This window comes from Erythrobacteraceae bacterium WH01K (assembly GCA_027941995.1).
Lineage (GTDB): Bacteria > Pseudomonadota > Alphaproteobacteria > Sphingomonadales > Sphingomonadaceae > CAJXSN01.
This window is the reverse complement of the sequence record CP115966.1, coordinates 452,320-913,692: the sequence shown is the minus strand read 5'-3', so window position 1 is coordinate 913,692 and position 461,373 is coordinate 452,320. Positions and strand designations below refer to the sequence as shown.

Below are 461,373 nucleotides of genomic sequence, written 5' to 3'. Positions count from 1 at the left end.
GCCGCCCGAACCGCCACCATTGGAACCACCGCCGGAGCCGCCTCCGCCCTGGTTCCATCCGCCGCCGCCGGAGCCTCCACCCGAAGCACCGCCGCCATAGCCGCCACCGCCGCCGTAGCCACCGCCACCACCGCCTCCCTGGCCGCCGCCAGGACCATCCAGCATGGTCAGCGTGCCATTGAAGCCGCGCAGCACGACTTCGGTCGAATAGCGGTCATTGCCCGACTGGTCCTGCCACTTGCGGGTCTGCAACTGGCCTTCGATAAAGACCTTGCTGCCTTTCTTCAGGAAACGTTCGGCCACGTTGACGAGTCCTTCGGAGAAGATCGCGACCGTATGCCATTCGGTCCGTTCCTGCCGCTCGCCGGTATTGCGGTCCTTCCACTGCTCGCTGGTCGCGATGCGAAGGTTGCAGACCTTGCCGCCATTGCTGAAGCTGCGCACTTCCGGGTCGGCGCCCAAATTACCGATCAGCATTACCTTGTTGAGTGACCCGGCCATGTATCTTCCTCTTTCGCTACAATCCCAGGGCGAGCGCGCCCCAGTATGTGATTCCCGCGAATATGTAGGCCAAGGCGAACAGATACCCCAGCATGAATAGCGGGTATTTCCACCCATTCGTTTCGCGGCGCGCCACGGCGATGGTCGAAAGGCACTGCGGGGCGAACACGAACCATGCGAGGAAGGCAAGCGCGGTGGGCAGGCTCCACCGCGCGGCAATCTGGTCGCGCAAGGCCGCTTCTGTCTCTTCCTCGCCCTCTGCATCGACCGCATAGGTCGTCGCCAAGCTGGCCACGGCAACCTCGCGCGCGGCCATCGCCGGGATGAGCGAGAGGGTCATTTCGCGGTTGAAGCCGACCGGTTCGAAAGCGGGCTGGATGGCGGTCGCGATCCGGCCTGCGAAACTGGCGTCGAGCTGGCTCTCGCCCGGGTCGGCCTTCGGGAATGTCAGCAGGAGCCACAGGATCACGGTCGCGGCAAAAATGATCGTACCGGCCCGGCGCAGGAACACCCAGGCCCGCTGCCAGAGGCCGATCAGCAGGTCCTTGACCGCGGGGAGCTGGTAGCGCGGCAGTTCCATGATGAAGCCCGACGCCTGCCCCTGCGCAACCGTGCGGCGCAGAACCAGAGCCATGATCATCGCGCCGACGATACCGGCGATATAAAGCGCAAACAGGACCAGTCCCTGCAGGCCGATGCCCGGCCCGACCGTGGTCGCGGGAATGACGGCCGCGATGATGACGGCATATACCGGCAGGCGCGCGGAACAGGTCATCAGCGGAGCGATAAGGATGGTGGTCAGCCGGTCCTTCGGATCGGAGATCGAGCGGGTCGCCATGATGCCCGGAATGGCGCAGGCGAAGCTGGAAAGCAGCGGGATGAAACTGCGCCCCGAAAGGCCCACCCCGGCCATCAACCTGTCCATGAGGTAAGCGGCGCGCGCCATGTAGCCGGTCGATTCCATGACCAAGATGAAGGCGAACAGGATGACGATTTGCGGCAGGAACACCACCACCGAACCGACGCCGGCAATGACGCCTTCGGTGACGAGATCGCGCATGAAGCCGCCGGGGAACGTCGCGACGACCCATGCCGCCGCCGCTTCCGTAGCGCCCTCGATCAGGCCGATGAACGGGTCGGCCCAGGCGAAGACAGCCTGGAAGACGACGAAGAGAAGGCCGAACAGGATGACCGGGCCGAGCCACGGATTGAGCAGGACCTTGTCGAGCCCGGAACGCATCCGGTAGCCCACGCTTTTTCCGACCACTGCGCCCTTGGCGATGTTGCGCGCGGCAAGGCGTCGCTCCGTCAGGTCGAGATGGGGACGGGTGTGGAGCTCGGCGTCACCGGCAAGAGCTTCTTCGATAACAGAAGAAAGCTCGTCCAGCCCCTTCCTCCGCACGGCCACGGTCGAGACTACCGGCACGCCCAGCGCCTGCGACAGCGCGCCCGCATCGACGCTCAGCCCGTCGCGGTCGGCGAGGTCCACCATGTTGAGCGCGACGACGGTCGGCCGTCCCAGTTCCAGTACTTCCTGTGCGAAGACGAGGTGTTGTTCCAAATTCGCCGCATCGAGGACGAGGATCAGCGCGTCAGGCGCCGCTTCGCCCGGAAACTCGCCGTGAACGACTTTGCTGGTGACTTCCTCGTCGGGGCTGGAAGCGTCGAAGGCATAGCTGCCGGGCAGGTCGATCAGTTCGACCGGCGCTCCTGACGGCAGGACCATGCGGCCGGCCTTCCGCTCGACCGTGACACCAGGATAATTCGCGATCTTCTGGCGCGCCCCGGTCAGTTTGTTGAATAGCGCGCTCTTGCCCGCATTCGGGTTTCCGACAAGGGCGACTCGGCGCATCTCGGTCATGAAAATTCCGCGCTCAGGACGGTGTGACGGACATGGCGGCGGCGTGAACACGCCGCAGGGCGACGGTCGTGCGCCCGATCGTTACCGCCAGCGGGTCCGCGCCGCCGAATACGCCGCGAAACTCGACAGCAACTTCGGCGCCGGCATCGAGGCCCAGCGCACGCAGCCGCTTGGCATCGCCGGGCGCCACGGCATCCCAGTCCACGCCGGTAATCCTGGCCGGACGGCCCGTCTTAAGGGTAGCAAGGTTCATGGCCCGCCTGCTCGCATGCAGGACGCCATATTGCAAGTGATTATCAATAAGAGTTTGCGTGCAGCGCGCAGCGTTTACCGCGCGGGATACCGCAACCGGCCAAGGAAGCGCGTCACGCTGAACCGCTCCCGGTCATTGCCGAGAAATTGCGATTTGACCTTCTCGAACTGCATCACGTTGTCGATACGGCGATCGAGGAACGCCATGGTATCGGCCTTGCCTTCGCTTTCGTCCCCGACGAACACGGCAAGGACAGACCCGTAAAGCGCCGCCAGTATCGTGCGTTTCGTATAGTGGTTGTAGTCGGTCGAGACATCGCCGGCGAGCCGCCACATCAGGTCTGCGCTGCGCCAGCCCGTGCGCAGGGAAACGCGCGCGTTTTGCGGCATCGCCATGATCGACAGGGCGCGCCTCAGGGCTTCCTCCTGTCCTGCGACCGCTTCCAGCCGGTAGGCGACCAGCGCGCGGATGCGCTCCCGTATCTTCAAAGCGGCGAGTTCTTCCGCCGGCATGTCTCGGACCATCCGCGCATCGATCGAGTCGATCCATGCAGTGATCATCGCCATCGCCCCGCCCTTGAATGCAAGGCGGGCGACGTCGGGATCGACGCCCTCGATCCCGGCCGCCATCAGCAGCGCGTCGTCGCCCCAGCCATCGAAAATGGCCGAGTCGGCAATGGCCGGAGCCAGTGCGATCCGGAGTTCGTCGAGCGTCAGGTCCTGCGGATTATCGATCATGGATCAGAAACTGGGCCCGTAGCTCTGTTGTTCCCCGGCGGCTTCCCGCGCCTCGTCGGCGGCGATAAATTCGTCGAGCAGCTGCCTGGAGCCGGTCATCTCGGCATAATTGCGTGCCGAGCGGCCCGAATTATCGTTCCGGTCGGGATTGGCACCGTGTTCGAGCAGGAGGCGCACGAGCGCGACGTCGCGGCGGTGCACGGCGCCGATCAACGGGGTTTCTCCAGCAGAGCTGGCCACATCCACCTGAGCGCCCGCCTCGATCAGCTTCTCCACCCCCTCGATATGGCCGAGATTGGCGGAAATCATGATCGGCGTGACGCCCTTCACATTGGCGATATTCGGATTGGCTCCGCGATCGGTCAGGAATTCGATCCACACGGCGTCACGGCGTTCGGCAACGATATGAACGGCCGTATCGCCGGTCGTGATGTCGCGCGTGTTGATGATGGTCTGCCCCGGTGCATCGAGGATATTGGTGACCTTCTGCCCGTCGCGGTCCTTGACCAGTTTCAGGAAGGCATAACCGTCGGAGAAAAGCGCCTGCGCCGCAGCCGGAGCGGGCAGCGCGGCGCCACCTGCTGCCATCATCGACAGCGCTGCCAGGGCTGTGCCGCCGGCCTTGATTTTCGCGAAAGGCCCGTGACCCATCATTGTAACTCGCTCCGCTTTCGACCACATATCGTGGCATACGCATTCCGGGATTTGTCGCAGCCGGGCTGCGCCTGTCCCATCTCGACAACAGCGATTAGCAAAGCCTGAACCCTACCGCCATGACCAACACGATTTTCCGTCGCCCGGCCCCGTTGATGCTCGCCTTCGGGCTGGCGCTGACAGGGTGTTCCGCCGAACCGCAAGCGCAGGGAAGCGGCAATGATTCGCTGCCGCCGCTGGCAGGGGCAGCCATAGGCGGCGAATTCGAACTGGTTTCGGAAGATGGCGAGACTGTCCGCTGGTCGGATTTCGACGGGCAGTACCGCACGGTCTATTTCGGCTATGCCTATTGCCCCGATATCTGCCCGACCGACAACCAGCGCGCGATGGCGGGCCTGCGCGCCTTCGAGCAGGCCAACCCCGACGCGGCAGCGCAAATCCAGCCGATCTTCATCAGTATCGATCCCGAACGCGACACGCCCGAAGTGGTCGGCGAATTCACCGACGCATTCCATCCGCGCCTGATCGGCCTGACCGGCTCTGCCGAACAGATCGAGGATGCCGCGTCCAGCTTCGCCGTCTTCTACGCCAGGGGCGAGGACAGCGACGGCGGTGGTTACCTGATGGACCATTCCAACGTGACATATCTGTTCGGCCCGAACGGCAAGCCGATCGCCACCCTGCCCACCGATGAAGGCGCCGAGGCCGTCGCCGAAGAGCTGGCGAAATGGGTCAGCTGAGGGACCGGTTCTGGGAACGCCCCCTGGCCGATCTGAGCACCGCCGAATGGGAGGCGCTGTGCGACGGCTGCGGTCGGTGCTGCCTGCACAAGATGGAGGACTGGGATACCGGCGAGATAGAGGACACCAATGTGTCCTGCACGCTGCTCGACACACGGACTGCGCGGTGCCGCGACTATCCCAACCGGAAGGCGACCGTGCCGGATTGCCTGCGGCTTACGCTGAAAATCGTGGAGGACGTGCGTTGGCTACCCTCCACCTGCGCCTATCGTAGGCGCGCCGACGGCGATCCGCTGCCCGAATGGCATTATCTGCTGAGCGGCGACCGCGAAGCGGTGCATATGAGCGGGGCAGGCGTGGCTGGCCGTGTCGTGAGCGAGGACGACGCCGGGCCATTGGAGCATCATGTCGTCGACTGGGATGACCGGTGATCGACTGGCTACGGCGTGACCCCGATGGCGAGGTGCTGCAAATCGCAGGGCGAACGCTGCCTCTGGCGATCGTGCGCCACCCCACGGCCCGGCGCATGGTCCTGCGCCTGTCACCGGACGGACAGAGCGTCAGGGTAACGATTCCCCGCTGGGGCCGCACGGCAGATGCAGTGGACTTCGCACGGTCGCGTTCCGACTGGCTGGCAGGGCAGATCGAGAAGCAGCCCGGCCGCCGCAGCGCGGTCCCGGGCGAAACCATCGCTTTTCGCGGGCGCGACCTGGCCATCGAATGGTCGCCCTCCGCCCCCCGCCAGCCGCGCGCCGATCACGAGCAGGTTTATCTGGGCGGCCCCGAAGACCGGGTCGAGGCCCGTCTGAGAAAATGGCTGCGTGACGAGGCGATGCTTCTCTTCCGGGCCGACGCTGCCGAATATGCGGCAAGGATCGACCTGCCGCCGCCCCGCCTGTCGCTCAGCAATGCGCGTCGCCGCTGGGGCAGTTGTTCCAGCGATGGAACCATGCGGATCAACTGGCGACTGGTACAGGCGCCCGATTTCGTGCGCCGGTCGGTCGTGGCCCACGAAACGGCACACCGTGTCCATTTCGACCATTCGAAGGCTTTCCACGCCCTGCTGGCAGAACTGTTCGGGCCCGAACTCCCTGCCGCAGACCGCTGGCTGAAGGAACGCGGACGGGAGCTTTACGCGACCTTCCCATAGGGTATCGCGGCCTTTAAATCCTCGTTTACCTTGTTCGGCGATAATCGGGCAATGCTCCGCCGCTGCGTCCTCCTGCCTGCCCTTCCCCTGGCACTCCTGGTGACCCCTGCCGCCCTGCAGGCGCAGCGCGAATGCCTGAACTGCGGACCGCAGGCCGAAAGCGAGCCGGATCTGCCCGCCGCGCTGCGTAAGCCGGACGACCGCGCGCAGGCGAAAGGCGACAATAACGGCAACGGGAAAGGCGGAGGCAATCGTGGTAACGGCAAGGGAAACGGGGGTAGCAATCGCGGCGATCCCGACCCGGCTCCCGTCCCGGGCGATGGCGACCAGCCGGTCGAGACCGATCCGATCGATGGCTGCGGCAATGGCGCGGGCGGAGGTTCCGGCAACGGCACGCGCGGGAACGGCAACGGACAGGCCTGCGGTGACGGATCGGGGAACAATGGCGGTGGAAACGGGAACGGCAATGGCGGGGACATCGCTTCGGGCCCACCGGACCTGTTCATCCAGAACGAAATCAATTTCGGCCGCCTGATCCTCCTCGGCAATGGCGAATCCAGCGTCCTGCTCGACCTCGAGAGCGGACAGAAGATCACGGCCGGAAACCTCGACGATTATGGCGGCGTCACGATGGTGGGCCGCGCGACCGTGACGGGTCGTCCCAACAGCGAAGTTCAGGTGACCTTCCCGGACCGCATCACCATGCGCGATCCGCGCGGGGGCATCGCAGAACTGCGCGAGTTTACCACCAGCCTGCCCATCGTGCCGCGACTGGACAATACAGGCACGCTGGAATTCTCCTTCACAGGCAAGCTCGCCATTACCGATACAATCGGCGATGGCGGCGACCTGCGCGGACGGGTGCCGATCACCGTCGAGTATAATTAGCGGCGAATATAACCGGGGGCAGAAAGGCCGTACTGGCGCAGGGGCGGATAAAGCCCTATCTTCGGGCCCATGTCCTTCATCTCCCGCTTCAATCCCAAACCGGCCGTGGCCGATTTCTGGACGGAGTTCAGCCGGCCCCAACCCTACCGCGTGCCGATCCTGCTGGCGTCCTGCGCGGCGACCGGCCTTCTGATCTTCTCCTTCACGCAGGAAAAGGTGGTCCTTCCTCCGGAGCGCCCGGAAGTGACCTACATCACCTCGTTTGCGCCCGGACGAACCGACGAGGAAATTCGCGCCGCGAACGTCGCCAACCAGGAACGGCAGGATGCCATTGCCGCAGCGATAGAAGCGCGCGAGGAGCGCAAGCGGGAACTTTACCGGGCGCTGGGCCGTGCATCGGGCATGGATGTCGACGCCATGGAAGCGGAGATCGAGGCCGAGCGGGCCGCCGAAGCTGCGCGGGAAGAGGCAGGCACGTCGCCGGAAACGAGCGCGCCGGACACCGCTGCTAACGGTGATGCGGATACCGGTTCCCGGTGACGGCCGAAGGCGACGAACGGTGGCTGGAGGCAGCGGCAAGGCTGTCCCTGCGCGGACGACCCGCCAGTTTTCCCAACCCCTCCGTCGGCTGCATCATTGTTGACGACGGGCACGTGGTTGGGCGCGGATGGACCCGATCCGGCGGCCGCCCCCATGCGGAGGCCGCCGCCCTCGAACAGGCCGGGGATCGGGCCCGCGGCGCCTATGCATATGTAACGTTGGAGCCTTGCGCCCATCCCTCCCCCCGGGGGCCGAGCTGTGCCGAGCTGCTGGTCGCGGCGGCGCCTGCGCGGGTCGTCATCGGCCACCTCGACCCCGACCCCCGCACGGCGGGAGAAGGGGCAGAACGCCTGCGCCGTGCAGGAATAGCGGTAGACGTGGTGGCCAGCTCACAGAGTGCCCGCAGTCTTGCAGGTTACCTGACCAGGGCAGCCCATGGCCGCCCGCACGTCACGCTCAAGCTGGCGATGTCGCTCGACGGCTGCATCGCGCTTGCCAGCGGGGAGAGCCAGTGGATTACGGGAAGCGAAGCCCGCGCTCATGTGCACGCGCAGCGGGCATTGGCCGACGCCATTCTCGTCGGCGGGGGGGCATGGCGGGCAGACCGTCCGCGGCTGGATGTCCGGCTGCCCGGCCTCGAGGAAAGGTCGCCGCGAAAAGTGTTGCTGACACGCGGCAACCCGCCCGACGGCGTGAAGGTCATCAATACGCCGGAGCATATCTCCAGGCTCGGTGCGCAATATCTTTATGTCGAGGCAGGCGCGCGCACGGCGGCCAGTTTCCTGCAGGCGGACCTCGTCGACAGCCTGCACATCTACCGCGCGCCCATCGTGATCGGCGGCGGCACGGGCTCGGTTGGCGATATCGGCCTTAGCAGCCTCTCCGGGGCACATGGACGCTGGATGCTGGACCAGCGCCGCCAGCTTGGCAGCGACACCTTCGAAGCCTACAGCCGCCTGCGCTGATCATATTCACGAAAGCGACGCCATGTTCACCGGAATCATCACCGCCATCGGTCATATCGAAAGCGTGGAAGAGCGCGGCGACCTGCATGTCCGCATCGCCTGCCCCTATGCCCCCGAAGCCATGGCCATCGGCGCCTCGATTGCGTGTTCGGGCGTCTGCCTTACCGTAGTGGAACGCGGCGGGGCGGAGGGCGATGCATGGTTTGCCGTCGACGTATCCGCGGAAACGGTTGCCTGCACGGCGCAGGACCAGTGGTCCGAAGGCCGCAGGTTGAACCTCGAACAGGCGCTGAAGCTGGGTGAGGAACTGGGGGGCCACCTGGTGACCGGCCACGTCGATGCGGTTGGCACGGTCGCGCGCATGGAACGCGAAGGCGGATCATGGCGGCTGGACATTCGCGCCCCGGCCGACATCGCCCCCTTCGTGGCGGAAAAGGGCTCCATTACAGTGGACGGGGTATCCCTGACCGTCAATTCGGTCGAGGACGAACCGGACGGCCAGTTCGTCTTTGGATTGAACATCATCCCCCACACCGGCGAGGTAACGACACTCGGTACGCTGGCGGCAGGCGACAAAGTCAATCTCGAGATCGACGTTCTGGCCCGTTACCTCAAACGCATGGAAGCCTTGCGACGCTGATCACCGCGCCAATTTAAGCGGGCGGGCGTCAGCCGGGATCGAAATCCTCTCGCGCCATGGCGTATATCAGGTGGACGACGCGGCGGCCCTGATAGCGGTCGAGATCGTATTCCGCGGTCCTGTGCGCGCCGATCGCCTCCAGCGCGTAGCGCGAACGGTGATTGGTATCGCCGACGCGGAAGCGCACGGTTCCCACATGGGCGAATGCATGGGCGAGCATGGCACGCTTCATTTCCGGATTGAGCCCCTTCCCCCAGCAGGCGCGCTTGAGGAAGGTGTATCCGATCTCTACCGAACCCCCATCCTCGTCTTCGGGATCGTAGGCCGTGTAGCGGGTCGAACCGACGATGCTGTCATCGCTCTTGCGAATGACGGTCAGCGCGCCGCCGCTTGCCAGGCCCTGGTCGAAGAAGGGGTCGAAGACCTCTCGCCGCCAGCGGTCGTGGATCGGATGCTGTTCCCAGACCATCGGGTCGGAAGCCACAGCGAACAGCGGTTCCCTGTCCGCTTCCTCGAGCGGACGCAGCACCAGCCGCTCGGTATCGAGGGTGGGCTGCAGGTCCATGGCGGATCAGTTCGCGGTCACGTCCGACAGGGCGTCGATGAACTTCTCGATATTGCCGCTGGTCAGGCCTGCGGCATTGATGCGTCCCGATCCAGCCATGTAGATCCCGTGATCGTCACGCAACTTCGCGATCTGGTCCTTATCCAGCTTCAGGATGGCAAAAAGACCGTTCTGATCGGCAAGCTGCGCGAGATCGAGACCGGGGACACGGTTGTCTGCTGCGGCCAGCGTTTCGCGAACCTGGCGCAAACGCGCACGCATTTGCGTCAATTCGTCCTGCCATTCCTTCACCAGCGCCTCGTCGCCCAGGATGATGCGAATGGCTGCACCGCCATGGTCGGGCGGCATGGACCAGTTGGCACGCGCCAGGGCATTGGCGTTCGACATGATGGCATCCAGCTGGCTGCCGTCTTTCGCCATGACGTAGAACGCGCCGACACGGTCGCGGTACATCCCGAAATTCTTGTCGCAGCTGTAAGCGACCAGGGCTTCGGGCACGGCAGCCAGCGCCGTGCGCAGCCCTGCCACGTCCTCTTCCATGCCGTCGCCAAGGCCGTGATAGGCACTGTCGATGATCGGCAGCACCCCGCTCTTCGCCAGTGCTGCCGCGATACGTTCCCACTCCGCAGGGGAGTAATCGACACCGGTCGGGTTGTGACAACAGGCGTGGAGAAGGACTACGTCGCCCTGCCCTGCGCCCTCGATCGCGGAAAGCAGCGCATCGATATTCGCGCTGTCATCGGCGTTGGCGTGGTCGAACAGGACGGGCTCCAGTCCGACATCGGCCAGGATCTGGACATGGTTGGGCCAGCTGGGAGCGCCCATGTGGACGCGGCGTGCACCGGCCTGCTTCGCCAGCGATACGGCCAGCCGCACGGCGCCCGTGCCGCCCGGCGTCTGCATTCCGGCGATGCGGCCGCCCATGTCCGCCCGTCCGTCGGACCCGGACCCGAAAATATAGGGCATCAGTGCCCGCACGAACTCGCTGTCGCCTTCCGGCCCCAGATAGCTCTTGCTGTCCTGCGTTTCGATCAGGCGTTTTTCGGCCTGCTTGATCGCACGGAAAACCGGCGTCGCGCCGTCGTCGGTACGATAGACCCCGACACCGAGGTCGATCTTGTCCGCGCGCTCGTCGGCGGCATACATCTTGATCAGCGCAAGCAGCGCGTCAGGCGATTGAGCTTCTAGACGGTCAAGCATGGCTTCAGCCTTTGCCGCGCCGCCTGCGTGGCCGCAACCCTGTATCGTGCGGCAAAGCCTGGTTCTGCCGTAGGTTCTCTTGGGCTACTAGAAGGGCAGCCAGCGCTGTTTCTTGGAAAACTTCATGTAGCCGGCGCTCACGCCCAGCCGCAGTCCCGCACCCACGCGAATCGGGATCAGCACGGTATCGCCCTTGCGAAGGTAGCTGGCCGTCATGCCGCCAAGTGCATAGATCTGCCCCTCGCCGGCGGGAAACCGTTCGTAGAGCTGCTCCGTGTCGTAGAGATTGTAGACCAGCACGAAAGTGTTCCCGGCATTCGCGCCCGCATCGAAACCGATCGAAGGGCCGGTCCAGTAGACGGGACGCTCGCCCTCTACCTTGTGATAGAGCGTGCCCGAACCGTACCGCGCACCGACGATGAAGGCGCCGCCCGCTTCGCGCCCGACGATATAGGCATTGGGCTCGCCCTGCTTTTCCAGCAGGTCCTCGATCAGCTTAGCGAGACCCTCGGCGCCGTCACCGAAGACGCCCTGCGCCGCGCCGATGAGATCATCCTGCTTGTAGGTGGAACCCTGGGCGGCAGCGACCTCGGGGTTCGAGGCAGCTTGCGATGCGGCGGTTTCCGCATCGGGCGCCATGGCGACGGGATCTTCCCACTGGTAGGCCACTTCCGGACCGGCAACGCTTTCTTCGGGAAAGGCTTCTGCGACGCCGCCCTGCGGGTAACTTGGCTGCTGGTCGTCCGGCTGGCGGACCGGCTGTTCATCGGCATAAACCGGACCGTCACCGGGGGATTCGGAAAGATCGCCGTCGATGCCGGAGCCGAAATCGGCACTCGGATCGATGGTCTGGACACCTTGCGCGGCAACCGGACTCGCCAGCAGGGCAAATCCGGCGCCCAGCGTCACGAGCGCGTTTCGTAAGTTCGCAATTCCCATCGTCATCGTCCGTCCCATCCATACCGGCAGCCGGGGCAGGCCGCGTGCCGCCCTTAAAAGAGTCGCCCGGCCCTGAAGCGGCAATGAACCCGCGACGAATCGAATCCAAAACACGGCGAGGCGAGTCCGAAACGCCGCTGATCCGGGCATTTGCTGCCTCTGCGAGACGAGCCTTGCCCCCCGCCGGACTGCCCGCTATAGCCCGCCGCCTCGCCGCAATCAGGCGTTCCGGAGACGTGGGTGAGTGGCTGAAACCAGTTCCCTGCTAAGGAACCATACTCTTTAACGGGTATCGAGGGTTCGAATCCCTCCGTCTCCGCCACCACCTCATCCAAGGGTGTTCAACGCCGTCCGGAAACCGGCCGGATTCCTTGACTAATCTACCAATCTGTGTCCCACTGCGTCCAAGGAAATTCACTCACAGCCAGCTTTCGGCTTGGGAGTGAACTTGGGAAAAGAATTTGGGGCGCCTAACCGCTGCATGCCGGTGGCGTCGCTGCTGCGTGAAAGCGGCAAGCCCCTCCATGCGCTGGCCATCGCCACACGGACCGCGCGCGAGTTCGGCGAAAAGCTGGGCGTCGAGGGCAAGTCGGTCGCCGCTTTCCTCGCGCGGCATCGCCCGGTGCTCGACGGCGTTGCCACCCCTGAGCAGGTAGCGGAAACGGCGAAGGAGCTATCCGGTGCCTGGATCATGGTCGATGAGACCTCGCTCGTCGGTACCGAGCAGTTCGAGAAACTGACCCGTCTCACCAATCTGACAGGTGCCGATCGCCTGGTCATGGTCGGCGATACCAAACAGTTGCAGGCGATCGCGGCGGGAAAACCGTTCGAGCAGGCGCAGCAGCGTGGCACGCCGACTTCCGCCGTCACCGAGAACCTGCGCGCTGCCTCGCCGCAGATGAAGGCGGTCGCCGAGGCGCTGAACCGCGAAGATCTGCCGGGGGCCTTTGCCGCGCTGAAGGATCGCACCCTCGAGCTCTCACGGCGCGAGGGTGTGGAGACCGCGGCAGCCTTCTGGGTCGGCCGCTCACCCGAAGACCGTGAGCAGACACTTCTCCTCACGATGAGCCGGGCGATGCGCAGTGCGCTTAACACCGCGGTGCAGGAGCAGCGCGCCGAAAAGGGCGAGCTGGGCACGCAGGCCCATGTGCAGACCGTGCTGGACCGGGTCACGGTCACCAAGGAAGGTGCCCGCCAAAGGCGCGCCTATCGCGAGGGGCATATCGTCACCTTCAACAGCAACCTGCGCTCGCAGGGCATCGAACGCGGCGAACGGGGCCGGGTACTCGATCACGACGGCAAGACGGTAAGGCTGGAAATGCAGGACGGCCGCATCCACAGCTTCACGCCGGGCAAGCTGCCCCACAACCTCAAATATGATGCGGTGTCGGTGTTCGCGGAGAAGAGGATCGCGCTTCACACCGGCGATCCGATTCGCTGGACGGCGAACGATCACGAGCGCAGCCTCGCCAACAGCGATGTCGCCCGGGTCGAGAGCGTCGGCAAAAGTGGCATCAGCGTCTCGACCAGGGATGGCGAAGTGATCGACCTCAAGCATGGCGATCCAATGCTCGAGCGGCTCGACCTCGCTTATGCGGTCAACGCCCACATCGCGCAGGGCATGACCGCACGCGATGACATCATGGCGCTGAGCGAGAATGAGAAGATGCTCAACAGCACGCGCAGTTTCCTGGTTGCCGCGACCCGGTTCACGGGCGAAGCCACCCTGATCATCGACAACGCCCGCAGCATCGAACGCGATGTGGGTCGCAATGCCGGGGACAAGACCAGTGCGATTGAGATCGCTCGTGGCAAGTCGGACTTCGCTGACCATTCTCCCCGCTTCTGGGAGGACCTGAAGAAGCTGTCAGCCGAGCTTGGTCCCGAGTTCGCCCGCGCCGTGCTGGAAAACAAGGAGCGCGACATTACCCTCGAAAAGCCGTGGGCGGCGCCCCCAAGCGGTCTCGCGACATGGGTGATCCAACGCGCGATCGTGAACGCGAACGCGATCTGGAGCGGGAGCGGTGAACGTGACCACGTCCGCACACATCCACACGCCCACATGTGAACATGAGGAAGGCCGCGCATGACAACGCCCGCACACCCAAACACCCGCACTATCGCTATCGTCAGCCAGAAAGGCGGTGCGGGTAAGACGACGCTCGCCATCCATCTCGCGGCCGCAGCAAACCGCGCCGGTCAAGTCAGCCTGGTGATCGATACAGACCCGCAGGCGAGCGCATCGCAATGGGCCGAATGGCGGCAGGGCGCACCGCCCGAGGTGATCGACAGCGCCCCGCCGCGCATTGCCGCGAAGATCGAGGCGGCGGCAGACAGGGTGCCGAGCTAATCGTCATCGACACGCCGCCGCACGCCGATCTGGCGGCAAACAAAGCAGTAGAATGCGCGGATCTCGTGCTGATCCCCTGCCGCCCGAGCGCGTTCGATCTCGCCGCGATGCGTACGACCATCCGCCTGGTCGAGCTGCTGGCTCGGCCGGCCTTCGTCATCTTCAGCGCAGGTCCGCCCAATGCGCCGCTGGTTTACGCCGATGCAAGGGAGCTGGTGTCGGGGTTCGGCGCGCAGACCTGCCCGGTGATTCTGCCTGACCGTGCTGCCTACCGGCACGCGGTTGCTGGCGGTCAGACGGTCTTCGATATCGATCCCGGTGGCAAAGCGTTGCGAGAGATCGAGCAGCTTCACAGTTGGGCATGTGCGGAGCTGAACATGTTCACACGCTCACACGATAGGATGTCCGCACGAACCGCTTCGCCAATCTCGCTGATCGCAAGCCGCGGGAAGACCCGGTCATGCATGAGAAGATTGCCTCATCGACCCACTCGACACCGCCTAGCCGCATCGGTCGCAAGGCGATTTCGGGCTATTTCTCACCCGAACTCTCGCTTGCCATGCACACCTGTGCGCGTCGGCACGGACTCAGTCTGCAGGATCTAATGGCCGAAGCCTTTGACGATGTCCTGCGCAAATATGGCGAAAGCCCGATCGGACGATAGTCGATGTTTTTGTCGGGAGTGGAGGGTGGTAAAGAGGGTTTGAGCGCTGCTGGTGATTGCGCTCGATGGGGCCTTTCGAGGCTGTCAGCTGTGCCCTCAGGCAGACCTACGCCTCCGCACGGGCGGAGAACTCCCAAGCCTTCGCGAGAAGGAAGGAAAGCATCCGCGCCAGGTCAGGAGCAATTTCATCGTCCGCACGCTTCTTGGCGATTTCGCGGGCCAGGCAAATCAACCCATCCAAGGGCCTATCATCATGACCATGACCACATTTCCGACTGATGGCCTGCCTCCCATCGATCGACCCCACAGCACATGGGCGGAGCGTGCCGCGTTCTATCTCCAGCGAAACTGGATGTGGACGACGATAGTCGCGTGCGTACTCGCGCTCGCCGTATTCGTCGGCGCGTTCGCCCTGATCGCGAACATCCTGGAACAGGATTTCGTACCTACGAAGTTGCTGGGTTGGTTCCTCGTTGCTCTCGCGTTTGCACAGCTGGCCATTTTCGCATGCTCGTTTATCGAGTCTGGAGTGGCGCGCCCATGGATCATCAGGGCGGCACTCGCGAGCGCGACGAACGCGGAACGTGCTTTGCTTCATCACGGATTGGCCGAACTATCGCAATCGAAGTGGCGGGACAGCCCGCTCTCGCGCGGAGAACTCTTCCGTCTGTTCAAGGAGGCGCGTCAAAGCGTCGGAGACGATGCGCGCCAAAAACTGGAAAGGCTGATGGCGATTCATGAGGGGCAGATCAAGGAGTTGCGCGTCCTTGCCGACTGTCAGAATGATTGTTCTTAGGGGCAAAGTCTGGGCCGATAGCGGATAGTCTGCTTGCAGGATGCCAACTGCGAAGAGCGGACCCGAAGAAAATGCCCTGACTGTAGCCCATGGCCGATCCGGTTGCGCGAGCGCCGACCCTTCATTAGGCAACCGGCATTCTTCGTTTAGCTTGGAGCTAACAGTGGCTGTCGTCTTTCGTATCCTTGCACCGTTCTCAATCGCTCTTCTCACTCCAGCCTCAGCTACTCTTGCCCAGGATGCCCTGTCATCCAGCGAGTTCACGAAGTGTGCAGACTCTGGTTCGCATCCATCACTGGAGGATACGGAATGTGCGCGTGTCCAGGCGCCGCTTGACCATACCGATGGGATCGCCGGAACGATTGAGCTCTTTGTCCGAAAATTTCCGGCCGAAGGCAATCCTGAAGGTCAGCTATGGCTGGTCGCGGGCGGACCGGGAGAGTCTGGAGCCTCTTTCTACCCCTTTATGCATTCGCTCCGGGCGGCCGCTCCAGGATTCGACGTATTGGTTCCCGATCACCGTGGGACGGGCTTCTCCACAAGGCTCTGCCCAAGAGAGGAGGATCCTTCGGGCGAGGCAGGTAGCGCCCTTGCCGGTGAAGAATGGGGCACATGCTTCAGTGCCCTCATTGCAGAGGCGGGTCGGACCAAGGCCTTTACGATCTCGAATGCTGCGCACGATCTCGATCTGTTGATCACTCGGTTCGATACTGGCGGACCGACTTTCCTCTACGGCGTCTCCTACGGCACGCAACTGGCGCTTCGAATGCTGACGCTAGAGGCGCAGGACGATCTTGATGGCGTAATTCTGGATTCTCTCGTGCCGCTCGAAAGCAATGGTGATCTCGATCTGAGTCACCGATCAGCCGTGACTGATAGTGTCGGTCGCACCGTTCTGCGCAAATGCGACAAGCGTCCCGATTGCCGCCGTTATTTTCGGGCCGGAGCAGAGCAGGCTCTCCGCCGAATTTTCGAGCGCGACGATGTCGATGAGTTGGCCGGTGCCAATCTCAGATACAAACTGGCAGCGCTGCTCGACTTTCCCGAAACGCGCGTGATGCTCCCTGATGTTATCGCTGGATTGCAGGCCGGCGATCCTGCCTGGTTGGAATACGCGATGGGTCGGCTGGCGAGCATTGGGGCCTCGCTGCAACAATATCCACAGAGCGGTTCATCCATCCCGCTGGTAAGTCTCATCAGCCGGTCAGAGAACAATGCCCGTCCGACCCTCACAGCTGAGATGGTTGAAAGCGAGGAGGAGAATAACCTTTTTGCAAGCCCTCTGCCATCGCTGCTGCTGTCAGGCGGGATCCCGACCTATGAGCCGGATGCGAGCTTCGGGAAGTCCCCCGAGAAGCTCCCTCGGACGATCGTCCTTCATGGCACGCTTGATCCCAAAACCCCATACCATGGGGCTGAAGAACATGTCGCAGCCTTGGAAACCGCCGGGGACATAAAACTGATCCCGGTCGAACAGGCGCCCCATTTTATCCTGATGACAGCGCCGGAAGCGTTTGCGACGGCGGTGGGCGCTTTCCTCGAAGGCGATTCAGTTACGCCGGAATCTGGCAAGCGATGATACGAGATCGCACCGAACCAGGATCGAACTGACTGTTCTCCATCCTGGGCTCAAGTCAAAGCTGACAGATCATGGGCCGTTTGCGGTCAGTCTGCTTTTAAGCGAGAACTGCATCAATGCGGACATTGGTCCGTTGGGTCGAAGCATATCTGATCGCTGGCTCGCCCCCTCGAAAGCGGTAGCCTTGAGACAGCTGCTAAATGTCCGGCAGATTCTGTACCGCGAACCCCCATCCAGCGAGCGATTTCGATGCACTGCGGCCAATCAGTTTGGTGGCATCAGCTATGCCGAAGGGCTTAGCGTCTTCCATTGATTTTAGCTCGTTCCAAGCGATCGGGGCAGCCACCGGCGCCCCGATTCGCGCCCGTGCCGAATATGGAACGACGGCGGTACTGCCACGCTGGTTGCGCAGCCAGTCGATGAAGATTCTGCCCTTGCGCTTGGCCTTGCTCATTGTCGCCGTGAAGCGTTCCGGTTCGGCCAGTGAAAGCGCTTCGGCAAAGCGGCGGGCAAAGTCCTTGTGCACATCCCATGTGTGGCCCGGCGTCAGCGGCACGATCACGTGCACTCCCTTGCCACCCGAGAGCATGGCGAAGCTCGTCAGCCCAAGGTCCGCCAACCGATCGCGGATATCGCGCGCTGCTTGTTTCACGTCCTCGAAGTCCAACCCCTCGTCCGGGTCGAGGTCGAAGATCATGCGGTCTGGCTTTTCGACCGCATCGCTGCGCGACGCCCAGGCGTGGAACTCGATCGTGCCCATCTGAACGCATTGAAGGGTTCCGCGCGAGTCCTCGATATAAAGGTAATCCTCGGTCCCGCCGCCTTTCTCGCGGATAGGAACGTGATGGACGGCGTCGCCGAATGCGCCGCTGTCATGCTTCTGAAAGAAGCATTTGCGGGCTCGGCCTTGGGGGCACCGCACGAGGCTGACAGGGCGGTGTCCAGCGAAGGGCAGCATGATATCTGCAACTGCTGCATAATAATCGGCAAGATCGCCCTTGGTCTGGCCGCTGTCGGGAAATACCACCCGATCCCTGCTGGAGATATTCACTGTCGCATCAGTTACGGGTGCGCGGGCGGCTTTCTCCGGCTTGACCGCCTTGACAGGCTTGTCGCGACGCAGGCCGAGATAGCTACCGTGCCGAATATTCCCGTCGGCGGTGAGCTCCGCAAAGGCGACTTCGGCGACCAGTTTCGGTGTGACCCAGGTAACACCGCGTGCGCTGGATTTGTCGACCTCTACAGCAGGGGTTTTTCGCTCAAGTCGGTCGAGCTTCGGCACGAGCTCGTCGAAGTCGTCGCCGGCAAATCCCGTGCCGACATTTCCCTTGTAGACCAATTTTCCGCCTTCGTGCTGGGCCATCAGAAGCGAGGCGAAGGGGCGCCCCTTGGCCGATGATTTCTTCCAGCCGACGATCACGAATTCCTGTCGCAGCGTGCACTTGACCTTCACCCACGCCTTGCTGCGGGCGTGGCGATAGGGCGCGTTCATCTTCTTCGAGATGATCCCTTCCTGCCTCGCAGCACACATGGCATCGAACAGCTTCTCGCCCGCGCCGATGACATGATCAGCGAGGAAAATCGGCGGTTCTGCTGTCGACAGCATGGCTTCGAGCCGTTCCTTACGCTCGATATTGGGCAGTGCTTTGAGATCCTCGCCCGCCAATTCGATGACATCGAAGGCATGGAATTGCAGCGCATCATCCTTGCTCTGCGCGCCTTGACCGCGCTTCAGCATGCCCTGCAAGGTCGAGAAGTCCGGATTGCCTTCTGCATCCGTCGCCACGATCTCGCCGTCGATCAGGCATGCAGGCAAGTTGAGCGCGGCGAGCGCCTCGACCAGGGGTCCGAATTTGTCAGTCCAGTCTTTCCCGTTGCGGGTGTAGATTCGGACTATATTTCCTTTGGCGGCAATCACCGCGCGATAGCCGTCAAACTTTATCTCGTGCATCCACCCGTTACCGGCCGGAACATGGTCAACCAGCGTGGCAAGCTGTGGCTTACGGAACTTCGGCAGCGGCGCGTCGCTTCGCTTCTGCGGCTTCGCTTTCTTCGCATTGCGCGAGGACGCCTTCTCCATCTGCGCGAAAAAGGCATCATCCTTCTTGCCGGCGAGGGAGTACTCGCCGGCCTTGTCCGCAGCGATCTCGGCCATCGAGCGCCCCGTGAGCACGCTGGTCAATGCACGTTCGACCAAAGGATCGCCTTTTTCTGTGTGCTTATCCTGCAGCTTGCGAAGGAGCCAATTTTCCCGCTTCTCACCTGGCTTCCGCTTAAGCTTGATGAGGAGCCACTCGCCCTTCATGCGCTCGCCTTCGAGGGTGAAGTGCAAATGCCCCTTCTCAAGATCCTTGACCGACTTGCCTTCGATCGGCGACCAGATGCCGCGGTCCCATAGCATAACTGTCCCGCCCCCATATTCGCCTCGGGGTATGGTTCCTTCGAACTCGGCGTAGGACATGGGATGATCCTCAGTCCGAACAGCCAACCGTTTTATATCGGGGTCTGGTGAAGGCCCCTTGGTCACTGCCCAGCTTTTCAGCACGCCGTCGACTTCGAGCCGCAGGTCCCAGTGAAGCCGGGTTGCATCGTGCTTTTGGACGATGAAGATGTTGCCAGACTCGCTACTCTGCGCCTTGCCGGAAGGTTCTGGCGTCTTCGCGAAATCGCGCTTTGCGTTGTATTCGGACAGGGGATTTGAGCGCTTGCTCACCTTTCCTCCTTTTCGTCGCCCGATTCATCGTCGAGCCGGCGGTCTCGATCCTTGGGTTCGATCAGTCGCAGAAGTGTGAGCATGACAAGGCTGATGGCGGCCGCGATGGCCACAAGTGGCCATTGAGCTGCACCGCAGGCTATCCCGACTACCGCGGCAAGCCACAGGTGTGCGGCAGTCGTGAGGTTGTGTACCTGGCCCCTGCTGAAAACTATCAACCCGGCACCAATAATGCCGACGAATGCGCCTGCTGCCTCATAGACGCGCAATGGGTCCATACGCTCTCCGCCGAGATCTGTATAAAGCGCAAGGATCGAAACAGTCATCGCAGCTGCGGAGAAACAGATCAGCCCGTGAGTTCGCATGCCAGCGGCGTGGCCTCGCAATTCGCGGTCCAGGCCGAGAAGAAGGCCGAGCACTGCAGCAATACCTAACCGCGACAGCAGGTCCCAATCGAGCCAGTGGACGAGGACAGGATCGTTGAGTTCCACCGGCTTAAGCGCTCTTCTTGCGTTTCCCGCTCGACTTCGCGGGGGCCTTCTTCTCACCGACTGATTTCTTCAGAGCCGCCATAAGGTCGATAACGTTGGAGCCGCTTGCATCTCCCGGTTCGTCGACGTCCTCGAGGATGGCCTTTTTGCTTTTCGACTTGGCCTTTTTGTCGATCAGCTTTCGCAACGCCTCGACATAGCGGTCCTCGAACTCGCTCGCATCGAAGGGCGCGCTCCTTTGCTCGATCAGCGTGTTCGCAAGGTCGAGCAGCTCCTTTTTGGGCTTGGTGTCCTCGATTTGGGCGAAGAACGACTGACCCCTGCGAACTTCGTCGGCGTAGCGCAGCGTTTCGAGCAGCAATCCTTTGCCACAAGGTTTGATCGCAACCAGCTTTTCGCTGCCGCGCATCGACAGTTGACCGAGCGCGACCTTTTTCGCTTTGCGCAGCGCCTCCCGCAACACGATGAATGCCTCTTCGGCCAGTTCGTCCTGAGGCACGACGTAATAGGGCTTGTCGTAATACAGCGGGTCGATTTCGCATGTGTCGACGAACTGGACGAGTTCGAGCGTGCGCTTGCTCTCGATTTTGACCGCATCGATTTCCGCATCCTCGAGCAGGACGTAGTTGCCCTTGGAAACCTCGTAACCGCGAATGATCTCGTCGCGGTCGACTGGGCCAATGCCGGGAACAACCTTCTCGTAGGAGATACGCTTTCCGCTCGGTTCGTGGATCTGGTTGAAGCTGATTTTTGCGCCCGATTTGGTCGCGGTGTAGATTTCCACCGGGATTGAAACGAGTGCGAGCCTGATCTGTCCCTGCCAATATGCGCGCGCTGCCATCATGGTCCTCCGTTGCGTCGGATTCAGCGCACGGCGAGCCTTTTTGTTTCTTCGAATAGATTGCGAAGGATAAAATTTGGACACACGTGACCGAAAGCTACGCCATGCTCCTAGATGAAGTTCGCGGGTGGCTACACCCTGCATTTCGTCGTCAATTTCACACACTTGGCATCATACCCGAAACAAGTCGGGGGAGACGGGCATTTGCAATTTGCGGACCTTCGGGCCGAGCTTATGCAATCTAGGGACGCCCTCCAAATGTCCAATACTGAGAATTTCCAGCCTGAAATCAAAGAAGAGCCGCGCATGCCTGGCTCCGAAGAGGAGATGGACAGCAAGCCAGATTGGCGGCCACGTTATCCCGGTTCGGGTCGCCTAGAGGGCAAAGTCGCTCTGGTTACCGGCGGTGACAGCGGTATCGGTAGGGCGGTAGCAGTCCTCTTTGCGCGCGAAGGGTCAGACGTTGCGATAGTCTATTACGCAGATGAAGAACGAAAAGATGCAGCGCACACTTTGTCAATTATAGAGGAAGAGGGTCGCAAAGGGCTTTGTCTGCAAGGCGATTTGGGGCGCCGCGATTTCGCGGACGAGGCAGTAGCCCGAACCGTCGAACACTTCGGTAAGCTGGATGTCCTCGTGAACAATGCGGGTGAGCAGCATCCCGATGACAACGCAACCGATATTACTGAAGAGCAACTGCGCAGGACATTCCAGACGAACATTTATTCGATGTTCTTCTTGGTCCAAGCCGCGCTACCGCACCTTGGTGAAGGCAGCGCTATCATTAATTGCACCAGCGTGACGATGTACAAGGGCTCGGACAATCTGCTCGACTATTCCAGCACCAAGGGTGCGATTACGGCCTTCACCCGCTCTCTTTCCGAAAACTTGGTGGCCGACGGCATTCGTGTAAATGCAGTCGCGCCCGGCCCGATCTGGACTCCGTTGAACCCCTGCGGAGGGCAACCTCCTGAGGATATGGACGACTTCGGCAAGAACACCCCAATGGGCCGACCCGGCCAACCCAACGAGGTGGCGCCCGCCTTCCTTTTCCTCGCATGTGAGGATTCAAGCTATATGTCGGGGCAGGTGTTGCACCCTAACGGCGGAACCATAGTCGGAAGCTGACATCGAAGGAGTAATCACAATGCCAGCAAGATCAAAAGCGCAGCAAAAGGCGGCAGGGGCAGCACTTAGCGCCAAGCGTGGCGACACCAACAAGAGCGACCTTCAGGGCGCGTCAAAGGAAATGTACGATTCCATAACCGAGGGTGAGCTTGAGGATCTCGCTAGCACCAAACGAAAGGGTAAACCCGAGCACAAAGGCGACTGAAGGTATAGAGAAAGGCTGGTTGCCTCACCAAATCGCACGAATTCTTTCAGCCATAGGCCATGGGGATCGCGCATGCGTTGAGCAATTTGCCTCGACCACTGCGCGTGGCATGCTTAAGTTTGGAAACAAGAGTCCACGTCACCTCCCTAGGTAAAAATTTTCGGACACCATGCTCTGTCTGATAATTTAGTACGTTGTTTAGGTACAATAGGATTGGAGAGAATCCTGAACCACTGGTTGCCCTATTGCGGTGCGGCCCCAAGACCTGGGGTTTGGCTGACCCATTGGAATTTCGCGCCAGAAATGTTGGCGTGTTTGGTGGTCTTCGCGGGTCTCGCTTATTGGAAACGTGACAGACTTAGAGCAATGCCGACATACACAGCCGGGGTCGTGTTCAGCTTACTCTACATCAGCCCTTTCTGCGCTCTCGGGTCGGCTTTGTTTACGGTGCGTATCGTTCATGACGTTATACTGGCCACTGTGCTCGCTCCCTTGATCGTTGCCGCCTTCCGGGTCGAGGAAACCGAAATTCCCGGCACCTTGACCGTCTGGACGGCGATTCATGGACTCACATTCTGGCTCTGGCATGCGCCCCCTTTCTACGAAGGCGCCATGAGCAGCGACGGCATTTTCTGGCTCATGCAAATCAGCATCGTCGCCACGGCCGCGGTTTGGTGGATAAAGGTCATCCGATCGCCAGCACCGGCGGCCGCGACGGCTTTGCTGGCAACGATGGTCGCGATGGGTGCACTCGGTGCGTTGTTGACCTTTGCACACCGAGCCTACTTTGCGCCACATTGGCTGACGACGCAGTTTTGGGGTCTCTCGCCGATTGAGGATCAACAGATTGCGGGCATCGTCATGTGGGCCCCGGCGAGCTTGGTCTACCTCATTGCCGCTCTGACGATACTTTATCGATCGCTCGGTAGCAGAGCGCCTGCATGAGGCTTCATGACCTGATCCGTAGATGGGCGGTCAGCTACACCGAGCAGGGGAAGTATTCGCCAGTCGGTGTCTGGTTCCACTGGATCATGGCAGGGCTGGTGCTCTTTCAGCTCGGCTCAGGTTGGATGATGTCGCGCTATCCGGTCGGGGCCAGCAAGCTTGCCACCTACGAACTGCATAGCGAGTTGGGGCTGACCATCTTGTTTCTCGCTATTTTGAGGTTTGGCTGGCGACTATTCGTCCCCGATCCGGTCAATGACGCTGATGCGCCAGGCTGGCAGAGCACGGCAGCACATATCACACAGTACCTTTTCTATGGCTTATTCGCGCTACTTCCGCTGAGTGGATGGGCGATGTGGTCTGCAATACAGCCGGTTCAACCACTGCGCCTTGCCGGATTGGTCGCAATACCCCCGATGCCCTTTCATACACTCTCCCCAGCGTGGCAGTATCAGGTGCTCGACTGGGCGGAAAGCCTTCATGTCCTCGGCGTCATCGGCCTCGCATTGCTGGTACCGCTGCATGTCATTGCGGCGCTGAAACATCATTTTTGGGACCGCGACGATACAGTCAGGGGCATTCTCCCGGAAATTCGGGACGACGAGACGGCTCCGGACCATACGCAATATACGCCGCGAGTGGGTTGATTTCGTCCTCTCGCAGCTTGCTGGCCGCATCGTGCATGACGTTCAGCGCATCGCCATATCGCTCACCTTTTCGCCAACTGCGCAATTGTTCGGCGAGGTAAGCCGCGCTCTGACCAGCCAAGGCTGGATTGCCGGCACCCGAACCGAGACCGGTTTCTCCATGGCAAGACGCGCAAGACGATAGAGCGCGTTCGGGTAAGCCCGCATGGTAGATCTCGTATGCTTTCTCGATCTCGCACGAGGGTTCAGGTCCACCCTTGCTGCCTTGCACGTCCTCCGGAAAATCCATGGCCTCGTAATAGGCTGACACAGCCAACCGCTCCTCGGTATTTAGTCGGCCTGCAAGCCAATTCATTTGGGGATGACTACGTTGCCCGTCCGCATAAAAACCCAGCTGACGAACCAAATATCCGGCATCCGTCCCCGCTATCCTCGGCACTAACGCTCCGTCGCCGCGACCGTCCAGCCCATGACAAGTGTGGCAAGCAGCCTGCGGACCTGCGTCCCCGCCCGATAAGGCAATCAACTCGCCCGTGTCGTCGAATGGATCGTCGATCGGGGCAGGACTACACGACGTCAGCGCCACAGAAAGGGCGGTGATGGACAGGACAGAGCGAAAAAGCATCGTCTGGTGGGAACGAAGCGAGCGATTGCCCGGTTCCCATGGGAATGGGGAGTGTGGAGCATCGGCATCGGAACTGGAAAGCCATCGTGACTGGCATAGCCTTAGCCGCATGTGCACCGCTTGCCGGATGCAAGGACCCGGTTGAGACGCGGCGAGAGCCGACTACCGGCCCGAAGGACCGGGGCTTAGCAGCAATCAAGCGCGCAGGCTGTGGATCTTGTCACGAAATCCCGGAGCTGGACTGGCCAGCCGGGCGTTTGGGACCATCGCTCGAAGGCTTCGACGATGTTGGCCTTATCGCAGGCCAGTTGCCGAACCGACCAGATGTATTGGCGGCCTTCATCCGCAACGCACCTTCCGTGAAGGAGGGCTCGTCCATGCCGCCAATGCCAATTAGCGAGGCTGAAGCGGCAGATATCGCAGCCTATTTATATGGCCTCGACCATGATTGACGCACTCTGGGGTTGGCCTCCTCCGGTACTTGATCCGGCAGGTCCCTATTCGGGCAGGGTCACCATCTTGGCCTGGTCGCTATTCGGTTTGGGCGGTTTCGTCACATTGGTCGTGGTGTTTGCTCTCTGGGTCGCCATCAAGGGACCAGACAAGTGGAAAGCGAAGCTGGGAGGAGAGCGCGCGATCTGGCTCGGCGGAGTGGCCTTTCCGGGTGTCGTTTTGACCGCACTACTGGTGTGGGGACTGACTCTCACAGCCAGTCTGACAGAACCGATACGCGGCGACGAAATGCGTATTCGCATTACCGGCGAGATGTGGTGGTTCCGCGTCCAGTATCTGGACCCGTCGGGCGCGGTTGTGATGGAAGATGCGAATGAGATTCACATTCCTGTCGGACGTCCTGTCGTGCTCGAACTGGAATCCGCCGATGTGATCCACAGCTTCTGGGTGCCGCATCTCTCGGGAAAGAAGGATATGATACCTGGGCGGCGCACCCTGCTGCGGATCGAAGCCGATCGCGAAGGCGAATTTGGCGGAGTGTGTGCAGAGTATTGCGGGCGGCAACATGCGTTGATGGGCTTTGTTGCTGTTGCTCATGAGGACGGAGATTTTCGCGAGTGGTATGCCGAGCGGACTAAGCGTCTCGTTTCGGCGGGGCGCGGCATAACCACGCCAAAAGAACCCCTATCCGCCTCAATGACGGTCGCTTCGGAGCAGTCAGCAGTCTCGCGTCCGGTTGCAGGCGCTGACGCAAATTCTGGTCAGCTGTCCGGGCAGGAACTGTTCATGCAGTCTGGGTGTGCTGCGTGTCATCGTGTTGCCGGGACAGAGGCGAACGGTCTCGCTGGACCGGATCTTACCCATGTCGGATCGCGCCGGACACTGGGTGCGGGTATATTGCCCAACAATCGCGGTACCCTCATCGGCTGGATAGGCGACAGCCAATCGCTCAAACCCGGCAATCGCATGCCGAGCTATGACTTGCTCAATGCCGACGAGCTCGAAGCTATCGCCATCTGGCTCGAGCAGCAGAAATGAGATCCGAGACGGGTTTCGATTATTCGCTCTATGAGCGCTTCCCCACCGAGAAGCGTCCCGATAGCGAAGTCGATGAACTGAACCGCATCTGGCGTGCGCCAAAAGGGTGGGCACGTCTTACCGCGGTCAATAACAACTACGTCGGCTTCTGGTACGTCGTCACCGCCTTCGGCTTCTTCTTAGCAGCAGGAATTCTGGCGCTGGGCATGCGAGTGCAACTCGCTGCCCCGATGCAGGACTTTCTGGGCGTCGATACCTATAACCAGTTTTTCACGATGCACGGAACGGTGATGATGTTCCTGTTTGCCGTGCCTATGGTGGAAGCGATCGGGATCATGCTGTTGCCGCAGATGCTGGCGGCACGCGATCTGCCGTTTCCCAGGCTGTCGGCGTTCGCTTTTTGGGCCTATTTCGTAGGCGGGACGATGTTTTTGCTCTCGCTATTCGTGGGGCTGGCGCCCGACGGTGGCTGGTTCATGTATCCTCCGCTGACGAGCATTGCCTTCAGTCCCGGTATCAACACTGACTTCTGGTTGCTCGGCATCGGGTTCATCGAGATTTCGGCCATTGCCGGAGCGATCGAGATCATCGTGGGTGTGCTGAGAACCCGCGCACCGGGAATGACCCTCGACAAAATGCCAATTTTTGCGTGGGCCATGCTGGTCTTCGCGGTAATGATCGTGGTCGCCTTCCCGAGTGTGATCCTGTGCACGATGCTGCTGGAGATCGAACGAGCGTTCAATTGGCCCTTCTTCGATGCGCTACGCGGGGGCGATCCCATGCTGTGGCAACACCTCTTCTGGTTCTTCGGCCATCCGGAGGTTTACATTATCTTCATCCCAGCCGCGGGTCTCATGAGCATGATGGTGGCCGCAGTCGCTAAGGTGCCGCTCGTTGGGTACCGTCTCAACGTACTGGCACTGGTGGCTACCGGTTTCATCAGCTTCGGCGTCTGGGCGCATCACATGTTCACTACCGACATGCCGCGCGTTTCTGCAGGCTATTTCTCCGCCGCTAGCATGGCGGTCAGCCTGCCTGCGGGCATCCAAGTGTTCTGCTGGATCGCGACGCTAGCCAGCGGCAAGATAAAATGGACCACGCCTGCGCTATTCGTAGTCGGGAGCGTGGTGATTTTCACGATGGGTGGATTGACCGGCGTGATGGTAGGCATGGTGCCCTTCGACTGGCAGGCGCATGATACCTATTTCATCGTCGCCCACCTCCATTACGTGTTGATGGGCGGCATGGTTTTTCCGATGTTTGCCGCGTTCTACCACTGGCACGGCATGACCAGCAGCAGGGCTTTATCTGAGCGTGTGGGCAAATGGGTCTTCGCGCTTATGTTCGCGGGTCTACACATCACTTTCTTCCCCATGCACCTGACCGGGCTCATGGGGATGCCCCGCAGGGTCTATACCTATTTGCCCGGGCGCGATCTCGATTTGCTCAACCTGGTGTCAACCATTGGCGCTTTCGTGATGGCCGCTGGGATACTCCTGTTCATGTTTGATCTCGCTCGCCGCTTTCGTTTCACGGTTCATGATGACGCAGGCAATATCTACGGCGGCGGCACGCTGGAATGGCTTCCGACCGGTTTGTACTCCACTCGCTCGATCCCCCTGGTCACGTCGCGTGAACCATTGTGGGACCGCCCCCAAATCTCGAAGGAGGTCGAAGAAGGACGCTATTTCCTTCCGAATTCTGCCACTGGCCAGCGCGAGACGCTGATTACCTCGACCGTGATGGCTGAACCGCAATACGTCCAACTCATGCCCGGTCCGTCGCCATGGCCATTGTCGGCTGCTGTGTTCACCGCTCTCTTCTTCCTCTCGCTGACGGTGCAGGGCTATGCCTTTGCTGTGTTCTGCGGGATTGTAGCGGTACTCAGTACGCTAAGATGGCTTTGGGAAACCGACCGTCCCATCAAACAGGAAAGCGCTGACATCGGCGGCGGTATCGAGGTTCCGATCGCAATCACGGGGCCGAAAAGCCACGGCTGGTGGGCGTTGAACACTTTGATGGTCGTAATCGGCATGATCGGCTTCATGGCCGTATTCGCTTATCTCTATCTCTATGGCATCAATCCCGAAGTTTGGAGTGCGCCCCCGCCCCTCGGCGAAACCGCAATTATCGTCGGGATCGAAGTTGCGGCAATTCTTGCGGCTTGGGGCGGGCGTCGGTTTCTCGCAACGAAAGAAGGGCGGCTTGCCGAAGACCTGCCCTGGATGCTGGAGGCACTTGCTGCGGCCCTGCTGGTCGGCGCGTTATACCTCGATGTGACTGGTTGGCTCGCGACGGGTCTTGAGCCCACCGCGAATGGCATGGGCGCGACTGTCTTCATGCTTTCGGTGCTTCAGGGACAGGTGGTCGTGGTCGCTGTCATCATGGCCGCCTATCTCGCCTTTCGCGAGGCACGAGGGATCATGACCACTCCAACAAACGTGACCATGGATATCGTCGCACGTTTCATAATGTTCTGCGCGCTACAGGGCATGATCTTTACTCTCTTGCCGAGGGTATTCCCCGGTGTCTGAAGCGAAGAACAACGAGCTTGGCGAGCCGATCGACCGCCCTTCGATCTATCGCACCCTTCTGATTGCCTTCCTGATCTGGTCCGCGCATTTCGCTTTAAGCTACGCCGGGGTGCTGATTTTCCCGAATGACGGGATGGCGCGGATCATCGCTATAAGTGCGGGTCTAATCGCAATCGCCGCACTGGTCGTACAAGTCCGGAGGCTACCTGCTCCACGCTCGCCGCTTGCTCTTGGTGCCCTCGGGTTGGCCGCGGCGGGGGTAATCTTCGGCACATTCCCTGCCATTGTTGGTTAGGTCAGAGAGGCAAAGCCGGAAGAGGAGATTGCCCGCATGGACCGCACAGTCACTAATTCCCGTTCTTTTGCAAATCCGTTGCACGCGATCCTGCTTGCATTTCCCGTGGCGCTTTATCCTGCCGCCCTACTCACCGATATTACCTATCTGAATACGGCGGAGATCCAGTGGACCAACTTCTCCTCTTGGCTGATCGCCGGGGCGGATCTGTTTGCTGGTCTGGTGCTCGCTTGGGCATTTCTCGGCCTCTTCTTCCGGCGTGCCCGCCACTTGAAAAGCCGCGGTACGCTCTATCTGATCGTCGTCGCCGCAATGTTCGGGCTCGGTGTTTTGAATGCTTTTCAGCATGCGCGCGACGGCTGGCATTCCGTTGGGACATTGGGACTCGTTCTTTCGATCCTTTGTTCGATCCTTGCCTTGATCGCGGCTTTTATCGCCTACAGCACCATTGCGGTGGAGAAACGCGCATGATCCGCCTCTCGTACCTCGCCTTACCGCTGACTATCGCGCTTGCCGCCTGCCAGGTCAGCAGCGATCCCGATCTCGATCAGACCGGCGAGCGGCCCGAGCTTCCCGCACAGAACGATGCTCTCGTGCCAGCGATGGAAATCCCGACGCCGGAAGGTTGGGGGGACGAACTGCCTACCGTGCCCGAAGGATATACCGTTTCCGCAATTGCGCAGGATCTGAAGATTCCGCGGCAGACCCTTGTTCTGCCCAATGGCGACATCTTGGTCGCCGAGGGGGCTGGGGGCAAGGCACCCAAGTTAAGGCCTAAGGATGTTATCGCAGGCTGGATCAAGAAGCGCGGCAAGAGCCCGGTCGAAGGCGGGGACCGGCTAACCCTGCTGCGTGATGAGGACGGCGATGGGCAAACCGATCTCCAGACCACTTTTATCGAAGGTCTTGACGCTCCCTATGGCTTGGCCTTGGTCGATGGCACGCTCTACGTAGCCAATCAGGGTAATTTGGTAAGCTTCGAATATACCGAAGGAGCGACCAGAATCGCGGGGTCTGGTACCGAAGTCACAAAGCTTCCCGCGAAAATCAATCACCACTGGACCAAGGCGATGACCGCCAGCCCCGATGGCTCGAAGCTATATGTGGGCATCGGCTCAAACAGTAATGTCGGCGAACGCGGCATGGATGTCGAAGAGGACCGTGCGGTCATATGGGAGATAGACCGCGAAACGGGCGCCAGTCGGATATTCGCTTCCGGCATCCGTAACCCTACCGCGCTCGCTTTTGGCCCGTGGAACGAACAGCTTTGGGCGGTCGTCAACGAGCGTGACGAACTCGGACCGCAACTCGTCCCCGATTACCTAACTTCCGTGCGCGACGGTGCCTTTTATGGCTGGCCTTACAGTTACTACGGCCAAAACGTCGATCCGAGGATCAAGCCGGCGAGGCCTGACCTAGTCAAAAAGGCCGTTGTGCCTGACTACGCGCTAGGCTCCCATGTGGCCGCACTTGGTATCGATTTCACCACCGATGGTGGCCTGGGAGGCCGGTTCGCCGAAGGTGCGTTTGTAGGGATGCACGGAAGTTGGAATCGTGCCGATCCGTCAGGCTACAAGGTCGTCTTCGTGCCCTTCCGCGGTGGACGTCCGAGCGGCGAGCCCATCGACGTGCTCACGGGTTTCTTGAAAGACGGGCATGCGAGGGGGCGCCCGGTAGGCGTGACATACGACGCAACGAGTGGCGTACTATATGTCGCGGACGATTTGTCGAACACCGTCTGGCGTATCGCCCCAAGCGATAGAACACGGCGCGCCTCCTCGCGGGATGCAGCCCAGATGCCTAGCGAGACACGATCGCCGTCCACACCTTCCACCACGAGGTAATTCGGTTTGGTAGCGCCGCGTGAACCCGAGAAGCTGCCGTTCCTTGCCGCCGATCCGACAGGATTTTGCACTGGGTTCGACGAGCATTTCAATGTGATCAATCTCTTCCATTCAGATCCCGCCCCTTGGTACGATCCACACAGGTTGACTATTCCCGTGAATAGCTGGGCCGGAAAAGGCTGATGCAATGGATCTAGGCTCTGTCCTATTGCTCGCACTGCTGCCGGCGCTCGGCAGTTTAATCGGGGTTGGATTGGCGGAGTGGCGCAAGCCCCCTCCTTGGCTTGTGGGCGGAGCAATGCATGCCGCAGCGGGACTTGCCACTGCAGTCGCGGCCCTGGAACTGGTGCCAAGAGCGATGGAACGCATCGAGATCTGGCTGCTCGCTGTAGGGCTAGTTTGCGGCTCTATTGCCTCTGTCGGTATCGCCAGATTATCTCGTGCTATAAGGACGAGCCTGCCGAGCAATCGGATACGCGCGACTACTGTCGGAGCCTACGTTGCGATTGGCGTGGATTTGCTGACAGATGGGTTGATGACTGGTAGCGGCGCGGCGGTCGCAGCGAGCCTTGGAGTGTTGTTGGCAGCTTCACAGGTCATCGGCAACCTTCCCGGAGGCTTTGCAATCGCTGCCAATTTCAGAGCTGCGGCAATGCCCAGAATGCAGCGAATGTTGATGCTTTCAGCGTACCCAATGCTCCCAGTTCTCGGAGCTGCAGCGGGTTACGTGGCGTTGAAGGATGCAGGAGATTTCGCGACTGGACTTACCCTTGCCTTCCTCGCCGGACTCCTATTAACCGCAACGATCGAAGAAATTGTACCCGAGGCTGACGAACCGGGTGCTTCCCGCCGAATTTCAAGCCCAGCATTTGCTGGCGGATTCGCGATGCTTCTTTTATTCTCGGCATACCTGTCTCCCTGAAGACAAGTTCGATGTCTTCTTTTGAGTGCCACTTGACCGCATTGTTCAAAGCCTCATTCCCATGTCCGGTTTGAAGAGCTTCCAGCGACCTTTTGTATGTCTGGAATGAGGGCGCGAAGCAGTCGTCTTCACTGAGCCTCTAATCCATACACTGCTGTGAATTACCACGGTCGGCTTGCTTGAACATCGTTTGACCGGGCAGCGGCGTCAGGCGGCTGAGGAACCGGTCCTTGTAATCAGCAAAATCTGCCACACCCGTGTTGAGGCGCTCGCAAAAATGGAGCTCGACACTGAGCTCGATAAACATGTCCATCAGATGGTGATGAGCCTTCGACAGATCGACGACACACACATCGAAATGCTTGCCCAGCGAGACCAGGTTGGCCTGCAGGCGCAATTGCGCGTGCGCTAAAGTCTCATGGCCGAATTTCTCGAGCAGCGCGCTGCGATCGCAGCGATCATATGCCCACCTCTCCTTCGGCAGGCGGAGCAGACATTTCGATGGGAGACTTTGCATCGTGTGCCAGTGCGGCTGACGCTCGCGGCAAAATAAGCTCAACGCATCTCCAAGATGGGTGAAATGCCATCCGGAGATCATCTTCTCCAGCATCTGATTGTTACCAAAGTCGATGGCCAGCACCCGTTTCCTGTCCATTACGGCCGCCGAGATCTTCTCCGTTGCTATCGTGGTGACGCCCGTGCCGCCGGCGATGGTCTGGATGGAAACGATACGCATGATCGATGATGCTCCTTGCCCGGTGCTATTGTCAGAGGCCGAAAGTGCAGACAGCCGTTCCGGCAGGGAAAAGCCGCTCACGCCGAGACCAGAATGTATTGGCACCATTGGGCGCGGGGCGGCTGATGGGTACGGCGATTTCTGCCATCGGGCCGCGCACCTCGATCACGGTGCCACAGTTAGTTTCATCGCCCACAGCGAGGTCGCGCTGAAACTCTTCGGCAGCCTGTCTCGCGGCGGCCATGTTCGCCTGTATACCCTCCACACGTTGCTCTTCGATCCGCGTGGCAGCCATTTGTGATGATCGGGTTGGCAGGCGATCAGGCTTGTAGAGATATATAGCGGTCGTGTTCGGCAGGCCGCCAAACCACGAACCGATCAGCTGGCTGCCTGGGTCACCGCTGCGATAGATTTCCGAATTGTCCTTCGCCAGCGCGACGAAGCCAGCGAGTGGTTCACCGTTTGCCGTATCGCAGATCATTACAGTTCCGCGCCATTGGTGGCGCATGCCGGTCGGTCGGGTCAGATGCTCCATGACGCGCTGCCTGAAGCTCTCTAGCCGTGAATCGTCGTTGGGAAGAACCGTCCCGCACTGCGTTCGGCAACTTTCGCCAAAGGCCGCCAGGCTCCGGTTAGTGACCGCCATGGGATCAGAGCGGCCCCGCTCTTTGAAAAAGCGGGCCCCGATTATTTCGTCGGCGTTGTCCCGCAGTGGTCGCGCCTCAACGGACCCTCCTCCAACGCGCGCGACATCGTAGCTTCCACCGATTGTATTCCAGAATCCTGCCCAAACATTTTCGGACTGCGCAGAGAGCGGCATAGGCATCGCGCAGGTGACGAAAAACAGACAGAAAATATGTCGGGCGACCCGCATGGCGACCTCTTCGCAAATCGTGAGAGGCGCACCCGAGCCGGGTGTTAGTAACCCTGCGCACGCACAAGGCGCCGCCACCTTTAGGCGGACCCTGGACATGCGTGACGGCCACCCGGCCGAAACTGGTTCGACCGGCGCGTGCTGCTTGAGGTTACTAAGCCTCACCCTCGGGACTGACCGATGGGCGAGATATGCGTAAACGAGAATGGAATGGTGGTGAAGTACGCATTTACCAACTCACCGGCGCAGCCGATCTGGCATTTCGTATTGGAATGCGTTTCCATTGATCAAAGTGATTTTGAACGCTAGATTGCGAATCCAATGACAAAATATTCCCTTGTCGATCTGGCGCAAGTTGCCACCGGCTCTGCGGTCAACCGCAACGGCTCCAGCGCGCGGGTGGCGATGGTCGGGGACTTGGACGGGAGCGGCGCGCTACCACATCGACTCACGCGGGCGGGGCCGCCAAAATCGGGCAACACATCCAATTTGCAGCTTGGCGACATCGTGGTCTCAATGCGCGGCAACAGCAATCTTGCGGCCACCATCGACCTGGATGACTTGGCGGGGCCGGAGCTTTTCGCATCACTCGACCTCGCCGTTGTTCGCCTGAATGACCCCGAAACAGTCAACCCGCACTATGTTGCAAACTACATCAACCTCCCGTCGACCCAGCTCACCTTTTCCAGCTCTCGCGAGGGCTCGGCGGCGAAGCGCTTGCCGATCGGGGCGATACGGGATCTGGTAGTCCCCCTCCCCTCATTTTCTCGCCAATGTGCGATTGCCGCACTGGCGCAGGAATCCGCGAAGGAGCGGCTGTTGCTCGAACGCATCGCCACACTGCGGCAGGCCCGTATCCACGATCTTCTCCGCCAGGCGGCGGAAATGCCAACAGAGGAAGCCACCCAATGACCCCCGTCCAGCAATCCGATGTAAACAAGGCCGCCTGGGATGCCTGCGACACATTCCGTGGCACCATCGATGCCGCGAACTACAAAGATTACATCCTCGTCTTTCTGTTCTGGAAGTACCTGAGCGACATCTGGGCCGACGAGCAGAAGCAGGCCAGCCAGCAGTACGATGGCGACGAGGTCCGCGTCCGCCGACGCATGTCGCGTTTTCGCTTCCAGATCCCGGATGGCGCCAGTTTCTACGACCTCTACCCTCGTCGCAATGCCGAGAACCTGGGCGAACTGGTCAATATTGCGCTCGAGGCGATTGAAGATGCCAACCTGACCAAGCTGGAAGGCGTGCTGACCCCGGTCGATTTCAACAGCCGCAATAATCTGGGCGAAACGGCGGACCGTAATCGCCGCGTGAAGGATCTGTTCGACACCTTCCACAAGCCCGCGCTCGACTTCTCCCCGTCCCGCTTTTCCGGCAAGGACACGGCCGAGGACGTGATCGGCGAAACCTACATCTATCTCATCTCCCGCTTCGCCAGCGACGCCGGCAAGAAGGCGGGCGAGTTCTTCACCCCGCGCAAGGTTTCCGAGCTGCTGGTCAAGCTGGCCGATCCTGCGCCCGGCAACCGCATTTGCGATCCGGCTTGCGGTTCCTCCACCCTGCTGATCCGTGCTGCCGAATATGTCGCGGATAAGGAGGGCAAGGAACACGCCAGCGAGGCGGATGTCGCGCTGTTCGGGCAGGAGGCGACCAACCAGACGCAGGCGCTCGCGCGGATGAACATGTTCCTGCACGGGCTGGACAGCGCGCGCATCGAATGGGGCGATACGCTGACGAACCCCAAATTCCTGCTCGAAGATTCGCTGATGCGGTTCGACCGGGTGATCGCCAACCCGCCCTTCAGCCTGAAGAAGTGGGGCCACGAAAAGGCCGATGGTGACCGTTATCACCGTTACCACCGCGGCATCCCGCCCAAATCGCGCGGGGATTATGCCTTCATCAGCCACATGGTCGAAAGCGCCAAGCCGCGCGAAGGGCGTGTGGCGCTGATCGCACCGCATGGCGTGCTGTTCCGTGGCGGCACGGAAGGGACGATCCGGCAGAAGCTGATCGAGGAAAACCTGCTCGACGGGGTTATCGGCCTGCCCGCGCAGCTATTCCCCTCCACCGGCATCCCGGTGTGCATCGTCATCCTTGACCGTGCGCGCGAGAAAGGCGGCGCGCGGGCCGATGCCGACACGGTGATGTTCATCGATGCGAGCCGCGAATTCGATCCCGGCAAGAAGCAGAACGATCTGAACGAGGATCACATCAAACGGATCGTCGATACCTTCCGAGCGGGAGAGGCGGTCGAACGTTATGCCGAACCCGTCACCCGCGAGACAATCCGCGAGAACGGCTACAACCTCAACATCCCGCGCTATGTCGATACGTTCGAGCCTGAGGAGCAAATCAACGTCGCCGAAGTCCAGCGCGAGATCGTAGCGCTCGAAAAGCAGCTGGCGGAAACGCGCAACCGCATGAACGGCTTCCTGAAGGAGCTTGGCATCGAGGTGGAGCCCCTCTGATGGCCAGCGAACTCATCCAGTACCAGACCGAAGATGGCGAAACCGTCATCCGCCTGCAGGCACGCGATGGAAATGCGTGGCTCAGCCAGGCGGACATGGCCGAACTATTCCAAACCACCGTTTCCAATATCAACAAGCATATCAAAGGTATATTGGACGATGGCGAGCTTGATGAGGCAACCATTGAGGATTACTCAATAGTTCGGACCGAGGGGACACGGCAGGTCGAGCGCACCGTCGCGCACTACAGCCTGCCGATGATCCTGGCAGTCGGCTTCCGCGTTCGTTCCCCGCGCGGCATGCAGTTCCGTCGGTGGGCGGCGCAGGCGCTGTCCGAATATCTGGTGAAGGGTTTCGTCATGGACGATGCCAGGCTGAAAGATCCCGACACCGACTATTTCGACGAGCTGCTGGCGCGCATCCGTGACATCCGGTCTTCGGAAAAGATGTTCTACAAGAAGGTGCTCGAGATCTACGCCACCAGCGCCGATTACGACCCGAAGGACGAGACGAGCACGCGCTTCTTCCAGACGGTGCAGAACAAGATGCACTGGGCCGCGCACGGCCATACTGCGGCCGAAGTAATCCATGCCCGCGCCGACGCTGACAAGGACCACATGGGTCTGACCAGCTGGGCTGGAGAGCCGCGCGGCAACCCGCCGCGCAAGTCCGATGTTGCTGTGGCCAAGAACTACCTTTCGCCCGAAGAGATCGACACGCTCAACCGCATCGTCACGCTCTATCTCGATTATGCCGAACTGCAGGCGCAGGGGCGCAAGCAGATGTTCATGGCCGACTGGATCGCCAAGCTCGACCAGTTCCTGACCATCAGCGACCGCGATATCCTCACCCATGCCGGACGCATCTCCGCCGAGGTGGCCAAGGCCAAGGCGGAAGCCGAATATGGCAAATGGAACACCCGCACGATCGATGCGCCGAGCGCGGTGGAGCAGCATTTCCTGGAGGCCACGCAGGCGGCGAAAAAGATCGAGGCGGGGAAGAAGCCGAAGGGGAAGAACAATGGCTGACCCGGAGCTTCGCAAGCTTTCCTACTACTTCACGTCCAGCAAGCGCAAAGGGCGGGCAGGTCTGCCGCTCATGTCCGTGACGATGCACAACGGGCTCGTCCCGCGAGAGGATCTTGAGCGGGACAAAGAGCGGAAGACGAAATCCAGCCTCGAAGCGGAAGAACATCTGCTCGTTGAGCCAGGCGATATTGCCTACAATATGATGCGAATGTGGCAGGGGGCCCTTGGCCTGGCGGCTGAGCCGGCCAATGTCAGCCCGGCTTACGGGGTGATGCGCCCCAAGCCGACGGTCGATCCCCGATTTGCCGCTCACTGGTTCAAGTCGGAGCACGGCCTCTACATGCTCTGGGCCTATTCCTATGGCCTTACTAACGACCGCCTTCGTCTGTATCCGAAGGACTTTCTCGAAATCCCAGTTCGATGGCCCGTGAAACCAATTCAGCAAAGGATTGCGATGGTATTGGACGCATGGGATGCCGTGATCGCCATTACCGAACATCTTGTTGGGGCAAAGGCCCGACGGCTTCGGTGGCTTCGCGCTGAGGTCCTAACCGGCAAAACCCGGCTCAAAGGCTTCAATGCTCCTTGGCAGACGCTCGAATTGGCTAAGCTCTTGCTCGAACATGGCGAGTCCAGCACCGGCACCGAGGAAGTCCACTCTGTCAGCGTCCATCGCGGGCTGGTTAACCAGATCGAACATCTGGGCCGCTCCTTCGCGGCGGCTTCCACCGATCACTACAACCGCGTGCTGCCCGGCGACATCGTTTACACTAAGAGCCCGACCGGCGATTTTCCGCTTGGCATCATCAAGCAAAGCAAGCTCGATCATGCGGCAATCGTCTCTCCACTCTACGGTGTATTCACGCCTGCAAGCCGCGAACTGGGTAACGTGCTGGACGCGCTAATGGCATCGCCGTCCGCCGCCGGCCGTCTGCTCACGCCAGTTGTGCAGAAGGGAGCGAAAAACACCATCGCTGTCACCAACCAGAACTTCCTGCAGGCCCAACTGGCACTGCCCACTGATCCAAACGAAATCAAAGCCCTGAGCAAGCTGGTGGACGCGGCACAAGCCGAACTCGATGTTCACATGTGCGAACTCTCACACCTTCGCACCCAGAAGCGCGGCCTGATGCAGAAGCTACTCACCGGGGAGTGGCGTGTGCCGGAAAGCATCGATGCTCTGCTGCCCAAAGCAGAGGAGCGCGCCGCATGAAGTTCATCTATGTCGATGAAAGCGGCGGGCGTGATCAGGGTGACGTCTTCACCATGTGCGGCCTGATGGTTGATGCCGACAAGCTGCGCAAGAAGACAGCGGATTTCGATGCCAAGCTCGAAGCACTGTTTGAAAAACATCCCGGCAATCGTGCTGACTTGAAGACGAGCAAGTTCATAAACGGCAAGGGTGCATGGAATCAGATTGATGCGCAGGAGCGTAAGGATTTCCTCACCGATGTTTGCCAGCTCGCCGTCAGCAACGGCGGCAAGCTGTTCGGCATCGGCCTGTCGTTCAATGCCTTCGATGCGGCTATTGCCGCCGGGCACAAGCATCCCTTCGAAGGGAATTACTGGCTCGCCTCTGCCATGTTCACCAGCGCCCTAGTGCAGAAGAAGATGCAAGGCGTATCCAACAGCAAGGGCCTGACCGTGCTGATTATGGATGACAATCAGCAGGAAATGCCCAAGCTTTCGGGCGGGCTGTATACCTGTGAGCCTTGGTACGACGGTCTGTACCAATGCAAGGTGACCAAAAAGGGCAAAAGGGTCTGGGCACCTCGCAAGCCCAAAGATCGCTTCGATCAGATCATCAACACGGCCTTCGCCATCAAATCCGATCATTCGTCGCTGGTGCAGGTCGCGGATGCAATCAGCTACGTCTATCGTCGCCACCTCGAACTGAAATCGGCTGATGAAGCCTATGCCGGTGAACGGGGTTACTACAAGGGCCTGATCGAAATTCTCGAACCACAGCGTGAGAAGATCGGCCAGACGCCGGACACGCCCTGTGTGTCGTTCTATCAGGGCGCTCGTCACCCGGAGTGGGCATTGTGACCTCCGGCCCGCGCTTCTCCACCTCCGAGGAAGGCGGCATCCAGCTGCCCGCGCTGATGACGGTGGCGCGGCTTGGCTGGCGCTATCTGTCGCGCGTGGAAGTGGAGGCGCAGCGACGCGGGCGGCTCGACAACATCGTGCTGGAAGATGTGCTGGCCGAGCGGATGATGGCAATGAACAGCGTGCGCCAGCGTGGCCGCACCTATCCCGTCACCGAATCTGCGGTGCGCGAGGGGATTGAGCGGTTTAAGGGCCTTGCCGCCGATCTCAGCCAAGGGCTGCTCACCGCCAATTCCACCGCCACCGACATGCTCCGGCTCGGCACCTCGGTAGACATGACCGTGGATGGCGAAACCAAGGGGCGGCAGCTCAAGTTCATCGATTGGGATGATCTTTCCGCCAACCGTTTCCACATGACCGCCGAATTCCCCGTCCGGCGTGAGCGGCGCGACGATACGCGGCGGCCCGATATCGTTTTGTTCGTCAACGGCATTCCGCTGGTGGTGATCGAGGTCAAGCGCAGCTCCATCGGTGTGGCCGAGGGGATCAGCCAGACGATCCGCAACCAGAACCCCGATGGTGAAATTCCGCGCCTGTTCGTGCCCGCGCAATTGCTGATCGCGGCTAATGACAGCGAACCGCGCTATGCCACCACCGGCACCTCAGCCCCCTTCTGGGCGCATTGGCGCGAAGAGGAAATGACCGAGGGCGAGCTGCACGCTGCCATCAATCGCGGGCTCGACCCGGAAGAAACCGCGCGCATCTGGACCGACTTCAGCCACCACCGCCGCGCGCATGAAGGGCTGATGGACCCGGGCGCTGGCGGCCGCTTCCCGCACGAACTGGACCGCACGCTGGTGGGCCTGTGCTCGCCCGAACGCCTGCTGCCGATCATCCGCGGCTTCACCCTGTTCGACAACGGCATCAAGAAGGTCGCCCGTTATCAGCAGTTCTTCGGCGTGCGGCGCACCATGGAGCGTGTGCAGCACCTGGACCACGACGGGCGGCGCAAGGGCGGCGTGATCTGGCACACGCAGGGATCGGGCAAATCGCTCACCATGGTGATGCTGGCCGGCGCGATCGAGCGCGAATTTCCCAAGGCCCGACTGGTGCTGGTAACCGACCGCACCGATCTGGACGACCAGCTGACCAAGACCTTCCGCCACACCGGCAAGGAGCCCGAACAGGCCGCCACCGGCGCCGAGCTGATCCGCCTGCTCCGCGACAAGCGCCCGGTCATCACCACGCTGATTCACAAGTTCCGTTCCGGCCTTACTGCGGCAGGCAACTTCTCCGATCCGGATGCCGATATCTTCGTGCTGGTCGATGAAAGCCATCGCAGCCAGACCGTGACCGACATCGACAGCCTGCATCGCCAGATGCGCAAGATCCTGCCCGGCGCGGCCTATGTCGGCTTTACCGGTACCCCGCTGCTGAAGAAGGAAAAGAGTACCTTCGACCGCTTTGGCGGGCTGATCCACGATTACAAGATCGACCGCGCCGTGAAGGACAAGGCGGTGGTGCGCCTGCTGTACGAGGGCCGCCACGTCGATATGGACGTGCAGGAAAGCCAGCTCGACAAATGGTTCGACCGGGCGACCAAGGATCTCTCGACCGAGCAGAAGGCTGACCTCAAGCGCAAGATGGCCCGCACCAACATCGTGCAGGGGGTTCAGCCCTGGCTGCGCGAAATGGCGTGGGACGTCAGCAATGATTTCCAGCAGAACCTGGCTGGCACCCCCTACCGCGCTCAGCTGGTCGCGCCGTGGAAGCGCGAGGCGGTGTTGTTGAAGCGGATGCTGGACGAGATTGGCTTGGTCACCAGCGAAGTGATTATCTCCGACGTGGATGAGCGCACCGGGCATGACCGGGTCGGTGCTGATGACGACGATGATGTGGTGAAGGCCTATCTCAAGGAAGTCACCGCACTGCATTCGCTGAAGGAGTTCGAGAAGGGCACGATCCGCGCCTTTATCGCCGGCACTGGCCCCGATGTGCTGATCGTGGTCGACAAGTTGCTCACCGGCTTCGATGCTCCGCGCAACCAGACGCTCTACCTCGCCAAAAAGCTCAGCGATCACAAATTGCTGCAAGCCATCGCCCGTGTGAACCGGCTGTTCTCCAGCTCGGAGGAAACTGAGGACGGGCATCCGCTGCATGAGAAGGAACATGGCCGGATCGTCGATTACGTCGGCATTCTCGGCGAGCTGGATCAGGCTCTGACCGATTACAGCGCCTTCGACGGTTACGACGAAGAAGATGTGGCCGAAGCCGTCCAGTCGATCCGCGACGAGGTCGCGAAGCTGCCAGATCGACACGCTGCCCTGCTCGACCTGTTCAAGGGCGTTGCCAACACTTTCGACATGGAAGCCTATCAGCGACACCTCCGTGATGAGGTGGTCCGCAAGCGTTTCTATGACCGTCTCAGCGCCTTTGCCCGCACACTGCAGACGGCGTTTTCGTCGCAGTCGTTCATCGACAACACATCGGAAAGCGCGATCGCCAATTACAAGTCCGATCTAAAACGCTTCGAGGAGCTGCGCCGCGCCGTGCGGCTGCGCTACGGAGAGGCGGCTGAAGATTACGACTATCGCCGCTATCAGGCGGCCATCCGGACCCTGCTCGACAAGCATATCGATACCAGCGACATCATTCCGATTGTCCCGCCGGTCGACATCTTCGACAATGAGAGTTTCAAGCAGGCGGTCGAGCAGCAAACAGGCAGTTCTGCTTCTGTCGCAGATACGATCCTGTCCGCAGCAACGCGCACGATTACCGAGCGGATGCAGGACGACCCCGCGCTCTACCGCCGTTTTGCCGCGATGGTGAAAGCCATTATTGACGAGTTCAAAGCCAACCGCCTGAGCGAAGCCGAATATCTGGCTAAGGCACAAGCCATCCGCGGCGAAATGGTTAGCAAGGCAGGCGGCAAGGCCGATGATCTTCCCGCAGGCGTTCAGGGTAATCCGATGCTCGGCGCGTTTTACCGCCAGGCTCTGGATGATATGCAGGATATCTCAGGTGATGCCAGCCCCATGATCGCCGAACTGATCGCCAAGGATTTTTTCACGATCATCGAGCGCCACAAAAGGGTTGGCTGGACCAATGACCCTGATGTGGAACAGGCCATGCGTCAGGAAATGGACGACTTCCTCTTCGACGAAATCCGCGACCGGCAAGGGCAATATGGCCTCGACGAAGCCAAGATGGACCAGCTGATGGACGCGGCCCTCAAAATCGCCAAACGCCGGGCAGATTCATGATCACCGAGGATCGTGAGATCGAACTCGGCGGGGAACGCCTGGATTACCGCTTGAAGCGAAGCGAGCGAAAAACGCTCGGTATTTCAGTAACGACAGATGGCGAGTTGATCGTCACCGCACCTGAGGAAGCCGAGCAGGAGCGCATCGACGAAAAGCTGCAGAGGCGCGCTGCGTGGATCCTCGATAAGCTGGATCTCGTGTCACATTTGCCGCCTGCGATTCCCGCGCGTCAGTTTGTGGCGGGCGAAACGCACCTTTTTCTCGGCCGCCAATACCGGCTCAAGGTCGATAAGGATCAGCTCGGAACCGAACGTAGGGGTGGTCGGATTATCGTCGGAGGGGTGCCCGCCGATGAACCGGCGAGGATACGGAACAGACTGCATCGCTGGTACCAAAGGGAGGCAGTTACCGTCTTTGGTGACCGACTGGGATCATGCTGGAAGAAGACGCAGAAAACATCTCCTCGCCCAAAGCTGAAAATTTCGAGCATGGAACGACGCTGGGGTAGCTACTTGCGGAATTCACACAGCGTCATGCTCAACTACCAGCTGGTGCAGGCGCCCATTCCTTTGATCGACTATGTGATTACCCATGAACTTTGCCACATCGACCACGGTGATCACGGCCCAGCATTCCTGGCCGGACTGAACCGGATGATGCCTGATTGGGAACGCCGCAAACTGCGATTGGAGGCGTTTTTCTCGTGATGATTGCCAAGGCGATCTGGCAAACGCAAAGTTTGGGAAAAAATTTGGGATAACGTAAAATTGATTATCTATTATCTTTGTTATATCAATTCTTTGATATCCATTATTATACGGACTCCGTTTCCGCCATTTCCCAGCCGTTCGATCATACTTTCATCGATGCGATAGCAGACCCGCTGCGCGCTGTTATAAGCCATGTCCGGTCGCGTATTTCGAAGCCCGACGTGGTATTGCTCCCGTTCCGAAGCGCTCTCCCTTCTAGAAGTCGTATCGAAGGCCGCCCCACACCGTTCGCGGCACGCCGAGGTCGATGGCACCGTTCGCATTGCGCGTGACGATTTCCTCGTCGAAGATGTTCTCCGCCCGGAAAACCAGTCCCAGCCTGTCGGTGAGCGGGAAACTGGCGAAGGCTCCCCACGTGGTGGCGGCAGGGAGGACCCCGGTTTCATCATCGCTTTCGAACTGCTTGCCGACATGGCGGAGCGTGGCTGCAATCTTCAACCCCTGGCGCGGTTCGAAAGACAGCGTTGCCGATGCCGCCCATTCCGGCGTCTGGGGTGGACGATTGCCGTCGAGCGAAAGCGATGCACCCTCCCCGTCGATACGCGCATCGGTGTAGGCGATCGCCCCGTCGAACCGCCACGGCCCGCGAGAAATCCTCGCGCCTGCCTCTACCCCTTGCGCGTCGATTGCCGGCAGGTTCTGCCGCTGCCGTTGGGTCGGCGTCAGGGTGACGTTCGCAATCGCGTTCTCCACGCGGTTGTCGAAGGCTGTCACGGTCAGTTCGACATCGCTGGCCGGTCGCCAGTCGATACCGGCTTCGTAGCCCACGAGTTCCTCGTTCTCGAGCTCGGCATTGGCCGAAGTGAAGACGGGGAAGACCACGAAAGGCCGGTAAAGCTCATTGAGCGTGGGCAGTCGCAGCCCGCTATAGGCAGCCGCGCGCAGGGACACCACGTCGGACACCTCGAATACGAGGCCGCCGCGGCCGGTCACGGTCCAGTCGCTTCGATCCGCAAACCGGTTCTCGAAAACGACTCTGCCGGCAGGATCGCTTTCCCTGAAGAAACCATCGGTCACAGTGGTGCGATCGGCGCGTATGCCGCCCGTCAGGACCAGCGGACCGCGCGTCCAGTCATGCTCTGCGAACAGCCCCAGATCGGTCGTCGTACCCCCGGCACGGCGCCTCGCGGTCAGATTGCCGGAAAACGCGCTGAAGGGCTGTTCCTGCAACTCGCCCTCGCTGCGGCGGTAATCCACGCCAAGACGCAGGACATTGTCCGGGCCGACCGGGGGCCGCACTTCCAGCTTGCCGCCCAGCCCGGTCGAGGGCGTATTGCTCTGGTCGAGGACCTTCACGAAGCGGGTCGAGCTGATAACGACATTGGAGAAGTTGCGCGCCTGGACATAGGCCAGGGCGTCGAACTGCCAGTCGCCGCGCCCGACCAGCCGGACGCTCGCATCCTGCCCGCTGGCAGAGCTGTCCGCACCATCGAACCGAAGGGTCCGGTTGTCCTCGAACGCAAGAACGCGCGCCTGCAGGTCGACGGTTTCGGCGACAGGAAAGACGGCCCGTACCTGTCCGGACCGCGCATCGAAGGCCGCCCGCGCTGTTGCCGGCACGCGCTGGTCTTCGGGCGTGGTGAAGAAGCCCTGCCCCCGGTCCCAACGTCCGGTCACGGACACAAACCCGGCGCCGAGTTCGGCAAGTGCGGTTGCAGCGGCCTCGGTCTCTGCGCGGTCGTTCACCAGCAGCGACGCGGTTACGGGTCGGAGGTCGCCCGGTCCTGCGCTCTGCATGGCGATCGTCCCCGCCAGCGCGCCCGCGCCGAACGGGCCGGACCCGCCGCCGCGCGTGACCGCAATGGCGGACAGCTGCTCGGGAACCAGCGCGGCAAAGGGCGTATATCCGAAGAACGGGTCGTTCACCGGCACTCCGTCCAGAGTGACCAGCGCCCGGCTGGTCGCGTTTCCGCCCAGCGCCCGCAAGGTCACCCCCTGCGCCGTTGGGTTCGACGAACGACTGTCCGAGCGGCGAAATTGCTGGAACCCGGCCACGGAAGACAGCGCGTCCTCGATGCGGCCCGATGCTGTCGTCACGATGGTTTCTCGCTCGATCGTGCGGGTGGCGTAGGCCGGCGTCGACGGCGTCTCCGGCAGCCCTTTGCCGATGACCACGATCTCGGCCGTTGCCTCGTCCGGATTTTCCTGGGCCAGCGCCGGAGCGGAGACGAGAACGACAAGCGAAGCGGAAGCGAGGTAACGGGTCATGCCGCCCGACTAGCCCAGCAATGCGAAAGCGTCAGCCGTTAAAACCGCCCGGAATTTCCGGTCGATATGGCCTTCGGCACAGGGGACTCGCCAATCGGGCATGCGTCCCTTACACATTGTTCGGTTGCAAGAGAGGACCGAACCAATGGGCACAGAAAAGACCCAGGCCAGTCGCGACGAGAGGAAAACCGATTTCGACGTCCTGATCGTCGGTGCCGGGATCTCCGGGATCGGCATGGCCGCACACATGGAAATGCAGTGCCCGGGGCATGAGTACGGCATCCTGGAGATGCGGGAGAACCTGGGCGGGACGTGGGACCTGTTCCGGTATCCCGGCATACGGTCCGACAGCGACATGCACACGCTGGGTTTCTCTTTCGAACCATGGAAGCACGAGAAAACCATCGCCGATGCTCCGGCCATCATGGAGTACCTGAACCGGATCGTGGACGAGCGCGGCATTCGCCAGCACATCCGCTATGCCCACCGCGTGGTCTCGGCCGACTTCGACAGTTCCGACGCGCGCTGGACCGTGACCGTCGAAACGCCGGACGGGGACCGCAAGCGCCTGACGGCGAACTGGCTCTATCTCGGCTCCGGCTATTACGATTACGACGAGCCCTATGACCCCGGATTCGAACTGGGCGATTACACGGGGCAAGTCATCCATCCGCAATTCTGGCCCGACGATCTCGATTACAGTGGCAAGAAAGTGATCGTCATCGGGTCCGGCGCGACCGCCGTCACCATTGTCCCGTCGATGGCGGACAAGGCGGCCCATGTGACCATGTTGCAGCGTACGCCGACCTGGATGTTCTCTCGCCCTGCGAAAGACTGGATGGCCAATACGCTGCGCAAGATCCTGCCGGAAAAGACCGCGTATCGCATCACCCGGTTCAAGAACATCCGGATGCAGGATTTCGCCTTCAAACTGGCGCGCAACAAGCCGGAAAAGGTCAAGGAAGGGCTGCACAAGCGGATCGAGAAAGCGCTCGGGCCGGATTACGACAAGGCCACCTTCACCCCGCCTTACGATCCGTGGGACCAGCGCCTTTGCCTCGTCCCCGATGCCGACCTGTTCGAGGCGATGAAGGCCGGCCGCGCCAGCATCAAGACGGGTCGCATCGCCCGCTTCGTGGGAGGCGGTGTAGAGCTGGAATCGGGCGAGCGCCTCGATGCCGACATCATCGTGACCGCTACCGGACTGAAACTGGCCGTCTGCGGCAAGATCGCCACCAGTGTGGACGGCAGCGCCGTCAACTTTGCCGAACGGTTCTATTACAAGGGCTGCATGTTCTCCAACGTGCCCAACCTTGCCGTCGTGTTCGGCTATCTCAATGCCAGCTGGACCCTGCGCGCCGACATCAATTCCGAATATGTCTGCCGGGTCCTGAACCATATGAAGGAAACGGGCACCGACATTGCCGTGGCCAGACTGTCCCCGCAGCAGGAAGCCGCGCTCGAGGAAGACGACATCTTCGATTTTTCTTCCGGCTATATCCAGCGGTCGAAGCATATCATGCCGAAGAACGCGGTGCAGTATCCCTGGCGGCTGAACCAGGAATACGTGCTCGACAGGAAGCGCATGGAAACGGACCTGGTCGATGACGGGCTTCTCGTTTTCCGCCGCGCCGGCGGCGAGGCCGGGCGGCAGGAAAACCGGCTGGAGGCAGCGGAGTAGCATGGGCGAAAGGGCAAGCTGGCCAACAGCTTCGCCCTCCCCTAATCGCACCACATGAGCGCAACAGGCAGCAACCGGATCTGGACCGCGGGTCTCGTCGTGATCGGCGACGAAATCCTGTCGGGCCGCACGCATGACAAGAACATCGCGCAGGTCGCGAGCTGGCTGCAGATGCAGGGCATCAGGCTGGCCGAAGTCCGCGTCGTCCCCGACGTGGAGGACCGTATCGTCGAAGCGGTGAACGCCCTGCGCGAGGCGAACGACTATCTTTTCACCACGGGGGGTATCGGGCCGACCCACGACGATATCACCGTCGATGCAGTGGCCCGCGCGCTGGGCACAGGCGTCGTCATCCATCCCGATGCCCGCGCTTTGCTGGAACGCTATTATGCCGACAAGCCGGGCGGACTGACAGAAGCCCGGCTGCGCATGGCACGCGTGCCCGACGGGGCGGACCTTATTCCGAACCGTATGTCCGGGGCGCCCGGCATCCGGATTGGCAACGTCTTTCTGATGGCGGGCGTGCCGCACATCACGGCTGGAATGCTCGATGCGCTCACCGGAACGCTGGAAGGCGGAATGCCGCTGAAAAGCGAGACGATCGGCTGCTGGACCTCCGAAAGCGAAGTCGCCGATATCCTGCGCGAGACGGAAGCTGCGCACGAACAATGCCAGATCGGCAGCTACCCCTTCTTCCGCGAAGGCAAGGTAGGGGCCAATTTCGTGATCCGGTCCGTCGATGCCGAAGAACTGTCGAGCTGCGTCCATACGCTTTGCGATGCGCTGGGCACTGCCGGGCTCGATTTCACGCCGGGCGGTATCTGACCCCGCCGCGAGGCGGCTTGACTTCCTGCCCGCCTGCACCCCCTAGTGGTTCGACAGTGGCGAAGGGGGCCGTGTGGAAGTTCTGATCATACTCGCCCTTGTGGGCGCGGTCGGCTGGCTCATGAACCAGGTCCGCGAGCTCAAGCGCCGCATGGAACTGCTGGAAGACGGGCTACTGGTCCGCGACCAGTCGGATGCCGCGAGTGCACCGCCCTCCGTTACTATTGTCAGCAGTGAACAGCCGGCCGCCGCCATTCGCTCCGAACCTCTGGAGCGGCCGACCGAACCGGAAGCCCCGGGCTCGCAGCCAGAGCCTGTTTCCGACACGGATGAAGTGCCGGCATCCCTGCCCGGCAGCGTTCCTGCGTCTCCAGAGCACGCGCAGGACGGCGCTTTCTTCGGCGATGCGACCGAGGCTGAAAAAGAGGTCGAACCGGCTCGAAAGCCCCGCTTCGACATAGAGGACATTTTCGGTCGCAAGCTGCCGATCTGGGTTGGCGGCATCACCCTGGCCATCGCGGGCATCCTGCTCGTGCGATATTCCATCGAAGCCGGACTGGTCACGCCGTCGGTGCGCGTCGCTATGGCTTTCGTCTTCGGGCTCGGCCTGCTTGCAGGGGCGGAGTTTTCCTATCGAAAGCCAGACCTCATCGGGGATCCCCGGATACGTCAGGCGCTTGCCGGGGCAGGTCTGGCGACGCTTTATGCCGGGTTTTACCTCGCCGGGACGCAATATGGTCTGATCGGGCAGACATTCGCCTTTATCGGTCTGGCAGCGGTGACGGCGGGCGCGATTGCCCTGTCCTTCCGCTTTGGCCTGCCATGCGCGATCCTCGGACTGGTCGGCGGGTTTGCGGCGCCGCTGCTGGTCGGCGGGGAAGAGGCGAACCTGCCGCTCCTGACAATCTATCTCGGCCTCGTGACCGCGGGCCTGTCGCAGGCTGGCAACCGCCAGGGCCGTCCGTGGCTGTCGATGGCGGCCCTGGTCGCAGGGCTGGGCTGGGGCCTGCTGTTGCTCTTGGCGGAAGATTTCGGGACCGCAGCGGTGTTGGCCCTCGGTTTCTATCTCGTCACGCTCGGCGCGGTCCTGCCCGCGCTGATGGCGGGCGGGTCATTCGTGCGCCCTGTCCGTCTCGCCTCCGCCTTTCTCGCCAGCCTGCAACTTGCCATCCTGGTCGACCGGGCGGGTGACGGAGCGCTGGCGTGGGGACTTTACCTGCTCATGGGTGCAGCGCTGGCGGCGCTGGCATGGACGCGGCGCGAATTGCGAGAGGCCAGCGCCGTCGCCATGGTGATCGCGGTCGGCTTGCTTACCCAGTATGGTCTGCCGATTACCCCGATCTTCCATGTAATCGCTGCATTCATTGCCGCGATCTTCATGGTGATCCCGCTGGTCCATATCGCTCGGCAACGCGCCGATTTCGCCGATTTCGGGCAGGTTGCCGCAGGCCCCATTGCGCTGGCCGCCGGTATTTATGCAGTCACCGGCCAGCCTGCCGAGGATATCGTCGAGCCATTGCCCGCGATCTGGTGCTTTGCGCTGGCGGCCATACCTGCTGCCGGGACCTGGCTGATCCGAGCCGATGAGAGCCGGACCGTGTGGTTCGCGAGCCTCTCTGCATCTGCCATCCTGTTGCTGTTCGGCGGGGCCTTGCTGGTCACCCCGTCATGGGTTTCGCCCCTCTTCGCTGCCCTGGCGCTGGCCGGTACGGTCGCGGTGACACATCGCCGGACAGACAGGCCATCCGGTATTCTTGCTGCGGGCTTCGCAACCCTGGCCGTCATCGTCCTGCTCGTGTCGAACGGAACCGAAAGCGAGGTCCTTCGCCTCGGTGCGGGGAACGACGACGGTGTCGACCTGCGGGCCATGCTCCGCTGGGGTTCCGTTTTTGCCGCGCTAGCCCTGTGGGCGTGGCGTGCGCGGCAGCCTATCGCACGTACCGCGCAAGGCATTGCTGCAGCGGCAGGGTATGGGCTGATCGCGCAAATCATGCCGGACAGCGTGCTGCCTTGGGCCGTCGCTGTAGCCGCAGCGGGACTTTCAGCCGCTCGTTTCGAAAGCTTTGCAGGCCGTGCGGTGCTGGTCGCGATCTGCGCGCTCTGGGCACTCGGCCCGGTGGCGGAATGGCTTGCGACCGGCATGGATGCCGCCGCCGGCCTTGCACCGCTGGCATTCGACTGGCCCGACTGGCGGACCGGACTGCTGAAAATCCTGCCCTTCGCCGTTGCAGCGCTGGCACTGAAAAGGGGCTTGAAACTGCCTTCCTCGATTCCGGCCAATCTCCCGGAATACGTGGCAGCCGCTACGCTGCTCGTCGTGCTGCACATCGCGTTCAAGCAGCTCTTCAACATCGAGACACGGACCGCGTTCGTGGAGCAGGCACTGGCGGAGCGCACGCTCTGGCAGGCGATTTTGCTGGGCACCGCGATGGCCCTGTCGCGCCCACTGCCGCGGATCGGCGCGCATCCCATGCTCGGGACCGCTGTGGCGGCGTTGTCGCTTGCGCACTTCACGTGGTTCACAGGCGGAGTGCACAACCCGCTTCTGACAGCGCAGGCTGTCGGCCCCGTTCCGATCGCCAACCTTGCCCTCGCCGCAGGCACTGTCGGCCTGGCTGCGACCTGGATCATCCGGCGTGCACTTGTCGGCAGAGCCCAAGTCCGACTGCGGCAGGCACTCGATGCAGTAGCAATGACCATCGTCGTTGCCGTCGCCCTCGCGCTGCTGCGACAGATGTTCGCCGGGTCGGTGCTGACCTCGCAGCCCCTCGGTCAGACCGAGGACCTGATGCGTTCGTTGCTGGGCATCGTCCTCGCCATTGCATTCCTGCTCCTGGGGCGGATGCGCGACGAACAGAGCTGGCGCATCGGTTCGCTGGTCCTGATGGTGCTGGCCGTGGCGAAGGTGTTCCTGGTCGATGCCGCTGCGCTGGAGGGCCTGCTGAGGATTGCCAGCTTCATGGCGCTGGGCTTCAGCCTGCTCGGCATCGGGTGGCTCTATGCCCGGCAATTAGGCACACGGAAAACCGCCGCCGAGGATGAAGGACAGACCGGTTAGGCCCGCCCCTCCAAATCAAACTTCCGTTCACACAGTCGTCTGGTCCCGCTCGATCTCGTCCTGCAGCTTCTGAGCGCCGCGATCGGCCTTTGCGATCGAATCGCGCGAGGCATCGCGGTTGTTTTTCCAGGCGAAGACGATGATGCCGATCAGCAGGATCGGTCCGATGATGGTGACGGCTGTCCAGAGGGCGCCCATGGTATTTTCCTTTCGATTGCTTTCCCCTTCAACGCCCGGGAGAGGCAATCTTTCCGCCCACGCCCGTCCCGCCTGCCGCAGGGCCCATGGAAAAGGGGCCGGAGGATTGCTCCCCCGGCCCCGTAATCCATGTGCAGTCCTGTAGGACAGCCTGAAAGTATCAGTCGCCTTCGATGCTGCTGGTGTCGATCTTCAGGCCCGGACCCATGGTCGAGGTGATCGACAGCTTGCGAAGATACTTGCCCTTCGCGCCCGAGGGCTTCGCCTTGACGATCGCGCTGGTGAAGGCGTCAAAATTCGTCTTCAGGTCGGCATCCTTGAAGGACAGCTTGCCGATGCCCGAGTGCACGATGCCCTGCTTCTCCACGCGGAATTCGACCTGGCCTCCCTTGGCGTCCTTCACGGCCTGTTCCACGTTCGGGGTCACGGTGCCCAGCTTCGGGTTCGGCATCAGGCCCTTGGGACCCAGCACCTTACCGAGGCGGCCGACGACACCCATCATGTCGGGGGTGGCGATCACGCGGTCGTAGTCGAGATTGCCTGCCTGCATGTCTTCCATCAGGTCTTCCGCACCGACCTTGTCGGCACCGGCAGCCAGCGCCTTGTCTGCGTTGTCGCCCTTGGCGAAGACAGCGACCTTCACGTCCTTGCCCGTGCCGCTCGGCAGGGCGACCATGCCTCGAACCATCTGGTCGGCATGGCGCGGGTCGACGCCCAGGTTCATCGCGATCTCGACGGTTTCGTCGAACTTCTTGGAACCGTATTCGCGCAGCAGGGCCAGCGCGTCATCGAAGCTGTAAACGGCTTCCGGGTCGAGCTTCTCGGCCCGCGCCTTCTGTGCCTTGGTCAGTGTCGCCATGATCAGCCCTCCACCACTTCGAGGCCCATGGAACGGGCGCTACCGGCGATGATCTTCGTCGCCTGTTCGATGTCGTTTGCGTTGAGGTCCTTCATCTTGGCCTCTGCGATTTCGGTAAGCTGGCTCGTCTTGATCGAACCGATGATGTCCTTGCCCGGCTCCTTCGAACCCGATTTGATCTTCATCGCCTTCTTGATCATGTAGCTGGCCGGCGGCGTCTTCGTCTCGAACGAGAAGCTGCGATCGGCATAAACCGTGATCTTGGTCGGGATCGGGGCGTTCTTCTCGAGGTCCTGCGTGGCGGCGTTGAACGCCTTGCAGAATTCCATGATGTTGACGCCGCGCTGACCCAGCGCAGGGCCGATCGGCGGGGACGGGTTTGCGGCGCCGGCGGGCACCTGAAGGTTGATGTAACCTTCGATCTTCTTGGCCATGATGGCCTCCTTTTCTCACTGTTGCCTGCCGCACGGCGGCTGCAGGCTCATGGTAAGCGGTCAGGCGGTGCATCCACGAACACACCTCCCGCAGCGGTTTTCCAAAGCTGTGCCGTGGAAGCGCGCCAGATAGTCGGCGGGGCCACGAAAATCAACCGATTCCGCCATGGCCGACCCCCACCCTCGGCGAAGTTGACAATGTTGACACGGCCCGATCCCGCCCAAGCCTTACAACCCATTGAAAACAAGCCGGAAATCCACGATTACGAAGTTGACACATCCTCGGGTGGCGACGCGAAAACACCCTCATCTCCTGCCGAACCCCATGAGCGGTAAAGCGCGTGTAGGACAGCATTTTCTCATGATGCGCCGAGGGAGAGTGGGCTGCCATTCCGGGCCATTTCCGGTTCATGCCCCGCATGATACCCGTTCCGCCATGCCGATTTTCCGTCCCCTTTCCGGCCTTCTCGCCGCGCTGCTGCCAGCCGTTGCGCTCGCGCAAGACGCCCCGGCCGCGACATCGGAGCGCCTGCAGCCGCCCACCCCGGCCCTGATCGACGAGGCACTGGAAATCGGCGGCGAGGACATCGAGGCGCGCAAGCTGCGCAGCCGCATGACCGTGGTCACCCATGTGAACGGCAAGGGACCCTATCGCTTCGTCGTCGACAGCGGCGCCGACACCTCCGTCATCGGCAGGAAACTGGCAGGCGAACTGGCACTCGAGGACGGCACGCCGGTGCTCCTGCACGCCGTCACGGAAAGCAAGGTGGTGGACCGCGTGCTGGTGGACGAGCTGCGGCTGGGGCCGACCGTCACGACCGACCTGGAATTGCCCGTGCTGGAGGAAAAGGATTTGGGCGGGGACGGGATGATCGGGCTGGACGCGCTGGTCGAACAGCGCCTGATGCTGGATTTCGAGAAACGCATCATCACGGTGGATGACGGGGCCGGACGCGCAGGCTTTGTCGACCGCGACGGCATCATCGTCGTCACCGCGCGAATGCAGCGCGGACAGTTGATCCTGACCGAGGTGAAGGCGGGCCGCGAAGCGGTCGACGCCGTGGTCGATACCGGGACCGAGGTCACGATCGGCAATTCGCTGCTGCGCGAAAAACTGAAGGCACGCCGCCCGCGCGACCTGCGGACCGCCACCGTCTACGGCGTGACGGGCAAGGCGATCGAAGTCGAATTCGCCATCGTGAACAAGCTGAAGATCGGCCCCATCACCCTGACGAAGGTTCCCATCGTCTTTGCCGACATCCCTCCGTTCGAGGTATTCGGTATCGCCGACAAGCCGTCGCTGCTGCTGGGCACGGACCTGATGGAACAGTTCCGCCGCGTATCGCTCGATTTCGGGGAACGCCGCGTGCGCTTCCAGCTCAAGCGATGCGAGGCGCGCGGCGTCACCTTGCGCACCAACACCATCGCCACCCGGATCAAGAGCGAGGAAGAAACCGCCTGCGTCCGCTAGGGCGAACCATACGTGCCCGCCGGGCGGTTCCCTGGAGCGCAGCGGCCCTGATTACTTGACCAGTTCGACCTGTTCGAAGTCGAGTTCGACCGGGGTCGCGCGGCCGAAGATGGACACGCTGACCTTGACCTTCGCCTTGTCGAAATCGAGCTCCTCCACAACGCCGTTGAAGCTGGCGAAGGGGCCGTCGAGCACCTTGATCTGGTCGCCGATTTCGTAATCGACGCTGATGTCCTTCTTGGGCGCGTTCTTCGCTTCCTCGACACCGCCGAAATAGCGTGCGGCCTCTTTCTCGGAAATGGCCTGCGGCTTGTTGTTGGTGCCCAGGAATCCGGTCACCTTCGGCGTGTTCTTGACCAGGTGATAGACATCGTCGGTCATGTTCAGCTTTGCCAGAACGTAGCCCGGCATGAACTTGCGTTCGACCTGCAGCTTCTTGCCGCGCTTCACCTCGGTCACGGTTTCGGTCGGCACTTCGACCTCTTCCACGCCGTCGGACAGGCCCAGCCGTTCGGCCTCCGTGAGGATCGCCTCGCGCACCTTGTTCTCGAAACCGGAATAGGCGTGGATGATGTACCAGCGTGCCATGTGTGTCAGTCCGTTGTGTCTTGTGAGGATGTGTCTTGTGGGAATTGCGTGCCTGAAAGGTCGCCTGCCCGTGAATTGCGTAAGCCCGGCCGGATCGCCCCCCGGATCAGGCCGTTAGGATCAGGCCCCCGGGATCAGGCTAGCGTGAGCAGCCAGCTGACGATCGCGCCGAACAGCGAATCGACGCCGAGGAAGAACAGCGACATGACCACCACCATGATCCCGACGAAGATCGCGGTCGTGACCGTTTCCTGCCGGGTGGGCCACACGACCTTGCTGCTTTCGGTCCGCACCTGGCGGATGAATTCGCCCGGCGTCGTCTTGCGCTTTGCCGGGGCGCTTGCCTTCTGTGTGTCTTCGGCCATCGGTCCTGCCGCTTTCGCTCTTCGTTGAACTCTCGCGTCTCTTCCGGGTAGGGCCTCGCGCCGCCCCGAACGATGGTCCGGGAGGGCTGGGAAGCTTTTCGATGTCGGAAAAGACCCGCTCGCATCTAATGGGACCGCCCCCCAAAAGCAAGCCGAGTGAACGCGGCGGGACAGAAAGCCCGCCGGGCTGCCCGGAATCGTCCCAGAAACCCGTTGCAGGTGAAACGGGCGCGCTATAGCACGGCAGCGGCCTTGGGCGCCGAACGGGATCCTTTGGGGGAACAAGAGATAATGACTGCACCTGCACCCACACCAGCCGAATTGCCGCTAGGCGAACGACTGGTCGCACCTGTCACCAACGTGTCGGATTTCATCTGGGCGGGGACATGGAACGGTGTGGAGGTCCTGCCCTTCCCGCCGATGACGATCATCCTGCTGGGCATCGGCCTGTGGATCATGGTCGGCCTGCGCTTCTATCCCATCGTCAAATTGGGCAGCGCCTTTGCCGGCCTGTTCAAGAGCCGCAAGGGTGCAGGCGACGGCGAAATCTCTCCCTTCGCCGCGCTTTCGACCGCGCTGTCCGGACAGGTGGGCACGGGTAACCTTGCGGGCGTCGCCACGGCCATCGCGCTGGGCGGACCCGGCGCGATCTTCTGGATGTGGGTGACGGCGCTGTTCGGCATGGCGCTGGCCTTCGCGGAAGGCTCGCTCGCCATCCGCTACCGCGAGAAGACCTCTGACGGCGTCTATCGCGGCGGCCCGATGACCTACATCATGATGGGCCTTGGTCCGAAATTCACCTGGCTTGCCATCGTCTTCTGCCTCGGCACGCTGTTCAGCGCGCTGGTCACCGGCAATTCCATCCAGGCCAATGCCATGGCCGACGGGATGAACGAACTGTTCGGCCTGCCGGAAATCTGGGGCGGCGCGATCACCGCCGTGCTGGTCTTCATCGTCATCATCGGCGGCATCAAGTCGATCGGACGCGTCGCCGAAAGCATCATTCCCTTCATGGCCGCGTCCTACATCGTCATGGCCGCCATCGCGCTGATCCTGAATGCGGGCGACCTGCCGGAAACGTTCTCGCTGATCTTCAACGGAGCCTTCAACCCGCAGGCGGCGACCGGCGGTTTCGTCGGTGCGGCTCTGATCATCGCGATCAGGGCAGGCGTGGCGCGCGGCCTGTTCTCGAACGAGGCGGGACAGGGTTCCACCCCGATCGCCCACGCCGTGGCGCAGACCAACGATCCCGAACAGCAGGGCCGCATGGCGATGCTGGGCACGTTCATCGATACGCTGGTCATCTGCACCATGACCGCGCTCGTCATCCTGACCGTGCGCGGCGAATTCGTGGGCGGCGGCGAGGCGGTGGCCCATGCGTGGCAGTCCGACCGCGTCGGCTTCGAGATGACCAGCGGCGCGTTTGCCGCGGCCTTCCCGCTCGACGTGCTGGGCGTTCCCATCGGCGTGCTGATTGCCAGTGTCGCGCTGATCCTGTTCGTCTTCACGACCCTGCTGACGTGGAGCTATTACGGCGAACGCGCCATCACCTTCATCTATGACCGCATTCCGGGTTCCAGCCGGGGCGGCGAGAAGAAGCTGCACATAGCCTGGCGCGTGCTGTGGTGCATCGTGATCTTCCTGGGCGCCGCGCAGCCGAGCGAGCTGGTCTGGCGCCTGGGCGACATTTCCAACGCCGCGATGGCGCTGCCCAACCTTCTGGCACTGGCCCTGCTGTCGGGCGTGGTGTTCAAGCTGGCGCGCGGCCAGAAGGATGCCGGTCCGACCCACACTGCCGACACGCCGGAAGAACCCGAGGAATACTGAGGGCCCACACCGCTTCCCCGCGTACCAGCGGCACGAACGAAGAAGGGGCCGGATGCACGCAGCATCCGGCCCCTTCTTGCGTGTATCAGGCCGCCTTCAGCGCTGGCCGAAAAGGCGGGAGAAAAAGCCCGGCTCTTCCATCGGCTGCACGGGCCCGTGCTGCATATACCGCAGCGATGCGTCCTGATGGGACCGCGGGCTGACCCACTTGTCCGGACGGCTGCTGCGGAAGGACAAACTCGACATGGAAACCTCCATCAAAAAAATGCCCTCCATCCGGCGACAGTAATGCACGAGTGGGCGCAAGTGTTCCCACGAGACGGGGTGGGCCGGCGGGGCCGACCAGTTAACTGCAGCGAGTGTGGCTTTCATGCACCGGCCACGACTGCGACTAGGCCCACGACCAGGCCCACGATCGAACCAACGCCCATCGCGCCCGCGCCATGTTGGGCGGAGCGAACGGTAAAACGATGCGGACCGGAAAAACGGCCCTGGCAGGGGTGACAGGATTCGAACCCGTGGCCCTCGGTTTTGGAGACCGATGCTCTACCAACTGAGCTACACCCCTGCAGGGCGGCCTCGCCTCTAGTGTAGCATTGCCCCCTTTCGCAAGAGACAATGCACGCGCCTGCCGATGAATTGATCGCTTGCCGCCTGTGCCGGGTGGCGGCATCATGCGGCGGTGCACGCTCCCCTGCCCTCCATCATTCCGCCCGACCTGCTGCTGTCGGCATACCGGCAGGGCATTTTCCCGATGGCCGATGCGCGCGACGACAGCGAGGTTTTCTGGGTCGAGCCGCGCGAGCGGGCGATTATCCCTCTGGACGGTTTCCACCTGTCCCGCTCGCTGTCCCGCACGATCCGGCGGGGCAGGTTCGAGGTCACCTGCAATACCGCCTTTCGCGATGTCGTGCGCGAATGCGCGGGGCCGCGCGACGATGCCGAGGGGACATGGATCAGCCGGCGCATCGAGTTGAGCTATGCCGGCCTGCACGAGGCGGGGCACGCGCACTCCATCGAATGCCGGGAGGATGGCAGGCTCGTCGGCGGGGTCTATGGCGTTGCCTTCGACAGCGTGTTCTGCGGCGAAAGCATGTTCAGCCGCACCACCGATGCCTCGAAGGTTGCGCTGGCATGGCTGGTCGGCCTGCTGCGCCGCGCGGGCTGCCGGGTCTTCGACTGCCAGTTCATGACATCGCATCTGAAATCACTGGGGGCAGTCCCGCTGTCGCAGGCGGACTATCTGGAGAAAATCGCAGCCGCCCGCATTCCCCAGCGGCAAAGCCTGGTGGGGGCTTACGAATCGCTGCTGGACGATGCGGCAGCCGATCCCTCTTCCTCGCCGGGGAAGCTCATCGCGCAGTCCTTGACCCAGACGTTGTAGACCGGGTGCTCCACGACATTGACGCTCGGCGTCTGCTTGAACAGCCAGCCGGAGAAGATGCGGGCCCACTCGTCCTCGTTCTCGGCATTCTGCACCAGCACCTGGACGAATGCGCCCGTCTCGCGCGGCAATTCCCACGGTGCGGTCCGCTCGCAGGCGGACAGGCGGATGATGATATTGCCGATGCGGCGCGATTCGCCGGGGCTCAGCTCGATATCCTGCGAGACATTGTTACGCTTGTTCAGCAGGCCCAGCGTCGCGACACGCTCTTCCATCGGGCTGCCGATCTCGGCTGCGCGCGCGACGTCTGCCGACACCACCGTCTCGTCCACGTCCTCGCCCGCATCGGTTCCGTCTTCCGACAGGATGGCATCCTGATCGGCGTCGGTCGTCTGCAGGTCGTCGGGAATTTCCGTTTCCAGCGCGCCCGGCTGGGGCGCCTCGTCGGAACACGCGGCCAGGCCGAGGGCGGCAACAAGGACCGGGAACAGCGGACGGGCAATCCCCATGATCAGTCGCCGGGGGTCCACGCTTCGTAATCGCCGACCGCGCGGGCACGCTTGCCCCCGCGTTCCAGAGCGCCTTGCGGGCGATAGGCGCCCGCCGTGCCGGTCGCGTTGGGCGTATAGTCGGTTTCCCAGATCTTTGCCGGCGGCAGGTGGCTTTCGGGCACCCCGTCGAACGATCCGTGCAGCCAGCCATGCCATTCGGGAGGCACGCGGCTGGAATCGTTCGCACCGTCATAGATGACCCAGCGCCTCTCGCGCCCGGAATAGGACCCGCCGGTGGGAAGGTCGGACCGCTTGTTCTTCGCGCGGTAATACTTGTTGCCCTGCGCATCGGTGCCGACATGCTCGCCGCGGCGCGCGGTGAACAGGCTGGTGCCGATGGTGGCACCGTCCCACCAGGTGAAAATCTTGCCAAGGAAGCTCATGGCGCCAGCCGATAGCGTCTAGCCACGTGGCGAGGCAAGCAAATGCTTGTGGTGCGCATCGCCCCCTATCACCATTCGACGCGGTCGCCGGCTTCGATCCCCAGTTCCTCTGCCAGGCCCCCGCGAATTTCCAGCACCGCAGCCGTGGGTCCGATCGCGGAAACCGATTCGAGCGAATAGGGCGTCGTCATCGCCGCGATGTTCAGGATGCGGCGGTCCTGCCCGATGAAGATGATGTCGAGCGGTATGGGCGTGTTCTTCATCCAGAAACTGGCGATGCCAAGGTCGCTGCGCGGGAACAGCATCGCCTCGTCGTCGGCCAGTTCGGTGCGGAACATCAGGCCCTGCGCCTGCGCCTCCGGCGTGGTGGCGACTTCCGAGGTGAAGACATGCGCCTCGCCATCCGCCGTCACCGTCACCGGCACCAGCGGCAGGTTGGAAACGGGATGGCGCATCTGGGTTGCCGCGGCGGGCGTCGCTTCGGCCGCCGGCTGGGGCGAGCAGGCGGCGAGGGCCAGTGCGGGCGCTGCAAGGACCAGCGACAGGCGCAGCCGGGTGCCCCCGGTGGCGCGCGCGGCGATCATTCTTCCCATTCGGTCAATTCGTCCAGCCATGCGTCCAGTTCCTCTTCGCTGCCGGCATCCAGCACGCGGCGCGCTTCGGAAAAACCATGGCCTGCCCGCAGCATGGCGGCAAGGTGCTTCTCGCGGGTCCTGGGATCGGCTTCGTCCAGCGCGAAGGGGCCGATGCGTTTCTTGCGTGCCATCAGGATCGCGGCCTTCGCCCGCGCGGGCGCGCCCGTGTCCATGTCCTCGCGGATGGTTTCCGCCACCCCGGCCTCGCGCAGGGCCTCGCCTACGCGGCGGGGCCCGTATCCGCGGCGCAGCAGGTCGCGCTTGCGCATCCGGGCATAGGCCTCGTCGTCGAGATAGCCGCGCGCGGCGAAGCGTTCGGCGATTTCCGCAGGATCGGCAGGTTCGCCCCCGCTCGCCTCCAGGTCCCAGCCGCGGGCATGGAGCTTGCGGTCGAGATAGCGCACCAGTTTCGCCTTCGTCGTGGCGTAGCGCGAGACATAATGCAGGGCGAGTTCTTCCAGCCGGTCGCCGTCGAGGGGCTTTGGCGGCCTCTTCTCTCGGCGCGTCTTGCGGTCTGTCTGCGGTCGCTGGCCGGGCACGGCTGACCCCCTTTCGCCTTATTCGTGCCACACTCGGCATCAAATGGGAAAGTGTGACGGTGCGATTACAACAAAAGAAATGTATGCACCCCGCAGGGGATGCGCTGCGATGGCGCGCTATATACGGGTTTCGCCTTTTCCTGACATGACTGACACCACGCCGACCGCCGATCTCGTTCCGACGCCGAACGACTGCCCGCTGCCACGCAAGCTGGCCGATTTCGCGACCTTCAACGACGCCGTCGATTACGCGGCGCGGAGCGAGAAGGGGCTGAATTTCCACGATATGCGGGGCACGCTGGTGCGCCCCTATCCCTATGCCGAAATGCGCGAGGACGCGCTGGCCATGGCCTATCGCCTGATCGCGAGCGGGGTGGAGAAGGAAGACCGCATCGCCCTGATCGCGGAAACCGGCCCCGATTTCGCCGCCCTGTTCTGCGCCTGCAGCTATGTCGGCGCATGGCCGGTGCCGCTGCCCCTGCCCACCACTTTCGGCGGGCGCGATTCCTATGTCGAGCAATTGTCGAACCAGTTGCAAAGCTCCGATCCGAAAATGCTCATCTATCCGCCGGAAATCGGCGAGATGGCCGCTGCGGCCGCGCAGGCGCAGGGATGCGAAGGCATCGACTGGGCAACGCTGGCAACGCGCGACGGACCGGTGGTGGACCTGCCGCAGGCCAGCCCCGACGACATCTGCTACCTGCAATATTCGAGCGGCTCGACGCGTTTTCCCACCGGGGTCGCGGTCACCCACAAGGCGCTGCTGCACAATCTCTACGGTCACGCCGCATCCATGGCGGTCGGCCCCGGCGACCGCGTGGTCAGCTGGCTGCCGTGGTATCACGACATGGGGCTGGTCGGCTGCTTCCTGTCGCCCATCGCCAACCAGGTCTCGATCGACTATCTCAAGACCGAACATTTCGCGCGCCGCCCGCTCGCCTGGCTGGACCTGATCAGCCGCAATCAGGGCACGACGCTCAGCTATTCGCCGACCTTCGGCTACGACATCTGCGCGCGCCGCATTTCCAGCCAGAGCAATGTGGCCGAACGGTTCGACCTGTCGCGCTGGCGCACGGCGGGCAACGGCGCGGACATGATCCGCCCCGACGTGATGCAGCATTTCATCAACGCCTTTGCTGATGCCGGCTTCCGGGCCAGCGCCTTCACGCCGAGCTACGGGCTGGCCGAGGCGACGCTTGGCGTCACCGTCATGCCGCCGGGCGAAGGTATCCGCGTGGAACTGGTGGAGGAGGAGCGCCTGTCGGGCAGTCCGCGCAATCTCGACCGCCCGGCCCGCTACCGCGCGATCGTCAATTGCGGCAAGCCGATGCCCGACATGAAGGTCGAGATCAGGGACGAACGCGGCAATGTCCGCGGCGATCACCAGATCGGCACGGTCTGGTGCGCCGGGCCCAGCATTATGCACTCCTATTTCCGCAATCCCGAAGCCACCGCCGAAGCGCTGGTCGACGGATGGCTGGACACCGGCGACATGGGCTACATGGCGGACGGCTATCTCTATATCGTGGGCCGCGCCAAGGACATGATCATCATCAACGGCAAGAACCACTGGCCGCAGGATATCGAATGGGCGGTGGAGCAGCTGCCCGGTTTCAACCACGGCGACATCGCGGCCTTCAGCATCGAAGACGAAGGCGGCGAGGAAGCGCCTGCCGTGCTGGTCCACTGCCGCGTTTCGGAAGAGGAAGAGCGCGTTCGCCTGCGCAATACCATCCGCGAGAAGGTGCAGGCGGTCACCGGCATGAACTGCGTCGTGGAACTGGTGCCGCCGCGCACCCTGCCCCGCACCTCGTCCGGCAAGCTGAGCCGCGCGAAGGCCAAGCGCCTCTACCTCTCGGGCGAGATCGAACCTTACGAGCTGGCTGCTTGAAAAGCGTGTCTTAGCCCCTTAATACAGTTGTATGCACGGCCCATCCCCGGGCGGTGACGAGGAGGCTGGACAGACGCGCATATGGCGACGAACGAGACGACAACCCAGACGAAGCCCGCATTCGACCTGACACCGCCCGACCCCGTGCCCGACATCGCGCCGGAAAAGGCCGCCGGCCTGGTTCCCGTGTCGGAAGAGGTGAAGGACAAGCTGGCGCAGAAGGTCGAAGGCTTCGTCGCGGACCTCGTCTCGGCCGATGCCAATTCCCCCGAATTCGGGGAGAAGGTCGACCAGCTGACCAATATGGGCCGCAAGGAAATCATGGCGGCGGCCTCGCATTCCAACCGCTTTCTCGACCGCCCCGTGCGCGCGATGGACAAGGATAACGGCGTTGGCGCCGACCTTGCCGAACTGCGCAGCGTGGTGGAACAGCTCGATCCCGGCAAGAAGGGTAAGCTGAGCAAGGGGCGCAAGCTGCTGGGCATCATCCCCTTCGGCAACAAGCTCAACGGCTATTTCCGCAGCTACCAGAGCGCGCAGACGCATATCCAGTCCATCCTGGAAAACCTCGCCAGCGGCAAGGACGAGCTGCTGATGGACAATGCCGCCATCGATGTTGAGCGCAAGAAGCTGTGGGAGGCGATGGGCAACCTCGAACAGATGATCCACATCTCCAGGACGCTGGATACCCGGCTGGAGGAAAAGGCGAGCGAACTCGACGCGGTCGACCCGGCCAAGGCCAAGGCCGTGCGCGAGACCGCGCTGTTCTACGTCCGCCAGCGCACGCAGGATCTCCTGACCCAGATGGCGGTCAGCGTTCAGGGCTATCTGGCGCTGGACCTGGTGAAGAAGAACAATGTCGAGCTGGTGAAGGGCGTCGACCGCGCCAGCACCACCACTGTCGGCGCGCTGCGCACGGCCGTGACGGTGGCCGAGGCGATGACCAACCAGAAGCTGGTCCTGGGCCAGATCACCGCGCTCAACGATACGACGGCGGGCATTATCGACAGCACGTCCACCCTGCTGCGCGACCAGACCGGCAAGATCCACGAACAGGCCGCCAGCAGCACCATTCCGCTGGAGACGCTGCAGCGCGCCTTCCAGAACATCTACGACACGATGGACGAGGTCGATTCGTTCAAGCTGCGCGCGCTCGACAGCATGAAGCAGACGGTCGACACCCTGTCGGACGAGGTCGAGCGGTCGAAAGGCTACATCGCCCGGGCCGAAGGGCAGGCGCAGGCATCGCGGCAGGTGGCCACCAGCGACCTGCTGAGCATCGAAGGCTGAGCGCGGGAGGATGAACGACCTCACCCGCAATTCCGACCGGCTGATCCAGGAAGCCAGCATCGTGCGCGACGACAATCGTTCGGGCGGCCGGCACAGGCGTGAATCCATTGGCCAGGGATCGCGCCGGATAAAGCGCGCGAACTGGGTGAAGCGCATCCGCAACGTGCTGATTGCGGTCTTCGCCATCTGGGTCGCGGGCGGCATAGCGGGCGCGATCCTGAACGGTATCGGCTTTATCGGCGTGATGAGCGTGCTGCTCGCCACCGTCATCGCCATCGCCGTCTTCTCCAGCTTCCCCAAGGTAAAGGTCCCGGGCCGGGCTGACATCAGCGCATCTGCGGCCAAGGGCGATGCGCGCCAGCTGGTCGGCAGGACCGAGCTGTGGCTGGAAAGCCAGCGCCCCGCCCTGCCCCCTCCGGCCGCGAAGATCGTGGCCGATATGGGCGTGCAGCTCGACGCGCTGGGCATGCAGCTGGAACGGGTTCCGGCCGACCATCCCGCCACGCGCGAGGTGCGGCAATTGGTGGGAGAGACGCTGCCCGACATGATCGACAGCTATCGCGGCATTCCCGACCACCTGCGGCGCGAAGAAAGGGCCGGGGCCACGCCGGACCGCCAGCTGACCGAAGGGCTGGGCAAGATCAGCAAGGAAATCGACCACGTGACACGGCAACTGGCCGAAGGCTCGCTGGACGACCTTGCCGTGAAACACCGCTATCTCGACTACAAATACGGCGATCCTGCCGATCCCGTCGCTGCGGACCCGGCAAAGGAAGGCTGAGACCATGCGCGTTCCGATCCCCCATTCCCTGCCCAAGGAAGAAGTCCGCCGCCGCCTGCGCGAACGCAGTCATGAACTGGCCGACCATATCCCGGGCGGCATGGCCGAGGTCGAGACAGGCTGGCCCAGCGAGGACCGGATGACCCTGTCGGTCGGCGCGATGGGGCAGACCGTGGCCGGTTTCGTGGAAATCGAGGATGCCCGCGTGGTGGTGGACCTGACGCTGCCGGCTGCCCTGTCTTTCTTCGAACCGATCGTGAAGGGCGCTCTGCAGCAGAAGGGCCAGAAGCTTCTCGGCCCCGTCTAACATTTGTTAGGCATCACAAAACCTTAGTTTCGTGTGCCGGGTATGGTTGGCGGCACCTCGGGGCTTGCGGCAGGACCGACCTTTCGCCATTGGAGTCCCTGGAGGCCCGGCCAAGGGTCGAAGGGTGCGTGACCATGTCGCGTATTGGTGGAGATTCGACGTAAGCATAGACAGACGAGTTCCGACGCTTCGTTCGCGCCTGAAAGCCGCGACGCGGGCGGAGCATGACCTGCTCGATGCCATGCTGGGCGCTCTCGACCTGGCCGATCCCGCTCAGTACCGCACGTTTCTCCAGGTCCAGTACGGAGCGCGCCGCCCGGTCGAAGGCTGGCTGGCGACAAGCCAAATGTCGATTCCGGCACCGCCTGCCATGTCCCCGCTCATCGCGGCCGACCTTGGCGAACTGATGCAAGCGCCTGCCGATACACAAGATGACGCCGGGCTTGCGTTCCATCCTCCTGCCGGTGCCGACCCGCTGGGCGCGGCATGGGTCCTGGCCGGATCGTCGCTCGGCAACCGGGCCATGCTCGCCGACCTCGGCAAGCGCGAGGCTCTGCCAGCTGCAGTCCGGTTCCTGTCCTCGCCCGACATGATCGCCTATTTTGCCGAATTGCGACGCGCCATCGAAGTGCCTTGCCCGGATCCTGCGGACGCGACTGCCGCGATAGCAGGCGCGGTGGCGTGTTTCGGGCACTTCCGCGCCGTGTGCGAGACGATGCTGCCTGCGCGCATCCGTGAGATGGCGGCATGATCCAGCGCTATCCAAAGGTCGACCTGACCAATTGCGACCGCGAGCCCATTCACCTCATCGGCTGCATCCAGCCCTTCGGCGCCCTGCTGGCCTTTGCCGATGACTGGACCGTCAGCAATGCGAGCGCGAATGCCGGTGAAATGCTGGGCAAGGATGGCCCGGTCGCTCTCGGCACACCGCTTCGACAGGTCATGACAGAAGAGGTCTTCGCCCGGCTGCGCACAATGTCCGCCTCGATTTCGGGCGATATCGTGGAGCGGATTTTCGGTGTCGACCTGACGGGCAATGGAAAGCTGTTCGATGTCGCGGTGCATGACAGCGCATCCACCATCGTCGTCGAGTTCGAACCGCATTCCGATAACGACGTTTCCGGCCCGTCATCCCTGCGCCCGCTGCTTTCCCGCTTCGAGAAGAAGGCGAAATTGCAGGACCTGCTGGAGGAAGGCACGCGCCAGGTGCGCGACATCCTCGGCTATGACCGCGTCATGCTCTACCGCTTCCATCCCGACGGCAGCGGCGAAGTGGTCGCGGAGGAGCGGCATTCCCAGGTCGATTCGTTCCTCGGGCTGCGATACCCCACCTCCGACATTCCGCAGCAGGCCCGCGCCCTGATGGTGCGCAACCGGTTCCGCGTCATCGCCGACATGGAAGCGGAAGAGGTTCCCGTCCTGCCCGAACGGTCGGTCGACGGAGCCGTGCTGGACCTGTCGATGAGCGTGCTGCGCGCGCATTCGAAAATGCATGTCGAATACATGCGCAACATGAACGTCCGCGCTTCGCTCACGATCTCACTGGTGATCGACGGGCAACTGTGGGGCATGTTCTCGTGCCACCACATGACGCCGCGCCTGCCGGGTTTCGACCAGCGTACGATGGCGGAACTATTTTCCGAACTGTTCTCGCTATCGGTCGAGCGGCTGCTCAATGCCGAGGCGCGCGGGGTCCAGACGCTGGGTGACGATTTGCGCCAGCGCCTGCTGCGCAGCGTCGCCGATGGCGGCAATCTGAGCGAACAGCTGTTCGCCCTGCGGCAGCCGATCAACAAGGCCATCCCGCATGACGGCATAGCCTATTTCGTGGACGGCGAATACCGGCTGGAAGGCTATGGCCCGAACGAGGAAGAGTTTCGCGCAATCCTGCCCGCGCTCAATGCCAGCAATGGCGGCCGCGTGGTGGTGAGCGAGAACCTGTCCGGCACGTTGCCCGAAGCGGCCGGATTCGCCCGCAAGGCCGCCGGCGCATTGATGCTGCCCATTTCGCGCACGCCGCGCGATTACTTCATCCTCTGGCGGCGCCCCCTGCCGCAGGTCGTGACCTGGGCGGGCAATCCCGAAAAGGTCCTGATCGAGGAAGAGAAGGGCCTTCGCATCAGCCCGCGCAAGAGCTTTGCCGCGTGGCAGGAAACGGTTGCCAATCGCAGTGCGGATTTCTCCGATTCGGAAATCCGGCTGGCGGAATCGCTGCGCGTCGCCCTGCTCGAAGTCGTGCTCAAAATGACCGACGAGGTCGCGGTCGAACGCAAGAAGGCGCAGGAAAAGCACGAATTGCTGATTGCGGAGCTGAACCACCGCGTCCGCAACATCCTGAACCTCATTCGCGGACTCGTGAACCAGTCGAGCCGCGAGACGCGCGACGGCAAGGAACTGGCCGAACTGATCGGCGGGCGGATCGGCGCGCTGGCATCGGCCCATGACAACATCACCCGCGAAAACTGGTCCCCGGCATCGCTGACCGGCCTGATCGAGAACGAGGCGGAAGCCTATCTCGGTGCGAAGCGGTCGCGTTTCTCCGTCGTCGGGGAGGACATGTATGTCACGCCCGAGGCCTACACCGTCATTGCGCTGGTCATCCACGAGATGACGACCAATTCGGCGAAATATGGCAGCCTGTCGGACGGGACCGGAACGCTGACCGTCACCCTGACGCGCAATGCAGCCGCCGGCCTCGAAATCGAATGGCGCGAGGCGGGCGGACCGGAAGTCAGGGAACCCAAGAGACAGGGGTTCGGCAGCACGATCATCCACCGCTCCATCCCGCACGAGCTGAATGGCGAAGCGGACATCACCTACGACCCCGCAGGCGTGGTCGCGCGGTTCGTCATCCCTGCGACCCACCTGCGCGAAGTGCCGGATGATGCACCGGACCGCACGGGCGCTGCACCTACGGTCGAGCCGGGCAGCGTCGTCCAGGAGGCTTCACAGGATACTCCGGGCGACGTGCTGCTGGTGGAAGACAGCCTGATCATCGCGCTCGACGTGGAAGGCCTGCTGGGCGACCTCGGCGTCGCCAAGGTCCGCGTTGCGTCGTCCGTCGACCAGGCCCTGGCAATGCTGGACGAGAAAAAGCCCGACTGGGCCATTCTCGACTTCAACCTGGGCGAAACGACCAGCGAACCCGTGGCCGAAAAGCTGGCGGCATCGGGCGTGCCTTTCGTCCTCGCCACCGGTTATGGCGAGATGGCCGACCGATACGGGGAAACCGGCGCCAGCGGCGTGCTGCAGAAGCCTTACGGCAAGGACGAACTGGAGAAGGCTCTCGCCGATTATCGACCTTGAGCGTCAGTCCAGGGGCGCCGCAACCAGGGCGACGCCGTCATCCGGCCAGGCCACCCTGTCCATTCCCGGCGTCCACGCGCACGCCCCGGCGAGAACCGGCTCTTCACCGACCGCGTATTCCCCCGAAAGCGGGATGATAAGGGCGCGCGCGGCCAGGCGCTCGCATTGCTCGGTACCGGGCGCACCGCAAATCCGCTCGAGCCGGAAATGCGGGCCTTCTACCAGCACGGCATCGCCCGTTTCCGGCAATTTGCGAGACAGCCCCGCATCGTAGGGTGCGCGGATGGCGACTTCCAGCGCGGCATCGAGATGCAGCTCGCGCGGGCGGCCGTAATCGTACAGGCGGTAGGTTATGTCGCTGTTCTGCTGCACTTCGATCAGCGACAGTCCCGGCCCGATGGCGTGGATCGTTCCTGCCGGCAGGTAGAAGAAATCGCCCGCCGCAACCTCGTGCCATGCCAGCAGGCTCTCGATCGATCCGTCGAGCGCGGCGGCTCGCAAATGGCCTTCCGAAACCTCCTGCTGCAGCCCGATGGCCAGTTTCGCGCCCAGCTGTGCATCCAGTACGTACCAGCACTCTTCCTTCCCCCGCTCGCCCGGCGGTGCGTTGCCGTCCCCGGGGTGGCACTGGACCGAGAGTTTCTCGTTGGTGAAGAGATACTTGACCAGCAACTGCTCCAGTTCGGGCGGAGGCTCGAACCAGATTTCGCCGATCGGGTTGCCGGAGGGGTTGGAAAAGGGGTCCGGCAATTCGCGCCGTCCCCACACCTTCTCGACCGTGCGCGTTTTCAGGCGGGCACTCATTTTCCCTTCGCTCCGGCCAGCTGGCCGACAGCCTGTGCCCCGTCGGCGCTGGTCACCAGCACCTCGTCGCCGTCGACGACCACAATCACTCCGTCCAGTCCGACGACCGAGATGCGGGGCCCGTCGCTGAAGGCCATCACGTTGGAGCAAAAGGCAAGTTCGTGCCGCGGGTCTGCAACATTGCCCTGCGCATCCGCACCGCCTGCCGCCCGCGCTTCGTGCAGGGCCTGCCAGTTTCCGATATCCGACCATCCCATCGACACCGGCACCATGGCGGCCCTGTCCGTGTTTTCCATCACGGCATAATCGACCGATTCTCCGGCGATCCCCTCGAACGGTCCGGCATCCGGGCGGAACGTCGCGCCGTCCGATGCGCCAGCGGCAACCGCCTGCCGCACCGCCACGGCCATGTCGGGCCGATGGCGCGACAATTCCTCCATGAAGCGCCCGGCCGTGAACGCGAAAATTCCGCCATTCCAGCTAAAGCGGCCATCGGCGAGGAACTGCTCGGCCCGCGCACGGTCCGGCTTCTCCACGAAGCGGTCCAGCACGAAGCCGCCCTCCATGGGCTCGCCCCGCTGGAGGTATCCGTAGCCCGTTTCGGGGCGGTCCGGCGCGATACCGAAGGCCACGAGGCATCCGGACTTCGCGAGATGCGCCGCAGCCTGCGCTCCGGTAACGAAGGCAGGCACGTCGCCGATGTGATGGTCGCTCGGGCAGACGAGCATCACCGCATCAACGGGGAGCCGGGCTGCGGCCAGGGCAATGGCAGGCGCGGTGTTTCGGCCGCACGGTTCGACGATCAGGGACAGGGCATCGCCGCCCTGTTCGCGGATATGGCCGACATGCGCTTCCCCGGCGACCACGGTCGGCCCTGCGAAGATGCCTCCACCGGACACCCGGTCCAGCGCCTGCTGGAACAGCGTTCGCTCGCCAAGCAGCGGCAGGAACGGCTTGGCACGCGCCGGCCGGCTCATCGGCCACAGGCGCGTTCCGCCGCCTCCGCACAGGATCACGGGATGGATCAGTTCGCTCATGATGCGATGCCTACCAGCCGTTTCCTGATATTCCGTCACCGGCTGCAAAACGCCGGCATCAATTGAAGAACCTCTGCTGGTAACCGAAGACAGAGGCCATCGGCTCGCCGTTCTGGTCTCGCGCCGGTTCGAAGCGGATATATTGCGGGGCCAGCCGGCACAGGGCCGCATCCGTTTCCGGGAAGCCGCTCGATTCCCGGATGCGGCACCCGGTCACCTGGCCTTCGGCCGATACGTTGAGGATGGCGACGGCCCGCCTGCCCACCCGCGCTTCCCGGCCGCCGGGGGGAATGGGAAACAGCGAGGAATCGGAAATGCTTTCCACCAGGCGGGGCGGAGCCACCTGGACCGGGGGGCCGCCCTGCCCTTCGCCGCCTCGGCCGCTGCCCGTGCCATCGCCTGAGCCTCCTGCACCCGTGCCCGAACCGCTGTCTGCCGCCCCGCTGTTTACCGCGCTGCCGGTGGAGGTGGCGCGCGGTGCAGGCGGATCCTCGCGCACGCGGATACGCGGAGTGGGTGTGGCGGTGTCGCGCGGCACAGCCTCGCGCCCCGGATCGCCCTGCGCGCCTTCATCCGGTTCGGGCCGGGGTTCCGGCGGCGGGGGAGGCTCTTCCTCGGGCGGCGCGGTGATTGTCACGGTGAAGGCCTCGGTCACCGACTGCTCCACCCCGGCCGTGAAATCGGGCGCCAGCGCACGTATGAGGCCATAGAAAATGGCGACATGCAGAAGGGCGATGGCGATCAGCACGGGGACGCGCGGCCGCCGTTTCCTGCTGATGAAATTCTCGCCCTCGGCCATTGTCGCAAATCCCCTCGTCGATGGGCGCCAATCTGTCTTGGGACCCTAAACCGATGGCCGTGCCGCCCGCAAACCCTCTTCGCTCTCTACAATTACCGCGAAGGGGCGAAATATGCAGGAAAACCGGGTGCAAGACAGGGGCTGGACCAAAAAAAGAGCGGACCGACCGTCCAATATACGCGCAGCGCTGACCGCGCTGGCATGGGGCGTCCTATTCGGCTGCCTCGCCTATGCCAGTATCGAGACATCGCGCGGCAGCGGGCGGATCGCGGCGGTCTGGGTGCCCAACGCTTTCGCCATCGCATACCTCCTGCGCCGGAAAAGGTCGCTGGAGCCGATGCTCTATGCCTGCCTGTTTGCCGGGAGCATCGCGGCCAACCTGGCAGTGGGCGACACGCTGGCAAAGGCGCTGGCGCTGTCGAGTGCCAATTCGATCGAGATATTCCTGGCGGTGACGCTGGTGCGCCGCCTTTGCGGGCCGACTGCGGATATGCGCGACATCCGCGCACTGATCATGGTCGCCCTGTTGGCGGGAACGCTGGCACCGCTCGCCAGCGCACTGGTCGCGACTGCGGCACTTTTTGCAGACGGCGCCGCGCCTGTGGCCGGGTTCCTGAAATGGTGGCTGACCGATGCGCTGGGCATCGTGATCCTGACCCCCTGCCTGCTGGTCATCGCCGACAGCCTGTCCCGCCCGCGCTGGCCCGATGTTCAGGAGCGGCGCGACTGGCTGCTGCTGACGACGCTGGGCACGGGCGCGACGGTCGCGGTATTTGCGCAGAATGGCTATCCGCTGCTGTTCCTGGTGCTGCCCGTTATCGTGCTCTACGCCTTCAGGCTGGGCAATCTGGGCACCGCGTTCTCGACCATCAAGGTCTCGGTCATCGCCACGGTATTCACCTGGAACGGGCAGGGCCCCATCACGCTGATCGATGGCGGGCTGACCGAGCAGCTGATCGTCCTGCAGGCCTTCATCGCGTCCGCTTTCCTGATCGGCCTGCCGGTGGCCGCCGTGCTGCACGGACGCCGCCAGATGACCGAAGCCCTGGCCGCCCGGCGCGAGGAACTGGACCTGCTGACCAGCAATATCAGCGATGCCATCCTGCGCTTCGATGCGGACGGCATCTGCACCTATGTGTCCCCGTCGGTGGCCGATGTCCTGGGTGCGGGACCGGAGGAGTTCCTCGGCCAAAAGACCACCGACCGGATGCATGACGAGGCGCGCGAGACGATCCTTGCGGCCCACGAGCGGCTGATGTCCGGCCAGTCGGCCAAGGAACGCTTTACCTATCGCCGGCTGCTCGACGACGAGAATGGCAGCCCTGTCTTCATCGAGGCGGATTGCGTGGTCGCGAAGAACCCTGTGACCGGCAGCCACGAGGGCATCCTGTTTTCCGCCCGCGACGTGACCGACCGGGTCATCCTGGAGCGGCAACTGGTTCGCGCGCGCCGCCACGCGGAAAACGCCGCCCGCGCGAAATCGGAATTCCTCGCCAATATGAGCCATGAGATCCGCACTCCCATGAACGGCGTGCTGGGCTTTGCCGAATTGCTGCGCAAGGCGGACCTGCAGGAGGAAGAACGCCGCTATGCGAACCTGATCTACGAGTCCGGGCGGTCGATGATGCTGCTGCTGAACGACATACTCGACATTTCCAAGATCGAGGCCGGCCAGATTGTCATCACGCCGGAGAATGTCGACGTGTCGCACCTGCTGCAGGGCTGTGTCCGGCTGCACGCGGCCCATGCGCAGCAAAAGGATATCGCGCTGTCCGCCTCGGTCGAACCGGGCCTGCCGCCGGAAATCCTGATCGACCAGTTGCGCCTGCGGCAGATCATCCTGAACCTGATCGGCAATGCGGTGAAATTCACGGAAACGGGGCGCATTTCCGTGACCGCGAGGGCGGCGAAAAGCGAACTGGTCGTCGCGGTCAAGGATACCGGCATCGGTATCTCGCGCGAGCGGCTGGACGATATCTTCAACCCGTTCCAGCAGGCGGATGGCAAGACCTCCCGCAAATATGGCGGAACCGGCCTTGGCCTTTCTATTTCGCGCCAACTGGCAGAGTTGCTCGGCGGCACGCTCAGCTGTTCGAGCACGCCAGGCGCAGGCTCCTGCTTCACCTTGCGCGTACCGCTGGTCTGCGCGCGCGAACGCAGCATCGCCCGGCCCGAGGACGCTGCCCCCTCGCCCGAGCCGATCCTGCGCCGGGATGCGCGCATCCTCTTGGCAGAGGATCACGACGTCAATCGCCTGCTCGTGGGCGCCATGCTGGAGCGATGCGGCCTCACCCCGGACATTGCCGTGGACGGCGCGCAGGCGGTCGAGAAGGTGCTGGCGGCCCGGGCCGGGGGCGCGCCTTATGACCTGGTGCTGATGGACGTCCAGATGCCGGGCATGGACGGATACGCCGCAACCCGGCGGATCAGGGCGGACGGGATCGACGGGGCCGCGCTTCCCATCATCGCGCTGACGGCGAATGCCTTTCCCGAGGATATCGCCGCCTCGCAGCAGGCCGGGATGCAGTCGCATCTCGCGAAACCGCTGGTTTTCGGCGAATTGCTGAAAGCCCTGCACCGGTGGCTGCCTGCATCGGCCGACGAGGCAGGGGCCACGCTTTCCTTCGCGCCCCGCCCCTCCCCCGTGGCCGAAAGCGCGCGGGAGAGATGGCTGGAGAGGCGGCGCGAGGCGGTCGAGGCGGTACGCGCGCTGGTGGCGCAGGACCGCATGGACGACCGCGCACGGGAAGACCTGGCGCGCATCGTGCACAAGCTGGCCGGAACGGCAGGGATGTTCGGCGAGGACGAACTGGGGCAGCACGCGGGCGCGCTGGAGCGGGCCCTGAAATCGGGCGAGCCCGTCGCCGCCAGTCGCCAGATCGCCCGGCAATTGCTGCAGGCGGCATGAGGAAACGCAAACGGCGGCCCTTCCATGGTGGAAGGGCCGCCGCCTGTGCGATCCCGCGGGATCGCAATGTCAGGTTCGATCAGAACTCGTAGCGAACGCCGACCTGGATGCGCCAGATCGAGCTGGTCGTGCCGACGAATTCGGTATCGTCCGGGTTGAAGCCCGAGATGATGTACCGGCCCTGGTCGTCCACGCCGCCATCGACGAGGTCCACGAAGTCACCGCGCGAAGCGATGATGTTCGCCCCGTCGTCGATGAAGTTCAGGAAGTTGTCGAAGTCCGCGAACAGCTCGAGCCGGTCGTTGGCGATCCCGGTGAAGGAACCGATGAACGGAACTTCCTGGCTCAGGCGCAGGTCGAGGTCGTAGTTCCAGTCGTTGCGGCAGGAATTACGGGCGATCGACTGACCGGCGGTGAAGCTGCACTGCTCACCAACTTCGCTGGTGTTCAGGTAGTTGAGCAGATCGGCCACGGCACCGGCATCCGACAGGGGCGACACGTTCGGGTCGTTCACACCGGTCGGGATGTAGAGAACCGCGTTGTCGCTGCCCGACGAGCTGTCGTTGAACACGCCGCCACCGTCGAAGGTCAGGCTGTAGGGCCTGCCTTCATACGCACGGAAGAAGATGCCCAGCGAGGTGTCATAGCCGTCGATGAACTGCTCGCGCAGGTTGAGGGCGGCGGAGAAATTGTGCCGCGTCTCGTAGTTCGACGTCGAGATCGCCGGGTTCTGGCGGTCGAAGGCTGCCGTCACGTCGTAGGACGAGGTTGCAGTCGACGAACCGACATTCCGGTTGTTGTTGGAGTCGGTGAAGGCGTAGCCGAGACGGAAGTTCACATTGCCGCCATCGGTGATGATGCCGCCATTGAAGTTCTTCGCAAGGCTGATCGAGGCGACGTGGCTGTCATAGGACGGGCCGTTTGTCAGCTGGATCTCGTCGTCCCGGCCGGTCGCGAAACAGGCAGGCGTGACGTTGTTGTACACCGGCGGGGTGCCGCCCGAACCGACCAGGGTCGCACCGCAGCCAGCGGCCGTCGGGTCGATTGCAGCGTAGATCGGACGACCGTCGACGGTGAAACCGCCATTGGTGCGAATGTCCGGGGTCTGCGCCAGGTCGACGAAGTTCAGCGTGTCGTGGAACCGCGAGTAGATGTAGTCGAGGTTCAGGCGCCAGCCGCTGAAGAAGCCGGTCGGCGTGCCGAAATCGGTCGTGAAGCTTGCGTTGAAGCGCGACACGGTGGGCACGTCGAAGTCCGGATCGGTCGACTGGGTGTCCGACAGGCCGGCAGCCGCTTCGGCAGACGCCGCGATACGGGCGCATTCCGGGAAGCCGGTGAACTGGCCGTTCTCGACAACGGTGATCGAACCATCGGTATTGGTGATCGCGTCGCACGGACCGAACGTGTCTTCCTGGCCGGTCGAGAAACCGTTGTTGGAGAACGCGTTGGAGAAGTACACGATCGGGTCGCCGCCGGAGAACTTGCCGTAACCCGCGGTGAAGCGGCTGTTCGAGAAGAAACCGTCATTGTCGAATTCGTAGGTCGCCGACAGGCGCGGCAGCAGCACGGTGTCGAGCTTGCTGAACGCGTTGGCGTTGGTGAAGCCGTAACGGGCAGCGAACTGCGGGTTGGGACGCGGGGCGTCGCCGTCATACAGCTGGGCACGAAGGCCGGCCGTGATCGAAAGGTGGCTGGTCGCCTGCCATTCGTCCTGGGCGTAGAACGACCAGATGGTGCGGCCGAAAGATGCCGCCGCTTCGTTGATGTCGCCGCTCGGCGTGGCCGAGATGTCGCCGCCGCCAAGAGCGCCGCCGGCAACCGCATCGGCGCCGCCGCCGAACACGCTGGAGAAGGCACCCGGAGCAACGCGGCCAGCCGCGAAATCGTCCAGGCTGCTGAAGAACAGCGTACCGGTCGCGTTGATGGCAAACAGGTTGAAGACTTCCAGGTCGTTCACCTCTGCGCCGATCTTGAACAGGTGATCGCCGCCGTCGATATTCATCTGGACCTTGGCCTGGTCGACCTTCGTGTTGAGCGCGTTGGCCGAACGGAAGATGCCGGGACCGGTGCTGAGCAGGCCGTTCTGGCCCCCCGGGATCAGGCCGCTGGTTTCGTTGGGAACGAGAACCGACAGGCGCACGGTCGGGTTGTCCGACTGCGCTTCACCGAACCCCACCGGGCCCTGGACGTCTGCTACTTCCGAACGGCTGACGCGGATCTCGGTCGAGATCGTGTCGGACCAGTCGGAGTAGAGACGTGCGGAGTAGTAGTCGGAGACCGTGCCTTCGTCCTCGAACGAGTTGAGGCCCGTCAGCTCCTGGTCGCCGGTATCGGATTCGACATTGGTTTCTTCCAGGCGCTGATACGTGCCTTCGAGGCGGTGGTCGTCGGTGATGTAGGCATCGACGCGGCCGAAATAGCGCACGCTCGATTCCGGCAGGGTAACCGGGTAGCCGCCGACATCCTGGCCGTACACGTCACGCGCGATCTGCGCGAAACGGTCGAACTGGGCCTGCGTCACGAAGGCCGCTTCGTTGGCGAAGCCGCCGCCGAAGGGACCGAATTCGTTGGCGTTGCCAAGATCGGTTTCCTCGTAACCGGCGTAGAAGAACAGGCGGTCCTTGACGATCGGGCCGCCAAGCGTGGCGCCCCAGCGCTTTTCCTCGAACGGCGAAGCGATGTTGTCGACGCCTTCCAGCGAGTCGCCGCGCAGGTCGTCATTGCGGAAGGTGAAGAAGGCCGAGCCGTGGAATTCGTTCTGGCCGGACTTGGTCACGACGTTGACGAGACAGCCGGTGAAGTCGGAATATTCGACGTCGAACGGTGCGAACTCGACCGAGGTTTCGCGGATCACGTCGAACGGCAGCGGCAGGGCGTTACGCGCTGCGAACGGCGTGCCGTTGAGGCCGAAGACGTCGGCCTGGACGATGCCGTCGACGGTGAAGGTGTTCGAACGGTCGTTGCCGCCGAGGCACGAGATACGGTCGACTTCGTTGGCGCGGTCGAGGCTGACGCGCGGGTCGAGACGGATGATGTCGCGAACGTCGCGGGTCAGCGACGGGAATGCTTCCAGCGTGGCTTCGCCGAAGGCCGTGCCCGGTCCGACGGCAAGCTGCTGCACGCCGGCGCGCTGCGCGGTGACGACGATGACATCGGCATTGTTTGCGGCAGATGCAGCGGTCAGTTCGAAATCGTAGGACGTGTTGCCCGAAATCGTGATGAACTGGTCTTCGACCGACTGGCCTTCGAAGCCGGCCGCCGTGACGGTCACGGTGTAGGGGCCGCCCGGGACGAGCGAACCGGCGCGGAACGAACCGTCGGTGTCGGTGCGCAGCGTGCTGACCTGGCCGGTACGCGTATCAGTGACGACCACGGTCGCACCCGAAAGCGGAACGCCGTCGGCGCCGGAAACGGTACCTTCGATGCCGGAGGTAATCTGCTGCGCCGCAAGCGGGGCAGGCATGGCGACAGCGGTGCCGATCGTGGCGACGCTGGCAGCGAGGAGATATTTGATCTTCATGGGGACGTTCCTTCTCGGAATGTTCGCTTGGTGGTCAAAATGTGTGGGTCGAAGAATTTCGATTGCGGGCGGCGCACGATCCCTTGCACGCGGCTCGCCGCCCCCTAGCGCGCCTGATTGTTGCGGCAATATTACAGTGCGACAGCGCAGTCACAGCTTATCGCGAGCATGGCCGCAAAGCTTTGCTTTCCGTAGCGGAAATCGCCTGTTGCTGCATTGCAACATCCCGGGAAAAACCGCGAAACTGCCTTTTTGCCCGCGAAAGCGGCGCTTTCGTCAGGCGAGATTTATCTCTCGCAGGCGCTGCATCAGGAAATCGTGGGCCGTGATGGGCGTGTAGCTGGCGGAATCTGCTGCAATTCCAGCGCCCGACTCGGAATAGCTAGCCGCAGCAAGGCTGGCCGGGTCGATCAGGTAGTCCGGGCGGAAATGCAGGAAGAAGGGCATGGAATAGCGCGCCCGGCCCGCCGCTTCCCCGCGGGGATTGACCACGCGGTGGGTGGTGGAACGCAGGCGTCCGGCAGTCAGGCGTTCCAGCATGTCGCCGATATTGACGACCAGCGCGCCCGCCGGGGGATCGACCGCCAGCCACTCGCCCTGCTTCGTCAGCAATTCCAGCCCGGCTTCCTCCGCCCCCAGCAGCAGGGTAATGGTGTTGATGTCGCCATGCGCGGCGGCGCGGATGGCGCCTTCGGCATCGGCGCTGTCCATCGGCGGGTAATGCAGCAGGCGCATCACCGAATTTCCGTCCGCAATCGTCGGCTCGAAGAAATCCCGCTCCAGCCCCAGATGCAGGGCGATGGCTTTCAGCACGCGCGCGCCGGCCATCTCGAATGCGGCGTAGAGGTCTTCGAACGTCTCGCGGAAACCATCGACCTCCGACGGCCAGATATTGGGCGCCATGAAATCGGACAGCGCGTGCCCTTCGGGCAGGTCGCGCCCGACATGCCAGAATTCCTTCAGGTCATGGACCTTCGCATCCTTGGCTTTCTCGGTCCCGAAAGGGGTGTAGCCGCGCGCACCGCCGCCGCCCTCGATCTTGTAGGCGCGCTTGGTCGCATCCGGCAACGCGAAGAACGCCTTCGACATCTCTTCCGCCCGCGCGATCAGTCCGGCGTCGATCCCGTGGTCGCGGATGACGCCGAAGCCGAATTCGGCGAAGCTGCGTCCCAATTCGTCGGCAATGTCGTCCAGAGGACGGTCGAGGGAAACGGAGGCGATGGCGCCTGCCCGGGCGGTGTCTGCGGTGCGGGATTCGGTCATGGCCGATCCCCTTAATACGGCTCGCCGCGACTTAATAGGGCAGGAAGAGGCCCGCCAGCGCCGCGCTCATCAGGTTGGCGAGACTGCCGGCCGCAAGCGCCCGCAGGCCGAGCCGGGCGATCACGGGGCGCTGGTTCGGGGCAAGGCCGCCCGTCACCGCCATCTGGATCGCGATCGAGCTGAAATTGGCAAAGCCGCACAGCGCGAAAGTGACGATGGCGGTCGTGCGCTGGCTGAACGTACCGTCCCCCAGAGCGCCAAGTTCGATGAAGGCGACGAATTCGTTGAGGACGATCTTCGTGCCGAACAATCCGCCCGCGACACCTGCATCTTCCCACGGCACGCCGATCAGGAACATGACGGGGGCGAAGATGAAGCCGAGCAGCTGCTGGAACGAGAGTTCGGGATAGCCGAACAGGCCGCCGATTCCGCCCAGCACCCCATTGGCCAGCGCCACCAGCGCCACGAAGGTCAGCACCATCGCGCCGACCGCAACGGCCAGCTTCACCCCGGTCTGCGTGCCCTGTGCCGCAGCCTCGATCACGTTGGCAGGGACGTGCCCTTCCTCGAATGTCTGGGCGATTTCCACCTCGTGCGGGACGCCGCCTTCGACCAGCGCGCCCGGACCTTCCGCGCTGATGCGCGACTTGGGCAGGTGAATATCCTCTTCTTCCAGCCCGGCCAGTTCCGCCGCGCCGCGCGCCAGGTCGCTCTCGTCGTCGGGCATGATGATCTTCGCCATCAGGATACCGCCCGGCGCGGACATGAAGGCCGCTGCCAGCAGGAACGGCACCGCCTCTTCCCCGATGAAGCTGGCATAGGCCGCCAGGATCGTGCCTGCGACGCCGGCCATGCCCACGCTCATCAGCGTGAACAGGCGACTGGGCGACAGGGACGCGAGATAGGGGCGCACAACCAGCGGGCTTTCCGACTGGCCAACGAAGATATTGGCGGCGCTGCCCAGCGCCTCGACCTTGCTGATACCGGTAATCCAGCCGATCGCCCCGCCGACCCAGCGCACCAGCCGCTGCATGATGCCCCAGTGATAGAGGATCGAAACCAGCGCGGCGAAGAAGATGATGACCGGCAGGGCTGCAATGACGAAGGTATTGGTGAACGGGTTGGCATCCATCGGGCCGAACACCGCCTCGATCCCCACCTTGGAATAATCCAGCAGGGCGATGACCCCGTTGGACAGCCCTTGGATCGCCTGCACCCCGAACGGAGTCCTTAGCACCAGCAGCGCGGTGATGGCCTGCAGCGCGAAGGCGGCGCCCACGACCCTGAGCGAAATGCGGCGCTTGCCCGTGGACAACAGGAAGGCAACCAGCAGGATCGCGATGATGCCGCACAGGCTGGTCAGGATCGGATGCATTGTCGGCAGGTTCCCCGTCGTCGGTCGCGGCCGACGGCCGCGCATCTCATTCGCGGGGGCGCTTGCCCCGCGAATCCACACATTTGCCCATTGCCGACCGGTCCGGACGAGTCAAACCTGCGCACACGGCTTGTCAGACGTCTTGCGGACAGACAGCGCAGGCACCCTTCCCTTTTCCCGGCAGGCTGCATAGTCAGCGTCCATGGATACCGACTTCACCACCGCACCTTCGGGCACCCCGTCCCCGCATGCGATGCCCCGCGGCCTGTTCGTCCTGTCCCTGCTTTATGGCGGGATGGCCGTTCTGGCCGGGTTCCTGGCGTTCAAGCAGGTGCAACTGCCCTTCACCAACCTGGCGGTGGAGGCAGGCATTTTCGCCTTCCTGATCCTGGTCGTCGTCTCCAGCACGATCGCGCAGGTGTACGGGGATGCCACCGCGCGCAGGCTGGTGTGGTGGGGTTTCCTGCCGCTGGCCGTGTCGGCGGTCCTGATCTTCCTGGTGCTGTCGCTGCCCGCTTCGCCGGAAATGCTGGAATATCGCGCCAGCGACCTTGCCGCGTTCGAGACGGTATTGTCGCAGACCCCGCGCATCATGGCGGCGGGTCCGGCGGCCTATCTGGTATCGCTGCTGCTCAATGTCTGGCTGTTCTCCCGCCTGCGCGGCAAGACGAGCGGCGAGGGCACCACCACCGGCCTGATGATCCGCGGCGCCATCGCGTCCGCGCTCAGCCAGGCGATCGATTCGGTCATCTTCGTGACGCTCGCCTTCTATGGCGAGTTCGACATCACCAACCTGCTGATCGGACAGGTCATCGCGAAGGTCGTGCTGTCGCTTGTCCTGGTCCCGCCGCTGATTGCCCTGTTCGTGCGCATCGCCCGCCGGCTGGGCTGAGCGGGCACGCCTGTCCCGGCTGCACTATCGAGAGCAAAAGCGCAGCCGGGATCGCGCGTCTGCCGGAAAAGGGATCGGCAGGGCGGAAAGCGCCGGTGCAAGCCAGACCGGCAGGGCTAGGTCGCCGCGCCCTGGCGGAAGGTTCAATCGTCCTTCCTGCGCTTCTCCCATTCCTCCAGCCGGCCAGCCGTGTCGCGCCGTACGGCGGCCGCCAGTTCCCGTTCCTGCGCCAGCAGCGCGCGCAATCGGGGCGAGGCCTCGAGCGCCGCATCGACCTCGCGCCGCGAGGCCGCATCCAGCGTCCCGTTGACGTAGAAGGGAAGCATGGCCGCCAGCCGCTCCGATGCTTCGCCGCCGCTCATCGCGAGGGATCGCTGCGAAAGATGTTGCCCTTCCTCAGGGATATGTCGGCAAGCCAGCCCAGGGCCGAACGGCTGGGCATGAAGAAATAGCCGCCGCCTTTCATCGTCACGTATTTCCGCAGGCCGCCAAGCCGGACCGGGCCTGCCGCCGTCGGAATGGTGAACCCGCGCTCGCGCGTCTCGCCGTCCCGGACCGCGACCGGATCGGCCCCGATGATCGGATCGGGTTCGTTGTCTAGCCCGTGAAAGGCGGGCGCATCGGCCCAGTGCTGCTGCACGAATTCGAATTGCCGCTCGATATCGGTGCAGAAGCACGCGAACAGCAGCCCCTTCTCGCCATCGGCACGCGTGTATGGCCGCCCCCTTCGCAGCAGGCGGTGGCGGTTGGAAATCGCCTGTTCGTGCGGGTCGTCCGGATGCTTGCTGTCGCGGGGATTGGTGCGCCTTATATGCGCGGCGAAGGGGCAGGCGAGGCCTTGCGGATCGTCGAGCGCGTAAGAGAAATCGTTTTCCGCCCATCGCTCGGGCGAAACCTGGTCGCCCTCCCTGCGCACCGGATTGCCGATCAGCGGGCGTCCGTCGGGCCAGCGGCCCATCATCTTGGCCTTCACCCATTCGGCATCGGGCATCTGCCCGACCAGCTTGTAGAGATCGCCCAGCGCCCCTTCCGAAAGCTGTCCGGCCGCGGTTTCAGCACCTTTCTCGAACCCGTCCACGTCCTGCGCCAGTTCGCGGATGACCAGGAACGTGCCATTGCGCCCGAAATCGCGCGGCGCGTTGGCGAGGCTGCCGTCCCCGAAATCGGTATAGCGCGACAGATTGTCGCCGATGACCACCGGCAGCGCGCAGGCAATGTCGGCGTCTGCGGGCAGATGCGGGCTTTCCGGCATGTAGCCTGAATCGTTGGGATAGCCGATGACGAACTCGCCCGGCTCCACGATGTCGCGCTCCGGCACGTTCCTGACCGAGCGGGTCGTGCCCCGCATGACCGGCTGCGAAATACCGTCGCGAAAACCGAAATGCTCGAAATCCGTGCGGTCGGGATGGTCGGAAACGGGCGCGCAATCGGTCTGGTGGAGGACCGAACCGCCATGGTTTTCCAGCAATCCGGCGTGGATCGTCACCATGCGCTGCAGGGCCTCGGGCGTGGCGGCATAGAGCATCAGGGTCGCCTCCGCGGGGTCGTCCCCGGACGGATCGTCATGCCAGCGCCAGTGCTTCGGAGAATCCGCGCCGCGGTCGCCATTGATCCGGTGCCGCGCTGCCATGCCCATCCGGAATGCACCGGGCAGGCCGTCCCAAGCAGAGCCGGCCGGCATGTTCGGCGCATCGAACTTCGCCAGGCCCACCGCCGTCAGGCCGAGGAATACCGCCTGCCCCATCGCCCTGTCGGCATCGCTGCGCTTGTCCTTGCCCTCTTCCTTTCGGGCCTTGTCCGACCACGCATCGAAACCCATCAGCGGGCGATCCCCGAACGTGATGCTGAGCGAATGCGCCAGGGCGTATTCGGTCCGCCGCCCTCCGGCACGCGGGACGGGGGTGATGACCTCGTGCTTCAGCAGTTCTTCCAGCACTTCGTCCGCGTTCCCGCCAGCGCCGGCCTGCACCGCGCCGACCTGCATGGGCCGCCCGCGAACCCAGCACAGCCAATTGCCCAGACTGACCGGATCGCCGGGCAGTTTCGCGACCAGGGCGACCGAGTATGGAAGCCGCTTCATCCCGCGAAAGACCAGTGCCTGCACCTCGTCGGTTTCGACCATGTTCGCGGTGCGCGGCATGGAGCTGAAGCAGCGGACCCATTCCTCCGCCTCGGTCGCGGTGCGTCCCAGCGCGGCCCCCACATGGATCTGCCCATTATTGCGGATCTGGTCGGACGTCAGTTCCGGGAAGCGCGCATACCAGAACGGTGCGGCCCGCTGGACGGTCCGGGTGAATTGCTTGAACGCATCGGAATCGAGCGCCCCGTCAAGCATCATCAGGCGCGATTTCGGGAAGCCTTCCCAATTGCTCCAAGCGGCGGTCTGGCCCTCGCTCGCCCGGACGATGAAATCTTCCAGGTAGTTTTCCCAGCTGCCATCGAAATTGGAATAGAACGCGACGACCCGCGTCCCCGGCAGGCGCCACCAGCGGGCATAGTGGATCGTACCCATGTTCCACACGAAGCCCGGACGGATGCCGTGGGTGATGATCATCCGGATGCCCCACAGCGCCAAGGCGTGGAGGAAGGTGCGAAATGCCCCTTTTTTCAGCCGCCCGACTGCCAGCACGTGGTTCTGGGCGTAGCCGGGGTGATCCTCCGCTGCGGCCAGCGCCTTCAGGTGGTCCATCGAGGCACGCTCGGTGCTGGGGACTTCGGAGGTCTCCAGCACACGCAAACGCCAGACGAACAGGCCGGCAATCGCCGCCACCACCAGCAGCCCTGCGATGATGCCCAGCAGCGGGGCCACCAGCCATGGCAGGGCAATCCCCTCGCCCAGCGCAGAGCGGATGACGGCGGTCGCCAGTAGCACGACGGCCAGCACGGGGAACCACACGGAAAGCCCGTCGCCCGTGCCGAGAAAGCGCCACAGGATCGCCCACCATCCCTTTATCTGCCGGAATTTTGCCAATTGCAGTCGCATCCGGTCCGTGCCGAGATGGAAGGCATCCCACCCTTCGCGCTGCGCCTCGTCCATCAGCTGTTTCTGCGCATCGGTCGCCTCTGCCCGCAGCACAGGATCGCCCCGCAGGATGCGGCGCAAATGGTTCAGGGTCAGCGTCGGATGGCTGCCCCGCGCGGTCTCGGTCGCGACGTAATCGCGCAAGGTCCGGCCCGCGAAATCCGCGAACCGCGCCTGCCGCGCAGTCCGCTCGACCGGGAATTCGCCCAGTCCGTTGAAATCGAGGCCCGTCGCTCCCCACAGCTTGCCATGCAGCGTCACGACATGGGCGCCCAGGAAGATCCGCAGCCGCTCGTCATGGCGCAGGCCGCAATGGGCGAAGACGGGGTGCAGCAAGTCACCCGCCTCCTCCTCGATCCTTGCCAGCGCGCCGGGAATGTCGCCGTCGCAGCTCAGTTCGAACACCACGTCGAGACCGCGTTCGGATTCGAGCGCAACGAGGGATGCGAAATGAACCACGTTCGTCCGGTCGAGCGCGGCGCGTATCCCAGCCTGAGCCGGGTGGCCGAGCGCTGCGATTGTTTCCTCCACCTGTTCCTTCGATGCGCCGTCGGTGACAGGCGCGATCACCAGGAACATGGACTGTTTCGTGTCCGGCGCAGAATAGGTCAGGACGAGGTTGCGCGGGAAGGGCCCGGCATATTTCACCCGCCCCCTGCACCAGCGGGCCCGGGCGACCCGGTCACGGCGGAACAATGCGGTGAAACAGCCCGATATCTGGGCCACGGCATGGTGTTCGCCGAGACAGCGATGGGAGCCGATGCCGAACATCAGGTCCGGTTCCTGGTACGACCCGTCGGCCCGGACCCGGTCGATCCGGAACGCGTTCGGGCGGTCCCATTCGCGCGGGTCGCGCATGGCTGACTGGGTGGATACCAGCAGCGTCGAACCGGCGGGGATCACACGCGGCTTGCCATCGACGGACAACGTCGCCTCCTTCGGGCAATAGCGCCACTGGCCCGGCGCGAGCGCAGGGTTCAGGCGGCCTGCCTCCAGCACGATCCGTCGCATCGCTTCGGCATCCCCGGACCGGGCTGCCGCCTGCGCCATCTCCAGCGCCTCCGGGCGGTCCAGCAGTTCCTCCAGCATCTTGGCCCCGGCCAATGTATTCGTCGGCACGAAGCCTGCGGCAAGGCCCAGCAGCATGGCGCCGATGTCGCCATCGGTCAGCGAGGGATCCTCCCGCTGCACCAGCAGGAACCGCTCCACCAGCGTGGTGCGCGCCTCCAGTCGCGGGCTGCCATGGGACAGGACCTGCCGGTGGCGCGCGATCGCTTCTTCGATGACGGCCGTCAGGCGGACCTGCGCGTGCTTCGCCAGCCGCCGCGTCACCGGATCGCCATAGGGATCCCCGAACAGCAGGGCCGATATGGCCAGCGTCCAGTCGGCAAACAGGTCGGGGTCGGGACAGCTCAGCCCGAAATAGCGCAGGCAGATCTCGGTCGGCACGCGGCGCAGGAGGTCGGCGATGACGTCGATTTCGCCCCGCGCATTGTCGAGGATGCCGTCGCTAAACTGCTCCGCCATGGCCCCGATGCGCGCGACGTCTCCCGGCAGCAGGACGCGGGTCAATATCGCATGCAGGCGGTCGTGATCCTGCCCGTCCAGCCCCAGCAGGAAAGTCGATCCCCCGCCCAGCTCCTTCATTTCGGGTTCGAACGGAACGATGAAGTCCTGCGGGCGGGCCAGCACGTCGCGGACCTGTTCGGCGCGGGTCACGTGAACCAGCCCGGCAAGGTCCAGCACCGGCCTGTATTGCCGCGATAGGGCATAGACGTAGGGAATGGCCGCCTGCGTCAGCCTGCCCGTTACCCGGGCGCGCCAGCTGTCCGGGCGCAGCGCATCGATGGAGAAAGGGATAGGCGGCCCGCCATCACCCCCGGCTGCGTCCTCTTCCTGCGCTTTCCTGATGCCTTCGAAATATTTCGCCCTGGCCATGCCCCTGTTTTTCCTGCGACGCGGGAGGATGCGACCCCTTGTCGTCAGTCGAGTGCGAGCCCTGCCCGGTTCAAATGCTCGCACAGAAATTCGCGGTGGCCGCTATCGTCGAAAGGCAGCCAGTCTATGTAGCGGCGCGAGAAGCCCGGCTTGGCGTCCAGCAGGTCGCGCAAGCCTTCCCGCGCCCGGTCCATCTCGTCCATGTTCGACAGGGCCACGACCTTGACCATGTGGCTGAACCAGTAGCCCGAGCGCAGGCCGAGCGATTCCTCCGCGCATTCGACAGCGCGCTCGCAATCGCCGGACAGCAGGTGCGCCATGGCCAGCTGGCCGTGGATGAAGAAGAGGTCGTGATCCGTCGGGCTGAGCCTGCGGGCACGTTCCAGCGCCGCGATGGACCGGCTCCACTTGCTCTGGAAATAATGCACGCCGCCAAGCTGCGCGTGGGCCGCCGACAGGCTGGGATTGATCCCGATCGCCTGTGTCAGCAGCCTCTCCGCCCGCATGACCTTGCCCAGCCACAGCTCGACGATACCGGCCAGCATGTAGCCGCGTGCATCGCCGCTATCGGCCTTGATCACCATCTGCGCATCGCGGCGCGCCTGCCGGATCGCCTCGACCGATCCGCGATTGAGCCACAATTCGCGGATGTTCAGCCACAGCAGCTGGATGCGCGCCTCGACCGAGGACGGGTCTTCCTCGATCGCCTGCAGGAAAAGGGTACGTGCCTGCGCATTGTCGCCATCGGTCAGGCGATTGAGGTGGAACCGCCCGCGCCAGATCAGGTCGGCAGCAGTCAGCTGCATGCCGTCCTTGCGATAGGATCGCTGCTGCTCCGCCTGTTCGACCCCCATGCCCAGCGCGGCAGCGATGTCGGCAATCATCCGGTCGGTTGTCGGTCGGTCTGCCGCGCTGCTCCATTCGTGCTTCTCGCTGCCGAGAGTCAGACCAGTTTCGCCGTCCAGCAGGTCGATCCGCAATGTCGCCTTCTCGCCCTGGCGGACGAGACGCCCCTCCACCAGATATCGTGCACCGAGCCTTCCGGCGACGCGGCGCGGTTCGGCGTCGCCCGCGCTGATGGCAAAGCTGCTGGAGCGCGCAATGACCGGCAGCCAGCGCGTGTTCGACAGGGTCTCGATCAGGTCTTCGGCGAGGCCGTCGGCCATGATCCGCCCTTCCTCGTCCTCCGGCGCAATGGTGAAACGCAGGACGGCGAGCGCGCCCTTGTCGTCCATCGCTTCTTCCGGTGCCGCCGTCGGCACGGGGCCTGCAGGCATCGGCGCAATGGCATGGCCTGCCGCCGGCGAGCCGCCTGCGTAGTCCTTTGCGAGAGCTTCCGCGCGGTCCGACAGGGACTGGCGTTCCTCGCGCAGCCAGTCCTCGAACGCCGATTCCCCGGCGATATCCAGCCCTTCGAGAAATTCTCCGGACGGCGGCTTGCCATCGGGGCCGACAGGGGCGTTCACGTCGACCGACAGCCGGGCGAGGTCCAGCGCGGCGGTCTGGTTGTTGACCGCCAGCAGCTCGGTATCGGCATTCAGGAGGGGGCGCAGGTTCGACAGTTCGCGCCGCAGGCTGGCCCGCCCCTGTTCGGGTGCGCGGTCGTTCCACAGCATGTTCTGCAACCATGCGCGCGAACGTTCGCCGCCCGGCGCGGTGGCGAGCATCGCGACCAGCGCCTGACCCCGCTTGCTGCGAATATCGATGCGCTTTCCATCCGGCCCGTCGAGGCGGAAAACCCCCAGCAACCTGAGCGCGAAGATACCGTCCTGCGTCATCTCGCCCCCTTGCAATGCGCACCAATTGCGCGCCCCCTTACGATGGGCCTGCACAGGCCCGATCGCGTCCATGACTAACGCATTCTCCCCGTATTTCACGCTTTTTTCCCGCAGGAGTCACATTGCTTTCCCGCCGGCAGGGCAGGTGCTCCCTAGCCAGTGTCTCGTGATCAGCGGGGATGGACCGGTTTCGCAGCGTCGCAAGCCACGCCTATGCGGAGCCGGGGGCAACCATCCCGACGGACCCGATTACGTGGATGGCGAAAAAGGGGTAACGCCATGGACTGCCGCATTTGCCTGCAGGAGATTGCCGAAGGTAGCGAGAGCGCATTCGAACAGCTTTACTCCACCATGAAGGGCGGCCTTGTCGCACAGGCGCAGGCAATCCTGGCGGGCGACATGGCGGCGGCAGAAGATGCCGTGGACGAAGCCTTCCTGCATATCTGGCAGAATGCGGACCGGTATGCCGGTCACGGCGCGGCGGCGGGCTGGATCCGCCGGATCGTGCGCAACAAGGCCATCGACCGGCTGCGCAGGGAAGGCCGCCGGGTCAGCATCCTGCCGCCCGAAAGCTTTTCCGAAATCGTCGATACAGGCCCCCGGCCCGATGCCCGTTCCCATGCCCGGGACATGGCATCGCGCATCGCCTTCGCCTTGGGCAGCCTGTCACCGGCGCATCGCGAATGCGTCACGCTCGCCTATTTCAACGAATTGTCGGTGCAGGATATCGCCGATGCGACCGGCGTGCCGGTCGGCACGGTCAAGACCCGGCTGCACTATGCGCGCAAGGTCTTGAGGAAGGCGCTCGGCAACAGCGAACTGGATTCATGCGACCAGTCTGCCGCGCCCGCCATCTTGCCAGTCGCGGCTTTCGGCACAGCGGTGCAACCTGCACCCAATTACGCCATCGCCTGCTGACGGGCCGCCATTTCGTGCGGGCCGGTCCCTTTGCCTTGCGCGGAGGGTTCAGTCCCGGTCGGGCGCGGCCGGTGGCCCTGAAGCGGCGGCAGCGTCCAGCGCTTCTTCCACTGCGCCCAGCGGCACGATCTTGAAGTTCTGCGCCCGGGCCCCGTTCTGGCCGTCCTGCGCGATGAACAGCCCGCCGGGGAAGTCCGACCCGAAATCGCCGGCCTGCGCCTCGATCCCGTCCGTCTCCTCCGTACTGCCGAACCGGCCCGCCGCGATGCGGAACCGGCCTGCAGGTTCCATCCCCGGCAGGGCGTAGCGCATATAGGTGTTGTCGCCCTGGCTGGATGCGTAGAGCCAGCCGCCGTCCGCCCCTTCGGGAACCAACGCCAGCCCCTCCAGGTCGGCCACAAGGTTGCGATTGTCGACCGCGGCGACCAGCTCGCCCGCGACCGCGCCTGCGGCAAAGCGCCAGATGCCGCCGGCCTCCTCCCCGATATAGAGCGTGCCGTCACGCGGATCGACGGCGCACCCCTCCGGCTGGCTGGGCACCTGTATCATGCGCAGGGCCTCAATGCCCGGGGCCGGAGACAGGGTGATGCGCCATTCGCCGATATTGCCCTGCTTGGGCGCGGTATAGACGATCAGATCGTCCCCGCGCCGATAGCCGCAAATGCCATAGGCCTCGCCCGTGCCCGAAGGCAGGGTGGCGATTTCCGACAGCTGCCCGCTTGCCGTGTCCAGCCGGAACAGCGCGATGGCGGCATTCGCGAGGTCGCTGCGGTCGCTGGCAAAGACGATGACCTCGCTTCCCCCGTCCGCCCCCGGCATTTGCGCCAGATCGACATTGTTGAGCGCGGGGCGGGACAGGAAGTGACGCACCGATCCGGTCAGGTCGTAGACGTAGAGCCCGCCTTTCTTGTCGGTCGCCACGATCAGGCTGGCCGCCGGGTCCACTGCATTGCGCCAGATGGCCGGATCGTCCGCCGCGTCTTCGTTCGCAGTGCCCACGGGCGCCGTTTCCGCCACTGCATAGACGGGCACGGCGGGATCGCCGCTGACTGGAATGGTCGTGCAACCGAGCAACATGGCTGCTGCGGCGACCGCCACCGGAGTAATGAACAGCGGCCGCATCAGAACGTCACCCGTGCGCCGAATTTCATGGTCCAGTTGTATTCCTCGTACTGGTAGATGTTCTGCCGCCCGCCCAGCCGGTTATAGGCGAAATACTTCGCATCGTTGATGTTGACCCACTCGTAATAGAGCTGGAGCCCGTCCGACAGGCGGTATTTCGCGCTCAGGTCGAGCTGGAAGTGATCGTCCACATACCGGTCCAGCGCGGCGACATCGGACAGCTCGTCCAGATAGCGGTCGCGGTAGGTTCCCGACAGGCGGATATCGACCGGCCCCTTGTCGTAGCCGACCGAGACATTGGCCGTATGGCGCGACGTGGTGGGCAGCGTGATGGCGCGCGGACCTTCGCTGGCCACCGTGGTCACTTCGCCGCTGCTGTCGGTGAAGGTGTAGTTCGCCTGCAGCACGACCCCGTCCAGCGCGCCGGTAAGGGTCTGGGCGAAACCGAGCTCGATGCCGAAGATCTCGCCATCCTGCCCGTTGGCGAAAATGGTCGCCTCGTCGAACGCCACGCCGCGGAAAATGCCGCCATCGTCGCTGTTCTGTTCGTAGATGAAGTCCTTCAGGTCCTTGTAGAACACCGATGCGAAGACCGCCCCGTTCGTATTGAAGTAATATTCCGCCGCCGCGTCGACATTCCATGCCTCTGCCGGGCGCAGGTCGGGATTGCCGAACTCACCCTCGCGCTCGCCATCGTCGGCTTCCTCCACGGCGATGCGGGGGGCCTGCTGGAACGGGCCCGGCCGGACGATGGACCGATAGGCCGCTGCGCGCAGCACGAGGTCGGGCGCCGCCTCGTAACGGATATTGATGCTGGGCAGCCAGTGATCGTAATCCTTGTCGATGGCGATGGGGGTCACGATGACAGTGTCCTCCGCAGCGACCGCGCCGCCGGGCAGGATGCCGTCCTCTTCCACCAGCAACACGTCGTTGCCGCGCAGGGTGTTGGACGTGTTCTCGTAGCGGACACCGGCAATCACCGACAGGTCCGACGTGTCCCACCGGCCCAGCAGATAGCCTGCCAGGATATCCTCATCGACCGAGAAATCGGACACGGCGGAATCGAACCGGCTGTCGACCGGCTGCAATTCGAACGCATCGAAATTGGCTTCGAAATACTCGGTGGCCGCGGTGTAGCCGGGGAGCGGGGCCAGGTCGGCCAGGCGATAGGTCGCCGGGGTGCCCAGCGCGTCGGCCAGGGTGAAGTCGTCCGCTTCGTAGAACTCGACCGTCCCGTCGAAGGACTTGGTCCGCCAGCGGCCCTTGAACCCGCCCTGCACGGTGAACGTTCCGGAACCGGCCAGGAATTCATGGCCCAGGTCGAACTGCGCGCCATATTCCTCGTCCTTCGCAGACGACAGGGCCACGAATTCGATATCGCCCAGTTCGTAGACCGATGGATCGAAGAAATCGCCCGGGTCGGCAAGGACGGAGTATAGCGGGACGCGCGGGTCCGACAGGTCGAAGCCCAGTTGCAGGCCCTCGGCCTCGTATTCCCGTTCGAACAGGGCCGGGTCGATGCTGCCGTTCTCCAGTTCCGTGGATTTGGCCCAACTGGCGGAATAATCCGCGAACCAGCCGCCCCAGCGGCTTTCCCCGCCGAAGGTCAGGCTGCGGATCTTCTGGCTTTCGAACCGGTCCTTCACATCGCGCTCGACGGTGATGGCCTCGTCATCGGCATAGACAAGCGCCTGCGACGTGCCGGAAATATCCGCATCGCCGAGGTCGAAAGTCAGGCGACGGCGGAATTCCTGGTCGTCGAACTGGCTGTAGATGCCGCGGACATAGAGTTCGGTCGTGTCGCCCGCCCGGAAGTCGAGGCCCAGCGTGGCGCTGATCCGCTCGCGCTCCACATCGTAGTCGCGGTACTGGAACTCCTCGGCAAAGATCAGGTCGCCGTCCTGGTCCCAGTCATCGGCTTCGATATTGTCGGTTTCGAATTCGCGGTTGTAGTAGGAAAGACCGCCCGACACGCCGAAGCTGTCGCTGAGCCTAGTGGAGAAATCGAGGCTGGCCTTGGGCGAAAGCTTGTCCGCCAGTTCGTTGTAGCTGCCTTCCGCTTTCACCGTCAGCAGGTCCTTGCGCCGGTCGAACGCGCTGGTGGTCTCGATCTCGATCGACGCGCCGACCGTGTCGCCGTCCATGTCCGGGGTCAGCGATTTCTTCACCTCGATGGATTCGATGATGTCGCTGGAAATGACGTCCAGCGCCACGCCGCGCGTGTCGCTTTCGGGTGAAGGCAGGCGAACGCCGTTGAGCGACGTCGCATTGAGATCGGGGCTGAGGCCGCGGACCGATACGAAGCGCCCCTCGCCCTGGTCGTTCAGCACGTTGACACCCGGCAGGCGGCGCAGGCTTTCCGCGACGTTCTGATCAGGGAACTGGCCGATGGCATCTCGGGTCAGGACGTCGGAGACGCCGTCGGCATTACGCTTGCGCGACAGCGCGCTGGCTAGGTTGGCCGCCTGCCCGACGACAAGGATCTCGTTCGCCGTGCCCGCCGTGCCGACGGGAACGACCACGCGGGCCGTGCCGGTCTGCGTGATGGCGACCGTCTGCGTGGTGGTCGGCGCGCCGACATAGCTGACTTCCAGCGTGTAGGTGCCTTCCGGAACGTCGGCGAAGTAGAAGGAGCCGTCCCGCTCCGTACTGGCCGACCGGTCCAGCTCGACGATGCGGACCTGCGCCGCGCGCAGGGCAACGGTGTCGGTCGCATCGACCACATTGCCGGTCAGCGTGCCGGCGACTGCTGCCGACGGAAGACAGATTGCCAGCACGCTGGCACCGGCGAGAAACGTTTTTGAAATCGGCATCGAAGCCCCCTCGAAAGTGTACAGGCGCCGCGTAGATGCGGATTGTGACAGGCGATCTTCGCCGGTGTTTCAGAACAAAGAATTACGTGAGCCGAGCGTCACGGACTTGCCGCAAACAACATGCCGGGCATCCTGCCCGGGCCAGCCCCCGTGACGGGGGTTGGCGGCCCGTGTTTGGATCGCCACGGGCCGCCGCCGCTGCGCTGTCTCCAGCGCTGCGGTAACTGTCAGAATTCGGTCGACACGCCGATGGCGAATGTGCGTCCGACTTCGTAGGTGTTGAGCTCGATCCGGTTGGTGCCGTTCGACTGGAATTCGAAATTGTCGCGCCCGGTCAGGTTGCGTGCTTCCAGGCTGATTTCGAACGGCTGTCCGAAGACGCCGACTTCGGCGCGGCCCACCAGGTCGATGGCGAGCCCCGGGTCCTCCACGATATCGGGCAGGCCGCCGGACCCGCGACTGGTCACCCGCTCGCTGGCATAGGACACCAGCAGAGTCAGCTGCTGCAGCTTGTCGGTATCCTCGATCCCCAACTGGAAGTTCACCAGGTGGTCCGACTGGCCTGTCAGCGGCGCACCGTCGACGAAGAAACCGGCAGCGGGACGGGGCACGGCGCCGACGCCCGGGGTGAAGGTGAAGGTCTCGTCCGCGGCATCGACCTTCAGTTCGGACTGGGTGTAGGTGTAGTTGGCAACCAGCACGAGCTGCTTGGTCTCGAACCAGCCGCCCCAGTCATACAGTTCGTAATTGAACTGGGTCTCCAGTTCCGCACCCCACAGGGTGGCAGAGGGGGCGTTGGCGAACTGGGTAATCTGGCTGTTGTCGGTGAAGCTGGAGAACGGCTCGATCGGGTTGTCGATCTTCTTGTAGAACCCGGCCAGCGACGCGCGGTTGCCGCCGAAGTAGTATTCGGCACGCGCCTCGGCGTTGACGAGTTCGCTGTCCTGCAATGCCGGGTTGCCGACGAATTGCCGGTTCGATTCCGGATCGGTGAAAGGCTGGAATATCAGCTCCCGGAACTGCGGGCGGGCGATGGTCTTCGACGCGCTGGCGCGCAATTGCAGGCCGCTGTCGAATTCATAGGTGATCGTCCCGGCCGGCAGCCAGTAATCGTTCGCGATATTCGTCACCGCATCCAGGTTCTGCTGGTTGGTGAAGATCCGGACCGGCGTGACTGCCTGCACCGCATCTTCGTAGCGCACGCCCAGATCGACCGTCAGGCCGGTGGCAGGCGTCAGTATGGTCTTCGCATAGCCCGCGTTGACTTCGAGGTCGGCCTGGAATTCTGGGAAGGTCTGGGTCGTCTCGAACAGGCGCACATCGAATGCCTCGATGATGGCGTCACCCAGCAGGAGGTCGGGCCGCAAAAGGCCGACACCGGTCGGGAAGGAACTGTCGGAATCGAAAATGAACTCGCGCCGCGAGCTGCGCCGGTCCGTGTCGGTATAGGCATAGCCGACGGTGATCTGTGCGAAATCCGCGACTGGGTAGCTGAGGTCGACACCGCCGAACCACAATTTCTCGGTCAGGTCGGAAAACGCAACGCTGGCGAGGTCGCCGCGGATACGGTTCAGCGGATTGACGAACTGATCGCCGAACGGGTCGTTCTCATTGTTCGTGCGGACATATTCGAACGCGTATTCGTAAGGCGATTCTCGGTCCGTCTGCGCGAAGCCGCCGCGCAAATCGATGCCGAGATCGCCGAATTCCAACTCGCCCACGAACTGGCTGTCGATCAGCTGGCGCTCGAACCAGCCGGTGCGCTGCTGAACCTCGGTATCCCCGTTTTCCAGGTCCTCTCCCGTCGCCAGCACCGACTGTTTCAGCACGTCGCGAATGAACAGATTGGTCCAGCGGAACTTGTGGTCGCCGGTTTCCACGCCGAAGCCCAGCAGGGCGTTCGCCAGGATCTTGTTGTCGGTGATGAACTCGTCGAAATCGGTCCGCAGCGCGAGGTCGAGGCTGCCGGGCGTCTGCGACTGGACGTTGCGTGTACGCAGCGAATTGCTGAGATTGGCGGTCGCGATGACGCCGACTTCCGTATCCTCGCCGACGAAGAAGCTGGTCCCCGCCGTGATACCGCCGCTGAAATTCGGCCGCGCATCGACGCTTTGGAGCACGATGAGGTTGGGCGAGATCAGGTCTTTCGCGATAACCCGCTGCGCGTCCGCGCCCAGATCGGAAAGCTGCGTGTCACCGGCGAAGAAATTCGCCAGTTCACCCGGCACATCGCGGCGCCCGTCGTCGAAGCCGAACCAGTCGTAGTCCGATCCGTAATGCTGCACGCTGGGCGAGAAGGTGGTCACGCTGTCCATGCTGGTCCCGGCGCTCAACTTGACGAAGGTTTCGTCGGGCACGGCCGTGGTGGTCAGGTTGATGACGCCGCCGCCGAATTCACCGGGGAAGTTCGCGGAATAGGTCTTCTGGACCAGGCTGGAGGCGACGATGTTGGTCGGGAAGATGTCTAGCGGAACGACGCGGCTGAGCGGCTGCGGCGAAGGCAGCGGCAGGCCGTTCAGCAGCGCAAGCGAATAGCGATCGCCAAGGCCGCGAACGAAAACGCGCCCGTCGCCATTGTCGCTGAGACCGGTCACGCGGCTGAGCGCCCCGGCAATGTCGCCTTCGCCGGTGCGGGCGATATCCTCTGCCGACAGGACGGAGACGACCTGGCTGGAACTGCGCGCCACGTCGCGCGGGCCGCGGCGACCGGTCACCACGATGACGCCGCCGGGGACGGACACGTCCACTTCGTCCGGGGCCGCTTCTTCGGCAGCGGCGATGTCGGCCGGGGTTGCCGGTTCCTCGATCAGCGCATCGGCTTCACGCTTTGGATCGGGAGAGGCGGCTGCGTTGGGCGGGCTGGTCGTGCCCTGCGCCTGCGCCACGACTGGAAAGGAAAGGGCGGTCGTCAGCAGGAGCAGCCCTGCCAATCGCCTGCCGGTGGAGGTGTCCGCGCCCATGCCCGTCCTGATGCGCTGTGCCATCGATGGTGATCCCTTGAAAATGCTGTGCGCCTGACGGCGTCACGGGCCTGTGAAGGCCCCAGAATAATTGTGTGTGCTGCCTGCCGGGCGCCGGGCGACGCCGGGCATTTTGCCCGCGCGCCGCCCGTCCGCACTCATGGTCAGATCGGCAGACTTTCGCAGGCACCGGTATTGGCGCTGCCCAGCGTGATGGTTGCCGAATTACAGGTCCAGCCTTCGGCCCAGTTGGAAGCCTGGTCGGTCACCGCACCGATATAGCTGCGGGTGGCGAAGAAGCTGGAAAGGGCGGTCGGATCGAAGACCGATACGCCGTTCTCGTTCGAACCGTTGATGAAGGGCGCGCCGCCCAGCGTCATCAGCGTGTTCACGAAACCGGCATCGTTGTTCGAACCTGCATCGAAGGCCGCCTGGGCCTGCGCTGCGGTTACGCCTTCGCTGCCGTCGCGGAAATCGGTGGCGCAATCGAGCACGACCGAATCGAAGGTCGGCGGGCCGTTCTCGTCGGCCTGCGATCCTGCGGCTGCCAGCGTGCCCGGCAGGTCGATGCGGATACAGGGGGTGTTGCCCGTCTGGTCCACGATCACCGTGTTGGCGATGCTGAAATCGGCCTCTCCGCGCAGGCGCAGGACCTGGTCACCTTCGACGCCGTTGGCGAGGAAGGTCGCATTGACGATGTTGGTCTGCTGGCGCGGCGTGTCGTCGCTGACGGAGTTGTTGGAGTCGCCTTCCAGGATGGTGTCGCCGGCGCCGGGGCGCTGGACCGCGATGACTTCGAACAGGTTGGCCTGGACGCCGGTGTCGGTATCCAGCGAATCGTCTTCCGCGCCGACCACGACGAGGCGGTTCACGTTCACTTCGCCGCCGAAGAATTCGACGCCGTCATCCGAGCTGTTGTAGCTCATGATGTGGTCGAACTGCGTGCCGCTGCCGACGCCGCCGGTGGTAAGCGACTGCAATTCGTCGCCGTTCGACAGGATGAAGCCGGAATAGCGGATCTGGACGTAGGACATGCGGCCCGAGCTGTCGTCCGGCGTTGCGCCGCCGTAACGCGGAGGCGTGGTCGCGCCTTCGACAAGGCGTTCGCAATCGACCGTACCCGGGGCAGCGCCGGGTGCTTCGCAATCGGTGACCGGCGCGCGGCCGTTCAGGATCACGCCGCCCCACTGGCCGCTGGAGTTCGCATCGTTCAGGCCCAGCACGTTGTCCTGGCTGGTGAAGATGATGGGAGCGCTGGCCGAACCCACGGCATTGATCTGGTTGCCGCGGTTTACGTTCAGGTAGCTGGAGCCCGAGGCATACAGGATGACGCCGGGTTCGATCGACAGCGTGACATTGGTGTCCGATGCCCCGTCGGAATCGTCGGCAGACGGACCGCCATCCGATCCGACATCTACCTGTCCGTCGATGCGATAGAGCAGGCCGTCGATCTGGCGCAGCGTGCTCGATGCGGTGAACTGGCTCGGAAGGGTGCAGACGCGGTATTCGCCGGTCGGGCCGGTGATCGTGCCGCTGTCGGTCAGGCCCTGCGGGTCGGAGATGGTGGGGCAGCCCGCAGCCGGGGTCACCGAACCGCCGGTGGCCGGCGGCGTGGGCGTAGGCGCCGGGGCCGGGGCCGGATTGTTGATCGTCACATTGCCGCCGGTGCCGGGCGAGACGATCTCGTCGCCTCCGCAACTGGCAAGAGCGAGTGCGCTGCAGGAGAGCGCGAGCATACGGATTGGCGTTTTCACTTGGATAGACCCCTTACATATCCGGGAAGAAACTGGCTGCGACTGTCTCGTCACGAATCGCCAGCTACGGGGGGTCTGTGACAGTTTGATTTCTGTATTTCGGCCCTGTGACCATTTGTGAAAATTAGCTTCGCTGCCTCTCTCGCGACCGATTATGACGCTTTCTTGATTTTGCGTCATGGAAATGTCATAAAACTGTCACGGAAGAGGAGAGACGAGATGGTTGGCGCAATTTTATTGGCGATGGCAGCAGCAACGCAGGCCCCTTCGGCCGCCGATGGCTCGCCCGCAAATGCCGCCATCGACGTGGTCGCAGCCCAGGAAACGCAGCCCGCAGTCCTGATCAATCGCGGGGTGACGCTGGCGATGCAGGGCCGCGAGGCAGAAGCCCGCGCCCTGTTCGAGGAAGTGCGCCGGACCAAGGTCGATTACACGCTGGAAACGCGCGACGGGCGCTGGGTCTATCCCCCCGACCTCGCACGGGCAGCCTTGAAAAGCCTGGATCGCGGCGAGTTCCGGACCGCAAGCCTCGCGCTGCGGGACTGACCGCGAAGCAGACCTGAAAGAGCTCGCGGACATGTGAGCCCTGCCGGGCGCACCGATGTCACGGATGTGTAATGTGACATGGCTATCGGCCCTCGTTGGAGGGTCCGATGACTTCAATGAAACACGGGCTGGCGGCGACCGGATTCGCGCTGCTGGTCCTCTCCGCCCCTGCACGGGCGGATGTCTTGCAAATCGACGATGACGGCGCGCGCTGGGTTTCCGGCGACCACGCCTCGATGCCTGCCGCGTCCACCGATATGCAGGACGGTTCGCAATCCGATTCGCTCTCCACGCTGTTTCCTCTCTCCGCCCAGTCCGACCAGTCGCGCACCGCCACAGGCATTCCGGGGCAATATGCGGCCAAGGTTGCGGAACTCTCCCAGCGCTTCGACCTTAGTCCCAGCCTCATAGAAGCGCTTGTCTGGCAGGAAAGCCGTTGGCGGCAGAATGCCGTCTCGCCGGTAGGCGCGCGGGGGCTTGCGCAGCTGATGCCCGGCACTGCGCGCGATCTCGGGGTCGATCCCCGCGACGCATTCCAGAATCTCGAAGGCGGCGCGCGTTACTTACGCGAACAACTCGACCGGTTCGATGGCGACCTCGAAAAGGCGCTGGCGGCCTACAATGCCGGCCCGGGCCGCGTCATCCGTGCCGGCGGCGTCCCCCGCATCCGTGAAACCCAGACCTATGTCGCCTCCATCATGGGGCGTCTTTCCAATCATTCTCGTCAGGACCTACCGTAATGAAGACCCCCGCCCGCCTCGCAGCCCTGTCCGCCCTTGCCGCGCTGGCTTCGCCCACCGCCGCCTTCGCGCAGGTCCAGCAGAACGACCCCGCCGGATCGGGCCCGATCGTCGCTGCGCTCGGCTGGCTGCAGGGCACGCTGCTCGGCAATGTGGCCACCGCCGTCGCCGTGATGGCCGTGGCGGCGGTCGGGTTCATGATGCTGACCGGCCGCCTGAACTGGCGGTTCGGCGCGACCGTCATCATCGGCACGTTCATCCTGTTCGGCTCCGCCTCGATCGTCGCGGGCATCCAGGGCGCGGCGGCCGGCTGATGGACCAGCTCGTCCGTCACCCCGTGCACCGCGCGCTGACGAGGCCGCAGATGTTCGCGGGCGTGACCTACAATTATTTCATCATCAACGCCGCGGTCACGACCGAGGTGTTCCTGATTACCGGCAGCTGGCTGGCCCTACCCGCCGCCGCCGTCATGCACGGGATCGGCTATTTCGCCTGCCTGCGCGAACCGCGCATCTTCGACCTCTGGATCACGAAGGTCAGCAAGTGCCCGCGGGTGAAGAACCACAAGCAGTGGGGCTGCAACAGCTACGCGCCGTGATGCGCGCCGTTAACGGCCTCACCGGCCAGACCTGATGGAGGGTCGCGAGACATGAAGAAGTGGATCGGCGCTGCCGCATGGAGCGACAAGGAAGTGCGGGCCGGGGATCGCCTGCCCTATCTGCGCCTTGTCGACGAACATACGATGCAATTGCGCGACGGCTCTCTGATGACCGTGCTGCAGGTCCCCGGCCTGCTGTTCGAGACGGAAGATACCGCCGCGCTGAACGCCCATGCCGCGACCCGCGAGGTGGTTCTTCGCTCCACCCTCGATGCACGTTTCGTCATGGTCCATCACGTCGTTCGCAGGCGCGTGTCGGTCGATCTCAATGCGCGCTTTCCCGACCCGCTGAGCCAGCATATCGACGACCGATCGAGCCAGGGCCGCGCCGCAAGGCCGCTTTTCGTCAACGACCAGTTCGTCACCCTCATCCGCCGTCCTGCACGCGGCAAGGCGGGTTGGGCCGAGAAGGCCTCGCGCAAGTGGAAGGGGCTCACCCACCGAGGCGAGGAAATGGTGGCGGAGCCCGACGCGAAGGATTTGCGGACGCTGAAAGCTGCAGCGTCAGGCCTCGTCGCCTCGTTGCAGGCCTATGGCGCCAGCCTGCTGGGGGACTATGCCGGGTCCGCCGGCAAGACGAATAACGAGATCCTGGAACTGCTTTCGGCGCTCTACAACGGCGAGATGCGCCCCGTGCGACGCCCGGCGGAGGGCATCGATATCGGCCAGATGCTGCCTTATCGCCGCGCCAGTTTCGGGCTCGACGCGATGGAACTTCGCGGGTCGGGCGATCCCGATTTCTCCGCCATCCTCAGCCTGAAGGATTATCCCGACGCAACCAGCCCGGGCCTGCTCGATGCAATGCTGCGGCTGCCGCACGAAATGATCGTATCGGAAAGCTACGCGCCGACCGAACGCACGACTGCTCGGGAACGCATGGACCTGGCCCTGCGTCGCCTGCGCAGCGCCGACGAGGAAGCGCGGGCCGAACGCGCCGACATGCTGTCGGCCCGCGATGCGCTGGGCAATGGGGCGGTCGGTTTCGGCGACCATCACCTCTCGATCCTCGTGCGCGAGGATACGCTGCCCGCGCTCGACGACGCAGCCGCCTCCTGCGCCGCTGCACTGGCCGATACCGGCGCCATCGTCGTGCGCGAGGATACAAACCTGGAGCCTGCCTTCTGGGCGCAGTTCCCGGGCAACGAGCATTACATCGTGCGCCGCGCGATGATTTCGTCGGCCAACATGGCCAGCTTCGGCAGCTTGCACGGTTTCGCGCTCGGACAGGCGGAAGGCAATCACTGGGGCGACGCGGTGACGCTGCTGGAAACGACCAGTTCCACGCCGTTCTTCTTCAATTTCCATCACGGCGACCTCGGCAATTTCTCGGTCATCGGGCCCAGCGGATCGGGCAAGACCGTGGTCATGAACTACCTCGCCGCGCAGGCGCAGAAGTTCAAACCGCGCACCATCCTGTTCGACAAGGACCGCGGTGCGGAGCTGTTCGTACGCGGCATTGGCGGGCGCTACGACCGGATTTCCGCCGGCGAGCCGACCGGCTTCAACCCGCTCGCCCTGCCCGACAGCGCTGCCAACCGCGCGTTCCTGCGCAGCTGGCTCGGCGTGCTGCTGAAGGCGGACGGGCCGGAGGAATTGCAGACCGTCGCCCATGCGGTGGACGCCGCCTACGAAAACGACGGCAGCCTTCGTCGGCTTAAGAACTTCCGCGAACTGCTGTCCGGCGCGCGGCGGCCCGAACCGGGCGACCTTGCGGACCGGCTGAGCGCCTGGATAGAAGGCGGCGAACATAGCTGGCTGTTCGACAATCCGCGCGACGAGCTGGACCTGACGAACCGCACGCTCGGCTTCGACATGACGGCACTGCTGGAAAACCCGGCCCTGCGCACGCCGACCATGATGTATCTCTTCCACCGGATCGAGGAACGGCTGGACGGCCAGCCGACCATGATCCTGATCGACGAGGGTTGGAAGGCTCTGGACGACGAGGTTTTCGCCGCGCGCATTCGCGACTGGCTGAAGACGCTGAGGAAGCGCAATGCGCTGGTCGGCTTTGCCACCCAAAGCGCCCGCGACGCGCTGGACAGCCGCATCTCCACCGCGCTGGTCGAACAGACCGCGACGATGGTGTTCATGCCCAATAGCCGCGCCCGGCCGGAAGATTACTGCGACGGTTTCGGCCTGACCGCGCACGAGCTGACGCTGATCCGCACGCTGCCCGCGCACAGCCGCTGTTTCCTGGTCCGCCAGCCCGACGCCAGCGTCGTCGTCCGGCTCGACCTCTCAGGCGCACCTGAGGTGCTCACCATCCTTTCGGGCCGGGAAAGCACCGTGCGCAAGCTCGATACGATCCGCGCCTATGCGGGCGACGAACCGGCTCACTGGTATCCCGAACTCACAGGCTATGACTGGCCGGGACAGGAAGATCACTTCCCTGCAGGCACTGCGCCTGCCCCGTCACGCTTTGCCGAGGCGGCAGAGTGACCACGGGCGCATCCTTCCCCGGCGCGGCCGATCCGGCACAGTGCCAGTATGCGGTGAACGAGGCCGCGGGCGGCGTAGCCTCTGCCCTGCGCGCCGTCGACTGCGTTGCGGCCGAGGTCACGGGCGATGCCTTTGCCCGCCTGTTCGGATCGGACGGGGCGCTGATTACCGTCCTGACGATCCTGCTGACCCTCTACGTCGCCTTCTTCGCCATCAACCTGCTGACCGGTCGATCCGCCTTGGGCGTGCGCGCATTGACGCCGCGCATGATCACGCTCGGCCTGGTGCTTACCTTCGCGACCAGCTGGGTCGCCTATCAGAGCGTGGTGTGGAACCTGACCATCGGCGCGCCCGACTGGCTGGCAGGCGTCCTGACCGGCGACAGCGGTTCGGCGACGGCCACCTTTGCGGGCAAGGTCGATGTCGTCTTCGGCGCGGTCGAGGCGGCGCAGGGCGAAACCGCAGACGTCTCCGCATTTTCGCCCGAGGGCATGCTGTGGCTGGGCGCGATGCTGTTCATGCTGGGCACGGTGGGTGTGCTGGTGACTGCGCGCATTGCGCTGGCCGTACTGGTCGCGTTGGGGCCGATCTTCGTCGTCATGGCGCTGTTCAATGGCACGCGCGGCCTGTTCACCGGCTGGCTGAAGGCCGCGGTGATGCTGGCGCTCGTCCCGCTGTTCGCCGTGCTGACCGGCACGATCATGCTGGAACTGGCGGTTCCCGTCCTCGGCGCGCTGGCCGCCGTGCCGGGCCAGATCGAGGCGCGCCCTGCCATGGCCTTCTTCATGCTCGGCGCGGTCCATGTCGCGCTGATGGTCATGGTGCTGAAGATCACCGGTACGATGGTGGCCGGTTGGCGCGTGTTCGGACTGGTGCAGGATGTATCGGAAGGGCAGTCGCAGGCCGCCCCCGCTCCCCCGCCCGTGCAGGTAACGCGGCAGGCGGACGGATCGCCCAGAACCCCTGTCGCCAGCACCCCGCACGAGGCACTGGCAAGCCGTACGGCGATCGCCGCCGGCTCCCCTGCTCATGCCGCACCGCTCATGCCCGCCAATGATCCGGGCATAAGCCACGGCGGCAGCGGCACCCGCATTACCAATATCACGAACAATCCCGGTGGCAGCACCCCTCGTCCGGCAAGCAAGGGGGTGCAGCGCACCTCCGGCATCGGAACGCGGTTCAAGCCTGCCCCGCAGCGAATGTCGGAGAAAGTGAAATGATCAGCGTCGGCCGTCCGTCAACGCTCCGCCCGGTAATGGCTGCTCTCGCGCTTGCGGCGGCGGCCACGGCCGTGCCCGCCACGGCGCAGGATGCCCGCCTTGTGGAGCGGCTGTACGACCCCATGGAAGTCGTCCGTCTCGAAGGGCGGGTGAAGGTGCAGGCGACCATCCGTTTCGGCGAGGACGAAAGCATCGAGAATGTCGCGATCGGCGATTCCATGGCATGGCAGGTCACCCCGAACAAACGGGCCAACCTGCTGTTCGTCAAACCGCTGACGCCGACCGCACGCACCAACATGACAGTGGTCACGAACAAGCACACCTACCTGTTCGACCTGGTCGCTGCGCCCAAGGCGAAACCGCTCTATTTGCTCGCCTTCACCTATCCCGAAGAACCCGAAGCGAACACCGCTCCGGGTGCGGAGGCCAGCGGCGCACAGCTGGCGCTATCACCCAATGCCGTCGAAACGCAGGCGGCCAGCGATCCCTATGCAGTCATAGATCCTGCGAAGGTCAACACGGCATGGGTCGGCAGCGGCGATGCCAGCCTGCTTCCCAGCGAGACCTTCGACGACGGCGAGACGACCTATCTCACCTGGCCTTCCGGAGCTGCGGTCCCCGCCATCCTGGTCAAGGATTACGAAGGCACCGAGGGACCGGTCAATTTCACCGTACGCGGCGATACCATCGTGATCGACGGGACCCCGGCGGAAATCGTGCTTCGGCTGGGCGACGACAGCGCGACTCTGGTGAATGCCGCGCCGCCTTCCACCGCCACGCAAAGGCCGGGCGGCCGGGGCTCCGCGTCCCTCGCCAATCGCCGCTGACGAACTTTCCCCTTCAAGGTCCACGCATCATGCCTCTCGCCACCAGACTTCCCTCCGGCAAGAACCCGGGCAACGCATCCGCCGCGAACGACGAGGACTTCGATCCGCGCGAACGTGAGAGTGCGGAGATCATCGATCTCGCCAGCCGCAACAGCTTCCCGGCCGTCGCGCGCAAGCAGGGCAAATCCGATGCGGCGGGCCTGGTCGCCGGGATCGCCATTGTCGCGGCATTGGGCGCCGTCACCCTGTGGAGCATGAACAGCGCCCGGATGGAACCGCCCGCCAGCGTCGGCAATGCCGATACCGTTCCGGCTCCGCAGGCGACGCAGCCGCCTCGGGAAGCCGTAATCGCGCAGCCCGGACCGCGCCCCGCGGGACCGGCGGCCGCCCCCCGGCGCGCCGATCCCGCGCCGCAGCCCGTCCTGTCGGCCATGCCACGCACGGGCGGCGTTCCCGCTCCGCAGGTCAATCCCTATTCCAGCCCGACCATGGTGTTCGATGCCAGCACCGGCCGCGCCATCGCCAGCGGCCCGGTCGCCGCCATGGCAGAAGCCGCAGCCGAGGGTAGTCCGGGCGGCGTCGCCGGTTCGGCCTCCGAATTTGCCAGCCGCATCGGCGGTGTCGGTGGCGGCCCGGCGCAGGCGACGGCAATGACCGATCCCGCGACCACCGTCACGCAAGGGACGCTGATCCCGGCCATTCTGGAGACCGCCATCGATACCGACGTGCCGGGCTATGTCCGCGCTGTGATCAGCCAGGACGTGCGCAGCTTCGATGGCAAGAATGTCCTCGTCCCGCGTTCCAGCCGTCTGATCGGCCAGTACCAGTCCGGCGTGCAAGGCGGGCAGAAGCGGGCCTATGTCGTGTGGACCCGCGTCATCCGTCCCGACGGAGCGTCGGTGAACCTGCAATCGCCCGCCATAGGCTTCGATGGCACGACCGGCCTTCCGGGCGAGGTGGATTCCAAGTTCTTCAAGCGTTTCGGTTCGGCCATGCTGCTGTCGGTCATCGGCGGCCTGTCGGCTGTCGGTTCGGGCGGCGCGTCGGTCGTCATCGGCGGCGCAAGCCAGTCGGCAGCCGGTATCGCCGCGCAGCAGGACAGCCAGATCGGCCCCACCATCCGGGTGCGGCAGGGCGAACCGATCCGGGTCTTCACCGCGCGCGATCTGGATTTCTCAACCGTCGCTGCCGTGGCGCGCTGAGGCAATCCGATGTCCGGCGACCTGCATCCAGCCCCCACCGTTCCGCAGTCGGAGCAGCGCAGCGTCTATCTCGACGCTTACCTCGCCCCGTTCCGCGAATGGCTCGACCGCGACACGGTAACCGAAATCCTGGTCAATCGCCCGGGCGAAGTCTGGGTCGAGGAAGCGGGCAAGGGAATGCAGCGGATCGAGACACCGGACATTACCGACACGCTCGTTCAGCGGTTGGCGGAGCAGGTGGCGCGGGTCAGCCACCAGGGCATCAACCGCGAGCATCCGCTGCTGGGTGCAACCCTGCCTGACGGGGCCCGCGTCCAGTTCTGCGGCCCTCCTGCCGCGCGCAAGAACTGGGTCATGGCGATCCGCCGCCACCGGCGGCTTGAGCTGCCGCTCGACGCCTATGATCACGGCGCGATCGCCTCGGCCACACGGGGCCCGGTGCCCGATCCGCAGGCAGAGCCGATCGCGTTCCTTCGCGAGGCCATACGCCAGCGGCGCACCGTCCTCGTGTCGGGCGGGACCAGCACCGGAAAGACGACCTTCCTCAATGCGATGCTGGGCGAAATCCCGGCAGGAGAGCGCGTCATCGTGGTCGAGGATACGCCGGAACTGCGCCTGCCGGGAGAAAACGGTGCAGGCCTCGTCGCAGTGAAGGGCGAACTCGGCGCGGCCAAGGTGACTGCGAACGACTTGCTGCAGGCGGCCCTGCGCCTGCGTCCCGACCGGCTGGTCCTTGGCGAATTGCGCGGGTCGGAATGCATATCGTTCCTGCGCGCCATCAATACCGGGCATCCCGGCAGTTTTTCGACCATCCACGCCAATTCACCGCGCGGGGCGCTCGACCAACTGGCGCTCATGGCGATGCAGACCGGGATCGGGCTGACGCTGGACGACACCCGCAATTACGCGGCCAGCGTCATCGACATCATCGTCCAGCTGGGCCGCGACGGCGACGGCAAGCGGGTCATTACCGACATCATGGATTGTGCCGCCTGACGCCCTGTTGGCTCAGGCGCGGGAGGGGGACAGCGAGCCGCCCGCCCTTCTCCGCACCGCCAGCGCCAAACCGACGGCCAGCAGGCAGGTCAGCCAGAAAATCGCCGTGAAAGGCGCGTCGTTTCCGGCCGCAAGCCGCGCTGCAAGCGTGGTGACGAGCCCGGCCGGAACCCCGGCGACGATGCCCCACCACGCCGCGCGTAAGCCGCCGGAGGGCTGTCCGCGCCGCTCGCGCTTGTTCAGCCAAATGAACGTGCCGGTCGCCACGACGATGGTGAGAGCGATGCCGAACACGATATAGGCGACCTTCACCGGCAGCCCGCCGTAATTGCCGAAATGCAGGTTGTAGGTCGATGCCGCCAGCTGCTGGCCGACCGTCCCGTCCGCCATGCCCGCCGTGCCGGTGAACGTGCCATCGCCGTCGAATGCGTAATACTCGCCGAAGATCAGCCGCTGTGCATGGATCCCGACGATCTGGATATGCTGGCCGGCCGTCTGCGGATCGTGGACGATGACGTAGGACGGGCGCACCTCCGGATATTCGCGCGCCATGTATTCCAGGGCCGGAACGGTATTGGCAAGCGCGGCCGGGGCCGCATCGGGTTCCGGCTCGCTTCCGAAGATGGGCGCGATCGCCGCTTCGCTGTCTCCGCCATAGGCCGCAGCTGCCATGCTGCCCCCGCTCACATAGAACAGGCCGATCATCGATCCGGTGAGCGCCGTTGCCAGTGCGAACGGCAGGGTCCAGACGGCCAACCGGTTGTGCCAGTCGATGGTCGAAACATCGCCGCGCCGCCGCGCACGAAGGCGAAACGCATCGCGGAACACCCGTGGATGGGCAAGGATGCCGGAAATGGACAGCGCGACGATCATCGCGCCGAATGCACCCACCAGCGACATGCCGATGACCGCCGGCAGGTTCAGCCGGTAATGCAGGGCAAGAACGAATTCCGCCCAGGCATTCTCTTCCGGCATCGCGATCGCGCCGCTGTCGTCGACGTGGAAGGCCTGCGTATCGGTCGTGACCGTGGTGCGCGGCAAGGCGTCCGTCGGCAGGTGAACATAGAGATGCGTCGTCGTATCGCGGTCGCTTTCGTGCGCCAGCACATTCTCGGCAGCACGCTGCACGGTCGGAGCATCGATCGATGCCATCTCCGGCGCTTCCGACTGCTCGAACCGCTGCCATTCCTCGTAAAGGACGATGGCCGTGCCGCTGACGCAGATCAGGTAAAGGAGCGCGCAGCAGACAAGGGCGATGGACGAATGCGCCCGCAGCGATGCCTGCACCAGGCCTGCAGTTTGTCCCTTTCTCACAGCGATGCTCCCCCGGTCATGGCGAGCGGCAGCGAACACAGACCGATGGCGAGAAGCGCCGCAGCCCCCTTCAGCCTGCCCGCCGGCATGGTCACCGCCAGCGCAGCGAACGGCCAGAGAAGCGGGACGAGACCGAGGACCGCGACATTGGCATCGGCTTCTTCGCCGCCCGCACCGACAATCCTGGTCCGCACCGCGAGCGCCAGCGCAACGACCGCCAGCAGCGACACTGGTCCGGCCAGTGCAAAGGTGATTGCCCCCCTCCATGCCGGCGCAGTGTTTTGCAGAGAAGCCGCACAGGCAGGCCGTGGCAACCGCCGGGCGCTCCGCCCCTTGGCATCGGACCGCGCTGCCGCAACCAGCAGCAGGGCGATCGCCGCAATCATCGCGGCCGCTGCTGTGACGGCCATTCCCCACGCACCGGCTTTCATCGCGCCTACGATGGTCCCCGCAGCCAACAGACTCCATCCGATGAGGTTCAGGTGAACGTCCCGCCCAACCCGGCCCCAGGATATGCGCAAGGTGAAAATCCCGGCGACGGCGAGCACGAGAGCGAGCGCGATGATGGCAGTCCCGGTCATCAGAAGTTGTAGGTGAGCGAGCCGTTGATGCTCCGCTTCTCGCCCGGGAAACAGTCGCCCCGCACGAGGCAGACGGAATAATATTCCTCGTTCGTCACGTTACGCGCGGTGATCCGCAGTTCGAACGGGCCGAAATCATATCCCGCCGACAGGTCCCCCACGGTTCGCCCGTCGACACGGTAGGTCAGCAGGCTGCCGTCCAGCGCGGAAATGCCGTTGCTCTCATTTCCGCCGACATAGCGCACGCCGCCACCGAGGCTGAGACCTTCCAGTGCGCCCGAAAACGTATAAAGCGCGAAAAGCGACGCCTGCCAGTCGGCGATAGAGGTCAGGGGCAGGCCGTTGGGGTCCTCTGCATCGAGATAGCTGACATTACCGTCCAGCCTCAGCCCGCCGAGCAGCGCATTGGCCTCCAGTTCGACTCCGCGCACCTTGGAGACGCCTTCCTGCTGGCTGTTTCCGCCGACCAGCGCCGCCGGGTTGGGCAGGTTCGACACCTCGATATCGAACGCGCTGACGGTGACCAGCGCGTTCACGCCCGGTGGCTGGTACTTCACGCCGACCTCGTACTGGCGGCCTTCCTGCGGCAGAAGCTGACTGCCGGTTTTCGTGTCGACGCCCACAACCGGCTCGAAACTCTCGGCATAGCTGGCATAGGGCGATATGCCCGCAGGTCCGCGCCATAGCAGCCCGAAACTGAGGCTGGTCGCGTCGTCTTCCTGGACCACGCCGTTCTCGACGCCGTTGGTTACATCGTCAAAACGGATCCCGGCATTTGCGACCAGATTGCCCAGGCTCATCTGGTTGGACAGGTAATAGCCCGTCGATTTCACCGAGTTCTTCGGGCCGTCGCCCTTGAACTGCTCGATCTCTGCCACGCTGGGCACGTTCGTATATTGCGGATCGAACGCGTTGAGCGTGCCGTAGGCGTAGAGATAGGCCGTGTCGGAATCGGTCAGGACATCCTGGTATTGAACCCCGGCCAGCACTTCATGTTCGACCGGACCGGTCGCGAACTCTGCCCGGGCGCGAACGTCGAAGGCCATCTGCTCGCTTCGATTGTCGGCGAGGTAGTAGGTCCACGCACCGTTCCCTTCCGCATCCACCCGGGGCACGCCGTTGCCCGTAAAGGCGATCCACGCCTGGCGGTAATCGGCCTGGGTATCGAGATACCGCCCCACCCCTTCGATCGAGAAGACGTCGTTGAGCCGCTGCTCTCCGATCAGGGTCAGTGCGAAACTTTCGGTGTTGTAGGCATTGAAGCCGGGCGCACCGTGATAGACATAGGGGTCGATCCGCTCCCCGCTCGCCGACGGCAGCAGCGTGCCGATCACCGGCAGGAACTGGTGCGCGGTGTCGGAATCCTGGTCCGAATAATTGGCGAGGATCGTGATTTCCGTGTCCGGCGTGGGCCGCGCGGTGAAGGCGGGCGCGATGACCAGCTTGTCGTCCGCCACCTGCGCGATCTGGGTATCGGAATCCCTCAGCAGGCCGACGAAACGGAACTGGGCGCTATCTTCTGCGCCGGGGATGGCAATGTTGAAATCTGTCGCGATCTGCTTGCGATCGAAGCTGCCGTAATCGAGACGGATTTCGCCTTCGCTGGTGGGGTGAGGGCGCTTCGTGACGACGTTGATGATGCCGCCGGGCGAGCCTGCACCGTAAAGAACCGATGCCGGACCCTTCAGAACCTCGACCTGCTCGAGCGTGTAAATATCCTGCCGCGTATTGTTGTAGAACCCGAAGAGATACTGGAGGTTGTCGCGATATTCCGGCGCATCCAGCCCCCGGACCTGCGCGAAGTCGCCGCGGGTGGAAAAGCCGAACGGCTCTGCGGTGACGCCTGCGGAATAGGTCAGCGCGTCATCCAGCGACTGGGCGCCCTTCTCGTCGAAATCCCTTGCCGTCTCGATCGATATGGAGCGCGCGGTTTCGACGATCGGCGCATCGGACTTTGTCGCGCCGAAATCGGTGAGCGCGCCGGTCACGACGATGGTGTTCGCATCGACCGGCGGTTCGGGATCGCCCGTGCCCACTTCCTGCGCCATCGCCGCGTTCGAGCTGAGAATGGCAAGGGGGGCGGCTGCGGCGAATAGCAAAAACTTCATGATCGATCCCTGTCTACTGGCGCGAGTCGCCTCACGCGTCTCGCTCGCGGCTGCTGCTAATGAGAGTGATTCTCATTTGCAAGACAAGTCTCGTTCAGCTTGGCTTTTCAGGCACGGGCAGGTTTGTGCGTTCACGAGGCAGAAGGGGCGGTGGCCGGAGTTCCTTCCGAAGCGCAGGTCGGCGCCCGGCGCACGGTATCGAGCCGGACCACGGTGCGGCCCGAGGGGATCGATGAAGATGTCTGGAAGGGGCGGATGGACGCCGGGGGAAAGGTGGTGAGCCCTGCTGGGTTCGAACCAGCGACCTACTGATTAAAAGTCAGTTGCTCTACCAACTGAGCTAAGGGCCCAACCACCGGATGGAGCGCCTAGGGCGATGGCCCCGACGGGTCAAGGCACTTGGGGCGATGGCGACCAGGAAATTATGGTCAAAGGCGCAGCGGCCGCGGCTTGACCAGCCTCGCGTGAAGGTGCCGGACGGCAAGCCCTGTCACCGGGTCGCGCCAGTTGCGCCCTGTTTCCAGCAGGGGACCGAGCACGAAGTCCCTCCCCCGGAATGCGGGATGCGGTATGCTCAAGTCCGGCGTGTCGAAGATGCCCCCCGACCAGAGCACGATATCGAGATCGAGCGTGCGCGACCGCCAGCGCTGGCCCCTGCGCCGCCGCCCGAAATCCGTTTCGATCGAGTGCAGTTTGGCCAGCAGATCGAGCGGCGCAAGGCATGTTCGTATCAGCGCCGCGGCATTGGCATAGCGGCGCTGCGACGGCCCGACCGGGGCACTGTTCACGGCGGGGGAGACAGCCTCGACCGATAGGCCGCGCTGGCGAAAGGCCTCAACCGCACGGTCGATGATCTGTGCCGGTCGCCCTTCACGAACATGGCGCTGGTTCGATCCTAGCGCGACGAGATAGGCGTGGCTCGCCCCATCGCCCACGGCGTCAGATATCCTGGCAGATGCGGCCGTAGAGTTCCGGCCTGCGGTCGCGGAAGAAGCCCATGCCCGCACGGTGTTTCTCGGCCGTCTGCAAGTCGAGGGTCGCGACCAGGACGCCGTCTTCCTCGCGGCCGAATTCGACCACCTTGTCTCCCCATTCGTTCGTGATGAAGCTGTGGCCATAGAATGCCTGTCCGTCCTCCACGCCGATCCGATTGGCGGCGATCACGGGCATGCAATTTGAAACGGCGTGCCCCTGCATCGCGCGTTGCCACATGGCGGATGTATCGAATTCCGCGTCATACGGCTCGGACCCGATGGCCGTGGGATAGAACAGCAATTCCGCCCCCATCAGTGCCATGACGCGGGCCGTTTCCGGGTACCACTGGTCCCAGCAGATGCCGACGCCGATGCGCACCATCCGATTGCCGACGGGCAGGTCCCAGACACGGAACCCGCCATTGCCGGGACGGAAATAGAATTTCTCCTCATAGCCCGGACCGTCGGGGATATGACTCTTGCGATAGACGCCCATCAGCTCGCCGCGCGCGTCGATCATGGCCAGCGAGTTGTAGTAATGCGGCCCGTCGCGTTCGAAGAAACTGGTCGGGATCGCGACGCCCAGTTGCGCTGCCAGGCGTACCATCGCCTTCACATTGGGATGGTCTGCCGTGGGCCGCGCGCGCTCGAACAGCGACTCGTCCTCCACCTTGCAGAAATAGGGTCCGTCGAACAGCTCCGGCGGCAGGACCACGTCCGCGCCGCGGGCCGCCGCTTCGGCGACGAGCTGCGAAACGGCTTCGATATTGGTGGCGCTGTCCTGGCTCGACAGGTCGAGCTGGAGCGCGGCGACGGTAATCTCCTTCGAGTCTTGCATCGCCGCGCCCTAGCGCGATTACCGCTTACGGAAAAGCAGGGTCATGCGGTCGCTTTCGCCGATTGCCTCGGCCGTGACGCGCGCTTCGGTGCCCTCCTCGGCCCCGCGATAGCTGGGTGCGCGGGTCCAGACACCGCCATCCCAGTTTGCCGCGTCATTGGGGTTGGCGTTGATCTCGCTGGTGCCGACCAGCTGGAAGCCATGCGCCTCGATCAGCGCGATAACATCCTGCTGGCGCAGATAGCCGTTATTGCCGAGCGTGTAGTCGGCAGGCGCATCTGCGCGGGCACGGTGCTGAACGATGCCGAGCATGCCGTCATCCTTCAGCAGGTCGCGCATCCGGGTCAGCTCGGTGTACATCGCGCCGGACCGCAGCAGGTTGTGCATCTCGCGGAAAACCAGCACGCGGTCGGCCGTGCCGTCTGTTGCATCGCTCAGCTGGTCGGACGAGACGACAGCGTAAGGCGCGCCGTTCAAGGTCCATCCGCCCGCATTTTCGCGGAAGCTGGCGGGCAGCCCTTCGAAATAATTGGCGAACCGTTCGCTGTCGGCAGCGGCGGGATCGGGGGTCAGGCCCAGATAACGGCCCCCGGTGCCCAGATAGGGAACGAGCACGCGCGTATACCAGCCGCTGGCCGGCATGTAGTCGACCACGGTCATTCCAGGCGCGACGCGGAAGAATTCGAGCGTCTGCGCAGGATTGCGCCACGCGTCCCGGGCGCGGTCATCATCGCGGCGCGCATCCGCCAGCACGGTGGCCATGTCGGGCGTGCTGTAGGCAGCGGTTTCCACCACGACCTCTGCCGTGGTTTCGTCATCGGTGTCGGGCTGCTCAACCCCCAGCACGCGCTGGAGGATGCCGCCAAGGATACGTTCGCCGGTCGAGGGCGTGTCCTGCGCCATGGCAGGTACGGCGAGGGATGCAGCACACAGCGCCGCGGTGATGGTCTTGAAACGCATGAAAATATCTCCCTGTCGCAGGCGCGCCGGGCGCCCATCGGTCCCAGCCGGTTGATGCCGGAGGGGACCTTCCTATCTACCTAGCACACAATGGAGAGTTCCCAATGAGCAACAGCGAAACCGCGATTCTGGCCGGAGGCTGCTTCTGGTGCACCGAAGCGGTGTTCAAGGACGTGATAGGCGTCACAGAGGTCGAAAGCGGCTATATCGGCGGCGAGACCGAAAACCCGACCTACAAGGAAATCTGCACCGGCCGGACGGGCCATGCGGAGGCTGTGAAGCTGGTCTACGATGTCGATGTGGTGAGCTATGGCGAAATCCTGGACATGTTCATGGGCACCCATGACCCGACCCAGCTGAACCGCCAGGGCAACGATGTCGGAACCCAGTACCGCAGCGCGATCTTCCCGCTGGACGATGCCCAGAAAGCCGAGGCTGAGGCCGCGATCGCCCGCTGGAACGAAGGCAATCAGGGCGAGGCCGTGACCACCATCGAAGGCGGGACGTGGTATCCGGCAGAAGACTATCACCAGGAATACTGGGAAGGCGAAGGCCAGCGAAATCCCTATTGCATGGCTGTCATCCCGCCCAAGCTGATGAAGCTTCGCAAGAGCTTCCAGGACAAGGTGAGGCAGGACGCCTAATCGGGGTCCTTCGTCCACCGCGCGATGAAGAAGCCGTCGAGGCCGCCTTCGTCGCGCAGCAGCCCGGGATCGGTCCGCAACCAGCCTTCGGGCGTAGGTTGCAAGCCGGCCGGGAGTTCCCCCGCAGCTATCGGCGCGGGCGCGAGATCGACTTCGCGCGCCCGCTCTTCGCCCTCTTCGGTTTCCAGCGAGCAGACCGCGTAGACCAGCGTGCCGCCGGGCTTCAGCATCGCGCTGGCGCGGGCCAGCAGTAGATCCTGCAACCGGGTCGTTTCCTCTATCTGCCGCATGCCAATCCTTTGCAGGACGTCCGGGTGGCGGCGGCAGGTGCCCGTCGCCGTGCAGGGCGCATCGAGCAGGACCGCGTCGAAGCGGTGCTTCGGCTGCCATTCCAGCGCATCGGCGCGGACCGTCGATGCCGAGAGGTCGGTGCGGCGCAGATTGTCCTTCAGCAGGCCGAGCCGCCGCTTGCTGATGTCGAGCGAGGTGACTTTCCAGCCCTGCGCTGCAAGCTGCAGCGTCTTGCCACCCGGGGCCGCGCACAGGTCGAGCACGGTGCGCCCCTCCCCCGCGCCGAGAAGCCGGGCAGGCAGCGATGCGGCGAGATCCTGCACCCACCATGCCCCGCCGCCATCCTTCGTGCCGAAGCCCTCGAGAGTCTCGACCGCCAGCCCGCGCGGCAGGCGCACATGGCCGGGCACGAGGCTTTCGGCGCCAAGACGCGTCGCCCACGGCGCAGTGTCTTCAGGCTCGCGCAGGGTCAGGTCGAGGGGAGGCGGTTCGGCCAGGCCCCCGGCAATCGCCTGCGCGCGGTCCCCCCACCGCGCCTGCACCGCATCCGGAAGGGTCGGTGCAGCGGGCAAGGACGCACCTTGCTTGTCGAGGGAAGAAAACACCCCGTGCGCCAGGCGGCGCGGACCGCCGGAAAGCAGCGGCAGGCCGGTTGCAATGACCGCGTGGCCCGGCGTGCCGAGCCGCAGTCTCTGCGCCAGCATCAGCCGCAGCACGCTGCGCGCCTTTGCGTCCGGCGGCAAGTTCTGGCGGGTTGCGGAATCGATCAGCGCGTCGAGATCGACCAGCCATCGCAAGGTCTCCCCCACTATGGCCCGGGCCAGCGCCTTGTCGGGCGCGGAGCGCACCTGCCGCAGGGCCGGGCCCTCGGCCTGTTCCAGCGTATCGCCACGGCGCAGAACGGCATCGAGCATCTGCAAGGCGGCGCGGCGTGCATGAATTCCTGACGGCTGGGCCATGGCCGCCCGTTAGGCGGTATTGAAACCTCGCGCCAGCGAAAGCATTTGAAAGCCATGGAACGCGCAACCAAACGCCCCGAAGGGTTCAAGAAACCTGCCCACTGGAACGACGATCCGGCTCCCGAGCCGCAGCCGATCGACGCGAGCGAGGATGACCCGCAGGGTCTTTCCCCGACGCGTTACGGTGACTGGGTAAAAGACGGCATCGCCATCGATTTCAGCTGAGGGTTCAGAGCCGCGTCAGCTCGATCCGCAGCCCGTCTTTCGGCTTGGGAATGGGCCAGGCCTGCCAGTCGGGGTTCTTCCCGCCGACCAGTTCGACGCGGTAGCGTGTCAGCATGTGGGCCATCAGCACCTTGATCTGCATATAGGCGAAATGCAGGCCTAGGCACATATGCGCGCCGCCGCCGAAGGGCGTCCAAGCGTATTTGTGCCGCGCCTTCACCTTGTCCGGCGTGAAGCGCATCGGGTCGAATTCGTGGGGGTGGTCCCAATGCTCCTCGTCATGATGGACGAAGTGCGTGTTGATGCCGACATGGGCACCAGCAGGGATGCGGTAGCCACCGAATTCGAAGCTGCGTAGCGCACGGCGCGGGGTCGACGGCACCGGCGGCATCATCCGGAGCGCTTCCTTGAATGCCATTTCGGTCAATTCGACCTTGCCGAAATCGTCATACGACAGATTGCCGGTATCGTCCGTGATGGCACGCAATTCCTCGCGCAGTTTTTCCTGCCATTCCGGATGCGTGGCGAGCAACCAGACAAGGGTCGTCCCGCTGGACGTGATGGTGTCATGCGCCGCCATCATCAGGAAGTTCATGTGGTCGGCAACCTCGTCCACTTCCAGCAGCGACCCGTCGTCGCGCTCTGCAGTGGCGAACTGGCTGAACATGTCCTGCCCCCCGCCCTCGGCGCGGCGACGGACGGTTTCCCGGCTGAAGAAATCGATCAGGAAGGCGCGCCCGTCCACTCCGCGTTTCATCTGGGTGAAAGGCAGGGGCCTGCGAACCGGGGCAACGGAGGCCTGGACTGCATCGACAAAGGCCTGGTTGATGGCATCCGCCTCGGGGCCGAAGGGCAGGCCGATGAAGCTTTCCGCCGCCAGGTCCAGCGTCAACTGCTTGATTGCGGGGTAGAACTGCATCCGGGTAGGGCCGGCGCCCTCGCCCCATTTTTCCACCGCACGGGCCATGCCGGCATTCAGTTGGCCCGAATAGTGGCGCATCGGCCCGGGCTTGAACGCGATCGAAAGCGCGCGCCGGTCCATCCGGTGATGGTCGAAATCCATCAGCATGAGGCCGCGCGGAAACAGCTTGTCGAGGATCGGGCCCCAGCCCTGTTCACTGGAGAAGATCTTCTGCCGGTCGAACAGCACCAGCTCGCTGGCATCGGCCCCGATCAGCGCCACGTTCCAGCCGCCGAAGCTCTTCACCTTGTAAACCCGGCCATAGGTTTCGACCATGCGGCGGGTGAAGGCGTGGGGATCGCGAAGCTGGGTGAAGGTGTGACCGACCAGCGGGTAGCCGCCTTCGCCGGGGATATGCGCGAGGTCCTTCTCCGATGGCTTGCCCTCGCTCCAGTGCGAAGGCCTCGCTTCGGCGGCGTGGTCGGCGGCTATCGTGGCCATGCGGCATCCTCCAGTGGCGTATTGCTACTTACCTCGATGTAAGTAGCGAAATCGAAGGGTCATATCCAGCCCGATAGTTCCTGCCTGACCAGCGTATCCAGCATGTCGATACCCGGCTTCGTATCGTTGAGGCAGGTCAGCGCGGCATATTGCTCGCCCCCGCCATCGAGGAACTGCGCCCGCCCCTCGATCGCGATTTCCTCCAGCGTCTCCAGGCAATCGGCGGAGAAACCCGGCATGGCGACGGCCATCCGCCTGGTGCCCTTCGCCAGCTCTTCGTCGATCGTCGCATCGGTTGCGGGCTTCAGCCATTCGGCAGGTCCGAAGCGGGACTGGAACGTCGTGACGATGCGCATTCCGGCCAGTTTTTCGCGTCGCCCGAGCCTCTCCGACAGCAGCCGCGCGGTCTTGTGGCAATGACAGTGATACGGATCGCCCAGATCCAGCGTACGCTGCGGCATTCCGTGAAAACTCAGCAGCAAAACCTCCGGTGCGAAATCCAGCGCATCCAGCTGCGCGCCGAGATCGGCCTCCAGCGCATCCAGATAGGCCGGGTGGTCGTGATAGGGCGGCAGGGTCCGCAGGCTCATCTGCCAGCGCAGGTCGGCCAGTGTATCGGCGGCCTTGTCCACCACCGTGGCCGTCGTCGCGCCAGAATACTGCGGGTATAGCGGGGCCAGCAGGATACGTTCGCACCCCGCATCCATCAGCGCGCGCAACCGGCTGTCGATCGAGGGATTGCCGTACCGCATTGCCCAGTCCACGGTGACCGCGCCGCCCAGCCGGACCTGCAGCGCGTTGGCCTGCCGCTTCGTAATCGCGGCCAGCGGGGAGCCGTCATTCCCCCATACCTTGCGATAGGCTGCCGCGCTCTTTTTGGGGCGGGTGTTGAGGATGATGCCGCGCAGGATCGGCTGCCACGCGATGGGCGGTATTTCGACCACGCGGCGGTCGGAGAGGAACTCGGCCAGGTAGCGCTTCACCGATTTCGTATCCGGCGCATCCGGCGTGCCGAGGTTGACGAGCAGGACGCCGATCCGCCCGCTTTCGACGGGCGGATGGTCCGCGGGGAGGTTTTGTGGGGTCCAGGTCATGCGCGTTCACTTGGGCGAAGCGCGGGCCGGGTCAAGGGGAACTAAAGCCCGCCCGACAACAGGGGGAGACGCCGCAGGCGCAACCCCGTGGCGGAAAACAGCGCATTGGCGATCGCCGGCGCTGCGACCGTCAGGCCCAGCTCGCCCGGATCGAAAGCCGGGTCCTCGCTGGCGATGAACTCCACCTCGATGGCAGGACAGTCGGCCAGGCGCGGCAAATCCAGTTCACCGAGGCGGCGATTGTCCGGCCTGCCATCGCGCCAGCTAGCACTGCTGCCCATTGCCAGCGCCAGCCCGTGGACGAGGCCGCCCTCGATCTGCTGGCGCGCAATATCGAGATTGACGATCCGCCCGATGTCGACAGCCGCGTGCAGGCTGGTCACCTGGAAGCCGCCCTCTCTCTGCCCTGCGGTCGCAATGCAGGCGATGCGGCCGCCCCCTGCGGCGTCTCCCATGCGGTGACAGGCAAGCCCCTGTCCCGACCGGTCGCGGCCACCGCCCCACTGTGCCATGCGCGCCGCGCGCTGAAGGCACGCGACCATGCGCGGATCGCCGCCCAGCATGCCGATCCGGTAAGACAGCGGTTCGCGCCCCGCCTTGCTGGCGATTTCGTCGATGAAACTTTCGGTGAAGAATGCGGTGTATCCATGTGCGCCTGCGCGCATCCGCCCTGTCGGAAGGAGAAGGTTGGCAGGAGCGTGATAAATCGCCGCATCCGGTATGGCATAAGGCGGCATCGCGCCGTCGCAGGCAAGGGCATCGGCCTCGCCTGCGACCGCTTCTATCGCATCCTGCGCCGCCTCGCCATGAAACAGGCGGCGGCCCATTTCCTTCATCGTGGCAGGCAGAGCCAGCCGCGTCCGCATCGCGGCAATCGCGCCGCCCGGCTCCAGCTTCGCCGCCAGGAGCGCTGCCACCGGGGTGCGCGGCGGGGCACGCAGCGTTTCCTGTTCCCGCGTCCAGGCAAGCTGCACCGGGCGGCCGACCTCGCCTGCCAGCCGCGCGGCCTGCCTCGCGTGTTCGTGCTCCAGCCGCCGGTCGAAACTGCCGCCTGCAGGCATGGGATAGAGGACGACGTTCTCCGCAGAGATGCCCACCGCCCGCCCGGCCGCCTCGCGCGCACGCTCCGGCGCCTGCGAGGCCATCCACAGCTCGAGCCTGCCGCCGCGAAGCCACGCCACGGCGGTGGCGGTTTCCAGCGTCGTGTGCAGAGCGGGCGCGGCGTCGTAGCGGCGGGCAATGGTTGCGGACCCGAAGGCCCCGCCCGTCTCGCCGCGACTGGCGACGAGATAGGCATCGCCTTCGCGCAACGCGGCATCCAGCGCTTCCTCTATCGTCGCACTGTCGACCGGATCGGTGGCAGAGAAGCGCACCTCCATCGCGTCGAGCGCGCGCTCTGCCGAGAAGCTTGTCTCTGCGATGGCGGCAACCCAGTCGTCCCCTTCCACCACGGCGACGACCCCGGCCACCGCTTCGCCTGCCTCCCTGTCGTATCGCTGCACCCCCGATGCGGGGGCAACCGGGCCTTGGCGAATGCCGGCATAGAGCATTCCGGGCAGGCGGATATCGCCGGCAAAAAGGTGCGACCCGTCCACTTTGGAAGGCAGGTCCAGCCTGGGGAAAGCAGGCGGTCCGTCGCTGTCGCCGGGCAGCGGGGTTTCCGCCACCGGCAATACGCGCAACGGAGGCGGTTCCGGCGGACCCAGCAGCGCGGCCTCTGCCGCCAGCTCGGCGAAACGCAGCTGCAGGTTTTCATGGACGACGAAACCGGCCCGTGTATCGCACAGTTCGGGCTCGACATTCCATCGCCCTGCCGCCGCCCGCACGAGCATGTCGCGCGCAATAGCAGCCGCTTCCCTTGCAGGCATTTCATAGGCGGCCAGCGTGGTTCCCGCCGCCGTTGCCGTCAGGCGCGATTGCTGGGCGAAGCGGGTTGCGACGATGCCGTCTTCGGGCTCGGACAGGCCGGGAATGTCCGGCATCCACAGCGGCGCCCACTGCGCGGCGAGGGGAATGTTCGCATAGGCCCCGCTGACGGGCGCCGGCTCCACTGCAACCTGCCGCCAGTCCGCGCCCAGTTCCGTCGCGACGATTTGGGGCAATATGGTCGTGACCCCCTGCCCCATTTCCAGCTGGGGAACCGCCACCGTGACGACCCCGTCGGCGCCGATCTTCAGCCACGCACCGAAGGCCGTTTCCCCATCCGCCGTGGTCAGCGGGCCGGGAAAGGTGCGCGGCCACAGCGCCCATGCGACGACCAGGCCGCCGCCCACGGCAGCCCCGGCCAGCAATCCGCGCCGCGAGACCCGCATCGCTTCAGCGGGCCTCCTGTTGCAGCCAGTCGGCCAGCCGGTCCGCAATGGGCATGAACGCGGCGCCGGCATCGCTGTCGCCGGCGGCGGGCGGCGCGCCCGCATCGCTGGCCTTCCTGATGTCGAGGGTCAGCGGCACACGCCCCATGAAGGGCAGTTCCAGCCGTTCGGCAATGGCTTCCACCCCGCCCTGCCCGAAGGGATCGCTCGTCTCGCCGCAATGCGGGCACTGGTAACCGGCCATGTTCTCGACCAGCCCGATCACCGGGACACCCGCCGTTTCGAACAATTGCCCTGCACGGGCCGCGTCGATCAGGGCCAGGTCCTGCGGCGTGGAGACGATGACCGCCCCTGCAGGCTTGAACTTTTGGACCATGGTCAGCTGCACGTCGCCCGTGCCCGGGGGCAGGTCGACCAGCAGGGTTTCGACATCGCCCCAGTCGGCCTCGATGAGCTGGCCCAGAGCGCCTGCCGCCATCGGCCCGCGCCATGCCAGCGCCTTGCCGGGCGCGACGATATGACCGATCGACAGCATCGGAATGTCCAGCACGCCGCTCACCGGCTGCAGCTTGTCATCCTTTGCCACCGGTTTTGCGCCGGAGGATTTCAGCAGCGTCGGCTGGGAGGGACCGTAGATGTCGCCATCGACCACCCCGACCTTGTGGCCCCTGCGTTTGAGCGCGACGGCGAGGTTCGCGGTCAGTGTCGATTTGCCCACGCCCCCCTTGCCCGATCCGACCGCGATGATCCGCCGTGCCATGCGCTGGGCCATGACCGCGACGCGAACTTCGTCGATCCCCGGATGAGCGCCGGCCTGCGCCCTGGCCTCAGTCTCCAAGGCGTCACGCTCCGCCGCGGTGAGGCCCGCGCCGTCGAGGATCAGCGTCGCTGCCGCCCCCCTGACCACGAGCGAGCTCAGCCGGTCGGCGACATCTGCGCCCGGCGCGTTGACAAGAGCGCTGCGTAGCGCGGCTTCCACCTGTTGAGACCCATCGTCCATTGCGCCCGCAGCCCTAGCAGCAATTTTGCACGTGCCACCCCTGTTTTTCCCGCAATCCCTACCTATAAGGGATGACATGACAGACATGGACGGTTTTCGCAGGCGGTTAGGCCTTGCGATGGCGGGCAAGAGCCCTTGGGGAAATTCCCAGAATGGCAGTGGCTCCGGCGGCGATGGCTCCGACGGCAGCGGCAACGGCTCCGGCAGCGGTTCCGGGGGCAAGGGCTCCGGCCCGCGCAATCCGTGGGTTCCGCCCACCGGCGGCAATAGCGAGGAACCGCGCCGCTCTGCCAAGATCGAGGACATCTTCAAGAACCGTGGGCCGGAAGGTCCGCGCCGCGGCGGCCCCGGCGGCCCGAATTTCCGCCTGCCCCCGCGCCCCGGCGGCAAGAGCTGGTTTCCCGTCATCCTGGGCGCGCTCGTCATCCTGTTCCTGCTGATGACCAGCACCCATCTGATCCAGCCGCGCGAGCAGGCCGTGGTCAAGACGCTGGGCAATTATACCCGGACCATGGAGCCGGGCCTCAATTTCTCCCTCCCCTACCCGATCGAAGTGGTCGAGGTGGAGGACGTGCAGGGCGTACGCGCCGTGCAGATCCCGGGCAGCGACAGCCAGGTGAAGCTGATCCTGACCGGCGACCAGAACCTCGTCGACCTGAGCTACATCGTGCGCTGGAACATCAAGGATCTGGAAGATTTCAAGTTCCGGCTCGTCGAGCCGGTGGAAACCGTCAACGAAGCGGCCGAGGCCGCGATGCGCGCCGCCGTGGCGGAGAAGGAACTGGACCAGACCTTCAGCGGTCAGGGCCGTGCCGAGATCGAGCAGGACGTGCGCGAACGCATGCAGCAGACGCTCGACACCTACCAGGCCGGCATCCAGGTGCTGGGCGTCGAAATCGAAAAGGCCGATCCGCCTGCGGAGGTGGTCGATGCCTTCCGCGACGTGCAGGTGGCCGAACAGAACGCCGACGCCGCGCGCAACCAGGCCCGCGGTTACGCGCAGCAGGTGCTGGCTCAGGCCGAAGGTGAGGCCGAGGCGTTCGACCGCGTGTACGAGGAATACCGCCTCGCGCCGCAGGTGACGCGCCAGCGCCTTTATTACGAGACGATGGAGCGGGTCCTGCGGGATACCGACAAGACCATCGTCGAAACGGACAATGTCACGCCGTACCTGCCGCTGCCGGAAATCCGCCGCAGGGCCCAACGGCCAGCACCGCAGGCCACCGCGCCAGAAACCACGGGAGGGCAGTAATCATGACCAGTACCTGGCAGAATTATCGCCTCGTGATCTTCGCAGTGCTCGCGGCGATCATCCTCTTCGCGCTGAGCGCCTTCGTCGTGTCGGAAGAAGAACAGGCCGTCGTGATCCGCACGGGTAACCCCGTCGGCACGGTGAACACGCCGGGCGGTGAGACCAATGCCGGTCTCTATTTCCGCATGCCCTTCATCGAAAGCGTGCGCCTGATCGAGAAGCGCCTGCTCGACCTCGAAATGACGGACGAGGAAGTGCTGTCGAACGACCAGCAGCGCCTGCTGGTCAATGCCTATGCCCGGTTCCGGATCGTCGATCCGGTCCGCATGGTGGAACGCGCCGGTTCGACCGAGGGTGTGCGCAATGCGCTGACGCCGATCCTGAACTCCGTGCTGCGGCAGGAACTGGGTCGCCGGACCTTCCAGGCGATGCTGACGGCGGAGCGCGGCTCAGCCCTCGCCAATGTCCGCGCCAATCTGGACCGGCAGGCGGCGCAGTACGGGGCGGAGGTAATCGACGTGCAGATCATGCGCACCGACCTGCCCGACGCGCCGCTGCAGTCGGCTTTCCGCCGGATGGAATCGGACCGTGAGCGTGAAGCCCGCACCATCCGGGCGCAGGGTTCGCGCGATGCCCGCATCATCCGCGCCGAAGCCGACGCGGAAGCGGCCAACACCTATGCCGAGAGTTTCGGCAAGGATGCGGAATTCTACGACTTCTACCGCGCGATGCAGAGCTATGATTCCACCTTCGCCAGCGGCGAGGCCACGGGCGAAAGCAGCATCATACTGTCGCCGGACAACGAATATCTGCGGCAGTTCCGCGGTCGCCGCTGAGGCATTCAGCCGAACGACGCCCGTCGAGCGGCGGGCGTCGTTCGCAGACCCTCGCGGCCCTGCTGCCGTGCCGTTCAATGGGTATTCACTCCGCTTGCGCTGAAACCAATCCCAAGCCGGGGGCGTAGATTGACTGAAATTTATGAAAAGGAACGAGAGGACGTGAAACCTGTGCGTTACGCCTATGGACTTTCCACCGCGCTGCTGATCGGCGGCGCCACCGTCTCCCTGATCACCGGCCAGCCCGCCGGGGCCCAGGTCGCCCAGAACGACGACGCCCGGATGTCGGGCATTGCCCCGCGCGCCGGGGCACCGGCCAGCTTCGCCGACCTGACGGAGCAATTGCAGCCCTCCGTCGTCAATATCTCCACCCGCCAGCGCGTCGAGGTACAGCAGAGCCGCAACCCGTTCGCAGGCACGCCTTTCGAAGGGCTGTTCGGGAATCGCGGCGGTGGCAGCAACCAGCCGCAGACGCGGGAGGCCCAGTCGCTGGGTTCCGGTTTCATCATTTCCGCCGACGGCTTCGTGGTGACGAACAATCACGTCGTTTCCCCCAGCGGACGCGGCACGGTGGAGGAAATCACCGTCACCATGCCCGACGGCACGGAATACGAAGCGGAACTGGTCGGCGCCGATGCGCAGTCCGACCTTGCCGTGCTGAAAATCAGCCGCAGCCAGGATTTCCCCTTCGTCGAATTCGGCGACAGCTCACAGGCCCGCCCCGGCGACTGGGTCGTGGCCATCGGCAACCCCTTCGGCCTTGGCGGCACCGTGACCAGCGGGATCGTATCGGCGGTCTATCGCAATACCGGGCAGGGCGGCGCCTATGACCGTTACATCCAGACCGATGCCGCCATCAATCGCGGCAATTCGGGCGGCCCACTGTTCGACATGCAGGGCAATGTGATCGGCATCAACAATGCCATCTTCTCGCCCAGCGGCGGCAGCGTCGGCATCGGCTTTGCCATCCCGGCCGAAATTGCCGAACCGATCGTCGAACAGCTGAAGGGCGGCAACCCGATCGAGCGCGGCTATCTGGGTGTCCAGATCCAGCCGGTGACGGATGATGTGGCGGATTCGCTCGGCATCGACCGCAATCGCGGCGAGTTCGTCCAGTCGGTCGTGCTCGATGGCGCAGCGGATCGCGGCGGTATCAAGGCCGGCGACATCGTGACCCGCGTCAACGGGCAGGACGTCACGCCCGAACAGACGCTGTCGTTCCTCGTCGCCAATATCGCGCCGGGCACGCGGGTTCCGATCGAGCTCTACCGCGACGGTTCGCGCCGGACGGTCCAGCTGACCGTCGGCCGCCGCCCGAGCGAGGAGGAACTGCGCCAGCAGCAGATGTTCGACCCCGACAGCGAACCGGACGAGCCGGAAGGCGAAGATAGCGAGATGGTGGCCGACACGCTTGGCCTGCAGGTTCTGGACCTTACACCGGCCATCGCCCGTCAGCTGGGCATTTCGCCCGATACGCAGGGCGTGGTTGTCGGACTGGTCGATCCCAATTCCGATGCGGCGCGCAAGGGCCTTCAGCGCGGCGACGTGATCCTGTCGGCAAACTATCGCAGCATCGCCGGTATCGCCGACCTTGAAGCCATAGTTGCCGAGGCAAATTCGTCGAACCGCGATGCGGTCCTCCTGCGGGTTCAGCGGCGTGGACGTCCTGCCACCTATGTAGCAGTTCGGATGCGCTGATCGGACGAAAGCACGAAAAAGGCCCCGGCGGAGCGATCCGCCGGGGCCTTTTTCCTGGCTGCATCGCCTATTGCTGCTGCGGCGCCCCCGGCCCGGGCGGGGCAGGCTGCCTCTGCTGCGGGGGTGAGGCTGGCGCAGTTCGCATCGGTGCCGGGCGGCTTGGCGGGTTCTCGATCCGGACCGGCGGATTGGGCTGGGGTGCGGGCCGTGTCACGATCACGCTGCCCCCACCGCCATTGCCGCTGCCACTGCCACCGGACGCTCCGCCGGTCGCACGCTCCAGGAAATCGTCGTCGGCGGCCTGCGGTGCGCCGTCCTCGCCGGTGTCGCGGCGTACCCCGTCTGGGCTGCCCGATCCGCTGCCGGGGAAACCGTCGCCGCGACCGGGTGATGTTCCCCCGCCCGGTTCGACCAGATTGCCCTGTTCGTCGATGTAGTAATAATCGCTCGGGTCGCCGAACATGACCTCGTCATCGGGTTCCAGCTGCCATTCGGGCAGGTCCAGCTCGGTATCGAACGGTTCGACCGGGCGATCCTTCACCGCATAGCGCATATAGGCGGCGAAGGCCTGTGCAGGCGCTCGCCCGCCCTGCAGTCCGGCAACGCGGGAATTGTCGTCCTTCCCCATCCAGACCCCGGTGGTGATGCCGCTGGAAAAGCCGACGAAATACCCGTCCTTGTTGGAACTGGTCGTGCCTGTCTTGCCCGCGACCGGACGCCCGATCTGGGCCGCCCGGCCCGTGCCGGTCGCAACGGCGGCCTGCAGCAGGTCGGTAATCCCGGCGGCCACGTAATCGGGAATGAGCTTCGTCGAACGGGCGCGCGGGTGGGTATAGATGGTATCCCCGCTGGCAGTCGTGACCTTGACGATGCCATAGGGCTCCACCGAATTACCGCCTGCACTGACCGCGGCGAAGGCGCGCGTCATGTCGATCAGGCGGACTTCCGAACTGCCCAGCACCATGGACGGATAGGTCGAAATTTCCGACGTGATCCCGAACCGCCGCGCCATGGATGCGACGGTACCGAAGCCCACCTCGTTGCCCAGCTGCGCGGCGACGGTGTTCTTCGAATAGGCAAAGGCGGTGCGCACGGTGATCTCGCCCGCATAGCCGCCGCCCGAATTACGCGGGGTCCAGCCATCGATGGTGGTCTGCGTATCCTTGACCGTGTCTTCCGGCTTGTACCCTGCTTCCAGCGCGGCGAGATAGACGAACAGTTTCCAGCTCGATCCCGGCTGGCGAAGGGCCTTCGTCGCGCGGTTGAAATTGCTTTCCACGTAGTCGGTCCCGCCGACAAGCGCTCGGATGGCCCCGTCGCGGTCGAGCGATACCAGCGCGCCCTGCGCCCCGCCCGGCGTGTTCGCCTTGATGGATGCGGTGGCGGCGCGCTGCATGCCGACGTCCAGCGTGGTCCAGACCTCGATCGGCTCGAACGTCTCGGGCAGCAGGATGTCGAGCTGCGGCAGGGCCCAGTCGGTGAAATAGCGCACCGAGTTCTGGCCGGCATTGTCTTCCTTCAGCCTGACCATGGACGGATCGACATCGGCCTCTGCCTGGCTGATGCGCCCCTGTTCGCGCATCAGGCGCAGGACCACATTCGCCCGCCCGACCGCGGCATCGACATCGGCCGTCGGGGAATAACGGCTGGGCGCCTTCACCAGCCCGGCGATAATCGCTGCCTCCGCCACGGACAGGTCGGTCGCGGGGTGGCTGAAGAACTTCCGGCTGGCGCTGTCGATCCCGTACGCGCCGCCGCCGAAATACACCTTGTTCAGATACAGCTCGAGGATCTGCTCCTTCGAGAACTTGTATTCCAGCGCCATCGCCAGGACCGCCTCGCGCATCTTGCGGTCCAGCGTGCGGTTCGAGTTCAGGAAGACGTTGCGGGCAAGCTGCTGCGTGATGGTGGAGGTGGCGGATACGCGGCCATTGCCGGTCGCCGCCGTATAGACCGCGCGCGCCAGGCCCAGCGGATCGACCCCGTAATGCGAGTAATAGCGGCGATCTTCGACCGAGATCATCGCCTGTTTCATGACGTCGGGGATCTCGCCGCTTTCCAGCCATTCGCCATAGCTGGGGCCGAGTTCGACGATCTGCGTCCCGTCGCGGGCGCGCACGACGATGGTCTGGCCCGTCTGCTGCGCCTTCAGTTCGTAATAGCCGGGCAGGGATCGGGCCGCGAACAGTACGGCGAGCCCGAGGAACAGCGCGCCCAGGAACACGGCAAAGATACCGGTGAACAGGATGCGCCGCGTCCAGCGCGCGAACGCACTGCGCCTCGGTTTCGGCTCCGGTCGGCGGCTGCGCCTGCTACCGGACTTGCGCGCCGCCTGACGGCGACTGCCGCGCTGTGCCATTGAGCAAAGGTCTCCTGTCGCACCGGCAAGAACCGTCCGGCACCTGAACGCCCCCTACCTAGGCGAAGCTTGGCTCAGAGTGAACGGGATTAACCCGGTTTGCGCCCGGCTTTAATCGTCCGGTTCGAAATCCAGCGCCGCGCTGTTGATGCAATAGCGCAGCCCCCCCTGGTCCGGCGGACCGTCGGGGAAGACGTGGCCCAGATGGCCGTCGCAATTGGAACAGGTGACCTCGGTGCGGATCATGCCGTGGGAGGTGTCGCGGTGTTCGTCTACCGCTTCGCCTTCCGCAGGCTTGGTGAAGGCGGGCCAGCCGCAGCCGCTATTGTATTTCGCATCGCTGTCGAACAGCTTCTGCCCGCAGGCGGCGCAGACATATTCGCCTTCGTCGTAATGCTTGTCGTACTTGCCGGTGAAGGGCCGTTCGGTGCCTGCCTCGCGCAGGACATGGTACTGCTCGGGCGAGAGCTTGTCGCGCCATTCGCTGTCGGTCACGGTCTTCGGGTCGGATGCGGGGCCGGTCATCGTTATCTCCTTCTTTCCATGGAGATATGGGAAGCCGGGCCTGCCTCCTCAAGTTCAGTCGTCCAGCTCCGCATACTGGGCGGGCGGGTGGACGTTTTCCATCCGCTCTTTCAGCAACGGGCGGAAACTCGGACGGCTCTTGAACACCTGGTACCAGCCGCGGGCCTGTTCGTGCCCCGCCCAGTCGATCCCGCCCAGATAGTCGGCCACGGAAATCTGCGCCGCCGCGCTCAGGTCGGCGAGGCTCATCTGAGAGCCGGCCAGCCATGCACGGTTGTCCACCAGCCAGTCGATATAGTCGAGATGCCCGTGCGACAGCTTCATCGCCTCGCGCAGGATGCGGCTGTCTGGCGGCTGCCGATAGACGATGCGCTTCTTCATCCGCTCGTGCAGCAGGGGCATGGTGACGTCGCCGAAGAAGTTCTCGTCGAACAGGGCGGTCAGGCGGCGGATTTCCGCACGCTGGATCGCGGTGCCGTTGATCATCGGCGCCTTGTCGTTCGTTTCCTCGAAATATTCGCAGATCGCCTGGCTGTCGCACAGCGCCAGTCCCCGCTCCGGATCATGCAGGACCGGCGTCCGCCCGGCAGGGTTCAAAGCCCAGAAATCGTCGCCCGCCGACCACGGGTCGGACCGGACGAGTTCATACGCCACGCCCTTCTCGCTCAGATGCAGGCGCACCTTGCGACTGAACGGACACAGGGGGAATTGATGGAGTTGCCACATGCCGCGCCATCATGGCGCAAACACAGTCTTTCGTCCAATGAATCGCGGCGGCAGGAACGCAAAAAGACTAATTGATCGCGGCACCTTCGATGGCATCTTCCATCTGGCGCGCCGCTTCGCGCAAGGCGGGCAGCATGGCCTCGAATGCGCCGGTCATGCCGGCCATCCGGTCCATGGCGCGGGGCAGTTCCCGCTCGACCGCCTGCGGGACTGCCCCGCTGCCGGGCAGCGCCTTGCGCAAGGTCATGTCGGGATCGATATGGGCCGCTTCCTCACCTGCCATGTCGGCAGCCGCCTCTGCAATCGGCGCGATGGGCAGGTCGAGCAGGACCTGCGACAGCGTCGCCACGGTCACCGCAAGCTCCTGCTGGAATGCCGGGTCGGACAGGCGATCGGCCAGCTGCGCGGTCACTTCTTGCGCCGCGTCGTCTTCGAGCACGAAACCTTGCGCGGCGGCAGGCGATGCGGCCCCGGCAAGGGCCAGTCCGGCGGCGGCGGAAATCAGGAAACGCATGGCAAACCCCTCTCGCGGGCAAATGGGCACTATGCGGCTGACGTTACGGCCTGCGTGCTGAGCGGAGCCTGAATGACAGCTCCCACCCCCCGACGCGTCGCCCCTATGCTAGAGCCCGGAGGCGTCCAGCAGCAGCAGGCAGGCGGGCATGGCGTCCTCCACCTCCCCGTCGTCCCACAATTGCTGCGCTTTCGCCCCGACCAGCGCGCTGACCTGTTCGCGGGTCATTCCGGTATCGTCCATTACCTGCGCCATGCTGCGGACGAAATACTCCTTGCCACGCTCGGCCAGCGGCGGAAACTGCAGCGCGGCCTCGTTTCCGCGTTCCTGCCCGGCCGAGACCAGGGCGAAGGCGGCGGAGCAGCGCAGCGCCGCTTCCTGCTCCAGCGAGACCGGCGGCGGCGCGTCCGTGACGGTCGGATCGACCAACGGCGCGCCCTTGGCGAGTGCCAGGGGCGCGAGCGGGAGAAAAGCGGCGGCGAGCATGGGAAGATGGATCATGCCGCCTGCTATAGCGCGTGTTCCTGAACCGATGCTGCCCCTTTACGAAGCGCCGGCGAAAGCCGAAAGGCCGGGTCCTTCGATCACATCGTCCCAGGAGCACGAACCCATGAGCACCCATCCCGATCTCCACCTGCTGGTTGGCGGCGAAAAGCTGGATGCATCCGGGCGCGATACGCTGGACGTGCTCGATCCTGCGACCGGAGAGACCATCGCCGCGCTGCCCAAGGCGACAAGCGACGATCTCGACCGGGCGCTGGACAGTGCGGCAAAGGGTTTTCGCGAATGGCGCAGGACCAGTGCGGACAAGCGCGAGGCCATTCTTCGCAAGGGCGCGCAGAACATCCGCGACCGCGCAGGCGAAATCGCGCAGGCGCTGACCCGCGAACAGGGCAAGCCGGTGCCCGAAGCAACCGGCGAGACGCTGTATTCCGCCATGCTGCTGGAATTCTACGCCGGCGAGTGCAAGCGGCTCTATGGCCGCACGCTGGTCCGTCCGGAAGGCAGCCGGGTGGAGGTGCAGCAACATCCCGTCGGACCGGTCGCCGGTTTCGCCGCCTGGAATTTCCCCTCGCTCAACGTGATGCGCAAGATCGGCGGACCGCTGGCCGCCGGTTGCTCCGTGATCGTGAAGCCGAGCGAGGAAACCCCGGCTGCCGGCATGATGATCGCGCAGGCGCTGCTCGATGCGGGCGTGCCGGGCGACGTGCTGCAGGTCGTCTTCGGGGTACCGGACGAGGTCAGCCGCCACCTTCTCGCCAGCCCCGTCATCCGCAAGGTGACCTTCACCGGCTCCACCGCGGTCGGCAAGCACCTAAGCAAGCTGGCGGCAGAAGACCTGAAGGTCACGACGATGGAGCTTGGGGGGCATGGCCCCGTGCTGGTCTTCCGCGATGCCGATATCGACACCGCGCTCGATACGATGGCCGCCACCAAGTATCGCAATGCCGGGCAGGTGTGCGTCAGTCCCACCCGCTTCTTGGTCGAGGAAGACGTGTTCGAGAAGTTCCGCGACGGCTTCGTCGAGCGGGCGGAAGCGATCAAGGTCGGCAACGGCTTCGAAAAAGGCGTGCAGATGGGCCCGATGGCGAACGATCGCGGCCCGGATGGCCTCGCTGCAAAGATCGGCGATGCGAAGGACAAGGGTGCGAAATTGCTGACCGGCGGAGAGCGGATCGGCAACCAGGGCTATTTCCACGCACCCACCGTGCTGAGCGAGGTTCCGACCGATGCCGAAATCATGAACGAGGAGCCTTTCGGCCCCGTGGCCCTGATTAACCCGATGGCGGGCGAGGACGCGATGATCGAGGAAGCCAACCGCCTTCCCTATGGCCTTGCCGCCTATGCGTGGACCAACGACCCCGCCCGTCGCCGCCGCCTAGCTGCCGAGGTCGAGGCTGGAATGCTGGCCATCAATACCGGCGGCGTCAGCGCGGTCGACGCGCCTTTCGGCGGGGTGCAATGGTCGGGCCACGGAATGGAAGACGGCGCGGAAGGCGTCGCGGCCTGCATGGTGACAAAGACCGTGCACGAAGGCTGACGCGGCTTGCCGATACGACGTTGACGAGCGGCTGCCCGGCCCGCAATGTTGGGCACACATTCTGGAAGGAGAGGAATAACATGTTCAGTCACGTGATGCTGGGCGCCAACGATATCGAGGCGTCGAAGAAGTTCTACGACGCCTGCTTCAAGGCGCTGGGCGGGCGCGAGGGGTCGATGGATCCCAAGGGCCGCGTCATCTACATGCACAATGGCGGCATCTTCCTGCTGTCGAAGCCGATCGACGGAAACGATGCGACCTGCGCCAATGGCGGCACGATCGGGTTCGCCGTCGACAGCCCCGAACAGGGCGATGCATGGCACGAGGCGGGCGTCGAGAACGGCGGCACCGCGATCGAAGACCCGCCCGGCATCCGCGAGAGCGAGATCGGCAATATGTATCTTGCCTATCTGCGCGATCCGGCAGGGAACAAGATCTGCGTCATGAAGCGTATGGGCTGACGCAGCGGCCGTGGAAACGCTGAGCGAAAATCGCGCTTTCGGCGGGGTGCAGGGGATCTATTCCCATGCCTCCGCCGAAACCGGGACCGAAATGACCTTCTCGGTCTATGTTCCGCCGCATGAAGAAGGCGCACGCCTGCCGGTGCTGTGGTATCTGTCGGGCCTCACCTGCACCCACGCAAACGTGACGGAAAAGGGCGAGTATCGCCGCGCCTGCGCCGAACACGGCATTATCTTCGTCGCGCCCGATACCAGCCCGCGCGGCGAGGACGTGCCCGACGCCGAAGACGAATACGATTTCGGCAAGGGCGCCGGCTTCTACGTCGATGCGGTGCAGGAACCGTGGCAGAAGCATTACCGGATGCGCTCCTATATCGAGAGCGAACTGCCCGAACTGCTTGCCGCGCATTTCCCGGTCGACATGGATTGCCAGTCTATCACCGGACATTCCATGGGCGGGCACGGCGCGCTGACCATCGGTCTCAGGAATGCGGACCGCTTCCGCTCGATCAGCGCGTTCGCTCCCATCGTCGCACCATCGCAGGTCCCTTGGGGCGAGAAAGCGCTGGGCCGATATCTGGGTGACGACCGGGCGGCGTGGCGGGAATACGATGCCCTCGCCCTGATAGAGGACGGCGCGCGCCACCCCCACATACTGGTGGACCAGGGCACGGCCGACAATTTCCTTGAAGAGCAGCTGAAACCGGGACTGCTGGCGCTGGCCTGCCGCAAGGCGGACATGCAGGCGAGCATCCGGATGCAGGACGGATACGACCACTCCTATTACTTCATCTCGACATTCATGGGAGACCATGTCGCGTGGCACGCAAAGCACCTGAACGCCTGACGATGCACGCGCTGGCGCTCGCCGCTTTCGCTGTCTTCTCCGTCACGCCCGTTCCGGCGCTCCTCGCGCAGCAGGAGCCCACCACCGCCGAAGGCTGGCGCGAAATCTGGCGCGACAACGACCGCCCCCAGGACGAGCGGATCAGGGCAGCCGAAATCGGCTGTGACCGGTTCAACGATGGGCCATCCTGCCTGCGCCGTGGCACGGTCGCTGCCATCTTTCGCGAGGACCACGCGCTGCAGTACCGCTATTACAGCGCGGCGTGCCGGAACGACATGGCAGGGGGCTGCTATCGCAAGGGCGAATTGCAATACAAGGGACTAGGGACCGAGAAGGACCTCGATTGGGCTCTGATTGCGTTCGACAATGCCTGCCGCATGGGCGAGCCGATGGGCTGCAAATGGAAAGAGCGAATCTTGCCCGAAGTCCGGGCCAGCCTGGCAAGCCGGCCTGCTGCCACACCTCCGACTTTCCGGCCCGCGCCTGCGAAACCAGCAACGCCGCCAGCGCTAGACATGGAGGATTACGGCGCAATCATCGCCCGGCTCGGGCAGGTCACGACGCTAACCGCAGTCGGTTCGATCACCTGCGACGAGATCCGCCGGCGGACGGGTGAGGGCGGTGCCTGGTCGCGGACCGAGGAAGCGCGTCTCTGGAACGCGGCGGACCGTGTGGACTACCGCGCCGGCAAGACCGACTGCAACCGGGTTCCGCGCGCTTTTGCTGCGCAGATCGAGAAGGAAAACCTCGCCGCCAGGCCGCAGGCCAATCCCGTATCGCAATCGAACTATTCCTCCTGCGACAGTACCTGCCGGCGAGAGAAGACGATCCGCGACAACACGCCGCGGCGATGCTGGGTCAGCAACGGCCGGCGTATCTGCAACAAGTGACGCGCAAGGGTTCCCTGCGGCCGGGACGCATGCTCCTCTGGCTGGTGCTGGCCCTGCCCGGCGCGTGGATAGCGGGGCGCTGGGCCTTTACGCCGGACGATTACGGCTACGGACACGCAATCGGCGACAGCGGCGACTGGGCCGCGTGGCTGTTGATGGCGACACTGGCTGTGACGCCGCTGCGACTCGCATTCCGGAAATCGGCTATTGCAACCTGGCTGATGCGGCATCGCCGCGATCTCGGCGTGGCAAGCTTCGCCTACGCGGCGGGGCATACTGGCGTCTATGCTTGGAAGAAAGCGTCGCTGGGCGCCTTACTGGCGGAGGCGGGCGAGCCCTATCTGCTGGCAGGCTGGGCCGCCCTTGCCCTGTTCATACCGCTGGCGGTTACATCGAACGATGCGTCCATGCGGATGCTGAAGCGGTCATGGAAGACGCTGCACCGGTTGGTCTATCCGGCGGCGATACTGGTCTTCCTGCACTGGATCTGGTCCGCCTTCGACCCGACCACGGCCTGGATCCACGCCGGGATCCTGGCCGCGATCGAGGCGGTGAGGCTCGGCCTGCAATTCGGCCGGAAAAAGGTCAGAGCGTGACGTAGTTGCGGAAGCGCGCGACTTCTTCCGCATCGACATACTTGCCGATTTCGCGGTCGAATTCGGCCATGTCTTCGTAAGGACGATATTCCTCGAACTCGTGGACCATCTTGTCGGTCATGCCGGGGATCAGTTCGATGTCCTCGCGCGTCGCGGTGTTGAGGTTGATCGGCACGAAAATGCGTTCGCGCAGGGTGGCTGCTTCGGTTTCACCGACCGATTCGAGCAGCGCAGCGTTGAACGCGGTCGCGCTTTCATACGGGCGGCCTGCGACGATGGCTTCGGCCAGTTCGGGGGTCACGCCCTCGACGCCTGCAAGGTCTTCCGCGCTGGCTTCGTTGGCATCGAGAACGCCGGTCGCGGCGGCTGCATCGACATCGTCTGCAGCTTCGGTCTCGGCGACTTCACCTTCCTGCATCGTATCGGCATCGCTCGCCGTATTGTCGGAACAGGCAGCAAGGCCAAGGGCGGTGCCGGCAAGCGCGGCGGACAGGACGATCTTCTTCATGGAAACTACCTTTTATTGCTAAAGGCTCGCAATAGCAGCTTATCGCGCTTTGCGAAGCCCAAAAGCCTGTCGCCGCCAAATAGTCTTCGGCTGCAGCGAATGCCGGTCAGTGGCCGATCTCGAACAGGGCGTATTCCGCCCGCCAATTGGCCCCGCGATCCGCGATCTCCCGGTCCTGCGTGAAGAACCAGCGTCGTTCGATGCCGACGCCCAGATCGCTGGCCAGCGCTTCGAAATCGCGCACCGTCACGTGGTGGATATTGCGGGTTTCGTACCAGCTTACCGGCAGATGCCGCGTGACCGGCATCCGCCCACGGCTCATCAGCGCCCAGCGCATGCGCCAATACGCGAAATTGGGGAAGCTGACGAAAGCGCGATTCCCCACCCGCAGCAATTCGCGCAGCATGTGGTCGGGCCGCGCCGCCGTCTGCAGGGTTTGCGACAGGATGGCATAATCGAAAGCACCGTCCGGATAGAAGGTCAGGTCCCGGTCCGCATCCCCCTGCACCACGCTGAGGCCCTGTGCGACGCACGCCGCCACGCATTCCGGGTCGATCTCGATCCCCCGCGCATCGACTTGCCGATCGCGCAGTGCCGCCATCAATTCGCCGTCGCCGCAGCCGACGTCGAGCGCCTTGCAGCCCGGCTCTATCCGCCGCAGGATGGTGGCGAGGTCGGGGCGCAGTTTCGAACCGGCATCAGCCATGTATGAAACCCTTCACCACCCGGTCCAGCGCCGGCACATCGAGCAGGAAGCTGTCATGCCCGAAGGGCGCGGACAGCTCCACGAAACTGACCGGCTTTGCCACCGCGTTCAGCGCGTGAACGACGTGACGACTGTCCTCTGTCGGATAAAGCCAGTCGGTATCGAAACTGACCAGGCAGAACCGCGCGTCGCTGGCCCGGAAGGCCTCCGCAAGCGATCCGCCGTGTTCCTGCGCCAGGTCGAGGTAATCCATCGCCCGCGTGATATAGAGGTAGCTGTTGGCATCGAACCGCCGGGTGAAACCGCTACCCTGGTATCGCAAATAGCTTTCCACCTGGAAATCCGCGTCGAAGCCGAAACCGGGCGCGTCCCTGTCCTGCAGGCGGCGACCGAACTTCTCCGTCAGCCCCTCTTCCGAAAGATAGGTGATGTGCGCCGCCATCCGGGCCACCGCCAATCCGGCCCCGGGGGCATCGTCTTGCCCGTAATAGGCTCCCCCGCGCCAGGCCGGATCGGCCATGATCGCCTGCCTGCCGACTTCGTGGAACGCGATGTTCTGGGCCGAATGGCGCGCCGTCGTCGCGATGGCGAGCACCCGGGCTGCACGATCCGGGAAATTGGCCGCCAGGCTCAGCGCCTGCATGCCGCCCATCGATCCGCCCACGACTGCGTGGAGCCGGGCAATATCCATCGCGTCGAGCAGCCCGACCAGCCCGCGAACCATGTCGCGGATCGTGATGACCGGGAACCGCATGCCGTATGGCTGTCCGTCCGGAGCCAGGCTGGCAGGGCCGGTCGAGCCGAGGCAGCTGCCGATGACATTCGCGCAGATGACATGGAAACGGTCCGTATCGATCGGTTTGCCGGGGCCGACCATGCGTTCCCACCATCCGGGCTTCCCCGTGACGGGATGCGTGCTGGCAAGGTACTGGTCCCCCGTCAGCGCATGGCAGACGAGGATCGCATTGGAGCGGTCAGCCGCGAGCTCTCCGTAAGTCTCGTAGGCGATGTCCACGTCATGCAGCGCCTCGCCGCCGTCGAGCGGCAGCGGCTGCGGCAGGCGCATCGTCGTGGGCTGGTGGAGACTTGCCATCGGTCTGCCGATTGGGGGAGCGCTCTTTTGCTGTCAATCGCGCTGTCCTGCGCAGCGCCCCTGCGCTATAGGCCGTGCCACGATGGAAAAGACACCGCAGATCAAGCCATGGATCGCCGACATCCAGACCTATGTCCCGGGCCGGGCGACAGGCAGCGATGGCAAGGTTCTGACCAAGCTGTCGGCCAACGAGAACCCGCTGGGTTGCAGCGAGGATGCTCTTGCCGTGCTGGCCGCAGGTCACGAACCGGCCCGCTATCCCGACCCGGACGCCGCAAACCTGCGCGCTGTGCTGGGCGAATTGCACGGGCTTGACCCGGAGCGGATCGTGTGCGGAACGGGGTCCGACGAATTGCTGAACCTCGCGGCGCAGGCCTTTGCCGGGCCCGGCGACGAGGTTCTGTTCCCGCGCTACTCCTTCTCCGTCTATCCTATTGCCGCGCGCCGCTGCGGAGCCGACCCGGTCGAAGCCGAAGATGCGGATTACGGCGCTGATGTCGATGCATTGCTGGCTGCCGTCACGGACCGGACCCGCGTCGTTTTCATCGCCAATCCGAACAACCCGACCGGCAGCTACCTTCCCCCCCGCGAGATCGAACGGCTTCACGCCGGCTTGCGCGGCGACATCCTGCTCGTCCTCGACCAGGCCTATGCAGAATATCTGGAGGATGCAGGGGCGGCGCATGCCCTGGGTTTGGCGGGGCGGACACAGAACGTGCTCGTCACGCGCACCTTTTCCAAGATCTACGGCCTCGCCGGAGAGCGTATTGGCTGGGGCTATGGCGCCCCGGCGCTGGTCGACGCGCTGAACCGGATCCGCGGCCCCTTCAACGTGACGCAGAGCGGCCAGCGCGCTGCCATCGCCGCTGCCCGCGACACAAGGTTCGTCGACCGGTCACGCGAGCACAATGCGAACGAACGCAACCGCTTCGCACAGCGCATGGCGGCGCTTGGCAATCATGGCATCCGCCCTCTGCCGAGCGAGGCGAATTTCGTGCTCGTCCTGTTCGAAGACGAACTGAGCGCAAGCGATGCCCTGCATGGGCTGGCGGAGCGAGGCTATGCCGTCCGGCACCTGCCGTCGCAGGGACTGGGCCACGGGTTGCGTATCACCATCGGAACGGCCGAGGACATGGACGCGATTGCAGCTGCCATCGCCGAAATGGCAGGCCGGCATCCCGCAGGCTAGGCAGCACTCAGCGCGTTGATTGCCTCTTCGACCCGGGCTTCGATCTCTTCGCGCTTCAGGCCGGGCGGGATGGGCTCCCCGAAGCGGTAGGTTATCTGGCCCCGGCGCTTCCACAGGCGGTGATACAGCGGACCGGAATTGACCGCGACCGGCACCACCTGGAGCCCGACCATCTTGTAGATGCCGGCAAAGCCCGACTGCAATTTCCGGCGTTCGCCGTGGGGCACGCGCGTGCCTTCGGGAAAGATGACGAGCGGACGCCCTTCCTTCGCCTTGCGCCTCGCCTCGTGGATCAATTCGCGCAGGGCCTTCGCCCCGCCGTCACGGGCGACCGGGATCAGGCCATAGGCGATCGCAGCCCTGCCCCAGCCGGGCAGGTTGAACAGTTCCCGCTTCGCAAACACGGACGGCAGGTGGAACAGCGCCGGCGCATCGATCGCCTCGAAGAAGCTTTCGTGCCGGATGGCATAAAGCGCAGGCTCGTCCAGCGGACCGCCTTCCTGCACCACGTCGATCCCCAGCAGGACACGGCAGCACGCACGGTGGAACCTGCCCCAGCCACTGACCACGCGGCGCAGCCATGACCGGTCGACCGCCATCGCTGCGACCGCCGCAATGACGTAGAAACTGCTGACGACGTAGAAGACCGGATAGAACAGGAGGCTGCGCAAAACGTGCATCAGTCGAGCCCCGGCATCCATTGGACGGCGCGGCTGGCCAGGAGCTTGTGATATTCGAGAAACAGCGTGCCGAAAGACGGTTCGGACGGCACGGCGTCCTGAATGATCACGACATCGTCCGGAAGGGTCCGCGACAACTCGCCAGAGGCGCGCCGCATGTGCCAGTCGGTGGTGACCAGTCGCAGGCGATCATGACCGTTGTCTCCGACCCATCGGCTGGTCTCCCGCGCATTGCCGCGCGTGTCCAGGGCATCGAAGCCAAGGGTGATGCAGCATTCCATCAGGTCCATCGGAACATCGAATTCCGCAGCGAATTCGTCCGGCGTCACCTGAGTCGATACGCCGGTGACCAGCATGGAACCGGCCTGCCCGTCTTCCAGCAGCGCCAGGCCGCGCTCGATCCGGCCCGGCCCGCCGGTCGGCACGATGATGGCGTCGGTCTCTGCCTCGGACACAGGCTGCGGCAGCGCGGCTGCGAACCACACGAAACCAAGCATCCATGCCAGGACCACGATGGCGAGAAAACGGCCTGTCACAGCATTTTCCTGAGCGCGAAGAGGACGGTCAGACGCGCAGTCAGCATGGCCAGTGCTACAGCGGCCAGCGGCACCATGGCGACCGCCAGCCAGTCGGTCCAGTCCAGCCCGCCGCCCGCGACCATGCCCGATCCCAGCTGCGCGAATTGCTGCCCCAGGACCAGCACGGCGATCATGCCGAGGAGGAGCCCCGCCCCTGCTCCCAGGGCGGCGTCGAAGCCGACCGACCGCTGGAACACACGTGCGATCTGGTGATCCGTGCCGCCCAGCAGATGGACGATCTCGATCGTGCTGCGATTGCTCCCGAGGGCGCTGCGGGCGGACAGGAAAACGGCCGCGGCACTGGTCAGCGACAGCAGCACGACCAGCGCCAAAGCCAGCCATTGCAGCGACGCGATCGCGGTGAAGATGGGCCGCAGCCAGCTGGCCTGCGCATCGATCCGGGCGTCCGGTGCTACACTCGACAGAGCGGCGCGCAGGCGTCGCAGCTTGTCGGGCGTGGCATCGCCGCGAAGGCGCAGGTCGATCAGCGCAGGGACCGGCACGGCCTCGCCCGCAGTGCCCGTGCCAAGCCAAGGCTCCAGAAGCTGTTCGACCTCCTCCGGCGGGACCAGGCGCATGGCGGCGACTTCCGGAAATTCGGCCAGCGTGTCGAGCGCAGCCTGAGCCTGCCGTGCCCGTTCGCCGGGCTCTGCCTCGATGATCTGGACGGTGGCACCGCCTGCCAGTTCGTCACGGGCCCCGCCCGCAAGGTTGGTCAGCGCCAGTCCGGCAGCGGTGGCAATGACGGTCAGCGCCACCATGATCGCGATCACCCACGGCATCGGCCCGGCCAGCCGTGCCTGCGGCACCAGCTCCTGCGCCGCGCTGCCACGGAAAGGCGATAGCCCCCGCTCGATCGCGCGCGAGATCACCGGCGGCCTGGATTTCCTGCTCTCGGTCAACGCACAGGCCCCGCCCCGGACGAACCGCCCCCGCTGCGCGGCCTCGGCGGGTAGCGCAGCGCGCCGGTGGGGTCGGACAGCCGCCCCTTGTCCAGCCGCATTATCATGGAACTGGGGACCTTCTGCAGCAGGTGCAGGTCGTGGGTGGCCACCACGACCGTCGTGCCCAGACGGTTGAGCGCTTCGAACAGGCGCAGCAGCTTCACCGCCATTTCGGGATCGACGTTACCTGTCGGCTCGTCCGCCAGCAGCATGTCGGGCCGGCCGATGACCGCCCTCGCAATGGCTACGCGCTGCTGTTCCCCGCCGGAAAGCGTGGCCGGGCGCGCCTCCGTTCGGTGCGACAGGCCGACCCAGTCCAGCATGTCGGTGACCGGCCGATGGAGATCGGCCTCGGGCACCCCCGCCACTCTCAGCGGAAGCGCGATATTGTCATAGGCGGACAGGTGCGGGACCAGACGGAAATCCTGGAACACCACGCCCAGCCGGCGGCGAAATCCGGGCAGGCGCGCACGGGGCAGCGTGATGACGTCGGTGCCGAACATCCGGATCTGCCCGCGCGAGGGGCGCTGGGCGAGATACAGCAGTTTAAGCAGGCTGGTCTTGCCCGCACCGCTGGCCCCGGTCAGGAAATAGAAGCTGCCGGGAAAGAGCGTGAACGAGACATCGCTCAACACTTCCTTGCCCGTGCCATAACGCAGCCCGACATTGTCGAACCCTACGACTTCGCCGTCGTCACCTGCCATGCTGGCCTGCCCTCCGGCGAAACTTGCGATATGAAACTGACATGGTCGAAGCGCGCTATAGCGGGCCTTCCATGTGGAAAAAAGGCGCGTTCTGCCCCGCATCCCCACAGGCGAGCTTGCCAAGGATTCTGGAACCGCCGTAAGGAAATGACGTCATGATCATTGCCTGCCCCGCCTGTAACACGCGCTATGTCGTGCCCGACAGCGCCGTGGGCGTGGAGGGGCGGACGGTACGCTGCGCCAAGTGCAAGCATAGCTGGTTCCAGGAAGGACCCGGCGCCGAACAGGTCATTGCATCCCAGGATGCAGGTCCCGCGGCTCCTGCGACGCCAACCACGGCACCCCCGCCGGAGCCTGCGCGGTCCGGCGCATCCTCCACCGCAAGGCCGCAGCCTGCGCGGTCCGGCGCATCCTCCACCGCAAGGCCGCAGCCTGCACCGGCGCCGGCCGACCCCGTAGCTCCCCAGCGGAAAACAGCTGCCGCCGCTCAGCCGAGCGAGCCTGCCAGTCCGGCAGCCACCGAACCGCACGCGGCCTCTCCCGAGCCGGAAGACAGCGGGTTCGAAGGCCCGCCGCCTGTTTCCGGCACACGGCCCGAACCCCAGCCGATCCCCGCCATCGACCCCGACCGGTCGCAGTTCGATTACGAGCCGCCTTTCCGTCCGCGCCGCAATCCGCTGAAAGTGTGGACCGCAGCCGGCGCCGTATTCGCCCTTGTCGCGCTCGGCGTGGTCGGCGCCGTCAGCTACTGGGGCATGCCCGACTGGGTGCCCGTCAGCCGCCCGACCTTTGCGGTCGAGCAGCCCGACCTGGTGCTGGACTTCCCGGCCGACCGGCAGGACCGCCGCACCCTGCCCAATGGCACGGAATTCTTCGGCGCCAGCGGAACCATTACCAATGTCGGGCGCGAAACGGCGCGGGTTCCCGCTGTCCTGATCGTGCTGCGCGATGCGCGGGAGCGGATCGTGTTCAGCTGGGAAGTCGTGCCTGCAGCACAAACGCTGGCCCCGGGCGAAAGCGTGGCGATCAACGAAGCGGTGACCGACGTCCCCAAATCCGCCAAGTTCGCAGAGATCGGCTGGAAGCCGGACTGAGGGCGATTCCCTCCGCGCCGCTCAGCTGAATTCGAGCCAGACCGTCCCGTCGGCGTCGCGGCGGATACGGGCCCTCTCGCCCCGCCCCTTTGCCTCGGCGAAATCGATGATCTCGGGCTTCAGGATCGTGACAGTGGCACGTGCTTCGGTGCGGACCCCGCTCTCGCTTACGCTTTGCCGCCCATCCCGCGCGACGCCATCCCCGCCCTGACTGGCGGCGGCAAGGATGAGGGCGAACGCTGGCGTCATGGCCAAACCTTTCCGGTCCGTTCACCATGCCTGCAAGCCGGTTGTTAACCCGGTCCCGCGGCGGGACGGGGGCAGCGTCACATCTTACGCGCCCTTCTTATTGCCGGAGATGACGATGGGCGCTTGCGATAGGGAAAACCGGTTGCTAAGGGCGCGCACCTACCAGGGCGAAGGCGCTGTCCTTCGTTCGATCAGTGTGCGGTCGTGGCGGAACTGGTAGACGCGCAACGTTGAGGTCGTTGTGGCCGAAAGGCCGTGGAAGTTCGAGTCTTCTCGACCGCACCATTTCCGGTCAAAGGTGGGCAATACACCATTTGACCGTGCAACTGCAGCAACTCCATGTTCGAGCACTGCTGTTTCGCCCTCAATTTCGACCTTTGATCCAATCCGGATCCGGCTGATGAAAGCTCGCGCGATGCGCTGCCGCACGTCGCTATCGCCGTGGACGAGGTTCTGGCGGACGATCTCTCCAAACTTGTGAACAGCAGCTGGCGTGATCCGAGCTGGTCCGCGATCCAGTTGCTGGCGCAGCGTGTTCGCGGTGCTGTTCAGGCTGTCTATCTCCCCTTTTCGCTCTTTGATCCGCAGAGCGATGTCGGGATCGCGAGCTGAGATCGTTCCGAGCTCGATACCGTCGTGCAGATTGGACAGGCGCTTATCGGCTCATCCGCAGCGATCAGGTCTTCGACCGACTTCCTGAACCGATCTGCGTTAGGCGAACTGCCGTCAGCATCAGTCGCATCGACTTTCTTGAGCCGCTCCAGCGTCGTGTAGAGATCGAACCAGAAACTGCGGGAAATTTTCGACCGATCGATCAGCAGGTCTGCGAGACCTTCGAATTCCTTTTCGGCTTCTGCTGCCGAAATCATCTGCGAGACATTTCCGGCACTGACGCACAGCTCTTTTGCGATCGCGTCTTGCGACACGCCCGCCCGATGACGCGCGAGCGCCTGGCGGGCCGGAGCCATCGGCTCACGTTTGCGGCGATCCCGGGTGTCCGAGTTCATCGGTGCCGAGGCATTGCTCGTAGCTCTCGTCCTCGGCCGGGAGCATGGGCTCATGATCAGCGACCGACCTCCGAACCTTCTACAGGCGAAGCGCGAAGCTGCCGAGAGAGCCCAGGCCGTCTGGCTGACGGCTCTCGGATTTCTTCATGATTGCGATGAGCGGACGCATCTTTTCGCCGCGTGGGAAGCTTGGCGGGTTCTGGAGCGGGCTCGCCCGCTCCCTTTCTGAAGACAGTTGAAAGTGCCGAACACTGATTGAAAGGAAAAGGCACATGAAAACGAATACTTACCTCGCTTTGGACCTCGAAATGTATTGGGACGAGCATCTCTATGAAGCTCACAGGACGATGGATCCGAAATCCAACCGGCGGGCTACGGCCGTTAAGCGCGTGATGGCCGCGTCCGTGTTCGAGTTCTCGGTGGACTCCGAGGGCCGCGTCGCCACAGGCGAAGTGGCATCGTGGACCGAACACGACTGGGGTGACGAACAGGCGGTGGTAGCACAGCTTTTCGATTACCTGCGAGCCCGGGCCGATACCCCGGTGCTCACGTTCGGAGGTTTGGCGACCGATGTTCCCGTGCTCGTGCTTGCGAGTATGGCACACGGATTGCCGCTGCCACCGCAGCTGATTGATCAACCTGGGCGTAAAGGTCCGCGCCCGCATTTGGATTTGGCACTGCTCTTGAAGGGAGGCGGGCGCACATGGTCGCATTTGAGCCAGGTGCTGCTGCGCCTCACCGATACCCGTATCCAAGCGCTCGCGCGCAAGGTGATCCACGCCATGAAGCGCATGCCGGCAACCGGCATTTTCGGGGACGATTACCCATTCAAGTCCGTGTGGGACGAGTATTGCCGAGAGGTGCAGGAAGGCCCGAATCCGATGCTGGAAGCGGCTTTCGATCAAACCGTCGATCCGATGATAGCGTGGCAAGTCGACCAGCTCGATCACTCGGAACGGCATTTGCTGGAAATTGCGCTTGCCGAAGCCGTTAACGAACAGCACCACGTCCGGGCGGCGATTGTGCCCCTGCTCAATGACCGTAAACTGGTTCACCGCCAACCAGTCGTTCTGATCGAAGCCGCCAAGGCCTGCCTAACGCATCCTTCATTGGGTTCACCGGAACGCCGATCGAGAAGGACGATGTGAACACGCCTGCGGTGTTCGGCGATTATGTCGACATCTACGATATCAGCCGTGCGGTCGAAGACGGTGCCACAGTGCCAATCTATTACGAAAGCCGATTGGCGCGCATCGAACTGCCGGAAGACCAGGTGCCACTTATCGATGCCGAGGTGGAGGAACTGACTGAGGACGAGGCTTCCTCGGATCAGGAGAAGCTGAAGGCGCGTTGGGCCGCTGTCGAGCGTTTGGTGGGCTCAAAGGCCCGGCTGAAGCTCGTCGCAAACGATCTGGTCGAGCATTTAGAACGAAGGTTGGAGGCGTTAGACGGCAAAGCAATGGCCGTTTGCATGAGCCGCCGCATCTGCGTGGCACTCTACGACGAGATTGTCGCTCTTCGTCCGGAATGGCATTCCGACGATGTGTCGCAGGGCGCGGTGAAAGTTGTGATGACCGGCAGCGCCTCGGACCCGCAGGAATGGCAGCCGCACATAGGCGGGAAGGCACGCCGAGATGAGCTGGCTAAACGTGTGCCAAAGATCCGACTGACCCCCTCAAGCTCGTGCTGGTGCGCGATATGTGGCTGACCGGCTTTGATGCTCCGTCGATGCATACGATGTATATCGATAAGCCGATGCGCGGCCATGGTTTGATGCAGGCCATCGCGCGGGTGAACCGCGTTTTCCGCGATAAGGAAGCCGGACTTGTTGTCGACTACATCGGTATCGCCCAAAACCTGAAAGCAGCGCTTGGCATCTATTCGCCGTCTGACCGCGAAAAGACCGGCATTGACGAAAAGCTAGCGATCCGTGTGATGCTCGAGCGCTTCGAAATCGTCACCGCAATGTTCCATGGTTTCGATTGCGGGCCAGGAATGCACGGAACACCAAGTCAGCGGTTGAAGTGTCTCGCCGAGGCACTCGAATGGATTTTGGCTCGTCAGCATGAGGCGGCGCAAAAGGAGACCACTGATGACGCCAAGAAGGCTGCACTTCGACGGTTTCAAGATTCGGTCCTGGCCTTAAGCAAAGCCTTCGCCTTGGCATCCGCAAGTGATGAGGCAAAGGCCATCCGCGACGAGGTGGCTTTCTATCAGACTGTGCGAGCCGCGCTGGTCAAAAGTAGCGGTGCTACGAAATCCAAGAAGGATCGCGAACTCGCGGTTCAACAGCTGATCGACAGATCTGTCGTCTCGACGGAAATTATCGATATTCTGCAAGCGGCGGGTATGGCCTCGCCAGACATCTCAATCCTATCCGATGAATTTCTGGCAGAAATGCGCGATAGCGAGCGGCCCAATCTGGCGCTTGAAGCCCTAAAGAAGCTGCTGGCCGACAAGATCCGGTCGAGGTCACATACCCACGCTGTCGAAAGTCGCAAATACTCCGAACGGCTTACGGTCGCCATCGCGCGCTATCACACGAATGCAGTCAGCACCGTCGAGGTGCTGCAGACGCTGATCGAACTCGCAAAAGAAATACGCGAGAAATTGGCGCGAGGAGAAGAGGGAGGTTTGTCCGATGAGGAGATTGCCTTCTACGAAGCCTTGGCGGATAATGAGAGTGCCGTCGATATTATGGGCAATGACAGCCTCAAGATCATTGCTGCTGAACTCGTCGAGAACCTCAAAGCGAATGCAAGCGTCGATTGGGCGCACCGTGAATCGGCACGAGCGAGGATGCGCGTCCTTGTGAAACGCATCTTGCGCAAATACGGTTATCCGCCGGACCTCCAGGACGCGGCTGTGCATACCGTGATCCAGCAGGCCGAACTGCTAGCCACGTCGTGGTAGCTAACGGCGAAGCAATTTATCCTTCGATGCGTCACAGTTCTACGGAAATTATCCAATGATCTGAGTGCCCATCTTCGTCCTCTATGGGACACCGAATTTCATTTACGGATAGAAACGCGCGTGTTCGGGACGCCAAGCCGGACAAACCTGGGCTCCAACATCGCTTTCTGCCCCCAAAAGCGAACTGTCCGAAATTGAAATTCAACTTTTCAATGGACACTCCGGCTCCGCTACGGGGAAGCGACGATCCTATACAAATCACGCACGTGCTGCATCGCGCCGGCAGCGAGCCAGCCGAGCTCTCAACCTCTTTTCCTCCGAAGGGGTCGAACGTCGACGATAGGCATCGGGTAGAGCAAAGTACTCTTCTAAGACGGTGAGTGCCTCGGCGAACTGCCGTGCCCGGACCATCGCTCCTGTAAGTCTGTCAATATAATAGCCGAGCTGCCACTCCGCAGCAGCATTTAGTGGCACAGATTGAGAGACTGCCTCACGAATCAGAGGCGCAAGTTTAGCAATCTTTTTCTTCGCAGGCTCGACGTCGACCGCATTGAACATTCGATCTGAAAGCTTTTGCATGTGGTCGTAATAATAGCGGATCCCTTCCTGCTCAGCTTCTCGTTCGGGATCTGACCAAGGTTGGCCGGCACTGAATGCCTTCAGTTCGTCCACGGGCCGCAGAGCCGATCGATAATAGTCCTGCGAAGGAATGACCTGCATTAGAGGCGACCCATATTCGAAGCGACCATCCGGTCGTGAGCCTTTCGACACCGCTTCCACTCCTTCGGGCATATGGTCCCGAAAATCTTCTCGCGCGAGCCCCCGTAAGGCGCGAAGTCTTTCCTCTCGTTGCGGCGCGTCTTCGGCAGCTAGCGCCTTGAGGAATTCATGCAGATCGGCGGCGTGATTTCCAGCCTCTCCCTCCCGGCTGGCGCGCGCGGCCTCTCCCAATAAGGCGACCTCGTGTGCGGCGGCCAATATTCTGTCAGCGTCCCAGCTTGCAGGTTTGGCGACAAGAGAACTAAGTAGAATCCACAATCGCTGACGAATGAACTTGAGCTTCCCCTCGACCGCTTCGGACCGATAGTATGCTTCGCCATAGGCGCGACAGGCCTGCTTGGAATCCAGTTTCCAATTTCCGAAAGATGAACCCGGGACGCTTTCCGGCACGAAACGAACTGACACGGTTTTTTCCGCCTCATCGGGATCATGTTCAAGTGCCATGAAACCGGGTCCCGAGGCGAGTTCGACAATAGCAGCAGTCGCGCCAGCGATGGCGTGGTGTCTTTCCTCTAATCGTGCGACCGTCGTCTTGTATCTTGCCGCAGTGATTAGCCCCCTTCGTAGCGCGTTTTTGGCTTGGAGGCTGTGATTAAGCTGGAACCGGTCATCTGATCGGCTACCCGGTTGGTCAATCCTATCAGAAATTGTGCGGAGCCTTTTTTCACGCCATTCTTCGACGAATGGGAAGCGACCAGCCTCCAACGCCTGCTCTTCGAGCGTTTGGAGCTTTTTTAAAGATAGGTTTTCGCGCTCTGAGATCCGGCCATGCTCGATCCAGGCGTTGATGGCAGCACGTATCCATATCTGTCCCAGTTCGTGCAGGCCAGGCAGGCCTTGAGGCAACGCCGGTTCCTTAGTGGCTTCGATAGCAATGCGGAGAAGATCAGCAACTTTCTCGCAGGCATCTGCTTTATCGAATGTATCCCCGCTCGGACCTGCATCGGCACTCCAAGCTGGATTGAAGGCTAACCCGAGCGCGAGCCTTGCATGCCGGTCCTCATCGAACAGGTCCGTTGCTGCCAAAAGCGCTTCGGTGCGCAGCAGAATGTCGAACTCGAGTGCTGAGCGCGGATATTGCAGGATCGATCCTGGCCAAAAACCTGGACAAACTGGACCGCAGGCGAAGCTTGATCCGCCGCGCGTGCCATTCTGATAGTGACGGTTAAGTCCTTCATCGGTCTGAGGTGATACCTCCGCCTCACTGAGCATTAATATGTCGAGGACACGGGCGAAAGCTGCGTTAAGTGCGACCATATCCAACGCATTACCGCCGATATCCGGGTGTAAGGTCCGGGCGGCGTTGCGATAAGCAGTTTTTCCCCAATGATCTGAGTGCCCAGCTTTGTCTTCTATCGGGCACCACTTTCGATTTACGGATAGAATCGTCCATGTGCGGAACGCCATACCGGACAAAGCTGGGCTTCTACGAAACTTCTGGGCCGTTTGCCGTCGAGCGAGTTTTGGGTAAATGATCTTAAAACCGGACTTTCGTTCAGCGAATTAGCAGACCCGCAATAAGCGAATTCGATGTCTGCTTGGGCACACTCTGAATACGGGTGTTTGTTCCGTCTCTACTTGTCACACAGCGTGCTTCCCTCCATTTGCGATAGCTGGTTTTCCGCGGCCCGCAACACTGCGGTGATGTGTATTCCCATCCCTTGCACGATGGTGCCGTCCCAGCCAGAAGCGTATTTCTCTTGGGCAGCGATATTCTATCGGCGACAACGATACGGGGGCATGTTGAAAGATGGGAATCGGCTGGGGACCGGGCGGCCCGACCGACAGTGTGAGTAGGTTTGCGGCGCACGAGGTTCGCCGACAACTCGCCGGCGACCCGGTTGCGCGCCGTGCGCGTTATCCAGCCGGCCACCGACTGCTGCGAGCCCTAATGGGCGCTCCGTTCAGTCTGTTCCTAGCCCGCTACTTAATCGTCGATCTCGCTGTGTTAAACGTCGAGGCATGGTCTCGGGTCCTTGCGCCTGGCGTAGCAAAGATGCCGACGGCACGAGCGGAGTATATAGTCGACATCGTGAGGACGGTGCCGAGCTATCTGCTCGGTGCGCAGATCGGTCTGCTCACGATAATCTCTTTGGCTCTGGCGCTTGTCACACTCATTGCGCAGCGCGACGACGCGACTACCGACGTCAAGGTCTATTATCACGAATCAATGTTCTTCGGCATTACCGCTAGCGGGATCGCACTCGCAGCCGTCTTGTCCATCCAGTTCTTCTGGCCTCTGCAGACTGCGCTTCATCTGCTGGGCGGCGGTTCAGACTCGCCGGCTTTCAAGCTGGTGCTGGTATCGGCGCACACAGCGTGGTTCGTCATAAACCTGTGGGCGGTCGCGCACTTCGTCTCAGTGACTTTCCGCTTCGTGCAGCGCTCGGCGCGGGAACACCTACGGGAACGATACACCGCCAATGTGGTAGTGCCTCGCCAGCTGGCCGACCGCCTTCGCCAGCAATTATACGGAGCCGCAGGCGGTGATGCGAAGACGAGCATGCCCAGAGCGAGCTTCGGATTCTCCTCTGGCAGGGGCGCCGAAATCGAGATCGAGACTGACTTCGCGCCGAACACGATGCTTGTCGATGTGCACATGGGCGTCGTGCGCTGGGTGCTTGGCCGATGGATCAAGCGCTGCTCTGCTGACCCAGCGCCGACGGGTCAGGCGGCTCATTCTGTGCCCCGGATTTGGTTTACACCTGCACTAGATCGCCCGATGCGAGGACGGATCGCATGGTGCCGGCGCAACGGTGGCGTGCCTTTGACCCTGTTAGAGCGGCGGTTGCTCCGCTGCGCGTTCCGCTTTGAGGAGCGTCGCAATGAGGGATGATCTTCCGACCCAAGAGCAGATTATGGAGGAGCTGGCAGACCGCACAATCTCACAGATCGACCGACGCGCGCCTGTAGCTTTCGATGGGGCGCTCGACGAACTCGTTCGCTATCATAGCTTCCTCCTTGGGCTACACGCGACCGAAACCGAGGAGGGGCGGCCATTCAGCTATGCAGAGGTTGGCGGGTTGGCGTGGCGCGCGCCGCACGTCGATTGGATCCGCCAATACCGTCGGTTGTTCGATCGAGCAGCCGAACGTATCCCCGACGAAGAGCGCTTTCTCGAAACGCTTGCTTACGTGCCGTATCGCCTACTCGACGCCGAACCCGGCGTCCGTCTGTCTAAGGCGGTCGTCGAGGGCATTTTAGATTTGCAGCCGATACTGATGCACGCAATTGAGGCGTGGGTAACCCGTCGGTCGATCGTCGAGGGAGATGCTAACGCCGCAGCCGAACGCGTGGGTCTCAGCGGTTCGGACGCCCGTGCATTCGCTAAGGTTATGCCAGCCATCGTCGGCGCTTGGGAGGCAAACCTCACCACTGCATCTTCGGTTTATGGGTGGCGGGGCGAAGCTAGCGCGCGGTCTGAGGAAATGTGGTCCCGTTACGTTTCGGCTTGGCCGTTCTTACGCCAGCACCTTGGTAACACCGCCTATTGCTTAGCGGTCGCTGTGTGGAACGGTGACAAGACCGGTGCGCGCTTGTTTCGTGAGGCACTTGTGCGCTGGCCGGGCTCGGCACTTCTTGATGTCGAGCGCGACGGGTTCGAACGATTTCCCTGGTTGTTGATGCCTAACCTCTTAGAGGGTGAATGGCAGGCGGCGGCCGCCCGGTCGGCGAGGGTAGATCACCCCTACCTACCGCAACCTGCGCCCGGCGGCATCTTCGCACAGATCGTTGACGGGGCGCGGCAGGATGTGGTGCTTGTCACTGCGTCGCTGATGTTGGTCTGGTCGATCGGCGGCGGCGTCGCTGCAGACCTCTCTGCCGTGACGGCGCGGGAGCTGGTCGGAGGAGTCGGCTCGGATCCGACCGAACCAAACGCGGGCGGCCTCAACTTCAAGACGATTACTGAGGGGCTGATGCGCCTGCAGCTGGTCGGCGAACGCTATCAGGACGGCACCCAAGGTCATTGGCTCGACAGGCTAGTCGCTAACATGGACAACATGCGCGAGGAAGTCGTCGTCCCAGGGCGCGTCTACACGCCGACTACCATGAATGATCGCGAGCAACTCATTCTGGGTGACGTGGCTTTGATAGCCGCGCTCGCGCCGGCCGAGGGTTCGGGAGGCGTAGTCGAAGAAGTAGACTTGATCGCAGCAGATGAGGTGCTGCCTCCGCTCGGCGACCGTTCACTGCGCGACATATTGATGGAATTCGACCGTTACCGGCAGTTGCTCGACACTGAGTCGCCGGGGCTGGTGCGAGCCATTCATGCGGTGGCGCCGGGCATCGACCCGGCGACCGCAATCGCAAATCTAAATCGAGTGATCGACGACACCACTTCGGCCATCGAGCGCCGCCGCCGCGAGCGGTTAGTGGCCAAGGACATCGACGACGCTGCGATGGAGGATTTGCGGGTGGCTATTGAGGCTGAAGTTCTTGCCGAGCCCGCAATGGTGCCGATTTTTGACTCGGTGAGTGTCTTCCTCGCAGATGAGGGAGCGGGCGAGGAGAGGACGGCTGTTTTCAATGGCATCGGAAAAGGCAAGCTTGTCCGGCCCGAGATGGAGCAGGCGACCTTAAACTGGACCGAGTTCATCGCGGCACACGCTCGCGAGGCGGCGGGCCAATACGCGTTTGAGGTATTCGCAAGGTCGCCGCGAGAATTGATTCGAGCGGGCGCCAAACTTGACGATCCGACATTCTGGCGCGCGATGCCCGCTCTCGTTGAGCGCGTCGGCGAACAGCCGGTCCTTATCGTAGCAACACAAGATTCGATCGACCAGCTTGGACGGCTGCACTTCAGACGCGACGACCCACTCGCCGGTTTCGATATTTCACACGAACGGACGCCGCGCGAGCGAGGGCACCATGTGGTGACCATTGAGGGCGTAGAGGTGTTCGCAACGAACTTGCCGCCCGGAACTGCGTGGCTAACTTCGGCACGGCACTTGCGGCGCATTGGCTACGCACCCGTGACTGGTGGACGGGTGAGCCTCGCCTACCAACCGGATGAGGGCAGCGAGACCACTGTAGGCAGCTTGGTCGTCGGCTTCCGCCAAGTGCTGGAATGGAGCAACGATCCGGTCTTTGAAATACGGCTTGGCCCAATCAATCGGGAAGACGAAGCGGCGACACCGGATGAGGAATAATGGTTCGTTCGGCACCTACCTTGAACGTAGTCCCGGTGACACCTTGCCTGAATAGCGTCACTTCCGCGTCGGATCCGCAGCTCGGTCTCCCATCCGGTCGACAATGCGTGTTAACAAGTGTCGGCTTATTGGATTTCGCCGAATTGGCTGAACGACTGAAACTGGGGCGCAAAGCGGTAGCGACTAGGGCAAATCGGCGGAAATTCTCCAATGATCTGAGTGCCCATCTTCGTCTTCTATGGGGCACCATTTTCCATTTGGGGATAGACACGCGCATATCCGGGACGGCAAATCGAACAAAGCTGGGCACCTTTGTCAGATTCTGGGCCGTTAGAGGACCGTCCGTTTTTAAGGCCCGAACTTAGGGAAGCGGAATACCAACCTGTATCTCTATGCGGCCACCCAGATGCCTTAGAGAGACCCCAATCGGATGACCAACTCGACACACACACACACATATTGTCAGCACCAGCCGGGTGGGTAAATATGGCTCAACGAAAATGATCGACGTCGGCACCGTCGACTATCTAACTAGAGTCCCCGCCGCCTGCGTTTCCACCACAGGCGATAGCCTGAGAAGCTCAAATAGATCGTCACCAGTCCAGCCAAGGTGACAAGCAGTCGCCCCACGAGGCCGAAGGCATGCCCCGAATGTAGAGCGTATTGCCAGAGGAAGAAGGTGTCGCCCCCGCTTTGCCCGGCATCGTGGCGCTTCGCCACAACCGCGCCGGTCGCCATGTCGACATAGGTCCACAACCGCCCCTGGTTGTCGACATCGCGATCGTCGAAAGTCCGAACAGCATAGAGGCCGATTTCGGGATGGGGGCGCACGCTGTGAACCACCGCCCTGTCCAGCGTGACCCGCGCAATCGCCGCATCGATGCCGATCGGTGTGTCCGGCGGGCCGCGTTCCTCCATGTCATAGTGCAACCGGTCGCTGATCGGGGACAGTGGCTCGACAAGATGCCGGCTCTCTTCGGGAAAGCTGAGCGTCGTGCCGGTAAGGGCCAGCATTGCGGTTATGGGCCAGAGCCACAGCGCGCTCGCCCGGTGGCGATCCCAAAGTTGGCGCAGCGACCCGGCATGTCCGCCGATGCGAAACGCGGCCATGGCACCGCGCAATCGCGGAAAGGCCAGCGGTAGCGACAGAAGGTGATCGAGCAGCCAGGCAAGCGCCAGGAACCCGACAATCAGCACTCCGGTCCGGCCTAGAAGAAGGTCGGTATGAAGCCCGTAGAGCAGATCAGGCAGATAGTGCCGATGAAGGCTGATCTGACCGCTCTCACGCCACCCCGTCACCTCTGCCGTGTCGGGATCGACGAATACCTGGAGAGGCCGTGCGGTATCGTCGGAAAGGGTTTGGCGACCGATCAGCCAATGCGTTCGATCCGGCGATTGCGACAGCAGGATGTTTCCGGGTGCAAACCCCGGTAAGGCCTCCTCCGCACTCGCCACCACGTCGTCCATCGAAGCCGGCGTGCCGGTGGTGAGCTCGGCATAGCGCAGATCCGGGTTCAGCAGTCCATCGAGCTCGTCATACCAGGCGATCGCGCACCCGGTAATGGCCAGCAGGATGAGCCACGCCCCGCCCAGGACCCCGAACCAGCGGTGCCAGAAACGGAAGGCGGGGCGTACGCGCATCAGAAGCGGAAGGACGCGCCGAGGCGGACGTTTCGGCCTGGCTCGTTCACGCCCGATACGATCTCGTAATCTGGGATCGCCGTGTATCGTGCTTGCGACTACTGTCAGCCTTCTGGGGTTGGCTATCGGCCACGGCCTGTTCGCACTTCGCGGACGAAAAAACCCAGCCAATCGAGCGCGTATCGCGCCGCTGGAAACCTGACAATCTGTTTCAAGGAGAGAACGATGGCCGAACCCGACGAGCGTTTTTGCAAGGCCATCGCGGTGCGCTTGTTCCGCCTTTGGTCGATGGCACGTGAAGAAGGTGTGGTCACGTTGGAGAGAATGCACGAAGTGGCCAGTGAACTGCGCCTACCTGACGAAACCGCACCAGCCTGCGCAAGCCTTTTCGCACTGATCGAAGCGCAGCTTGAACGACCCCTGGTACGCGAGTGTTGCTGCTCGCGCCGGTTCTCCTCTGACGAAAGCGCACTTCTCGGCGTTTTAGAAGCGGCGCCCTCTCTTGGGGGACGTAACGGGAATTCGACTGTCCCGCACGGTTTACCAGGCGCTGTTCATTGGGCTGCGATGGCAGTCCGACGGGCACTTGAGTGGCCCGAGCGAGAGATCCCAGCCCCCACTAACTCTCAAGCTTCTTGTCCGTTCAATGCGGTCAAGCCGAGTATGTCCAATGCCATTTGATCTGGCTGCGCTGACCAGCACTCCCGATATTCGGAACGTGCCAGAACTGCATGCGCGCATCGTCTGCGCATTACGCTACACGCATATTGCCAGATCTCGAAAATGTTATTGCGCGCAGCGCTTGGCAGAACATCTCGGCACACCAGGCGCGGTCCGCCGCTTCCACGTTTTCCTCGACGAGTTCGGTCGAGCATTGCCGGAGCCTATCGCGCTTAACCCGCCATGCCAGCCACGCATGAGCTACGACGAGATGCTGATGGTCGACTGCGCTACTGCTGCTGCAAAGGATGATCGGGAAACCTACGATTATTTCCTTCGCGATATGGTAGGCGAAAGCGGCCGATACGCAATCTGGTTCGCAGCCCGAAGGCTGATGAAAGCGATGGGGATTGCAACTCGATCAGAATAATTGATTGCCTCCGGACCAGCCATAGCCTCTTCTCGGATTGGCCGTTAGGCCTGCTTTCAACAACTCGAAACTACTGATTCAAAGTCCGGAATCAGGCGCAAAGTTGCGATCAACGAGGCAATTTTACGGAAATTCTCCAAGGATTTGAGTGTCCATCTTCGTCGACTTCTGGGCACCATTCCCCTTAGATCAAGACGCCCTCCTTCCGGGGGTTTCTCAGGCCGCGAGTCTTTCGCGGATTTTGCAATTTTCTGGCGGCGTGGCTGGCCCGATCGCGTTTATCGTCAGTGATGCTTTATGCCTTTCGCGGCAGAACGGCATCAGCCGGCCGAGAGCCTGCGACATTTCGTCGCCAGTTCCGATCTAATCGAAACGAACGCCGTCGATACTCCCCCGAGTGGGAGCTGCGCGTACCGACCGGAGTGAGACGAGAGTGAAAATAACAAAGTCGCAATCGGCCGAAATCTCAGCGCCCTCGCTCGCACGCAGCGAGGAGAGGGTCGCATTGAAGAGCTGCCTCCGGTCGGTCGCGCAGATTACGCTGACGTTCACATTGTCCCCGAACGCGGAATCATCCGACGTGTAGTCGACCCGCAGCGAAGCAGGTTCATCGCCGAGCTGGACGATTCTTTGCGCGATCAATTCCCTGCCGGTCTGTGTCGCGCGGAATTGCACCTTGGGGTTGGGGGAAATGAGGACACTGGAAACCGTGGCGCCTTCTCCTAGGCGCCAATCGAACGGGGCAAGGTCCGTACACCAGTCGAGCCTGTTCGCGCTCCCTATGCGGCATGCAGGCTTTTGTAGCGGTCGATCCGACACAAGACCCTGATAGGTGGCAAACGCCTGTTCGAGCCGCCCAACTTCGAGATAGCGGCGCATGAGAACGATATTGGTTCGCCGGGAAAGCGTCTTCCCGGTGTCCATGGTATCCGTGATCGCGAAAAGGTTTTCCAACGCGGTGCCGTCGCGACCTGCCCGCGCAATAAATTCGTCCATCCAAAGCGGTTCATCGCGGAAAACCCGGCGGAAAACACCCGGTCCCTGCGGATTGCTCAAGGTCTGGATCAAGAACGGCTCGAGCGCGTCGATTTTTTCAGGATGGACTGCCAGAAAGTTGTTCAGCGTATCGAGGGCAGCCTCGACATCTTCATTCTGGCTGTGCACCGTCAGGACGGCACCGGACAGCATGCTCGACCGTTTGTTGAGCGTTGCTGCATTCAGCAGGATGCCGGTACGGGCAGGCGCAGATTCGCTTGCCCAAGCCAGCAAGGTCAGCGCATCGGGCGACAACGGCTTTACGCGGTATGCATCTTGCGCAAATTTCCTCGCCTCTCTCGCCCCTGTAGCAAGATCCTCTGGCGTTCCTTCACCGGCGGAGGCCGCAAATACGCCGCGAGCCAGACGCGAGGAAGCGTCCGCCATGAAGGGGTTCAGGAGGACGGATATATCCGGCCGCCGCTTTTCCATCGCAGCGCTGGCGGCAAAAACCATCGCCGCGACAGCCAACAAGAGCGCGCCCAGCCCGACAATTGCCTTCACTGAAGAGGAAAGGTCGATTGCCGGGGTTTCATTCCCGTCCATAGCCATAGCCATAAGCGTATTCGTACGCGTCGTCGGCCTGCCCAGCCTTGGTCAGGATAGCGCCGTAGATTTCGTTGGAGCCCTTGCGCAGCCTGTCGATGGAATTCTTGACAGCCCTGAACGGTGTCGAATTCGCCTGGATAACATAGACGATCCCTTCGACGCTGGTTCCCAGCTGAGGCGCGTCGGAAAGACCCAGGACCGGCGGACTGTCGACGATGACCAGATCGTAACCGAGCTCGGTTTGCGCCTGGTCCACCAACCGTTTCATCTGTGCGCTGGCCAGCAGCTCGCTCGGATTGGGCGGGCGATGACCGATCGGCATGAAATCGAACCCGTACTCGGCAACCGGATAGATGCATTCGGTCGGCGATGCCTGGTTGGCAAGCACGGAACTCAAACCGTTGCTGGCACTCGCTTCATCGATCAATTCGGTCATGACCGAATTGCGGAGGTCTGCGTCGATCAAAAGCGTTTTCTTGCCTAGCAAGTGGAAACCGCGGGCAAGGGCCACGCAGGTCAGCGACTTCCCTTCGTTAGGCCGCGTGGACGTAATCATGAACGATTTGGGTGCACCGTTCGCAGTAAGGAAACCGATATTGGTCCTCGTCGCCGCGTAAGCCTCCGCAAGGTCCGACGATGTCGTGACCAATTGTTCCTCCAGCTCTTTCTCCTTGATTATCGGGATCATGCCGAGAGTAGATAGGCCCAGCCGATCGCGAACATCGTCGGTATTTTTCAAGGACTGATCCAGTTGCTCGCGGACCAGCACGACCAGGCCGACGAGAAACGCGCCCAGTATGGTCGAAATCAGCAAGTTAAACGGCAGTGACGGGCTGTACGGAGAAGACGGAACTTCGGCTTCATCGATCAGGACCATGTTGTTCCGGCCGGCACCAGCTGCATCGAGTTCCTTGAAGCGCTGCAACAGGCCGTCATACAATTCGCGGTTGGTATCGACTTCACGGCGCAGGATGCCATAGGCGATGCTTTGTCCCTGCTGCTCGATGAATTCCGACTTCACCTGATCGGCACGTTCCTGCAACCGGTTTTCGCGGGCCAGCGCGGCCTGATATTGCTTGCGCAGGTTCTCGCGCCGCGCACTGGTATCAAGACCCGTCGCCTGGTTAACCGCCTGCTGTAGCGAGTTGACCTCGGCCTGGAGCGATTGCGCTCGTTCATAGCGAGGTCCGAAGGTGGCGCGCACATTGGCCAGTTCGGCCTGCTTCTGGGCCAGCGTCCGGCGAAGCTCTGCCGCCGGGTCCCGGACCGAGTTCGTATCGACATCGCTGCGCAATGCAGCTTCGGCGCGGATACGCTCAGCCGTCGCTTCCGCCAATGCTTCGTTCAGGGATACGAGAGACGTTCCGACAAGCGATTGCCCGGCCGCATTCGAACCGTCTTCGCCGCCATTATTGCCGACGATGACGATGCGGTTCTCGTTCGCATAATTTACCAACGCTTGTTCACTTTCCGAAAGCCGCTCCCTCTGTTTCGCAATTTCGGACTCGAGATATTCCTGCGTCTCGATGTTGGAGCTGAAACGTTTCTCGAAATTGGACTCGATGAATTCGTTCGCCCAGAGATTGGCCAGTTCGGCCGAAAGCGTCGGGTCGGGGCTTTCGAAGATGACCGACACCAGGTTGGAATCCTGGACAGGTTCAATCGTCAGGTGTTCCAGCAGCAGGTCGATCAAGCCGCCCTGCGTGACAACTCCCGCCTCGATATCGAAATTGGAGACGAATTTCTCGTTGTTGAGCAGATCCCCTGCTTCAATGACGCGAGACGCCAGTGAGCGCGATTCCAGAAGTTCGTACTGTGTCGTGTAATACTGGCGATCCGCCTGGAGATCTTCCGCAGGTGAGGCTTCTGTCTCGATGAAAGCCGAACTGGCGCGACTGATCTCGATTTCCGCGACAGCGCGATAGGTCGGCGGGGCGAGCAAGGTCGCCAGCAGCCCGATCAGCACAGTCGCCGCGAAAAGCGCTATCAGGATGACGCGCATCGAACGTGCGCGCGAATACAGTCGCCGCATGTCGATACCGAAATCGCCGTCACCACCCCCCCGGGTTTCTGCGATGGTACTGTCGTTCATAAATTACCCTGGTCCTAAGGAGTTCGACGGTGGCTCAACGGCCCACGCGGTCGATCAAGATAGCAGTCGAAGAGAGCAGCGGAACGTACTGGAGGATCGTCTCGAGCGTCCGCCGGCGGGAGGATTCCCCAACCGTGATGATGTCGTTCGGATAGACCGCCGGGTCCGGATAGTTCCCGCGCTGGATTGCTTCCAGGTTATAGACCCCGATATATCGCCGCCCCTGAACTTCCCGTTGCACGAGGACATCCCCGGAATCCGCAAATTCGGCCAATCCGCCCGCATTGTTGACGGCCCGCAAAAGCGTTTCCGAGATTGCCGCCGGCACGGCGCCCGGTTTCGCCACCTGACCGCCCACCGATATCAAGGGCTGGGTCACCTCTTCGGGGCGGACGCGAACCTGCGGATCGACGATGTAGTCGCCGCGAAGGCCGCTCGCCAATACCGACGCCAACTGGGACGGGGTGCGGCCCGTCACGTCCACCTCGCCGACATAGGGAAACTCGACTACGCCGCGATCGTCGACGAAGTAGGTTCCACTGATCTCCTCGGCCCCGACAACGTCGATTTGCAGGTTCTGGATCGGCCCAAGCCGGTACAGGCCAACAGCTTCGGGGGCCGGCAATTCGCTCAGATCGGTAAGCTCGATGGAGCTGTCCTGGGCGGTCACCTTGGTCGTGCTGCACCCGGCGACGCCAGGTAGTATGAGGGCCGCAGCACAAAAAACGGTAAAAATGCGAGACATCCGAAACCTCTAACGAGCTTTTGCTTGATCGGACCTGAAAGAAGATGGTCCTTCACCGAGGTGATTACACGCAGGTGCGCTAAGGCGGTTACGCCGCGTATTCATCGACTTCATCCCGCGCCCGTGCTCCCCTGGAGAAAGCGGCGCTATCAAGCATAACGAACAACCACGCAACCGTTGTTTGGAAGAGAGGCGTGCGAAGAGGGTAGTCTACCAGGCTCGCAAAGGAAAGGATCACAACTATCGCCATCCAGGCCACTGTGCGCGCCGGGCCGTCCGCGCCGAGGCGGAAGACCGTGAATATCCTGCGTCCGATCAGGATCAGTGCGCAAGCCAGCAACGCAATTGCCGGAACGCCGCCTTCTATGATGATCTGCAACCAGTCATTATGGGCCTGGTTGACGTAGAACGGCGCCAGCAAGGCCGACGTCTCGAACATGTAATAGACGTCCTCGAAAGAGCCCATTCCGGAGCCCAGCAGCCAGAATGAAGAAACCATCTCGATCAGGGGGCTGTACAGCGTCCAGCGAACGTTGTCCGCAAGCGACTCGTCATACAGACGCGAGAGGGCCGGTATCTCGCCGAGCAGGAGGAAGCCGCCCGTCATGAGGGCCGGAAGGGCCAGAAGCACGGCGACACGGTGCCTGGAAATGACATCGAGTGCCGAACCCACTTTCCGCTGATACGCCCCTTTCGAACCGCGTTTTTCCTTATCCCGCCCCGCGAGAAACACGGCGAAAGCAGCAAGGAGTGCCGGCAGCATCACGATAAGCCCCTGCCGCGAACCGCCGATGAGCAAGTGGACGAAGCAGAGGAGCGATACTCCCGTCGCGAGCGCGATGAAAGCCGCGCCGCTACGGCCCTGCGTCCTGCGGGATTTGCCGCCCGCGACAGCCAATTCCATGCCGCACAGAACGATACCGATGGCGGATAGAACGACAGAGTGATTTACGTTGGCGAAAAAGCCCACCGGCCGGTCGTCATTGCTGATTTCGTAGAAATGCAGCGCATCGCCGCCCAGGACTGCATGAACGAGCGCGAGAATGGCATTCGCCCCGATGGCCAGCAGAAGGATCCGGCGAAGGTTCCTTTGCCGATCGGCCATGGGCAAGGTCGCGGCAATCAGGAGAGCCGCCAGGGGCGTGAAAAGGCCGAAAAACGTCGAGAGCGTCCGCTCCGGAGCGAAGGTGATCGGTCGCCAGACCTGTCCCAGACCGACAAGGTCGTCGATTTCGGCGATTACAGCCCTTTGCGGAAGGCTGGACCAGATTGCGTGAGGAAGCGGGATAAGCTGCGCAAGCGTCCATAGCATGTAGCCCCCCAGCAACAGCGCCGGGATCTTGAGCGAACCGAGGTTCGCAAGCCCGCCCCTGATTGCGACAAAGGCCAGCAGCAAAATGCTACCCGGGTAAAGCAGTGCGAGCTGCGGCACTTCTCCACGCGATGCACCGCCCGTGAGCAATACCAGCGCTGCGAAAATGCCTGCCGCCACATAAGGTGCGCCAGTCGATCCGGAATATTTCGCTCCAGCAGGGGTTTTCGCGCTACGCCTGCCGCGCTGCCTTGATCGACTCATTTCGCTCCGAAACCTCCGAAAATGACGCGGAAGGTCTTGAGGAAAATCAGCGCGTCGAGCCACCAGGAGAAGTGGCGAATGTAATAGAAATCGTAACCAAGCTTGTCGTCTATCTCGTCGAGATCGGTAACATGCCCCTGATTGACCTGCGCCCAGCCAGTGAGACCCGGGCGCACGATATGACGATACCTGTAGAACGGTATGGCCTTTTCGTAGGACCGGGACAGCGGAAGAGCCTCAGGACGCGGACCGATCCAGCTCATCTCGCCCTTCAGTACATTCAGTATCTGAGGCAATTCGTCGATGCGGAACCGTCTGATGATGCGACCCGCTCTGGTAATGCGATCATCGTCCGACCGGGTCATGGCGGCCTCCAGATCGGAACGGTCGCGTACCGGTTCGGCAAGCATCGACCGGAATTTGTACATACGAAACAGGTGGCCACGCATCCCGACCCGTTCCTGCACGTAAAAAACGGGCCCCTTTGAATCGAGTTTGACCCAGAGCGCAACGGCCGGGAGGATAAGGATCAAGGCAGGAAGCAGAACGATCACGAGCAGGATATCGATCAATCGCTTTGCCTTCATGTAGGCGATATTGGGAATGAGCGTTCCCAGATTGTTTTCGCGCAGGTGGTCGATCTTGACCTGCCCGGTCGTGTATTCCCAGACCTGGCGATAATGATAGACCGGCAAGCCGCTCAGCGCTGCTTCCGCTATCAGCTGGTCCCATTCCTCACTGCGGGCGTGATGCAGATCGGCGACGAGCGATCCGTTCATGCGGCGACCAATTATTTCCCGCAACGTTTCAGGGGTCAAAAGGATTGTTTCGTCCAGGCCGCCAAGCGTGTCGGCAGCACGGCCTCCAGGCACGACCCAATATCTCTGGCGGTTGCCGCGAGTGACCGCAATAAGCATGAAACTCGTGGCCGTCATGGCCAATGCGCTTAGTAGCAGGATCGAGATATTATACGGCAATCTCAAGACCAGCAGGACCAGAGACAGCGAACCGAAGACAAGGAAATTGACCGGAAGCACATAGGATAGCAACCTGGCCTTCGCATAGTCGCGCAGCCGGTTGAGAATGGACCACACCATGATCGTCGCAAGACAGATGCCGAAAATCGCAACCGTGGCCTCTTCCTGAGCAATCCGCGCGCCGTCGAACCGCGTGCGCATGGCGACAGGAAAAATGATGCCCGCGAGCACATACAAGGCCAGCTGTAACCACGCAGACGAAAGCGGATGCCTCCCAGTCATTTTTTGCTGCCGTGCGTTCGAGACCCGCATTTTTCCATTCTCTCCAGAGTGTTACGTGAGCTTCGGCACGCTGGGGCCGTATCTCGGCGGGCCTATAGGCGATATTGGGCCCTCCGGGCAATCCGCACGCCTGACCGATTGCTGCAGCAGCGAAAAATCGCAGCAGGATCGTGGCTGACCCGGCGTGACGAACAGCATGCTCCTTGCTGCCTTTATCTGTCGACAAGCTGAAGCCTGGCCGATCCATCGCAAACCCGGTCCTCGCAGACGGGTATCGCCTTCCTTTTCACCGCTATCGTGCTATCGGGACGCGAGATCAACAACCGCCCCCAGCCCGGCAGTCAATTTCGATGTTCGGTTCCGAAGGAGCTGCCATCGCCTTCGCTATGATGTGAAAGGTGGGAGGAAGTCTGTCCGATGGCCCAAAGGATCAGCAGTGCAAAAAAACAAACTTACGGTCGGGCTGTTCTGGCACAGCTTCAAATCCAATAATCTGGGCGTGATGGCCTTGACCGATGCCAACATGGGGCTGATTGCCGATGCTGCGGGCGATATCGAGATCGATTTCGTCGTCTTCGGCTCTAGAGGAAACGCAACCTTCTCTCCCCCGGACGATTACGGCCGGGTCAGGCACATCGATGTCTCTTCCGTGCTCGCGGTGAAATCCATCTTCGACGAGATCCGCAAATGCGACCTCGTATACGACATTGGCGGCGGTGACAGTTTCGCAGATATTTACGGCTGGAAACGCCTGAGCAAGGTCGCCGGGCTCAAGCTGGTCGCAGCGGCTGCGGGACGCCGCCCCGTTCTTAGCCCGCAGACGATCGGCCCCTTTACCTCGCCCAGCACCAGGGCCGTCGGGAAGACCGCCTTGCGAGCATGCGCGGATGTGTTTGCGCGCGATCGGCCTTCTTATGAACGCGCCCGGAAATTGCTTGGAAATTCCAGTTCGCCTGCACTGCACCTGTCTTCCGACGTCGCTTTCAGCCTCAAACGGCTGGAAGATTGGCCCTCGCCTTTCCCCGAAATGCAGGATGGGAAAAAGCATGTCGGGATCAATGTTTCCGGACTGCTTTATGAAGGCGGGTATGCCGGCGACAACCAGTTCGGCCTTTCGGTCAACTATCCGTCATTGATAGATGGACTGGTAGGCAACCTTTCATCCAATGCCGATGTGCAATGCTGGCTTGTGCCCCACGTGTTCAATCCGGCGGAAGAAACGATGGAGAGCGACCTTCGTGCGTCGCGCAAGGTGGTCGAGCGTTTCCCGCAGGCCAGACTTGCGCCGGTTTTCGACGGCCCTCGCGAAGCCAAGACTTTCATCAGCAGGATGGACCTCATGCTGGCGGCCAGGATGCATGCAGCCATTGCGGCGGTATCTTCTGGCACGGCGTGCGTGCCGATGGCCTATTCGGTGAAGTTCGAGGGTTTGTTCAAGAGCATTGGGTATCCCGTCGTGATGGACCTGAAATCCGTTTCCGACAGCGATGCAATGAAGCTCGTCATGGATTGCCTTGCCGATAGCGAGGCTTTGAAGGAGAAGGCTCGGACGGCAGGTGCAAACGCGATGACCGCCTTGCAACCCTATCGCGACAAGATCGCCCGCGATCTGGCCGAGGCGCAGTCCCGGCGCTGAGCGATGGACAGTCAGGGACGCGCCGAGGGCGCCGGAAAATTCTCGATGCAATCGGCGTCCGCGATCAACCGCAGGTATGGCCGCGTGCTTTTCGACTTCGCCAGCAGCGCTGCGGGCGTGGTGGCGAGCCTTGCCAATACGATCGTCGTATTCATCCTTGCCGCCCGGGCACTGGGCCCGGCTTCGTTCGGGGAATTTGCATTCTATTTCGCAATCGCATCGGGCTTTGGACTGGTGTTCGATTTCGGCTATCCCATCAGCCTTCTGCGCAACAGGCTCAGCTTCCTGCCGCAGGGCCGCCTCAGGATTCCCTTATCCTCCTTCTACGTGAAGTCGGCGATGTTCATCGTCCTGACCCCGCTTGCCGTTTTCGCGCTTGCGCTCGCCGGGGCGGAGTATCTGCTGGCCATCGTATTCTGGGCGGGAATAGCACTTCGTTCGGTCAGTAATTTCCTCGCAGCCAGTCTGCGAAGCCTCGGCCTTCACAAGGTGGACGCCTGGAACAATCTGGTTTCAAGCGCCATCGGTACAGGAGCGGCAGTCGCCGCCCTGCTTGTGGCCCCGACGAAAATGGGCTTTGCCGTGGCACTGCTGGTGGGCAGCGCCTTCGTTTTGATGCTCACCTGGCTGGCATGGCGAAGGAAATGCCGGTTCGTCCGGGTGCGCATGACGCGTGCCAGGTTGGGATCCGAACTCCGCGAGAACTTCGTTTTCTTCCTGGACGCTGTATGCAGGCGCAGCTTCGGATTGCTGGATGTCGCCATCCTGGGAATTTTCGCGTCGCCTGTGGTCGTTGGCCTCTACCAGTCGGCACAGAAGATCGTGCAGGGCGTGAACATTTTCGCCCAGCCCTTCAGCAATGTTCTGATGCCGCTGCTTTCAAAACATTCTCGCACTCCTGACAGTTTTGCCCGCAATTCGCGGCTGGCGATCATCGGACAAACCTTGTTCGGCGTCGTGTCCGGATGTCTAGTTGCCCTGGTCGGTCCATATGTGGTCCCACTGGTTTTTTCGCAGGAATTTGCAGAGGCTGGCTCCCTGTTTCCCTTTTTCGGCATCTTGATCGTGATACGGTTCGCATTCAGCGCAGTGTCGATTTCTCGTGTTGCGCAAGGGTTCATACTGGAGCGCCTTATTTCAAATGCGATGGTCCTTTTCTTTTTCGCGGTCCTGGGTTCGGCAGGGGCGTATTGGTATGGTGCCCGCGGGGTAATCGTTGCATTGACGGCGGCAACGCTTATCGGGCTGTTTTATCTTTCATTTCTCATTCGAAACCGTTCTGCCGGATTGGGCCCGGAATAGGGTTTATCCGTAAGGCGCGATGCTAACGGCCCAGCGAAAAAGCGTGGTACTGATAACGTGACCTTCGTCGAAAAAATAAAGAAATCTGACCTGTGCATCGGCTGCGGCTATTGTGCATCGTTCTCTTCCCGGCAGATGGAATATGACAGGAACGGTTTCCTTGTCCCCTCCAGTGCAGGGCCCGAACTGACGCGTTCGGAAGAGGCGTTGGTCAAGGCTGCCTGCCCTGGAAAGAATGCGGAGGACGTGTTCTGCACCGATGACGCCACGCCCGAAGTGGCTGTCGATCATCTGTGGGGGCCTTACACAACGGCCCTGACCGGTTTCGCCACCCATGCAGAGACGCGGCATACCGGGTCGTCAGGCGGCGTGTTGACAGCACTCTCACGGTATCTCGTCGAAACCGGGCAGGTGGATGGCGTCCTGTCTACAACCTATGACGAGGCATATCCGGTCGGTACCAGCAGCGAGGTCACCGATGATGCCGACGTCTTGCTGCGGGCTGGCGGTTCGAAATACTGCCCCGCTTCCCCGTTGGCGACATTGGACTACATACGCGACAATCCCGGAACCTACGCCGTCGTCGGCAGGCCGTGCGATATCGCCACGCTTCGCCGTGCGATCAAAGCCGGCGATCCAGTCGGCGACCGGATTGCTTACCTCTTCTCCTTCTTCTGTGCCGGAACGCCCAGCGATACGGGGAACCGCAAGCTCGTCAGCGATTTGGGCGTCCGGAAGTTCGAGGACCTCGACTATCTCCGCCATCGCGGAAACGGCTGGCCGGGGGATACCGTTGCGAAACTTAAAGACGGGTCGGAAAAGACCTGCACCTATAACCAGAGCTGGGGCGGGATCCTGCGGAATTACACGCATAATCTGTGCAAGATCTGCACTGACGGCATCGGCGAACAGGCCGACATCGTTGCGGCGGATGCCTGGTACGGAGACGATGAAGGCTATCCCGTGTTCGAGGAATCGGACGGACGCAGCCTGATCATGGCGCGAACACCCATCGGGGAGAAACTGCTCCGCGCAGCAATGGCCGATGGCTGGCTGGCGACCGAGGCATTCGACCTGCGCCAGCTGGACCAGATGCAGGTCGGACAGACGGCACGCCGTCTTCAATTACTTGACCGGGTAAGGGCATTCCGGGCTATGGGCCTCCCCACCCCCCGATACAGGCAGGCTGCCTTGCGCCAATACGCACGTGGGGTCCCGCTGAGCCGCAGGATCATGAACTTTGGCGCTACCGTCCGGCGCATCATACGCAAACGAATGAAGAAGGCGCCCAAGACCCGGCGGATTTCGTGACGATTCGATAACAGGGCGTGATTTGACGCGCTTTTTCCGCGCGACTACCATGCCGCCCATGGGCCCGAGGTCACAAGGGTATGACGTCGAATTATTGTCCAGCGTAATTCCGGTTTGATCGGCGCGGCAATCAATCGCCTAGGTTCGCAACACGATCTTTCTGGCAGCATGAGAATACATCAACATGCAGAATACCGGTTATTACGATGACACGAGCCGCGTCGGCACAAAGCGCGCGCCTGCCGGCTTCCGCAAGATCGTTGCCGCGATCGTCATTCTATTCAACACGCAGATATTTCTGGGTACGTCCGCCAATCCCATCGGCGTCGATGGCGTGCAGGAAGTGTTCTATGCGGCGATGGCCTTTTGGTCCATCTTCATTTTGATCGACCACAATTTGCGCTACGGGTTCGTTCACAAGACCGATATTTTCGTCTTGCTCAGCATCGGCGTGCTGGCTGCATACGGTGCATTCATGGCCAATGTACAATATGGCCAACCCCTGTATTTCGGCCTTTTGGAAGAACGGCGCATACTGGCGCTTTTCGCCTATTTTCCGATCGTCATGATGCTTCGCAACCGATGGATCACGATCTTCGAGCTGGAAAAATACTTTCTCGCCTCCGGACTGATTTGTGCCGTCATCGTACTTGGAACCACGCTCAACGTCCTTCCTTCGCTTCGCGAAACCGGTGGCGCTGAGAACCGTTTGCGCGGAGAGCGCATCTCTATCGGTTCGTCGAATATCGTGCTGTGCATACCACTTGTCCTCGCCAGCCGATTGATCGAGCCGCGAAGATACGACGTCCCGATCCTGCTTTTCCTTGCGGGAATCCTGCTGTTCGTCCTGCAGTCACGCGGGTTGATCCTCGCAGCTGCGATCTCGGTCCTTTATGTGCTGAAAGGTCCGCGACTGCCGATCGCGGCAACGGGTGCGTTCCTGTTCCTGTCCGCCGCGATGCTGCTGATCCCGGGACTGGAGGAGAGGCTGGATACGCTCACCATCCTGTTCGAACAGCTTTCGACCGAGCAATATCTGACACAGAGCTGGAGGGCGATGGCATATGACCATTCGCTCACGGCTTTCGCCTCAGGAGAATTCTGGGGTCACGGAGCGCTCTCTCCGTTGTGGTGGGGCGGCTTCGGACGCGTGATCGGCAACTTCTTCTTCCTGGCGGATATCGGCATCGTCGGCTCGCTTTTCAGATATGGTGTGCTGGCGATCGTGGTTTACGCCGGCTATTTCGCAATCCAGGTCCATATCTTTCAGGCGACACCGCCCGATCGTCGCCGCGCATTTTATGTCGCAGGTTTTCTTTTCCTGCTCGTCGGTCTGCCGGTCGGCGCTCCGCTGGAGCATCGCGGCAATCTGGTCGCGTTTTTTCTGGCAGCGACCCACTACCTCGCATATTCGAGCCCGGCACGGGTGAAGGCATGAGCGTCGACCTCATCATTGGCGGCGCCTCGAAAGCCGGCACCACTGCGCTCTACGACATGTTGAAGCAAAGCCCCGCGTTTTTCCTGCCGGAACGCAAGGAGCTGCATTATTTCTCGCGGCCCGATCTCGAAAAGACAACTGCCGGTCCCGGAGATGCAGCGGTTTTGGCAGAAATTCCGGCGACGCTGAAATCGTATCTGCACCATTACGAAGCGAAGCAGCCCGGTCAGGTCGCCGTAGACATCTCGCCATCCTACCTCTTCCATTATGGCAGTGCCGCGCGGATAGCAGAAGCCCTGCCTTCCGCGAGGGCGGTCTTCATCCTGCGCGAACCTGAGGAAAAGGTCTTTTCCCAATATGTTCACCTCGTGGGAGAAGCCCGCGAAAGCCTGTCTTTCGAAAACGCGCTGGAAGCCGAACCCTCACGCAAAAGCGCTGGGTATGCCGACATGTGGCTGTACCGGGAAAGCGGGTATTACGCGGACGCGATTGCGGCGTTCCAGCGCGCACTCGGGGCGGAAAACGTGAAAGTGATCCTGTTCGACGATTTCAGGCGCGATCCGCAAGGCGTATTGAAGGCGATCTCCCTGTTTGCAGGCGTAACGGAAGATCAGCGTTTCGACACTTCCATCAATGCCAATGTTTCCGGCGCACCGCGTTCACGGCTCCTGGCGCGCATTGCTGCACCGAACCGGTTTACGAACATTCTTCGGGCCTTGCTCCCCCCTCCGGTCGGCCAGGCTCTTCGCAGGGCCTTGCGAAAAGTGAATACAGGCGCGAAACCGGAACTGCCGGATCAGGTCCGGGCCGCCTTGCGAAGTGATTTCCGTGGCGATATCGACCGGCTCGAAGCGCTGATCGGTCGCCCCACCGGTTGGCTCGAAAACGAACCGGTCGGCATACCTGCGGTGACGCGCCGGACCAGTGACATCCAACAAACAGGCGGGCCTGCATGAAAAGCCTTTCTCAATACGCATTCGACCTGCAAAGATTTGGTCTGACGCCGGCGCGCATAGCGTCCCGTCTTGTCGGCGAGGCACGTCATGCGCCGCGCATCCTGACGGTGACGATGCCCAAGTCGGGGACCAATCTCCTCCAGAGATTGCTCGTCCTGCATCCTGCACTTAGCCGTGCGCTGCTGCCGACCCTGGGTCAGCGCAACAGGGAAAGATGGAGCGACATCGAGAAGCTGCTGGCCCCGATCGGCCCTGGACGCATCGTGTCGTCACATTTCGATTTCGATCCCGATCTCGCAGCCACGGTAGGCGACAAGCTCGGGTACAAGATCCTGCTCATGGTTCGCGATCCGCGCGATGCCGTAATTTCCGACATGCACTACATCCAGAGCTGGCCGGGTCACCCCCTGAAAGAGCGGGTCGCATCCATGAAGGATGACAAGACTCGCCTTCTCGCCATCATCAACGGGGAACATGGCGGCCGGAACATCAGGGATCAGATCCTGCGCTTCTCTGACTGGACTGGCCATGCCCATACCGTAAGGTTCGAAGATACCGTGGGAGCGCAGGGCGGCGGAACCGACGAGACGCAACTGGAAACGGTCCGCGGCATTTTCGCCTACCTGGGAATGGACGTCTCGCTGGAACAGGCGAAAGCCATCGCTGTCGATGCACGGTCCAGCAAGACACAGACCTTCCGTACCGGCCGTATCCGCAATTGGGAAACAGTGTACGACCGCGATGTCAAAGATGCCTTCAAGGCAGTCGCGGGCGATCAGTTGATCGAACTCGGTTACGAAAAAGACCACGACTGGTAAAAACGGCTGGCCTTTCGGTCGATGCCGCAAGAAAATCCATGCTCCAGACCGTCATCGTCATCGTTACGTTCAATTCGGCTGCCGACATCGAGCGCTGCGTTCGTTCGGCCGCGCATCACTGCGCGTGGCTTCAGCCCGGAACGCATGAGGTGCACGTCGTCGACAACGCATCGACTGACGATACGCGCACCATCCTGGCGCAACTGGCGCAGGAATTCGCGTGGCTGCAAATTCATCTGAACGATGAAAATCTGGGTTTCGGCAACGCCAATAATGTTGTCCTGCGAGGGATCGAGGCACGCACGTACTGGCTCCTCAATGCCGATGCCTGGCTGATCGCGGACAGTATCGGTCCCGCCCATGAACTGATTTTGCGGAACGAAGACATCGGTGTTGTCGGCCTGCCCCTCGTCTTCCCTGACGGTTCGCCGCAGACCGCCGCGTTCGAACGATCCTCGGCGTTTCGATGGTTTCTCTTTATTCTCGGCGCCCGCCGCCTCGCCAACCGGATGATTCGCAGCCCGCTGTTCAAATCGCTCATGCTGCGACTGCCGTTGACCAAGACCTTCGCCCGGACTCATGGGGTCTCCCCCCTTCCGCTGGCCGAAGCAGCCCGACCCGTCCGGGCGGACGACCTTCGCGTCCGCGATGCAAGTTGGGTCGCGGGGGCCGCCCTCGGGATCTCCCGTCCGTTCCGCGACGCCAGCGGCGGATTCGATCCGGCCATATTCCTGTATGGAGAGGACGAAGATTTGTGCCTCGAAGCACATAGGCGCGGATTTCGCGTGACCATCGTCGATGGCCCCCCGGTCGTTCACAAGCTTGGCTGGAATGCTTCCAAAGCGTTCAATTTCACCGTCGCGCGATTGAAGTATCGATCTCTCAAGTACTTCATCGGGAAGAATGTCCAATTCTTTCCCGAACGCATGGCAATGTACGCGCTTCTACCTTTCTACGTCTATGGTCGTCATGTATTCGCCGCATTGATCAGGAGCCGGTCGTGAGGGAAGCCGCACCCGTCGCAGCAAAGCTGGTCGCGAAGCAGACGATCTGCCTCGACGACAATGCCGTGCAGAAGGAGATACGCGACCTGGTCCGCCCCGACCAGCATTTGCGCGTTATCTCGTTCGTCAATGTCAACACGATCATCAAGGCACGCGAGGATGCCCGTTTTTTCGATGCAATCATGTTGTCTCACCGGGTCTACAGGGACGGTATCGGGGTCGAGATACTGATGCGAAAAGCAGGTCGCGAACCGGGACTCAACGTGAACGGAACCGACTTCATTCCCAGATTGATCGCTGCCACGCCTCGCGAACGAAAACTGGCCTTGCTCGGCACGACTGCCGGACGCGTTGCCGCCACGAGCCGGAGGCTGGAGCAGGCAGGCTTCGGCGAAATCGTACAGTGCGATGGGTTCAAGGACGAAGACCATTACGTCCGGCTGCTGGCGGAAGAGCGCCCCTCTCTCGTGATTCTGGGCATGGGCATGCCGAAACAGGAACTGCTGGCAGAGAGGTTGCTGCAAGACCCTGCATTCACTCGGACCGGGATGGTCGTGGTCAATGGCGGTGCCATCATCGATTTCATGAGCGGCGAGATCCAAAGGGCGCCCGGATGGATGCGCCGGGCCAAGGTGGAATGGGCCTATCGCCTTGCGCGCGAGCCAAAACGGTTGCTGCCGCGCTTCATCGATAACACGCGGTTCCTCCTCGCGTCGAAAAGGCTGGGCCGAGATGTGAAAACCCATCTGGACGGGAACCGCGACTAAACCGGGCTTGCGAATATCCATGGCGGGGCGCAACCGCAGAACAGTACGCAAATCCTTCAAAAGATCATTTTCCTACAGGGACTTGCGATGCCACATCCGGCTGCGGGTCCGGTGTGTTGGATTCGCCCGTGATGCCCATGCAAACGGCCTTGCGGTTCGACATCCAGCCCGCCGGAGACCCCCCCACATCATGCAGCCCATGCAGTCCACGCAGCCTGGCGCGACCACCCAGCCCTGCCCCGTCAGCGCCGACCAGTTCGCAGGCACGGCCCGGCCGATGACGCCGGACGCCATCGCCGATGCAGCCCGCTCCATCGGCTGCGATACTGCGGCGATCCATGCCGTAATCGAGATCGAGAGCAGAGGCGGGTTCGACGCCGCCCGGCGACCCCGCATCCTGTTCGAGCGACATTATTTCCACCGCCTGACCGGGGGCCGCTTCGACGAGCGGGCGCCCGACATCAGCCACCGGCGCTGGGGCGGTTACGGGCGGAGCGCGGCACAATATCGCCGCCTCGAACGCGCCATCGCGCTGGACAGGGAGGCCGCGCTTCGTTCCGCAAGCTGGGGCGCGTTCCAGATCATGGGCGACAATTTCGCCGCATGCGGCTTTGCCGATGTGGACGCCTTCATCGCCGCCATGATGGAGGGGGAGGACGCGCACCTGCTCGCCTTCACGGCGTTCCTGCAAGCTGAGGGTCTGGACGCGGCCTTGCGCGAACACGACTGGGCACGGTTTGCGCGCGGCTATAACGGCCCGGCTTTCCGCGGGCATCGCTACGACGAACGCCTCGCGGCAGCCTGGCGGCGGCATTCGGACCATGCGCTGCTGCGGGAGGGTTCGCGCGGATCGGCGGTCATGCGCCTGCAGGCGAGGCTGGATGTCGCAGTCGATGGGCTGTTCGGACCGATCACTGCCGCGGCGGTGCGCGCTTTCCAGCGTGGCCGGGGACTGGCAGCGGACGGGCTGGTCGGTCCGCGGACACGCGCCGCCTTGGACGCGTAGCGTTACGTCGTTCGCTCCGCCTTGTCCCGTTCGTTCGTCCCCTTGATCAACGCGCGCATCTTCTCCCAGTCCTCGTCGCCCAGGGGCGAGAGCGCCTGGTAGAAGTTTCCGCCATTGGCCTGATAGCCCGCACCGTCGATCGCGATGGTCTGGCCATTCACCCACTCGGCGCCCGGCCCCATCAGGAACACGGCAAGATTGGCCAGTTCATGCATTTCGCCGTGCCGACCCATCGGATTGTGCCGTTCGCTGCGCTCGTCCTGCTTGCCACCGGGGGAAAGGCGCGCGCTCATCCCCTCGGTCGGGAACAGGCCCGGGGCGATGGCATTGAAGCGCAGGCCATAGCGGCCCCATTCGGTCGCAAGGCTCTGCGTCATCGTGTTGATGGCGCTCTTGCTCATGGCGGAGGGAACGGTGAACAGGCCGCCGTTCCATATCCAGGTGGTCAGGATCGACAGGAAGCTGGCGCTGCGCCCCTCCGCAATCAGGCGTTTGCCGATTTCATGGGTGACGTAGAACGTCCCGCGAAAGACGATATCGGAGATCGCGTTGAAGCCGTTGATGGAGAGGTCTTCGGTCCGGCTGACGAAATTTCCGGCCGCGTTGTTCACGACCCCGGTCAGCGCGCCGCCTTCGTCCCAGATTTCATCCACCATGTCCGCGATCGCCTGCGGGTCGCGGATGTCGCAGCCATGGGCCACGACCTTGCCGCCGTGCCGGGCCATCAGGGTCTCTGCCGCCTCCTGGACCTTCCCCTGCCGCCGCCCGCAAATGTGCACGGCCGCGCCCAGCTTGAGAAACGCCTCGGTCATCTCGAGGCCGAGGCCCGTCCCGCCGCCGGTGACGAGGATGCGCATCCCGTCCATCAGCCCGTCGCGGAACATCAGTCTGCTCGTGTCCATCATCGTCTCCCCTGCCGTGACCCCGGGTTTCCCCCGGGGGGTTCGTTGCCACCGGTGAGTGCCCGCAGGGACGAAGCGAGTCCACTATCCTTGATAAGACTCGTCTGCGGGTCCACTTGCGAAGCCATGAACGTTATGTCGCGACTAGCCCCCCTCGATCGCGCGAAGCTTCGCGCAGCCTACCGGATGGAAGAAGGCGCCTGCGTGGCGCAGCGCATGGCGCAGGCCCGGTCCGCCAGCGAACAGCATGAAACGGCCGGCGCCTTTGCCGCGCAGCTGGTCCGCGATGCCCGTGCGCGCAAGGCCAGCGGGCTCGACGCATTCCTTCACCAGTTCGGCCTCGACACGGAAGAAGGCATCGTGCTGATGTGCCTGGCAGAGGCGCTTCTGCGTGTTCCCGACCATGACACGGCGGATGCGCTGATTCGCGACAAGCTGGGCGATATCGACTGGTCCGAACATCTGGGCGAAAGCTCCTCCACCTTCGTCAACGCAGCGACTTTCTCGCTGATGCTGACCGGCGAAGTGCTGGAAAAACCGGAAGAAGCCCAGCGCGGCATGGGCGCGACACTGCGCCGCACGATCGGCCGTGTGGGCGAACCCGTGATCCGCAAGGCGACGCTTCAGGCGATGCGCATCATGGGCGGCCAGTTCGTTTATGGCCGCTCGATCGAGGAAGCCCTGGGCCGGGCGAAGCCGGAGCGGGCAAAGGGCCTGACCCACAGTTTCGACATGCTGGGCGAAGCGGCGATGACCTACCCCGATGCGGAGCGGTACCGCCTGGCCTATGAACGCGCGATCGAACGCCTTGCGCGCGAAGGCGGCGCGGGTGTCGGCGCCAGCCCGGGCATTTCGGTAAAGCTGTCGGCGCTGCATCCGAAATACGATTTCCTCCATGCGGACAAGGCGCGGGCGGAACTGGTCCCGATGGTTCGCGGCCTGGCGGAGAAGGCGCGGGCGGCCAACATCCACTTCACCATCGATGCGGAGGAGGCCGAGCGGCTGGAACTCTCGCTCGACATCATCGAGGAACTGGCGAGCGACGACAGCCTGTTCCGCCTCGACGATGGCGGTCAATGGGAAGGGTTCGGTCTTGCCATCCAGGCCTACCAGAAACGCGCGGCCCCGCTGTGCGACTGGGTCGTCCGCCTGGCCCGCCGGCATGACCGCCGCCTGATGGTGCGGCTGGTAAAGGGCGCCTACTGGGATACCGAGATCAAGCTCAGCCAGGTCGGCGGGTATGACGATTATCCCGTCTTCACCCGCAAGGTGGCGACCGATGTCAGCTATCTCGCCTGCGCGAAGATCCTGATCGAGGGCGGCGATGCGATCTATCCCGCTTTCGCCACGCACAATGCCTATACCATTGCCGCCATCCGCACGATGGCCCGCGACAAGGGTATCGATTTCGAATTCCAGCGCCTGCACGGCATGGGCGAGGAATTGTACGGTGCCCTGGGCAAGGCGGAGGGCAATGAACGCACCCCCGTCCGCATCTATGCGCCCGTGGGCAGTCACAAGGACCTGCTCGCCTATCTCGTGCGGCGCTTGCTGGAGAACGGCGCCAATTCCAGCTTCGTCAACCGCATGGCCGATGCCGACGTGCCGGCGGAAGAACTGGCGGGCGACCCGGTGGCGGAACTCGCCGCGCTGGAGCCGAAGCGCAATCCGGCCATCCCGCTGCCGGCGGACATCTTCCCCGGACGCGTCAACAGTGCAGGCATCGATCTTGCCGATCCGCTGGTGCGCGAACCGTTGATGGAACGGCTGGACGCCCTGGCGGACCGGCACTGGAACGCCTCGCCCACTTTCACCCTGCCCGAAGAGGGCGAAAGCGCACCGATCAACGCGCCGCAGGACCTGAACCAGGAAGTCGGCACGCGCCGCGATTCGACTGAAGCCGAGGTACAGGCTGCGGTCGACCGCGCTCTGCTGGTCCAGCCGGGATGGAACGCGCTGGGCGGGGAACGGCGCGCACTGCTGCTGGAAGCGGCAGCCGACGCGTTCGAGGACCATAGCGACGAATTGCTCAGCCTGTGCCGCCGCGAGGCGGGCAAGTCCCTGCTCGACGGCGTGCTGGAGGTGCGCGAGGCCGTCGATTTCCTGCGCTATTACGCATCAGAGGCGCGGCGCCTGTTTGCAGAACCGCTGGCCCTGCCCGGCCCGACGGGCGAGGAAAACCGCCTCACCATGGCGGGGCGCGGTGTCTTTGCCACCATCAGTCCGTGGAACTTCCCGCTGGCGATCTTCATCGGTCCGGCGGCAGCGGCGCTGGCAGCGGGCAATACCGTAATCGCCAAGCCGGCGGAACAGACACCGCTGATCGCGGCGCTGGCCACCCGGCTGTGTCACGAGGCAGGCATTCCGGAGGAAGTTTTCCAGCTGCTGCCCGGGGCAGGCGATGTCGGCCAGCTCATCACGTCCGATCCGCGCATTGCCGGGGTTGCCTTCACCGGGTCGACCGGAACGGCGCAGGCGATCAACCGCGCGCTCGCCGCGCGGGAAGGTCCCATCGCGACCTTCATCGCAGAGACCGGCGGTCAGAACGCGATGATCGTCGATTCCAGCGCGCTGCCCGAACAGGTGACGCGCGATGTCGTCGCCTCCGCCTTCCAGAGCGCAGGCCAGCGCTGCTCCGCCCTGCGCGTCCTCTACATCCAGGACGACGTCTATGACGAGATGCTGGGCATGATCCGCGGCGCGTTCGAGGCGCTGGAAGTGGGCGACCCGGCCGATCTTGCGACCGATGTCGGCCCGGTCATCGACCCCGATGCCAAGGCCGCGCTGGAACGCCATGTCGCGCGCCGCAAGAAAGCGGGGCGCACCGTCTGGCGGCGCAAGCTGGCGCGCGGCCTGTCGTCGGGCTGTTTCGTGGCCCCGACCATCATCGAGATGGGTTCGATCCTCGACCTCAAGCGCGAGAATTTCGGCCCGGTGCTGCATGTCGTGCGGTTCCGCGGCGGCGAACTGGGCAAGGTGATGGAAGACATCAATGCCACAGGCTTCGGCCTGACGCTGGGGCTGCACAGCCGCATCGAAGGCGTCGCGCGCTTTGTCGAAAGCCGCGCGCGGGTCGGCAATTTCTACGTCAACCGCAACCAGATCGGCGCGGTCGTCGAAAGCCAGCCATTCGGCGGGGAAGGCCTGTCGGGAACCGGACCCAAGGCGGGCGGCCCGCATTACGTCGCCCGCTTCGCAACCGAGCGCGTGGTGACGATCGACACGACGGCCGCGGGCGGCAATGCGAGCCTGCTGAACGGGTAGGCGCTGCCGCCCGGACGGGGCCGGCGCGGGGGGGATGCGAGGGAAATTCAGTTCAGCTTAACGCCGCGACCCGCTATGGACCGCGCCATGCGACATTACGCCAAGCTTTTCCTCGCCCTCCTCGCCTTTGCATGGTCCAATGCAGCCTTCGCGGAAGTGAAGATGCATTTCCATTCGTTCAACGGATCGGTGTTTTTCGGGCGCTATCCCCACACCTTCATCGTGCTGGAAGGCACGCTGGATGAAACGGGCCAGCAGGTGAACGAGAATTACGGCTTCACGGCAAAACGCACGACGCCCGCCATCCTGACCGGCCCGGTCGAACACGATATCCTGATCGAGGAAGAGAAGTATATCGGGTCCACCAACCGCCATTTCACGGTGACCCTGACCGATGCCCAGTACCGCGAGGTGAAGGCGCTGAAGGACAGGTGGAAGAACGCCCCGGGCAAGTATTACGATCTGGACACGCGCAACTGTATTCACTTCGTCGGGGAAATGGCGAAGATTGCCGGACTGAAGGTCGGCTACCCGAAGAAAATGCTGCGCAAGCCCAAGCAATGGCTTAATTATATTGGAACGCTGAACCCTGAACTGGGTGCAAAGCCCCTCTGACGTCGCGCGCCAGGGGCCAAAAAATTCCAAGCGCCAGCTTGCCGCCCCGAGGACGTTGGCGCAGGGTCCGGCCATGGCGATTCTTTCAGACAAGTGGATTCGGGAACGTGCGCGCGCCGACGGCATGATCGAGCCGTTCGAGGAAGCGCAGCGCCGCGACGGCTGCATTTCCTACGGCCTTTCGAGCTATGGCTATGATGCGCGCGTGGCGCCCGAATTCAAGATTTTCACCAATGTCGATTCCAGCGTGGTCGACCCCAAGACGTTCGACCCGAAGAGCTTCGTCGACCGGGAAACCGATGTCTGCATCATCCCTCCCAATTCCTTCGCTCTCGCCCGCACGGTCGAATATTTCCGCATCCCGGAAGACGTACTGGTCATTTGCCTCGGCAAGAGCACCTATGCCCGCTGCGGCATCATCGTGAACGTCACCCCGCTGGAACCGGGCTGGGAAGGCCACGTCACGCTGGAATTTTCCAACACCACGCCTCTGCCGGCCAAGATCTACGCCAATGAAGGTGTGTGCCAGTTCCTGTTCCTGCAGGGGAACGAGAGGCCCGAAGTGACCTATGCCGACAGGGCCGGCAAATACATGGGACAGCGGGGCGTGACCCTGCCCCGGCTGTGAGCGTCGATTGACCGCCCGTGTCCCCTTCTGGCGCGTCGTACCCGGCAGCATGGCCGCGCCCCCGGTCGATCCCCTTGCCGAAGACACCGGCCAGCTCACCGAAGTCGAGAGACGAACGGCCCTATAGGATAGCGAGCAGGGGATCGATGCCGTATGGACCCGGTCCCGAAGCGGTTTTGCAAACGATGCCGGGTGGCTGGCCATCCATTCCGATTTCTTCCTCGGCGCGCACCCGCATTCGCGTGGCGGCTCCAGCCTCGATGCGACCCTTCGCTTCTTCTGCCCTGCTCCCGCCGGCTGGGTCCTGTCGGTCACGCAGCTGGCCGCTTTCGAAAGGGGCACGGTTTCCGGCCAGGCACGGCATTTTGCAGAAGACGGCACCCTGCTCGCCATTTCGAGCCAGACGGGCGTGCTCCCCCGCATCCCCATGGTCATGCCCGACTCGGCCTAGGCCGTACGATGCGGAGCGGGACAGCATTGCCGTAACGGCTTTGACTTGGCCGCGCAGTGTGCGCAGTAAGCGGCGACAAAGGAGAGTTGAGCATGGCCGACAAGAACACCCGCGAATTTGATATTATCGTCTATGGCGCGACCGGATATACCGGACGGCTGGTGGCCGAACATTTCGTGCGCGAATATGACGACAGTGATGCCGCGCCCAAATGGGCGATGGCGGGACGCAGCCTCGACAAGCTGGTATCGGTCCGCGACGAGATCGGCGCGCCTGCCGACACGCCGCTGGTGGTGGCCGATGCGGACGACACGGCCAGCCTCGTCGCCATGTGCGAGCGCACGAAAGTCGTCCTGACCACCGTCGGTCCCTACCAGCTTTACGGCGATGAATTGGTCGCCGCCTGCGTTGCCACCGGGACCGATTACGCCGATCTGTGCGGCGAGCCGGGCTGGATGCGCCAGCAGATCGACAAGCATCACGAAGCGGCCAGGGCCAGCGGCGCCCGCATCTGTTTCTCCAGTGGTTTCGATTCCATCCCCTTCGATCTCGGCGTGCTGATGCTGCAGAAAGAAGCGAAGGCGAAATTCGGCAAGCCCGCCCCGCGCGTCAAAGGCCGCGTGCGCGCCATGCAGGGCACGTTCTCCGGCGGGACGGCCGCCAGCCTGACCGCGACGATGAAGGCCGTGGCCAAGGATGCGAGCCTGCTGAAGATCCTGCAAAGCCCCTTCGGCCTGACGCCCGGGTTCGAAGGGCCGGACCAGCCGAGCGGACTGCTGCCGGAATATGACAAGGAAGCGGGCAAGTGGGCCGCCCCCTTCATCATGGCGACCATCAATACCAAGAACGTCCACCGCACCAATTTCCTGCGCGGCCATCCCTATGGCGAGGACTTCAAATATGACGAGATGATGCTGACCAGCCCGGGCGAAATCGGCGAGAAAGCGGCAAAGGTCGCAGCCGAAATGCTAAAGAATCCGTTCGGTGCGAAACCGCCCAAGCCGGGCGAAGGTCCGACCCCGGAAGAGCGCGAGAACGGGTTCTACGACGTGCTGTTCATCGGCATGATGCCGGATGGCGAGACGATCCGTTACGGCGTGAAGGGCAAGTTCGATCCGGGTTACGGATCCACCAGCCGGATGCTGGGCGAAACCGGCATGGCCCTGCTGGACAGCGACGCACAAGGCGGCGTCGGGACACCGGGCTCCTTCCTCGGTGAAGACCTCGTCGAGCGGCTGGAAGACCACGCCGCCCTGACCTTCGCGGTCGAAGGCTGAGGCCGGGCAGGAGACGCGCCATGATTGCAAAGATTGCTGCCATCGGCGGACGCATCATGCTGGCCATCCTGTTCATCCTTGCTGGGGTGAACAAGCTGCTGAACCTCGACACGACGCAGGCGTATATCGAGGGGGTCAGTGTCCTGCCGTCCTTCCTCGCGCTGCCTGCCGCCCTGTTCGAGATATTCGGAGGGATGGCCCTCGCCGTGGGCCTGTGGCCGCGCATTGTCGCACCGGCCATGGCAGTCTTTACCCTGCTTACGATCGTGTTCTTCCACTACGACACGTCGAGCACGCAGGAAATGGCGCTGGCCATGAAGAACCTCGCCATTGCAGGCGGGCTCTTCATGGTCTTCGCCCATGCCGAGGCGACCCGCACGGTCGCCGCCGGCTAGGCGTCGCTCGCCGGTTCTTCAGAAGCTGGCGAGCAGGCTGACGCGGAAATTGCGGCCTGCCAGCGGAACGAAGTCCTTCGTGAAGCTGGCATGGCGGCGGCCCTCCACGTCGAAGATGTTCTTCGCCTGCAGCATCAGGCGCACCGTGTCGTCGCCCGGAAGCGGCTGGAAGCCGAGCGAGGCGTTGACGAAGGTGAAGCCGTCGGTCGGCGTCTCGAACGAGGCGACATCGTCCTGCTCGTCGAACCACTGGACTTCGACCCGCGCATCGAATTGCTGCGATCGGGCTTCCACGGCGCCCAGCAGGCTGAGCGGCGGGATACGCGGCACATTCGAACCATCGTCCAGTTCGGCGCGGATATATTCGCCGCGTAGGTCGCCATACAGGGCAAAGGCGCCGAGATCGGCCAGCGGGAAATCCACCGACCCTTCGATGCCGAAATAGTCGGCGTCCTGCTGCAGGTAGACGAAGACCGGCAGGTCGTCCTCTTCCGCGCCCGTATCCGACAGGTAGACGTAATCGTCGAACCAGTTCTGGAACACGGAGAAGGTGACGTTCGCCGCGCCCAGACGGCCGCGCACGAAGCCTTCGACCCCGATGGAGGTTTCCGCCTCCAGGTCCGGGTCGCCGATCTCGAAGGCCTGCGTGGCGATGTGGGGACCGTTGGAGAAGAGTTCTTCCGCACTCGGCGCACGGGCTGCGCGCGAAACGGTCACGCCGAAGCGCAGCGGCTCGAGCGCCGGCGTTTCGTAAATGGCCGAAAGCGCACCCGAGACGGTGTCGTAGTCGCGCTCCAGGTTCAGTGTGCGGGACGATACGTCCGTCATCTCGTAACGGGCTGCCGCTTCCAGCTGGATCTGTCCCAGCGTCAGTTCCTGCAGGCCGAAAACGGCGAACTGGTCGGTCCGGTTCGGAGCCACATAGGCTTCTGCGCCGACAGCTTCGAAATCCCGGAAATAATACTGCAGGCCGAAGGAGCCGCCATATCCGCCGCGGCGGTTCTGCGCGAGCACCATCCGCGCCTCGATCGCTTCGGTGTCGAAGGTCGTGCCGACCTCGTCGCCCTCGAACTCGATATGGCTGTAATCGGAATAGCCGGCGCGCGTGATCATGCGGCCGAAGAAGCCGTCGCCGAGATCGAGCTCGCCGCGCAGGTCGGCGCGGAACTGCTGCAGATCGATGGTGACGATCTCTGCTTCTTCCTCGCCGCCCGGCTCGTCGCCATGATCTTCGTCATGGTCCTCGTCATGATCGTGATCCTCGTCGCCGTGCTCTTCCTCGCCGTGATGGTGACCCGCGCCCGGACGGCCGGGGACACCGTAATTCGTGTCGTAATAGCCCAGCGAGAAACCGAGGCTGCTGTCGCCCTGGAAGATCGTCAGGCCGCCATTCGTGCTCCAGGTCTCGCTGCCGCTATTCGGCACGAAGCCGCGCTGCTCCGCAGCCTCGCGCAGCTCTTCGGCTTCCTCTAATTCGCCTTCCTCTTCCTCTTCGGCCGCTTCCGCCAGGATTTCGGCGCGCAGTCCGTCGGCCACCGTGAAGCCCGGCACCTCGACGTCGTCGCTGTTGCGGTACGAACCGCTGGTGTGCAGCACGACATTCGGGCCGAGCGGCAGGTCGAGCGAGGCGCCCCCGCCCCACAGATTGCGAGCCGTGTCGACCTCTGCCAGTGCGTCAAAGTGGAAATCCTCTGCAACGCGTCGGCGGGGGATGCGCTTGTCGATCACGTTGACCGCGCCGCCAATGGCCTGGCTGCCGTAAAGAAGCACGGCAGGCCCGCGCAGGACCTCGATGCTCTCGGCCGTCAGCGGATCGATCGATACCGCGTGGTCGTCGGACGTGTTCGATACGTCGAGCGCTGCGAGTCCGTCGACGAGGACCTTCACACGCTCGCCGGAGAACCCGCGTATGACCGGACGCGACGCGCCGGGAGAGAAGCTGGTGGCCGAAACACCCGGCAGGTCCGCCAGCACTTCGCCAAGCTGTCCGTCGAGGTTTCGCTGCAGGTCGATGCCCTCGACCACATTCGTGCCCGCCAGCACATCCAGCTGGGTCAGACCTTCGACGGTGACGATGATCTCGCCGTCCGGGCCGATATTCCTGTTGTGCAGGTCGTCATCCGCATCTTCCTGCGCAGGGGTCGCAGGCGTACCCGCAGCCTGTGCGAATGCGGGCACAGAACCAAAGGCCAGCGCGGCCATGGAAACGGTATGTAAGGCAATACGGGATCGACGCATGGAGGGAGAAAGCTCTCGGATCTGAATGATACGTGGTAACATTTCCTGAAGCACATGAGGAGCGCGCTTGCAACCGCGGTGTTCGCACACGCGTCATCCTGCTCGACGAAGGTTGGACGCGCGCAGCCGAACGTCATGGCGCGCAGATCCATGCGGTCGGCGGCGTCCCATCGACGAAGCACGCCAAACGGCGCACTGCCGCAATGCGGCAGACGTCAGGTCACTGGTTCTGGGAAGAAAATGGAGCGGGCGAGGCGATTCGAACGCCCGACCCCAACCTTGGCAAGGTTGTGCTCTACCCCTGAGCTACGCCCGCTCACTAGACGCTCCCCGATGACGTTCCGTTCGGCCCGTATCGGTGGGGAAGCGCGCGGTTAGCAGGGGCTTTTGTGCCCGGCAAGCCCTAATTGCATGAAATGCCGATTTGCGGTCCCCGCACGGGCGGACCCGCCCGATTCAATTCGCGACCACCCCTTCACATCGCGCCGCAATGGTCCACATAGGACCTACGCAAAGCCCCCCTCGCGGGTGGCACGATACTGGATTCGATCAGGGGAATACGCCGTGGCCAGCATGGGTCTCAATCTCGACGAGCAAAAGGCGGTGGACCGCTTCCGCACACAGGTGGTGGAACCGTCCATGACCAAGCTCGTGATTCTCGATTTCTGGGCTGAGTGGTGCGGGCCGTGCAAGGCGCTGACCCCGACGCTGGAGAAAGTCGCCGCGGAATATGCCGACAAGGGCGTGATCCTGGAGAAGGTCAATGTCGATGAAGAACAGTTCATCGCCAGCCAGTTCCAGGTGAAATCGATCCCCACCGTCTATGCGATGTTCCAGGGCCAGCCGGTCGCGGACCTCACCCCGACCCGCACGGAAAGCCAACTGAAGGAAGCGCTCGACCAGATCCTGGCGCAGATCCCCATCGGCGATGCAGGCGCCGGCGGCGGTCAGCAGCAGCCGGACATCGAGCAGTTCATCACCATGGGCGAACAGGTTCTCGCCGAAGGCGATGCCGAACGCGCGGCAGGTGTTTTCTCTCAGGTTGCGGAAATGGCGCCGACCAGTGCGGCGGCCCATGCCGGGCTCATCCGCGCGCTTGTCGCGGGCGGGAAGGCCGATGCTGCGCAGGCGCATCTTGCTTCGCTGCCCGAAGAGGTTGCGAACGATCCGCTGGTCCAGCAGGCGAAAAGCGCGCTGGAACTGGCCGGAACGCAGATCGACGACGGCGAGCTTGCCACGCTCCGCGCCACTGCTGCAGAAAAGCCGGCCGATATGGATGCGCAATTCGCATTCGCCGAAGCCGCCTATGCCGCCGGTCAGCGCGACGATGCCGCCGATACCCTGCTGGCCATGGTCGAAAGCGACCGCGAATGGAACGAGGGTGCGGCCCGCACGAAGCTGCTGCAGATTTTCGAGGCGGTCGGCCTTGAGGACGAATGGGTCGTCTCGACGCGGCGACGCCTGTCCAAGATCCTGTTCGGATAAGCGGGCCCCTGCTTTTGCGCCTCTCCATCTTCCCCCTGCCCGGTGCGATCCTGTTTCCGGGGCTGCAATTGCCCCTCCACATCTTCGAGCCGCGCTACCGCGCCCTGATCGGCGATGCGCTGGCGCGCGACCGGCGCATCGGAATGATCCAGCCGCAGGAGCCGCGCGAGGGCGCCCCGCTCTACAAGGTAGGCTGCATCGGGAAGATCGAGGAGATCGAAGCGCTGGATGACGGTCGTTACAACCTCATCCTGACCGGCGAGACCCGGTTCCGCCTGATCGAGGAACGCGAAGTCGAAACCGCCTTTCGCCAGGTGGAGGCAGAACCCATCGCCGATGACGGCGACGAAGTCCTTGCCACGGTAGAGCGTGCGGGCTTCGAACGGGAAGCGCGGCGGTTTGCCGATGCGCAGGGCTACAAGGTCGACTGGGACAATATGGAGCGGCTGGACGACCAGTCGCTCATCAACGGGGTGTCGCAGATCGCGCCCTTCGATCCGGCTTCCAAACAGGCCCTGCTGGAAGCGCCCGACCTGGCAGCGCGCTGCGAGTTGCTGATCCAGCTGATGTATTTCTACGGCCGCACCGATGGCGAGGACGACAAGGTTACCTTGCAATAAGGCGGGGCTCAGATCCCGAAACTGCCCCTGATACCGTCGATCACATATTGCGCGGCAAGTGCCGCCAGCAGTACGCCGAGAAGCCGCGTGATCGCAGCTTCCACCTTGTCGCCCAGCAGCCGCATCAGCGGACCCGCCGCGATCAGCGCACCCAGCGTCAGCACCAGCACCGTTACCAAAGCGCCCAAGACGACCATCGTGCCGGTCAGTCCGTCCGCCTCGTTCGTCAGCAGCATGATGGCGGCAATCGCGCCCGGCCCGGCCAGCATCGGCATCGCCATGGGGAAGACCGAGACATCCTCCACCTCGGGCGTTGCGCGCACGCGGTCGGCACGTTCCTCGCGCCGCTGCGTGCGTTTCTCGAACACCATCTCGAAGGCGATCCAGAACAGCATCAGCCCGCCTGCAATGCGGAAACTGTCGAGTTCGATATGCAGTGCGCCCAGCAATTCCTCGCCAAAGGCTGCAAAGCCGACGAGGATCGCCGCGGCAATCAGCACGGCGCGGGTCGCCATGATCCGCCGCGCGCGGGCATCGGCGGCATGGGTCAGCCCGGCATAGATCGGCGCGCAGCCGGGCGGATCGATGACCACGAACAGGGTCACGAATGCGGAGATGAAGAGATCGACCATCCCGCCTAGCACCTTTCATCCGTCGGCACGGCAAGCTCCAGCGCCTGCATCCACTGCGCATTTTCGAGGTACCATGCGGTCTGCGTGCGCCGCCCGTCCGCCTCGTCGCAATAGGTTCGCAGCGTATAGTCGGCCGAAGTCATGGCGCCTTTCCTGCTCGCCCTAGATTGCATTGCAGGATCAAGCACCGGTCCCTCGGTCGATGGAATGCATTCCGACACGATCCCTTCGACGGTCGGCGTTCCCTCGACGACGATTGCGCCGTCGTCGGGATCGACATCACGCGCTGCGACCAGCCTGCGCTCGACTGCCGCATCGCGCATCATGTCGTGCGCGATCCAGCGATAGCTGCGGTCGGTCTGCCATTGCCATGTGGTGACGTAGGTTCCCGCCTCGCCCTGCGGCGTCTCGAACTGGCCGCGCGTGATGGCCAGTGTTCCGTCGCAGCTGATCCAGACCGTCTTGGTATCGTAGACGCTTGCCAGCGCCATGCTCGGCTCGCTTGCACCGATGGCCGCGAAGTCCCGCCGTGCGTCCGCAGCGCCGTCCTTGCGAACAGAGCGGGCGAATGCCATTTCCGCCGCGACCACCACGCTCGGCTGGGCCTTGCCCGGGGCATTGTTCAGCATCCGGTCGATGCGCTGTATCTCGGCCTTGCCCGGCCGCGGCGGGCCGGAAGCGCAGCCGGCGAGCGTGGCGATAGCGACAGCTAGGATTGCGAATCCGCGCATGACAGAGCCCGGCCCGGTCAGAGACCGCCGGGCGCCTCCATCCCTTCGCGCCGATGGGCGGCAACGACGGTATTCCTCAGCAGGACCGCAATTGTCATCGGGCCGACCCCGCCCGGCACGGGAGTGATCGCCCCGGCCTTCTGCGAGGCCCCGGCGAAATCCACGTCGCCGACAAGGCGCCCCATTTCCGCGCCCGGTTCGGGCGCCAGCCGGTTGATGCCGACATCGATTACCGTCGCGCCTTCCTTCAGCCATTCGGCCTTGACCATCTCTGCGCGGCCGACCGCTGCCACGACAATATCGGCGCGGCCGACGACCTCCGGCAGGTTCTTCGTGTGGCTGTGCGCAATCGTGACGGTTGCATTCGCATCCAGCAGCAATTGCGCCATCGGCTTGCCCACCAGGATGGATCGCCCGATGACGACCGCGTCCATGCCCGACAGGTCGCCCAGTTGGTCCTTCAGCAGCATCAGGCTGCCGAGCGGGGTGCACGGGACCAGCCCTGCCTGCCCCAGGACCAGCTGACCGGTGCTGACCGGGGTCAGTCCGTCCACATCCTTTGCCGGAGAAATCCGGTCGACCACCGCCTGTTCGTCGAGATGTTTCGGCAGGGGCAACTGGACCAGGATACCGTCCACGGCCGGATCGGCGTTCAGTTCGTCGACCTTCGCCAGCAGCAACTCCTGCGAGGTGCTTTCCGGCATCCGGTGCTCGAAGCTTTCCATGCCTGCAGCGATGGTCGCCTTGCCCTTGGACCGGACATAGACCTGGCTGGCCGGATCCTCGCCCACCAGCACCACGGCGAGGCCTGCCTTGCGTCCCGCCTTCTCCTCGAACTCGGCCGCGACCTTCGCCACCCGCTCGCGCAGCCCGGCCGCGAAAGCCTTCCCGTCGATGATCCGCGCGGTCATACGACGGACCGCGCAACGCCGGTTAGGACGATCATCAGGACCTGCAGCAGGATGATCAGCACCAGGGGCGAGAAATCGATCGAACCCGCGCTGGGTATCAGGCGGCGGATCGGCGCCAGGATCGGCTCCAGCAGGGCGTTGATGGACCGATAGACCGAGGCCATGAACTCGTTCGACTGGTTGATGACGTTGAAGGCGAACAGCAGCCCGATGACGAACTGGATGATGACCAGCGTGATGAGCGCCGTGGTCAACAGGTCGACGATCTGGATCAGGGTGAACAGGAGGTTGGACATGGTCGCCTTTCAGGCCGGGAGGAGTAGCGCCGATCTAGCGTCGGCGCACAGGTGTATCAACAAACTAATACGCATGGACGGCGGCGCAAGGCTCAATCGCCGGTATCCCCGCCGGGTGCCGCAAGGCTGATGAGCGTACCGGCCCCGCGCGAGGTGAAGAATTCCAGCAGCATGGCGTGCGGAACCCGCCCGTCTAGGACGACCGCCGCCTCGCACCCGGCCTCGACCGCGGCGGTGCAGGTTTCCAGCTTCGGTATCATCCCGCCGGAAATCGTGCCGTCCTGCCGCAGCGGGGCGATACTTTCCGGCGTCAGGTCGGTCATGAGCGTCCCTTCCTTGTCCAGCACGCCCGGCACGTCGGTCAGCAGCAGCAGGCGCGCCGCACCCAGGGCAGAGGCAATCGCACCAGCCATCGTATCGGCGTTGATGTTGTAGGTTTCCCCGTCCTCGCCCCGTCCGATCGGCGCAACGATCGGGATCATGCCCGCCGCACTCGCCGTCTGGAGGATGGTGGTGTCGACATGGGTCGGTTCGCCTACGAAGCCCAGGTCCAGCACCCGCTCGATCTGGCTATCGGGATCTCTGGTCGTCCGTTCCAGCTTGGTCGCGGTGACGAGACCGCCATCCTTGCCCGAAATGCCCATCGCCTTGCCGCCGGCAGCCGCGATCCAGCTGACGAGCTGTTTGTTGATAGCGCCCGACAACACCATTTCGGCGACCTCCGCCGTTGCCTGGTCGGTTACGCGAAGGCCGTCGACAAAGGTGCTTTCCACCCCCAGCCGTTTCAGCATGTCACCGATCTGCGGACCGCCGCCATGCACGACCACCGGGTTGATGCCGACTGCCTTCAGCAGGACGATGTCCTCGGCAAATTCACGGGCGGCCTTCGCATCGCCCATGGCATGGCCGCCATATTTCACCACGAAGGTACGCCCGGCATAACGCTGGAAATAGGGCAGGGCCTCGATGAGGACCTGTGTCTTGGCCAGCGTTCCGGGCGATGCGCTCTTGTCGGTCATGCGCCGCGCCTAGCGCAAGCGCAGCCGACTGGAAAGCGGCTGCGCCTGCGGAGTTATTCGCCTTCGGTCGGCGTCGTCATCATCGGTTCGGCCGTATCGCCGGTTTCGGCGCCGTTCACCTGTTCGGCCGCCTCATCCATGTCGGTGGCGCCGAGATCGGTATTGAGGCGTTCCTCCGTCGTGGTAATGTCCGCATCGGTGACGGTGAAGTCGTCCTCGTCGCCATCGGCGTTGAAGACGAAGATGATCAGCACCACTGCCAGCAGGACGAGCGCGCCGACCCAGAACCAGCGGGTGGACGGCTTTGAATCGGGGACGGGATCGGTCATCGAATATTCTCCTGTTGCACGCGCATTTGCAAACGCGCTTCCTTCATCCAACATCCTGTTCGCCAAGCCGTTCCGCATTCGTCCACGCGTCCGCCCTTCCCGGACCGCGACGACGCGAAGCGATTGCCGCCGCGCATGCGCTTTGCCATGAGGGCGGTCATGACCCTCCCTGCCCCGCGCATCGCCATCCTCCCCGCTCTCGCCGTGATCCTGCTGGCAGGCTGCGAGCACGCGTCCTCCGGGCCTTCTGGCGTGGCAGAGACGCCGCAGGATGCGTTCTTCGCCAATCTCGCCAGCCATTGCGGCAAGGCGTATTCGGGCGCGCTGGTCAGCAAGGATGCCGCCGATAGCGACCTCGCGGGCGCCGAGATGGTAATGCATGTCCGCGACTGCTCAGCGAACCGCATCGCCGTGCCGTTCCACATCCGCCCGGCAGGTGCCGGGTGGGACCGCAGCCGCACCTGGGTGTTCACCCGAACGCCCGGAGGCCTGCGCCTGAAACACGACCACCGGCACGAGGATGGCGAGCCCGATGCCGTCACCCTGTATGGCGGCGACACCGCCACCCCCGGCAGCGCCACCGCGCAGGCTTTCCCGGTGGACGAGGAAAGCGTCGAGCTCTTCCTGACCGAGGGGCTGGACGCCTCCGTCACCAATGTCTGGTCGGTCGAGGTCGACCCCGCAGGCACGGCAGGCGGGCAGTTCGCCTACCAGCTGCGCCGCACGGTCGAAGGCGGCGCACCCGCCCCGCGCCTCTTCCGCGCCGAGTTCGATTTTAAGGACGAGGTTCCCCCGCCCCCGGCGCCGTGGGGCTTCGAAGGCTCCTGACCCCTCGCCCAAGCCCGCGCCCTCGCCCACGGCACGCCGCGTGATCCACCGCCACAAACCCCCGCGCTTCGATGCAAGGTGGCAGGCGAAGCGGCGCTTGAGCGGATGGTGGCGCGCAGTCCGCCTGCCGCTGGTGCTGGCCGCGATATTGGCGGCGAGCTGGCTGCTGACCCGGACCGCCACGCCCGGCCAGGATCCGCAGGCCCTGCCACAGCGCTTCGTCCTGTGCGGACAGGGCGGTGCGAGCGCCTGCGTCATCGATGGCGACACCGTCGCACTTGGCCCTTTCGACCAGCGGCGGCGCGTGCGCCTGACCGGGTTCGACGCCCCGGAAATGAACGGCGCCTGCGCGGGCGAGCGGGAGGCGGCGCAGCGGGCGCGGGCCGCATTGCTGGTATGGCTCAATGCCGAGCGCGCCTACGTCGATGGCGGGGAGCAGCCGCCCCGCGACCGCTATGGCCGCGAACTGCGCGCCGCGTCGCGGGCCGATGGCAGCCTGCTGGCGGATGTCATGATCGAGAGCGGCCTGGCGCAAGGGTCCGGCTGGGGCGCGGCATCTATCGACTGGTGCGCCTGACCCCCGACCGGCCGGCGAACGCGTCCAACATGACACGATTGGATTGGCGCCGCCGATCTCCTTTTCGGAAAGCCCACCGGCAGGCAGCCTTTCGCAGGCCCAGGGTGACAGATGTGACACGGCGCCGCGAAGCGTCATCCAGCGCAAAGCCGCCGGTGGAGCGGCTTACACGCCGCTGATGCGCGAATCGCAAAACAGGGCATAGCGCACGAATATGTCGCGCGGGTTTCCGGAGATTTCCTACAGCGCGGCCAGGCTCCCAACCCTTGCCGTTCTGACTAGCCCTCCGGTCCGGCCTCGCGTCCGCCGACGATGCCATAGCCTTCGACGGCATCCTGCTCGACATGACCACGGTGATACATATCCATGTAGATCGTCCGCTCTTGGTGGAAAACGGACCATCGAGTTTAGGCCTTCGCCAAGGTCAATAGCGGGGTTCGCACGCCACCCCGTCGCCGTCACCATCCATGTCGCTCCGATAGCCCGGTTCGCCATAACGGAGTGGAGCGGCGCCGGCAGCGCGAACCGCATTGCAACCGCTGAAATGCCTGCTGGCCATAACTGCTTCCAGTCTGGCGGTTTCCTTGGCGCTGCGAGGCATCAGGTATCCGGGAAGCAGGAAGTAAGCACCGGCCGCCAGGAACGCACCCGTCCCGAACCCTGCCAGCAGGCTGCCTGCAAAGCCGGGAGTGCGGATTTTGTGGCGGAACACGGCGCGCCCCGCGAACGCGCCGATGATTCCGCCTAGCGTAGCCATCAGGATCAGCGTGTCATTGCGCACCCGCCAACCGCCGTTTTCCGCTTGTTGCTTGTCATAGGCGAAGAGAGCGAATGCCGCAAAATTGATAGCGATCAGGTAATAGGTCAAATATTCAAGCATCACCCGTTACAATTAGCGAGCGAATGTTGAAGAAATCATTTCGCCGCGAAGACGCGCAATTACACCCCTCCCGCTTGCGGGAGGGGCCGGGGGTGGGCAAGTCACACAGATGCCCGACTGGATACACAGAAACACAAGCCGCGCCCGCGATCTCCGCAACCGCGCGACACCGGCGGAACGCACGCTGTGGCAATACCTCGCCCGCTCACAGCTGGGTGCGAAGTTCAGCCGCCAGATGCCCGTTGGCCCGTGGTTTGCCGATTTCCTCTGCCGGGAACTCAAACTGGTGATCGAACTCGACGGATATAGCCACGACATCGACCCGCAGCGCGACGAGCGGCGCGACGCCGACCTCCGGTCCCGCGGCTATCGCACCCTGCATTTCACCAATGACGACGTGGTGGAAGATCCCGAAGCAGGCGCAACCGCAATCAGGCGGGAAATTGAGAAACTGCGCCAGGCCAAGAGCTGAGCGCAAGACACTCCCTCCCGCCTGCAGGAGGGAAGCGAGCCTTATCAGCTTCGCTGATTAGTCGCATCAGGGTGGGCCAGCGCGACAGCCCTCACCCAAGACCGGCCCCGCCCCAAGGGCCTCGCCCACCCCTAACCCCTCCCGCAAGCGGGAGGGGGACTGAATTGCGCCAAGACCACCACCGAAGCGTATTTCCCTTTCCCCTCTTGCGGACGGGCTTGCGAATGGACTGCATCAAATAGTCACTCAGCTTTCAGGCTGGGGATCTTTTCTAAGACTTTTTCAAAGAATGTCACATCAACCGACCTCGCCTCTACCGACTTCTGATCTGCCTTATTCCGGTCTGTGCTATTCAAGAGCGGCATCGCATGTGCGAGGGACTCCTTGTCTCCCGCGCTGATCACGAGCGCGATCGCAGCAACCCTCCCCGATAAAAAAGCCACCTCATTCTGGTAATATTTAACATCCTCAAGACTTCTTCTGTAAAGAGATAGGAAAAAGTAAGCGATTGCCGTAATTACAATCGTCAAGGATACGCGTATGCCAATCAAATATATCGCCTGTGATTGACTTAACCTCGCAATTTGCACGGGATCGAAGGCTTCTACCGACTCTTTCAGAAAGTAAAGTGCAGCGAGAGCAAATCCGATACCGATTATTAAATTTATGAAACCCCTCACCGTTACAGTCGAAGAAGCACGTTTAAGTTGCTCCGTAGCATCGAGCAAAACATCTATTGCATCATTGCGCGAAAAATCTCGAGCCCTCTCTTTGATAATATGGCCGAACGCCAGATCCATTTGAGGACGCAACTGGTCCTTGAATGATTCTCTCACCAGCTGAATAATCTCTTCTTCGGCTCCTCGAGAAAGATTTACAGATTGGGACGCGGACCGTGAACGTAAATATTCGAGTGCCTCTCGAATCTCTTCAGTGTCCTTCGGCCGCGAGGAAAGTTCGGCGTTCAGATTAACGCCGACTAATGTACTCACAGCAGCAGCAACGGCGCGGTTCAATCGCTCGAAAGAGCTAACAGCCATTTTTCGGCCATGGGCGGTTCCGACTAACACGATCAGGAATGCACTATAAGTCAGACCAAGGGCGGCAATTACAATCTGAGGTATAGTTACGGCCTCGTCTTGCAGACTGCGTACTAGCTCAGGTAGAAAAAGCGCTAGCAAGAGTGCAGCGACCGCACCAAAAACAAGAGCCCCAATCCCTGATAGTGCGCCAGCCTGGTTCGAGTTCTGTTCTGGAGAGTTATCTTCGTCTATCCGATCACCACTTCGATCATGGTTGGCATCTTCGCACACGTCGTCGGCCATTGCGCACATCCCTACTCCGCCGCCACGCTCCCGCTCTCATCCCCGAACAGCCCCGGACCGTCATCCGCGGCCTCGTCCTCGGCGTTTGCGGCTTTCCCTGCACCCTTGCGCTTGTCGAAGGTGCTCCACACGTCCTGCCAGTTGCCCTTCGTCGCGCCCTTGGAATATTCGGTTGCGCGCTGTTCGAAGAAGTTGGCGTGCTCCACGCCGTTCAGCAGCGGGGCGAGCCAGGGCAGGGGGTGGTCTTCCACCATGTAGATCGGCTGCAGGCCCAGCTGGCCCAGGCGCCAGTCGGCGATGTAGCGGATGTATTTCTTGATTTCCTTGGGCGTCATGCCGCTGACGGGGCCCATCTCGAACGCCAGGTCGATGAAGTTGTCCTCCAGCCGGACAGACTTCTGGCAGATGTCGATGATGTCTTCCTTCACCGCCTTCGTATAGCAGTCCCGCTCGCGCACGAATTCGTGGAACAGCTTGACGATGCCTTCGCAGTGCAGGCTTTCATCGCGGACCGACCAGCTCACGATCTGGCCCATGCCCTTCATCTTGTTGAAGCGCGGGAAGTTCATCAGCATGGCGAAGCTGGCGAACAGCTGCATCCCTTCGGTGAAACCGCCGAAGGCCGCCAGCGTGCGGGCGATATCCTCGTCCGTGTCGACGCCGAAGATCTGCAGGTAATCGTGCTTGTCCTTCATCTCCTCGTATTCGAGGAAGGCGCTGTATTCGCTTTCGGGCATGCCGATCGTGTCGAGCAGATGGGAATAGGCCGCGATGTGGACCGTTTCCATGTTGCTGAACGCGGTCAGCATCATCTTGACCTCGGTCGGCTTGAACACGCGGGCATATTTGTCGTGGTAGCAATCCTGCACCTCGACATCGGCCTGGGTGAAGAAGCGGAAGATCTGGGTGAGCAGGTTGCGCTCGTGCTCCGAAATCTTCTGCGCCCAGTCGCGGCAATCCTCGCCCAGCGGCACCTCTTCCGGCATCCAGTGGACCTGCTGCTGCAGTTTCCAGAAATCGTAGGCCCACGGATACTCGAAGGGTTTGTAGGTCTTGCGGGCTTCGAGCAACGACATCTTGTATCTCCGTGGGATTGGGCGTGGTCTATCTTGTTACAGAATCATAGCGGTGATTCGATAGCAAGCCTGACCAAAGGGTCGGGGATAAGACCGGTGATACTGCCGACCCCGGACCAAAGCGGGTGGGAACGGCAGGGGCGCGGGGCCCGTTCTTCCCTGTGTACACGCACAATATAGGAACGGCCATGACCAAGAACACCACCCAAAACACCACTGGGCACGACCAGCGCGACGTTGCGCTGAAACCCTCCACCAATCCCATCGAACCGACGCGCACCGGTCCCGAGGTCGAGAAACGCCGGGGCGCGGAGCAGGACGCCGAATTGCGCAACAATGCCAAGGGCAAGGAGACGACCGATGCCGAGGTCGACGGCGCACAGGTCGGCTATGGCAACAGCCGGACCGAACACGGGAAGCGCGAGCAGGACGCGGCGAAATAATGCCCGCATCAAGGGCTGGCTTCACAAGGCGTTTCCCATCGTCGACGAACCGAGGAACGCTCCTAGGGGTCGCCCGTTAATAAGGCATAACCACTTAGAAAGGCACGGGAAACCCGGCCGGAAAGATCAATATGTTTGAGAAGATTCGTATCAAGGAACACATGGAAGTCGCCAATTCGGAAGGCCTGCATGTCGGCACGGTGGATGAAGTCACCGGCGACAAGATCAAGCTGACCAAATCGGACAGCATGGACGACATGCACCACTTCCTGATGGTCGACGATGTCGACGAAATCACCGAGAACCGCGTCGTACTGAAGAAGGATGCGCGTATTCCGGAAGGTCTCGGCAACAAGGCGACCGTCGCCTCGTAAGCACCGACTACACCTTACTGCCGCGCCCCGCGTGGTAGCAGCAGGAGCCCGGCTCCTCGCAAAAGCCTCAAGGAGGCTGTGCGAGAGCCGGGCTTCTTGCGTTCAGGTCAGCATGGCCAGTGCGATCGTCGCGATCGAGGCGATTACGGGCACGACCACGGTGACCATGCCGATATCCTTGTAAGCCTGTTTGTGCGTCAGGCCGGTAATGGTCAGCATCGCGATGACCGCGCCGCAATGCGGCAGGGAATCGAGGCCTCCGCTGGCCATGGCGACCAGCCGGTGCAGCTCCTCAGGCGCAATACCCAGCGCGAGGTAGGGCTCCGCCAGCGTCGCCATGAAGATCTGCAGGCCGCCGGACGAGGATCCGGTGATGCCCGACACCGCGCTGGCAGCGGCGAACATGGACACGAGCGGCGGCAGGTCGAGACCGAGCACCGTCTGCGTGAACAGCGCAAACCCGCCCGTCTGCGCCACCACGCCGCCAAAGCCGATCACTGCCGATGTCGCCATCAGCGGCATGATCGCGTCCTGCGTCCCCTCCCCCAGCGCCCTCAGCGGCGCGCGCCTGACTGCAGGAAACAGCGCCAGCGCCACCACGTTCGCCAGCAGCAGCGCGATGGAGGGCCACAGCACCGGCTGGGCATTGGCGAATTGCAGCAGGGCGATGTCCCCGTCCGTCCCGGCCAGCGCCAGCAGGCGCGGCGCCAGGATCGTGCCGATCACCAGCACCAGGGGCAGCACCGCCAGCCACCATGGCGGCACGTCCTGCGCGATGCTGTCCAGGTCGGGAATGACATCGCGCGGACCGGGTTCGAACCGCTCGCCAGCGGCCTGCGCCCGGACCCGCTCCCGCTCGAGATAGGTCATGCCCAGAATGAACATCAGCGCCCCGCCGAACAGGCCCAGCCCGCTGGCGGCGAAAAGGTCCGTCCCCAGGGTCAGGGTCGGGATGACGTTGTGGATGGACGGCGTGCCCGGCAGCGCGGTCAGCGTGAACGTCCCCGCGCCCAGGGCCGCGGCGCCGCAGAACAGGCGCTTGGGAATGTCGGCTTCCTTCATCAGGCGCAGGCCGAGCGGGTACATGGCGAAGATCACCACGAACACCACCACCCCGCCATAGGTCAGCAGCGCGCAGGACAGCACCGTGATCCACAGCGCCCGCTGCGCCCCCAGCGCGCGGACCATGGCCATGGCGATGGACGTCGCGGCATGGCTTTCGCCCATCACGCGGCCGAACATGGCCCCGGCGGCGAACAGAAGGAAGAACCGCCCGGCAAAGGTGAAGGCGCCCAGATCGCCGAAAGTGTAGGCATCGCTCAGGCTGGCGGCGAGCGGCAGGCCGTTCGTGGCAATCACCAGCAGCGAACACAGGACCGATGCGAAGATGATGTTCACATCGCGCAGCGCCAGCCAGATCAGCAGGCCGAGCCCCGCCAGCAGTCCCATGATTCCCAGCATCCGCCCTCTCCCCTCGCCATGAAATACACCACAGCGAAGGCAGCATGGGAAGCGCGGAATGGCCCCGGCGTAACCGGTCGGGGACCCGGGTGCCGGGCGGACCCGCACGGCTAGATCAACAGTTCGATCACCGGCCAGATGAAGATCGCGGCCAGCGCAGCCATGGCAGCGGCAAAGCCGCGCCCCATCGTGCGCCGCCGGCGCCCGACCCCGCTCCAGAACACGAAGGCGAGGATCAACAGCAGCACCGTGCCACCGATGCGGAAGACGAGGTAGGCGGTCACGATGGATCCAAACTTATGCGGCCATATCGTTGCGCGAGGCAAACAGAACTCCGCGCCTTACGTCATTGGCTATCGCTTCACGCGCTTCTGCGTCAGATTGCGGGCATAGTAAGACACCGAGCGTCAGGCGTTCATCGACGGAACGATTGTTTTGCATTGATCGACAGCAATCGACGCCGACAGCAAGGTCGTTTACAGCCTCGACTAGCATCGTTTCACGAGAGAAATCCACAATGCGTGTAATGATATAAACCCCGGGAAGGCCTGCGAAATTCTCTGAATCGTGACACATCCGAAAAGCGTATTCGCGCTTACTTTCGCCCAAAATTTTGTTCCATATCGTCATAAGGATACTCTCATTTGCGGTGAGTTGTTTGAGAGTATCCTTGACCTCGAAACTGAGCCGGAGCATTGTCCGGTTGCAAACAGAGCTGAGGAGGAAACTCCCGGTTCGATGGCCCGGCAGATCTTCGGATTTGTCGGGCCTTTTCTTTTCCCCCTCAGGTCAAAAAAACTGAGCTGCCTACTGGCAGCTCAGGCATTCCTCGTAATCGGTCTGCTGTTCGCCCAGTTCGGCCTTCAGCTCGATTTCCTTGGCGTCCGACGTATTGTCGGCCTCGACACCGCCGGCGAAGCCTGCGCGCTGCACGCTCTTCGAGCGGAGGTAATAGAGCGACTTGATGCCCTTCTCCCACGCCTGGAAGTGCAGCATCATCAGGTCCCACTTGTCGACATCGGCCGGAATGAACAGGTTCAGCGACTGGGCCTGGTCGATATAGGGCGCGCGGTCGGCGGCGAATTCGAGCAAATACCGCTGGTCGATCTCGAAGCTGGTCTTGAACACCGCCTTCTCGTCCGGCGTCAGGAAATCGAGGTGCTGGACGCTGCCGCCCTTCTCCAGGATCGAGTTCCAGATATTGTTGGAATCCTTGCTCTTCTTCTGGAGCAGCTTTTCCAGATACGGGTTCTTCACCACGAAGCTGCCGGACAGCGTCTTGTGGGTGTAGATATTGGCCGGGATCGGTTCGATGCAGGCGCTGGTGCCGCCGCAGATGATGCTGATCGACGCGGTCGGCGCGATCGCCATCTTGCAGCTGAAGCGTTCCATCGCGCCCATGTCGGCGGCATCGGGGCAGGGACCGCGTTCCTTGGCCAGCATCAGCGACGCCTCTTCGGCGCGGGCGCTGATATGCTTGAACATCTTCTCGTTCCACGCCTTCGCCATCGGGCCTTCCATCGGCAGGCCCTTCGACTGGAGGAAGGAGTGGAAGCCCATGACGCCGAGACCCACGCTGCGTTCGCGGTGCGCGGAATATTTCGCCCGTGCCATCTCGTCCGGCGCGCGGTCGATATAGTCCTGCAGGACGTTGTCGAGGAAGCGCATGACGTCCTCGATGAAGGTCTTGTCGTCCTTCCACTCGTCCCATTTTTCCAGGTTGAGCGAGGACAGGCAGCACACCGCCGTGCGGTCGTTGCCGAGATGGTCGATGCCGGTCGGCAGGGTGATCTCGCTGCACAGGTTCGAGGTCGACACCTTCAGGCCCAGGTCGCGGTGATGCTTGGGCATCATGCGGTTCACCGTGTCGCTGAACACGATGTAGGGCTCGCCCGTGGCCAGCCGCGTCTCGACCAGCTTCTGGAACAGGCTGCGCGCATTGACGGTGGAGCGGACTTCGCCCGTCTTGGGCGATTTCAGCTCGAAATCGTCGCCCGCGCGGACCGCTTCCATGAATTCGTCGGTCAGCAGCACGCCATGATGCAGGTTCAGCGCCTTGCGGTTGAAGTCGCCGCTGGGCTTGCGGATTTCGAGGAACTCCTCGATCTCCGGATGCGATACGTCGAGATAGCAGGCCGCGCTGCCGCGCCGCAGCGACCCCTGCGAAATGGCCAGCGTCAGGCTGTCCATCACGCGCACGAAGGGGATGATGCCGCTGGTCTTGCCGTTCAGGCCGACCGGTTCGCCGATGCCGCGCACATTGCCCCAGTATGTGCCGATGCCGCCGCCCTTGGACGCCAGCCAGACGTTCTCGTTCCAGGTATCGACGATGCCGTTCAGGCTGTCGGACACCGAATTGAGGTAGCACGAAATGGGCAGGCCGCGATTGGTCCCGCCATTGGACAGGACCGGCGTTGCCGGCATGAACCACAGGCGGCTGACGTAATCGTACAGGCGCTGGGCATGGTCCTGGTCGTCGGCATAGGCGTCGGCCACGCGGGCGAACAGGTCCTGGAAGCTTTCGCCGGGCAGCAGGTAACGGTCGATCAGCGTTTCCTTGCCGAATTCGGTCAGGTTCGCATCCCGCTCCGCGTCGGTCGTGATCGTGAAGCGGCGGTCGTTGACCTTCTTGCTATCATCCTTCGCCGCGGCGACGGAGGCCATCGCCTTCGCCGCTTCGCCCATGGCGCCAGCGGTCGCGCCGGCAATGTCCTGTGCCAGCGCGTCGGTGCCGGGGTCGCTCTTGTCCATCGTTACAGCCTTCCTGCCTGCGGCAGCGTTTCCTGATTCGGGGGTATCGGCACGGGTGGCCGCGTCGTCCTGTACGTCCGTGTTCAGCGTATCCGTATCCGTCACCCTGTCGTCCCCAGCCTTGAAATCCATTGTCCGCCTCACGCTCTTGCGCCGGCTTGCCGCGAGTCGTGCGGGCTGCCGGTGATGTTCCACATTCGTTCCCGCGAGTCGAGCGCAACCATGCTCCCCTCGCATATAGGAAGCGAGGGCGGTTTTTGCCGTCCCGGATTTGCCCCCCGTCTTGTCCACAGACCGCTCCGGCCCCGTTCCCGCCAGCGACTCCCCTCCCCCTCGCGGGAATCCGCGATTACCGGGCGTCCTGACTAGGTTTTGGGGTCCACAACCCTTGCGAACCACTAGATACTGAATCAGGAGGCCGCGCCGCGCAATAGGGTAAAGGTCGATTTAACCGCCGGAAGGTGGCCTGCACCCCTGTGTGTTACCCTCGCAAGACACCTCGACGCGTGGACAAAGCTGGGCTGGCGCGAGGCGCAAGGCCGAAAATAAAACACGGCAAAAATTTTTCGCGGGAAAAGGTGCCTGCGGGGGCTTTGAATCAATCGAATCGAGGCGCGCAATTTTGCTTCGCGGCGAGGGGCGCGCACGCTCCCTCGAACGCGCTCCCGCGAACGCGCCTTCTCGACCGCGCCCCCGCAACCGGTCGGATGCCCAGGCGATTACGCGGAAGAGCGCGCGTGGGCCGCGATGTCATCCGCGATCGGTTCCGCCAGTTCCACCGGCAGGTCGTGGCCCCAGCCGGGATAGGTCTTGAGCTTCGCACCGGGAATCGCGGCGGCGGTATCGCGCCCGCCCTCGACCTTGACCAGCGGGTCGTCCTCGCCATGCAGGACGAGCGTTGGAACCTTCACCGATTTCAGCCGGTCGCGGCGGTCGCCATCGTCGATGATCGCGGCCATCTGGCGCACCATGCCTTCGGGATAGACGCTGCGCCGCACGCTTTCGCGAACACGCTCGCGCTGGCGCTCGGGATCGGGGCGATAGCCGGGACTGCCGATGGCGCGGGTGACGTTCAGCCCGTGCTCGACCAGCACTTCCTCCTCCATCGATTCGGGCCGCTTCGTCAGCGCCTGCATCGCTGCCTTTTCCGCCTGTGGCAGTTTCGGATTGCCGGTGGTTGAGAAGACCGAGGTCAGGCTCAGCAGGCGGTCCGCATGGTTCACCGCCATCAGCTGCGCGATCATCCCGCCCATGCTGGCACCCACGACATGCGCTTTCTCTATGCCGAGGCAGGTCAGCAACGCCATGCCGTCATCCGCCATGTCGGACAGCGTATAGGGCACGCGCGGGCGCAGGCCGATGCGGCGGAACAGGATGTGACGCACCATGCCCGGCGCCTTCGCCCCGCCCATTTTCTGGCTGAGCCCGATATCGCGGTTGTCGTAGCGGATGACCCGGAAACCGCGCGTCACCAGCGCCTCGACCAGCTCCATGGGCCACATCGTCATCTGCGCGCCCAGCCCCATGACCAGCAGTACGGGCGGGTTCGCCGGATCGCCGTGGTCGTCGTAATGGAGGGTCAGGTTGTTGGCTGTGGCTTCGGGCATGCTGGTCTCTCTCCTTGGTCCTTGGTCTTGCGCGGCGCCGCTAGGGCACCAGCACCGTGTCGCGCGCGACCGGATCCGTTTCGGGATAGTCGAGCGTGAAGTGCAGGCCGCGGCTCTCGTGTCGCTGCAGCGCGCTCTCGACGATCAGGTAGGCCGCCTGGTGCAGGTTCCTGAGTTCGATGAGGTCGGTCGTCACGCGGAAACTGCCGTAATATTCGTCGATCTCCCGCCCCAGCAGGCGGATGCGGTGGCGGGCGCGTTCCAGCCGCTTGGTCGTGCGCACGATGCCGACATAGTTCCACATGAAGCGGCGCATCTCGGTCCAGTTCTGCTTGATCACGACTTCCTCGTCTGAATCGGTCACGCGGCTCTCGTCCCATGACTTGATTGCAGGCGGTTCCGGCAGTTCGTCCCAGCGCGCGAGGATGTCCTTCGCCGCCGCCTCGCCATAGACGAAGCATTCGAGCAGGCTGTTGGAGGCGAGGCGGTTCGCGCCGTGCAGCCCGCTCTCGGTGCATTCGCCTGCCGCCCACAGGCCCGGCAGGTCGGTGCTTGCGTCCAGCCCGACGATCACCCCGCCGCAGGTATAATGCTGCGCGGGCACGACCGGGATCGGCTGCGCCGTCATGTCGATGCCGAGGCCGGACAGTTTCTCGTCGATGGTGGGGAAATGGCCGCGCACGAAATCCGCCGGCTTGTGGCTGATATCGAGATGGACGTAATCGAGGCCGTAGCGCTTGATCTGGTCGTCGATCGCGCGGGCCACCACGTCGCGCGGGGCCAGTTCCATGCGTTCCGGATCGTAATCCGCCATGAAGCGGTGCCCGGTTTCCGGGTGCAGCAAATGCCCGCCCTCGCCCCGCACGGCCTCGGTGATGAGGAAGTTCTTGACCTCCAGATTGTAGAGGCAGGTGGGGTGGAACTGCATCATCTCCATGTTGGAGACGCGCGCGCCGGCCCGCCATGCCATCGCGATCCCGTCGCCGGTCGCGCCGCGAGGGGCGGTGCTGAACTGGTAGACCCGGCCCGCGCCGCCAGCCGCCAGCACGGTGGCGCGGGCGACATGCGCCTCCACCCGGCCGGTCGCCTCGTCCAGCGCATAGGCGCCCCACACGCGCCCGTCGCCCGAATATTTCTCGCCATTGCGGCTGGTGATGAGATCGACGCAGGTGCGCCCCGGCAGCAGCGTGATGTTGCCATTGGCCTCCGCCGCTTTCAGCAGCGCCTCCTGCACCGCCCAGCCGGTCGCATCGTCGACATGGACGATGCGGCGGTGCGAATGCCCGCCCTCGCGGGTGAGGTGAAGGTCTCCCGAATCCCGGTTGAACGGCACGCCCAGCTCGCACAGGCGGTCGATGCTTTCGGGCGCACGCTCGATCACGAACTCGACCGTCTCCCGGTCGTTCAGGCCCGCACCGGCGACCATCGTGTCGCGCACATGGTTCTCGAACGTGTCGCCTGCGTCGAGGACCGCAGCGATCCCCCCTTGCGCCCACGCGGTGGAGCCTCCGGTCAGCGAGCCCTTGGCCAGCACCAGTACGCGCTTGTGTTCGGCCAGCGCCAGCGCGGCGGTGAGGCCGGCCGCGCCCGACCCGATAATCAGGATATCGTGTTCCATCGCCCTAGCCCCCGCCCGTCAGCTGCACGAACACGTCCTCCAGGTCCGCCTCGCGGGTGGTGACGTCCTCCACCGTATAGCCGTGGCTCTGGATCACGCCCAGCACCTGGCCTGCGCTCATCGCGTCGCGGTCATAGGTCACTTCCAGCGTGCGCGGTTCGATCGTCTCGGCCTTCAGGAAGCCTTCCTCCATCACCGGGCCGCCCAGAACCTTGTCCACGGTGACGCGCACGATCTTCTCGCGGGCCATGCCGATCAGGTCCTGCGTCGGCTTGTTCGCGATCAGTTCGCCATTGCCGATGATGGCGATGCGGTCGCATAGTTCCTCCGCCTCTTCGAGGTAATGCGTGGTCAGCACGATGGTGACCCCCTGTTCGTTCAGCTGCGTAACCAATTCCCACAGCTGCCGCCTCAACTCCACGTCCACCCCGGCGGTCGGTTCGTCGAGTACGAGGATCGGGGGCGAATGCACCATCGCCTTTGCGATCAGCAGGCGGCGTTTCATGCCTCCGGACAACGTGCGGGCATAGGCATCGCGCTTGTCCGACAGGCGCACCGCCTCCAGCAATTCCTCGCTCCGCCGATCGGCCTTGGGAATGCCGTAGAAGCCTGCCTGGTTCTCCAGCACCTCGTACGGTGTGAAGAACGGGTCGAAGACGATTTCCTGCGGCACGATACCGATGGCGCGTTTCGCGTTGCGGCGCTGGGCATCGATGTCGAAGCCCCAGATTTCCGCGCTGCCCGATGACTTGGAAACCAGGCCGGCAAGGATGTTGATCAGGGTCGACTTGCCCGCGCCATTGGGGCCCAGCAGGCCGAAGACCCCGCCCTGCGGAACATCGAAGCTTACGCCTTTCAGCGCCAGCTTCCCCTCGGCGCCCTTTTCCCCGGCATAGCGTTTGACAAGGTCGCGGATCGCAATGGCGGGAGACGTATCGGTCATGGCCATGCGCCTACGCCGGGCGGGGCCGCTGCGTCCAGTGCCCAGCGGCATTAACCCGAACGAAAGCCTGTTCCGAGGGCAAATATCAGGCGAGCTTACCGGCGAGTTCGAACATACGGTCCTGCAGTTCGGCCTGCCGTACCTGGCGCCCAGCCGCGAGCGCCTAGCACAGCGTGAGCGGACTTCGTTAGCGCGCTCTTAACCATGTCCGGATGGCGAGGGTTAACGGCTGGCCAGGTAAGGGTGCGGACATGGGATCGCTCCATTCACGTTTTCCGGCATTACCGGTGGCAGGTGTCTTCGCGCCTGCTGCGTCGCGCGTGCGCCAGGCGCTGGGTGCCGGAATGCGCGCGCCCATTGCCGTTCTTGCCATGCTGGCCATGCTGTTCGCATCCTCCGGGGCGAGCGCGCAGACCTCGGCCAATGCCAATGCAAACGCATCGACGGCCGAAACCGCCGTCGCAATCAGTACCGCCAGTTCCCTTTCCAATACCGGGGACCTCGATTTCGGCAGCATCATAGCAACCGGCGTCGCCGGAACCGTGACCATAGCGCCCGATGGCGGCGTCACCAATACCGGGGGGACGATTCCGATGGGCGGATCGCGGGCGGCCAGTTTCCTGCTGGAACGCGATGTCGGGATCCAGTATCCCACCGGCTATTCGCCTATTCTTCCGAGCACGGTCGAAATCACGCACGAGACCGATCCGTCCGCGACGATGACGATCCGCGACCTGACTTCGGATTTCGATCGCACGCGCCAGATCTTCATCTTTACCGTGCCGGGCTGGTGGGGCCTGACCGAGTATGATTTCCGGGTGGGTGGAACCCTGGATGTTGCGGCGGACCAGTTGCCGGGCGTCTATACCGGCACGTTCACCGTACAGGTCGACTTCCAGTAGGCTGCCGATTGCATTGCCACCCGCCCGCGGGCGCAGTATGGGCAGATGCATCATGAGCATCGCCCCTCCCGAAGTAAGCAAGGTCACCACCACCCGCGTGTGGTGCGATGGCGCGACCGACATCCGCAGCGGAGAGAATTATCGCCCCGCGGCTCTCGGCCATCCCAAGATCTACCTGCAGATCGACGAGCATGGTTATGTCGATTGCGGCTATTGCGACCGGCGCTTCGTGCTGGAAGGCGGCCCGGCGGACGGGGTCGACCAGTCGCAGCTGACGGACATTTCCGAAGGCGCCGATCCCGGCCACCGGTAAGCGCCGCCGGTCGGAATGGGCATGCGGCCCGCTCAATCCGGGTTCATGAAGCCATGCTATCATGTCCGCCCAGATCGAGGACCGTTTCCATGACCATCTCCTATCCCGCCGCAATTGCCGCCTTCGCACTGTCTCTCTCGCCGGCCATTCCCGCCGCAGCGCAGGACGGGCCCACGCAGGGCAATCCGGTCGAAGGACAAAGCCTCCTGACAGAAGGCGAGGAACGCCTGGTCCGCCTGACCGAAAACCGCGTCGCGGGCGAGCCGCAGACCTGCCTGCCGCGCCGGGGCCTGCGCAACATGACGATCATCGAGGATACGGCCGTCGTGTTCGATTACGGCAGCACGATCTATGTGAGCTACCCCGCCCAGCCCGAATTGCTGAGCAAGCGCGACCGGCTGGTCACCCGGCGCAGCTTCGGCGGGCTGTGCAGCAACCACCTGATCCGGACCGAGGACCGCTCAAGCGGACACCCCACCGGCAATTTGTTCCTCGGCGATTTCATCCCCTTCACCCGCGCCGCGGACGAGGGGTAAGCCCGCAAATGGCGCTGGCGCGGCGCGACTGGGCGAGCGAGGTGCTGCGCATATGGTTCGGCGTGCTTGGCCCCGCCGACTGGTTCGGCGGCGCCGATGCGGTCGATCGTTTGCTGGAACGGCGTTTTTCATCGGACTGGCAGCAGCTGAGGCATCGTCCGCCGGGCGAATTCCTGATCGATCCTCCCACGACGCTGGGCGCAATCATCCTGTTCGACCAGGTGCCGCGCAACCTGTTCGGCGGCACTGCGAAAGCGTTCGCATCCGACCCGCTCGCGCTGGCGCTAAGCCATGCAGCTCTTCGCCGGGGCTGGCACCGCGCCGTGGCCAGCGAGGAAATCCAGTTCCTCGCCATGCCGCTGATGCATAGCGAGGACCGGGCCGACCAGCGCCTGTGCGTGGAAATCTTCGCCCGCCACGTTCCCGGCGCGCTGTCCTTCGCCCGCAGCCACAAGGCGATGATCGACCGCTTCGGTCGCTTCCCCCATCGCAACGAAATGCTCGGCCGCACGACCACGCCGGCAGAGCAGCGCGCGATCGACGCGGGTTTCAGCTGGTAACGGTTCGGCTGGTAGCGATCAGGCCGCGGCGATGTTGGCCGCATACCATTCGCACAGGTCCGATACAGGGCATTCGGCGCATTTCGGGCTGCGCGCCGTGCACACGCGCTTGCCGAACTGGATCAGCCAGAAGTGCCCGTCGCGAAAGGCCCAGCCGGGGCTGCGTTCCTCAAGCTGCTGCGCTGTCCGGTCCGCCGTCTTCGCCTGCGTCAGTCCGATGCGGTTGCACACGCGGTGGACATGGGTGTCGACCGCGATCACGTCCTGCCCGAAGGTGAAGCTCAGTACGATATCGGCGCATTTGCGCCCGATGCCCGGCAGCGACAACAGACCCTCGCGCGTGTCCGGCACCGTGCCGCCATGCTCTGCCAGCAGCGCCTCGCAGAACATGCGGATATTGCGTGTCTTCATGTTGTAGAGGCCGCACGGCTTTATCGCCGCGGCAATGGCGCGGTCGTCCAGCGCCAGCATGTCTTCCGGCGTCGTCGCCAGCGCGAACAGGGCGCGCGCCGCCTTCGCGGTATTGGTGTCGAGCGACTGGGCGCTGAGCATGCAGGAGATACAGCTGCGAAAAGCGTCGGGCTGCCCCTTGGGCCCCTTGGCATTCTTCGTGCGCCCCGGCATGGCCTGCGCCAGCCGCTGATACACCGTCTCGGTCTGCTCTTCGCTCAGCATGGACAGGGAACGCACGGGCGCAGCCGATGGTTGCGGGCATGTATTCCAACGGGAGCCGAACGATGACAGCCAATCCGCACGATTTCACCCTCAACCACACGATGCTGCGGGTGAAGGACCCGGAGAAGAGCCTCGCCTTCTATTGCGGCGTGCTGGGCATGACCCTGCTGCGCAAGGCGGATGTGGAGGCGGGCGAGTTCTCGCTCTATTTCCTCGGCTTCACGGATAGCGACGACGAAGTGCCGCAGGGCGATGCGGAAGCGACCGAGTATGTCTTCAGCCGGCAAGGCGTTCTGGAACTGACCCACAATTGGGGCACGGAGGACGAGGACGGCCCGGTCTATCACGACGGCAACGCGCAGCCGCAGGGCTTCGGCCACATCGCGCTCGACGTGCCGGACCTGGCGGCAGCGGTCGCGCATTTCGACGAGCACGGCGTCGAATTCCAGAAACGGCCCGAAGACGGCATGATGAAACACATCGCCTTCATCAAGGACCCGGACGGCTACTGGATCGAGATCCTGAGCGCGAAGGCGATGGCCGGCGGTTAAGGGGCACGCTCCCGGCCCGTCGCGCACAGCGCCTGCGCCGGGCAGTCCCCGCAATGGAGGGCGGACGGGCGGCAATAAGTCTGCCCGACCTTCTTCATCAGCAGGTGATGCTCGTCGTAATCGGCCGCGCTCCATTCGGGCGGCATTACGGGCATGATCGCCTCGAAGGCACGGGTTGCGCTGGCCCTGGCGGGGACCAGCCCCATGCGCTGGAGGATGCGGGTATGATGCCCGTCCAGCACGATGGCGCGGCGATCGAGCGTGCTGGCATTCATGACGCCCGCTGCGATCTTGCGCCCGATGCCGGGCAATTGCTCCAGCCAGCGCATCGCCTCGCCCGTCTCCATGTCCGCAAGATGCGACAGATCCACGCGCCCGCGCCGCTCGATCAGCGCAGTAAGGCTCGCCTTCAGCCGCTCCGCCGCGATGTTGGGATAGGTCTGGGTGGAAAGCTCGTCCTGCAACTGCTCCAGCGGCAGCCCGGCCACCGCCTCCCAGCTGCCATGCCGGTCCAGCAGGCCCTGGGTGGCAGCATTGGAAATCTCGGACTTGGTGCGCGCCCCGATGACCCCTTGCACCAGCACCCATTCCGGCGCCCGCCACGATGCCGCCGCCCGCTCGATCCGCCCGAACCGCTGGACCAGCAGCGGCTGCAAACGGCGAAGCGTTTCGGTGCGCGGGTCCGGGCCTAGGGGGAGTTGCATTTCAACCCGCCCTCGCGACAGGAGGCGCAAATTCATATTGACTTATAATTATCTTTTTATACATATGCACAAACAGGAAGTGCTGTAGGAGTGGAGAAGGCATGCATATGGAAAAGTATCAGGGTTTGTCGGACTTTTTGAGCGATCTTTGCGAAGACAAGATCGTCATGAGTTTTGAGAGCGTGAATGACTTGGTCGGCGGCAATCTTCCGGATAGCGCATTCCGGCACCGCCCGTGGTGGGCCAACCGAAGCGAAGGGAAAGGCTCGCAAAATCTCGCGTGGCAATCGGTGGGGTGGGAGACCCGCGACGTAAACATGGAACTCGATGAAGTTACTTTCGTCCGGGCGCGAAAGCACAAAAGAAAGATAGAGTCCTTGCAAGCCACTGGCGCACTGACGATTGCTCAAGCCAAGGCCGGTCTCGCGGCCAACTTCGGCATTTCAAAAGACTCGATCGAGATTCATATCAAGGGCTGATTTTAAATTGCCGTGCGAACTGATGGTCGCGCGGCACTTCGCTTGCAATATCACTCCCATTCAATCGTCCCCGGCGGCTTCGACGTATAGTCGTAGACCACGCGGTTGATGCCCTGCACTTCGTTCACGATGCGGGTGGCGACGCCTGTCAGGAAGGCGGCGTCGAAGGGGTAGACGTCGGCCGTCATGCCGTCGGTGCTAGTCACGGCGCGAAGGCCGCAGACGCTGTCATAGGTGCGCGCATCGCCCATCACGCCGACGGTCTTGACCGGCAGCAGCACGGCGAAGGCCTGCCAGATCGCGTCGTACAGGCCCGCCTTGCGAATCTCGTCGAGATAGATCGCGTCGGCTTTCCTCAGGATGTCGCAGCGCTCCTTCGTCACCTCGCCCGGGATGCGGATGGCGAGGCCGGGCCCCGGGAACGGGTGGCGGCCGACGAACATGTCGGGCAGGCCCAGTTCGCGGCCCAGCTCGCGCACCTCGTCCTTGAACAGCTCGCGCAAGGGTTCGACCAGCGCCATGTCCATGCGTTCGGGCAGGCCGCCGACATTGTGGTGGCTCTTGATCGTGACGCTGGGCCCGCCGGTGAAGCTGACGCTCTCGATAACGTCCGGATAGAGCGTGCCCTGCGCCAGGAAATCGGCGCCGCCGACATTCTTCGCCTCGGCCTCGAACACGTCGATGAAGGTCTTGCCGATGAACTTGCGCTTGGCCTCGGGATCGGTGACCCCGGCAAGGCCGCTCATGAACATCTCTTCCGCATCCACCACGACCAGCGGGATGTTGTAATGGTCGCGGAACATGGTCTCGACCTGTTCGCGTTCGTTCAGGCGCAGCAGACCGTGATCGACGAAGACGCAGGTCAGCTGGTCGCCGATCGCCTCGTGTATCAGGATGGCAGCGACAGAGCTGTCGACCCCGCCTGACAGGCCGCAGATGACCTTCCTGTCGCCGACCTGTTCGCGGATCTCGCGCACTTTCGTTTCACGATAGGCGGCCATCGTCCAGTCACCGGCCAGCCCGCAGACATGGCGCACGAAATTGGCGATCAGCTTGCCCCCGTCGGGCGTGTGGACGACTTCGGGGTGGAACTGCGTGCCGTAGAACTTGCGGCTTTCGTCGGCGATGACAGCGAAGGGCGCGCCGTCGCTGGTGGCGACGATCTCGAACCCGTCGGCGAAGCGCGTGACCTTGTCGCCGTGGCTCATCCAGACCTGGTGCCGCTCGCCTTCCTGCCACAGCCCGTCGAACAGCGCGCAGTCCTTCGTCACGGTCAGGAAGGCGCGGCCGAATTCACCGCCTTCCCCGGTATCGTGGCCCGGCCTCACCTCGCCGCCGAGCTGGTGCGTCATGACCTGCTGGCCATAGCAGATGCCCAGGACCGGAATGCCTGCCTCGAAAAAGGCGTCGGGCGCGCGCGGGCTGCCTTCCTCGGGGACACCTGCGGGGGAACCGGACAGGATGATACCCTTGGGCCGGAGGCGTTCGAATGCTTCTTCCCCCTGCGTGAAGGGCGCGATCTCGGAATAGACCCCCGCTTCGCGCACGCGGCGCGCTATCAGCTGGGTCACCTGGCTGCCGAAATCGACGATGAGGATGGAATCGGGGAGATGGTCTGGCTGCATGGCCATGTGCGTTACGAGCGGGTGCAATTCCTGTCCAGCGAGGCGCGGCACATGGATGCGGCTCGACGCGCCAGCCCCGCAGGACGCCCGAGGAACTTCAACGCTCTATGTTGCAAAGAACTGCACAGACGATGCGATTATCTCGCTTTTGGTTACTGCCATGCAACGCTAGATAGCTCCCCGAAGCCGGGCGGTGGCAGTCCTCTCTCTCCCTCCCAAGACACCCCGTCCGGCCCTTCAGCAGGTTTAGAACCGGTTCCCAAGGCCGGTTTCCTGCAGGCCCGGCGAGACATTTCTCCCGGCCAGGTGTTGCTGCCGCGAAATCCGGGACTGCCGGGCGGAGCGGGCGGCATTCACTCGAACAGGCCGCGCGGTGGTGTGAGATCCTTTCTCCTCTCTCCCCCCTCGACCGGGTCCATATCCCGCGCGGTTTCGAGTTTCATGGATTTCCCTGCACCCTGCTGTAACCGCGCCGCCCTGCCGGCCGTATTGCTCGGGGATCAGGATAGCAGCCTTACCCGGTCCTTCCGGGTCGCCGCCCCTCATGAAGGGGCGACAGCGTGTGGTCCGCCGGTATACCCCCCTCCCCCAAGACCGGCGGACCATGCGCGAAAGCAGCCGGGCATCATTCGATCAAGCCAGCCGGTCCGCCATGTCCCGCAATTCGGTCTTCAGCAGCTTGCCGATATGGCTGCGCGGCATCTCGTCGATGGCATGAAGGTCCGACAAGCGCTGCGTCTTGCCGACATTGCCGTTCACGCCGGCAAGGATATCGGCAACCTCGTCCCGGCTGACGCCTGCCTCCAGCCGGACGAAGCCCAGCGGCGTTTCGCCCCATTGCGGGCTGGGCACGCCGATCACGGCCGCCTCCGCCACGCGCGGATCCTTTTCCAGTTCCGCCTCCAGGTCGCTGGGGAAGATGTTGAAGCCGCCGGAAATGATCATGTCCTTCGCGCGGCCGACCAGCTCGACGAAGCCGTCGGCATCGACCCGCCCGATATCGCCCATGCGCTGCCAGACCTCGCCCGATGATGGATCGATCCAGTATCCCTCGCGCGTTTTTTCGGGCTGGTTCTTGTATCCCGCCATCATCGTCTGGGATCGGCCAATCAGATTGCCCGGCTCGCCTGCGGGTACGGGCCGGTCGTCGTCGTCCAGCACCATCAGCTCGCTGCTGGGTGCAGGGCGGCCCACCGTATGCAGCTTGTCCGGGAATTCATGCGCCTGAAGCAGGCAGACGACGCCGCCTTCGGTCATGGAATAAATCTCGATAAGGGCGCCGGGCATCCTCTCCAGCACCTGCCGCTTCAGCGCGGCGGGGAACGGTGCGCTGGTGCAATATTTCAGCTTCAGCGCGGACAGGTCGAATTCGTCCAGGCGCGGCTCGTCCATCAGCCGCTGGTATTGCACCGGGACCAGCATCGTGATGGCGACGCCGAACCGCTGCGCGGTGGCAAGCCAGTCCACCGTCTTGAACTTGCCCATGATGTTCACCGTCCCGCCGGCCAGCAGGATGGGGAGGAAGGCGACCATGGTGGTGTTTGAGTAAAGCGGCGTGGAGGCGAGGCTGACGGGATCGACGCCGGCCTTCAGGTAGGAAAGCCCCGTAGCCGCGAACTGCGTCCAGCGCATGGCGTGCGAATGGACGATCCCCTTGGGCGTACCGGTCGTGCCGCTGGAATAGATGATGTTGAACGGGTCCGATTTCTCCGGCGTGACGGGCGGGGCCACCGTCCCTTCGGGCGCCATCCAGGCGTCCAGTTCCTCGTCCAGCACGATGCGCTGCAGGCCGGGCATGAAATCCTCGCCCAGTTCGCCAAGCTTGGTCCGGTCGATGAACAGGTGCGCCGCGCCCGAATCGCGGGCCATGCCTTCCAGCTGCTGCGGGCTGGCGCTGGTGGTGAGCGGGGCCGCCACCCCGCCCGCGCGCACCGCGGCGAGGAAGACGAGCGCATAGGGAACGCCCGACGTGCCGAGGATGGCGACCGACTGCCCGCGCTCCAGGCCGGTTTCGACCAGGCGCGCTGCAATGCGTTCTATCCGGTCATGCATCGCGGACCAGCTCAGCTCTGCCGAGGTATCGCGCAGGGCAATCGCTTCCGGCTGGCGCCTGGCCCAGAACCCCAGCATTTCGCTGAAGGAATGGAAGGGCTTTTCGAGGAATGCCTGTCCGGCGATGTCGTGGTCGGTCATGCGCTTTCTTTTAGGGCGCACCGACCCCGTGTCGAGAGCGCGCAGGCCTTGCGCCGCCTCAGCCCCCGGAAAGAGAGCCGAGCGCGAAGGCGAGGATGACCCCCAGCGCCGTCGCGACTCCGGCCCAGTGATGGCCTTCGCGGAAGGCCTTGGGAAACACCTCCGTTGCGAGGCTGGCGACCACCGCCCCTGCGGCAAAGCAGCGGATGACGGCCAGCGTTTCGTCGCCCGCACCGGCAAGGGCGACATTCCCCACGACGGCTGCTGCGGACAGGAGCACGGCGGTCGCGATCCACAGCCCGATGACCCGTCCGCGCGAACGCCCCCCGCTTGCCATTTCCCGTGCGCCGCCGGCCGCCTCGGGCAGGTTGGAGAGCAGGATGGACCCGGCGAGCGCCGCGATTTCCGCCGGACCAGCGCCGATCAGCGCGACGCCCAGCGCGAGGTTTTCCGGCACGCCGTCCAGTGTAATGGCCGCCAGCAGGCCGCCGCCTGAATCGCTGCCCCATTTCTCGTCGACGAAATAGTCGAGCAGCGAAAACACGATTGCGCCTGCGGCAAGCCCGGCCATCGCGATCCAGACGGAGCTTGCCTCGATACTGGGTTCGACCAGTTCGCTCACCACGGATACCAGCAACGCCCCGCCCGCCAGCGCGATAAGGAACCCTTCCGTGGCAGGCTTCATCCGCCCGAAGACGCCCCATGCCGCCCCGGCGACCAGCGCGCCCGACACCACCCCCACGACGACCAGCATCATTACCATGAAGCGCAAACGCACGGCCCTGCGAAAGGGTTGCAGGCAGGGGGAAATTCGGGCGGTGGAAAATAGCTGGCAAAATGCCGCCTATTGCTTGGGATTCCGCCCGTCTGCGACTATATGCAGGGGATGGACGAAAACACTTCCCAGCAGCCCGAAAACGCAGCCGCCACTCCCGATAACGGGGCGAAGCGGATGGGCGAATACGGAGCCGATTCCATCAAGGTTCTGAAAGGGCTGGATGCCGTGCGCAAGCGGCCCGGCATGTATATCGGCGACACCGACGACGGCAGCGGCCTGCACCACATGGTGTTCGAGGTGTCGGACAACGCTATCGACGAGGCGCTGGCCGGTCACTGCGACCTGGTGCTGATCGAGCTCAACCCCGATGGCAGCGTCTCTGTCGAGGACAATGGCCGCGGCATCCCGGTCGACATGCACAAGGAAGAAGGTGTGTCGGCGGCAGAGGTCATCATGACCCAGCTGCACGCCGGGGGGAAGTTCGAGAACACCTCCGATGACAATGCCTACAAGGTGTCGGGCGGCCTGCACGGCGTGGGCGTGTCGGTGGTGAACGCCCTGTCGCAATGGCTGGAACTGACCATCTGGCGCGACGGCAAGGTCCACGAGATGCGTTTCGAGGACGGGGAGGCGGTGAAGAGCCTCGAAGTCACCGGCGATGCCCCGAAGGTGGAGCAAAACCCCGACGACAATGGCTTCAAGAAGGGGACCCGCGTCACCTTCATGCCGAGCCACGACACGTTCAAGAACGTGACCGAGTTCGATTTCGACAAGCTGGAGCACCGGTACCGCGAACTGGCCTTCCTGAATTCCGGCGTGCGCATCCTGCTGCGCGACAACCGGCCCGAGGAAGCGTTGGAGCACGACCTGTTCTACGAAGGCGGCATCGCGGCCTTCGTCAAATATCTCGACCGCAACAAGCAGCCGCTGATTTCCGAGCCGATTTCCGTTTCCGCGGAGAAGGACGGCATCGGCATCGACGTCGCGCTGGAATGGAACGACAGCTATTACGAAAACGTGCTGTGTTTCACCAACAACATCCCGCAGCGCGACGGGGGCACGCACCTGGCGGCGTTCCGCTCTGCGCTGACCCGCACGCTGAACAATTATGCGGCCTCTAGCGGGCTGATGAAGAAGGAAAAGGTCAGCCTGTCGGGCGAGGACATGCGCGAAGGCCTGACCGCGATCGTCAGCGTCAAGCTGCCCGATCCCAAGTTCGGTAGCCAGACGAAGGACAAGCTGGTCTCCTCCGAAGTGCGCCAGCCGCTGGAATCGCTGATGGGCGAGAAGATGACCGAATGGCTGGAGGAAAACCCGGCCGATGCGAAGGCCATCATCCAGAAGATCATCGACGCCGCCGCCGCCCGCGAGGCTGCGCGCCGTGCCCGCGAGATGAGCCGCAAGGGCGCGATGAGCGTTGCCAGCCTGCCCGGCAAGCTGGCCGATTGCCAGGATCGCAATCCTGCCAATTCCGAACTGTTCCTGGTGGAGGGCGATTCGGCAGGCGGCAGCGCGAAGCAGGGCCGCGACCGCAAGACGCAGGCCATCCTGCCGCTCAAGGGCAAGATCCTGAACGTGGAACGCGCCCGGTTCGACCGGATCATCTCGTCCAAGGAAGTGGGCACGCTGATTCAGGCGATGGGCACCGGCCTGCGCGACGAATTCAACCTTGAAAAGCTGCGCTATCACAAGATCGTGATCATGACCGACGCCGATGTCGACGGCGCGCATATCCGCACGTTGCTGCTGACCTTCTTCCACCGGCAAATGCCGGAAATCGTGAAGGCCGGGCATCTCTACATCGCCCAGCCGCCGCTCTACAAGGTCGCCAAGGGCCGCAGCGAAGTCTATCTGAAGGACGACCGCGAGCTGGACCGTTACCTGATCGACGGCGGCCTGCAGGGGCGGATGCTGGACGACGGCAGCACGCAGCGCGCCGGAGAAGACCTCCGCGCTCTGGTCGAGCACGGCCTGAGGATGCGCAATTTGATCGCCTTCGCCCCGCGCAAGTACAGCGACGAGATCATCGAGGAAATGGCGCTCGCCGGCGTCCTCGACCCCGAAGGCACGGCCAGTGCCGCAGCGATGGAAAAGGCCGCACGGCGCCTGAACATGGGCGACCCGGAGGCGGAATGGACCGCCGCGTTGACCGATGATGGCGGGGTGCGGTTCGAACGCCTGTGGCGCGGCGTGACCGACGTCCACCTGATCGAGGCGAAATTTCTCGACAGCGCGGAGGCGCGCAAGCTGCACTCCGTTGCGCAGGAAGAAGCGGACATCTACGACACGGCCGCACGCCTCGTGCGGTCCTCCAGCGGGGAAACCACCGCTCCCGACCCCGAAAGCGATGAGGAAGTCGACAGCGAAAGCCCGTCCTTCACCGATGACGATGCCATCACGCGTCCGACGCAGCTGCTCGACGCCGTGCTGGCGGCGGGCCGCAAGGGCCTGTCCATCTCCCGTTACAAGGGTCTGGGCGAGATGAATGCGGAGCAGCTGTGGGAGACCACGCTCGATCCCGATCACCGCGTGCTGCTGCAGGTGAAGGTCGAGGATGCCGACGTGACCGACGAGATCTTCACCCGCCTGATGGGCGACGTTGTCGAACCGCGCCGCGAATTCATCCAGGACAATGCGCTGAACGTGGCGAACCTGGATGTCTGATCCTGCGGGACGAATGTGGGCCTGACGCCGGCCATCCATTCTCGGGAAGAGCATATCAAGGCGCTGGTGCTGGCGGGCGCGATCCTGATCGTGCTGCCGCTGCTGCCGCTCGGCAATCTGGTGCTCTACCCCTTCATGATCCTGTCGACCTGGTTCCATGAAATGGGCCACGGCATGGCGGCGGTCATGGTCGGTTACGATTTCGAGCGGCTGGTCCTCTTCCCCGACGGATCGGGCGTTGCGGAATCCTACGGCCCCCTGCGCGGTACGCGGCTGAAGGAAGCGACCATCAGCGCAGCCGGTCCCATCGGCCCCGCCATTATCGGTTCGCTGCTGATCATCGCCTCGGCCCATCCGCGCGCGTGGAAGCCGGCCCTGTTCCTGCTGGCCGCTGCCATCGCGCTGTCGACCGTCATCTGGGTCGACGGGATGACCGGCTGGATCGTCCTGCCGCTGATTGCTGCGGGGCTCGTCGCGATCGGGCTGAAGGGCACGCCGTGGCTGGACCGTTTCGCCCTACAATTGCTGGGCCTGCAGGCGGCGCTGTCCATGTTCGCGCAGTGGGATTACCTGCTGATGGAACAGGCCGATATCGGGGGCGGTACGATGCTGTCCGACACCGGCCAGCTGGAGGCTGCCTTGCTGCTGCCGCACTCGGTCTGGGCCATCGGCATCATCGCGCTTGCCGCGCTCATGATCGGGGCCAGCCTGCGCTATGCATTGTCGGACCGGCGGACCCCCAGCGACTGGACGCCGCGCAGAGTGAAGAGACGGCCATGAACCACCGCGAACGTATCATCGATATCGAACAGGGAGGCTTCGTCCTGCTGCTGCTCCTGCTGACGGCGGGCCTGGTCTACATCGTCTGGCCGTTCATCTCGCCCCTGCTGTGGGCGGCGATGGCGGCGATCATCTTCCGCCCGCTCTACGACTGGATGCTGGCCCGGATGCCGACCTATCCCAACCGCGCGGCGGCGGCGGCGCTGGTGGTCATCCTGTTCGCCGTGCTGTTGCCGGCGCTTTGGGTCGGCAGCGTCGTCGTGCGCGAGACGGCGCGCATCGTCGTCGCCTTTCGCGAAGGGCGCATCGACATCGTGGGCTGGTTCCGCGACATCATTACCGCCCTCCCCGAAGGAATGCAGGCCCAGCTGGAAAGCAGCGGCCTGACCAATCTCGCCGAAATCCAGGACCGCCTGCAGCAACTGGTCGCGGAAAGCGCCGGGCTGATTGCGCGGCAGGCCGTGTCCATCGGCGGCAGCGCGCTCGGCTGGTTCCTCGCGCTCGGCGTCATGCTGTATGTCATGTATTTCCTGCTGCGCGACGGCACGCGGCTGGGCGCAGAAATCCTGCGCGCTCTGCCCGTCGATCACGACATTGCAGAGCGACTGGGCGAGCGCTTCCTCAACATCGTGCGCGCGACGATCAAGGGCACGTTCGTCGTCGGCATCGTGCAGGGCATTCTCGGCGGGCTGACCTTCTGGATCGTGGGCCTTCCGTCCGTCGTGCTGTTCGCGGTGCTGATGGGCATATTCTCGCTGCTGCCGGCCATCGGTCCCGCCATCGTGTGGGGCCCGGCGGCCATCTGGCTATTGGCTACAGGCAGCATCTGGGAGGGGCTGGTTGTGCTGGCCTCCGGCGTGTTCGTCATAGGCATGGCGGATAATCTGCTGCGCCCGATCCTGGTGGGGCGAGACACGGGGATACCCGACTGGGTGGTCCTGCTGACGACGCTGGGCGGGCTGGCCACGTTCGGTCTGTCGGGCATCGTGATCGGGCCGCTGGTCGCCGGACTGTTCATTGCCGGCTGGACCGTGCTGCGTGAATATCGCGAATTGTCCAATGGCGAGGTCCATTCCGTACCGCTGGAACCCGGGGATCGCTGAGAGCAGCCGGGCCATGTCCTACGATGCCATCATCCTGGGCGGAGGTGCAGCGGGCCTGTTCTGCGCCGCGCAGGCGGCCCAGCGCGGGCGCCGCGTCGCCGTGCTGGAGAAAGCGGACAAGGTCGGCCGCAAGATCCTGATCTCCGGCGGAGGCCGGTGCAATTTCACCAATATCGGCGCAGGTCCGCAGCATTACCTGTCGGCCAATCCGCACTTCGCGAAATCCGCGCTCAGCCGCTATCGCCCGCGCGACTTCCTGGCGCTGGTGGAAGCGCACGGGATTGCCTGGCACGAAAAGACGCTGGGCCAGCTGTTCTGCGACGGCCCGTCGAAACAGATCGTCGACATGCTGCTGGCCGAATGCGCTGCGGCAAGGGATGGCGGCGCGGCCGAAATCATGACCGGACAGGACGTCACCGAGGTGGTGCAGGACGGCGGACGGTTCGCGGTCATGGCGAATGGCCGCGCGCTGACTGCGGACCGATTGGTCATCGCCACCGGCGGACCGTCCATCCCGAAGATGGGGGCGAGCGATTTCGCCTACACCCTGGCGCGGCGGTTCGGGCTGAAGATCGTGCAGCCCCGACCCGCCCTCGTGCCCTTCACCCTTGGCGGGGAAGACGTGCTGTTCCGCGAATTGTCGGGCGTATCCGCCGAGGTCGTCGCCTCCGCCGGCAAGGGCAAGACCGGCGCGTCGTTTCGCGAGGCGGCGCTGCTGACCCATCGCGGCCTGTCCGGCCCGGCCATGCTGCAGGTCTCCAGCTACTGGCAGCACGGCGAGCCGGTGGCGGTCGATTTCTTCCCCGACGAGCGCGCGGACTGGCTGCTGGAGCGCAAACGGCAGGCCAGCCAGACCGATGTCACGGCGCTCTTTCGCGAACACCTGCCGGAACGCCTCGCCCGCGTGCTGGCGGAGCGGCTGGGCCTGTCCGGCCCGCTGCAGGGCCTTTCGGACAAGGCGCTACGCCAGGCGGGCGAGAGGCTGAAACGCTGGCAATTCATGCCGAACGGCACGGAAGGCTTCGCCAAGGCGGAAGTCACTGCAGGCGGCATCAGCACCGGCGAATTGTCGTCCCGCACGATGGAGGCAAAGTCGGTGCCGGGCCTTTACGCCATCGGCGAAGCGGTGGACGTCACCGGCTGGCTGGGCGGCTACAATTTCCAGTGGGCGTGGGCATCGGCCTGGGCTGCGGCGCAGGACCTCTAGGCCCCCGGGCGCACCAGTCGCGGCGGCGCTTCAGTCCGCCGCGCGCAGTCCCGCGACCGGCGCCGCGCCGCCATCCTTGCCCGACAGGCCGTAGAAGATCGTATCGACGATCCGGGCCAGCTTCCGCTCGTTCAGGCGCTGGTCGATGAGGGCGATCATGTCGGGCATGGTATAGCACAGCACCATCTGGTTGATGACAGGCAGCGCCTCGTCGATCTTGAGGCCGGGCAGCGCACCTTCGCCCTGCGCCTCGGCAACGATCATGGCGAGGTAATGGTCGGCGAGGTCGACATAGCCCCTGACCCGCTCGGCCGCGTCCGAACCCGCTTCGCACAAGGCGCGGAAACCGGCCGGATCGCGGCGGAAATCGTCGCGCAGCATCAGGTAACGGCGGGCGATGAATTCATAGAGCTTGCGGCGCGGCGGGAGATCGCTGTCGACGACCTGCTCCATCACCTCGATCTGGGGCTGGTAGAACGCCTCCGCCACGCCGTCGAACAGCATGTCCTCTTCCGGGAAGGACCGGTCGATCTTGCTGCGGGAAGAACCCGTTGCCCGGGCGAGATCGGCGCGGGTCACGACCTTGCCTTCCGTTCGCGTCAGCTCCAGCGCCTGCGCCACGAGGTGCGCGCGCTCGCCTGCATCGTTCATCGGCGCGTTCATCGTCCATCCTCTGTCATGCCGCCGATCTAGGCGGCGAAGCGGCATAAGAAAAGGGCCGCCGGAACGAACCGGCGGCCCTTTCTACCGTCTCCCCGAAAGGAGCAGCGCCCGCTTACTGGGCGGCCATATAGGTCGTGCCGGCATCGCGTGCGCCATTGGGATCGGCATTCTCGTCCGCCAGGCGGTAGAGCGCGCCATCGGCCACCGCGTAGACCTGGCTTTCCCCGTTCTCGCGGATCAGGATGCGGCTGTTGTCCGAATACCAGTTGAACGTGCCGGTCGTCTCCGTTCCGTCGGCACCGACCATGGTATAGCTGTCGTTCGCGCCGAGCGTGATCGAGGACGCGCCGCCAGCGCTGCCCGCATTGGTGTAGGTGCGCTGGTAATCGACGGTGCCGCGCGCATCGACGGGCACTTCGGGATATTCGACGTCCACTTCCGGAACATCGACATCGACGCCGGCAGTCGTGCCGTCATCGACCACCCGCTCGTCCGTTTCGGCGCCGCCGCATGCAGCAAGGGCAAGGGCGAGCGGGGCGGCAAGGCCAAGGCGTGTCAGGGTTTTCATTGAGGTATCCTCTGTTGCAAGTGATTACCTGACCAACGGCCAGCCGGGTCCAAAGTTTCAGGCAAACCGTGCGAAAGTGGATGCCAGAGAAAAGCTCAGCCTGCGTCCTTCGGAGGCCAGGGGATGAAAGCGCTGGTCCGTTCGATGTAATCTTCGTACTTCCCGCCGCGCTTCTTCTTCATGCCGCTTTCCAGAAGGGCGGCGCCCGACACTTCGTCAGGGTGAAGGTCAGGAAGATCGGCCCGGCAATGGTGTAGAGCGCCCATTCCCAGCCGACCGAAGCGGTAACCAGCCAGATACCCCACCACGCGCAGCCATCGCCGAAATAATTGGGGTGGCGGGTGTAGCGCCACAGGCCGGTGTCGAGGATTTCGCCTTCATTGGCGCGGTTCGACTTGAACCGCTGCAATTGCCAGTCCCCGACCCATTCGAAGAAGATGCCGACCAGGAACAGGGCAAGGCCTGCCCATGCAAGGCCGGTAATCCCGCTGTCGTTCCCGGCGGCGAGAATGCCGACCTGCGCCGGGCTGGACACCAGGAACAGCAGTAGGGCCTGTCCCAGACATATCTTGAACAGGGCCGACAGGGCGAAGGCGGCGCGCCCCTTCTCTCGCGCCTTTCGCATCATGCGCTTGTATCTCTGGTCTTCCCCGTCTTTCCACCAGCGCGCGAAGAGATAGATGCCGAGGCGAAAGCCCCATGCGCAGGTCATGGCGAGCAGGAGGTTCGCCGCAGGTCCGCGGTCCGGCAATTGGAGCCAGCTGGTGATGGCCATGACCGCCATGCCGGCGCCCCAGAAGGCGTCGATGAACGACACGTCGTCGATTGCGACGGACAGGGCCCACAGGACCAGCACGATTCCCACCAGTATCGCGGCATTCAGCAGCAGCGCATCGGTCATGTCGTCTCAGCTTCCATCCTCAAGCGTTCGGCCTGCGCCTCCAGCACCTTGTAGCGCTCGTATTCGGGGCGCTTCGATCGCAGGAAGTCGGCAATCCTTCCAAGGTCCGCAGCATAATCGTCGCTGGGCCAGATCGGTTCGCTGAAGCCCAGGGTGCGGCTGTCCCACGATACCCATGTCACCACGACCGGCACCTTGGCGGCGCGCGCAATGTGCCAGAACCCCGATTTCCATTCCCCGTCGGACGATCGCGTACCCTCCGCCGCTATGACGAGGGCCAGGTGGTCCGCCGCAGCGAACGCGTCTGCCACCTGTTCGACATAATTTGCGCGCCGCGTCCGGTCCACGGGCACGCCGCCCATGTCGTACATGAAGTTCTTCATGAAGCCGGTGAACAGCGTGTGCTTGCCCATGAAGCTGGGCGCGATACCTTCTTCCGCCGTGGCGCCCGTGAAGAACACGAAGTCCCAGTTCGAGGTATGGGGCGCGCCCGCGATCACGAATTTCGGAATATCGGGCAGCCCGCTATCGATCTTCCAGCCCTGGAAACGATAGATCCACCAGATGATGCGCCGCACGATACGCGACAGGATCGACGGCTTTCGGCGCGCTTTGTCAGACAAGACGGAATTCTCCCCCGCCACCTCTTAGCAGCGGGGGATGCTTTTGCGACCCTGCCTTTTGGCCGGGACCGGCGCTTAATTCACAGTAGCGCCTTCAGGCCGTCCATCGCCGTCTATATCACGGCCGGTGACACGGTTTCCGCCTGCAACCGGGCCCTCGGCGTCGGATACGAGATGGTCGTACAACGCCTCGTAATGCTTCATCGCCTGGCGCAAATCCTCGGTCGTGGCGTTGCCTGCCGAATGCCGGTCGACGATCTCGTGTCCGTCACGGTAGTGGCGCGCCACATCCCCGTGATTGACCGTCAGGTCTTCGTAACGGCGATCGAAATCGGCCATCGGGAAACCCTTGGTCTTCATCATGTTGCCCAGCATGCGGTCGGCGTGGAGCGTCGCTTCCGTGGGGCTGTCGACGAAGGTCGCCTTCACGTCGTGCCATTCATCGGCGAAGCGGCCGTGCTCCTCCGCCGTCAGCGGCCTGATCTGCAGCGCATCGACCCGCTCTTCCCGCTTTTCCAGCTCGGCTTCGGCCCTGCCGCGATTGTCGGCATCGCCCACCGTGCGATTGTATTCGTCACCGAAGCGGTCGCGCAAATGGTCGGTTCGCCGCTTGCGCAGGGTCAGCCACGCAGCAATCGCGATGACAAGCACCAGCCCGATGAAAAGCAGGGTCAGGATATTCTGGCTCACGAAAACTCTCCTCGTCTCCGTCCAAGCCCCTCTACCTGACCGAACGACGGTAACGGCGGATCGGTTCCTTCCCCCGCGAACCGCAGCTCTACATCCGGAAGACGCCGAATTGCGGACGCTCCGGAACGGGAGCCTCCAGCGTCGCGGCGAAGGCGAGCCCCAGCACGTCGCGGGTCTGGGCCGGGTCGATCACGCCATCGTCCCACAGGCGGGCGGTGGCGTAATAGGGGTTGCCCTCGTCCTCGTATTTCTGACGGATCGGGGCCTTGAATTCCTCGGCCTGCTGCTCGGTCCAGCTATCGGCATCTCGGTGGACGGTGGCGAGGACGCTGGCGGCCTGCTCGCCGCCCATCACCGAGATGCGCGCATTGGGCCAGGTGAACAGGAAGCGCGGGCTGTAGGCGCGGCCGCACATGCCGTAATTGCCTGCGCCGAAGCTGCCGCCGATCACCACGGTGACCTTGGGCACGGTGGCGGTGGCGACGGCTGTCACCAGCTTCGCGCCATGCTTGGCGATGCCTTCCGCCTCGTATTTTCCGCCGACCATGAAACCGGAGATATTCTGGAGGAACAGCAGCGGGATGCGGCGCTGGCAGGCCAGCTCGATGAAATGCGCGCCCTTCTGCGCGCTTTCGGAAAACAGCACGCCGTTATTGGCGAGGATCGCCACCGGCATGCCCCAGATATGCGCGAAGCCGCAGACAAGCGTGCTGCCGTAATGCTGCTTGAACTCGTGGAACTCGCTGCCGTCGACCAGCCGCGCAATGATTTCCTTCACGTCATAGGGTGCGCGCACGTCCTCCGGCACGATGGCATAGAGGTCGTCGGCGTCGAACCTGGGCGGGCGAGGGTCGTGCAGGTCGATGTCCTTCGCCGCTGCGTGGTTGTCGCCCAGATGGCTGACGATATCGCGCACGTTGGTAAGCGCGTGCTCGTCGTTCTCGGCAAGGTGGTCCACCACGCCCGATTTCTTCGCGTGGAGGTCGCCGCCGCCAAGGTCCTCGGCGCTGATCTCCTCGCCCGTCGCAGCCTTTACGAGTGGCGGTCCGGCCAAGAAGATCGTGCCCTGATTGCGCACGATTACCGTCTCATCGGACATGGCGGGAACGTAAGCCCCGCCCGCGGTGCAGCTGCCCATCACGCAGGCGATCTGCGGGATGCCGAGCGCGGACATATTGGCCTGGTTGAAGAAGATGCGCCCGAAATGATCGCGGTCGGGAAAGACCTCGGCCTGGTGCGGCAAATTCGCCCCGCCACTGTCGACGAGGTAGATGCATGGCAGCCGGTTCTCCTGCGCGATCTCCTGCGCGCGAAGATGCTTCTTGACCGTCATCGGATAGTAGGTGCCGCCCTTCACCGTGGCATCGTTGCACACGATCATGACCTGCCGCCCCGACACGCGTCCGATCCCGGCGATCAGCCCTGCACCGTTGATTGCGTCCTTGCCGTACATGCCGTTGGCGGCAAGCTGGCCGATCTCGAGGAACGGGCTGCCCGGATCGAGCAACCGCTCGACGCGCTCCCTCGGGAGCAGTTTGCCGCGCGACACATGGCGCTCGCGGCTGCCTTCCGAGCCACCAAGTGCGGCAGCGGCGACGGTCGAGCGCAGGTCCGCGGCGAGCGATGTGTTGTGCTCGAAACGCGCCTTGGCATCCGGCGCCTCGCGATCGAGCGTGGAGGTGAGAACGTGTGCGGTCATGGTACGGGTTCTTCGGGTTGGGCCACAAGTTTTGCGAGCGTTTCGATCCACGGCAAGGCGTATTCGCCGTATTGCTGGGCGAGATCGCGCGGTTTCGGCAGGTCGGGCATCAGCCCGGCGCGCAGACGGAGGCGTCCGGGGCGGCTATCACGGCGACTGTAGACGGGCGCGCCGCAGCCCGAGCAGAACGCGCGGACCTTGCCGGGGCTGCTCTCGTATTCGCTTATGCGGTCTCGGCGCTGCCATTCGACCTGCTCTTCGGTCACCGGCACCACCATGTGGAACGCACTGCCGTTGGCGCGTCGGCATTGAATGCAATGGCACACTTCCAGCCGGTCGTAAGGAGAAGAGAGGGCATAGGCTGTGGCACCGCAGAGGCATGACCCCGCAATTGCGCGATCGGTCACCATCACCCCGCCGCCCCGATCAGTTCGCGGCCGATCAGCATGCGGCGGATCTCGTTCGTGCCCGCGCCGATGTCGAGCAGCTTCGCGTCACGATAGAACCGCTCGACCGGCCAGTCGGTGGTGTAGCCCGCGCCGCCCAGCGCCTGCACCGCCTGGTTCGACAGCTCGACCGCGCGTTCCGACGCATTGAGCAGCGCGCCCGCCGCATCGAACCGCGTCGTCTGCCCGGCATCCGCCGCCTTCGCGACATTATATACATAGCTGCGTGCCTGCTGGAGGCTGACATACATGTCCGCCACCTTTGCCTGCATCAACTGGAAGCTGCCAATGGGCTTGCCGAACTGCTTGCGCTCGCGGACATAGGGCAAGACTGTGTCGAGGCAGCCCTGCATCAGCCCCAGCGGGCCGCCCGACAGCACGATGCGTTCGTAATCGAGGCCGCTCATCAGCACGGCGACACCGCCATGCAGCGGGCCCATCACGTTCTCCTCCGGCACTTCGCAATCGTCGAACACCAGCTCTGCCGTGGGAGAACCGCGATTGCCCATCTTCTCGATCTTCTGGCCGATGGAAAAACCCTTCATGCCCTTCTCGATCAGGAAGGCGGTAATGCCTTTCGAACCGCCTTCGGGATCGGTCTTGGCATAAACGACCAGCGTGTCCGCCTCGGGCGCATTGGTGATCCAGAACTTGGTCCCGTTCAGGAGGTAGCCGCCCTGCACGGTCTCCGCTTTCAGCTTCATCGAGACGACGTCGGACCCTGCAGCCGCTTCCGACATGGCGAGGCTGCCGACATGTTCGCCGCTGATGAGTTTGGGCAGGTATTTGCGCTTCTGCTCGTCATTGCCCCAGCGACGGATCTGGTTGACGCACAGGTTGGAATGCGCGCCATAGCTCAGCGCGACCGAGGCGCTGACCCGGCCGATTTCCTCGCACGCGATCACGTGTTCGAGATAACCGAGGCCCAGCCCGCCGAACTCTTCCTCCACCGTGATGCCGTGCAGGCCAAGCTCGCCCATCTGCTCCCACAATTCGCGCGGGAACCAGTCCTCGCGGTCGATCTTCTCCGCCAGCGGGGCGATGACCTCGTCGGCGAAGCGGCCTGTGGTCTCGCGGATCATGTCGGCGGTTTCGCCGAGCTGGAAATCAAAATCGGGGGTCGCGCGCATGGTCTCTCCTGGGGATACCGGCCATGACGATGGCCGTGTTTGTTGCGCCTGCGCATAGCAAGGCACGCAGCGCGCGCAAACCTCATGCAGGTATCAATCAGCAACCCGTTAGAATAACGCGGTTTTTTGCATAGCGCCATTCCTTCAAGCTTGCCCCCTGCGGCCAATCTTGTATGCGACGGGAAATGAAGGAATCTTCCTCCGTGATGATGGTACCGACCGCACCGTGGCCGCAAGATACGGCGCCCGATCCTGCAAAACAGGAGGATGCCGTGCGCCTCCCGTTTTTGGCAGGGTTCGGGCTCGACGTGCTGGAGGATGACGACGAGCTTCAGCGAATCGTGCGGTTTGCCGCAAAATTGTGCGATGCGCCCACATCCACCGTCTCCATCGTAGAGGAACGGCGGCAGTGGTTCCTCGCCCGCGACGGGATAGAGGAACGCGAAACCGATCGCTCGGTCAGCTTCTGCGGTCATGCCATGCTGGGCGATACGATCATGGTCGTGCCCGATGCGAAGGAAGATCCCCGCTTCGCCGACAACGCGCTGGTGACTGGCCCGCCGAAGATCCGGTTCTACGCAGGCGCTCCGCTGATAACCAGCGAAGGTGCGCCGGTGGGGGCGCTGTGCATTTTCGACAGCGCCCCGCGTCCCGACGGCCTGACCGAAATTCAGGAAGAAGGCCTGAAGGTGCTGCGCGATGCCGTCATGCGGCGGCTCCATGCGCGCCGGCGCGACCTCGTGCGCGATGCCGAATTGCAGCGCAGCCAGGAAAAGCTGGGCGCACTGGCCGATTCCATTCCCGACATTGCATGGGCCGCCAATGCGGAAGGGGACATCGATTTCTTCAACCAGCGCTGGTACGAATATACCGGGCTGGATCCCAGCACGCCGCCCGACAACGAGACATCGCGCTCCGTCTTTCACCCGGACGATCAGGAGGCCTATGTCGATGCGTGGGACGAAGCGCTTGCGAGCGGCCAGCATTTCGAACAGGAATTCCGGGTCCGCCGGTCCGATGGCACTTGGCGCTGGATGATCGGTCGCGGCGTCCCCGTGCATGACAGCGCGGGCGATGTAACGCAGTGGTTCGGCACGCTGACCGATATCGACGACGGCCACCGCCTGTCGGAAAGCCGGGACCTGCTGGCCCGCGAATTGTCGCACCGGATCAAGAACATCTTCGCCGTCGTATCCGGCCTCGTCCTGCTGCGTGCGCGCAACCGGCCCGAACTGAAGGACTTTGCCGAGGAACTGGGCGAAGCGATCCGGGCACTGGGCCGGGCGCACGACTTCGTTCGCCCGCTGGGCAGCGAGAAGGGCAACGAACTGCGCGGCCTGCTGAACGTGCTGATGGCCCCCTATGGCATTGGCGAAGGCAAGCAGGTCGAGGTGTCCGGCGTGACGGTCAAGCTGGGCAAGCGGGCGGCAACCCCGCTGGCCCTGATCTTCCACGAACTGGCAACCAATTCGGCGAAATACGGCGCACTTTCGCGTGAAGAAGGGCGTGTCACCATTTCGCTGGCGGAACGCGGCGATACCGTGCTGATCGACTGGAACGAGACCGGCGCCCCGGGCGGCAAGGTGCCCGAGCGCAGCGGGTTCGGCTCCACGCTGCTCGACATGAGCGTCAAATCGCAGCTGGACGGATCGATGGAGCGCGAGTGGGGCAAGGACGGCCTGAAAGTGCGCCTGTCCATCCCTGCCAAGTCGCTGGCGGTTTGAGCGAAGGGCCTGCCTTCCTCCGGTTCGATGATGTCCGCAAATGCTATGACGCCATCGTCGCGGTCGATACCGTAACGCTGGACATCGCGCATGGCGCCTTCGTTGCGCTGGTCGGCGCATCGGGATCGGGCAAGTCGACGCTGCTTAAAACGGTCAACCGGCTGGTCGAACCGACATCGGGCCGCGTCCTGCTGGGCGGCGAGGACGTCTCCGGCCTGCCTGCCCCGGCCCTGCGCCGCAGGATCGGCTATGTCTTCCAGTCGATCGGCCTGTTCCCGCACATGGACGTCGCGCGCAATATCGGCATCGGCCCCAGGCTGGCCGGGGCCAGGCTTGGCCAGGATCGGATCGGCGAATTGCTGGACATGGTGGAATTGGACGCAGGCTATGCCGGGCGGATGCCGTCCGAACTGTCGGGCGGGCAGCGCCAGCGCATCGGCGTGGCGCGTGCGCTGGCCGGGAACCCCGAACTGCTGCTGATGGACGAACCCTTCGGAGCGCTCGATCCCGTCACGCGCGACGCGCTGGGAGAACGGGTGCGCGCCCTCCATGCACAGCTGGGCCTTACCACGGTCATGGTCACGCACGACATGGCAGAGGCTTTGCTTCTGGCCGACCGGGTGCTGGTGATGGAAGCGGGCCGCATCGTCGCCGACGAAACACCCCGCTCGCTGCTCGCCGGCAAGGGCGGGGACGCGGCGCAGCAACTGGTCGCCGTGCCGCGGCACCAGGCGGACCGGCTGGCGGAGCTGGAAAGTGGGTGACGTGCTGGCCGCGCTGACCACCCTTGGCGACAAGCTGGCCGCCCATGTCGTGCTGGCCGCCTGCGCCATTGCGCTGGGCATCCTCGTCGCCCTGCCGCTGGCGGTGTGGGCCAGCCGCAACGCTGCGATTGCGCGCCTGTCGCTTGGCTTTGCAAGCCTCGTCCAGACCGTGCCCGCACTGGCCCTGCTGGCCCTGTTCTTTCCCATCCTCCTGTCGCTCCGCGCCGTCTTCGGCGAAGGCCTGCCCACGCTCGGCTTCCTGCCCGCGCTGCTGGCCCTTGCGCTCTATGCCCTGCTGCCGATCCTGAGGAACGCGGTCACCGCGCGCGAACACATGGCCCCCGGCGTGCTGGAGGCGGCGGACGGCGTCGGCATGACCGGCTGGCAGAAATTGCGACTGGTGGAGGCTCCGCTCGCCGCGCCCTATGTCATGGCCGGAATCCGCACCGCCGCGGTCTGGACCATCGGCGCCGCCACCCTGTCGACGACCATCGGTCAGCCATCGCTGGGGGACCCGATCTTCGCCGGGCTACAGACCCAGAACTGGACGCTGGTACTGGCAGGCTGCCTTGCCTCCGCCGGGCTGGCGCTGGTCGCCGATGCACTGCTGGGCCTGGTCGAGCGCGGCTTCGCGCAGGGGAGACGGCTGTTCGTGTGGAGCGGCATCGGCATCGCCCTGCTGGGGATCGCGGCCTCTGCCTGGGTGCTACTGGGCGCGGCCCTGTTCGGCGGGTCGCGGGACGACGACAGCGTGACGATAGGGGCGAAGGGATTTTCCGAGCAATACATCCTTGCCCGCCTGATCGGCCAGCGGCTGGAAAGCGAAGGCTTCAGCGTATCCTACCGAGACGGGCTGGGTTCCGCCGTCGCGCACAGCGCTGTGGCCAGCGGCGAGATCGACGTGCTGGTCGACTACACCGGCACCATCTGGGCCAACCAGATGAATCGCACCGACAATCCCGACCGCGACATCATGCTGCGTGAAATCGCGGCGTGGGAGACGGAGACGAGCGGGGTGGAAGTGCTGGGCCGACTGGGGTTCGAGAACGCCTATGGACTGGCGCTGCGCAGCGACCTGGCAGAGGCGCGCGGCATCGCCTCCATTGCCGATCTTGCGGGGGCATCGCGACAGATGACGATCGGCGGCGATCCCGAGTTCTTCGAACGGCCCGAATGGATCGCGGTGCGCGATACCTATGGCCTGCAATTTGCTGCCACCCGCAATTTCTCGCCCACTTTCATGTACAATGCCCTGCAATCGGGCGAGGCCGACGTGATCGGGGCCTATACCTCCGATGGCAGGATCGCGGCGGACGACCTGACGATCCTGGACGATCCCGGCGGCGCCTTCCCCAATTACGACGCGATCATCCTGCTCAGCCCGGAGGCGAAAACCGATCCTGCGCTGGTGGAGGCGATAAGCCCGCTGGTGGGCGCGATCGATGTGGAGGCCATGCGCGCGGCCAATCTGTCGGTCGACCGGACCGATGCGCAAAAGCGCACTCCGGCCGAGGCAGCGCGCGAACTGGCCCGAACCCTTGAGCCGACACAGCAGCCCTGAAGCTGCGCAGCAGTCCTAGCCTGCCTTGCGCCAGAGCTGGGTCTGGCAGAACGGACCGATACAGCCCTTCACTTCCAGCACGTTCGCGCTCTTCCGGCGGACCACGCTCCGATAGCTCTTGCCGTTGCGCGGGTCGTAGATCGTGCCGCGCCAGACATCGCCATCCTCGCGAAAACCGGACAGCAGGGCCGAACCCAGCAGCTTGCGTTTGCGCAATTTCGGATCGGGATTGTAGATGTCGCGCTGGTCCGCGCCGCCTTCGGGCGTGACGAGATACTTGCTCAGCCGTCCGCAATAGGTGCTGCCGCATTTCCCTACGGTGACGACGGCGTCGCGTTCCTCCGTCATCCACTTGCCGGTAATCGGATCGGCGGCGGCGGCAGGTGCGGCGATGACAGCGGCGCCGGCGGCCATGGCGGCAAACATGAAGCGGCGCGTCATATGCGGGTCTCTCCGTTTCGGGACTGCGTCGGGGCTTCAACGCGTAACGTGGCGCCAAGGTGCCAGCCGGCGCGTGAACCTGCGCCGAACCGGAGAGACGCAGCCACCCTGCTACGCGAAGCCGGCCCCGCCGTGCCAGCCGCGGCCGGCCAGACCCATCACCTTGAACAGGCTGCCCATCTGGTCCGGCTCCACCAGCCTGCCGCGCGCCGTGCGGATATCGTCCGCGAGGTGAGGCGCGGCCTTGCACAGCGCCTGCGTACGCGCATCGATGCCGAGCGCCTGCAACCATGCGCCCTGCTCCTCGGTCCCGATCCAGCGGACATCGCGCGACTGGGCGATACGGGCCAGCGTTCCGAATTCGACCAGCGCCGTCAGGTCCGCGCTGCCGGGATGGGCCAGCGGGTCGACTTTCCGGTGGTCCTTCACGGCCTGCAATGTCGAACCGGCCTGCGGGGCCCGATGCCCGTAGTCGATCAGCAGCGCGGCCCCGCCCTGATCTGCCAGCCTTCCGGCCAGTTCGTACATCACCGCTGCCTGCGCCGGGGATGTTTCGAGGATCGTCTGGTCCTCGCTGGCGCGCCAGTCCTCTGGCACTGCGGCATCCATCGGGCGCTGGCCGGCGACGAAGACGAAATCGTCCCCCTCCAGGCCGATTTCCCGCTCGCGCCAGCCGCTCGCCGTTTTCACCATCTGGCGAATGGGCAGCGCGTCGAGAAACTCGTTGCCGACCACTAGCAGGGGATCGTCCGCCGGCAGGGTGGACAGGTCGTCATGCCACAGCGCGCCTGGCACGCCCTCCTGCTGCACTTCCTTGAGCGACGACGAACCTTCCACGAAATGGACCGCCGGCTCCAGCCCGTACCGGCGCATGGCGCGCAGCGCGTCCTTGGCCAGCGTGCCGCGGCCCGGGCCCAGTTCCACGTAATGGACCGGGTCCTCGCGCCCGGACTGTATCCAGATATCGGCCAGCCAGAGGCCGATCAGTTCTCCGAACATCTGGCTGATTTCCGGAGCGGTGACGAAATCGCCCGCCCGCCCCAGCGGATCGCGTGAGGCGTAATAGCGGGCATTGCTTTCGCCCATGTACTGGGTGAGCGAAATGGGGCCGGTATTGCGGATCAGGCGGCGGAAGATTGCGCCCAGATCGCCTGTTTCTTCGCTGCTCCCTGCCATGCCTGCCTGCTTTCTAGGAGCGTCAGGCTGCCTGCCGGGCAGGCCGCGCGGCGCCCATTGCAGGCTTCATGAAGGCGCGCACGACGAAGAACAGCCCGATCAGGATCAGCGGAATGGTCAGCCACTGGCCCATGGACAGGCCGGTACGCGCGGCGAAATCGGCAAGCTGTTCGTCCGGTTGGCGGAAGAATTCGTTGAAGAAACGCGCCAGCCCCATGCCCAGCGTGAACACGCCGACCAGCAGGCCGGGCCGCCAGCGCGCGCGGGTCTGCCAGAACAGCAACAGCAGGATGACCAGCAGGACCAGCCCTTCGAACGTCGCCTGGTAAAGCTGGCTGGGATGGCGCACCACTTCGCCGCCGCCGGGGAAGATCATGCCCCAGGCGACATCGGTCTGGCGTCCCCACAGCTCTCCGTTCACGAAATTGGCGAGACGGCCGAGCAGCATCCCCATCGGCACGTTGACCGCGATATAATCGCATACCCGCAGAAAGCTGAGCTTTCCGCGCCACGAAACATAGGCGATCGCCACCAGCACGCCGACAAGCCCGCCATGGAAGCTCATCCCGCCGGTCCACAGCTTCAGGATTTCCAGCGGGGTCGACCACAATTCCGGCTGGTAGAACGTCGCATAGCCCAGCCTGCCGCCCAGAATTACGCCGATCGTGCACCAGAAGAACAGGTCGTCCGCATGGTTTTGCGCCAGCGGTGCGCCGGGCGCCTTGATCATCTTCGACAGATGCCAATAGGCGAAGACGATGCCCAGCAGGTAGGCCAGCGAATAGAAGCGCAGGGTGAAAAATCCGAGGTCGATACCCGGTTGCAGGCCCAGTTCGGCCCAGCGGATCGGATCGGAAGCCATAGCGGCCAATAGTGACAGCACGTCGTAAACCCCTTAGAAGCGCGGCAGATAACGGCGCGACTTCGTCCATGACAATTGCCTGTGCCTTGGCACACAGCGGGTTGCCGGGGAACCCCGTCGGGACGATTGCGCCGGAGAAAACGACAAGGAGAGAGACACGCAATGCCCACCCAGCTCGACCAGACCCTCGATGCGATCATGGACAAGATCACCGCCCCCGGGCAGCCGGGCGAGACGGCGACCTTCGTCCGCGGCGGCGTCGAGATGCCTTCGCTGAAGGGCGCGCCTCCCAGCCTGTCCCACCTTTTCGCGCATTTCTGCAACGAACACCGCGACCTGACCTTCCTCGTCGATGGCGAGGTGGAGCTGACCTTCGCCCAGACCTACGCCGCGGCGCGGCAGGTGGCAGCCGGGTTGCAGGACACGCATGGCGTGGTGAAGGGCGACCGCGTCGGTATCGCCGCGCGCAATTCGGCGAACTGGATCGTGCTTTACATGGGCATCGTGATGGCCGGCGGCTGCGCGACACTGCTGAACGGTTTTTCCAGCGGGGAGGAACTGGCCGACGCGATCGACCTCGTCGATTGCAAGCTGGTCTTTGCCGACAGGGGCCGCGCCGCACGGCTCGACGGGATCGACCACGGCGCGAAGATCGTCCTTTTCAAGCATGGAATCACGCCGGCGGAAGGCCTCGCCGAGGCATGGGCCGATCCGGGCGAGCGGATGTTCCTGGACGTGGAAGCGGACGATTATGCGACGCTGCTCTATACGTCGGGTTCCACCGGGCGGTCCAAGGGCGCCTATTCCGACCATCGCGGCGTGGTCCACGGGACGATGAACTACGCCCTGCAATCGGCCATGGCGCTGGCCTATCTCCAGAGCACCGGCGATGCCCCCGCCGAAGGCACCCAGCCCTGCGCGCTGATTACGGTGCCGCTGTTCCACGTGACCGGCGAAGTGCCCGTCCTGCTGCAGAGCTTCGTCATTGCGCGCAAGCTGGTGCTGATGCCGAAATGGGACGCGGAAGAGGCGCTGCGCCTGATCGAGAAACACAAGGTGACCTATTTCGTCGGCGTGCCGCTGATGAGCTACGAACTGGCGACCCATCCGAAGGCGGACCAGTACGACACCTCGACCTGCACCAGCTTCGCCGCCGGCGGATCGCCCCGCCCGGTCGAGCATGTCGAGAAGATCAAGAAGAAATTCCCCGGCGGCTTCCCGCTGCTGGGCTACGGCCTGACCGAGACGAACGGCGTGGGCTGCGGCAATTTCAACGAGAATTACCTCGCCAAGCCGAACAGCACCGGCAAGGCCAGCCGTCCGCTGGTCGACCTCGCCATCCTCGACGATGCGGGCAAGCCGGTCGCGCAGGGCGGCATCGGCGAGGTCTGCATCCGCTCGGTCTGCAATTTCCTCGGCTACTGGAACAATGACGAGGCGACGAAGGCCGCCTTCACCGACGACATGTATTTCCGCACCGGCGACCTTGGCCGCCTGGACGAGGACGATTATCTCTACATCGTCGACCGGAAGAAGGACATCATCATCCGCGGCGGCGAGAACATCACCTGCATCGAGGTGGAGGACGCGATTTACGCCCATCCCGCTATCGCGGAATGCAGCGTGTTCGGCCTGCCCGACGAACGCTATGGCGAGATCGTGGGCGCGGTCTATCTTGCCAAGGACGGCCAGAGCGTGACCGAGGACGATTTGCGCCAGCACCTCGACGGACGCCTTGCCCCGTTCAAGCAGCCGGCGGTCTATTGGGAAGAGACCGAGACCCTGCCCCGCCTCGGCACGCAGAAGGTCGACAAGCGCACCCTGCGCGAAAAATACACCAAGGTGTACCTGGACGGGTGAGCCTGCAACGCGTCCCCCGCCAGCGCGCCATCATCGACCGGCGCGCCCTGGATGCCGACATCGGCAGGATGGTGCGTGCCGCGGACGATTCCGCGCGGGCGGACGTGCTGGCGGCCCTGCGTGCCGCGCTGGAAAGCGGGCGGGCGGAACTGTCCACCCGACTGGAGGAAAAGCCCAGCGCAGGTCACGAGATCACCGCCGGCCATGCCTTCCTGATCGACCAGCTCGTCCGGGTGATCCACGATTACGTCACCACCCACCTCCATCCGCCGGGCAACCGGTCGAAGGGGGAGCGCCTGTCGCTGATGGCGGTCGGCGGTTACGGTCGGGGCGAGATGGCCCCGCACAGCGATGTCGACATCGCCTTCCTCACCCCCACGCGCAAGGCGCCGTGGTGCGAGCAGGTGATCGAGGCGATGCTCTACCTTTTCTGGGACCTGGGCCTGAAGATCGGGCATTCCAGCCGCACGCCTGACGATGTCGTGAAGATGGCGCGCGAGGACCTGACCATCCGCACTGCCCTGCTGGAGGGGCGCTATGTCTGGGGCGACCGCCCGCTTTATGACGAGGTACGCTCCCGCTTCTTCGCCGAAGTGGTGAGCGGGAGCGAGAAGCAGTTCGTCGCCGAGAAACTGGCCGAGCGCGAGGCACGGCATAATCGCACCGGCAACAGCCGCTATGTCGTCGAACCCAATGTTAAGGAGGGCAAGGGCGGCCTGCGCGACCTGCAGGCGCTCTACTGGATCGGGAAATACATCCACCGCGCACGCACCGCCGCCGAGCTGGTCGACAGCGGCCTGTTGCGGGCACAGGAATACCGGTCGTTCCGGCGGGCGGAAAGCTTCCTGCTGGCGGTGCGCTGTCACCTGCACACGGTCACCGGCCGGGCCGAGGATCGCCTGACCTTCGACCTGCAGAAGACAGTCGCGGAACGGATGAATTTCGCCGACCGCAAGGGCAAGAGCGCGGTCGAGCGGTTCATGCAGATGTATTTCCTGCAGGCGAAACGGGTCGGCTCGCTCACGGGTGTGTTCCTTGCCCAGCTGGACGAGCAATTCGCGCAGAAACGTGCGCGCCGCGGGCTACTGGCGGGCTTCCAGCCAAGGAAGCGGCAAGTGAAGGGCTTCACCGTCTTCGGGGGACGCATCGCTGCGCCCACTGACGACTGGTTCCGCGCCGATCCCGTGCGGCTGATCGAACTGTTCGCCATTGCAGAGCGCGAGGGGCTGGAAGTCGACCCGCGCACCATGCGGCAGGCAGGCCGCGACGCATCGCTGATCAAGGACGACGTGCGCGAGGACCCGCGCGCCAACGCCCTGTTCCTCGAGGTCCTGTGCGGCCGCAACGATCCCGAAACCGCCCTGCGCTGGATGAACGAGGCAGGCGTGTTCGGCCGCTTCGTGCCCGATTTCGGCCGCGTCAACGCGCAGATGCAGTTCAACATGTATCACCATTACACGGTGGACGAGCACACGATCCGCGCCATCGGCTTCCTGGCGAAAATCGAACAGGGCAAGCTGGAAGACGACCACCCCCGCTCCAGCGTCCAGATCCACAAGCTGCAATCGCGGCGCGTCGCCTATGTCGCCGCGCTGCTGCACGATATCGCCAAGGGGCGCGGGGGCGACCACTCGGAACTCGGCGCCGTGGTGGCGGAGGAATTGTGCCCGCGCTTCGGCCTCGACGAAACGGAAACGGAGCTTGTCAGCTGGCTGGTCCTGCAGCACCTGCTGATGAGCAACACTGCGTTCAAGCGCGACCTGTCCGACCCCAAGACGGTGGAGGACTTCGTTGCCGAGGTGCAGAGCCTCGAACGCCTGCGCCAACTGGCCATCCTGACCAGCGTGGACATCCGCGCGGTCGGGCCGGGTGTGTGGAACGACTGGAAAGGGCAGCTGCTGGGCGAGCTGTACGACCTGGCGCACGAACGCCTGCGTCTTGGCCATACCCGCAATTACCGCGCCGAGCGGGTCGAGGCGAAGCGCGGTGCGGTGCGCGAGGCGCTGGGCGAGCGGGCCAACCTGCTGACCGACGACGAACGCCTGCTCGACGATGCCTACTGGATCGCCGAACCGCCGGACGTCATCGCCCGCAACGTGGTCCAGTATTTCGCCGCGCGCGAACTGGGTCACGATCTTTCGATCCACTGCGAATGGGACGAGGAACGCGGCGCGACACTGGTCACGGTCATCGCCGCCGACCACCCCGGCCTCTTCACCCGCATCGCGGGCGGCATCCACCTTGCCGGCGGCAACATCATCGATGCCCGCATCCACACCACCCGCAATGGCTGGGCGATCGACAATTTCCTGGTGCAGGACCCGATCGGGCGTCCTTTCCGGGAGGCGGAGCAGCTGGAACGGATCAAGTCCTCGATCCGCGACGCCATCGCCAATCGCGGCGAACTGGTACCCAAACTGGCCGCCCGCCCCCTGCCCCGCACGCGGGCGCGCGCCTTCGACGTGAAACCGCGCGTCGTGTTCGATAACGAGGCGTCCAACCGGTTCACGGTGATAGAGGTCCACGCACGCGACCGGCCCGCCCTGCTCAACCGTCTGGGCCGCGCCCTGTTCGAGGCGCAGGTCATCATCCATTCCGCGCACATCACCGCCTATGGCGAGCGGGTGGCCGACACGTTCTACGTGACCGACCTGACCGGCGGAAAGATCGTTGACGCACAGCGGCAAGGCAGTATTGCCACCGCGCTGGAGGACGCTGCAAGCGACGAGCGGCAGGCGGAACTCGAAGACGCCTGACCATCGGACAGGTCATGTCCCCTCGCCGGGTCCGAGCGCAATCAAGTGATGCAAAACGGCCATAACCGGCAATTTCCGGTCGCTACGCGCAAATTCTCCCCTTGCAAGGTTGCAAAATGCCACTAATCGGCATCGCAATAACAAAAGGGAGAGTTATTTTGAAAACCAGTATTTCGTTCCGCGGTATGGCACTTGCAGGGGCGGCGCTTGCCGTAATGCCGCTCCCTGCCATGGCGCAGGACGTTCCCCCACCCGCCGACGACGCCGAGGAAGAGCGCCCGATCGCCCGTAGCGGCGGCGCCATCGGCAGCGTCAACGACGTGATCGTCGTGACCGGCACCAAGACCCAGAACGCCGAAGACGTGCAGGACGTGCCGCTGGCCGTCACCGCATTCAATTCGCAGAGCCTCGAGGCGCTGAAAGTCCGCGACGTCCAGTCGCTGACCTACAGCGCGCCGAACGTGTCGCTCGACCAGGTCGGCACCAGCCGCGGCACCGCCAACTTCTCGATTCGCGGCCTGGGCATCAACAGCTCGATCCCCTCGATCGACCCGACCGTCGGCATGTTCGTCGATGGCGTGTATCTCGGCTTCAACGGCGGCGTGGTCTTCGACCTGTTCGACCTCGACAGCGTCGAAATCCTGCGCGGACCGCAGGGTGTGCTGTTCGGCCGCAACGTGACCGGCGGCGCCGTGCTGGTGAACACCGGCAACCCGACCGACGAATTCGCAGGCAAATTCCGCGCGGCCGTCGACGGCCCGCTGTTCGAGGATCGTGGCGGCGCGAACTACACGGCCTCCGGCGTCATTTCCGGCCCGATCGTGGAAGACACGCTGCTGTTCAAGCTGGGCGGATATTACAACAAGGACGAAGGCTACCACGTCAACCTGTTCGACAATTCGAACCACGGCGAGGCGGAAACCTTCATCATCCGCGGCGCACTGGAAGCGCGGCTGGGCGCCCTGAACCTGCTGGGCAAGCTCGACTACTTCGAAAGCGACGGCGACGGTCCGGCGGGCCAGAACGGCAATCTGTACGATCGCGGCACGTTCGATTTCGCCATCGACTTCCCGGGCAGCTACGGCAACGAGATCTGGACCGGCTCGCTGAAGGCGGAAGCCGATATCGGCCCCGGTACGCTGACCAACATCTTCGGCTACCGCAAATATTCGGGCACGACCGCGGGCGATATCGACAGCTTCCCCGCTTTCCTGTTCCACTCGGACACCGAGACGGAGCAGGAGCAGTTCTCGAACGAGCTGCGCTATGCCGTCTCCACCGGCCTGGGTGAACTGACCTTCGGCGGCTTCTGGTTCGAGCAGGACCTGGCCTATACCGAAGTGCGCGACCTGCCGCCGGCGTCTCCGCTGACCTTCTATGGTGGCGGTGCGCAGGACCACGAAGTGCTGGGCGCATTTGCCAATGCGAATATCGAGGTGACGCGCGATCTCAGCGTCATCGCCGGTATCCGCTGGAGCCGCGAGGAAAAGGATGCACGGGTCACCTATATCCGTCCGCGTCCGGCCTGTTCGGTGGTCGACGGAACCTGCCCGACGAGCGGGACCAACCCGTTCATCCCGACCGAGAACAACGGCTTCACCGACAGCGACAGCTGGAGCAACTGGTCGCCGAAACTCGGCCTGCAGTACGAATTCCCGCGCGGCCAGGTGTATACGCACTGGACCCGTGGCTATCGTTCGGGCGGCTACAACTTCCGCATCACCGCACCGGCCGCCTTCGAGGCGATCGTGGCGAATGGCGGCGACTTCTCCTTCGACGAGGAAAAGGTCGACAACTACGAAATCGGCGGCAAATTCCAGACCGACAGCCGCGATTTCACGCTCAACCTGGCGGCTTACGTCACCAAGATCAGCGAGATGCAGCGCGAAGTGAACCAGGCATCGGGCACGTCGGGGGTCGCCCAGTCGATCTTCAACACCGCCGATGCGACGATCTTCGGTGTCGAGGGTGAGGCCCGCATGCGCGTGTCGGATTCCCTGCTGGTCACGGCCAATGCCGGGATCATCGATGCAAGCTATGACGAAGTGCGCTTCGACATTTCGGGCGATGGCCAGGTCAATGCCGCAGACGAAGCGCTGGCCCTGCCGCGCGTTCCCGAAGTGACCTTCGGCGCCGGCGTGATCCACGACGTGCCGCTTGGCGACGGGTCGCTGGTGAGCCGCCTGAACATGCAGTACCGCGACGAATTCGCCTATACCGACAGCAATTTCGGTTACGTCGAAGACATCGTGAACCTCGATGCGAACATCACCTGGAACACCGGGATGGAAGGCCTCGCCTTCTCCATCTACGGCAAGAACCTGCTGGACGAGGCGCAGTATGGCGGCGACACGCAGCTGCCCTTCCCCGGTCCGCAGTCGACCTTCGTCAACCGCCCGTTCGGCGTGAACCCGGCCTTCGGTTCGTTCCGTCCGCTGAGCAAGGGCCGCCAGATCGGCGCGGAAGTCACCTTCGAGTTCTGATCCCGGGACTCATGACGCGAAAAGAGAAAGGGCGGCCTTCGGGTCGCCCTTTTTCGTTGCGCTGCGACTGACTGTCGGTCCGCTGCCTAGGCGCCCCCACGCTCTCCGAACAGTGCGCTGCCCACGCGTATATGGGTCGCGCCGAGCATGATGGCGGTTTCATAGTCGCCGCTCATCCCCATGCTGAGGCCGTCCATGCTGTTATCGCGCGCGAGCTTGTCCAGCAGGGCGAAAAAGGGTGCGGGCTCGATTTCGGCAGGGGGCAGGCACATCAGGCCCGCGAGCGGTATTTCCCGCTCGCGCGCAGCTTCTATCAGGGCCGGCAGTTCGGGGATCGGGCAGCCGCCCTTCTGCGGCTCGTTCCCAATATCCACCTGCACGAAGCAGGGCACCTGCCGCCCAACCTTGTCGAATGCCTTGGGCAGCGCCTTCACCAGGCTCATCCGGTCGAGCGAATGGATGCAGTCGAACAATTGGACCGCATCCTCGGCCTTGTTCGATTGCAGCTGGCCGATCAGGTGGACCCGCGCATCGGGATAGCGCTCGCGCAGAGCGGGCCATTTGCCTTGCGCCTCCTGCACCCGGTTTTCGCCGAAGACGCGGTGCCCGGCTGCCAGCAGGGGTTCGATCGTTTCCGGAGGATGCGTCTTGCTGACGGCGATCAGCGTGACGTCCTCTTCCTTGCGCCGGGCGATCTTGCACGCACGGGCGATATTGGCCTGCACGGCTTCGAGCGCGTCGGCGCCCGCGGGGTTCGGGGTTGTGGCTGCACTTTTCATAAGTCCCGCGCTATAGCGGCGGCGTGTCGCAGTGCCAGCCCTTCCCCTCGCTCCTTCCCGCAACCTGGCTTCTGACGGATGAGCGCAGCGATGCCGCGCTGGTGAGGGCGATCACGCGCCTGCCGCCCGGCTCTGCGGTCGTCTATCGCCATTACCACCTCGCCCCGGCCGCCCGGCTGGAGCGGTTCCGGCAGGTTGAGAGACTGGCGCGCGCGCGGGGCCATTTGCTGATCCTGGCTGACAGCGCGATGACGGCGCGCGAATGGGGCGCCCATGGCATTTACGGGGCGCCGCGCGCGCTTGCCCCGACCCGCCGCGATCTCGTCACCGTGGCAACCGCGCATTCCATGCGGGAAATCGGCGATGCCAATCGCATCGGCGCGGATGCCGTCATGCTCAGCCCTGTCTTCCCCACCCGGTCCCATCCGGGCGCCCCGGTTCTGGGCCCCCTTCGTTTCCGGATGCTGGCGCGTCATGCCTCCATGCCCGTCATCGCGCTGGGCGGGATGAACGCGGAGCGCGCAAGGGCGCTGCCGTGGCCCCGGTTCGCAGGCATTGACGGGCTTGCCTGAGGCAGCTTCGCCTTGACCCCGCTGGGGCTTGGATTCATGGTCCGTTCCCAGACGGAGGATCAGGCCCATGGCCACGCGCGCAATCAGTAAACAGCAGCCCGACTGGCGGGCCACCTTCCGGCGTTCGATGCGCCGCGCCGGCCAGATGGCGGGCGCGGCCCTGCTGTTCGGCCTGATGCTGTTCCTGGGCCTTGCCCTCTTCAGCTACACCCAGACCGACCCCAGCCCCTCCACCGCCGCAGGAAACGGCGCGATTGCCAACTGGATGGGCGCGAGCGGCGCGTGGGCGGCAGAGCGCGTGTGGTTCGTGTTCGGCCTGCCGGGCGTGCTGATCCTGCCGATGCTGTATGTCGGCGCGCGCAAATTGTGGCGCGACGTGGAGGAAGACGACCGCGATACCGATACGCGCTGGTGGCAGCCGGTTGCCATGCTTGTCCTCGCGATGGCCCTGCTCGCCACCGTACTGTCGCTGACCTTCGACAGTCCCGGCGGCTCCATGCCCGCCTCTGCCGGTGGGCTAACCGGCCTGCTGGGCGCCGGCGCGATCGAGGCGATAGCCAGCCGCTTCGGCGAAGGGGCGAGCGGGTGGATCACGCTGGCTCTTGCGCTTGCCGCACTGGCAGGGGGCGTGCTGCTCGCCACCCGTGTCTTCGCGATCGACTGGCGTGCGCTGCTGACACTGCCGCTTTTCCTGACCGACCTCCTGCGCCGCGACCGCGCCCCGTTCGAGGACGATGACGCAGGCGACACCCTCGCCCCCGCCGCCCGCCCGAAAAAAGCGCGCCGCGAACGCAGGAAAGCGGAGGCGGACACGGCAGAGCCCGAGATCGTCGAGGTGGAGCAGCCGCGCCGCAGCCCGACCATCACCGATCCCAGCGCCCCGCCGCGCAAGGCCAGCATGGCAAAGGCGGCGAAGCAGCGCGACATGTTCGCCGACTACACCCTCCCCAGCCTCGACCTGCTGGAGGACGGCCCGGCGGACACCGCGCCCAGGCTCGACAAGATGGCGCTGGAGCGCAATGCCCGCCTGCTCGAAACGGTGCTCGACGACTTCAATGTGAAGGGCGAGATCACGGCCGTTCGCACCGGGCCGGTCGTCACCATGTACGAGCTGGAGCCTGCGCCCGGCATCAAGGCCAGCCGCGTGGTCGGCCTGGCGGAAGACATCGCCCGCAACATGAGCGCCATCAGCGCCCGCGTCTCGCCCATCCCGGGCAAGACGGTGATGGGTATCGAACTGCCCAATGCCGACCGCCAGATGGTCGCGCTGAAGGAACTGGCTGCCTGCGCCGACTTTGCAGAGGCCAAGGGCGGCCTGCCGATCATCCTTGGCAAGGACATTGCGGGCGAACCGATCGTCGCCGACCTTGCCGCAATGCCCCACCTTCTGGTCGCGGGCACGACCGGGTCGGGCAAGTCGGTCGGGCTGAACTGCATCCTGCTGTCGCTGCTCTACCGCTTCACACCGGACGAATGCCGCATGATCCTGATCGATCCCAAGGTGCTGGAGCTCAAGACCTACGACGACATTCCCCACCTGCTGAGCCCGGTGGTGACGGAGCCTGCCAAGTCGGTTCGCGCGCTCAAATGGGCGGTCGAGGAGATGGAGCGCCGCTACCGGATGATGTCGAGCGTCAATTCACGCAACCTGTCGGGCTTCAACGAAAAGGTCCGCGCCGCCGCTGCCAAGGGCAAGCCGCTGGGCCGCCGCGTGCAGACCGGCTTCGACCCCGATACGGGCGAGGAGCTCTACGAAGAAGAGCAGCTCGATTACCAGCCGCTGCCGCAGATCGTCCTGATCGTCGACGAACTGGCCGATCTCATGGTGACGGTGGGCAAGGAGATCGAGGTCCTGATCCAGCGCCTGAGCCAGAAATCGCGCGCCGCCGGCATCCACCTGATCATGGCGACGCAGCGCCCCAGCGTCGATGTCATCACCGGCGTCATCAAGGCGAACCTGCCGACCCGCATCAGCTTCAAGGTGACCAGCCGGATCGACAGCCGCACCATCCTGGGCGAACAGGGATCGGAGCAGCTGCTGGGCAAGGGTGACATGCTCTACAAGCCGAACACGGGCGCGACGCTGCGCGTCCACGGCCCGTTCGTCTCCGACGAGGAAGTGGAAGCGGTTGCCGATCACTGGCGGGCGCAGGGCAAGCCCGACTATGTCGATGCCGTGACCGAGGAACCTGCCGATGGGGGCGGCTTCGGCTTCGAAGGCGACATGACCGCCAGCGACGATCCGAACGAACGCAAATACCTGCAGGCATGCCAGGTCGTGTTCGAGAACCAGAAGGCCAGCGGCAGCTGGCTGCAACGGCAGATGGGCGTCGGCTACAACACGGCCGCCAAGTGGATCGAGCGGATGGAAGAGGAAGGCCTGGTCGGCCCGGCCAACCATGTCGGCCGCCGCGAAATCTACCGCGACAAGGACGGAAATCCGCTCTAGCAACGCGGAATGAGCACATCGGCAGGCCCCGCAGCGGGCGAACAGACCTCTCCCACGCAGCCCGTCAGCGATCCGCTGCAGACGATCTGGGCATCGCTCAAGGACTGGTGGGCGCAGCACGTCATGGTCGATGTCGATCACGGCGCCGTGCTGAAGAAAATCGCGGGCGAAAGCTCGATGACACCGCGCTACATCTTCATGACCTGCATGTCGGCAGGCATTGCCATCCTGGGCATGCTGCTGTCCTCCCCGGCCGTCGTCATCGGGGCCATGCTGCTTTCCCCCCTGATGGGGCCGATCCTGGGGGCCGGCTTCGCGCTGGCGGAAGGCAAGTTCACCTGGCTCAGGCTGTGCGGACGGGCGCTCATTTTCGGCACGCTGTTCGCCATCCTGTTCTGCGGTTTCATCGTCTTCTTCTCGCCATTGCAGAACGTGACGGAGGAAATCGCCGCCCGCACGCGGCCCAACCTGTTCGACCTGCTGGTTGCCCTGTTTTCTTCGCTGGCGGGCAGTTACGCGATGATCCGCGGACGCGACGGCACAATTGTCGGCGTCGCCATTGCCACCGCCCTGATGCCGCCGCTCGCCGCCGTGGGCTTCGGGCTCGCGACGCTGAACTGGACGGTCTTCGGCGGGGCGCTGATGCTCTACATCACCAACCTGCTGACGATTGCGCTGACCGCTGCGCTGATGGCGCGGCTCTATGGTTTCCGGTCGGAGAACGACAGCGGGCGCACCAGTCTGGTACAGAGCATGCTGGTGGTGGCGACCTTCATCGCGCTGGCCATCCCGCTCGGCATCTCGCTGTTCCAGATTGCCCGCGAGGCGAATGGCGAACGCATCGTGCGCGGCACCATTACCGAGGCGTTCGACGAACAGGCGCGCATCGACCAGGTGTCGATCGACTGGGACAGCGATCCCATCATCGTGCGCGCATCCGTGCTCACGCCCGAATTCCGCAACGGCGCGGACGAACTGCTGGCCGCAGAGCTGACCGAATTGCTTGAAGATCCGGTGACGGTCGGCGTGAACCAGTATCTCGTCGGGACCAATCCCGGCGCGGCGGAGCAGGCGCAGCTGGCCCGCGCCCGGGAAGAAGAGCAGGCGCTCGCCGATGCGCAGCGCGTCAGCCGCCTGAAGGAGCAGCTGGCGCTGGTGGCCGGCATCCCCGTGTCGGAGGTCACGCTGGACAGCGAGAACAAGCGCGCCGTTGCCGATGCGCGCGCGCTGGAAGGCCTGGACCTCGCCGGGTATCGCACGCTGGAGACCCGCGTGGCTGCCGGGATGGACGACTGGGACATCCGGCTGAGGCCGCCGCTGGGCGCGCTTCCCGCCATAACACTGGCAGATGGCGAGCCCGACGATGCGGGGGCACGCGCGCTTTCGCTGGTGTCATGGGCGGCGCAGAGAACAGGCTATCCCGTCACCCTGTCGGGAAATGCCGAGGCTGCGACTGCCCTCGCCGCGCAATTGAGGGAAAGCGGCGTCACCGTCACCGTCAATGCGTCCGGCGGGACCGGCAGCGTTGCCGCCACATGGGCGGTCGCCGGACCCTGAACCCCGAATACAAACAGCAAGCCCGGCAGCGCGTCTTGCACTGCCGGGCCGCCTGTTCGCGTATCCGGCGGACTGGCCGCCCCCACGGGGGATGAGTGGGCGGCTACCGGATACAGGGAAGCTTGTTTTAGAGAAGCCGCCTCAGGAAGCCGCTTCCTCTGCCGCCTCTTCGCTCTCGCCGGTCAGGTCGGCCTTGGTGATGGTGGCGTACTGGGTAGCCCCTGCCATGGCGCGGGCCATTGCATCGTCGGGATTGGCGACCAGGCCGATCTTCGACAGCGCGCCGCCCTTGCCCCACATCTCGGTCCACTTTGTCAGGTAAGCCTTCAGGCCCGGGATCGCGTCCAGGTGGGCTTTCTTGACGTAAACATAGAGCGGACGTGCGCCGGGATAGGCGAAGCTGGCAATGTTCTCGTAGGTCGGCTCGACCCCGTTCATCGACAGGCCCTGCAGCGCATCGAGGTTTTCCTCGAGATAGGAATAACCGAAGATGCCTACGGCGTTCTCATTGCCCTGGATCTTCTGCACGATCAGGTTGTCCTGCTCGCCCTGGTCGACATAGGCGCCGTCGCTGCGCAGTTCGGTGCAGGTCCGCTCGAACGCGTCCTCGTCGCTCTCTTCCAGCGCCTGCATGTCGGCATTGCCTTCGCAGCCGGGGATCAGGACCAGTTCCTTCAGCGCGTCACGCGTGCCGGACGTGCTGGGCGGGCCATAAACCAGGATCGGCAGATCGGGCAGCGAGGGATCGACATCCGACCACGTCTCGGCCGTCTGCTCCTGCCCATAGGGGTTGGCAGCGATGGCGCGGTAGACGATTTCGGGCGTCAGGTTCATGTCGATGCCGCCCTGCGTGGCCGCAAAGGCAAGCCCGTCGAGGCCGACCTGGATTTCGATGATGTCGGTCACGCCGTTCTCGGCGCAGGTGTCGAATTCGCTCGCCTTCATCCGGCGCGAGGCGTTGGCCATGTCCGGCGTATCGGCGCCAAGGCCTTCGCAGAACAGCTTCATGCCGCCGCCGGTGCCGGTCGATTCGATCAGCGGGCTGCCGAAATCGGGGTTGGAGCGGGTGAAGGTCTCGGCGACCGCTTTCGCAAACGGATAGACGGTGCTGGAGCCGACGGCGCGGATCGTGTCGCGGGTGCCGCCGCCGCTATCGGCGCCGCAGGCTGCGAGGGTGAGGCTGGCGACAGTCGCCATCGCAATGGTCTTGATCATCTTCATGGTCGTATTCCCTGTGATATGCCCTGCCCCCTAGGGGGCCAGAATGACAATTGAGTGACGGAATGGAGTCTGGCGGGATGGCCCGTCAGAAGTCGATCTGCGCACGGACGCCGAAGACATCGACGTCGTAATCGGTGTCGCCGCCCGCTGCGGCCAGGACCGCATCGGTGTAGGAAAGCTTCCCGTAATTCGCGAGCAGCATGGTGTAGTTGGTCGGCTTCCAGACCAGGCTGACGAAATAGCCGTCCTGCTTCCCGCCGAAGACGCCCGCATCGTTCAGGTCGAGGTGGTCGTAGCGCAAATTGGCCTGGATCGACCCGATCCCGCCGTCGCCGACGGGGCGGGCCGGCTTGGTCCGGTCGAATTTGCCGCCCTTGTAACCGCGGGTGTCGCCGGCCGTCAGGAAATAGCCGATCTCGGCATAACCACCGAAGAAGCCGGGATCGTTCGCCGCGCCGGGCAGGTTGACGTTCTGCCAGTACCCTTCGGCCACCGCGTGGAACGGCCCGGAAATGACCGCGCCTTCCGCGCCGAAGCCGAATTCGCTGCTGGCCCCCAGATTGCCGGTGTTGACGAAGCGCTCCGAGGTGAAATGGACCAGCGGGCGCTGGCGATACCGCACGCTGGAACCTGCCTCGAGGTCGTTGTAGTGGACCGATGCACCCAGGTGCAGCACGCTGCCAGCGAGGCGCGGATTGAACACGACGCGGCCATCGGCGCCCCAGTTCCCGCTTGGCAGGTCTTCCATGTTGTCCGTGAACATGCCCGTCTGGACGAGCACGGTGTCGCTGCCGAATTCCGCCGCGACGCCGACCCGGCGCTCGAAACCGAAGGCATCGGTGAAAGCCGCGCGTTCGATGAAGCTGGTGTGCAGCGAACTGGTCAGCTCTTCCAGCGACTGGAAGGTGTTGAACTGCCCGACCGTGATGGTCGCGGCGCCGGCATCGTAGGCGATGAGGGCATCGGTAACGGCGATGTCGTTTCCGGCGAAGTCGGCTTCGAACTTGTAGCCGAAACCGCCCGGCATATCGCCCGATGCGCCCAGCCGGATGCGGCGTGCCTCGCTGCCGAACCCGTCATCCGCGCCGGTCGAGGACGGCGCATCGACGAAGCCTGCATCATATTGCAGGCGACCGCGCGGCTTGAAGCTCCAGCCGCCCTGGCTGATTTCGGGCGCGCCGCCGAACTTCACGTCCGTCGCTTCTGCAATCGGGTCCTGCGTGGCTGCTGCCGGTGCGACTGCGACCGGTGCAGATGCAGGCGGTGCAAAAGCAGGCGGTGGCGGAGTGGCCGCGTTTTCCGCTGCCTGCAGTTCGCTTTCGAGCGTTTCGATTCGCTGGGCCATGGCGTCCATCCGGGCGCGCATGGCGGCAAGCTCGTCCTGCAGGGTGGAGGGGGTCTGGCTGCCGGCAACCTGCGCGGCGGCAGGTGTGGCAGGAAGCAGCGCAGCAGACATCGCTGCGGCGCAGATACCGTGAGTGAGTTTCATGATGTATGTCCGATCCAAAAGACGCGGTCGCCCCTAATCGGGTCTCATGACACTTGTGTGACAGGCAGAAGCAGAACCTTCGCGCCGCGGCGCATGGTTGCCGCATGGAGGTTTCAATTGTAACGGCCTTGGACCGACTTCCCCAGCGAGGATCCTCCCCATGCGTATTGGTTGCCCGACCGAGATCAAGAACCACGAATACCGCGTCGGCCTGACGCCCGAGAGTGCGCGCGAGCTGACCCATCGTGGCAACGAGGTATGGATCCAGAGCGGTGCCGGCATGGGCATCGGCGCGACGGACGAGGAATACAACGCTGCGGGCGCGACCATCGTCGACGGGCCGGACGCGATCTTTGCCGAGTGCGAGATGATCGTGAAGGTCAAGGAACCGCAGGCAGAGGAACGCGCAAAGCTGCGCGAGGACCAGATCCTCTACACCTACCTCCATCTCGCCCCCGATCCGGACCAGACGAAGGATCTGGTGGAATCGGGCGTGACGGCGATCGCTTATGAAACGGTCACCGGTCCGGGGGGGCGCCTGCCGCTCCTCACCCCGATGAGCCAGGTGGCGGGCCGCATGAGCATCCAGGCCGGGGCCAATGCGCTGGAGAAGGCGCATGGCGGGCGCGGCGTCCTGATCGGCGGCGTACCGGGCGTGCTGCCGGGCAAGGTCGTGGTGATCGGCGGCGGCGTTGTCGGCTTCAATGCGGCGCAGATGGCCGTGGGCCTGGGCGGCGATGTCGAGATCCTGGACCGCGATCCCGAAGTGCTGGAAAAGGTCGGCACCTTCTTCGAAGCGCGCGCCAGCACGCGGTTCTCGAACAAGACGAACCTCGAGGACTCGCTGAGGCAGGCCGATCTGGTCATCGGTGCGGTCCTGATCCCGGGCGCCGCCGCACCCAAGCTGGTCAGCCGCGAAATGCTGTCCGAGATGAAGCCCGGTGCGGTCCTGGTGGACGTTGCGATCGACCAGGGCGGCTGCTTCGAGACCAGCAGACCGACGACGCATGACGATCCGACCTATGTGGTGGACGACATCGTCCATTACTGCGTCGCCAACATGCCCGGCGCCGTCGCGCGTACCAGCACCTATGCGCTGAACAACGTGACCCTGCCCCACGCGCTGCGCATGGCGAAGCTGGGCTGGAAGGAAGCGATGCGGGAAAACGCATTCCTCGCCGAGGGGCTGAACGTCCACAAGGGCGAGGTGACCTATGAAGCGGTCGCGACCGAGCTGGGCTACGACCACCGCCCGGTGACGGACGTACTGGCCTGACGCGTCAGGCGGCGCTGCGCCACTTGCGATAACGCCGCGCGCGCCGCGCCGCGCGGACCTGGTCGGTCAGCAGCGCCGCGGCCGCTGCCCCGCCATCTCCCGGCGGCTTGCCCCGCGCCATCCGCTCGATCTGCGCCTTGGTCAGGCCCATCACCGCAAGCCCGGCGAAGCTGCGGTTCTTCCAGTCGCATTCGGGCAGCGCGATGTCCGCATGTCGCCCCTCGCGCCAGTTTACAGGCAGGTTGGGATCGGACGCCAGTGCGCGGGCGATGCCGATGATTTCGACGCCGAAGCCATGCTCGTCCCTCGCCAGCGCGTCCTCTGCCGTGGACAGCCGGGTGATGCCGCCCGTCACCATGATCGGCATCGTCGCCACCTTCGCAATGTCGCGCGCGAAGGAAATGAAGAACGCCTCCCTCTCGCCGGTCGAGCCTTCCTGCGGATTGCCCTGCATGGCCGGGCTTTCGTAGTTTCCGCCGGACAGTTCCACGAAATCGAGCCGCTTGTCGTTCAGCCACCGGACCACTTGGCGCGCGTCTTCGAAGGCAAATCCGCCGCGCTGGAAATCGGCGCTATTCAGTTTCACCGCGACCCCGAATTCCGGGTCCACCCGCGCCCGGACCGCATCGACGATGGCGAGGAGGAAACGCGCGCGGTTTTCCAGGCTGCCGCCCCATTTGTCGGTCCGGCGATTGGCCAGCGGCGACAGGAACTGGCTGACGAGATAGCCGTGGGCGCCGTGAATCTGCACCCCGTCGAAGCCTGCGGCCTGCGCCTGCTCCGCGGTATCGGCGAAGCGTTCGACGATGCGCTCTATTTCCGCCCCCTCCAGTGCGCGGACTTCTGCGAACAGCGAGGAGAACCTGCCGAGGTCGAGCGCGACATCCGACGGGCCGACCGCGGTTTCGCCCAGCGATTTGTAGAGCTGCCGGCCCGGATGACTGATCTGTAGCCAGAACTGCCCGCCGCCCGACTTGCCGACCGTCGCCCAGTTGACGAACGGCGCAAGGTCCGTGCCCTTTTCCAGCACCACGCCGCCCGGTCCTGTCAGGGCGGACGGGTCGACCATGACATTGCCGGACAGGATCAGGCCCGTACCGCCGCGCGCCCAGCGTTCGTAGAGGGTGAACAGCCGCTCGCCCGGATATTGTCCGGGCTGCTCCGCAAGGTTTTCCTCCATCGCCGCCTTGCAGATACGGTTCGGGATGCTGCTCCCATTGGGCAGCATCAGCGACCGGAACAGCGGGCTGTCATCATATTCGGCAGTCATTTCATCCCCCCATGAACGGCGCGGCGATGTCCGGCCGCACGCGCTGCGGACGCAGGGTCTCGCGGTCGAGCATGGCCCACGTCGTGTTCGCGCTGACGATTACCTTGCCATGCGCGTCGCGAAAATCGACCCGGCGGTCGAACCGTGCGCCCTTCGGCTCGCCCGGTATGAAGGTCTCGCCCGTCACGCTTTCCCCCACCGCGATATTGCCCCGGTAATCGATCTCGTGCCGCAGCACGAGCCAGACATAGCGCGCCTTGTCCTCTTCCCGCGCAACCGCGTCCCAGTGCGCCGTCGCCATGTCCTGAATCCACTGGACCCACACGGCATTGTTGACGTGGTCCATCACGTCGATGTGTTCGGGCAGCGCGGTAAAGGTCTTTTCAAAAGGCATCAGCGGATATCCGTCGTCAGCTCGATATGTTCCAGCACCCAAGACAGGCCTTCCCGGCGGAACCGGTAGGCATTGCTCGGCTCGCGGTCGGCTCCGCGCGCGGTGAAGTGCGACAGGCCGCCGCGCTCGATCTCCCAGACCTCTGTCGTTTCCATGAGGCGGGGCATCGACCCGGTCGGCTCGTCATCCTCCAGCAGACCCGGCGGCAACCCTTCTGCCGCCGCGAACTGCCATTCGCCGAAAGGCTCCACGACCAGCAGCCTGACGGATCGCGGGTGACTGAGAGCGTCCAGGACCACATCCTTCGTCAGCGGCGGCGGATAGTCGTCCACCTGCGGCAACATCTGTCCGGCAAAACCTTCGCGCACTGCCTGCCGGTCATAACGCCGGAGCATTTGTTCGGGCGAGGCATCGAATTCGGTGAGCCTGTCCAGAGCGACGTGCGGAGACATCACGTACCAGGCTGTTGCCAACACGGCGAGCGCGGCGATTGCCACGCCCGACGCGATGACCGCGGGCCGCTGCACGGCTTGCTCCGATCCTACTCTTCCAGGCCCAGCTGCCACAGGAGGAAGGCGAACTCCTCGGCCGTTTCATACAGGCGCGTGAAGCGTCCCGACTTGCCACCATGCCCTGCGCCCATATTGGTTTTCAGCAGCAGCACGTTGTCGTCGGTCTTCACTTCGCGCAGCTTGGCGGTCCACTTGGCCGGTTCCCAATAGGTCACGCGCGGATCGTTCAGGCCGGCGGTGATCAGCAGCGGCGGATAATCCTGCGCCACCGTCTGGTCGTAAGGGGAATAGCTCAGGATATAGGCGAACGCCTGCTTGCTCTCCACCGGATTGCCCCATTCGGGCCATTCGCCGGGCGTCAGTGGCAGGCTCTCGTCCAGCATGGTGTTGAGCACATCGACGAAGGGCACATGGGCCGCGACTGCGCCCCACAGGTCCGGGTCGGTGTTGACGACCACGCCCATCAGTTCGCCGCCGGCACTGCCGCCGCTGGCGCTGATCTTGCCCTTCTGTGTATAGCCCTTGTCGATCAGGCCCTTCGCCACGTCCACGAAATCGTTGAACGTGTTCGTGCGTTCGTTGAGCTTGCCCTGCAGGTACCAGTTGCGCCCCAGATCGTCGCCGCCGCGGATATGCGCGATGGCATAGCGCATGCCGCGGTCGAGCAGGCTGAGGCGGCTGGAGGAAAAGCCCGGCGGCACGGCATAGCCATAGGCGCCATAGGCATAGAGATGCAGCGGTGCGCCCATCGGCGTGTCCTTGTGGCTGACCACGCTGACCGGCACCTGCGTCCCGTCGCGCGCGGTGATCGTCAGCCGCTCCGTCACGTAATCGCCCTGCGTGTAGCCGCTGGGTATTTCCTGCTGTTTCAGCAGCTGCAGCTCGCCCGTGGCGACATCGTAATCATAGACCGTGTCGGGCATGACCATGCTTTCATAGGCAAGGCGCAGCTTCGTCACGTCGTATTCGGGATTGTTCGTCAGCCCGGTCGAGAAACTCGCTTCCGGGAAGGCGATGGGCGTGATTTTCGCAGGATCCGCGTAATCGCGCAGCTGGATCTGGTCGAGCCCGTCCAGCCGGCCTTCGGTGACGTAGAAATCCTTGTAGAGCTCGTAACCGGTCAGGTAAAACTCGTCCGACCCGGCAATCAGCGTCGTCCATTCGCCCGGCGTTTCCAGCGGCGCGGTAGCGAGGCGGAAATTGACGTGGTCGTCATTGGTGTGGACGAAGACGGTGCCGTCGCGCACGTCGACATCGTATTCCACGCCCTTCTCGCGCGGCTTCACCAGGATCTGATCGCCGGTCGGATTGTCGGCGCGGACCAGCCGCACCTCGCTCGTCTCGTTGTCGCCGGTGGCAATGACCAGCCAGTCTTCCTGTGCGCTGAGGCCTGCGCCGACGCGGAAGCCCTCGTCCTCCTCGCGGTAGATCTCGACATCCTGTTCGACCGGCGTTCCGATGCGGTGGAGGCGGACATTGTCCACCCGCCAGTTCTCGTTCGCCTTGCCGTAGGCGATCATGGTGTCGTTCGCGAGCCAGGTCAGGCCCGAAAGCGTTTCGGGAATGACATCGTCCAGCAGGGCGCCGGTCGCGATCTCCTTGATCCGGGCGGTATACCGCTCCGACCCGTCATCGTCGTAGGAATAGGCGATATAGCGCCCGTCATCGCTGACCGAGGCGGCACCAAGGCGGAAATACTCCTTGCCTTCCGCCAGTTCGTTCTCGTCGATCAGCAACTCCCGGTCCCCGCCTGCCACGGGGCGGCGGTAATGGATGCGGTATTCCTTCCCCTCGGCAACTTCCGACCAGTAGAGCCAGTCGCCATCCTTTTGCGGGACGGTGCTGTCGTCCTGCTTCACCCGGCCCTTCAGTTCCTCGAAGATGGTGTCGACCAGCGCCTGGCGCGGGGCCATCTGCGCCTCGAAATAGGCGTTTTCGGCCTTCAGGTAATCCAGCACGTCCTCGTCGTCGATGGTCGGATAGGACTGGTCCTTCAGCCAGTGATAGGGATCGGAAACGGTGATCCCGTGGCGGGTAAAGGAATGGTCGCGCTTTTCCGCGATCGGCGGGGTCACGGATGTCGTATCGGTCACTTGTATAGGGCCCTCCTGGCCAAGCGCGGGACTGCCGGAAAATCCCGCAGCCAGCGCGAGGCAGGCTGCCGAACCGAGATGGCGGAATGTTTTCATGGTCGCGCTGGTCCTGTGTGTCGTCGGATTGAAAAACCGTGCTGCCTTGGACAGCCTTGCCGATGAGGCGTAAAGGCCCATGTCGAAGGCTACAAGATAGCAAAACCAGAGCAGGACCCGACACGATGCTGATGCAGACCCATGAAGCCCGCCTTTCCGCCCTTCGCGAAGAGCTGAAGAAACGCGACCTGGCAGGTTTCGTCGTCCCGATCAGCGACGAGCACATGAGCGAATATGTCGGCGATTATGCCCAGCGCCTCGCCTGGCTGACCGGCTTCGGCGGCAGCGCGGGCAGCGCGGCGGTCCTTGCCCACAAGGCGGCGATCTTCATCGACGGGCGTTACACGGTGCAGGTGCGCGAACAGGTCGACGAGAAGCTGTTCGAATACCAGTCCGTGCCCGCGACCAGCCCGGCCAAGTGGCTTGCAGCAAACGCGCAGGAAGGCGACCGGATCGGCTATGACCCGTGGCTGCATTCGCGCGGCTGGGTGAAGACGACGGGCGACCTGCTGGCCGAAGCCGGTGCGGAACTGGTCGCGGTCCAGAGCAATCCGCTCGACGCGGTATGGGCCGATCGTCCGCAGCCCAGCGCCGCCGCCGCCGCCATCCACGCCGATACCACGTCGGGTAGGAACAGCGCGGAGAAGCGCGGCGAGGTGGGCGAATGGCTCAAGGAGAACAAGCTCGACGCGGCGGTCATCAGCGCGCTCGATTCGGTCGCCTGGCTGCTGAACATCCGCGGCAGCGACATCGTGCATACCCCGGTGGCGCTGAGCTATGTGCTGGCCCACGCCGACGGCACGGCGGAGCTTTTCATCGCGCCCGAAAAGGTGACACCCGAATTGCAGCAGCATCTCGGCAATGCCGTGACCCTGCGCGACCGGGCGGATTTCGAACCGGCGCTCAAGGGGCTTGAAGGCAAGCGGGTGGCGGTCGATCCGGAATACGGCGTCGCCGCGATCAGCCAGCTGCTGGAAGATGGCGGCGCGGTCTTGGTGGCAAAGCGCGACCCCACCATCCTCGCACGCGCGGTGAAGAACCCGGTCGAGGCGCAGGGCCACCGCGACGCGCAGGCAACGGACGGCGCGGCTGTTTCACGCTTCCTGTGCTGGCTGGAGGCGAACGGCCCCTCGGGCGAGGTGGACGAGCTGGCGGCCGCTGCCAAGCTGCTCGAATTCCGGCAGGCCGACAGCGGCCTTGTCGATACGTCGTTCGACACGATCAGCGCCGCGGCGGGCCATGCCGCCCTGCCGCATTACAAGGTGGACGAGGACAGCAATATCCCGATCCCGCCGTCCAGCATCTACCTCGTCGATTCGGGCGGCCAGTATGTGCGCGACGGCAGCGCGGGCACGACGGACATCACCCGCACCGTCTGGATCGGCCCCGGCGAACCGAGCGCGGAAATGAAGGACCGCTTCACCCGCGTGCTGAAGGGGCACATCGCCATCGCCATGATCACCTTTCCCGAAGGCACCAATGGCGGCCAGCTCGACAGCCTTGCCCGCCAGTTCCTCTGGGCTGCAGGCACGGATTACGCCCACGGCACCGGCCACGGGGTCGGCAGCTTCCTGTCGGTTCACGAAGGTCCGCAGCGCATCGCCAAGATCAGCGGGGCGCAGGGCGGCACGCTGGAGCCGTTGCAGGCCGGCATGATCCTCTCCAACGAACCGGGCTATTACAAGGCCGGGGAATTCGGCATCCGGATCGAGAACCTGGTCCTGACCGAAGAGCGCCGTATCGAGGGCGCCGACACCCTTCCCGATGGGGGAACCTGGCTGGGCTTTGAAAACCTGACCTGGGTGCCGATCGACCGCACCCTGATCGAGCCTGCACTGCTGACGGCAGAGGAACGTGGCTGGCTGGATCGGTATCACGCCGATACCCGCGCGCTGCTCGCGCCGCGCCTCGACGGCGAAGCGCTCGAATGGCTGGAGCGTCATACGCAGCCCCTTTGACATGCGTGCGCTCCAGAACGCGCTTTGACCAAAGGCCGATGTTCCCGTATTGTTCTCCTATCGCGAGTCGCGGCAGGAGATGAATGATGATCGGTTACGTTACCCTTGGCACCAACGACCTGCAGTCGCGTGCGAAGTTCTATGATGCCATTGCCGAGGAACTGGGCTTTGGCCGGATGATGGATTTCGATACGTTCATCGCATGGGGCGAGATGGGCGGCGCCCCGGGCGTTGCGCTCACCCAGCCCTACGATGGCGGGGAAGCGAGCGTAGGCAACGGCACGATGGTCGCGCTGCAGGCTGACCGCCCGGAACAGGTCCAGCGGATCTACGACATCGCGCTGGAACAGGGCGGACAGGACGAAGGCGCACCCGGCCCGCGCGGCGATGACGGGTTCTACGCGGCCTATTTCCGGGATCTCGACGGCAACAAGCTCAATGCGTTCTGCATGGTGAAACCGGAATAGGCAGGCCGGTGGCGCGACTCCGCCGTTCAGCTTTGCGCGAGATGAATGAACGGCGAACAGCGATACAAACCGCGACACTTTACCCGCGATCCGGCAAACTCGTGTGACACATACCTCCTAGAACGGCATTTGTGAGTTGCGAATGCGGGCGGACCCTCTCCCCCCTCCCCTGCCGCCCGCTTCGCAGCTTGCGACTTTTGTCGTAACGGAGAAAATCACATGAAGACGTTCAACCCCAAGACCCCCAAGGCCATCGCCATCGGACTCGCATCGACATCGCTGCTGGTCGGCGGCGTCGCCATTGCCCAGCAGGGCCCCGGCGACCGCGCCCCGATGACTCGTGACCAGGTGGTCCAGAAGACAACCGAACGCTTTGCCAGGATGGACGTCAATGGCGACGGCCAGATCAGCACTGCCGATCGCGAGGCCCGGATGGCGCAGCGCTTCGCCGAAGCGGACGCCAATGGCGACGGTGCCCTGACCCAGGAAGAGATGGCGACTGCTCGCGAAGCGCGCCGCGCAGAACGCACCGAGCGGCGCGAGGCACGTGCCGCGGCGGGCGGCGGTGAAGAACACATGGGCCGGCGCGGTGGCGGCGAGCATCACGGCAAGCGCGGTGGACGCGGCGGCTTCGGCAAGGCGATGATGGAACGCGCCGATACCGACGGCAACGGCGCAATCAGCCAGGCCGAATTCCGGGCAGCCGCGCTCGCTCGCTTCGACCAGGCGGACGCCAACGGTGACGGCACCGTGACCAGCGAGGAGCACCGCGCCGCACACGAGGCGATGCGCGCCCAGCGCCAGGGCAGCTGACGGGAAGGCGGCGCAGATGACCGATCGATCAGTCCCCCCCGCGACGGACGCTGCGCCGCTGGTCCTGCTCGTCGATGACGAGGCAACCCTGCGCGAACCCCTGGCCGAGTATCTCACCGGCCAGGGGTTTCGCGTGTCCGAGGCGGAAAGCGCTGCCTCCGCGCGCACCGCCTTGCTGAACCATGCGCCGGACATCGCGCTGGTCGACATCATGATGCCGGGCGAGGACGGATTGTCGCTGACCCGCCACCTGATCGAAAGCCGCGACGTCCCCGTCATCCTGCTGACCGCGAGGGGCGAGGCGACCGATCGTATCGTCGGGCTGGAAATCGGCGCCGACGATTACGTGACGAAGCCGTTCGAACCGCGCGAGCTGGTTGCCCGTATCCGCTCCGTCCTGCGGCGTTCCAGCCGTCCGGCCCAGCCCCAGGGCGGTGAGCCCGTCTATGAATTCGAAGGCTGGCAACTCGACCCGGTGAAACGCCGCCTGACCGATCCGGGCGGGGCCAGCGTTTCCATCTCAACTGCGGAATTCCGGATGCTGCGCGCATTCCTCGACCACCCGCTCAGCGTGATGAGCCGCGACCGCCTGCTCGACATGGTGCAGGGGCGCGAGGCCCAGCTGTTCGACCGCGCGGTCGACAACCAGGTCAGCCGCCTGCGCCGAAAGATCGAGACGGACAGCCGCGATCCGCAATTCATCCAGACCGTGCGCGGCGGCGGTTATCGCTTTGCCGCCGAAGTGCGCCGCATCGACGGACCGGTGGACTAGCACCGGTGCGCCTCGTGCCTACCAGCCTGCGCGGGCAGACCCTGCTGGCCGTTGCCATCGCCCTGCTGGTGACGCAGGCTGTAACCGCTGTCCTGCTTTACCGCGCGGACGAAAACCGGCGGCAGGGCGATGCGCTGAACAGGGCTGCCATCAGCCTGCTGATTGGCGGCGAGAGCGCCGCTGCGGAACGGCGCGATCGTTCGGGGCGCGAGCGGATCGGCCGGGAACGGCGCGCACCGCGCGGCCCCTTCGGCCGCTCGCTGAGGCTGGAAGAAACCGCCATGTTCACGGCTCTTCCCGGCGAAACCGCGAATGCATCGCTCGCTTCCGAACTGCGGGAAATCCTGTCCCGGCAGGGCATCGACCCCCATGCACTCGTCGTGGTGCGGCGGCGTGCGGGGACCGATCCCCTGCTGCGCGCGGCAGCCAGCCAGGACGCGCGCTTCGCCCGGCGTCCCGACTGGGAAAGGGCAGGACTGATCGTGGCCGCCATGCAGGTCGATGAGGGCGGTCCGTGGCGCATCGCCCGCGCGGCGACCCCGGAACGCGAACCCGGCCGGCTCGGGGCCATCGTGCTGCAGACCAGCCTCCTGTTCGTCGTCCTGATGGGCGTCCTGTTCCTGCTGCTGCGGCGGATTACCAATCCCCTGAGACAGCTCACGTCGCGCACGGAACGGTTTGCCGCGACGCAGCAGGCTGCAGCGCCCCTGCCTGCAACCGGTCCCGAAGACGTCCAACGCCTGATCACGGCGCACAATGCGATGGAATCGCGGATCTCCGCCCTGCTCGACGAGAAGGACGTCATGCTCGGCGCCATCGGGCACGATCTCAAGACGCCCCTCGCGGCGCTGCGTGTAAGGATCGAGGCGGTGGAGGACGACGACCAGCGTGGCCGCATGGCCGCCGGGATCGAGGACATCACCCGCTCGCTGGACGACATCCTCTCGCTTGCCCGCATCGGTCGCATTTCGGACGAACCCGAACGCGCCCAGCTCGGCGCGCTGGCCGCTTCCGTCGTCGAGGAGTTCGAGGACATGGGGCGCGACGTCCGGTTCGAGGCGGAGGCCCAGGCGAGTGCCCCGGTCCATGTGACCTGGCTGCGCCGGGCGCTGCGCAACCTCGTCTCCAACGCCGTACGCTACGGCGACAGCGCGAAGGTGACACTGCTGCGGGACGCGGGCGATATCGTGTTTCGCGTCGAGGACGAAGGTCCGGGCATTCCTGCAGGCCAGCTCGATGCGATGCTGGAACCCTTTCGCCGGGGCGAGGCGAGCCGCAACCGGGCAACCGGCGGGGCAGGCCTGGGCCTGACCATCGCCCGCGCCGTGGCGGAGCAGCATCGCGGCCGGCTGGTCCTCTCCAACAGGCCCGAACGCGGCCTGCGCGCGGAAATCCGCATCCCTGCGGTTTAGCGCATCAGGCCGCCGATGATGTTGCGCACGAAGGCCGTGGCCCCGGTGCGCAGCGGGTCTGCGCTCGACTTGCGGCCAAGGACCTTCGCAACCGCAATCGTGGCAAGAGAGCCTCCGGCCGCGCGCACCGCGCTCCGCCCCGCTTTCTCCCACAGCGACGTGCTCTTGCGGGACCTCTTGGCGACCTCTTCACGGCCCTTCTCTTCCACTTCCCCGGCAGTCTCGGCGGCGTCGGCAGCCTTTGCCGCGAGCACTTCCTCCGCGCTTTCCCGGTCCACCATGTCGTCATACTTGCCATCGACCGGGCTCACGGAGCGGATGATGGCGCGTTCCTTCGCCGTCACGGGCCCCAGCCGGCTGCGCGGCGGCTTTATCAGGGTGCGCTGCACGATCGACGGCGCGCCGTCCTCCATCAGGGTGGAGACCAGTGCCTCGCCCACTTTCAGCTCGGTAATCGCTTCCTCGACATCGAGATCGGGATTGATCCGGAACGTGTCGGCCGCCGCCCGGATCGCCTTCTTGTCGCGCGGGGTGAAGGCGCGCAGGGCGTGCTGGACGCGGTTGCCCAGCTGGCCGGCGACTTCGTTGGGAATGTCAATCGGGTTCTGGGTGACGAAAAACACGCCCACGCCCTTCGACCGGATCAGGCGCACGACCTGTTCGATCTTCTCTTCCAGCGCCTTGGGCGCATCGTCGAACAGCAGGTGCGCCTCATCGAAGAAGAAGACCAGTTTCGGTTTTTCCGGGTCGCCCACCTCGGGCAGCGTTTCGAACAGTTCGGCCAGCAGCCACAACAGGAACGTGGCGTAGAGCTTCGGACTGCGCATCAGCTTGTCGGCGGCCAGCACGTTGATATAGCCGCGGCCCTTCTCGTCGGTTTTCAGGAAATCGTCGATTTCCAGCGCAGGCTCGCCGAAGAACAGGTCCGCGCCCTGCGATTCGAAGCTCAGCAACTGGCGCTGGATCGCGCCCACGGACTGCTTGCTGACATTGCCGTATTTGCCCGACAGGTCCTTGGCATTCTCTGCCGCCCAGGCGAGGATCGATTGCAGGTCCCCGAAATCGAGGAGCAGCAGGCCGTTGTCGTCCGCGTGGCGGAAGATGATCTGCAGCACGCCTTCCTGCGTTTCGTTGAGGTCCAGCAGGCGGGACAGGAGCAACGGCCCCATTTCGGACACGGTCGTGCGAATGGGGTGGCCCTGCTCGCCGTAAAGATCCCAGAAAATCGCCGGATTGTCGGAATAGGCATAGTCGTCCATGCCCAGTTCCTTCGCCCGGCCCTCCAGCTTGTCGGCGTGCTTGAACGTGGGAGAACCCGCCATGGTCACCCCGGAAAGGTCGCCTTTCACATCGGCGACGAAGACCGGCACACCGTGGGCGGAGAAGCTTTCGGCCATGCCCTGCAGGGTCACCGTCTTGCCGGTCCCGGTCGCGCCTGCGATCAGTCCGTGGCGGTTTGCCCGCGACAGGTCGAGCGACTGGCGCTCTCCATTGGCGCCCAGACCCAGAAAAATTTCGCCCATGTCGTCTCTTCGCTCCCCGCTCGCGGTTTCCTTTTGCGTGGAGGACTCTATGGCAAAGCGAATGGTGGAGCGCCAACCCTTCGTTTTGCTGGACGATGCCCGCGTGGACGGGGCGGCGGATGCGCACGCCTATTCTGATGCGCGCGCCCTGTTCGTCGCCTATCGGCCGGACCAGGTGGAGGACGTTCTGGCGCGTGCGCGCACAGCGCAGGCCGAGGGCGGCGGGACGCTGGCAGGCTATATCGCTTACGAGGCGGGGCTGGCGCTGGAGCCGAAGCTGCAACCGCTGGCGGCATCGCGCAGCGGCGCTGCGGGCCCGCTGGTCTGGCTCGGCCTGTTCGACCGGTGCGAGACGATGCCGGCGGCTGCCGTGCCGGGGTGGCTGGAAGCACGGGCCGAAGGCACCGCGGCGCTCGGCCCGCTGGAGCCGCAGCTTTCACCGGGCGCCCATGCCGATGCCTTCGCAGCGCTGCAGGAAGCGATCCGGGCCGGCGACATCTACCAGGCCAATCTGACGCTGCCGCTCGCAGGCTCCTATCGCGGCGATCCGATGGCGCTCTATGCCGCGCTGCGTCCCGCCGCGCAGGCGGGTTATGGCGGCGTGATCTTCGACGGGACCGACTGGCTGCTCAGCCTCTCGCCCGAGCTTTTCGTATCGCTGAAGGACGGGACCGTCCGGGCCAAGCCGATGAAGGGCACGCGCCCCCGCTCCGCCGATCCGAAAACCGACGCCGCACTGGCGCAGGAACTGGCCGCGTCGGACAAGGAGCGCGCCGAAAACCTGATGATCGTCGACCTGATGCGCAACGACCTGTCGCGCGTGGCAGAGCCGGGCACGGTAGGCGTCGACGAGCCTTTCAAGGTCGAACATTATCCCAGCGTCCACCAGATGGTGACGACCGTGACCGCCCGGCTGGACGACAAGCACGACGTGTTCGACCTGGTGCGCGCAATTTTCCCCTGCGGGTCGATCACCGGGGCCCCGAAGATCCGCGCCATGGAACTGATCGCTCAGACGGAACGCGATGCACGCGGCCCCTATTGCGGAGCGATCGGGCGGATCGATGCGAAAGGCGACGCTGCCTTCAACGTCGCCATCCGCACGCTGCGCCTGACCCCGATCGAGAACGGACAGGGCCGCGCCGTACTGGGCGTCGGGGCCGGTATCGTCGCGGACAGCGCTGCCCTGCCCGAATGGCGCGAGACGATGGTGAAGGGCAGTTTCGCCCGCACCTCCACCCCGCAGGCCGGCGCGGCAGGGTTCGACCTGATCGAGACCATGCATTTCGATCCCGAGACCGGCATCGCGTTGCTCGAACGCCATCTGGAGCGGCTGAAAGCGAGCGCGGCCGAGCTTGGCTTCACCTTCGACCGGCACGAAAGCCGCAATCGCATCCAGTCGCTTTGCTTCGACCTGGAAGATGCGGCGAAGGTCCGCCTGCTTGCATCCCGCGGCGGCGAGATCGCGCTGGAGGCCGCACCGCTGCCGCCTGTCCCGGACAATCCGCTGAAATGCATCATCCTGCCGCTGCCGGTCGATCCGGGCGATTTCCGCCTGCGGCACAAGACGACCGATCGCGGCTTCTACGAAGACGCGCTGGCCGCCGCGCGGGATGCCGGTGCGCAAGAGGCGCTGTTCATCCGCGACGACGGCCTGCTGACGGAGGGCAGCTGGACCAGCCTGTTCGCACCGCGGGACGGCACGCTGGTCACGCCCGCCCTGGACCTCGGCCTCCTGCCCGGCGTGCGCCGCGCGCAATTGCTGGATAGCGGCGATGCGGTGGTGGGTGCGGTGCGGATCGAAGACCTCGAAGATGGATTCAAACTCGCCAATGCCGTTCGCGGCCTGATGGATGCGGAGCTGCTGACGTGATCGATATCCTGTTCGAAGATGGAGAAGCGCTGGTCATCGACAAGCCTTCCGGCCTGCCGATCGAACGTCCGCGCAAGGGCGGGCCGTCGCTGGAGGATCACGTGGAGGAGCTGAAGCTGGGCTTCCAGCGCGCGCCGATCCCCGTCCACAGGCTCGACACCGATACCAGCGGGTGCCTGCTCCTCGCCCGCAATCCCAAGGCGCTCAAACGCTTCAACAAGGCGTTCGAGGAAAGGCTGCCGCAGAAAACCTATCTCGGCCTCCTGTCGGGAATGCCCGCCGAAGAAGAAGGCACCATCGCCCTGTCGCTGTCGAAGATCAGCAGCGCGGAAAAGGGGTGGCGAATGATCCCGGCGAAGAAGGGGAAGCCGTCGCTAACCCACTGGCGCCTGGTTCGCGGCGTCGAAGGGAGCGCGCTGGTCGAGTTCAAGCCGGAAACGGGGCGCACGCACCAGATTCGCGTTCACGCAGCCTCGGGCCTGGGCTTCCCGCTGATGGGCGACCCAATCTACGGCAATGGCAGGGGTGCGGCGCGCACCATGCTGCATGCCAGCGCGCTGCTCGTGCCGCGCGAAGGAAAGCCGGACATCGTGGCGCACGCCCCGCTCCCCGCCGATTTCGCCCGGCTGGCAGGACCGGGTCCGGTGGGAATGGATAATCCCGGCCATGTCGCTGGTGATGCCGATGGATGACGGCGTGATCGCACGCGCCCATGCCCTTGCGGAAGAATCCTTCGTCGCAGGGTCGGGGCCGGGCGGGCAGAACGCCAACAAGGTCGCGACAGAGGTCCAGCTGCGCGTGAATGTCTACAAGCTGCGCCTCCCTCCGCCCGTCTTTGCGAGGCTGCGCAGCATTGCAGGCAGCAAGCTGACCGCCAGCGGCGACCTGCTGATCGTCGCGCGCAGCCACAGGACACAGGACGCCAATCGGTCCGAGGCGCGCGAGAAGCTGGAAGACCTGCTGGAAGAAGCGCATCGCAAGCCCAAGAAACGGGCCCGCACGCGGCTCAATAGGGTCGGGAAGACGAAACGGCTGAAGGCGAAGAAAGCGCGCGGCGAGGTCAAGGCGAAACGCGGGGCGGTCAGGCCGGGCAGCGACTGGTAGCCTGCACGTTGCCATCTCGCCCGACTGCCCGCGCGACTGGGCGGCTGACCGCTTTGCGCTTGACTCGCAGGCTCCAATCGCCCAATTGCGCGCCCGATGTGGCGGCGTGCGCAAGCGCCGCCCGATTTATTTTGGCCGGCCTTACAGGTCACCGCAGCGGTCCCCGGACCCCGTAACGTTTACAGGAACTTCAAGATGGCGAAGCCAGCAACCGTCAAGATCAAGCTCGTCTCGACCGCAGACACGGGCTTCTACTACGTCACCAAGAAGAATCCCCGGAACATCACGGAGAAGATGTCCTTCCGCAAATACGATCCCGTCGCGCGCAAGCACGTCGAGTTCAAGGAAGCCAAGATCAAGTGATCCCGGCGGTCGGCTGACCGATCACCGCAGCGGACCTGAACGGCAGGAACCGTGTTCGGTCACCGACAGTTCAGCGCTCTGAGTTTACTACCCGGAGCATGGACATGAAATCTTTCTTCAAACGCCCCACGGGCATCGCCGCTGCCGCAGCCTTCGCTGTCGCAGCCCCCGCCGCCATGCTCGCCGTACCCGCAGCGCCTGTCGCTGCGCAGGCGAGCAAGCTTGACGGTGCTGTGGCCGCGCTTCGCGGTATCTCCACCATGCGGGCGGATTTCACGCAGACCGATCGCAAGGGCCAGCGCATCGGCGGCGTGATGACGCTGAAGCGGCCCGGCAAGATCCGTTTCGAATACGAAAAGGGCGTGCCGCTGCTAGTCGTCTCCAACGGCAAGTCGCTCACCCTGGTCGATTACGAGGTCAACCAGGTCCAGCGCTGGCCGATCAGCAATTCCCCGCTGGGCGCACTGCTCGATCCCAATCGCGACGTGAAGAAGTACGGCAAGCTGATCCCGACCAGCGACCCCAACGTGATGAGCGTCGAGGTTCGCGATCCCAAGAAGCCCGAATTCGGCGTTATTACCCTCATCTTCACGAAAGACAGCGGTGCGCCGGGCGGATGGGAGCTGACCAACTGGGTCGCGCTCGACGCGCAGAACAATCGCACCACGGTTCGCCTGCGTAACCAGCGCTACGGCGTGTCGGTTTCCGACTCGGCGTTCACCTACGAAGATCCGCGTCGCAGCAGTCGTCGCAAGAGGTGAACGTTTCAGCCGCCAGTTGAGTGTCTGCCGCGACAATCTGCGACAAGTCATTCACCTGATGGAAAGCGGGGGCTTAGTATTCTCCAGCTTGCAAGACGATAGAGCGGCGGGTTTCCCCCCTGTTGCCCTGCCCTCGATACCATCGCCTTGCACCAAGCGTGACGAACGCTGACAAGGAACCCTCGCACCAATGCCCCCGGTGCGGGGGTTTTTTGTCGTGAAGCGCAGGCTCCGGCCACTGGACCGGCGCGCATGGCTTCCCTACCTGCATGGGCATGGTTTCTGTCACTACCTGGAACATCAATTCCGTCCGCCTGCGCATGCCGATCGTCGGCCAGTTCCTGCGCGAACACCAGCCCGACGTCCTGTGCCTGCAGGAAATCAAGTGCCAGGAGGACCAGTTTCCCTACGAAGCCTTCCGCGATCTGGGTTACGAGCATTTCGCCGTGCACGGGCAGAAGGGCTATCACGGCGTCGCGACGGTCGGGAAAGTGCCGTTCAAGGAATTTTCCCGTCACGACTGGCAGGACAATGGCGAGGCCCGCCATGTCGGCGTCGAACTGACCGCCGGCCCTAGTGCGAAAGGCGGCGTGGGCACCGTGATAGAGAACGTCTACGTCCCCGCAGGCGGTGACATCCCCGACCGCGAGCAAAACCCGAAATTCGGACAGAAGCTCGATTTCCTGGAGCGCATGACGCGCTGGGCCGACACGGTCGATCGCCCCTCCCTGATCGTGGGCGACTTCAACATCGCCCCGCTGGAAAGCGACGTGTGGAGCCACAAGCAATTGCTGAAGGTCGTGAGCCACACCCCGCTGGAGGTGGAAACGCTGCAGCGCTTCATGGATGCCCATGGCTGGTCCGATATCGGGCGCGAGCACATCAAGGCGCCGGAGCGGTATTATTCCTGGTGGAGCTACCGCTCGAAGGACTGGCGCAAGGGCGATCGCGGACGGCGGCTCGACCACATGTGGGCCAGCCCCGAACTCGCGGCGCAGGCCACCGCGCACAGCGTCTTCGAAGATGCGCGCGACTGGGAAAAGCCGAGCGACCATGTTCCCCTGACGACAGAGTTCACCTTCTGAACGCCGCCGCGTCTCCGGGGCCGTCGGCATCGCGGCGGACGGCGCAGGCGATCGACGCCCTGCGCCATGGCTGGCCGCTTGCAGTCGCCGTGGCCGGACAGGGTGAGCCTGTCATCCTGCAGCCGGTCGAAACCGCGGCGCAGGCCGCGCTATACTGCCGCACCCTGCTGATATCTTCCGCCCGCGCAGTCACCCTCAAACTCGCCAACCAGCGCGAGGCTGCCGCGCCGCACGAACCGGTGCTGATACGCGGCGCGGACGGGTTCGACCTGCGCAGCGCCACCACGATCGCCGATCCGGCGCTGGACCTCGCCAACCCGCTGAAAGGGCCGTTCCGGGCAGAGCCACTCGCATGGCCGCAGGAGGCCGCGGCGGCGATGGAGCTTGCCCGCATTGCCGGCATCCTGCCCGCCTACATGGTATCGCCCGATCACGCGGCGGAGGCTCAATCTTTCGGTCCGGCGGACCTCGCCGCCTGGAACGACCCCATGCGCCTGTCCATTGCCGCGCGGGCCCGCCTGCCGGTCGCCGCCGAGGACGACAGCGAGATCGTGGTGTTTCGCAAACCCGACGACATGCGCGAACATTGCGCCCTGATCGTGGGGCGGCAGATGGCAGGCCGCACGCCGCTCGTCCGGCTGCATTCCGAGTGCCTGACCGGCGACATCCTCGGCAGCCTGAAATGCGATTGCGGCCCGCAACTGGACGCGGCGCTGCACGCCATGGCCGAAGAGGCAAGAAACGGCGGCTACGGCATCCTCCTTTACATGCGGCAGGAGGGACGCGGCATCGGACTCGTCAACAAGATGCGGGCCTATCGCCTGCAGGACCAGGGTTTCGACACGGTGGAGGCGAATGAAAGGCTGGGCCTGCCCGACGAATCGCGCGATTTCGATACCGCTGCGCGCATGCTGCAATTGCTGGGTATCGGCGACATTCGCCTCATGACCAACAATCCCCGCAAGGTCGATGCGCTGAGGGCTGCAGGCGTGACGATTACGGAGCGCGTGGCGCATCAATTGCCTGACAATCCCCACAATGCGAGATATCTTGCCACCAAGCGGGACAGGTCAGGACACTTGCTGGCATGACGATTCGCATACGCGCAGAACGGGATGGCGACGCGCGCGCCATTTTCGCGCTGACGAAAGCAGCGTTTCACGAGGCGCCGCATGCCGATGGCGACGAGGCGGAACTGGTGGACCGGCTGCGGGACAGCGGCGATCTGGCGCTGTCACTGGTGGCGGTAAACCAGGACAAGGACATCATCGGCCATGTCGCGTTCTCGCCTGTCTCCATTTCCGGCGCGCCGGGACAGTGGTACCAGCTGGCCCCGATATCGGTCATGCCGATGCGGCAGAAAAGCGGCATCGGGTCGCGTCTTGTCGAAGCCGGATTGGCGCAGCTTGCCGAACGCGGGGCGGCAGGCGTCGCGCTGGTCGGCGACCCGGCCTATTATTCCCGGTTCGGGTTCACGCAGGATCACGATGTGTCGCTCGACCCGGAAATGAACCCGTTCCTGCAAGTCACCTTGCTGGGGGCATCCGCGATGCCCACCGGTAAGCTCACACTGGCACCCGCCTTCGGCTAGAGCCTGCGGGCCAGGGCCTGCCCCATGCGCACCGGGCTTCCGGCCTTCAGCCCTTCGTCGAAGGCAACACGGCCTTCCTCGAACAGGAGAACCACGGTCGAACCGAGGAGGAAGCGGCCCATCTCGTCACCGGCTTCGTAGCGCTGGCTGCCCTCCCCGCCCTCGCCATGGACAGCGCGGATCAGTTCCTTACCATGCGGTTCGACCCGGCCGCCCCAGACCGTCTCGATCCCGGCAACGATCATTGCCCCCACCATCACGCTGGCAACGCTGCCCAGCTCGGTATCGAACAGGCAGGCGAGCCGTTCGTTGCGCGCGAACAGGCGCGGGACTCGGGCGGCGGTCTCGGTATTGACCGAGAAAAGATCGCCGGGAACATAGGTCGTTTGCTCTAACCGCCCCGCAACCGGCATGTGGACCCGGTGATAATCGCGGGGGCTTAGATAGATCGTGGCGAAATGGCCATGCTCGAACTTCGCCGCCGCGTCCGTATCGCCGCCCAGCAGTTCGGTGGCGGTATACTCATGGCCCTTCGCCTGGAAAATTCGGCCCTTCTCGATCTTCCCGAGCTGGCTGATTGCCCCGTCGGCGGGGCTGAGCACATGCCTTTCGGCATCGCCCAGCGGACGTGCGCCGGGTTTCAGGGAGCGGGTGAAGAAGTCGTTGAAACTGTCATAGCTCCCCAGCGGCCGCTCCGCTTCTCTCATATCGATGCCGTAGGTGCGGGCGAAGCGTTCGATTAGGCGGTCGCGCAACCAGGGCCGTCGGCTTCCCGCGAAACGCCCTGCGAGCCGGGACAGGGCATGTTGCGGCACGGCGTGCTGCAGGCGAACGAAAGGACTGATCATCGAAGCTGGCTATCCTTGCTGCCGCGGCGGTTGATCGAACTGTGGCGCACCGCCGCATCGCGTGCGGACTGGCAGGCGACGCAGGTTCGCACGCCGGGCAGGGCCGCGCGGCGTTTTTCCGGGATAGGCTCTCCGCACTCGTCGCACCACTCCGCGCTCGCGCCTTTCGGCAGGCGAGATCGCGCGGCCCCGACCGCATCGTTGATCGTGTCGTCTATCTGATCCTGAATGGCGCCATCGCGCGTCCAACCACCGGCCATGTTTTGCTCCTTTTCCCTTCCAACGGATGCGGGGGAGCAGGCGTTCCTGGGGGTGGTGTCTCAGCGGCGTTCGTAACGGGTGATCCCCGCGCCGATCGTGTTGCCTTCCACCGTGACATCGCCCGCGCCCCAATCGGCCACGAAGGCCGATTTGCGCGAAAGGCCCGGCACGAAGCGGGCATCGTTGCCCGCGATCAGCAGGTCGTCCGTCGGGTTCTCGCGCCCCTCGGGGGATACCGCGATGAAGGCCGAGTAATTTTCCTTGTCCCGGCCCTGAACGAACCAGTTGTTGGTGATCTGTCCCGCGCTGCCGCTAGGCAGGTCGATCATGTAATTGGTGGAAGACCCCGCGGAATCGTCGAAGCTGGAGGCCGCGACATCGGTGCGGACGGCGCGCGACTTCACGTAGTGCCCACCGCTGCCCCGCTCGAAGCGGCTGCGCGTGATCCGCAGATGGGGGACGCGGCCGACATAGATCGAGTGCGCGCAGCCGCCTGCGCCTTCGCACGTGCCGAGGCCGGAGAAGGTGGACCGGTCGATGACGATGCGACTGGGTATTCCGTTGGCCGTCAGAATGCCCTGCTGGCTGTCGAGGAACCAGCTCTGCGTGACGGTCAGATTGCCGGTTTCCAGCCGGATTCCGGCGCCGTTGTAATCGGGCACAGCCATGTTCTTGAAGACGAGCCCTGCGATGCTGGCATTCTCGCCCCGCAGGACCAGCGCCGCCTTGCCCTCGCAGGTGGTGCCGTCGAAGATCACCTCGCCCGCATTGCTGGCGAGATAGGACACCGATCCGCCTTGCTGCACCGCGCATTCGCGGTAGGTCCCGGCGCGGATGGCAATGCTGCCCTGCCCGTTGCCGATGGCATCCACCGCCTGTTGCAGCGAGCCGAAGCCCCGACCGCTTTCTACCACCGTGAACGGCGCACTCGCCGGCTGCGCGAGAAGCGCTGCCGCCGGGATCAGGGCGACGGCCGCGGCGGCAATCACGCCACCCAGCAGGATGGACGGGCGGCCAAGCGAGCCGTGCATGTCAGGTGCAGACGAGCGGGAAGCAGGATTTTCCATGGACGCAGGCGTAACCGAAAAAGGTTAACGCCTTCTCAAACCACTCGCCCGGGCGCGCCGTCAGTGCCGGCGGATACAATCGAGAAAGCGTTCGCCGTAGGCATCAAGCTTCTTTGCGCCGACCCCGTTGATCGAGGCAAGCTCTGCCAGCGTGCCGGGCCGCTGGCTCGCCATTGCGCGCAGCACGGCGTCGTGGAAGATGACGTAGGGCGGCACCTGCCCTTCCAGCGCCAGTTCGCGGCGCAATTCGCGCAAGGCATCGAACAGCGGATCGCCGACCGGATTGGGGGTGACATCCCGATTTCCCCGACGCGCGCTGCGTTTCGGAGGCTGGACGATGGCGACCTCCATCTCGCCCTTGATGATCGCCCGGGCATCGCCGCCCAGCGCCAGGCCGCCATGCTCGGTCGCCACCAGCGCCCCGCGCGCCTGCAATGCCCTCGCCACCGAACGCAGCAGCGCGGCCTCCTCGCCCTCGACGATGCCGAAAACGCTCAGCTGGTCGTGACCGCGCTGTTCGATGCGTTCGTCGCAATGGCCGGTCAGCACCTTTTGCAGGTGGCCGAAGCCGAAGCTCTGCCCGGTGCGGTAGGCGGCGGAGAGAAGCTTGCGCGACAGCTGGGTCGCATCGATCACTGCAGGCGCATCGATGCAATTGTCGCAATTGCCGCAGCGGGCGGGCGGGTCCTCCCCGAAATGCCTGAGCAGGATGGCGCGGCGGCATTCGGGCGTCTCGACCAGCATGGCGAGGGCGTCCAGCCGCTTTGCATCCCCGGCCCGGCGGTCGTCCGGCAGTTCGGCCAGCCTCTGACGGGCAGTGACGAAATCGCCCGCACCCCACAGCATGGTGGCCTGCGCCGGGTCCCCATCGCGTCCCGCCCGGCCCGTCTCCTGGTAATAGGCCTCGATCGATTTCGGCACGCCCGCATGGGCGACGAACCGCACATCCGGCTTGTCGATGCCCATGCCGAAGGCGATGGTGGCGACGATCACCATGTCCTCGCTCGCGACGAAAGCCGCCTGGTTGTCGGCGCGGACCTGCGGGTCGAGTCCGGCGTGATAGGGCAGGACGTTCCTGCCCGTGGCATCGGCCAGTTTCGACGCCAGCTCCTCCACCTTGCGGCGGGTCGGCGCGTAAACGATGCCCGGCCCCGGGTTTTCCGCCATCAGCTGGGTCAGCTGGCGCACCGGATTGTCCCTGTGACGGATGGCATAACGGATGTTCGGCCGATCGAAGCCCGCCACGATCAGCCCGTCCTGCGGGATGCCCAGCTGGGTCAGGATATCGGCCCGTGTATGTTCGTCGGCCGTGGCGGTCAGGGCCAGGCGCGGGACATCGCCGAACCGGTCCATCAGCGGACGAAGCTGGCGGTAATCGGGCCGGAAATCATGCCCCCATTCCGAAACGCAATGCGCCTCGTCGATGGCGAACAGGGCAATCGGCGCCGCTGTCAGCAGGTCGCAGAAGGCAGGCTGGCTTGCCCGTTCCGGCGCGACATACAGCAGGTCGAGCTCGCCGCAGCGATAGGCGTCCATCGTTTCCCGCCAGTCGGCATCGGCGCTGGTCAGCGTGGCCGCGCGAATGCCGTTCGCGCGGGCCGATCGCAGCTGGTCGTGCATCAATGCGATCAGCGGCGAGATGACGATGCAGGTCCCCTCCAGCATGGCAGACGGCAGCTGGTAGGTCAGCGACTTGCCCGCACCCGTCGGCATGACCGCCAGCGTGGACCGCCCGCCCAGCACGCGCGACACCACTTCTTCCTGCCGCCCGCGAAAACCGCTGAAGCCGAACAGTTCGCGCAGCCGTTCTCGCGCCTCGTCCATGAGGTGGCTGGCGCCTGCGGGGGCGGAGGGGTCGGAGACTGCCGATACGGACATCGCCTCTGCGCCATGCCATACCTGCCTGCGCTGGCAAGCGGCGGTTCGCGACTTTCCCCCTTTGCCCACCGCGCATTGCGTGTTTAGGAGGCTCCCAGACAGATTCTGTTCTTGTGGAGACACGCCCGTGAAACGAACCATTCCTGCCGCCCTGCCCACCGTTCTTGCTCTCTCGGGCGCGCTTGCGCTTGCCGCTTGCGGCGGCGGGAACGATGCCGAGGAAACCGTGCCCGATGATTCCGTCGAGATCGTTGCCGACGAGGCGATGGAGGACATCGAGGCAGATCCCGTCGTGGACGAGGAAGTCGTGCCCCTCCCCCCGCGCAGCGAAACGGTTCGCGACGCGGAACCCGAAGGCCCTAGCGAGGACGAGGTTGCTCAGCTGGAATCCGCCGGTGAAGCGGCTGCCGCTGCCGCTGCCGACGTGGCTGCAATCGCCGCAGGAGCCGCTGGCGCTGCCGAGGCGACGCAGGATGCCGCCGAGGAAGACCTCGCAGAGGCACAGGATGCCGCGGCTGCCGAGGTTACGGAATAATCCGCGCGCGCCGGGTCTCGAAAGGTCGGGCCGGGACCCGGCTGCCAGCCCTTTGCGCCGCGGGGATGCTGGCCGCAATCCTGCCTGCTTGCGATGCAGCCGATAACGACCCCGGCCCCGGCGGTGTTTCGGTAGGGGAGGCGCGCGCGCTCGACGAGGCGGCCGAGATGATCGAGGCACGCCGCCTTCCGCCCGGCACGATCCGGGCGGAGGACAATGCCACCGACAACACGCAAATGCCCGGCGAGGAACAAACGCTCCCGCCCACTGGAGAGGAACAGATGCAATGACCAATGCAGGGATGGACGCCGATACTTTCGCGCAGTTCATGGAACAGCTCGAACGCTATGTGCAGGAAAGGCTGATCCCGGCCGAGAAGGACGTCATTGCGAACGACGCCATCCCCGAGGATATCGTCGCCGAGATGAAGGACATGGGCCTGTTCGGCCTGACCGTACCCGAAGATTTCGGCGGTGCCGGCCTCAACACCGCGCAATATGCGCAGGTGGTGAAAACGATGGCCTATGCCGCGCCTGCCTATCGCTCGATCTTCTCGATCAATGTCGGCATGTTCAATTCGGCGATCAAGAATGGCGGAACCGACGCGCAGAAGGCCGAGTGGTGGCCGCGTATCGCATCGGGCGAGATCGCCTGTTTCGGCCTGACGGAGCCCGGCAGCGGTTCCGACAGCGCAGCCATGGCGACAACCGCGAAGCCCGATCCCGATGGCAATGGCTGGATCCTCAACGGCTCCAAGCGCTACATCACCAATGCGCCCCATGCCGATGTCGCCCTGATCATGGCGCGCACGGAGAAAGAGGCGCAGCCCAAGAACGCCCATGTCAGCGCCTTCATCGTGCCGATGGACACACCGGGGATGAGCGTGGGCAAATCCGACAAGAAAATGGGCCAGGCCGGCAGCCATGTCGCCGATGTCATGCTGGACGATGTTCACGTGCCGGGCGAGGCGCTGCTTGGCGGGGAAACCGGCAAGGGCTTTCGCTTCGCCATGCAGAGCCTCGACAATGGCCGGATTTCGGTGGGCGCGGCCAGCACGGGCTATGCCAGGCGCGCGCTCGATTCCGCGACGCAATACGCGAACGAGCGGCAGGCCTTCGGCGAACCGATCGCCAATTTCCAGCTGATCCAGCAGATGCTGGCCGAAAGCTGGACCGAGATCTACGCCGCCGAGGCCATGATGGCGGACGTGACCGCCCGCGTCGACCGGGGCGAGAACACGGTGAAGCACGCCGCCGCCTTCAAGGTCTTCGCCAGCGAGATGTGCGGGCGCGTGGTCGACCGTGTCGTCCAGATCTATGGCGGCGCAGGCTACCTTGCCGAATATGACGCGGAGCGGTTCTTCCGCGATGCCCGCATCTATCGCATCTACGAAGGCACGACCCAGATCCTCCAGCTCCAGATCGCCAAGCACATGCTGCGCGAATGGAGGGCCGCCGTTTAATGTACGACCTGCTCGGCGATCTCAGCATCGTGGAAGTATCCAGCTTTGTCGCATCGCCGACAGCCGGCCTGTATTGCGCACAGATGGGGGCGGAGGTCATCCGCGTCGACCACGTCGCGGGCGGCCTCGATTACAACCGCTTCCTGCTGACGGAAGAAGGCCGCTCGCTCAGCTGGGAGAACCTCAACCGCGCGAAGAAATCCGTCGCGCTCGACCTTCGCAGCGGCGAGGGGCGCGAGCTCTGCGTCGAACTGGCGGGCAAGACCGGGCAGTGCATCACCAACCTGCCGGAAAAGAGTTTCCTCAGCCACGCCGCGATGGAACGGCACCGCGCCGACCTCGTCTCGGTCCGCATCATGGGCTGGCATGACGGGCGCCAGGCGATGGATTTCACCGTCAACGCGGCCAGCGGTTATCCGCTGATGGGCGGGCCGGAGAACTGGGACCCGGAAACCGCTCCGCCGGTCAACCAGGTGCTGCCCGCATGGGATTTCATCACCGGCGCCTATTGCGCGTTTTCCTTGCTGGCCGGTCTGCGCCACCGCGATGCGACCGGGCAGGGTAGCGAAATGCGCGTGCCGCTGGGCGACGTTGCCATCGGTACGGTCGCCAATTCCGGCATGATGGCGGAAATGCTGTTCCGCGGCACCGACCGCGAACGGCTCGGCAATGCGATCTGGGGCGCGTTCGGCCGCGACTTTCGCAGCAAGGACGGTGTCCGCTTCATGGTCGCCGCCCTGACGGCCAAGCAATGGACGGGCCTGGTCGAGGCGTTCGAGGTGGCCGAACAGATTGCGACGCTGGAAAAGGAGCTGGGGGTCGATTTCTCATCCGGCGACGAACCGCGCTTCACCCATCGCCACCGCCTGGCAGACCTGTTCCAGCAGGTCGCGGGCGAAACCAAATACGCGAAGCTGGAAAAGCGCATGGCGAAGGCAGGCACCACCTTCGAGAAATATCGCACCGCGCACGAGGCGGCGAACGATCCCGTGCTGGTGGCGGACAATCCGCTGTTCGGCCCTTCGCCTGCCAATCCGAGCGGCTTCGAATATCCCGCCCCTCGCAGCTTTGCCAACATCCCGTCGCGCGAAGCGGGCGACCCCGCGCCTGCCCCGTATCTGGGCGAACACAGCGAACAGGTTCTGGCGGAACGGCTGGGCCTCGGCAGCGGGACCATCGGCGACATGATCGATCGCGGCATCGTGCGCACCAGTGACAAGAACAACAGGTAGGAAACAGACCCATGTCCCAAACGCCCAGAAGAGCCGCCATCGTCTCGCCGCTGCGCACCCCGGTGGGCAAGTTCCTCGGCACCCTCGCCCCCCTCGATGCCGGGCAACTTGGCGCCGTGATCCTGAAAGCGCTGGTCGAACGGAGCGGGATCGATCCCGAGCGGGTCGACGACGTCGTCTTCAGCCAGGGCTACGGCAATGGCGAGGCACCGGCCATCGGCCACTGGAGCTGGCTGGCCGCTGGCCTGCCGCTGGAAGTGCCGGGATACCAGCTCGATCGCCGCTGCGGTTCCGGGCTGCAGGCCGTCGCCAATGCCGCGATGATGGTCGAAACAGGCATGGCCGATGTGGTCGTTGCGGGCGGCTGCGAAAGCATGTCCAATGTCGAGCATTACACGACCATGGCGCGGCATGGCGCACGCATGGGCGACATGGTGCTGCATGACCGCCTCTCGCGCGGCCGGGTGATGAGCCAGCCGATCGAACGCTTCGGCGTCATCTCCGGCATGATCGAGACGGCGGAAAACCTCGCCGCCGATTACGACATCTCGCGCGAAGAGGCCGATGCCTACGCCGTCCGTTCCCATCAGAACGCCGCCGCTGCGTGGGAAGCGGGCAAATTCGACGCGCAGCTCGTCGAGGTCGAGGTGCCGCAGCGCCGGGGCGATCCGGTCGTCTTCGCAAAAGACGAGGGCTTCCGCGCGGATGCGGACATGGAATCGCTCGGCAAGCTGCGCGCCATCGAGGGCAAGACCAATCCCGACGCCATCGTCACCGCAGGCAATGCCAGCCAGCAGAACGATGCCGCCGCTGCCTGCCTCGTCGTGGCGGAGGACAAGCTGGAGGAACTGGACCTCGAACCCATGCTGTGGTTCGGCGGATGGGCCGCGGCGGGCTGCGACCCGGCGCGCATGGGTATCGGCCCGGTCCCGGCGGTGGAGCGGCTGTTTGCGCGGCGCGGTTATGGCTGGGACGATGTCGGCCTCGTCGAACTGAACGAGGCTTTCGCCCCGCAGGTCCTTGCCGTCCTGAAAGGCTGGGGCTGGAGCGCGGACGATTCGCGCCGCGACATGCTGAACGTGAACGGATCAGGCATTTCGCTGGGCCACCCGATCGGCGCGACCGGCGGGCGCATCCTTGCCGACATGGCGCACGAGATGCATCGGCGCGAGGTGCGCTACGGTCTGGAGACGATGTGCATCGGCGGCGGCCAGGGGATCGCCGCCATGTTCGAACGGGCCACCTGACATGCAGGACTGGCCCGAGTGGATCGGGCGCACGGAAACCCGTCGTGACCGGCTGGATGAAGGGCTGGCTGCGCGCTGGCTTGCGACATTCGACCGCGAGCCGGCAGCCGGGCAGCCGCTGCCGCAGGGCATCCACTTCTGCCTGTGCACGCCCTACGCGCCGACGGCCGACCTGGGCGAGGACGGCCACCCCGCCCGCAGCGACGGTCCCGGCAGCTTCCTGCCGCCCGTGCCGCTGCCGCGGCGGATGTGGGCATCAAGCGCCATGGAATTCCTCTCGCCGATCCATACCGGCGCGGCCATCACGCGCACGAGCAGGATCGCATCCGTCACGCCAAAATCGGGCAAGAGCGGCGACATGGTGTTCGTGGATGTCGTTCACGAAACCGCTGCGGATGGCACCCCGGCTGTCACCGAGACCCAGACCCTCGTCTACCGCGAAGCCGCCGCAGCCGATGCGCCGCTCAGCCCGCCTCCGGGGTCTGGAGACAGCTTCGATGCGGGCGCGTGGGACGCGGTTCGCACCCTGACGCCCGATGCGCGCCTGCTGTTTCGCTATTCCGCGCTGACCTTCAACACGCACCGCATTCATTACGACGCGCCCTATGCGCGCGATGTGGAGCGGTATCGCGGCCTCGTGGTGCATGGTCCGCTGACGGCCAGCCTGCTGTTGCAACTGGCTGCCGACGAACTGGGACCGGATGCGCTGCGCCACTTCGCGTTTCGCGGGGTTTCGCCGGCGATTGCCGGTGAGCCGCTGCATCTCGCCCTGCGCCGGTCGGCAAGCAAAATCGAACTCGCAGCCTTTGCGGGCGATGGCAGGCAGGTGACGAAAGCCAGCGCTGGGATCGCTGGCTGATCAGTCCAGCGGGTAATCTGCAATCGGCTGCAACACGCCGTAGCTTTCCCGCACCGGTTCATGACCCAGCTCGGGAAAGTCCAGCGGATCCGGCTCGCAAGCCGTGTCGGGCAACCGGTCCAGCAGGTCGCGCACCAGTGTCAGTCGCCCCCGTTTCTGGTCGTTGAAATCGACCAGTGTCCAGGGCGCATGATCGGTATGCGTCGCGGCCAGCATCGCCTCCCGCGCCCGCGTGTAAGCATCGTATTTCTCCCGCGCGGCAAGGTCGATCGGCGAGAGCTTCCAGCGTTTGAGCGGGTCCTCCAGCCGTTCCCGCAACCGCTCTTCCTGCTTCTCCTGGTCGGTCGTCAGCCAATATTTGAACAGCAAAATGCCATCATCGACCAGCATCCGTTCGAAAACCGGTGCCTCGCGCAGGAATTTCGCAACCTGCGCCTCGCTGGCAAAGCCCATGACCTGTTCGACACCGGCACGATTGTACCAGCTGCGGTCGAACAGCACGATTTCGCCGGCTGACGGCAGGTGCGGGACATAGCGCTGGAAATACCACTGGCTGCGCTCCTGTTCGCTGGGCTTCGACAGGGCGACCACGCGGGTCTGCCGGGGATTGAGCCGCCCTCCGACCGCGCGAATCGCTCCGCCCTTGCCCGCCGTGTCGCGCCCTTCGAAAATCACGCAGATCCGCTGGCTGGTGACCCGCGCCCAGCGCGCCATCGCCACCAGTTCCTCTTCCATCGGGGCAAGCAGTTTCTCGTAGGCCTTCTTCTTAAGTTTCGGCACGCTATGGCTCTCCGCAAAATTGCCTGCACATCGCAGCGATGCTACCTATATGATCGATATTATGGCCACACTTGCAAAGCCCGAAACCGATTATTCCGTCCTGCCCGAAATGCCGGAGGACGTCTTTACCGCACCGCTGAAGCGGCCCGGCCATGTCGGGAACGACTGGCTGGAACCGCAGCAGACGGCCTATGACAGCGAAGACGACGCGATCTGGGACGACCTGTTCTCGCGCCAGATGGATGTCCTGCCCGGCCGGGCAGCAACCGCTTTCCTGAAAGGGTTGGAGCGACTGGATCTGGGCCGCGGCGGCGTGCCTGATTTCGATCGCCTTTCGGCCGAGCTTTCCCCCATGACGGGATGGAGCGTCGTGCCGGTCCCGATGCTGATCCCCGACCATGTTTTCTTCTGGCATCTGGCCAATCGGCGGTTCCCGGCGGGCAATTTCATCCGCACGCGCGAGACGTTCGATTACATCCAGGAGCCCGACGTCTTCCACGACGTGTTCGGCCATGTCCCTATGCTGACCGATCCGGTCTACGCCGATTACATGCACGAATATGGCAAGGCCGGGTGGAAGGCGATGCGCTATAATCGCCTCAAGGCCCTGGGCGCGCTTTACTGGTACACGGTGGAATTCGGCTTGATCCAGGAAGCCGAGGGCATTCGCGCCTATGGTGCGGGTATCCTGTCCGGACCGACGGAAGCGGTGTTCGCGGTCGAGGCGAAAAGCCCCAATCGCATCATGCTTAACGTCGACCGGGCCATGCGGACCGATTACGTCATCAGCGATCTTCAGCCGACTTATTTCGTAATCGAGAGTTTTGAGGACCTCTACCGCCAGACGGTTGAGCGGGACTTCGATGCGCTTTATCGCAGCCTGCCGCCCTCCTTCACCTATGCTAACGCGGCTGTCATCGACGTGGATTATGTCGTGAACCGCGGAACGCAGGAATATCTGCTGCGTGGCGGACGGGGCAGTGCAGCGCCCGCGGTATAAGCCGGCCACCCGAGACGGTGGCCGATAAACGATACGACAACGAAAAACGGCCCCGGATCGCTCCGGGGCCGTCTTCTTTTCCGCTGGGAGGAGGGCTCAGGTGGGCTCTTCGTCCATCGTATCAGCGGCTTCTTCCATGGCTTCTGCTTCTTCGTCGACAGCATCTTCCATTTCGTCAGCCTGCTCATCGGTGATTTCACCGGCGTCTTCCATGGATTCGATTTCCATGTCGGCGGCATCTTCCATTTCTTCTGCGTTGTCTTCCATCTGGTTCTCCGCAGCGGAATCGCAGGCAGCGACGCTCAGTCCGAGTGCAGCGACCGAAGCAACCATGGCAGTTTTCATCGTGAATTTCATAACTTCTTCCCCTTCTTGAAAAACGGGCTCCGAAACCGGAACCGCAAGGTCATGCATGACAGCAGGCAACCGCCCGAGTCCAGCATGTTATTGCAATCAGCCGGTTTGGGCCTTGTGCAAATATCGATACGCCAGAATTGCGATAAAGCTCCCGAAGGCGCCGAGCAGGAGCGCGGCCGGGCTCAACCCGGCAAGGATAGGCGCCTGGTTCACAGGCACACCGACGATCAATGCACCGCAGATACCTGCCAGCACCTTGTTCGTCGTTCGCTGGGGACTACGCACGTCGTTTATCACGGTCGCCAGCCATCCGATGGCCGCGCCGGTCGCGATCAAAATCAGCAATCCCATGTAAAATTCTCGTTATTCATTACCCCCAAACGACAGGGGTAGGCACGCGTTCCGAACTGTTTTCGATTGCAACCGGTAGTGTGGGATTCAGGCAACCATCCACGCGATGAACGCACCGCCGATCAGTATCCGGTACCATCCGAACGGCGAAAATCCGCGCTTGCTGACGAAAGCCACGAACGCCTTGATCACGGCGAGCGCCACGAGAAACGCAGCGGTGAAGCCGAGCGCGATCTCGGTCCAGCCGATCGTCGCCTCTCCCGCCAGCAAGGCCGGTTCGTCCAGGATCTTGACCGTGGCCGCGCCCAGCATCGTGGGCACGGCAAGGAAGAACGAGAATTCGGCCGCGGTCTTGCGCCCCACGCCCATCGCCAGCGCGCCCATGATGGTGGCGCCCGAACGGCTGGTACCGGGGATCATGGCAAGACACTGGACACAGCCGACCGCGAGGGCCGTCTTCGCCGACATGGCTGCAACCCCCGTATCCTCGCGCGCGGGGATTATCCGTTCCAGCACGATGATCGCGATACCGCCGATGATGAGGGCAATCGCCACGACCAGCGGCGTCTCCAGCATCGCGTCGATCGCATCCTTCGCCAGCAGGCCGATGATGGCAGCGGGCACGAAGCCCAGCAGGATGTTGCGCACGAACCGGACCGAGCGGTCTTCCCAGCGCAGCAAGCCCATTCCCATGTCCCAGAAGGTCCGGAAATAGGCCACCACCACCGCCAGGATCGCGCCCAGCTGGATGACGATGTTGAATTGCCGCCATTCGGCCGGATCATACCCGAACCATGCCTGGGCGAGGATCAGGTGCCCGGTCGAGGAGACGGGCAGGAATTCGGTCAATCCTTCGAGGATACCGAGCAGGATCGCGGTTACTGTGTTTTCCATGGTGGCATGGGTCCATGAAGAAAGGGGACGCCAAGTCAAGCGACCCGGCGTCCCCTCGGGGGTAAATCGTGCTGGCTGGCGTTACCAGATCTTCACGCGCTCTTCCGGCGGCAGGTACAGTTCGTTCTCGGGCGTGACGCCGAAGGCTTCGTACCAGGCGTCGATGTTCCGCACCACGCCGTTGACCCGGTATTCCTCCGGCGCATGGGGATCGGTGCGCAGGCGGGTGCGATAGTTTTCCTCCCGCTGGGCCGAACGCCAGACCTGCGCCCATGCAAGGAAGAAGCGCTGGTCGCCGGTCAGGCCGTTCAGCACCGGCACGTCCTGACCTTCCGTCGCGATCTTGTAGGCGCGGTAGGCGAGACTGAGGCCGCCGAGATCGCCGATATTCTCGCCCAGCGTGAACCGGCCGTTCACGCAGGTCTCTCCGTCATCGAAGGGGCAATAGGCATCGTACTGCCCGACCAGCGCATCGCCGCGCTCGTCGAAATTGGCACGGTCTTCGTCCGTCCACCAGTTGCGCAGCTTGCCCGTACCGTCGGACTTGGAGCCCTGGTCGTCGAAGCCGTGACCGATCTCGTGGCCGATCACGCCGCCGATGGCGCCGTAATTGACTGCCGGATCCGCGCTCAGGCCGAAGAAGGGCTGCTGCAGGATGGCCGCCGGGAACACGATCTCGTTCTTGGTCGGGTTGTAATAGGCATTCACCGTCTGGGGCAGCATGAACCACTCGGTCCGGTCGATCGGGCCGCCCAGCTTGGAGACATTGTCCGCCAGCTGCCACGCTTCAGCAGCGACTTCGTTGGCGACCGGATCGGTTCCGCTGATGGCGAGGCCGTCATAGGTTTCCAGATTGTCGCGATATCCGATCTTCGGGTCGAAGCTGTCCAGCTTGGACATGGCCTCGACCTTGGTTTCCTCGGTCATCCAGTCGATTTCGTCGAGCGACTGCGCCAGCGCGACCCGCAGGTTCGCCACCAGCTCGTCCATCGCGGCCTTGTTCTCGGCAGGGAAGTAGCGCTCGACATAGGATTTGCCGACCAGTTCGCCCAGCGAACCCTCGACGGCGGCGATGGCACGCTTCCAGCGGGGGCGCTGTTCGGGCGTGCCGGTCAGCGTCTTGCCGAAGAATTCGAAATGCGCCTCGTCGAACCGGGTCGGCAGGACCTGCGCCCGGTCGGTCAGGATATCCTTGATCGTCCAGGCCTGCAGCGTGGCGAGCGGCGTTGCATTCAGCACGTCGAACATGCCGGGGAAGCCGGTGCCGATCTTGTCCAGCGTTTCCGCCGTCAGTTCCAGTTCCGCGACCTCTTCATCGGTCGGCGGGATCTGGCCGATCACGTATTTCGGCGACTGCGAGAAACCGATCTTGTCGAGCATCGCGGCAACCGGGAAATCGCCCGCCATCGCCTCGACCTCGGCGGCCGTCACCGCGTTGTAGGTCAGGTCGCGGTTACGCTGCACGGTGCGGTCCCAGATGACGTCGCGGGCCAGCTTTTCCTCGAAGGCGTAGACCGCCTCTGCCGCCGCGCGGGGGTCGGCATAGCCGGCTTCGCCCAGAACGAAGATCATGTAATCCTTGTATCCGTTCTGGATCGCGACGCCCTTCTCGGAGGTGTCGAGATAATATTCGCGGTCCGGCAGGCCGAGGCCGCCAATGCCGAGATAGGCGACATACTGGTCGGGCTGCTTGGCATCGACATTGACATAGCCGCCGATGGGCGCGGGATAGCCCGGCGATGCCCACAGATCGCCCAGTTCGCCGACCGAACGCACCGCGGAAACGGCATCGAGATAGGGGCGCACATTGTCTAGCCCCGCTGCGTCGATGGCATCGGTGTCGAGGAAGGCATTGTAGGCATCGACGATGCGCTTCTCGTCCGGCGACAGCGCGGCCGCGTCCTTGGCGACCAGTTCGTCGACCAGGGCCTTCACGTCGCTGGTCGACTTCTCGCGCAGCAGGTTGAACGCGCCGAACCGGCTGAATTCGGCCGGCAGCGGGTTGGCATCGAGCCATTCCTGGTTGACGTACCCGAAAAAGTTGTCGCCCGGCTCGATCGTCTCGGACAGGAGAGAGGGATCGACGCCCCATTCGCCGAAGCTCATCGTCGGGGTGGCCGGTTCGGCGACCACGCCCGCGTCGCCTTCCTGCGGCAGGGTCGGCGTATTGGGGACAGGCGCGGGTGCGCTCGTCTCGTCGGAGCGTTCGGTTTCCTGCGCGCTGGCAGGTGCCGCGGCGATCAGCGCGAGCGCGCTGGCGGAAGTGATGATGGCAGTGCGTATCATGGTCGTGGCATCCCCTTGGAAAATCGCCCCGCACGCTCACGGCGAACGGGAATTACCGTTCTGCCATAGCCGTTTGGACGGCGCGGCGGAAACGTTCGTCGACGCAGCGATAGCATCCGTCGAATATCGCGGCGCTGAACGCGGGGCATGCACCCCCGCCGGGCAATTGGATCAGGCCGCCTCGCCCTCGGGAGCGTCGAATTGCAGCGATGCGAGGCGCGCATAGAGTCCGCTATTGGCGATGAGCTGGGAATGGCTGCCCTGCTCCACGATCCGGCCATCCTTCATCACCACGATGCGGTCCGCTGCACGGACCGTGGCCAGCCGGTGGGCAATGACCAGCGTGGTGCGCCCCTTCATCAGCTGTTCGAGCGCGTCCTGCACCAGTCGCTCGCTTTCGGCGTCGAGCGCGCTTGTCGCCTCGTCCAGCAGCAGGATCGGCGCATCGCGCAGCAGGGCGCGGGCAATGGCGATGCGCTGTTGCTGGCCGCCCGACAGGCGCGTGCCGTCCTCGCCGAGGAAGGTATCGAGCCCTTGCGGCAGGTCACGCAGGAAATCGACCGCATTGGCGGCCCGTGCCGCCTCCCAGATCTGTTCGTCGGTCGCGTTCCAGTTGCCGTAGCGCAGGTTGTCGCGCGCATCGGCGCTGAACAGGACGCCGTCCTGCGGGACCAGGGCCATGCGATCCCTTATATGCGCCGGATCGAGGCTGGTCAGCGGAACCCCGTCCAGCCGCACGGTGCCGGCCTGCGGATCGTAGAACCGCTCGGCCAGCTGGAAGATGGTCGATTTGCCCGCACCCGACGGGCCGACGATGGCAACGGTTTCGCCCGGTTCGACTTCAAGGCTGAACCCTTCCAGCGCGGGCTCCTCCATGCGGGTCGGATAGGCGAAGGTCACGCCGCGGAACGACAGGCTGCCCCGCGCGGGTTCGGGCAGCTTTTCGGGCCGGTCCGGCGGCGCGATACCCGGCTGCGCCACCAGCAGCTCGTTCAGCCGGCTCGCCGCGCCGGCCCCGCGCAGGAGATCGCCATAGACTTCGGTCAGGGACCCGAATGACCCGGCGACCAGCCCGCCGGTAATCACGAAGGCTGCTATGGTGCCGCCCGAGATCGCGCCCGACGAGACACCGATGGCCCCGCGCCACATCAGCAGCGTGATCGAGCCGAAGATCAGCAGGATGATGATCGATGTCATGGCGGCGCGGATCAGGATGCGGCGCTTCGCCACGGTGAAGATCTGCTCCGCCGCATCGCCGAACCGCTCCGCCTCGCGCTTTTCCTGTCCGAAGGCTTGCACCACCTTCATCGCGGACAACACCTCGGTGATCATGGCGCCGACATCGGCCACCCGGTCCTGGCTGGTGCGCGAGACATTGCGCAGGCGGCGACCGAAGATCGTGATCGGCAGCACCACGGCGGGAATGACCAGCGCCATCCCGATGGTCAGCTGCGGCGCGAGATAGAACAGGTATGCCGTCCCGCCGATGGCCATCAGCAGGTTGCGAAGGGCGACAGACACCGTCGTGCCGACCACCTGTTCGATGATGGCCGTATCGCTTGTCAGGCGGCTTGAAATTTCCTTGGGCGAATTGGTTTCGTAGAAGCCCGGTTCCTGCCGCAGCAGGTTCGCCTGCACCTTCTTGCGCAGGTCCGCGACCACCCGCTCGCCGATCCAGCTGACGAAATAGAAGCGGAATGCCGTCCCCACTGCCAGCACGCCGACGATCATGATCAGGTACCGGAACCAGCGCCCGATATCGGCCGGATCGCCGCCTGCCGCGAACCCGCGATCGATGATCAGCTTGAACCCCGCAGGTATGGCGAGGGTCGCAGCCGCTGTGACGATCAGAGCCAGCAGGGCGAAGGCGATCTTGTCGGGGTATTTCGCCGTTTCGCGGTAGACCATGCGCAGCGGGCCGAGCGAGCGGCTCTTTGCCTCCCCGTCCCTTGCTCCGCCATGCCGGAACAGGCGGCGAGAGGCCGGAGCGGGATCGTGATCTGCAGGGTGGTCTGGATTGTTCATCGGATTGGCCTGCCATGTAGGCCGCACGGCGGGCAAAATCCACACGGGCCGCGTGCAATTTCGGCATTGTGCATTGCACAATCGGTCACGAAGGCCCACCTTGCAATCCTGCCGAGACGCCCGCTACCGGGCGGCCGAAGGGGAATTTCAGTGCTTTACCACGCCTATGAATTGCAGCGCGCCTGGCTCAACAGCGCCAGTTCCATTGCGTCCATCAGTTCCGAATGGCTGACCAATCCGGCCAATCCCATGGCCTATAACGGCCTCGGCCCGATGGCCGCGAGTGCGCTGGAAGTGTTTGCCCACGCCACGCTGGAATACGGGAAACCCGAATTCGATATCGAGACCGTCGAGGTCGATGGCACCTCCCATCCGGTCAGCGAGACGCTGGTCCTGCACCGCGCGTTCGGCGACCTCAAGCGCTTCCGCCGCGAAGACCTGCCCGAGGATGCGCCCCGCCTGCTGATCGTAGCGCCGATGAGCGGCCATTACGCGACCCTGCTGCGCGGCACGGTCGAGCGGATGGTGGAAAGCTGCGATGTCTACATCACCGACTGGCACGACGCGCGGCGCGTTCCCATGTCTGAGGGGCATTTCGACCTAGACGACTATATCGACTACCTGATCGAGTTCCTGGACCATATCGGCCCCGGCGCGCACATGATGGCCGTGTGCCAGCCCAGCGTGCCCGCGCTGGCCGCGACGGCGATCATGAATGCCGACGACCACGAAGCGGCCCCGGCGACGCTGACGATGATGGGCGGCCCGATCGATACCCGCGAGAGCCCGACCACGGTCAACGATCTCGCCATGAAACGGCCGATCAGCTGGTTCCGCAGCAATGTGATCGCCACCGTGCCGATGCAGTACGAAGGCGCCGGGCGGCGGGTCTATCCCGGCTTCCTGCAGCTCGCCAGCTTCATGTCGATGAACCTCGGCGCGCATATCCAGAGCCACTGGGAAATGTTCAAGCACCTGACAGCAGGCGACGACGACAGCGCGCAGCAGTCGAAGGATTTCTACGAGGAATATCGCAGCGTCTGCGACATGACGGCGGAATTCTACCTCCAGACGGTGGAAGAGGTGTTCCAGGAGCACTCGATCCCCAACGGCACCTTCACCCATCGCGGCAAGCTGGTCGACCTCGGCAAGATCGACGAGACCGCCATTCTGGCCGTCGAGGGCGAGCGGGACGACATTTCCGGTATCGGACAAACCAGGGCCGCGCTGAAACTGGCAACCGGCCTGCCGGAAGAGAAGAAAGCCTATTACCTTGCAGCCGGCGCCGGGCACTACGGCATCTTCAACGGCAGCAAGTGGCGCGAGAAAGTCGCCCCGACGGTCGAGAAATTCATCGCCCGCCACGGCTGACCGGGCCAGCGCGCGGGCGCGAAGCTCTCAGGCGGTATCGCCCACGTTTTGCGGTTCGTCCTCACCGCAGGCGAATCCTTCGGCCGCGTCATCGGCGATTCGCCTGGCGCGGGCATTCGCGCTAGGCGTGTCGCCGGAAACCCGCCCGATCAGGCAGCCCTCTGCGCCGGGAGTCTCGATCATGAGAACGCTGCGGCCTGCCGATTGCATGGAAACATCGCTGAGGCGGTAGATGATGGCTACCGGCGCGCTGTCCGCCATGCGCCACTCCACGGTGGCAGGCTCGGCATTGAAGGCCCCGATCGACTCCCACGCACTATTGTCCGCGCCCGCGTCGATATCCATGCGTCCGTCACCGCTCATCACGATCAGGTCCATGCCGTCCAGGCCCGCACACCGCCAGGTCGCGCCTTCTCCCTCGGTCTGCTGCGACACGAGTTCGCACTCGTCGAGGTCGAGCGACGTATAGTGCGACGAGAACCGGCCATTACCTGCCGCATTTTGCTCCGCCGGCGAAGCGATCTGGCCGGGCGCGCCGGTTACGGACCCTTCGTCCAGCGATGTTGCTTGCTCTCCTCCCTCGGCGGGATTCGCAGGCTGCGATCCTTCACCGCACGCGGCAAGCATGAATGCCGGGCAAAGGGCAAAGACGAAGGCGGCGTTGCGACAGGTCATGACTGTATCTCCTGATACGAAAACGGCGGCGCACCCCGAAGGGTCCGCCGCCGCATCATCGCGCCCGTTTCCGGGCCGGTCAGTGTGGGATCAGAAGACCTCGAACAGGCCTGCTGCGCCCATGCCGCCGCCGACGCACATGGTGACGACCGCGTATTTCGCACCGCGGCGCTTGCCTTCCAGCAGGGCGTGGCCCGTGCAGCGTGCGCCCGTCATGCCGTAGGGGTGGCCGATGGAGATCGAGCCGCCGTTCACGTTGAGCTTGTCGTTGTCGATGCCCAGCTTGTCGCGGCAGTAGAGGACCTGCACGGCGAATGCCTCGTTCAGTTCCCACAGGTCGATGTCGTCGACCTTCAGGTCGAACCGCTCGAGCAGCTTGGGAATGGCGAAGATCGGGCCGATGCCCATTTCGTCAGGCTCCGTGCCGGCGACGGCCATGCCGACATAGCGGCCGAGCGGCGTCAGGCCCTTCTTGGCGGCAGTCGCGGCTTCCATCACCACGACGGCGGACGAACCGTCGGACAGCTGGCTGGCATTGCCTGCCGTAATCGTCGTGTCCGGGCCGAGAACCGGCGGCAGGCTGGCCAGGCCTTCGAGCGTGGTGGAGGGACGGTTGCCCTCGTCCTTCGCGATGGTGACTTCCTGTTCGGAAACCTCGCCGCTTTCCTTGTCCTTCACCATGTGCGTGGTGGTGACGGAGACGATTTCGTCGTCGAACAGGCCGGCTTCCTGGGCGGCAGCGGTACGCTGCTGCGACTGGAGCGCGTACTCGTCCTGCGCTTCGCGGGTAATGCCGTAGCGATCGGCGACGGTCTGCGCGGTCTGCAGCATCGGCATGTAGATCGCATTGTGCATCGCCATCAGCGACTTGTCCGGGGACACGCGCATTTCCGGCGTCTGGACGAGGCTGATCGATTCCTGGCCGCCGGCCGCGACGATATCCATGCGGTCGAGCGTAACCTGCTTCGACGCGGTGGCGATCGACATCAGGCCGCTGGAGCACTGGCGGTCGATCGTCATGCCGCTGGTGCCGATCGGGCAGCCTGCGCGAAGCGCGACCTGGCGGGCGAGGTTGCCAGCCTGCGTGCCCTGCTGCAGCGCGGAGCCCCACAGGACGTCGTCGACTTCACCCGGTTCGATATTCGCACGCTCGATCGCCGGGGCGAGAGCGTAGGAGCCGAGCGTGGCGCCCGGGGTGGAATTGAAAGCGCCCTTGTAGGCCTTGCCCATACCGGTACGGGCGGTGGAAACGATGACTGCGTCGCGCATGGCGATCTCCTGTGACTAGAGGGAATGATGCATGACCGGCGCCCGTCGGCGCCGGGATTGGTATGGCGGGATCAGACGAAGTACTGGGTGATCCATTCGCAGATCAGCGCGGGCTTGTCCTCGCCCTCGATCTCGATCGTGATTTCGGCGGTCTGCTGCCACTGACCGGGGCGCTTCTCGATCATCTCGAGCAGCTTCCAGTGGCCGCGAATGCGCTTGCCGACGCGCACGGGGTTGATGAAGCGGGTCTTGTTGCCGCCGTAGTTCACGCCCATTTTCACGCCGTCGATCTTCGGCATGTCGCTGTTGGCGCCCAGGTAGGGGATCATCGACAGGGTCATGAAGCCATGCACGATGGTTCCGCCGAACGGCGTCATCTTGGCTTTCTCTTCATCGATATGGATGAACTGGTGATCGCCGGTTGCATCGGCGAACATGTTCACCTTTTCCTGCGTCATCTCGGTCCATTCGCTGCTGCCGAGCTGTTCGCCTGTCTTTTCTGCCAGTTCCTGCGGGGTCATGTGCCTCTCCTTCAAGACGGTACGGGTTGAATTGCCGCACCTCATGCAGGAAGCCGCACCTTAGCGCAATGCGGGGCGCGGCGACGCTACGTCAGGCCCGTCCCCTGTCGCGGCAGGCCGTTCCGCGCGGGCCCCGATCCCGCGTTTTTTGGGCGAATCGAGCCGTTTGCAATAGACGTGCAGCGCGATCTGCAGGCCGATCAGCATCATGATGAAGGCCTGGTAGGCGATGCCCTGGAACGTCGCGCCGACGAGATAGATGATGTGGGCGTATTGCAGCGCCGTGGCGAGCGGGGCCTGCCATTGCATCCCCTCGCCCGTGCGGTCCCGCCATCGGCGGCGGATACGTTCCATGTGCCACAGGCCCAGCAATTGCAGCCACAGCCAGATGCCCAGCCCGAAGAAGCCCTGCTCGCCCAGCACCTCGAAATAGGCGGAATGGAACGCGCGCGCCTCGTCCGTGACCGTATCGTACTCGACCGACACGGTATTGCCCTCGCCCGTGCGCGTGGGAAGGCGGTAGGTGAAGCTGTTGGCCCTGTAGATGTCGAAGCCGCCGCCACGGGGGTTCTCGGCAGCATACTCGATGGTCCATTCCCACACGGCCAGGCGGGTCGAGGCAGATTCGTCCCCGTCATGGCTGCCGATGGTGGCCATGCGCTCGTAATAGCTTTGCGGAATGAACGGCAGGGCCATGATGCCCAGCAGACCGCCTGCAAGGATGAACATCGCCCGCCGTTTGACATCGCGCAGGGCCAGGACGGCGATGACCGCGATGCAGACGAGACCGGTACGGGCCTCCGTGCCGATCGGGATCAGCAGGCAGGCGAAGATCAGGCAATAGGCGAATATCTTCACCCGCCAATCCGGCTTGAAGATCGTGCCATGCCGCGTGAACCACAGGATCAGCGGGATCAGACCGATGGCGATCGTCGCCAGGGTCGAGCTTTCGTAGAGGCCGCTATTGTCGTTCACGAAGAAATAGAGGCTTTCGTACCCGCCCCCGCCCAGCGCGGTCTTCATGCTGGCGGAAATGATGATGGCGGCAGCGGTTACGACCATGACCAGCAACGCCGCTTCCAGCCGCAGGCGGGTCATGATGGTAAAGGGCAGGAAGATGGCGAAGACCATCGCTTTCCAGACCCAGTCCCATTTCAGCGCCGCCTCTACCGGGAAGGGCGAGAATTGCAGGGTGAAGAAACACCACAGCAGGAGGACGAGCAGCAGGCCCTGTCGGAAGGAGAACTTCACGTCCTTTTTCGAATCGGTCAGGATCCAGCCGAGGAATGCCGCGCAGAACGCGATCAGCGACAGCGGGAAAATCTGCGTCAGCGCCCAGCCGATCTTCTGCGGGGCGAGGATGTCGATGTAGAGATAGGCGAGCACCCAGACGAAGGGCCGCTTGATGCCCAGCGCGAAGAATACCAGCACGAACAGGAAGAGCGCAGCGTCCAGCATGGCGCTATCCGCGACCCCGCGCGCGGCCAGCGCGTTTTGGCGGCTGCGGCGACCCGGCCTCCGCTTCCGCAGCATCAGCGTGCGCCAGAGTCTGGACCTCCTCCCGGTCGAGTTCGTCCCGGCCCAGGATGCGCAGCAGCGCAACCAGGATCAGCCCGTGGGTCAGGGCTAGGGCGAAATAGTCGATCATGACGCTTCGGGCGGCTCCGTAGGGGCAGGCTGCAATGCGATACAGACCCGCTTCTGGTTACCATCGCGCTATCATCGACCGGTTGACGGGCCGTTAAGCAAACTCTGGCACAGGTCGCTCCCATGACCCGTGTGCTGCATGTCCTCGACCATTCGCTGCCGCTCCACAGCGGCTACACCTTCCGTACCCGTGCCATCCTGAAGGCGCAGGAACGCGCGGGACTGGACGTTCGCGGCATCACCGGGCTGAGACACGTGGCAGAAGGCCCCGCGACCGAGCAGGCAGAGGGCCTGACCTTCCATCGCACCCCGGTAAATGCCGACGGGTCGCGCGAGACAGGCTCCGTCCCGGCGCTTTCGGAAATACGCGAAGTGAACCGGCTGGCGAAGGCGATAACCCGGCTGGCGCAGGACTGGCGGCCGGATATCCTCCATGCCCACTCCCCGGCGCTCTGCGGTCTGGCCGCGGTGCGGGCGGGCGCGCGGCTCGGGATCCCTGTGGTCTACGAAATCCGCGCCTTCTGGGAGGATGCGGCGGTCGGCAACGGCCAGGGCCGGGAAGGTTCGATCAAATATCGCATGACCCGCGCGCTGGAAAACCGCGTCGTCGCCCGGGCCGATGCCGTCTTCACCATCTGCGAGGGCCTGCGCGACGACCTGATCGCACGCGGCTTCGACGGCGGGCGCATCGGTATCTCCCCCAATGGAGTCGACATGTCGGTGTTCGGTCAGCCGGCCGGCCGCGACCCTTCACTGGCGGCGAGACTGGGCCTCGGCGAGGGGCCGATCATAGGCTTCATCGGCAGTTTCTACGATTACGAGGGGCTGGACGACGTGATCGCCGCCCTGCCTGCATTGCGGGAAAGACACCCGGGCGCGCAGCTGCTGCTGACCGGCGGCGGACCGATGGACGATGCCCTTCGCGTGCAGGCGGCGGCGTCCCCCTGCGCAAGGCATATCCACTTCACGGGCCGCGTCCCGCATGAAGAGGTCGAGAACTATTACGCCCTGATCGAAATCCTTGCCTATCCGCGCAAGGCCAGCCGCCTGACCGATCTGGTCACCCCGCTCAAACCGCTGGAGGCCATGGCGCAGCGCCGGCTGGTGGCAGCATCGGATGTCGGCGGCCACCGCGAACTGATTACGGACGGTGTGACCGGGACGCTGTTCCCGGCCGACGATCCGGCAGGTATCGCCGTCGGGCTTTCAGCCCTGATTGATCGCCGATGCGAATGGGATGCGATGCGGGAACGCGGCTTTGCCCATGTTGCCACACGCCACGACTGGGCGGACAACATTCATCGTTATCAAAGCGTTTACCATCATTTGCTAGCCCCTCCACTGAACAGGTCCATTCCGGCCGCTGCCTGACCGGCAGCACGCGCCCGGCGGACCGCAACAGGGAAGTGGTTTGAACATGGCAGGCACAAAGAAGAAAAGCGCGAAGGGCGGGGCTCCAATAAGCTCGCACCCGGCCTTTCCGGCGATCGTCGGCCTGTGGTTTGCAGCCCTGTTCGGGATCGGCAGCCTGGTTCTGCCGACCGGCTTTTTCGAAACCGTGGTCGTGGCAATAGGGCTCGATGCCGTCCTGCCGGCGGCTGCACCGCCTCTCGGATTTACCGCACGGGCGGCGATTGCCGTCGCAGCGGGTGCATTGGGCCTTGCGCTTGGCCTCTTCCTCGCACGCAAGGTCGTTGCGGCGCAGGCGAACAGTCAGGAACGGTCGCGCGATTTGAAGCTGAAGGAAGAGGATCGCCATCCCGACGCCCCGGCCAAGCGTCCGATTTCGGCGCGCAAGGAATTGGGCAGCGAGGGTCTGGGTCCTGTCACCGATCCGTGGAAGTTCGAAGACGAGTGGGAGGATGAGGACGACTACGATAGCGTCGACGCCTACGATGATGCAGACGACGATTTCGACCAAGACGACGTGGATGACGATTTCCATGTCGAAGACCGGGATGGGGCTGCCGAGACCGCATCCGGTCCCGCGCCGGTTGCCGGACACGTCGCCGGCCGCGTCGCCGGACGCCGCCGTGCCCTGTCGGTGACCGACGATTCGGGTCCCAGCGATTTCCTGATGAATGCGCCGCTGCCCGGCCGGAACCCGGACGAACCGCTCGAACTCGAGGTCCTCGAACTGGAACCGATGTCCGAGGATGTCACCGAGGATGATGCCGCGCGCAACGATTTCGCCCAGGACATCGAGGCATTGCGCAATGACGATGCGCCCGCCGCGTTTACATCGAACCCCGAAACGGCGGCCAAGCCGACACATGAAGAATTCGCACCCCGCGAAGAGGAACACTCCATGACGCCCAGTGACCCGGAACCTGCCAACGCCGCTGCTTCTTCTTCCGTAGTTGCCCCGAGCGATCGGGCCCTGTCCGATCTCGGCATGGCCGAACTGGTCGAACGGTTCGCCAGCGCCCTGCAGGCCAAGGCGACCCGGGACGAGGAGGCGGCAAAGGCGAAGCCGCAGGCGTACCCGGCAGTGGCGGTGGACACCGGCGCCAACCCCTTTGCGGACCGCGCCGCCGAACTCGATCCCGATGGCCAGGGCTTTGCGGGGGCCCGGCCCTTCGCTGCTCCGCCGGTAGCCACAGCACACGAACCGATGCCGCAAGCCGGATTGGAGACGGAGCCGGCGCCCGAAACGGCTGAATTCGATACGCCCGCACCGGCGGAGACCGAAGCGCCCATGCCGATGGTCTTCCGCCCGGCGGGCAGCCTTCATTCCGGGGAAGCTGACGACCAGAACGCTGCGACGCCCTCACCCTTCGGCAATCCGGATGCCGTTCCCAGTGCTCTGCAGCCTGTGGGTCTCGATGACGATGGCGAGGACGACGAGGACGCGGACCTGCCCCTGTCGATCAACTTTGCAGCCCATCGCGATTTCGCACCGCTCCCGGCAGGGGACGATAACGGCAGCGTTCCCTTCGCCCAGCCCTCGCCGTTCTCCGCAGACGAAGGATTGGAACTGGACGAGGAAGAGGAAGACAACGACGCATACAGCTCGCTTCTTTCCATGAAGAGCAGGCTGGCGGGCCAGGAATTCGCCCGCGTCGACGAAACGGAAGATGATTTCGGAGATGCACCCGAACCGGTCGTGACGTTTCCCGGGCAGGAATCCGTCGAAGCGCAGACAGCCCCGCCCTCCCCCGCTGCGCAACCGTCTGCAAAACAGGGTGCAGCGCGTCCCTTCGACGCTCCGCAGGCCCCGCCCTCCAGCCAGCCCATGCCTTCGGCCCGCCAGTCGCCCGCCGATGTGAGCGAGACCGAGCGTGCCTTGCGCGAAGCGCTGGAGAAACTGCAGCGCATGAGCGGAGCCGCCTGATTGCCCGCAGGCGTTCGCACGCCCGCATCGAGCCGGGCGGATAGCGGATGAATACGTAATTGCGGCGCATTTCGGACACCCGCTTTGCGCGGGCCAAGAATTCGTTCGCGCCTTCGCACTTGCAAAAAACATATCCTGTCGTCACAAGAAGGTTTCGCGACAGTTTCGTATCAGGCGCAGCCTGCGAAACGCGTGCTTCATTGCCGCGTTCACGCCGAAAGGTGTGGCAACGCGGCATCTGACAGGACTGTTTTTATGACGAACCCCGCTTCGCAGGGCCTTTACGATCCGCGCAACGAACACGACGCCTGCGGTGTCGGCTTTATCGCGCATATCAAGGGTGAACGGAGCCACGGGATCGTCAAACAGGCGCTGGAAATCCTCGCCAATCTCGATCACCGCGGTGCGGTCGGGGCCGATCCCCTGCTGGGCGATGGCGCCGGCATCCTGCTGCAGATCCCCGATCCCCTCATCCGCAAATGGGCGGAAAAGCATGGCAAGGACCTGCCCGTGCGCGGGGAGTACGGCGTCGCCATGTGCTTCCTGCCGCAGGACGATGCCGCGCGCGAATTCGTGACCGAGCGGCTCGAGCGGTTCGTCGAGAAGGAAGGGCAGAGCGTCATCGGCTGGCGCGACGTGCCCCTGACGATGGACGGGCTGGGCAAGGCCGTTATCGATTCGATGCCGGTCATCCGCCAGTGCATTGTCGGCCGCGGGGCGAACTGCGCCGACGAAGCCGCGTTCGAACGCAAGCTGGTCGTCATCCGCAAACAGACGCTCAATCCCCTGTCCATGCTGGCGGAAAAACACGACCTGCCGGGCCTCACCCAGACCTATATTCCTAGCTTCAACGCGCGAACCATCGTGTATAAGGGCCTGCTGCTGGCGAACCAGGTCGGTTCGTTCTACGACGATCTGCGGGACGAGGACTGCGTCTCCGCGCTCGGTCTCGTCCACCAGCGCTTCAGCACCAACACCTTCCCCAGCTGGCGGCTTGCCCACCCCTATCGCTTCATGGCGCATAACGGGGAAATCAACACCGTTCGCGGCAATGTGAACTGGATGAACGCGCGCCGCCGCACGATGGAAAGCGCCGCGCTGGGACCGGACCTCGACAAGATGTGGCCGCTGATTCCGCACGGCCAGTCGGATACCGCCTGCCTCGACAACGCGCTGGAGCTGCTGCTGGCCGGCGGGTACAGCCTGGCCCACGCGATGATGATGCTGATGCCGGAGGCATGGGCGAAGAACACGCAGATGGATCCGTCGCGCCGCGCATTCTACGAATATCACGCTGCCCTGATGGAACCGTGGGACGGCCCTGCCGCGGTGGCCTTTACCGACGGGCGCCAGATCGGCGCGACGCTGGACCGCAACGGCCTGCGCCCGGCGCGCTTCTGCGTGACGAAGGACGATCTCATCTGCCTCGCCTCGGAAAGCGGCGTGCTGCCGTTCGACGATGCGGACATCACGCGCAAATGGCGCCTGCAGCCCGGCAAGATGCTGCTGATCGACCTGCAGGAAGGCCGCATCATCGAGGATGCCGAGCTCAAGGACCAGCTATCGGCCGACAAGCCCTATGCCGAGTGGCTGGAAACCGCCCAGTACAAGCTGGAAGACCTCGACATCGTCGATCCCGAATTCGCCCAGTTGCCGCAGGACGAGAACATGGAAACACCGACCTTACTGCAGGCGCAGCAGGCGTTCGGATATACGCAGGAAGACATCAGTCGCTTCCTCGAGCCAATGGCCGTAAATGCCGACGATCCGCTGGGGTCGATGGGTACGGATACGCCGATCGCCGTGCTGTCGGACAAGAGCCGTCTGCTCTACGATTATTTCAAGCAGAACTTCGCACAGGTCACCAACCCGCCGATCGACCCGATCCGCGAGGAGCTGGTGATGAGTCTGCTGTCGATGATCGGGCCGCGCCCGAACCTGCTCGGCATGGATGCCGGCACGCACAAGCGGCTCGAGGTCAGCCAGCCGATCCTGACCAATGCCGACCTAGCCAAGATCCGTTCCGTCGAGACGTCGCTGGACGGCGCGTTCCGGACCGCCACCGTCGACACCACCTGGGACGCGGCCAGCGGCAGCGCCGGCGTCGAACTGGCGATCAAGGAAATGTGCTGGGCGGCGACCGAAGCCGTGCTGCAGGACGCCAATATCCTGATCCTGTCCGACCGCGCGATGAGCGAGGGCCGGGTGCCCCTGCCCGCGGCCCTCGCGACCGCCGCCGTGCATCACCACCTGGTGCGGCAGGGCCTGCGCATGCAGACCGGCCTGGTCGTCGAGACGGGCGAGGCGCGCGAGGTCCATCATTACTGCGTCCTGGCAGGCTACGGCGCAGAGGCAATCAATCCCTATCTTGCCTTTGAGACGCTGGAGAACCTGCGCGAAAAACGCCATCCGGACCTGACGCCTGCACAGGTCGAGGGCAATTACGTGAAAGCCATCGGCAAGGGCATCCGCAAGGTCATGTCCAAGATGGGCATCAGCACCTACCAGTCCTATTGCGGGGCCCAGATATTCGACGCGGTCGGCCTGTCGAGCGCGTTCATCGACAGCTATTTCACCGGCACCGCGACCACGATCGAGGGTATCGGTCTGAAGGAAGTGGCCGAGGAATCGATCCGCAGGCACGAACTCGCCTTCGGCGACGATCCGCTGCACACCGAGATGCTGGAGGTCGGCGGCATCTACCAGTACCGCCTGCGGGGCGAGGATCACGCCTGGACCCCGACCAATGTCGCGCAGCTGCAGCACGCCGTGCGCGGCGGCCCGGACGAGAAGGGGTACGAAAATTACGCCTCCTTCGCCGAATCTCTCAACAACCAGGCGGAACGCCTGCTGACCATCCGCGGCCTCCTGGAATTCGAGGAAGCGGAAACGCCCCTGCCGCTGGACGAGGTCGAGCCGGCATCGGAAATCGTGAAGCGTTTCAGCACCGGCGCGATGAGCCTGGGCTCCATCAGCCACGAGGCGCATTCGACCATGGCGATTGCCATGAACCGCATGGGCGGCCGCTCCAATACCGGCGAAGGCGGCGAGGAGCCTTTCCGCTTCACGCCGATGGAAAACGGCGATTCCATGCGCAGCCGGATCAAGCAGGTCGCATCGGGCCGCTTCGGCGTGACGACCGAATACCTCGTCAATTCGGACGACATCCAGATCAAGATGGCGCAGGGCGCGAAGCCCGGCGAGGGTGGCCAGCTGCCCGGTCACAAGGTCGACAAGCGTATCGGCGCCGTGCGTCACTCGACGCCGGGCGTGGGCCTCATCAGCCCGCCGCCGCATCATGACATCTATTCGATCGAGGATCTGGCCCAGCTGATCCACGACCTGAAGAACGTGCAGCCGACCAGCCGCATTTCGGTCAAGCTCGTCTCCGAAGTCGGGGTCGGCACGGTGGCTGCCGGCGTGTCGAAGGCGCGCGCCGACCATGTCACCATTTCGGGCTATGAAGGCGGCACGGGCGCCTCGCCGCTGACTTCGCTGACCCATGCCGGGTCCCCGTGGGAAATCGGCCTCGCCGAAACCCAGCAGACGCTCCTGCTGAACGATCTTCGCAGCCGCATCGCGGTGCAGGTCGATGGCGGCCTTCGCACCGGCCGCGACGTTGCCATCGGCGCGCTGCTGGGAGCGGACGAGTTCGGTTTCTCGACCGCCCCGCTGATTGCAGCGGGCTGCATCATGATGCGCAAATGCCACCTCAACACCTGCCCGGTCGGCGTGGCGACGCAGGACCCCGTGCTGCGGGCCCGCTTCACCGGCACGCCGGAACACGTCATCAACTACTTCTTCTACGTCGCGGAGGAATTGCGGGCCATCATGGCACGCATGGGCTTCCGCACGGTGGAAGAGATGGTCGGGCGCGTCGACCGGCTGGATGCGCGCCGTGCAGAACGCCACTGGAAGGCGCGCGGCGTCGACCTTGGCGGCCTGCTCCACCAGGTGGCCCTGCCGGAAGGCCGCAAGCTTCACCACACCGATACGCAGGATCACGGGCTTGCGGCCGCGCTCGACAACGAGCTGATCGCTGCCGCGGCGCCTGCCATCGAACGTGGCGAGGCTGTCCAGATCGACCGCGAAATCCGCAATGTCCACCGCACCGTGGGCGCGATGCTGTCGGGCAGGATCGCGGAAAAGTACGGGCACGAGGGGCTGCGTCCCGATACCGTGCGCGTGAACTTCACCGGGGTCGCGGGGCAGAGCTTCGGCGCGTGGCTGGCCCACGGCGTGACGCTCGACCTTGTCGGCGATGCCAACGACTATGTCGGCAAGGGGTTGTCGGGCGGCCGCATCATCGTGCGCGCACCGGATGACGCCCCGCGCGAACCGGGCAGCAACATCATCGTCGGCAATACCGTCCTGTATGGGGCAATCGCTGGCGAGGCCTATTTCGAAGGCGTCGCGGGCGAGCGCTTCGCTGTCCGCAATTCGGGCGCCATCGCGGTGGTCGAAGGGACCGGCGACCATGCCTGCGAATACATGACCGGCGGCGCCGTCGTCGTCCTGGGCAAGACCGGGCGCAACTTCGCAGCCGGGATGAGCGGCGGCATCGCCTATGTCTTCGACGAAGACGGCACGTTTGCCGACCTGGTGAACCCCGCACAGGTGGAACTGGAACGGATCGTGGCCGACGCGAACGAGGAGGAAGGCGCAGGCTATCCCCGCCAGCGTCCGCAGAGCGTCCACGATTTCGGGCTGGGCGACATGCTGCGCCACGACGCGGACCGCCTGAAGATCCTGATCGAACGGCACAAGCTTCACACCGGCAGTTCCCGCGCCGCCGCAATCCTCGAGGACTGGGATGCCAGCCTCGCGAAATTCGTAAAAGTCATGCCGACCGATTATCGCCATGCGCTCACCACGCTGGAGAACGAGCGGAACGAAGCGGCCTCGGAAGCGGCGGAATAAGGACCTCACATCATGGGCAAGGAAACAGGCTTCCTCGAGATCGAGCGCCGCGAGCGGGACTATATCGCGCCAGAGGAACGGCTGGGCAATTACCGGGAATTCATCAAGACCCCGCCGGACGAGGAATTGCAGGCGCAGGCCGCGCGCTGCATGAATTGCGGCATTCCGTATTGTCACAACGGCTGCCCGGTGAACAATATCATCCCGGACTGGAACCACCTCGTGTACGAGGCGGACTGGAAGAACGCGCTGACCGTCCTCCATTCGACGAACAATTTTCCCGAATTCACGGGCCGCATCTGCCCCGCCCCGTGCGAGGCGGCCTGCACCCTCAACATCACCGACGAGCCGGTGACCATCAAGAGCATCGAAGCGGCCATCATCGATCGCGGCTGGGAAGAAGGCTGGGTCACGCCGCAGGTGCCGGAGAAGAAGACCGGCAAGGCCGTGGCCGTCGTCGGCTCGGGCCCCGCAGGCCTTGCTTGCGCGCAGCAGCTGGCCCGCGCTGGCCATGCTGTCACCGTGTTCGAGAAGAACGACCGGATCGGCGGCTTGCTGCGCTACGGCATTCCAGACTTCAAGATGGAGAAGCATCTGATCAACCGCCGCGCGGTGCAGATGGAAGCCGAAGGGGTCATCTTCAAAACCAGTTCCGAAGTCGGCGTGGAGGTTTCGCTGAAGGCCCTGCGCGAAAATTTCGACGCGATCGTCCTTGCAGGCGGCGCGGAAGAGGCGCGCGCGCTCGACATACCGGGTTCGGAGAAGGCCGGGGTGCGCCTCGCCATGGAATTCCTGACCCAGCAGAACAAGCGCAATGCCGGCGATGACGAAGTGCGCGCCGCCCCGCGCGGAACGCTGACGGCAGAGGGTAAGGATGTCATCGTGATCGGCGGCGGCGATACCGGCTCCGACTGCGTGGGTACGTCGAACCGGCAGGGCGCGAAAAGCGTCACCCAGCTGGAAATCATGCCCCAGCCGCCGGAGAAGGAAGACAAGGCGATGACCTGGCCGAACTGGCCGGTGAAGATGCGCACGTCGTCCAGCCACGAGGAAGGCGCCAACCGCGATTGGGGTGTCCTGACCAAGCGTGTCGTCGGCGACGGCGAGACGGTGACCGGCCTCGAATGCGTTCGCATCGAATGGGAAGGCGGCTCTTTCAAGGAAGTTCCGGGCAGCGAGTTTACCCTGCCTGCGGATCTCATCCTGCTGGCCATGGGTTTCACCGGACCGCAGAAACGCGGCCTTCTCGACCGTGTAGAAGTGGAACTGGACCAGCGCGGCAATGTCGCCGCCAATACGGAAGACTACGCCACCAGCGAGGCCGGCATCTTCGCCTGCGGCGACATGCGCCGGGGCCAGAGCCTGGTCGTATGGGCGATCCGCGAAGGACGCCAGGCCGCGCGCGCCGTGGACGAGGCATTGATGGGTGCAACGTCGCTGCCGCGCTGATTGCTAAAGCGCACTCCAGTCGATGATCCCGCGCCCTTGCGCCTTTAAGAAGGCATTGGCGCGGCTGAAAGGGCGCGAGCCGAAAAATCCGCGCCGCGCCGAAAGCGGGCTGGGATGCGGGGACTGGATCACGAGATGGTGCGGGGCGGACAGGGCCGGGATATCGCGCAGCTTCTTCTGCGCATGCGCGCCCCATAGCAGGAATACGGTCGGCGCCGCGCGCTGTGCCACGGCCGTGATCGCGGCATCGGTAATGGTTTCCCAGCCGCGCCCCGCATGGCTGCCCGCCTTCGCCTCCTCCACCGTCAGGCTGGTATTGAGGAGCAACACGCCTTCCCGTGCCCAGTGTTCCAGATTGCCGTGGGGAGGCGGTGCGATCCCCAGATCCTCGTGCAATTCCTTGTAGATATTGCGCAGCGACGGCGGCACTTTCACGCCATCCGGCACGCTGAAGGCGAGGCCGTGGGCCTGCCCCGGCCCGTGATAGGGATCCTGCCCCAGGATTACCGCCCGCACTTCCTCCAAGGGAGTCAGCTCCAAGGCGCGCAGCCGGCTGCCGCGCGGGGGATGAACGGCCTTCCCCCCCGCTTCCTCTGCTCGCAGCCATTCGCCCAGCCGCCGTGCCTCGTCGCTCGCCAACGCGGGGGCGAGGGCTGCGCGCCAGCTATCGGGTATGGCCTCGGTCATAATCCGGCACGCTAGTCCCCTTGCCCGCAACGCGCCATGCACCCTTTCCCTCAATCCCCGATGGGCCTAGGAGCGCTTGTCTATGGCTGTACATTTTCACGAAGAAGACCTTCCCGCAGGCGTCCTGCAGGGCGACGCCCCGCTCGCTGTCGATACGGAGACCATGGGTCTCGTCACCCGGCGCGACCGCCTGTGCATCGTCCAGATCAGCGACGGCGGCCCGGACGAACATCTCGTGCGCTTCAATCCCGGCAGTTCCTACGATGCGCCCAACCTGAAGGCGCTCCTTGCCGACCGTTCGCGGGTAAAGCTGTACCATTTCGCCCGGTTCGACCTGGCGGCGATCGAGCATTACCTTGGCGTCGATGCCTCGCCCGTCTTCTGCACCAAGATCGCGAGCAAGCTGGTGCGTACCTTCACCGATCGCCACGGCTTGAAGAACCTGGTCGAGGACCTCCTGGGCGAAAGCATTTCCAAGCAGCAGCAGTCGAGCGACTGGGGCGGCCCGGTCATCAACGATGCGCAGCGCGATTACGCCGCCAGCGACGTGCGTTTCCTTCACCGGATGAAGGACGAACTGGAAACCCGCCTCGAACGCGAAGGTCGCACCGAAATCGCGCAGGCCGCTTTCGATTTCCTGCCCACCCGCGCCCGGCTGGACCTGATGGGCTGGGAGAACAAGGACCTGTTCAGCCACGAAGGCTGATAGCACCCCCGCATGAGCGAACGCATCGACAGCCAGGAATCCAAGGCGCTGCGGCGCGGGCGAAGACGATTCGCCGCGCCGGGCGGATTCCATGACCGGCTGGTGCGGCTGCTCGCAGTGGCCCTGCCCATGGGCGTCGGTGTCCTGGCCGCGTTGATGATCGTCATTCCGCTGGCCCCGCGGGGCGAAGTCAGCTTCCTGCTGGACCGGGACAAGGTTGCCGTGATCGACGAAAGGCTGCGGGTCGACAACGCGATGTATCGCGGCTCCGACAATCGCGGACGCCCCTTCTCGCTCACCGCGGACGAGGCGGTCCAGCAATCGAGCGAGGAGGGCATTTTGCGCCTCGACATGCTGGTGGCCCGGCTCCTGCTGCCGGAAGGCCCGGCCAGCCTGCGGGCGGAAGGCGGCGAATACATGATCCGCGACGATCTGGTCGACGTGAACGGAACCCTGCAGCTGGCAGCGGCCGACGGTTATCGGCTCGCCGCACGCGGCGTATCCATCGATCTTGGCGAACGGCAGCTGGTCGGCAGCGGAGGGGTCGAGGGGGAAATTCCTGCCGGCACCTTTTCCGCCGATGCCCTGCGCGTCGACCTGCCCGAAAGAACCGTGACCTTGACCGGCAATGCGCGCCTGCGCATGGAGCCGGGCGCACTGAGGAGCATGCAATGAGCCATCAAGGCAAGCAACTGGCAGGAACGGCCATCCGTTCGGCTGCATTCGGCTTTGCCGCGACCCTCGTGCTCGCCGCGGGAATACAGCTCAATGCGCAGGCGATCGCCAGCCATAATTCCAATGCCCCTGTCAGCTATGCCGCCGACCGGCTGGAGCTGCAGGACCGCCAGAACCGCGTCGTCCTGGCCGGGAATGTCGTCATCAGCCAGGCCGCGCTGACCCTGCGCGCAGGGCGGACCGTCGTGAATTATTCGGACGCGGGCAGCCTGTCCATCCAGCGCATCACGGCGACCGGCGGCGTGACGGTCACGCGTGGCAACGAGCGCGCCTCGGGCGAGGTCGCGGTGTACGACTTCAATCGCCGGATCATCACGATGGCCGGCAATGTCCGCCTGAACCGCGGCGGAGACACGCTCAATGGCGGCCGCCTGACGATCGACTTGCAGAGCGGCATTTCCAGCGTCGATGGCAGTGCTTCGGGCTCCAGTCCGGTCACGGGTGAACCGTCGGTATCGACCGGCGGCAATGGCCGGGTATCGGGCACGTTCAACGTTCCGGACTGATGGTTCCGCCGTTCAGGCGTGCCGGACGGCCTTTACCGCGACGATGACGGGATAGGGGGGGATCGACCGGGTCGAGCCAGCCTTCCCCGATATCTTCCTGCGCGATGCCTTGCAGGAAGCAGGTCGCGGCAAAGGCGTTGCCGAACACCTGAACCTCCAACGCGCCTTCCCCGAAGACATCGCAGAACAATCGCTCCGCCGCCATGCCGGTGAGCGACCAGTACCAGTCGTGATTCGCCTCCGGCATGACCGGACTGATGCCGGGCACGGTAGCCAGCATGGTCCCGCCGGGGACGAGGCTGTCATGCAGCCGCTTCACCGCCGGCGGCATGTCGTAGAACAGGTGCAGGGTCTGCGTAACCCCGGCGCAGTCGAAAGCGGCCGCCGGCAGGGTGCCGGGCGCCAGCAAGTCGCCCGCTATGGTCGGGTTCTCGGCCGGGTCGACGGAGATCGTATCCTGCCGCCCGATACCGCTCCCGAAACGCGCGCTGTAGGCATCGCTGCCTATCTCGAGCACCCGGCCCCCGATCGCTTCCCCGTGTTCGCCGAGGAAGCGTTCGATATAGAGCCTGTCCACCGGCGTGCCGCGGGCAAAACCGAAATCGGCGCTGACCGGGGCTATCCGGCCAAGATCGCCCATGTCGATGGCGCCCACCGGAGGATCGAGGGGCCGCCGGTTGATCCGCCGTAGCCAGTCGGCAGCGCGCTGCGGCAGCAGGCGGACCGCCAGCGCCCTCGGCGCCGCGGGCGGGGTGAGGCGCGGTGCAATGCACATCAGGCGTGTTCGGTCACTCCATGCATGACGCGCAGGAATATCGGGCCGGTCGCTCCATGCAAGCTCGCTGATTGCCGCTCTCCATCCCGCCACGCCCGGTGCGCAAGGCTTCGGGATAGAGAATGTCGTCGGCGTCGAGGAACACGGCCGCATCGGTCTCGATCTCGGCAAGCCCGCGGTTGCGCGCAGCCGCCAGTCCGCGGTTCTCTGTCCGGACCAGCCGGACGAAGTCATAATCGCGGGACACCTTCTCGGGCGCGTCGTGCGAACCGTCGTCGATCACCACGACTTCTGCCGGCGACAGGGTCTGCGCGGCAATGCTGCCGAGCGCATCGGACAGGAAGCGCGCGTGATTATACGCGGTGACGACGATGGCCACCGTCATCTCGGCATCATTGGTCGGGCTGTGTGTCCCCATGGGGATGGCTCTGTCTGGAAGATTGCCGGAATTCGGCGCGATATGTGGTTTTTATCGTAAACCTCGCATGGTGGCGACCTTGCGCCTATGAAGGCGTGCGATTGCCGGTAATCTCTCGATCATGACAGGCCGAACGGCGCTGGGCAGGCTGACCAGGGCCCGGGGCGTGGCCGCTGGTCCTGCTCCTGGGCCTCGCGGTCAGCTTGCTGGAAGGCGTGGGCATCGGCCTCATCATACCGGTTGCGGCCCTGTTGCTGGCGCTGGAGGAGGCAGGCACCCTGCCCGAGCCGTTCGGTTCGCTCGTCGCCATGACCGGCCTTTTCCCGGGTAGCGCAGGCAGATCCTCCGCGGTCACCGTGCTGGGCGCAGCGATCCTGCTCGCCGTGGTCCTGAAAACCGTTCTTCAGGCTGCGAATGCCCTTCTGATCGCCCGCATCGAATAAACCCGATTGTAGAGCGCGATTGTCAGGAACAGGGGTAAGGTCAGTTCCCCCTGCATCATGGCCGCCGGGGCAGCAAATCGCCCCTCTCTCACGACACCGGAAACAGCGAAAGCTGCAATCAGGATAGCGACGTCGAGCAGTATGAAGACGAGATAGGCGCGCAGACGCCGTTTTTCGGGATCGTCTGCCAGCGGCAGGGTCGACACGCGTGCACCGTACCGATCCGGACTGCCTGGATGCTGTCCCGCCGCTGGCTTTTCGCCAGGCTGCCTGCTTTTCACCATTTGAAAACCGCCGGTCCGCTCCCGATGCGGCACCAGGATTACGACCTGCCCCGACCGCGCGCCCCTACGCGCGCGATCTGCGTCAATTCGTGGCGTAGCAGTGTTCCCGCCTGCTGACTATTGGAAAGCATTTTGCGGTGAAGGGCAGTCAGGCGCGCGACGAGCCGGTCGAGATTGGCCCCCCGCCAGGTCGTCAGCTGCTCTTCTATATCCCGCGCTTCCTTGAAGAAGATGCGCCGCGCCTGCTTCTCCGACGCGACGAAGCCCGACACGTCGTTGCTGCGCCCCAGCCGCGCCGCAAGCTGCGAAAGCTGCGCGACGCGCCGCTCTATCGCGAGAAGGACGGTGACGGGGTTGGTTCCGGTCGCTTCCATACGCGCGATTTCTGCAGGCAGCGCCGCGGGGCGGCCCGATAGCGCGACGTTGACGATCGGCATGAACCCGTCCTCTTCCGTCTTCGCGCCGATGTCGTCCCATACATCGCGGGTCACGGCGGCCGGCCGGTCCTGCGCGCTGTCGAGATAGACGGACAGTTTCTCGATCTCTGCTGCGGCAAGCCGCTGGTCGAGGCCCGAGGCACGGGCGATGCGCTCCGCCATGTCGCCTTCCAGCCGCAGCCCGGCCCGGTCGGCCAGATCGCGCACGGTCCCGGTCATGGAGCGAAGGTCGGGCGGATAGAACATCGCGACCAGCGAATCGTCGCGGTTCGCGAGCAGCTTTGCCGTGCGCGACTTGTCGGTGGCGGATGTCGCGACGATCAGCACCGGGCAGGCGTCGCCTTCCCCCTCCAGGTGGATTTTCAGCGCATCATGCGCTTCCTCGCCCGTGGCGCGGACATAGATGTGGCGGCTGTCGCCGAACAGCGAACTGGAGCGCGCCTCGTCCGACAGCAGGACCGGGTCGCGCTTGATGTCGGCACCGGCCAGTTCGATCCGCTCGCCGGGATCAGGGAGCAGGGAATGGATCTGAGCCGCCGCCGCGCTGGAACCCGCCTCGTCCGGTCCGCAGAAAAAGAATGTCCGGCACTGCGCAGCGGCACTGCGGGCCTTGCCGGGAAAGGCCGACTGGTTGACCTTCATGGCCGGGCCTTGCTCATGCCGGCCTCATTCGCCGCCCGCCTCCCCGGCAGCGCGGCCCATCAGGGCCAGGCGGGTCACGACGCGGTCGGCCACTTCCCCCGCCAGCCGCTCGAGCGCGGTCTGTTCGGCGGCGATGACGGCATACTCGCTCGACACCACGTCGATGCCGACATCGGACCCGGCCGTCGCGTCCAGCACGATGGTATCGGTCGCCGTATCCACGAGCTGGTAGCGCGCGCGAAGGGTGCGCCTTTCGCGCCCGATCGTATCGTCGCCCAGCAGGCCGAAGCCTTCCAGTTCGTCATCCAGCCGGACGTCGAGCCGGTAGCGCGCCGCGCCGGTCCCGGCTTCGCCCGCGGACAGGCGATCGCGCAGTTCGTTCGCCACCAGCCACCCGGCGCGGCCCGGGATCGGTGCGACGTCGACACTTCCGAGGACCTGCCCGGCCGCACCCTGCGGTCCGCCTGCGTAAAGCGGTTGCAGGCTGCAAGCGGGCAGCATGGAGAGTGCGACAAGGGCGGAAAGGAGCGGAGCGCTTCGCATCAGGTAACGATATTCACCAGCCGGTCGGGAACGACAATGACCTTTCGTATCTCGGCCCCGTCGATCGAACGCTGCACGTTCTCGGACGCCAGCGCGAGCGCCTCCATCTCGTCCTTCGGCAGGCCCTTGGCGACGGTCAGCGTGTCGCGCAGCTTGCCCTTGTGCTGGACAGCGATGGTGACCTCGTCCTCGACCAGCATGGCTTCGTCGACCTCGGGCCATGCAGCCTCGGAAGCAAGCCCCTCGTCGCCGATCACCGTCCAGCCTTCTTCGGCCAGATGCGGCATCATCGGCGCGGTCAGTAGCAACAGCGCGCGGATCGCCTCGCTGCGCGTGGCGCTTGCATCGGCTTTCTCGATGGCGCTCGCCAGTTCGTAGATACGGGCCACCGCCTTGTTGAAGGACAGCGCCTCGATATCCTCGGCCACTGCGGCCACCGCCTGGTGCATCTTGCGTCCCAGCGCCTTGTCATCGCCGGTCGCACCGGCGTCGTACTGGCCGAACAGCCGCCATGCGCGCTGGACGAAGCGCCAGCAGCCCTCGATCCCGCTTTCCGACCAGGGCAGGTCGCGTTCGGGCGGACTGTCGCTGAGCATGAACCAGCGCACCGCATCTGCGCCATAACGGGCGACGATCGTGTCCGGGTCGATGACGTTCTTCTTCGACTTGGACATCTTGATGACGCGGCCCGCGGTCACCGGCGCGCCGTCTTCCACGCGGATCCAGTCGCTGCCATCCTTGCGGACCTCGTCCGGCGACAGGTAGCTGCCATCGCCCAGCTGGTACGTCTCGTGCGTGACCATGCCTTGCGTGAACAGGCTGGAGAAAGGCTCCCGGAAGTCGATCAGCCCGATATGCGCCAGCGCGCGGGTCCAGAACCGGGCGTAGAGCAGGTGGAGGATCGCATGCTCGATCCCGCCGATATATTGCTCCACCGGGAGCCATTTGGCGGCTTCCTCGCGGTCGAACGGCTTGTCGTCGGGCTGGCTGGCGAAACGCAGGAAATACCAGCTGGAATCGACGAACGTGTCGAGCGTATCGGTCTCCCGCTCCGCCGCGCCGCCGCAGTTGGGGCAGGTCGTCTGCTTCCAGGTGGGATGGCGGACCAGCGGGTTGCCGGGCGTCTCGAAATCCACGTCCTCGGGCAGTTCGACCGGCAGGCTTTCCTTCGCCACCGGCACGACGCCGCATGTGTCGCAGTGGACGAAGGGGATCGGCGTGCCCCAGTACCGCTGGCGCGATACGCCCCAGTCGCGCAGGCGCCAGACGGTCTTGCCTTCGCCCCAGCCGGCGTTTTGTGCGCGGGCAATGACGTCGGCCTTTGCAGCCTCCACGTCCATACCGTCGAGGAAGTCGGAATTGACGATAATCCCGTCGCCGGCCTCCGCCTCGTCGCCCATCGGCGCATCGGCCTGCGACGGTTCGGAGGCGACGACGCGGATGACCGGCAGGTCGTATTTGCGCGCGAACTCGATATCGCGCTGGTCATGGCCCGGCACGCCCATGACGGCCCCGGTGCCGTATTCCATCAGCACGAAATTGGCGATGAAGACAGGCAACGGCTTGCCGGTGAAGGGATGCTTCGCCGTGATTCCGGTATCAAAACCCAGCTTCTCGGCCGTTTCCAGATCGGCAGCCGTGGTCCCGCCGCGCTTGCACAGCGCGATGAAGTCGGCCGCATCTTCTTTGGTCGCGGCCGCGGCCTGCGCGATATGATGATCGGGGGCGACAGCCACGAAGCTGGCCCCGAAAATCGTGTCGGGCCGCGTCGAATAGACCTCGCATTTCTCGCCGTTCGACAAGTCGAAGGCGAATTGCAGGCCCTGGCTTTTGCCGATCCAGTTTTCCTGCATCAGCCGGACCTTGTCGGGCCAGTTTTCCAGGCCATCCAGCCCGTCGAGCAGCTCGTCGGCGAAGTCGGTGATCTTGAGAAACCACTGGTCGAGCTTGCGCTTCTCGACCTCCGCGCCAGATCGCCAGCCCTTGCCGTCGATCACCTGTTCGTTGGCCAGCACCGTCTGGTCGACCGGGTCCCAGTTGACCGTCGCCTGCTTGCGATAGACCAGGCCCGCTTCATACAAGTCGATGAAGAGCGCCTGCTCGTGGCCGTAATAGTCGGGCTCGCACGTGGCGAGTTCGCGGCTCCAGTCCAGCGCGAAGCCCAGCCGTTTCAGCTGGGCGCGCATGTTGGCGATGTTGTCGCGCGTCCAGCCACCGGGATGCACGCCCTTTTCCATCGCGGCATTTTCCGCCGGCATCCCGAAGGCGTCCCAACCCATCGGATGCAGGACCTCGTGCCCGGTCATCCGCTTGTAGCGGGCCAGTACGTCGCCCATCGTGTAATTGCGGACATGGCCGATATGGATGCGCCCGCTGGGATAGGGGAACATCTCCAGCACGAAGCTCTTCGGCTTGTCGCTGGCGGAATCGGCTTCGAAAATGCGCGCCTCGTCCCAGGCGGCTTGCCAGCGTGCGTCTGCCTGTCCCGGATCGAAGCGGGAAGGAGCGGCGTCGGTCATGGATTTGCTCCGGTAGGGGCGTTCGTGTGTCGGGGCAGCGGCGTGCGCGTGCAGCGAAGGGTCAGCCGACGGCCTGGCGGCGCAGTTCGCGGGCCTTGGTCAGGATGATGTCTTCCAGCTTCTGCACGGTGGCGGCCTGGACGGGCGCATCGACCCAAGTTCCGGCCTGCGCGACCTGCCGGCTGGCGGCGACCCGCAGGGCGTCGGCCCGCAGGTCCTGGTCGAGGATGGAAACCGTCAGCTTCACCCGCTCGCCCGCGTTGCTGGGATTGGTGTACCAGTCGGTCACGATGACCCCGCCCGCGCTGTCGGCCTGCAGCAGCGGCGCGAAGCTCACAGTTTCGAGGCTGGCGCGCCAGAGATAGGAATTGACACCGATCGTGCTGATCTGCGCTGCGGCGAGGTCCGCCTCGGGACGGTCGTTACCGCCGGCACACGCTGCGAGACCCGCCAGCGAGGCGCCGATCACAGCGGCCTTGAATGCGCGCGCAGCGCCCGTCTTTGCGGTGAGGTTGGCAATCGTCATGGCGGATATGGTGTCCCGGTCTTGTCGGTGAATCATGGATTAGGTGTCCTATAGCCCTGCCCTACAGTTTTGCCATCCCTCGCGGCAAGCCCGTCGCCCCGGCCTTGCGGAGGAGGGCCGTTCCGCGCGTGGGATCCGTCAGCAGTGCAAGAGGGACCCATCCTGTGCCTGCCGCGTTTACGGCAACTGAATGGACGCGGCACGATGATTGCTCGCACAGGTCTGCCTGCTGTGGGCTTGGTGTCACACTTCGCGTCCAAGTTTCGTTCAGCTTGTGGAAAAACTGGCGTTCATAGGAGTGGCGTCGTAGTTTTCTTGTCAGCGGCGAGTCGGCCAAGTGCCCGGCAAGTCCAGAGAAACAGAAGATTTCGTCCGGTACCACCGGTGACAGGGGATCAGAGGATCATGATGCGCAGTGCATTTCGGCAGGCAATCGAGCGGGGCATCGCTCCGCTTGCCGTCGGTGCTGCCATCGTCGCGGTCCCGACGGCCGGCCTCGCGCTGGCGACGGTCGACCTGACACCTGCCGAACGTGTGGAACCCGCGCTGCCCTTCACCCCGGCAAGCGTCGATCCCGTCCTCGCAGAGCGGGTGGCAAACCGCTACGCCGCTGCGCGCAAGGCCATCCGTTTCACGCCGGCGGGCCGGGCCCAGGCCGAAGATCGCACGATCACCGTCGCCGTCCGTGTCGACGAGAGCGAGGCGCGCGCCATTTCGGTTCGCTCCGCCGTCGCGTCGGCGCAGGCGCAGCCGGGCCGCCGCACGGTCCAGGACATTGCACCGTCGCGTTTCGACCTTGGCATTTCGCGCGGCTACCAGAGCTTCGCCAAGCCTGCGACGAAGCTTTCGCCCGGCGTGGCCCGTGTCGAAATGCCCGACCTTGCCGAGTTCAAGCCGAAAGAAGGCAGCGCAGCCGACAAGCCGAGCCGGTTCCAGCCGCGTCTCTCGCTGGACAAGGACCAGCCCGTGGGCCGCGCCCCGCGCACGCTTGAATCGCAGGGCGAACAATCCGTCGAACTGGGCGGCAGCTTCCGCGTATCGCGCAATCTCGACCTGACGGCCGGCGTCCGCCTGTCGCAGGAACGCGATCGCCTCGCTCCGCTGACCGACGGGCTGGAAGACGACCAGTCGGTCTATGTCGGAACGCAGCTTCGGTTCTGACAGGCCGCGCCGTGGCGGCGCATGGGCGCCTCCATCCCTTTCAAAATACGTATGAACGATCCTGCTTCCCGCGGGATTTTCTTTGCCGCGAACCGCGCCTGACGTTACGTCAAGCGTGGGAGAGACCGAAGCAAGAGCGGCGAGGGATATCTGTATGGGAAAAGTTGCAATCGTCACGGGCGGCACGCGGGGCATCGGACGCGCTATCTGCGAGAGCCTGCGCGACGATGGGTTCACCGTGGTCGCCAATTACGGCGGCAATGGTGAGGCCGCCAGGGCCTTCACCGACGAAACCGGAATTGCAGCCTACAAATGGGACGTCGGCGATCATCATGCCGCACAGGCAGGCTGCGAACGGGTGGCCGATGAAGTCGGCCCGGTCGACATCGTGGTCAACAATGCCGGCATTACACGCGATGGCACGCTGATGCGCATGAGCTATGACGACTGGCATGACGTCATGCGGATCAATCTCGGCGGCTGTTTCAACATGGCGAAAGCGTGCTTCCCCGGCATGAAGGAGCGCGGCTGGGGCCGGATCGTCAATATCGGATCGATCAACGGGCAGGCCGGCCAGTACGGGCAGGTCAATTACGCCGCAGCCAAATCGGGCATTCACGGCTTTACCAAGGCGCTGGCGCAGGAAGGTGCGCGGTTCAACGTGACGGTGAACGCGATCGCGCCCGGCTATATCGACACGGACATGGTCGCCGCCGTGCCCGAGAACGTGCTGGAAAAGATCGTCGCCAAGATCCCGGTGGGTCGCCTCGGCCAGGCGGAGGAAATCGCGCGCGGCGTCAGCTTCCTGTGCAGCGAGGACGCCGGCTTCGTCACCGGCTCGACGATGAGCATCAATGGCGGACAGCACATGTATTGACGCTTTGGCCGCGACCTATTCGGTCAGGCCGAAGAGCTTCAGGTACCAGGCGAAGATCAGTCGGTCGCACGCCATGTCGCGTGCGGCGAGGCAGACGAAAGTTGCGCCTGTGCCCGGGTAGGTCTGCGCGGCGACGCTCATCCCGTAGGAGCCGCCGCCGTGGCCCCATTGCCGTTCGTCATCCTGTCCTTCGCCCTGCGCGACGAAGCCGAGGCCGTACCATGGCGTCTCGCCCGGCGTCGTCGCCAGTTCGAGCGTTTCCGGCGTCAGCAGCCTGCCGTCCTTCAGCGCCGCGAAGAAGCGCAGCATGTCGTTGGCGCTGGCGACCCCGCCGCCATGCGCCGACCCTCGCCATGGCAGCACGTCGGTGTTCGGCATTGCCACCGGCTCGGCCTCGAAGAAGGTGGTCAGGCCGACCGGGATGCCGTCCAGGTGATCGCGGTCGGGATAGCCGGCATTCGACATGCCCGCCGGGCCAAACACATGCGCCTGCACGTAATCCGGGTAGCTTTTCCCTGTCACCCGCTCAATCACAGCGCCGAGCAGGATGAAGCCGTAATTCGAATAGTCCGATTTCGACCCCGGCTCGAAATCGGGTGCGCGGTGTCCGTTAAGTTCGAGATAGTCGTCGATCGTGCGGACCTTCGCGCGATTCTCGACATCCTCGCGGCGCAGCACGCCGTCCTCCCCGGCCCCGGCACGGTGGTTGAGCAAATTGCGGATCGTCGCGGCGGCCATCGCCTCGTCCGGATAATCTGGCAGGTAGCGCGAGAGCGGCGCCTCGAGCTCGACCCTGCCGGCCTCGACCAGTTGCAGGATCGCAACGGCGGTGAACATCTTGCCCGCAGAGGCGAGGACCATGGGCATGTCAGGCCCGATCGGCGCCGGATCGGCGGCGCTCACCGTGCCGCGGCTCACCTCCAGCCGTCTGCCATCGTCGGTCAGGACGACCAGCGACCCGGCGAATTCGTCGCGCTCCGCCAGCCGCTCGGCGACGCCGGTGATGTAGGCATCGAGCCGCGCCCCCGACATGGCGAAGGGTTCGAGCGAGAAATTTTCCAGCGTGCCATCCTCAGCCACCGCAAACGACACGCGCTGCAAGGCCGGAAAGCAACGCTCCGCCAGCAAAGCCGATAGCCGCGAACTCTCCTGCTCCTCGATCCGCACGAGGTCGAACCCACAAGTCTCGGTCCGCAGGTTTCGCGCCGTCAGCGCATCGGGATCGTCCAGCCGACGCGCGTAGAAGGCCCTGATCGCCGCATCGTCGCCGGCGTTGAACGCATCGAGCCATTCGGACAGTACGTCGCCCGGAGCGGAGGCAGTCGGCTGCGCACTAGCCGCAATTGGCATCGCCCCTAATGCCAGAGCGGCGAAAAGCTGCTTCATCGCCATTGCCCCTACTCGGTGAAGATCCCGGCGACTTTCCATGCGCCGTCCTCGCGCACCATCGAGACCGTTTCGACCGCGGGCTCTGCGCGGTCGGCGAAGCGGGTATCGAAGGTGACGATGCGATAGCCCTGCGGGGTGGGTGGCATTTCGACGCCCCTCAATTTGCGCGAGACGACCGCACCGAGTGGCGCGCGTACCTGCTGCGACACCGTGCTCCACATCTCGAGCGTGTTCGCCTGGTGGAAGGGATCGCTCGTCGCGTCGTAGCTCGCCCTCCAGTCGCCTGCATCGATATGCTCGACGAACCGGCGCGCGGCGGCTTCGGCTTGCGCTTCCGGCGCTTCCTGCGTTTCGATAATGGCCGTTTCGGCGGTATCGGTTTGCTGCGGCAAAGCGACAATGGTGAGGGCGGCAAGGAGTATGGTCATAACGATAGCTCCGATCGCGAGACGGGCGGGAAAGCGTCCGGCCCTTGCATCGGCAGGCTTTGCCGCGGCCTCGCGTTCCGGCGCACTCCCCAATTGCCTGTGCCCGAAAAATTGGGGGGCACCGCTCTCTGCCTCCAGCAGCAGCCGTGCCGCCTCCTTGCTGCTCGTCACCTCCATCTTGCGCCGCGCACCGCGCAGATATTCGTTGACCGTGTGGACCGACAGACCCAGCTCGCGCGCCATCGACTTCGCATCGTGGCCGTGCAGGATCAGACGCAGCACGTCCTTCTCCCGCTCGCTCAGCGCATCGTACTTTTGCGACATTCGCGCGATCCGTCCGCCCTTTCGACGGGTAGGGCTAGCCGTGGCCACGCATTCGGACCACCCCGAAAAATTCGTGGGAGACCGACGGCGCAGCCTGTACAGAGCGGCTATGCCCTCACCCTATCACCCGCCGGTCAAACGCTCGGTCGAGATCGCCGGGCACAAGACTTCGGTCAGTCTGGAACCACTGTTCTGGGATCTCGTGCGCGCATCAGCGCAGCGGGAGGATGTCCCGCTCAACGCGTTGATAGCGCGCATCGATGCGGAACGCCTCGAAGCGGAGGCGCCGACCGGTCTTGCCGGCGCCATCCGCCTGTGGGTCACAGCCGACCTCGCAGGCCGGCCGTGACAGGTGTCGCTAATTCAATTCGGGGCGTGGCCCGCGTAGCTCAGTAGTTGGCGGGCGGATCGCTGGCCGGAAACGTCTCGTCCAGTTCCTCGTCCGTCTTGGTCCATTTCCTCTTCGGCTTGTCGCCCATCGCGCCGGGACCAGCATCGCGGTGCTGCCCATCGGGTTGGCCATCGGCGAAAGCGACGCCGTTTTCGTCGAGCTTGGTATTTTTCTTGCCGTTCTTGTCACTCTTGTCGGTCATAGCCTTGTATCCCAGATAGCCGAGCGCTCCGAGAATAGCGGTTCTGAGCAGTGCCATAGTTCATCTCCTGTGCGCCGTGATTGTCTATGGCTTTCCAACGGACAAGGGGCGGGAAGGGTCCGCAAAAAAGACGTGCGTCAGTCGTCCACCCGCTCGATATCCGCGCCGACCAGCTGCAGCTTCTCTTCCAGCCGCTCGTAGCCGCGGTCGAGATGGTAGATGCGCCGGACCTGTGTTTCGCCCTCGGCGGCCAGGGCGGCGATGATCAGGCTCATCGAGGCACGAAGATCGGTCGCCATGACCTCTGCGCCGGTCAGGTCCACCGGACCCTTCACGATGGCCGTGCGTCCTTCGGTCTCTATATCCGCGCCCATGCGCGCCAGTTCGGGCACGTGCATGTAGCGGTTCTCGAAAATCGTTTCCTTCAGCACGCTGGTGCCTTCCGCCTTGCAGAGCAGGCTCATCAGCTGCGCCTGCATGTCGGTGGCAAGGCCCGGGAACGGCGCGGTGGAAAGGTTCGTCGCCTTCAGCGGTCCGTTCGCCGCAATGCGGATGCCGTTCTTTTCCTCCGTCACCTCCACGCCGATATTGCGCAGCGCGTGACTGGTCGACTGCATGTCTCTGGCATCGGCGCCTTCCAGGAAGACCTCGCCGCCGGTAATCGCCGCAGCGCAGGCGTAGGACCCCGCCTCGATCCGGTCCGGCATCACCTTGTAGGTGGCGCCGTTCAGTTTCCTTACCCCGTGAATGGTCAGGTCCGACGTGCCGATGCCCTCGATCTCGGCACTCATTGCGACCAGCAGGTTGCAAAGGTCGACGATCTCCGGCTCGCGCGCGGCGTTGAAGAAACGGCTGGTGCCCTTGGCCAGCACTGCGGCCATGACGGCATTCTCCGTCGCGCCGACGGACACGACGGGGAAATCGAACTCCCCGCCCGGCAGCCCGCCATCGGGAGCGGTCGCCTTCACATACCCTTGCGCCAGTTCGATCTCGCCGCCGATCGCTTCCAGGGCTTTCAGGTGGAGGTCGATCGGGCGGTTGCCGATGGCGCAGCCGCCGGGCAGCGATACTTTCGCCTCGCCCATGCGGGCCAGCATCGGGCCGAGCACCAGGATCGATGCGCGCATTTTCCTGACGAGGTCGTAGGGCGCGACGGTGCTGGTGATGTGGTTCGCCTCGAACGTGACGACACGCCCGAAATCCTCGGGACGCTTCCCCCTGATCCCGGTCGCGATGCCGAACTGCGTCATCAGGTGCTGGAACCCGTCGATATCCGCGAGCCTCGGCAGGTTGCGCAGCGTCAGCGGCTCTTCCGTCAGCAGGGCGCAGGGTATCAGCGTCAGCGCCGCATTCTTTGCGCCGGAAATGGGAATCGTGCCCGAGAGGCGATTGCCCCCGCGAATAATCAGTTTGTCCATGCAACAGCCCCTAGCCCGTTTCGTGCGCCGCGCAAATCGCGGAACCGCGCACCCTCGTCACACAAACGCAATGACAGCGCCGCAATTGCGTTCCGGACCCGCGCAGCCTAGCAAAAGACCATGACCCAGGACAAAACCACGCACAAACCCGTCAAGAAAGCCGTCTTCCCCGTGGCAGGGCTGGGCACGCGGTTCCTGCCCGCGACCAAGGCGATCCCGAAGGAAATGCTGCCCATCGTCGACCGTCCGCTGATCCAGTATGCGGTGGACGAGGCACGCGAGGCCGGGATCGAGCAGATGATCTTCGTGACCGGTCGCGGCAAGACCGCCATCGTCGAGCATTTCGATGTCGCCTACGAACTGGAAGACACGATGGGCGAGCGGGGCAAGGATCTCGGCGTCCTGGACTCCAGCCGCTTCGTCCCGGGCGACATCATCACCGTGCGCCAGCAGGTGCCGATGGGCCTCGGCCATGCGATCTGGTGCGCGCGCGCCATCGTGGGCGACGAACCCTTCGCCATTTTCCTGCCGGACGAGCTGATGGTCGCGCACAAGGGCAGCACCGGCTGCATGAAACAGATGGTCGAGGCCTATGACCGCACGGGCGGCAATTTGATCAGCGTACTGGAAGTGCCCGAGAACGAGGTTTCCAGCTACGGCGTGATCGATCCCGGCGCCGTGGACGGATCGCTGACACAGGTGAAGGGGCTGGTCGAGAAACCCGCCGTGGCCGATGCGCCGTCGAACAAGATCATCTCGGGCCGCTACATCCTGCAGCCGGAAGTGATGCGCGTCCTGGAAGACCAGGAGAAAGGCGCAGGCGGCGAAATCCAGCTGACCGACGCGATGGCGAAGATGATCGGCGACCAGCCGTTCCACGCCGTCACCTTCGAAGGACGCCGCTTCGATTGCGGCAGCAAGACCGGCTTCGTCGAAGCGACCCTCGCCCTCGCCCTCGAGCGCGAGGACATGGGCAGCGACGTGCGCGCGGTCATGGAGCGCCTGCTACAGCGCTGAAGCGGTCTATCCGCGTGGCGGTCCGGCGCTGATCTGCGCCAGCATCGTACTGCGAAGCGTGCGGGTCGTTTCCTGCCACATGGCTGTGCTGCCCTCATCCCCGTAGATCGCGCGCAGGGTAGGGCCTGCAATGACGGTGTATTCGACAGCACCGAGCCAGCGAAAAAGAGCCGCCCGCCGCACTGCAAGCTTCGTATCGCGCCAGTTTTCGCAGCGCCCAAGCTGTGTTTCCAGCTCGCCCAGGAACGGAGCGAGATACCACGTGGTGGCGTCGCCAGCCCGCCGTGCATTGTCGAGCAGTTCGCGCACGAGCAGGCGGCTGCGCTCTGTAGTCGCCTCGTCGCCTGGCTGCAGGCGGACGAAGATCTCTGCCAGGCATTCCGCTCCCCCGCCACGCTCAGCGACCGTTTTCGTCAACAGACTGTCCAGCTCCCGCGAAACCGATTGCAGGACTTCACCGTACAGCCGCTCCTTGCTGCCGAAATGATGCAGCAGCGCCTGCTTGCTCATGCCCAGTGCAGCCGCGACCTGCGCAATGCTGACGCCGTAAAATCCTCTTTCCGAAAACATTGTGCGCGCGGCGACCAGCATGCGGTCGCGCGTCGACAGGTCGGCGTATTGTGCAGGGAAATCCATGCAACCGGCTTGACACTTACCGACCGGTAAGTCAATTGCTGCACTTACCGCTTGGTAAGGAGCCCATCATGCAGCATGCCCTGGAACTCGAACTGATCGAGGAGCTTCGCGAACTGAAGGCGGCGAAAAGCGCGTATCTGAACACGGATGTCACGACGAGCGCGGTCGCCAGATACCAGTCGCCGCTACAGTTCGCTGCCGAGAAAGACGCTGTGTTCGCCCGGTTTCCGCATGCACCGCTGCATGCCGGGGAACTGGACGGACCGGGGACATTCCGCCGGTGCGACGTGAATGGACTTCCCGTGCTGGTGACACGCGACAGGGCCGGCAAGGTGCGGGCATTCCTGAACGTCTGCCGGCATAGGGGAGCTCGGCTGGTCGAGGAAGAGTCTGGCTGCAAACACCGGTTTACCTGTCCCTATCACGCGTGGACTTACGATAGCGCGGGCCCTCTTGTCGGGGCGCCGCATTTCGACAGCGGTTTCGCAGGCGTATTGGACAAAGACGGCATTGCGCTCAAATCGCTACCCGCTTGCGAAGCGTTCGGTCTCATCTGGGTCGTGCCGGATCCTGGTGGCACCTTCGACTTCTCCAGCTATTTCGCTCCCTTGGCGCAGGAATTGGAAGCGCTCGGCATGGCCGACATGGCGATTGTCGCGCAGGACCGGATCGAAGTAGCGGCCAATTGGAAAATCATCGTCGAAGGAGGGATCGAGGCCTATCATTTCAAGGTCGCTCACCGGGCGACCATAGGTCCCTTCTTCGAAGACAATTTGTCGAGTTACCGGACATTCGGACCGCATATGCGCTCCATCCTGCCACGCACGAGCATGGCTGCACTGGATGATGCGGAGCGCGGGGAATGGAAGCTGCGCGACCACGCCAATGTTCTCTACACGCTATTCCCCCTCACCCAGTTGCTGGTGCAGCAGGACCATGTCGTGTGCATTTCAAGCATCCCGGCCGGGCCGGAGACGACCGAATTGCGGCTCTGCACCATCGCGTCCCGCCATTGCGGCAAGGGCGAGGAATACTGGTCCCGCAACCATGCCATCACCATGGATACGCTGAGGGAGGATTTCGCCATCGGCGAAGGCATACAGGCAGGCCTTTCCTCAGGCGCGAACGACGAATTGTTCTTCGGCCGGTTCGAAGGGGCGCTCGGCGCTTTCAACCGCTCGGTCGACCAACTCGTCGCGGAGCACGCACGATGAGCGATCCGCGATTCGACCCGCCGGATGGCGGTCTGGTCCCCCACATGGGCCTACGACTGGCAGGAGAAGGCGACGGCTGGCTGGAGGCCGAAATGGCCATCGGGCAGCATCACCTTCGCTCGGGCGCGGCAGCGCTCCATGCGGCGAGCGTCGTGGCCCTGGCGGACAGCGCATGCGGCTTCGCGGCCGGAAATGCGCTTCCGGAAGGTGCGCGCGGCTACACGACGATCGAACTGAAGAGCAATTTCCTGTCCACCGCAAAGGACGGAACGCTGCTTGCGAGGGCGGAGGCCGTCCATCTCGGCACCACGACGCAGGTCTGGGATGCCACAGTCACCCACCGCGAAAGTGGCAGAAAAATCGCCGTCTTTCGCTGCACGCAGATGATCCTTCGTTAGAAAACCGGCGCTTATCCCGTCTGCGCCCTTCTCTCGAATTCGTCGCGCAGTTCCCGCTTGTAGAGCTTGCCGTTGGCTTCGCGCGGGAGGTCGGGGCGGAACTCGAAGATTTTCGGCATCTTGATCCGGGCGATCTGCGGCGCGAGATAAGCCCGCAATTCCGCCTCCAGCGCGCCCTTGTCGCAGCCGGGATCGACAGGCTGGACCACGGCGACCACCTTTTCGCCCATATCGTCGCACGGTGCACCGATGACGCCGGCATCCATCACACTGTCATGCGCGATCAAGAGGTTCTCGATCTCCTGCGGGTAGATGTTTACCCCGCCGGAGATGATCATGTGGCTTTTCCGGTCGGTCAGGAACAGCCAGCCCTCCTCGTTCACATGACCGATATCGCCCAGCGTCATCCAGCCCTTCGGATGCATCGCCTCGGCGGTCTTCTCCGCGTCGTTGTGATAGGTCGGGATCTTGTCGTTCTCGAAATAGAGGACGCCGTCCTGGCCGGGCCGCAACTCCTCCCCATCGGGACCGCAGACATGCAATATGCCGTGGAGAGCGCGGCCCACCGTGCCGGGGTTCTGCAGCCAGTCCTCGCTCTTCACCAGCGTCATGCCGATACCTTCGGACCCGGCGTAATATTCGACGAGGATAGGCCCCCACCAGTCGATCATCGCCTGCTTGATCGGGACCGGGACCGGCGCTGCGGCATGGATGGCGCGCTGGTGCGAAGACAGGTCGTATGTCTGCCGGACGCTATCCTCCAGGCGAAGGAAGCGCACGAAATGCGTTGGCACCCACTGGCTGTCCGTGACTTTGTATTTCTCGATCAGCGCCAGCGCGTTTTCGGGATCGAACTTCTCCATGATCACGATGGTCCCGCCAAGGCGGTGGACCGTGGTGCACCAGCCCATCGGCGCTGCGTGATAGAGCGGCGCGGGGCTCAGATAGACCATACTGCCGTCGGCCGGCATGCCGACGCCCATGACGGCGAGGCCGACCAGCGGATTGACCGCCTGCACGTCCGGATCGTCCGGCGGCGCGGGCATGATGCCCTTGGGCCTGCCGGTCGTGCCCGAGCTGTACAGCATTACGACGCCTGCGGACTGGTCTTGGATCGGCGTGACGGGCTGCCGCGCCAGCGCGTCCTGCAGGTCCTCTGCGTCCCCGCTGCCCAGCACCAGCACCTCGCAATCGGGACAGGCCTCGCGGATGGCGGGCAGGCGGTCGGCGAAGGCGGGGGTCGTCAGCAGCAGCTTCGCCGCTGCATCCTGCATGATGTAGGAAATCTCGGGCGCAGCGAGCCGCGTGGAAATCGGCACCGTCATGGTGCCCGCGCGCTGCGATCCCCAGACCAGTTGCAGGAACAGCGCGTTGTTTTCCATCAGGAGCGCGAAGCTGTGACCGGCCTCCAGCCCCCGGCTCCTGAGCAGATGGACGAAGCGGTTCGCGGCGGCGTCCATCTCTCCATAGGTGACGGTTTCACCGCTGCCCCCCATGATGATAGCGGGGTGGTCAGGGCGTGCCTGCGCATGTGTTATCGGGTGCATGTTCACTCTCCTGCCAATCAGTTCTAATCGGCAACCCATATCGGGCAAGAGAAAACGCGGGCGGTGGCCCGGCATCAGGCCGCCGCAAAACGGCCAGCATCAAAAAAGGCGACGAACCGGCACATGACCCGTTCGCCGCCCATTCAAGGGTTTCCTGGTGGCAGGTACCCTCTTCCGCTTCCAGCGGAACTGTAACCGGTGATGCTGCTATCCTGCCCGAGGCAGGAACTCAGGCCCGAAAAGCGGTCGAACCTGCGCCAAGCGCGGGCGTCGGCCGCAAATTATTGACCGCCCTGGCCGCCCTTGCCGGTTGCGAGAGCGAAGGCCTGCTGCGCTTCGCTTTCGACCATGTAGGGCATGGGGTTCACGGCCACGCCATCGATCCGCACTTCATAGTGCAGGTGCGGGCCGGTGGAGCGACCCGTCGAACCGACATATCCGATGAGCTGACCCTTCGTCACACGCTCGCCAGCGGAGACTTCGATGCCCGACAGGTGGGCGAAGCGCGTTTCCATCGAGCCGCCATGGTCGATCTTGATGAACTTGCCATAGCTGGAGAACCAGTTGGCGCGTTCCACCAGGCCGTCTGCCGTGGCGTAGACCGGCGTGCCGGTCGGCGCGGCAAGGTCGATGCCGTTATGCTTCCGGCGGCCACCCACGACGGGGTGGGTGCGCATTCCGTAGCTGCTGGTCAGCCGCGAATTGTCGAGCGGCATGCGCGAGGGTACCGAAACGGAAACAGCCGGAGGCGGAGCCGTCGGCGAACCCGCATCGCGGGACTTCCACTGCGCGAAAAGGTTGGCGAATTGCTGGTCGCCCTGCCCCAGGGGGGAGGCGACATCGTCCGCGGCTTCGTCGATTTCGACAGCAGCAGCGCTGGAAGAATTCGCCATGGCCGGTGCGGAAATGCCGAGACCCAGAGCCCCGCACACGGCGAAAACTTTAGAAACGATCTTGCGATCCATCATAAAACGACCCGTCCCTCTTTTAAGCCCCAGCAGCGTTCTTCGCCGTCTTATCGGGGCCCCGATCCTGCCCCGGGAACCTTCCCGGCGCTTGTTGATTATGAGTTATGTCGGGAAAGATTTACGACGCAATAGCGGCATAGAAGTCCCGCGACAGACCGGCTGCGAGACGCGCCGAGTCGTTGAACGGTGCCTGAATCCGGCCCGCGAAGTTCGCCCTGACCAATTCCTGCCACAAAAGATTCGGCGCAATTCCGCGGCTTTCGGCCTGCCGGATGAAATGCTTCGTCCCGAATCCGACATGGGCGATTTCGTCGTCAAGAATGCGCGACAGGATGCGTGCGCCGTTGTCGTCGCCCTGCGCGCGAACGCGTTCCAGCGTGGCAGGCGTCACGTCGAGGCCCCGCGCCTCCAGCACCATCGGCACCACGGCGAGCCGCGCCGCCACATCGTGCGCCGTGTCCTGCGCCGCCTGCCACAGCCCGTCATGCACCGGCAGCGCGCCGTAATACGAACCGAGCGACCGCAGCTTTCTCTGCAGTAGCGCGAAATGCATCGCCTCGTCCGCCGCGACGCTAAGGAAATCGTCGGCAAAATCGCGGCCGGCCTCTTCCCCGAACCGCCCGACGATATCAAGCGCGAGGTCGATCGCGACGAATTCGATATGGGCAAGTGCGTGCCACAAAGCGAGCCGCGCCTTGCCACCACCCTTCCCGCGCCGGGGCATTTGCGAGGGCGCACGAAAATCGAGATCCGCCGGCCAGGCGGGCCTGTCGGGCATGGCCACATCGAAACGCCACTCGAGCGAGCCGCGCCGCCAGCGCCGCACGAGATCGCGGGTGGCAAAGCACTTCGCACGCGGGTCCGCCGTCAGCAGGGCGGCACGGATGGCGGCTGCGATCGTGGTCATCGATTGAGGCGTGCCAGTTCGCGGGCTCAGAGCGCCTGCGCGGCGGCCAGCACTTCGGATGCGTGGTCCTTCACCTTCACCTTGGGCCAGATCTTCGCGATCGTCCCGTGGCGGTCGACCAGCACTGTGGTGCGCACCATGCCCATGAAGGTTTTCCCGTACATCTTCTTCTCGCACCAGATTCCGAGCGCATCGGAAAGGCCGTCTTCCTCAGCGTCCGTGGCGAGGTTCACCGTCAGGTCGTGCCTGGCGATGAAATTCTGGTGTTTCTTCGCTGAATCCTTGCTCACCCCCAGCAGCGCCGTACCCGCTTTCAGGAATTCGTCCTTCAGGGCGGAAAAATCCTTCGCCTCGGTCGTGCAGCCTGGCGTATTGTCGCGCGGATAGAAGAACAGGACCAGCTTCTCCCCTTCATATTGCGAGGGGCGGATAGTGCCGCCCTCCGGCGTTTCCATCGCGATGTCGGGAATCTTGTCGCCAGCGTCTGCCATCAGTCTATCTCCAGTGTCGTGCCGAGGAATCGGGACCAGCCCTCGGCGACGCAATGGCGTGCCCGGTCCAGCGATTGCAAGAGGTCCGACGGGCTGGCGACATTGCATGCGCCGGCCAGCGCCTCGGCCCGCGCATCGTCGGGCATGGCTGCGTCGGGCGCGAGCAGCCGCATGGCGACGATGGCCCGGCCAAGAATATCGTGCGCCTCCATCAGGCCTTCGGGCAGCAGGCCCGCTTGCGTCAATTCCCTGATCGCCGTCCATAATTGCGGCGAAAGACCGGCGCCGTGGCGCAATTGCTGGTGGTGGATCAGGAATTCGAGGTCGACCAGCCCCCCGCGCAGCAGCTTCGCATCGAGAGGACCGCGCGCAGGCTTGGCCGCAGCCATGTCCGCCCGCATCTTCAGCACGGCATCGCGTAGCTCGGCAGGATCCCGCGGCATGGTGAGCGCAGCGGCGAGTTCCGCTTCCACGGCCTCGCGCGCGGCTGGCGACCCGGCAACGACCCGCGCCCGGGTCAGGGCCATGTGCTCCCACGTCCACGCGTCTTTTTGCTGGTACCGGGAGAAGCTGTCGAGGCTGACGGCGAGCGGCCCCTGCACGCCCTGAGGCCTCAGCCGTGTGTCCACCTCGTAAAGAGCGCCCGTTGCCGTGGGCACGCCGAGCGCGGCGGCGACCCGCTGGGCCAGCCGGTTGTAATAGAGCGTTGCGCCCAGCGGTTTTTCCCCGTCGCTTTCGACCTGGAAATCGCCGGTGAACAGGAACACCAGGTCGAGGTCGGAGGCATGGGTCAGCGCGCAGCCGCCAAGCCGGCCAAGGCCAAGCACCACCAGTTCACTGTCGGGAATGCGCCCGTGGCGAATGGCGAATTCCTCGCTCGCCATCGCAACTGCGCGGCGCACGGCAGCTTCGGCCACGCGGGACAGGCCGGCAGCGATCTCCAGCGGATCATGCGCGGACTCGATCAGCTGGACGCCCATGGCAAACCGCTGTTCGGACGTGACGGTCTGCAGCCTGTCCAGCGCCCGCTCGTAATCGGTCCCGGCAGGCGACGTCATGGCCGCTTCCACCGACGCGGCATCACCCGGCAGGTCGAACGCGGTGCGATCGATCAGCGCATCGAGCAGCGAGGAAGAGCGCGCCAGCCGGTCCGCCAGGGGCGGGGCCAGCGACAGGATGCGCAGCATCTGTTCCAGCAGGCCGGGCCGCGCCTCCAGCAGGCGGAACAGGTTGATGGCGCTGGGCAGGGTGGCGAGCAGTTTCTCCCACCGCAGCAGGGCCTCGTCCGGTTCGGGCGTCGCGGCGATGGCTTCGAGGAATGACGGCAACAGGGACCGGAATGCCTCTTCCGCAGCACTGCTTCGCAAGGTGCGGTACCGCCCGTCGAGCCAGCCTTCGACCCGGTCCTCCATGCGTTTCCGCTCTGCAGGCTCCAGCGTCTCGACCTGCCGGACCGCGTCTCTAGCGCCGGGCAGCGGGGCCTCTTCCGCGCCGCCCCCGACCCGGTCGAGAAGCGTGTCGAACAGGGCGCCGACCCGCGCGGTATGGGCTGTCAGGTCCGAAACCAGCGCGTCCGGACCATCCAGCCCGTCGAGCTTCGCAATGCCTGCCAGCGCCTCTCCGTGCGGCAGGGAGTGGGTCTGGCGGTCCTCGACCATCTGCAGGCGATGCTCCACCGTGCGGAGCTTGCGATAGGCCTCTGCAAGCGCATGTGCGTCGTCTGCCGGGACGAGCTCCTCCGCCACCAGCGCATCCAGCGCGTCGAACAATCCGCGCACGCGCAATGCCGGCCTGCGGCCGCCATGGATCAGCTGGTGCGTCTGGACGAAGAACTCGATTTCCCGGATGCCGCCGCGGCCCTGCTTCAGATTGTAGCCCGGCCCCGGATCGCGCGGGCCGTCGTGCTTGGCCCGGATGCGGCGGGTGAGCGCGCCGATCTCCGCGATGGCCCCGAAATCGAGGCTGCGGCGCCAGATGAAGGGGTCGATCGCGGCCAGGAACGCCTCGCCCGCCGCAATCTCGCCCGATGCCGCACGTGCGCGCAGGAAGGCGGCCCTCTCCCACGGCAGGGCGCTGCTTTCGTAATGGGTGAGTGCGGCATTTTCCGGAATGGCGAGCGGACTGACCTCGGATGCGGGCCTCAGGCGCAAATCGACGCGAAACACGTATCCCTCCGCCGTATTGGCCGACAGCAATTGCACGATCTCGCGCGCGTAACGCTGCGCCGCTTCCCCCGGCTCGTCGCGGCGGCGGCGGGGGAGGGTTTCGGGGCGGTAAAGCAGGATCGGGTCGATGTCGGAGCTGTAGTTCAGCTCGCGCGCGCCGTGCTTGCCAAGCGCCAGCGCATAAAAGCCTGCCCTGCCCGGGTCCTCCGCATCGTCCACCCGGCGCTTGATCGCCGCAACGATCGCGCGCGACAAGGCGTCGTCGGCAAAGGCGGACAGTTCGCCTGTCACGGTTTCGAGGTCGAAAGCCCCGGCAAGGTCCCCGATGGCCAGCACCAGCGCCAGGCCCAGCCTTTCGCGGCGCAGGGCGGCGCCTGTCTCCTGCCCTTCCCCGCTTTGCCTTGCCCGGGCCAGCGCGCCAGCGCCTTCGCCAGCGGCCAGCATCTCGGCAAGATCCGGCCGCCTGCCCAGCGCCCGCGAGAGGAAGGGGGCGTGGGCCCGCGCCCGGTCCAGTGCTGCATCCCAGTCGGCCATGGCCCTGCCCTGCCTTCGCACCGCGCGCCTTGCAATGCCGCGATGTGCCGGAACGCTTGCCCAAAGGGATTGCCTTTGCGAAAAGCGGCGGCATTGGAACGCCTTCGAGAGACGGGATACCTTGATATGAAAAGCCTTTGCCTTGCCGCCGCCGCGGCCTTTGCCCTTGCAGGCTGCGATCAGTTGCCGGACGACATGTCGACGGTCAGCGATGCGCTGGACATCCCGGAAATTGCCGATGGCGAAATCTCGCAGGAAACGATGGTCAACGTCACGCGCGAGCTGTCGTCCGACGAATTCGAAGGCCGGATGCCGGGCACGCCGGGGGGTGAGAAAACGGTCGCCCTGCTGATCGAGGAATTCGAGAAGGCCGGCCTCGAGCCGGGCAATAACGGCGAATGGGTGCAGGACGTCCCGCTGGTCGAGATCACGGGCAAGGACTTCGACCCCCTCACCATCACCGATCCCGATGGCGATGCGGCGGGCGACATGACGCTGCAATTTTCGACCGACTGGGTCGGCGTGTCCTACAAGGAGAACGTCGAGACGAACCTTGAAGACAGCGAGATCGTCTTCGTCGGCTACGGCATCGATGCGGCGGAGCGCGACTGGAACGATTACGAAGGCGTCGACATGACGGGCAAGACCGCCCTCATCCTTGTCAACGATCCCGATTTCGGCAGCGACAGCCTGGAAGGCACGTTCGGTGGCAAGGCGATGACCTATTACGGCCGCTGGACCTACAAATACGAGGAAGCCGGCCGCAAGGGTGCCGCCGCCGCCCTGATCGTGCACGACACGGAGCCTGCTTCCTATGGCTGGAATGTCGTGGAAAGCAGCTGGTCCGGCCCGCAGGCCTATGCCCAGCGTGGGCCGAATGCGCCGCAAATGACCGACATGAACGGCTGGGTGCAGAAGGATGTCGCCCGCCGCATCGTCGAGGCTGCCGGGCAGGACTTCGACGCGCTGGTGGAAGCGGCGAAGAAGCCGGACTTCTCGCCCGTACCGCTCGGCCTGTCGGCCTCCACCTCGTTTCGCAACGACATCCGCACCTATTCTTCGCAGAACGTGATCGGCATCCTGCCGGGCACGGAACGACCGGATGAATACGTGATCCATACCGCGCACTGGGATCACCTTGGCCGCTGCACGCCTGCACCCGATGGCGACGAAATCTGCAACGGCGCGGTCGACAATGCGACCGGCACGGCGGCGCTCGTTGCCCTGGCGGAGGCGCAGGCGAAAGCGGGCGCGACAGCACGCAGCCTGGTCTTCCTGGCCGTGACGGCAGAGGAACAGGGGCTGCTGGGCGCGGACTATTACGCGGCCAACCCCGTATTCCCGCTCGCCCAGACGGTCGGCGGGATCAACATGGACGCATTCCAGGTCGCAGGTCCGGCGAAGGACGTGACCGTGGTCGGCCCGGGCAAGTCGCAGCTCGACGCCTTCCTCGAAGCGGCGCTCGAGGCCGATGGCCGTGTCGCCACCCCCAACCCCAAGCCGGAGGCCGGCTACTACTACCGGTCCGACCACTTCGCCTTCGCCAAGCGCGGGGTACCGATGCTTTATATCGATGGCGGGGAAGATCTCGTCGAAGGCGGGCGCGAGGCGGGCGCTGCCGTGGCGAAGGACTATACCGAGAACCGCTATCACGGGCCGAAGGACGAGTTCAACGAGGACTGGGACTGGTCCGGCGTGATGGGCGACCTGAACCTGTTCTACCGCCTCGGCCGCATGATGGGCATGAGCACCAGCTGGCCGAACTGGAACGATGGCGACGAATTCCGCGCCACCCGCGACGCTGATTGCGAGCGGAGCGAGGCTGGCTGTTGACCGGCAGAAGGGGAAGGCGGACCATGTCGGCAGGACGTGCCGTGACCATGCCGCCCGAATGGGCGCCGCAGGACTGGCTGTGGATCGGCTTTCCCCACGACGGTGAGGAATGGCCCTGCATCCTGCCGCGCGCGCAGGAACAGATTGCCGCCTTCGCCAACGCCGTCGCGGATAGCGGGCAGGAGGTTCGCCTGCTGGTCCGGGACGACGCCAACCTGCAACGGGCCCGCGCATTTGTATCGGACAAGGTCGTGCTGGAAAGCCGCGCCTATGGCGACATCTGGCTGCGCGATACCGGCCCACTCGTCCGCACGGACGGTTCTGCCCTGCGTTGCCGCTTCAACGGATGGGGCGGGAAATACCTGATGGCGGGCGACCCGACGATCGGTGCGGAGCTCGCCCGCGATGCCGGATTGCCGGTGGTGATGGGCGACTGGGTCCTGGAAGGAGGTGCCATCGATACGGACGGATCGGGCACCGTGCTCACGACCGAACAATGCCTGCTCAATCCCAATCGCAATCCCGACCTGTCGCGCAGCGACATCGAGACAAGGCTCGCCCGCGATCTCGGTTTCGGCCGCGTGGTCTGGCTGGGCGAGGGGCTGGTGAACGACCATACGGACGGCCATGTCGACAATCTTGCGCGCTTCGTCGGCCCGGGCCGCGTCGTCCTGCCGCAAGCGACCGGACCCGGCGATCCCAATGCTGCCATCTACGACGATGCCGCCGCCCGGCTCGAAGCGGCAGGGCTGGAGCTCGCTCGCATTCCCTCGCCCGGCAGGATCGAGCGCGACGGACGGATCGAGCCGGCAAGCTACGCCAATTTCGCGATAACCACGCATCTCGTGGTGGTTCCGACATTCGGCTCGGCACATGACGAAGGCGGGATTGCGGCCATCGCGGCGCTTTTCCCGGACCGCCGGACGATCGGCCTGCCTGCCGACGCGGTCCTGGCAGGCGGCGGCGGATTCCATTGCGCCAGCCAGCAGATGCCGACCCTGTCCGCAGGGGCGGATTAAGAGCCTGTTAGCTTCCGGCGGTCACAATTGCCGCCATGGTAAAGGCACTCATCCTGAAAGCGCGACCTGTCGCGCCTGCCCTGCACGAGGCGGCGCGCATGGCCATAGTCTATGGCTGTGCCTGTGCGCTGATCCTGGCAGGCACCATCTGAGGTCCTGTCGGCAGCGCAGTCTGCCTGCCTATCCCAACAGTTTGACCAGGGCCGCAGCAGCGGCGGCGAACAGGGCGAACGCGACGAAGCTGCGCCAGACCGGGTCGCTGACCTTGCCGAACGCCTTTGCGCCCAGCCAGTTGCCGACCAGGACCGCCGGGAACAGCAGCAGCGCCAGGATCGCCAGCCGCCATTGCAGCACACCGATCGCAAGCCCTGCACCCAGCCCGGCGAGTGCGGCGATGGTGAAGATCAGCAGCATGGATGCCTTGGCGATATGGCGCGGAATGTGCCGCCCCACGTAATAGGGCACGACGGGCGGCCCCGGCATCCCGGCAAAACCGGTCAGCAACCCGCTCGTCACGCCGACCGCGCCTGTCACCAGCGGGCCGGGCACGTCAGCCGCGCGGGTCGGCAGCAGGATGGCGAAGAAGGCCGAGAGGGCCACCAGCGCGATCAGGAAACGGGCGAGATCGGGCGGCGTCGCGGCCAGCAGGACCAGCCCCGGGGCGGTTGTCAGCACCACGATGCCGCTGATGACCAGCGCGCTTTTTTCCGCATCGCGCAGGATTTTCCGGATTTCCGACAGGCCGATGAACAAAGCGACGAAATTGGTCGCCAGCACCGCCTCGACCGGCGTCAGGGCCAGCGCCAACACCGGCACCAGCAGGATCGCCAGCCCGAACCCGGCCAGCCCGCGCACGAAGGCCGCGACGAACGCTGTCGCAAGCGCCGCCGCAACCTGCAGCGCGGTATAGCCTGCCAGCAGTTCCAACGGCTCAGTCGCGCAGATCGGGCGGCGTCGCCTCGGCGCGGAGCATGGCGATCGCCTCGTCCAGGCTCATCACGCGCTGTTCCTTCTCGCCCAGCGTGCGCACGGCGACCGTGCCTTCCTCTGCCTCGCGCTTGCCGACGACAAGCAGGTGCGGAACCTTGGCGAGGCTGTGTTCGCGGACCTTGTAGTTGATCTTCTCGTTGCGGATGTCGCTCTCGACCCGGATGCCCGCAGCTTTCAGCCTTTCCGCCACCTCGACTGCATAGCCATCGGCGTCGGAGGTGATCGTCGCCACCACGCTCTGCACCGGGGCCAGCCATGATGGCAGGCGGCCGGCGAAATGTTCGATCAGGATGCCGATGAAGCGTTCGTAGCTGCCGAAGATCGCGCGGTGCAGCATGACCGGGCGGTGCTTCTCGCCATCTTCGCCGATATAGGTCGCATCGAGGCGGTCGGGCAGGACGCGGTCGCCTTGGATCGTGCCGACCTGCCACGTGCGGCCGATCGCATCGGTCAGGTGCCATTCCAGCTTGGGCGCATAGAACGCGCCTTCGCCCGGCAGTTCTTCCCAGCCGTATTCGTCATTGTCCATGCCGGCTTCTGCCACGGCGTCGCGCAGTTCTTGCTCCGCCTTGTCCCAGTCGGCTTCGCTGCCGAACCGCTTTTCAGGGCGCAGGGCCAGCTTCACGTGATAGCTGAAGCCGAAATCGCGATAGACGCTGTCGGCCAGCGCGCAGAACTTGCGCACCTCCTCCACCACCTGGTCTTCCGTGCAGAAGATATGCGCATCGTCCTGCGTGAACTGGCGCACGCGCATCAGGCCGTGAAGCGCGCCATGCGGTTCGTTGCGGTGGCAGCAGCCCATCTCGCCCAGCCGGATCGGCAGGTCGCGGTAGGACGTGATACCCTGCTTGAACACCAGCACGTGGGCCGGGCAGTTCATCGGCTTGATCGCCATCCAGTCGGCATCCTCGGCCACTTTGGGCGAGGCGCCTTCCCCGCCATTGTCGTCGGCCAGGCCGTCCACTTCCGGCACGATGTCGGGGACGGCGAACATGTTCTCCGCATATTTACCCCAGTGGCCGGATTGCTCCCACTGGCGCACATCCATCAGCTGCGGCGTCTTGATCTCGCGGTAATCGGCGGCGTCCATCTTGCGGCGCATATAGGCTTCCAGCTCGCGCCAGATGCGATAGCCCTTGGGATGCCAGAACACGCTGCCGTGGGCCTCTTCCTGAAGGTGGAACAGGTCCATTTCGCGGCCCAGCTTGCGGTGGTCGCGCCTGGCGGCTTCCTCCAGCCGCGTGAGGTGAGCATTCAATTGCTTCTTGTTAAGCCAGCCCGTGCCGTAGATGCGCGTCAGCTGCGCATTGTTCTGGTCGCCGCGCCAATACGCGCCTGCAACCCGCATCAGCTTGAACGCCTGCGGATCGAGCCTGCCCGTGCTGGGCAGATGCGGGCCGCGGCACATGTCGAGCCAGGTGTCCTCGCTGTCCGCAGGGCCGGAATGATAGACGGTCAGTTCCTCGTCCTCGGGCAGTTCCTTGGCCCATTCCGCCTTGAAGGTTTCGCCTTCCGCTTCCCACTTGTCGATCAGTTGCTGGCGGGACCACACCTCGCGGATCAGCGGCTTGTCCGCCTTTATGATGCGGCGCATTTCCTCCTCGATCGCCGGAAGGTCGTCCATACTGAACGGATCGCGCGTGTCCGGCGCCTTCACATCGTAATAGAACCCGTCATCCGTCGCGGGACCGAAGGTGATCTGCGTGCCGGGGAACAGCGACTGGACGGCCTCCGCCAGGACGTGCGCGAAGTCGTGCCGCGCCAGTTCCAGCGCCTCTTCCTCGTCCTTCGCGGTGATCAGCGCCAGCTCTGCATCGCCGTCGAAGGCCCGGTTGAGATCGCGGATCTCGCCATCGACCCGGGCGGCAAGGGCAGCCTTGGCCAGGCCCGGTCCGATTGCCGTAGCAACGTCGGCGGGCGTGCTGCCCGGCTCCATCTCGCGCACCGAACCGTCGGGCAGGCTGATTTTCAAAAGCTGTGTCATCGTGTTCCGTCCGTCATTTGCCGCGCCCATGCCAGAGACCCGCGCGGCCATAAAGCGTGGCGTGCAATTTCTACGATTTCGGGAAAACGCCGCATCGCCCGAAACCGAGCGCGGGCAGCCTGCTCAATACGAGCGCGCCCACACCTCGAACAGACCCCGGAATGCCGGGGTCGCGGTAGTCGATGTGGTCAAGCGATTGGCCATGCGCGTTCAATAAGCCTGTCCGCTCCTTGCTGCAAGGGCGGCCCGCATCCAGCGCATGACGGCGCGGGACCTGGACAACGCCATACCGGGATGCGCGGCCACCGCGCGCGCCGCGTAGCGCAGGCGTGCCGGGTCTCGCCGCAGTTCCATCAGCGCAAGCCAGGCCATTGCGCGCGTTCGCCGGTCCGGCTCCTTCGGGATTTCCCGTTCCAGCAGGCGGTCATGCGCTGCTGCGATGGTCGTGGAATGGCGCGCGGTCATGCTGCCGGGGTGCAGGTTATAATCCAGCAGGCTTTCCCGGACCGGGCAGAAGCGGAACCGGTGCCGCGCCCGCAGCCAGAAATCGTAATCCTCGACCCCCTCCAGCGCCTCGTCATATCCGCCCAGCGCCTGCCATACCCCGGCCCGTGCCAGGAATGCGGGGCCAAGGATATTCGCCTGCAGGAGATCGCCCGGCGGGCGCGCCGCGTGATGGCCGGTGACAACGCCATCCGCGTCGATCTCGCGGTAGGCGGCATAGGCGACGGAGCAGCCCGGATGATCGCCGAGTGCCCGGACGAGGGTCTTGATCACTGCGGAATGCAGGCGGTTGTCGTGACTGGCCCAGCCGTGGAGCGCGCCGCGTGCATCGGCGAAACCGCGATTGAGGCTGGCAGGAAGGCCGCGCCTTGCCCGGTTCGTGCATATCCGGATGCGGGCATCGCCAGCGGCGACCTGCGCCAGCAGCGACGCGGTGGCATCGCTCGACGCGTCATCGATGCAGACCAGTTCGAAATCGGGGAACGTCTGGCCGAGGATCGAATCCAGCGCCTCCTGCAAATAACGCTCCCCGTTCCGGGCGGGCAGGACCAGCGTGACGCGCGTCGGCGGCGTTTCGGTCAAGCGTCTTCCAGCAGGTGTTCGCCGGGACGGGTCTGGAGGCGCTTCGTCGCCGCCAGCGCCGTCGATTTCTGCCTGATGCTGCCGAGGAACCGGTATTCCGCCACGGCGCGCTGCGGCGTCAGTTCGATCGCCATGTAGCCGCGCCGCGAAGTGTCGGCCCATTTCAGCTGCGCGTTATGCGCCGTCACCGCGCCTTCCAGCACCTGCGGCGGGACATTCGCCAGATACCCTTCGAAGCCGGGCGAGGTGACGGACTGGCCGGCGAACTCCACGCCTGCACGCTCTCCGCCATGATCCAGCTCGAAGGCCCAGGCATTGTGGCTGTCGCCTGCCAGGACCAGCAGGTTGGCACCCGCCTCTAGCGCCGATGAAAGCAGCCGTTCGCGCGCCGCCGGATAACCGTCCCACGCATCCATATTCATCGGCAGGCCCGCCCGGCTGGCCAGTGCCGCTGCCATTACGCGCTGGCGAATGAAGTCGGGCATGTCTTCCGTTACACCGCCCGCGAGTGCCGGCGGCGTCGACAGGCTACCCATGACGACCTGCTGGGCCAGCACTTGCCACGTCTTGCCCGAACGCGCCGACCGCGCGAGGCTGCTTGCCAGCCATTCCTCCTGCCCCGTGCCCAGCATCGTGCGGGCGGGATCGCGATAGGCGCCGTCGCGGAACGCCGACAGGCGCGCCACCATGTCGTCGGGCGAAGTGCCGCCAGCCATGATCTCGCGCAGGGACGGTGGCCGCGACCGGGCCGTCAGCCGGGTTTCCAGCCGAAACAGAGTGGCAAGGTCGCCAATGTCGTAGGCTTCATACGGATTGTCCGACACGGGCAGCCATTCGCGGTAGGCGCGCATCGCAGCGGCCTTGCGAACCGCCCAGTCGCCCTCTGTGTCCGGCTGGTGATTCTCCGCTCCGTCGGCGTAGCTGTCGTTTGCGCTTTCGTGATCGTCCCATCCCATGATCATCGGATAAAGCTGCGTCATCCGGCGCAGGTCGGGGTCGACGCGGTAGCTGGCGTGGCGCAGGCGGTAATCGGCCAGCGCGACGGTTTCGCCCACGGGAGCGAACCGCCGTCCGGACATCGGATCGTCGGGGTAACGCCCCGCTTCGTATTCGTAGAAATAGTCGCCCGTATGGACCAGCAGGTCGAAATCGTTGGCCTCTGCCGCATGAGCATAGGCGTTGAACCAGCCGAAACCGATATTGGAGCACGAGAACACCGCCATGCGGAAGCGGGCCGTCGGCCCGGCGGGCAGCGTGCGCGTGCGGCCTTTTTCGCTGACGGTGCCGTCCGGCGCCACGAAGCGGTAGTAATACCACGTATCCGGCTCCAGCCCGTCGATCACGACCTTCGCGCAGAAATCGTTTTCGGGCCGTGCGGTCGCGGTATCGCCCCGGGTATGGGAGAAGAAATCCAGTGTCCTGCTGACCTCGACCGCCAGCGCCGTGTCCTGTGGTGCGACATAGCGCGTCCACAGCAGCACGCGGTCGGGCCCCGGCTCCCCGCTTGCGACGCCGTGGGTGAAACCGCGCGCCGATTGTGCGGCCAGCGAAGACGCGGACGGCAACCCCGCCGACAGGATACCGCCCACCGCGCCGCCTTTCAGCAGGGACCGGCGATCGATGCCGGATGCGGACGGCAGGGACGGACGTGACGGGGGTTCGCTGGGCACCATGGTGGTCTCTCCTTCGCGCCTTTCATGCGCGCATTGCATGACTGCGATATGACCCGCGCGATGGCAAGGCTTCGCTCCATTATGGAAAGGGTGATTGACAATCGGCCGACTCGATGTCAAATACCCTTTCCATAGTTGAAAGGGAACTTGACCATGAACGGATATCTCGCCTCCATAGCCTGCGCCTTCGCAATGATCCTCGTCGCGCTCGGGATACGCCAGGGCGGGGTCGATGCCGACACAGGGACTTTGCTGATGCTGACCCTGCCTGCCATTGCCGTTTCCCTGTCGGCACGCAAGAAATGCAACCTGCCGTTCGTAAAGGGACGCTGCTGAACCATGGCCGATTGCTCCAGCCCCGCGACGAAACGCTATGTTCGCCGCCTCGCCGTGCTCATGACCCTGTACCTCGCGGTGCTGTTCGGCGCGAAGACGGCATTCAACGCGGTCCAGCCCGAAGGCCCTCTCGCCTTTGCCCTCGCCATCGCTCCGGCGATTCCCATCATCGGCGTCTTCTGGGCCGTGATGCGCCTGCTGGTGGAGGAGACCGACGAATACATACGGATGCTGTTCGTGCGCCAGTGCCTGTTTGCGACGGGTTTCTGCCTGACCATCGTCACGATCTGGCAGTGGCTGCAGAATTTCGACCTGGTGCCGGCCGGCAATGGCGGCTTCGGCGCGGCGTTCTTCTGGTTCGCGGGGCTGGGGCTCGGGGCCGTTTTCAACCGGGTGACCGTGGGCGACTGGGGTAATCTCTGGTGAAGAACAGACTAAAGGTCCTGCGGGCCGAACGCAGCTGGAGCCAGCAGGAACTGGCCAACCGGCTGGGCGTCAGCCGGCAGAGCGTCAATGCCATCGAAACGGGGCGCTACGACCCCTCGCTGCCCCTTGCCTTCACCATTGCAGGCGTGTTCGAGCTGGCGATCGAGGAGATCTTCGAGCCCGGCGAATAACACGCCCCCGCTTGACGCAGCCCGCCCGGTCGCTGCACCAAGGGACCGGATCGGGATAAATCGGGGGCAATTTCTTTCATGACAGACCACAACGGCGCGGGGGCGCCGGGCATGGACGCGCCGCCCGCGGCGAGCGGTGACACCAGCGCGTTCCGGTTCGAGGGCACGTGGCAGGAATTCGCCCCGATCGCCTTCACCAACCTGTTGCTGACGATCGTCACGCTGGGCATCTACCGTTTCTGGGCGACCACGCGCGAGCGGCAATATCTCTGGTCGCGCAGCCGGTTCGTCGACGAGACGCTGGAATGGAACGGCACGGGGATGGAGCTGTTCATCGGTTTCCTGCTGGTGCTGGTCCTGCTGGTCGCGCCGTTCTTCCTGCTGTCGCAGCTGGCACAGGCGATGGTCCTGCGCGGGCAGGAACAGCTCGGCTCCCTCATCACCCTCGTCTCTTTCGTGGTGTTCTTCTACCTCGCCGGGGTCGCCCGGTTCCGGGCGCTGCGATACCGGCTTTCGCGCACTCGCTGGCGCGGCATTCGCGGCGGCAGCGACGATCGCGGCTTCCGGTTCGGCCTGTCCTACATGTGGAAGACGATCTTCGGCTATCTCCCGCTCGGCCTGCTGATCCCCTGGTCGATGACCAGCCTGTGGAACGAGCGCTGGAGCAAGATGAGTTTCGGCCCCTACGGTTTCGAGGCCAATGCGGACCCGGTGCCGGTCTTCAAGCGGTTCCTGCTGTTCTACCTCATGCCGTTCGTCTTCATCATTGCGGGCGGAACGATGGCCGCCGCCTTCATGGGCATGGGAAGCGAGGCGTTCGACAGTCCCGAACTGGCGCCCGGTTTCATCATCGCGATATTCGTCGGTATTCTCGGCATCTACCTGGCGCTGGGCCTGATCGCAGTGGCGTTCTATGCCGCGTTCTACCGCGAGGCGGTGGGCGCCACGCACTGGGGTGATGTGCAGTTCGAATTCAATGCGTCCACCATGGACTGGTTCAAGCTGATCCTGGGCGACGTGGCGCTGGTCGCCCTGACGCTGGGCGTGGGGTATATCTTCCTGTCCTATCGGCACTGGAAATTCTTCATCGTGCACATGGATGCACGCGGCGAGATCCTGCTGGACGAACTGACCCAGTCGCAGACCGCGACGGCAGGCCACGGCGAGGGCCTGCTCGACGCCTTCGACGTGGGGGCCATCTAAGCGGTGGAGGGACAGGCGGTCTCGGTAAGCTGGTATGACGGTCTGTCCGCCGTGCGGAGGGACGGTACGGCGTGGCTGGACGAGACAGGATCGCTGGTCCTGCAGGACCGGGCCGGCAATTCCGAAACCGTTCCCCCCGGCGACCTGGTCTATGGCGAGAGCCTGCAGGCGGAAACCGTCTACAAGCGCGAAAGTGTGCCCGATTTCCGGCTGCGCCTTCCCCGCGACCTGCCCCCGGCTCTCGCATCCGCCCTGCCCGCGCCGACGCGCTATGGCCGGTGGATCGACCGGATAGGGCTGGGCAAGGCGGCGATCGCTTTTGCCGCGGCCAGCGCGGGCTGCGTCGCCCTGTTCATGACCGCGCCCGAATGGCTGGGCCCGATGGTCCCGCCCGCCTGGGAACGGCAGATCGGCAATGCGATGGTGGGCGATCTGGGGGGCAAGATCTGCCACACGCCGGAAGGCGATGCCGCGCTGGCAAAGCTGCTGGACGCGGTCGATCCCGAAACCGATAAGGTGCGGGCAGGCATCGCTAACATGGGCATGGTCAATGCAGTCGCGCTGCCCGGCGGGCAGGTGCTGCTGTTCGACGGGCTGGTCCAGCAGGCCGAAACGCCGGAAGAGCTGGCGGGCGTGCTGGGACACGAGGTCGGCCATGTCCGCGAGCGCCATGTCATGACCTCTATCCTGCGGCAGTTCGGCCTGTCGATCCTGCTGGCGGGCTCCAATTCCGGGGTCGGCAACACGGCGTTCGGGGTCGCCAGCCTCGGCTATTCGCGCGAGGCGGAGCGGGAAGCGGACGAGTATGCCCGTGCCCGCATGACGCAGAGCAACATCTCGCCGCTTGGTGCGGCTGCCTTCTTCGAACGGCTGGGCGGCGGCGGGGACGAAGAAGGCCCCAACGAGAATACAACCGGCGATGCCGGAGACAATGACGAACCGGGCTTGATCGGCTGGATCGCCAGCCACCCCGCCCCCGGAGAGCGGGCGAAGGCATATCGCGACAGTGCCCGCGAGGATGCGGAGTATCGCCCGGTGCTGACGCAGACAGAATTCGCCGCGCTCAAGATCATGTGCGACCAGGACGAGGACGTGGAGGAATTCGAGTTCTTCTGACGCAGCCGCCGCCGCTGGCCTTGCGAAGCATGCCGGCCGCCCCGACATGGCATGCGCCATGACCGACATCCGATATCGCGACCTGCCCGATGGGCGCCGCATCGCCTTCCGCCTGGCGGAGCCATCCCCGGACAATGCGCGCCCGACGCTGGTCTTCCTCCCCGGCTACATGTCGGACATGGCCGGCGGCAAGGCGACTGCGCTTTTCGACCACTGCGCCAGCACCGGACGCGGCTGCCTGCTGATGGATTATTCCGGATGCGGCCAGAGCAGCGGCGACTTCGCAGACGGCACGCTCGGCCGCTGGCGGGACGAGGTGCTCGCGCTGATCGACGCCCATGTTGCAGGCCCGGTCCTGATGGTGGGGTCGTCCATGGGCGGCTGGCTGATGCTGATGGTCGGCATGGCGCTGGGCCAGCGGCTGGCAGGGCTGGTCGGCATCGCATCCGCGCCCGATTTCACGGACTGGGGCCGCAGCGAAGAAGACAAGGAAACGCTCGGCCGCGGCGAGACCGTCTTCGACCCCAACCCCTACGGCCCGGAACCGACGCCGATGCACCCCGGCTTCTTCGCGGACGGGCAGGACAACCTCCTGCTGGGATCGCCCATCCCCATCACCTGCCCCGTGCGCCTGCTGCACGGGCAGGCCGATGCCGATGTCCCGTGGGAGACAAGCCTGCGTCTTGCAGATGCGCTCGAAAGCCGGGACGTCGTGGTGACGCTGGTCAAGGGCGGCGACCACAGGCTCAGCCGCGAGGAAGATATCGCCCGCCTTATCACCATCGTGGAGGATGCCGCATGACCAGACTTTCCGTTCTCGATCTCGTTCCCGTCCGCGAAGGGCAGGGCCCGGCAGAAGCGATGCAGGCGACGACCGATCTCGCCCGCGCGGCCGAAGAGGCAGGCTGCCACAGATTCTGGGTGGCGGAACATCACGCCATGCCCGGCATTGCAGGCGGCGCGACCTCCGTCGTGCTGGCGCATATCGGCAATGCGACGAATGCCATCCGTATCGGGTCGGGCGGCATCATGCTGCCCAACCATACCCCGTTCCAGATTGCCGAGCAGTTCGGAACGCTCGATGCGCTGTTCCCCGGCCGGATCGATCTCGGCCTGGGCCGCGCGCCCGGCGCCGGACCGGAATTGCAGCGGGCCCTTCGCAAGGATTTGCGCGCCGCGTCGGAATATTTCCCGCAGGACGTGGCGGAACTGCGTGCCCTGTTCACGGGCGAACCGGAAATGCCGGTCAAGGCTACGCCGGGTTACGGCGCCGATGTCGAGATGTGGATGCTGGGGTCCAGCCTGTTCGGCGCGCAGCTCGCCGCGCGGCTGGGCCTTCCCTATGCCTTTGCCAGCCATTTCGCGCCCGACCATCTCGATGCCGCGCTGGAGGTCTATCGCCGCGATTTCCAGCCGAGCGCGCAGTGCCCCGAGCCCCATGTGATGGCCGCGATGACGATCTTCTGTGCCGAAAACGAGGCAGAGGCGCACCTGATCGCGACCAGCCAGGCACAGGCCTTCGTCAACCTCAGAACCGGCAATCCTGGCAAGCTGCAACCGCCGGTCGAGGGATACCGCGACACGCTGCCCGCGCCCGCAAAGGCTATGCTGGCTAATCTCGACCAGGCATCCGCCATCGGCACCCCGTCGCAGGTCGCCTCCGCCATCGCCGCTTTCGTGCAGCGCACCGGCGCGGACGAGATCGTCGCGTCGGGCGCGACCTTCGATCCCGAGGCCAGGGCCCGCTCGGTCCGCCTGACCGCCGAAGCGATCGGCTAGACCGGGCGAGCCCCGGCGCGTGCCGGCAGGTGCAAGCCTGTGCGACCTTGGGGGGGTGCATCCGGGCCGCGCGGCACTGGGGACCGGTGGCAGCGTGTCCCGGCGCCGTGCCCGACGGTGATCCGCCGAGGGAAGCGTTGGGACAACCAGATACGCAGCCACTGATCCTGTTGTAGAAAGCAGCGCCGGTTTGCGGGCGCACAGTGCTCGAAAACTTCACTTCATCGTCCGCAGGCGGCGACTGGCAGCGCGCCACCTTCCGCTACGTTTCGCAAAGCTTGCCGCCCATCACGCAACATTCTATCCGGCCATGCGTCGGGACCGCACCGGAACCCGCGCAAGGGAGCAGGCCACCCCATGGGGTCCAAGAACAACGCAGAAAAATCCGCACCTTCCAAACAGGCAGCCGCCTTGCAGAAGGAGCTTGCCAAGCGGCTCAAGGCCTCCCTCCTTCCCAGCGATACACCGTTTACCGGGACCGAATTGCAGGCCGCCGCGCGGTTCCTGTTCGATGCCGCATCGCTGCGGAAAGCGGGCGAGACCGGCCTCTCCCTGGTTTCGGAAACGGGCGACCGCCGGTTCCTGCGGATCGCGATCGTCAATGCCGACATGCCCTTCCTCGTCGATTCGGTGGCGGCGACCCTCGCCGCGCACGGGCTGGTCATCGACCACCTGATTCACCCGGTCATCGCGGTCGAACGAGATAGCGAAGGGCGCATGACCGCCCTGCCGGCGAAACCCGGCGATGCCTGCCGCGAATCGATGATCTATCTCGAGACCGACCGGGTCGATGCGAAGAAGCGCCGCGAGATCGAGGAAGCGCTGCTGACCACGCTGGGCGATGTGCGCGCATCGGTTCGCGACTGGCCGCGCCTGCAGGAAGAAATGTCGGCCGACGCCGCCGCGATTGCCGAACGGGCGAGCGACGAGGAAGGCGCTGCCCTGCTGCAATGGCTGAACGACGGGATGCTGACCCAGCTCGGCCATGTCACGCGCCACCGCGATGGCAGCCATTCGGACCTGCTGGGCATTTGCCGCCGCAGTGCGAAGCAGATTCTGGCGGAAGAATCCTACGAACGCGCCTTCGACTGGTTCGACCGGCAGGGCGATGAAGCGCGCGAACCCCTGGTCATCAAGGCCAACCGGGTCTCCAACGTCCATCGCCGCATCCCGCTCGACCTGTTCATCGTCCCCCGCCGCGATGCGAGCGGCAGGGTCGAGGCCCTGTCGATCCATGCCGGCGTATGGACCAGCGCCGCGCTGGCTGCGCCGCCTGCCGCCGTGCCCCGCCTGCGCTCCCAGCTTGCCGAGCTGATGGATACGCTGGGCTTCGATCCCCTCGGCCACGCGGGCAAGGCGCTGGTCCATGCGCTGACCCGCCTGCCTCACGACCTGCTGGTCGGGTTCGAAGCGGAGGATTTGCGCCGGATCACCACCACCATGATCAGCCTGGTCGACCGCCCGCGGGCCAAAATCGCGCTGGTCGAGGCGCCGCTGGCCCGCCACGTGTTTGCCTTCGCCTGGCTGCCCCGCGATTCCATGTCCACCGCTGTGCGCCACCAGATCACCGGGATGCTGGAGGAAATGACCGGCGCCAGCCTGCTGGACTGGAGCCTGGAGATCGAGGGCGGCACGCTGGCCATGCTCCGCTTCGTGCTCGACAACCGCCAGCAGCGCCGACAGGTCGACGAGACCGCGGTCGAGGAACGCCTGCAATCCATGCTGCGCGGCTGGAGCGAGGCGGTCGAGACGGAACTGGCCGACATCGTCTCCCCGCAGCGCGCGGCGGCACTGGCCATGCGTTACGGCAGCGGTTTCTCCGCATCCTACCGCGCCCGCTACGGCGCGCGCGAGGCGGCGCTCGACATCGACAATCTGCGCCAGCTCGGCACGCACGAGGAGGAGGATGCAGGCGGCCCCCAGCGCAGCGCCCGGCTCTATCACCTCGACGGCGACCCACAGGACCGGATGCGGCTGAAGGTTTACCAGCATCACGGCAGCCTGCCGCTGTCCGATGCCGTGCCGGAGCTGGAGAATTTCGGTTTCCGCGTGCTGGAGGAAATCCCCAACCCGGTCGAGAATGGCGACCTCGGTACGGTGCACGACTTCCTGCTCGAAACCCTGCCCGGGATCGAGAGCCGGTCGGTGCTGGACCGCGCCGCCACCATCGAGAGCGCGATTGCCGCCGTGCTCAACGATGTGGGCGAGGACGACGCCTTCAACCGGCTGGTCGTCGGTGCCGGGATGAACGCGCAGGAAGCCGAATGGCTGCGCGCGATCTACCGCTACCTGCGCCAGACCGGGATGGGCTTCACCATCTACACCGTGGTCGATGCGCTGGCCCGTGCCCCGCAGGTCACGGCCGCACTGATCGCGCTGTTCCGGGCGAAACACGATCCCGCTTTCGAAGGCGACCGCGACAAGGCGATCAAGGAGGCACGCAGCGCCATCAAGTCCGGCCTCGCCAAAGTTGCGGCCATCAATGACGACCGCCTTCTGCGGCTCTATCACGGCGTGATCGAGGCCATGCTGCGGACCAACGCCTTCGCCCCCGATCCCGAGGCGCTGGCCTTCAAGATGGATTCGGCCAAGGTCCCCGGCCTGCCCCTGCCGCTGCCCTGGCGGGAAATCTTCGTCTATTCCCGCCGGGTCGAAGGCATCCACCTGCGGGCCGGACCGGTCGCCCGCGGCGGCCTGCGCTGGTCCGACCGGCGCGACGATTTCCGGACCGAGATCCTGGGTCTGATGAAGGCGCAGCGGGTCAAGAACGCGGTCATCGTGCCCAGCGGCGCGAAAGGCGGGTTCTATCCCAAGCAACTGCCCGATCCCGCAACCGACCGCGAAGGGTGGGCCGCTGAAGGGCAGGCAAGCTACGAGGTGTTCATCCGCACGCTGCTGTCGATCACCGACAATCTGGAAGGCGACAAGGTCGTGCATCCCGAAGGCGTGCATATCCGCGACGGGGCGGACCCCTATTTCGTGGTTGCCGCCGACAAGGGCACGGCGCGCTTTTCCGACGTCGCCAATGCGATCGCCATCGGACGCGGCTTCTGGCTGGGCGATGCCTTCGCCAGCGGTGGCTCCAACGGATACGATCACAAGGCGATGGGTATCACTGCGCGCGGCGCATGGGTTTCGGTCCAGCGCCATTTCCGCGAAATGGGCGTGGACGTGCAGTCCGAACCGGTCAGCGTGGTGGGCTGTGGCGACATGTCGGGCGATGTCTTCGGCAACGGGATGCTGCTGTCGAAATCCATCCGCCTGGTCGCCGCCTTCGACCACCGGCACATCTTCATCGATCCCGAACCCGATGCAGCGAAAAGCTGGAAGGAACGCAAGCGGTTGTTCGACCTGCCACGGTCCAGCTGGGACGATTACGACCGCGACCTGATTTCCAAGGGCGGCGGCGTCTATCCGCGCACGGCCAAGACGATCAAGCTGTCTGCGGCCGCGCGCCGGGCGCTGGGCGTCGAAGCGGGCGAGATGGAGCCCGAGGCCCTGATTTCGGCCATCCTCAAAGCGCCGGCCGACCTGCTGTGGTTCGGCGGGATCGGCACCTATGTGAAGGGATCGGGCGAGAACAACATCCAGGTCGGCGATCCCGCCAACGATGCCTTGCGCGTCAATGGAGAGGACGTGCGTGCCCGCGTCATCGGCGAAGGCGCCAATCTGGGCATCACCCAGGCCGGACGCATCGAATTCGCGCTGGACGGCGCGGGCGGTGCCGGGGGCCGGATAAATACCGACTTCATCGACAATTCGGCCGGCGTCGATTGCTCCGACAACGAGGTGAACATAAAGATCGCGCTGGAAGCGGCCCGGCGTTCCGGCAAGCTGTCCGAGAAGCGGCGCATCGAGCTTCTGGAATCCATGACCGACGACGTCGCGGATATCGTGCTGGAGGATAACAGGCTCCAGGCGCTCGCCCTGTCGATCGCCTCGCATGGCGGGGCCGAGTCCACCGGCTCGCTGGTCCGCCTGATGGAAACGCTGGAGGAACGCGGCGCGCTCGATCGCCAGACGGAAGGGCTGGCCGATACGGAAAGCCTCGTGCGCCGCTCGGGCGATGGCGCGGGCCTTACCCGGCCGGAGCTGGCCGTCCTGCTGTCGAGCACGAAACTGGTGCTGCAGGATGCCATCGAGGAAAGCGGCCTGCCCGACGATCCCGCAATGGAAAAACCGTTGCTGGACTATTTCCCGGAAGCGATGCGGCGCAAGTTCTCTGCCCAGATCGAGGAACACCGCCTGCGGCGCGAAATCGCGGCCACCGGCCTTGCCAATCGCATCGTCAACCGCATGGGCATCATCCACACCTTCGAACTGGCGGAGGAAGAAGGCGTGGGCCTGGCCGAAGTGGCCATCGCCTTCGTCGCGGTGGAGCGGCTGTTGGGCATGGACGAGATCTGGGACGCGCTGGACACGGGCGATATGCCCGAATCCATCCGGCTCCAGCTGTTCGACCGGGTCGCCACCGCCATGCGCATCCACATGGCCGACCTGCTGCGCGCCTGCCCCGGCACGCGCAGCCCGTCCGCCATCATCGACACTCTGCAGGACGAGGTCGCGGAACTGACCCGCGCGACCGCCAACCTTCTGGGCGCGGAAAACCGCCAGCGTTCCGCCCGGATGCGGGCCGAATTCGCACAGGCCGGTGCGCCTGAGGTATCGGCCCATGCCGCCGCCCACCTCTTCGACCTTGACGGCGCCATCGGGCTGGCCAAGCTGTCGGAAGACCTCGCCATCGATCCGCGCGCGCTGACATCTGCCTTTACCGACCTTGGCGCCCGTCTCGGTCTCGACTGGGCGCAGGGCGTGGCCGCACTCATGAACCCGTCGGACGTGTGGGAACGCCTGCTCGTTTCCGGCCTCGCCAGGGACTTCCAGCAGATGCGCTTCGATTTCCTGAAGCGGCTGTCGCGGCGCAAGGGGGCGAAGGACGATCCCGCCGGGGCCGTCGCCGACTGGGCAGAGGACAACGCCGCCGCCATCCGCCAGTTCGGCAGCATGATCGGCCGCGCGCAGGCGCATACGCCGGTCGCTCCGGCCATGCTGGCGCAGATTGCCAGCCAGGCGCGAAACCTGCTGGCCCGCTGATAGCTTGACGGGCGCGGCCATGGGCGACATTCCCCCTGCCATGGAACGGGCAGATGTCATCATCGTGGGTTCGGGGCATGGCGGCGCGCAGGCTGCCATCGCCCTGCGGCAGAAGGGTTTCGAAGGCAGCATCGCCATCGTCACCCGGGACCGGGAGCCTCCGTATGAGCGGCCGCCCCTGTCGAAGGACTACCTCGCCGGGGACAAGCCGTTCGAGAAGCTGCTGCTGCGGCCGGAAAAATTCTGGGCCGACAAGCAGATCGACCTGCTCACCGGCCTGGGCGTCACCGCGATCGACCCGGCTGCCAAGACCATCGAATGCGGCGAAGACCGCTCCATCGGCTATAGCCAGCTGATCTGGGCTGCCGGGGGCAATGCGCGGCGGCTGTCCTGCTCCGGTGCGGATTATCGCAATGTGCACACTATCAGGAACCGCGCCGACACCGACCGGCTGCGCGCCGATATCGATGCCGGGGCGAAACGTGCCGTCATCGTCGGGGCGGGCTATATCGGCCTGGAAGCGGCGGCCGTCATGCGGCAGCGGGGGCTGGATGTTACCGTGCTGGAAGCGCAGGACCGGGTGATGGCCCGGGTTGCCGGGCCCGAACTGTCGGATTTCTACGCCGCGCAGCACCGGGCCCGCGGCGTCGACCTTCGGCTCGATACGCAGCTCGAAAGCATTCCGGGCGAAGGGGAGCGGGCCCATGCCGTCCGCCTGCCGGGGGGTGAGGAAATCGCGGCCGATCTCGTCGTTTTCGGCGTGGGCATCGTACCTTCCATCGGTCCGCTGATCGCTGCCGGTGCCGCCGGCTCCAACGGCGTCGATGTGGACGAGTTCTGCCGCACCAGCCTCGACGATATCTTCGCCATCGGCGACTGCGCGGCCCATGCCAACGATTTCGCCGCAGGGGCGGTCATCCGGCTGGAATCGGTCCAGAACGCGAACGACATGGCCAATGTCGCCGCAGCCACGATCTGCGGCGATCCCGGGCCCTATCATGCCGTGCCATGGTTCTGGTCGAACCAGTATGACCTGCGCCTGCAGACGGTGGGTCTGTCGATCGATTACGATGCCTGCGTCATGCGCGGCGATCCGGCTGAGGCCAGCTTCAGCGTGGTTTACCTGCGCGAAGGGCGTGTCATCGCGCTCGATTGCGTGAACCGGACGAAGGATTACGCGCAGGGGCGCAAGCTGGTCGAGGCGCGGCTGGAAGCGAGCGCGGACGACCTCGCCGATATCGAGCGTCCGCTGAAAGACCTGCTCTGACGCGCGCGGTCAGAGGCGGTCCAGCGCCCAGCGCGCCGCTTCCGCCACCACCGGATCGTCGTCGCCGGTCAATGCGTCGACCTGTTCGCGCAGGCCCGCATCGCCGCTGTTTCCCGCCGCGATCAGGCAATTTCGCACGAAGCGGCTGCGCCCGATCCGCTTGATCGGCGAACCGCTGAAAAGCTGCCGAAACCCCGCATCTTCCAGTTGCAGCAGGTCCGCGAGCCGCGGCGCGACCAGTTCACCGCGTGGCAGGAAGGCGGCGTGGCGCGCAGCGGCATCGGCGAACTTGTTCCACGGGCATACCGCCAGGCAATCGTCGCAGCCGTAGATGCGATTGCCGATCGCCTCGCGGAATTCGTGCGGGATCGGCCCTGCATGCTCGATGGTGAGATAGGAAATACACCGCCGCGCATCCAGCCTGTAGGCTTTCGGAAAGGCATCGGTGGGGCAGGCGATCTGGCAGGCATTGCACGACCCGCAGCGGTCGTCATGCGCCGCGTCCGGGGCGAAGGGCAGGGTCGAATAGATGGCGCCGAGGAACAGCCAGCTGCCATGCTCGCGGCTGACGAGGTTGGTATGTTTTCCCTGCCAGCCGATCCCCGCCGCCTCGCCCAGCGGTTTCTCCATCACCGGCGCCGTGTCCACGAAGACCTTCAGCTCGCTTTCCGGCGCCTGTTCGACCAGCCACCGGGCCAGTGCCTTCAGCGCCTTCTTCACCGTATCGTGATAATCGCGGCCCTGCGCATAGACCGAAATGCGCGCGTGATCGGGCGCGTCCTCCAGCGCCATCGGGTCGTGGCCCGGCGTGTAAGCCATGCCCAGCGCGATAACACTCTGCGCCTCCGGCCATAGCGATTGCGGACCCTGCCGGACATCGGCGCGGTCTTCCATCCAGCCCATGTCGCCGTGATGGCCCGCCTCGATCCAGTCGTGCAGCCGCCGCGCCCGCACCGGATCATCCGCCGCACTGGTAAAGCCGACAGCGACGAAGCCGAGTTCGCGCGCCTTGCGCTCCAACGCGGTCCGCAGATCCTGCAGGCTCTCAGGGGTAAACGCACCCTTTACCATAGGCGGGGTTGTTCCCGTTCACGCCTTGGGGGTACTCGCACGTTCATGGATGCAGCGCTAAGCCAAGCCCCTTCCCGGAGCAATGACCGTGTCATGGATCGATTCGTGACCGGTCCCGTCGCAGGCCCCCTCGCCATCGAGGCAAGGGGCCTGGTGAAACGCTTCGACGGCGTGGCGGCGGTCAACGGGGTCGATATCGCTGTTCCGGAAGGCGCGATCTACGGCATTCTCGGCCCCAATGGCGCGGGCAAGACCACCACGCTGCGCATGCTGCTGGGCATTATCGACCCTGACGAGGGCGTGCGCCGTATATTCGGCCATGAACGCCCGCACGATATCGGGCGCATGATCGGCTATCTGCCCGAAGAGCGCGGGCTGTATCCGTCGATGAAGACGGTGGACGCGATTGCCTTCATGGGCGCGCTGCGCGGCGTTCCCCAGGCGGAGGGCCGCCGGAGGGGGCGCGAACTGATGGAAGCGCACGGCCTCGGCCATGCGGTGGAAAAGCAGATCCGCCAGCTGTCCAAGGGGATGGCGCAGACCGTCCAGCTTCTCGGCACGCTGGTCCACCGCCCGCGCCTCGTCGTGCTGGACGAACCGTTTTCCGGGCTCGACGCGATCAACCAGGGCAAGCTGGAACGCATGATCCGCGTCCTGGCCGATGACGGCGTGACGGTCATTTTCTCCACCCATGTCATCCATCATGCGGAGCGCCTGTGCGAAGGTGTGGCCATCATCGCGGGCGGACAGGTGCCCTATGCCGGCAGTGTCGACGAGGCGCGCGACCGCATCCCGGCGCAGGTAAAGCTGGAAACGCGCGCCGGTGAGGGGGCTTGGCGGCAAGCCTTGCCAAGGGATGCGCGGCACGAGCACAAGCCTGGGACGACCGGCGAAAACAGCCATTTCTGGTATTTCCCACTCCCCGAAACCGGGGTCGAAACCTTGCTGCGCGCCCTGATCGAAGGCGAGGCGGGCATCCTTTCGCTCAGCATAGAACGCGCAGGCCTGCACGATGCTTTCGTCGAGATCGCGGGCGAGGCAGCGGCACGCGCGATGGAAGCCGATGCTGCCGAGGGTAAGACGGGGGGAGCCGCTTCATGACGCAGCAAGGAGCCGCACCTGCAACCGCCGGACGCCTGTCGCTGTGGCAGGCCGCCTTCGTCGTGGCACGGCGCGATTTCCTTGCCATCCTGCTGAGCAAGGCCTTCGTCTTCTTCCTCATCGGCCCGCTGTTCTTCGTCGGCATCAGCATGGCGGCAGGCGCATTGGGGTCGCGCGCTGCCGAAAGCGTGACGCCGCCCGGCCTCGCCGTGGCGCTGGACAGTCCTGCAGAGCGCTTGGCCCTTGCCCGGGCGCACAAGCGGCTCGACCCGCTCGTTTCCCTGCCCCCCGTCACCACCATCGAGGATGGACGAACACCGGATGCATTGCTGGCCGACCGTTCCGCGAATTTCGCAGGAGTGCTGACCGGGACGCTCGCGCGCCCGCGCCTGACGGGAACGGAGGCGAATATCGAGGCGTGGAAGGGCGAGGTCGCCTTGCTCGCCGCCGAAGCAGCCGGCGCGGACGGCTTTTCCGCATCTGGGACAAACGGCGCGGTTCCCGAAGTCCTGCTGACCCCGCGCGAAAGCAGCGTCGCGGCCGAACGCCGGGGCAACAAGGCGACGGCGACCGCCGGCATCACGCTCCTGTTCCTGCTGTCGATGCTGCTCGCCGGGATGGTCCTGTCCAATCTTGTCGAGGAGAAGGGCAACAAGATCATCGAGATCCTTGCAGCCTCCATCCCGATGGATGCGGTCTTCCTGGGCAAACTGTTTGCCATGCTGGCCGTCAGCTTCGTCGGAATATCGGTGTGGGGCGCGCTGGCGCTGGTCTTCGTAGGCGCGGGCGCCGGGGAAATGCCCTTCGTATCCTCGCCCGCGATCGGCTGGCCTGCCTTCGTCCTTCTGTTCCTCGTCTATTTCGCCCTCGCCTACCTGCTGGTGGGCAGCGTGTTCCTGACCGTAGGCGCGATGGCGCCGACCGTGCGCGACGTGCAGACATTGTCCATGCCGGCCACCATCCTGCAATTGCTGGTCTTCTTCATCGCCAGCTTCGCAGTGTCCGATGTCGGCGGCGCGGTAGAGACCCTCGCGCTGATCTTCCCGCTCAGTTCGCCCTACGCGATGCTGTCGCGCGCGGCGCAGTTCGACACGCTATGGTGGCACGCGCTGGGCATCGCCTGGCAGCTCGTCTGGGTCGGCATTTTCGTGCGGGCCGGATCGACCCTGTTCCGCCGGAAGGTCATGCAGAGCGGCCCCGCGCGCGGTGGCAAGGGCTGGCTACGCCGCCGCCTCTCCTGACGATCCCCGCGCTTGCCGTAACGTCATCACGCGGTGATGAACTGCCTGCAATTTCAGTCGCGTTTTGCAACGCACTATTGACTCGCGTGGCAGTAGGCGCAGGATGCAATCCATGGAGGCCGCACAAGCGGCCCGGAGTGGAGAGAAATGATGGCAACTGCGGCACCCGAACGCACGCAATGGACCCGTAGCCCCAAGGCGCACGAGGCGCTGAAGCGGCATTTCGACGAGCATCCCGAGGCGAAACCCAGCCACCCCGAAAAATACGACACCAGCCGCAGCGACATCTATGTCGAGAACCGGTGGGAGCCGATTTTCAAGGAGATGCGGGCCGAGGGTCCCGTGCATTACATCAAGGAAAGCCCCTTCGGCCCCTATTGGAGCATCGTCGGACACAAGGCGATCCAGCATGTCGAGGCACTGCCCGAGCTGTTCTCCTCCAGCTGGGAACATGGCGGCATCACCATCCTGAACCGGCTCGACGACGACGAGCTGGAAGAGGGGCAGGAGCGATTCGAACTGCCGATGTTCATCGCCATGGACCGGCCCAAGCATACCGGACAGCGCCGCACCGTCGCCCCCGCCTTCACGCCGAAGGAAATGAAGCGGATGGAAGACGAGATCCGCCAGCGCACCGGCGAAACGCTCGATTCGCTGCCCCGCGGCAAGGTTTTCAACTGGGTCGACGAGGTGTCCATCCCCCTCACCACCGGGATGCTGGCCATCCTGTTCGACTTCCCGTGGGAAGACCGCGACCTGCTGACCTTCTGGTCCGACTGGTCGGGCGATACCGAACTGATCATGGCGGGGCAGGAACTGGAAGCAACGCGGCGCAGCATCCAGACCGAGATGGCGACCTATTTCCAGCACCTCTGGGCGAAAAAATCGCAGGAGGAACCGGGCGCCGACCTCATCTCCATGATGATCCACTCGCCCGCCATGAACCAGATGAGCCCGCAGGAATTCATGGGCAATCTGGTCCTGCTGATCGTCGGCGGGAATGACACCACGCGCAACACGATGAGCGGCATCGTCCACGCGCTCGACAAGTTTCCGGACCAGCGCAAGCTGTTCGAACAGAACCCGGACGTCATTCCCAATGCGGTTCAGGAATGCATCCGCTACCAGACGCCGCTGAAGCACATGCGCCGCACGGCCAGCGAGGATACCGGGCTGTTCGGCCACCAGATCAAGAAGGGCGACAAGGTCGTCCTGTGGTACAATTCGGCCAATCGGGACGAGGAAGTCTTCGGCGACAATGCGGAAAAGCTGCAGCTGGACCGCGAGAATGCGCGCCGCCACCTCGCCTTCGGTTACGGCATCCACCGCTGTGTCGGTGCGAGGCTGGCCGAATTGCAGCTGCGTATCCTGATGGAGGAGATGCACGCCCGCCGGATGCGCGTCCACGTCGCGGGCGATGTCGAGCGCGTGCGGGCCAATTTCGTGGAAGGGTTCCGGGTGCTGGAGGTCGAGCTCTCCGAGTTCTGACCGGTGCGGGCGCAGGCCGTGCGCCTGTAACTTCCCGCGCTTTCAAGCGTATATTCAGGCAGGACCTGCCATGAATAGCCGCATGAAAACCGATAACCTGCCATCACGCCCCGCCAGCCGCCGTTCCATTCTGGGATGGATGTCGGCGGGCGTCTCCCTTGCCGTGCTGCCCTCCTGCGGTTCCAGCAAGGCCGAGGCGAAGTCGTTTCCCGTCACCCTATCGGAAGCGCAGTGGCGAAAGAAACTGACCAAGGCGGAATTCTACGTCCTGCGGCAGGAGGGGACCGAGCGGGCCTATACTTCCCCGCTCGACAAGGAAGGCCGACGCGGCACCTTTGTGTGCGCGGGCTGCGGCAACCGTCTCTATTCGTCGAAGACGAAGTTCGACAGCGGAACCGGCTGGCCCAGCTTCTACGCGCCGATCGATTCCGGCGCCGTCGGGACCAGCCGCGACTTCAAGCTGGGCTATCCCCGCACCGAAGTGCACTGCGCCGATTGTGGCGGACACCTCGGCCACATCTTCAACGACGGACCGCGCCCCACGGGCAAGAGGCACTGCATCAACGGTATCGCGATGGACTTCATTCCCGCCTGATCGGTCGGCTCCCCGTGCGCGGAAGAGCCGTCAGGTCAGCGGCATCCTCTGCAACCGCGCCGCCAGCCGGGCAAAATCGGCCAGCGCAAATGTCCGCTCGAAGACGAGGCCGTGAAGCCGTTCCGATTGCCAGCGGATCTTTGAGTGGAGCGGGTCGGGCAGGCCCTTCCCCTGCAGCCGCACGAGCTGCGAACATGACCATAGCGCGTCGCTTTCGACACACGCCCCCTGCTGCGAGATGTTGCGGATCGTGACCTGCGTCCCGCTATCGCCGCACAGGACCACGCCGGGCATTTCCAGCGCGATGCGGATGGGGCGCCGGGGAAAGGGGCCATGTTCATGGACCAGGGCATCGAGATCCTTCGCCTCGCTGAAGGAATAGCCGGCCTCGCGGCCCGTGTGCCACGCCTCCTCGATCGGGAAGCGCTGCCCCTCCCACAATTCGATCGAACACGCTTTCCCGCGCGGTATGGCGTGGAAGGCGCGGATGCTGACGCCGGTCGCGCTGACATCGCGAACGATGCACAGCAATTCCTTCCCGTCGATCGACAGCTTCGCATTGCGCAGCATCAGCGCCACCCGCGGCGCTTCGCGTTGTTCCACAATCGATACCGGTCCCGGCCCGGTCTCCTGCCCGGTGAGAGCGTGCATACTATCCCCTGATCCTGTCATTGCAGGACAGACTCATAGGGGCGTGGGCCCTGCCTGCGGCCTATCGCGGGCATAGGGGTTTGTGCGGAGGGTGGTACGGGTGGCGGGACTCGAACCCGCACGTCCAAAGGACAGGGGATTTTAAGTCCCCGGCGTCTACCATTCCGCCACACCCGCCCGGTCTCGCGGCATGGACCGCGCTGGCTGAGCCGCCGGTTAGCGCGAAAGGCCCCCCTCCCGCAATCCTGCCTTCGCCGGACGGCCCTGCCGGACGCCATCGCTGGAAGCCATCGCTAGACAGGCGCTCCGCGCGGCCTATCTTGGCGCGATGTCTGTCTGTCGCTTTCCTTCCTATCGTCCCGGGGCCTTGAACTGATGGCGGGGGAAATCGTCGAGACGATCGAGCCGGCCATCGCGCTGCTCGGCATGGGGCTCGGTGCGGCCGTTGCCGCGAATGCGCTGCGACTGAACCCGATTGTCGGCTATCTCGTCCTTGGTGCCGGATTGGCCGCGCTCGGCTATGCCGACCGGTTCGAAGGCCCGGTGGTGGCCACGCTGGCGGAAGTCGGCGTGATGTTCCTCCTGTTCAATCTCGGTCTCCATTTCTCGGTCAGCCGCATCCGCGAGGAAGCGGCGAACATCTTCGGCTTCGGTTCGCTGCAGATGCTGGTCGCAGGCGGGGGGTATACCGCGATCCTGCTGCTGCTCGGCCTGCCGACGGCGGGCGCGGTGATCGGCGGCTTCGCCCTCGGCCTGTCCTCTACCGCCGTGGTCATCGGGCTTGTCCGGCAGCGCGACCAGGAGGACTGCCCGGTCGGCCGCGCTGCCCAGTCGATCCTGATATTCCAGGACATCGCTGCGATCATGCTGCTGGTGGCCGTGGGCGCACTGGGCGCAGGCGGGGCGCTGGGCCCGGCCCTTGGCCTTGCCGGTCTGAAGGCGATTGCCGCCTTCGTCCTCGCCGTGCTGTTCGCGCGGTTCCTGACGGAGCCCCTGTTCCGCACCGCCGCGCGCGTGCGCAGTTCGGAAGTCTATACCGCGATGGCACTGTTCATCGCACTGGCCGCAGGCTGGGCGGCAGGCATTGCAGGCCTGTCGCTGACGCTTGGCGCTTTCCTGGGCGGGGTGGCCGTGGCCGATTCGCGGTATCGCATCCTGGTGCAGACCGAGATCGAGGCGTTTCGCGGCCTGTTCCTGGGGTTCTTCTTCATTTCCGTCGGCCTCGGCATCGATCCGCAGGTGCTGGCGGACAACTGGCTGCTGATCATGGGCGTGGCGCTGGGACTGATCGTCACCAAATGCGTGTTCAACGTCATTGCCGGCCTCGCCAATCGCTGGTCGGTGCCGGGCTCCATCCAGCTTGCCTTCCTGCTGGGACAGGGAAGCGAGTTCGCCCTGTTGCTGCTGGCGATGCCGGGCCTGGCGGGCCTTCTGGGCGCGCAGGTCAGCGCGGTCCTGATCACCGCCATCGCCATCAGCCTGGCGCTGACCCCGATGGTGTCGCTGGCGGGGCGCGTACTGGCCGGCAAGCTGCGGCAGGGTCCGCCAGACCAGAAGCTGGCAGGCGACGATGCGCCGGTGGTCTTGCTGAACCTGGGCGAGACGGGGCGCACCATTGCCGACCGGCTGGCGGAAGAGGACGTGGACTATCTCGCCATCGACGGGAACATGGAACGCTTCGAGAAGGCGCTGGCCGACGGCTATCCGGTGCATCACGCCATGCTAACCGATCCGCGCAGCTGGGATGCGGTGTCGATGGCGAAGCGGCAGGTGCTGGTCATCACGGAAGTCGATCCCGACACGATGCGCGAACTCGGGCCGCTGGTCGATGACCGCCTGCCCGGCGTTACGCGGATCGCCGCGACCGAGACGCGGGACCGTCATGCAGAGATCGAGGGCACGGGCGCGTTTGCGCTCGCGACGAATACGCCCAGCGGGCACGACGACGTGATCCACCGCGTGCTGCGTGAACTGGGCCTGGAACCGGACCGGAAGGAAGGCACGGCAGGCGCGCGCGCAGCAGCCTAGCGTCGTATCTCGCGAAGATGGAAAGTGGCCGAGCCGCCATCCGGCCCGCCTGCCGCGTGCTCAATTGCCTTCGTTCAGGCCTTCGCGCATTTCCTTGCCCGGTTTGAAATAGGGCACGCGCTTGGCCGGGACATCGACCGATTCCCCGGTGCGCGGATTGCGGCCGACACGGGCCTCGCGCTCGCGGGTGGAGAATGCCCCGAAGCCGCGCAGTTCCACACGGCCACCTTCGACCAGACGTTCGGTAATTTCGTCGAAGAAGATGTCGACCACCTGTTCGACTTCTTCGGCGCGCAGGTCGGGGTTGTCTTTTGCCAGTGCCTGCAAAAGCTCGGATCGGATCATGACTGTCTCCAGCACCTCGGGACGTGGGTTGAACAGGAAAGACCCCACATCTCCCCTGCCCCCGATACGCCCTTGCGAGCGATGAAAGCGCGACCAATCATTTGATATATGGCAGAAGCCGGTCCGGCGCGCAACGCCTTGGAATCAGGCCGATGTCGAATGCGGGTCATCCCCGCCCGGACGGAAGCCGCCGGTTCAGGCGATCGCTTCTTCGTCCCGGTCCAGCAAGGCGGCCGGATCGATGCCCAGCCGTTCCATCTGCGCGCGGAAAGGCGGCCATTCCTCGGCCAGGAACCGCTTGCGCTCTGCGTCCTTCAGCTTTTCCGCCGCGCCGCGCACGACGTACATGCCGACACCGCGCTGCACCGCGACCAGGCCGTCGGTCTGGAACTGCTGGTACGCCTTTGCCACGGTCAGCGGGTTGGCCCCCTGCTCCGCTGCGAAGGAGCGGACGGAGGGCAACATCTCCCCTTCCCGGTAGCGCCCCTCGATGATGGAGGCGGCGATCATGTCGCGCAGTTTCAGGTAGACGGGCCGGGACGATGTGCTCATAGGTGCGTCGCTGCCATAATACACCGTGTCACGTCAAGGAAAACCCCTCCGTGAGCCTGCGGGCCGCAGCGGTCGAATGCGGTTTCAATTGCAATGTTTTCTTGAGCATCGCGGAATCGCCGCTAGGGTGCAGCGCTTTATACCTGCGCCCCGATGGGGACGGGCGCACACAGGGATCTATAAGAGAGGGACCCGCACCATCATGGCATCTCAAGCGCCAGTGCACGGCGATTCCGCCGGCACCATCCTGGGCCATCCGAAAGGCCTGTTCGTCCTGTTCTTCGCCGAGATGTGGGAGCGTTTCTCCTATTACGGCATGCGGGCGCTGCTGATTTTCTACCTGACGAAGCACTGGCTGTTTTCCGACGGGGAAGCGGGCATCATCTACGGGGCCTATACCGCGCTGGTCTATATCGCGCCGGTCGTCGGCGGATATCTCGCGGACAAGGCGCTGGGCCAGCGCAAGGCGGTGCTGTTCGGGGCCGTCCTGCTGACGCTGGGCCATTTCTTCATGGCATTCGAAGGGGCCCCTGCCGCCGGTAATACGGACAACCCCATCATCTACGTCTTCTGGCTGGCCCTTGCGCTCATCATCGTGGGCTCGGGCTTCCTGAAGGCGAACATCTCCGTGATGGTCGGCCAGCTCTACCCGCGCACCGACGTGCGCCGCGACGGGGCCTACACCATCTTCTACATGGGCATTAACCTCGGCGCGGCCATCGGTTCGCTGCTGTGCGGTTACATCGGCGAAACCTATGGCTGGGCCTACGGCTTCGGCCTTGCCGGCATCGGCATGCTGCTGGGCCTCGTGGTGTTCATCTGGGGCAAGCCGCTGCTGCTGGGCCGGGGCGAACCGCCCAAGGCGCTGGCGAAGGGCCGCGAGTTCTCGGTCTATGCCATCGGCATCGCCTTCGTCGGCCTTTGCTGGGTGGCCATCCAGTACCAGGACGCGGTCGGCGTGTTCCTCGGCACCTTCGGCGCAGCGCTGGTCTGCTACGTCCTGGCCATCGCCACCTTCCAGCTGCCCTATGGCAGCTATTCCAACGCGCCGACGCCGGCGTTCTATTCCTATGTCGGCAGCAGCCTGCTGCTGGTGGTGTCGATGTTCTTCGTGTCGTCCGGCAACGAGGCATGGCAGTGGCCCGCCTCGATCGGCTTCGGCGGCGTGCTGACCATCATGATCCTGCAGATGATCGCCAAGACCGACCATGACCGCGACCGGATCATGGCCGCGATGTTCCTGATCATCGTCTCGGTCATCTTCTGGGCGCTGTTCGAACAGGCGGGCTCCTCGCTCAACCTGTTCACCGATCGCCATGTCGATCGCGGCGGCGTTCCCGCCTCCACCTTCCAGTCGATCAACGCGATCTACATCATCCTGCTGGCCCCGGTCTTCGCGACCACGTGGACCGTGCTGGGGCGCAAGGGGCTGGAACCCTCTACCCCGATGAAGTTCGGCCTCGGCGTGATCCAGGTCGGCCTCGGCTTCCTCGTCCTGGTCTGGGGCGCGCAGTCGGTGGGAGTGGATGTGCCCACGCCGGTGATCTTCATCTTCCTCATCTACCTGCTGCACACGACCGGCGAGCTGTGCCTGTCGCCTGTGGGCCTGTCGGCGATGAACCGCCTGGCCCCGGCACAGATCGCGTCGCTGATCATGGGCACGTGGTTCTTCGCATCGGCCACCGGCAACTTCGTGGCCGGCCAGATCGCTGCCGCGACCGGCGGGGAAGGCGTCGGCGAAGCAGCCGGCAAGCAGGTCGTGCTGGACGTCTATTCCACCGTCGGCTGGTATGCCGTCGGCGTGGGCGTCGCGGTGATGGTCGTCAGCCCGCTGATCAAGAAGCTGATGCACCTCGAAACGCTGGCCGACGACGATGTGGGTGACGATCTGGAAGGCCAGGCAGAGGGTCCGGGCGAGCCGATGGGCGCAGGCGTCCACCCCTCCACCCGTCCCGGCAACTGAGCGCGAAAATGGGAATAACGATGAGAGCCAATGCACTTCTGACACTGGGGGGTGCATTGGCACTCTCCGCCTGCGCGTCGACGGCAGGGGGATCGGATACGGCCAGCACGGGTACGGCGAACCCGGCGGCTGAGAACCCCTTCCCCTCGACCTACGAGCCCTATCCCGGCACGCCCACCGCGCTGGTGGGTGCGACCGTCTATGACGGCGCAGGCGGGGTGATCGAAGGCGGCGTGGTGCTGTTCCGCGACGGCAAGGTCGTGGCCGTGGCGCAAGAGCTCTCGACCGAAGGCTACACCGTAGTCGACGGCACCGGGAAATACGTGACGCCGGGCATCATCGACATCCATTCCCATCTCGGCGACTATCCGACACCCAGCGTCGATGCGCATAGCGACGGGAACGAGGCGACCAGCCCGACCACCCCCGACGTCTGGGCCGAACATTCCGTCTGGCCGCAGGACCCGGGCTTCTCCCGCGCGCTGGCCAATGGCGGAATCACCTCGCTGCAGATCCTGCCCGGCAGCGCCAACCTGATCGGCGGCCGCTCCGTCACGCTGAAAAACGTCTACAGCCGCACGGTGCAAGGCATGAAATTCCCCGGCGCGCCCTACGGTATGAAGATGGCCTGCGGCGAGAATCCGAAGCGGGTCTATGGCAATCGCGGACGCACGCCTTCCACTCGCATGGGCAATATCGCCGTCGCCCGCCAGACCTGGCTCGATGCCAAGGCATGGGCCGACGGCGACCGCAAGAAACGCAATCTGGAAAACGAGACGCTGGCCGGCGTGCTGGACGGCGACATCCTGGTTCACAACCATTGCTACCGCGCCGACGAAATGGCCATCGTCATGGATATGGCGAAGGAGATGGGATACCGCGTATCCGCCTTCCACCACGCGGTGGAGGCCTACAAGATCGGCGACCTCCTGCGCGAAAACGAGGTATGCTCCGCCATCTGGGCCGACTGGTACGGCTTCAAAATGGAAAGCTATGACGGCATTCCCGAAAACGGCGCGCTGCTGCAGAACGCAGGTGCCTGCGTCGTCATCCATTCCGACGACGAAAACGGCATCCAGCGCCTGAACCAGGAAGCAGCGAAGGCGCAGGCCGCCGGTGCGCGCATGGGGATCGCCATTCCCGATGCCGAGGTCATTTCCTGGATCACGCTGAACGCGGCGAAGGCGATGGGCATCGACGGCATGACCGGCAGCCTGGAAACGGGCAAGATGGCCGACGTCGTGCTGTGGAACGGCGACCCGCTGAGCGTCTACTCCCGCCCGGACAAGGTCTGGGTCGATGGCGCGTTGATGTACGATGCCGCCGATCCCAAGCGCAAACCGGTGAGCGATTTCGAACTCGGCCAGCCGGGCGAAGGAGATGTGAAATGAAGCGCCTCCTGAAAGCCGCCGCCGCGCTCGCCGTATCCGCCGCCCTTGCAGGGCCGCTCGCAGCGCAGGATTTCGCCATCACCAATGCCACTGTCGCGGTCGGCGACGGCGGCGAGCCGATGGAAAACGCCACGGTCGTCGTTCGCGCAGGCCGCGTCGTCGCCGCCGGTGCTGGCGCGTCAGTGCCCGCAGGCATGCAGGCGGTAGACGGCACGGGCAGCTGGGTAACGCCCGGCTTCTTCGTGCCGCTGACCGATCTCGGGCTCTACGACGTCGACGGCGTCAGCGAGAGCAACGACATCGCAGCAAGCAATTCGCCCTTCTCCGCCGCGCTCGACGTGGCCACCGCGCTCAACCCGGCATCGCAGCACGTGGCAGTCAGCCGCGCTGGCGGCGTGACGCGGGCCAGCGTTTCGCCGCGCTCCTCCTCCTCCATCTTCGGCGGACAGGGCGCGGTCGTCGACCTCGGCGCGGATCCGGACATGCTCCGCCGCGCGCGGGCCTTCCAGATCGTGGCACTGGGCGAATATGGCGCGCGGCTGGGCGGTGGCAGCCGCACCGGTTCGCATGCCCTGCTCCGCAACGCCCTGCGCGAGGCGCGGCAATACGGCACCGATGCCCGCATCCCGGGCAGCCCTTCGCGCCCGGCAGAGCAATCTTCCGGCGACGACATCCCGCTCGATCCCAGGCTGGTCGACAACCGGACCCAGCGCGGCGACGATACCCTGCTGACCCGTTTCGATGCCGCCGCCCTCGTGCCCGTGGTGCGCGGGGAACAGCCGCTCTACGTCGTGGTCGAACGCGCGTCGGACATCCGCCGGGCCATCGCCCTGACCGACGAATTCCCCGCACTCGACCTCGTACTGGTCGGGGCGAGCGAGGGCTGGATGGTCGCGCGCGAAATCGCGGCATCGGGCATTCCGGTCGTGGCCGACCCGCTCGACAACCTGCCCGCCAGTTTCGAGCAGCTGGCCGCTACGCAGAGCAATATCGGGCGGATGGTGGATGCCGGGGTGAAGGTCGCCATCGGCGGTCTGTCGGGCGGCATTACGGGTCCGCGTACCGCGCCGCAATTCGCGGGCAACCTCGTGGCCCTGTCGCGCGTGCCGGGCGCCACCGGCCTGACCTGGGGAGAGGCGCTGGCATCCATCACGTCGATCCCGGCCGAAATCTCCGGCTTCGGCGGGCGTTACGGTGTCCTCGCACCGGGGGCAGCCGGCGACGTGGTAATGTGGGACGGCGATCCGCTGGAAGTCGGCTCGTCTCCGCAGCGCGTGTTCATCGACGGGGTGGAACAGCCCCTTGCCAACCACCAGTCACGCCTGCGCGAACGCTACCGCGACCTTGACGAAAGCGACCTGCCCAAGGCCTATGACTGGTAAGACGACGAAGGAGCTGGCCATGAAGTCGACATTCTATGCCCTTGGTGCGGCGGCGCTTGCCGTTGGCGCGGTGACCTTCGCGCAGGAGCCGGAGCGTCCGCAGATGGACATGGCCTGGCACAGCGCGCAACAGCTTGCCCTGGCCGAACGGGCCGCCTCGGGCGACTGGCGCGCACTCGACGGCGGATTGCTGTGGCGCAGGGTCGAAGGGGACGGCACGGGCGCGAAGCCCTCCGTCTCCGACACCGTGACCGTGCATTATGCCGGGACCTTCATCGACGGGGAAACCTTCGATAGCTCGTTCGACCGGGGCGAGCCTGCGACATTCCCGCTCGGGCGCCTGATCCCGGCCTGGCAAATGGCGATCCCGCAAATGGGCGTGGGCGATACGATCGAACTCGCCGCCCCCGCCACGCTGGCCTACGGACCGGTGGGCAAGGGGCCGATTCCGGGCGGCGCGACCTTGCTGTTCAAGGTCCAGCTGCTGGGCATCGAGGGTCAGGAGTAAGGGCCAGGTGGACGCGGGGCTCCTCTCGCTGGCCGCCGCCAACACCGCCTTTGTCGGCACCCATTTCGCACTTTCGCACCCCTTGCGCGCGCCACTGGTTCGCGTGCTGGGCGCAGGCGGTTTCCAGACGGTCTACAACCTCGTCGCCGCGGCGACGCTGGCATGGATCTACTTCGCCTTCATCGCGGCTGGCGGCGGTGCGCCCCTGTGGGGCGGTTTCGGTGACGGCGTCTGGTTTGCCGCCAGCGTGCTGAGCCTTGCCGGCTCGGTCCTGATCACCGGCTCGATCGTCCGGCCGAACCCGGCCTTGCCGACGCCGATAGCAGCGAAGCAGGCAAAGGGCACACCGCAGGGCGCGCTGCGCGTTACACGCCACCCCATGATGTGGGGCTTTGCGCTAATCGCGCTCGCCCACCTGATCGCGGCCCCCACACCGCGCACGCTGATTACCATGGGCGCGATGCTGTTCCTCGCGCTGGTCGGAGCGAAGCTGCAGGACGGGAAGAAGCGCGGACAGATGGGCGAGGCGTGGGAGCACTGGGAAGCACAGACCAGCTACATGCCCCGCCTGTCGCAGGTCGGCGCTATCGGGGCGGTCCCATGGATCGGCGGCACGCTGCTATGGCTGGCGCTCACCTACGCCCATATCCCGGCGGGAGGAATGGCGGCAGGTCTCTGGCGGTGGGTGGGTTAGATCAGCCGGACGTGCTTGGCCAATTTCATACCCTTGCGCACTTCGGTCGCATAAGAGTCGTCAACATCGGAAGCTTGGACGACGCGCGTAGCAGCATCTCCAATCTCTTCAGCAAATTCGATCCCGAAGAGATGGATTCGCGTTACCCGATCTCCTTTCGGAGCGTTCGCTACACGCTCGCTTAAAATCGCGGCCAGACGCTCAATTTGCATTAAGCCCGCGCCTCTTCCACGCCTGCCGAATTATGCCGCAGAGCCTTCAGCACCGTGTCGACGATGTGCGGCGCGTTGAGGCCGGCCTCGTCATACTGCTTTACCGGGTCGTCGTGGTCGATGAACGTGTCGGGCAGGCGCAGCGTGCGCACTTTCAGTCCGGCATCGGTCAGGCCCTCGTCCGAGGCATGGGTCAGTACGTGCGCGCCGAGGCCGCCGACGGCGCCTTCCTCGATCGTCACGACCACTTCGTGGCTCTTCATCAGACGCTCGATCAATGCCGTATCGAGCGGTTTGGCGAAGCGCATGTCGGCCACGGTCGTGCTCAGCCCCTTGGCCTCGAGCTGGTCGGCCGCCTTTTCCGCCTCTGCCAGTCGCGTGCCGAGCGACAGCAGGGCGACCTTGGTCCCTTCGCGCACCACGCGGCCCTTGCCGATTTCCAGCTTCTGCGGCGTTTCGGGCAGGTCGACGCCCACGCCATTGCCGCGCGGATAGCGGAAGGCGATGGGCCCGTCGTCATATTCGGCGGCGGTATAGGTCATGTGGACCAGTTCCGCCTCGTCCGCGGCGGCCATCACCACGAAATTCGGCAACGTCGCCAGATAGGTGATGTCGAAGCTGCCCGCATGGGTCGCGCCGTCGGCCCCCACCAGCCCGGCGCGGTCTATGGCGAAGCGCACGGGCAGGTTCTGGATCGCCACGTCGTGCACCACCTGGTCGTAGGCGCGCTGCAGGAAGGTCGAGTAGATCGCGGCGAACGGGCGCATGCCCTGTGCCGCCAGCCCCGCGGCGAAGGTCACGCCGTGCTGTTCGGCGATGCCCACATCGAAGCTGCGGTCGGGATGCGCCTTGGCAAACTTGTCGACCCCCGTACCGCTCGGCATGGCGGCGGTGATGGCGCAGATGCGATTGTCGGTCTCTGCCAGCTTCGCCAGCGTCTCGCCGAATACGTTCTGGTAGGCGGGCGGCCCGGCCTTGGACTTCGCCTTCTCGCCGGTCACAACGTCGAATTTCGGCACGCCGTGATACTTGTCGGCGCTGTCTTCGGCAGGCTGGTAGCCCTTGCCCTTGGTCGTCACGACATGGATCAGCACCGGGCCCTGTTCGCTGTCGCGCACGTTTTCCAGCACGGGCACGAGGTGATCGAGATTGTGCCCGTCGATCGGGCCGACATAGTAGAAGCCCAGCTCCTCGAACATGGTGCCGCCGGTGACCATGCCGCGAGCGTATTCCTCCGCCTTGTCGACCGCCTTGTGGACCCGGCGCGACAGCTTGCGCGTGATGCGCGAGGCGAGGCTGCGCAGGCCGAGATACTCGCTGGAGGATACCATCCGCGCGAGATAGGCGCTGAGGCCGCCAACCGGCGGCGCGATGCTCATGTCGTTGTCGTTCAGGATCACGATCAGGCGATTGCCCGCCTGTTCGGCGTTGTTCATCGCCTCGTAGGCCATGCCGGCGCTCATCGCGCCGTCGCCGATCACCGCGATCGCCTTGCCCGGCGCGCCGTTCAGCTTGTTCGCCACGGCAAAGCCGAGCCCGGCGGAAATCGATGTGCTGGAATGCGCCGCGCCGAAGGGGTCGTATTCGCTCTCGCTCCGCTTGGTGAAGCCGGAAAGTCCGCCGCCCTGCCGCAGGGTGCGGATGCGGTCGCGCCGCCCGGTCAGGATCTTGTGCGGATAGGCCTGGTGGCCGACATCGAAGATCAGCTTGTCGTCGGGCGTGTTGAAGACATAATGGATCGCCGTGGTCAGTTCCACCACGCCCAGCCCGCTGCCTAGATGGCCGCCGGTGCTGCCGACGGCATCGATCATCTCGGCCCGCAATTCATCGGACAATTGCCGAAGCTGTTCCGGCTTCAGCTTGCGAAGGTCTTCGGGCGTGTCGACGGTGTCGAGCAGCGGCGTATCGGGGCGGGTCGTCATACCCCAATCGCTTACACGCGGAATCGGGACCTGTCGATGAACGAGAGCAGCCCTCGCCCCCGCATGCAGATCACGGCTTCAGGCGCAGTCGCTGCACAGGCCGCGCAGCTCGACCACCGGTCGGACGTCGGAGAACCCCTTGGCCTGCCCGGCCCGGCGCAGCGCACCGGTCAGTTCGTCATTGTCGAAATGGCTGGCCGTGCCGCAATCGTCGCAGATCAGGAACACGCAGTCGTGGCGGCAACCGGGATGCGTATTGACGAGGAAGGCATTCGCGCTCTCGATCCGGTTGGCAAGGTTGCCGTTCACGAAGATGTCGAGAATGCGGTAAACGCTGTTGGGCGCGACGCGGCTACCCCGCTTGCGCGAGAGGTTGTCGGCGATGTCGTAGGCGGAAACGGGCCGGTCGTGGCTGGCCAGTTCCTCGAACACTTCGGCGCGCATGCCGGTCCAGCGCTCGCCGCTCGATTCCAGCGACGCCTTCGCCGCATCCGACAAGGCTTCGCCCGCCAGTTCGCGGTGGCCCGGTGCGTGTGTTTCACTCATGTCCGGCAATGTAGCGATGGCAAAGCCGCTTCGCCAGACCCGCCTGCCGGACGCGCCGGAAGAGAGTTAGTTGCGGCGGAAGCTGGCGCGATAATGTTCGGGGAAGAACTGCGCCAGCGCGCGAACCTTCGGCTTGTCCCAGCGCAAGATGTATCCGTGGTTCGGATTTTTCGCGGCAAAGTCCTGATGATAGGTCTCTGCCGGGTAGAAGGTTTTTGCAGGCCGGATCGGGGTGACGATGGGCCTGGACCATTTCCCCGATCGCTTGATCTGCGAAAGATAGGTCAGCGCGACCGTGCGCTGCTCGCTGTTCAGCGGAACGATCTCGGCATTGTAATGCGACCCGCGGTCCGGACCCTGCCGGTCCTTCAGCGTCGGATCGGCCACGACCGAGAAGAAGATGCGCAGCAATTCGTCGTAGCGCACCACGCTGGGGTCATAGGTGACCTTCACCGCCTCCACATGGTCGGTAATCCCGCTTGAGACGAGCTTGTAGCTGGCCGAGCGTTTCGTGCCGCCGTGATAACCCGATACCGCGCTCGTCACGCCTTTGACATGGCTGAACACGGCCTCCACGCCCCAGAAGCAGCCGCCGGCGAAAACCGCGGTCTTCAGGCCGGGCGCTTCCTTCGCCGCGCGGTCCGCCGCAGGCGCCTTCAGGTGGTTTTCCGCCGCCAGGGCCGGTCCCTGGCAACCGGACATGGCCAGACCTGCTGCGGCCAGAAGAGGGAGGAGAGTTCGTTTCACGGGCGAAAAACCGTCATCCGACCGTCGCTGCAACGGCCTGCGGAATGGCAGACAGGTCGCCCGGCCCGAAGGCCGCGCCGACAATGCCGAGGCCGATGAGGAATCCGATGCCGAAACTGGCGTAGAGGTCGCGTTTGAACTTGAACATTGGGGGTGCTTTCGATATTTGCAGCCATGTGGTTACACCATGACCGTTTACAAGCCGCTGAACCGCCCGGTTGCGCGCCGTTCAGGCACGGGCGCGCAGACATCCCCCGCCATATAGGAAGCGCGCTGCGCATGATTTTTACCCTGCCGAAAATTACAGGTAGCAACCGGTTGATCGCAGTGTCGGTCTATGCCCTCCTGCTGGCCGCTTGTACCGCCGAGACCGGTTCCGACCGGCCGGCACCCGCCCCCTCCGGAGAAGAAGCGGATATTCCGGCAGTTGCGAGCGAAGACACAGTGACGGGTCCGGGGTCGACCTTCGCAGCTATCGAGGGGCAGTGGGCAGTACGCAGTGTGGGCAATACCCCGTTTCCGGGCAATCAGGGCATCGTCAATTTCCAGAGCGAAACCTTCTTCAGCCACGAGGCGGGCTGCGGGGGCGGACATCCGGCCTTCTACGAGGCAACACCCGGCGGCGATCTGCGAACGTCGCGGAGGGAGGCGGTCATCATCGGCAAGTGCTCCGGTCCACAGGCCGCCTCGCTGGAAAGGCTGCTGGCAGACTTCATCGACCGGGCAAGCGGATGGTCGCTGCAAGAGGACGGTTCGCTGGTGCTGACCGCTGCCGACGGGACGCGCGCCGTGCTCGGCCGGCCCCAGGGGCCGCGGCCCGAATTGCAGGGCGAATGGCGGGTCCTGTCGATTGACGGGGAGGCGTGGGACGGTGCGCGAGCCGCCCGCGTCACGATTTCGCACGACTATATCGGCGGCGGGGCGGGCTGCAACAGTGGCGGCGCGTCCTATCGCTCGCCCCGGCCCGGTAGCCTCGTGCTCGATTCATTGCCAACCACGTTGAGGCGATGCGAAGAGACGCTGATGCAGGCCGATGCCCGGCTGTTTGGTGCCCTTCGTACGGTCACGGGATACGAAGTCCGCGGCGACCGGCTAACCCTGACAGGATTGCAGCCGATCGAACTGGAGCGAATGCCCGGCTGATCCCTGCCGATCAGTGCCGGAAATGGCGCATCCCGGTGAAGATCATCGCAAGGCCGCGTTCGTCGGCGGCGGCAATCACCTCGTCGTCGCGGATCGAGCCGCCCGGCTGGATGATGGCGGTCGCCCCGGCTTCGGCTGCGGCCAGCAGGCCGTCGGCGAAGGGGAAGAAGGCATCGGACGCCACGGCGCTGCCCACGGTGCGCGGTTCCGGCCAGTCGTATTTCTCCGCCGCTTCCGCCGCCTTCATCGCGGCGATCCGGCTGGAATCGCGGCGGTTCATCTGGCCTGCACCGATACCCGCCGTCGCCCCGTCCTTTGCATAGACGATGGCGTTCGATTTCACGTGCCGCGCCACGGTCCAGGCGAACAGGCAGTCCTTGAGTTCATGCGCCGTCGGTTCGCGCCTGGTCACGACCTTCAGTTCGTCCTGCGTGATCGCGCCATTGTCGCGCGTCTGGACCAGCAGGCCGCCGGTAATCGGCTTGACCAGCAGGCCGCCGCGGCGCGGTGCGGGCATATCGCCGGTCAGCAGCAGGCGCAGGTTCTTCTTCTTCGCAAAGGCTTCCCGCGCGGCATCGTCGGCCGATGGAGCGACGACGACTTCGGTAAAGATCTTCGCGATGGCTTCCGCGGTCGGCCCGTCGAGCGGCCGGTTGACCGCCACGATGCCGCCGAAGGCGGACACGCTGTCGCAGGCGAGCGCCGCTTCCCACGCTTCCAGCAGGGTCGGGGCCTGCGCGACGCCGCACGGATTGGCGTGCTTCACGATGACGACCGCAGGCTCTTCACCGGAAAATTCGCTGACCAGTTCCAGCGCGGCGTCGGCGTCGTTGTAATTGTTGTAGCTCAGTTCCTTGCCCTGCACCTGGCTGGCCTGCGCGATCCCCTTCGCGTGGGGGCCGACCGGAGTGTAGAGCGCCGCCTTCTGGTGCGGGTTCTCGCCATAGCGCAGCTCCACCGGGTCGCGGCCGTTCACCGCGAGCATCGACGGGAAGGTTTGGCCTTGGTCGGAAAAGGCGAACCACTGGCTGATCATGGAATCATAGGCGGCAGTGGCGGCAAAGGCCTTCGCCGCCATTCGCTTGCGGAAGTCGAGCGAGGTCGCGCCATTGCCGTCCGCCAGTTCGCCGGCGAGCGTATCGTAATCCGCCGGGTCGGTCACGATAGTGACATAGCGGTTATTCTTGGCAGCCGAACGAACCATGCTGGGTCCGCCGATATCGATGTTCTCGATGATCTCGTCCCGCTCCGCGCCCTTCGCCACGGTGGCTTCGAAGGGATAGAGATTGACGATCACGAGGTCGATGGCGCCGATCCCGTGGGCTTCCATCGCGGCGGCGTGGTCCGCATCGTCGCGCACGGCCAGCAATCCGCCATGCACTTTTGGATGGAGCGTCTTGACGCGGCCATCCATCATTTCCGGAAACTCGGTGATCTCCGAGATGTCCCGCACATCCATCCCGGCCTCGCGCAGCATCCGCGCGGTCCCACCGGTGGAAATGAGCTCAACCCCGGCCTTCGCCAGCTTGCCTGCCAGATCGGCAAGACCGGTTTTGTCGGACACCGAAAGGAGGGCCCGGCGGATCGTTACATCACCCATGTATTCGTCTTTCCCGTCTTTGGTCAGCTCATCCGCTTGAACAGCCAGGAGAAGCTCCCGCCGCTGCGCGATGTCAGTCCTTGCAATGTCAGCTGCTCGATAGGCTGGGGACGCCCCTGCCCGTCAACCCACATGCTTTCCTCGATACCCAGTTCACCGGCGGCATCGCCTGCCACGCGGAATTGCCACAGCCGCCCGTCGGGCAGGCCGAGACTGGCCCCGCGCCGGTCGTCGCTCAGCCGCAGGTCGATGCCCTGGCCGATATGGAAGCGAATGGCGAAGCCGATCTTGCCGCGCTTACCCTTCTTGCCCACCGGAACCAGCACGTCTTCCCCGCGCAGCTCGCTGCCATCGTCCCGCAGGACGAGGACGCGGCGGTGGTGCAGTCCGTAACGCGCGGCATAGCCGTCATGCGTGGCCTCGATACGGGTCGCCGCGCCCTGGTTGGTCTTCAGCTGCCGCCGGTCGACCTCGACCTCGTTCACGCCGCTGCCCAGCTGCCCCTTGATGTGCACAGCCGTCGAATTGACGTCGTCCAGCACCAGCGTCGAATGCGCGGCGGTGGCGCGCAGGCCCTGTTCGATCCGGTGCGGGACCATCCCGCCGGCCAGCGCAGCGCCGCCGCAATTGACGATCAGGCGCTGGCCGTTGTCCGACATCTCGAAGGCGAGCGTGCTGGCGCAGCCTGTGCGGGCATGACGCGGCAGAGGCGGAGGCGCGGCATCGAATTGCAGCACCGTCTTCGCACCGGTCGCGCGCTGGTATCCCCACTGGCGCACGTCCTTCAGCGGGCGGGTCCGCACGCCGCTGGCGCGCACCAGCGCGGCGACTTTCTCCGTCGGGGTGGCGCCCGATCCCTGCCAGTTGCCCAGACCCGCTTCGCCATGCAGCAGGCCCAGAAGCGGCGGGACGAGCAGCTCCATCATCGTCGCGATGGCTTCGGGCGGGTCGCGGTCCGTCGCCTCGTAACAGGCGGTCAGCTCCACCAGCAGGGCCAGAGCATCCATCTGCGCCAGCGGGCTGCGGGACAGGACACCGCCATCCTCTGCAATGCAATCGCCCAGTGCCCGGGCCAGACCCGCTTCGCCGAACAGGCGGCGGGCGCGGCCATCGGACAGCAGCAGCCCTGCAGCGACGATGGCAGTCCAGCCGGTGATAAGGCCGATGCCGTCCTGTGCCTTGCCGACATTGCGATCGAGCCAGCGCGCGGTTTCTGCCATCGAATCCAGCAGACGGTCGCGCAGTTTGACGTCATCGAGGACCAGCGGGGCATGGACGAGCCATGCCAGCAGGCGGTTGCCGACCTGTTCGACATCCCAGGCCGCGCCCTTGCCCGGGCGCGGATTGGCATCGAGCCAGCGCGCGGTGATGCGCGAGGCGACCGGGGCCGCCTGCTGCCGCGGACAGGCGCCGGCAAGGTCGCGCATCCATGCAAAGCCGTGGACGACGCGCTGGAACGGCGGCGTCAGTCGGACGGAGGACGAGGCAAAGTCCATCTGCGCGATCGGCGCCTTGACGCCGTGCACGAGGAAATGTCCTGCCCGCAGGGCAACGCCGCTGGTCCGGTCGCCGCTCAGGGGACTGTCGACGATCGCCGCGACGCGCGGACGCGCCGGGCGTTTCAGCGGGGACGCCAGCGCATGGCCCGGAATGCCCATGCGGTAGGCGAAGCGCAGGAAGCGGTCGGCCGCCCCCAGCGCTGGCGCGGCAAGATCGCTCGGCACCAGGGCGCGCGAAGGCTCGAGGATGCGGGCATTCACTTCCCGCTCGACCGTGGACCCCTGTGCATCGACCACGAGATCGTCCGTGCGGTCGCCCGATCTGACCGAACCGCCGCTCAGCGGGATGGCCAGCTGGCTGTCGGCACCGGTTTCGGCCGCACCCGCCTCGACCGAACTGTTGTCGGCGTTCAAGTCCGTCTCCGCGCGGGCCTCACCCGCATGCAGGGAGTCCAGCCGGTCGGTCATCAGCCCTCGCCTTTCAGCGCGGCGATATTGGCCGCGTAGCAATCGGCCCCGCCCTTGAACGTGGCGGAACCCGCGACGAGGACATCGGCCCCCGCCGCGACGCATTGCCTCGCAGTTTCGGGATTGACCCCGCCATCCACTTCCAGGTGGATGGCGCGGCCGCTGGCATCGATCTTTTCCCGGATGGCGGAAATCTTCGCCAGCTGGCTGTCGATGAAGCTCTGCCCGCCGAAGCCGGGATTGACGCTCATCACCAGGACGAGATCGATCATGTCCATCAGATTGTCCAGCACCTCCACCGGCGTGCCGGGATTGAGGGACACGCCCGCCTTCTTGCCCATGCCCTTGATCGCCTGCACGGTGCGGTGGACATGGGCTCCCGCCTCGGGATGGACGGTGATGATGTCCGCGCCCGCATCGGCGAATTCCTGCAGGTAGGGATCGACCGGCGAGATCATCAGGTGGACGTCGAACACCTTCTTCGAATGCGGGCGAAGGGCCTTCACCACCATCGGGCCGATCGTGATGTTCGGGACGTAATGCCCATCCATCACGTCGACATGGATCCAGTCCGCACCCGCCTCGTCGACGGCGCGCACTTCTTCGCCCAGGCGCGCGAAGTCGGCGGACAGGATGCTAGGGGAAATCAGCGGCTGTTTTGGCGGCATGGTATGTTCGGGCTCTGCTGCGATGGGTATTCCTAGCTGAGGCGCGAATCATGCATCAACGACGCGTCTTTCCTTATCCACATCGATACACCGCAAAAGGTGCACGGATCGCGCCAATTCACGCTGAATTCACAGCCGACCCGCTAAATAGCAGCGCAAGGATACGGGCAGGCCTGCTTGAAAAAGGCGCCCGAAAGGGAACTGATTTTATGAAGACAGCTTCGAAATACGCGCTTGCCGCCGTGATGGGCGTCGGCCTCGTCGCAGGCGGTGTCTCCGCGCCGGCTTCGGCGCAGTACCGGCAAAAAATCTCCAACGACATGGGCAAATGCGCCGCCGGCGCCGGCCCTGCCGTGCGGGTGACGGTGCAGGGGATCAAGTCTTCGTCGGGCCGCGTGCGGGTGCAATCCTATCGCGGGACGGAAGCCGACTGGCTGGAATCGGGCCGCTGGATCTACCGGATGGAAGCGCCTGCGAAGGCCGGCACGATGACCTTCTGCATGCCCGTGCCCTCGGCCGGCACCTACGGCATTGCCGTGCGCCACGACGTCAACGGCAATGGCAAGACCGATATCCGCGCCGATGGCGGTGCGATGTCGAACAACCCGTCAATCAACATCTTCAACCTCGGCAAGCCGAGCTACAAGAAGACGCGGTTCAATGTCGGCAACGGGGTCGAGAGCATCAGCATCCAGATGCGATATTTCTGACGGTCATCCGGACGCACACCCGAACTTCAAAGGTCGCGATTGGCGGCGCGCTTTGCCCGCAACACTCGGATGAGCGCGCCGGGCGCGGCCAGTAGCGGGTATTTTTCGGCAAAGGGCGTTACTTCCAGCGCCACGCCGGTGTGTCGCTCGACCTTCCATGCGCCGTATTTTGCGGCTCCTTCGAAGGTCGTCGTCGCTTTTCCAAGCCGGACGATGTTGAGCGCCTTGCCTAGCCGTTGCCGCTTTGCCCACCAGCGCAGGATACGCTGGCGCTCGCCCGCCGCGAAACGCGGGGCGAGCGTGCCGCCGACCTGCTCGAAGGCGAGGCCGTCCGCAATCCATGCCGCCGGCAGCAGGCCGTCGAAATGGGCTGCGTTGACCGAGAGGATGGAATCCTCCCGCCCCGCCTTCTCGACCCGGAATTCCGCCGTATAGGTCGCCTTGAACAGGGCGCGCCAGAAATCGGCGGCCTGTCCGCTGCGCGGACCCAGCGCCGCCGCCAGCCGCGCCGCGGTGCGGGCGGCATCGGCCAGCGCCAGAAGCACCGCGTCGCGCGCGGCATCTTCGCGGGCCCAGACCAGCGCACTGGGCTGGACGAAGCGCGCCCAGATCGTGGTGTCGCGGCTGTCCCCGCGGGCAGCCTTCGCGAATTGCCCCATGCTCATCGTCGCCGCCTTGGCGCGCAGCATGTCCTCGCGCGCGGGGCTTTCGTGATAGCTGACGCGCGGCCAGATGCGTTCGCGCTGAGGCCCTTCGTGCAGCAGGTAGAAATCGAGCACTCCGTCGAGCGATCCCGTCCTGAGGTTGGAGCCGTAGAAAAGCGCGGCGACCGCGCCCGTCTCCTGCGCCAGAGCCTTTGCAAACGCCGCCACTTCGGGCCGGACATCCCGCGCCGCTGCCCCGGCGATGCGCTCTTGCAGGCTGCCCGTCATCGCCCGGCTGCCGTCACGGAACCACGAAGGTCAGTTCCGGGCCGGGCGTCACGCAATAGCGCCCGGGATCGAAACGCTCCCCGTCCAGGATGAAGCCGTCGCCAAGGTCGAGGTCGATGCGGTCGGTGCTGGCCCGGTGCAGCCCCGCTTCCGCCATCCAGTCCGGCCGCCAGCCCTTCAGGATCGGGGGCAGCTGGAATGCGAAGCGGCGCAGGAACCGGTCGACGGCGAAGACGCGGATCGGGCCGGGCAATTCGCTGAACGGGTCCAGCCCGGCCGGGAAACGCTGCAGGGTAGAGGCGAACAGCGCGCTGCGGCGTGATGGCTCGCCATGGCGGCTGTGCGGCAGCGGTTCGAGGTCCGGCCCCAGCTTCACATCCATCGGCGCGCCCCGTTTCCACGGATTGCGGTCCGACCCGAACAGCATCTGAAGAAAACCCCAGGTCGCAGTCGCGCCCACGGCCAGCCCTTCGAATGCGCCCAGCCGGTGTGCGCCCTGCCCGCTGTCGATCGCCGCGACGAATGCGCCTGCGCCAAGGATGAAGCCGAGGCGGACCAGCGGATCGTCCGTCTCGCCCATCGGCTCCAGCACCAGGGGCCGGCGTTTCAGGTTGCGCCCGTCGCGGTGGGCCAGGATCGCTTCCTCCAGCGACCAGCTTCGCGGCATGTCGAGATCGATGGTCAGCGCATTGGTCTTGCCCCGGGGAAGGACGGCAAGGGCGGGCCAGTCGTCGCCGAACACCATGTTGCCGCCGGTCAGCGCATCGCGCACCGTCCCGTCGCCGCCATTGATGACCAGCAGTTCCACCCCGCTGTCGACGAAGCGCTGCATCGCCGCCTTCAGGTCGCGGCGGCGCTGCGGCTGCTCCACGCGGATGACCGGGTAATCGAGTTCGCGCGGCTCGTTCCCGCGATTGCGGTGGCTGCGCGGATTGTACAGCACGCCGGTCACGGGCAGTCCGGGCTCTGCACTGAGCCTCTTGTTCGTATCGGGTCGCGCTGGGTCGGCCATGGTTGCTGCCCGCATAAGCGCATTAGGCGCGTCCATGCCAGCCTTTGCATGGCCGATGTCACCGATGACCGCCTAAAGGCAGTCCGCTGGCAGCCCTTGAAGGTCGATTTGCAGCAACGCTTTACGCAGGCGGCGAAGGCAGACACTCTCGCACGCAAGACGAGATCCGGGCGATTCGCACCGGACCGCTGGAGAGAGATCGATGACCGAGGCAATCAACCACGACACGTTCGGAGACGCACTGTCCCATCACGCGCAGACGCAGCCCGATGCCCCGGCCCTGCGGTTCGGCGAGCGGGTGACCACCTTCGCCGAGTATGACCGGCGGGCGACGCAGATCGCGAATGGCCTTGCCGCGATGGGCCTGCAGAAGGGCGACCGGGTCGCGTATCTGGGCAAGAATTCGGACCAGGCGGTGGAACTGACGCTGGGGGCGGCCCGGGGCGGTTTCGTCATCGTGCCGGTCATCTGGCGCCTCGCCCCGGCAGAGGTCGCCTGGATCCTGGAAGACAGCACCGCCCCCGTCCTGTTCGTGGAAGATGAATTTTCCGGCGTGTCCTTCGCAGGCCGCAAGATCGCGATGGGCGAGGAATTCGCGCAGTGGCGGGACAGCCAGTCCGATGCCCCCGTCACGGCAGACGTCACCCGCGACGATCCGGTGGTGCAGCTCTATACGTCCGGCACGACGGGGCGGCCCAAGGGCGTCGTCCTTAGCCACTGGAACGGCACCAATCTCAGGCCCGTGCTGCAGCGCGAAGGCATCTACTGGTACTGCGCCGAACCCGGCGACACGATGATCCTTGCCATGCCCTATGGCCATATCGCCGGGCTGGGATCGGCAATGAACGCCGCGCAGGCGGGGACAGAGCTGATCCTGCATGCCGAATTCGACCCGGCGCTCACCATCGCCGATATTCGCAGGCACAAGGTGAAATGGATATTCCTGGTCCCGGCGGCGCTGCGGATCATGCTGGCCCATCCGGATGCGGAGGACGCCGACTTCTCCAGCGTGAAGGGGCTGACCTACGGTGCGTCCCCCATCCCGCTCGACCTGCTGAAGGAAGGGGTCGATCGGCTGGGCTGCGAATTCGCCCAGCTCTACGGGATGACCGAAACCTGGGGGACGGTCGTCAGCCTGGCCCCGGAAGACCACCGGCCGGGGCGCGAGGACAAGATGCGCAGCGCAGGCAAGCCGCTGCCGGGCGTCGAAATCGCCATTTTCGATGAAAAGCGCGGGCGCCTGCCCGCCGGCGAAATCGGCGAGGTCGCCATCCGCAGCGACTGCGTGATGATCGAATACTGGAACCGGCCGGAAGAGACCGCGAAGACGCTGACCGAGGACGGCTGGCTGCTGACGGGCGATGCCGGCATACTGGACGAGGACGGCTATCTCTTCATCCAGGACCGGATCAAGGACATGATCATCACCGGCGGGGAGAACGTCTATCCGGCCGAGGTCGAAAGCGCGCTCTACGGGCATGACGATATTGCCGATGTCGCCGTGATCGGCGTGCCGGACGAAAAATGGGGCGAGGCTGTGAAGGCCGTGGTGGTCGCAAAACCGGGATGCTCGCTCGACCAGGACGGCGTGATTGCCTATGCGAAAGAGCGCATCGCGGGCTTCAAATGCCCCAAATCGGTCGATTTCATCGAGGCCCTGCCGCGCAATCCGTCGGGCAAGATCCTGCGCCGGGAACTGCGCGCGCCCTACTGGGAAGGGCAGGAAAGACAGGTCAGCTAGGCACGGGCAGGCGGCGAAATCCCGCGCGCTTCAGCGCGAAACGCTGGCCCGTTCCACCAGGCGGACCGGTGCGCGGGCCGTCTCGCCCTCGCCCTCTTGAGGCTCCTCGCCCGACAGGCTGCGTTCGACCAGCAGGCGGGCGGCCTGCGCGAAATCCGGTTCTATCGTGGTGAGCGGCGGGTTGCTGTGCGCCCCGCCCTCCACTCCATCAAAACCGATGACGCCGACAGCCCCGGGCACGTCGCACCCGGCCTCTGCCAACGCGCCGAGACCGCCCAGCGCCTGCGCGTCGCAGGCGAAGAACAGGGCATCCATCGGCTTGCCGGAGGCCATGAGCGCCTGGATCGCGGCGCGTCCTTCCTCTGCCCGCGTGGCATTGTTGGGCGGCACGATACAGTCATGGGCAAGCCCCGCTTCTTCCGCCGCCGCGACCATGCCGCGATACCGCTCGCCGAACTGGGGCTGGTCGCCCGTGGGCTGGCCGACGAAGGTGACGGAACGGTGCCTCGCGCGCACGAGCCGCTCCACCGCAATACGGGCAGCGCTTGCATTGTCGGACCGGATTTCCACTTCCTTGTCGAACGGCGAGGCCCAGCTCGACACGTTCGCCCGTTCCAGCAGCGGGGCGTGGAAATCCCAGGCAGGCGTGTTCACCGTCGTCCCGATCAGGATGATTCCGTCGGCCTGCCCGCTCTCGATATAGTCATGGTAGAACTGCGCGGGGTCGCACTGGAACGAGACGAGCGCATCGAGCCCGCGTGCCGAAGCTTCTGCGCAGACCGCGCCCAGCAGTTTGTAATGGAACGGATTGATCGCGCCCGGCGCAGCGCCCGCCCGGCCGATCACGATTACGGCCAGCGTGCCGGTGCTGCCGCGGCGCAGGCGCGCTGCATGTTCGTTGACGCGGTACTGGAGCTTGCGCGCGGCCTCGATCACGCGGCTGCGCGTCGCCTCCGTAATGCTGTCGCATCCGGACAGCGCACGGCTGACGGTCGACTGGCTCACACCAGCAGCCTCGGCGACATCGATCGAGGTAACCCGCCGCGCCTTCTTCACCTCCACTCCCATCCCTCCCGGATAGAGCCGGCACCACGAACGGGCAAGCTCGCTCGGGAGACGTGGTGAGAGAGGTTGCGAAGACGCTCTGGGAAAATGCCGCGCATCCAGTGCGGAAATGATAGGTTCTGCAAACCCTGCCTGACCGTCGAAGTCGGCCCGAACCAATTAGAAGTGCATAACGGTCATCGGTAAATTGCCCGAGGTGCGAGGAAGATGTTGCGGGGAAGGGAATGGCGAGCTCAATCGCCCGGCGACCCTTCCCGCCAACGGCGATCAAGCCTCGGATCAGGGCCGACGCCAGATTACCGCCGATCAAGGCGGTCTTTTATGTCGCTCAGAACATCATGTTGTCGTGTGCGATGTCCTCGGGGATGGGCTGGATAACATCCCGGTGCTCCACGATACGACCGTCTTCCAGACAAAAAATGTCCATGACCGCCGAGCCGCGATCGTCCTTGTTTTGCGTCCAATGGGCATGGACGGTCACATGGCTATCCTCGCAAAACATGCGCTTGATGTCGAAACAGGACTCGGAGTTCCCCTAAACGAGAGAGGTCCGTGGCTCAGAAGCTCGTTATCACGGTCGCGCCGACGGACTGGAATTTGTCCATATTCGTCAATGCTTCCGGTGCAGCGTCGATGCCGACCCCTTCGCCGACCTTCCAGTTCTTTACGTTCTTCCCGGCCATCTCGATCACATCCGCCAGCTCATGGCCGGGGATGTTCGGGAGGTCGATGTCGCTATTGTACTCCATCCAACCATGCCAGTCGCTGCGGCAGGCGCCAGTCGCCTCGACCTTGAGGACGACACCATCCGGGCCCGGCGACGGATCCGGCACGTTCACGACCGTTGGCGCTTCTTGGGATCTCTCGAACAGGCCAGCTCTCATGCAAGGGCCTTTCGGTTGGATCGATTGATTGAGGGGAGTTTAACACTGTCGACGGGAGCTTGGGCTCGGCGTCATGGCCTTCGTTCAACTGAGCTGCTCACAGCACGATGCGGCGACTGCCCGGTGTCACCAGCATCCGGTCAAACCTGTCGCTCAAGGAGATGAAGGCCTCGAGCAAGTTGCCCGTTCGCGTTTGACGGCGGAGAGAAGAACTCATCTGCCCTAAATTGTCCCCCGGCGCTGGTCATGACGTGGGCAGCGCCGTGTATGGCAGGAAATCAAGCGATCCCGGATCAAGTGCGTTTGCCAGTTCCTCATGATCGAAATGCTCCGGTCCTAACACTATCTTCCGTCTGTCAGCATGACCAGGCGAGGCAACAGTTCGGTATAGCCTGGCCAGATGGCGGCATTCGCATTGTGACCCAGAAAGCATAGGGAAAGCACCGCCTCACGTCCGTCTTGCAACAGCGCCTCGTGCAATTCGACCTTCCTTGGATCGTCGACGAACCGCCTGTCTTCGATATGCCACAGCCAGGCATCAATTCCCGTCGGGATCGCTTCCGGAACACCACCCGCCTCTTCAAGATCGACCAACGTATCGAGCCATCTTTGCGGTATCTTCTGGGTGCCATCCATCGCAATCTGAGACAGCCGGTGACGCAAGGCAGGATCGGCAAATCGTTCCATCAGGGTGTCGGCATATGCTTCGAGATCCTGCCCCTCTGCCGGAGAGATGGTTGGCAAGGCTTCCTCGCGCATCAGGCGTTCGGCCTTCCGGCGCAGTATCGGGTCCGCGACGGCTTCATGAACAAATTCGTACCCTGCCTGCAAACCGCAATATGCAATCATCGAATGAGCACCATTGAGCATCCGCAGTTTGGCGGTTTCGTAAGATCTCACGTCCTCGACAAGTTGTGCGCCATGATTTTCCCAGGCAGGTCGCCGACCTGCAAAATCGTCCTCGATCACCCATTGGCTAAAACGTTCCGTGAAGACGGCACCGGGATCCTGCATTCCGATCAGGCCTTCCAGCCATGCGAGGTCCTGTTCATCGGTGCGCGGAACGATCCGGTCGATCATTGTCGAGGGAACGCTGCAATGCGCCTGAAACCATTCTATCATGTCCGGGTTTCGCGCTGCCAGCCACTGTGCGAAGAGCGTTCGAAGCACGCGGCCATTGTCAGGCAGATTATCGCAGGAAAGCAGGGTTACTCCGGGTAATCCCTTCTTCCGGCGTCTTTCCAGGGCGCTGGACAGAAGCGGATAGAAGCTGGCCTCTGCCAGTTGGAGATTAAGCAAATTGCCTTCGCGTCGGGCATAGCCTTTCTCGGTGACCGTGAAACTCACGATCTGGCAGGCGGGATCTGCGATGCGCGAAATCACCTCGTCTGCTTGGTCCGGCGCATAGAGAACCTCTGCAACGGAGCCGACCAGCCGCGTCGAAGCATTGTCCCCCGCGCGCTCGGTCAGCGTAAACAGACCCTCTTGGGGATTAAGCCGTTCTGCAACGGAGCGAGAACGCAGCGAGACGCCGCTGATCATCCAGTCACGCTCTCCGGCGTTCATCGCCAGATCGGTGTAGCTCGCCATGTGCGCGCGATGGAACGCTCCGATCCCGAAATGGACGATGCCGATCGACTGCCCGGTTCGATCGTAAGCGAACCGCGCGATATCAGCGGGCAGACGAGCGATCGTTTGCGAGTTCAATCTCACAGGCGGTATGCCCGCTTGGCGAGATTATACGCAAGATCGCGCGCGACGTCAGCGGCCTCCCAATCCTCGATCCGATGTTCCGCCACCAATTGGGCGAGGAAACCGCAATCGATCCTGCGGGCGACATCGTGGCGTGCCGGTATCGAAAGGAAGGCGCGGGTATCGTCGTTGAAGCCGACGGTGTTGTAGAAACCCGCCGTTTCCGTCGTCATCAACCGGAAGCGGCGCATGCCTTCGGGGCTATCGTGAAACCACCAGGCCGGTCCCAGCTTGAGGCAGGGGTAATGTCCGGCCAAGGGTGCGAGTTCGCGCGCATAGCTGCTTTCGTCCAGGGTAAACAGGATGATCGAAAAGTCAGGTTCGTTGCCGAATCGGTCGAGCAGCGGCTGCAATGCGTGCACGTAATCGGTGCGTGTCGGGATATCGGCGCCCTTGTCCCTACCGAAACTGTTGAACAACAGCCTGTTGTGATTGCGGAAACTGCCCGGGTGAATCTGCATCACCAATCCATCGTCGATGCTCATCGCCGCCATTTCCGTCAGCATCTGGCCGCGGAAAACTTCCGCTTCCTTTGGCGATGCCCTTCCGCTTTTCACCGTGTCGAACAGCGCGGCCGCATCTGCGGGGGAAAGGTTGGCCGTGGTCGCGGTCGGATGGCCGTGGTCGGTCGAGGTCGCGCCCATTTCCTTGAAGAATGCCCGCCGCTTGCGATGCGCAGCGAGATAGCCCGACCAGCCTTGGGTATCTTCGCCGGTCAGTTCGGCAAATGTCGCAAGGTTCTGCGCGAAACCCTCGAAATGGGGATCGACGACAGGGTCGGGACGATAGGCGGTAATGACGCGCCCGTCCCAACCGCTCTCCCTGATTGCCCTGTGGTGCTCCAGCGTATCTATCGGGCTTTCGGTCGTGGCGAGTACTTCCAGGCCGTAGCGCTCGAACAGGGCGCGAGGACGGAAAGGCTCGGTCTGCAAGGCTTCCGAGATCGTGTCGAAATAGAAGTCCGCGGTTTCTGCGTCGAGACGCACCCCGATACCGAAGGATTTGGCGAAGACCCAATCTAGCCATATGCGCGAGGGCGTACCGCGAAACAGATGGTAATTTTCTGCCAGCAAGCGCCAGGATTCGCGGGGGTCGGCATCGCGGCCGCCAATGCCTAGGGCCTCGAGAGAAATGCCCTGCGAATAGAGCATCCGGAAAAGGTAGTGGTCGGGATGCAGCAGTAATTCGGACGCATTGCCGAAAGGCTCGTTGGTCGCGAACCATTCCGGATCGGTATGCCCGTGGGGCGATATGATGGGTAAACCGGATACTTCGGAATAGAGCTGGCGGGCGATCAGACGGACGCCCGGATCAGGCGGGAAGAGCCCGTCGTCATCCAGGTGAAGTGGGCGGGTCATTCATTCTCTCCGTCAGGCAAGACGCTGCGATGCCGATTGTTCCGAAACCGATGTTGTGGTAACCGGTGTCAACATCGGTTTTTGAAGCGTTCTACACTGTAAATCAAGCGCGCCTGGGCGAGCATACGAAAGCGGAATGCGGTTATGTTGGAGCCGTCGGTACGAGCAGCGGGCAGTGGGCCTGCAGCCTGGAAAATCCATGACCGCGACAATGTTGCGGTAGCCCTGGCCGATCTGAAGGGCGGCGAGGCTGTAGAGGTTGCAGGCGAACGCACCGCGCTGCGCAGCGATATTCCGCGTGGACATAAGTTCGCGCTCGGCGAAATAATGCCGGGAGACCCTGTTCGACGCTACGGCGAGCAGATCGGGCTCGCGAGCCAGCAGATCGGAGCGGGCGAGCACGTTCATTCCCATAACCTGAAGACGGCTTTGGCTGGCGAATTGAACTATTCGGACTTCGAGGGCGAGAAGATGGAAGCGACGCCGGCCGCGCCACTTTGCCCGTGGCTGGGTTACCGTCGCCCGGACGGCCGTTACGCGACCCGCAACGAAATATGGGTGCTGCCCACTGTCGGGTGCGTTTCACCCCTCGCCGATATGGTCGCACGAGAGGCGTCTGCCCTCCATGCGGATCGTGTAGATGCGGTCGTGGCTTTCGGCCATCCGCATGGATGTTCACAACTGAGCGAAGACCTTGCCGGCACGCGGGCCGTGCTTGCCGCGCTGTGCGACAATCCCAATGCCGGCGGCGTCGTGCTGGTGGGCCTTGGCTGCGAGAGCAACCAGCTGGACGAACTTGTCGGCTCCGTCCCCGAACGTAGCCGTGCGAAACTTCGCTCGATGCGGGCGCAGGACGTTGGCGACGAGCGGAAGGCCTTGCTCGGGCTGATCGCGGAACTGGTCGAAAAGGTCGGCGATCAAACCCGCGTCGAGGCGCCTTCTTCCGCACTTTGCATCGGACTCAAATGCGGGGGTTCCGATGCGCTTTCCGGTGTGACAGCGAATCCCCTGTTAGGCAGGTTCAGCAACCGCGTGGACGCCAGCGAAGGGCGGTTGGTGCTCACCGAGATACCCGAGATTTTCGGTGCGGAACGATCCCTGTTTGCCCGCAGCGAAACCCCTGAGGTTCTCGAAAGCGCCGGCGCGTTGCTCAACCGGTTCAAGCGCTATTTCCTCGAGAACGGGCAAGCTGTGTCCGAAAACCCGTCTCCCGGAAATATAGCCGGCGGTATTACCACGCTCGAAGAAAAATCGCTCGGCGCGGTTCAGAAAGCGGGCCGGGCGCGGCTGAGCGGCGTCATCGATTACGGTGGCCTGGCTGAGACAGCGGGCATTACCCTGCTGGAGGCCCCGGGCAATGATGCGGTGTCTTCGACCGCTCTTGCAGCGGCAGGGGCCACGCTGATCCTTTTCACCACGGGTCGCGGAACTCCGCTCGGCTTTCCGGTGCCGACGGTGAAAGTTTCCTCCAACTCGCAACTTGCCGCCAGCAAGAGCGGCTGGATCGATTTTGATGCGGGCCGGATGCTGACAGAAGATCCGGACAGGGTTGCAGACGATTTTGCGGATTACCTGCTCGAAGTGGCGAGCGGGCAGGAGACCAGCGCCGAACGTTCCGGCCAGCGCGTCATCTCGATCTGGAAGCGCGGGGTCACACTCTGATCAATCGGCGATGACCCCGGGGAGCCAGAGCGAAAGGCCAGGGACATACGTGATCAGAAGCAAAGCAGCGACAAGCGTGAAGTAGAACGGCCATATTGTCTTCACCAATGTAGTGACCGGTATCTTTCCCACCGCAGATCCGACGAAAAGGACCGAACCCACTGGCGGCGTCACGAGGCCGATCCCGAGGTTCAACATCATGATAATGCCAAAGTGGACCGGATCCACGCCCACTCCCATCGCAACCGGCAGGAAGATCGGCGTTGTGATGACAATCAGCGGTGCCATGTCCATGAACGTGCCCAGTGCCAGCAACATGATATTTATGATGAGCAGCGTCAGCAGGGGGTTCTCGGTGATGAACCCGATCAGCGAGGCAAGTGCCGCCGGTACTTCGAGCAATGCGAGGGCGAAGCCGAAGGCGGTTGCTGCAGCAATTATGAACAGGACCATCGATGCCGTCCGCACCGATTTCTGCGCAGCTTCCCAGAATGCCGACCAGCCGAGGCTGCGGTAGACCAGCACCCCGACGAGGATGGTATAGATAACGGCTATGGCCGAACTCTCGGTCGGGGTGAATATCCCGCTCAGGATACCGCCCATGATAATGACTGCGGTGAGCAGGCCCGGCACTGCAAACACCGCTGCTCGAATGAATTCGCGCCATCCGGGGAAGGCCCCATAGGGCAGACCGCGGCGCCTCGCCACGACCCAGGCCGTCGCCATCAGCATCAAACCGGTGAGAAGTCCGGGTACGAGACCTGCGACGAACAAATCTCCGATCGACACGCCGATGCCCGATGCAGCGGAATAGATGATCATGTTGTGCGAGGGCGGAATGAGCAGGCCAACGATCGCGGCCGTGACGGTGACGTTCACGGCGTAATCGCCAGGATAGCCCTTGTCCTTCATCAGTGGAACCATGCTCGAACCGATTGCCGACGCACTGGCAATGGCAGAGCCGGACACAGCGCCGAACATCATCGACGCACCGACATCGACCAGGCCAAGGCCGCCGCGAACCCGGCCGACCGCAGCATCGGCCACCCTGACGAGCCGCTCCGCTATTCCGGCGCGATACATCAGATCGCCGGCAAATATGAAGAAAGGGATCGCCATGAGCGTGAAGACGCTGATACCTGCTGCCACCCTCTGCACGGCGACGATCGGCGGGATATCCATGACCCCGAAGCAGGAGAGCGCGGAGCCGAGCAGCGCGTAGCCCACCGGCACGCCCAGCGCGAGCAGGACGAAGAGCACCCCGAAGAGGACGAGCAATTCCATTACGCCTCCTCCTCTTGAGCCGGATAGGAGGCACGGCCGAGCACGCCTGGCATTGCGAAAAGCGCCATTAGCAAGCCGGACAGCGGCATCGGAAAGTAAGCTACCGAACGGCTGACGCCGAGCGACGGTACGACATTGTCACGCACCAGCCAGCAAAGCTCCGCACCGTAGATGAGGAGGACCAGCCCGAGCAGCATGACAATCGCCGCAACCAACCTGCGGGCCGGCGCTGCGCGTTCGCCCAGCTTCTCTTCCAGCAGGGCAATGCGGATGTGAAACCCCTCGTATACCCCTGCCGCAGCGGCGAACATCACGTACCAGATCATCAGGATCAGGGACGCCTGCTCGGTCCAGGACGGGCTGGAATTGAGTACGAACCGCCCGAACACCTGCCAACCGATGATCGCTGTCATTGCCACCAGGCCCAGCGCACCGAGCCTGATCAGCAGCATACTGATCCTGTGGGCCAATTCACTGCCCTCCCATTGCGGTTATGCGCTCAACGATCGACTGCTGTTGCGGTGTAGTGATGAACTCGCTCCAGACTGGCTTCATGAGGTTCGCGAACGGCTGTTTGTCGACCGTGTTGACCGTGACATCGGACGCCTCGATCGCCGCCTTCGCCTCGTCGACCCTGGCGTCCCAAAGTTCGCGCATCCGGATGACCGATTCCTTCGCCGTCTGCGCAACGATTTGCTTGTCTGCAGCATCGAGCCGGTCCCAGCTCGCCTTGCTCATCACCAGCGCTTCCGGCGTCAGAAGGTGATCGGTGAGGCTGAAAAAGTTGATCGCCTCATAATGACGCTCGCTGACGAGCGTTGGCCAGTTGTTTTCCGCCCCGTCGATCACGCCTTGGGTTAGCGACTGGTAGATTTCGCCGAAAGATATCGGGACGGCATTGGCACCGAGCGCGTTGACCATGGCGACGTAGAGGTCGGACGCGGGGACGCGTAGCTTCATCCCTTTCATGTCCGCCGGCGAATTGATCGGCCGCGCCTTGTTGTAGAAACTGCGCGCACCGGAATCGTAGAAGCAAAGTCCGATCAGGCCATGCGGTTCGAGCGAGGCAAGCACCTCGTCGCCGATATCGCTGTCGACCACGCGGCGCATGTGATCGACTGAATCGAACACGAAAGGCAGCGAGAGCGGGAGCGTCATCGGCTCCATCGAATTGAGCGGAGCGAGGTTGACCCGGTTGAGGTCGAGCCCGCCGAAGCTCGTGATTTCCAGCGTGTCGGTTTCGCTGCCGAGCTGGCCTCCCGCGTAAAGCTTTATGCCGAGCCTTCCGCCGGTTCGCTCTGCCAGCAGCTCTCCCATGTAGGATACGGCCCTGCTGGTCGGATAGTCAGCCGGATGGGCATCCGCGCTGGTAAGCAGGCCCGACATGCGGCGATCGCAGCCGGCCAGCATCAGTCCGGCACCCAGCGCGGCGGACCCCGCCAGGAAACCCCTTCGATTCACCGGGACCGACATTCCCATTTTCTGGCGCCTTCTCCTGCCGCGCACTTCAATCCGCCAGGGCGGTAAAGCGGAAATCGCGAAAGCGAGCTTCGCCCTTACCCGCGGCATACAGCCCCGGACGAAGCATCAGGAAACCGCCGCGAACATTATGATGATAGCCCGACACCTCCATGCCGCGATCGAACCTGTGCCAGGTCCGGCCATCATCGCCGCTTGTATCGAAGGTAACGATGTGCTGCCGGTTGGTAACGCGCATGCGCATCCGCCGACCGTGGGGATTGGCTGGTCGCGCGCGTTCGATCCCATACTGATGCGTCACGAACCGCTGTTCGTCGAAACCGAGTCCGCAATAAAGCTTGTCGTCGTAGAACAGGACAAGACCTGCCCTGCCGCCTTCTGCACATTCGATATCGCATTCGAACATGTAGCTTCGGTCACCGGCGGTAATGAGCAATGGCGAACCTGAAGAGGGCGCCTCGCCTTTGCCCGCGAAGTGCAACGTGCCATCCTCGATGCGGATGCGGTTGCGCTCGTCCGTATCAGGACGGAAAAACGACCATTTGGAGCCCAGCTCGAGCGGGCGGGAGAAATCATCCGACAGCGCCATTCCGTGCGGCTGCGTTCCGCCACCGGAAGGCTTCGCGATCGGTCCTGAGAGGTCAGCACCATGCATATCGAACCAGCCGTCACTCGTGAAACGGACCGGGTCGAGCAGGCATTGGCGCCCGAGCGTCCAGTAACCGTTCTCGTACCCATGGTAGAGCGACCACCAGCTATCGTCGGGTGCCTGCACCAGCGATGCGTGGCCCCGCGACCACCAAGCCTCGTCTATCGAATTCGTGCGAACGATCGGATTGCGTGGATGATGCTGCCAGGGGCCATGAAGAGAGCGCGAGCGCGCAGCGATGACCATGTGCCCCGTGGGCGGACCCGCTGTCCCTCCGACTGCCGTCAGCATGTAGAACCATTCGCCGATCCGGTGGATCTTCGGGCCTTCGGGCGAGAAGCCTTCGACAATCCAGTCGGACGGATAACGCCACGGGTCGTAAACATGTTCTACTTCGCCAGCGAGCGAGAGGCTGTCGTCCGCCAGACGCACCCGGTCTCCGCCCGACAGGAACAGCCATCTGCTGCCATCTTCCGCCACCGCATGGCAGGGGTCGATATGATTGGGCAGGTCAAGCGCGACCGGATCGCTCCACGGCCCCTCGATCTCGCTCGCCCAGCTTACGAAAATGTCGTTACGCGGCTGTGCCTTCACCGGAATGTAGAGCAGATACCGCCCGCGGTCCTTGTGCAGGCCGGGTGCCCAGACCGACCCGATGTTCTTTTGGAGCGCGGCCTTCAACGGTCGCCAGTTCACGAGATCTCGCGAATGCCAGATCGTGAGGCCGGGATAGGCGTCGAAGGTCGAGAAGGTTAGAAAGTAATCGTCTCCATCCCGCAGGATCGCCGGGTCTGGCCGGTCGCCCGACACGACGGGATTGAGAAATCGGCCATTGCCGAGATCGGCGATACGCTGGTTATCGAACCCTCGCGCGTAGCTGCCGGGATCCGCTGGTCGCGATGGGCTTTCAGCCGCACGCACCCCTGTCGCAATCGAACCTGGCAAGGCGCTGGCCAGGCCGAGCGCGCCCGCATTGCGGAAAAAGTCTCTTCGATCGTAGGTCATGCGAACCCAATCGATCTGGCCCAACTGCGCCACAGTTCGGGCCAGACCGCGACCGACTTGCCAACCGCCTTGCGCAAGCCGAAGCCGTGACCGCCATGTTGAAACAAATGCGTTTCGACCGGAATGCCCTTCGCCTTCAGCGCTGCGCGCAGCAGCAACGCGTTCTCAACCGGAACAACGTCATCGTCTTCGGCATGAAGGATGAAGAATGGAGGCGCATCCTCCGGAACGTTCTGATCCGGAGAATGCGCCGCTACGAGCGCGGGGAGAGGAGCCGCGCCCAGTAACTTCTCGCGGGAACCGGGGTGCGCGGCCTCCGTCGCCATAGAGATGACGGGATAGGCCGGGGCCGCGCAGAACGGTTTCGCGCCCAGTTCATCCGCATCGTCGGTCTTGTCATAAGTCACGGCGGCAAAACGGGTGCCGAGGTCGGCACAAAGGTGACCTCCGGCCGAAAAACCCATGACCGCGACCCGCTCCGGATCGATTGCGAACTGCGCCCAGCGGTGACGTATGAGGCGCATGGACCGTTGTGCGTCGGAGAGGCACACATCGGGACCTGCGGCCCAGCCGTCGTATGGAAGGCGGTAGAACAGCACGAATGCCGTAAAGCCGCGGGCGGTCAGCCAGCGCGCCATTTCGTAACCTTCCTTGTCGACCACCACGTGCTTGTAACCGCCACCCGGTATCAGCAGGACAGCCGCGCCATTCGGCCGGTCCGGACGGAAGACAGCCATGCGCGGAACGGTGATCCCTAGGACCGCACGGTCGTTCACCAGCGCGTCGGTCGACCGCTCGGTCGTCTTCTCTACTGGCGGGTTGGCGGGATATCCGGGCGCGCCTGCCGGCCATAGATCGATTATTTCTGTCGGCTGGGGCAACCCGGGCGGGAGAAGTCCGTCTGCTGTGGGCAGCGGCGTCTGCGCGTACGCGCGACCTGCCCCAAAAGCTGAAAGAGCAAGGCCCGCGGTAAGTACCGATCTGCGATCGCTATTCATTCCGCTGGCCCTTCTTGCTCTTTCGGTCGATCCGCAGGTCACATCTCGATACGAGCGCCGACCATGACGATGCGTCCGAAATGGTTGTTCTCGTAGTTCCGGCGGGCAAACTCGTCGGTCCAGCGATAACGGTACTGGTCCGTCAGGTTATTGCCGTCGATCAACAGCTCGATTTTGTCAGTCAGTTTGTAACGGATCGAAGCATCGAGGTTGAAGGTCGAACCGAAACCCTCAAGGAAGTTGTTGTTACCGCTGTTACCCGTGTTGTAATCGCTGCGATACGCACCCGAAACGCGCACTGAGAAGCGACCATTGTCATAATAGACTGTCCCGTTGGCCGAGTATTTCGAAACGCCGGGGAATGTCGCCTGAAAAATCTCTCCGTTGAATTCGACATCCTGATTGCTGTCGACATAGGTCACGTTGCCGAGAACGCCGAAGTCGGACAAGGTGCCGGACGTGAAGGCGGAGAATGGCAGGTTCAGGCCAAATTCGACCCCCTTGATGGTTGCCCCTTCACCATTGGTCGTGGTGCGGAACTCGAATTCGCGATTGGGATCGGTGCCGTTGACAATGGCGTCATACACCGGCGTGCCAGGGGTGAGCAGCGAATTCGGGAGTCCGCTTTGCGCCCAGGTGATCTGCAGTGACTCCCCAACCGGGAAACTTTCGATAGCCTTGATGAATCCTGCCAGGGAGACGAGTGCGCCGGGAGCGAAGTAATACTCCAGCGAGAGATCGTAGTTCCACGCGCGATAGGGTTCGATGAACGGGTTGCCTGTCGTGATGCGGAAGTTGAACTCGTCGACCGACCCGCCCGGGGTCAGGTTTCCGAGCGACGGCCTGGTTATCACCTTCGCAATCGCCCCGCGAATGATGAAATCATCGCTCGGGAAGATGTTCAGGTTCGCCGCCGGAAGAAAATCGTCATAGCTTCGCTGGACAGTCACATACTGACCGTTGTTGAAGCCCTGCGACGTCTGGTCGGTCTTGGCATAGCGAGCGCCGAAGTTGCCCGACACGCGAAGTGGCAGATCGACTTCGAAATCGGTCTGGAAATACGCTCCCTTGACCTTCTCCTTCACGCCGCGCTCATCACCTTCGCGGGTTACCGCGGCGATATTGTAGAGGTTCACGAATGCGGTCGCTGCATCGAGGTTCGGGACCACCCAGGAGTTGGTATTGCCGCTCGGCTGACCGGCATCGCCAAGCTCGAAAAGTTCGGCGAGATCGGCCGTTACCGGGGCACCATATGCACCGGCAGCGCAGGTGAAAGCCGAGCAATACTGGTTATCCCGGCGCGCGCTGGTGGTGAAGTAATCGAACTGGCGGTAAAACGGGCCTGCGGATATCGCGAGGCCATCGACCGGCGCCCATTCGAGGTCCAGCGCGATTGTCCTGAACTTGTTATCCACCGCGCTGGGACGATCGCGAAATTCTGCCAGCTGGAAATTGGAGGGATTGGTCACATCGGTGCCGAAAACCAGCAGCGGGAATTCCATGTCGGAATAGTCGTAGCTGTAATTGCCATCCCGGTCGTCGAAAATAATGGTGGTTTCGACCGGAATCGTCGCATCTGACTGCGAGAAACCGCCCAGCAGTTTCGCTGTCACCTTGTCCCCGAAACTCTGGTCGATCCGGCCCGAAATCTGGTAGAATTCGGTTTCGCTTTCGCGGTGATAGCGTTCGTTGCGTATCCATGCGTTGACCAAATCGGCGCTGATGAGATTGTTGTCGGCATCGATGACATAGTTGCGCAGGTCGATCTCATCTTCATTCGAACGCAGGAGGACTTCGCCCCAGTATTCGTCGCGGTCTTCCTTGAAATTCGAATAGAGCGCATTGATTTCCATGTCGGTGCTGTCGCTCGGCCGGAACTGGATGGCAGCCGTCGCGCCAAGCCGTTCACGGTCATGGTTCACCAGGCCGTAACGCGGGATGCGAGGGTGGAAAGCGTCGCCCGCTTCGACACAACCGGCGTCCGCAGGATTGGCCGCGCAATTGACCCCGTCGACCGATCGGAAGTCCGCCTGCGCCCATCGAACCGAATTGTTGCCGAGTTCCGGCGTTTCGTATTTCGACCATGCTGCAGACGCGGACAAGCCGAAGGTCTCGTCGATATTGTTCCAGGCGAACAGTCCGGCAACGCGCGGTGCGATGTCGTCGTTCAGGTCGTTGTAGCGGCCCTGGGCCGTCGCGACGATCTTGGTCCCTGCGCCGTAGGCAAGCGGGTTGCCGGTATTGAGGTCGATGACCGCTCCCAGCGAACCTTCGTCGAGAGCTGCTGATGCAGTCTTGTTGACGACGATTGAATTGAACAGTTCCGATGCAAACACGTTGAAGTCGAATGCACGGTCACGGTTGAACGATGCACCGTCGACCGACGTGGCGATCGTCTCGATGCCGTTGACCCGAACACGGGTGAACTGGGCACCCAGGCCGCGCACCGTGATTTGGCGACCCTCGCCGGCGTCGCGTTCGATGGCCACGCCGGGGATGCGCTGAAGCGATTCCGCGAGGTTTGTATCCGGAAACTTGGCGATGTCTTCGGCAACGATGACGTCGACCTGACCGACCGCTTCACGCTTTGCGGAGACCGCCGCATTCAGCGATTCGCGGAAGCCGGAAACGATGATGACATTGTCCTCATCAATCCCGGAGCCGCCCTCGACGATGGTATCGCCTGTATCGACATCCTGCGCCATTGCGATGGCGGGCATGAACACGACGCCGCCGGCAAGCAGCGCAGACTTGAAACGAGAAACTCGAAGAACCTGAGACACGAAACCTACTCCCCTACGACAATTCTGGAGGAGTGACACCGGTTTCCCTCGCGATTACGAGTCTACTGCGCCGTGACACCAAATTGTCCTCCCCCGGTTTTTGGTAACCGGTGTCATTATTGGTTGCCACGCTATCCCCGTTCTGTCAAGAAACAAGAAAATAAAACGGGAGAGTAAAGGAAATGCGTGGTTTTCTTGCAGTTTGGGCCGCATTGGCACTGATGATTGTTTCTGCTCCACAACAGGTTTTTGCGCACCCCGCCGACCCGACCGAGGGTGGCAAGGGGGGCCGTATCGTAAGGGTGACTACGCTCGCCAAGGATGGCCCCGGCAGCCTAGCCGCCGCCCTTTCTGAATCGGGGAAACGCATCATCGTCTTCGAAGTGGGCGGCGCAATCGATCTGGAACGCTCCAGCCTCACGATTACCGAACCCCATGTCACCATCGCAGGCCAGACCGCCCCGTCGCCTGGCATCACGCTTCTTCGCGGCGGCATCGACGTGAAAACGCACGATGTGAAGCTGCAGCATCTGCGGGTCATCACCGGTGCGGACGGCCAGCCGAAACGCAGCGGCTGGGAAGCGGACGCATTTTCGACCGCCTCCGCCGCCCGCGTGGTCATCGAAAATTGCACCTTCATGTGGGCGATCGACGAAAATATGTCCGCATCGGGACCGCGCTTCACCGGTTCGACAGTCGAAGAATGGCGCGCTGGAACGAGCCACGACATCATCTTCCGGCTCAATCTCGCGGCAGAAGGCCTTGCCGACTCCAGCCATCCGAAGGGTGAGCATTCCAAAGGGTCGCTCATTCACGACAACGCAACCGGTATCGTTTTCGATCGCAATATCTGGGCGCACAATGTGGAGCGCAGCCCGCTCGTCAAAGGTGGCGGGCAAGTGCTCATGGTCAACAATTTGATCTACAATCCGCAGTATCGTGCGGTTCACTACAATCTCATGGATCTCGAATGGGCCGGGCATGAGCCGGTGACCGGGGAGATCACCGCGGTGGGCAACGTGATGCGCGGCGGTAACGATACCGACCCTGGACTTCCGTTCCTGATGCTGGGCGGTGTCGGTGACCTTGCATGGTACGGCCGGGACAATCGCGCGGTGGACCGTCATGGGAAGGCACTGCCGATGTTCGGCCGATACGGTGAAACCGGAGCGGAACTGATCGAGTCGGAAACCCCACTGGCCTCGCTCGACGGCTATGACATCCTTCCCAGCGGAGAGGTCGAGACCACGGTTCTGGCGACGGCAGGTGCGCGTCCCTGGGATCGCGGTGCGGAGGAAATCAGGGTCCTGTTTTTCATTGCCGAAGGTCGCGGGGACATCATCGACGATGAAAGCGAAGTCGGCGGTTATCCCCAAATTGAAAGCAGTGCCGCCAGCTTCGAAGAAAGTGCTTGGAACCTTGCGACCATGACCCCGAAATCACGCATTTATCCCGGACAAAAGGCTGGTGCGCAGGAGCATTTGTCTCCGCGCGACCGGATGATGCGAGCCGGTGGGAAGTGATGCGCAGAACTGCCACCCTCCCGATCGCGCTTGTGCTGGTCGGATGCGCTTCCAGCGTTTCGCAGCCCGAAACGATCCGCGGCGAAGCCCCTCCCATGGTGGTTGTCACCGAAGGCGACGTCATGAAACGGGAAGCGCCCCCTCACGGCGCCATCGGCATGTCTACCGCCTACCGAATAAGCGATGCCGCGCCCCAGCCACGCACCATGGAGTTCCGCCGCCGCGTGCTCGACATCGGCGCAGCGGTCGGGGCACACCCGATTTCGCATGACGAGGTTTACTACGTGACGTCGGGCACAGGTGTTGTCATCTCGCACGGCATCGAAGCCGAATTGACCTCCGGCATGGCAGCCTATCTCTATGAAAACGCAGTCGTCGGTATCCGGCAGACCGGCGATGAACCCCTCTCGATCATCATCGCCTACCCTGTCTCGCGCTGAACCGCTTTCAGCTGCCGGGTTGAATATAGGGCACGCGGGCGAACAGTTCGCGTTCCCATGACCTGGGGTCGTTCTCCACTCGGCTGACAGTGTCGAACACCATGGTCTGACGACGAGCAACATCGTATGTTGGCCAGCCTGGATCGCCAGACCGGGCGAAACGCACGAAAGCATCCATCAAAGCGTCGCTCATGACCTGCTGAGCCGGGGTCGGCGCGGACACAGTGCCGAAAGACAATGCGATATCGTCGGTGTGTTTCGCCTGTTCGAAATCGAGTTGGTACACCCACGTACGGTCGGCTGAAGGCGATCCGGCGCCTGCCCGTGCCTCGGCCTCTTCCACCTGGCCGCGCCAGCTCCGTGCGGCAGTGACAATGCGGTGAAACAGCTCGAGCGCCGCTGCCTCGGGATAGCGTGCGCGGAATTGGCCTACGACCCAGTTCGGTTCGATGTCGACCCGCATCTGCGGTGCAATCCGCTCCGCCAGATTTTCCATCGTCAGCCCCGCAACGGGCGGCCGCTCCGGAGAATAGAAGGCGCGCGTTTCCATAACCGTGTTGCCGAGCATCATCGGGATGTGATGCGATTGCGGCGGAGCGTCCGGCCAGAAAGGATGGCGGTGTAGATTTCGCATATCGAGCACAGGGCCCATATAGAGCCCGCCGCCAAGGACAGGATCGGTCGCGGACAGTGCGGCAATCAGATAGTCTACCGGCACCATTGCGGGATCGATGCCCTCCCCCAACGCCTCGAGAAATGCGGCCGTGCGTTTTGCCGCGTTGAGCGGACCGCTCGCTGTGACCTGTTGCCCACTCATCGTGATGGCCTTGGCAAACAAACCCGCGGCAGCTGGCATCGCCATCAGGGTCGCGATCTTGGCGCCTCCACCAGACTGTCCGAACACCGTGACATTATCGGGATCCCCACCGAACGCCGCGATGTTGCGCTGAATCCATTGAAGGGCACAGATCAGGTCGAGCTGACCGTTATTGCCACTGTCGGGGAAGCGGTCAGGCAGATAAAGATAGCCGAGCGCGTTGAGGCGATGATTCACTGTCACGACCACTACATCCCCGCGCTCCGCCAGCCGCGCGCCGTCATTGACCGGGTCGCCTACCGAGCCATTCGAATAGGCGCCGCCATGAAAATAGACCATCACGGGCCGTGCTTCGCTCGTGGTCCCGGGGGCCCAGACGTTGAGGAAGAGGCAGTCCTCGGCCTCGTGCGAGTAGGTTTCCGACTGCTGCGGGCACGCCGGAATATCGCTCCATTTACCCGACAGCTGTTCTGCCGACCGAACCGGCACGGGGGCTCGGAATCGCTCTGCCCGGGCATAGCGGATCAGCGGGTAGGACCATGCACGGCCGGCGCTGCGCGCATCGTAACGGCCATCGGGAGCATCCACCGGTTCGGCACTGAGAGGCATCGCCGCATCCTGCGCAAGCCCGGGAACCGCGGCCAAGATACCACCAGCCAGCGCCGCACCGATCAGCGTGCGACGATCGACCCCCTCAGCGCCTGACATCGGCCCCGGCAGGATCGAAAGCGTCGAGTTCCGCCCTCGATACCGAAAGATTATCGCCCACGATGCCATGTTTCATTACCGCCAGAGACAGGCCCGTCTTGGCCATGTCCTGCGCCGAACCCCCTTCCAGCCAACGCATTAGTGCGCCTGCGGCAAAGGCATCGCCGGTACCGATCCGATCGATCACGGGATCGATGCGAACCTCTTCGGTCTGCCAGTGGCTCTCGCGCAGGTCGATGCGAGACGCCAGGCGTTGAGCGGTCGCGCTGTCGACATGCCGCGCCGTCGAAGCGATGGTCTGAAGTTTGCCGAAAGCGGAAAACGCAGCGGCGGCCGCTTCCCTTCGGCGATCCGGCCCCTCGCCCGAAAATTCGTGCCCAAGCAGAAGCGAGATATCGCGGTGGTTGCCGATCAGGATGGTGGCTTCCGACACCAGTTCGGTCAGGATTTCGCGCGGGTCGACGTCCCAGGCTTCCCACAGGTTCGAACGATAATTGCCGTCGAAGCATATTGGCACGTCATGTTCGCGCGCCGCTGCGATGGCCGCGCGAGCGAGCGCGACTCCCGAGGGGCCGAGCGCCGGGGTAATTCCCGAAAGGTGAAGCAGGCCCGCTCCGTCAAGGATTGCGGACCAGTCGAAGTCGTCCGGTGAAGCATTGACGAAAGCGCTTGCGGCGCGGTCGTAACTCACACGGCCACCGATGGGACCAGTCGGAGGCTCGAAGAAATAAAGACCGAGCCGCCCCTCCCCATTCATGCAATGGGCGGTGTCGACCCCCGCTTCACCCAGCGCCGCGCGCGCGCGCCGGCCCAGCGCGTTATCGGGAAGGGCCGTCACCATGCGCGCCGACTGGCCAAGACCTGCAAGCGCGATCGCGACATTGGCTTCCGCTCCACCCGCGTGAAGGGCAAGCGCATCGGCCCTCGTCAGGGGCGTTCCCGAGTGCGGTGAGAGACGCAGCAGCATCTCGCCGAAACAGACGACCGACTTGTGTCCGGCCGTCGCGCTCATCGCGCCAGCCACCCGCCGTCCACCGCAAGGATGTGTCCCTGGATATAATCTGCAGCCTTGCTCGAAAGAAAAACCGCGGCGCCTCCGATGTCGGCAGGCTCGCCCCAGCGGCCTTCGGGAATCCGTTCCATGATTTGGCGGTTTCGCAGCTCATCGGCCTGCAATGCGGCGGTGTTGTTGGTTGCGATATAGCCGGGAGCAATCGCATTGACGTTGATGCCCTTGGGCGCCCATTCGTTCGCCAGCAATTTCGTCAGCCCTCCCACCCCGCTCTTGGAAGCAGTGTAGCTCGGAACCCGGACACCGCCTTGGAAGGTCAGCATGGAGGCGATGTTGACGATCTTGCCCCGGTCTCCATGCTGGCTCGACCAGCCGACCATGTGGCGCGCGACGGCCTGGGTCAGAAAGAACAGCGACTTGAGATTGGTGTCCAGCACCGCATCCCAGTCCTGCTCCGAGAATTCGAGCGCATCCTCGCGCCGGATGATCCCCGCATTGTTCACGAGGATATCGACGCGGCCGAGCTCGGCGATGGTTTCAGCGACCACCTCGGCCACCGGCGCAATCGACGAAAGATCGGCCTCGATCTGGATGGCCTTGCGCCCGGCGCCTTCGACCATCTTCTCGGTTTCGGTAGCTGCACTGCGGCCGACCAGCGCGATTCCCGCTCCGGCCTTCGCAAGCGCAACCGCAATGCCTTGGCCGATCCCGGTATTGGCACCGGTCACGATTGCCGTGCGACCGGTCAGGTCGAATGGACTGGAAGTCATCTGCCTCTCTCGCACTTGATCCGCCAAGTACCCACCTTGTCGCTCAGCCCGTAACCCCGCGAAGATACTCGCTTATCTCGTCGTTCTGCGAATTTGCATAAAACAGTTCTGAGAACTTTTCGCCGGCGACCGCAGCCTTGAGCAGGTCTTGGTCGACATTCTTGAGCACGGTCAGCATATCGTTGCAGGAGGCAGCCTTGAGATCCTTCAGGATGCCGCGGTTTTTCGCCATGACTTCGGCGCGCTCCTTCGGGTAGCCCGCGCCGCCTTCATTCTCGAAAATCTTCCGATAGCAATCCTGCAGGTTGAGCTCCGCCGCCCAGCCGAAGCCTTTGGCATAGGGCATCGACATGCAGTTACCATCGTTGATCTGGCTGAACAGGAAGGCATCCGTGGGATCGATTACGAGGCCGCAAAAGACGCCCGGCATCGCGTTGCATGCAAGCATCGACCCCATGCCGGTGCCGCAGCCCGTTACCACGAAATCGGCCGCTCTGGAATTAAGCAGGATACCCGCAAGCAGTCCGTTCATGACATAGGTGAGCGAAGCATCGTCCTCGGCCGAATACATTCCATAGTGATGCACTTCATGGCCGAACGATCCGGCAACCGAGCTCAGCGCATCATGGATAATCTCCGCCTTGGCGGCCTGGCTGTTCTCGACGATTAGGGCAACCTTCATAAAAACCTCTCTTGAACCTCCGACCGGGCCGCTGCTGTCTCTCGATTCTTCACACGGACGGATTTAGGAAACCGGTGTCATTCTTGGGTATAGCGGCAGATGCGAGTCGAATTCAACCACTCATTGCAATTATTCTTTTACGATTGACGTGACGGAAGAACGATGGACCAGTCTGGCGGGAAAGATGGCGCGGCTAGCTTCGTCGTTCGACGGGTCGATGATTTTCAGTGCCGCCGCCTTCGCCATCTCCCGTATGGGCCAACTGACGGTCGTCATCGGGGGCCAGATATGGGCAGCGATCGGAGAGTCGTCGAAGCCAATGATCGACAGGTCGTCGGGAACGGATATTTCGCGCACCCGCGCCGCATGCATTGCGCCGGCGGCCATTTCATCATTGCTGGAGAAGATGGCGGTCGGGCGCGGTCCTTGCGAGAGCAGGTGCTCGGCGGCAGCGATGCCCGAATCGAAACGATAGGTTCCCTCGGCTATGTAACCACCCGGAACGTCCAGCCCGTGCCGACGCATGGCATTGAGGAATCCCTCGCGGCGCTCGAATGCCGAACGAAAGCCTTTCGGACCCTGTATGATTGCGATTTGCCGGTGTCCCTGCGCCACAAGGTAGTCGACCGCGCTTTCCACCATCTCCCGGTCGTTCGAGGCGACCATGTGGCTCGCATCGTCCAGCGCGGCGGAACCCATGCGGACATAGGCGCAGCCCATCTCTTCGCAGAGGGCCGCCAAGTCGTCGTTTTCGGAGATCGGGGGAAGCAGCAAAACCCCATATAGACGCTGTTGCTCGAGGAAATTGCGGATGTCGTCGAGCATTTCGGGCGAGTGGCGATCAACCGGCCGGACGACGAGGGCGAACTCCGTATCGCGGATCGCATCCAGGACACCTTCCTGGAAATTGAGCACGGTCTGCGCATTAGGGTTATCGTGCAGCAGACCGATCAGGAAGTTGCGACGCAGGGCCAATGCGCGCGCCTGAGGGTTAGGAACATAGCCGAGTTGGGCAATGACGGCTTCGATCTTCTCGCGCGTATCCTGCTTGATCAACGGCGAACGATTTATGACCCTGCTGACGGTCTTCTTCGAGACACCGGCAGTGCGCGCGACATCGTTGATCGTCGGTGCCTTACCCTGTCTTGCCATGCGCTGTTCGTCACTCTCCGCTTAAGCTGCCCGCGTTCTAGTCGGCATTGGCCAGATTGCAAAACACCGCAGAGCCAACGAGCGAATCTGTCCGCAAGAATCGCTTTGACACCGGTTACCTTTTTCGTCAAAGACGGGCCGATTGGTAGGTTTTTGCGAGGGGTTGGGTTTTGGGTGCCGAGGTTCAGGACATCGCTGACGCCTTCGTCGAGGCGAGGCGAACGGGCAAGGCCATCACGCAATATCCGGGTCCACGGCCCACCGATCTGGCGAGCGCGTATGCTATTCAGGATGCCGCCCTCTCCGTGTGGGACCGAAAGGTTGGTGGCTGGAAAGTCGGCAAGATCAATCCGCCTGCGGACGGCCAGCTTGGCGCGAACAGGCTGGTGGGCCCGGCCTTTACCGACGGGATTTTTGAAGAGGGTGACCGTGCCGCCTGTTACACGGTGTTCCGAGGTGGCTTCGCTGCTGCCGAGGCCGAGTTCATGCTTCGACTGGCCCCCCGGAACGGCTCGCTGCCCGCTAACCGGGAAGAGGCAATGGAGTGGGTCGACGAGATTCGGATCGGAATCGAAATTGCGTCATCGCCCTATGCGAACATCAATGCCGACGGCCCCTGCGTCACCGTGTCGGACCATGGAAACAATGCAGGCTTGTTGCTTGGCAAGCGCATACCCAGAGAGGCATGGGGCACCCTCGACGACGTTCAGGTGTCGCTCGAGATCGAAGGCGAAGTAGCGGGCCGCGCTACCACTGCGACTATGCTGGACGGACCGTTCGGTGCGGTTGCTTTTTTGCTCGACAACCTTGCCAGACGAAACATCGCGCTCGAGGCCGGCTGGTGGATCTCAAGCGGTGCGATCACGGGTGTTCACGCCGTCGAGGTTGGAGACGAGGTAGTCGCACGCTTTGAAGGTATTGGCGATGTCTCGCTGCGTGTCGAGTAGCCAACCAGTCTCCTGATTTGATCTTCGTAAGCGCTGTAATCGACGGTTTCCTGTGCGTCCTGCTTCGCGATCTTGCGCAGGTTAGTGAAGAACCTGAGGTCGCGCTTGTATTCCGCAATCTGTCCTTCGGTGATTGATGAGTCTTCGAAGAATGAGCGCGATCCCAGAGCGATCTTCAGGCACATGGCGACCTCGATCTCAACCCTTTCGGCCGCCAGCAGTCTGACAAATACCGTCCTCTGGTTCGGGCCCTCGGCAGTTAGCCCCGCTCTTGAATGCGAACGAAGGAAAATTCGTCAAAAGCGGGTCCATTCGAACTGCCCTCGGCAAATGGCGAATACACTTGGGCTTCCTGGCAGCGGTCAAAGCGGCGAAAAGCTCATCCGCCGCAGCACCGTCTCGCTCCATCAGGCCACGGCTGGAGCGGATCGGCGCATGGGATACCCAAGGTCGGCTTATGTTGGGCCATATCCGACCGAACGTTTCTGACAAATATGCAACGCCTTATCATGAGGCTTATCTCGTCGATGCGGTTCGACTTATCGAGGAGTTGATCGACCGCATCGAAGCCGCTGCCCCAGGCGCGTTCTCGTTAGATTAACCGGAGTTTCGCCGGAGCTTGCGTGCCGTCCAAATCAGAAAACGGCGGAAAAGCTGGCGCACCCGACAGGATTCGAACCTGTGACCTCTGCCTTCGGAGCTGTAAAAATGGTGCATTTTGTTGCAACGCAGCAGAACGAAAATGAACCATAAATAATTATTTTTATTGCGTTATTTTGGTATTACAAAGTTGCGAATCGTTCGCATTTGTTGCGCTGCGTTCACCCCTCCTGCACTTACATTTCACTTACGGATTCGCTACTTTGTGGTCGGAGGAAAGATCGCAATGCATCCCGTGCTAAACAATTCTGTAGCATTAAAAGCAGCCGCAAGAGCGAAGCCTTATGAATTGCGCGACCCAAAATTCGGCGGGCTTCTGCTGCGGGTCCAGCCCTCCGGCGTAAAGACATGGTATCTCGAATTCGAGCGCGGAAAGCGCATCCGGCTCGGTCGCTTGACCAGCATGGGATACGCCCAAGCAGTCGAAGCATCGAAGAGCGCACTTGGCCCTTATTGGGCCGGTGTCGATCCGCGCATCGAGCGTCAGAAGCGCAAGCAGGTTTCGACTTTCGGCGAGTTTATTGACGAACATTACGCTGACTGGGCGCGGGTTCACCAGAAAACCGCAGAGGCCAATCTCAAGCGACTGAAGGTGGCCTTCAAGAAGTTCCTCAAGATGCCGATGGCGACCATCTCGCCGCTCGATATGGAACGCTGGCGCGCGCAGCGCATGAAGGATGGCGTCAAAACCAACACCGTCAATCGCGACATCACGGCGATCAAGGCGGCACTCAACCGAGCTGTCGAATGGGAACTGATCGCGGTGAACCCTATCGCCAAGGTCAAGAAGGCGCGCGAGGACAAGGAAGTCCGTGTTCGATACCTGGACGAAGCCGAGGAGTATCGCTTGCGCGCGCAACTTAAGACGCGCGAAGACAGAATGCGTAATGAGCGCGACACGGCCAATCAGTGGCGGCGTGAACGTGGCCGAGTGCTCTTACCCAGCCTGCGCGCCGTTCCGTTCACCGATCACCTGATGCCAATGGTCCTCCTTTCGCTCAACACCGGCATGCGGCGCGGCGAACTGTTCGACCTCAAATGGTCGCACGTGAATTTCGACCGGCAGATCGTCACCGTGTCGGCTGAGACTGCGAAGTCGCGAAAGACGCGGCATATTCCGCTGAACGCCGAAGCCTGTGAAACTCTCAAATCCTGGCGCTCGCAATGCGACCTCGGCAACAGCCGTGTGTTCGAAAGCGAAGACGGCGCGCGCTTCGACAACGTCAACTCATCGTGGAAGAAGTTGCTCACTGATGCGAAGATCGTGGACTTTCGTTGGCATGACATGCGCCATCACTTCGCCTCACGTCTTGCTATGGGCGCGGTTGATCTCAACACCATTCGCGAACTGCTAGGGCACAGCGATTACGGTATGACCCTGCGTTACGCTCATTTGGCTCCAGAGCACCGACGCGAAGCGGTCGAGGTGCTCGACAGGCCGAGGCCCCACCTCAAGATCGTGGCCACGAACTGATGTAGCTAAATGCGGACTGGCGCTTGCCGCTCAGCGAGAGCTGTTTCCCTAAATTGCAGATCAGTGGGGTTGCTCATGGGGATACAGAACACTAGTAACATCGCAACAGAACCCGCCACGCCTCTCGACGATGCGCACCAGGCGGGTCTTTTTTGCCTAAAAGTAGAACGTTGGATGCTGGCGATGTGCGATCAGGTGGGCAGAGTTGCAGAGGCCCTAATTCAATTGGCAGAAATGAGACGAGCCTCGTCAAGAGCGTATCTGTAGTCGACAATCGTGCCATCGATGATCCTGGACACTGCCTCGTCGATCGCTTGTAACGGGACGAGGAACCACTCTCTGGGTTTCACCGACTTCCCGAATCGATCGAGCACTTCAATATCGAGGGCGGCATCTGCAAAGAAGCGATGGATCAAGTTCTCGAACTTAGTCCGGTTCATGTTTGACAGCTTGTAAGTCGCAACGATCTCGACATCGGCCATCAGAAAGGTCGACTGAAGCCGCGCGCCTGCGATGCGTTTCTCGACGGCCATGTCAGTGACTCCGATCTTATGCACGAGGTCTCGATGCTCCGAGACGAGCGGGTGGTCAGATTTACTTCGCAGCACATAGATAGTCCCACTGGCCTGATCGCCCTCTTCGCGCTCGCGAGAGAACAGCGGGCCTGCGTCATCCTCCACAACGCGCCTGCCAGCGTCTCCATCCGCATTCAGCAAACGCTGCAATGAACGCATCAGCATCTCACTTTGCGTACCGTTGTCGAAAACAACGCGCAGCCTAGCATCGGACCGACCGTGGTCGGTCGTGAAGGTCTCACCCATGTCGGCGACGTACGCAATTTGACCGCCCACAACGAAGAAACGACCGGCTTGAATCTCAGACTTCAGCTCGAACTTCCGAGTTTCCAATGCGCCGCTTGCAATGTCAGCTGCCACCTTCTCGAGTAGAGGTTCAAATTGTTCGAAGTCCGGGCACTTCTCGCGATTCGCAACCTCCTCCGCAGCCTTCTTTTCGGCTCGCGTCTGCACGTGCTTAAGCTGTGTGATGTCCAGCGCGTCTGCTACAACCCCCAATTCTGCAAGGAGATCTTCATCGGCCAGCTCCGCACTATCCACTTGAGCGTCACTAGCTGACTTTTTGAGCAGCCAGTTTGCGTCTAAGCTTGCGAGCAATTCCTTGGCGTCTTCTAACTCTCGAAGCCGGTCCAAGCGGACAGCGTATAAACGCTCAAAAACATCGTTGCCTTCACCATGCTGTGGCACACGACCATGCTCATCGTAGAACCTGCAAATGTCTTCAAACCCGGCGATGATCCTTTCTTCACGCGCGGTGTATTTCCGCACTGGCTGCTGCTTCGCTTCAACGCCCAGTTCTGCGAGCAGTTCACTGTCTGAAAGTTCACTCACCGTTAGCGGCCTCAGCATTGTACCTAGCGAAAGCAGCGACGCCCTCCGCCATTCGCTTTTCCCAAGCGTCTTGAGAGGTTATTTCCGGCAAGCGTCCGCGCTCCTTTTTGAATTTCAGGGCGCGCTCAGCCAGATCTCTGGCTTCTTCGCGAGATACCTTCACCTTTTTCGCCGAGATAACAGCCGCAACCTGTTTCAGTGTCGCCTCGCTCATCGACTTCGCCAATACCGCATAAGCAGCCTGAAACGGATTGATGCTGTCGATCAGGTCGATATCCAGATCGCGGACATCCATCGCAAATTTGCGCACTCCATCGAGGAGCGCGGTGTTGGCACGTTGCTCGCCATCGTCCCCGCCCTCGGTGTCACCAGTTGCGGTTAGTTCTTTGGCCTTTTGGGTGATATTGAGTGCCGCAATTGCATGCTGCCGAATGGCCTCTTGGTCTTCGGCTTCAAGCTCTGGGTATCGATCGCGCACAATCTTACCCATCTTCAACTGGGTCAGTTCCTGCGGAACTGTATCGCCGCCATTTTGGTCGCTATCAAACAGCCCGCGCTCAGAAACGCTGTTGTCCTGAACAAACGCGGTGATGACTTCGTTCAAGTCCTCTCGGCAAATGCGAGATGCCTCTTCGCTCTTCGGCTCAACCAGCCCCTTGATCTCGAAATGGAACTGGCCTGTGTCCTCGCGAACCCCAAAGTTGGTCTCTCCCTCTTTGTACCCACCCGGCCCATAGTCGAAGTCTTCTAGCGGCCCCGTATCTTTCGGGGTGAATTTGAAGCGGGGAGCGAGCACTTGCTCCATTAGCAGGCTCGCGGCGATTGCTTTCAGAGTATCGTTGATCGCATCAACAACCGCTGCCTCCGAAGCGTCGGGTTCGGCGATGAAGTTTGTGAATGTCGCGCTTGTTTTGCCAGGCGCGTCTCTCGTTGCCCGCCCGATGATCTGAACGATCTCCGTTAGGCTAGACCGATAACCAACCGTGAGCGCATGCTCGCACCATATCCAGTCGAAGCCTTCCTTCGCCATGCCAAGCGCGACGATCATGTCTACGTGATCTCGATCGTTCTTGTGGGCTGGGTCTTTAAGAGCCGAAAGCACCTTCGCGCGGCGCGATGGGTCGCTATCGTCAACAAGGTCTGCAACCTTGACGATCTTACCTCCTGCAGTTTCGACCAGATGGAAGCCCGTCACAGGGTCAGCTCCTTGCCACTCCCCAATTGTCTCTAGGATATGGTCTACCTCCGTCACCTTGCCACGCTTGGTGCTCTCCCGAGAATTCACATTCGGAATATGCACGATCGTCTTGCGATCAGGATCAAGAACCTCACCGATCGCATCAAGGTAAGGGCCGGTGTAAAAGTAGTAGCCGATGTCGAGCGACTTGAGGTGCTCATAGCCGTTGAGCTGTTCGTAGTAGGTGTAAGAGACCGTCTCAAATCTGGCTTCATCTTCGGGCGTCAACACAGGTTCGGCGTCGCCCCGAAAATAGCTGCCCGTCATGGCGACGACATGGCACTTGTCTCGCGAGATCAGCTCCGCAAGCTGGCTGCCCAATCGGTTCTCGGGGTTTGCCGAGACGTGGTGAAACTCATCGATCGCGATCAAGCGGTTGTCGAAAGCTTCAATGCCAAGCTCTGCCACAGCAAAGCGGAAAGTTGCGTGGGTGCAGACCAGCACCTTGTCTTCGCTTTCCAGAAACTGCCCGACTGCTCGCACCTTTGAAGGGTCGGCGCGCTCTTCATCGTCACCCGGCGTGTTGCACAGGTTCCACTTCGGCTTGACTTCCCAATCGGCCCAGAACCCGAAATCTGACAGAGGTTCATCGGAAAAGCTGCTTCCGATCGACTTTTCGGGAACGACGATAAGCGCCTGCTGCAAGCCTTGATTGTGCAGCTTGTCGAGCGCGATGAACATGAGCGCGCGCGACTTGCCAGAAGCAGGAGGCGATTTGATTAGAAGATATTGTTCGCCCCGATACTCATAGGCTCGCTCCTGCATGGGTCGCATGCCGAGTTCATTATTCTTGGAAGACGCGCCGGTTCGAGCTGTCTGGAATGACACGGCTGGTATGGGTTTAGGAGCAGTCATGGTTTCCAGTTCTCTGCCGCTTGCACGCCCAGTTTCCAAGCGCGTTCGATTGATGCCTCATTGGCCAAGAAGAATTCTCCTCCCAGCGACCTTCCAGACACTTCTAGGGAATCCTTCATGGCTTGCTCGCCAGCAAGGGCATGTTTCGACGAAGGGAATGGCGCCCGCCCCTGCTTGAACGTAGACTTGTCGATTTCCCACTCAAATGCGCAAGCGGGTAGCGCCTTATTGTGCGCCTTGCAGCGAGTGTCGGGGCTTACGGAAAATCCAACCTTGAAAACCGCCTTATGGCCAGGGTCATACCCAAGCAGCGCTTTCGTTTCGCCTCTCATCCGGAGGACATACAGGTGCTTCTCGCCCTCCGATTCCTTCACGTCGAAGCCCGATTGAGAAACTGGGCCGGGCCGACTTGGCTTTAGCAACTCAGTCGCAGGGCCGGGCATAAGCACATCAATCTGCGCGCTCCCAAAAACGGGCACCTCGACCAGCGTAAGATCAAGTAAAGCTCTTGCTTCCTCGGGTTCGAGACGCATGCCGTAAGAGCCAATCGCTGTCCCGTTATCGCCGCCCTTGTGAGTTGTAGGGAAGATGTCGCGAACATAGGGGCGTTGCTCCTGCGGAACCCGCCAAGCCCTCATAGCCTTGAGAGCATGATACCATCGATCGCCACGACTTGGATCGCTACGCTCTTCCGCGTGACGATCAGGCGCAAGAAAGTCCCACTTCGCGCCGAGAATATGAGACTGCTGCTGCATACCCAGCACACGAAGTCGGTCTTCTTTATTTGGCGCTTTAGAGGTGCCACAAATTACCACCAAAGCCCCCGGCACACTCATCTTCAAAAACTTGTCCCGTTTAAATTCCTTGCTGTAGCCGAGAAAACCCCAAGTCTCTGGTGTGAAACCGTGAAAGCTCTTCAAGAAAACCTGAGGTGGGTCGGCGCGAATTGCCGCAAGCGGGTCGAGTACTGCATTGAATTCTCTGCCCTGCTTATGCGCACGAACAAAGGCTTCTACGCTCCCATATTCTTCGACGGCGCGTTGAGCCTGAACTTGGCTAATCACCCGATCGCCAACTTCCCAGCCATGGGCTGCAAACATCTCTGCCAAGCCGCCATACTGCTTCTGGGCGATCTCGTTCACCGCTGCCTTGTCCCAGCCGGGTGATCGATCGAGCTTGCTCATGCCGCATCCTTCTTGTGAGCTTTTTCGAGCCATTGCGGCAAGCCGGTCACTTGCGAGTGATATATGTTCTCTGGAAATTGCCGCCAGAATTCTCCGATAGCCGCTGCAAACCGGGCAAAGTGATCTTCACCAACCTGAAGCGCAGAATAATCCAGAGCAGATACGAAGAATGCTGAATTGCCTTCCGCCTCTTCGACCAGATCGGGGGCGATCTCCTTTAGCCGAGCGAAGGAGGGGCCGTTCCCATGCTTATAGACATTGGTGACTAGCCTACAGCGCTCCAATTCTTGGAAGAAATCACATTCGCGGACTTTCCAGCCACAGCAATCCAGCAGTTCAAAAAGATGATCGAGCGAAACGGTCCAAACCGTCGCTCGGACATTGTCGCCGACACGATAGTGTAGGAACTCCTTCCCGAGCCAGTCACGCAACTGCTTTTCCCATTCGTGGAACATGCCTGCAATGACACTCAAGAGCGTAGCTTCTTGGAGACGCACCAGACCCTGATAAAAGCCCGCCATCTCGTCGTAGGCACGCTCCTGAAAGTCTGCAGGATCATGACGATCGGGATCAAAGTTCTTTTGGTTATCGTCCAGCCACGCCTGGCCAACAGCATCCGCCTCTGCCTTCATATGCTTGTCGTCGAACTGGTCGACCAAACGGCGCTTCGCCTCAGCAACGTAAAACTCGTGGTTCGCGATCAGGTATTCTCTTTGCCGTCCCCACATTTGCAGAAAGACGCGATCGGGTTCACTCATGCCGCGTCCTTTTTGCCGGTCATTTTGGTGTAGAGCTCGAACAGTTTTTCTAGGCGTTCGGTGTCGTTGCGGAAGCGGCGGCCGATGTAGATGCGCTCTAACACCTCGTCGTTTTCCTCATGGGCGCGGTGGAGGTCTTCGGGCATTTCATCGGGGTCGTAGAGGTCGGCGATGGTCGCCGGGAAATGCGCTTCGCGCGTAAGGAGGATGTTCTCGGCGCAGCGGGTGAGGTCGGCCTTGTTCTGCTCGGTGAGCTTGGGGAGCGGGAAGGTATTCCAGCCGAGGGTGTTGGAGTATCTGATCCGAGTTTCTAGCTGCCCGCATACAGCTTCGATCCAAACCTGATGGATGCGAGAATTGATGATGGCGATGTCATGAAGCGGGCCATTTAACTGGGCAAAGGCAAGATTTGTTATGATTGTCCCAGGAGGCTCTAAACCTGCTGGAATATACTCACGCTTTTCGGATGTTACGGTAGGTATCAGCGTGACAACCTCCACCCCGCTTTGCTTTACCTCTTGAAACTCGTGAGGGCGTTTGGCGCTCGCAACCGTCGCTTCTTTCTCGCTATCAGATCGCATTTGTCGAACGCGACCGACGCGTTGCTTCAAAGCAGGAGCCGCTTCTATTTCGTCGGGATCGGCGCCAGCCAGCCAAAGAGCGTAACGCACAATTCCTTTGATATGCTCATTTGCTCCGAAGACCCTCTTGAGGAACTTGGCCGCGCTTGGGTTTTCGCGAAGCAATTCGTCCTTTTCAGAGGCCGACAAGAGTAGGTTCCCACCTTCGACCGGCTTTCCGCCGGCTTCGATTTTCTGTCGCCCCACTGGTGCCTTCCGCAAAGCCGCAACTTCAACATTCGGTCCGGCAATGAGATAAGCATTTATGTTTGGAACACTCTGGGACAGGGGCTCCCCATCATCGCTAACTGAAAAGAGCTTGCGTGTCGCTGGTTGGTCGCGGCCTAGACCAATGATCACGCAAGTCACTCCAGCCTTATTCTGCGCGAGGTTGGTCCATTTGAAGCCGGTGTGTGCGAACTCGATTTCGGCCCCCATACCAAAGATGATCGGCCACAGGATCGAAACTTGCTGACCTTGGCAGATGCTGTTGGTGGTGACCAAGGCCGCCTTGGATTGAGTTGCCGCACCGTATTGAACGGCTTTCAAAAGCCATGCCGAGACGTAGTCGAGAGATTTCCATTTTGACGTCAGACCGGAAAACGCCTTTTCTAAATCTGCCTTACGTCCTTCTGCTTCCGCCTTTAGTTGCGCCTTTCTCGCTGCACTCGCACCCTTTGGCGCCTTGACCGTCGCGCCGATGTAGGGAGGGTTTCCGCAGATATATGTTTCACCGCCGGCGTTCTCGAAGTCGATCTCGGACTGGTCGAGCGGCGTCTCAAACAGATCATCGCCAGTCACTTTCACACCGGTTCCAGTCGGCGGGAAAATGTCGAGCCAGTCGAGACGGAGTGCGTTGCCTCGGATGATCCAGTTCGCTCGATCTAGCGGCAGGAACTCGGCCAGCGCCTCCTTCTGACCGCGATAGAGCACGTCGCATTGATACTCGGCGATAATCAGGGCGAGACGTGCAATCTCTGCTGGAAAGTCGCGCAGCTCAATGCCGCGAAAGTTAGTCTTGGGAATGTCGGTCTTGCGGTCAGGCTCACCGCGACGGCGGTTAATCTCCGCCTCGATCTCGCGCATCTGCTTATAGGCGATGACGAGGAAGTTGCCGCTGCCACAAGCCGGATCGAACACCCTGATCTTGGCCATGCGGCCCCGCAGGTTGGCGAGCTTGCGGCCATTCTCGCCTGCTTCCTCCAGTTTGGCGCGCAGATCGTCGAGGAACAGCGGGTTCAGCACTTTCAGGATGTTCGGCACGCTGGTGTAATGCATGCCGAGCGCGCCGCGCTCTTCATCGTCAGCGACCGCCTGAATCATTGAACCGAAGATGTCGGGGTTGATCTTCGTCCAGTCGAGATTGCCAATATGGATGAGGTAGGAGCGGGCAATCTTGCTGAAATAGGGAACCTCGGTTGAACCGCTAAACAACTCTCCGTTTACATAGGGAAAGCCATTGGCCCAAGGCTTGATGCCTGCTGCCGAACGATCGGGCAGCGCGGTGTTCATGGCGCGGAACAGCTCTTGCATCACTTCCGCAGCGTTGTCAGCCGCCCCGCTGCTCATCCGCTCAACCGTCTCGGTGAACTTATAGCCTGCGTGGAAAATGTCGGTGTCTTCGGCAAAGAAGCAGAAGATGAGGCGAGCCATGAAATGGTTCATATCCTCGCGCCGACCTTCCCATTCGGGATTGTCGCTGCGCAGTTGGACGTAAAGCCTGTTGAGCTTCTTCGTCGCCTTGATGTCGAAGGCGCTCTCGTTGATCTGCTTTGTCGTCGTGATCCCGGCGAGCGGAAGGAAAAGGCCGAACTTTTCCGCGAGCTCCGGGTATTTGCAAATCAGGATGTCGCCGGTTTCGAGGTCTTCTGCCTCGATCTGATCACCATCCGTGGCGAGAATGAACTTCGCTTTTTGGCTCGTTGTCTTGGGGCTTTCCCGAAGCGCGGTCAGGGTGTCGGTCACATCACCGGCTGGGCAAGTCGCAATGTGTATGTTGCCTCGTTGCAGAACGCCGCCGTCGAGATCGGACTGATTGGTTGCGCCTTTGCGCAAGCGATCGATCGTGGTCTTCTTGTTGCCAAACGCGGTCAGGAACTGAAACGGAAATTCCTCCCGATCAAAGGGGAGGGAAGCAAGCTCTTCAACAGCGTCTGAAATTTCTCCGGGATTCATAGCCCGCTTATGGCAAGCTTTATTGAGTTGCTCCACTGACTTATCACTTCATCCCCTACAAAGGACGGGAGAAGTAAACGCAGAGAGATTACTGCGTTCGGTGAAGTCTCACCCATCCTTCCCCTTCCTACACTTATCGCAGCTCAAGAATTCCGCTGCCTTTGTCGCTGCGCTTGCAGCGGTGAAGATCGCGCGGTTGTCGGCCTTGAGCACCTTGAGCCAACTCGCAAGATAGCTGGCGTGGTCCGGACGTGGGCTCGTGGAAAGGCCAAGATCGCCGCATAGAAAAGCTGAACCAAGCTCGGCTACCAGTTCCTCCATTGCATAGGCCTCGTCACCAAACCGCTTGCCAAACTTGCGTGCCAGCCGGTGGTCTGCGCCTGACCAATGGACAAGCTCATGAAGCAAGGTCGCGTACCAATTCTCGCCCGCGCCTCCGCTGGCGGTGGCAAAGAACCGCTCGCGGTCGGGCATGGTGATAATATCGGTCGAAGGGGTGTAGTGAGCGCTGTCGCCTTGGATGCGCACACTTGCACCCGTTCTTTCGACAAAGGCCTGCGCTTGCGGGATGGGGGCAAACTCTTCCCTTTCCGGCGTATCGGAGATCTCATATCCTTCGACTTGGCTGACATTGAACACGTGAGAGGCCCGGGCGAAAATGCGGCCAGAGCTCTCGTCTTCCTCGGTCTTTTCATCCTCGCGCTTGTCCAGAACCTTGTAGAACACGATCGGTGAGGCCTTCTCGCCTTTCCGGACTTGTGCTCCGAGTGACTGCCACTGGCGATAGGTTGCCCAGAGCCCATGGCCGAAGTCTTGCGCCTCGGCGCTGGCCCAAAGGGCGAGGACGTTGACGCCGCGATAGGCGTTTTTGCTCACGGCGTTCACCGGTCGTGAGAGCGGCGCGGTGCTACGATGCCAAGGGAGCGAGAATTTCTCAGTGCCATGTTCTAGAGCTTCGATGATCTGGTTGGTGATGGTGTCGTAAATGCTGGTAGTATTGGTGCGAGCCATGTTGAAAATCCTTCGTCCAATCGTTGGGAACGCGGACAAAGGGACGGGCCGAATTGGCCAGGTGGGTCAGCGGTTACGCGGAACAGGCAACACGGGAGGGCTTCAGCCCGAATGGAGCGGGCAGGCTGTTGATCCCATCAGGCTCGGCCTGTCGAAAGGGAGCAGTTCATTCCATCGGGAGGACGAAGGACGCCATGGCCTGCCGCCGCCGGGGCGTTTAATCACCCCAAACCAGCTCCCATCGCTTTGGATTTGCTGGCCTCAGGAGTGCTCGGTGCCATGGCCATCTGCTTCTCGCCAGCGCGCTCGTAGATCGCACGGACAAGCCGTTCCTTATCGTCGGTGACAATCACTGCCTGTGTTTTGGCGCGCGAGAGCGCGACATAGAGCAATTTCTGGTCGACCAGATTGGTGGACCGGCTGTCGGCATGGATCAGGACGCGGCTTGCGGTCTGGCCCTGAGCAGCGTGGGCTGTCTGGACATAGGCATGGCGCAGATGGGTGTTGCGAGGATCGGAGAGATCGAGTTTTTGCTCACGTCCGTTCGCCAGCTTTAAGGTTGCCAGGCTTCGATCAGGATCGATGCGGGTGACGATGCCGTCCACTCCATTGACCCGTCCAGCTTCGCGGTCGTTGCGCGTGAATTGGACCTGATCTCCAGTGCGCAATTCCATAGACTTGCGGTCAAAGACCTCGGCCTTGCTCGCGCCCCATTGTCGGGGACGCCAATCAATCGCGCGTCCATCGCGGCCTTCCAGGGAAACGCGTGCCTGATCTCGATCGACGGAGGCAATCGTGAAGCTTTCGCCGCGCCGCACCCCTTTGGCGTCGTAGTCACGCGTGAACCGGACGACATCGCCGACATCATAGCTTGTTGCCTCTCGGGCCTCAGCACGGGTGAAGCCTTTTGCCTGAAGTGCATCAAAGCGGACGGCCTGCGCCGAAAGTTCGCCGCGCTCGGTAAGCTTTGATCGGATCATACCCGTGAGTTTATCCCTGCCTTCTCGTGATGGCTCAATCATCAGCGTTCGGGCACGCTCTGCTGGCGACAAAGCAAGATAATGGCTGGCCATTGTCTCAAGGCGTTCATCTGCTGATGCGGCTTCAATGACTGTCCCACCGCCATTTTCCAGCGCCGCGAGCGCCTTACCGGCATGGCCTTCAATTGAAGCCAGAACGGCTTCACGGGTTTGCGTGTTAGTCTGCCTAACGACCTCCGCAAGCTTCGCGGTCGCCATGCCAGCCTGCTGCAACTGGGCAAAAGCTGCGCCTGCTCCGACGGAACCCAACTGCTTCACGTCGCCAACCAGAACGAGCCGGGCTCCAGCTTTATCGGCGCGGGTCAAGAGCTTTGCCGTGTCGTGCGCCGAGAGCATCGAGGCTTCATCGACTATCCAAACGGCATCCTTCCCTGCCGTTTTCGCCTCCGGTGCGAGCAAATGCCTTGCCACCGTGTCGCCGCGTCGGCCAAGTGTTTCACCAAGCACGGTGGCTGCCGATGCTGTGGGCGCAAGTGCAGTTACCTCCAGTTTGTGCTTTTTGGCCTCACGGGCATAGGTCGCAAGCACGGTCGTGGTTTTGGCAGTCCCGGCGTAACCTTGAACAGCGGTGATGCGATCTCGCGAGGTTAGCAGGTCTGAAGTCGCCCGCTTCTGGTCATCGGTCCAAGCATAGCCTGAGCGCGCCGATTGGCGTGCCGCGCGCTCGATTGTTCGTGCCGCTGCCACCGGACTGGCAAGCGATTGCGCCATGCCACGCCCTGCATATTCAACGCGCAACATCGTACGCTCTGTCTCGATGGCCTGAGGCGTCGTGAACCCGCCAAACTCAGCCCCGCGCCGGTCAAGGAAGGTGCGTTGAACAAGCTCGCCTCGTTCTGCGGCCTCGGCAATCGCTGCACCGATCGCACCGTGCCCGGCCTTTCCAAAAGCAAAGTCTCCAGCCTCACGCGCCAGCGTGCTGGCTGAAAACACCGCCTCTCGCTCGGACAGCTTAGCTGCTGCCCAAGTTACCGCCTGTCGCGCCAGCAATTCCGGGCTGGCGCTTGCTTCGCTGGTTTTGACCCGCTCTCTCGCTTCTCCGATCAGCTTTGCCCGCGCTGCCTTGTCGAACCCGCTACCATCGGCAGTCGCCCGCCAGTCAGCGCGCAAGGTTCTATGATCGGCATGGGTCTTGGCCTCGCGTGTATCGAGCGCCGCGATCTGCTTTTCGGCGGCACTCGCTTCCGCGCGGTTAGTGCCCCGCTCAGCGAGCCGTTCATCGATCGCTGCGGTGCGTTGGCTGAGCGCTTCGATGGCATTTTCTGGAACGCCTGCGATCTCGAACAGCGCATCTTTTCCTGCCTCAATCCGATAACCCAGCGCGGCAACACCGTGCGCCAGCTCCTGCCGGTAGATCGCGCCGATTTCCTTTTGCAGCTGGTAAAAGGCACGCGGCTCCAAACTGCGCCAATTGCCTTCCTTATCCTGGGTCGCATTGAGAATTACCCCATGGGTATGGAGCTGAGGGTCTTGCGACCGGCTCGTCGCATGCTGGAACGTGGCCACTGCAAGATTGCCAGTTGCCTGCCGTTCGACCACGCCGCCTTGTCTGACCCGGGTTGCCGCCATGTGCTTTTCAACATGTGCGAGCGCCGTCTTTACCGCTTTCCCATGCGCTTTGATCAGCCGCTTGTCTCCGGCAACCTCGGCCATGATCGAAACCGACTTTGGAGCCGAAAAGGTAATGTCCCAGCCTGGACGGTGCTCGACTTTGCCTTCACGCACGGTGCCCAGCTGCTGTCCAGCAATCCGGCCTTCGAGCAGTTCGCCAAATCTCTGGCGATCAACCTCTCCCGACAGGCCAAGTTTCTCAGCAGCCTCGCCAGACCACTCTGAGGGAGCCATGCCACCTTCGGCATAATAGTCGTCGGCCTCATAGTAGCTTGCAGCCTGAGCTGCGCTTGACAGGGCAGAGACAGTGGCGACCATTAAACCGGCCCTTGCTGATTAGCGCGCCCATTCTCGCTTTCAGCTAAGTCCTCATCGACCTGCGAGCCTTTGGCGATCTCACTCACCTTGCTCCAAAGCGTGTCCGCAGGATCACCAGGGATGTAGCCAGGCTGGCGTGCTTCGCCGCGCTGCGTGATATGGTCAGCGGTAAGACATATCTTGGTCACCGGAAGCCCGTCAGGCAGCAGCAAATAGCCTTTGTAGGGACTAAGCCGCAGATCACTTTCGAGCACCGCTGCACGAAACTGGCGCTGCGTTGCCATGGTTGTTCGCGGGCCCTGATTGTTGATGGCAAGCGTATCGGTTGCAACGCGCATTTCGATCTCGCACTGGCCGATGGTTTCGCTTGCCCATTTGCGTGTTTCCTGATCGACCGTTTGCAAAAAGAGCTTGGTGTTGCAGCAGGCGAGCATGGCTTCAGCGATGTTCGCGCCGTAGCGATTGCGCATTTGCCCAAGGGCCTGGAAGGTGAGCACGATCGCTGCGCCAAACTTGCGGCCTTCGGGTAAGAGCCGGGCCAGGTTCTCAACGCGTGGGAGATCAGCCAGTTCATCGAGCACAAACCAAATGCGCCTGTCAGAGGAGGGTGAAAGCCCTAGCACCGCGCTTGCGGCGCATTCGAGCCAGCAGGCCATAAGGGGTTTGGAAGCCTCGAAGTAATCTTCCTTGCGCGGCACAAAGATCCAGGGCTTGGCACCTTTGCACTTGTCCAGATTGACAATGAATTCGCGGAAGGCAAAGGGATCGCCCTCATCCTGCTTGATCTTCAAAAACTGGATAAGGTTTGCAGCCTTAGCGAGCATAAAGAGCACACTGCCGGTGGCCCGATCTGCGTCATCAGCAAAGGTGCGAGCTGACGATGTATGGCCGAGCCATTCCTTCAACTGCTCTTTGCTTTTGACCTGCAAGGCTTCGAGCAATGCCTCAAGGCTGCAGATCTTTTCCGCCCACAGGGAGCGCATCATATTGGCGACGAGAATACGGCTCGTCTCAAGCCAGACATCATCATCCTCGCTGCCCGTTTCTGCCACCAATTGGCGCGCGATGCGGTCTGCATCAGCGGGGTGCGAGATCTCATCGAAAGGAGACCAATAGGTGCAGCGCGCATCGAAGGGATTGAGGATGATGTCGCCGCGCGCAGGGTTATAATAATGCGCGATGAACTCTCCGCTCGTGTCATAGACAAGAGCTGCCTCACCGCGCGCTTCGATCCCGTCGAGCATCTGGCGCAAGACAGTCGTTTTGCCGCTTCCGGTTGTGCCCAGAAAGGCAAAGTGGCGGGTCTCCATCCGGCCCGGTATGGGCACAGGCCCCACCCGCAAAGCGTCTTTCCCGCTCAGCAAAGTGGTTTGCGCAGCGACGTCTTCTTCTGCAGCCAGACGGGTTCCGCCGATAACCCGGTCAGCCAGCGTATCCTCGCCTTGCTGGGACATAGTGCGCTTAATGAAGTGGGACACCAGAACCCCGGTACCGAGCCCCGCAAGCGCGCCGCCCATGACCATTTTTATAGCCTTCTCAAAGGTCGCAGCAACCAGCGGTTCACTGGCAAGCGCTGATGCGGATACGGTCCACCTTTGACCGTCCATCGACACCTTCATCATCATATCTTTGCCAGACAGATCACCCCAAAGGGTGAGCAGGCTCGCCCCTATATACTGGGCTGCAACTGTGACCTCTTCGGGCAGTAACCGCAGCTGAGGCACAACTATTGCCCCGGCCAAAGACGAGATAAGAATGAGCTTGGCAAAGAAGCCAAAACGTTGCTGCCAGTGCGCCATGCGCACCCGCCAAAGGGCATGGGCGCGGGTGACAAAATCGGTCCCATAGCTCATGACTTCGGCTCCAGCGCAAGGGAGCGCTGCCGCTCAAAAGCGGCCCGCGCTTCGGCGGCAATGGCCTCATCAGACTGCTTCTTACCAAGCGCTGCATTGCGCGCATAAGCATAGGCTGCGCAGGAGGTGAAAAGGGCCCGGTCAAGCACCCTCTCGGTCTCTGCGAGGCGCTCGGATATTGAACCGATCTCGCCTGCCAACTCAGCCAGATCAGTCTCCTTATCGGTGCCGTGCAGCAGCGAAAGCAAGCCCGCTTCCACCACTCTTGCGAGCATAGCGTATTGGGACAGGCCGCGCCGCTTCGCAAAGTCAGCAAGCAGCCTGTGTTGTGACGGATTGAGGCGCACCGTCTGCGCCCGCGCGCTCATCGGTCCGCTCCGGCGGCGATGCTATCCGCCATCGCAAAGAACGGCGGAAATGCGCGGGTCTGCAAACGGCGATCGTCACGAGATGCTATCAGCATCTCGCCAAACCCGCAGAAATCCTCGATGCACCCGTGCGTGGGGTGTGTATCCACTTTCTGGGCTCGATGCGTAGCATCGCGGCCCCGTCCTTCTTCTATCTTTGAGAAGCCGCTATCCATCGCAGATATCCTCCTTCTGCGCTGTTGGAGGCGTCGCAGACAGTATCAGATTGCGGGCGACATCATCGTCAAAGTAGCGCTCGCGGGATTGGCGGGAAGGCAACTGCCGATCCGCCATATCGGGGCGCGTGAACCAGCGAAGTAATGCAAGGTCGATCGATGCTCGGACTTCGTCTGCGAGGTGATTGGTCTCTTCTGGCGTGAGGTCCAGCCACCCGAATTCGGTGCGCAGCTGGCTGCCAAGCGGATACCCGGTTCCATCTCTGCCCAGGTAGACGGGACCTTCGACGGTTAGGCCGCAATCGTGGCCCTCAAACCGCTCGCGGACCGGGCGCTCGTACCAGAGCCAGGGTTGCAGAGTGTGGCGACGGGCGCGCCCATCGGCGTTGTCTTCAACGAGCAGCTCGATGAGTTTGGATGTGCGCTCTTTGTCATCAGATGGAACGCGGGCGATGATCCAGCCCTCCTTCAGCAAGGCCGTTTTAATCCATGATCGCATAGACATTTGGGAGTATCTTTCTGCGGACCATTGCCCGCATTAGCGGGGTCAATAGCGGCGCAGAGGGAGAGCCTCGATCCAGTCATCGATATCTGTCGACCGCCAGCGGATACGTCCACCGCCAATGTCTATCGGATGAGGAAAGGCACCCTTGCGAATGCGTCGCCAAATTGTAGTTCGGCTGCGAATGCCGGTAAGGCGCATGACCTCATGGCAGGTTAGTAATTCGATATTCGACATGACAGATTCCTTTGCTTCAAGGTTCTGTCACCGTTGCCGCACTCCCCTGCGACGTTGGGTTGGTTCTCAAATTGCCGTTGCGGACCGTGCGATCAGATGTTCAACTCAGCGCCACCCTTGGCTTAGGTGACGTGAGGCAAACTATGCGAATCGCAAGAGTGTAGGAAAGAACAAAAAGAGATCAAATGTCGTTCCGTCTATGCATAGAGACCACTTCGGATGCTTTGGGATGCTATGAGACGCGAAAGAAATTCTGAGCAGCATTCAATCGCCCGAGAGTGAGTCAGCAATGCGCCCCAGTATCAGCCGTAGGGATGCCGAAAGTTAATCCCCGATAGCGGACATTTCACACGGTCGTTCCAGCCAAGGGACATGATGAAAAAAATCAGCAATCTTCGCTCTATTTAATCTCGACCAAAACTCGTTCTTTTTCCGGAGTCCATTGATTCGATTGCGATAACGCGGCATCAGCTTTTGTCTGGGATCGATTGACGAAAGCGCTTTGGAATAGGTGCGTGTGTGGGCGAACCAATAGCATAATGTTAGAAAGGAAATTCATTTGGCTGAGATACCTATTGAGAAAAAATCGGGCTTCCCTTGGTGGTTGCTGCTACTGTTAGCAGGGTTGTTGGTTGGCGGACTGATCTGGTGGCTTGCCGAAAAGGACGATAACGAACTTGTCGAAAACGATGTGGTCGCTGAAGATCAGGTTTCTGAAGAAGTCCCACTCATTGATGATGCACTGGATGGTGATCTAGGCGGCGGCGAGGCGATTACTGACTTGGCTGTAATCGCTTCGACATCAGACGGCTCGCTAAGCGGCCGGAATGTGGCGCTGAGCGGGGTCACTGCGGGCGAAGTTCCGTATGACGCAAGCTTCTGGGTGGTCAGTGAAACGGGCGAAAAGGTTTGGATAGTGCTTGATGAGGTTCGCACTCCAAACACACCGATCGAAGGCCGTGTTGATGTCGATCAAGGAGACATTGTCGATATCGTCGGCGTAGTGCGAAACGCTAGCGAAGGCGCTCCGCCTACTGCTGCAATGCCGGGGCCAACGCAGCCTCTTCCCGAAGGGATCGCCCATTTCATTCACGCCAGCCAGGTTACACAATCGGGCGAGTAACTTTTACAATCAGTACGATGAAATAGGGGGATGCAGCACGCTGCGTCTCCCTTTTTTCGTTGCAATAACGATGGGATTCCAATTCCAAAACCCTAACACTGAAGCTACTGGGCGCTTCCGCTTGGTGTAGTTCCTGCAAGATAGTTTTTGGAACCCTGTCCATGTAGGTTCATTGTTTCAATAACTATCATATCAAACAGGGAACTGATTATGAAACAAATTCTTGCTACAGCGGTCGCGCTCGGCCTCGGAATGGTGGCAATGCCAGCGGCGGCAGATCATCACATGAGCGGCAGTGACATCATGTTGAATGCCGACCAAAAATCGATGATGGAATCCTGGCCAGCGGATCGCAAAGCGACCTACAGCGCCTGGCCCGCAGAGGCACAGGCTTATTATTGGACATTATCTCCAGAACAACAGCAGGGCTGGTGGATGCTGGATAATCCCCAACGCGTCAGTATTGTGGGCATGAATGCTCAAGATCAAGCGACCACGTGGCGGACAATCAGCCAGCAAGTGCTCAATCGTGCCGGGCCTACGGCATCGTCTGCAACTTCGAGTATGTCGAATGGGAATATAAGGTTCGTTAGCGAGCCGATGATACAGCGGATTCCAGCGCCACATAATGGAGCTTATCCGCTATGCACGAATGGCCGAACGGACAATTGTATTAATCCGAGGGAAGCTCGTTAATCTAGGTGTGTAATCTCCCTTAGGACTAAACCCCTCAACCGGCGCGTCGGATTATGGATTTGTATTAACCTGCATCCCATTCTACGGCGCGCCGAATTGTGCGTCTGTTCTAGATACCGCCAAGATGCTAATCGCTAAGAACGTTAAAAAACTTAACTGACTGTCTGATCAGACACTCAAGGATATCGTATGATGGCGAACACTTCTGCATCAGCAGGATCTTCAATTCAGCGTAACACCACTGCTTTCGCCATTGGCGCATTTGTCTGGTTGGCAATTATCGCTGTGATCATCGTCGATTTAGTTTGGGGTCTGACGCACGACAATTATAGTTATGTTACCGACACGATAAGCGACCTAGCGGCGGGCTCTAATTCCATGACTATGGATGTCGCAATGAAGGTGTTCAGCTTCGCCATCATGCTGCTCAGTTTTGGACTTTACCATCTAGGCAGGGAACACGATGTATCCAGCAATCGGTGGTTGATTGGCTGCGCAATTTTAGTTCCATTAGCTATCGCTATCTACTTTATTGCCTCATTTGATGCGTATTCGAACGATACGTCAAGTCGAGCGCTAACGATCCACCGTTGGCTGACGTATGGCCTAGCCGCCGGTTTCCCTTTAATATGCTTTCTCATGTCACGGGGAATTGGCAAGTTTTCTAAAGCATTTGCAAGATACTCTCAGATCGCCGGGGTTTTGTGGATTATTACCGCGCCAATCTTCATGTTCTTGCCGACTGGCTATGATGGATTGTATGAGCGAATGCTCGCTGCCCAGCTCTTAATTTGGTTTGGCGGTGCTGCATGGTTGCTTATCCGACAGGATCAGGCGACATAATCTTTCGTATCTTTCTTCCAATTAATGAATGCGATTCTGCTGTTCGATCTATTCGGATCCTCGATTAACCTTAGTACCTTAGCGTAACTGCTCGGCCGCTTCCTCTTGCGCTTCGGCATTCGCATTAGGCGCAGCCAGCTAACACCGTGCTGATCGCCTTTGCTCCGCGCTTTTTCAAGCTGGCGGCGTTCCAGCTGGTCTATGCAGTGCGGGCGGTTGCGACGGTAGCGTTCGGCAAAATACGCGCGTACCGATGTAGACAGTCAATTTTTCCCTATGGGTTCCCAGCATTGTAGGCTGGCTTTGCCTTCCCCAGAAGGTGTCGGCATTTGGCTAAGCTTGACGACCGACTAACTATGGCGGCGAGTCAGTCGGTGAGGCGCTGAACGCAACTAAATTGGTTGGGGCTGACTGAGCGCTGAGCCCAAAGACCAAATGGCCTCCACCTGTTGATAATTGTAATCATGCGTTAATTTTCCGTGCAGATGCCGGAACAATTAATTTGCGCGCTCATTCTACCAGCATCGGCGGCTGCGTGATAGCCGCGCAAAAGGGGAGATGACATTATGGCTGAAATACCTATCGAAAAGAAATCTGGCCTCGGCTGGCTGTGGCTGTTGCTGGCTGCGTTGCTAATCGCGCTTTTGGCGTGGTGGCTGCTAAGCGACGATGATGAGGTCGATGGTTATGTTGAAAATGATACCGTCGCAATGGCCGATGCCAATGTAAACGATACGGTCGACGCTTTTATCATCGGTGAATCTGTCGATCTCGATGGCGCCCGTGTAACCGAACTGACGGGCGACATGTCGTTCATGATTGAAAGCGAAGGCCGCAGCGCATTCGTGGTGTTCAACCAAGAACCAACGCCGAACGACCCGACTGAAGGCGAATTTGATATCAACGTAGGCCAATTGGTCGATATCGATGGCCGCGTAATGTCCGCTGCCGATCCGCTACCCGAAGGTGTCGATGCGTCCATTCCAAGCGGGATGGACAGCTACATCTTTGCCGACAGTTTGGATGTCGAAAATCGGCCTGCAAACTGAAAAGCCGAATTCAACTCACATAGATAGAGGAATTTACGATGCAACATGACAAACGATATGAAGAACTGGACGAGCTCTCTAACTACGAACTCGTCAACGAAGACCAAGATATTCGCGGATATCCGTTGGTAAACGCAGCCGGTGAACGGTTTGGCGTAATCGACGATATGCTCGTTGGATCGGACCATGACGAGGTCGTAGCCATTCGTTTGGAAGACGGCCGCTGTTGCGCCGTTGAACCTTTGGTAATTCATGACAATGTCGTGGTCTATGGCGATGCTGCGGTAGCCCATGCAAAGGAAGGTGTTGCGACCGGCCATGTTGTGGAAAAGGAAGTCATCCCGATTGTTGAAGAGAAAGTCGAAATCGGCAAACGCGTGGCTGAAAATGGTCGCAACATCGGTGTCCGCACCCGCGTCGTATCCGACACAGTTACCGAAGACGTGACACTACGTGATGAGACTGTATCAGTCGAGAAGCGTGCGGTTGACAAGCGTGTCTCAGCTGAAGACGCCGATGCGCTGCTAAAGCGCGGCGAAGGCGTTGTCAGCATGACCGAGCATGACGAGAGACTCGTGGTTGCTAAGGATGCTGTCGTGACCGATGAAGTGGTCATTAAAAAGACCGCCGCAGACAAAACCGAACGTGTTGCGGAAACCGTCCGTAAGACTGAGGTTGATGTCGATGTAAACGAAAATGACAAGCGTCGCACATAAGCCGTGTTGACGTCGGACCATGCAACGGGCCGGAAGTTTTACCGAACTTCCGGCTCGTTTCGTTCGCCCAAGCGTCGCTTCCCCTAGCCCTCGAAAGATCCGAACCATGACTAATCCTAAAACGCCTGCTGATGGCCGAACCGTTAAGGAGCGCCGAATTCCGGTCATCGAAGAACGGATAGTAATCGACAAGGTGGTTCGCGAAGGTGATACGGTAAGTGTCCGCACAGACGTTGTGGAAGAAGAGGTTCCGATCCGTGAAACCCTGACGAAAAAAACTGTCGACGTCAGACGCATCCCGAAGAACGTGGTTATAACCGAAATGCCGGAAACGCGTGACGAGGGCGGCGTAACCATCGTTCCTGTTGTTGAGGAACGGCTGGTCGTAACAAAACAGCTCGTTCTAGTGGAGGAGATACACCTGCAACGCAGCACGACTGCTCGTGAAGTGGAGCAAACAGCAACCGTTCGCAAAACCATTGTGGATATCGATCGCAGGGATGCGTCCCTTCCGAAATAAACACCACGCGGTTTGCCGGAGAAATTCCTACGCCACCCGTCGAAGTGCAGAATTCGCATTCCTATATCTGCCTTGCTGGCACTTTCGCCCTGAGAGAGCCAAGCTACCGTTCAACGCTTAACTGGGCCGCTGCCGGTCCGGCTATCATCGTCTGCACGTTTTGATGCGCCGGGAGAGCGCGTTGATCAACCGGTGGTAGGGTCGGTTAGACTTGCGACCATTTCTCTCTTAACTCTCTCACAAAGCGGACTGTCTGCAGTCGGCCCACATCAAGCCGACGCTTGATGGCCAAAAGTGGGTGGAAAGCGGACGAAAAGGAAACCGACCATATGGTAATCTCTTGGAACCTCAGACGTAGAACTGCGCTACTATCTCATGCAGCAGACAACCTCCCAACCTGAAGGCCCAAACCAACTATGCGACGCTACCTTGGTGGATTCGTTGCTAAGACACGTCGATCAGCCAGAGTTTCCGTGTGTGGGCGCGAAATCAGCACTGGCCACCGAAAATCTACAAATCGAAACAGCCTGGCGCTTAACGAGCGCGTGGAATGACATACAGATACATGAGCGGTTGCTGGAATGGAGTGATGATTACGACGCTAACCCATCGGGATTGCGCAGTCTGGCAGTAGTTTTTGCAGGTCCACTGGATCTGGATGAGGAACAATTCGAAACGGCGATGTGGGAGAGGCTACAATCCTTCGCAGCAAAGGACGACTGGCGGGGTCAGCCTTATAATGAAAAGGTGAGCAGTGATCCAAGCGATCCGCATTTCTCACTGAGCTTTGGGAAGCAGGCTTACTTTGTTGTAGGCCTTCACCCCAACGCCTCGCGGAGTGCTCGGCGCACACCGTACCCCACTTTGGTTTTCAACCTGCATGATCAATTCGAGCAGTTGCGCGCATCCCAAAAATACGAGCGGATGCGGCAGGCAATACTCCATCGCGATGCAGAGCTCGACGGCTCGATAAATCCCATGCTCGCACGTCACGGCGAGGACAGTGAAGCGCGGCAATATAGCGGCCGAAGAGTTAGCGACGACTGGAAGTGCCCATTCTCTGACCCGAGGGACCAATGACGAAGCGCATCATGCCTAGAACTGGAGTGGCGATTGAGCTTGCAGAGGGGGACACACTCACTGTTATCGATCCAGAAGGTGGCCAAGTAAGCGATCTTCTCGCAGTTTCACGTTCGGACCCACGGGAAATTCTCTCCAATGGCCGCACCTTCGATTACGAAGAATCTATCAAGCTCAAGACCGGGTCGCAGCTATGGTCCAACCGATCAAACCCGATGCTGACTATTATCGAGGACACAGTAGGGACGCATGACTTCCTGCTGACGCCTTGCTCGAAGGCAACCTTCAAACACTTTTATCCGGACAAGTCGGTGCATCGCGGTTGCTTCGGAAACCTTGCCCAAGCCTTGGCTCCTTATGGCGTCAAACCGGACGATATTCCCACTGCCTTCAATGTGTTCATGCATGTACCCGTCAGGCTCGATGGACGTTTGTCCGTCGAGCCGCCGCTCAGCAAAGCGGGCGATCTCATCCGCTTTCGTTCGGAGATGGATCTCGTGGTGGGCCTCACTGCTTGTTCGGCCTACGCTTCAAACGGCGGGACTTTTAAGCCAATCGATTATTGCATCGAACGACGCGGGGATTAGGCGGATGCTCGACATTCTCCAATGGTACGGCGCTATAGCCGGGGTCATGGCTGCGCTGCTTGTCGCCTCAAACATCAGCCGCCAAGTGTCGGGCTGGGCGTTTGTGTTGTTCGTTACGTCTTCAATTGCCTTGATCGCCTGGGGTTTCTTAAGCGAGGATGCAGATGGCATCGGTTGGCAAAATATTTGCCTTCTCATCATCAATTTATGGGGCGTTTATCGCTATCTGATCCGCAAGGTCGAACCCAAAACCTTGGAGGACAGCGGTTGAGGATGTCCTATCTCGCGCCACTCTCCGCAATGGTTGTGCTGGCTTTCGGCGTAGCCGGGCATTTTGCTAGCGGGTCGATTTACTCAGGCCTGGAAGCGCGCGAACTGATCGACGCGCTCAGCAGGCCGGCGCTTTATCTCGGTAGCGCGATCGCGGCGAGCGCGGCGACTACCCTGGCGCTCATGCTGAACCTCCTTGGGATGGTCAGGCGGGCAGATGCAGATTTCGATGCTGCGATGTACAAGCGGGTCTACCGGATAAGCCTGCTCGGCGCCTGGCTTCTTGGCGGGGCAGTGGTCATGCTGCTATTAATGACGATGCCCATCGGCGAATTCGATGAAATACCAGAGGTCTGGTATCCGATACTCTACAAAGTCCTGTACTGGTGGGTAGTTATCCTCAGCACCCTATTGGTTGCTATGGTCACAATGTTGTTTTCCACTATCCGCGATTTGATCTCCAATATTACTCCGCATGATGACATATAAGCGGCGTCCGCTCGATAGGATCGTCGTTTTTTAAGCAAGAGCACTCGATGTTTACGCAGCTTCACACACCGATACCGGTTCACGTAATCGACAAGGGGTCTGGGATTGCATTCGCTGTCATTAACTACGGCATCGAGCACAACCTCATTTGGATCACCGCGCTGGACGAGAATGGCGAGATCTGGTGCGCCCCCAATCCCAAGGTCCGTGTCGCCGACAATTGGACTTTAGGCCGCAAGAAGGACGAAGTAATTGCGAAGAGCCCGGAGCGCTAGGCGCAAGCGGACCTAGTTTGAGAGTGTAGCAAGCGATCGTTAGCGCCGCTTTGGGAGACGGCCGACCCAGATCAAACGATGGAGACACCCATGTTTACGGAAATATCAACGCTCGACCTCGTCCTGCGAGGTCTCATTCTCACGGCCATCGGAATGGTCTGGATAGTGCTGCTTGTGCGGATTGTCGGCCTCCGGTCCTTTTCAAAGATGACCAATTTCGACTTTGTGATGACCGTTGCTATGGGCTCGTTGCTCGCGGGCTCGGGACGATCCACAGGCTGGGACGACTTCGCCCAAACATTGATCGCTATGGTAACACTCTTCGCGGTGCAATGGTTAGTCGCTCGCCTTCGTAAGTCTTCTGATCGCTTCGAGCGGTTAGTGCAGAACGAGCCAGTCATCCTCATGCGGGATGGTGTCTTCAACGAGACGGCGCTGAGTAAGACACGCGTTGCGAAGGACGACCTTATCGCCAAACTGCGTGAGGCGAACGTGTTGGCGATGGATCGGGTGCGGGCTGTTGTCCTCGAGACGACCGGAGACGTCTCCGTCCTGCACGGCGATGAGCTGGAAGATCTCTTGCTTACCGGCGTACGTCGTGAGAAACCTTGATCCAATCTAAGGGCTCGTTCGCTCACGCATCTTGCGCGTAGCACGACGGAGGGCACTGTCAGAGCAGATGCACCGCTATTTCCAAAATAGGTTAGAGCAAAATTCACGCGAAGAATGTTCGTTTCATGGACATCATTTGATCTAGTTTAGTTCCGCTTTAGGAACTGCCTTAAAGGTGCTAAATCTGTCGATGCGAACTGCAGCGAACCAAAGTGCGGTTAGTCGGACAGTACACTAAAATCCGTTCGTTCAAATTATTTTCGGTTCCGGCATTCGCCTTCCGATCAACGATCGACCTATGGATGTGTATTGAAGCAATAAGGGGCGCGCTTAAAGCACGCCCCTCAAATCGCTGGTTCAAATGATATTAGTCGTGCTGATGCTCAATCATGTCGCCGAACTTTTCGCCTTCGCAAACTTCAGAATAACACTGCTGGACGATCGTTCTTTCGCCGGCTTCGAGCTGATCGCTCTTAAGGGCACTCTCGAATTTGCTTTTTAGATAATCTTCGCCTTTTTCGACGCGCTCGGCAGCGGCCTCATCGCCGCTCTCGAACATGTCGGCGACACTGGCGAACATCTGATGAAGCTCTCCCGAGACTGTGCCCTTGGTGACCAGTTCATCACCTTGGCTCTGCAGCTGCGAATTCATTTGGCTTAACGTCGCCTCACGCTGGTTACAGCGCTGATTGAGCGCGTTCTTCAGCTGCGGACTGTCGGCCTTTTCTGCTGCTTTGCGATAACCCTCGACGGAGTCGAAAGTGGTATCAGTTAGCGACTTGAACACTGTACTAGTCATTGGTTCTATGTCCTTTTTTCGGAAGTTGAATGATCATAGAAACCCTTCAAGACCAATTACGCGCCTGACCATTTGGTGACATCAGGTTGAAGCGCGTCGAATTTGGGATGACTGGAGGAAAGTGACCGCGTTCAATCAACTGTTCGAGCAGAAGCCCCTACCTATTTGAAAACTACCTGTGTCTTTCCTGGCTGGACTGCCTTCGCCAATTCAGCGGCATCCCAATTGGTTAGTCGAACACACCCGTGGCTCGCGGTTTTGCCAATAGTGGAAGGATTTGGAGTTCCGTGAATGCCATAACCTTCTTTTCCAAGATCAATCCACGTCCCTCCTACTGGATTATTCGGACCCGCGGCAATCGAGAGTGGCTCATCGCCTCCCCAGCTTTGATCGGACGGGTCGAAGGTGTAGGTTGGAGCAGCGGCGATCACGTTCACTGTCATGGTGCCTGATGGGGAGGGGAACTCGCTGCTACCAACGGTGGCTGGATAGGATGCAATCAGTTTGTCATCGCTGTCATAGGCGCGAAGCTCGGACCCAGCCTTGTCGACTTCGATACGCGCGATCGAACCGGCAGCTTGCTCGTCACCACCGTCGATAACGAGAATTTTGGTCCCCGGTGCGTACATATCCGCTTTAGGATTAAGCGCATTCAGCAGGCCAGGCGTCATGCGAAATTTTTCGCTCAGCATCTCTTCAACACTGGAGTATCCAAGCCTATCGCGTTTAGACATGGCCTCCATCCCGCTGGGAACTGGCTTGAAAGGTCCTTCAAGATCATCGGAAGTGATCGTGTACTCGAACAGGATTCCGCTTCCCAGCTCTTCCGACAGCTTCTTCATCAAAACATCGTCGATCTTGCCGTCAGCGGTCAAACCGTTGGCCTCTTCGAAGGCCCTAATGGCGCGCTGCGTGTTTCCTCCGTCATAGGCATCGATTACACCGGGAGAATGGCGGCTTCGGTCAACCAGTACTTGCGCGATCAGGATTTCCCGCGAACGCGACCCTGAGAATGCCGACGCCGGAACGTCGCTGGTGATCTTTGTCATGGATGGCGAGGAATCGTCACTGGACTGTGCGGAAACTGTCGTTCCGGCGAGCGCAATCGCAGACATAGCAGTAAGATTACGGCGAACGAAAAAGGTCATTGGAATTTCCCAATTGGGTGCAATTTACGTGAGCATTGCTGGAAACTTATCATGCCCTTTAATCAGTCCTGCGTCAGAAATGTTCCGAGACTGCATTCATGATCATGAGAATGTCAGGAAACTTACCTATATTGCTTAATCGCTACGCAAACGCTCACTGGCCGTCACGATGGGTGAGCAGAGATAGGCCAGTAGGGCGCGATGGTCAGAACCATTGTCAGCCAGCACTTCAAAAGACTGCAAGCGAAGCTCGCCCTTCAACATGAGTTGATCCAACGGCCAGCCAGCAAAAAGCAAGTTCGCCGGAAATGTGGGATAGGTTCCGCGACCTATGCGGGGATCACGCCAGTCGCCTGTCGCGCGAAACTTCGATGTTGTGCGGGACCAGGGGACATCGTTGAAATCACCCATGACGAAGGCATCAGGTAGCCGATCGGGTGTCTGAACGCCGGCATTCACGATATTTTCGTCACGCCTTTCCGTGTTCCATCCGGGTAGCGGCGGTTTCGGGTGCAGGCCGATGAATTCAATCGGTTTCGCTCCGTCAGCCTGGAGGGTCGCATATAGCGTCGGTGTGTCTCTATGGGTGTTCTCAACCACACTGGACTTCAAGGTCGGCAGCCGCGTGGCGAACACCAATCCAAACGCTTCTGGTTGCGGGTGCCGGTCTACATGCTCATAAGCCGATAAGACGGGCTCCAGTTGATTGATCCACCGCGCATCCGTTTCCATCAAGAATAGGACATCGGGATCATGCTGTCGCACTTGTGCGATTATCTCGTCATATTGGTCGTTCTTGACCTTCACATTGACTGACATTGCGGAGAAGCACTTGCCGTCATCTGCTGGTGCGACTTCCTCTGCAAGCGCGAGCTGCGTATCGGCGAGAAAGGAATACGGCCAAATGCGCCAGACGTTGATGAGAATGACCAGCCCAAACATGGCGACTGCAGCCCAACGCCGAGCTCCGCCTATGAACAGCGCGAGAATTAGTAAGAGCGCAGCAATGTAAGACATTGGCTCACGCACGAGATCAACAGTCCTGATAAACCACGCGTCGCTTGGAATGAGAGAAACCAGAACCGCAATGAGCATGAGTGTCGCAACAACAATAAGAGCGGTGCCGAACTTCTTCACGATTGATTTCCCCTTTAGCCAGACAACCTTTCGGACGGTTGAGTTGTTCCGAATCTCGCTTTCGTAGCACTGCAAGGACGAGCGTTCCGGTGCAGTGAGATGCAAACGGTGTCAGATTTTCTTGGGCTAGGTGCGAAGTTGGATTGAAGTTGGAGCTACGGCCTAGAATGGCGGACGGTGACTGAGCTAAACTTTCAGTGAAGTATGCTCAAGCGGTTGCGGTCTTCCCTTGAGTAGGTCGCGCGAAAGCGACTTGAACAAATGACAACGATGCGAAAAAGATCACTCAGCTGGGCGCCTTCCCAATTGCGTTCAAACGCCTAGCCTGGAACGCGAACCGGGCAGCTTTACCGACGTCATTCTGGAACGACGAGTTCACCACGCCGCCTACTATCGATCCGATCATTGGAACGATCATGCCAGCTCGACTGCGGAAGCTTGCAAACGCAATAGCTCGCGACACGCGCTCGACCGCCTGGTCAACAATCGGGGTGATATGTTCGTGATCAGCGTGAATCAGTTGACCTTGATCGCCGATGCTTGCTTCTAAATCGGAAATACGCGCCTCACGTTCCTCGGGATCATCGAGCGCGGCTAGCTCCAAAACCTGTAGCCGAAACAACTTTTCAGCGGCACCTTCGCCTTCAAACCCGTAGGCGCGTCCGGTGTCCCGAATAGTGCGCAAGGCGATGCCGATGGTTGCAGGTATGTCCGCGCTCATCGAAAGCGCGCCGCCCAAACCTGCGGCTGCGCCAGTGGTCGCGCTAATGCTTCGCGCCGCTCGGGCTACTTTGTTAGCAGCACGGTGTGCAGCGGCGATGTCGGTTGTATCGTGATCGAAACGAACGAGCTGCGGCGCTGCAATCGCGCTGTCGAGACCTTTCAATACAGCTTCGACACAACCCTTCGGCACCACGGATGCTAGCGCTTTGCCAAATGGGTGGGTCAAACGCTCAATCCCTCGTCCAAGACGGGAGGGCTTGCTGTCGCGGAATTTCTGTTGGTCTTGCTGAATGTCCATGCCTCTTCAATGGCTGGATAGAAGGTGTGTTCCTTCAATCTTATGCCGAGATCGGCGATGCCAGAGCAATGGCGCCTTGCCTGCGCGGTTGTCCGCCAATGCTTCAATCCAATAGTGAGGCATGGGCGAGCAAGCCAGCCGGATTCGAGACGAGAATAGGCTTGCCCAAGCAATTGCCGAAGCTCCATCACATCGCTCTGAGACCAAGCCGGGTATGGATGGGCGATGCTCGCTTTTGACTAGCGCAATGCCCGCTTTTGAATAGTGACTGGATTAATCGGCTACGATGCCTCAAGCTAAAGGGCCACCGGTCAACGGTGGCCCTTCAACCTCGCTTCAAGCTGACGAAACAGCTGGGATCACAAACCAGAAATTGCCTTTTCTGGGGGCTTTTGTTTTGGTCTTGATCCTTGTTTCGGCCGTTCTGCTTGCGATCGGTCTGCTTTTGACCGGCCTGCTGTTCATTCTGTTTCTGGCCGCCTTGGTCGCGGTCCGGTTCATTTGGCTGTGCCATGATGGCATCCTCTCTTCGTAAGGCGCCCCAATCAAACGGAACGCCCAGTTAGCCTCCCATTCAAATAACGCTGAATTTTGACACTAGTTGCACCAACCGGGCGCTGGCATGCGACACTTTGTCGCAAGGTGATACGCGAGGAACAGGTGAGTGCCTCGGTAGGAGGTCATGCCATGTTCAACCTACCGTTCCCGCAACTGTCCGGAATTACCGAGCAAGGATTACTTGAAGCCAATTTCGGCGATTGGGTCGTTAGCTGACGGTTTGCTTCTGGCACATAGTTAGCTCTGGGAAAGCGTCACGAAGTGGGCGGAAAGCCGACGTGCGCGGGCCGCACTTCGGGGGCGATTTAGGCAAGCGTCCGATAGATCTCACTTTTTCCTTGCGATTTTCCACCGTGCTTCATCAGCACGCTTAGGGTGATGTGGTTCCGGTCCACGAACTCCCATACGGGCCCGCAGCACGAAAAGTTGGACCAAGAGGCCGGACAGATGGCAGCATCCGACTGAGTGCCAAACCTCTCAAAATACCGCTTGCATCCTATGGGGCGTCCACAAATAGAAAGCGAACATGTGACCTGACCGAATTGCAAGCTAGTTTGGCCCTGCTCTTGCGGTGCCCCGCATGAAAATGGGAACAATTAGCTCCGACCATCTCTTCAGATTCCAGCAGTAAGCCCGAGTTCACTTTTGTGGCGCGCCACATCCTAGCTTTTTAAGGTGGCTCCCGCCTGGCAAGGAAATCCACACTATTTTTCGAGGAGAAGGCTTTATGATCGTCCACAGAATTCTACCGTTCGCGGCTTCGTGCGCCGCACTCGCTGCTTGTTCGACGATGGATGATGAGACAGTTGGATTTGTAGAAGCAGCGTATGACACGGAACTTAGTGGGGTCTCCGTTGTCGGCGAAGGCGATCTCAATGGATCTGCTGTGGCCCAGTTGACTATTACCCGCGACAAAGATGCTGTCTGCTACAATGTCTGGAACGTCCAAAATATCGGTGCTGCGACGGGGACGCATATCCATTACGGCCGGTACGGCCAGAATGGCCTTGTTGAAGCCACGCTAGAGCGTGGTGAAGGAGGCGGTTGGAATGGCTGCATTGAGGGCGCCGGGCTTGCAAGCAAGATGCTGAGTACTGGGCCAGAGCTATATTACGTCCAGATTCACACGTCCGAGTATCCGGAAGGTGCTATCCGGGGACAATTCAGGGCTGATTGAGCCATTGTCTCATGCGTCGGATTTGCAAACGTAGAATAAGAAATTGGCGTTGATCGCGTCGCAGACGACTGGTAATCGCCGCTTGTCCTCAGGCATCGTCTGCCTTCGTGTCGTCGATAGCATGCAGTTCGCTTCTAAACCACAGGTGGCGTGTTGAAGAAGCAACGTCATGGGCTCGACATCAGTCGAGCCCCCCCTCCCCTTCGACCCTTAAGCCCGATTTCGAAGTGTTTCGCAGTAATTTGGAGATTTATGATGAAGATAGGTTACGCATTTCTGGTTGGCTTTGTCCTGCTCGCCGCCTGCGGAGAGCCTGACGTCGTCGTCGTTGAGCCAATCGAAGAAGAAGGGGTTGAAAAAGAGGTCATCTCTGGCGACGGAATTGACGCTCGCGAGTCAGTTGACGAAGTGATTTTCTGTGAACCTGATGACGTCGATTGCGTGGAAGAAGTCGTGGACGGGGTTTAAAATATCTGAGCCTTGGTCCGGCTTTTGGTAGGGAGCCTTCAAAGTGGCTTCAACTTACTGGAATGCTGTTCCGTTGAGCGGCCTTCGAAATTTGAAGCCTATCTCACCATCTCTGGGTGAGCGGGCCGTTGGTCCGATATCATGGAGCGGCCTTTCGTCGAGAGTGCAACCAACGCCGAAAGGCTGGAAGGTTGCGCTGTCCCTATGCAGTCTAGTTCGCGTGATTCCACATCTCGCTCGTGCGATCGACTGTCATCGCTACTGGTAGCGCAGCCACGTCGGGCAATTTGGGTTGAAGTCCGCTTTCAGGAGAGCGGCGGCAAAGGGTTAATGACCGAGATTGAGGTGCAAAGCTGGCTATATGCCAATGTCCGCAATCGGATCGTTAGCGGAACGTCTGCTTCAGTACGCCGTCTCGGCCAAGCCGACATTTTTGTAAGTCATCTCACAGCGCAAGGCCAAGCCGGTCCGTACAAATTTGGACAGTTGCAAACCTTTATGAACGCACGAACTCGCAAAATCTGCTGATTTTCTGGGGAAAAATCACGGCCTGCACTTATATTTCACTTACGGGCATCCCCAGTGAAATTGTGCGGCGCGGCAAGTGCTTGAAAAAGCTGGCGCACCCGAGAGGATTCGAACCTCTGGCCTCTGCCTTCGGAGGGCAGCGCTCTATCCAGCTGAGCTACGGGTGCATCGCCTGTGCAGGCTTGCGGTTTTGCAATCGTGCGGGGCGGGCCGATAGCAAAGGGGGGGCTCGCTTGCCAGCGATAATGACGGTCCGCAGCCAGACGGGCGCGCATTAGCGATTTGGCAATGGCCGCCCGGCTAAGGCAGGCGGGATGAACGCGCATACCAATCCTTCCGCGAGTACGCCTGCCGCCCGGCGGCCAGGCAATCCTGCCATGAGCGTCGAATGGGCCGCATTGCAGGATGCAGCGGCGGCCGTCGCGGCGATGGCCAATCTCGCGCCCGAGCGGACGAGCCCGGAGATCCGAAACTTTCCCGCCATCATCCGCGATGCCGGTGGGGCGCGGCTGGAACTGGCGGAGCAGGGTATCGCCGATCTGGGCGCGATGATGCGCCCCGGTCTTACCGCGCTGCTGGCGGTGCGTGCACGGGGACAGGACGCAACGACGCCCGCCCTCACCCTGTGGCGCGAATTTCACCATGCCCGCGCGGCGCTGCTCGCCCTGATTCCCGATACGGGTGGCAATGGTCCCCGCCGCGCAGCGGGTTAACAAAGAGCGCCGCGCAGCGGGTTAACTAAGGGCGCCGCGCCGCGTAGGCAGGCCGGGCCTGGCACCAGCCGCTTGACGAAGTTCACGGTCTGTTCCAGACAGTCTGCATGACAGCGACCCTCTCCAGCCAGACCGAATCGGACAGCGCCGGCAGCGCATCCGCCATCCCGCTCGCCAATCCCGTTGCCAACGATGCCGGCGGCCTGTGCCGCGGCATATCGCGGATGTTTGCCCGCAACGGCATCTGGTGCCTGCCCGAAATGCCGCTGAAGGGGGGCCGCCGCGCGGACCTGATGGGCATCGATGCGAAAGGCCGCGTGATCATCGTGGAAATCAAGGTCAGCCGGGCGGACCTGCTCGGCGATGCGAAATGGCCCGATTATCTGGAGCATTGCGACAAGTTCTACTGGGCGCTGGCCCCCGACCTCGATCGCGGCGTGCTGGAGACCGATGCGTTTCGTCCCGATGCGTGCGGCATCATCGTCGCCGACGCCTATGACGCGGAAATCGTGCGGCCCGCACCGACCGAACCGCTGGCCGCCGCGCGGCGCAAGGTGGAGGTGGAGCGCCTCGCCCGGACCGCGCTCAGGCGCATGACCGTGGCGAGCGACGGCGAATGCGCGCCCTGGGGCGCTGGGGAATAGGCGGCCCGTCGGCGCGGCACCTAATCGGCGCTGCGCTGTACTGCCCGACCCGCTCCACTCGGACCACACGGCCACCGCACTCAGCACTTCGTTAGGCTTTGCAGGCTAGGCGAGGCGGCGTAAGATGCCTGCCGATGCGGGTCTGGACGGAATGATGGCGAACCTTACCGGTTTCTTCGATGCGCCCTGGGCGGCAATCGGCTGGTCGGCGGCGGCGATGAGCGTCATCGTCGCGCTGCGCTACCTGGCGACCAGCGGCATCTTCGCCTGGATCACGGGCAAGGTCCGCCCCGGCTATCACGCGAAACTCGGCAGGCAGGTCCGGCGCGAAATCGGCTGGTCGCTTGCCTCGGCCGCGCTTTACGGCATTCCGGCAGGCGTCATCGCATGGGGCTGGCAGGCGCATGGCTGGACGCAGGTCTATACCGGCTGGAACGACTATCCGCTGTGGTACCTGCCGCTTTCCGTCATCGCCTATCTCTTCGCGCACGATACCTGGTTCTACTGGACCCACAGGTGGATGCACGAGCCGCGCGCCTTCCGCATCGCCCACGCGGTGCACCATGCCAGCCGCCCTCCGACCGCGTGGGCCGCGATGAGTTTCCACCCGGTCGAGGCGCTGACCGGCGCGGTCGTCATCCCGGCGCTGGTTTTCCTGGTGCCGATCCACGTCGCGATGCTGGGACTGGTGCTGGGCATCATGACGGTGATGGGCGTGACCAATCACATGGGGTGGGAGATCTTTCCCCGCGCGCTTGTTCATTCAAGGGTAGGGGACTGGGTGATAACGGCGAGCCATCACCAGCTGCACCATGAAAGATACCGGTGCAATTACGGGCTCTATTTCAGGGTATGGGACAGATTATGCGGAACGGACGGGGGATTGGCCGACGCGTACAGGCGGCCTGGGAAACAACGGGGCGCAGTGGCCGTCGCCGCCGCGCCATCGCGGGCGCGCCCCTCCTGACGCTGGCGGGCGCTGCCATCCTGGCGGGCGGCAATGCCGCACCGCAGGTGCAGGACGTCACGGTCGACGTCACGCAGCTGCGCAATGCGAAGGGCGATATCCTCGCCTGCCTGACGTCGAGCCGGAAGCATTTCCCCGATTGCGAAGGCGATGCCGCCGCGTTCGAGGCCCGCGCCGCCGCCCGCAACGGCGTCCGGATCACCTTTCACAACGTGCCTGCCGGGACCTATGCGATCGCCCTGCTCCATGACGAGAACGCCAATGGCAAGGCGGACCGTGCGCTGATGATGATGCCCAAGGAAGGGTTCGGTTTCTCGCGCGATGCGAAGCTGAAGATGGGGCCGCCCAGCTTCTCCTCCGCGTCGTTCGAAGTGGCCGATGCACCGGTCCGCCAGCGGATCACGATGCGCTACCTCTTCTGATTGCTCTGGCAGCTCGGCGCTCCGGACTGGCGCGCCGACGTCACGGCGGCTGGCTGCCGGAGACGCCCGCACTGCGCATCGCGGGGCGAAAAGCCCTTAACCGTATGTTTACCATGCCCCCTCATACCCCTGTGGTGAAGGGTCACCTACGGCCCGCAACAGGCAAAGCCAGGGGCAATGGGACTGATGGACACGCTGCGCGGCAAATTCGGGTCATCCGCTTGGGATGACGAGATCGACGCCGACGACTTCGACGAGGACGAGCAGGACGACGGCATGGAAGTGCAGTCGCCCCCCTCCCCCGTCGGTCAGGACGAGCGGCGGATGCAGGTCCGGGCCTATAATTTCTGGGCCAGCCTGCTGGGCGACCGCAGCCTGCCCTGCATCGAGGATCTGGAGCCCGAGACGCTGGACGATTTCGGCCCGTTCTCGGTCCTGCTGGATTTCACCTCGGGCATAGAAAACCCGGCCGTGCCCTATCTCGGCGCGAAGCTGGCCGGCGAATGCGATGCCGATGCCGAGATCGAGACCCTGGAAGACGTGCCCAGCCGTTCGCTGCTGAGCCGTATTACCGACCACTACATGCAGATCCTCGCCAACAAGGCGCCGATCGGCTTCGAGGCGGAATTCGTGAACCAGCGCGGCGCGACCGTGCTTTATCGCGGCATCCTGCTGCCCTTCTCCAGCGACGACGACACGATCGATTTCATCTACGGCGTCATCAACTGGAAGGAAGTGGCCGACCAGATCACGACCGATGCCCTGCTGCTGGAAATCGACAACGCGCTGGAAGGTGCGGAGCCGGAAGGCGCAGAGGACGACCGCGACCATTCCGAAGACCCCATCGGCGACTGGGCCGACGGTCCTGCGGCGGACACAACGGGTGGCGACGACGGTGCCGATGACGGCTTCGACGACCTGCCATTGCCCGCGTTCGGCGACAGCACTGCGACCTTCGATGCAGAGGCCGACGTCCGCGCCGAAGCCGAAGCCATGGCCGCGCGCCTGCTCGCCAGCGAAGAAGAGGGCAGCGAGGATGGCGAAGATGCCTATGACGATGCCGAAAGCGACGATGCCGAAGACTGGTCGACCCCGCTTTCCAGCCTGATCAAGCCCAAGGGCGAGCGCCAGGCGAAGGAACCCATCCTTCCCGCGGCGAACCCGCTGCCCGGCGATGTGCCCTCGGCAATGGACACGGAAGACGAAGGATCGGACTGGGACGACGAGCCAGCGATCCCGCAAGGCTACGATGCCGGGGAAACCGCACAGGATGTCTCGCTGGAACTGGAAGCGCCGTTCGAACTGGAAGCGCCGCTGGAACTGGATGACGCGGTAGCGGATGAGCCCGAGGCCGAAGCACCGCTCGATCTCGACCCGTTTGCCGTCGCCAGCCCGGAAACCGGCGAACCTGCCTCAGACATCCCCGCTCCGGCGACGGAGATCACCTTCACCCCTTCGGTCGAGATCGACGAGAACGCCGGTCTTTACGACTGTCTCGCCGATGCACGCGAACTGGCGCAGGCTGCCAGTACGTCCGAAGATCGCAGCCGCAACGCGCTCTATGCCGCGGTCGGCCGCGCCTACGACGTCAGCCTGGCCGCAGAGGAAGCGCCCGAGGACTTTGCCGAACTGGTCAGCGAAAGCGGCCTGACCGTGCAGGACCGAGCGCCGATGACGCCGGTCGTGAAGCTCGTCTTCGGGGCGGATTACGACAAGACCCGCCTGACCGAATATGCCGCCGTGCTGAGCCATGCACACCGCATGGAACTGAAGCGCGGCACCTTGCGCGAATTCCTGTCGAGTGCAGAGGGCGGGTTGAAGGGCGTCGTACAGGCCGAACGCCGCCTGCGCCGCGAGGAAGCCGGCAAACCGGTGGCCGAGGAAGGCGAGGTCCGCGAAACCCTGGCGAAGAAGCTGCGCGAGATCGAACCGCGTGCGCTCGCATCGATTTCCGCCGAGGGCCCCGAATTCGGCATCGTCATGATCCGCCGCCTGCCAACGGGCGAAGTGGTGCTGGTCGGCGAGATCGAGGACGATGTGAAACTGGTGGAGCAGGTCGGGCGCAAGCTGGTCGGCTGAACCTGCCGGTCGCAGCCTTGCCTGCATTGCCGGAACACGTTTGTTTGCCCTGACGGGGTTTCGCTGGGGGCGTCCTGCCGCTAGCCCCTGCCCATGCCCTTGTTCCCGACTGCGCCCGTCCGCCTCCAGCCCTATTTCGGCCACCGCAACGAAACCCACCTTTACATGAAGGCGCGTGCCCTGCGCTCGGCCAAGTCGAGCTTCGATGGCGGCGGGAGGTGGCAGGCCATGCGCACCATGCTGGCCCAGTTCCTGAGCCACGAGGTCGCGGGAATGGAAGCGCGGCTGGAAGTAGAGCGCGCCGACGGCTCCAGCATCGAAGTGCCCGGCACAACGGACAAGGAAGGTTTCGTCACCTTCGAAATCGCGCTCGACGACCCTCTCCCGCTGCCGGAGAACACGTCGTGGGAAGTGGTGACGCTGCACTGGACGAACGGGGATGGCGACCAGTGCATCGAAGGCCATGTGCTGGCACCCGGCCGCAGCGCGTCGCTGGCAGTCATTTCCGATATCGATGACACGATCATCGAAACCGGCATTACCGGCAATCTGCGCAGCGTGGCGCGCAACTGGCGGCGGGTGCTGGCGCAGATGCCGGACGAACGCCTGGCCGTGCCGGGTGCGGACGTATTCTATTCCTCGCTCGGCGGAGGCCGCGTGCTGGCGGAGGGCGAGACGCATACCGGCGACCGCATTCGCGCCTTCCACCGCCCGTTCTTCTACGTATCGTCCAGCCCGTGGAACCTGTTCAGCTATCTCGTCGCGTTCAAGCGGCAGCGGGAAATGCCGCTCGGCCCTGTATTCCTGCGCGACTGGGGCCTGGATCGCAGCACGTTCGGCTCGTCCAGCCACGGATCGCACAAGACCGATGCCATCCGCCGCATCCTGGCGGATTACCCTTCGCTGCGCTTTGCCATGATCGGCGACGATACACAGGGCGACCTGACCGCATTCGGCGAGATCGTGCAGGAGCACGCGAATCGCATCGCCGCGGTTTTCATCCGCAAGGCCGCCGGACCGTTCAGCCCCGAAGAAGTCGCTGCCAAGGCCGCCATCGAGGAAGCCGGCGTCCCGCTATGGCTGGGCGAAAGCTACGATCTGGGGCAGGACTTCCTGAAGAAGGCCGGACTTTCCGCAGACGGAGCGACGTCGAAGATCGTCGAAGCGGTCGAAAAGGGGGACGAGGCCGCCTAGGCCTCACGCGCATCATGGGTAGGGACAATGCAGGCAGGGGCTCCAGGCGAATGATCTGGATCGCGGCGGCCGTCATCGGCCTCGGCATGGTGGGCGCCGGGCTGTGGTATGCCGCGCTGAACGCGCAATCGGTCGAGACGCTGGACCGGGTGGACGGCTTCTACACCTCCGGCGACGCGCAACTGGTGGAGGGACCGGTCAGCTTCGGCGACCATCCCCAGCAGCGCCTGTTCGTCCACCGTGCGCCCGGCGGCGCTGGAGAAGCCTCGCTGCCGGTCCTCGTCTTCATCCACGGCGGCAGCTGGCGCAGCGGCGATCCCGAACCCTACGCCTTTGTCGGCCGCAATTTCGCGCCAGAGGGTTATGTCGTCGTCTCGGCCGGATACCGGCTGGGCGAGGCCGGGAAATTTCCCGCCATGCTGCAGGACGGGGCCGCTGCCCTGCGCTGGATCCACGACAATATCGCACGTCACGGCGGCGATCCGGACCGGATCGCGGTGATGGGCCATTCGGCCGGCGCCTACAACGCCGCCATGCTGGCGCTGGATACGCAGTGGCTGGCGGCAGAGGGGCTGGGGCCGAACACGATCGATGCGTGGGTGGGCCTTGCCGGACCTTACGATTTCCTGCCCCTCGACAGCGATTCGACGCGGGCTGCGTTCGGCCATGCCAATCCGCTCGAAAAGACCCAGCCGATCGCGTTCGCACGGGCCGACGCGCCGCCCGCCCTGCTGATGACCGGCGATGCGGACGGGACGGTGAAGCCGCGCAATGTCCCCGCTCTTGCCGATGCGCTGGTGGATGCGGGAATGCCGACAGGCCGGGTGCAGACGGACAGCATCCCCGGCATGGGTCACATCCCCATCGTGATGGCGCTGTCCACCCCGTTCCGGAAAGACGGGCGGGTGAAGGCCGAAATCCTGCGGTTTCTGGACCGGCACCTCGCGTCCCCGGACAGACCGGCTTCAGCCGCCGTTCAGGGCGAAACGGAGTAGATGGCCGCCATGCGCATCCTTGCCAACCTGCTGGCGCTCTGCGCGCTGGTCGCCTTCACCGTCCAGCCCGCTTTCGCCCAATCGATCCTGCGCGATGCAGAGACGGAGGCGCTGCTGCAGGAAATGTCCTATCCTCTGGTCGAGGCTTCGGGGCTGGAGCCGGGCAATGTCGACATCGTGCTGGTCAACGACCCGTCCATCAACGCCTTCGTCGCGGGCGGGCAGGTCGTCTACCTGCATTCCGGGCTGATCGATGCCGCCGATACGGCCAACGAGGTGCAGGGCGTCATCGCGCACGAGCTGGGCCATATCACCGGCGGGCACATCACCCGCTTCGGCGAAGGCGCGAAATCGGCGACCGGCGTGTCGCTCCTGTCGCTGCTGATTGCCGTGGGCGCTGCCGCTGCCGGCGCAGGCGATGCGGCGCTGGGCGCCGTGCTGGCCGGGCAGAGGGCGGCCCTGGGCAAGTTCCTCGCCTTCACCCGCGTGCAGGAATCCTCCGCCGACGCGGCGGGCGCGCAATTTCTGTCCGATGCCGGTATCTCGGGCCGCGGTTCGCTGACCTTCTTCGGCAAGCTGCAGAACCAGGAATTCCGCTATGGCCGCAGCCAGGACGACGAGGCCGGCTTCGTGCGGACCCACCCGCTGTCGGGCGACCGCATTGCCCGCCTGCGCGAGGTCTACACCGCCGACCCTGCATGGGATGCGCCGGACGATCCTGCGCTGCAGGCCCGCTTCATGCGCGTGAAGGCGAAACTGTCGGGCTATCTTGCCGACCCTGCGCGCACGCTGGGTTCTTTCCCCGAAAGCCGGACCGACGTCGCCGCGCGCTATGCCCGCGCCTATGCCTATCACAAGGATGCGCGCATGGACCGGGCGCTGGCAGAGGTCGATGCCCTGCTGGAGCTGGACCCCGCCGACCCCTATTTCCTCGAGCTGAAAGGGCAGGTCCTGCTGGAATCGGGCCGCGCGGCCGACGCGCTGGAACCCCTGCGCCAGGCGACCGAACTGACCAATTCCCAGCCGCTGATCGCCTCGATCTTCGGCCATGCCCTGATCGCCACGGAAGACGAAAGCCACCTGCCCGAGGCGGAGAACGTCCTGCGCGCCGCGGTCAGCCGCGACCGGCTGAACCCCTTCGCATGGTACCAGCTGGGCAAGACCCATGCCGCGCAGGGCGACATGCCGCGCGCACAGCTGGCCACGGCAGAACAGCAGGTGCTGAACCGCGATTACGGCCGCGCCCTGCAAAGCGCACTGGCTGCCGAGGCAAGCCTGCCGGAAGGCTCGCCCGACTGGCTGAGGGCGCAGGACATCACGCTGCAGGCCCGCGCCGAACTGGAGCGGATCAGGGACTCGAGGTAGGGGCACATGGCAGGCAACTGGACGACGATCGCGGCATCGGGCGCGCTGGCACTGGTCGCAGGCTTCGGCGGCGCGGCGCTGTATGACCGGACCGGCATGGGGCAGGAACAGACCCGCGCCTACCTGCTGGAAAACCCCGAAATCCTGCCGGAAATGGCAGAGGCCTACCAGAAGCAGGAGGCGAAGGAGCGGCTGGCACAGGTCGGCGGCGACGCCATGCAGCCCTTCCCCGGCGCGGTGCTCGGCAATCCGCAGGGCACGCGCACGCTGGTCGAATTCTCGGACTATAATTGCGGCTATTGCCGGATGGCCCGCGACCATGTCGATGCGCTGGTCGCCGCCGATCCCGAGCTGCGGGTGGTGGTGCGCGAATGGCCGATCTTCGAAGGCAGCGAGGAACCGGCCCGCATGGCGCTTGCCGCTGCCAAGCAGGGCAAATACGCAGCTTTTCACGCGGCCCTGTTCGAGGAAGACAGCCGCGATGCCGAATCCATCCGCCGCGCCGCCGCGAAGGCAGGGCTCGACCTCGATCGCGCGATCGAGGACGCAGTGGGCGAGGACATCACCGTGGAACTGGCGAAAAACCAGTCGGTGGCGCAGGCCCTGGGCTTTGGCGGCACGCCCAGCTGGATTGCCGGCGGAACCCCGCTGGAAGGGGCCGTGGGACAGGAACGGCTGGCAGAGCTGATCGCCGCCGGGGTCGACGACGCGGGCGCATGATGCGCGCCGCCTTTACCGCCTTATCGTGCCTGTGGCTCGCGGCGCTGGCAGTGCCGGCACTCGCGCAGGACCCAGCTATGGCCGAGGGGCTCGCCATCCCCGCCGATTTTGCCGAGCTCCGGGCCAAGGACGCGCGCATCCAGCGGCTGGGCCACGAACTGGCGACGGCCAACGCCCCCTTCTGCGAAGAGACCCGCCCCAGCCCCGGCCTGATGCTGCACGACATTGCCGCCTATGGCGACAGCGCGCTGCTGCGCGAGGCCCTCGGCCTCAACGGTGATATCGCGGTGCAGGTGGCCGTGCCGGGCGGACCGGCAGACGGTCTGCTGGCGAGGGATACCGCGATCCGCGCCGTCGCGGGGCAGGAGGTTGCGGACGCCGTGTTCGACGAGGAGCGCAAATGGCTGCGCATGACGTCGCTCAACACCCGCATGGAAACCGCGCTGGAGCAAACGGGCCAGGTCACGCTGACCACGGCGGAAGGGCGCGACGTCACCATCATCGGGACACCTGCTTGCGCCACCCGGTTCGAGATCGGTGCCATCGGCAAACGCGCCGCGGCCGATGGCAAGCGCGTGGTCATCGGGGAAGAGTTTCCCGGCCTCGCCTATGACGACCCGGAACTGGCCGCCGTCATCGCGCACGAACTGGCGCACAACATCCTGCGGCACCGCGCCCTCCTGGACGAGCGGGGGCGGAAGCGCAGGCTGGTCCGTGCGACCGAGCGGGAGGCCGATCGCCTTGCCCCGTGGCTGATCGCCAATGCAGGATACGACCCGGCGGCAGCGACCCGCTTCATGCAGGCATGGGGTCCGGATCACAGTGGCGGATGGCTGCTGCGCAAGCGCACCCATGATGGCTGGGACGAACGCGCCGAAACGATCGCCGCCGAAGTGGCGCTCGTCCGCAGCCACATGGCAGCGAGCGGCCGGGCCGACTGGAAGACGCATTTCGCGCGCGAAGGCGAGACGCGCTAGGCCCCCCCCCTTTCAAGCGGCGTCAGGCGGCTTCGTCCTCCATCGCCGCCTTGTACATCGATGCCAGCGGCTTCGCCATCACGCGGCGCACCATCGGCTCGAAAAATTCCAGGCTCTCGCTCTCGTAATCGGGATCGAACGCGGCCTGGTCGTATTTCTCGCAGAATTCGCGGCACGCCTCGTAATGTTCGTGGCCTTCGAACTTGTCGCGCGCATTGCGGTCCATGCCGAGGTGGTGGAAATAGTAATAGCCCTGGAACGCACCGTGGTTCTGGCAGATCCAGTAGTTCTGCTCGCTCACGAAGGGTTTCAGGATCGAGGCCGCGACTTCGGGGTGGTTGTAGCTGCCCAGCGTGTCGCCGATATCGTGCAGCAGGGCCATCACGACATATTGTTCGTCCCGCCCGTCGCGGTGGGCCCGCGTCGCGGTTTGCAGCGAATGCTCCAGCCGGTCGACCGGGAAACCTCCGAAATCGCCGTCGAGCAGGCGCAAATGGTCGAGCACCCGGTCGGGCAGCCCCTTGGCGAAGGCGCGGTATTCGCCGCCGATGATGTCCCAGTCTTTCTTCGTCCCCTGCTTCATCTCGGTGAAGGCGGCGCGGGCCTGGGCGTGTTCCTGCGCACCGTGCAGCGTCTGCTTGCTCACATCCATCGTGTTCTCTCCTCTTGAGCCGTAAAGTGCCACAGCTGAGCCAAACGCGCAAAACCTGTCTGACGCAGGCCTGCAAATGCGCTAGGGAAGGCAGTCTATGGCGGTATTGCCCTTTCGACCCACGCGCTTCTTCGAAAACAAGAACCGCGCCTTCTGGAACCTGCAACTGGCGGGATGGGGCGGCGCGTTCACCTTGCGCGCCGTATCGGGTTTCGTCGGCGGCCAGGAGCTGTCCTTCTTCGCCGTGATCCTGATCGAGGCGGTGACGGGCCTGTCGATCAGCCTGATCCTTTCCACCGTCTATCGCCAGCTGATGGGGATGAAGCCCGTCGTCACCTGGGTCTCCACCGCCGCGGTCCTGGCGGTCGCGGTCGTCGTGTTCGCTTTCATGCAGACATGGGTGATCGACCTGACGCGGCCCGAAAACTCCGGCTTCGCCTCGCTGTTCATCGGGTATTCGATCTATCCCCTGACGCTGCTGGGGGCATGGTCGGCGCTGTATTACGCGATCAATTTCTTCCTCCAGGTGGAGGAACAGGCCGACCGGCTGGAACGGCTGGAGGCGCAGGCCACCGGCGCGCAGCTCGCCATGCTGCGTTACCAGCTGAACCCGCATTTCCTGTTCAACACGCTCAATTCCATCAGCACGCTGGTGCTGCTCAAACAGACGGAGCCGGCGAACGCGATGCTGACGCGGCTGAGCAGTTTCCTGCGCCATACGCTGGTGACGCAGCCCGGAGGCAAGTCCACCGTCCGGCAGGAAGTCGACACCATCAAGCTGTATCTCGACATCGAGAGGATGCGGTTCGAGGAACGCTTGCGCACCGAATTCGACATAGAGGACAGCGCGGCCAAGGCCTGCCTACCATCCATGCTGCTGCAACCGCTGGTCGAAAACGCGATCAAATACGCGGTATCCCCGCAGTTGGAGGGCGCGAAGATCACCGTTCGCGCCAATCGCACGGGCGACCGGCTGCGCATGGTCGTCAGCGACAGCGGGCCGGGCCTGCAGGGCCGCTCGCCCTCCCAGACATCCGCCTCGTTCCAGGGCGATGCGCCGGGCACGGGCGGCACCGTGTCGACCGGCGTGGGCCTCCCCAATATCCGCGACCGGCTGGCACAGGCATACGGAGAGGACCACCTGTTCGAAATCCGCTCCCCGGCCGAAGGCGGCTTCTCGGTCCTGATCGAAATCCCCTACGAGCAGGAGGAGGATGCGCCCGAGGCGGCCGCATCGCCTGCCCCTTCTTCTCCGGCTGCACCGCGCGCGCAGCCCCAGAAACAACCGGCATCCCCAGCCGTTCATCCCCCACAGATATCCTCTGCCACCGGAAGGTAACGCCATGGCCATACGCACCATCATCGTCGACGACGAAAAGCTCGCAATCCAGGGCCTGCAACTGCGTCTCGAGAAGTTCGAGGACGTCGAGATCATCGAGACCTGCGCCAATGGCCGCGAGGCGATCCGCGCGATCAAGACGGAGAAACCCGACCTCGTTTTCCTCGACATCCAGATGCCGGGCTTCGACGGGTTCTCCGTGGTGAAGGGCGTGATGGAAATCGAACCGCCGCTGTTCGTCTTCGTCACCGCCTACCAGGAACACGCGATCCGCGCGTTCGAGGCCAATGCGGTGAACTACCTGATGAAGCCGGTGGACGAGGACAAGCTGGCCGACACGCTGGAACGCGTCCGCATCCGTCTGGCGGAGAAGAAGAGCAGCGAGGAAGCGGAGAAGCTGAAAACCGTCCTCGCCGAAGTTGCCCCCGACGCGGCAGAGGAAATGGCCGAGGGCGAGGACGAGAGCGCCGACCGCTTCGAGAAACTGATCAACGTGAAGGACCGCGGCCAGATCTTCCGCGTGGAAGTCGACTCCATCGAACATATCGAGGCGGCGGGCGATTACATGATCATTTCCACCGGCGACAATTCGCTGGTCCTGCGCGAGACGATGAAGGACCTGGAGCGCCGGCTGGACCCCCGCAAGTTCCAGCGCGTCCACCGCTCCAAGATCGTGAACCTCAACCAGGTCCGGCAGGTTAAGCCGCACACCAATGGCGAATGCTTCCTGGTGCTGGATTCGGGCGCGGAGGTGAAGGTGTCGCGCAGCTACCGCGACGTGGTGGCGCGCTTCGTGCATTAGTTTGCTTTTCGCTCGCGCCTGCGGGCGGCTGGTCAGCCTTGCGGTCGCCGGGCGACCGGGGCAGGGATGATCCATGACCGATTTTTCTCTTCCGGGTTTCGACCTTTCCGCCTTTGTCCGCAGCACCTTGGACGAGGATCTGGGTGTCGGCCTGCCGCGCGGCGGCAGCGATGTCACCGCCTCCAGCGTCATCCCGGCGAATGCCCGCTTTTCCGGCGTGATGGACGCGCGCGATGCATGCTCTGTCGCGGGCCTGCCGGTAGCGGCGGCGTTCTTCCGCGCGCTCGACCCGGAAGTGCGGATCGAGATCCTGGTGGAGGAAGGCGCACGCGTCACCCCCGGCACCGACCTGATGCGGCTGGAAGGGAACGCCCGCGCCCTGCTGACGGCAGAGCGTAGCGCGCTCAACACCGTGCAGCACCTGACCGGCATCGCCACCATGGTCCGCGAATATGTGACGGCGATGGACAATCCCGATTGCACCCTGCTCGACACGCGCAAGACCATTCCGGGCCTGCGCATGCTGGAGAAATACGCGGTGCGCATGGGCGGCGGCTCCAACCACCGCATGGGGCTGTGGGATGCCGCCATGATCAAGGACAACCACATCGCGGTCGCGGGCACGGTCGGCGAGGCCGTGCGCCGCGCGGTCGAAGCGGGGGTCGAGGACATCATCTGCGAAGTCGACCGGATCGACCAGATCGAACCGGCGCTGGAAGCGGGCGCGACCCGCCTTCTGCTCGACAACATGGAGCCCGCCACATTGCGCGAGGCGGTGACGCTCGTGGCAGGCCGCGTCGCGACAGAGGCCAGCGGGGGAATCAATCTCGACACCATTCAGGCCAAGGCCGCGACGGGGGTCGATTATGTCAGCGTCGGACGCCTGACGCAGAGCGCGCCGGCAGCGGATATCGGGCTGGATTTCGGGGTGCTGTGAGAAGTTGGTTTTCTCTCGCGGCGTATCGGCTTCGCCGATGCCTCCGAGGGGGCGGCCTACAGGCCGACGCGCAGTCGCACTTGCGGTCCGCTGGTCGCGGACCGTTGCTTGGTCTCGCGGCAGCGATTTGCTTGGCCATGCCCTCGGCCGCGACTGCGCAGGCCTACCAATGCAAGGCGCCGGCGCGCATTTCCGTGCCGCAGGCAAAGCAGGACGGGCCGGTGCGGCAGGTTCCGGTGACAGGCTACACCATGGCGCTGAGCTGGAGCCCGGAGTTCTGCCGCACGCGCCAGCGTAGCGGCACAGATGCCACCCAGTGTTCGGGCCGGAACGGCCGCTTCGGCTTCATCGTCCACGGCCTGTGGCCCGACGGGCGCAGCACATGGCCGCAATACTGCCCAACCGCGCGCCGTCCCCAGCCTGCCACGGTGGAAAAGAACCTCTGCATGATGCCGTCCGCCAGCCTCGCCGCGCGGCAATGGGCGAAGCACGGCAGCTGCATGACGCGGCGGCCCGATACCTATTTCAACGTGACGCGCATATTGTGGAACAGCTATCGCTGGCCCGATTTCGACCGCATCAGCCGCGAGGAGGGCCTCACCGCAGGCCGCATCCGCGAAGCCTTCGCCAGCGCGAACAGGGGCTGGGAGCCGAGCATGGTCGGCGTAAAGCTGAACCGCCGAGGCTGGCTGCAGGAACTGCGCCTCTGCTACGGCAAGCGCTTCAGGCCGCGAGTGTGCCCCAGCCGGACATTCGGGCCGAGCGACGGGGTAAAGGCGAAGATTTGGCGAGGGATGTGAGAGGCCGCTTTTTGGGTGGGGAGCAGAATGGCAGCTTTTGAAAACGACGTTCCGGAAAACCGCCGTTGAGCGAAAGACTATCCTAACTTGCTCTCTAACCGAGCTTTCTTCGCATCGCGAAGAATTTCCAGAGCTTCCTTGACAACATACAACCCTATCGCTGCGCCCACGAAGAGGTCGAAATAGCCGATACTGGTAAGCAGAACCGCAACGCCTGAAGCAATGACAGCAGAGTTGGCTACGATGTCCGCGCGCGTAAAAATCCATGCCGCGCGGATATGGACCTCGTCCCGTCGCTGCTTACTCAATAGGCGAAGAACAATGATGTTCACGAGAAGCGCGACCAGCGCGACAGCGATCATCCAACTGCCTTCGGGAGTTGACCCGACAATCGCACGTCGGACGACATCCGCAAGAACTCCGATGCCGACGAGCATGAGCAAGCTACAGCTCAGTGTTGCGGCTTTGGCTTTGAAGTTTGCGCTTCGCCCAATTGCTGCCAATGCAATCGCGTATGCGCTTGCGTCCGTCAGCATGTCCAAGCCGTCTGCGATCAGGCCAGTCGACTGGGCGATAATGCCCGTCGTGGCTTCGACGACGAACATGATGCCGTTCAAGATCAGTGCGATCCACAAGGCACGGCGCTGCTCTTTCGCTTCGGCTTCGGTTGGTCCGCACCCACAATCGCTCATGGATTGCAGATAACCGAGTGTCGCAAAGCCGTAAACACGTGGTCCCCCAACGATCTAACCCGAGAACACGTTGGTATTGCCCATGAGCCTGCCGACAACTCGATCACGGCCGATTACGGCGATTTCATTCGGAAATGGCTGTGACTGCAACTAGGGTCGTTGGCCGACAGTCTGCTTTTACCTTTGCGCTTTAAAAAACTTCCGCAACATCTCCGCCGCCTCAGCCTCACCCATCCCCGAATACACCTCCGGCGCGTGGTTGACCTGCGCGTGCTCGAAGACCCGCGCGCCGTGTTCGACGCCGCCGCCTTTGGGGTCGCTGGCGGCGTAGTACAGCCGCGCAATCCGCGCATGGGCGATGGCGCCGGCGCACATGGCGCAGGGCTCCAGCGTGACCCACAGCTCGCAGCCTTCCAGCCGTTCCTGCCCCAGCGCCTCGGCCGCGCGGCGAATCGCGAGGATCTCGGCGTGGGCGGTCGGGTCATGGAGGGTGCGCGGCGCGTTGTGGGCGCGGGCGACGACCTCACCGTCCTTCACCACCACCGCGCCGACCGGCACCTCGCCCGCATCCACGGCGAGGCGCGCCTGCTCCAGCGCGGCTTGCATTGCGGGCGGGACGGGCCATCGTGCCATCCCGCCGCGCTAGCGGGGAGAGCGCGTCCAGCGCAAGCTATCGGTTGACGATTCGGCTTTTGGGCGATACTTGCGCGCCTTTCCCGGCCCTCCCTCGCGTCTTGCGGGGCAGTGCCGCATATCAAAGCAAGCAAAGAGATTGATCATGTCGCGCATCTGCGAACTGACCGGCAAGGGCCGCCTGACCGGCAACAATGTGAGCCACGCGAACAACCGCACCAAGCGCGTGTTCCTGCCGAACCTGCAGCACGTCACCCTGCTCAGCGAGAAGCTGGAGCGTGGCTTCAAGTTCCGCGTGTCGACCCACGGTCTGCGCAGCGTCGAGCATAATGGCGGTCTCGACAACTGGCTGCTGAAGACCAAGGACGAAAAACTGTCCCCGCGCGCCCAGAAGGTGAAGCGCGAACTGAAGAAGGCTGCCAAGGAAGCAGCGTAAGCCGGAAGGCTTTCCTTCAAGCGAGATTCCAAAGCGCGCCGGGCATCATGCTCCGCGCGCTTTTTCGCGTCTGTAGCCGGGACGGCGCTCCGATTAGTCGGGTAGTTCCCCGTCCCAGCGCATCCTGAGCAGCAGCGTGTTCTGGAACTTCGCCGTATTGTCGTCCGAAATCATCCAGAGCGTGACGGGATAATCGTCCCCCCACACCGCGATCCCTTCGAAATTGTCAGTCTGCATCGGCGGGGTGAACCGCGCAATTTCCTGCCAAGGCCATTCCTCGCCCTCGCGAATGTCGGCCGGGTCCGCGACCAGCAAGCGCGCCCTGAACATCGGCGGCAGGCCCCATTCGAAGCTGCGCACCAGGATCAGTACTCGCCCATCGGGCAATGCGGCCATGTCGACCGGCAGGTACCCTTCGCCTGCATCGAATTCGAACGGTGTTGCGCTGTCCGGCGCTGCATCCGTCCCGGCGTCCTCGGCCGGATCGCTATCGAAGAGGAGGCCGTCCATATTGGCAGGCGTCCAGCGCCACGACCCCTCTGCTATCACGATGAAGCGTCCGTCCCGCAGGCGCACGATCGCCTCTGGCCCTGCGTTTACCGGCCAGTCCTCCATCTGTGCAGGCTGCGCACCGGCCTGCACCGTCCCATCGCTCTCCATCCGGATGACCGCATTCAGGTTCTCGTAGCCCGCCCAGATGGTGCCGGTTTCCCGGTCGAGCGTCAGGGATTCCAGGTCGGACACGCTCTTCTCGCCGAAATAGGAGGCGCCGCCGAACCGTGTCATGATTCCCGAACCGGGCCGCCCGTCCCGCAGCCGGATACGCAGGGCCGCACCCTGGTCGCTCGCAGTGAGCAGTGTCCGGCCGTCCAGTGCGACCAGTGCGGAATATCCGCCGAACAGCGAATGCTCGCTCGACAGTTTCCACATCGCCTCGATCTCCAGCGCACCGACGCGCGGCTGCTGGACCGGGATGGCGACCGAGACGAGACCGGCATCCAGAACCTGCGCCGGGCGCGGGCTGCGAATCCACGTGCCGGGCGCAAGCGCCAGCGCAACAAGAGCGAGGAGGAGAAGGCGTGTCACCGGCGCTGCCATAGGCGAAAGGTGCGCCCGTTCAACGCATAAGCGGCCAGACGCGGTGCCCCGGCCGCAGCGATACACTTGCCATGCAAGCGGGCGGCACTACACTCGGGCGCCGATACAGCACCCCATGAGGTCCCGATGACATTTCGCACCCTGATCGCGCTTGGCGCAGTTTTCACCCTCGCCGTTCCCGCTGCGGCGCAGGACGACGAGATGGGCACACCGGCAGCGGTGCAGGCGCTCTACGATTGCCGCGAGATTGCCGATCCGATGCAGCGTCTCTCATGCTATGACGCGCAGGTCGCGGACATCGCGCAGAAGGAAAGCACGGACGAGCTGGTCTTTGCCGACAAGGAACAGCTGCGCGAGGCACGGCGCGGCCTGTTCGGCCTGTCGCTGCCGCGCATCCGCCTGTTCGACGGCGGGGACGAGGACGAGTTCGAGGAAATCACCACCACCATCGCCAGCGCCACGCGGATCGGGCGGGGCAGCTGGGCCTTCACCCTCGCCGATGGGGCGCAGTGGGTGCAGAACGACAATTTCATCATGTACAGCGACATCGATCCCGGCACCGAAGTCACGATCAAGAAGGGTGCGCTCTCCAGCTTCACCGCGAAGATCGGCAATCGCCGCGCGATCAAGGTGAAGCGCGTCCAATAAAGACGGGGCAGTTCGCACTGCCGCCCCCAGGCTCAGGGCATGGGGCCGGTGAACAGCAGCGGGTCCAGCCGCGCATCGTGCCATTTCAGGCTCCAGTGCAGATGCGGCCCCGTGGCGCGGCCGGATGCGCCGACATTGCCGATATGCTGGCCTTGCGTGACGGCCTGCCCCTCCTCCACCACGATGCGCGAGGCGTGGAGGAAAGCGCTGTTCAGCCCTGCCCCGTGATCGATGATGATGAGGTTGCCTTCGAGGCTGAAACCGGTCCGGGCGAGGACGACCACGCCGTCTGCCGGGGCGACGAAGGGCACGCCGTTACCGGGCGCGATATCGATGCCGGAGTGATAGCTGCCCGGCTCCCCGCGATAGATGCGCTGGCGGCCGAACAATCCGGAAATGCGCCCCGTCACCGGCCAGACGAAATCCTGCGTCCAGCCCTCGGCGCCGGTCTTTCGTGCGCGCGCATCGACGATCGCGTTCCATTCCGGCTCGCGTTTCGCCCACCACGCCTCGCTGCTGCCGCCTTCGCGCTTGGCGACATTGACGCGCTGGATGTTCCATTCGCGAGGAGAGACGGTGACCGGCACGCTGACCTGCCGCCCGTCCTTCATGGATGCGTGCAGGAAGGTCTGCGTGCCCTCGTCCCGGTCGAAGGCAGCGAAGAACCTGCCCGTGGGCCCGAGCGCCAGCGGCGTTTCGCCGAGCCGCGCGGACACCGTGCCCGCCGGAACCTGCCCGCGAATGAAGCCGCCCTGGGTCAGTTCGCCATCAAAGAGGAATGTTGCCGGCCCCTGCGCCTCGGGCGCGGCAGCGGCGGGCGGCGACGTCATGACAGGCGCGGCGGCGGCTGTCTGAGCCGTCCGGGTGTCAGGCGATGCGTCGGCGCTCGACAGTGTCTCGTCCGCCGCACTGGCAGCATTGCAGGCGGCCAGCGAAGCGAGTGCGATCAGCGCCGCCCCGCGTGCGGGCAGGCGCATCACTGCGCCTCCAGCAGGCGCTTCGTCGCGATTTCGGCGCTGGCATAGGGTTCCTGCAGGTCCGCGCTCCAGTAACGCAGGTCTTCGAGCGCGATGAGTTCGCCCGATACCGCGCAGGCGACGTGGCGCCCGGCTTTCAGGACACGGAAGGAGCTGGCTTCGTAGCGCAGCTTGGCGAGCTGGTCGCGGGATGACATGAGCATAGGCGGGTCTCTAGCAATGGCAGGTCAATCGAACAAACCCTGCTGCGCATCGCCGCCTGCGGCTGGCTTCTTGCGGCGGACAGGCTTGCGCGCAGCGGGCGCGGTGTGTCCCTTTCCTACCGCAAGCACCCCGTCTGCAAACTGAATGGAGAGCGAGCCCGCTTTCTCCGCCTCGGCCTTGCGGCGGACCAGCCGGCCTTCCGCATCCTGCACCAGCGCATAGCCACGTTCCAGCGGGGCACGCGGGTCGAGCGAACCATGGACACGGGCGAGTGCGTCCAGCCGTTCCTGCTGGCGAACCAGCTTCTGGCGAGGCAGGTCGGGCGTCAGGCGGATGGCGGCGAGGCTGCGCGCGGCATCGCGGTGGGCGCGGGTCAGGATGGACGGCGCCAGCTGCGCGCGGCCCAGCCGTTCGCGGCCATCGCGCGCGCGGTTCTCCAGCCCGCGTTTCAGCCTGTCCGCCAAATCGTCCAGCTTCTGCGCCTGCGGTTGCAGCAGCGCGTCCAGCTTCGGCAGGCGCTGGACCCGCGCCTCCAGCCGTTCGCGCCCCAGTTCGAGCGGTCGCAATACGCTGCGCTGCTGGCGCACACCGAAATCACCGAGCATCGCGGCAAGCTCCGCCCGCACCGGCACGGCCATTTCCGCAGCGGCAGTCGGCGTCGGCGCGCGGCGGTCGGCGGCGTAGTCGGCCAGCGTGGTATCCGTCTCGTGCCCCACGGCGCTGATGACGGGAATGGGCGATTCGGCGATGGCGCGGATCACGCTTTCCTCGTTGAAGCTCCACAGATCCTCGATCGAGCCGCCGCCGCGCGCCACGATCAGCAGGTCGGGACGCGGGACCGGTCCGCCTGCCGGAATGGCGCCGAAGCCGCGAATGGCCGCGCTCACCTGGTCGGCCGCGCCCTGCCCCTGCACCAGCACGGGCCAGACGACGACATGGCTGGGGAAGCGGTCTGCCAGCCGGTGCAGGATGTCGCGAATCACCGCGCCGGTGGGCGAGGTCACCACGCCGATGGTGCGAGGCAGGTAGGGCAAAGCGCGCTTGCGTTCGCGGGCGAACAGCCCTTCCGCCTCCAGCCTCGCCCGCGTTTTTTCCAGCAGGGCCAGCAGCGCGCCTTCGCCGGCCAGCTCCATCCGCTCCATCACGATCTGGTATTTGCTGCGCCCGGGATAGGTCGTCAGCTTGCCACTCGCGACGATTTCCAGCCCGTCTTCCGGCTGAAACGGCAGGCGCCCGGCATTGCCTTTCCACATCACCCCGTCGATCACCGCCTTGTCGTCTTTCAGGCTGCAATAGAGATGACCCGACGCGGCGCGCTTCACCCCCGACAGTTCGCCGCGCAGGCGGACGAAGCCGAACTGGTCCTCCACCGTGCGTTTCAGCCGGGCCGACAGGTCGGACACGCTGACCGGCTCGGCGTTGTCGCCGCTGCGACCCTTCGCTACGAGGCCGCTATTGTCGTCACTGTCAAAGGGCATGAGCCATGAATATCCTGCTGATCGGTTCGGGCGGGCGCGAACATGCGCTGGCGTGGAAGCTGGCGCAATCCCCGCAAGTCGCGAAGCTGTTCGCTGCCCCCGGGAACCCCGGCATTGCAGAGGATGCGACCTGCGTCGACCTCGATCCTGCCGACCATGCAGCGGTGCTGGCATTCTGCAAGGCGGAAGACATCGCGCTGGTGGTCGTCGGACCCGAAGCGCCGCTGGTGGACGGCCTCGGCAATGCCCTGCGCGCTGCCGGTATCGCGGTGTTCGGCCCTGACAAGGACTCAGCCCAGCTGGAAGGCAGCAAGGGCTTCACCAAGGATTTGTGCGAACGGGCGGACATTCCCACCGCTGGCTATGTCCGCACGCGTTCGTTCGAGGAAGCGCGCGATGCGCTGGACCGGTTCTCCCCGCCTTACGTGCTGAAGGCAGACGGTCTTGCCGCAGGGAAAGGCGTGGTCATTCCCGAAACGAAGGAAGCCGCGCTGGTGGAATTGCGCGACATGTTCGGCGGCCGTTTCGGGCAGGCCGGCGCGGAAGTCGTGATCGAGGAGTTCATGACCGGGGAGGAAGCCAGCTTCTTCGCCCTGACCGACGGGACCACCGTCGTCCCCTTCGGCAGCGCGCAGGATCACAAGCGGGTGGGCGAAGGCGACGAAGGTCCCAATACCGGCGGCATGGGCGCCTATTCCCCCGCGCGTGTGCTGACGCCCGATTTGCAGGCCCGCGTCCTGGGCGAGATCGTGCAGCCCACGGTCGATACGCTCCGGACCGAGGGGATGCCCTATACAGGCGTGCTCTATGCCGGACTGATGCTGACCGAAGACGGCCCGAAACTGATCGAATACAATGCCCGTTTCGGCGATCCGGAATGCCAGGTGCTGATGATGCGGTTGGAGAGCGACCTGGCCACGCTGATGCTGGCCTGCGCCGAGGGACGACTGGGCGAAGCGGAGGACGTCTCCTTCAACGGGCGGACCGCGCTGACCGTGGTGATGGCCGCGAACGGCTATCCCGGCACGCCGGAAAAAGGCGGCGCAATCGCACTTGGCTCGGCCGAAGAGGACGGCGCAAAGGTCTTCCACGCAGGCACGAAGCGCGATGGCGAGACACTGGTCGCCAATGGCGGACGCGTGCTGAACGTCACCGCCATGGGCGACAATGTGACCGAGGCGAAAGCGGCAGCCTATGGCGCAGTCGATGCCATCGACTTTCCGTCCGGCTTCTGCCGCCGCGACATCGGCTGGCGCGAAGTGGAGCGCGAAGCGCAAAAGTGATTCCGCCGGACCCTTCGCGCCCTCTGCGACGTTAGGAGGGCGTAACAAAAAGCAATCATCGACGAGGGACGCTTCCGTGGCGCGGCAGGACGATACGAAGGGCGAATTGAAATCGTCCAACCAGGCCCACCGCGCGATCGTTTCGCGAGGCGACCGCGCCGAAACCTTCGGCGGCGCCACCGGCCTGCTGTTCGAACAGGCCATGGCGCAGACCCGCATGGCGGTGTGCCTGACGGACCCCCGGATCGAGGACGATCCCATCGTCTTCTGCAACGAAGCGTTCGAACAGCTCACCGGTTACAGCAGCGACGAAGTCGTCGGGCGCAACTGCCGGTTCCTGCAGGGGCCGGATACCGATCCCGGTCAGGTCGCGAAGATCCGCGAGGCGCTGAAAAGTGAAAGCGTCGTCGTCGTCGAACTGCTCAATTACCGGAAAGACGGCAGCACCTTCTGGAACACGCTGCATCTCGGCCCGATCTACAATGCCGAGGGCGAGCTTATCTATTTCTTCGGCAGCCAGTGGGACGTGACCGACATCCACCAGTCGCGCGCAGAGGAAAAACACGCAAAGGCCATTGCCCGCGAAATCTCGCACCGGATGAAGAACATCTTTGCCGTCGTCGGAGGCATCGTGAACATCACGGGGCGTTCGATGGATGCCCGCGAGGTATCGCGCAAGATCAACGAACGCGTACAGGCGCTAGGCCGGTCCTACGAACCCACACTGGACGATGCGGCGCTGGGCACGATCCATGTCGGGCAGGCGATCCGGTCGGTGCTGGCGCCCTACGACCCCGAAGCCGACCGCATCGTGTTCGAAGGGAACGGCGTCCGCACGGAGCCCAATGCCATTTCGGCGATCGGCCTCGCCCTGCACGAACTGGCGGCCAATGCGACGAAATACGGGGCGCTTTCCAACACCGCCGGAACCGTAACGGTCCGCTGGCATCATGCAGAGGATGCCGATGCCGGGCCCGCGCTGGAACTGGAATGGATCGAGGCGGGCGGCCCCCCGGTCGATGGTCCGCCGCCTGCACGCGGAACCGGCTTCGACATTGCCGAGACGCTACTGAAATTCGCGCAAGGGACCATGCACAAGGATTGGGACCCGGCCGGCCTGCGCGTGCGAATCGCGGTTCCCATGCAGCCAACGGCAGGGGCAGCGGAATGAAATACCTCGTCCTGGAAGACGAGCCGCTGATTGCCATGGACCTCCAGTTCGCGCTGGAGGACGCAGGCTACGAGGCCGTCACCGCGTCGAACAACGCGCAGGCGCTTTCTCTGATCGAGCAAGGCGGCGTTGCAGGGGCCATCCTGGATGTCAGCCTCGGCCCGAACGAGACGTGCTACGAAACGGCGGACCGGCTTCAGGATGCAGGCATCCCGTTCCTGCTGCATACCGGCGACCTAAACCGCATCGGCGAACACCTGCGCGAAATGAACGCTCCGGTGCTGGAGAAGCCCCGGCCTGCCGACGATGTCATCGGCGCGCTGCTCGGCATGGAAGAACAGCGCAAGGCCGGCTGATCGGTCGGAAGAAGCTGTCCTACACGCGGTCCGGTCGCTAGCGAGGACGGGCTCTTTCCCATTGCTGCAACCCACCCCCCAAGCTGCGTTTTCGCATCGCTTTGCGGCGAAGTGTCAACTTCGCGAAAGCGCCATAAGCTGTTGCTATTCCGATGGAATAAACGGGTCTCAGCCGGAACGCCACTGTCAACATCGACAACTTCGCGGCGACTGGGCCAGCCTGCCTAGCCGAGGTGCTTTTCCATCAGGGCCTTCATGTCGGTTTCGGGACGCGGGCCGATATGGCTGATGACTTCGGCCGCCGCGATCGCTCCGCGCTTGAGACAGGTCTCGAGGTCCATGCCCGCTGCATGGCCGGAGAGGAAACCGGCGGCGAACTGGTCGCCCGCACCGGTGGTGTCGACCACCTTGTCGACCGGCTGCGCCGCGACGTCGGCGCGGGTTCGGCCAGCGATGGCGACAGCCCCGTGCTCGCCCTTCGTCGCGACCAGCACCGGGACATCGCCCGACAGGCGGTCGAGGCCTGCCTCGAAATCATCCTCGCCCGTCAGCGTGGCCAGCTCGCTTTCGTTGACGAACAGGATGTCGATCACGCCGTCGGCGATCATCGCGCGGAAATCGTCGCCATGGCGGTCGATGACGAAGCTCTCGCTGGCGGTGAAGGCGACCTTGCGCCCCGCGCCGCGGGCGACGTCGATGGCGCGCCGCATGGCCTTGCGCGGTTCTTCGGGATCCCAGAGATAGCCTTCGAGATAGAGGATCGCGCCGCTCGCGATCAGGTCCTCGTCCAGCGCACCTGCGGGCAGGAACTGTCCTGCACCCAGAAAGGTGTTCATCGTCCGCTCCCCGTCGGGCGTCACGAAGATCAGGCAGCGTCCCGTCGGCGGTTCTTCCTCGCGCGCCGGCGTATCGAAAGCGATGCCCGCAGAACGGATGTCGTGGGCAAAGACCTTGCCGAACTGGTCGTCGGCCACCTGCCCGATAAAGGCGCATTTCGTGCCGAGCGCCGCAAGGCCCGCCAGCGTATTGGCCGCACTGCCGCCCGATTTCTCGGTCGCCGGGCCCATCGCGTCATACAGCCTGTCCGCGCCTTCCGCATCGACCAGCGACATGCCGCCACGGGCAAGGCCAAGCTGCTCGATGGTCGCATCCTCGCAGGGCGCAAGGATGTCGACGATGGCATTGCCGATCGCGACGACGTCGAATTTGGGGTCGGACATGGTGCTGCGTGTCTTTCGTTCGGGGAAGGAGGATGTGCCCTGCGCGCCTAGCCGCTGGAACGCGCAAGGCCAAGCCCCGCCCCCTGCTCGCGAGAACTCGTGCCGATTGACTTGCGCGGCCCGTCGCCCGATGCCCGCGACATGGCGTTACCTGGCATGTCCCTTCCCGCAGCACTCGGCCGCGCCGCCGGACAATTGGCGGACCCCGCCATCCTGCGCGTGCTCGTCAAATCGGTGATCGTCACGATCGTGATGTTCGCGGCCCTGGGCATCGGCAGCTTCGCATTGCTCCAGGCCTTTATCGAGCAATGGACCGGCGACATGAGCGAGGAAATCGCCGCGCTCGCCGCCGTGCTGGCCATCGGTATCGGCGGCTGGCTTCTGTTCCGCATCGTCGCCCTCGCGGTGATCCAGTTCTACGCGGAAGACATCGTCCGCGCTGTCGAGGCGCGTTTCTATCCCGAGGCGGAGCGAACGGCCCGCCCCGTGCCGCTGCGCGAAAGCATCGGCGAAAGCGCTCGTTCCGCCTTCAGGGCGCTGGCCGTCAACCTGTTGGCCCTGCCCCTCGCGCTGGTCCTGCTGGTCACGGGCGTTGGCACGGTCGCCCTGTTCTGGGTGATCAATGCGTGGTTGCTGGGCCGCGAACTCCAGGATCTGGCATGGGTGCGCCACCGCCTCGACCGGGCCGATATCCCGCCCCTTGGCGGCGGAACGCGCTTTCTCCTCGGCGGGGCGATTGCCGCTCTGCTCACCGTGCCTTTCGCAAACCTGCTGGCGCCTGTAATCGGGGCGGCGGCCGCAACCCATCTCGTCCAGTCGAAAGTTCGCAGGAATCCTCCTCCCGATGCGTAAAATCCTCGCCCTTGCCCTCTTGCCGCTGGTCGCCGCCTGCGCGACGACCGTCCCCCAATCCAGCCAGGGAACGGTGCAGCCGGGCAATCCGACGCCGCGCGTCAGCGTTCCCGTGCCAAGCACGCGGCCCGCTCCGCCGACCGGCGGGTTCATCGCACCGCGCGTGATGGATATCTCCGGTCTCGAGGGGGTCATCGGCCAGACTGCAGCGGGCCTCACCTCGCGCTTCGGCGCCCCCAGGCTCGACGTGATCGAAGGTGATGCGCGCAAGCTGCAATTCGCCGGCGAACCGTGCGTTCTCGACATCTATCTTTACCCGCTGCGCCCCGGGGCGCAGCCGACTGCCACCTATGTCGATGCGCGGCGAACCTCGGATGCACTCGATGTCGACCGGGCCGCATGCGTCCGCGCTCTCGGGCGCTAGGGGCCGGGGCGAACAGGCTTCGATAAAGGAGGTAAGGGCGATTTAAGGATGTTCTGCCATCCCCGCAGGGTATCACAGAGGACTAGACTTCGCATGAGCATCCAGTTTGCAGATCTGGCCAGAGCCGTGGCCGCCGACCGCCACGATTCGCCCGAAGTAATCCAGTCGCTGCGCCGCCTCGGCTGGGGCGACGGACAGTTTCCCGCGACGAGGCCGAGGCGATCTTCGCGATCAATCATCAGGTCGAAAATCCCGGCCGCGAATGGGTCGATTTCTTCGTCGAGGCGCTGACCGAATTCGTGCTCAACGGCACCGAGCCCAAGCACATGTGCAACGAAGAGGAAGCCGACTGGCTGATCGGTGCGCTGGACGCCGACGGGCATCTCGAGACCGTTGCCGAGCTCGAACTGCTGGTGCGGGTGGTCGAGCGCGCGTAAAACGTGCCCGAAAAGCTGAAGCGTTACACGCTGCGGCAGATCGAGGATGCCGTAATGACCGGGACCGGCCCGACGCGTTGCGGCGGCGAGCTGTCGGCTACCCATGTCAGCCCGCGGAATGCGAATTGTTGCGCCGCGTCATCTTTGCGAGCGGCGGTCACGGCCCTGCCGCCGTCAGCCGGTTCGATGCCGAAATGCTGTTCCGGATCAAGGACGCGACGCTTGGCCACGACAACGCGGCCGAATGGGCGCCGCTCTTCATCGACGGGATCGCCAATTACCTGCGCGGCTTCGAACTGACGCGCGCGCAGCTGAGCCATGACCGGGTGAAAGAACTCGAAGCGTTCATCGCCGACAATAGGCGCAAGGTCGGCCGGTTCATGGGCCGCATGGCGCGCGAGATGCCGCGGGTCCGCAACAATCTCGGCGTGGTGTTCGACCGGAAACCAGCCTGGCGTCCCGCTCCCGACTACACCGCGCAAGCGGCAGCGGGCGAGATCGTCACCGGCAACGAACAGGCCTGGCTCGACAGCATGATCGACGCCGATGGCGAGCTCGATCCCTTGGAACGCCAGCTGCTCGAACGGCTCGCCCAAGAAGACTGATCGCCGTTACTGGAATTCGAATAGCGGCATCCCGTTGGCCGCCACACGCCGCTGGACCGTTCGGCGCGCCGTGATCCGGTGGACCCCCTCGCGAAGGCGCACATGCGCGCCGCGAAGGATGCGGGCAGCCACCTGCCCGGTCGCATAACGTTTGCCGGACCGCTTCGCCTTGGTTTCACCGACCACCTTGCGCCGTGTCTCGGCGACCGCGCGCAGAGGCTCTGCCCCCGGCTTGCTTTCGGCGTGGAGCGGCGGCGCAGAAAACATGGCGATTGCGGCGGCGATGGGAACGAAAGGTCTCATACTCAACCAATGGGGCGGCCGCGACAAAGTTTCGGCAAACCTTTCTAACAGGTTAAGCAGCTCGCCAATTTTCGTGGCGGAAGCCGTCAGACCATGAAGCTTTCGCCGCAGCCACACGCGCCCTTGGCATTCGGGTTCTCGAACACGAAACCGGCGGTGAAGTCGTCTTCAACCCAGTCCATCGTGCTGCCGATCAGGTAGAGCACGCTGGCACTGTCGATGTAGAACACGCCGCCGGGCGTCTCGATCTTCTCGTCCAAGCTGGCTTCTTCGGTCACGTAATCGACCGAATAGGCGAGGCCCGAGCAGCCGCGGCGCGGCGTCGAGAGTTTGACGCCGATCGCATCGTCGGGGGCCTTGGCCATGAGGTCGGCCACACGCTGCTCGGCAGCGGGCGTGAGGATGACAGCTGCGGGGCGTTCGCGAAGGGTGCTTTGCGCCATCACAGCATCCCCAGTTCGAGCCGCGCCTCGTCGGTCATCTTGTCCGGACCCCATGGCGGGTCCCAGACGAGATTGACCTCGGCATCGCGTACGCCCGGCACGCTGGCCGCGCGCAGCTCGACTTCGCCCGGCATGGTTTCCGCGACCGGGCAATGCGGCGTGGTCAGGGTCATCGTGACCGTGACATCGCTCTCGTCATCGACCTCTACGCCGTAGATCAGGCCCAGATCGTAGATGTTCACCGGGATTTCCGGATCGTAGATTTCCTTCAGCGCGGCGATCACGGCTTCCTGCAAGGGTCCGCCGGCGCCGCCCGGACCGGCCTCTTCCGGTTTCTTCTGGAGAAACCCTTCAAGGTAGTCCCGCTTGCGCTCCATGGTCTGTTTCGGCGTTTCCGCAGCAGGCTCCACCGCATCGTCCACGCGGGCGCGCGGAGGCTTGGGTGGTGCCTCGGTCAGAACCTGTTCCGTCGGCGACGGGGCCGCGACGAAATCCTTCTTGTCAGCGTTGTCTTCGCTCATCATCGAATTCCTAGCCGAAAATCTTCTGTGTTCGCTCGATACCGCGCAGCAGGGCCTCGATATCGCTGTCGTCGCTGTAGAGTCCGAAGCTCGCCCGCGCAGTTGCGGGAACGCCGAGATGGTCCATCAGCGGCTGGCAGCAATGGTGCCCGGCGCGGATCGCGACGTTCTCTTCATCCAATATGGTGCCCAGATCGTGCGGGTGAACCCCCTCCATCACGAAAGAGACGATCCCCGCGCTCTGCTCCGGTCCCAGGACGCGGACCGAATTGATCCGCGAAAGCGCCTCGCGAGTCCTCGCTGCCAGATCGGCCTCGTGCGCGAAAAGCCCCTGCATGCCCGCCTCGCCGGCCACCTCTTCGACATAGTCGATGGCAGCATGCAGCGCGATGGCCTCGGTAATCATCGGCGTGCCCGCCTCGAACCGCTGGGGCGGCGGGGCATAGGTCGATTTCTCGAACGTGACCTTGTCGATCATCGCGCCGCCGCCGTGCCAGGGCGGCATTTCTTCCAGTATCTCCTCGCGCGCCCACAGCACGCCGATGCCGGTCGGCCCGTAAAGCTTGTGAGCGGACAGCACGAAGAAATCGCACCCCAGCTCGTCCATGGCGAGCCGCATGCGCGGCGCGCTCTGGCAGCCGTCCAGCAGCAGCTTCGCGCCCACCGCATGGGCGGCCTTCGCAGCGCGCTTGGCGCCCAGAACGGAACCGAGGACGTTGGACACATGGGCCAAGGCGACCAGCTTGTGCGCGCGCGTCAGGTTGGCCTCCAGCCAGTCCAGATCGATCAGACCGTCTTCGGTCAGGGGACACACATCGATCTTCGCGCCGGTTTCCTGCGCCACGATCTGCCACGGCACGATGTTGGAGTGATGCTCCAGCTGCGACAGCATGATGCGGTCGCCTTCGCGCAAGTTCGCCCGGCCCCAGCTATTCGCCACGAGGTTGATGCCTTCGGTCGCACCGCGCACGAAGACGATCTCGTTCTCGTTCTTCGCCCCGACGAACCCCGCAACCCTGCGCCGCGCCGCTTCGTAACCCAGCGTCATCTGCGCGCTGCGGCCATAGACGCCGCGGTGGACGGTGGCGTAATCCGCGCCCAGTGCCCGGCTCATCGCGTCGATCACCGCGCGGGGTTTCTGTGCCGTGGCAGCCGTGTCGAGATAATGCCAGGGCTTGCCCTCGGCCGTGACGAGGCCCGGGAAATCCGCCTTGCGGGAAAGGGTGACGGCCTCGTTCACAGATGCGCGTCCAGCTTGTCCAGTGCGATGCGGAGCAGGGCTTCCGCCTCGTCCTCGTCGCCCAGCCCCGCCATCGCATCGCCGAGGAACGCCTGAACCAGAAGACGGCGCGACAGTTCGGGCGATAGGCCGCGCGCCGCCATGTAGAAACGCGCGTTCTCGTCCAGCTGGCCCACGGTGGCACCATGCGCGCACTGCACGTCGTCGGCAAAGATTTCGAGCTGTGGCACGGCGTTCACGCTCGCGCCCTTTTCCAGCAGCAGGCCCTTGAAATCCTGCGCCGCATCGGTCTTCTGCGCATCGCGCACGACGTCGATCCGGCCGAGGAAATTGCCCGTGCCCTGGCCCCAATGGACGGCGCGCACGGTCTGGTTGCTGGTGGCTTCGGGATGAGCGTGAACGACGTGGCTGACGAATTCGCGCGTGGTGTCGCGCCCGCCGACCGTGATGCCGCCCATCTCGAAATGCGCCCCGCGTTCCAGGTGCACGACCAGTTCGACGCGGCCCAGCTGCGCCGCTGCAATTACGCCGAACAGTTCGAACCGGGCGCCCTCGCCGATCTTCACGCGCAGGCGGCGAAGCTGCGTACCGTCATCCGGCTCTGCAATGGTGACGATTTCGCGCCGCGTCTCGCCTGCCGGAACGTCGATGTCGCTCCAGTCGTCGAACGTGCCGAGATCGAGCGAAGCAAGTGCATCGGTATCGGAATACCGCCACGCCTCGTCCTTGCGTGTGGGGAAAGACGTTGCCTCAGGCATCTGCCATCACCGCATCGTAACCCTCGGCCTCCAGACGCTGCGCCAGTTCCGGCCCACCGGTCTGGACGATCCGGCCCTGCGCCAGGATCGACACCTTGTCCGGCTGCACCACGTCGAGCAGGCGCTGGTAATGGGTAATCAGAAGCACGCCCTTGGCAGGGTCGCGCATGATCGCATTGATCCCGTCGCCGACCACGCGCAGCGCATCGATGTCGAGGCCGCTGTCGGTCTCGTCCAGCACGGCGAATGCCGGGTCGAGGATGCCCATCTGGACCATCTCGGCGCGCTTCTTCTCGCCGCCGGAGAAGCCGACATTCACGTTGCGCTTGAGCATTTCCATGTCGAGCTTCAGCAGCCCGGCCTTGTCCTTCGCCAGTTTCAGGAATTCGCCGCCGGTCAGGGCTTCCTCGCCCCGCGCCTTGCGCTGGGCGTTCAGCGCCTCGCGCAGGAACTGGACGTTGGAAACGCCCGGAATCTCGACCGGGTACTGGAAGCCGAGGAACAGGCCCGCCGAGGCGCGCTCGTGCGGTTCGAGGTCCAGCAGGTCCTGTCCGTTGAACGTCACGCTGCCGCCGGTCACTTCGTAACCGGGGCGCCCGCCCAGCACATAGGCGAGCGTCGATTTGCCGGCGCCGTTCGGGCCCATGATCGCATGGACCTCGCCCGCAGGCACTTCGAGCGTGAGCCCGTCGAGGATCTGCTTACCGTCAATCTCGGCGGAAAGGTTTTCGATTTTCAGCATGTTACAATGTCAGTCCGGTAAAATTAGTAATGGCGAGAACGATCTCGTCGTTAAGGGTTCGAATGGCACGGTCCTTGGCGGCATCGGCTGCCGCTCCTTCGCGCCCGGCGGTGGCAGCGGCGACACGTTTGTCCTGCACGCGCCCGATCTGCGGACCACAGAAAGCGCGGACCATCAGGACCGCTTCGCGCAGGCCGGTTCGCGGAGCAGCGGAGGAACCGGTGACGAGGCAGGTTCGCAGCGATTTCTCCGCCGCGGCAGGCGTCACGTCACCTTGGGCGTGTGCCGGGAGGGCGTGCAGGCCGAGGATCGCGGCCGGGAACCACAGGTTTGTCCGCATCACCATGTCACTTCCTCCGCCTGGCGAACAGGTAGCCGCCCCAGATCGCGAGGAAGATCGCGATCCAGAACAGGATGGTCTGTCCGGCACCGAGGTCGCCGATTGTCATCCACGGCCCCGGTCACTGCCATGTGTCCTGCCGCGCGGTGCGCCTCCACGGGGCGGGCCATTGCCGTCGCGGTCGTAGCGCGGCCTGGTCTGGCGCGGGTTCCTGGCGTCGTGTTCGCGGCGGGCCTGTTTGCGGTCGCCGATCCGCATTCTCATGCCGAGCGTGATGCGCTCCAGCACCTTGTCCATGTTTTCGAGAATGTCCTCCGCCGTGATCCGCATGACGCGGATACCGACGGATTCGAGACTCTTGTCGCGCCGTTTGGCGAGGGTTTCGTTCTGGTCCGGCTCGTCGATGATGATCGCCATGCCGAGTTTGTGGCAGTTGAAATCGACGATCGCGCTGCCGACCACGGCATGCCGCGTGAAGGTGAAGGGGCCCATGTCGGCCTCGGTGAAACGCTTCGCCAGCGCCTTGTGCGCCGGCGAGGAATGCCGCCGCAATTCGCGCGCCCGTTCATGCAGCGCATCGAGCCGCTTCTCCGAAATCTCCCACCCACGGCCCTTCTTCTTGAGCGCGGGCGCGGCGTCGGCGGTCTCGGATGAATCGCGAATCTGAAGGGTCTTGCGTTCAGTCATTTGCACTCAGCCTACGATTGCGAAGCAGAAGCCAAATCGCAAATACCGAGAAAAAAGGCGGAACCCAGAAAATCGCGAACCACGTCCAAAATTCGCCAAGTGCCTCGGATGAATATGACGGTACGGGAATTATGTGACCTGTCATGGCAGCACTAACCGTCCAAAAATAAAGGGTGGTTGCGATGCCCATCAGGGCAGAACCGGCCAGAAAAAATCTCACCCCACGCTCCCCTCGAGCGAGATCGCCAGCAGCTTCTGGGCCTCGACGGCAAACTCCATTGGCAGCTCTTTGAGCACCTCTTTCGCGAAGCCGTTGACGATCAGCGCCATCGCCTCTTCCTCGTCCAGCCCGCGCTGCTGGGCATAGAACAGCTGGTCGTCGCTCACCTTGCTGGTGGTTGCCTCGTGCTCGATCTGGGCGCTGGGGTTCTTCACCTCGATATAGGGCACGGTGTGCGCGCCGCACTGGTCGCCGATCAGCAGCGAGTCGCATTCGGTGCGGTTGCGCACGCCCTCGGCATTGGGGCTGACGCGCACCAGGCCGCGATAGGTGTTGTTCGACTTGCCCGCGCTGATCCCTTTGGAAATGATCGTGCTGCGCGTGCCGGGCGCGTTGTGGATCATCTTGGTCCCGGTATCGGCCTGCTGGTGATTGTTGGTGACGGCGACGGAGTAGAATTCGCCCACGCTGTCGCGCCCGTTGAGCACGCACGAGGGATATTTCCACGTCACCGCGCTGCCGGTTTCGACCTGCGTCCAGCTGACCTTGCTCCGGTCGCCTTGGCACAGCGCGCGTTTGGTCACGAAATTGTAGATTCCGCCCTTGCCCTCGGCATCGCCGGGATACCAGTTCTGGACGGTCGAATACTTGATCTCGGCATCTTCCAGCGCGACCAGCTCGACAACAGCAGCGTGAAGCTGGTTCTCGTCGCGCATCGGGGCGGTGCAGCCTTCGAGATAGCTGACGTAAGAGCCCTTCTCGGCGACGATCAGCGTGCGTTCGAACTGGCCGGTGTTCTCCGCATTTATGCGGAAATAGGTCGAAAGCTCCATCGGGCAGCGCACGCCCTCGGGGATGTAGACGAAGGTGCCGTCGGAAAAGACCGCGCTGTTGAGCGTGGCGAAATAGTTGTCGCGCTGCGGCACGACCTTGCCGAGCCACTTCTTCACCAGCTCGGGATGCTCCTTGATCGCCTCGCTGATCGACAGGAAGATGACGCCGGCCTTGCTCAGCTCCTCGCGGAAGGTCGTGGCGACGCTGACGCTGTCGAACACCGCATCCACCGCGACCTTGCGCGCGCCCTTCACCCCGGCGAGCACTTCCTGCTCGGCAATCGGAATGCCCAGTTTCTCGTAGGTTTCACGGATCGCCGGATCGAGTTCGTCGAGGCTTTCCAGCTCCGGCTTCTTCTTCGGCGCGGCGTAGTAATAGGCGTCCTGATAGTCGATTTCCGGATAGCCGAGCTTGGCCCAGTTCGGCTCCTCCATCTCCTGCCACAGGCGGAAGGCCTTGAGCCGCCAGTCGAGCATCCATTCGGGCTCGCCCTTCTTGGCGCTGATAAACCGGACGGTGTCTTCGGTCAGGCCCTTCTCGGCGAACTCGGTGTCGATCTCGCTCGACCAGCCGTGTTCGTAGTCGGCGGCCTTTGCGGCGGCATCGTGGGCGGCCTGGTCCTGTAAAGGCTGGTCCTGTAGGTCGAGAGTATCGGTCATGCCAGTTCTTTCGTGGCTGTCTGGTGAGCCTGCGCAAGCTGTGTCAGCGGGATGTCCGCCAGCGCGCCGCGCAGTGCATTGTTTATCGTGGGCCAGTGCGGCTTCACCGCGCAGGTGTCGCCAACGACGCAGTCCGATCCATCGACGCATGCGGTGAGCGCGATGGGCCCTTCGACCGCCTCGACGATGTCGGCAACGGTAATCGCCGCCGCCGGGCGGGCCAGTTGCAACCCGCCGCCGGCCCCGCGGACCGAGCGCAGCAATCCCGCGCCCGACAGCTTGCTGACGACTTTCTGCACGGTCGGGGCCGGAAGGCCGGTTTCCTGAGCCAGTTCGCCCGCCGACACGCGTCCGCCGCCGCAATGGCGGGTCGCGGCGCACATCGTGACGATGGCATAATCGGCGAGGTTGGAAAGGCGCATGGTGCTCGTGAAAACGGGTAATCGGACTGTTTCGTTCCGATTTCACCTATGCATGGGTGGCCGCGCTTTCAACGCAAATCCCATTGTTGCGAGTCGTTAGCATTTGCGCGGCGCTTCGCTTACGCCTTCGCCTTTGCTTCTTCTTCCGCAATCCGGTCGAACAGGGCCGCATTGCCGTAACCCCGGACATCGAGCGTCTTTTCGCCCAGGGTCTCGGTATCCCCGCCGAGTCGCTTCGGCGTGCGGCCGGTATAGCGCCGCAGATCCTTGATCAAGTGGGCCTGGTCGTAGAAGGAATCGTAGATCTCGGTCACGATCGCGTCGGGCAGGTCGGGCATCGACAGCATGGTCGCTGCCTGAACCGCGCGGTAACGCTTGGCCAGGGCGATCGGGGGGCGTCCGAAATACCGGTTGGCCAGCCGCTGCACCGTGCGCGGCGACATGGGGAGGGTTTCCTGCAGGTCTTCGATCGCCGGATTGAAGGAATTACCGAGCCATTCCAGCATGCGGTCGATGAATTGGTCATGCCCCGGATCGAGTTTCCTCAACGCGCCGCCGAGGACCGACGCAATTTGGGAGGCCGCCTGAGGTCGGTCGATATCCCCGCGCCCCAGAAGCCCGGCAATATCCGCCGCGGCCGCAGCGGCGTCGCCATCCGCAAACGTGCCCGCGAGCGGCAGCATCCGGTTCGTCGTGAGATTTACGGGCTGCCCGGTAAGCGCGGCCCAGCCCTTCACGTTGAGCGAGACGCCCACCATTTCCGCTGGACCATGCACATGGAACGGCGTCGCCTGGTCCAATTGCGCAACGAAGAAGCCGCCTTCGACCGGCCCCTGCGTGCCCGACGGGAAATCGGAAGAGACCGCACCGCCCCCGAACAGCATCAGCTGCGGCGAATAGGCCGGCATCACGTCATCCAGCGCCTCCCCCTCGAACCGGAAGGTATACAGCGTGTTGACGTAGCCTTTCAGCTCCGCAGGAATGGACGCGAAGTCGAATTCGAACGAGCTGCCTTCGGGCGCCCCCCGGTCCTGTTTCTCGTCTCTGGCCAGAATTTGCCCCCGTCAGCTGTCTTTCTGTCCGGCGACCCATGCAGCGACGTTTTCTTCCATGATCGACAGCGGCACCGGACCGCTGAGCAGGATGGCATCGTGGAAGCCGCGAATGTCGAAATCGTCGCCCAGTTCGGTCCGGGCCATTTCGCGCAATTCCATGATCTTCAGCTTGCCGATCATGTAGGCGGTCGCCTGCCCCGGATAGACGGCATAGCGTTCGATCGCCTTGCGGATGTCGCCATCGGGATTGGGTGTGTTCTCGGTGAGGTAGGCAATCGCTTCCTCGCGCGTCCAGCGCTTGTGGTGGATGCCGGTATCGACGACCAGCCGGCACGCGCGCCACAGTTCCATCCCCAGCCGGCCGAAATCGGAATAGGGATCGGTGTAGAAACCCATATCCTTGCCCAGCTCTTCCGAATAGAGGCCCCAGCCCTCGCTATAAGCCGTGACCCCGCCGAAGCGGCGGAAGGGCGGCACGTCGCCGAGCTGGGTCTGGATGGAAAGCTGCAGGTGATGGCCCGGCAGGCCTTCGTGATAGGCCAGCGCTTCCAGTTCGTTGGCCGACATATCCTTCAGGTTGTAGAGGTTCACGTAGTACGTGCCCGGCCGGGATCCATCGGGCGCGGGGCGCTGGTAGAACGCTTTCCCTGCGCTTTTCTCGCGGAACGCCTCGACCGGCTTGATCACCAGCGGATCGGTCGGCAGCGTGCCGAACCATTGCGGCATCACGGCCTCGACCTTGTCAATCGCAGCCTGCGCATCGGCGAGATATTCCTCGCGGCTGGTGTAGTAGAACCGGTCGTTGGTGCGGGTATATTCGAAGAAGTCCTGCAGGCTTCCCTCGAAACCGACCTCTGCCATGATGGCGCGCATTTCGCCATGGATGCGATCGACCTCGCGAAGACCGATGGCATGGATTTCATCCGCCGAGAGATCGGTGGTGGTATAATTGGCGAGCAGCGCCTCGTAATAGGCCGCTCCTTCGGGGAAGCGCCAGATGCCGTCATCGGTCGGCGCGATCGCCTGCTGCCGCTTCATCTCTGCAAGCAGCCCCTCATAGGCCGGCTGGGCAGAGCTTTCCCAGGCGGTGACGGAATCCGCGATCAGCGCAGCCTTCGCCGCGTCGTCGATTTCCAGCTCGTCCACCTTCTCCGCGAAATCCTCCAGGATCGCATTGTCCAGTCCGGCGGACAGCAGGTTCTCGATATCGGAGATGACATAGGGATAGACCCAGTCAGGCGGCATGATGCCGTTATCGGCGCGTTCGCGCGACTGCGAGGTCAGTTCCGCCATGCCCGGGCCGACGCCTTCGATCCGGCTGATGTAATCGCGCGCATCGCTTTCGCTGGTCACGCGGTGAATGTTGATCAGGAAGGCCGGCAGCTGGCTTTGCGCGCCGTTC

Annotated in this window: 430 protein-coding genes, 7 tRNA genes and 2 pseudogenes (2 of these 439 cut by a window edge); 218 read left to right on the top strand and 221 right to left on the bottom strand. The window is 63.6% G+C overall.

Annotated features, from left to right (window positions below; genetic code table 11):
- From ssb to PF049_04500, 5 genes are all read right to left on the bottom strand, one after another.
- Positions 1-501 carry the 5' portion of a single-stranded DNA-binding protein gene (gene ssb, locus PF049_04520; GenBank protein ID WBY17426.1) on the bottom strand. It extends 42 nt beyond the left edge of the window, so the window shows 501 of its 543 coding nt (coding positions 1-501); it begins with the start codon at positions 499-501; its stop codon lies beyond the left edge, outside the window.
- A 16-nt stretch (positions 502-517) separates the two neighbouring features.
- A complete protein-coding gene (locus PF049_04515) occupies positions 518-2,362 on the bottom strand; it encodes a ferrous iron transporter B (protein WBY17425.1) in 1,845 nt (614 codons plus the stop codon).
- 13 nt (positions 2,363-2,375) lie between these two features.
- On the bottom strand, positions 2,376-2,615 hold the full coding sequence (locus PF049_04510) for a FeoA family protein (protein ID WBY17424.1): 240 nt from the start codon (positions 2,613-2,615) through the stop codon (positions 2,376-2,378).
- A 74-nt stretch (positions 2,616-2,689) separates the two neighbouring features.
- On the bottom strand, positions 2,690-3,352 hold the full coding sequence (locus PF049_04505) for a COQ9 family protein (protein ID WBY17423.1): 663 nt from the start codon (positions 3,350-3,352) through the stop codon (positions 2,690-2,692).
- A 3-nt stretch (positions 3,353-3,355) separates the two neighbouring features.
- Positions 3,356-4,006, bottom strand: a complete 651-nt coding sequence (locus PF049_04500) for an ankyrin repeat domain-containing protein (GenBank protein WBY17422.1) — start codon at positions 4,004-4,006, stop codon at positions 3,356-3,358.
- A 119-nt stretch (positions 4,007-4,125) separates the two neighbouring features.
- Between PF049_04500 and PF049_04495 the strand changes: the two genes are divergently transcribed.
- The 7 genes from PF049_04495 to PF049_04465 all read left to right on the top strand — a co-directional run bounded on the left by PF049_04495 (position 4,126) and on the right by PF049_04465 (position 8,929).
- Positions 4,126-4,746 carry an SCO family protein gene (locus PF049_04495; GenBank protein WBY17421.1) on the top strand — a complete coding sequence of 207 codons (621 nt, stop codon included), beginning with the start codon at positions 4,126-4,128 and terminating at the stop codon, positions 4,744-4,746.
- Positions 4,734-5,177 carry a YcgN family cysteine cluster protein gene (locus PF049_04490; GenBank protein ID WBY17420.1) on the top strand — a complete coding sequence of 148 codons (444 nt, stop codon included), beginning with the start codon at positions 4,734-4,736 and terminating at the stop codon, positions 5,175-5,177. Before PF049_04495 ends, PF049_04490 begins: the two co-directional genes overlap by 13 nt.
- Positions 5,174-5,896 carry a SprT family zinc-dependent metalloprotease gene (locus tag PF049_04485; protein ID WBY17419.1) on the top strand — a complete coding sequence of 241 codons (723 nt, stop codon included), beginning with the start codon at positions 5,174-5,176 and terminating at the stop codon, positions 5,894-5,896. The genes PF049_04490 and PF049_04485 overlap by 4 nt, the downstream gene beginning before the upstream one ends.
- Positions 5,897-5,947: 51 nt before the next feature.
- Positions 5,948-6,784 (top strand): DUF4402 domain-containing protein, encoded by an 837-nt coding sequence (locus PF049_04480; GenBank protein ID WBY17418.1) that lies wholly within the window; start codon positions 5,948-5,950, stop codon positions 6,782-6,784.
- A gap of 69 nt (positions 6,785-6,853) precedes the next feature.
- Positions 6,854-7,324: a hypothetical protein gene (locus PF049_04475; protein ID WBY17417.1), complete on the top strand. Its 471-nt coding sequence runs from the start codon at positions 6,854-6,856 to the stop codon at positions 7,322-7,324.
- Positions 7,321-8,289, top strand: a complete 969-nt coding sequence (ribD, locus tag PF049_04470; protein WBY17416.1) for a bifunctional diaminohydroxyphosphoribosylaminopyrimidine deaminase/5-amino-6-(5-phosphoribosylamino)uracil reductase RibD — start codon at positions 7,321-7,323, stop codon at positions 8,287-8,289. Before PF049_04475 ends, ribD begins: the two co-directional genes overlap by 4 nt.
- Positions 8,290-8,311: 22 nt before the next feature.
- A complete protein-coding gene (locus PF049_04465) occupies positions 8,312-8,929 on the top strand; it encodes a riboflavin synthase (GenBank protein WBY17415.1) in 618 nt (205 codons plus the stop codon).
- A 28-nt stretch (positions 8,930-8,957) separates the two neighbouring features.
- On the opposite strand, the gene PF049_04460 is transcribed toward PF049_04465, so the two are convergent.
- From PF049_04460 to PF049_04450, 3 genes are all read right to left on the bottom strand, one after another.
- Complete coding sequence (locus PF049_04460; GenBank protein WBY17414.1) at positions 8,958-9,494, bottom strand: GNAT family N-acetyltransferase; 537 nt, start codon at positions 9,492-9,494, stop codon at positions 8,958-8,960.
- A gap of 6 nt (positions 9,495-9,500) precedes the next feature.
- Positions 9,501-10,694, bottom strand: a complete 1,194-nt coding sequence (locus PF049_04455) for an aromatic amino acid transaminase (protein WBY17413.1) — start codon at positions 10,692-10,694, stop codon at positions 9,501-9,503.
- 87 nt (positions 10,695-10,781) lie between these two features.
- Positions 10,782-11,639: a DUF1134 domain-containing protein gene (locus tag PF049_04450; protein ID WBY17412.1), complete on the bottom strand. Its 858-nt coding sequence runs from the start codon at positions 11,637-11,639 to the stop codon at positions 10,782-10,784.
- A 224-nt stretch (positions 11,640-11,863) separates the two neighbouring features.
- On the opposite strand from PF049_04450, the gene PF049_04445 reads away from it, so the two are divergent.
- The 6 genes and pseudogenes from PF049_04445 to PF049_04420 all read left to right on the top strand — a co-directional run bounded on the left by PF049_04445 (position 11,864) and on the right by PF049_04420 (position 17,022).
- A tRNA-Ser gene (locus PF049_04445) sits at positions 11,864-11,955 on the top strand.
- 165 nt (positions 11,956-12,120) lie between these two features.
- On the top strand, positions 12,121-13,701 hold the full coding sequence (locus tag PF049_04440; protein ID WBY17411.1) for an AAA family ATPase: 1,581 nt from the start codon (positions 12,121-12,123) through the stop codon (positions 13,699-13,701).
- Between the two features lie 18 nt (positions 13,702-13,719).
- Positions 13,720-14,363, top strand: a pseudogene (locus PF049_04435) (ParA family protein).
- A gap of 80 nt (positions 14,364-14,443) precedes the next feature.
- On the top strand, positions 14,444-14,647 hold the full coding sequence (locus PF049_04430; protein WBY17410.1) for a hypothetical protein: 204 nt from the start codon (positions 14,444-14,446) through the stop codon (positions 14,645-14,647).
- A gap of 253 nt (positions 14,648-14,900) precedes the next feature.
- Complete coding sequence (locus PF049_04425) at positions 14,901-15,443, top strand: hypothetical protein (protein ID WBY17409.1); 543 nt, start codon at positions 14,901-14,903, stop codon at positions 15,441-15,443.
- Between the two features lie 163 nt (positions 15,444-15,606).
- Positions 15,607-17,022 (top strand): alpha/beta fold hydrolase, encoded by a 1,416-nt coding sequence (locus PF049_04420; protein ID WBY17408.1) that lies wholly within the window; start codon positions 15,607-15,609, stop codon positions 17,020-17,022.
- A 196-nt stretch (positions 17,023-17,218) separates the two neighbouring features.
- Here the strand turns inward: PF049_04420 and ligD are convergent, their stop codons facing one another.
- The 3 genes from ligD to PF049_04405 are packed head-to-tail and all read right to left on the bottom strand — an operon-like array spanning position 17,219 to position 21,067.
- A complete protein-coding gene (gene ligD / locus PF049_04415; GenBank protein ID WBY17407.1) occupies positions 17,219-19,735 on the bottom strand; it encodes a DNA ligase D in 2,517 nt (838 codons plus the stop codon).
- The gene (locus PF049_04410) at positions 19,732-20,226 is read right to left on the bottom strand and encodes an MgtC/SapB family protein (protein WBY17406.1); all 495 of its coding nucleotides are present in this window, start codon (positions 20,224-20,226) and stop codon (positions 19,732-19,734) included. The genes ligD and PF049_04410 overlap by 4 nt, the downstream gene beginning before the upstream one ends.
- A 4-nt stretch (positions 20,227-20,230) precedes the next feature.
- On the bottom strand, positions 20,231-21,067 hold the full coding sequence (locus PF049_04405) for a Ku protein (protein WBY17405.1): 837 nt from the start codon (positions 21,065-21,067) through the stop codon (positions 20,231-20,233).
- A 258-nt stretch (positions 21,068-21,325) separates the two neighbouring features.
- On the opposite strand from PF049_04405, the gene PF049_04400 reads away from it, so the two are divergent.
- The 4 genes from PF049_04400 to PF049_04385 all read left to right on the top strand — a co-directional run bounded on the left by PF049_04400 (position 21,326) and on the right by PF049_04385 (position 23,992).
- Positions 21,326-22,195 carry an SDR family oxidoreductase gene (locus tag PF049_04400; GenBank protein WBY17404.1) on the top strand — a complete coding sequence of 290 codons (870 nt, stop codon included), beginning with the start codon at positions 21,326-21,328 and terminating at the stop codon, positions 22,193-22,195.
- Positions 22,196-22,214: 19 nt separating this feature from the next.
- The gene (locus tag PF049_04395; GenBank protein WBY17403.1) at positions 22,215-22,400 is read left to right on the top strand and encodes a DUF3008 family protein; all 186 of its coding nucleotides are present in this window, start codon (positions 22,215-22,217) and stop codon (positions 22,398-22,400) included.
- A 492-nt stretch (positions 22,401-22,892) separates the two neighbouring features.
- Positions 22,893-23,345, top strand: a complete 453-nt coding sequence (locus PF049_04390) for a cytochrome c oxidase assembly protein (GenBank protein ID WBY17402.1) — start codon at positions 22,893-22,895, stop codon at positions 23,343-23,345.
- Positions 23,342-23,992, top strand: a complete 651-nt coding sequence (locus PF049_04385; protein ID WBY17401.1) for a cytochrome b — start codon at positions 23,342-23,344, stop codon at positions 23,990-23,992. Before PF049_04390 ends, PF049_04385 begins: the two co-directional genes overlap by 4 nt.
- On the opposite strand, the gene PF049_04380 is transcribed toward PF049_04385, so the two are convergent.
- On the bottom strand, positions 23,916-24,617 hold the full coding sequence (locus tag PF049_04380) for a c-type cytochrome (GenBank protein ID WBY17400.1): 702 nt from the start codon (positions 24,615-24,617) through the stop codon (positions 23,916-23,918). The two genes, PF049_04385 and PF049_04380, sit on opposite strands and share 77 nt — an antisense overlap.
- 86 nt (positions 24,618-24,703) lie before the next feature.
- On the opposite strand from PF049_04380, the gene PF049_04375 reads away from it, so the two are divergent.
- From PF049_04375 to PF049_04345, 7 genes are all read left to right on the top strand, one after another.
- Entirely contained in the window at positions 24,704-25,069 is a 366-nt protein-coding gene (locus tag PF049_04375) for a c-type cytochrome (protein WBY17399.1), read from the top strand.
- Positions 25,062-26,108, top strand: a complete 1,047-nt coding sequence (locus PF049_04370) for a c-type cytochrome (protein ID WBY17398.1) — start codon at positions 25,062-25,064, stop codon at positions 26,106-26,108. Before PF049_04375 ends, PF049_04370 begins: the two co-directional genes overlap by 8 nt.
- Entirely contained in the window at positions 26,105-28,642 is a 2,538-nt protein-coding gene (locus PF049_04365; protein ID WBY17397.1) for a cbb3-type cytochrome c oxidase subunit I, read from the top strand. The genes PF049_04370 and PF049_04365 overlap by 4 nt, the downstream gene beginning before the upstream one ends.
- On the top strand, positions 28,635-28,937 hold the full coding sequence (locus PF049_04360) for a hypothetical protein (GenBank protein ID WBY17396.1): 303 nt from the start codon (positions 28,635-28,637) through the stop codon (positions 28,935-28,937). Before PF049_04365 ends, PF049_04360 begins: the two co-directional genes overlap by 8 nt.
- 36 nt (positions 28,938-28,973) lie before the next feature.
- Positions 28,974-29,408: a hypothetical protein gene (locus tag PF049_04355; GenBank protein ID WBY17395.1), complete on the top strand. Its 435-nt coding sequence runs from the start codon at positions 28,974-28,976 to the stop codon at positions 29,406-29,408.
- A complete protein-coding gene (locus PF049_04350) occupies positions 29,405-30,781 on the top strand; it encodes a sorbosone dehydrogenase family protein (GenBank protein WBY17394.1) in 1,377 nt (458 codons plus the stop codon). The genes PF049_04355 and PF049_04350 overlap by 4 nt, the downstream gene beginning before the upstream one ends.
- Before the next feature lie 358 nt (positions 30,782-31,139).
- A complete protein-coding gene (locus PF049_04345) occupies positions 31,140-31,703 on the top strand; it encodes a hypothetical protein (protein WBY17393.1) in 564 nt (187 codons plus the stop codon).
- 139 nt (positions 31,704-31,842) lie between these two features.
- Here PF049_04345 and PF049_04340 read toward each other — a convergent pair whose 3' ends face one another.
- Complete coding sequence (locus PF049_04340; GenBank protein WBY17392.1) at positions 31,843-32,439, bottom strand: hypothetical protein; 597 nt, start codon at positions 32,437-32,439, stop codon at positions 31,843-31,845.
- A gap of 31 nt (positions 32,440-32,470) precedes the next feature.
- Positions 32,471-32,974 (bottom strand): hypothetical protein, encoded by a 504-nt coding sequence (locus tag PF049_04335; protein WBY17391.1) that lies wholly within the window; start codon positions 32,972-32,974, stop codon positions 32,471-32,473.
- Positions 32,975-33,634: 660 nt separating this feature from the next.
- Between PF049_04335 and PF049_04330 the strand changes: the two genes are divergently transcribed.
- From PF049_04330 to PF049_04300, 7 genes are read left to right on the top strand one after another with little or no spacing between them, the layout of a single operon-like run.
- Positions 33,635-34,225: a hypothetical protein gene (locus PF049_04330; GenBank protein WBY17390.1), complete on the top strand. Its 591-nt coding sequence runs from the start codon at positions 33,635-33,637 to the stop codon at positions 34,223-34,225.
- Positions 34,222-35,787 carry a class I SAM-dependent DNA methyltransferase gene (locus PF049_04325; protein WBY17389.1) on the top strand — a complete coding sequence of 522 codons (1,566 nt, stop codon included), beginning with the start codon at positions 34,222-34,224 and terminating at the stop codon, positions 35,785-35,787. The genes PF049_04330 and PF049_04325 overlap by 4 nt, the downstream gene beginning before the upstream one ends.
- Entirely contained in the window at positions 35,787-36,815 is a 1,029-nt protein-coding gene (locus tag PF049_04320; protein WBY17388.1) for a virulence RhuM family protein, read from the top strand. The genes PF049_04325 and PF049_04320 overlap by 1 nt, the downstream gene beginning before the upstream one ends.
- Complete coding sequence (locus PF049_04315) at positions 36,808-38,028, top strand: hypothetical protein (GenBank protein ID WBY17387.1); 1,221 nt, start codon at positions 36,808-36,810, stop codon at positions 38,026-38,028. The genes PF049_04320 and PF049_04315 overlap by 8 nt, the downstream gene beginning before the upstream one ends.
- Entirely contained in the window at positions 38,025-38,864 is an 840-nt protein-coding gene (locus tag PF049_04310) for a DUF3800 domain-containing protein (GenBank protein ID WBY17386.1), read from the top strand. Before PF049_04315 ends, PF049_04310 begins: the two co-directional genes overlap by 4 nt.
- A complete protein-coding gene (locus tag PF049_04305) occupies positions 38,861-42,127 on the top strand; it encodes an HsdR family type I site-specific deoxyribonuclease (protein ID WBY17385.1) in 3,267 nt (1,088 codons plus the stop codon). The genes PF049_04310 and PF049_04305 overlap by 4 nt, the downstream gene beginning before the upstream one ends.
- Positions 42,124-42,834, top strand: a complete 711-nt coding sequence (locus PF049_04300; GenBank protein ID WBY17384.1) for a SprT family zinc-dependent metalloprotease — start codon at positions 42,124-42,126, stop codon at positions 42,832-42,834. Before PF049_04305 ends, PF049_04300 begins: the two co-directional genes overlap by 4 nt.
- A gap of 258 nt (positions 42,835-43,092) precedes the next feature.
- Here the strand turns inward: PF049_04300 and PF049_04295 are convergent, their stop codons facing one another.
- Complete coding sequence (locus PF049_04295) at positions 43,093-45,105, bottom strand: TonB-dependent receptor (GenBank protein ID WBY17383.1); 2,013 nt, start codon at positions 45,103-45,105, stop codon at positions 43,093-43,095.
- 145 nt (positions 45,106-45,250) lie between these two features.
- On the opposite strand from PF049_04295, the gene PF049_04290 reads away from it, so the two are divergent.
- From PF049_04290 to PF049_04280, 3 genes are all read left to right on the top strand, one after another.
- Complete coding sequence (locus PF049_04290; protein WBY17382.1) at positions 45,251-46,786, top strand: NAD(P)/FAD-dependent oxidoreductase; 1,536 nt, start codon at positions 45,251-45,253, stop codon at positions 46,784-46,786.
- 54 nt (positions 46,787-46,840) lie between these two features.
- The gene (locus PF049_04285; protein ID WBY17381.1) at positions 46,841-47,611 is read left to right on the top strand and encodes a molybdopterin-binding protein; all 771 of its coding nucleotides are present in this window, start codon (positions 46,841-46,843) and stop codon (positions 47,609-47,611) included.
- A gap of 73 nt (positions 47,612-47,684) precedes the next feature.
- Positions 47,685-50,669 carry a DUF2339 domain-containing protein gene (locus PF049_04280; GenBank protein ID WBY17380.1) on the top strand — a complete coding sequence of 995 codons (2,985 nt, stop codon included), beginning with the start codon at positions 47,685-47,687 and terminating at the stop codon, positions 50,667-50,669.
- 27 nt (positions 50,670-50,696) lie between these two features.
- Here PF049_04280 and PF049_04275 read toward each other — a convergent pair whose 3' ends face one another.
- The 3 genes from PF049_04275 to rplK form a co-directional block, all read right to left on the bottom strand.
- Positions 50,697-50,867, bottom strand: coding sequence for a hypothetical protein (locus PF049_04275; protein ID WBY17379.1), 171 nt, complete (start codon positions 50,865-50,867; stop codon positions 50,697-50,699).
- A 160-nt stretch (positions 50,868-51,027) separates the two neighbouring features.
- On the bottom strand, positions 51,028-51,726 hold the full coding sequence (rplA, locus tag PF049_04270; protein ID WBY17378.1) for a 50S ribosomal protein L1: 699 nt from the start codon (positions 51,724-51,726) through the stop codon (positions 51,028-51,030).
- Between the two features lie 2 nt (positions 51,727-51,728).
- The gene (rplK, locus tag PF049_04265) at positions 51,729-52,160 is read right to left on the bottom strand and encodes a 50S ribosomal protein L11 (protein WBY17377.1); all 432 of its coding nucleotides are present in this window, start codon (positions 52,158-52,160) and stop codon (positions 51,729-51,731) included.
- Between the two features lie 436 nt (positions 52,161-52,596).
- Here rplK and PF049_04260 point away from each other — a divergent pair, with 436 nt between their 5' ends.
- Positions 52,597-53,631, top strand: coding sequence for a retroviral-like aspartic protease family protein (locus tag PF049_04260; GenBank protein WBY17376.1), 1,035 nt, complete (start codon positions 52,597-52,599; stop codon positions 53,629-53,631).
- A gap of 51 nt (positions 53,632-53,682) precedes the next feature.
- Here PF049_04260 and nusG read toward each other — a convergent pair whose 3' ends face one another.
- Positions 53,683-54,219: a transcription termination/antitermination protein NusG gene (gene nusG, locus PF049_04255; GenBank protein WBY17375.1), complete on the bottom strand. Its 537-nt coding sequence runs from the start codon at positions 54,217-54,219 to the stop codon at positions 53,683-53,685.
- Positions 54,220-54,353: 134 nt separating this feature from the next.
- Positions 54,354-54,584 (bottom strand): preprotein translocase subunit SecE, encoded by a 231-nt coding sequence (gene secE, locus PF049_04250; GenBank protein WBY17374.1) that lies wholly within the window; start codon positions 54,582-54,584, stop codon positions 54,354-54,356.
- A gap of 291 nt (positions 54,585-54,875) precedes the next feature.
- On the opposite strand from secE, the gene PF049_04245 reads away from it, so the two are divergent.
- The gene (locus PF049_04245; GenBank protein ID WBY17373.1) at positions 54,876-56,411 is read left to right on the top strand and encodes an alanine/glycine:cation symporter family protein; all 1,536 of its coding nucleotides are present in this window, start codon (positions 54,876-54,878) and stop codon (positions 56,409-56,411) included.
- A 96-nt stretch (positions 56,412-56,507) separates the two neighbouring features.
- Here PF049_04245 and PF049_04240 read toward each other — a convergent pair whose 3' ends face one another.
- Both PF049_04240 and PF049_04235 read right to left on the bottom strand, forming a co-directional pair.
- A complete protein-coding gene (locus PF049_04240; protein ID WBY17372.1) occupies positions 56,508-56,657 on the bottom strand; it encodes a hypothetical protein in 150 nt (49 codons plus the stop codon).
- A 246-nt stretch (positions 56,658-56,903) separates the two neighbouring features.
- Positions 56,904-56,979, bottom strand: a tRNA-Trp gene (locus tag PF049_04235).
- Positions 56,980-57,093: 114 nt separating this feature from the next.
- Here PF049_04235 and aat point away from each other — a divergent pair.
- Positions 57,094-57,795: a leucyl/phenylalanyl-tRNA--protein transferase gene (aat, locus tag PF049_04230; GenBank protein ID WBY17371.1), complete on the top strand. Its 702-nt coding sequence runs from the start codon at positions 57,094-57,096 to the stop codon at positions 57,793-57,795.
- Here aat and PF049_04225 read toward each other — a convergent pair.
- From PF049_04225 to PF049_04210, 4 genes are all read right to left on the bottom strand, one after another.
- Positions 57,708-58,304 (bottom strand): DUF2155 domain-containing protein, encoded by a 597-nt coding sequence (locus PF049_04225; GenBank protein ID WBY17370.1) that lies wholly within the window; start codon positions 58,302-58,304, stop codon positions 57,708-57,710. The genes aat and PF049_04225 overlap by 88 nt on opposite strands.
- Positions 58,305-58,306: 2 nt before the next feature.
- The gene (locus PF049_04220; GenBank protein WBY17369.1) at positions 58,307-58,729 is read right to left on the bottom strand and encodes an NADH:ubiquinone oxidoreductase subunit NDUFA12; all 423 of its coding nucleotides are present in this window, start codon (positions 58,727-58,729) and stop codon (positions 58,307-58,309) included.
- Positions 58,730-58,797: 68 nt separating this feature from the next.
- Entirely contained in the window at positions 58,798-59,313 is a 516-nt protein-coding gene (locus tag PF049_04215; GenBank protein ID WBY17368.1) for a DUF192 domain-containing protein, read from the bottom strand.
- Complete coding sequence (locus tag PF049_04210; protein WBY17367.1) at positions 59,310-59,903, bottom strand: RecX family transcriptional regulator; 594 nt, start codon at positions 59,901-59,903, stop codon at positions 59,310-59,312. The genes PF049_04215 and PF049_04210 overlap by 4 nt, the downstream gene beginning before the upstream one ends.
- A 145-nt stretch (positions 59,904-60,048) precedes the next feature.
- Between PF049_04210 and PF049_04205 the strand changes: the two genes are divergently transcribed.
- The 6 genes from PF049_04205 to PF049_04180 all read left to right on the top strand — a co-directional run bounded on the left by PF049_04205 (position 60,049) and on the right by PF049_04180 (position 67,478).
- Complete coding sequence (locus tag PF049_04205; protein WBY17366.1) at positions 60,049-61,794, top strand: fatty acyl-AMP ligase; 1,746 nt, start codon at positions 60,049-60,051, stop codon at positions 61,792-61,794.
- A gap of 81 nt (positions 61,795-61,875) precedes the next feature.
- Entirely contained in the window at positions 61,876-63,084 is a 1,209-nt protein-coding gene (locus tag PF049_04200) for a toxic anion resistance protein (GenBank protein ID WBY17365.1), read from the top strand.
- A 10-nt stretch (positions 63,085-63,094) separates the two neighbouring features.
- Positions 63,095-63,865 carry a hypothetical protein gene (locus PF049_04195; protein WBY17364.1) on the top strand — a complete coding sequence of 257 codons (771 nt, stop codon included), beginning with the start codon at positions 63,095-63,097 and terminating at the stop codon, positions 63,863-63,865.
- Positions 63,866-63,869: 4 nt separating this feature from the next.
- Positions 63,870-64,172 carry a polyhydroxyalkanoic acid system family protein gene (locus PF049_04190; protein WBY17363.1) on the top strand — a complete coding sequence of 101 codons (303 nt, stop codon included), beginning with the start codon at positions 63,870-63,872 and terminating at the stop codon, positions 64,170-64,172.
- A gap of 124 nt (positions 64,173-64,296) precedes the next feature.
- Positions 64,297-64,923, top strand: a complete 627-nt coding sequence (locus tag PF049_04185) for a biliverdin-producing heme oxygenase (GenBank protein WBY17362.1) — start codon at positions 64,297-64,299, stop codon at positions 64,921-64,923.
- Positions 64,920-67,478 (top strand): HWE histidine kinase domain-containing protein, encoded by a 2,559-nt coding sequence (locus PF049_04180; protein WBY17361.1) that lies wholly within the window; start codon positions 64,920-64,922, stop codon positions 67,476-67,478. The genes PF049_04185 and PF049_04180 overlap by 4 nt, the downstream gene beginning before the upstream one ends.
- 3 nt (positions 67,479-67,481) lie before the next feature.
- Here the strand turns inward: PF049_04180 and PF049_04175 are convergent, their stop codons facing one another.
- The 3 genes from PF049_04175 to PF049_04165 are packed head-to-tail and all read right to left on the bottom strand — an operon-like array spanning position 67,482 to position 70,118.
- The gene (locus tag PF049_04175) at positions 67,482-68,282 is read right to left on the bottom strand and encodes a class I mannose-6-phosphate isomerase (protein WBY17360.1); all 801 of its coding nucleotides are present in this window, start codon (positions 68,280-68,282) and stop codon (positions 67,482-67,484) included.
- Positions 68,279-69,319 (bottom strand): sugar phosphate nucleotidyltransferase, encoded by a 1,041-nt coding sequence (locus tag PF049_04170; protein ID WBY17359.1) that lies wholly within the window; start codon positions 69,317-69,319, stop codon positions 68,279-68,281. The genes PF049_04175 and PF049_04170 overlap by 4 nt, the downstream gene beginning before the upstream one ends.
- Before the next feature lie 58 nt (positions 69,320-69,377).
- On the bottom strand, positions 69,378-70,118 hold the full coding sequence (locus PF049_04165; protein WBY17358.1) for a hypothetical protein: 741 nt from the start codon (positions 70,116-70,118) through the stop codon (positions 69,378-69,380).
- A gap of 112 nt (positions 70,119-70,230) precedes the next feature.
- On the opposite strand from PF049_04165, the gene PF049_04160 reads away from it, so the two are divergent.
- On the top strand, positions 70,231-73,026 hold the full coding sequence (locus PF049_04160) for an ATP-binding protein (protein ID WBY17357.1): 2,796 nt from the start codon (positions 70,231-70,233) through the stop codon (positions 73,024-73,026).
- A 79-nt stretch (positions 73,027-73,105) separates the two neighbouring features.
- On the opposite strand, the gene PF049_04155 is transcribed toward PF049_04160, so the two are convergent.
- The 3 genes from PF049_04155 to PF049_04145 all read right to left on the bottom strand — a co-directional run bounded on the left by PF049_04155 (position 73,106) and on the right by PF049_04145 (position 79,184).
- Positions 73,106-76,546: a carboxypeptidase regulatory-like domain-containing protein gene (locus tag PF049_04155; GenBank protein ID WBY17356.1), complete on the bottom strand. Its 3,441-nt coding sequence runs from the start codon at positions 76,544-76,546 to the stop codon at positions 73,106-73,108.
- A gap of 276 nt (positions 76,547-76,822) precedes the next feature.
- On the bottom strand, positions 76,823-77,809 hold the full coding sequence (locus PF049_04150) for a 2-oxoglutarate and iron-dependent oxygenase domain-containing protein (GenBank protein WBY17355.1): 987 nt from the start codon (positions 77,807-77,809) through the stop codon (positions 76,823-76,825).
- 31 nt (positions 77,810-77,840) lie between these two features.
- On the bottom strand, positions 77,841-79,184 hold the full coding sequence (locus PF049_04145; GenBank protein WBY17354.1) for a nucleoside transporter C-terminal domain-containing protein: 1,344 nt from the start codon (positions 79,182-79,184) through the stop codon (positions 77,841-77,843).
- A 202-nt stretch (positions 79,185-79,386) separates the two neighbouring features.
- Here PF049_04145 and PF049_04140 point away from each other — a divergent pair, with 202 nt between their 5' ends.
- Positions 79,387-80,076, top strand: a complete 690-nt coding sequence (locus PF049_04140) for a queuosine precursor transporter (GenBank protein ID WBY17353.1) — start codon at positions 79,387-79,389, stop codon at positions 80,074-80,076.
- Positions 80,077-80,219: 143 nt separating this feature from the next.
- Here PF049_04140 and PF049_04135 read toward each other — a convergent pair whose 3' ends face one another.
- Genes PF049_04135 through PF049_04125 form a run of 3 tightly spaced genes read right to left on the bottom strand, consistent with a single transcriptional unit; the run spans position 80,220 to position 86,814 of the window.
- Complete coding sequence (locus PF049_04135; GenBank protein WBY17352.1) at positions 80,220-80,438, bottom strand: hypothetical protein; 219 nt, start codon at positions 80,436-80,438, stop codon at positions 80,220-80,222.
- Positions 80,435-85,036: a cytochrome P450 gene (locus tag PF049_04130; protein ID WBY17351.1), complete on the bottom strand. Its 4,602-nt coding sequence runs from the start codon at positions 85,034-85,036 to the stop codon at positions 80,435-80,437. The genes PF049_04135 and PF049_04130 overlap by 4 nt, the downstream gene beginning before the upstream one ends.
- A 44-nt stretch (positions 85,037-85,080) precedes the next feature.
- Positions 85,081-86,814, bottom strand: coding sequence for a tetratricopeptide repeat protein (locus PF049_04125; protein ID WBY17350.1), 1,734 nt, complete (start codon positions 86,812-86,814; stop codon positions 85,081-85,083).
- Between the two features lie 279 nt (positions 86,815-87,093).
- Between PF049_04125 and PF049_04120 the strand changes: the two genes are divergently transcribed.
- The gene (locus tag PF049_04120) at positions 87,094-87,732 is read left to right on the top strand and encodes a sigma-70 family RNA polymerase sigma factor (GenBank protein WBY17349.1); all 639 of its coding nucleotides are present in this window, start codon (positions 87,094-87,096) and stop codon (positions 87,730-87,732) included.
- Between the two features lie 48 nt (positions 87,733-87,780).
- Here PF049_04120 and PF049_04115 read toward each other — a convergent pair whose 3' ends face one another.
- From PF049_04115 to PF049_04100, 4 genes are all read right to left on the bottom strand, one after another.
- Positions 87,781-88,854: a phytase gene (locus PF049_04115; GenBank protein WBY17348.1), complete on the bottom strand. Its 1,074-nt coding sequence runs from the start codon at positions 88,852-88,854 to the stop codon at positions 87,781-87,783.
- Positions 88,854-91,667: a TonB-dependent receptor gene (locus PF049_04110; GenBank protein WBY17347.1), complete on the bottom strand. Its 2,814-nt coding sequence runs from the start codon at positions 91,665-91,667 to the stop codon at positions 88,854-88,856. The genes PF049_04115 and PF049_04110 overlap by 1 nt, the downstream gene beginning before the upstream one ends.
- A 227-nt stretch (positions 91,668-91,894) precedes the next feature.
- Positions 91,895-94,651 carry a TonB-dependent receptor gene (locus PF049_04105; GenBank protein WBY17346.1) on the bottom strand — a complete coding sequence of 919 codons (2,757 nt, stop codon included), beginning with the start codon at positions 94,649-94,651 and terminating at the stop codon, positions 91,895-91,897.
- A gap of 140 nt (positions 94,652-94,791) precedes the next feature.
- Positions 94,792-96,363, bottom strand: a complete 1,572-nt coding sequence (locus tag PF049_04100; protein WBY17985.1) for a hypothetical protein — start codon at positions 96,361-96,363, stop codon at positions 94,792-94,794.
- 237 nt (positions 96,364-96,600) lie between these two features.
- On the opposite strand from PF049_04100, the gene PF049_04095 reads away from it, so the two are divergent.
- From PF049_04095 to virB11, 9 genes are all read left to right on the top strand, one after another.
- On the top strand, positions 96,601-96,927 hold the full coding sequence (locus PF049_04095; protein ID WBY17345.1) for a hypothetical protein: 327 nt from the start codon (positions 96,601-96,603) through the stop codon (positions 96,925-96,927).
- Between the two features lie 116 nt (positions 96,928-97,043).
- On the top strand, positions 97,044-97,667 hold the full coding sequence (locus tag PF049_04090; GenBank protein ID WBY17984.1) for a lytic transglycosylase domain-containing protein: 624 nt from the start codon (positions 97,044-97,046) through the stop codon (positions 97,665-97,667).
- The gene (locus PF049_04085; GenBank protein WBY17344.1) at positions 97,667-97,981 is read left to right on the top strand and encodes a TrbC/VirB2 family protein; all 315 of its coding nucleotides are present in this window, start codon (positions 97,667-97,669) and stop codon (positions 97,979-97,981) included. Before PF049_04090 ends, PF049_04085 begins: the two co-directional genes overlap by 1 nt.
- Positions 97,981-98,265 (top strand): VirB3 family type IV secretion system protein, encoded by a 285-nt coding sequence (locus PF049_04080; protein WBY17343.1) that lies wholly within the window; start codon positions 97,981-97,983, stop codon positions 98,263-98,265. The genes PF049_04085 and PF049_04080 overlap by 1 nt, the downstream gene beginning before the upstream one ends.
- 51 nt (positions 98,266-98,316) lie before the next feature.
- Positions 98,317-100,767, top strand: coding sequence for a VirB4 family type IV secretion/conjugal transfer ATPase (locus PF049_04075; GenBank protein WBY17342.1), 2,451 nt, complete (start codon positions 98,317-98,319; stop codon positions 100,765-100,767).
- Positions 100,764-101,987: a type IV secretion system protein gene (locus PF049_04070; protein ID WBY17341.1), complete on the top strand. Its 1,224-nt coding sequence runs from the start codon at positions 100,764-100,766 to the stop codon at positions 101,985-101,987. The genes PF049_04075 and PF049_04070 overlap by 4 nt, the downstream gene beginning before the upstream one ends.
- Complete coding sequence (locus PF049_04065; protein WBY17340.1) at positions 101,984-102,814, top strand: TrbG/VirB9 family P-type conjugative transfer protein; 831 nt, start codon at positions 101,984-101,986, stop codon at positions 102,812-102,814. The genes PF049_04070 and PF049_04065 overlap by 4 nt, the downstream gene beginning before the upstream one ends.
- 29 nt (positions 102,815-102,843) lie before the next feature.
- Positions 102,844-104,016 (top strand): TrbI/VirB10 family protein, encoded by a 1,173-nt coding sequence (locus PF049_04060; protein ID WBY17339.1) that lies wholly within the window; start codon positions 102,844-102,846, stop codon positions 104,014-104,016.
- 9 nt (positions 104,017-104,025) lie between these two features.
- Positions 104,026-105,012, top strand: a complete 987-nt coding sequence (virB11, locus tag PF049_04055; GenBank protein WBY17338.1) for a P-type DNA transfer ATPase VirB11 — start codon at positions 104,026-104,028, stop codon at positions 105,010-105,012.
- Positions 105,013-105,024: 12 nt separating this feature from the next.
- Here the strand turns inward: virB11 and PF049_04050 are convergent, their stop codons facing one another.
- From PF049_04050 to PF049_04020, 7 genes are all read right to left on the bottom strand, one after another.
- On the bottom strand, positions 105,025-106,326 hold the full coding sequence (locus tag PF049_04050; GenBank protein ID WBY17337.1) for a PepSY-associated TM helix domain-containing protein: 1,302 nt from the start codon (positions 106,324-106,326) through the stop codon (positions 105,025-105,027).
- Positions 106,323-106,907, bottom strand: coding sequence for a hypothetical protein (locus PF049_04045; GenBank protein WBY17336.1), 585 nt, complete (start codon positions 106,905-106,907; stop codon positions 106,323-106,325). The genes PF049_04050 and PF049_04045 overlap by 4 nt, the downstream gene beginning before the upstream one ends.
- Entirely contained in the window at positions 106,907-109,015 is a 2,109-nt protein-coding gene (locus tag PF049_04040) for a TonB-dependent siderophore receptor (protein WBY17335.1), read from the bottom strand. The genes PF049_04045 and PF049_04040 overlap by 1 nt, the downstream gene beginning before the upstream one ends.
- 274 nt (positions 109,016-109,289) lie before the next feature.
- Positions 109,290-109,365 (bottom strand) — tRNA-Lys (locus tag PF049_04035).
- A 78-nt stretch (positions 109,366-109,443) separates the two neighbouring features.
- Positions 109,444-109,950, bottom strand: coding sequence for a 2-amino-4-hydroxy-6-hydroxymethyldihydropteridine diphosphokinase (gene folK, locus PF049_04030; protein ID WBY17334.1), 507 nt, complete (start codon positions 109,948-109,950; stop codon positions 109,444-109,446).
- A gap of 4 nt (positions 109,951-109,954) precedes the next feature.
- The gene (gene aguB, locus PF049_04025; protein ID WBY17333.1) at positions 109,955-110,827 is read right to left on the bottom strand and encodes an N-carbamoylputrescine amidase; all 873 of its coding nucleotides are present in this window, start codon (positions 110,825-110,827) and stop codon (positions 109,955-109,957) included.
- 18 nt (positions 110,828-110,845) lie between these two features.
- On the bottom strand, positions 110,846-111,787 hold the full coding sequence (locus PF049_04020; GenBank protein WBY17332.1) for a hypothetical protein: 942 nt from the start codon (positions 111,785-111,787) through the stop codon (positions 110,846-110,848).
- Between the two features lie 104 nt (positions 111,788-111,891).
- On the opposite strand from PF049_04020, the gene msrA (PF049_04015) reads away from it, so the two are divergent.
- Positions 111,892-112,431: a peptide-methionine (S)-S-oxide reductase MsrA gene (gene msrA, locus PF049_04015; protein WBY17331.1), complete on the top strand. Its 540-nt coding sequence runs from the start codon at positions 111,892-111,894 to the stop codon at positions 112,429-112,431.
- Here the strand turns inward: msrA (PF049_04015) and PF049_04010 are convergent.
- The gene (locus tag PF049_04010; GenBank protein WBY17330.1) at positions 112,428-113,681 is read right to left on the bottom strand and encodes an RsmB/NOP family class I SAM-dependent RNA methyltransferase; all 1,254 of its coding nucleotides are present in this window, start codon (positions 113,679-113,681) and stop codon (positions 112,428-112,430) included. The genes msrA (PF049_04015) and PF049_04010 overlap by 4 nt on opposite strands.
- Positions 113,682-113,735: 54 nt before the next feature.
- Here PF049_04010 and PF049_04005 point away from each other — a divergent pair, with 54 nt between their 5' ends.
- Positions 113,736-113,906 (top strand): DUF1674 domain-containing protein, encoded by a 171-nt coding sequence (locus PF049_04005; protein ID WBY17329.1) that lies wholly within the window; start codon positions 113,736-113,738, stop codon positions 113,904-113,906.
- Positions 113,907-113,910: 4 nt separating this feature from the next.
- Here the strand turns inward: PF049_04005 and PF049_04000 are convergent, their stop codons facing one another.
- Genes PF049_04000 through PF049_03985 form a run of 4 tightly spaced genes read right to left on the bottom strand, consistent with a single transcriptional unit; the run spans position 113,911 to position 119,714 of the window.
- Entirely contained in the window at positions 113,911-115,308 is a 1,398-nt protein-coding gene (locus PF049_04000) for a cytochrome P450 (protein WBY17328.1), read from the bottom strand.
- 59 nt (positions 115,309-115,367) lie between these two features.
- A complete protein-coding gene (gene hemH / locus PF049_03995) occupies positions 115,368-116,402 on the bottom strand; it encodes a ferrochelatase (GenBank protein ID WBY17327.1) in 1,035 nt (344 codons plus the stop codon).
- A gap of 41 nt (positions 116,403-116,443) precedes the next feature.
- On the bottom strand, positions 116,444-118,714 hold the full coding sequence (locus PF049_03990; protein ID WBY17326.1) for a molybdopterin-dependent oxidoreductase: 2,271 nt from the start codon (positions 118,712-118,714) through the stop codon (positions 116,444-116,446).
- Between the two features lie 4 nt (positions 118,715-118,718).
- Positions 118,719-119,714, bottom strand: coding sequence for an Mrp/NBP35 family ATP-binding protein (locus PF049_03985; GenBank protein ID WBY17325.1), 996 nt, complete (start codon positions 119,712-119,714; stop codon positions 118,719-118,721).
- A gap of 76 nt (positions 119,715-119,790) precedes the next feature.
- On the opposite strand from PF049_03985, the gene PF049_03980 reads away from it, so the two are divergent.
- The 3 genes from PF049_03980 to PF049_03970 all read left to right on the top strand — a co-directional run bounded on the left by PF049_03980 (position 119,791) and on the right by PF049_03970 (position 123,500).
- The gene (locus PF049_03980) at positions 119,791-120,966 is read left to right on the top strand and encodes a protease modulator HflK (GenBank protein WBY17324.1); all 1,176 of its coding nucleotides are present in this window, start codon (positions 119,791-119,793) and stop codon (positions 120,964-120,966) included.
- A gap of 2 nt (positions 120,967-120,968) precedes the next feature.
- Positions 120,969-121,802: a protease modulator HflC gene (locus tag PF049_03975; protein ID WBY17323.1), complete on the top strand. Its 834-nt coding sequence runs from the start codon at positions 120,969-120,971 to the stop codon at positions 121,800-121,802.
- Between the two features lie 171 nt (positions 121,803-121,973).
- On the top strand, positions 121,974-123,500 hold the full coding sequence (locus tag PF049_03970) for a Do family serine endopeptidase (GenBank protein ID WBY17983.1): 1,527 nt from the start codon (positions 121,974-121,976) through the stop codon (positions 123,498-123,500).
- A 67-nt stretch (positions 123,501-123,567) separates the two neighbouring features.
- Here the strand turns inward: PF049_03970 and PF049_03965 are convergent, their stop codons facing one another.
- The 5 genes from PF049_03965 to PF049_03945 form a co-directional block, all read right to left on the bottom strand.
- Positions 123,568-125,859, bottom strand: a complete 2,292-nt coding sequence (locus PF049_03965) for a PBP1A family penicillin-binding protein (protein WBY17322.1) — start codon at positions 125,857-125,859, stop codon at positions 123,568-123,570.
- A gap of 111 nt (positions 125,860-125,970) precedes the next feature.
- Positions 125,971-126,384, bottom strand: a complete 414-nt coding sequence (msrB, locus tag PF049_03960) for a peptide-methionine (R)-S-oxide reductase MsrB (GenBank protein ID WBY17321.1) — start codon at positions 126,382-126,384, stop codon at positions 125,971-125,973.
- Positions 126,385-126,438: 54 nt separating this feature from the next.
- Positions 126,439-127,110, bottom strand: a complete 672-nt coding sequence (locus PF049_03955) for a glutathione S-transferase family protein (protein WBY17320.1) — start codon at positions 127,108-127,110, stop codon at positions 126,439-126,441.
- Between the two features lie 67 nt (positions 127,111-127,177).
- The gene (locus PF049_03950; GenBank protein WBY17319.1) at positions 127,178-127,624 is read right to left on the bottom strand and encodes a hypothetical protein; all 447 of its coding nucleotides are present in this window, start codon (positions 127,622-127,624) and stop codon (positions 127,178-127,180) included.
- Positions 127,625-127,732: 108 nt separating this feature from the next.
- The gene (locus PF049_03945) at positions 127,733-128,125 is read right to left on the bottom strand and encodes a hypothetical protein (protein ID WBY17318.1); all 393 of its coding nucleotides are present in this window, start codon (positions 128,123-128,125) and stop codon (positions 127,733-127,735) included.
- A 109-nt stretch (positions 128,126-128,234) separates the two neighbouring features.
- Between PF049_03945 and PF049_03940 the strand changes: the two genes are divergently transcribed.
- From PF049_03940 to PF049_03920, 5 genes are all read left to right on the top strand, one after another.
- On the top strand, positions 128,235-129,665 hold the full coding sequence (locus PF049_03940; GenBank protein WBY17317.1) for an NAD-dependent succinate-semialdehyde dehydrogenase: 1,431 nt from the start codon (positions 128,235-128,237) through the stop codon (positions 129,663-129,665).
- Between the two features lie 80 nt (positions 129,666-129,745).
- On the top strand, positions 129,746-130,126 hold the full coding sequence (locus PF049_03935; GenBank protein WBY17316.1) for a VOC family protein: 381 nt from the start codon (positions 129,746-129,748) through the stop codon (positions 130,124-130,126).
- Between the two features lie 10 nt (positions 130,127-130,136).
- Complete coding sequence (fghA, locus tag PF049_03930; protein WBY17315.1) at positions 130,137-130,973, top strand: S-formylglutathione hydrolase; 837 nt, start codon at positions 130,137-130,139, stop codon at positions 130,971-130,973.
- Positions 130,946-131,863: a hypothetical protein gene (locus PF049_03925; GenBank protein ID WBY17314.1), complete on the top strand. Its 918-nt coding sequence runs from the start codon at positions 130,946-130,948 to the stop codon at positions 131,861-131,863. Before fghA ends, PF049_03925 begins: the two co-directional genes overlap by 28 nt.
- Before the next feature lie 29 nt (positions 131,864-131,892).
- Complete coding sequence (locus PF049_03920) at positions 131,893-132,459, top strand: ferric reductase-like transmembrane domain-containing protein (protein ID WBY17313.1); 567 nt, start codon at positions 131,893-131,895, stop codon at positions 132,457-132,459.
- Here PF049_03920 and PF049_03915 read toward each other — a convergent pair.
- The 3 genes from PF049_03915 to PF049_03905 all read right to left on the bottom strand — a co-directional run bounded on the left by PF049_03915 (position 132,449) and on the right by PF049_03905 (position 134,766).
- Positions 132,449-132,967: a helix-hairpin-helix domain-containing protein gene (locus tag PF049_03915; GenBank protein WBY17312.1), complete on the bottom strand. Its 519-nt coding sequence runs from the start codon at positions 132,965-132,967 to the stop codon at positions 132,449-132,451. The two genes, PF049_03920 and PF049_03915, sit on opposite strands and share 11 nt — an antisense overlap.
- A gap of 106 nt (positions 132,968-133,073) precedes the next feature.
- A complete protein-coding gene (metW, locus tag PF049_03910; GenBank protein ID WBY17311.1) occupies positions 133,074-133,673 on the bottom strand; it encodes a methionine biosynthesis protein MetW in 600 nt (199 codons plus the stop codon).
- Entirely contained in the window at positions 133,666-134,766 is a 1,101-nt protein-coding gene (locus PF049_03905) for a homoserine O-acetyltransferase (GenBank protein WBY17310.1), read from the bottom strand. The genes metW and PF049_03905 overlap by 8 nt, the downstream gene beginning before the upstream one ends.
- An 82-nt stretch (positions 134,767-134,848) precedes the next feature.
- On the opposite strand from PF049_03905, the gene hisC reads away from it, so the two are divergent.
- Entirely contained in the window at positions 134,849-135,955 is a 1,107-nt protein-coding gene (gene hisC / locus PF049_03900) for a histidinol-phosphate transaminase (GenBank protein ID WBY17309.1), read from the top strand.
- Here the strand turns inward: hisC and PF049_03895 are convergent.
- From PF049_03895 to ftsE, 4 genes are read right to left on the bottom strand one after another with little or no spacing between them, the layout of a single operon-like run.
- Positions 135,952-136,635: a lysophospholipid acyltransferase family protein gene (locus tag PF049_03895; GenBank protein WBY17308.1), complete on the bottom strand. Its 684-nt coding sequence runs from the start codon at positions 136,633-136,635 to the stop codon at positions 135,952-135,954. The two genes, hisC and PF049_03895, sit on opposite strands and share 4 nt — an antisense overlap.
- Complete coding sequence (locus PF049_03890; protein WBY17307.1) at positions 136,635-137,171, bottom strand: YdcF family protein; 537 nt, start codon at positions 137,169-137,171, stop codon at positions 136,635-136,637. Before PF049_03890 ends, PF049_03895 begins: the two co-directional genes overlap by 1 nt.
- Positions 137,168-138,085 (bottom strand): cell division protein, encoded by a 918-nt coding sequence (locus PF049_03885; protein ID WBY17306.1) that lies wholly within the window; start codon positions 138,083-138,085, stop codon positions 137,168-137,170. The genes PF049_03890 and PF049_03885 overlap by 4 nt, the downstream gene beginning before the upstream one ends.
- Before the next feature lie 26 nt (positions 138,086-138,111).
- Entirely contained in the window at positions 138,112-138,861 is a 750-nt protein-coding gene (gene ftsE, locus PF049_03880; protein ID WBY17305.1) for a cell division ATP-binding protein FtsE, read from the bottom strand.
- Between the two features lie 155 nt (positions 138,862-139,016).
- On the opposite strand from ftsE, the gene PF049_03875 reads away from it, so the two are divergent.
- Positions 139,017-139,955 carry a zinc-ribbon domain-containing protein gene (locus PF049_03875; GenBank protein ID WBY17304.1) on the top strand — a complete coding sequence of 313 codons (939 nt, stop codon included), beginning with the start codon at positions 139,017-139,019 and terminating at the stop codon, positions 139,953-139,955.
- Positions 139,956-139,976: 21 nt separating this feature from the next.
- On the opposite strand, the gene PF049_03870 is transcribed toward PF049_03875, so the two are convergent.
- Positions 139,977-140,204 carry a hypothetical protein gene (locus PF049_03870; protein WBY17303.1) on the bottom strand — a complete coding sequence of 76 codons (228 nt, stop codon included), beginning with the start codon at positions 140,202-140,204 and terminating at the stop codon, positions 139,977-139,979.
- 198 nt (positions 140,205-140,402) lie between these two features.
- On the opposite strand from PF049_03870, the gene PF049_03865 reads away from it, so the two are divergent.
- Positions 140,403-140,489: transfer RNA gene (locus PF049_03865), tRNA-Leu, on the top strand.
- Between the two features lie 272 nt (positions 140,490-140,761).
- Here PF049_03865 and PF049_03860 read toward each other — a convergent pair.
- Complete coding sequence (locus PF049_03860) at positions 140,762-141,211, bottom strand: hypothetical protein (protein WBY17302.1); 450 nt, start codon at positions 141,209-141,211, stop codon at positions 140,762-140,764.
- Between the two features lie 272 nt (positions 141,212-141,483).
- On the opposite strand from PF049_03860, the gene PF049_03855 reads away from it, so the two are divergent.
- From PF049_03855 to PF049_03845, 3 genes are read left to right on the top strand one after another with little or no spacing between them, the layout of a single operon-like run.
- Positions 141,484-142,359 (top strand): hypothetical protein, encoded by an 876-nt coding sequence (locus PF049_03855; GenBank protein WBY17301.1) that lies wholly within the window; start codon positions 141,484-141,486, stop codon positions 142,357-142,359.
- Positions 142,341-142,919 (top strand): hypothetical protein, encoded by a 579-nt coding sequence (locus PF049_03850; GenBank protein WBY17982.1) that lies wholly within the window; start codon positions 142,341-142,343, stop codon positions 142,917-142,919. Before PF049_03855 ends, PF049_03850 begins: the two co-directional genes overlap by 19 nt.
- A complete protein-coding gene (locus tag PF049_03845; GenBank protein WBY17300.1) occupies positions 142,910-144,124 on the top strand; it encodes a DUF3387 domain-containing protein in 1,215 nt (404 codons plus the stop codon). Before PF049_03850 ends, PF049_03845 begins: the two co-directional genes overlap by 10 nt.
- A 258-nt stretch (positions 144,125-144,382) precedes the next feature.
- Here the strand turns inward: PF049_03845 and PF049_03840 are convergent, their stop codons facing one another.
- Positions 144,383-146,311, bottom strand: coding sequence for a hypothetical protein (locus PF049_03840; GenBank protein WBY17299.1), 1,929 nt, complete (start codon positions 146,309-146,311; stop codon positions 144,383-144,385).
- Positions 146,312-146,936: 625 nt separating this feature from the next.
- On the opposite strand from PF049_03840, the gene PF049_03835 reads away from it, so the two are divergent.
- Positions 146,937-147,740: a hypothetical protein gene (locus PF049_03835; protein ID WBY17298.1), complete on the top strand. Its 804-nt coding sequence runs from the start codon at positions 146,937-146,939 to the stop codon at positions 147,738-147,740.
- A complete protein-coding gene (locus PF049_03830; protein ID WBY17297.1) occupies positions 147,730-150,054 on the top strand; it encodes a hypothetical protein in 2,325 nt (774 codons plus the stop codon). Before PF049_03835 ends, PF049_03830 begins: the two co-directional genes overlap by 11 nt.
- 531 nt (positions 150,055-150,585) lie before the next feature.
- Here the strand turns inward: PF049_03830 and PF049_03825 are convergent.
- Complete coding sequence (locus PF049_03825) at positions 150,586-151,695, bottom strand: PepSY-associated TM helix domain-containing protein (GenBank protein WBY17296.1); 1,110 nt, start codon at positions 151,693-151,695, stop codon at positions 150,586-150,588.
- Positions 151,696-151,920: 225 nt separating this feature from the next.
- Between PF049_03825 and PF049_03820 the strand changes: the two genes are divergently transcribed.
- On the top strand, positions 151,921-152,376 hold the full coding sequence (locus PF049_03820; GenBank protein WBY17295.1) for a hypothetical protein: 456 nt from the start codon (positions 151,921-151,923) through the stop codon (positions 152,374-152,376).
- Entirely contained in the window at positions 152,366-152,785 is a 420-nt protein-coding gene (locus PF049_03815) for a hypothetical protein (protein WBY17294.1), read from the top strand. The genes PF049_03820 and PF049_03815 overlap by 11 nt, the downstream gene beginning before the upstream one ends.
- A gap of 363 nt (positions 152,786-153,148) precedes the next feature.
- On the opposite strand, the gene PF049_03810 is transcribed toward PF049_03815, so the two are convergent.
- The 5 genes from PF049_03810 to PF049_03790 all read right to left on the bottom strand — a co-directional run bounded on the left by PF049_03810 (position 153,149) and on the right by PF049_03790 (position 160,071).
- Complete coding sequence (locus PF049_03810) at positions 153,149-154,366, bottom strand: hypothetical protein (GenBank protein WBY17293.1); 1,218 nt, start codon at positions 154,364-154,366, stop codon at positions 153,149-153,151.
- Positions 154,353-156,461, bottom strand: a complete 2,109-nt coding sequence (locus PF049_03805; GenBank protein ID WBY17292.1) for a polysaccharide biosynthesis tyrosine autokinase — start codon at positions 156,459-156,461, stop codon at positions 154,353-154,355. The genes PF049_03810 and PF049_03805 overlap by 14 nt, the downstream gene beginning before the upstream one ends.
- 34 nt (positions 156,462-156,495) lie before the next feature.
- Positions 156,496-157,131 carry a polysaccharide export protein gene (locus PF049_03800; GenBank protein WBY17291.1) on the bottom strand — a complete coding sequence of 212 codons (636 nt, stop codon included), beginning with the start codon at positions 157,129-157,131 and terminating at the stop codon, positions 156,496-156,498.
- A gap of 163 nt (positions 157,132-157,294) precedes the next feature.
- Positions 157,295-158,698, bottom strand: a complete 1,404-nt coding sequence (locus PF049_03795; GenBank protein WBY17290.1) for an O-antigen ligase family protein — start codon at positions 158,696-158,698, stop codon at positions 157,295-157,297.
- A gap of 80 nt (positions 158,699-158,778) precedes the next feature.
- The gene (locus PF049_03790; protein WBY17289.1) at positions 158,779-160,071 is read right to left on the bottom strand and encodes a sugar transferase; all 1,293 of its coding nucleotides are present in this window, start codon (positions 160,069-160,071) and stop codon (positions 158,779-158,781) included.
- A gap of 166 nt (positions 160,072-160,237) precedes the next feature.
- Here PF049_03790 and PF049_03785 point away from each other — a divergent pair, with 166 nt between their 5' ends.
- Positions 160,238-161,677, top strand: a complete 1,440-nt coding sequence (locus PF049_03785) for a polysaccharide pyruvyl transferase family protein (protein WBY17288.1) — start codon at positions 160,238-160,240, stop codon at positions 161,675-161,677.
- Between the two features lie 11 nt (positions 161,678-161,688).
- Here the strand turns inward: PF049_03785 and PF049_03780 are convergent, their stop codons facing one another.
- Complete coding sequence (locus tag PF049_03780) at positions 161,689-161,832, bottom strand: hypothetical protein (protein ID WBY17989.1); 144 nt, start codon at positions 161,830-161,832, stop codon at positions 161,689-161,691.
- Between PF049_03780 and PF049_03775 the strand changes: the two genes are divergently transcribed.
- From PF049_03775 to PF049_03740, 8 genes are all read left to right on the top strand, one after another.
- Positions 161,795-162,979, top strand: a complete 1,185-nt coding sequence (locus tag PF049_03775) for a lipopolysaccharide biosynthesis protein (protein WBY17981.1) — start codon at positions 161,795-161,797, stop codon at positions 162,977-162,979. The two genes, PF049_03780 and PF049_03775, sit on opposite strands and share 38 nt — an antisense overlap.
- 57 nt (positions 162,980-163,036) lie before the next feature.
- A complete protein-coding gene (locus PF049_03770; protein ID WBY17287.1) occupies positions 163,037-164,290 on the top strand; it encodes a Coenzyme F420 hydrogenase/dehydrogenase, beta subunit C-terminal domain in 1,254 nt (417 codons plus the stop codon).
- 184 nt (positions 164,291-164,474) lie between these two features.
- The gene (locus tag PF049_03765; protein ID WBY17286.1) at positions 164,475-165,728 is read left to right on the top strand and encodes a hypothetical protein; all 1,254 of its coding nucleotides are present in this window, start codon (positions 164,475-164,477) and stop codon (positions 165,726-165,728) included.
- The gene (locus tag PF049_03760; protein ID WBY17285.1) at positions 165,725-166,684 is read left to right on the top strand and encodes a sulfotransferase; all 960 of its coding nucleotides are present in this window, start codon (positions 165,725-165,727) and stop codon (positions 166,682-166,684) included. Before PF049_03765 ends, PF049_03760 begins: the two co-directional genes overlap by 4 nt.
- Complete coding sequence (locus PF049_03755; GenBank protein WBY17284.1) at positions 166,681-167,502, top strand: sulfotransferase domain-containing protein; 822 nt, start codon at positions 166,681-166,683, stop codon at positions 167,500-167,502. Before PF049_03760 ends, PF049_03755 begins: the two co-directional genes overlap by 4 nt.
- Positions 167,503-167,540: 38 nt before the next feature.
- Positions 167,541-168,506 carry a glycosyltransferase gene (locus tag PF049_03750; protein ID WBY17283.1) on the top strand — a complete coding sequence of 322 codons (966 nt, stop codon included), beginning with the start codon at positions 167,541-167,543 and terminating at the stop codon, positions 168,504-168,506.
- The gene (locus PF049_03745) at positions 168,503-169,273 is read left to right on the top strand and encodes a WecB/TagA/CpsF family glycosyltransferase (protein WBY17282.1); all 771 of its coding nucleotides are present in this window, start codon (positions 168,503-168,505) and stop codon (positions 169,271-169,273) included. Before PF049_03750 ends, PF049_03745 begins: the two co-directional genes overlap by 4 nt.
- A gap of 190 nt (positions 169,274-169,463) precedes the next feature.
- On the top strand, positions 169,464-170,279 hold the full coding sequence (locus PF049_03740) for an N-acetylmuramidase domain-containing protein (GenBank protein ID WBY17281.1): 816 nt from the start codon (positions 169,464-169,466) through the stop codon (positions 170,277-170,279).
- A 2-nt stretch (positions 170,280-170,281) separates the two neighbouring features.
- Here the strand turns inward: PF049_03740 and PF049_03735 are convergent, their stop codons facing one another.
- Positions 170,282-171,181 (bottom strand): SDR family oxidoreductase, encoded by a 900-nt coding sequence (locus PF049_03735; protein ID WBY17980.1) that lies wholly within the window; start codon positions 171,179-171,181, stop codon positions 170,282-170,284.
- 135 nt (positions 171,182-171,316) lie between these two features.
- On the opposite strand from PF049_03735, the gene putA reads away from it, so the two are divergent.
- From putA to PF049_03710, 5 genes are all read left to right on the top strand, one after another.
- Entirely contained in the window at positions 171,317-174,445 is a 3,129-nt protein-coding gene (gene putA / locus PF049_03730) for a bifunctional proline dehydrogenase/L-glutamate gamma-semialdehyde dehydrogenase PutA (protein ID WBY17280.1), read from the top strand.
- An 87-nt stretch (positions 174,446-174,532) separates the two neighbouring features.
- Positions 174,533-175,060: a hypothetical protein gene (locus tag PF049_03725; GenBank protein WBY17279.1), complete on the top strand. Its 528-nt coding sequence runs from the start codon at positions 174,533-174,535 to the stop codon at positions 175,058-175,060.
- A 73-nt stretch (positions 175,061-175,133) separates the two neighbouring features.
- Positions 175,134-175,688 carry a dCTP deaminase gene (dcd, locus tag PF049_03720; GenBank protein ID WBY17278.1) on the top strand — a complete coding sequence of 185 codons (555 nt, stop codon included), beginning with the start codon at positions 175,134-175,136 and terminating at the stop codon, positions 175,686-175,688.
- 543 nt (positions 175,689-176,231) lie between these two features.
- A complete protein-coding gene (locus tag PF049_03715; GenBank protein WBY17277.1) occupies positions 176,232-177,416 on the top strand; it encodes a saccharopine dehydrogenase NADP-binding domain-containing protein in 1,185 nt (394 codons plus the stop codon).
- Between the two features lie 20 nt (positions 177,417-177,436).
- Positions 177,437-177,811: a DoxX family protein gene (locus PF049_03710; GenBank protein WBY17276.1), complete on the top strand. Its 375-nt coding sequence runs from the start codon at positions 177,437-177,439 to the stop codon at positions 177,809-177,811.
- 18 nt (positions 177,812-177,829) lie between these two features.
- Here PF049_03710 and PF049_03705 read toward each other — a convergent pair whose 3' ends face one another.
- On the bottom strand, positions 177,830-180,049 hold the full coding sequence (locus PF049_03705; protein WBY17275.1) for a TonB-dependent receptor: 2,220 nt from the start codon (positions 180,047-180,049) through the stop codon (positions 177,830-177,832).
- A gap of 241 nt (positions 180,050-180,290) precedes the next feature.
- Positions 180,291-180,365 (bottom strand) — tRNA-Gly (locus PF049_03700).
- Positions 180,366-180,622: 257 nt separating this feature from the next.
- Here PF049_03700 and PF049_03695 point away from each other — a divergent pair.
- Together PF049_03695 and PF049_03690 are read left to right on the top strand one after the other, a co-directional pair.
- Positions 180,623-181,534: a tetratricopeptide repeat protein gene (locus tag PF049_03695; GenBank protein WBY17979.1), complete on the top strand. Its 912-nt coding sequence runs from the start codon at positions 180,623-180,625 to the stop codon at positions 181,532-181,534.
- A gap of 14 nt (positions 181,535-181,548) precedes the next feature.
- Positions 181,549-182,154, top strand: coding sequence for an LON peptidase substrate-binding domain-containing protein (locus tag PF049_03690; GenBank protein WBY17274.1), 606 nt, complete (start codon positions 181,549-181,551; stop codon positions 182,152-182,154).
- A gap of 8 nt (positions 182,155-182,162) precedes the next feature.
- On the opposite strand, the gene PF049_03685 is transcribed toward PF049_03690, so the two are convergent.
- The 6 genes from PF049_03685 to PF049_03660 all read right to left on the bottom strand — a co-directional run bounded on the left by PF049_03685 (position 182,163) and on the right by PF049_03660 (position 186,072).
- Complete coding sequence (locus PF049_03685; protein ID WBY17273.1) at positions 182,163-182,786, bottom strand: MarC family protein; 624 nt, start codon at positions 182,784-182,786, stop codon at positions 182,163-182,165.
- Positions 182,787-182,791: 5 nt separating this feature from the next.
- Positions 182,792-183,517, bottom strand: a complete 726-nt coding sequence (locus tag PF049_03680; protein WBY17272.1) for a hypothetical protein — start codon at positions 183,515-183,517, stop codon at positions 182,792-182,794.
- Between the two features lie 17 nt (positions 183,518-183,534).
- Positions 183,535-184,428, bottom strand: coding sequence for a bifunctional methylenetetrahydrofolate dehydrogenase/methenyltetrahydrofolate cyclohydrolase FolD (folD, locus tag PF049_03675; GenBank protein ID WBY17271.1), 894 nt, complete (start codon positions 184,426-184,428; stop codon positions 183,535-183,537).
- Positions 184,425-184,724 carry a YggT family protein gene (locus PF049_03670; GenBank protein ID WBY17270.1) on the bottom strand — a complete coding sequence of 100 codons (300 nt, stop codon included), beginning with the start codon at positions 184,722-184,724 and terminating at the stop codon, positions 184,425-184,427. The genes folD and PF049_03670 overlap by 4 nt, the downstream gene beginning before the upstream one ends.
- Positions 184,725-184,816: 92 nt before the next feature.
- Positions 184,817-185,743, bottom strand: coding sequence for an acetylglutamate kinase (gene argB / locus PF049_03665; GenBank protein WBY17269.1), 927 nt, complete (start codon positions 185,741-185,743; stop codon positions 184,817-184,819).
- 53 nt (positions 185,744-185,796) lie between these two features.
- Positions 185,797-186,072 (bottom strand): hypothetical protein, encoded by a 276-nt coding sequence (locus PF049_03660; protein WBY17268.1) that lies wholly within the window; start codon positions 186,070-186,072, stop codon positions 185,797-185,799.
- A 159-nt stretch (positions 186,073-186,231) separates the two neighbouring features.
- Here PF049_03660 and PF049_03655 point away from each other — a divergent pair, with 159 nt between their 5' ends.
- Entirely contained in the window at positions 186,232-186,900 is a 669-nt protein-coding gene (locus PF049_03655) for a hypothetical protein (GenBank protein ID WBY17267.1), read from the top strand.
- Between the two features lie 40 nt (positions 186,901-186,940).
- Positions 186,941-187,477 (top strand): hypothetical protein, encoded by a 537-nt coding sequence (locus PF049_03650; protein WBY17266.1) that lies wholly within the window; start codon positions 186,941-186,943, stop codon positions 187,475-187,477.
- Positions 187,478-187,901: 424 nt separating this feature from the next.
- On the opposite strand, the gene PF049_03645 is transcribed toward PF049_03650, so the two are convergent.
- A complete protein-coding gene (locus tag PF049_03645) occupies positions 187,902-188,357 on the bottom strand; it encodes a DUF1294 domain-containing protein (protein ID WBY17265.1) in 456 nt (151 codons plus the stop codon).
- Positions 188,358-188,466: 109 nt separating this feature from the next.
- On the opposite strand from PF049_03645, the gene PF049_03640 reads away from it, so the two are divergent.
- The gene (locus PF049_03640) at positions 188,467-188,829 is read left to right on the top strand and encodes an endonuclease domain-containing protein (GenBank protein WBY17264.1); all 363 of its coding nucleotides are present in this window, start codon (positions 188,467-188,469) and stop codon (positions 188,827-188,829) included.
- Positions 188,830-189,071: 242 nt separating this feature from the next.
- Here PF049_03640 and PF049_03635 read toward each other — a convergent pair whose 3' ends face one another.
- Complete coding sequence (locus PF049_03635; protein ID WBY17263.1) at positions 189,072-190,154, bottom strand: hypothetical protein; 1,083 nt, start codon at positions 190,152-190,154, stop codon at positions 189,072-189,074.
- Positions 190,155-190,165: 11 nt separating this feature from the next.
- Positions 190,166-191,230, bottom strand: a complete 1,065-nt coding sequence (locus PF049_03630) for a ribonucleotide-diphosphate reductase subunit beta (protein ID WBY17262.1) — start codon at positions 191,228-191,230, stop codon at positions 190,166-190,168.
- A gap of 188 nt (positions 191,231-191,418) precedes the next feature.
- Between PF049_03630 and PF049_03625 the strand changes: the two genes are divergently transcribed.
- Both PF049_03625 and PF049_03620 read left to right on the top strand, forming a co-directional pair.
- Positions 191,419-191,673 carry a hypothetical protein gene (locus tag PF049_03625; GenBank protein ID WBY17261.1) on the top strand — a complete coding sequence of 85 codons (255 nt, stop codon included), beginning with the start codon at positions 191,419-191,421 and terminating at the stop codon, positions 191,671-191,673.
- A 131-nt stretch (positions 191,674-191,804) separates the two neighbouring features.
- The gene (locus PF049_03620) at positions 191,805-192,047 is read left to right on the top strand and encodes a DUF2171 domain-containing protein (GenBank protein WBY17260.1); all 243 of its coding nucleotides are present in this window, start codon (positions 191,805-191,807) and stop codon (positions 192,045-192,047) included.
- Positions 192,048-192,149: 102 nt separating this feature from the next.
- Here the strand turns inward: PF049_03620 and PF049_03615 are convergent, their stop codons facing one another.
- The 7 genes from PF049_03615 to PF049_03585 all read right to left on the bottom strand — a co-directional run bounded on the left by PF049_03615 (position 192,150) and on the right by PF049_03585 (position 200,427).
- A complete protein-coding gene (locus PF049_03615; protein WBY17259.1) occupies positions 192,150-193,508 on the bottom strand; it encodes a GntP family permease in 1,359 nt (452 codons plus the stop codon).
- A 110-nt stretch (positions 193,509-193,618) separates the two neighbouring features.
- Positions 193,619-193,792: a hypothetical protein gene (locus tag PF049_03610; GenBank protein WBY17258.1), complete on the bottom strand. Its 174-nt coding sequence runs from the start codon at positions 193,790-193,792 to the stop codon at positions 193,619-193,621.
- A gap of 13 nt (positions 193,793-193,805) precedes the next feature.
- On the bottom strand, positions 193,806-194,138 hold the full coding sequence (locus PF049_03605; protein ID WBY17257.1) for a hypothetical protein: 333 nt from the start codon (positions 194,136-194,138) through the stop codon (positions 193,806-193,808).
- 177 nt (positions 194,139-194,315) lie between these two features.
- Entirely contained in the window at positions 194,316-196,391 is a 2,076-nt protein-coding gene (locus tag PF049_03600) for a ribonucleoside-diphosphate reductase subunit alpha (GenBank protein WBY17256.1), read from the bottom strand.
- Positions 196,392-196,978: 587 nt separating this feature from the next.
- Positions 196,979-197,866: an alpha/beta fold hydrolase gene (locus PF049_03595; protein WBY17255.1), complete on the bottom strand. Its 888-nt coding sequence runs from the start codon at positions 197,864-197,866 to the stop codon at positions 196,979-196,981.
- Positions 197,867-197,906: 40 nt separating this feature from the next.
- A complete protein-coding gene (gene nadB / locus PF049_03590; protein WBY17254.1) occupies positions 197,907-199,484 on the bottom strand; it encodes an L-aspartate oxidase in 1,578 nt (525 codons plus the stop codon).
- A gap of 4 nt (positions 199,485-199,488) precedes the next feature.
- Positions 199,489-200,427, bottom strand: a complete 939-nt coding sequence (locus PF049_03585) for an ABC transporter ATP-binding protein (protein WBY17253.1) — start codon at positions 200,425-200,427, stop codon at positions 199,489-199,491.
- A gap of 251 nt (positions 200,428-200,678) precedes the next feature.
- Between PF049_03585 and PF049_03580 the strand changes: the two genes are divergently transcribed.
- From PF049_03580 to PF049_03565, 4 genes are all read left to right on the top strand, one after another.
- Positions 200,679-201,329, top strand: a complete 651-nt coding sequence (locus PF049_03580; GenBank protein ID WBY17252.1) for a DUF4402 domain-containing protein — start codon at positions 200,679-200,681, stop codon at positions 201,327-201,329.
- 52 nt (positions 201,330-201,381) lie between these two features.
- Positions 201,382-201,642 carry a zinc-finger domain-containing protein gene (locus tag PF049_03575; protein ID WBY17251.1) on the top strand — a complete coding sequence of 87 codons (261 nt, stop codon included), beginning with the start codon at positions 201,382-201,384 and terminating at the stop codon, positions 201,640-201,642.
- Positions 201,643-201,731: 89 nt separating this feature from the next.
- On the top strand, positions 201,732-202,178 hold the full coding sequence (locus tag PF049_03570; GenBank protein WBY17250.1) for a hypothetical protein: 447 nt from the start codon (positions 201,732-201,734) through the stop codon (positions 202,176-202,178).
- An 8-nt stretch (positions 202,179-202,186) separates the two neighbouring features.
- Complete coding sequence (locus tag PF049_03565) at positions 202,187-202,738, top strand: DUF924 domain-containing protein (GenBank protein WBY17249.1); 552 nt, start codon at positions 202,187-202,189, stop codon at positions 202,736-202,738.
- 18 nt (positions 202,739-202,756) lie between these two features.
- Here the strand turns inward: PF049_03565 and PF049_03560 are convergent, their stop codons facing one another.
- Entirely contained in the window at positions 202,757-203,428 is a 672-nt protein-coding gene (locus PF049_03560) for an endonuclease III (protein ID WBY17248.1), read from the bottom strand.
- Between the two features lie 47 nt (positions 203,429-203,475).
- Here PF049_03560 and gloA point away from each other — a divergent pair, with 47 nt between their 5' ends.
- On the top strand, positions 203,476-203,964 hold the full coding sequence (gene gloA / locus PF049_03555; GenBank protein ID WBY17247.1) for a lactoylglutathione lyase: 489 nt from the start codon (positions 203,476-203,478) through the stop codon (positions 203,962-203,964).
- Here the strand turns inward: gloA and PF049_03550 are convergent.
- Positions 203,961-204,668 (bottom strand): endonuclease III, encoded by a 708-nt coding sequence (locus PF049_03550; protein WBY17246.1) that lies wholly within the window; start codon positions 204,666-204,668, stop codon positions 203,961-203,963. The genes gloA and PF049_03550 overlap by 4 nt on opposite strands.
- Positions 204,669-204,769: 101 nt before the next feature.
- Between PF049_03550 and PF049_03545 the strand changes: the two genes are divergently transcribed.
- Positions 204,770-205,147, top strand: a complete 378-nt coding sequence (locus PF049_03545) for a hypothetical protein (GenBank protein WBY17245.1) — start codon at positions 204,770-204,772, stop codon at positions 205,145-205,147.
- Between the two features lie 50 nt (positions 205,148-205,197).
- Here PF049_03545 and guaA read toward each other — a convergent pair whose 3' ends face one another.
- The 3 genes from guaA to PF049_03530 all read right to left on the bottom strand — a co-directional run bounded on the left by guaA (position 205,198) and on the right by PF049_03530 (position 209,728).
- Positions 205,198-206,772: a glutamine-hydrolyzing GMP synthase gene (gene guaA / locus PF049_03540; GenBank protein WBY17978.1), complete on the bottom strand. Its 1,575-nt coding sequence runs from the start codon at positions 206,770-206,772 to the stop codon at positions 205,198-205,200.
- A 633-nt stretch (positions 206,773-207,405) separates the two neighbouring features.
- A complete protein-coding gene (locus PF049_03535) occupies positions 207,406-208,965 on the bottom strand; it encodes a class I adenylate-forming enzyme family protein (GenBank protein ID WBY17244.1) in 1,560 nt (519 codons plus the stop codon).
- Positions 208,966-209,023: 58 nt separating this feature from the next.
- A complete protein-coding gene (locus PF049_03530) occupies positions 209,024-209,728 on the bottom strand; it encodes a zinc transporter (protein WBY17243.1) in 705 nt (234 codons plus the stop codon).
- Positions 209,729-209,917: 189 nt separating this feature from the next.
- Here PF049_03530 and gyrB point away from each other — a divergent pair, with 189 nt between their 5' ends.
- From gyrB to PF049_03510, 4 genes are read left to right on the top strand one after another with little or no spacing between them, the layout of a single operon-like run.
- Positions 209,918-212,407 carry a DNA topoisomerase (ATP-hydrolyzing) subunit B gene (gene gyrB / locus PF049_03525; GenBank protein WBY17977.1) on the top strand — a complete coding sequence of 830 codons (2,490 nt, stop codon included), beginning with the start codon at positions 209,918-209,920 and terminating at the stop codon, positions 212,405-212,407.
- 15 nt (positions 212,408-212,422) lie between these two features.
- Positions 212,423-213,187, top strand: coding sequence for a M50 family metallopeptidase (locus PF049_03520; GenBank protein WBY17242.1), 765 nt, complete (start codon positions 212,423-212,425; stop codon positions 213,185-213,187).
- Complete coding sequence (locus PF049_03515; GenBank protein ID WBY17241.1) at positions 213,184-214,290, top strand: AI-2E family transporter; 1,107 nt, start codon at positions 213,184-213,186, stop codon at positions 214,288-214,290. Before PF049_03520 ends, PF049_03515 begins: the two co-directional genes overlap by 4 nt.
- Before the next feature lie 13 nt (positions 214,291-214,303).
- Positions 214,304-215,497: an NAD(P)/FAD-dependent oxidoreductase gene (locus PF049_03510; GenBank protein ID WBY17240.1), complete on the top strand. Its 1,194-nt coding sequence runs from the start codon at positions 214,304-214,306 to the stop codon at positions 215,495-215,497.
- A 30-nt stretch (positions 215,498-215,527) separates the two neighbouring features.
- On the opposite strand, the gene PF049_03505 is transcribed toward PF049_03510, so the two are convergent.
- The 8 genes from PF049_03505 to PF049_03470 all read right to left on the bottom strand — a co-directional run bounded on the left by PF049_03505 (position 215,528) and on the right by PF049_03470 (position 222,217).
- Positions 215,528-216,160 (bottom strand): hypothetical protein, encoded by a 633-nt coding sequence (locus PF049_03505; protein ID WBY17239.1) that lies wholly within the window; start codon positions 216,158-216,160, stop codon positions 215,528-215,530.
- A 112-nt stretch (positions 216,161-216,272) separates the two neighbouring features.
- The gene (locus PF049_03500) at positions 216,273-216,728 is read right to left on the bottom strand and encodes a hypothetical protein (GenBank protein ID WBY17238.1); all 456 of its coding nucleotides are present in this window, start codon (positions 216,726-216,728) and stop codon (positions 216,273-216,275) included.
- A 178-nt stretch (positions 216,729-216,906) separates the two neighbouring features.
- Entirely contained in the window at positions 216,907-217,629 is a 723-nt protein-coding gene (locus PF049_03495) for a DUF1295 domain-containing protein (GenBank protein ID WBY17237.1), read from the bottom strand.
- On the bottom strand, positions 217,626-218,252 hold the full coding sequence (locus PF049_03490; GenBank protein ID WBY17236.1) for a 1-acyl-sn-glycerol-3-phosphate acyltransferase: 627 nt from the start codon (positions 218,250-218,252) through the stop codon (positions 217,626-217,628). The genes PF049_03495 and PF049_03490 overlap by 4 nt, the downstream gene beginning before the upstream one ends.
- A gap of 75 nt (positions 218,253-218,327) precedes the next feature.
- A complete protein-coding gene (locus PF049_03485) occupies positions 218,328-218,942 on the bottom strand; it encodes a hypothetical protein (protein WBY17235.1) in 615 nt (204 codons plus the stop codon).
- A gap of 88 nt (positions 218,943-219,030) precedes the next feature.
- Positions 219,031-220,641: a carboxyl transferase domain-containing protein gene (locus PF049_03480; GenBank protein WBY17234.1), complete on the bottom strand. Its 1,611-nt coding sequence runs from the start codon at positions 220,639-220,641 to the stop codon at positions 219,031-219,033.
- Entirely contained in the window at positions 220,638-221,051 is a 414-nt protein-coding gene (locus tag PF049_03475) for a GFA family protein (GenBank protein WBY17233.1), read from the bottom strand. The genes PF049_03480 and PF049_03475 overlap by 4 nt, the downstream gene beginning before the upstream one ends.
- Positions 221,051-222,217 carry an isovaleryl-CoA dehydrogenase gene (locus PF049_03470; protein ID WBY17232.1) on the bottom strand — a complete coding sequence of 389 codons (1,167 nt, stop codon included), beginning with the start codon at positions 222,215-222,217 and terminating at the stop codon, positions 221,051-221,053. The genes PF049_03475 and PF049_03470 overlap by 1 nt, the downstream gene beginning before the upstream one ends.
- 206 nt (positions 222,218-222,423) lie before the next feature.
- Here PF049_03470 and PF049_03465 point away from each other — a divergent pair, with 206 nt between their 5' ends.
- From PF049_03465 to PF049_03455, 3 genes are read left to right on the top strand one after another with little or no spacing between them, the layout of a single operon-like run.
- On the top strand, positions 222,424-223,941 hold the full coding sequence (locus PF049_03465) for a PAS domain-containing protein (protein ID WBY17231.1): 1,518 nt from the start codon (positions 222,424-222,426) through the stop codon (positions 223,939-223,941).
- Positions 223,938-224,705 carry an ATP-binding cassette domain-containing protein gene (locus PF049_03460; GenBank protein WBY17230.1) on the top strand — a complete coding sequence of 256 codons (768 nt, stop codon included), beginning with the start codon at positions 223,938-223,940 and terminating at the stop codon, positions 224,703-224,705. Before PF049_03465 ends, PF049_03460 begins: the two co-directional genes overlap by 4 nt.
- Positions 224,698-226,266 carry an ABC transporter permease/substrate-binding protein gene (locus PF049_03455; protein WBY17229.1) on the top strand — a complete coding sequence of 523 codons (1,569 nt, stop codon included), beginning with the start codon at positions 224,698-224,700 and terminating at the stop codon, positions 226,264-226,266. The genes PF049_03460 and PF049_03455 overlap by 8 nt, the downstream gene beginning before the upstream one ends.
- Before the next feature lie 15 nt (positions 226,267-226,281).
- On the opposite strand, the gene PF049_03450 is transcribed toward PF049_03455, so the two are convergent.
- The 3 genes from PF049_03450 to lgt all read right to left on the bottom strand — a co-directional run bounded on the left by PF049_03450 (position 226,282) and on the right by lgt (position 228,745).
- Complete coding sequence (locus tag PF049_03450; protein ID WBY17228.1) at positions 226,282-226,707, bottom strand: DUF2147 domain-containing protein; 426 nt, start codon at positions 226,705-226,707, stop codon at positions 226,282-226,284.
- A 111-nt stretch (positions 226,708-226,818) separates the two neighbouring features.
- Positions 226,819-227,883 (bottom strand): SAM-dependent methyltransferase, encoded by a 1,065-nt coding sequence (locus tag PF049_03445; GenBank protein ID WBY17227.1) that lies wholly within the window; start codon positions 227,881-227,883, stop codon positions 226,819-226,821.
- Between the two features lie 22 nt (positions 227,884-227,905).
- Positions 227,906-228,745: a prolipoprotein diacylglyceryl transferase gene (lgt, locus tag PF049_03440; protein ID WBY17226.1), complete on the bottom strand. Its 840-nt coding sequence runs from the start codon at positions 228,743-228,745 to the stop codon at positions 227,906-227,908.
- A gap of 162 nt (positions 228,746-228,907) precedes the next feature.
- Between lgt and PF049_03435 the strand changes: the two genes are divergently transcribed.
- The 3 genes from PF049_03435 to PF049_03425 all read left to right on the top strand — a co-directional run bounded on the left by PF049_03435 (position 228,908) and on the right by PF049_03425 (position 235,844).
- Entirely contained in the window at positions 228,908-230,605 is a 1,698-nt protein-coding gene (locus PF049_03435; protein ID WBY17225.1) for a class I adenylate-forming enzyme family protein, read from the top strand.
- Positions 230,602-233,361, top strand: a complete 2,760-nt coding sequence (locus PF049_03430; GenBank protein WBY17224.1) for a [protein-PII] uridylyltransferase — start codon at positions 230,602-230,604, stop codon at positions 233,359-233,361. Before PF049_03435 ends, PF049_03430 begins: the two co-directional genes overlap by 4 nt.
- A gap of 158 nt (positions 233,362-233,519) precedes the next feature.
- On the top strand, positions 233,520-235,844 hold the full coding sequence (locus PF049_03425; protein WBY17223.1) for a TonB-dependent receptor: 2,325 nt from the start codon (positions 233,520-233,522) through the stop codon (positions 235,842-235,844).
- A gap of 86 nt (positions 235,845-235,930) precedes the next feature.
- Here PF049_03425 and PF049_03420 read toward each other — a convergent pair whose 3' ends face one another.
- Positions 235,931-236,623: a YggS family pyridoxal phosphate-dependent enzyme gene (locus tag PF049_03420; protein ID WBY17222.1), complete on the bottom strand. Its 693-nt coding sequence runs from the start codon at positions 236,621-236,623 to the stop codon at positions 235,931-235,933.
- Positions 236,624-236,646: 23 nt separating this feature from the next.
- Between PF049_03420 and PF049_03415 the strand changes: the two genes are divergently transcribed.
- From PF049_03415 to PF049_03405, 3 genes are all read left to right on the top strand, one after another.
- Positions 236,647-237,195 carry a thiamine phosphate synthase gene (locus PF049_03415; protein WBY17221.1) on the top strand — a complete coding sequence of 183 codons (549 nt, stop codon included), beginning with the start codon at positions 236,647-236,649 and terminating at the stop codon, positions 237,193-237,195.
- Between the two features lie 67 nt (positions 237,196-237,262).
- On the top strand, positions 237,263-239,644 hold the full coding sequence (locus PF049_03410; GenBank protein ID WBY17220.1) for a DNA translocase FtsK 4TM domain-containing protein: 2,382 nt from the start codon (positions 237,263-237,265) through the stop codon (positions 239,642-239,644).
- A 9-nt stretch (positions 239,645-239,653) separates the two neighbouring features.
- Positions 239,654-241,201: a DUF389 domain-containing protein gene (locus tag PF049_03405; protein WBY17219.1), complete on the top strand. Its 1,548-nt coding sequence runs from the start codon at positions 239,654-239,656 to the stop codon at positions 241,199-241,201.
- A gap of 141 nt (positions 241,202-241,342) precedes the next feature.
- Here the strand turns inward: PF049_03405 and PF049_03400 are convergent, their stop codons facing one another.
- Positions 241,343-242,422 carry a substrate-binding domain-containing protein gene (locus tag PF049_03400; GenBank protein ID WBY17218.1) on the bottom strand — a complete coding sequence of 360 codons (1,080 nt, stop codon included), beginning with the start codon at positions 242,420-242,422 and terminating at the stop codon, positions 241,343-241,345.
- Positions 242,423-242,507: 85 nt separating this feature from the next.
- On the bottom strand, positions 242,508-243,911 hold the full coding sequence (locus PF049_03395; GenBank protein WBY17217.1) for a porin: 1,404 nt from the start codon (positions 243,909-243,911) through the stop codon (positions 242,508-242,510).
- Between the two features lie 160 nt (positions 243,912-244,071).
- Between PF049_03395 and ald the strand changes: the two genes are divergently transcribed.
- The gene (gene ald, locus PF049_03390; GenBank protein WBY17216.1) at positions 244,072-245,187 is read left to right on the top strand and encodes an alanine dehydrogenase; all 1,116 of its coding nucleotides are present in this window, start codon (positions 244,072-244,074) and stop codon (positions 245,185-245,187) included.
- Positions 245,188-245,191: 4 nt separating this feature from the next.
- Here ald and PF049_03385 read toward each other — a convergent pair whose 3' ends face one another.
- Genes PF049_03385 through PF049_03370 form a run of 4 tightly spaced genes read right to left on the bottom strand, consistent with a single transcriptional unit; the run spans position 245,192 to position 249,552 of the window.
- The gene (locus PF049_03385; GenBank protein ID WBY17215.1) at positions 245,192-246,457 is read right to left on the bottom strand and encodes an NADH:flavin oxidoreductase/NADH oxidase family protein; all 1,266 of its coding nucleotides are present in this window, start codon (positions 246,455-246,457) and stop codon (positions 245,192-245,194) included.
- A 1-nt stretch (position 246,458) separates the two neighbouring features.
- Positions 246,459-246,851, bottom strand: coding sequence for an acyl-CoA thioesterase (locus PF049_03380; GenBank protein WBY17214.1), 393 nt, complete (start codon positions 246,849-246,851; stop codon positions 246,459-246,461).
- Positions 246,851-247,378 (bottom strand): hypothetical protein, encoded by a 528-nt coding sequence (locus tag PF049_03375; protein WBY17213.1) that lies wholly within the window; start codon positions 247,376-247,378, stop codon positions 246,851-246,853. Before PF049_03375 ends, PF049_03380 begins: the two co-directional genes overlap by 1 nt.
- Positions 247,379-247,392: 14 nt before the next feature.
- On the bottom strand, positions 247,393-249,552 hold the full coding sequence (locus PF049_03370; GenBank protein WBY17212.1) for a S9 family peptidase: 2,160 nt from the start codon (positions 249,550-249,552) through the stop codon (positions 247,393-247,395).
- 125 nt (positions 249,553-249,677) lie between these two features.
- Between PF049_03370 and PF049_03365 the strand changes: the two genes are divergently transcribed.
- The 5 genes from PF049_03365 to PF049_03345 all read left to right on the top strand — a co-directional run bounded on the left by PF049_03365 (position 249,678) and on the right by PF049_03345 (position 254,974).
- A complete protein-coding gene (locus PF049_03365; protein ID WBY17211.1) occupies positions 249,678-251,510 on the top strand; it encodes an aminopeptidase P family protein in 1,833 nt (610 codons plus the stop codon).
- Between the two features lie 86 nt (positions 251,511-251,596).
- On the top strand, positions 251,597-251,977 hold the full coding sequence (locus tag PF049_03360; GenBank protein ID WBY17210.1) for a VOC family protein: 381 nt from the start codon (positions 251,597-251,599) through the stop codon (positions 251,975-251,977).
- 219 nt (positions 251,978-252,196) lie between these two features.
- On the top strand, positions 252,197-252,790 hold the full coding sequence (locus tag PF049_03355; protein ID WBY17209.1) for an EF-hand domain-containing protein: 594 nt from the start codon (positions 252,197-252,199) through the stop codon (positions 252,788-252,790).
- A gap of 16 nt (positions 252,791-252,806) precedes the next feature.
- The gene (locus PF049_03350) at positions 252,807-253,562 is read left to right on the top strand and encodes a response regulator (GenBank protein ID WBY17208.1); all 756 of its coding nucleotides are present in this window, start codon (positions 252,807-252,809) and stop codon (positions 253,560-253,562) included.
- 5 nt (positions 253,563-253,567) lie between these two features.
- Entirely contained in the window at positions 253,568-254,974 is a 1,407-nt protein-coding gene (locus PF049_03345; GenBank protein ID WBY17207.1) for a HAMP domain-containing sensor histidine kinase, read from the top strand.
- Here PF049_03345 and PF049_03340 read toward each other — a convergent pair.
- Positions 254,971-256,497, bottom strand: a complete 1,527-nt coding sequence (locus PF049_03340) for a DUF853 family protein (protein WBY17206.1) — start codon at positions 256,495-256,497, stop codon at positions 254,971-254,973. The genes PF049_03345 and PF049_03340 overlap by 4 nt on opposite strands.
- A gap of 49 nt (positions 256,498-256,546) precedes the next feature.
- On the opposite strand from PF049_03340, the gene pabB reads away from it, so the two are divergent.
- The 8 genes from pabB to PF049_03300 all read left to right on the top strand — a co-directional run bounded on the left by pabB (position 256,547) and on the right by PF049_03300 (position 263,274).
- The gene (pabB, locus tag PF049_03335) at positions 256,547-258,370 is read left to right on the top strand and encodes an aminodeoxychorismate synthase component I (GenBank protein WBY17205.1); all 1,824 of its coding nucleotides are present in this window, start codon (positions 256,547-256,549) and stop codon (positions 258,368-258,370) included.
- Complete coding sequence (locus PF049_03330) at positions 258,367-259,062, top strand: RNA pseudouridine synthase (GenBank protein WBY17204.1); 696 nt, start codon at positions 258,367-258,369, stop codon at positions 259,060-259,062. The genes pabB and PF049_03330 overlap by 4 nt, the downstream gene beginning before the upstream one ends.
- Entirely contained in the window at positions 259,055-259,474 is a 420-nt protein-coding gene (gene arfB, locus PF049_03325; protein ID WBY17976.1) for an alternative ribosome rescue aminoacyl-tRNA hydrolase ArfB, read from the top strand. Before PF049_03330 ends, arfB begins: the two co-directional genes overlap by 8 nt.
- A 195-nt stretch (positions 259,475-259,669) precedes the next feature.
- On the top strand, positions 259,670-259,837 hold the full coding sequence (rpmG, locus tag PF049_03320) for a 50S ribosomal protein L33 (protein WBY17203.1): 168 nt from the start codon (positions 259,670-259,672) through the stop codon (positions 259,835-259,837).
- 104 nt (positions 259,838-259,941) lie between these two features.
- Positions 259,942-260,598, top strand: coding sequence for an outer membrane lipoprotein carrier protein LolA (locus PF049_03315; GenBank protein ID WBY17202.1), 657 nt, complete (start codon positions 259,942-259,944; stop codon positions 260,596-260,598).
- 275 nt (positions 260,599-260,873) lie between these two features.
- Positions 260,874-261,683 carry an exodeoxyribonuclease III gene (locus PF049_03310; protein ID WBY17201.1) on the top strand — a complete coding sequence of 270 codons (810 nt, stop codon included), beginning with the start codon at positions 260,874-260,876 and terminating at the stop codon, positions 261,681-261,683.
- Entirely contained in the window at positions 261,680-262,774 is a 1,095-nt protein-coding gene (gene ribA / locus PF049_03305) for a GTP cyclohydrolase II (protein WBY17975.1), read from the top strand. The genes PF049_03310 and ribA overlap by 4 nt, the downstream gene beginning before the upstream one ends.
- Positions 262,771-263,274: an N-acetyltransferase gene (locus tag PF049_03300; GenBank protein ID WBY17200.1), complete on the top strand. Its 504-nt coding sequence runs from the start codon at positions 262,771-262,773 to the stop codon at positions 263,272-263,274. Before ribA ends, PF049_03300 begins: the two co-directional genes overlap by 4 nt.
- Here the strand turns inward: PF049_03300 and asd are convergent.
- Genes asd through recQ form a run of 4 tightly spaced genes read right to left on the bottom strand, consistent with a single transcriptional unit; the run spans position 263,271 to position 267,328 of the window.
- Complete coding sequence (asd, locus tag PF049_03295) at positions 263,271-264,122, bottom strand: archaetidylserine decarboxylase (GenBank protein ID WBY17199.1); 852 nt, start codon at positions 264,120-264,122, stop codon at positions 263,271-263,273. The genes PF049_03300 and asd overlap by 4 nt on opposite strands.
- Positions 264,119-264,382 carry a DksA/TraR family C4-type zinc finger protein gene (locus PF049_03290; GenBank protein ID WBY17198.1) on the bottom strand — a complete coding sequence of 88 codons (264 nt, stop codon included), beginning with the start codon at positions 264,380-264,382 and terminating at the stop codon, positions 264,119-264,121. Before PF049_03290 ends, asd begins: the two co-directional genes overlap by 4 nt.
- A gap of 60 nt (positions 264,383-264,442) precedes the next feature.
- Complete coding sequence (locus tag PF049_03285) at positions 264,443-265,450, bottom strand: right-handed parallel beta-helix repeat-containing protein (GenBank protein ID WBY17197.1); 1,008 nt, start codon at positions 265,448-265,450, stop codon at positions 264,443-264,445.
- 60 nt (positions 265,451-265,510) lie between these two features.
- On the bottom strand, positions 265,511-267,328 hold the full coding sequence (recQ, locus tag PF049_03280; GenBank protein WBY17196.1) for a DNA helicase RecQ: 1,818 nt from the start codon (positions 267,326-267,328) through the stop codon (positions 265,511-265,513).
- Between the two features lie 127 nt (positions 267,329-267,455).
- Here recQ and PF049_03275 point away from each other — a divergent pair, with 127 nt between their 5' ends.
- The 6 genes from PF049_03275 (at position 267,456) to PF049_03250 (ending at position 272,663) form a co-directional block, all read left to right on the top strand.
- Positions 267,456-267,863 carry a hypothetical protein gene (locus tag PF049_03275; protein WBY17195.1) on the top strand — a complete coding sequence of 136 codons (408 nt, stop codon included), beginning with the start codon at positions 267,456-267,458 and terminating at the stop codon, positions 267,861-267,863.
- A gap of 65 nt (positions 267,864-267,928) precedes the next feature.
- On the top strand, positions 267,929-268,153 hold the full coding sequence (locus PF049_03270) for a hypothetical protein (protein ID WBY17194.1): 225 nt from the start codon (positions 267,929-267,931) through the stop codon (positions 268,151-268,153).
- A complete protein-coding gene (locus tag PF049_03265) occupies positions 268,150-269,325 on the top strand; it encodes an acyl-CoA dehydrogenase family protein (GenBank protein ID WBY17193.1) in 1,176 nt (391 codons plus the stop codon). The genes PF049_03270 and PF049_03265 overlap by 4 nt, the downstream gene beginning before the upstream one ends.
- Positions 269,325-270,557, top strand: a complete 1,233-nt coding sequence (locus PF049_03260; protein WBY17192.1) for a CoA transferase — start codon at positions 269,325-269,327, stop codon at positions 270,555-270,557. The genes PF049_03265 and PF049_03260 overlap by 1 nt, the downstream gene beginning before the upstream one ends.
- Before the next feature lie 11 nt (positions 270,558-270,568).
- Complete coding sequence (locus PF049_03255) at positions 270,569-271,804, top strand: acetyl-CoA C-acetyltransferase (GenBank protein ID WBY17191.1); 1,236 nt, start codon at positions 270,569-270,571, stop codon at positions 271,802-271,804.
- Between the two features lies 1 nt (position 271,805).
- A complete protein-coding gene (locus tag PF049_03250; protein ID WBY17190.1) occupies positions 271,806-272,663 on the top strand; it encodes a MaoC family dehydratase N-terminal domain-containing protein in 858 nt (285 codons plus the stop codon).
- On the opposite strand, the gene ppk2 is transcribed toward PF049_03250, so the two are convergent.
- Entirely contained in the window at positions 272,664-273,443 is a 780-nt protein-coding gene (ppk2, locus tag PF049_03245) for a polyphosphate kinase 2 (protein ID WBY17189.1), read from the bottom strand. It abuts the gene before it with no gap.
- Positions 273,444-273,552: 109 nt separating this feature from the next.
- On the opposite strand from ppk2, the gene phhA reads away from it, so the two are divergent.
- Positions 273,553-274,443, top strand: coding sequence for a phenylalanine 4-monooxygenase (gene phhA, locus PF049_03240; protein WBY17974.1), 891 nt, complete (start codon positions 273,553-273,555; stop codon positions 274,441-274,443).
- Positions 274,444-274,539: 96 nt separating this feature from the next.
- Here the strand turns inward: phhA and PF049_03235 are convergent, their stop codons facing one another.
- From PF049_03235 to PF049_03215, 5 genes are all read right to left on the bottom strand, one after another.
- The gene (locus PF049_03235; protein WBY17188.1) at positions 274,540-274,857 is read right to left on the bottom strand and encodes a hypothetical protein; all 318 of its coding nucleotides are present in this window, start codon (positions 274,855-274,857) and stop codon (positions 274,540-274,542) included.
- 39 nt (positions 274,858-274,896) lie between these two features.
- A complete protein-coding gene (locus PF049_03230) occupies positions 274,897-275,151 on the bottom strand; it encodes a hypothetical protein (protein ID WBY17187.1) in 255 nt (84 codons plus the stop codon).
- A gap of 87 nt (positions 275,152-275,238) precedes the next feature.
- Positions 275,239-276,045: an undecaprenyl-diphosphate phosphatase gene (locus tag PF049_03225; protein WBY17186.1), complete on the bottom strand. Its 807-nt coding sequence runs from the start codon at positions 276,043-276,045 to the stop codon at positions 275,239-275,241.
- Between the two features lie 81 nt (positions 276,046-276,126).
- Positions 276,127-278,331: a M13 family metallopeptidase gene (locus PF049_03220; protein ID WBY17185.1), complete on the bottom strand. Its 2,205-nt coding sequence runs from the start codon at positions 278,329-278,331 to the stop codon at positions 276,127-276,129.
- 171 nt (positions 278,332-278,502) lie between these two features.
- Complete coding sequence (locus PF049_03215) at positions 278,503-280,239, bottom strand: ABC transporter transmembrane domain-containing protein (protein ID WBY17973.1); 1,737 nt, start codon at positions 280,237-280,239, stop codon at positions 278,503-278,505.
- 267 nt (positions 280,240-280,506) lie between these two features.
- Here PF049_03215 and phaZ point away from each other — a divergent pair, with 267 nt between their 5' ends.
- A complete protein-coding gene (gene phaZ, locus PF049_03210) occupies positions 280,507-281,727 on the top strand; it encodes a polyhydroxyalkanoate depolymerase (protein WBY17184.1) in 1,221 nt (406 codons plus the stop codon).
- Between the two features lie 27 nt (positions 281,728-281,754).
- Here the strand turns inward: phaZ and PF049_03205 are convergent, their stop codons facing one another.
- The 5 genes from PF049_03205 to PF049_03185 all read right to left on the bottom strand — a co-directional run bounded on the left by PF049_03205 (position 281,755) and on the right by PF049_03185 (position 285,840).
- Complete coding sequence (locus PF049_03205; GenBank protein ID WBY17183.1) at positions 281,755-282,402, bottom strand: hypothetical protein; 648 nt, start codon at positions 282,400-282,402, stop codon at positions 281,755-281,757.
- Between the two features lie 90 nt (positions 282,403-282,492).
- Positions 282,493-283,671 (bottom strand): acetyl-CoA C-acyltransferase, encoded by a 1,179-nt coding sequence (locus PF049_03200; GenBank protein WBY17182.1) that lies wholly within the window; start codon positions 283,669-283,671, stop codon positions 282,493-282,495.
- Positions 283,672-283,742: 71 nt separating this feature from the next.
- The gene (locus PF049_03195; protein ID WBY17181.1) at positions 283,743-284,192 is read right to left on the bottom strand and encodes a MaoC family dehydratase; all 450 of its coding nucleotides are present in this window, start codon (positions 284,190-284,192) and stop codon (positions 283,743-283,745) included.
- 60 nt (positions 284,193-284,252) lie between these two features.
- Complete coding sequence (locus PF049_03190; protein ID WBY17180.1) at positions 284,253-285,650, bottom strand: DUF5935 domain-containing protein; 1,398 nt, start codon at positions 285,648-285,650, stop codon at positions 284,253-284,255.
- A 4-nt stretch (positions 285,651-285,654) separates the two neighbouring features.
- Positions 285,655-285,840 (bottom strand): hypothetical protein, encoded by a 186-nt coding sequence (locus PF049_03185; protein ID WBY17179.1) that lies wholly within the window; start codon positions 285,838-285,840, stop codon positions 285,655-285,657.
- A 122-nt stretch (positions 285,841-285,962) separates the two neighbouring features.
- On the opposite strand from PF049_03185, the gene PF049_03180 reads away from it, so the two are divergent.
- The 4 genes from PF049_03180 to PF049_03165 all read left to right on the top strand — a co-directional run bounded on the left by PF049_03180 (position 285,963) and on the right by PF049_03165 (position 295,542).
- Entirely contained in the window at positions 285,963-287,210 is a 1,248-nt protein-coding gene (locus tag PF049_03180; protein WBY17178.1) for a glycosyltransferase, exosortase A system-associated, read from the top strand.
- A 46-nt stretch (positions 287,211-287,256) separates the two neighbouring features.
- Positions 287,257-289,173: a hypothetical protein gene (locus tag PF049_03175; protein WBY17177.1), complete on the top strand. Its 1,917-nt coding sequence runs from the start codon at positions 287,257-287,259 to the stop codon at positions 289,171-289,173.
- 255 nt (positions 289,174-289,428) lie between these two features.
- Entirely contained in the window at positions 289,429-294,093 is a 4,665-nt protein-coding gene (gene gltB / locus PF049_03170) for a glutamate synthase large subunit (GenBank protein ID WBY17176.1), read from the top strand.
- Positions 294,094-294,105: 12 nt separating this feature from the next.
- Positions 294,106-295,542 carry a glutamate synthase subunit beta gene (locus PF049_03165; protein ID WBY17175.1) on the top strand — a complete coding sequence of 479 codons (1,437 nt, stop codon included), beginning with the start codon at positions 294,106-294,108 and terminating at the stop codon, positions 295,540-295,542.
- A gap of 3 nt (positions 295,543-295,545) precedes the next feature.
- On the opposite strand, the gene PF049_03160 is transcribed toward PF049_03165, so the two are convergent.
- Positions 295,546-296,229 carry a uracil-DNA glycosylase gene (locus PF049_03160; protein ID WBY17174.1) on the bottom strand — a complete coding sequence of 228 codons (684 nt, stop codon included), beginning with the start codon at positions 296,227-296,229 and terminating at the stop codon, positions 295,546-295,548.
- Positions 296,230-296,311: 82 nt separating this feature from the next.
- Here PF049_03160 and PF049_03155 point away from each other — a divergent pair, with 82 nt between their 5' ends.
- The 3 genes from PF049_03155 to PF049_03145 are packed head-to-tail and all read left to right on the top strand — an operon-like array spanning position 296,312 to position 298,176.
- Positions 296,312-296,935: a ribonuclease D gene (locus PF049_03155; GenBank protein WBY17173.1), complete on the top strand. Its 624-nt coding sequence runs from the start codon at positions 296,312-296,314 to the stop codon at positions 296,933-296,935.
- Positions 296,936-296,947: 12 nt separating this feature from the next.
- Entirely contained in the window at positions 296,948-297,610 is a 663-nt protein-coding gene (locus PF049_03150) for an LPS export ABC transporter periplasmic protein LptC (GenBank protein ID WBY17172.1), read from the top strand.
- Entirely contained in the window at positions 297,607-298,176 is a 570-nt protein-coding gene (locus tag PF049_03145; GenBank protein ID WBY17171.1) for an LptA/OstA family protein, read from the top strand. Before PF049_03150 ends, PF049_03145 begins: the two co-directional genes overlap by 4 nt.
- On the opposite strand, the gene PF049_03140 is transcribed toward PF049_03145, so the two are convergent.
- Both PF049_03140 and PF049_03135 read right to left on the bottom strand, forming a co-directional pair.
- Positions 298,160-298,951, bottom strand: a complete 792-nt coding sequence (locus tag PF049_03140) for a hypothetical protein (protein WBY17170.1) — start codon at positions 298,949-298,951, stop codon at positions 298,160-298,162. The genes PF049_03145 and PF049_03140 overlap by 17 nt on opposite strands.
- Before the next feature lie 13 nt (positions 298,952-298,964).
- Positions 298,965-299,369 carry a glycosyltransferase family A protein gene (locus PF049_03135; protein ID WBY17169.1) on the bottom strand — a complete coding sequence of 135 codons (405 nt, stop codon included), beginning with the start codon at positions 299,367-299,369 and terminating at the stop codon, positions 298,965-298,967.
- A gap of 203 nt (positions 299,370-299,572) precedes the next feature.
- Here PF049_03135 and PF049_03130 point away from each other — a divergent pair, with 203 nt between their 5' ends.
- On the top strand, positions 299,573-299,812 hold the full coding sequence (locus PF049_03130; protein WBY17168.1) for a hypothetical protein: 240 nt from the start codon (positions 299,573-299,575) through the stop codon (positions 299,810-299,812).
- On the opposite strand, the gene PF049_03125 is transcribed toward PF049_03130, so the two are convergent.
- From PF049_03125 to PF049_03105, 5 genes are all read right to left on the bottom strand, one after another.
- Complete coding sequence (locus PF049_03125) at positions 299,773-300,018, bottom strand: hypothetical protein (GenBank protein ID WBY17167.1); 246 nt, start codon at positions 300,016-300,018, stop codon at positions 299,773-299,775. The genes PF049_03130 and PF049_03125 overlap by 40 nt on opposite strands.
- Positions 300,019-300,134: 116 nt before the next feature.
- A complete protein-coding gene (locus PF049_03120) occupies positions 300,135-301,175 on the bottom strand; it encodes a DNA polymerase III subunit delta (protein ID WBY17166.1) in 1,041 nt (346 codons plus the stop codon).
- Positions 301,176-301,199: 24 nt separating this feature from the next.
- A complete protein-coding gene (gene lptE / locus PF049_03115; protein WBY17165.1) occupies positions 301,200-301,718 on the bottom strand; it encodes an LPS assembly lipoprotein LptE in 519 nt (172 codons plus the stop codon).
- On the bottom strand, positions 301,718-304,237 hold the full coding sequence (gene leuS / locus PF049_03110; protein WBY17164.1) for a leucine--tRNA ligase: 2,520 nt from the start codon (positions 304,235-304,237) through the stop codon (positions 301,718-301,720). The genes lptE and leuS overlap by 1 nt, the downstream gene beginning before the upstream one ends.
- 61 nt (positions 304,238-304,298) lie before the next feature.
- The gene (locus tag PF049_03105) at positions 304,299-304,763 is read right to left on the bottom strand and encodes a DUF3576 domain-containing protein (GenBank protein WBY17972.1); all 465 of its coding nucleotides are present in this window, start codon (positions 304,761-304,763) and stop codon (positions 304,299-304,301) included.
- A 405-nt stretch (positions 304,764-305,168) separates the two neighbouring features.
- Between PF049_03105 and PF049_03100 the strand changes: the two genes are divergently transcribed.
- Together PF049_03100 and phbB are read left to right on the top strand one after the other, a co-directional pair.
- On the top strand, positions 305,169-305,924 hold the full coding sequence (locus PF049_03100; protein ID WBY17163.1) for a hypothetical protein: 756 nt from the start codon (positions 305,169-305,171) through the stop codon (positions 305,922-305,924).
- 154 nt (positions 305,925-306,078) lie between these two features.
- Positions 306,079-306,801: an acetoacetyl-CoA reductase gene (phbB, locus tag PF049_03095; GenBank protein WBY17162.1), complete on the top strand. Its 723-nt coding sequence runs from the start codon at positions 306,079-306,081 to the stop codon at positions 306,799-306,801.
- 15 nt (positions 306,802-306,816) lie between these two features.
- Here the strand turns inward: phbB and PF049_03090 are convergent, their stop codons facing one another.
- Both PF049_03090 and PF049_03085 read right to left on the bottom strand, forming a co-directional pair.
- The gene (locus tag PF049_03090; protein WBY17161.1) at positions 306,817-308,187 is read right to left on the bottom strand and encodes a serine hydrolase; all 1,371 of its coding nucleotides are present in this window, start codon (positions 308,185-308,187) and stop codon (positions 306,817-306,819) included.
- 11 nt (positions 308,188-308,198) lie between these two features.
- Positions 308,199-308,942, bottom strand: coding sequence for a DUF4019 domain-containing protein (locus tag PF049_03085; GenBank protein WBY17160.1), 744 nt, complete (start codon positions 308,940-308,942; stop codon positions 308,199-308,201).
- 109 nt (positions 308,943-309,051) lie between these two features.
- On the opposite strand from PF049_03085, the gene PF049_03080 reads away from it, so the two are divergent.
- Positions 309,052-309,291: a ribbon-helix-helix domain-containing protein gene (locus tag PF049_03080; GenBank protein ID WBY17159.1), complete on the top strand. Its 240-nt coding sequence runs from the start codon at positions 309,052-309,054 to the stop codon at positions 309,289-309,291.
- A 40-nt stretch (positions 309,292-309,331) separates the two neighbouring features.
- On the opposite strand, the gene PF049_03075 is transcribed toward PF049_03080, so the two are convergent.
- Entirely contained in the window at positions 309,332-309,592 is a 261-nt protein-coding gene (locus PF049_03075; protein WBY17158.1) for a hypothetical protein, read from the bottom strand.
- Between the two features lie 80 nt (positions 309,593-309,672).
- Positions 309,673-310,953 carry a UDP-N-acetylglucosamine 1-carboxyvinyltransferase gene (murA, locus tag PF049_03070; protein ID WBY17157.1) on the bottom strand — a complete coding sequence of 427 codons (1,281 nt, stop codon included), beginning with the start codon at positions 310,951-310,953 and terminating at the stop codon, positions 309,673-309,675.
- A 120-nt stretch (positions 310,954-311,073) separates the two neighbouring features.
- On the opposite strand from murA, the gene galU reads away from it, so the two are divergent.
- Positions 311,074-311,970 (top strand): UTP--glucose-1-phosphate uridylyltransferase GalU, encoded by an 897-nt coding sequence (gene galU / locus PF049_03065; protein ID WBY17156.1) that lies wholly within the window; start codon positions 311,074-311,076, stop codon positions 311,968-311,970.
- Between the two features lie 6 nt (positions 311,971-311,976).
- Here galU and PF049_03060 read toward each other — a convergent pair whose 3' ends face one another.
- Positions 311,977-312,606, bottom strand: coding sequence for a helix-turn-helix domain containing protein (locus PF049_03060; GenBank protein ID WBY17155.1), 630 nt, complete (start codon positions 312,604-312,606; stop codon positions 311,977-311,979).
- A 68-nt stretch (positions 312,607-312,674) separates the two neighbouring features.
- Here PF049_03060 and PF049_03055 point away from each other — a divergent pair, with 68 nt between their 5' ends.
- Positions 312,675-313,820, top strand: coding sequence for an SRPBCC family protein (locus PF049_03055; protein ID WBY17154.1), 1,146 nt, complete (start codon positions 312,675-312,677; stop codon positions 313,818-313,820).
- Positions 313,817-314,218: a PaaI family thioesterase gene (locus PF049_03050; protein WBY17153.1), complete on the top strand. Its 402-nt coding sequence runs from the start codon at positions 313,817-313,819 to the stop codon at positions 314,216-314,218. The genes PF049_03055 and PF049_03050 overlap by 4 nt, the downstream gene beginning before the upstream one ends.
- Before the next feature lie 11 nt (positions 314,219-314,229).
- Here PF049_03050 and PF049_03045 read toward each other — a convergent pair whose 3' ends face one another.
- The 5 genes from PF049_03045 to glnE all read right to left on the bottom strand — a co-directional run bounded on the left by PF049_03045 (position 314,230) and on the right by glnE (position 320,830).
- On the bottom strand, positions 314,230-315,765 hold the full coding sequence (locus PF049_03045) for an acyl-CoA synthetase (protein WBY17152.1): 1,536 nt from the start codon (positions 315,763-315,765) through the stop codon (positions 314,230-314,232).
- A 281-nt stretch (positions 315,766-316,046) separates the two neighbouring features.
- On the bottom strand, positions 316,047-316,730 hold the full coding sequence (locus PF049_03040; protein ID WBY17971.1) for a M23 family metallopeptidase: 684 nt from the start codon (positions 316,728-316,730) through the stop codon (positions 316,047-316,049).
- Between the two features lie 121 nt (positions 316,731-316,851).
- On the bottom strand, positions 316,852-317,640 hold the full coding sequence (locus PF049_03035; GenBank protein ID WBY17151.1) for a ferritin-like domain-containing protein: 789 nt from the start codon (positions 317,638-317,640) through the stop codon (positions 316,852-316,854).
- Positions 317,641-317,666: 26 nt separating this feature from the next.
- On the bottom strand, positions 317,667-318,131 hold the full coding sequence (locus PF049_03030; GenBank protein WBY17150.1) for a peroxiredoxin: 465 nt from the start codon (positions 318,129-318,131) through the stop codon (positions 317,667-317,669).
- Entirely contained in the window at positions 318,131-320,830 is a 2,700-nt protein-coding gene (gene glnE / locus PF049_03025) for a bifunctional [glutamate--ammonia ligase]-adenylyl-L-tyrosine phosphorylase/[glutamate--ammonia-ligase] adenylyltransferase (protein WBY17149.1), read from the bottom strand. The genes PF049_03030 and glnE overlap by 1 nt, the downstream gene beginning before the upstream one ends.
- 126 nt (positions 320,831-320,956) lie before the next feature.
- Here glnE and PF049_03020 point away from each other — a divergent pair, with 126 nt between their 5' ends.
- Positions 320,957-322,663, top strand: a complete 1,707-nt coding sequence (locus PF049_03020) for a M28 family metallopeptidase (protein ID WBY17148.1) — start codon at positions 320,957-320,959, stop codon at positions 322,661-322,663.
- Positions 322,664-322,686: 23 nt separating this feature from the next.
- The gene (locus tag PF049_03015) at positions 322,687-323,682 is read left to right on the top strand and encodes an agmatine deiminase family protein (protein WBY17147.1); all 996 of its coding nucleotides are present in this window, start codon (positions 322,687-322,689) and stop codon (positions 323,680-323,682) included.
- Positions 323,683-323,862: 180 nt separating this feature from the next.
- Here PF049_03015 and PF049_03010 read toward each other — a convergent pair whose 3' ends face one another.
- The 4 genes from PF049_03010 to PF049_02995 form a co-directional block, all read right to left on the bottom strand.
- Entirely contained in the window at positions 323,863-324,609 is a 747-nt protein-coding gene (locus tag PF049_03010) for a sulfite exporter TauE/SafE family protein (GenBank protein ID WBY17146.1), read from the bottom strand.
- Between the two features lie 4 nt (positions 324,610-324,613).
- Positions 324,614-326,656 carry a threonine--tRNA ligase gene (gene thrS, locus PF049_03005; GenBank protein WBY17145.1) on the bottom strand — a complete coding sequence of 681 codons (2,043 nt, stop codon included), beginning with the start codon at positions 326,654-326,656 and terminating at the stop codon, positions 324,614-324,616.
- A 210-nt stretch (positions 326,657-326,866) separates the two neighbouring features.
- Positions 326,867-327,742: a glycosyltransferase gene (locus tag PF049_03000; GenBank protein ID WBY17144.1), complete on the bottom strand. Its 876-nt coding sequence runs from the start codon at positions 327,740-327,742 to the stop codon at positions 326,867-326,869.
- A complete protein-coding gene (locus PF049_02995; GenBank protein ID WBY17143.1) occupies positions 327,739-329,415 on the bottom strand; it encodes an alkaline phosphatase D family protein in 1,677 nt (558 codons plus the stop codon). Before PF049_02995 ends, PF049_03000 begins: the two co-directional genes overlap by 4 nt.
- A 153-nt stretch (positions 329,416-329,568) precedes the next feature.
- On the opposite strand from PF049_02995, the gene PF049_02990 reads away from it, so the two are divergent.
- From PF049_02990 to PF049_02950, 9 genes are all read left to right on the top strand, one after another.
- On the top strand, positions 329,569-329,751 hold the full coding sequence (locus tag PF049_02990; protein WBY17142.1) for a hypothetical protein: 183 nt from the start codon (positions 329,569-329,571) through the stop codon (positions 329,749-329,751).
- Positions 329,752-329,754: 3 nt separating this feature from the next.
- Positions 329,755-330,177, top strand: coding sequence for a hypothetical protein (locus PF049_02985; GenBank protein ID WBY17141.1), 423 nt, complete (start codon positions 329,755-329,757; stop codon positions 330,175-330,177).
- Positions 330,174-330,368 carry a helix-turn-helix transcriptional regulator gene (locus PF049_02980; protein ID WBY17140.1) on the top strand — a complete coding sequence of 65 codons (195 nt, stop codon included), beginning with the start codon at positions 330,174-330,176 and terminating at the stop codon, positions 330,366-330,368. Before PF049_02985 ends, PF049_02980 begins: the two co-directional genes overlap by 4 nt.
- 111 nt (positions 330,369-330,479) lie before the next feature.
- Entirely contained in the window at positions 330,480-331,571 is a 1,092-nt protein-coding gene (locus tag PF049_02975; GenBank protein WBY17970.1) for a YjgN family protein, read from the top strand.
- 3 nt (positions 331,572-331,574) lie between these two features.
- Positions 331,575-332,687, top strand: coding sequence for a M48 family metallopeptidase (locus PF049_02970; GenBank protein WBY17139.1), 1,113 nt, complete (start codon positions 331,575-331,577; stop codon positions 332,685-332,687).
- Between the two features lie 58 nt (positions 332,688-332,745).
- Positions 332,746-333,489, top strand: a complete 744-nt coding sequence (locus tag PF049_02965) for an alpha/beta hydrolase (GenBank protein ID WBY17138.1) — start codon at positions 332,746-332,748, stop codon at positions 333,487-333,489.
- Positions 333,486-334,466 (top strand): LLM class flavin-dependent oxidoreductase, encoded by a 981-nt coding sequence (locus PF049_02960; GenBank protein WBY17137.1) that lies wholly within the window; start codon positions 333,486-333,488, stop codon positions 334,464-334,466. The genes PF049_02965 and PF049_02960 overlap by 4 nt, the downstream gene beginning before the upstream one ends.
- A gap of 357 nt (positions 334,467-334,823) precedes the next feature.
- Positions 334,824-339,560 (top strand): NAD-glutamate dehydrogenase, encoded by a 4,737-nt coding sequence (locus tag PF049_02955; GenBank protein ID WBY17136.1) that lies wholly within the window; start codon positions 334,824-334,826, stop codon positions 339,558-339,560.
- A gap of 40 nt (positions 339,561-339,600) precedes the next feature.
- Complete coding sequence (locus PF049_02950) at positions 339,601-340,827, top strand: FAD-dependent oxidoreductase (GenBank protein WBY17969.1); 1,227 nt, start codon at positions 339,601-339,603, stop codon at positions 340,825-340,827.
- Between the two features lie 9 nt (positions 340,828-340,836).
- Here PF049_02950 and queG read toward each other — a convergent pair whose 3' ends face one another.
- Positions 340,837-341,898: a tRNA epoxyqueuosine(34) reductase QueG gene (queG, locus tag PF049_02945; GenBank protein WBY17135.1), complete on the bottom strand. Its 1,062-nt coding sequence runs from the start codon at positions 341,896-341,898 to the stop codon at positions 340,837-340,839.
- Between the two features lie 93 nt (positions 341,899-341,991).
- Between queG and PF049_02940 the strand changes: the two genes are divergently transcribed.
- The 4 genes from PF049_02940 to msrB (PF049_02925) all read left to right on the top strand — a co-directional run bounded on the left by PF049_02940 (position 341,992) and on the right by msrB (PF049_02925) (position 346,323).
- A complete protein-coding gene (locus tag PF049_02940) occupies positions 341,992-342,999 on the top strand; it encodes an ATP-binding cassette domain-containing protein (protein ID WBY17134.1) in 1,008 nt (335 codons plus the stop codon).
- The gene (locus PF049_02935; protein ID WBY17133.1) at positions 342,996-344,240 is read left to right on the top strand and encodes an ABC transporter permease; all 1,245 of its coding nucleotides are present in this window, start codon (positions 342,996-342,998) and stop codon (positions 344,238-344,240) included. The genes PF049_02940 and PF049_02935 overlap by 4 nt, the downstream gene beginning before the upstream one ends.
- Before the next feature lie 150 nt (positions 344,241-344,390).
- Positions 344,391-345,728 (top strand): cytochrome P450, encoded by a 1,338-nt coding sequence (locus PF049_02930; protein ID WBY17968.1) that lies wholly within the window; start codon positions 344,391-344,393, stop codon positions 345,726-345,728.
- Between the two features lie 82 nt (positions 345,729-345,810).
- Positions 345,811-346,323: a peptide-methionine (R)-S-oxide reductase MsrB gene (msrB, locus tag PF049_02925; protein ID WBY17132.1), complete on the top strand. Its 513-nt coding sequence runs from the start codon at positions 345,811-345,813 to the stop codon at positions 346,321-346,323.
- Positions 346,324-346,353: 30 nt separating this feature from the next.
- On the opposite strand, the gene PF049_02920 is transcribed toward msrB (PF049_02925), so the two are convergent.
- Both PF049_02920 and PF049_02915 read right to left on the bottom strand, forming a co-directional pair.
- Positions 346,354-346,974 (bottom strand): PilZ domain-containing protein, encoded by a 621-nt coding sequence (locus tag PF049_02920; GenBank protein ID WBY17131.1) that lies wholly within the window; start codon positions 346,972-346,974, stop codon positions 346,354-346,356.
- Between the two features lie 92 nt (positions 346,975-347,066).
- Positions 347,067-347,151, bottom strand: a tRNA-Leu gene (locus PF049_02915).
- 198 nt (positions 347,152-347,349) lie between these two features.
- Here PF049_02915 and PF049_02910 point away from each other — a divergent pair.
- Positions 347,350-349,002 carry a cation:proton antiporter gene (locus tag PF049_02910; GenBank protein WBY17130.1) on the top strand — a complete coding sequence of 551 codons (1,653 nt, stop codon included), beginning with the start codon at positions 347,350-347,352 and terminating at the stop codon, positions 349,000-349,002.
- 60 nt (positions 349,003-349,062) lie between these two features.
- Here the strand turns inward: PF049_02910 and PF049_02905 are convergent, their stop codons facing one another.
- Entirely contained in the window at positions 349,063-349,347 is a 285-nt protein-coding gene (locus PF049_02905) for an integration host factor subunit beta (GenBank protein WBY17129.1), read from the bottom strand.
- A gap of 195 nt (positions 349,348-349,542) precedes the next feature.
- A complete protein-coding gene (locus tag PF049_02900; protein ID WBY17128.1) occupies positions 349,543-349,899 on the bottom strand; it encodes a GntR family transcriptional regulator in 357 nt (118 codons plus the stop codon).
- A 202-nt stretch (positions 349,900-350,101) separates the two neighbouring features.
- Between PF049_02900 and PF049_02895 the strand changes: the two genes are divergently transcribed.
- From PF049_02895 to PF049_02875, 5 genes are read left to right on the top strand one after another with little or no spacing between them, the layout of a single operon-like run.
- Entirely contained in the window at positions 350,102-351,862 is a 1,761-nt protein-coding gene (locus PF049_02895) for a peptide MFS transporter (protein ID WBY17127.1), read from the top strand.
- Between the two features lie 20 nt (positions 351,863-351,882).
- Positions 351,883-353,253 carry an amidohydrolase gene (locus PF049_02890; protein ID WBY17126.1) on the top strand — a complete coding sequence of 457 codons (1,371 nt, stop codon included), beginning with the start codon at positions 351,883-351,885 and terminating at the stop codon, positions 353,251-353,253.
- Positions 353,250-354,635, top strand: a complete 1,386-nt coding sequence (locus PF049_02885; protein ID WBY17125.1) for an amidohydrolase family protein — start codon at positions 353,250-353,252, stop codon at positions 354,633-354,635. The genes PF049_02890 and PF049_02885 overlap by 4 nt, the downstream gene beginning before the upstream one ends.
- A gap of 19 nt (positions 354,636-354,654) precedes the next feature.
- Positions 354,655-355,143, top strand: a complete 489-nt coding sequence (locus PF049_02880) for an FKBP-type peptidyl-prolyl cis-trans isomerase (protein ID WBY17124.1) — start codon at positions 354,655-354,657, stop codon at positions 355,141-355,143.
- Positions 355,144-355,150: 7 nt separating this feature from the next.
- Complete coding sequence (locus tag PF049_02875) at positions 355,151-355,837, top strand: NnrU family protein (protein WBY17123.1); 687 nt, start codon at positions 355,151-355,153, stop codon at positions 355,835-355,837.
- Here the strand turns inward: PF049_02875 and PF049_02870 are convergent.
- From PF049_02870 to PF049_02850, 5 genes are all read right to left on the bottom strand, one after another.
- On the bottom strand, positions 355,834-356,049 hold the full coding sequence (locus tag PF049_02870; protein ID WBY17122.1) for a hypothetical protein: 216 nt from the start codon (positions 356,047-356,049) through the stop codon (positions 355,834-355,836). The genes PF049_02875 and PF049_02870 overlap by 4 nt on opposite strands.
- Positions 356,049-357,971, bottom strand: a complete 1,923-nt coding sequence (dxs, locus tag PF049_02865) for a 1-deoxy-D-xylulose-5-phosphate synthase (protein ID WBY17121.1) — start codon at positions 357,969-357,971, stop codon at positions 356,049-356,051. The genes PF049_02870 and dxs overlap by 1 nt, the downstream gene beginning before the upstream one ends.
- A gap of 78 nt (positions 357,972-358,049) precedes the next feature.
- The gene (locus PF049_02860) at positions 358,050-358,517 is read right to left on the bottom strand and encodes a transcriptional repressor (protein ID WBY17120.1); all 468 of its coding nucleotides are present in this window, start codon (positions 358,515-358,517) and stop codon (positions 358,050-358,052) included.
- 66 nt (positions 358,518-358,583) lie between these two features.
- Positions 358,584-359,219, bottom strand: coding sequence for a peptide-methionine (S)-S-oxide reductase MsrA (msrA, locus tag PF049_02855; protein WBY17967.1), 636 nt, complete (start codon positions 359,217-359,219; stop codon positions 358,584-358,586).
- A gap of 58 nt (positions 359,220-359,277) precedes the next feature.
- On the bottom strand, positions 359,278-359,412 hold the full coding sequence (locus tag PF049_02850; GenBank protein ID WBY17119.1) for a hypothetical protein: 135 nt from the start codon (positions 359,410-359,412) through the stop codon (positions 359,278-359,280).
- A 131-nt stretch (positions 359,413-359,543) separates the two neighbouring features.
- Here PF049_02850 and PF049_02845 point away from each other — a divergent pair, with 131 nt between their 5' ends.
- The gene (locus PF049_02845; protein ID WBY17118.1) at positions 359,544-360,407 is read left to right on the top strand and encodes an META domain-containing protein; all 864 of its coding nucleotides are present in this window, start codon (positions 359,544-359,546) and stop codon (positions 360,405-360,407) included.
- A 10-nt stretch (positions 360,408-360,417) separates the two neighbouring features.
- Here the strand turns inward: PF049_02845 and purH are convergent, their stop codons facing one another.
- From purH to rpe, 3 genes are read right to left on the bottom strand one after another with little or no spacing between them, the layout of a single operon-like run.
- Positions 360,418-362,007, bottom strand: coding sequence for a bifunctional phosphoribosylaminoimidazolecarboxamide formyltransferase/IMP cyclohydrolase (gene purH, locus PF049_02840; protein ID WBY17117.1), 1,590 nt, complete (start codon positions 362,005-362,007; stop codon positions 360,418-360,420).
- Positions 362,008-362,030: 23 nt separating this feature from the next.
- Complete coding sequence (locus tag PF049_02835; GenBank protein ID WBY17116.1) at positions 362,031-363,974, bottom strand: heparinase II/III family protein; 1,944 nt, start codon at positions 363,972-363,974, stop codon at positions 362,031-362,033.
- A complete protein-coding gene (gene rpe / locus PF049_02830; GenBank protein WBY17115.1) occupies positions 363,974-364,642 on the bottom strand; it encodes a ribulose-phosphate 3-epimerase in 669 nt (222 codons plus the stop codon). Before rpe ends, PF049_02835 begins: the two co-directional genes overlap by 1 nt.
- Positions 364,643-364,851: 209 nt before the next feature.
- Here rpe and PF049_02825 point away from each other — a divergent pair, with 209 nt between their 5' ends.
- Positions 364,852-365,352, top strand: a complete 501-nt coding sequence (locus PF049_02825; GenBank protein ID WBY17114.1) for a DUF2141 domain-containing protein — start codon at positions 364,852-364,854, stop codon at positions 365,350-365,352.
- A 26-nt stretch (positions 365,353-365,378) separates the two neighbouring features.
- Here the strand turns inward: PF049_02825 and PF049_02820 are convergent, their stop codons facing one another.
- Together PF049_02820 and PF049_02815 are read right to left on the bottom strand one after the other, a co-directional pair.
- Entirely contained in the window at positions 365,379-366,284 is a 906-nt protein-coding gene (locus tag PF049_02820) for a hypothetical protein (GenBank protein ID WBY17113.1), read from the bottom strand.
- Positions 366,285-366,297: 13 nt separating this feature from the next.
- Positions 366,298-367,296 (bottom strand): diacylglycerol kinase family protein, encoded by a 999-nt coding sequence (locus PF049_02815; GenBank protein ID WBY17112.1) that lies wholly within the window; start codon positions 367,294-367,296, stop codon positions 366,298-366,300.
- A gap of 202 nt (positions 367,297-367,498) precedes the next feature.
- Here PF049_02815 and PF049_02810 point away from each other — a divergent pair, with 202 nt between their 5' ends.
- On the top strand, positions 367,499-369,037 hold the full coding sequence (locus PF049_02810) for a fatty acid--CoA ligase (GenBank protein ID WBY17111.1): 1,539 nt from the start codon (positions 367,499-367,501) through the stop codon (positions 369,035-369,037).
- Between the two features lie 30 nt (positions 369,038-369,067).
- Here PF049_02810 and PF049_02805 read toward each other — a convergent pair whose 3' ends face one another.
- The 5 genes from PF049_02805 to uxaC form a co-directional block, all read right to left on the bottom strand.
- Positions 369,068-370,105 (bottom strand): LacI family DNA-binding transcriptional regulator, encoded by a 1,038-nt coding sequence (locus PF049_02805; GenBank protein ID WBY17110.1) that lies wholly within the window; start codon positions 370,103-370,105, stop codon positions 369,068-369,070.
- A 325-nt stretch (positions 370,106-370,430) separates the two neighbouring features.
- A complete protein-coding gene (locus tag PF049_02800) occupies positions 370,431-370,583 on the bottom strand; it encodes a hypothetical protein (GenBank protein WBY17109.1) in 153 nt (50 codons plus the stop codon).
- Between the two features lie 76 nt (positions 370,584-370,659).
- Entirely contained in the window at positions 370,660-370,986 is a 327-nt protein-coding gene (locus PF049_02795; GenBank protein WBY17108.1) for an alcohol dehydrogenase catalytic domain-containing protein, read from the bottom strand.
- Positions 370,987-371,328: 342 nt separating this feature from the next.
- Positions 371,329-372,699, bottom strand: coding sequence for a mannitol dehydrogenase family protein (locus PF049_02790; GenBank protein WBY17107.1), 1,371 nt, complete (start codon positions 372,697-372,699; stop codon positions 371,329-371,331).
- Positions 372,696-374,096 carry a glucuronate isomerase gene (gene uxaC, locus PF049_02785; protein ID WBY17106.1) on the bottom strand — a complete coding sequence of 467 codons (1,401 nt, stop codon included), beginning with the start codon at positions 374,094-374,096 and terminating at the stop codon, positions 372,696-372,698. The genes PF049_02790 and uxaC overlap by 4 nt, the downstream gene beginning before the upstream one ends.
- Before the next feature lie 144 nt (positions 374,097-374,240).
- Here uxaC and PF049_02780 point away from each other — a divergent pair, with 144 nt between their 5' ends.
- Positions 374,241-375,758 carry an altronate dehydratase family protein gene (locus tag PF049_02780; protein ID WBY17105.1) on the top strand — a complete coding sequence of 506 codons (1,518 nt, stop codon included), beginning with the start codon at positions 374,241-374,243 and terminating at the stop codon, positions 375,756-375,758.
- On the opposite strand, the gene PF049_02775 is transcribed toward PF049_02780, so the two are convergent.
- From PF049_02775 to PF049_02750, 6 genes are read right to left on the bottom strand one after another with little or no spacing between them, the layout of a single operon-like run.
- Positions 375,759-377,042 (bottom strand): TRAP transporter large permease, encoded by a 1,284-nt coding sequence (locus PF049_02775; GenBank protein WBY17104.1) that lies wholly within the window; start codon positions 377,040-377,042, stop codon positions 375,759-375,761.
- Positions 377,042-377,494, bottom strand: coding sequence for a TRAP transporter small permease (locus PF049_02770; protein WBY17103.1), 453 nt, complete (start codon positions 377,492-377,494; stop codon positions 377,042-377,044). Before PF049_02770 ends, PF049_02775 begins: the two co-directional genes overlap by 1 nt.
- 19 nt (positions 377,495-377,513) lie before the next feature.
- A complete protein-coding gene (gene dctP, locus PF049_02765) occupies positions 377,514-378,521 on the bottom strand; it encodes a TRAP transporter substrate-binding protein DctP (GenBank protein WBY17102.1) in 1,008 nt (335 codons plus the stop codon).
- Positions 378,522-378,549: 28 nt separating this feature from the next.
- Positions 378,550-380,175 (bottom strand): family 43 glycosylhydrolase, encoded by a 1,626-nt coding sequence (locus tag PF049_02760; GenBank protein WBY17966.1) that lies wholly within the window; start codon positions 380,173-380,175, stop codon positions 378,550-378,552.
- A complete protein-coding gene (locus tag PF049_02755) occupies positions 380,172-381,173 on the bottom strand; it encodes an alpha/beta hydrolase (protein WBY17101.1) in 1,002 nt (333 codons plus the stop codon). Before PF049_02755 ends, PF049_02760 begins: the two co-directional genes overlap by 4 nt.
- A 38-nt stretch (positions 381,174-381,211) precedes the next feature.
- The gene (locus tag PF049_02750; protein WBY17100.1) at positions 381,212-383,893 is read right to left on the bottom strand and encodes a TonB-dependent receptor; all 2,682 of its coding nucleotides are present in this window, start codon (positions 383,891-383,893) and stop codon (positions 381,212-381,214) included.
- Positions 383,894-384,177: 284 nt separating this feature from the next.
- Between PF049_02750 and PF049_02745 the strand changes: the two genes are divergently transcribed.
- On the top strand, positions 384,178-385,479 hold the full coding sequence (locus PF049_02745; GenBank protein WBY17099.1) for a pectate lyase: 1,302 nt from the start codon (positions 384,178-384,180) through the stop codon (positions 385,477-385,479).
- Positions 385,480-385,574: 95 nt separating this feature from the next.
- Positions 385,575-385,919 (top strand): cupin domain-containing protein, encoded by a 345-nt coding sequence (locus tag PF049_02740; protein WBY17965.1) that lies wholly within the window; start codon positions 385,575-385,577, stop codon positions 385,917-385,919.
- 7 nt (positions 385,920-385,926) lie between these two features.
- Here the strand turns inward: PF049_02740 and PF049_02735 are convergent, their stop codons facing one another.
- From PF049_02735 to PF049_02715, 5 genes are all read right to left on the bottom strand, one after another.
- Entirely contained in the window at positions 385,927-387,444 is a 1,518-nt protein-coding gene (locus tag PF049_02735) for a carboxylesterase family protein (protein WBY17098.1), read from the bottom strand.
- Complete coding sequence (locus PF049_02730; GenBank protein ID WBY17097.1) at positions 387,431-388,456, bottom strand: sugar kinase; 1,026 nt, start codon at positions 388,454-388,456, stop codon at positions 387,431-387,433. The genes PF049_02735 and PF049_02730 overlap by 14 nt, the downstream gene beginning before the upstream one ends.
- Positions 388,453-389,226, bottom strand: coding sequence for a 2-dehydro-3-deoxy-D-gluconate 5-dehydrogenase KduD (gene kduD, locus PF049_02725; protein WBY17096.1), 774 nt, complete (start codon positions 389,224-389,226; stop codon positions 388,453-388,455). Before kduD ends, PF049_02730 begins: the two co-directional genes overlap by 4 nt.
- A gap of 43 nt (positions 389,227-389,269) precedes the next feature.
- Positions 389,270-389,908 (bottom strand): RpiB/LacA/LacB family sugar-phosphate isomerase, encoded by a 639-nt coding sequence (locus tag PF049_02720; GenBank protein ID WBY17095.1) that lies wholly within the window; start codon positions 389,906-389,908, stop codon positions 389,270-389,272.
- A gap of 129 nt (positions 389,909-390,037) precedes the next feature.
- Positions 390,038-391,060, bottom strand: a complete 1,023-nt coding sequence (locus tag PF049_02715) for a LacI family DNA-binding transcriptional regulator (protein ID WBY17094.1) — start codon at positions 391,058-391,060, stop codon at positions 390,038-390,040.
- Positions 391,061-391,230: 170 nt separating this feature from the next.
- On the opposite strand from PF049_02715, the gene PF049_02710 reads away from it, so the two are divergent.
- The 3 genes from PF049_02710 to PF049_02700 all read left to right on the top strand — a co-directional run bounded on the left by PF049_02710 (position 391,231) and on the right by PF049_02700 (position 394,141).
- Complete coding sequence (locus PF049_02710; protein WBY17093.1) at positions 391,231-392,007, top strand: fumarylacetoacetate hydrolase family protein; 777 nt, start codon at positions 391,231-391,233, stop codon at positions 392,005-392,007.
- A 343-nt stretch (positions 392,008-392,350) separates the two neighbouring features.
- Positions 392,351-392,608 (top strand): hypothetical protein, encoded by a 258-nt coding sequence (locus PF049_02705; protein WBY17092.1) that lies wholly within the window; start codon positions 392,351-392,353, stop codon positions 392,606-392,608.
- A gap of 285 nt (positions 392,609-392,893) precedes the next feature.
- The gene (locus PF049_02700; protein WBY17091.1) at positions 392,894-394,141 is read left to right on the top strand and encodes a tyrosine-type recombinase/integrase; all 1,248 of its coding nucleotides are present in this window, start codon (positions 392,894-392,896) and stop codon (positions 394,139-394,141) included.
- 221 nt (positions 394,142-394,362) lie between these two features.
- Here the strand turns inward: PF049_02700 and PF049_02695 are convergent, their stop codons facing one another.
- The 11 genes from PF049_02695 to PF049_02645 all read right to left on the bottom strand — a co-directional run bounded on the left by PF049_02695 (position 394,363) and on the right by PF049_02645 (position 409,531).
- Positions 394,363-395,547, bottom strand: a complete 1,185-nt coding sequence (locus tag PF049_02695) for a GIY-YIG nuclease family protein (GenBank protein ID WBY17090.1) — start codon at positions 395,545-395,547, stop codon at positions 394,363-394,365.
- A complete protein-coding gene (locus PF049_02690) occupies positions 395,540-397,639 on the bottom strand; it encodes a DEAD/DEAH box helicase (GenBank protein WBY17089.1) in 2,100 nt (699 codons plus the stop codon). The genes PF049_02695 and PF049_02690 overlap by 8 nt, the downstream gene beginning before the upstream one ends.
- Positions 397,636-398,823, bottom strand: a complete 1,188-nt coding sequence (locus PF049_02685) for a hypothetical protein (GenBank protein WBY17088.1) — start codon at positions 398,821-398,823, stop codon at positions 397,636-397,638. The genes PF049_02690 and PF049_02685 overlap by 4 nt, the downstream gene beginning before the upstream one ends.
- Positions 398,820-399,581, bottom strand: a complete 762-nt coding sequence (locus PF049_02680) for a hypothetical protein (protein ID WBY17087.1) — start codon at positions 399,579-399,581, stop codon at positions 398,820-398,822. Before PF049_02680 ends, PF049_02685 begins: the two co-directional genes overlap by 4 nt.
- Complete coding sequence (locus PF049_02675; GenBank protein WBY17086.1) at positions 399,578-402,376, bottom strand: N-6 DNA methylase; 2,799 nt, start codon at positions 402,374-402,376, stop codon at positions 399,578-399,580. Before PF049_02675 ends, PF049_02680 begins: the two co-directional genes overlap by 4 nt.
- 108 nt (positions 402,377-402,484) lie before the next feature.
- Positions 402,485-403,387 carry a zincin-like metallopeptidase domain-containing protein gene (locus PF049_02670; GenBank protein ID WBY17085.1) on the bottom strand — a complete coding sequence of 301 codons (903 nt, stop codon included), beginning with the start codon at positions 403,385-403,387 and terminating at the stop codon, positions 402,485-402,487.
- A gap of 221 nt (positions 403,388-403,608) precedes the next feature.
- Positions 403,609-406,356, bottom strand: coding sequence for a conjugative relaxase (locus PF049_02665; GenBank protein WBY17084.1), 2,748 nt, complete (start codon positions 406,354-406,356; stop codon positions 403,609-403,611).
- Positions 406,356-408,209: a type IV secretion system DNA-binding domain-containing protein gene (locus PF049_02660; GenBank protein ID WBY17083.1), complete on the bottom strand. Its 1,854-nt coding sequence runs from the start codon at positions 408,207-408,209 to the stop codon at positions 406,356-406,358. Before PF049_02660 ends, PF049_02665 begins: the two co-directional genes overlap by 1 nt.
- The gene (locus tag PF049_02655; protein ID WBY17082.1) at positions 408,206-408,577 is read right to left on the bottom strand and encodes a hypothetical protein; all 372 of its coding nucleotides are present in this window, start codon (positions 408,575-408,577) and stop codon (positions 408,206-408,208) included. Before PF049_02655 ends, PF049_02660 begins: the two co-directional genes overlap by 4 nt.
- 207 nt (positions 408,578-408,784) lie before the next feature.
- Positions 408,785-409,297: a hypothetical protein gene (locus PF049_02650; protein ID WBY17081.1), complete on the bottom strand. Its 513-nt coding sequence runs from the start codon at positions 409,295-409,297 to the stop codon at positions 408,785-408,787.
- Positions 409,298-409,339: 42 nt separating this feature from the next.
- On the bottom strand, positions 409,340-409,531 hold the full coding sequence (locus PF049_02645) for an AlpA family phage regulatory protein (GenBank protein ID WBY17080.1): 192 nt from the start codon (positions 409,529-409,531) through the stop codon (positions 409,340-409,342).
- 559 nt (positions 409,532-410,090) lie between these two features.
- Here PF049_02645 and PF049_02640 point away from each other — a divergent pair.
- From PF049_02640 to PF049_02585, 12 genes are all read left to right on the top strand, one after another.
- Complete coding sequence (locus PF049_02640; protein WBY17079.1) at positions 410,091-410,654, top strand: hypothetical protein; 564 nt, start codon at positions 410,091-410,093, stop codon at positions 410,652-410,654.
- A 210-nt stretch (positions 410,655-410,864) separates the two neighbouring features.
- On the top strand, positions 410,865-411,350 hold the full coding sequence (locus PF049_02635) for a hypothetical protein (GenBank protein ID WBY17078.1): 486 nt from the start codon (positions 410,865-410,867) through the stop codon (positions 411,348-411,350).
- Between the two features lie 189 nt (positions 411,351-411,539).
- Positions 411,540-412,193: a DUF998 domain-containing protein gene (locus PF049_02630; GenBank protein ID WBY17077.1), complete on the top strand. Its 654-nt coding sequence runs from the start codon at positions 411,540-411,542 to the stop codon at positions 412,191-412,193.
- A gap of 566 nt (positions 412,194-412,759) precedes the next feature.
- Positions 412,760-413,242 carry a hypothetical protein gene (locus PF049_02625; GenBank protein ID WBY17076.1) on the top strand — a complete coding sequence of 161 codons (483 nt, stop codon included), beginning with the start codon at positions 412,760-412,762 and terminating at the stop codon, positions 413,240-413,242.
- A 38-nt stretch (positions 413,243-413,280) separates the two neighbouring features.
- Positions 413,281-413,958, top strand: coding sequence for a YsnF/AvaK domain-containing protein (locus tag PF049_02620; protein WBY17075.1), 678 nt, complete (start codon positions 413,281-413,283; stop codon positions 413,956-413,958).
- Between the two features lie 106 nt (positions 413,959-414,064).
- Positions 414,065-414,478, top strand: a complete 414-nt coding sequence (locus tag PF049_02615; protein WBY17074.1) for a YsnF/AvaK domain-containing protein — start codon at positions 414,065-414,067, stop codon at positions 414,476-414,478.
- A 375-nt stretch (positions 414,479-414,853) separates the two neighbouring features.
- Positions 414,854-415,558: a guanitoxin biosynthesis heme-dependent pre-guanitoxin N-hydroxylase GntA gene (gene gntA / locus PF049_02610; protein ID WBY17073.1), complete on the top strand. Its 705-nt coding sequence runs from the start codon at positions 414,854-414,856 to the stop codon at positions 415,556-415,558.
- The gene (locus tag PF049_02605) at positions 415,555-416,145 is read left to right on the top strand and encodes an urea carboxylase-associated family protein (protein WBY17072.1); all 591 of its coding nucleotides are present in this window, start codon (positions 415,555-415,557) and stop codon (positions 416,143-416,145) included. Before gntA ends, PF049_02605 begins: the two co-directional genes overlap by 4 nt.
- A gap of 4 nt (positions 416,146-416,149) precedes the next feature.
- Positions 416,150-416,416, top strand: coding sequence for a hypothetical protein (locus tag PF049_02600; GenBank protein ID WBY17071.1), 267 nt, complete (start codon positions 416,150-416,152; stop codon positions 416,414-416,416).
- Positions 416,417-416,418: 2 nt separating this feature from the next.
- Positions 416,419-416,904 (top strand): hypothetical protein, encoded by a 486-nt coding sequence (locus PF049_02595; protein ID WBY17070.1) that lies wholly within the window; start codon positions 416,419-416,421, stop codon positions 416,902-416,904.
- A 47-nt stretch (positions 416,905-416,951) separates the two neighbouring features.
- Positions 416,952-417,179 (top strand): hypothetical protein, encoded by a 228-nt coding sequence (locus PF049_02590; protein WBY17069.1) that lies wholly within the window; start codon positions 416,952-416,954, stop codon positions 417,177-417,179.
- 90 nt (positions 417,180-417,269) lie between these two features.
- Positions 417,270-417,791 (top strand): DUF421 domain-containing protein, encoded by a 522-nt coding sequence (locus PF049_02585; protein WBY17068.1) that lies wholly within the window; start codon positions 417,270-417,272, stop codon positions 417,789-417,791.
- Positions 417,792-418,158: 367 nt separating this feature from the next.
- Here the strand turns inward: PF049_02585 and PF049_02580 are convergent, their stop codons facing one another.
- From PF049_02580 to PF049_02565, 4 genes are all read right to left on the bottom strand, one after another.
- Positions 418,159-418,578: a PA2169 family four-helix-bundle protein gene (locus PF049_02580; GenBank protein WBY17067.1), complete on the bottom strand. Its 420-nt coding sequence runs from the start codon at positions 418,576-418,578 to the stop codon at positions 418,159-418,161.
- A 173-nt stretch (positions 418,579-418,751) separates the two neighbouring features.
- A complete protein-coding gene (locus PF049_02575; protein ID WBY17066.1) occupies positions 418,752-419,738 on the bottom strand; it encodes a L,D-transpeptidase in 987 nt (328 codons plus the stop codon).
- Between the two features lie 135 nt (positions 419,739-419,873).
- Positions 419,874-420,875 carry an endonuclease/exonuclease/phosphatase family protein gene (locus PF049_02570; GenBank protein ID WBY17065.1) on the bottom strand — a complete coding sequence of 334 codons (1,002 nt, stop codon included), beginning with the start codon at positions 420,873-420,875 and terminating at the stop codon, positions 419,874-419,876.
- Between the two features lie 286 nt (positions 420,876-421,161).
- Positions 421,162-421,896 (bottom strand): EcsC family protein, encoded by a 735-nt coding sequence (locus PF049_02565; GenBank protein WBY17064.1) that lies wholly within the window; start codon positions 421,894-421,896, stop codon positions 421,162-421,164.
- Positions 421,897-422,182: 286 nt separating this feature from the next.
- On the opposite strand from PF049_02565, the gene PF049_02560 reads away from it, so the two are divergent.
- The 3 genes from PF049_02560 to PF049_02550 all read left to right on the top strand — a co-directional run bounded on the left by PF049_02560 (position 422,183) and on the right by PF049_02550 (position 424,099).
- Positions 422,183-422,431: a hypothetical protein gene (locus PF049_02560; GenBank protein ID WBY17063.1), complete on the top strand. Its 249-nt coding sequence runs from the start codon at positions 422,183-422,185 to the stop codon at positions 422,429-422,431.
- Positions 422,432-423,244: 813 nt separating this feature from the next.
- Complete coding sequence (locus tag PF049_02555) at positions 423,245-423,631, top strand: CHRD domain-containing protein (GenBank protein WBY17062.1); 387 nt, start codon at positions 423,245-423,247, stop codon at positions 423,629-423,631.
- 252 nt (positions 423,632-423,883) lie between these two features.
- Positions 423,884-424,099 carry a hypothetical protein gene (locus tag PF049_02550; GenBank protein ID WBY17061.1) on the top strand — a complete coding sequence of 72 codons (216 nt, stop codon included), beginning with the start codon at positions 423,884-423,886 and terminating at the stop codon, positions 424,097-424,099.
- A 618-nt stretch (positions 424,100-424,717) separates the two neighbouring features.
- Here PF049_02550 and PF049_02545 read toward each other — a convergent pair.
- A tRNA-Arg gene (locus PF049_02545) sits at positions 424,718-424,794 on the bottom strand.
- A 210-nt stretch (positions 424,795-425,004) separates the two neighbouring features.
- On the opposite strand from PF049_02545, the gene PF049_02540 reads away from it, so the two are divergent.
- The 10 genes and pseudogenes from PF049_02540 (at position 425,005) to PF049_02495 (ending at position 434,703) form a co-directional block, all read left to right on the top strand.
- The gene (locus PF049_02540; GenBank protein WBY17060.1) at positions 425,005-425,340 is read left to right on the top strand and encodes a hypothetical protein; all 336 of its coding nucleotides are present in this window, start codon (positions 425,005-425,007) and stop codon (positions 425,338-425,340) included.
- Positions 425,341-425,447: 107 nt separating this feature from the next.
- Positions 425,448-425,984: an MmcB family DNA repair protein gene (locus tag PF049_02535; protein WBY17059.1), complete on the top strand. Its 537-nt coding sequence runs from the start codon at positions 425,448-425,450 to the stop codon at positions 425,982-425,984.
- A 217-nt stretch (positions 425,985-426,201) separates the two neighbouring features.
- Positions 426,202-426,951, top strand: a complete 750-nt coding sequence (locus PF049_02530; protein WBY17964.1) for a sterol desaturase family protein — start codon at positions 426,202-426,204, stop codon at positions 426,949-426,951.
- Positions 426,952-426,971: 20 nt separating this feature from the next.
- Positions 426,972-427,373 (top strand): DUF2141 domain-containing protein, encoded by a 402-nt coding sequence (locus PF049_02525; GenBank protein ID WBY17963.1) that lies wholly within the window; start codon positions 426,972-426,974, stop codon positions 427,371-427,373.
- Between the two features lie 186 nt (positions 427,374-427,559).
- Positions 427,560-428,111: pseudogene (locus PF049_02520) on the top strand (hypothetical protein).
- Positions 428,112-429,545: 1,434 nt separating this feature from the next.
- On the top strand, positions 429,546-430,646 hold the full coding sequence (locus tag PF049_02515; GenBank protein ID WBY17058.1) for a DUF2183 domain-containing protein: 1,101 nt from the start codon (positions 429,546-429,548) through the stop codon (positions 430,644-430,646).
- 50 nt (positions 430,647-430,696) lie between these two features.
- Entirely contained in the window at positions 430,697-431,641 is a 945-nt protein-coding gene (locus PF049_02510; GenBank protein WBY17057.1) for an alpha/beta hydrolase, read from the top strand.
- Positions 431,642-431,650: 9 nt separating this feature from the next.
- On the top strand, positions 431,651-433,006 hold the full coding sequence (locus tag PF049_02505; GenBank protein WBY17962.1) for a M48 family metalloprotease: 1,356 nt from the start codon (positions 431,651-431,653) through the stop codon (positions 433,004-433,006).
- 6 nt (positions 433,007-433,012) lie between these two features.
- On the top strand, positions 433,013-433,726 hold the full coding sequence (locus PF049_02500) for a DsbA family protein (GenBank protein WBY17056.1): 714 nt from the start codon (positions 433,013-433,015) through the stop codon (positions 433,724-433,726).
- Positions 433,723-434,703 carry a M48 family metalloprotease gene (locus tag PF049_02495; protein ID WBY17055.1) on the top strand — a complete coding sequence of 327 codons (981 nt, stop codon included), beginning with the start codon at positions 433,723-433,725 and terminating at the stop codon, positions 434,701-434,703. Before PF049_02500 ends, PF049_02495 begins: the two co-directional genes overlap by 4 nt.
- A gap of 22 nt (positions 434,704-434,725) precedes the next feature.
- On the opposite strand, the gene PF049_02490 is transcribed toward PF049_02495, so the two are convergent.
- Positions 434,726-435,355, bottom strand: a complete 630-nt coding sequence (locus tag PF049_02490) for an HD domain-containing protein (protein WBY17054.1) — start codon at positions 435,353-435,355, stop codon at positions 434,726-434,728.
- Positions 435,356-435,452: 97 nt separating this feature from the next.
- Here PF049_02490 and PF049_02485 point away from each other — a divergent pair, with 97 nt between their 5' ends.
- The 4 genes from PF049_02485 (at position 435,453) to PF049_02470 (ending at position 439,233) form a co-directional block, all read left to right on the top strand.
- On the top strand, positions 435,453-436,694 hold the full coding sequence (locus PF049_02485; protein WBY17053.1) for a histidine kinase: 1,242 nt from the start codon (positions 435,453-435,455) through the stop codon (positions 436,692-436,694).
- A gap of 4 nt (positions 436,695-436,698) precedes the next feature.
- Positions 436,699-437,496 carry a LytTR family transcriptional regulator DNA-binding domain-containing protein gene (locus PF049_02480; protein WBY17052.1) on the top strand — a complete coding sequence of 266 codons (798 nt, stop codon included), beginning with the start codon at positions 436,699-436,701 and terminating at the stop codon, positions 437,494-437,496.
- 73 nt (positions 437,497-437,569) lie between these two features.
- Complete coding sequence (gene nadC / locus PF049_02475; GenBank protein WBY17051.1) at positions 437,570-438,433, top strand: carboxylating nicotinate-nucleotide diphosphorylase; 864 nt, start codon at positions 437,570-437,572, stop codon at positions 438,431-438,433.
- A 137-nt stretch (positions 438,434-438,570) separates the two neighbouring features.
- Positions 438,571-439,233, top strand: a complete 663-nt coding sequence (locus PF049_02470; GenBank protein WBY17050.1) for a ribonuclease T — start codon at positions 438,571-438,573, stop codon at positions 439,231-439,233.
- 77 nt (positions 439,234-439,310) lie between these two features.
- On the opposite strand, the gene PF049_02465 is transcribed toward PF049_02470, so the two are convergent.
- Both PF049_02465 and PF049_02460 read right to left on the bottom strand, forming a co-directional pair.
- Positions 439,311-439,925, bottom strand: coding sequence for a cation diffusion facilitator family transporter (locus PF049_02465; GenBank protein WBY17049.1), 615 nt, complete (start codon positions 439,923-439,925; stop codon positions 439,311-439,313).
- Between the two features lie 177 nt (positions 439,926-440,102).
- The gene (locus tag PF049_02460) at positions 440,103-440,558 is read right to left on the bottom strand and encodes a nucleoside deaminase (protein WBY17048.1); all 456 of its coding nucleotides are present in this window, start codon (positions 440,556-440,558) and stop codon (positions 440,103-440,105) included.
- Positions 440,559-440,703: 145 nt separating this feature from the next.
- Between PF049_02460 and rpmB the strand changes: the two genes are divergently transcribed.
- The gene (gene rpmB / locus PF049_02455) at positions 440,704-440,994 is read left to right on the top strand and encodes a 50S ribosomal protein L28 (protein WBY17047.1); all 291 of its coding nucleotides are present in this window, start codon (positions 440,704-440,706) and stop codon (positions 440,992-440,994) included.
- A gap of 93 nt (positions 440,995-441,087) precedes the next feature.
- Here rpmB and PF049_02450 read toward each other — a convergent pair whose 3' ends face one another.
- Positions 441,088-442,080: an esterase-like activity of phytase family protein gene (locus PF049_02450; protein ID WBY17046.1), complete on the bottom strand. Its 993-nt coding sequence runs from the start codon at positions 442,078-442,080 to the stop codon at positions 441,088-441,090.
- Between the two features lie 138 nt (positions 442,081-442,218).
- Between PF049_02450 and PF049_02445 the strand changes: the two genes are divergently transcribed.
- A complete protein-coding gene (locus PF049_02445) occupies positions 442,219-442,740 on the top strand; it encodes a hypothetical protein (protein WBY17045.1) in 522 nt (173 codons plus the stop codon).
- A 32-nt stretch (positions 442,741-442,772) separates the two neighbouring features.
- Here PF049_02445 and PF049_02440 read toward each other — a convergent pair whose 3' ends face one another.
- Genes PF049_02440 through xseA form a run of 3 tightly spaced genes read right to left on the bottom strand, consistent with a single transcriptional unit; the run spans position 442,773 to position 445,399 of the window.
- The gene (locus PF049_02440) at positions 442,773-443,717 is read right to left on the bottom strand and encodes a M23 family metallopeptidase (GenBank protein WBY17044.1); all 945 of its coding nucleotides are present in this window, start codon (positions 443,715-443,717) and stop codon (positions 442,773-442,775) included.
- Positions 443,717-443,920 carry a DUF2093 domain-containing protein gene (locus PF049_02435; protein ID WBY17043.1) on the bottom strand — a complete coding sequence of 68 codons (204 nt, stop codon included), beginning with the start codon at positions 443,918-443,920 and terminating at the stop codon, positions 443,717-443,719. Before PF049_02435 ends, PF049_02440 begins: the two co-directional genes overlap by 1 nt.
- 24 nt (positions 443,921-443,944) lie before the next feature.
- The gene (xseA, locus tag PF049_02430; GenBank protein WBY17042.1) at positions 443,945-445,399 is read right to left on the bottom strand and encodes an exodeoxyribonuclease VII large subunit; all 1,455 of its coding nucleotides are present in this window, start codon (positions 445,397-445,399) and stop codon (positions 443,945-443,947) included.
- A 5-nt stretch (positions 445,400-445,404) separates the two neighbouring features.
- Here xseA and purD point away from each other — a divergent pair, with 5 nt between their 5' ends.
- From purD to PF049_02415, 3 genes are all read left to right on the top strand, one after another.
- The gene (purD, locus tag PF049_02425; GenBank protein ID WBY17041.1) at positions 445,405-446,682 is read left to right on the top strand and encodes a phosphoribosylamine--glycine ligase; all 1,278 of its coding nucleotides are present in this window, start codon (positions 445,405-445,407) and stop codon (positions 446,680-446,682) included.
- A gap of 76 nt (positions 446,683-446,758) precedes the next feature.
- Positions 446,759-447,853, top strand: coding sequence for a PAS domain-containing protein (locus PF049_02420; GenBank protein WBY17040.1), 1,095 nt, complete (start codon positions 446,759-446,761; stop codon positions 447,851-447,853).
- Positions 447,850-448,209 carry a response regulator gene (locus PF049_02415; GenBank protein WBY17039.1) on the top strand — a complete coding sequence of 120 codons (360 nt, stop codon included), beginning with the start codon at positions 447,850-447,852 and terminating at the stop codon, positions 448,207-448,209. Before PF049_02420 ends, PF049_02415 begins: the two co-directional genes overlap by 4 nt.
- A gap of 224 nt (positions 448,210-448,433) precedes the next feature.
- Here the strand turns inward: PF049_02415 and PF049_02410 are convergent, their stop codons facing one another.
- Positions 448,434-449,429, bottom strand: a complete 996-nt coding sequence (locus PF049_02410; GenBank protein ID WBY17038.1) for an adenosine kinase — start codon at positions 449,427-449,429, stop codon at positions 448,434-448,436.
- Between the two features lie 141 nt (positions 449,430-449,570).
- Here PF049_02410 and PF049_02405 point away from each other — a divergent pair, with 141 nt between their 5' ends.
- Together PF049_02405 and PF049_02400 are read left to right on the top strand one after the other, a co-directional pair.
- Positions 449,571-450,281 carry an EI24 domain-containing protein gene (locus tag PF049_02405; protein WBY17037.1) on the top strand — a complete coding sequence of 237 codons (711 nt, stop codon included), beginning with the start codon at positions 449,571-449,573 and terminating at the stop codon, positions 450,279-450,281.
- Positions 450,274-450,705, top strand: a complete 432-nt coding sequence (locus tag PF049_02400) for a hypothetical protein (GenBank protein WBY17036.1) — start codon at positions 450,274-450,276, stop codon at positions 450,703-450,705. The genes PF049_02405 and PF049_02400 overlap by 8 nt, the downstream gene beginning before the upstream one ends.
- On the opposite strand, the gene PF049_02395 is transcribed toward PF049_02400, so the two are convergent.
- Entirely contained in the window at positions 450,702-451,247 is a 546-nt protein-coding gene (locus tag PF049_02395) for a hypothetical protein (GenBank protein WBY17035.1), read from the bottom strand. The genes PF049_02400 and PF049_02395 overlap by 4 nt on opposite strands.
- Before the next feature lie 20 nt (positions 451,248-451,267).
- On the opposite strand from PF049_02395, the gene PF049_02390 reads away from it, so the two are divergent.
- Positions 451,268-451,747 (top strand): hypothetical protein, encoded by a 480-nt coding sequence (locus tag PF049_02390; GenBank protein WBY17034.1) that lies wholly within the window; start codon positions 451,268-451,270, stop codon positions 451,745-451,747.
- Positions 451,748-451,753: 6 nt separating this feature from the next.
- Here PF049_02390 and PF049_02385 read toward each other — a convergent pair whose 3' ends face one another.
- The 12 genes from PF049_02385 to PF049_02330 all read right to left on the bottom strand — a co-directional run.
- On the bottom strand, positions 451,754-452,050 hold the full coding sequence (locus PF049_02385) for a hypothetical protein (protein ID WBY17033.1): 297 nt from the start codon (positions 452,048-452,050) through the stop codon (positions 451,754-451,756).
- Between the two features lie 86 nt (positions 452,051-452,136).
- Positions 452,137-452,493 (bottom strand): iron-sulfur cluster assembly accessory protein, encoded by a 357-nt coding sequence (locus PF049_02380; protein ID WBY17032.1) that lies wholly within the window; start codon positions 452,491-452,493, stop codon positions 452,137-452,139.
- Complete coding sequence (locus PF049_02375) at positions 452,493-453,014, bottom strand: SUF system Fe-S cluster assembly protein (protein WBY17031.1); 522 nt, start codon at positions 453,012-453,014, stop codon at positions 452,493-452,495. Before PF049_02375 ends, PF049_02380 begins: the two co-directional genes overlap by 1 nt.
- 10 nt (positions 453,015-453,024) lie before the next feature.
- Positions 453,025-454,254: a SufS family cysteine desulfurase gene (locus tag PF049_02370; protein ID WBY17030.1), complete on the bottom strand. Its 1,230-nt coding sequence runs from the start codon at positions 454,252-454,254 to the stop codon at positions 453,025-453,027.
- Positions 454,251-455,012, bottom strand: a complete 762-nt coding sequence (locus PF049_02365; protein WBY17029.1) for a SufD family Fe-S cluster assembly protein — start codon at positions 455,010-455,012, stop codon at positions 454,251-454,253. Before PF049_02365 ends, PF049_02370 begins: the two co-directional genes overlap by 4 nt.
- Complete coding sequence (gene sufC / locus PF049_02360) at positions 455,005-455,754, bottom strand: Fe-S cluster assembly ATPase SufC (protein ID WBY17028.1); 750 nt, start codon at positions 455,752-455,754, stop codon at positions 455,005-455,007. The genes PF049_02365 and sufC overlap by 8 nt, the downstream gene beginning before the upstream one ends.
- 1 nt (position 455,755) lies before the next feature.
- Positions 455,756-456,100 carry a hypothetical protein gene (locus PF049_02355; GenBank protein ID WBY17027.1) on the bottom strand — a complete coding sequence of 115 codons (345 nt, stop codon included), beginning with the start codon at positions 456,098-456,100 and terminating at the stop codon, positions 455,756-455,758.
- 99 nt (positions 456,101-456,199) lie between these two features.
- Positions 456,200-456,781 (bottom strand): DUF559 domain-containing protein, encoded by a 582-nt coding sequence (locus tag PF049_02350; protein WBY17026.1) that lies wholly within the window; start codon positions 456,779-456,781, stop codon positions 456,200-456,202.
- A 216-nt stretch (positions 456,782-456,997) separates the two neighbouring features.
- Positions 456,998-458,494 carry a Fe-S cluster assembly protein SufB gene (gene sufB, locus PF049_02345; protein ID WBY17025.1) on the bottom strand — a complete coding sequence of 499 codons (1,497 nt, stop codon included), beginning with the start codon at positions 458,492-458,494 and terminating at the stop codon, positions 456,998-457,000.
- Entirely contained in the window at positions 458,491-458,916 is a 426-nt protein-coding gene (locus tag PF049_02340) for an SUF system Fe-S cluster assembly regulator (GenBank protein ID WBY17024.1), read from the bottom strand. The genes sufB and PF049_02340 overlap by 4 nt, the downstream gene beginning before the upstream one ends.
- A 119-nt stretch (positions 458,917-459,035) precedes the next feature.
- Entirely contained in the window at positions 459,036-459,824 is a 789-nt protein-coding gene (locus PF049_02335) for an AraC family transcriptional regulator (protein WBY17023.1), read from the bottom strand.
- A 156-nt stretch (positions 459,825-459,980) separates the two neighbouring features.
- Positions 459,981-461,373 carry the 3' portion of a DUF885 domain-containing protein gene (locus PF049_02330; GenBank protein WBY17022.1) on the bottom strand. The gene runs 458 nt beyond the window's last position, so only the last 1,393 of its 1,851 coding nucleotides appear in the window; the start codon falls outside the window, past its right edge; its stop codon occupies positions 459,981-459,983.

Bases quoted from the DNA above. Each gene is read 5' to 3' on its own strand.
- PF049_03500 (WBY17238.1), bottom strand. From the start codon at position 216,728: ATGAAAACCCTGACACGCCTTGGCCTTGCCGCCCCGCTCGCCCTTGCC.
- PF049_03585 (WBY17253.1), bottom strand. From the start codon at position 200,427: ATGACCGATACGTCTCCCGCCATTGCGATCCGCGACCTTGTCAAACGC.
- PF049_02385 (WBY17033.1), bottom strand. From the start codon at position 452,050: ATGAGACCTTTCGTTCCCATCGCCGCCGCAATCGCCATGTTTTCTGCG.
- PF049_03575 (WBY17251.1), top strand. From the start codon at position 201,382: ATGAGCATCGCCCCTCCCGAAGTAAGCAAGGTCACCACCACCCGCGTG.
- PF049_04145 (WBY17354.1), bottom strand. From the start codon at position 79,184: ATGCATCCGATCCTGACCAGCCTGTGCGGCATCATCGCGATCCTGCTG.
- PF049_03135 (WBY17169.1), bottom strand. From the start codon at position 299,369: ATGGGGACACACAGCCCGACCAATGATGCCGAGATGACGGTGGCCATC.
- PF049_03055 (WBY17154.1), top strand. From the start codon at position 312,675: ATGCAGCATGCCCTGGAACTCGAACTGATCGAGGAGCTTCGCGAACTG.
- PF049_03620 (WBY17260.1), top strand. From the start codon at position 191,805: ATGTTTGAGAAGATTCGTATCAAGGAACACATGGAAGTCGCCAATTCG.
- PF049_03535 (WBY17244.1), bottom strand. From the start codon at position 208,965: ATGACCGACCACGACATCGCCGGACAGGCATTCCTCGAAAAGCCCTTC.
- PF049_02950 (WBY17969.1), top strand. From the start codon at position 339,601: ATGGAACGGGCAGATGTCATCATCGTGGGTTCGGGGCATGGCGGCGCG.
- PF049_03750 (WBY17283.1), top strand. From the start codon at position 167,541: ATGCTCCAGACCGTCATCGTCATCGTTACGTTCAATTCGGCTGCCGAC.
- msrB (WBY17321.1), bottom strand. From the start codon at position 126,384: ATGACCGGCCCCGCATCCGACCCGAAGACCGTGACCGACAGCGAATGG.
- PF049_03635 (WBY17263.1), bottom strand. From the start codon at position 190,154: ATGGCCGACGACGTGTGCGAAGATGCCAACCATGATCGAAGTGGTGAT.
- PF049_02505 (WBY17962.1), top strand. From the start codon at position 431,651: ATGCGCATCCTTGCCAACCTGCTGGCGCTCTGCGCGCTGGTCGCCTTC.
- guaA (WBY17978.1), bottom strand. From the start codon at position 206,772: ATGCAGCCAGACCATCTCCCCGATTCCATCCTCATCGTCGATTTCGGC.
- PF049_03140 (WBY17170.1), bottom strand. From the start codon at position 298,951: ATGTGCATTGCACCGCGCCTCACCCCGCCCGCGGCGCCGAGGGCGCTG.
- PF049_04395 (WBY17403.1), top strand. From the start codon at position 22,215: ATGCCAGCAAGATCAAAAGCGCAGCAAAAGGCGGCAGGGGCAGCACTT.
- PF049_03085 (WBY17160.1), bottom strand. From the start codon at position 308,942: ATGTCGCAAAAGTACGATGCGCTGAGCGAGCGGGAGAAGGACGTGCTG.
- PF049_04155 (WBY17356.1), bottom strand. From the start codon at position 76,546: ATGAAGATCAAATATCTCCTCGCTGCCAGCGTCGCCACGATCGGCACC.
- PF049_04080 (WBY17343.1), top strand. From the start codon at position 97,981: ATGGACCAGCTCGTCCGTCACCCCGTGCACCGCGCGCTGACGAGGCCG.
- PF049_02715 (WBY17094.1), bottom strand. From the start codon at position 391,060: ATGGCAAGACAGGGTAAGGCACCGACGATCAACGATGTCGCGCGCACT.
- PF049_04290 (WBY17382.1), top strand. From the start codon at position 45,251: ATGGGCACAGAAAAGACCCAGGCCAGTCGCGACGAGAGGAAAACCGAT.
- PF049_03630 (WBY17262.1), bottom strand. From the start codon at position 191,230: ATGTCGTTGCTCGAAGCCCGCAAGACCTACAAACCCTTCGAGTATCCG.
- PF049_03680 (WBY17272.1), bottom strand. From the start codon at position 183,517: ATGCGCGGATTCGCAATCCTAGCTGTCGCTATCGCCACGCTCGCCGGC.
- PF049_02850 (WBY17119.1), bottom strand. From the start codon at position 359,412: ATGTTCAAGTTCAAACGCGACCTCTACGCCAGTTTCGGCATCGGATTC.
- PF049_02770 (WBY17103.1), bottom strand. From the start codon at position 377,494: ATGCTGCTGATCAGGCTCGGTGCGCTGGGCCTGGTGGCAATGACAGCG.
- PF049_04325 (WBY17389.1), top strand. From the start codon at position 34,222: ATGACCCCCGTCCAGCAATCCGATGTAAACAAGGCCGCCTGGGATGCC.
- PF049_03710 (WBY17276.1), top strand. From the start codon at position 177,437: ATGATTGCAAAGATTGCTGCCATCGGCGGACGCATCATGCTGGCCATC.
- PF049_03200 (WBY17182.1), bottom strand. From the start codon at position 283,671: ATGCGCGACGCAGTCATCGTTTCCACCGCCCGTACCGGTATGGGCAAG.
- PF049_02585 (WBY17068.1), top strand. From the start codon at position 417,270: ATGTTTACGGAAATATCAACGCTCGACCTCGTCCTGCGAGGTCTCATT.
- PF049_03505 (WBY17239.1), bottom strand. From the start codon at position 216,160: ATGAACGCGCCGATGAACGATGCAGGCGAGCGCGCGCACCTCGTGGCG.
- PF049_03465 (WBY17231.1), top strand. From the start codon at position 222,424: ATGATGGTACCGACCGCACCGTGGCCGCAAGATACGGCGCCCGATCCT.
- PF049_02605 (WBY17072.1), top strand. From the start codon at position 415,555: ATGACGAAGCGCATCATGCCTAGAACTGGAGTGGCGATTGAGCTTGCA.
- arfB (WBY17976.1), top strand. From the start codon at position 259,055: ATGGATGACGGCGTGATCGCACGCGCCCATGCCCTTGCGGAAGAATCC.
- PF049_02755 (WBY17101.1), bottom strand. From the start codon at position 381,173: ATGAATAGCGATCGCAGATCGGTACTTACCGCGGGCCTTGCTCTTTCA.
- PF049_02890 (WBY17126.1), top strand. From the start codon at position 351,883: ATGAGAGCCAATGCACTTCTGACACTGGGGGGTGCATTGGCACTCTCC.
- PF049_03100 (WBY17163.1), top strand. From the start codon at position 305,169: ATGATGCGCAGTGCATTTCGGCAGGCAATCGAGCGGGGCATCGCTCCG.
- gltB (WBY17176.1), top strand. From the start codon at position 289,429: ATGACGAACCCCGCTTCGCAGGGCCTTTACGATCCGCGCAACGAACAC.
- PF049_03860 (WBY17302.1), bottom strand. From the start codon at position 141,211: ATGAACTCGGACACCCGGGATCGCCGCAAACGTGAGCCGATGGCTCCG.
- PF049_02470 (WBY17050.1), top strand. From the start codon at position 438,571: ATGCCCTCGGCCGCGACTGCGCAGGCCTACCAATGCAAGGCGCCGGCG.
- purH (WBY17117.1), bottom strand. From the start codon at position 362,007: ATGGGTGATGTAACGATCCGCCGGGCCCTCCTTTCGGTGTCCGACAAA.
- PF049_04300 (WBY17384.1), top strand. From the start codon at position 42,124: ATGATCACCGAGGATCGTGAGATCGAACTCGGCGGGGAACGCCTGGAT.
- PF049_02740 (WBY17965.1), top strand. From the start codon at position 385,575: ATGGTGGTTGTCACCGAAGGCGACGTCATGAAACGGGAAGCGCCCCCT.
- PF049_03205 (WBY17183.1), bottom strand. From the start codon at position 282,402: ATGACCTGTCGCAACGCCGCCTTCGTCTTTGCCCTTTGCCCGGCATTC.
- PF049_03395 (WBY17217.1), bottom strand. From the start codon at position 243,911: ATGAAACTCACTCACGGTATCTGCGCCGCAGCGATGTCTGCTGCGCTG.
- PF049_03715 (WBY17277.1), top strand. From the start codon at position 176,232: ATGGCCGACAAGAACACCCGCGAATTTGATATTATCGTCTATGGCGCG.
- PF049_03370 (WBY17212.1), bottom strand. From the start codon at position 249,552: ATGAAAACATTCCGCCATCTCGGTTCGGCAGCCTGCCTCGCGCTGGCT.
- PF049_03965 (WBY17322.1), bottom strand. From the start codon at position 125,859: ATGGCACAGCGCGGCAGTCGCCGTCAGGCGGCGCGCAAGTCCGGTAGC.
- PF049_03805 (WBY17292.1), bottom strand. From the start codon at position 156,461: ATGAACGACAGTACCATCGCAGAAACCCGGGGGGGTGGTGACGGCGAT.
- PF049_04125 (WBY17350.1), bottom strand. From the start codon at position 86,814: ATGACGCAGGACGGTATCTTCGCGCTCAGGTTGCTGGGGGTTTTCCGC.
- PF049_04040 (WBY17335.1), bottom strand. From the start codon at position 109,015: ATGAAGTTTTTGCTATTCGCCGCAGCCGCCCCCCTTGCCATTCTCAGC.
- rpe (WBY17115.1), bottom strand. From the start codon at position 364,642: ATGCCGCCAAAACAGCCGCTGATTTCCCCTAGCATCCTGTCCGCCGAC.
- PF049_03030 (WBY17150.1), bottom strand. From the start codon at position 318,131: ATGGCAGACGCTGGCGACAAGATTCCCGACATCGCGATGGAAACGCCG.
- PF049_03765 (WBY17286.1), top strand. From the start codon at position 164,475: ATGCAGAATACCGGTTATTACGATGACACGAGCCGCGTCGGCACAAAG.
- PF049_03405 (WBY17219.1), top strand. From the start codon at position 239,654: ATGAGCACATCGGCAGGCCCCGCAGCGGGCGAACAGACCTCTCCCACG.
- PF049_03510 (WBY17240.1), top strand. From the start codon at position 214,304: ATGTCCTACGATGCCATCATCCTGGGCGGAGGTGCAGCGGGCCTGTTC.
- PF049_02395 (WBY17035.1), bottom strand. From the start codon at position 451,247: ATGGGTAGCCGACAGCTCGCCGCCGCAACGCGTCGGGCCGGTCCCGGT.
- PF049_03285 (WBY17197.1), bottom strand. From the start codon at position 265,450: ATGGAAAATCCTGCTTCCCGCTCGTCTGCACCTGACATGCACGGCTCG.
- argB (WBY17269.1), bottom strand. From the start codon at position 185,743: ATGACCGACAAGAGCGCATCGCCCGGAACGCTGGCCAAGACACAGGTC.
- PF049_02340 (WBY17024.1), bottom strand. From the start codon at position 458,916: ATGCGCCTTTCCAACCTCGCCGATTATGCCATCGTCACGATGTGCGCC.
- pabB (WBY17205.1), top strand. From the start codon at position 256,547: ATGGCAAAGCGAATGGTGGAGCGCCAACCCTTCGTTTTGCTGGACGAT.
- PF049_02635 (WBY17078.1), top strand. From the start codon at position 410,865: ATGAAACAAATTCTTGCTACAGCGGTCGCGCTCGGCCTCGGAATGGTG.
- PF049_04220 (WBY17369.1), bottom strand. From the start codon at position 58,729: ATGAGCTTCCTTGGCAAGATTTTCACCTGGTGGGACGGTGCCACCATC.
- PF049_02560 (WBY17063.1), top strand. From the start codon at position 422,183: ATGCCTCAAGCTAAAGGGCCACCGGTCAACGGTGGCCCTTCAACCTCG.
- PF049_03120 (WBY17166.1), bottom strand. From the start codon at position 301,175: ATGAAGGTCAACCAGTCGGCCTTTCCCGGCAAGGCCCGCAGTGCCGCT.
- PF049_03760 (WBY17285.1), top strand. From the start codon at position 165,725: ATGAGCGTCGACCTCATCATTGGCGGCGCCTCGAAAGCCGGCACCACT.
- PF049_03190 (WBY17180.1), bottom strand. From the start codon at position 285,650: ATGCTGGACGCTGCGCTCTTCCTGTTCGTGCTGGTATTCTTCGCGCTG.
- PF049_04365 (WBY17397.1), top strand. From the start codon at position 26,105: ATGAGATCCGAGACGGGTTTCGATTATTCGCTCTATGAGCGCTTCCCC.
- rpmG (WBY17203.1), top strand. From the start codon at position 259,670: ATGGCGAAGCCAGCAACCGTCAAGATCAAGCTCGTCTCGACCGCAGAC.
- PF049_03940 (WBY17317.1), top strand. From the start codon at position 128,235: ATGAGCACCCATCCCGATCTCCACCTGCTGGTTGGCGGCGAAAAGCTG.
- PF049_04430 (WBY17410.1), top strand. From the start codon at position 14,444: ATGCATGAGAAGATTGCCTCATCGACCCACTCGACACCGCCTAGCCGC.
- PF049_03310 (WBY17201.1), top strand. From the start codon at position 260,874: ATGGTTTCTGTCACTACCTGGAACATCAATTCCGTCCGCCTGCGCATG.
- PF049_02445 (WBY17045.1), top strand. From the start codon at position 442,219: ATGACATTTCGCACCCTGATCGCGCTTGGCGCAGTTTTCACCCTCGCC.
- PF049_03655 (WBY17267.1), top strand. From the start codon at position 186,232: ATGACCCTCCCTGCCCCGCGCATCGCCATCCTCCCCGCTCTCGCCGTG.
- phhA (WBY17974.1), top strand. From the start codon at position 273,553: ATGCCGGAGGACGTCTTTACCGCACCGCTGAAGCGGCCCGGCCATGTC.
- PF049_04190 (WBY17363.1), top strand. From the start codon at position 63,870: ATGCGCGTTCCGATCCCCCATTCCCTGCCCAAGGAAGAAGTCCGCCGC.
- PF049_02625 (WBY17076.1), top strand. From the start codon at position 412,760: ATGGCTGAAATACCTATCGAAAAGAAATCTGGCCTCGGCTGGCTGTGG.
- PF049_02460 (WBY17048.1), bottom strand. From the start codon at position 440,558: ATGGCACGATGGCCCGTCCCGCCCGCAATGCAAGCCGCGCTGGAGCAG.
- PF049_04215 (WBY17368.1), bottom strand. From the start codon at position 59,313: ATGATCGCCGCGCGCGCCACCGGGGGCACCCGGCTGCGCCTGTCGCTG.
- PF049_03290 (WBY17198.1), bottom strand. From the start codon at position 264,382: ATGGCCGGTGGTTGGACGCGCGATGGCGCCATTCAGGATCAGATAGAC.
- PF049_03615 (WBY17259.1), bottom strand. From the start codon at position 193,508: ATGCTGGGAATCATGGGACTGCTGGCGGGGCTCGGCCTGCTGATCTGG.
- PF049_02965 (WBY17138.1), top strand. From the start codon at position 332,746: ATGACCGACATCCGATATCGCGACCTGCCCGATGGGCGCCGCATCGCC.
- PF049_04345 (WBY17393.1), top strand. From the start codon at position 31,140: ATGGAACGCATCGAGATCTGGCTGCTCGCTGTAGGGCTAGTTTGCGGC.
- PF049_03955 (WBY17320.1), bottom strand. From the start codon at position 127,110: ATGTGGCAACTCCATCAATTCCCCCTGTGTCCGTTCAGTCGCAAGGTG.
- PF049_02760 (WBY17966.1), bottom strand. From the start codon at position 380,175: ATGACCTACGATCGAAGAGACTTTTTCCGCAATGCGGGCGCGCTCGGC.
- PF049_02410 (WBY17038.1), bottom strand. From the start codon at position 449,429: ATGTCCGACCCCAAATTCGACGTCGTCGCGATCGGCAATGCCATCGTC.
- rpmB (WBY17047.1), top strand. From the start codon at position 440,704: ATGTCGCGCATCTGCGAACTGACCGGCAAGGGCCGCCTGACCGGCAAC.
- PF049_03725 (WBY17279.1), top strand. From the start codon at position 174,533: ATGCGACATTACGCCAAGCTTTTCCTCGCCCTCCTCGCCTTTGCATGG.
- PF049_02895 (WBY17127.1), top strand. From the start codon at position 350,102: ATGGCATCTCAAGCGCCAGTGCACGGCGATTCCGCCGGCACCATCCTG.
- PF049_03045 (WBY17152.1), bottom strand. From the start codon at position 315,765: ATGCACCCGATAACACATGCGCAGGCACGCCCTGACCACCCCGCTATC.
- PF049_03020 (WBY17148.1), top strand. From the start codon at position 320,957: ATGAAAAGCCTTTGCCTTGCCGCCGCCGCGGCCTTTGCCCTTGCAGGC.
- PF049_03180 (WBY17178.1), top strand. From the start codon at position 285,963: ATGACCCGTGTGCTGCATGTCCTCGACCATTCGCTGCCGCTCCACAGC.
- PF049_03550 (WBY17246.1), bottom strand. From the start codon at position 204,668: ATGCAACTCCCCCTAGGCCCGGACCCGCGCACCGAAACGCTTCGCCGT.
- PF049_03040 (WBY17971.1), bottom strand. From the start codon at position 316,730: ATGGATCGCAAGATCGTTTCTAAAGTTTTCGCCGTGTGCGGGGCTCTG.
- PF049_02990 (WBY17142.1), top strand. From the start codon at position 329,569: ATGAACGGATATCTCGCCTCCATAGCCTGCGCCTTCGCAATGATCCTC.
- PF049_03975 (WBY17323.1), top strand. From the start codon at position 120,969: ATGACCAGTACCTGGCAGAATTATCGCCTCGTGATCTTCGCAGTGCTC.
- sufC (WBY17028.1), bottom strand. From the start codon at position 455,754: ATGCTGAAAATCGAAAACCTTTCCGCCGAGATTGACGGTAAGCAGATC.
- PF049_03400 (WBY17218.1), bottom strand. From the start codon at position 242,422: ATGAAGATGATCAAGACCATTGCGATGGCGACTGTCGCCAGCCTCACC.
- PF049_02485 (WBY17053.1), top strand. From the start codon at position 435,453: ATGGCGGTATTGCCCTTTCGACCCACGCGCTTCTTCGAAAACAAGAAC.
- PF049_04425 (WBY17409.1), top strand. From the start codon at position 14,901: ATGACCATGACCACATTTCCGACTGATGGCCTGCCTCCCATCGATCGA.
- PF049_03235 (WBY17188.1), bottom strand. From the start codon at position 274,857: ATGCATGACCTTGCGGTTCCGGTTTCGGAGCCCGTTTTTCAAGAAGGG.
- PF049_02535 (WBY17059.1), top strand. From the start codon at position 425,448: ATGACAGCGACCCTCTCCAGCCAGACCGAATCGGACAGCGCCGGCAGC.
- PF049_03380 (WBY17214.1), bottom strand. From the start codon at position 246,851: ATGCCTTTTGAAAAGACCTTTACCGCGCTGCCCGAACACATCGACGTG.
- PF049_03230 (WBY17187.1), bottom strand. From the start codon at position 275,151: ATGGGATTGCTGATTTTGATCGCGACCGGCGCGGCCATCGGATGGCTG.
- PF049_03145 (WBY17171.1), top strand. From the start codon at position 297,607: ATGAGCCATCAAGGCAAGCAACTGGCAGGAACGGCCATCCGTTCGGCT.
- PF049_02860 (WBY17120.1), bottom strand. From the start codon at position 358,517: ATGAGTGAAACACACGCACCGGGCCACCGCGAACTGGCGGGCGAAGCC.
- folD (WBY17271.1), bottom strand. From the start codon at position 184,428: ATGACCGCGCGGATCATCGACGGGAAGGCTTTCGCGGCCGGGCTGCGC.
- PF049_04090 (WBY17984.1), top strand. From the start codon at position 97,044: ATGAAACACGGGCTGGCGGCGACCGGATTCGCGCTGCTGGTCCTCTCC.
- PF049_04180 (WBY17361.1), top strand. From the start codon at position 64,920: ATGATCCAGCGCTATCCAAAGGTCGACCTGACCAATTGCGACCGCGAG.
- PF049_03740 (WBY17281.1), top strand. From the start codon at position 169,464: ATGCAGCCCATGCAGTCCACGCAGCCTGGCGCGACCACCCAGCCCTGC.
- PF049_03875 (WBY17304.1), top strand. From the start codon at position 139,017: ATGATCATTGCCTGCCCCGCCTGTAACACGCGCTATGTCGTGCCCGAC.
- PF049_04175 (WBY17360.1), bottom strand. From the start codon at position 68,282: ATGAGTGCCCGCCTGAAAACGCGCACGGTCGAGAAGGTGTGGGGACGG.
- PF049_04340 (WBY17392.1), bottom strand. From the start codon at position 32,439: ATGCGTATCGTTTCCATCCAGACCATCGCCGGCGGCACGGGCGTCACC.
- PF049_02415 (WBY17039.1), top strand. From the start codon at position 447,850: ATGAAATACCTCGTCCTGGAAGACGAGCCGCTGATTGCCATGGACCTC.
- PF049_04505 (WBY17423.1), bottom strand. From the start codon at position 3,352: ATGATCGATAATCCGCAGGACCTGACGCTCGACGAACTCCGGATCGCA.
- metW (WBY17311.1), bottom strand. From the start codon at position 133,673: ATGGCTGATGCCGGTTCGAAACTGCGCCCCGACCTCGCCACCATCCTG.
- PF049_04140 (WBY17353.1), top strand. From the start codon at position 79,387: ATGGATACCGACTTCACCACCGCACCTTCGGGCACCCCGTCCCCGCAT.
- PF049_03165 (WBY17175.1), top strand. From the start codon at position 294,106: ATGGGCAAGGAAACAGGCTTCCTCGAGATCGAGCGCCGCGAGCGGGAC.
- PF049_04450 (WBY17412.1), bottom strand. From the start codon at position 11,639: ATGACGATGGGAATTGCGAACTTACGAAACGCGCTCGTGACGCTGGGC.
- aguB (WBY17333.1), bottom strand. From the start codon at position 110,827: ATGCAAGACTCGAAGGAGATTACCGTCGCCGCGCTCCAGCTCGACCTG.
- xseA (WBY17042.1), bottom strand. From the start codon at position 445,399: ATGCCCTTTGACAGTGACGACAATAGCGGCCTCGTAGCGAAGGGTCGC.
- PF049_03695 (WBY17979.1), top strand. From the start codon at position 180,623: ATGGGTCTCAATCTCGACGAGCAAAAGGCGGTGGACCGCTTCCGCACA.
- PF049_02825 (WBY17114.1), top strand. From the start codon at position 364,852: ATGAAGACAGCTTCGAAATACGCGCTTGCCGCCGTGATGGGCGTCGGC.
- PF049_02565 (WBY17064.1), bottom strand. From the start codon at position 421,896: ATGGACATTCAGCAAGACCAACAGAAATTCCGCGACAGCAAGCCCTCC.
- PF049_04400 (WBY17404.1), top strand. From the start codon at position 21,326: ATGTCCAATACTGAGAATTTCCAGCCTGAAATCAAAGAAGAGCCGCGC.
- PF049_02885 (WBY17125.1), top strand. From the start codon at position 353,250: ATGAAGCGCCTCCTGAAAGCCGCCGCCGCGCTCGCCGTATCCGCCGCC.
- PF049_02920 (WBY17131.1), bottom strand. From the start codon at position 346,974: ATGCACGCTCTCACCGGGCAGGAGACCGGGCCGGGACCGGTATCGATT.
- PF049_03980 (WBY17324.1), top strand. From the start codon at position 119,791: ATGACAGACATGGACGGTTTTCGCAGGCGGTTAGGCCTTGCGATGGCG.
- PF049_03755 (WBY17284.1), top strand. From the start codon at position 166,681: ATGAAAAGCCTTTCTCAATACGCATTCGACCTGCAAAGATTTGGTCTG.
- PF049_02365 (WBY17029.1), bottom strand. From the start codon at position 455,012: ATGCCTGAGGCAACGTCTTTCCCCACACGCAAGGACGAGGCGTGGCGG.
- PF049_02900 (WBY17128.1), bottom strand. From the start codon at position 349,899: ATGAGCACATCGTCCCGGCCCGTCTACCTGAAACTGCGCGACATGATC.
- PF049_03475 (WBY17233.1), bottom strand. From the start codon at position 221,051: ATGGTGACCGATCGCGCAATTGCGGGGTCATGCCTCTGCGGTGCCACA.
- PF049_02735 (WBY17098.1), bottom strand. From the start codon at position 387,444: ATGTCAGGCGCTGAGGGGGTCGATCGTCGCACGCTGATCGGTGCGGCG.
- PF049_02910 (WBY17130.1), top strand. From the start codon at position 347,350: ATGGCGGGGGAAATCGTCGAGACGATCGAGCCGGCCATCGCGCTGCTC.
- PF049_04000 (WBY17328.1), bottom strand. From the start codon at position 115,308: ATGGCCACGATAGCCGCCGACCACGCCGCCGAAGCGAGGCCTTCGCAC.
- PF049_02515 (WBY17058.1), top strand. From the start codon at position 429,546: ATGCCCTTGTTCCCGACTGCGCCCGTCCGCCTCCAGCCCTATTTCGGC.
- PF049_03315 (WBY17202.1), top strand. From the start codon at position 259,942: ATGAAATCTTTCTTCAAACGCCCCACGGGCATCGCCGCTGCCGCAGCC.
- PF049_02880 (WBY17124.1), top strand. From the start codon at position 354,655: ATGAAGTCGACATTCTATGCCCTTGGTGCGGCGGCGCTTGCCGTTGGC.
- PF049_03685 (WBY17273.1), bottom strand. From the start codon at position 182,786: ATGGTCGATCTCTTCATCTCCGCATTCGTGACCCTGTTCGTGGTCATC.
- PF049_03600 (WBY17256.1), bottom strand. From the start codon at position 196,391: ATGGATTTCAAGGCTGGGGACGACAGGGTGACGGATACGGATACGCTG.
- PF049_04170 (WBY17359.1), bottom strand. From the start codon at position 69,319: ATGAGCGAACTGATCCATCCCGTGATCCTGTGCGGAGGCGGCGGAACG.
- msrB (WBY17132.1), top strand. From the start codon at position 345,811: ATGAAAACCGATAACCTGCCATCACGCCCCGCCAGCCGCCGTTCCATT.
- galU (WBY17156.1), top strand. From the start codon at position 311,074: ATGACCCAGGACAAAACCACGCACAAACCCGTCAAGAAAGCCGTCTTC.
- PF049_03150 (WBY17172.1), top strand. From the start codon at position 296,948: ATGAGCGAACGCATCGACAGCCAGGAATCCAAGGCGCTGCGGCGCGGG.
- PF049_03050 (WBY17153.1), top strand. From the start codon at position 313,817: ATGAGCGATCCGCGATTCGACCCGCCGGATGGCGGTCTGGTCCCCCAC.
- PF049_03735 (WBY17980.1), bottom strand. From the start codon at position 171,181: ATGGACACGAGCAGACTGATGTTCCGCGACGGGCTGATGGACGGGATG.
- PF049_03450 (WBY17228.1), bottom strand. From the start codon at position 226,707: ATGACGCGCCGCTTCATGTTTGCCGCCATGGCCGCCGGCGCCGCTGTC.
- PF049_03785 (WBY17288.1), top strand. From the start codon at position 160,238: ATGCTCCTTGCTGCCTTTATCTGTCGACAAGCTGAAGCCTGGCCGATC.
- PF049_02690 (WBY17089.1), bottom strand. From the start codon at position 397,639: ATGACTGCTCCTAAACCCATACCAGCCGTGTCATTCCAGACAGCTCGA.
- hemH (WBY17327.1), bottom strand. From the start codon at position 116,402: ATGACCTGGACCCCACAAAACCTCCCCGCGGACCATCCGCCCGTCGAA.
- glnE (WBY17149.1), bottom strand. From the start codon at position 320,830: ATGGCCGACTGGGATGCAGCACTGGACCGGGCGCGGGCCCACGCCCCC.
- PF049_04275 (WBY17379.1), bottom strand. From the start codon at position 50,867: ATGGGCGCCCTCTGGACAGCCGTCACCATCATCGGACCGATCCTGCTG.
- PF049_03565 (WBY17249.1), top strand. From the start codon at position 202,187: ATGGCGCTGGCGCGGCGCGACTGGGCGAGCGAGGTGCTGCGCATATGG.
- PF049_02685 (WBY17088.1), bottom strand. From the start codon at position 398,823: ATGAGCAAGCTCGATCGATCACCCGGCTGGGACAAGGCAGCGGTGAAC.
- PF049_03545 (WBY17245.1), top strand. From the start codon at position 204,770: ATGCATATGGAAAAGTATCAGGGTTTGTCGGACTTTTTGAGCGATCTT.
- PF049_03155 (WBY17173.1), top strand. From the start codon at position 296,312: ATGGCTGTACATTTTCACGAAGAAGACCTTCCCGCAGGCGTCCTGCAG.
- PF049_02555 (WBY17062.1), top strand. From the start codon at position 423,245: ATGGATGATGAGACAGTTGGATTTGTAGAAGCAGCGTATGACACGGAA.
- PF049_04495 (WBY17421.1), top strand. From the start codon at position 4,126: ATGACCAACACGATTTTCCGTCGCCCGGCCCCGTTGATGCTCGCCTTC.
- ald (WBY17216.1), top strand. From the start codon at position 244,072: ATGCGTATTGGTTGCCCGACCGAGATCAAGAACCACGAATACCGCGTC.
- PF049_02615 (WBY17074.1), top strand. From the start codon at position 414,065: ATGACTAATCCTAAAACGCCTGCTGATGGCCGAACCGTTAAGGAGCGC.
- PF049_02620 (WBY17075.1), top strand. From the start codon at position 413,281: ATGCAACATGACAAACGATATGAAGAACTGGACGAGCTCTCTAACTAC.
- PF049_02930 (WBY17968.1), top strand. From the start codon at position 344,391: ATGGCAACTGCGGCACCCGAACGCACGCAATGGACCCGTAGCCCCAAG.
- lptE (WBY17165.1), bottom strand. From the start codon at position 301,718: ATGCGAAGCGCTCCGCTCCTTTCCGCCCTTGTCGCACTCTCCATGCTG.
- PF049_02530 (WBY17964.1), top strand. From the start codon at position 426,202: ATGAGCGTCATCGTCGCGCTGCGCTACCTGGCGACCAGCGGCATCTTC.
- PF049_03225 (WBY17186.1), bottom strand. From the start codon at position 276,045: ATGGAAAACACAGTAACCGCGATCCTGCTCGGTATCCTCGAAGGATTG.
- PF049_03905 (WBY17310.1), bottom strand. From the start codon at position 134,766: ATGGCAAGTCTCCACCAGCCCACGACGATGCGCCTGCCGCAGCCGCTG.
- PF049_03075 (WBY17158.1), bottom strand. From the start codon at position 309,592: ATGGCACTGCTCAGAACCGCTATTCTCGGAGCGCTCGGCTATCTGGGA.
- PF049_03160 (WBY17174.1), bottom strand. From the start codon at position 296,229: ATGACCGAGGCCATACCCGATAGCTGGCGCGCAGCCCTCGCCCCCGCG.
- PF049_04260 (WBY17376.1), top strand. From the start codon at position 52,597: ATGCCGATTTTCCGTCCCCTTTCCGGCCTTCTCGCCGCGCTGCTGCCA.
- PF049_02355 (WBY17027.1), bottom strand. From the start codon at position 456,100: ATGGTGATGCGGACAAACCTGTGGTTCCCGGCCGCGATCCTCGGCCTG.
- PF049_04465 (WBY17415.1), top strand. From the start codon at position 8,312: ATGTTCACCGGAATCATCACCGCCATCGGTCATATCGAAAGCGTGGAA.
- PF049_03830 (WBY17297.1), top strand. From the start codon at position 147,730: ATGAGGGATGATCTTCCGACCCAAGAGCAGATTATGGAGGAGCTGGCA.
- PF049_02940 (WBY17134.1), top strand. From the start codon at position 341,992: ATGGATCGATTCGTGACCGGTCCCGTCGCAGGCCCCCTCGCCATCGAG.
- PF049_02500 (WBY17056.1), top strand. From the start codon at position 433,013: ATGGCAGGCAACTGGACGACGATCGCGGCATCGGGCGCGCTGGCACTG.
- PF049_03410 (WBY17220.1), top strand. From the start codon at position 237,263: ATGGCCACGCGCGCAATCAGTAAACAGCAGCCCGACTGGCGGGCCACC.
- gntA (WBY17073.1), top strand. From the start codon at position 414,854: ATGCAGCAGACAACCTCCCAACCTGAAGGCCCAAACCAACTATGCGAC.
- secE (WBY17374.1), bottom strand. From the start codon at position 54,584: ATGGCCGAAGACACACAGAAGGCAAGCGCCCCGGCAAAGCGCAAGACG.
- PF049_03810 (WBY17293.1), bottom strand. From the start codon at position 154,366: ATGGACGGGAATGAAACCCCGGCAATCGACCTTTCCTCTTCAGTGAAG.
- PF049_03270 (WBY17194.1), top strand. From the start codon at position 267,929: ATGCTGGCCGCAATCCTGCCTGCTTGCGATGCAGCCGATAACGACCCC.
- PF049_03350 (WBY17208.1), top strand. From the start codon at position 252,807: ATGACCGATCGATCAGTCCCCCCCGCGACGGACGCTGCGCCGCTGGTC.
- msrA (WBY17967.1), bottom strand. From the start codon at position 359,219: ATGTCCGGTTGCCAGGGACCGGCCCTGGCGGCGGAAAACCACCTGAAG.
- PF049_02795 (WBY17108.1), bottom strand. From the start codon at position 370,986: ATGAGAGCTGGCCTGTTCGAGAGATCCCAAGAAGCGCCAACGGTCGTG.
- PF049_03825 (WBY17296.1), bottom strand. From the start codon at position 151,695: ATGCGCGTACGCCCCGCCTTCCGTTTCTGGCACCGCTGGTTCGGGGTC.
- PF049_02870 (WBY17122.1), bottom strand. From the start codon at position 356,049: ATGCAAATTGAGCGTCTGGCCGCGATTTTAAGCGAGCGTGTAGCGAAC.
- PF049_02750 (WBY17100.1), bottom strand. From the start codon at position 383,893: ATGCCCGCCATCGCAATGGCGCAGGATGTCGATACAGGCGATACCATC.
- uxaC (WBY17106.1), bottom strand. From the start codon at position 374,096: ATGACCCGCCCACTTCACCTGGATGACGACGGGCTCTTCCCGCCTGAT.
- PF049_04330 (WBY17390.1), top strand. From the start codon at position 33,635: ATGACAAAATATTCCCTTGTCGATCTGGCGCAAGTTGCCACCGGCTCT.
- PF049_04240 (WBY17372.1), bottom strand. From the start codon at position 56,657: ATGTCGAGTTTGTCCTTCCGCAGCAGCCGTCCGGACAAGTGGGTCAGC.
- nadC (WBY17051.1), top strand. From the start codon at position 437,570: ATGACCGATTTTTCTCTTCCGGGTTTCGACCTTTCCGCCTTTGTCCGC.
- PF049_02350 (WBY17026.1), bottom strand. From the start codon at position 456,781: ATGACTGAACGCAAGACCCTTCAGATTCGCGATTCATCCGAGACCGCC.
- ftsE (WBY17305.1), bottom strand. From the start codon at position 138,861: ATGGCAGGTGACGACGGCGAAGTCGTAGGGTTCGACAATGTCGGGCTG.
- PF049_04500 (WBY17422.1), bottom strand. From the start codon at position 4,006: ATGATGGGTCACGGGCCTTTCGCGAAAATCAAGGCCGGCGGCACAGCC.
- PF049_02375 (WBY17031.1), bottom strand. From the start codon at position 453,014: ATGAGCGAAGACAACGCTGACAAGAAGGATTTCGTCGCGGCCCCGTCG.
- PF049_04150 (WBY17355.1), bottom strand. From the start codon at position 77,809: ATGACCGAATCCCGCACCGCAGACACCGCCCGGGCAGGCGCCATCGCC.
- PF049_03605 (WBY17257.1), bottom strand. From the start codon at position 194,138: ATGACGATATGGAACAAAATTTTGGGCGAAAGTAAGCGCGAATACGCT.
- PF049_03950 (WBY17319.1), bottom strand. From the start codon at position 127,624: ATGCGTTTCCTGATTTCCGCCGCCGCCGGACTGGCCCTTGCCGGGGCC.
- PF049_02550 (WBY17061.1), top strand. From the start codon at position 423,884: ATGATGAAGATAGGTTACGCATTTCTGGTTGGCTTTGTCCTGCTCGCC.
- virB11 (WBY17338.1), top strand. From the start codon at position 104,026: ATGTCCGGCGACCTGCATCCAGCCCCCACCGTTCCGCAGTCGGAGCAG.
- PF049_02405 (WBY17037.1), top strand. From the start codon at position 449,571: ATGGCGTTACCTGGCATGTCCCTTCCCGCAGCACTCGGCCGCGCCGCC.
- PF049_04335 (WBY17391.1), bottom strand. From the start codon at position 32,974: ATGGAGCATCTGACCCGACCGACCGGCATGCGCCACCAATGGCGCGGA.
- PF049_03470 (WBY17232.1), bottom strand. From the start codon at position 222,217: ATGCGCGCGACCCCCGATTTTGATTTCCAGCTCGGCGAAACCGCCGAC.
- PF049_03840 (WBY17299.1), bottom strand. From the start codon at position 146,311: ATGGCGTTCCGCACATGGACGATTCTATCCGTAAATCGAAAGTGGTGC.
- PF049_03790 (WBY17289.1), bottom strand. From the start codon at position 160,071: ATGCGGGTCTCGAACGCACGGCAGCAAAAAATGACTGGGAGGCATCCG.
- PF049_03640 (WBY17264.1), top strand. From the start codon at position 188,467: ATGCCCGACTGGATACACAGAAACACAAGCCGCGCCCGCGATCTCCGC.
- putA (WBY17280.1), top strand. From the start codon at position 171,317: ATGTCGCGACTAGCCCCCCTCGATCGCGCGAAGCTTCGCGCAGCCTAC.
- kduD (WBY17096.1), bottom strand. From the start codon at position 389,226: ATGACTTCCAGTCCATTCGACCTGACCGGTCGCACGGCAATCGTGACC.
- PF049_02670 (WBY17085.1), bottom strand. From the start codon at position 403,387: ATGGCTCGCACCAATACTACCAGCATTTACGACACCATCACCAACCAG.
- PF049_04295 (WBY17383.1), bottom strand. From the start codon at position 45,105: ATGACCCGTTACCTCGCTTCCGCTTCGCTTGTCGTTCTCGTCTCCGCT.
- PF049_03515 (WBY17241.1), top strand. From the start codon at position 213,184: ATGAACCACCGCGAACGTATCATCGATATCGAACAGGGAGGCTTCGTC.
- PF049_02730 (WBY17097.1), bottom strand. From the start codon at position 388,456: ATGAGCGCGACGGCCGGACACAAGTCGGTCGTCTGTTTCGGCGAGATG.
- PF049_03260 (WBY17192.1), top strand. From the start codon at position 269,325: ATGTACGACCTGCTCGGCGATCTCAGCATCGTGGAAGTATCCAGCTTT.
- PF049_04370 (WBY17398.1), top strand. From the start codon at position 25,062: ATGATTGACGCACTCTGGGGTTGGCCTCCTCCGGTACTTGATCCGGCA.
- rplA (WBY17378.1), bottom strand. From the start codon at position 51,726: ATGGCGACACTGACCAAGGCACAGAAGGCGCGGGCCGAGAAGCTCGAC.
- PF049_03645 (WBY17265.1), bottom strand. From the start codon at position 188,357: ATGCTTGAATATTTGACCTATTACCTGATCGCTATCAATTTTGCGGCA.
- dcd (WBY17278.1), top strand. From the start codon at position 175,134: ATGGCGATTCTTTCAGACAAGTGGATTCGGGAACGTGCGCGCGCCGAC.
- PF049_02380 (WBY17032.1), bottom strand. From the start codon at position 452,493: ATGGCGCAAAGCACCCTTCGCGAACGCCCCGCAGCTGTCATCCTCACG.
- PF049_02465 (WBY17049.1), bottom strand. From the start codon at position 439,925: ATGAGCGATTGTGGGTGCGGACCAACCGAAGCCGAAGCGAAAGAGCAG.
- PF049_04405 (WBY17405.1), bottom strand. From the start codon at position 21,067: ATGGCAGCGCGCGCATATTGGCAGGGACAGATCAGGCTCGCACTCGTT.
- PF049_02335 (WBY17023.1), bottom strand. From the start codon at position 459,824: ATGCCGGCCTATTCGCCGCAGCTGATGCTGTTCGGGGGCGGTGCGGTC.
- PF049_04020 (WBY17332.1), bottom strand. From the start codon at position 111,787: ATGCGTTTCAAGACCATCACCGCGGCGCTGTGTGCTGCATCCCTCGCC.
- PF049_03195 (WBY17181.1), bottom strand. From the start codon at position 284,192: ATGACCCCGCAGGAACTGGCAGAAAAGACAGGCGAACAGCTCGGCAGC.
- PF049_04475 (WBY17417.1), top strand. From the start codon at position 6,854: ATGTCCTTCATCTCCCGCTTCAATCCCAAACCGGCCGTGGCCGATTTC.
- PF049_03780 (WBY17989.1), bottom strand. From the start codon at position 161,832: ATGAATACGACGATCGTATTGGCAAGGCTCGCCACCACGCCCGCAGCG.
- PF049_03215 (WBY17973.1), bottom strand. From the start codon at position 280,239: ATGGTCTACCGCGAAACGGCGAAATACCCCGACAAGATCGCCTTCGCC.
- PF049_04515 (WBY17425.1), bottom strand. From the start codon at position 2,362: ATGACCGAGATGCGCCGAGTCGCCCTTGTCGGAAACCCGAATGCGGGC.
- PF049_04045 (WBY17336.1), bottom strand. From the start codon at position 106,907: ATGACCGGGACTGCCATCATCGCGCTCGCTCTCGTGCTCGCCGTCGCC.
- PF049_04010 (WBY17330.1), bottom strand. From the start codon at position 113,681: ATGGCCCAGCCGTCAGGAATTCATGCACGCCGCGCCGCCTTGCAGATG.
- msrA (WBY17331.1), top strand. From the start codon at position 111,892: ATGAGCAACAGCGAAACCGCGATTCTGGCCGGAGGCTGCTTCTGGTGC.
- PF049_02780 (WBY17105.1), top strand. From the start codon at position 374,241: ATGTTGGAGCCGTCGGTACGAGCAGCGGGCAGTGGGCCTGCAGCCTGG.
- PF049_04160 (WBY17357.1), top strand. From the start codon at position 70,231: ATGCAGGAAAACCGGGTGCAAGACAGGGGCTGGACCAAAAAAAGAGCG.
- PF049_03220 (WBY17185.1), bottom strand. From the start codon at position 278,331: ATGATACGCACTGCCATCATCACTTCCGCCAGCGCGCTCGCGCTGATC.
- gyrB (WBY17977.1), top strand. From the start codon at position 209,918: ATGGGCGAATACGGAGCCGATTCCATCAAGGTTCTGAAAGGGCTGGAT.
- asd (WBY17199.1), bottom strand. From the start codon at position 264,122: ATGATCAGTCCTTTCGTTCGCCTGCAGCACGCCGTGCCGCAACATGCC.
- PF049_02905 (WBY17129.1), bottom strand. From the start codon at position 349,347: ATGATCCGATCCGAGCTTTTGCAGGCACTGGCAAAAGACAACCCCGAC.
- PF049_03035 (WBY17151.1), bottom strand. From the start codon at position 317,640: ATGACCACGATCGCAGCCGCCATCCGTGCCGCCCTGCTGACGGCGGAC.
- murA (WBY17157.1), bottom strand. From the start codon at position 310,953: ATGGACAAACTGATTATTCGCGGGGGCAATCGCCTCTCGGGCACGATT.
- PF049_02600 (WBY17071.1), top strand. From the start codon at position 416,150: ATGCTCGACATTCTCCAATGGTACGGCGCTATAGCCGGGGTCATGGCT.
- PF049_04455 (WBY17413.1), bottom strand. From the start codon at position 10,694: ATGCTTGACCGTCTAGAAGCTCAATCGCCTGACGCGCTGCTTGCGCTG.
- PF049_03175 (WBY17177.1), top strand. From the start codon at position 287,257: ATGGCAGGCACAAAGAAGAAAAGCGCGAAGGGCGGGGCTCCAATAAGC.
- PF049_02655 (WBY17082.1), bottom strand. From the start codon at position 408,577: ATGAGCGCGCGGGCGCAGACGGTGCGCCTCAATCCGTCACAACACAGG.
- PF049_03870 (WBY17303.1), bottom strand. From the start codon at position 140,204: ATGACGCCAGCGTTCGCCCTCATCCTTGCCGCCGCCAGTCAGGGCGGG.
- PF049_02815 (WBY17112.1), bottom strand. From the start codon at position 367,296: ATGGCCGACCCAGCGCGACCCGATACGAACAAGAGGCTCAGTGCAGAG.
- PF049_04075 (WBY17342.1), top strand. From the start codon at position 98,317: ATGAAGAAGTGGATCGGCGCTGCCGCATGGAGCGACAAGGAAGTGCGG.
- PF049_04490 (WBY17420.1), top strand. From the start codon at position 4,734: ATGGGTCAGCTGAGGGACCGGTTCTGGGAACGCCCCCTGGCCGATCTG.
- PF049_03420 (WBY17222.1), bottom strand. From the start codon at position 236,623: ATGAAAAGTGCAGCCACAACCCCGAACCCCGCGGGCGCCGACGCGCTC.
- PF049_04105 (WBY17346.1), bottom strand. From the start codon at position 94,651: ATGGCACAGCGCATCAGGACGGGCATGGGCGCGGACACCTCCACCGGC.
- PF049_04165 (WBY17358.1), bottom strand. From the start codon at position 70,118: ATGGCCGAGGGCGAGAATTTCATCAGCAGGAAACGGCGGCCGCGCGTC.
- PF049_03185 (WBY17179.1), bottom strand. From the start codon at position 285,840: ATGATCGACTATTTCGCCCTAGCCCTGACCCACGGGCTGATCCTGGTT.
- leuS (WBY17164.1), bottom strand. From the start codon at position 304,237: ATGACCGACGCCGCTCCTTCCCGCTTCGATCCGGGACAGGCAGACGCA.
- PF049_03495 (WBY17237.1), bottom strand. From the start codon at position 217,629: ATGACCGATGCGCTGCTGCTGAATGCCGCGATACTGGTGGGAATCGTG.
- PF049_02490 (WBY17054.1), bottom strand. From the start codon at position 435,355: ATGGATGTGAGCAAGCAGACGCTGCACGGTGCGCAGGAACACGCCCAG.
- PF049_03705 (WBY17275.1), bottom strand. From the start codon at position 180,049: ATGCGTCGATCCCGTATTGCCTTACATACCGTTTCCATGGCCGCGCTG.
- phbB (WBY17162.1), top strand. From the start codon at position 306,079: ATGGGAAAAGTTGCAATCGTCACGGGCGGCACGCGGGGCATCGGACGC.
- PF049_03815 (WBY17294.1), top strand. From the start codon at position 152,366: ATGCCATTTGATCTGGCTGCGCTGACCAGCACTCCCGATATTCGGAAC.
- PF049_03895 (WBY17308.1), bottom strand. From the start codon at position 136,635: ATGCACGTTTTGCGCAGCCTCCTGTTCTATCCGGTCTTCTACGTCGTC.
- PF049_02665 (WBY17084.1), bottom strand. From the start codon at position 406,356: ATGGTCGCCACTGTCTCTGCCCTGTCAAGCGCAGCTCAGGCTGCAAGC.
- PF049_03595 (WBY17255.1), bottom strand. From the start codon at position 197,866: ATGCCCGAAGCCACAGCCAACAACCTGACCCTCCATTACGACGACCAC.
- PF049_02745 (WBY17099.1), top strand. From the start codon at position 384,178: ATGATTGTTTCTGCTCCACAACAGGTTTTTGCGCACCCCGCCGACCCG.
- PF049_03105 (WBY17972.1), bottom strand. From the start codon at position 304,763: ATGACGATTGCCAACCTCACCGCAAAGACGGGCGCTGCGCGCGCATTC.
- thrS (WBY17145.1), bottom strand. From the start codon at position 326,656: ATGACACAGCTTTTGAAAATCAGCCTGCCCGACGGTTCGGTGCGCGAG.
- sufB (WBY17025.1), bottom strand. From the start codon at position 458,494: ATGACCGATACTCTCGACCTACAGGACCAGCCTTTACAGGACCAGGCC.
- PF049_03570 (WBY17250.1), top strand. From the start codon at position 201,732: ATGACCATCTCCTATCCCGCCGCAATTGCCGCCTTCGCACTGTCTCTC.
- PF049_04355 (WBY17395.1), top strand. From the start codon at position 28,974: ATGGACCGCACAGTCACTAATTCCCGTTCTTTTGCAAATCCGTTGCAC.
- PF049_04005 (WBY17329.1), top strand. From the start codon at position 113,736: ATGGAACGCGCAACCAAACGCCCCGAAGGGTTCAAGAAACCTGCCCAC.
- PF049_03265 (WBY17193.1), top strand. From the start codon at position 268,150: ATGACCAATGCAGGGATGGACGCCGATACTTTCGCGCAGTTCATGGAA.
- PF049_04120 (WBY17349.1), top strand. From the start codon at position 87,094: ATGGACTGCCGCATTTGCCTGCAGGAGATTGCCGAAGGTAGCGAGAGC.
- PF049_04285 (WBY17381.1), top strand. From the start codon at position 46,841: ATGAGCGCAACAGGCAGCAACCGGATCTGGACCGCGGGTCTCGTCGTG.
- PF049_03300 (WBY17200.1), top strand. From the start codon at position 262,771: ATGACGATTCGCATACGCGCAGAACGGGATGGCGACGCGCGCGCCATT.
- lgt (WBY17226.1), bottom strand. From the start codon at position 228,745: ATGGCTTCCGATCCGATCCGCTGGGCCGAACTGGGCCTGCAACCGGGT.
- PF049_03985 (WBY17325.1), bottom strand. From the start codon at position 119,714: ATGGACGATGGGTCTCAACAGGTGGAAGCCGCGCTACGCAGCGCTCTT.
- PF049_03915 (WBY17312.1), bottom strand. From the start codon at position 132,967: ATGAAGAAGATCGTCCTGTCCGCCGCGCTTGCCGGCACCGCCCTTGGC.
- PF049_04350 (WBY17394.1), top strand. From the start codon at position 29,405: ATGATCCGCCTCTCGTACCTCGCCTTACCGCTGACTATCGCGCTTGCC.
- PF049_02720 (WBY17095.1), bottom strand. From the start codon at position 389,908: ATGAAGGTTGCCCTAATCGTCGAGAACAGCCAGGCCGCCAAGGCGGAG.
- PF049_02660 (WBY17083.1), bottom strand. From the start codon at position 408,209: ATGAGCTATGGGACCGATTTTGTCACCCGCGCCCATGCCCTTTGGCGG.
- PF049_03530 (WBY17243.1), bottom strand. From the start codon at position 209,728: ATGGTAATGATGCTGGTCGTCGTGGGGGTGGTGTCGGGCGCGCTGGTC.
- PF049_04130 (WBY17351.1), bottom strand. From the start codon at position 85,036: ATGGCCAGGGCGAAATATTTCGAAGGCATCAGGAAAGCGCAGGAAGAG.
- PF049_02955 (WBY17136.1), top strand. From the start codon at position 334,824: ATGGGGTCCAAGAACAACGCAGAAAAATCCGCACCTTCCAAACAGGCA.
- PF049_04245 (WBY17373.1), top strand. From the start codon at position 54,876: ATGACTGCACCTGCACCCACACCAGCCGAATTGCCGCTAGGCGAACGA.
- PF049_04195 (WBY17364.1), top strand. From the start codon at position 63,095: ATGAACGACCTCACCCGCAATTCCGACCGGCTGATCCAGGAAGCCAGC.
- nusG (WBY17375.1), bottom strand. From the start codon at position 54,219: ATGGCACGCTGGTACATCATCCACGCCTATTCCGGTTTCGAGAACAAG.
- PF049_04095 (WBY17345.1), top strand. From the start codon at position 96,601: ATGGTTGGCGCAATTTTATTGGCGATGGCAGCAGCAACGCAGGCCCCT.
- PF049_02935 (WBY17133.1), top strand. From the start codon at position 342,996: ATGACGCAGCAAGGAGCCGCACCTGCAACCGCCGGACGCCTGTCGCTG.
- nadB (WBY17254.1), bottom strand. From the start codon at position 199,484: ATGGAACACGATATCCTGATTATCGGGTCGGGCGCGGCCGGCCTCACC.
- PF049_03990 (WBY17326.1), bottom strand. From the start codon at position 118,714: ATGCGGGTCTCGCGGCGCGGATTGCTGGCCGGGGCTGCCGTGGGCGGC.
- PF049_02495 (WBY17055.1), top strand. From the start codon at position 433,723: ATGATGCGCGCCGCCTTTACCGCCTTATCGTGCCTGTGGCTCGCGGCG.
- PF049_03820 (WBY17295.1), top strand. From the start codon at position 151,921: ATGGCCGAACCCGACGAGCGTTTTTGCAAGGCCATCGCGGTGCGCTTG.
- PF049_02630 (WBY17077.1), top strand. From the start codon at position 411,540: ATGATGGCGAACACTTCTGCATCAGCAGGATCTTCAATTCAGCGTAAC.
- PF049_03340 (WBY17206.1), bottom strand. From the start codon at position 256,497: ATGGGCGAAATTTTTCTGGGTCTGGGCGCCAATGGAGAGCGCCAGTCG.
- rplK (WBY17377.1), bottom strand. From the start codon at position 52,160: ATGGCCAAGAAGATCGAAGGTTACATCAACCTTCAGGTGCCCGCCGGC.
- PF049_04115 (WBY17348.1), bottom strand. From the start codon at position 88,854: ATGCGGCCGCTGTTCATTACTCCGGTGGCGGTCGCCGCAGCAGCCATG.
- hisC (WBY17309.1), top strand. From the start codon at position 134,849: ATGGAAAAGACACCGCAGATCAAGCCATGGATCGCCGACATCCAGACC.
- PF049_03090 (WBY17161.1), bottom strand. From the start codon at position 308,187: ATGAAGCAGCTTTTCGCCGCTCTGGCATTAGGGGCGATGCCAATTGCG.
- PF049_03920 (WBY17313.1), top strand. From the start codon at position 131,893: ATGCTCCTCTGGCTGGTGCTGGCCCTGCCCGGCGCGTGGATAGCGGGG.
- PF049_02480 (WBY17052.1), top strand. From the start codon at position 436,699: ATGGCCATACGCACCATCATCGTCGACGACGAAAAGCTCGCAATCCAG.
- PF049_03855 (WBY17301.1), top strand. From the start codon at position 141,484: ATGAAAACGAATACTTACCTCGCTTTGGACCTCGAAATGTATTGGGAC.
- PF049_03670 (WBY17270.1), bottom strand. From the start codon at position 184,724: ATGTCCAACCTCCTGTTCACCCTGATCCAGATCGTCGACCTGTTGACC.
- queG (WBY17135.1), bottom strand. From the start codon at position 341,898: ATGGTAAAGGGTGCGTTTACCCCTGAGAGCCTGCAGGATCTGCGGACC.
- PF049_04110 (WBY17347.1), bottom strand. From the start codon at position 91,667: ATGCCGATTTCAAAAACGTTTCTCGCCGGTGCCAGCGTGCTGGCAATC.
- PF049_03660 (WBY17268.1), bottom strand. From the start codon at position 186,072: ATGACCGATCCCGTCCCCGATTCAAAGCCGTCCACCCGCTGGTTCTGG.
- PF049_03080 (WBY17159.1), top strand. From the start codon at position 309,052: ATGCCCTCACCCTATCACCCGCCGGTCAAACGCTCGGTCGAGATCGCC.
- PF049_04200 (WBY17365.1), top strand. From the start codon at position 61,876: ATGGCGACGAACGAGACGACAACCCAGACGAAGCCCGCATTCGACCTG.
- PF049_03945 (WBY17318.1), bottom strand. From the start codon at position 128,125: ATGATCCATCTTCCCATGCTCGCCGCCGCTTTTCTCCCGCTCGCGCCC.
- PF049_02540 (WBY17060.1), top strand. From the start codon at position 425,005: ATGAGCGTCGAATGGGCCGCATTGCAGGATGCAGCGGCGGCCGTCGCG.
- PF049_04480 (WBY17418.1), top strand. From the start codon at position 5,948: ATGCTCCGCCGCTGCGTCCTCCTGCCTGCCCTTCCCCTGGCACTCCTG.
- PF049_04460 (WBY17414.1), bottom strand. From the start codon at position 9,494: ATGGACCTGCAGCCCACCCTCGATACCGAGCGGCTGGTGCTGCGTCCG.
- PF049_04320 (WBY17388.1), top strand. From the start codon at position 35,787: ATGGCCAGCGAACTCATCCAGTACCAGACCGAAGATGGCGAAACCGTC.
- PF049_03935 (WBY17316.1), top strand. From the start codon at position 129,746: ATGTTCAGTCACGTGATGCTGGGCGCCAACGATATCGAGGCGTCGAAG.
- PF049_03250 (WBY17190.1), top strand. From the start codon at position 271,806: ATGCAGGACTGGCCCGAGTGGATCGGGCGCACGGAAACCCGTCGTGAC.
- PF049_03360 (WBY17210.1), top strand. From the start codon at position 251,597: ATGATCGGTTACGTTACCCTTGGCACCAACGACCTGCAGTCGCGTGCG.
- PF049_03845 (WBY17300.1), top strand. From the start codon at position 142,910: ATGTGGCTGACCGGCTTTGATGCTCCGTCGATGCATACGATGTATATC.
- PF049_03255 (WBY17191.1), top strand. From the start codon at position 270,569: ATGTCCCAAACGCCCAGAAGAGCCGCCATCGTCTCGCCGCTGCGCACC.
- PF049_02435 (WBY17043.1), bottom strand. From the start codon at position 443,920: ATGCTCATGTCATCCCGCGACCAGCTCGCCAAGCTGCGCTACGAAGCC.
- PF049_03625 (WBY17261.1), top strand. From the start codon at position 191,419: ATGACCAAGAACACCACCCAAAACACCACTGGGCACGACCAGCGCGAC.
- gloA (WBY17247.1), top strand. From the start codon at position 203,476: ATGACAGCCAATCCGCACGATTTCACCCTCAACCACACGATGCTGCGG.
- PF049_03445 (WBY17227.1), bottom strand. From the start codon at position 227,883: ATGGCAGGGAGCAGCGAAGAAACAGGCGATCTGGGCGCAATCTTCCGC.
- PF049_02960 (WBY17137.1), top strand. From the start codon at position 333,486: ATGACCAGACTTTCCGTTCTCGATCTCGTTCCCGTCCGCGAAGGGCAG.
- PF049_02700 (WBY17091.1), top strand. From the start codon at position 392,894: ATGCATCCCGTGCTAAACAATTCTGTAGCATTAAAAGCAGCCGCAAGA.
- PF049_02810 (WBY17111.1), top strand. From the start codon at position 367,499: ATGACCGAGGCAATCAACCACGACACGTTCGGAGACGCACTGTCCCAT.
- PF049_04135 (WBY17352.1), bottom strand. From the start codon at position 80,438: ATGAGCGGCGGCGAAGCATCGGAGCGGCTGGCGGCCATGCTTCCCTTC.
- PF049_04225 (WBY17370.1), bottom strand. From the start codon at position 58,304: ATGGGGATTGCCCGTCCGCTGTTCCCGGTCCTTGTTGCCGCCCTCGGC.
- dctP (WBY17102.1), bottom strand. From the start codon at position 378,521: ATGGGAATGTCGGTCCCGGTGAATCGAAGGGGTTTCCTGGCGGGGTCC.
- PF049_02650 (WBY17081.1), bottom strand. From the start codon at position 409,297: ATGTCTATGCGATCATGGATTAAAACGGCCTTGCTGAAGGAGGGCTGG.
- PF049_02595 (WBY17070.1), top strand. From the start codon at position 416,419: ATGTCCTATCTCGCGCCACTCTCCGCAATGGTTGTGCTGGCTTTCGGC.
- purD (WBY17041.1), top strand. From the start codon at position 445,405: ATGAATATCCTGCTGATCGGTTCGGGCGGGCGCGAACATGCGCTGGCG.
- PF049_02440 (WBY17044.1), bottom strand. From the start codon at position 443,717: ATGCGCCTGCCCGCACGCGGGGCGGCGCTGATCGCACTCGCTTCGCTG.
- PF049_03385 (WBY17215.1), bottom strand. From the start codon at position 246,457: ATGACTGCCGAATATGATGACAGCCCGCTGTTCCGGTCGCTGATGCTG.
- PF049_03580 (WBY17252.1), top strand. From the start codon at position 200,679: ATGGGATCGCTCCATTCACGTTTTCCGGCATTACCGGTGGCAGGTGTC.
- PF049_04065 (WBY17340.1), top strand. From the start codon at position 101,984: ATGATCAGCGTCGGCCGTCCGTCAACGCTCCGCCCGGTAATGGCTGCT.
- PF049_02975 (WBY17970.1), top strand. From the start codon at position 330,480: ATGGACGCGCCGCCCGCGGCGAGCGGTGACACCAGCGCGTTCCGGTTC.
- PF049_02590 (WBY17069.1), top strand. From the start codon at position 416,952: ATGTTTACGCAGCTTCACACACCGATACCGGTTCACGTAATCGACAAG.
- PF049_03060 (WBY17155.1), bottom strand. From the start codon at position 312,606: ATGGATTTCCCTGCACAATACGCCGACCTGTCGACGCGCGACCGCATG.
- PF049_02820 (WBY17113.1), bottom strand. From the start codon at position 366,284: ATGACGGGCAGCCTGCAAGAGCGCATCGCCGGGGCAGCGGCGCGGGAT.
- PF049_02985 (WBY17141.1), top strand. From the start codon at position 329,755: ATGGCCGATTGCTCCAGCCCCGCGACGAAACGCTATGTTCGCCGCCTC.
- PF049_02835 (WBY17116.1), bottom strand. From the start codon at position 363,974: ATGACCGACCGGCTGGACTCCCTGCATGCGGGTGAGGCCCGCGCGGAG.
- PF049_02680 (WBY17087.1), bottom strand. From the start codon at position 399,581: ATGAGTGAACCCGATCGCGTCTTTCTGCAAATGTGGGGACGGCAAAGA.
- PF049_03355 (WBY17209.1), top strand. From the start codon at position 252,197: ATGAAGACGTTCAACCCCAAGACCCCCAAGGCCATCGCCATCGGACTC.
- PF049_04385 (WBY17401.1), top strand. From the start codon at position 23,342: ATGAGGCTTCATGACCTGATCCGTAGATGGGCGGTCAGCTACACCGAG.
- PF049_03015 (WBY17147.1), top strand. From the start codon at position 322,687: ATGTCGGCAGGACGTGCCGTGACCATGCCGCCCGAATGGGCGCCGCAG.
- PF049_02675 (WBY17086.1), bottom strand. From the start codon at position 402,376: ATGAATCCCGGAGAAATTTCAGACGCTGTTGAAGAGCTTGCTTCCCTC.
- recQ (WBY17196.1), bottom strand. From the start codon at position 267,328: ATGTCCGTATCGGCAGTCTCCGACCCCTCCGCCCCCGCAGGCGCCAGC.
- PF049_04060 (WBY17339.1), top strand. From the start codon at position 102,844: ATGCCTCTCGCCACCAGACTTCCCTCCGGCAAGAACCCGGGCAACGCA.
- PF049_02575 (WBY17066.1), bottom strand. From the start codon at position 419,738: ATGACCTTTTTCGTTCGCCGTAATCTTACTGCTATGTCTGCGATTGCG.
- PF049_02775 (WBY17104.1), bottom strand. From the start codon at position 377,042: ATGGAATTGCTCGTCCTCTTCGGGGTGCTCTTCGTCCTGCTCGCGCTG.
- PF049_04205 (WBY17366.1), top strand. From the start codon at position 60,049: ATGACTGACACCACGCCGACCGCCGATCTCGTTCCGACGCCGAACGAC.
- PF049_04380 (WBY17400.1), bottom strand. From the start codon at position 24,617: ATGCTTTTTCGCTCTGTCCTGTCCATCACCGCCCTTTCTGTGGCGCTG.
- PF049_02805 (WBY17110.1), bottom strand. From the start codon at position 370,105: ATGGGAGTGGAGGTGAAGAAGGCGCGGCGGGTTACCTCGATCGATGTC.
- PF049_04315 (WBY17387.1), top strand. From the start codon at position 36,808: ATGGCTGACCCGGAGCTTCGCAAGCTTTCCTACTACTTCACGTCCAGC.
- PF049_04310 (WBY17386.1), top strand. From the start codon at position 38,025: ATGAAGTTCATCTATGTCGATGAAAGCGGCGGGCGTGATCAGGGTGAC.
- PF049_04510 (WBY17424.1), bottom strand. From the start codon at position 2,615: ATGAACCTTGCTACCCTTAAGACGGGCCGTCCGGCCAGGATTACCGGC.
- PF049_03435 (WBY17225.1), top strand. From the start codon at position 228,908: ATGCCCACCCAGCTCGACCAGACCCTCGATGCGATCATGGACAAGATC.
- PF049_03480 (WBY17234.1), bottom strand. From the start codon at position 220,641: ATGACCGCACACGTTCTCACCTCCACGCTCGATCGCGAGGCGCCGGAT.
- PF049_02510 (WBY17057.1), top strand. From the start codon at position 430,697: ATGATCTGGATCGCGGCGGCCGTCATCGGCCTCGGCATGGTGGGCGCC.
- PF049_02845 (WBY17118.1), top strand. From the start codon at position 359,544: ATGATTTTTACCCTGCCGAAAATTACAGGTAGCAACCGGTTGATCGCA.
- dxs (WBY17121.1), bottom strand. From the start codon at position 357,971: ATGACGACCCGCCCCGATACGCCGCTGCTCGACACCGTCGACACGCCC.
- PF049_04085 (WBY17344.1), top strand. From the start codon at position 97,667: ATGAAGACCCCCGCCCGCCTCGCAGCCCTGTCCGCCCTTGCCGCGCTG.
- PF049_02645 (WBY17080.1), bottom strand. From the start codon at position 409,531: ATGTCGAATATCGAATTACTAACCTGCCATGAGGTCATGCGCCTTACC.
- PF049_03365 (WBY17211.1), top strand. From the start codon at position 249,678: ATGCTGATGCAGACCCATGAAGCCCGCCTTTCCGCCCTTCGCGAAGAG.
- PF049_04100 (WBY17985.1), bottom strand. From the start codon at position 96,363: ATGCTCGCGCTCTCCTGCAGCGCACTCGCTCTTGCCAGTTGCGGAGGC.
- PF049_02400 (WBY17036.1), top strand. From the start codon at position 450,274: ATGCGTAAAATCCTCGCCCTTGCCCTCTTGCCGCTGGTCGCCGCCTGC.
- PF049_02995 (WBY17143.1), bottom strand. From the start codon at position 329,415: ATGGTGCCCAGCGAACCCCCGTCACGTCCGTCCCTGCCGTCCGCATCC.